This window comes from Alteromonas sp. KUL42 (assembly GCF_006538325.1).
Classification (GTDB): Bacteria; Pseudomonadota; Gammaproteobacteria; order Enterobacterales; family Alteromonadaceae; genus Alteromonas.
Window position 1 is genome coordinate 1 of record NZ_BJKK01000002.1, and the last position, 461,373, is coordinate 461,373.

Below are 461,373 nucleotides of genomic sequence, written 5' to 3' on the forward strand. Positions count from 1 at the left end.
GATATCAGATTTCCCAGATTGTTAACAATTTTTTCCTGGCAGCCATAGCGATACGGTACCACCTGACTCCATTCCGAACTCAGAAGTGAAACGTATTAGCGCCGATGGTAGTGTGGGGTCTCCCCATGTGAGAGTAGGACACTGCCAGGTCCCCATTCGAGAAACCCGCCTAACGGCGGGTTTTTTGCTTTCTGGCCTTTAAATTTGTATTGTAATTTTTAATTATAATCTGAACTTAACATGCAACGACTTTTAATATGCCAGTAATGCACGTTAGTATAGAATCGTAGTTATAAGTCAATGGAGTTGTAAAATAGCAATGGAAAAAAATACTTTTTATAAAGAGAGATTATCTGACATTAAAAGTATTTTTTTTAGTTGGAAAAAACAGTTCAAGTTATGGTTTAACAGGTATATTACATCAAAAGAAGTGCACCATGTTAAGTTAGTAGCTGTTGCCAAAAATGAATCTATGTATTTGCCTGAGTGGATTTTTCACCATCTTTACTTTGGATTTAGCGAAATAGAAATCTACTACAATGGATGTGACGATAATACAAAAGAGCTTTCTCTTTTATTGAAAGATCATCCGGTTAAGTTCATAAATAGCGATAATATCTTTACAAGCGGTATTCCCGCGCCACAAGTCCATGTTTATAGGAGTTGTTTTGAAATTCAGACTGCTGCTGATGCTATTATGTTCTTAGACATTGATGAATTTTGGGTTCCAGTAGATCTTAATAAAACAATTAGTGAAGTATGTAACGATGTAGGAATTTTCGATTCTTTGTCTTTCCAATGGTTTAACAAACTTGAGAAAGATAGCCTGTTTACTTCTGCTTTGCAGCAAGAAATAAAAGTAGAGTCTGCTCGACAAATAAAAACCCTTGTATAAAGCTTATCTAAGACCACAACAGATGAATCCTCACAACACTCTTGATGAAGGGGTGCTCCAGAAGTTTGATGATGCTAAAATTCTCAAATGCATAAACGCTCAAAACTCGCAAGTTGACAGTTCTAACACTCCACTAAACGGTTATATTTTACACCGAAAAAACCGCTCCCAGTATGAATACATTGCAATGCTATTGAGAGGACGCCCTCTTGCAAATCAGGACTCCACTGTATTCGAATTGAAAAATAATAGAACTGGTTTTTACAATGTATCCAACCCTATTACGTTTAACTACAACACAACATCTTACGTAGAGTATAGAAAGTTTATGGACAAACATTTGCAGCATGAAAAATTCACAGACTACTTTAAAACAGCTAAAGAGCATGTAGATTCACGATATTTGCAGGTAGTAAAAATTGTAGGAGAAAATTACTTAGCAAATAAGCAGGGGTTCGAAAGGTTATTAGCGGGAGTTACTCTATCTGAAATAGAAATAATTCGTAATAGACAATAATAGTAAAATTGTAAGCATTTGATTAATTAAATTTCTAATTTGGAATAACCAAACCACGCAACTCGTTCATTACCTGAAACTCGGTTTGGAATGAACAAAGATACACAGGCTCTAGTATCGAAGGACACGGACTTTATTCTCAATGATTAAGTTGGCGCTTATAAAATACTACAAAGTTAAGATGTAATTATTTTCAGTGGAGCGTTATCGTATTTAAGTTAAGTCAACTATTTGTTAACCTTCAAAGATTTCTTCTGGCCTTCCTCGACGTGTTATTAAGATAGTCTAGTTAATTACAAGTGAAGTGACACGTATTATTTTTACATGACATAGCGTCAAAAAAGCGACATTTGATCTGTAGTGATAGCCTCGAAGCTAAGGCCAATGAGGGGGAGGATACTTTCTGCAATGGGCTTTATTTGTTTATCAATATAGTGATCATAATCGAGTGGAGCAAACTGGTAGTCAATGGTTTGAGGCCCTTGCGTCGTTATCACATATGAAATTGATGTATTAGATTGATATTTAGGGGGTAAGTTCTTCTCTTTACGCATTGCATCGGTTAGCCTCGCTGCTTTAACATGTGGCGGTAAAGACTTTACATAAGATGAAAGTGGTTTCCTCAACCTCTTTTTATAAATAAGCGATTCATCTACGTTACCATTTTTAATATCCACAATTGTTTGTTGGATGAAGCCCTCAACAGGTTCTCCGGCAAACACTTTTTGATAAAGGGCGTACTGAAACGCTTTTGCTAAATTAGTCCAATCCGAGCGCACATTCTCAAGCCCTTTGAATACAAGTGTTTCTTTTAGCTCACCATTTATGACGTCGCTTTTTAACCCTGCATAACGCTTTTTACTACCTTCAGAAGAACCACGAATGGTCGGCATGAAAAATGTGGAAAAATGAGATTCAAATTCAATTTCTAAATGGCAGTCGATATCATGGTTAGTACGTAGTAGTTCATGCCATTTGTTATTTATAATATTGGCCAGTTGTGTGCCTGTTTCTTTAGGGTCGCCCAAACTACTTTGACCCTCTACATGTACAAATGTAGAGTCTGTATCACCGTAAATAACCGTATAGCCAAGCTCTTCAATCCAGGCTGCGGTTTGTTGCATTATTTCGTGTCCTCTAAGGGTAATAGAGCTGGCTAGCCGCGGATCATAAAATGGACACCCGCCACTACCTAACACACCGTAAAACGAATTCATTAATATTTTAATTGCTTGAGAGCGAGGTGCGTCTTGGTTCCTTTTGGCTTCATCCCGTTGACGCCACAAGTTTTCAATAATACCCGGTAAGAAATGTTCGTCGCGGCTAAACTGTGCACCTTTAAAACCTTCTATTGCAGTATCTGGAGCAATTAATCCTTCAGCTAGTCCAAGAGGGTCGATCTTAAACGTTCTAATAATAGATGGATAAAGGCTTTTAAAATCAAGTACAAGTACATCTTTATATAAACCCGGTTGAGAGCGCATAACGTATCCTCCCGGACTTGCTAGGCCCCCATTTTCAGGGCGAACACCTGATACATAGTGTTTTCGGTGTAACTTTGGCAGATAGACATTTAAAAATGCAGCAACTGATCCACCAGGTCGGTTAAGATCTAGTCCAGTTAATGTTCCACGCAAGGCCAGAAAGTCAATAAATTGGGTTTCTTCCTGAATGCGGTTTACTAATACCGCATCTTTAAAGTTGTAGTCACAAAGCGCCACAGGGTTGTTTAGGTAAAGTTGTTTGATGGCCTCGAGTTTATTGTCATCTTGAATAAGCTTATGTTCACCTAATAACGCCGATGAAACTGAGTCTAGAGAAAATGAATCAAACTGGAATGTCATGGTTTTTAGCGACTCTATTCCATCAATTACACATCTACCAGGCACATCGACGATAGTTTGATCTTCCCACTCTCGGACTTTCGCATCACGAGCTTGCCTACCTATAGCGAACTTAACGTTGCAGTGCTTCATTCGCCTGGCTAAAACCGCCATATCAAACTGCTTAACATTCCATCCAAGAATGATGTCTGGATCGTTATCCCTAATACGTTTATTAAATAGATGCAGTAATGATTGTTCATCTTCAACAACGGTGAGGTTATATTGATTGGAGTGCTCTGCAATGATTTGTTCTAAAGAAAAGCTAGGTGGCTTAATAAGCAGGACTTCGTTAATCGCGTCACCTGCTAGTGAAATACTAAATAACTCTTCGTGCTCGTTACATTCAATATCAATACTAATGGCACTAAATGTGGTTTTATATTCACAAGGCCTTACCTGTGCGTTTTCTATGGTATCGGTGTTTACATTAGTATTAGAAGTCGGGTGTATAAATTCTATAGAGCCATAGATGAAGCGTTCCATTAAAAAGCGGTCGGCAACTCTTATATCTGCTTCAAAAAGTGTGATGGCATGGCTTTGAGCAAGTTGACGAAGTTGTTGCATCGCTTGCTCGGTATGGGTTTTAACTGTAACTACTTTTAATTGCGCTAACGTTTTAAAGTTGTCATCAGAGAAGCTTAAGTGGCTTAATCGGTCTTCAGCAATACGTTGTAATTTATCTAGTTCAGACAAAGCCACAAAGCACGTAGGCTGTTGAGGTGCGGTAATAAGTCGTATTGTTCCAGTATCAGTTTTGACCCACAGTTCTACAAACGTTTTACCCTGACGGTTAAACGTTGCTTTATTTAGAATAAAACCTTGTCTAATGTTCGCATCTTGCATGCTTTTACGACGTTACATTGCGTTTTTATGTACAAAGCGCAACAGTATACCTTTTGCTATCAATGTCTCCTATAGATCTCTATTCGACAGATACGTTTGTTTTTCCCTATTACTCGCGATAAAAATTGAAGACCAGAAAGTAGAGTAAAGTTAACTATCACGATGAATTATTTATATGAGCAGCAAGTTGCACCGGGACAATTAATTGAAGTTGCCGATGGCATCATGTGGCTTACTATGCCTCTGCCTTTCGAACTGGATCATATTAATCTTTATCTAATTCGAACAAATGAAGGCTGGGTTGTCGTTGATACTGGAATAGGTACGTCCAAAACCAAGGCGCTGTGGGAAGAGATATTCAGTCAACTAGACGCGCCAATAAGTGGCGTTATTGTTACGCACTTACATCCTGACCATATTGGCTTAGCGGGCTGGATTGCCGATACGTTTGATGTTCCTTTCTATATGTCGCAAACAGAATATTTTAGTGCTCGCGCATTTAGTGCGGGGAGTTCTGGCGCTTCAAAGGAACGTGACAAACGGTATTTTCACCAAGCTGGGCTAGATTCGTCAATGATCAACCAACTAACGGCGGGGGATAACAAAGGCTACAGCAGTGTGGTGTCTCCTGTACCGTTGAGTTTCACGCGGCTTCGCCATCAAATGACATTGGATTTAGGTGGGCAACAGTGGCATATCATCATTGGAAAAGGGCATTCTCCTGAACATGCGTGTTTGTTTAATAAAGAGAAGAATATCCTTATATCGGGTGATCATGTACTGCCAATTATTACACCTAATATCGGAGCATACTCTACAGAGCCCGACGCCAATACACTTAAAGACTACTTAGACACGCTCCCCCAATTTTATGATTTACCTGAAGATGTCATAGTGTTGCCTGCACATAAACTTCCTTTCGTTGGCTTACACGAACGAGTAGAAGAGCTCATAGCGCATCACAATGAGCATATCGATGCGTTGTTAGTAGCCTGTCAGAAACCCCAAACTGTAGTCTCTTTACTACCTGTCATGTTTAAGAGAAAGCTAGGTGTACGAAATATGGTATTCGCTGTCGCAGAATGTATAGCGCATCTCAATTATCTTATTAGTAAAGGATTGCTCGCAAGGCGTTTGAATGACTTAGGAGTTTACGAATATAGTCAGACACAGGTAAAGCAACTAGCTGGATAAGTGACAAATTACGCTATATGCGCTATGTGGGAAATACTATAGACTAACCAATCGTATTGTGATTTACGATGAGGAGTCAATAGCCTCTTGCTTAGGCAGTACTATTTCGACAATCGTCCCTTTACCTTCTTTACTATTTATCTTGATTTTCCCTTGGTGCTGTTCAATAGCTGTATAAGCAACAGAAAGGCCTAAACCGTGCCCCTGTCCTTCGGGTTTAGTAGTAAAAAATGGTTCGAATATACGACTTAAGTTCCGAGGTGAAATACCGCTTCCGCTATCGAGTACTTTTAAGCAAATCGATTCGCCTTTATCAATGATACTCAGTTTAACGAAGCCATTTTCACTGGTGGCTTGGGCCGCATTTAGCATTACGTTCATAAGAGCTTGTTTGAACGAAGCTGGGTTGACAATGACGTTAATTTCATCATGGTCGCTTTCAAAAATGTATTTAATACTATTGTATTGCGCCGAAATAAGTGAAATAAGTTGGCGGCCAACTTGATTTACATTTACAGACTGAAGGCCTTCTGCGGTTTCTATTGAGAAGCTTTGAAGGTTATCAACGATATCTCTAACACGAATGAGACCTTCTGTAGATTCTTCCAGAAGTTCATCAATATCGTTTTTAATGAGACCGTATTGGTTGGCTTCAAATAAAGCCTCCATTTGATGTTTGAGATCATCGTTAAAGTCGTTAAGTCGTTTTTCAATTCCATTACATATTGCGAGAAGGTTTGATGTGTAATGAGCAAAAGTGTGCATATTGGCATTGATAAACCCTATGGGATTGTTTATCTCATGGGCAATACCAGCAGCAAGTTGCCCTGTTGAGGCCATTTTTTCAGCTTGAATTAACTGACTTTGCGCCGAGTCCAATTTCCGAATGAGTTGCCGTTGTTTTTCATGCTCTCTGCGAAGAGCTTCTGATAATTTTTGTTGTGCCTTAAAATAGCTAGCTTGCGCTGTAACGTCTTGTAGAAATATACATGCGAGCTTGCCATCGCTTTTAGTATCTTTAATTGGGATAATTTCCATATTTTGATACATCTGCGTCTCTTCACCTGTAATCGGGCGAGAGCTCTTGAAAGGGAAAATATGAGGGCGTTGTTCCCAATAACTGAAACTGGGATGTTGTAGCACAAACACCGATTTGAGTCTTCTATTTAAGAATTTCCCTTGCTCAGGAAAGAGCTCGGCAATTGAACTTTGCTTGTAATTGTCTCTTAGCTCTAGAGGTAGGTGATCAAGAAAGAACTCATTGAAATAGACAATATTAAAGCTCTCATCAATGATACCTATTCCAACAGGTAGCTTGTCCACCAATTGCTCAAACATTACTCTAGAATCTCATCGAGCGTAGTCTTTATTTTTGATAGAGAAACATCATCTAAGCAGAAAACAACGCGCATAATGAATGACGATATAGCAATTTCAAACTGTACTTCCATGACTAAACTATGTTGCCAGTTAAGCTCATCAAAGTTTGCTTTTTTAGGCTGGAACAATGTAGGCATGTTAAGGTTAGTTATTAATTCTAGTTGCTCTGAAAGCCCAGACAAACAGGCACCTGCAAGTATATTGCAAAGTTCTAAAATAATCTCCTGAATGTCGTGTTTACTCAAAGGTTCGTCATAGTCCATGAGTTCTGCGACTTCACTTAGTCCCGAGCGAGAAATAACCGACATAACTTCGCCGTGGATATTTCCCAGAAACGATTGGCGCGTATAATATGCATTTTCGGTTTCAAAGAGCAAACTGAATAATTGTGTAGGTGTTACGGCGGAAATTTTGGGGATTGAAATGTCTATTTTCGTTTCAATAAGTTGCGCTAATGAGTTAGCAGCTTGACCCATAGAAATATTGAGTAATTCTTGAAGAGCGTCTTGCTGTTCAGAATTTAGAGAAAGTACTTTACTCATAAATACCCCAGCTCAAAGAAAACCATTGCCAATTCGTCTTTATCTAGGGGTTTTCGCAAAAACCGCTTTGCGCCAAGTTCCATCACATTTTTTTGTTTTTCTGGCTGAAAATCGGCACTGATAACGATCACATTTGGGGCAGATTCACTTGTGTTAAGGAACTTAAGTACACCAATGCCATCTACAGTTGGCATTGTCAGGTCTAAGAGTAACAATTCAAACTTTTGCTCAGACAGAGCATGGATTGCCTCTTCTCCATTTGTTGCTTCAGCAATATTATAAGTTAACTCTTGTGGTAGAGAACGTATAACACTTCGCCTAGACAGCTTAGAATCATCAGCAACCAACACAGAAATTGACATAAACAACCTCCCGAAGCCACATTATCTGCACATATCACTGAACTAAATTATGTGCCAGATTTGCGTAACTGCAACAATCTAATTTAAAAACTATAGTTCGAACGATAAAGTTTCGACATTGTTTATGAATTAGTATATGACACAAGTGACTATTGTGCTTATTATGCTTTTGGTTAATTGTGCTTCAATTACGAATTCAAGCACATGTTTTTGCCAAGGACTAATTTTGTTTACTTCTGCTTTACGTCTATAGTCACCTGTATCGGTAGATGATCTGACATCAATGAAATGGGTTTACTTTTATGCTTTATAACTTGCTTTATTTGGAGGTTCTTCGACACCCACACTCTATCAAGTGAAAAGAACGAAAAGGTGCTAGGGAATGTCCTTCCAGTTGATACTTTGGTGAGCAGAGTATTTATTTTTTTGAACGCACCAGAAAAAAACTGCCATTCATTAAAATCGCCAGCGAGTATCACTGGAACAGACATGGCGGACAGTTTGTTAGCGAGATAGACTTGAATACGTGATATTTGCGCCCGTCGTTCCCATTTTTTTAACCCCAAATGCGCGTTAATTACAGTTATATACTTGTCGTTATGTCGCAGTGTTACCACTTGTGCATTTCTGGGTTCTCTCCCTTCTTGACTAATTTCAATAGTTTCAAAACTACTTACGCTTAGCTTTGTTAATATAGCGTTTCCGTACCATCCATGGTCCGTTGTAATGGTAGGGGAAGGGACAAGCGTAAACTCTCCATGATAAGTGACGTCACTTACATCCTGTTGCACCGAGCGCAAAGGCGAGCGTGTATCCATTTCTTGCAACAAAACGATATCTGCTCCCGAACTTGCCAAAAAGCGCCCGATACGTTGGTAGTCTTGTTTCTTGTCTGTACCAACGCCGCTATGTACGTTGTACGTAATTATGCGGTACATTTTTCACCGTCGTTTGAAGGCTCATTCATATCTGGTGTTGATGTGTTGGTCGATTCGCCAGATTGCTGTTTTTTAAGCTGATAGTAACGGGCGAACTTTTGCGAACCCCAAATGAGTAAACCCCACAGCACGATACCAATCGCTAAATAGCTAATTGTGGCAACAGATGGGTTTTGCCAAATTTGAGCAATAGAATCACCGACTAAGCCTTTTGCAATCATAGGCGGAAACATACCTAGAAAGGTGCCGACTAAAAATTGCGCTATGCCTACAGATGAAATACCGGCGACGAGATTAACCAAACTAAATGGCGCAACAGGTAGCATGCGTATGGCGGCTACACCAACAATGCCACTTCGCTTCAATTTTTCGTCAATGGTGGCCACTTTAGGGCCGCCCATTTTTCGAAGGCCTGCATTTCCTGCTACCTTTCCGATAGCAAATAAAATGGCAGAGCTAAGTAACGCCCCCATAATGCCATAAATAGGCCCCCAAATAGGGCCAAAAATAGCAGCAACGGCAAGAGACAATACAGTGACGGGAAAGAATAAGAGCCCGCCCACAACGTAAACCAGTAATACCGTAGGAAGTGCGAAGTAAGTGCCTCTACTTTTTTCCAAAAATGCACTAATGCTTTCAGAGCTCAACCACTCAATAGATTGACTTGCCCAGAAAAGTAGCCCAGCGAAAATAGACACAAAGACAAGCGCTATCAGCATCATAATACTTCGTCTTCTCGGATTGCGTGCGGGTATCACACCGCCACCAAGAGTTGGTAGCGAAATTAGCGGCTCTTCTGGATCAGACAGTGCGCGATACATATTATCGGTAGATGTCTGGGTAAATATTTCATCTCTAACCTCGGTAAGCACATAGCCATGGGCTAATTGACCGTGCATTAACGCCTCAACCGGCAACTGTTCGGCGCCTGACTCAGCTGACTTAGCCAATAACTCAGCCACTTCCTCCAATGTTCTTCCTGTATGTTCAGCAAGTAAGTCGTCGCGAACGTGTGCAATCATCGCTTTATTATCTTCTGAATTACCAAACAGAATCGTGTCTATTTCTGTATCTAGCGTCATTGAGCGATTGCTTAAATTAGAAGAACCAATAACCAAGTATTTATCATCAATGGTCATTACCTTCGAATGAATACGCTTGTAAGCTGTGCGCCCTTGCATGTCTTGAATAGAGGAGTAGGTGAGTTTAACGCGCTGGCTATCGATACCTTCTTCTACAACAGCTTTAAACTCTCTTCTTGTCGCCCAAAACGCTTCACACTCAAATTTACCCTTTGGTTCAAAAGAGCTGACGATAATCACACTTAAATCGGGTTTTAATTTAAGTTGCTTGTTTAGTGCTTCGGCTATTTCTATACGCGCCGTGAATTGATTTTCAATGTAAATAAATGATTCTGCTTCGCTAATAAGGTCCAGCAACATATGCCTAACTTCTTGCGCAGGCTTCACGTCATCCATAAAAGGGATTGTGCGGGCTAATGCACATTCCACATTTTTGAACATTGGAGGAAAGCCATCAGGCCACGTACTTGGTAATTCATCGTTGTTTGAATTGACTGGTTTTTCTCGTATGTCCACCGGCGAAGTGTTTGCCACACGTTGCCAGCGCCAGCGCGCAAGCTTGGCAAAGTCTTTAACCACAGGGCCACTAGATACCATTTGTACATCGTGTAACGGGCCGTACTCACCATCTGGACCATGTCGTTCACTCGATACAACAGGGTGCTCACGGGTATCCCATCGATTTGTAGACACATCCATTCCACCAGAAAATACGACCTCATCGTCAATTACAACCACTTTTTGATGTTGGCTGCCACCTAATGGAATTGAGTCATCTAGTTCAGCTTGTACGTTGTCGGGCGTATTTTCATCCCAGACTTCTTTAGCCCACATTTCTCTTTGCGAAAAAAAGGCCAATGAAGAGTCCCAACGAAGAAGATAAATATTTATGTCAGGATTTTGCTTTGCTTTCCATTCTAATAGATCGCTAATTACGCTTGGGGCTTTACTTTGCTTTTCATCCTCACCCCGCAATAGCCGAATACGACTATCAATGTCCCAACCGACGATAAAAATACTGTGTGACGCCTTCACGATAGCGCTATGCAACGCTTTGTAATAGTTTGCACAGTCAATAAGAGGCGTAGAGAAATCTGCTGTACTTTTAACCCAGCAGTTTTGTCCGGGTTGAAAGATATTTTTACTCGGTTTCATAAAGTCGTTCCTACTATTCATTCTTTTCAGCGATAGCTGGCGAAAAAGCAGTGCTTATCAAAAATTCTCAATGTAGAAACTAAAAGCTGCAGAATTTATTCCAATGCGAAATCGAGAAGAAAAAGCCAGTAACATAGTGAATTGTAATGGTAATTTGATGATAGGCTTTTACATGATGCCTAAAAAAGCCATTTGCAGGAGTGTAAACATTTCACAGGGATGTGTAGTAACTTAATATATTTATGGTTTATAGCGCTCTATGTATTCCCCTTTTCGCCACATTACAGATAAGACTACCATGACAGGTAATACAACAAAGGTTGCTAGGGTTTTCACAATGGGAATGTCTTTGTAGTGATAGAGCATAAGTGTTGCAGGTGCGATGAGCATGGTAGATATTTTGTAGAGTTTGTCGTGATTGGTTCTATACACTAAGTAGGTTTGGCACTCTGGGCAGTTAAAGTGCTTACCGTTACTTCTGTCTATAGGGGCATTTATTTTGGCGATGGGAAATTTCCATCCGCAATTGGGACAATGTCTACTTTTTTTCATCGATATATTTCTGTAAAGCTATATTTCTTTTTTTTGAAATAAACTGGTTCTAAAGCGTGTTCATAGCCAAGCAAAACTAGCAATAAAAATCCCTTCTTGCAATCGTTTGCAATTTTTAATGTCGATGTTTTCTGTTCACAATTCTTCATGTGAATTTCAATTTTAGAATTAATCAATATTTGTGCAGATAACTTGGTGTTGCGTTTTAATATTGATGATCTTTATTTTAATTGTTTGATATTGATGGTTTTTTTATTAATTGGATTTTTCAATCACTTGAATCCATTTTATCAACTTTAAATATATGGTCGTACTGTCTATCTTTGTTAACGACAAAGTAAATGAATTGTTAATTTAGCAATCACTATAACGTAAGACGGGAAAAGAACATGATTACAACTAGGTTTAAGAAAACCACAGTATCAGCGCTCGTTGCATTGTCGCTAAGTGCAACGGGTGTGCTTGCTAGCGACCAAATGACAAAACCAGCCGGTGCAAAAGGCACGGGTATGGCAAAAGCATTTCAAGCAAAGAACAACCAATTCTGGTGGCCAGATCAACTCGACCTTTCTCCTCTAAGAGATCATGACAGCCGCTCTAACCCGCTTGGTGATAACTTTAACTACGCTAAAGCGTTTTCAAAGTTAGACTTGGACCAAGTTAAAAAAGACATCAACGAATTGCTCACCACATCGCAAGATTGGTGGCCAGCTGATTTCGGGAACTATGGTCCATTCTTCATTCGTTTATCGTGGCACAGTGCCGGCACATACAGAACACTAGACGGTCGCGGTGGCGGTGATGGTGGTCAAATGCGTTTTGACCCACTTAATAGCTGGCCTGACAATGGCAACTTAGACAAAGCGCGTCGCTTGCTTTGGCCAATAAAGCAGAAGTACGGTGAGAGCCTGTCATGGGGGGATCTTATGATCCTCGCAGGTACTGTTGGTATGGAAAACATGGGCTTTGATACCTATGGTTTTGCAGGCGGTCGTACCGATGATTGGGAACCTGATATGGTGTATTGGGGCCCAGAAGTTGAGATGCTGGCAAGTGATCGTGAAGAGCGTGACGGCAAACTTCAACGCCCGTTAGGTGCTACACACATGGGCTTGATTTATGTAAACCCAGAAGGTCCTAAAGGAGTGCCTGATCCAGTGGGTTCAGCGAAAAATATTCGCACAGCATTCGGTCGTATGGCCATGAATGACGAAGAAACTGTTGCATTGATTGCTGGTGGTCACACCTTCGGTAAAATGCACGGTGCCCATAAGCCGTCTGATTGTCTAGAAGCTGAACCGGGTGGTGCTGGCCTTGAAGAGCAAGGTCTTGGTTGGAAAAATAACTGTGGAAAAGGCAACGCAGAAGACACAGTAACCAGTGGTTTAGAAGGTGCGTGGACACAGCTGCCTACCCGTTGGACAAGCTTGTACTTGCAAAACCTACTTGGCTTTGAGTGGAAGCAAACACGTAGCCCTGCTGGTGCAATTATTTGGGTTCCTACCGATGAAGCAGCGCATACTTCAGTACCTGATGCGCACGTTGAAGGCAAAAAGAATCCGCCAGTAATGACCACTGCAGACTTGGCACTTAAGTACGACCCTGAGTATCGCAAAATTGCTGAACGTTTCTTGGCTGATCCAAAAGAGTATCAAACTGCATTCGCGAAAGCGTGGTTCAAACTAACGCACCGCGATATGGGGCCGAAAGAGCGTTATTTAGGTAACGATATTCCAGAAGAAAACTTCATCTGGCAAGATCCAGTACCTAAAGCTGATTACAAAATGGTGTCAGACAAAGACGTTAAAAAGCTTAAGAAAGAAATACTCGATACTGGCTTGACCGTTCAGCAACTTGTGAAAACGGCGTGGGCATCGGCGGCGAGCTTCCGTTCTTCAGACTACCGCGGTGGTGCTAATGGTGCACGCATTGCACTTGCTCCTCAAAATAGCTGGGAAGTGAACGAGCCGGAAACGGTAAGTACTGTTATTGAGAAGCTTAAAGCAGTACAAGAAGATTTTAACTCAGGTATGTTCTCTAAGAAGAAAGTGTCGCTTGCTGATTTGATTGTAATCGGTGGTGCCGCTGCTATTGAGAAAGCTGCTGCAGACGCGGGTGTTGAAATAACCGTACCAGTTGTACCAGGCAGAACAGATGCAACGCAAGAGCAAACCGATGTGAACTCTTTCTCGCTACTAGAGCCTGCTGCTGACGCGTTTAGAAACTACTACAACCCAGAAGCAAGCTATCGTTCACCCACTGATATGCTGGTTGACAAAGCTGACCAGCTAAGTTTAACCGTACCTGAAATGACGGTACTGTTAGGTGGTATGCGCTCACTAGGTGCAAATACCGATGGCGCTTCACACGGTGTATTTACTGACAACGTGGGTACGCTTAACAATGATTTCTTCGTAAACCTGCTTGATATGGGTATCAAATGGAGAAAGACTGACAATCCATCAGTTTATGAAGGCGTGAACCGTGAAACCGGTGAAGTACTTTACACAGGTACGCCTGTAGACCTGGTATTCGGCTCTAACAGCGAGTTGCGTGCTGTTGCAGAAGTATATGCGTACGACAATGCGAAGGAGCGTTTTGTACAAGACTTCGTTGATGCATGGACCAAAGTGATGACACTTGACCGCTTTGACTTGCGCCACGACTTAAGCGCGAAACTATCAAAGTAACTTTGCGTTAGGATAATTTGGAAACCAAATTATTTTGAAAGACAAGCTAATTTGAAAGGGGCTTCGGCCCCTTTATTATTGGTACAGTGTGCAGACGAACATACAAACGAATATGTAGTAGAATATTAAATCGATAAGCTTTGGGTTCTAAAATGCTTTGACCGCCATTGCTCACAAACCTCGCGGCAGGCTACTCAGCATCACTCATCGTCATTGATATCGAAGCCATCTGCTTTCTAAAATCCGTTAATTGTGTTTCAGGGAGTGAAATCTGCATAGTCACACAGTGCGAATAATCGCAATGGATAACGTTCCCAGTGGCTTGCTCTACTAAGTGTCGCACGAATTGTTCGTGTTTAAAGTCAACATCAACAGTAAGTTCTGACATCGTTACTTCTTCACGCACTTCAAGCGCATCAATGGCCTGCTGTGCAGCAGCAGAGTAAGCTCTAACTAACCCGCCAGCACCTAATTTTATTCCACCAAAATAACGTGTAACAACCAACATAATATCGCCAATATCTTTGTGTTGAAGCACATTTAATATTGGTTTTCCCGCGGTGCCACTTGGCTCGCCATCGTCAGACATAGCTGCGCTTAGCGGTGAGTGCGGTGAGCCAAATACATAGGCCCAACAATGGTGGCGAGCATCGGGATATCGTTGTTTTACACTATCAAGCAGTGCCATGGCACTTTCACGAGAATTCGCAAAGCCAGCATAAGCAATGAACTTACTTTTTTTCACTTCATATAGGGTTTCAACGGGAGTAGCGGGGACGGGATAACTCATGAGGATTATAAAAAAGTGACTCACTATGGATGAATGCGAAGGCATGATTGTACGGCTTTCCAACAGGATAACAATGAAGAATTTTGAGGTCATGATTAACTCAATCACACTTGATCATATTCAGTTACATTTACCCGTCACCACAAGTGGTCAAAAAGGCCAATTATTAGCCTTTTTTGTTTTTAAGTGGTTCTGCGCAGTATTGAGGTAAGAAGCCTAAATATTTGGATTTCATGTATCAATCTGATTTTTATGAAAAAAGTAAAGTTGGCGCGCTGCTTGTAATAGTGAAAGTGTTACATCGTTGAACTACCTAAAAAGGAAAATATATTATGAAAACTCTTGTTAAAACTATCGCAATCGTTGGTTTCACCACTTTATTCACTGGCGCAGCTATGGCTTCTCCGAAAATTGAAGCTGCGGATAATTCTCTGACGTCTGAACTGTGCGTACTAGCAGCTAAAGGCAACAAAATTAAACTTCACAATCACTTAAAGAATTCTGTAGTTAGCAAGCAATATGTTGCTAATGAGATGAAGTGTAATGGCGAATCGGTTGCCGACTTTGTTGATGCCTATGGCCAAAATAGCGCAGCAATTAAAGACTACTTGAATGTGAATACACAAAACATCGCAAGCGTGTCTTACACCAAATAGCTTGGCGGTTTACATGCTATTTAGTCACATAAACATAATTACCCACTCAACAAATTGCAGTATGAGTGGGTAATCTACATTGTCACTCCACTAGAAAATCACTATAGTTCCTCAATACATACTTACGCGCTCGTTAACACCGTGTGCGAACAGTGCACGAATGTTCAGTACATAAAACCCCACAGTGACATTTCTGGTACGTCTATTTCATGAAAATACTACATACATCTGACTGGCATTTAGGTCAGAGTTTCTTTACTAAAAGCCGTAAAAATGAACATGCCGCTTTCTTGCGTTGGTTATTAAATGAGGTGGAAGAGAAGTGCGTTGACGCGCTCATTGTGGCCGGTGATGTTTTCGACACGGGAACGCCACCAAGTTATGCCCGCGAGTTATACCATGAATTTATTGGCGAACTGCAGAACAAACAGTGCACGCTGGTGGTGCTTGGTGGCAACCATGACTCAGTGTCGGTACTTAATGAAAGTAAAGCGCTACTAAAGTACTTAAATAGTCATGTGGTAGCGAGTACCAATATTGATGACAGTGAGCAAGTTTTTGCGCTAAAGGATAAAAGTGGTAACCAGGCTGCTATTCTTTGTGCTGTGCCTTTTATTCGTCCGCGTGATGTGGTGACCAGCGAAGCCGGACAAAGCGCAATTGATAAAAGACAAAACTTGGGCAATGCCATTAAACAGCACTATGCCAGCTTGTATCAGCAGGCTTGCACATTACGTGATTCTATTAATCCAAACATCCCCATTATCGCTACTGGCCATTTAACTGCGTTAGGCGTAAGTCAGTCAGAAAGTGTTAGAGATATCTACATAGGCACACTTGAAGGTTTTGATGCTGCTGGTTTTCCTCCTGCTGACTATATTGCACTTGGGCATATTCACAGGCCGCAAAAAGTGGCAGGTAAAGAGTATATACGTTATTGCGGCTCACCCATTCCACTGAGTTTTGACGAGTTAAATACACAAAAGCAAGTGGTGCTGGTTGACTTCAACAGTGAAGAAATGCCATCAGCTAGCACGCCTACTATTACACCAATTGCAGTTCCTCGTTTCCAAGCGATGGCGGTGATAAAAGGCGATTTACCTGCCATTGAGCATGCCATCAACCACAGCGCTGAAATTCAAAAGGCCACAAGCGATAACCCCGTGTGGTTATGTATTGAAGTTGAAACCCAAGACTATCTAACCGACTTGCAACAGCGTGTGCAGGCATTGTTAGAAGATAAACATGCAGAAATTCTGCAGCTTAAACGGGTTCGCAAGCGCCAGCAGTCCAGTTTGTCTCAGAAAGAGAATATACAACTAAGTGAATTGTCAGTGGCCGAAGTTTTTGCTGCACGTATGGCATTAGAGAATATCGAAGAAGAAAGTGAGTATACAGATCAGGAAGCAGGTCCACCAAATGACAGAAAGGCGCGTATTGAGCAACTGTTTGCTGAAGCCCTTGAGCTTGTTCAAGGTAATAGTGAGGATGTGAAGTCTGAAGAACTTGTGAGTAGCAAGCAGCAAGACAAAGGTGAGGAGCTGTAGTGAAAATACTCAATTTACGCCTTAAGAACTTAAATGCATTAAAAGGCGAATGGAAAATAGATTTCACCCAATCGCCCTTTGTTGATAATGGGTTGTTCGCAATTACAGGTCCAACAGGTGCTGGGAAAACCACCTTGTTGGATGCCATTTGCCTTGCTTTGTATCACCAAACACCCCGATTAGGCGCCATATCGGCTTCGTCGAATGACATTATGACCCGTGGCACCGCTGAATGTTTAGCCGAGGTCGAATTTGATATTAAAGGTAAAGCGTATCGCGCCTTTTGGAGTATGCGCCGGGCGCGAGGTCAAGTCGATGGTAATTTGCAAAGTGCAGATGTTGAACTTGCTGAAGTTGAAACCGGTAAAGTGCTCGCTACTCAAATACGCCCTAAGAGCGAAGAAATTGAGCGCTTAACAGGTCTTAATTTTGCTCGGTTTACTAAATCGATGATGTTGTCACAGGGAGACTTTGCTGCATTTTTAAATGCCAATGAAAGCGATAGAGCAGAGCTGCTAGAAGAGCTCACCGGTACTGAGATCTATGGTCAAATATCACAAGCGGTTCATCAGCAATTTACTCAGGCAAAACAAACCAAAAAGAATTTGAATTAAAGCTAGAGGGCGTGTCTTTATTGAATGAAGAAGACGTTGCTGCATTACAAAATGATGTGCTTGAAGTAAAAGAAAAAGTAGATGCACTCAATAGTGAATTAGGGCTTTTACAGCAACAGCAGCAATGGCAATTAGCATTAGATGAAAGCGCTAAAGCGCAAACTCAAGCCAACGAGGCCAAGGGTTTATCCGATGATGCCTTTCAGCGTGCCAGCAACGAATTGGATACGTTGGCGAAGGCAGAGCCTGCAGAGAAACTGCGCGTACCTTTCATGTCTATGCAATCTCTTCAAGATGATATCTCTGCAATAGACGCGCGGCTAAGTGTAAAAGCAGAAGCGCTGCCAACCGCTCAGGAAAATAAGCAGCGAGCACTGCAAGCAGTAGAGCAAGTGCAGCAGCAACTAACGGGTGCGAAAGTTCATCAAACTGAGCTGGAAAAGCGTATTAATGATGATGTTCTGCCGTTAGATAACGCCATTGAACACGCTGATAAAACCTTGAATGTGTTGAAAAACAACAACGCCCGCTTTTCAACGTCTTTAGATGAATTACAAAAGCAAAAGGCCCGTTGTGAGCACGCTTTTACTAGTAAGCAAGCCGAATTAGATGTACTAGAAAAGTACTTAGATCAACATCGTGATATAGGTGGAATCGCAGAATTTGTAAGTGGCTGGAGTGAGAGTGCGCAATACATTACCAGCGAGCAAAATGAACTCGACAACCTAGAACGCCAATACCAAAGTGAATTAGAACAACGTAGCGCTATTGAAAGTAAGTGCGAGAATTTTGCTCAGGAAACTGAAGTGCTACGTCAACGCGTTGCCACATATAAAGAAGGTGTTGAAAAAACTCAGTATGCGCTTACTCAACTTCTTGATACGGGCACGAAAGAAAGCTTAACTCAAGAACGCGCTGCCAAACTAAAGCATTGGGACAACGTGCTTAAACTAGAGCATATTCAACAGCAGTTTACGTCTTCTGAGGTCGAGTGCGCGACATTACATCAACAAGCTCAAACCTTAACGGAAACACTTCTTAAGCAGCAAGCGCTTAGAAATGATCTTGCGGCAAGCTATAAACAAACGCGAAGTAACCTAAAGGATATTGAGTCGCTTATCGCCCTAGATGAAGAAGTTGCTCAGTTGCGCGCTCAATTAAAGGCAGGTGAGCCTTGCCCTGTTTGCGGAGCGAACGAGCATGCCACATCAAGCGTTGAAATTGACTTACCAGAAACCGTACTTAAGCGCGATAAACTAAAGCGACAGTTAGATGAGATTGAGCAGGAAGGGTCACAAGTTAAAGATACGGTGACACAAACTGAGCTTACCTTAAAGCAGGTGGAGAAGCAGCGCGCTCAACTTACCACTAATCTTGAAAATTTACGCGAAAAGTGGTTGCAACTGCATGGTGTTGTGACGGCTGATTTAGACAACGAATCTAATAATTTAGCTTATATTCAAATTGCTGACATTGACGCATTCGCCACATTTGGTCGCACATATAAAGCACGTCTCGAAACAATTGAAACGCAGTTGCAACAAATCACTGTGGCCGAAACAGCGGTGAAAGAAGCCACTGAACAATGGACTGATCAGAACAACTTACTAGCAACAAAGCACAATGAATTACAATTAGCTGAACAAGAACGCCAAACGCTGGTTAAGCAGTTGCAAAAGCTTTCTGAGGCTCGGGAAACTAAGCGTAAAAGCTTACAACTGCGCACTGAAAACTTACTTGGCGCCATTCACAAACAAGGCCTAAACGTGCCCGAAAATATGGCACTTCAGCAGTGGTTACACGACAAAGCGCAATTGATAAAAACCTACAAACAAACCCAGCAGCAAAAAGCCACTGTAGAGCCTGAAGTTACCACTATTAAAAATGAATTAGATGGCGTTTCGAGAGACATCAACAGCCTATCTGGGCAGTTGCACGAAGTAAGACAAGACATCGCTAGCCTTGAGAATGAAAGAAGTGCGCTATCTACAAAGCGTGATGAAGTGTTCCCTGAAAAAGACATTAATGCGGTAAGAGCCTCGGCACGTGCTGATATTGAGCACATTGAACAGCAGCTTGGTAAGCACACAAAGCATCAACAAGAAGCGGATAACAAAGTATCGCAGTTGACTGCTGAAATTGCCCAGCTTACCGAGCAGAAAACAGAAAAACACGATAGTCTACGTCAAGCCAAGCAAGAGTTTGATGAACGTCTTGCAGCAAGCCCTTTTGATAACGAAGCTACTTTTAAACAAGCGCTTCTTGACGATGAAGAACGGCAGCGTCTGTTGAAGTTACAAAAGGAACTTGTGCAACAGCAACAGCATGCAGAGTTACTGGTTAGTAATGCGCTGGCACAAAAAGAAAAACTACTTAGTCACCCTCAAGCACAAACCTGGCAACAGATAATAACAGAGCATGGAGATGAGTGGGTTAGTGAGCGCCTTTCGCAAAAATCAGGTGAAAGAGACAGCTTGTTGGCACGATTAGGGCAAATTGAGCAACAGTTGTCAGCCAACAATGATGCACAATCAAAGCAGCAAGCACTGATAAAATCGATGTCAGAGTTTGCGACATATTACGATGATTTAACTTACTTACACTCGCTTATTGGTTCTGCCAGTGGTGATAAGTTCAGACGCTTTGCACAAGGCCTGACATTGGATAACTTAGTACAGCTGGCGAATCAACAGCTAGATAAGTTACATGGGCGCTATCAGTTGGTGCGCAAGGAAAACGAAGGCTTAAGCTTAAGTGTGCTGGATACCTGGCAGGGTGACGCGGCGCGAGACACCAAAACGCTGTCGGGCGGGGAGAGTTTCCTAGTAAGTCTAGCGCTTGCGCTAGCCCTATCTGATTTAGTTAGCCACAAAACCAGTATCGACTCACTGTTTCTTGATGAAGGGTTTGGTACGCTAGATGCACAAACGCTTGATGTGGCGCTTGATGCTTTAGATAACTTAAATGCCAGCGGAAAAATGATTGGCGTGATCAGTCATATTGAAGCCATGAAAGAGCGTATTCCCACCCAGCTTAAAGTTATTAAGCGCAACGGCATTGGGTTGAGTGCCCTAGAGAAACAGTACAGTTGCGCTGTATAGTAAGCGCAAAGAATGTAAGCGCAAAGAATGTAAGCGCAGATAATACGTAACTGGGTAGTTTATTTTCTTCAAATCTCAATGGGTCATGCGCGAGATGCATGCGCGTGATCCATGCGTGCTTGGTGCATGTGTACAGAAAACACCACAAGATGAAACAGACTATTTTTGCGGGTAATGGGGGGGAAAGCGGTTCATTTGTGGCAAAGAATCTATTAAGGTGCGCCGTCAAAAAATAATAATGGACCAAATCTATGGACTTAAACATGCGCCCAACGCTATTTCAACGCTACATGAATGGCAGTTTAGTCTTGCAAATTCTTGTGGGAATTGTGTGTGGTATTACCCTTGCTTCATTTACACCTGATACCGCGCAATCGGCGGGCTTATTAGGAAACCTCTTTGTAAAGGCACTAAAAGCCATAGCGCCGCTACTCGTTTTTGTTTTGGTAATGGCCTCTATTGCTAATCACAAACAAAATGAACAAACCCATATTAAGCCGGTTTTGGTGCTGTATCTTATCGGTACTATGATGGCCGCGCTAACCGCTGTACTCGTTAGCTTTGCATTTCCAACAAGTTTGAGTTTGGTGACTGCCGAAGTTAGTCAGTCTGCGCCAAAAGGTGTTGGTGAGGTTCTAAATAATTTACTTTTTAATATGGTTGATAACCCAGTCAATGCACTGGTTAATGGCAACTATATTGGCATTCTTACTTGGGCGGTGGGGTTTGGTTTTGGCTTGCGACATGCCAGTAATACAACCAAAGAAATTCTTCAAAACATGGCTGACAGCGTGACTGCAGTTGTGCGCTTTGTCATTCGCCTCGCGCCTTTTGGTATCTTCGGCCTTGTTGCCAATACCATTGCGACAACGGGGTTTGATGTGCTATTAGGCTATTCACAACTTATAACCGTGCTGATAAGTGCAATGCTGTTTATCGCGTTGGTGAGCAATCCATTATTGGTCTTTTTAGCGACGAAAAAGAACCCTTATCCACTGGTATTTAAATGCTTAAAAGAAAGCGGGATTACGGCATTTTTCACTCGCAGTTCTGCGGCTAACATTCCTGTGAATATGGCGTTGTGTAAACGCCTAAAACTGGACGAAGATACTTATTCTGTGTCTATTCCACTTGGCGCAACCATCAATATGTCAGGTGCGGCAATCACAATTACCGTACTAACGTTAGCAGCCGTGAATACACTGGGTATTGACGTAGATTTTCCTACGGCAGTGTTATTAAGTGTTATTGCAGCAGTGTCGGCATGTGGTAGTTCTGGTGTGGCTGGTGGCTCGCTGCTGCTTATTCCACTTGCGTGTAGCTTGTTCAATATTCCCAATGACATTGCTATGCAAGTTGTAGCGGTAGGGTTCATTGTTGGGGTAATTCAAGACTCTGCAGAGACGGCGCTTAACAGCTCTACTGATGTGCTTTTTACCGCTGCGGCATGTCAGCGCGCTGATAATGCATAACGGCATTGTAGTGGCTTTGCGTTTCACTACTGTGGTTTTAAAGCCGCTTAGCTAACGCGCTCTTAACTAAGCAGGCTTTAGGCTTCCATCAAGGCATCGGTAACTTCAAAAATTAACCGTGCGGCCAACTTCGCCGTGCGGTTGTCCATATCAAACTGCGGGTTCATCTCGGCAATATCACACAGTCGCCATTGGTAATCTTTCACTTGTTGTTGCTGCGCTAAGTATCGCAAGGTATTTATAACCAACGAAGGCGATATACCCAAAGCACTAGGTGCACTCACTCCCGGTGCTGTAGAGGCCGGAAACGCGTCTAAGCAAATGGTGACATACAACTCATCAATACTTTCTAACATTGGGTTTAACGTATTGATGACAGACTGAAAGTCGCAGTGGGTATCGCGTAAGTATCGTGTTTTAGAAGTATCAGCAAATTCAAAAAGTGCTGTTGTATTCGCGGCTTTAGATACGCCAATGCACGCATAATGAAACGGCGTATTGTGAAGCTGACAATGCTCGTACACTTGCCTAAACGGTGTACCAGAACTGGTATTGGGTGCAGGCTTACGCAAATCAAAGTGTGCATCGAAGTTGATAATGCCAACGCGCTTGTTTGCGCTTAATGAGTCAAACAGTCCTTGGTAACTTCCCCAAGCAATTTCATGCCCGCCGCCCAATCCAACAACTAGCTTTACTTCACTCTCTGCGTTTCCTGACTGCAAAGCGTATTGAATAGCGTTGGCATACTGGCGCTGAGTTTGAGATAAATTTGCTTCAGCCGTCACGTTTCCTACATCAGTAAGTGTGGCATCGGGCCAATGCCAGGGTAAGTTGGCAAGGGCTTGGCGAATAGCATTGGGGCCCGCTGCTGCGCCAACGCGCCCTTTGTTGTTCATCACCCCCAAGTCACATTCAAACCCCACCAATGACACGTGCTTATTTGCATCAATTGTTTGAGTTAAATTTTGCTGCGTATCGGCTTTTGTTGATGTATCCGCATGTCTTGATGCGCCATCGTTAATATCGAGTTTAACGCGCTGATGCCAGCGAAGTCCTTTGTCGCCATCTTCACTATCTACACGACCTTGCCACTCAAACATGTTTACCTCCTTTGAATATCGCAGTTGGGCGATGCCCATTAATGCAATAGGCCAGTTCGGCTGGAGTGTCAATGTCCCACAGTGTGAAGTCAGCAACACGTTCAACGTCAATAACGCCTCTATCGTGTAGCCCTAATGCCGCGGCGCCATGAATTGTTGCGCCGCGTAACGCTTCTTCTGGGGTAAGTTGAAACTGTACACAGGCCATGTTGATAGCGGTGAGAATAGATGCCAAAGGTGAGCTGCCCGGGTTAAAGTCTGTAGCTACAGCCATAGGAACGTTGTGAGCACGCAGGGCATTAACAGGCGGCTTTTGTACCTCGCTTAGATAATAAAATGCACCGGGCAACAATACGGCCACCGTGCCATTTTGTGCTAAGTGTACGATGTCGCTATCAGCTAAGTACTCAATGTGATCAACAGACAAGGCTTGGTATCGCGATGCAAGCACGGCACCTTTACTATCACTGAGTTGTTCAACATGCGCTTTAATGGGTAAACCTAGTTCGTGGGCCTTTTGAAAAACCTTCTCGGTTTGTTGTGTGTTGAAACCAATCGTTTCACAAAATACATCAACCGCGTTAGCCAATTGCTTTTCTGCCACAATAGGCATTACGTCGTTACAAATGAAGTCGATGTACGCATCGGCATCATTGTCAAATTCGTTGGGCAAAGCATGGGCCCCAAGGTAGGTGGTGCTTACCGTAAGGGGAAGGTGCTGCTCGAGTTGTTTAGCCACAGTTAACATGCGTATCTCTGTGTCTACATCAAGCCCATAGCCTGACTTCACTTCAAGCGTAGTTACACCTTCTTCACACAACCGCTTAGCACGCTTTATTGCGCTTTCGAGCAAAGTAGCGTGATTTGCTGTTCGCGTTTTTGCCACTGTGCCTTTTATACCGCCACCGCGCTCAGCAATCTCAAGATACGTTGCGCCCTGTAGACGTTGCTCAAACTCTTGTGCTCGATTGCCTCCATAGACAAGGTGTGTATGGCAGTCGACAAAGCCCGGTAATAACCACTGATTGTTACCGTCCACAACACTGGCTGCGTTGGCTTTTAAGGTTTCAAAGGTGTCAGTGTCAGTAAGATCGGCTATAGCTGTAATAACACCGTCATTGATTACGAGCGCTTTATTGTACAAAGCGCCATACGGCTCGCCGCTTACCTGCATAGAAGCAATACGCACATTGTGAACGAGTGTGTCGCACTGAATAGCCATAAACAAATCTACCTTAATTGCATTATTTGCATTGAGTGTACTTGTACATACTTGTATATACAAGTATGCTGTTATTAAAATGTTAATGCGAAAAGTAAGTATAAGCGCAATATGCAACCACGCTATGTTCAAATAAAAACCTGGATCTTAAATGCCATTGAGGCCGGTGATATGAAGCCGTCAGAGCAAGTGCCATCGGAAAATCAGCTTGCCCAGCAACACGGTGTAAGCCGCATGACAGCGCGACGGGCGTTGAGCGAAATGGTCGATGAAGGCATTTTGATGCGTACTCAGGGCATTGGCACCTTTGTTTCAGACAATCGCCCTATGAGCTCGATGTTAGAGATAAAGAGTATTCGCGATGAAATTGAACAACGCGGGCATCAGTACAGCAACGAAGTGTTGCTGTTAGAAAAGGTGGTGGTAAGTAGCGATATTGCGCATCGGCTTGCAGTTGCAGAGGGCAGTGAGGTATTTCATAGCATCATTGTGCATTGTGAAAATACTCTTCCCGTGCAATATGAAGACAGATGGGTAAACCCAGAGTGGGTGCCTGATTATCTTGAAAAAGACTTCAAAGCACAAACAGCCAACTACTATTTGAATCAAGTAGCACCACTTTCTCAGGCCGATCACAGTGTGGAGGCCGTGCTTGTATGTGAAGACATCGCTCACGCATTGTTGATCCAGCCAAGTGCGCCTTGCCTCAAAGTTACACGTCGCACTTTTACCCGCGTTCACGCACAAGATATTCACAAAAACAATGGCGTGGTTAGTCATGCCGTGTTGTATCACCCAGGAAATCGTTTCCGCTTAGGTGGACACCTAGAATTTTAGAAAAACAGCAATTATCAATAACCACGGAAAATGAGACTCAAAAGAAAAGCTCACAACACCGTGGCAAGGAGAAGTTTATGAAACGCCTCGACCCTACACGCGAAATTCGCGCACCAAGAGGGACAACCCTCAATGCGAAAAGTTGGCAGACTGAAGCGCCTCTTCGAATGCTAATGAACAACCTCGACCCAGAAGTCGCTGAACATCCACAAAACTTGGTGGTGTATGGTGGTATCGGTCGAGCGGCAAGAGATTGGGCCTCGTTTGATAAAATTGTGGAAGTACTTAAGCGTCTGAACAACAACGAAACACTGTTGGTACAGTCGGGCAAACCAGTGGGTGTATTCCCTACGCATGAAAATGCACCGCGCGTACTTATTGCAAACTCGAATTTAGTGCCTCACTGGGCCAATTGGGAGCACTTCAATAAGCTCGATAAAGAAGGCTTGATGATGTACGGTCAAATGACCGCAGGCAGTTGGATATACATTGGCTCTCAGGGCATCGTCCAAGGCACTTATGAAACCTTTGTCAGTGTGGCGAAAACCCATTTTGAAGGCAATGCCAATGGACGCTGGATATTAACAGGTGGCTTAGGCGGCATGGGCGGCGCTCAGCCTTTAGCAGCAACTATGGCTGGTTTTTCTATGATTGCGGTTGAAGTGGATGAAAGCCGTATCGATTTTCGCATTCGCACAGGCTATGTGGACAAGAAGGCCACCACGTTAGACGAAGCAATGAAAATGCTTGAAGATGCGAAGGCCGAAGGTAAACCTATTTCTATTGGTTTATTGGGCAATGCCGCTGAGGTATTTCCTGACTTACTTGCCAAAGGCATTATTCCTGATGTAGTAACCGACCAAACTAGCGCCCACGACCCACTAAACGGCTATTTACCTGTGGGCTGGTCGATGGAGCAAGCCGCAGCGCAGCGCGACAGTGATGAAGCAGGTGTAGTGAAGGCAGCTAAGCAATCAATGGCGCTGCAGGTTAAGGCTATGCTGGGCTTTCAACAAGCCGGTGCAGCGACATTAGATTATGGCAACAATATTCGTCAAATGGCGCTTGAAGAAGGCGTTGAGCACGCCTTTGATTTCCCTGGTTTTGTACCTGCTTACATCCGCCCGCTATTTTGCCAAGGCATAGGCCCGTTCAGATGGGCCGCCCTGTCTGGAGATCCAGAGGACATTTATAAAACGGATGCCAAGGTTAAAGAGCTTATCCCGGATAATCCGCATTTACACAATTGGCTGGATATGGCCAAAGAGCGTATTCAATTTCAGGGCCTACCAGCACGTATTTGCTGGGTCGGATTGGGTGAGCGCCAAAAGCTTGGGCTTGCTTTTAACCAGATGGTACGAGAAGGCGTACTTAGCGCCCCGGTTGTTATTGGTCGTGACCACCTTGATTCTGGCTCAGTGGCATCGCCAAACAGGGAAACCGAAGCCATGATGGATGGGTCAGATGCTGTGTCAGATTGGCCGTTACTCAATGCGTTGTTAAATACCGCGGGTGGCGCAACTTGGGTAAGTTTACACCACGGCGGTGGCGTAGGTATGGGCTTTAGCCAGCACTCTGGTGTGGTTATTGTGTGCGATGGCTCAAAAGAAGCTGACGAGCGTATTGCTCGCGTGTTACACAATGACCCCGCAACAGGGGTGATGCGCCACGCAGATGCCGGTTACGACATTGCCAAAGAATGTGCGCAAAAACATAACCTAGACCTGCCTATGATCAACGCTGAAACAGGGAAGGAGTAAGACCATGTCATCAACACTAAACCTTGTTCCAGGTACGTTAACGCTTTCACAATTGCGAGAAGTACACAGACATCATGTTCACCTTACGCTGGACGACAGTGCCAAAGCAGGCATTAATGCCGCAGAGCAGGCCGTACTTAACGTAATTAAAGAAAATCGCACGGTATATGGTATTAACACCGGCTTTGGGTTACTTGCTAACACCCGAATAAATGTGGACGAGTTAGAGTTGTTGCAGCGCAGTATTGTGTTGTCACACGCTGCGGGTACGGGTGACTTCATGAGCGAAGATACCGTACGCCTATTAATGCTATTAAAGATAAACTCTTTGGCACGCGGCTTTTCTGGTATTCGCTTAAGTGTAATAGAGGCACTCATTCAGCTGTTTAATGCCGAAGTTTACCCAGCCATTCCAGAGAAAGGCTCGGTTGGCGCCAGTGGCGATTTAGCACCGCTGGCTCACATGAGTGTTGTATTGCTAGGCGAGGGCGAAGCTTTCTATCAAGGTAAACGCATCAGTGCTACTGAAGCTTTAGATATCGCTGGGCTTGAGCCAATTGCGTTAGCGCCGAAGGAAGGGTTGGCTTTACTCAACGGTACCCAAGCCTCGACAGCCTTTGCATTACAAGGTTTATTCTACACAGAAAATGCCTTGTACAGCGCAATTGGTATAGGCGCACTCACTGTGGATGCGGCTTTGGGGTCTAGAGTCCCTTTTGATGCGCGTATTCATCAAGTGCGCGGTCACCAAACGCAAAGCGATGTAGCAGAAGCATTCAGAACTTTACTGGATACCTCTGAAATTGGTAATTCACACCAAGGCTGTGAAAAAGTACAAGATCCTTATTCTCTGCGCTGCCAGCCACAAGTGATGGGCGCTTGTTTACAACAAATGCGCTTCGCGCAGGAAATACTGGTTACAGAAGCAAATGGCGTAAGTGATAACCCCTTAGTATTTGCTGATGAAAACGGGCAGGGTGATATTCTTTCTGGTGGGAATTTCCACGCTGAAACTGTAGCAATGGCAGCAGATATGTTGGCCATTGCACTATCAGAAATTGGTGCATTGTCAGAACGTAGAATGTCATTGATGATAGACACACACCTAAGCGGCTTACCGCCTTTCTTGGTGGAGAATGGCGGTGTGAACTCAGGCTTTATGATTGCGCAAGTAACCTGTGCGGCCCTTGCCAGTGAAAACAAAACACTGGCTCACCCAGCATCCATAGACTCGCTGCCAACGTCAGCTAACCAAGAAGATCACGTCTCTATGGCGACATTTGCCGGGCGCAGATTACGCGATATTTTTGACAACGTTGCAGGCATTCTTGCCATAGAATGGCTGGCTGCATGCCAAGGGCTTGATTTTAGAAAGCCGCTTCAAACTAGTGAACGTTTGCAGTTACTTATGTCGCTGCTACGCACTCGCGTTTCGTTTTACGATAAAGACCGATATTTCGCGCCAGATATTGAGGCCGCAAAGCAGTTGATCAAACAGCATGCGTTAATGGATAAAACTGAACTCACCTTATTGAATGACTAACTTCCTGCCCCCACGTTACTAATTAGCGTATGGTGTATTTTGCGCGTTGTAACACATATGGCGCGCAAAATACCTAAGCTTAAGGCGTAAGTAAAAAACGTAAGTTTAAAGCGTAAGTGAAAAGCTTAACGGGAAAGCATAAGGAAGAGTTGGATGAAAAACGCATCAATATCACGGCCACGACGAGTGAAAGCAGGCGTAGCCTGTTTAATGGGCGCTGCACTGTTAGGCATAATAGGGTGTAGTGACAGCGAAGTTGGTGATGTGTCGTTAGGGCTTTTCACTACCAAAGACATTAAAATTGACGCACTTCAAGACCCCGTTGTAACCGGAGTAACATGCCATATTTCCAGTATTGAAGCCGACTTGGATTTTTCCGACCCGTCAGACAGCTCTATTGCTTGCAGACAAACCGGCCCGATTACCGCACAGATGTTAGCGGCTATCGATAAGTCAGATGCCGGTGAAGTAATATTCAAAAAGTCGAAAAGCGTGTTTTTTAAAAATATGAAGTTACGCCGCATTTATGATGAAGCGTCGAAAACCCTTATTTACTTGTCATACAGCACAAAAGAAACCTCAGGCAGTTACAAGCATAGTCTTTCTACCGTGCCATTATGGGAAACCGCTGCTTTTTCACAGGCTGGTCAACCGAGCTCTTAAGTTTTACAAAAGCTTGTTAGTAGTTCACAGGGGCTGTGGTAAGCTGGAAGGCTAATGAGTGATTTCTGGAACCGTAGTGAGTCAAGAATTTGTAATAGGCATTGATGGTGGTGGCACATATTGTCGCGCTATGTTGCAAGATGCCGACGGAAATATTTTGGGCACAGGTGACGCTGGCCCAGCGAATATAATGACCAATGCACCACTGGCTTTAGCGTCTATTGTATGCGCCTGTGAAAATGCCATTGCCCACGCCACAACACGCGTAAAGCACGAAATAGCGCTTACGGATGTCAGTGTTGTCGCGGGTTTAGCTGGGGCTAATATTCCTAAGGCAAAATCTTCATTTCTTTCTCTTTCGCACCCTTTTGCGCATCTTGATGTTATTAGCGACTTACATGCAGCGTGTTTAGGTGCTCACAAAGGTGCTGATGGCGTGTTAGTGATTTGTGGAACAGGGTCGGCAGGTACGGTTTATCGCAATGGCCGTTTCACCGACAAAGGTGGTTACGGGTTAACTGTTGGCGACAACGCCAGTGCCGCGTGGTTAGGGCAATCAGCGGTGAAATACACATTACTTGCATTCGACAATATCGAAAACAAGAGCGTGTTGTTTGAAAAGCTGTTAAGTCATTTATCGGTTAATTCTCCCCAACAACTTATTCAAATGCTTTCTGGCTTTACCGCAGATGCCTACGGAAAACTTGCGCCTATTGTGATCACAAGTGCTGATGACGGATGTGAAAAATCCCGTGGGTTACTGTCTGAAGGCGCAGGCTATTTAATTGCACTGACAAAAGCACTACTTAATGAAAGTGAAGACACGGTCGTCGATAATAAAAATGCCGCATTGCCGGTATGTATGGTAGGCGGATTAGCCCATATCTATCGCCCATTTCTTGAAGACGCATTTTCAAGGCGACTTTGCAATCCACACAGCGATGCACAGCAAGGCGCTATCGACTTTCTTAGAAACAACCAATGTGTTGAGCTTGCTTAGCTTTTTTAACACTACTTCATATAAAAGTAAGGCGAGTTCATAACCCGCCTTTTTAGTGCTATTTACGCAGCTACTATTTACGTAGCAACTTTTACTTAGCTTCTTTGTGCGCCAAAAACTCTTCGTAGTTGCCGTCGAAGTGGTTTAGCTTTTTGTCTTTTATCTCGATAACCTGCGTTGCCAATGACGACACGAATTCTCTGTCGTGGCTAACAAAAATCACTGTACCGTCAAATTTGTACAGGGCGTTGTTTAGCGCTTCAATCGACTCCATGTCCATGTGGTTAGTAGGTTCATCCATCACAAGCACATTGATGTCTTCAAGCATTAGCTTGCCAAACAGTAAGCGGTTTTTCTCACCACCAGAGCACACTTGAACGCGTTTGTTGAAGTCGTCAGAGGTGAATAGCAAACGCCCCAACATTCCTTTTATTTGAAGATCGTCGTGTTTCGGGCTGCGCCACTGGCTCATCCATTCAAACATGGTGATGTCTTCTGCAAAGTACTTAGCGTTATCCTGTGGAATGTAACCAATGGCTGCGTTCTCCGCCCATTTGTAGCTACCTTCGGTAGGTTCAATGTCATTCACCAAACACTTCAAAAAGGTAGTCTTGCCTGCGCCGTTTTCACCGATGATCGCCAAACGCTGACCCGCTTCTAACAACAAGTTTGCATTGCTAAAAAGCGGTAGTTCAGGGTAACTATGACCTAGCTCTTCTAATGTAATCGCCAAGCGGTGAAGTTTTTTGTGCTGCTTAAATACAATATAAGGCTTACGGCGGCTTGATGCTTTTACTTCAGCAAGCTCAATTTTTTCTAAACGACGAGCACGTGACGTAGCTTGCTTGGCTTTTGATGCATTGGCAGAGAAACGGGCGACGAAGTTTTGCAGCTCTTCAATTTCGGCAGACTTTTTCGCATTTTCTGCGTGAAGTTGTTCTTGTACCAGCATGGCTGCTTGAATGTAGTCGTCGTAGTTACCAGGGTAGATACGCAGTTCGCCGTAATCGATATCGGCCATATGAGTACATACAGAGTTAAGGAAGTGTCTGTCGTGAGAAATAATAAGCATGGTCGATTTACGCTTATTAAGCTCATCTGCCAGCCAACTAATGGTGTAGATATCCAAGTTGTTGGTTGGTTCGTCAAGTAACAGAATGTCTGGCTCAGCGAACAAGGCTTGTGCTAACAGCACACGTACTTTTTACCCGGTGCTACTTCGCTCATCGGGCCGAAGTGGTAACTCTCATCAATACCCGCTGAGTTAAGGATATCACCGGCTCTTGCTTCTGCAGTATAGCCATCCATTTCTGCGAACTGGGTTTCAAGGTCTGCCACGCGCATACCGTCTTCTTCGGTCATCTCTGCTTTGCTGTAAATAGCATCGCGTTCTTGCTTAACTTCCCACAGTTCGCGATCGCCCATGATCACTGCATCAACCACGCTAAACTCTTCAAATGCGAATTGATCCTGGCTAAGAATACCTAGCTTGGTGCCTGGCGCCATCGACACGTTCCCCGCAGACGGCGTTAGCTTGCCGCTAAGAATTTTCATGAAGGTTGACTTGCCGCAACCGTTCGCGCCAATCAGGCCATATCGGTTGCCATTGCCGAACTTAGCAGAGATATTTTCAAATAGTGGCTTAGAGCCAAATTGCATGGTGATATTTGCAGTGGTAATCAAAACAGGTATCCAAGAGGGTAAATCGTAAGAAGAGATGCTGACGAGATGAACCATCAACATAATAAAGCGCGCGCACTATAAGGAATTGCGCTCTATATGTCGAGGGAATTTTGAACAGTAGGTTAGTTTTTTGCGGCTTCCTAGGGCTTCTTTCGCAGTGTGTCAGCGATAAACGCTATAGCTGTAGGGTTTTTAAATGAATTGTGCGAGGAAGTGACAATAATGGTCTCTTGCGCATCAGGCAAATAGGCACTTGAATAATCAACCACAGAGTCACTGATATTGACACAGTCAACTTGGGCTGTGCACGATAGCGCACTGGTCGAGCCAATTATCGAGTAGCTTTTTCCTTCTACGGGTAGTTCGGCAAGCGTGGTCATAAGCGGGTGATTTGGTCGTAGCACTTGTACACTGTCTGGGCCATGGTTTTGTAAAAAGGGCAGCATTGCCGCTGTTAATTTGTCAATTCCGACCTTTTGGATAAAACGCCCAAACAGGTTTCTAAAATTCGACGGTAAGCTTATAAGTGACGAGCCAATAGTACCAATAACACTATTAGTAACCTCTGAGCCTCGATGAGGTGTATCTAAGAAGAATGCGGTATTTTCATCGAAAGTAGGGGAAAACAAAAATACATCGCGTAAATCTGCGTCTTCCTCTGAGGTTAATGTATCTGCTGGCGAAACGAAGGTGGCATCCCACAAGGCGTAATGGGGCTGGGTGGTGAGTAACTTGGTAATAATGCCGCCCATACTGTGCCCCACGAATACCGCACTCTTTCCGTCAATACCCAAACGTTTTACCAATGCGTTAAGGTGTTTTCTAACGCGCATCGCATTATAAAAAGGGGGAGGGCCTGACGGGTAATAAATATGCCATATCTGATATTGCTGGCTTAAGGTTTCATCGTTAAGTAGCGCCATTGTCAGGTAGCGCCAGATAAGTGGGTCGGAGTTTAAGCCGTGGATCATAATAAGCGGGGTTTTGGTGGTAGATAGTTCTCCAATGCTAAATACGCCCATTCTACTTTCTGCTTTTTCGGCATTCGTAAAACCAAGCCAGCTAAAATTATTGATATCCGCCACCTGAAGTAAACCTAAATATGCCGCGGCAGGTGAGTAACGAAACGTGTAATGGTTTTCACCAAAATTTGCTATTTGATGTGTTGATACCGGGGTAGCTTGCAGCGAAACATGCAATCGCAAACCTTGTAGCGTGATATCTGATACATAAATAGAGTAGGAAGAAAATTTACCTTCTAGCGGATAGTTCGGGTCGATATTGGCAAGATTGTCTGCTTTGTTATTTTGCCAGCTAACAGCGGCACTACCTAATTCGCCAAACACCTTGGGATATAACCGTTCTTCATTAGGCACCATGCTGGATACTAGGAAAATATTACGCGGTCCGGAATAATTTACTTGAACTAGGTTGTGTGGTTTGTCGATATGCTGAAAAAGTTGCTCGATAGCATTGGTGTAATGCTTAAGTGCAAATTGTCGATTTTCATTACTTAATTGGGCATGGCCTAACAAGGTCTTTGTACAATGCAGTAATAATGTTACGCCCAATATTGTTGTGCGGTCCTGGGCTTCACAGTGACGTCGAAGCTGCTTTTGTGTAAAACCGCTTAAATCGGGTAGAACCCCATAACCATAAGCGTTTGATAAGGGAATAGTGTCAGTTTTTTGGTGATAGAAATTGTGATTGCTGCAAGCGACAAGTAAGCAAAGTAACACCGTAACAGTTACTAATTTGACGCGATTGACTAATCCCATTTTAAACTCTTCATTTACTATAGTGTGTTTCTTAACTGACGTTAATTTACCTACCAAATCAACCTGTTTTCGTGTGCGAAGCCGTTTAGCTTAACTTGGCCTCATAGTTGCTAACTTTATACTTGCTAAGTATAAATGCGAAGAGGGAAACATGATGAAAAATATTAAATCAATTGCGATTGGTTGCTTTTCAGCGACAGTGTTATTGGCGGGTAGTGTTCAAGCAAGTGCAATTAGCTCTGACACTGTTATGCAAACTCAAGCAGCGCAGTACAACAAACTGCAACTCATTGAGATGGTAAATCGTGCCGATGTTCAAGATAAATTAGTTAGCCTTGGTGTCGATAGCAGTGATGCGATTGCCAGAATCAACGGTATGACAGACGCAGAAATTGCGCAGTTAAATACTGAAATTAATGAAGCGCCTGCTGGCGGTATTGTTGGTGCGGTACTTACGGTCTTAGCTGTTATTGCTATATTAGATTTAGCTGGCGTGACCGACGTGTATCCATTCATTCGCCCTATCAGTAATTAACACTAGCATGCTGTGGATTAAAAGAGCCTGCTTAGCGGCAGGCTTTATGCTATTAATGGGCTGTCAGGCAACACCGCAGGCTGATAAATTGCGACAAGAAGGTTTTGTGTCACTGCCTCCTTCGCATACCATCGATACCGTTCCTTTTTCTAAACAGCAACAATTTTATTGCGGGCCGACTACCTTGTCTGAGGTGTTTGGTTACTACGGTGTTGATGCAACACCGAAAGACATTGCGCCTAAACTTTTTATTCCCAACAAAGAGGGCAGCTTGCAATTGGAAATGGTGAGCGCCACTCGTCAGTATGGATTCTTGCCTTACACAGAGCGCGGAACTCTCTCTACAATTATGGCGCTGGTCAGCGACAATATTCCCATTATTGTTTTTCAGAATCTATCCATTCAAATACTTCCTCAGTGGCACTATGCCGTGGTGATTGGCTTTAACAGCCAAAAGGGCACAGTTACATTACACACGGGGGTGACGGAAAACCACGAGATGAGCCTTGAGTTGTTCGAACGCACTTGGGGACGTGGTAATTATTGGTATTTGGCACCAGTTCCGTCCTCGGTTTCGTCAAACAGTATGTCTGCTTACACGTATGTCAGTGCAGCCTATGACATGATGAAAGTGGGTAGCACTGAAACTGCTATTCAGTTTTTAGAAACCGCAACGAAGCAGTGGCCTTCGTATTGGCTGAGCTAGTTTTTTGCTGGCAAATCATTATCTAGAAAGCGAACCGAAAAGCGACTTAAGCAATGAGTTTGATAGTAACTCATCGAGTAACGAGAGCGGCAATATCGAGATTGACGGCACTAAAGCTAGACATTTGAATGCCAAGTTAAAAGAACACTCTGAAGAGAAAGCCATAACATGGTTCGAAAAAGGCTACGAGGTGGGTAAGCATCAGCAAGCGTATGTGCACAATTATGCGTATACATTATTTTCTCATGGTGAATTTGAGCATGGAGTACGAATACTAAATGAGGGGCTGACTCAGTTTCCTCATAACGTTCAACTTCTAGAATTAGCCAAACAATTCAACGTTGAGCTACGCTAAATAGCGTTGAGTACCTTCGTGTTCAATACGCCTATTTCATTTAAAAAAGGGTAGATAAAACAATTGGTGTGGCTTTTGCGTATTCTTCTATCAAGGTGGCCGAAAACGGGTAACGCTGCCACACGAAAGCTAACCGCCTAAAGACGTTGGAATAAATTAGTGTAAGTTAAACCACTATACGCATTGCGAATAAATATTTAGGTAACGCAGTAAAATCAAAGGGTTAGTTTCTCATTTTTGAAATGCAATAAAACGAGTTAGGTTAAAAACTACATGAACATGGCGAACATTTTTGAAAATCAGCAAGTTGTTGCCATAGCAGGGTTAATTGCCCTTGTGGTGGTACTGTTCGTTGTGAAACGTCTTATTTTGGTGCGTTTGGAAGACAAGGCGCGCTCAGAAGCAAGCAGTATGTCAGATATCTATCGCGTGCTGGTGTTGTCATTAAATGCGCCCCTGAATTTACTCATATTCGTTATTTTTATCGCCGTGGTTAATCGTGTAGTAAGCATTTTTGATGTGAACGACGAGCTATTACTGCGAGTGCTGTCCATTGGTATCGACGCTGGCCTAATCATCACCTTATTCCTGTTTTTAGAGCGCTTTGTTACCTATTTATTGAGGCGGTATCAAGACCAATCTTCCATCGTAAAAAATACCAGTGGTATTGCCGGTGGCGCGGTTCGCGCTGTTTTCGCGGTACTCGCTATTCTTATTATCTTAAGCACCATGGGCATTTCTATTACGCCAATTGTGGCGTCATTAGGTATTACTTCACTGGCAGTAGCCCTTGCCCTTCAACCTACGTTAGAGAACGTTTTTTTCCGGTATTCAGTTGGTCATGGACAAGCCAATCCGCATTGGCGATTTCATTGAATTAGATTCCGGCGAGCAAGGCTTTGTTGAAAAAATAGGGTGGCGTTCAACGTGGGTACGCATGCTGCCCAACAATATTGTTATTGTGCCTAACAGTAAGTTGTCTAATTCAAAATTAATAAACTATTACTACCCTGAGCGCGAACTGTCGGTGCCGGTGGAAGTAGGCGTTCACTACAGTTCAGACTTAGAGCACGTTGAAAAAGTGTGTTTGGAAGTAGCCGAAGATATTTTGCGTCATCACGAATACGGGGTTGATACCTACACGCCCTTTGTGTTGTTTCATACCTTTGATAACTCCAGCATTAACTTAACTGTGATGCTGCGTACACGGGAGTACTTTAATCGTTTCTTTATAAAGAGTGCTTTTATAAAGCAATTGAAAAAGCGCTTTGATGAAGAAGGCATTGTCATTCCATTTCCAATTACGGCACTTAATCTTACTCAGGAAGGGGTTCAAGAAGGAGCCAAAGAAGGGGTAGTTCAGGCTCTACATGTGGCATCACAACCTAAAAAGGAGTAGCAATAAAGTTTGTTGCTAATTTAATGCAACGAGAGTGTGGATGATGCAAGATGCCCCTGTTAAAGTCACCCGTAAAATAGCGGGCTATTCTACGGGTATTGGGATTGATGTTTTAGCGCGCTTGGAATCTTCTCAATCAGCCCAACTTCGGCAACTTACCAAATAGTTGAGACGACCACTTGTAACCTGCGTCAATCAATGTGTTGTCAGTGCGTTGTTTAGGGTAAACAAACCAATAGCCTGCCTCTATTTCAAACATTTGCTGAGTAAGGCGCTGTAGCTTTTGATTGTTTATCCAGTTGTTAACCGCTGGAAAAATGCCAAGTGCAATACCTACACCCATTTCAGCAGATTTAATAATTGAAAAGTAAGAGTCGCACACCACAACCTCTTTAGGAGCAATGTTGGGAAACAGTTGTCGCCATTCTTTAATGCTCTCATCGGTAGAAAGAATAACCTGGTTATTCAATTGCTCTTCAAGGGTTCGCTGACTATCTATCTGTGAACTTGTGTAATTGGTTGAACAAATTGGGCTAACAGCCACCTTGCATAGCAGTTTTGCGTTTAACTCAGGCCAATCTCCATGTCCAAAGCGTATTGCTGCATCGGCAATGTTGGAATCAAAGTCGATGTATTCGGTGCCAGTAGAAATTCGCAACTCCGCATTCGGCTCTATCACTTTAAAATGCATATAGTTTGGAATAAGGAGCTCTTGAGCAATAAAAAGGGGGGTATTTAAGCGCAACACACGTTTGTTAAACCGCCTATCAAACTCATTAAAGCTGCTGTGATAGTGCATCATCATTGGCTGAATACTTTGACAATAAAACTTACCTTCATCGGTTAGCGTAAGCGTCGGGCCATTTCGCTTAAATAAACGCACACCCAAATACGCTTCAAGGCTTTTTATGTGTTGGCTCACCGCCGGCGGCGATACGCACAGGCGCTCAGCCGCTTTTCGAAAGCTCTTGTACTGGGCTGCATAATAAAAAACAGGTAACCATTGGATAGGAGGTGGGTTCACAGTATTCGCTCTTTACTCTTTTTGCTCTTAAGTCAGTTTTAGGTGTGTAGGTATTGATCTTAGATGCATCGATTTTTGATGTTTAAGGATTAGTAAAACTTACCTTAAGTTAACAATAAATGAATTTTAAAAGCCGAATGGTCAGATTAACTTAACATCATTGTCGTTGCTAGTTGCTTTTAATTTATCGCCTAAAGTGGAGAGTTATTGATGAAAGATAAGAAAGTGGCCCTAGTGGTAGGGGCGGGTGATGCCATTGGCAGTGCTATTGCCAAGGCTTATGCGCTGAAAGGTTTTACTGTATGTATGGCAAGGCGAAATGCACAGTCGGTTTCTGCCTATGCTGAAACGCTACAAGCAGAAGGTTTTGATGCTCATGGGTATGGCGTTGATGCCAGAAATGAAGAGCAGGTAGAGCAGTTATTTGCTGACATCGAGGCCAATATTGGTGCTATAGAAGTGGTGGTTTTTAATATTGGGGCAAATGTGCCCATGAGCATTTTCGACACAACTGCTAAGAAGTTTTACAAAATATGGGAAATGGCGTGCTTTTCGGGCTTTTTGGTGGGGCGTGAAGCCGCGCGCAAAATGATTCAGCGCAATAGCGGCACCATTATTTTTACCGGTGCAACAGCAAGCGTTCGTGGGGGCGCATCTTTTGGTGCATTTGCCAGCGCAAAACACGGGTTGCGAGCGCTTGCTCAGTCGATGGCACGAGAGCTTGGCCCGAAGAATATTCATGTTGCTCACGTCATTATTGACGCCGCTGTTGAAACACAGTGGATCAAAGATAATCACCCCGACTACGCAACACTGTCATCAAAAGATGGTGTGGTGCAGCCTGCAGATTTAGCTACAAACTATGTAATGCTGCACGAGCAACCCAGAAATGCGTGGACATTCGAATTAGACATACGTCCATGGGTAGAAAAATGGTAGGCCAAGGCTAGCCCTTTAAAGCAATAAATTAACCACTTAACAAATAAAAAAGAGAATATTTAATGACCCAACAAATAGATTTTTATTTCGATATTGGTAGCCCGACGGCCTATTTCGCTTATAGCGAGCTTAAAAGAATTGCCAGTACCTACAATGCTGAAATCGCTTACGAGCCCATGTTGCTGGGTGCAGTACATAAGGCCACTAATAATGTATCTCCCGGTGCCGTTGCCGCTAAGGGGCGCTATATGCTGAAGTATGACTTGCCAAGATATGCCAAGCTCTACGGTATTCCTTTTAGTATGAATCCACACTTTCCTTTTAACACGCTAACCATAATGAGAGGTTGTTTTGCAGCCAAAAAAATGGGCGTTTTCGAAAAGTATCTAACCGTTTTGTTCAACGCAATGTGGGTGAAAGGGCTGAACGTTGGAGTGGAAGAAATACTGCGGACCGAGCTAATTGAAAATGGGCTGGACGCTGATGCGCTTTTATCACTCATTGAGACCGATGATATTAAAGCGGAACTAAAATTAAATACTCAGAAAGCAGTGGAAAAAGGCTGTTTCGGTGCGCCTACCATGTTCGTGGGCGATGAAATGTTCTTTGGTCAAGATCGCGTGTTTTTCATAGAAGACATGGTAAAGGCTTAATTTTACAGAAATAGGCTGAATATGTAATTGAGTTGTATTCAAGGGCACACTTTGAGCACATCAAAGTGTGCAGTTCTGTTGTTCTCCCATCTAAATGCTGGAAGTGTACTTAAACTAAAGGCTAATGTAATTTTTGCTTAACGAGTGATATTCATTTTGAATGGGTTTATTTTTTAGTCATTTTATTCTAGTTTAATAGTGCTTGTTAGTTTAGTTGTCACACCTTTCTTTTCGCAACAGCTAATAAGCGTTACCCATGCCAATAATAAAAATACTCAAAAACTCAAAAAAAGCACAAGTCTTGAAGGAGAAACACATTGGAACAAGGTAACTTCCCGAAGGGAAAAAAACTCAATCGAATAACTTCGGCCATAATTGCTAGTTCATTACCGTTTTTTGCGGCAATGTCAGCGCCTGCTCTTGCTCAAGAAGAAGAGAAAAAAGCAGACGATTTTGAAAATATTATTGTTACTGGTACACGTATGAGCAACCGCTCTGCGGCCGACTCACCTGTTCCGGTAGACGTTATCACCGGTGAAGAATTCCGCCAAAACTCATCTAGCGACGTACAAGACATGCTACGTACAAACGTACCGTCGTTCGATGTGAACACACAACCAATAAGTGACGCAGCAACTATTGTGCGCCCAGCTAATATGCGCGGGCTATCGCCAGATAATGTGTTGGTACTGGTAAACGGTAAGCGTCGTCATCGTGGCTCTATTATCTCTTTCCTAGGTGGTGGTATTTCTGATGGCGCACAGGGTGTTGATATCTCGGCTATTCCATCGCTTGCTCTTAAGCAAGTAGAAGTGTTGCGTGACGGGGCGTCGTCTCAGTATGGTTCAGACGCCATCGCAGGGGTGCTTAACTTCCTATTGCGTGATGACGATGAAGGGTTTGAATTCCGCGCAAACTACGGATCAACCTATGAAGGTGATGGTGACAACTATACTATTTCTGCCAACGCAGGTTTCTCGTTAGGTGCTGATGGCTTTGTAAATATCACTGGTGAAATTCGAGACGTAGAAGGTACGGTACGCTCTGTGGTACGAAACGATGTTCAAGGTATGGTTGATGCGGGGTACTTAACCCAGGCAGATTTTTCTACCATAAATACCTACACCAACGAAGTGCCACAGTATTGGGGCCAGCCAGATGTAGAAGACGATTATAAGGTTTTTATTAACTCAGCTTATGAGCTAAACGAAAAAGCGGAACTTTACTTATTTGGTAACTACGGCAAGCGCACGGTAACAGGTGGTTTCTTCTACCGGAACCCAGTTACTGAAGGTAGTCAGCGTGGCGGTGTATACGCGGGCCCATTAGTTGACCCGCTAACAGGTATGGCAGATCCAAACGGTGTACACTCGGTACTTGTTGGTGACCTTGACGGTGTGGGAGTAGGCGGAAGCTGTATTGATGGTATTCCAATTGGCGGTGAAGGTAATGTATTCCCTGATCCAACATTCTTAGCACAAGTACAAGCGGACGATAACTGCTTCTCGTTCATTGAAACTATTCCAACTGGCTTTGTACCGCGCTTTGGTGGCGATAACGAAGATATGGCATTTACCGTAGGTGTGCGTGGCGATTTAGAAATTGGTAGTGGCCTAGGCTACGACTTCAGTGCGCAGCGCGGCTCAAACCGTACCGACTTCTTTATTAAGAACACGATTAACGCATCGTTAGGGCCAGATACACCTCGTGATTTTGTACCTGGTGGACAAGAGCAAACCGAGACCTTGGTTAATCTAAACTTCGTGTACGGTGTAGATGTAGGTTTAGAGTCTGATCTGAATGTGGCGTTTGGTGCAGAATACCGTAAAGAAGAGTTCGATTTGTTTGCCGGTGACGAAGCCTCTTATGCGCTTGGGCCATTGGCAAGCCAAGGCTTCTCTTCTAGCTCTAACGGTTTTGGTGGTTTCCCACGTGATACAAGTGCTTCACAGGACAGTACTGCCGTTTATATTGACTTAGAGGCAGATGTAACTCAACAACTTACACTGCAAGCGGCTGTGCGTCGTGAAGACTTTAGTGAGTTTGGTGATACAACCGACTTCAAAATAGCGGGTATTTTTCACGTCACTGACGATTTCCGTCTACGCAGTGCATACTCAACCGGTTTCCACGCACCAACGGCGGGTCAGGCAAGCATTACTAACGTTACCACGCAAAACGTGAATGGCGTGCTGATTGACCAAGGTACACTTCCATTGTCATCGGCAGCAGGACAGTTAGCGGCTGATTTCATTGAAAGCCAAGGTAATGGTCGCCCAGACTTAGGCCCAGAAGAAGCGGTGAACTTCTCATTTGGTGCATCAATTGATGTAGCAGATATGAGTTGGACCATCGATTTCTACAGCATCGAGATGGAAAATCGCGTAGCACTAGGTGCAAACGTAAACTTCCTAGATGCGCTTAACTTCGCTGGTGGTGGCACAAACTATGGAACCGTATCTGAGGCGCTTACCGAGCTTGATGCATCAGGTATTATCAACCGTTCAGACTTTATTGGCCTAGACGACCTGTCTCAGTTCCGTTTCTTCTCGAACAGCTTCGACACCACTACACGCGGTATCGATATTGTAGGTAACTACAGCTTCGACTTATGGGAAGGTAATTCACGTATTACGTTAGCGGCGAACTACAACGAGACCGAGGTTGACGATGTAGGCACGCTTAACCCAATTGGTGAAGGCCGTGTTGCTGCCATTGAAGACTTGTTGCCAAACCTTCGTGGTAATATTTCATGGACACATACGCAAGGTGCTCTTCGCACTTTGGTTCGTGCTAACTATTACGGTGGTTGGGATGATACAGGTAATGGCGTAAATGACATCGACGCGGCTATCTTAATAGACGTTGAAGCTAAATACGCGTACAGCGAAAACTTAGACCTTGTTATTGGTGTAAACAACCTGTTCGACGAATACCCAGAAGATAACCCAAGTGCGGGAAGCCTAGGTCAGCTTTATTCTGAATCTAGCCCATTCGGGTTTAACGGTGGCATGTGGTACGTGCAGGCACGTTACACTTACTAGGTTAACGTTTTTTAAGTTGTGAAATTGAAACAGTAATAAATACATACTATGTCGGATCTCGACAAAAGTATGTCGGTTAGGTGTATGAGAATATTTGAAAAATATCGTATTATTTTCAAATTATTAGAATGAATGCAGTAATTCGGCTCAACATGCACCTTATCATCGCTCGACGACGAGCATTTTTTAATAAGGCCGCTATTCTTCTAGCGGCCTTTCTTCTTTTTTTCTCAGTGCAATGTGCCGCCCAGTTCTTACCGAATCCTAACTATGTTAGCTATAACATTGAAGATGGGTTGTCGAATAGTATGGTGCATACCATATCGCAAGATGGCGATGGGTATATGTGGTTTGGAACAGAGGATGGCCTTAATCGGTTTGACGGCCAAACCTTCCACGTTTATCGCAACGACCCTAAAAATGTGCATAGTTTGGCTGGTAATCGAGTTAATCAGGTATACCTTGCTGACGACAACACACTGTGGATAGCTACCCGAAATGGGCTAAGCCAATATCACAAAAATGGCGATTACTTTACCAGTATTACTGTCGCATCTGGCCTGTCACATAATAATGTTCAATCTGTATTAAAGGTAGAAGATACGTTGTGGCTAGGCACCGATAACGGCTTAAATATTGTTGATCTTAATACTCAGCGAGTGACGGTTTTTCCAGTAAGTGAAGATGGTCAAGGAACCAGTCATAAATGGATACGCGCTTTAGCTAAGCAAGGAAACTATATTTGGGTAGCAACGTGGGGTGGAGGTCTTAATCGTTATGACCTAACGCTGAAACGCTTCGAGTATTTTCGCCACAATAGCCAAGATAAGCGCAGCTTAAGTACTGATACTGTATATTCTGTATTGGTGTCTAAGCACAATGATGTGTGGGTTGGAACCGTACAAGGCGGGTTAAATCGATTCGAGCCAACCTGTGAATGTTTTGAGCGTCTCACGCCCAATAAAGACTACCAGAAGAGTACTGTTGCTAGCTTAGCCGAAAGCAATAGCGCATTGTGGGTTGCAAATGATAACGGCTTGAGCAAACGAGACTATAAGACACGGGCGTTTAGCAGTTATCCGATGCTTAAGCCTCAAGAGCTTGGGAACATCTCTCGGGATGTTCGCTCTGTGTTTATTAGTCGCGACGACACCATTTGGCTAGGTAGTTTTCAAGGCGGCATTATTGCTATTCCTGCCAATGGCTTTTCAATTCAGACATATGCCTATTCGGAACAAGCACAAAATAGCCTAATGTCTGATGATATTAATTCGTTGCTTGTTGACCAAGGTTATTTGTGGACTGGTGCGGTAGGGGGCTTGTATCGTTACCCTATTACACAAAGCGGCGCTTTAGGCGCCGCTGAACGAGTAATTGACACCTTCACGCTAAAAATTGAACCCGCTAATAATGGTAGCTATTGGTTGGCAACAAACCGTGGTCTTTATCACCTAAACGCCGACTTAACCACATTATCGTACAATGATCACACCAAGCTAATTTTGGACAACGCCGGTGAAGGGGCTGTGTTAGATGTGGTGGAAACTCGCAGTGGGCGCGTGTTTGTCGCTAATTGGCGCGGCGGATTAACGCAGGTTGTTGATGAGCATTTAGGCGTTTTTAAGCGAGTGGGCTTTCGTGGTGATAAACGCGGAATTAACGCCAATACTCACATATACAGCATGGTTGAAGGTAGGGATGGTCAACTTTGGATTGGTACAACGGATGGTGTAAATCGATATGATATCGAGCATGATAAGATTCACCATTATTCATTGCAGTTTAATCATAACCAGCCCCCCGTAACTGTCTATTACGTATTTGTGGATGGAGATAAGCTGTATTTAGGTACCAGTAATGGCCTCTATGAATACGAAGAGTCGTCTGACACGTTTACTCACTTCTCGCTACCTTTAAAAAGTCACTATATTCAAGCTATTGTTAAAGACGCAGACACAGCCTTGTGGCTGTCGACATTTAATGGCTTGTATCGATGGAATAAAATAACCAACCACATAGATGCATTTTTCAAACGAGATGGCCTACAAAGCAGTGAGTTTAATACAAAAGGTGTTGCAAAAGGTGATGACGGCACTTTGTATTTTGCTGGTATAGACGGGGTGTCTAGAATCATTCCAAGTCGCCTAAAAGCTGAGAGTTCGAACGCTACCTTGCGTTGGCTAGTACCTGAAAACTATCCCTTGTCAGAGACAACCAAAAACACATCGCAACATACCCAAGCCTCAACGAAAAATGATATTGAGCTTCAGTTCACCCAATCGGCCGATACTATATCACTGGCCTATTTTGTGGATGACTACTACCGTTTGCAGCAACGCCAATTCAGATACCGTTTAAATAAAGAAGCATGGGTTGAAGTGGGCAATGCCATGTCTATTCAGCTAAGCGGTTTGGCAACCGGTACGTACGATATCTCTCTGCAATACTCGAACGATGGCAAACAATGGCGAAGTGCGCATAACAAAATGCTAATCGACGTTGAGCCCCCGCCTTATCAATCGAATATAGCATTGATGATGTATGGTCTACTGCTACTGCTGGTAGGGTTCGCTTACTATCGATTTCGAACCCATGCGTTATTAAAGCAGAAAGTGCAGCTTCAACAGCGAATTGATGAAAAGACTGCGGAGCTGGCTGCTACCTTAGCGCAGAAAAATCAGCTTTTTGCTAATATTTCCCATGAACTTAGAACACCTATTACATTGATTAATGCACCTATTGAACAGCTTGCGCAAGACGCTAATTTATCTGAACAACAGAAGAAGCTTATCCATTTAATACAAAATAACGGCAAGCGTTTGTTTGGTTTGGTAGAGCGAATATTGCACCTAAGTAAGATTGAGCAAAAAGAAAAGCACATCGAGCCAATAAATATTGATGACTTACTCATTCGGTATGTTATTGCGTTCGAGCCGCTTATGCAGCAAAAGGAAATCACTTTGCAGCGTAAGCTCGATAGTCACGCCATTGTAAATGCTGACAAAGAAGACCTGATTTCCATACTCGAAAATTTACTTTCGAATGCCCTGAAATATACGAGTACGGGCGGTTGGGTAAAGCTTCATTCCAGAATTGTAGGCGACGGTTACCAATTGAGTATTGAAAACAAGCATGCAGGGCTGAGCCCTGAGCAAATTGGCAAAATATTTAATCGTTTCGAACGCTTAGGACAGTCTGACTCAGAACAAGGCTTTGGTTTAGGGTTGTCGTTGGTTCTTGATATTTGTCGTCAAAACAGCTGGGACATCCACTGTGAGAGTCGCGATGCTTCAGTTTTGTTTACGTTAACCATTGACGATTTCGCCATAGAAACCAATAACGTGACGCCCGCTCATAGGCAAATATTAGCTTTAGGCGTTAGCAAAACGTCATCAAGTCATCAGCAGCGTCAATCGTTGCTCATTGTTGAAGACAACGATGAATTACGAGGGTTCTTGACTGACATACTGTCGAGTGAATACAAAGTTTCCAGCGCAGAGAATGGCGCTATTGGCCTTGAATACGCAATTGAAAATATCCCTGACCTGATTATTTCTGATGTCATGATGCCGAAAATGGATGGTTTCTCTTTGGTTAAGGCATTGTCTGAACACGACAATACAAGCCACATTCCTACTATATTACTCACTGCAAAAGTAGATGAAGAAAGTGAATTAAAAGGCCTGGAGTTAGGGGCTATCGATTATATAGCCAAGCCTTTTGAAGCTCGCCAGTTGCTGTTGAAGGTTAGTAATACATTAGCGCGCCAGAAATTGCGATTTAAAGCAAAGCAAACCCAAGATGAGCCGGTAGAGAACATAATAAGCGAGCGTGATCAGAAATTTATTACTCGGTTAAATGACACGGTAGAACGTCGTTATACAGACAGTGAGTTCAATGTAGAGCAATTGGTGGACGCTGTCGCAATGAGTGAGCGCCAATTACAACGGAAATTGAAAGCTCTGTTTAATCAGACGCCTGCTGAATACATTCGCAATTTTCGTTTAGTGAAAGCGAAAGCGCTGTTGTTAGAAGGTAAATCTATCTCGTTGACGTCTGATCTAGTGGGCTTTAATTCTTCTAGCTATTTTAGCCGTAGTTTTAAATCAGCTTTTGGGCAGTCACCAAAAGACTTTATAGCTCATTCAAATAAATAAGCGCTAAAGTTACAAAAGTTATCTCAACAAACCTAACCATAACTCCAGTTGTTGGATGGAAAGTCGGTTGTGTGCATTAATTTGTCGGGTTTGTTATACATTAAATGTTTGAATTACATATCTTTATTACTGCTTCCTGTTTGCATTACGGGAATGGTACTAATGACAACAATAAAGGTAGGTATACATGAAGAAGTTCTTTTTGCTAATAATGATGGTTGTTTCGACATCGGTGAACGCTACATCTAACAGTGAAGTAGACGATTACTGTCTAGATTTCGGCATGCTCATGGGGGCGTTAATTATCACTAAAGCCAATGGCGAGCCTATTGATCTTTCTGCGGTTGTTCAAAGAGGGAAAATGATAGCAAATAGTTATGGCACACCAAATTTTCAAAGTTGGGCTGGCAATTTCTCTACTACCATCATTCGTAAAATAGCAAAAATGCCGTATTCAGAAGTTCATGATATTTATAATCAAAACCAAAGAGATTTAGTACAACTCACCGCCTCGTTCAAGCACGTTTGTCGCAGCCAAATTAACTAGTATACCTGTAAAGCTGGTGTTCTATATTTCTTATACACCTTTTAGTAAATGAAACTAATAGGTGTATATACGCGAAAACGCTTTCTAGAAAAATTCACGATATTTAACAAGTGTTTACTTACCACGAATCCAAGCCGACATCAGAAAAAGTCGGATATGTGTACCTATCTGTCGGATTCGTTAACCTGCAACCTTATGATTTTTATTACCTTTGTTATTCCCTTTTTGCTTGAGCGAAGGGTGGTCGAATTATAAGAAAGGATATGAAATGTCAAAGTCTCTCAAAGTGGTGTTAGGCGTAATATTTATTTTTATCGCTCTCATTTACATGGTGAACATAGGTGCCAAATCTTTTGATGACGCCAATTCTACAGGTAGATTAATCAGTCATTTAGTTATTGGTATTTTGCTTGGTGGAACAGTTGCAATGGGTTTACTGCAAGCGGAATCACAGCAGCATATTGCGGCGAATAAATGGGTGGCAGCAAAACTCAACACTCAATATAACGCGATATTCATCGCGGGCATTGTTTCACTATTGTCGGTAGTTATTTCAAAGTCGGCATTTGAAGTAACTAAGTCTTCTTGGTATATCGCCAATGAAATATCAAGCAATGGAGTAGCAATTTGCGATGAATATGAGTCAGCAGCTCAAGTTGAAAAGTCGTATGACAAGCTAATAACTTTGGCTAAAGCGCATTTTTCAGGTACTGAAATATTTTTAATGGCTTGTAATGCTGCTGTTAGCGAAAGTAACGAATCTGAACCATATACCTTAAAAGTTGCATTAACTTATGTAGAAAACGACAACCCTAGTGAAGCGAGTTCTTTACTTGTGATGTTGAATGAACGCAGCAGCCAAGAGCAAGTTATTGTGAAGCTTGCACGGTATGGCTATTTAGATACAGCAGCAGAGGCCGCTATTTCGTTAGATGATAAGAAACTGGTGTTTCTTGCATCTAAATATGAAATGAAGCAACAAGGCACTTTTTCAACATTAGCAAGCTATTTAGCTAACTCTGCCAACACATCGACGTTGGATGAACTAAAAGTTTATATCGAGTTTTTCGAATACCTAGGGAACTACTCGCTTATTGTTGATACCTACAAAGCGTTCGCCGAAGACAGCGGTATTGATGATGAGACTTTGTCTTACGCTAGTTTAGAACTTGGGAAGCTGTATTACTTTTCTCCGTATATTAACTCCGACATTGATAACGCCCAGACACTTTTCAAAAGGGCTGCGGAACATGGCAGTGAAGAAGCGAAATATTACCTAGCAAGAATATATTTGTATGAGAGAAATGACCGTCCAGAGGCATTAAAAGTTGTTGAAGAGCTTCATAAAGCGGGCAATGTATCGGGTACGTACTTACTTGGCAAAATGACTTTCAATGGATGGGGTGTTGAGAAGAATGAAGCCTACGGTATAGAGCTTATCCAATTAGCCGCTCAACAAGGATCTACACATGCATTTGCACAACTAGGTTGGCATTACATGAATGGCGTAGGCGTAGAGCAAAATTACGAAGTCGCAAAGGAGTTCTTGGAAAAAGCGGTAAGCTCTGATGGCTTGGAAGCGAAGTACGCGCAGTTTAATTTAGGCTGGATGTACTACAACGGCCTAGGCGTAAGCAAGGATTATCAAAAAGCTATGACGTGGTTTAAACGCTCTGAAGCACGCGGCTTTAAAGATGCTTCTTCCATGCTTGGAAAAATATACGAAGAGGGTGGTTATGGACTTAATAAGGATATTGAGTTGGCATTAAACTATTATCGCGAGTCAGATAAAAATTGGGGCGATGTAAGCAGACTAGATACGCTTATCGAGAAAGAAAAAATTGAGGATGGGAAGGGATATGTAGAACAGGGTGCATTTTTCTGCCCTGATACCCAATCTGCAATGAGAGCAAAAGCATTAGACAATGCTTCTGACTATAACCCTTACGCAAAGGCGAAAATAAGTGACTATTGTATTTTTAATACAAGAGGGAAGTTTTACCTCAAGCAAGTCACAGCAATAAATTCAGACTTTGTATATTTTCAAGACTTGGGGCGTCAATTCGTTGCGCTAAGAAGAAGTGTGAAACTTGATGAAAGCTAGGTCTATGCCAACGGCCTGATAAACAAAGAACCTGTGTTTAAGCATTTTCTGGCTGAGTTTTCTTAGTTAGAGGATGCTTTACATTTAAGAGCGTAACGGACAAATATTATCATTGATAGTAGTGACAGAAAAATGGTGGCCCCACCCTGACTTGAACAGGGGGCCTGCCGATTATGATGCCCCATTGGCAAGTTCTCTATCCCTTTATAAGTGGGTGTTTTAACGTGCTCATGACCACCAACTTACCGATATTGTTACCACCTATGAATTCTTTGGTGTAACTCAAATTGACTCTTACCAGTTCTGAACTAAACTCTATTGTGGTAGTATAAAGTAGGATTATATCCTTACGAAATTTCTTTCATTGGAGGTAACTTATGGCAATGGTAAAGAAAAGTATCACAGTTACTTATCAACAAGAACAATGGATGCAAGCCCAACTTGCAACTGGTAATTATGCTAGTGACAGCGAGTTATTACGAGATTTAATCAGAAAAGAGCAAATGCGTACTAGCGAAGTTGAAGTTATTAGGCAAGAACTTATCAAAGCAGAGCAAAGCGGTTTTAGCTCTCGTTCTCCAGAAGATATTGTTAATGCGGTGATTGCTAGAAAACAAACTAATGGCGAAGTATAGATTAAGTAGTGCTGCCGATCAGGATTTCGAGCAGCTATTTGAATATGGCATTGATAACTTTGGGTTAACTCAGGCTAAATTATACGTTGATGGATTGATTATTCAGTTTCAAAGCATTGCGGAAAATCCGTTGCATTATCAGGCTGTTGATCACATTCGTAAGGGATATAGACGAAGTGTGTATGGAAAACATGCTATTTACTATGTCGTTTCTAATGACTGCGTTGATGTCATGCGAATACTAAGAGCAGAAAACCTTAATACTGCTTTTGATTAATCAGCCTATATAGTCCCTTATCTTATTGGTTCTTATAAATTGATAGAACCCCCGTTTATGGGGTAGAGCCCTGAAATTTAGGGAGAAATGGTGGCCCCACCCTGACTTGAACAGGGGACCTGCCGATTATGAGTCGGATGCTCTAACCAACTGAGCTATAGGGCCATATTTGAAGTGTGCGTTGAAATTATTAATGTTAACAATCACAAGCGAGCGCAAGTATAAGCAGTTTTAATTGCCTTGTCACGCCCCCTACGGTGCTTTGTGATGCGTTTGCTTTATTTTTGTTCAGTGTTAGGGCTTCTAGTGTTAAATAACGCTGTTTTACTTTGTCGGTAAAACAAATTTTGTCTTCCTAATAGGGCTATCAAGGTCAGTAACCAAACAAAGCCAACACTGCCTCCGCCACCACTTGACCTGCTTTCAGTTACCTCTACCACTTCCACTGGGGCTTCTACTTCTATCGTAATAGTATCACTACTGGTTACGCCAAATTCGTCGGTTGCCGTTAATGTGAAAACCAGTGTTGTTGCACTATTTGGTGTTGTGAAGGTGGCCGCTAGTGTAGCTGAATCGTTGATGGTTACTGTGGTGCCCGATGTTTGTTCCCACTGTACGCCAACTAACGCACCTTCTGGGTCGGTGGCACTGCCTTGAAGGGTTTGGGTTGTGCGCAAAAGGGCCGAAAAGTCGCTACCAGCATTCACAATGGGGGCTTGATTGCTTTCGTCGTCTTTAATGGTAATAACCACTTCACTGAAGCTGCCCAATAACGCTGGGTTGTCAGACGACAAGGCAATAGTAAACTGCTCATTTTCCTCAGCTTCACTGTCGTTAATTAAGTTAACGGTAATGGCTTTAGCTTGTGTATCACCGTCAAGCCACGCAAGGGTTCCCGACAGTGCTTCAACATCTTGCCCACTGGTCGCAGTATCACTTTCTAGTTGATAGTGAACAACCATTTCACCTTCGCTGCCAGCTTGGCGATTTACGTTTATTGTAAAAGGGGAGTCGGTTTCCAGTACCGATAGTGTATTAACGCTAAACTCTGCTTTGCCAGTTTGTGCGTTGCCCTTGATGGTGACTCGGCTATAACCCCTTCCTGTGGCTATTCCACCGCCTTGTGGGTTAAACAAGCGTACAAAAAATATTTCATCACTCTCGTCACTACTATTGGCCGCTATTTCTAACGCAATTGATTTGGGGGCCGTGTCATTTTGTGCCCAATCAAGCTGCCCTGTTGCCAATGTCACATCATCTGTAGTGGCTGAGCCGCTAAGTACTTCATAATGCACACTCATGGCATCGCTGCCAGTTTTGTTAACGGCTAAGGTTAACGGTGAATTGCTATTTGTGTTTACCTGAGTATTTTCAAATGCTACACGGGGTGATGAAAGCTGAGTGTTGTCTTGTAACACAAATAAACCCCGTTGCATGTCGCTAACCAAAATATTGCCGCTGGGTAAAAATGGGTAAACGCCCCATGCACCGTTAAAGCTGGTGCTATTGAATGCGGGGTAGGTGTCAAAGAAGCCAACTTGTTCAGGGGCAGTAGGGTCTGAAATATCCAGTATGGTTAAGCCCCGTTCATAGTTAGACATATAATATCGGTTTCCGCGTACATATCCGTTGTGATCAATGGTTTTTGTATCGCCCTGCCACGTGCCAGCAAGAAAAGGGGCGGTTAACGATGAAATATCAAATACCAGCACCCGCGTACTAAGGCTAAAGTTACGTTCGTCTAACTCGTCGTGCACAAAGGCGTATTGTTTGTCTTCACTAAACCATCCGCTGTGGGTATAAGCCACATTGTTATAGCTTGTTGCACTTAGCGCTTCTACCTGTGATGCATTGGTATGATCCCATAATCTTAAAACGTCCTCGTTAAAGTCTAAAATCACAGTGCAGCCTTCGCTGGTGCCGTTTACACACTCGCTTTGCGCACGCGCGTCTGTGATACGCATAGATGAAGCATCATGAGCGTAATCTTCACGTGTTAATGCGCTGGGAATATAAGTTGCAGCCGGTGTTTGTGCGAGTTGCAGCGCATAAGAACGAAACGCACCACCGTTGCTGTCTTGACCCATTAAATGCAATTGCGGCGTTGCATTGTTCAACGGTGTATTAAATGTGTAGTCGATATTAGAAATGTAGATGTTATGGGCACGGTTATCATCGGTATTGCGCGTAAGTAAGCTCACACTATTGGGTAAGTCATTCAGGTCGATAATGGTAAACCCTTCAGTAACGCTATCTGCACTTGCGTAAGCATAAGCGCGCCACCGGTTGGCTTGTGGGTCAAAATGCTGATAAACCTTGATGTCACGCCACGAGGTACTTTGCCCATTTATTTCACCTATAACGCTGGGTGATTGAGGGTCGGTAACATCCACAACAGTGATGCCCGAACGCATGCCGATAATGGCGTATTCTCGCTGGGTATTTAAATCCACATGTCCCCAGATATCATTCGCGCTAGTTGATACATCAGACAAGGCATTCACTGGAATATGAGAGAGTAACGAAATATTGTTACAAGGATAGGGGCCAGCCAAACCATTCTCACACGCTAAGTTGGTTTGAATGCTATTTTGAACAGCTGGCGCGCTGTACTTATTTTCATCTTTTGATAAAAACTGGCTTTTACCATCCCCAATAGCCATGTTGGTATTGGCTTGATTTGTTAACTGCGTTGCTGATTGTTCACCTTCAAGGCTAACCGTGTCAAAGTCGACTGTATCAAAGCCATTGCGATAAAGTGACGTCACCAAATAATCTGGCACATTTATTAAGGTGGTTTTATTGATGGTTGGGTTTTGTGTTTGGTAATGGTCGATGCGAGAAAAACCACCAAAAACAGGCATTAGGCTATCGTTTAGCACTTGTGCGTGTTGGGCGCTGTCAAATACATATTCGCCTGTTGCAACTAAAACCTTGTCGCCTTTGTTTGCTTGCCGTGCGGCGTAAGCAATAGATTGGCAGGGCCTAAATCGGTTGTCGCACTTTCCTTGGTCAACACCATCAACGGCGACAAAACGCGCTTTGTCGTGGTCGGTGTGAGCGAATGTATCTTGACTAGTAAATGCCAAAAGCAGCACTATTGGAAGCAGGTTTAATACTTTCATTGTGTTATCAACGCATATTATTGTGTCCATACCTGTACAAAAAAGTATCAGATATTTAAAGGAAGTACATAATCAAATGAAATTGCCTTATCGAAAAGGTGTCATTACATCGTTACTTACCGCTTTGGTGTTGTCGCTATCTGGCTGCGACAGTATTAATTTAAGTGGCCGCGAACCGGGGGAAATTCCGTTTTCCTTAGTGGATGTTGATACCGGTGAATGCCCAATGTTAATGAAAATTGGCCAACAGCGCTGGAATATCGATTACTTTGGTTTCTACTTAAGCAACCCTGAAGTTAGAATAGACGGAAAATGGCAGCCAGTTAATTTCAAAAAAAATGATTGGCAAACGGCTAAAGTGGCGTTAATGAAGTTTCATTCCTTGTGCAACGCACCTGAGCAAGCCAATGACAAAATTGTGTTAGATGTCTCTAAGGCGTTAATGAAATTGGCCACAAACTTGCGATTTACCATGGGGGTGCCGGTGGCGGAAAACCATGCGAATCCGTTAACATTGCCATCTCCGCTTAACGACAGCTCAATGTTTTGGAGCTGGCAAAATGGGCACAAATTCTTGCGCATAGATGTGTCTAAGCACAGCGACCCTACCCGCACCTGGTCGTATCATTTAGGCAGTGTGGGATGTGAGTCGGAGTCAGCGGTACGCCCACCAGAAAAATCATGTGCTTTTACTAATAGAGTAGAGTTTATTTTGCCAATGACACAGCTTGATACCGACCTCGATTTAGAAGTGTCAGTGTCTAATATCGTTGCGCAGGTAAATCTTGAAGACAGCCCAAGCTGTATGTTTGAAACCCCAGAATCCGCGCCTTGCGACAAACTAATTCAAAACTTAGTGCATAGACCGTGGATAAAGTGGCAATAGCTTCTCATTTTCCACGCCTTAAAAAGTGCACGGCAAAACATGTAATACTTGTTTCACTAGCATCATTACTGTTGTCGTGCACCAAAGCTCCCACGCCGTATTCATGGTCTTTACCACACAATGTGCCTATTCCCTTGGTACCTGAAGATAACCCCATGACAGAAGAAGGTGTGGCTTTAGGCGAAGCGCTGTTTTTTGACCGCGCGCTAAGTGTAAACCAAACATTGTCTTGTGCCGATTGTCATCAGCCTGCGTTGTCATTTGCTGAAAGTCAAAAAGTGTCTGTAGGGGCTAATGGCGAAGCACTAAAGCGCAATGCCTTAGCCTTAGTGAATGTTGCCTATAATGCCTCTTTTACATGGGCGCACAACAACTTGGAAAGCATAGAAAAGCAAATCCTTATCCCGCTATTTAACGAGCACCCTATTGAAATGGGCGTGACTGGAAACGAATCAGAAATTCTTAGACGGTTCTCCACTATAGAATACAAAGCGCTATTTAAGGCCGCCTATGGCGATGAACGGGCGTCAATGAATACTATTGTTAAAGCGTTAGCCAGCTATGTTCGAAGCCTTGTGTCTTTTAATAGCCCATTCGATGACTATGCTTATGCGGGTAACGATCAGGCGTTAACAAAGCAACAGATAAAAGGGCTTAATTTATTTTTCTCTGAGCGTACAGAGTGCTTTCATTGTCACGGTGGCATTAACTTTACGCAATCTTCGAAACATAGTTTTCAGGCGTTTAGCGTGCAGCCGTTTCACAATACGGGTCTTTATAACGAGGATGGCAAAGGCAGCTATCCGTTATCTGATGTAGGACTTTACGCAATAACGCACAATAAACGCGATATGGGTAAGTTCCGTGCACCAACGCTTCGCAATATCGAACTTACTGCGCCTTATATGCACGACGGCAGCATAGCTACTCTCGAAGAGGTAATAGATTTCTATGCTAGAGGAGGTAACTACGCCGAAATGCCCAACCCTTATCGCAGCCCGTTTATTAAAGGCTTCACTATTACCGAAGAAGAAAAAGCGGCTCTTGTGGCATTTTTACAAAGCTTAACTGACCAAACCTTCACAAAAATGCATAAAAGGCCCGAAAAAAAGTAAGTTTTTTGCTCTTTTGACGCAATTTGTGTTTATACTTTATCCGAAATATCAACCAAATGCTTGTGTGCCTTTGTTAACATCGTGGTAAACTGGTCGTCTTGTGAATTTGTTAACAATCAAAAATAAGCAGGTGAGCAGTCGCGGAGATGAGAATGACAGAGAAACCTTTTATTACTAGTGGTCGCAATACCATAATACATAAAATAAGAAAGTTAGATCTATTGGTAATTAACGGTGATGAACATCCGCCAATTATTGTAACTTATAAAGGTATTAAGCAATACGAAGGCAAAGTGCCTGAGAATAAGCGCGAAGCTAAAATGATGGACATGGAAATGGTAGATGTAACTACCAGTGAGGTTTTTGGGGACGAAAAAACGTTACTCTTTATACAAACCTTAAATGGTAAAGAGTACAAAATTGATTATTCTAAAACCGGCACTAGCATGTTTATCAAAATTCATCAGGACAGCTTTTTCTGATTGGGTGAATGCCTTGAGCTGATGGGGTCTATTCAAGACGGCCCCAGTAACTCGTAAAAAGCAAGTTAACCTTTATACGTGCTAAGCACTTTCTTTTTAGATAATTCCATCCACTTTCAGTTATATTCCTTTCTATTATCTGTTTGTATCAAAGTGTGTGTTAAGCACGACTAATAACTGTTTAGACCGATTATTAAACTCTGCAATTTGTGCACTTATCGCAACGTCGCAAATAGCGGGGTTTTAACGATTTTATAGCGTTAATTTAACAAAGTTTCACTAGTTTAATGCTGCGGAGGCAAAAAGAGGTAGTCACCGCATTGCCGAATTTTACTAGAGGATTTTTGTTATGTTTATGTCACGCCGCATTACCCAATTTGCATTCATTGGCCTTTCTTTTTCGTTTGTTGCAAGTGCTGCTCAAGCAGAAAGTTTCCCCGCTGAGATGGAAGACCAGCTCGTCGCAGTTTGTGAAGCTGTAAAAAGCGACAACCGTCTTAAGCTAAACCGTGCAGTAAAAGCAACGGGGTTGAACTATCGCGACCTCCATCAAGGTTTAGTATGTAATGGTGAAGATATGTTGACCTTTGCCGCAACGCATGGCGCAGAAAAAACGGGCGCGTTGATAGCCCGACATGCGAACACATCTCAAGCTGTATTAACCGCTAAGCGTTAATGTTTATGTTTCTACCCCCTGGCAATTTGGGCTACAGCGGTTGTTGTAGCTCCTTTTTCGTCGCTATAACCATTGAAGACCGATAAAGGGAAAGCAAGTGATTGCATTAGTGTTTTTACAATCTGCTTCGTTTCAAAAAGCACTCGTTGAAGTACTGAGGCATTTGGGAATATTTTCTCAAATCTTTGAGGCTGAATCGACGGGACATTGTTTAGCATTGGCAGAAAAACACCCGCATTCAATAGGGTTTTACACTGTAGGCCAATCAAGTCGTAATCTCGCTTCACGCTATTGGATTGCAGTAGGAGAGATGGATAACGAAGCACTATTGGCATTTCAGTACAATGCGTCAGGTTTTATCAAATTTCCATTTGATCAAGAGCAGGTTTCACTTTCTATTGAGCACGTCAAACATCTGTATCATTATTACCAGCGAGGAAGTCAATTTAGCCAGCTTGTAAAGGGGCTATGCAGGCAACACGGTGTCACTGAGTCAGCATTACTTGCCACACTTCGTCGTCAACTGTCATTAAACAATGAGCCTAAGGTTGTTGGCATTAAATCTGAAAACGGATGGCGATGTGTAGACCCCGCGGAAATTAAATGGATAGAGGCCGCAGGGGATTATATGTGCGTACAAACCATGTCTGAAAATTTTGTGGTTAGAACAACCTTGTGTGAACTTCTTAAACGCCTTGGAGATGAACACTTCAAACGCTGCAACCGCTCTGTGGTGGTCAATGCCCAACACGTAGCGCATTTAGAGCAAAAATTTAATCAGCAAAGGGTAGTCATGCAAGGTGGTGAAGTATTTAAAATTACTCACAAATATTACTATCAAATATGGCAAGACCGCGAAAACTGCTAACTTCGATAATTTCACACTAAGACCTTTGTCTTGCTGGTGATAGTGCCTTCAAATAGTTACACTTTCTCTTCGTCAAATCGTCAAAAGTAACACGAAGGTCATGTGCGAAGTGCAAAAGAATAGTGCGAAAAATTATGTCATCGGTGCAGCGCTCGTATTTGGCGCGTACTACGTGGGTAACTTGGTTACTCACACCTTTGTGCTTCCAATTCCTGGGTCTTTAGTTGGCTTGCTTTTCTTGCTTTCACTATTGTTTATTTTTCCCATCTTCGAGCATCACGTAGCTAACTTTGCCCTGACCCCGCTAAAACACATGTCTTTGCTATTTGTACCCGCAGTGTTAGGCGTTTCACTGTATTGGAGTGAAATACAACAAAACGCGCTGGCTATTGTATTGGCTATCGTTGTAACCACATCGCTTTGTCTTGGTACCACGGGGTGGATTTCACAACGATTATTTTCTAAAAAGAATTCTATAAGCAAACGCGTAATAAAAGAGGCCAGCAAGCGTGATCAACATAAAAATGAGAGCACTTGCGATGATTGATGCGCTGTACAATACCTTTTCAATTTCAGGTATTACCTGGATAGCTATTTCGCTGACGAGTTACTTTATTGGTCTTAACTGTCATCGTTTATGTCGTGGTCACCCTATTACGCACCCACTTATTATTACGGCACTACTGGTTGGGTTGTGTCTTTATTTCAGCCAAACCTCAGTGCTCCATTATCAACAAAGTGCTTCGTTACTTCACTGGTTATTGGGGCCGGTAACAGTGGCGTTAGCGTTACCTATTTATCGACAATGGCAACGTTTGCGACATTACGGTTGGCGTCTACTGATAAGTATTGCTATTGGCGGCGTAATTGCGCCTCTGACAGCCTGGCTAGCGCTATATTTGCTAGATGCACCTTCGGCCATGCAGATGACGATGTTAGCAAAGTCTATCACTACACCTCTCGCTATGGAGGCAAGTGAACAAATTGGTGGCATTCCAGCCCTTGCTGCCGTTTTCGTCATTGTTACTGGTGTTGTTGGTGCTATTGTTTCATCGGGTATGTTCTTGCTATTTAAGGTTACAGACAGGCAAGCGCAAGGTATTGCATTAGGCACGGTGGCGCACGCTGTAGGCACTGCTAAAGCCATTCATATGGGCGATGATGTCTCAGCCATGGCGACACTCGGTTTATGTATAAATGGCATATTCACTGCGCTGGTCCTACCCCTACTGTTTAGCTTATTCGGCTAAAAGCTGATAAAAAGGAAGTGGCAATATTCTCCAAAAGTGCTATTTCTTAGTGAGGTGTTTCGTATCAATATAGGGCATCTATAAAACATCGCTTCAGTTCAGCACAAGTGTGCCGATACAAGGCTAATTAGTGAAACTTCAGTGAGAGCTGTAATCAAATACTTGGTGGTAAATTAATTCCATGTTTTCTGTACTCGTTTGTGACGATTCTCTGGTTGCTCGAAAGCAAGTTGCAAAGTGCCTCCCACAAGATTGGGAAGTGGCAGTACACTTCGCGAAAAATGGTCAAGAAGCGTTAACTGCGCTCAGCGAAGGTAAGGGGAATTTGCTATTACTCGATCTCAATATGCCTATACTTGATGGCTACGGCACTTTGGAAGCTATTCAGCAGCAAGGACTTCGAACCAAAGTAATTGTGGTGTCGGGTGACATTCAACCCGAGGCTCACGCCCGTGTGACAGCCTTAGGTGCGTTGGATTTTATACGCAAGCCGGTGGATCCTAAGGCGCTTGCTGATGTGCTCGATAAGCATAATATCTTGCATGTTGACGAGGTGGTTGAAGAGGAACTGTCCCCGTTAGATCCTGATATTCGCGACTGTTACCAAGAAATTACTAACATTGCGATGGGGCAAGCGGGCGATCATCTTGCACGCATTATGAATGTGTTTGTTGAATTGCCCATTCCTAATGTCAACCTTATTGAAGTTTCTGAACTGCATATGATGCTTTCCGATATCGAAAGTCACGAGCAAGTCACTGCCGTATGTCAGGGGTTCTTGGGTCCTGGCGTAAGTGGCGAAGCATTGTGCATTTTAAGTGATTCGAGCTTTGATGACGTGGCAAAAATTCTGAATGTTGAAGGTGAAGTTGACGACCAATTGCAGCTTGAACTCCTAATGGACGCGGCCAGTATCTTGATTGGCACCTGTTTAACTGGCTTGGCCAATCAAATGGATATTAACTTCAGTCAAGGTCATCCTATTGTGCTGGGGCAACACCGTGCAATTACTGAAATTATCAGTATGAATAAAATAAAATGGCGGCGTACTCTCGCCATTGAGTTAAGCTATGGGTTAGAGGGCTACAATGTACAGTGTGACTTGATTTTGTTGTTTACCGAAGAATCAATGAACATGATGAATTCAAAACTTGCCCATTTGTTGGAGGATGAGTAGTGAGCCAGCAACTAGAAGAGTTACAAGAATTCCATTGGATGATGGATATGCTGCAGTCAGTAGACGTCGGCATAGTAGTACTCGACCGTAACTTCACTGTAAAAGTGTGGAACGGTTTTATGGAAAGTCACAGTGGCTTACTGCCTAGTGAGGTAAGAGATAAATCGCTGTTTTCGCTTTTTCCAACCATAAAACAGGATTGGTTTGTTAAGAAAGCTAAGCCTGTATTCGATCTTAAAACCCGTGCATTTATGACATGGGAACAACGTCCTTATTTGTTCAAGTTTCCTAATTATCGGCCGATTACAGGAAGTGAATTGTTCATGTATCAAAATATCACGCTTTCACCGCTTACATCTGCGACGGGGAAAGTCGATTACATAAGTATGATGATATACGACATGACCGATGTAGCGGTGGGTAAAAAGCAATTGGAAGCATTGCAAGTCATGATTTCAGAAGCGCAAGAGACTCATAGAACATTGTAAGCGTGTAAGCGCTGAGTGTTAAAGTACCTACCCGCTGCAATAATCAATACATAAACGACATGTTTCAATGCAAGGCGTATTCGCTTGTTATGCATAGGGAGTAATTATGCAAGCCACTTTTCTTTTCACTTCACACAAAGCGTCTGACGCATTGGCTCGCGCTGCTGGCTTTGTGTTTACGCTTTTGTTATTACAAGCTTGTGGTGGCGGTGGTTCAGACGATTCTGCGCCTGCTACCAGTAACCTAGTGGTGAATGCAGGCCCCGATGTTACGTTAACTGAGGGCGTTGAACATACATTAAATGCAACAGCAACGGGCGGTGATACCACCTATTCATACAGTTGGGTTTCTACACCGGCGTTGTCATTGGTGCAAAGTGATGCGACATCACCCGCGGTTAGTTTTACAGCCCCTGAAGTAATAAATGAGTCGACTTATGTTGTTACGGTAACGGTGAATGACGCAAGTGGTAACATTGCCAGCGATTCAACCACAGTAACGGTAACGCCAGTAAATGTTGCTCCAGTGGCCAATATCGTTGTTCCTCAGTGGGGAACACTGCCAGCCAATCGCTTTCCAGGTGGTGTAGAGATTATCCTCGATGGTTCATCGAGTTCCGATGAAGATGCCAGAGAAACCCCACAAGGTATTGAGTTTTACAGTTGGTCGCAAGTCGCCGGGCCAAACGTTATCACAGGTGCTGAAATTGACGAACCTACGTTGACCATTACTACCCCAATTACCAGTGATGCGCAAAGCCTGCAATTTGAGTTACTGGTTACTGATTTTGAAGGTGCGACAGACACCGAAATTGTGACTATTCAAGTACAGTCAGAAACCCAAACGCTTCCCGTTGTAAGTGCAGGTGTGTCACAAGGTGTGTTTAGTGGCGAAGTGGTGATATTAAAAGGCGAGGGCTCTACCACTATTCCAAGTGCCTTACCCCTTCGTTATTTGTGGGAGCGAAGCGGTAACGGGTTACCTTCAAATACGCCTGACATAGATGACAGTGACGCGCGTTCCACGTTTGATATTGCACCACTAGTATCTCAAGCTACAGTTGTGGCATATACACTCACCGTTACAGATGCCAATGGCAACGCCGTTGAAGACACAATAAATGTGCGTGTTTTACCTATACCAACACCACTTCTTAACGATACGGGTGTAGTTCAGCAATCTACTGCTACCGCATTGACGTCTGCGCAACAAAACGACTACCCAGGCCAAGATGGCCAACGTGGTCAAGATGTTATCAATAAAAACGGTGTGTATGAGAAAGCGGGAAGAGGGCAAGCCAGCTTCGATTTTACCCACCTTAACGAAAATGGTGATGAGCAAGACGCCAGTGTAGCCGAGTGGTCTTGTGTTCGTGACAACACAACGGGCTTGGTGTGGGAAGTAAAAACTGATGATGGCTCATTTCAAGACCACAGTTTCACTTACACCTGGTTTGACGAAGAAAATAATGGTGGTTTCGCGGGTGATGAAACGGGAAGTAATGGTAGTTGTTTATTAGGTGTTTGTAACACAGCGGCTTACATTGCAGCAGTTAATGCAATGGGCTTATGTGGCTTCTATGACTGGCGTCTACCGTCACATAATGAACTATTTTCATTAATGCATTTAGGTATTGCCTCTGGAGTAGTTGTAGATGAAAACTACTTCCCAAATACAGGTACGTTCAGCTCATCACCATTGTGGTATTGGACAGCCACATCAAGTGCTGATGGGGTGAGTGGCGATGAAGCCAGAAACGCCTGGGCATTAGATTTTAATAGTGGTGTCGATAACTTTTTGAATAAATCAGCAGCCTCACGTGTTCGATTAGTAAGAGCGGGAAGATAATGAAAACAACAAAAACACTAACCAAAAATGTTATGGCAACATTACTCTTAGCCAGTTCTTTTGTTGCTTCAAATGTGTTCGCTCAAGAATGCCTAGAAGAAGGTGTACCCACTAAACCAGATGAAGACTTCGTTATTTTAGATGAAGATCAAGTGCTTGATACTGCTTCCGACCTTGTGTGGCGCAGGTGTTCAGAAGGGCAGACATGGAGCGTAGATTCGTGTGTTGGTGAAGCAGATAAGTTCTCATGGCAGCAAGCCCTTGTGCAAGCTCATGAAGCTAGTGACACCGATTTATCCGGCTGGCGTCTACCTAATGTAAAAGAGTTGGCTTCTCTTACTGAGCGCAACTGTGTGAGACCGGCAATCAATACTGTGTTGTTTCCTAACACTCCAGCTGATGACTTTTGGAGTTCAACGCCATCAGTGACAGATCCAGATCGCGCTTGGGTTGTAGCGTTTTTTAACGCAAGCCACTCCATAAAAGAAAAAGACCGCTTTGTTTATGTGCGCTTGGTCCGTACTTATACTAATGAGTAAGTTGTAAGGGTTTTTACACATAGGTTTTTGCAAGATCTCGTCCTAACACTTTCATCATTGAAAGCACGCTATATAATGCGTGCTTTCTTTTTTGAACGATATAGTCAAATTCAACCTGATTTTTAGCACGTTAGACTCATGATGGCTTTTTATTTCGCACTAAGCTAGCCACAATATTAGTATGAAAATATTTTTCCGCCTTCGGGCTGTAATCTTCACAATGTTTTTGTTCACTGGGCTTAGTTCATCAGCGCAGGCAGAATATACGTGTGATATCGATTTCGCATTTGGAATTGCGGTAAACAATCACCAGCTTAGGGTGCTGGACAAAACACGTACTGTTGTCCAAATAAACGGACAATCTCAGTTATTTATAGGTGGTCGGTGGCAGACGCTAACCGATGAACAGCGCGGTTGGCTTAAAGATTATGCAAGCGGTCTGCATTATGTTGTTCCCAAGATGATTGTACTGGCTACCGAAGGTGTAGATTTAGCCATTGATACCATAGAGCACGTTTACCTTGGTTTGGTAGGGCGAGATCACGACAGCTACGAACGTTTAAATACGGCAATGAGCCGTGTTCAGAACCGCGTTAAAGACAAGTTTAGGCATGCCAGCAACCATTACTTTATTGGCCCCGGATCGTTAGAAAGCGTTGATGATTTTGTGGATAGCGAAATTGAAGCGCAGTTGGAAGAGGCTATTTCAACATCGGTAGGTGGGATCTTATCGGCAATCAGTGGTATCAACACGGGTAACAGCGATGTTAACCAAGAAAAAGTGGCTGAAATTACCCGTCAACTTAACAGCGTTGGTGAACAGTTAGACGTGGGAGACAAAGCAACAACATTGCGCAAGAAAGCCGAATGGTTTTGTGAAAAGCTCAAGCGTTTAGACATTGCTGAAGAAAAGTTGCGCGCAAGTGTTCCCGACTTTAAGCCTTACGACATCATTATTTCCCAAAAGAAAAAGTCCAATGAAGAGTCAGGCGAGTAGTAGTCAGATATCAGATTAGTCGCAAGGCAATTTTCTCTTGTACTCACACAAAACAAGAAAGTAACGAATTAAGGTAGCGCCTGCCTCTAGCTGTCACTTGCCATGTTTTATCGGTAATTTCTAACAACCCTTTTTGCTGTGCATCATCAAGTGCATATTGCACATCGTCACTTAGCGTCAAGCCAGTAAAGTTGTGATAATCATCAATAGGGCAAGGCTCTAACAAACGAAAGCGGTTCATAAAAAATTCAAAAGGCAAATCTTCCGCTTGTACTTGAGTTGTACTGTCAATGTAAGGACGGCTCATTTCCATGTAACCACGAGGGTGTTTGGTCTTCACCGTTCGATGAATGGTGCCATTTTTAGCATCGGTAATTTTGCCATGAGCACCACACCCAATACCGATATAGTCACCGAAACGCCAGTAGTTTAAATTGTGCCGACACTGATGCCCTGGCTTTGCATAACCTGAAATCTCATATTGTTGAAACCCCTCGGCTTCAAGCAGGGCATGACCTTTTTCCTGAATGTCCCACAAAATATCGTCATCGGGTAATTCCGGCGGCCGCGAATAAAAAGGCGTGTTAGGCTCAATGGTAAGTTGGTACCACGACAGGTGATAAGGAGCTAGCGCAATGCCTTTGCGTAAATCACTCATTGCATTATCAACACTTTGCTCAGGCAGTCCATGCATCAAATCTAGGTTAAACGTAGGTAAACCAGCAGTGTGAGCTTGTTTTACGGCATTTTCTGCTTGATGCGCGTTGTGAATTCTTCCTAAAACACCAAGGTGCTTCTCTTGAAAGCTTTGGATACCTACAGAGATACGGTTAACGCCTGCCTGATAAAAGCCTGAAAACTTGCCCGCTTCCACTGTGCCGGGGTTAGCTTCCATCGTAATTTCTGCACTGTTTGATAAGTTTACTCGCGACTTAACGCCTGACAAGATGTTATGTATCGCCTCAGCAGAAAACAAACTTGGCGTTCCACCACCAATAAAAATGGTTTCTACTGTGCGGTTACCAATGTGCTTAGCGTCATTGGCGAGGTCGTCGAGCAAATGGGCAACATATTCTTTTTCAGGCAAGGCAGATTTGAGCCCGTGTGAATTAAAATCGCAATACGGGCATTTTTGAACACACCATGGAATGTGAATATATAAACTTAGCGGGGGGTTAAGCAAAAGCAACTCTCATATTATCTAGCAAAATGCCTAGCGCATTACCGCGGTGACTAATGCGGTTCTTCTCTGCTTTTTCAAGTTCAGCTGCGCTGCAGCCATGACTAGGTACATAAAAGACAGGGTCGTAGCCAAAACCACCGTCACCAGAACGAGAGGTTAAGATTTCACCTTGCCATTTGCCTTGACTAATCAGTGGTACGGGGTCGCCTGCATGACGCATAAATACCAATGTGCAGAAGAAATGCGCCTTGCGCTTAGTTTCTCCATCGAGAGCAGCAAGTAGCTTGTCGATATTCGCACTGTCGTTGGCGTTCTCACCAGCATAACGAGCTGAGTAAATGCCCGGTGCGCCACCCAGAGCATCAACCACTAAGCCTGAATCGTCAGCAATTGCGGGTAGTCCGGTTTCATGAGCAGCATGACGGGCCTTAATAATGGCATTCTCGACAAAGGTAGTGCCTGTTTCAGGTACATCAGAAACACCCAAGTCTTTTTGTGCAATAACGTCCACACCATAGTCTGCAAATAAAGACGCAAACTCGCGAACCTTACCTTGGTTGCCCGTTGCTAAAACAATTTTTTCAGGAAATGTCATTGTACTCCCTTTTGAATGGTGGACGAGCTCGGGCAATGAACGGCGACTGCAGGCGGGGCATTGCTTCCACAAACACGCTGTAAACACGTCCGTGTGCGCTCCGCTGCCGCATCCATGCGGCAGAGGGTTTGTTCCAGCAATACTCCGCCTACATACTGGTTCATTGCCCGAACTCGTCCTTAGCTATTCGTAATGTATGATATTGATTTGCATGTGTAATTAGGGGGAACTCCCCCATTAGCCGCCACTGGATAGTTTCTGCAAGCTAGTTTGCTAATTACTTACGCTTTTTCGGCTTTGCTTTGGCTTTAGCTTTGTCCTTGGCCTTTACTTTTTCTTTTTCGGGCCAATTTTAGGCGTTTTGTTTTTTGGGCGAAGCGTGTCAATAACACGAGCTTTTAGTGGTTCCCCCATGTAACGCGAAGCCTTCGCTACCATTTCAAAGTCGTGCGCTTCAACTAGCGCTATTGCAGTGCCTTTAGCACCCGCGCGACCGGTACGGCCAATGCGGTGTACATAAACGTCAGCTTTGCGTGGCATATCAAAATTGATTACGTGGCTAACATTGGGTACATCAATACCGCGAGCCGCTACATCTGTTGCTAAAAGGATAGGTACTTCGCCACTTTTAAAACGCGCAAGTGCAGCATTGCGTTTATCTTGGGGCATTTCACCTTGTAACCAGCATACCTGTAGCCCTTGAGAAGCAAGGAAGTCTTTAAGCATTTGAAGGCGCTCGCGTGTTTTAACAAACACTACAGCTGTGGTAACTTGCTCTTTAAGGATATGAACTAACAGAGCTTGCTTGTGCGCTAGGTCATCGGCAAGGTGATACCACTGGTGAATCTTGTTCTTTTCTTTGCGCGAAGGCGACGCTTCAATAATTTCTGGGTTTTGCAGAATTTCTTTAGAAAAGTACTTAACGCCTGCACCTTCTAGTGTTGCAGAGAAAAGCATGTTTTGTTTGCGCCATCTCGCTTCACTGGCAATTTGATTCACAATATTTGAAAAGCCCATATCTAACATGCGATCTGCCTCATCTAAAATGAGGCATTCGATATCGCGACAATCAGCGGTTTCTTTTTCAATATGTTCGAACAGGCGCCCTGGTGTAGCAACTAGAATATCAAGGTTCTTACTAAGCGTTTCTTTGTCTGTACCGTAGTTGATACCACCGGTAATGACACCGCACACAAGTTCTGTATGTTTAGTAATAGCTACTGCTTGTTCATAAACTTGTATCGCTAACTCTCGAGTTGGCGCTAATATCAGTATACGTGTTGCACCGGGTTGTCTTCGAGGGAAGTCGAGCAAAAACTGACATGCGGGTAACAGATACGCTGCTGTTTTTCCTGTACCGGTAGGCGCTGAAGCTAGAATATCGCGCCCATCCATAGCGTGAGGCACAACAAGTTGTTGGATACTGGTAGGAGTTTCAAACCCCATTTCTGCGACGGCTTGACACAAGGCATCGTCTAATTCGAGTTCTTCGAAAGTCATAGTAAAAAAACGCTCAAAATGAATGAGCGTATTGTAGCATCTCTATACCAAAACTTAGAGAAAAAAGGCGCTATATTCTTTCACCGTAAGTAAATACACAAGTTAACGGTAATGGTGTAGTGCTGTTGACGTTGATCGTGGTTAAATTGATAAAGTGTATTTCGCTAATTTGGTCAGTTTCTTTTGACTGAGAGATTTCAAAGTAGAAATTGGCATAACTAGCACCATTTTCTTGTAGCTCTAGATAAGGAAACTGGCGCAGTTTCCATTGTCCAGAGGTCTTCATGAGCGTACTGCTACTCGAATTGCTATTGGTCTTTTGGGCATTGGCATTGTTTTCACCAAGTATTAATTCAAATGTACCGTTAGGGTTGAGTGTTAACACGGTATTCTCAGAGCAGGTGTCTGTCTGATATTGATGCGCTAGATCCTGCGATAATAATGTGCCATCGGGCCTGCCGCCCTCAGGTAAGAGAAATAATGCCAGTGAAGTTTTTTGTGTACCAATGATTTCCCTGAGTAAGCATTTGGACTGAATGGATAGGAAATCCCAAAGTATCAGCAATCTCGCTTGTTTTGTCGATAGCATCAGGCTCTTGTAGAAGCAGAGAATAAAGTACGGTATTGCTGGTAACGGTTGACGGAAAATCAAATTCGTTTGACTTCACATCTAGCCCTTCTTTGGTCAGATTGTTTGTTAGCTCATTGCGTTTGTTATCATCAAGGTACTTCGCATAGACATAAACCGTGGGTTTACTGCTACAACCAGGAAGTAGTAGTAATAGAATGGAAAGGAGCATTAAAACAGAGAACTTCATACATTACCTTAAGATTACAAATGTAATCTTAAGGTAATGTATCTTGAGCAAGTTAGCAAGTGTTCTTATGCAGTTCAAGTTCGAGCACTGCTTCGTTATTCGTGAGGCTGTACGTTGATAACTCCCTCTATTACTGCAAGTTTCTCTGTATTTAACGCCTCTCGAATTTGTGGGCCTTTAAAACCTTTAGCGATAATATCTTGCACATTAACACTATTGGCAGCATTTAAGGCGCTGATGACTTCTTGCTTTCTGTACTCCCAATTATTTGATTGTGTAAGTGCATAAGGCGTAAAGGCGCTTAAAATTTGTGAAAAGCGCTCGGGTCTACGCCAAGCATCTGTGCCGTTAAATAGGCTAAGTAAGTTACTGGCTTCTTCATCTTTTTCTATGCTGGTTTGTAGCAATGTTGCTTTAAATTTGCTGGCGAGAATAGCCACTTCACTGACTTGGTTCTGTACTTTCAAGCGATTGCAAAGTTGTTCAACATCACTGTCGTTCAACCCTACTACCAGTGATGTGAAACGTATAAGCAAAGGAAGTAGAGGGTCTGTACTTTGCTCGGCGGCAATAATGTTTTGGCATTGAACAGATGTTTTGAGCGTCGCTATTGATACAGAAAGCGTACTTTCCAATTCTACAAACCACGTTTGCAAAGCGCCCACACTCGCTAATATTTCAAAGAATACTTCGGGATTACCTTCAAGCAAGCTGCGCTTGGTTTCCTGCCATACTCTTTCAGCACTGAGCGATTGAAGTTCACCACTTTGCGCCATTTCAGTCATCAGCGCTTTTGTTTCTGCGGCAATAGTAAAACCGAGATAAGTATAGCGTGCAGCAAAACGCGCGATGCGAAACACGCGCAGTGGATCTTCACTGAATGCCTCTGAGACATGACGCAAAATACGATTTTGTAAATCGCGCTGGCCGTTATAAGGGTCAATAATACTGCCTTGTGCACTTTGGGCCATGGCGTTAACGGTCAAATCTCGGCGCTTTAAGTCTTCTTCAAGGGTTACGTCACTTGAAGCGTCACAAACAAAACCAGTATAACCTTTCCCAGACTTTCGCTCTGTGCGGGCCAAGGCATATTCTTCTCCGGTTTTGGGATGCAAGAATACAGGGAAATCTTTACCTACTTGGGTAAACCCTTTTTGTAGCATTTCTTTAGGTGTGGCACCTACTACTACATAATCACGCTCTGTTACATGGCGGTCTAACAAGGCATCGCGCACTGCTCCGCCGACCAAATACACTTGCATATTGTCTCGTGTTTAATGAGGGAAAAAGATATAGTCGAAGATGCAAGTATATCATGTTGCAATTAAAATTCGTTCTATCTGTCCTATACTCTTTCACTTCATGGTTCGCTCTGGTAGTTTAATCTGCAAAATTAATCATCTCACAAGAGCCGTAACTTTCTGTTTGAGTGGCTCATGCTAGGACGACCATGTATCTGAACTATTTCGGACTGAGCGATAATCCATTCTCGATTGCGCCAAACCCCGATTATTTATATATGAGCCCAAGGCACAAGGAAGCGTTGGCCCATTTGACATTCGGGCTAAGGGAAAGCGGTGGCTTTGTAATGCTAACCGGTGAAGTAGGTACCGGGAAAACTACGGTATCGAGAAAACTGCTTCAGCAACTTCCCGACAACACGCAAGTGGCAATGATCTTAAATCCTACGTTGTCTGCTCTTGAATTATTAGCAACAGTGTGTGATGAACTAGGGCTAGACTATGTACCGGAAAGAGCAAGCCTTAAATATTTTACCGACCTAATATTGTCCAAATTGGCTGAGAACCACCAAGCCGGCGTGAATACCGTTCTTATGGTCGATGAAGCGCAACATTTGTTGCCTGAAGTGCTAGAGCAACTACGCTTATTGACAAACTTAGAAACCAACCGAGAAAAGCTATTAAAAGTGGTACTTATTGGTCAGCCTGAGTTACAACAACTGTTAAAGCGCAATGAACTTCGACAGTTAGCACAGCGCATTACCGCTCGCTATCATTTACTGCCGCTAACTGCTCCAGAAGTAAGCTCGTACATTGCCCACCGATTAAGCGTGGCCGATGGTGATATTAGTATTTTCAGTAAGTCTACATTACGCGCGGTTCATCAAATTACAGGTGGGATCCCCCGTGTTATTAATTTGTTGTGCGATCGCGCGCTAACGTTGTCGTTTACCAAGCAACATGCCGTGGTACAGAAATCTATATTTTTGGCTGCAGCAGAGCAAATATTAGGTGAAGATGTGGTTAATCAGCGGGTGCAGAGCCACAGAAAATGGTATCTGATTGCCACTTTCGTTACCGCTGTGTTATGTGGCTATGGCATAGGGAGTTTGTATGTCTAGCATCATTGCAATTGAGAACGTAAAACCGGGAATGGTGATTGTACAAATTACCAAGCAAAACGGACCAGTCAAAATTCGCAAGTCAGGTTTAGTGACAAGTGAGGCCATGGTTCAGGGCCTAAGTGAAATGGGTGTTCAAGAGGTAGAAATTGACCCTGAACAAACCGTAGAGATAGCTCCCGCAGTGCGATATAAAACACAAACGCAGGCGTTGTTGCGAGGCCAGCATGATACAACAGCCAAGTTTGATAAGTCACTTAATGAGCAGTTTAACCGTAGTCTATTTTTACCTACCGTAGAAGGGTTACCGTCAGCATGGAAAATTTATACTAAGCAGGTAGCTACCTTTGCGATTGTGATTGCGGGTGGTTTAGCTATTGGATTTTCCTTAGCAACTACGCAACATTGGTGGCCGTCAGTAGCTAATATTGGAAGCAAAACAACGCCAACTGAAGTGACGACATCGGTTGATGCAAGTGGCGATGAGCAGACTGCGTTAAAGACGCCTATCCAGCAAGAGAACAATACTAAACAGGCAGCTACAGTTACTGCTCCAACTGCTACGCAAAAATTAGGCGATGACACTCAAACCTTAGCATCAGCTCAACATAATACAGCGTCAAACAATGATAAAAGTGATGCTTCGAACGAGCAAAACGCGTCAGAGAATACCCTTGCAATCAATACGTCAAGTGATGAACCTAACCGCAGTAATTCTCGATATGCCAGCAACAATTCGCCAAATATTAATGGGCAGAGCTCTTCTGCGGAGAGGCCTCTGGAAAGCCCGCCAACAAGCGAAGAGTATGAAGGTAAGGTACTGAATGAATCACAAGAAAATAGTGATGTAAAAGTGTCGCCTGAGCTGATGGCGCGTTTTAACGCGGCAGTCGAGGCCCTTGATTCCAATGCGCAAGACGATAATTTTAATGATACACAAACTAAAGTTACCGTAAGAGACGACATCCCCCGAGTGGATCAATTACCCGTGCGTTTGCTAACGCGTTTGCCTAGCATGAATTTCAGTGCGCATATGTATGCATCACGACCGGCTGATAGGTGGGTTCGTGTCAATGGTCAGCAAATGGGAGAGGGTGACTGGATTGCCGATAGAGTACAAATTGTTAATATTGAAGCGCAGAAAGTGGTGTTGTCATTTGAAGATGAAATATTCACCATGGCAGCATTAACTGACTGGTAAAGAAAAAGGCCCGTTGCTTGTATACTGGGGCCTTTTGAGTTTCTCATTATTGACGTTAGTTAAGGCTATAGCGGCATTTGGTTGATAAACACGTCTTTGAAAAACTTAGGTAAGTTCAGACTAAACTCTTCAGGTCTTACGCCGGAAACTATTTCGTCGTCGTAAAGGCTAAGATCAATGCGCTTTACTTCGTTGAAATGTTGCGACGTTACGCTGTAAAAGGTCATAACGTGTGGACTGACAGGATCTTTAGGGTTTAATTTACTCACAATACCTAGTTTGCCACTTTTCAGTCTGACTAAAGAACCAACCGGGTGCACGCCGATACATTGAATAAACTGTTTAACGAGGTCTTGGTCAAGATTTTCAGACGTGGTTAAGCGCTTTAGGGCTTGTGTTGGCGTTATGCTATCTTTATACCTGCGGTTAGAAGTCATGGCATCGTAAGCATCGACAATAGCTGCAATACGTGCAAATTCTGAAATTTCTTCTCCAACTAATCCTTTAGGGTATCCCATACCATCCATACGCTCATGGTGTTGCGCAATGATACTCAAGGAGAGATCTGATATATCACCGAATTGTTCTACTAAGTCTACACCAATTTCTACGTGGGTTTTCATGACTTCCCAATCACTACTTGAAAAAACGCCTGTGTTGTCGCGAATTTCGTCAGGCAGTGAAGACATACCAATATCCATTAGTAAAATGCCCAGACTCACTTGCTCTATGGTGTCGATGTCATAACCTAAGTATTCACAGAAGATTCCACCTAAAACGCTACAATTGATGGAGTGCTCTAGTAAGTACTGATCAGTATCTTTAATCATGGTTAGGCAGCTAAGTGCATCTTTGTTATCAAACACACTTTCGATGAGACTTTGTGATAAAGACTCCATAGGGGACAAGTCTTTCACTGCACCACTTTTCAGCGCCTTTAAGAAGTTACTCTGAATATTAACTGCGCTTTCATACAAGTCATTGGCATCATTTATCGCCTCTCTACCAACGGGTGTAGATACTTTCTTAGTCTGTTCTTTGGCGGTTTCTTCAGGTTCCTCGACAGGAGTTGTCTCAATAATAGGCTCTTGTTTGGGCAGCTTAGATTTAGACATGTCGACTTCTACTACTAAAATACCCTTAACTTTTAGTGTGTCGATGATGTTTTGCGTCTTAACAAGGCCTTTAGAGCGCATCTTAAGAGCGCCTTTTTGCTCAAGTACTTGATTGACATACATTCCAGGTTGCAACTCATCAATAGGTACTCGTTCTAGCATTCTTTCTCCAGCCCGGCACAGTAGTGCCATAGTCGTAAACTTATAATATTTAGGATTCTACGATAATACGCAGAAAAACGTGAGTGCTTTTGTGATTTTTAGTATAGGCGCAATTTACAGTTTATATAGTAAAAAGGGATGCGTCTCTTTTAAAAACACATCCCCGATAATGCGACGCTTTCTATTTGTAAAATAGCATTACAACCACGCGGGCTGGGCTTTTTCAAACGCTTCGATAGTGTCCACAAGTTCAAGTGTTTGTCCTATGGCGTCCAAACCTTTGATCAAATTATTTTTGTGATGTTCAGCAATATCAAATTTGAATGTTTGCTGCTGCACTGTCACAGTTTGAGCCGGTAAATCAACGGTGATATTTACCGATGGGTCCGCCTTCACTGCTGCAAAAAGTGTATCTATTTGCTCGCTTGATAAAGCAACAGGGACTAGCTGGTTATTGATGCAGTTACCATAAAAAATATCAGCAAAGCTAGTAGCAATTACCACTTTAAAACCAAAATCGGCCAGTGCCCAAGGGGCGTGCTCGCGGCTTGAACCACAGCCAAAGTTTTCTCGCGCAAGTAGAATGCTTGCACCTTTGTGCTCTGGTTTATTTAGGCTAAACGCTGGGTTTGGCTCTTTCTCTTCCAAATCCAAATAACGCCAATCGTGGAACAAGTGCTTGCCGTAGCCTACGCGGGTTACCCCAGTTAGAAACTGCTTTGGAATAATTTGGTCGGTATCTACGTTTGCTTGATCAAGAGGCGCAGCAATACCTGTGTGTTGTGTAAAACCTTGTTCAGACATAACTTACTCCTGATAATCTCGTACGTCGGCAAAGCGACCAGTGATTGCTGCAGCTGCCGCCATAGCAGGGCTAACTAAGTGGGTGCGTGCCCCACGTCCTTGACGGCCTTCAAAGTTACGGTTGCTGGTAGAGGCACATCTGTCGCCTGCTACTAGCTTGTCGTCGTTCATACCAAGGCACATTGAGCAGCCCGGTAAGCGCCATTCGAAGCCCGCATCGATAAAGATTTTATCTAATCCTTCCGCTTCTGCTTGGCGCTTAACGTTTCCAGAACCTGGAACCACAATAGCCGTAACTGAATCAGCCACTTTACCGCGCTTAGCAATTTGCGCCGCTGCACGCATATCTTCTATACGCCCGTTAGTACAAGAGCCAATAAATACGTGATTTACCGCCACATCAGCCAGTTTTTCTCCTGGCTTCAAACCCATGTATTCTAAGGCTTTGACGGCACTTTCTTTTTCAATCGGGTCAGTGAAATCTTCTGGTGCTGGCACTGGCGTATTTACGCCAATAACTTGACCTGGGTTAGTACCCCAAGTAACTTGAGGGGCAATATCGGCCGCTTCAAGTTCAACCACAGTATCGAAGGTTGCGCCTTCCTCTGTATATAAGGTTTTCCAGTACGCAACGGCATCATCCCATTCTTGACCTTTAGGTGCGTATTCACGCCCTTCAAGGTAAGCAAAGGTTTTTTCATCAGGTGCTACAAGGCCTGCCTTCGCTCCCGCTTCAATACTCATGTTACACACCGTCATACGCTCTTCCATGCTCAAACCGCGAATTGCTTCACCCGCGTATTCAATTACATGTCCTGTTGCACCGGCATGTCCAATTTTACCAATGATTGCTAAAATGATGTCCTTAGCTGTAATACCCACGGGAAGCTTGCCGTTTACATTGATCAGCATGCTTTTAGCGCGGCTTTGCTTTAAGGTTTGCGTGGCTAATACGTGTTCTACTTGAGAGGTACCAATACCAAAGGCCAATGCACCGAACGCGCCGTGTGTTGCCGTATGTGAGTCACCACATACCACCGTCATACCCGGCTGAATTAAACCCAGCTCTGGGCCCATTACGTGAACAATGCCTTGTTTTTGATGGCCCACAGGGAACAACTGAATACCGTGCTCTTCACAGTTTTGCGCCAAGGTTTGAAGCTGTAAGGCGTTTGCCGGGCCGCAGGCATCAATAGCCAATGAGCGTGTTGAAATGCTGTGATCCATGGTGCCAACGGTGCGGTCTGGACGACGTACTTTGCGGCCTTTTTCATTTAGGCCAGCAAACGCTTGTGGCGATGTCACTTCGTGAATTAAGTGGCGGTCGATATAAATTAAGCTGTCTTCACCGATTTGGCTGATAATGTGTGCTTGCCACACTTTGTCGTATAAGGTCTTGGCCATGAGGTCTTTTTACTCCTGCGCCATTAATTGTTTAACTATTTCATCGCCCACTTGCGATGTGCTTGCCGCTTGGCTGCGTTTGTCAGCAGAAAGTAACTCGCCTGTAAGTACGCCTGCTTCTAATGTGGCAACTACCGCTTTTTCAATAGCGTCTGCTGCGTCATTCAAGTTCATGCTAAAACGCAGCATCATAGCCGCCGATAATATTTGAGCGATAGGGTTGGCAATGCCTTGCCCCGCGATATCAGGTGCTGAACCGCCTGCTGGCTCATAAAGACCAAAGCCGTCTTCATTCATGCTTGCCGATGGTAATAGCCCCATAGAGCCTGTCATCATGGCGCATTCATCAGACACAATGTCACCGAATAAGTTAGAGCATAGCATGACGTCAAACTGTGCCGGATTCTTCATGATTTGCATGGTGGCATTGTCGATATAGATATGGTCAAGCTCTACATCTGGGTAATCTTTTGCGACTTCTTCAGCAATTTCACGCCATAGACGGCTGGTAAGAAGTACGTTAGCTTTATCAACAGAAGTTACTTTACCACGGCGCTTTTGCGCGGCTTCAAAGGCCGCAATCGCTATGCGACGGATTTCACGTTTGCTGTAACGCATGGTGTCGTAAGCGAACTCTTCTTCGCCTTCACCTTCACGGCCTTTTGGTTGCCCAAAGTAGATACCGCTGGTAAGTTCGCGTACTACCAATACATCAACGCCAGACTTGGCAATGTCTTCGCGCAGTGGAGACAAGCTTTCAAGCCCAGGGTAAATGCGGGCAGGGCGAAGATTACTGAATAAGTCAAAATGGCTGCGAAGAGTAAGTAATGCCGCGCGCTCAGGGCGCTGTTCTAAAGGAAGTGTATCCCACTTTGGCCCACCAATACTGCCAAACAAGATGGCATCGGCTTGTTCACAACCCAACAATGTTTTTGAAGGAAGCGCTTCGCCTTCAGTATCAATGGCATAACCACCTACAGGGTAAGCAGTGCGGTTAAGGGTGACGTTAAACTTCTTTTCAACAGCATCTAAAACCTTGTTGGCTTCCTGCATAACCTCTGGGCCGATACCGTCTCCGGCTAATACGGCAATTGAATACTGGCTCATTTAAACTCCTGCAACGCGTTCTTGTTGATTTTTCTGCTGATCAATTCTGTCAGCTAAGTAAGTATTGTTCAGTACAAAAATAAGGGCTTTCACACCGGCTTCTACAATGTCGGTAGCAAGGCCAATACCGTGGAAACGACGCTCTTTATAAGTGGCAATAACACTTACTTGCGCCAAGGCATCTGCACCTTCACCTTTCGAATCTAGCTTGAAATCGACAACTTCTAAGTCTTCATGCCCAAGAATAGCCATTATAGCTTTATAAGCTGCATCTACTGGGCCGTTACCGATGCTAGATTGAGTAATTTCTTCATTGCCAACCTTCATTTTAACCGTTGCACTTGGAATGATCTCACGGCCTGAATTGGCTTGAAGATACAACAATTGATAATGCGCTTGGTCGTGCTTTTGCTTGTCGAAGAACAACAAGGCTTCAAGGTCGTAGTCGTATACTTGGCCTTTCTTGTCAGCCAATTTCAAAAAAGCGTCATAAACGGCTTCTAAATCGTAATCTTCTGTTTTGTAGCCAAGTTCAGTTAAGCGGTGCTTAATAACATGGCGACCAGAGCGCGACGTTAAGTTTAGGTTGTTTTTATTAATACCCACACTTTCTGGGGTCATAATTTCATAAGTGTTTTGCGCTTTTAAGACACCGTCTTGGTGAATGCCCGATGAGTGGCTAAACGCATTCGCACCTACAATGGCTTTGTTAGCCTGCACTGGCATATTACAAAGCTGACTAACTAGCTTGGAAGTACGTGATATTTCCGTTGAATTAATGTTGGTTTCGAAACCTAGCATTGCTTTACGGGTTTGTAAGATCATGGCGATTTCTTCAAGTGACGCGTTTCCGGCGCGCTCACCAATGCCATTAATAGTACACTCAACTTGTCGAGCGCCTTGTTCCACGGCTGCCAATGAATTAGCAACAGCCAAACCTAGGTCGTTGTGGCAGTGTACAGAAATGGTCGCTTTATCGATGTTCGGTACACGGTTAAACAATTGCTGAATAATACCGCCGAATTCTGTAGGCGTGGTATAGCCCACGGTATCGGGAATGTTAACGGTTGTTGCACCAGCGCTAATAGCAGCTTCAACCATACGGCACAAGTAATCAATATGGGTACGGCCTGCATCTTCACATGAAAACTCCACATCGTCGGTATACTGTCTTGCATGTTTTACCGCGGCCACGGCCATATCGACAATTTCGTCTTGTGACTTGCGAAGCTTTGCGCCAACGTGAATTTCTGATGTGGCAATAAATGTGTGAATTCTAAATTGTTCTGCCACACTCAAGGCTTGACCACAAGCATCGATGTCGCCAGGCAATGCCCGTGAAAGACCACATACAATGGAGTTTTTCACTTCTTTAGCAATCATCTGTACTGAGCGAAAATCACCAGGAGAAGAAACTGGAAATCCAGCTTCAATAATATCTACACCCAGACGTTCGAGGGCCAGAGCAATCTGTAACTTTTCTTTGGCACTTAGGCTGGCAGGCAACGCCTGTTCGCCGTCTCGCAATGTGGTATCAAAGATTTTCACTTGATTTGTCATGACACTCTCTCGGTTCAATAGTTAAAAAAAAACCCGTGCTAGGCACGGGTTTTATGTAATTAATCGCTGGTCGCAATCTACCCGTGCAGTCTGGCTGCCATAAGGAGTAGAGATAGAAGAAGGAAACGAATACACATTTGCTGTTGTTTCTTTGCCGACCAAGTTAATAGCGACAATGTAGCGAGGTAAGGCTAACAGGTCAACCATTGTTTTCGATAATGACTATATTTTTCGTGTATAAACTGGTTGTTTTTTATTATTTAGGATAAGCATCCTAAAGATATGCTTGTGAATTGTGCCTCAAGCGCCATTTCCTCTGATTTCAAGGCTCTTCTTTGTGTGTTTAAGTGTCTGTTAGGATATTTATACTATTTGTGTGCAAGCGGGTGTGCTTGTGTGATTGGTTTTATATTTATCTATTGTGAATAATTATTCTTTTGTGTGTTGCGGAAGAAGTGAGAAATTTCTCCAATTTATTTTCGTTGATAGTCGCATTTCCCTCATACTTAATGCTCTAGGCGAACGCCTTGATTTGTAATTCCACATGTGACCACAGCACGCACTGGTCATTATAGCCTTAGTTGGTTTTAGCAGAACCTGTGTATGCATAGTTGCACGTTTTACTTCTTTTGAAGTGAAGTTGTCACTGTTTGCACTTGTCTGGCTGATACGACTGCTACCGCTACTAGCTTTAGGAATGGCATTACCTGTGTGTAAGAACCAGCCGTTTTTATTTAGGTGAAGTTCGGTTTTGTTTTGGCTTGTCATATCAATAGAGTCGAGCTCTATGTGCATGCCTTCAATGTTTGTAATTAAAACTGGTACCACTAAACCGTATTCAGCATGTTTGCTATACCACTGCTGACATTTGTCTTGCTCGTTTTGATCATTGTGTTGCAACCCTGGGCACTTTGCGGCTTGCTTGGCAAACCAACTACCGTTGTGTGTATCGGCCTTGAGCGGAGAAGGGGTAGGCATGTTGGCGTGGTTTACCATATATCGCGCCACGCTTTTTACGTGATAGGGAAGGCCACCCATGCGCCTTTTTAGCAACGATAAATTCGTTATATTGCTGTGCGCTAAAACAATGAGCTCTCGCTCGTAAAGTGCGGTACAAACTTCGTTAAATTGAGGATGACTGCCACCTAATTCGCCTGACTCGGCAAAGAAAGCTGATTGACCGCTGGATGTATTACCTTGTGACTTCATGTTTACAGAATGAACTCCTTGCCTATCTATTAAACTTATCAAGAAATCAGGCGCGCCGCTATATCCAATAAGGTGATTGCATTCGCAACCTTGTTTGTAATAACACTCCTGTCAAAACCTTTGATGATTTTCTTATGCTTTTGTATTACCAATTGTCTGTCTTTTTGATTATTTTTGTTAATTTTTTGTTGGGGCTAAGTTTCTAATAAGGATGGTTTTTCTGGATTTTGTTGGATTTTTGTTTATTGGTAAGTCCAATTTTATATTATTTGTGTCTAATTTGTGTTGACCAATGTGCTTAAATAAATTACTTTTGTTGCACGCTTGTTAAAAATCTGTAAGACAGGTTGGGCGTCTGGGTTGAAAATTTTATTTAAATGGTTAGAGATAGACGCGTAGTTTGTCTCACTATCCATCGAAGGAAACACTCATGGGACACAAATTATCTAAGATCTCCTTGGCAATACTCTCAGCCTCCGCGTTGAGTATGCCGCACATGACACTGGCTCAAGAAGCACAAGATAGTGCTGATAAAGACGTTGAAGTAATAGAAGTTTCTGGTATCAGAGCTTCTCTAGCCAGCGCCCTCAATGAAAAGCGATATCAGAACAATCTTGTCGAAGTCATAGAAGCTGAAGACATAGGTAAGTTGCCTGACCAAAACTTAGCAGAAGTGCTTGAAAACATAACCGGTATTCAAATTACTCGTGAAGCAGGTGTGGGTACAGGGGTCCAAATTCGTGGTACCGATGCAAACCGCACCGAAATAAATGGCGTGTCGACAGTAGGCTCAGGTGCAGGACGTAGCGGCATCGACTTTGAGGATGTGTCTGCTTCTATCATTGCTGGGCTTGAAGTGACCAAGTCTCCTGATGCGAAAACCATTGAAGGTTCAGTTGGTGGTACCATCAATTTAAAGACAATACGTCCCTTGCAGCTTAACGAGCAACTCGCGGCCATCCGTGTTCAGGGTGAAAATAGTAGCCTCACTACAGACAGTAATTTTCAGCCAAGATTTTCCAGTACCTTTGGCGATAATTGGGATACTGACCATGGTAAATTCGGTATCGTCATTAGCGGTAGTTATTCAGAGCAAGACGTAACAGCATTTCGACCACGTGCTGACCGTGATAATTTAGTGGCATCTGACAGTGGTTTTACCAGTGCACAAGCGTTCGACTTCTTACCAATACAGTTCTTCGTGCAAGACTATGACAACTTTGAATATGAAACGAAGAACTTGGTAGGCACAATTGAGTGGGCGCCAAACGACAACACGCGGCTCTTTTTTGATGCGGTAATAAACGACCAAGAGCGTTTACAGGAAAGCTCACGAGTACAGGCATCAGGTGTTAGTGCGTTAAACGATATCTCTGTGCCAGACGAATTTGAAACAATCAATTTTGGCTCACTAGGTGGTACGAATTTAGGTTCAATCCAGGCTGCACTGCGTGGTGTTATCCCAGTAAATCTAGAGAACGATGATGATGACCCAAACCTACGTTTCTCTAGCGATACAAATTCACGCGTTACCGATAGCAAAATTTTTAGGCTTGGCGGTGAATGGCAAGGTGAAAAGTGGAAGGTGTTCGCTGAAGTCGCTTCTTCATCTTCAGATACGACTACACCTAGCTTCAATACTACGCTTAACTTCATTAACCCTAATGCTCCCCTAGACGGCGGCGGTGCCAATGATAACAGTGTGCCTTTTGCCTATGACTTAACTGGCGGTGCTTTGACATTTGGTATTGCGGAAGGAGCGGAGTATGCGCCTACAGCTTCGCAACTGCTCGACCCAAACAACGTAGTATTGCGAGATGTAAACATTGGTCGCGATACTACAGAAAATTTCGAAGATGCACTGCGCGCTGACTTTACTTATTTTGTCGACACCATGATAACGTCGGTCGATTTTGGCTATCGCTACAATAAATCAGGCAGTAAGCGTGAAGATATCGGTACAAGTGTTGGGCTTCGTACCATGGACGATAGTCCGCGAGGGAGCCTATTCGCAGATCTACTCGTTGCAGGACCAGATAACTTCAATGATGCAGATGGCCGAGCGCTTTACGTTAAAGATTTCTTGTTAATTAATCCCGAACTCGTTGCTTCAGATCCTGAAGACGTGTTGGCGACACTACAACAAGCTATGGAAGCGCATGGCTCGAGTCGAAGTCTTAGCGCACCTACAGCAAGCTCTTCAGGCTTTTTCGATATAGAAGAAGAAACCCACGCGCTCTATGCACAAGCTAACTTTGATTATGAGATGTTCCGCGGAAACTTCGGCGTACGTTATCTACAGACCGATGTTACTTCGGTGGGTAACTCAATTACTGTTGACAACGAAGGCAATGAGTTAGTCTCGCGTGTTACCAACACAGGTGACTACGACTTTTTCTTACCACGCGTTAACATCGTTGCAGATGTTACAGATGATGTAGTGGTGCGCTTTGGAGCCGGTAAAGACATACGTCGTCCTAATTTTAACGACCTATCGACATCGGTGACATTCAGTACAAGCCCAAACCCTAATGTGGCAATCGGTAATCCGGGCTTAACACCTGAAGAAGTGGTGTCTTATGACTTGTCAGCAGAATGGTATTTTGCAGAAGCTAGTGTGGTTAGTGTGGGTATTTTCCACAAAACCCGTAAAGACCTGTTTGTAGATCAAATAGTCAGTCCATTTGAAGACCCAACTACAGGATACAGAGACCTTACTGACCCATGTGAAGGTGGCGGTATCTTTAACCCCATTGCCGATATTAACGTCTTTGGCCCTGACCTTGGTACAGGCGTATGCGTAGGTACAGAAACCAAGATTAATGATACCGGCGAAACAACCCAAAAAGGTATCGAATTCGCGGTGCAATACGATTTGTCCGGCTTTGAAAGTGAACTTGGCTGGGCATCAGGGTTCGGTGTGTTGGCCAACTATACCATTCAAGAATTCTCTGGTGGTGAAGCTGAAAACAGTGCTACCAGCAGAGCCGCTAACGTATTTGCAGCGACAACGGGTGTTGATGGTATTGAAGTTTCGGCGGTACAGGGACTTTTGAACCTCTCGGAAAATGCTTACAACTTCACGCTTTATTACGAGAAATACGGGTTGTCTGCTCGCATGCGTTATACCTGGCGAGAAGCTTATCGTACTGATGACTTTGGTAGCACATCAAGCTTTCCTTGGGGCTTTCCAGCAGTTCAAGCCGACAGAGGCCAGCTAAACGCCAGCGTAACTTACGATGTAAACGAACAACTCAATATTGGTTTGGAAGCCGTCAATATTACTGAATCAGAAGTTGAGCAGTATTGCGTTAACGAAGGGGCGCTTTTGTGCTTCCAAGGCTTGACCGACCGAAGAATCACTCTCGGCGCTAATTATCGCTTCTAGGCAGTGAAGTCGATGCGATGCCAAGTTAGTTAAGTTTTGGTGTCGCATCTTAAAGATTTAGTTTTTCTTTTTGGTTTTACCAATTTTGTGTGTGTTTGGGGAAGTGTTGTTTGTATTGAAGTTTACTTCTTTGAGCATTATTCGTGGTGTTTTAGAGCGTGTGGATGCTGTTAAAGACAGTTCTAGAGTACCTTTTCATCTGTGCTCTAGGTTTATTGGTATTACAGGTTTGCTCTTAAAGCATTAATTGGTTTACAGATTGGTAAGTTAAGTGTAAGGTTGAAACATGCTTAAATTGGCACAACAAAAACGAATGCCACAAGAAAGCGCCATTTAATATTTTTTGGTTCGAGCAACCAACTCGAACATGTAACGAATATCGTCATTAGGAGACTCTCATGTCAAAACCTACGATTGGTTTTATCGGTTTAGGCCTTATGGGCGGCAATATGGTGGAAAACCTTCAAAATAAAGGTTATCCCGTTACTGTCATGGATCTGAATCAGGCGGCAGTGCAAAAGTTTGTAGAGCGCGGCGCCAAAACTGCCCAAACCGGAAAAGCACTGGCCGAGGAATCTGACATTGTTATGTTATGTCTGACTACCTCAGAGATTGTTGAAAAGGTTATCTACGCTGAAAACGGCGTGCTGGAAGGCTTAAAAACGGGCACTGTACTCATTGATTTCGGTACATCTATTCCTGCTTCTACGCGAAAAATTGGCGCAGATCTGGCCGCAAAGGGTGTCGGCATGATTGACGCTCCACTGGGAAGAACGCCAGCTCACGCCAAAGACGGTTTACTCAATATTATGGCGTCTGGCGATATCGACACATTCAACAAAGTGAAAAGTGTTTTAGAGGATCAAGGCGAGAACGTATTTCATTTGGGGGCGCTGGGTGCGGGTCACACCACTAAGTTGATTAACAACTTTATGGGGATGACAACGGTTTGTGCTATGTCACAAGCATTCGCCGTAGCTGAAAAAGCGGGTGTGGATAAGCAACAGCTTTTTGACATTATGTCTACAGGGCCTTCTAGCTCGCCATTTATGCAGTTCTGTAAAAACTATGCCGTCGACAATGTAAGCGATTTGGGCTTTTCCATTGCAAACGCAAACAAAGACTTAGGCTACTTTTTGAAAATGGTCGAAGACCTTGGAACCGTATCAAAAATTGCAGAAGGGTCATCTGCTAACTTAAACGCGGCTGTAGAAGCTGGATTAAGTCAGGGCAATGTGCCGGAGATTTTTGAATACTTCAAAACATTAAGCAAGTAACGCTAATTACGTCGTCGTGGTTACACAGAAGTAGAAGGTAAGAGTCGTTTATGCAAATACGTTTATTTGAGTGGTTGGCCATTGTTGTCCTTATGAGTGCATTGTCGTCTAACATAAACGCAAAGCAGTACATAGTAGGGGCACCTGATGAATACAACGCAATTGCATCTTCGCTTAAAGCGGGCGACAAGGTCATTCTGCAAGATGGTGTCTATCAGGACTTCGAATTGTTACTAGAAGGCGAGGGGGATGAGAACAATCCTATCTCGCTTTCTGCCCAAACCAAAGGCAAAGTCATCTTATCAGGCCGGTCTAACCTTCGGTTAGCGGGCCAATACTTAGAAGTATCCGGTCTGGTGTTTACCGATGGATACACACCAAGTAGCGCGGTTATTGCATTTAGAAAAGATGCAAAGACCCCTGCGTATCATTCGCGAGTAAGCGAAGTAGTCATTGATGAATACAGCAACCCTGATAGGCAGGAGTCAGACTATTGGGTTGCGCTTTATGGCAAGCACAATCGATTTGATCACAACCACCTTTCAGGAAAGCGAAACAAAGGGGTCACAGTAGCGGTTAGATTGAACGGCGAAGAGCATCAGGAAAACCACCACAGTATCGACCACAACTATTTTGGTTATCGCCCGGTTTTTGGGTCAAACGGCGGCGAGACCTTGAGAATTGGTACTAGCCACTATTCACTTAGCAATTCATATACTCAAGTTATCAACAATATCTTTGAGCAAACAAACGGTGAAGTCGAAATTATCTCAGTAAAGTCTGGTGAAAACGTGCTTAAAGGCAACGTGTTTTTGTCGGCGAGAGGTACGCTAACCCTGCGACATGGTAACAATAACCGTGTTGAGAATAACGTGTTTTTGGGAAATGGTGTGGACCATACTGGTGGCATTCGCGTCATCAATGAAGGCCAGATAATTGTAAATAATTATTTAGAAGGACTAACTGGATATCGTTTTGGTAGCGGCTTCACCGTGATGAACGGGGTGCCCAACTCCCCGATAAATCGCTACCACCAAGTTAAAAAGGCGCAGATAGAAAATAATACGTTCATCAATGTTTCGCACATTCAGCTTGGCGCAGGAAGTGATAGTGAACGCAGCGCGGTACCAGTGGACTCGGTTTTTCAGCACAACCTTGTGTACAACGAACCTTCCATGCAGTCTTTCACTGTATTCGACGATGTCAGTGGTATCGCGTTTTCTAACAATGTGAGCAATAACCCAGTGTTACCCGAACTTAAAAAAGGGGTTACAGAAACAACAATAACGCTCATGAAAGGAGAAAGTGGGTTAGCCGTTTCAAATGTCGAAGGGGTTGGCGTGACACCAGATATGCACGTTGTTAAAAAGAGCGAAGTGGGCGTTAGCTGGTATCCAAAAACAGCGCCTGAAGTATCGTTTGGTGCAGGGGAAATGATAAATGTGCAACCCAATGCACGTGCGCTGATGAAGGCTATTGACAGTGCAAATAACGGCGATGTGTTGATACTAGCGCCAGGTTCCATTGTGGTACCTAGTGTTCTCATCATAGACAAAACACTGACGATAAAATCACAAAATACCTTTGCAACTACACTGTCATTTGAACGTTCTTCACTATTTGAAATACACGATAAAGGCAACTTGAAATTAGAAGGCCTTGTGCTCTCAGGGGCGAATAGTCCAGACGCATTTGGTAATAGCGTTGTAAGAACCAAAAAATGGGGCATGCTGCACAATTACGTTTTACATATCGAAAACTGCAACATTGAGCATCTCGATATCAATCATTCTTTCAATTTCTTTAGCTCTGGTAAAGGGGCCTTCGCTGACAACATATCGCTTATTAACAGCCGCTTTAATAATGTGACTGGCCATATTTTGAGCCTTGATAAAGAGTTCGAGGACTATGGCATATACAACGCTGAATACGTCCACATAATTAACAATCGTTTTGAAAATGTCAGAGGTAGCGTGGTGAACCTTTATCGCGGCGGAACAGACGAAAGTACCTTTGGTCCCCATTTTGATATGCACGGCAATGTGCTTAACAATGTTGGTAGAGGTAAGCGAAACAAGAAGGGCGCAAGTGTTTATCTGCACGGTGTTCAGATTACTGATATCAAAGAAAATGAATTTATCGATGCTTCTCCTATAGTTATCGAACATACCGTAGGTGAGCCTATTACTAAAATAGTTACCAATACCTTTTCAAATACACCCATGCCGAAAATTGAAGAACAATTTACGCGTGGCCCACACACAGCGTTGTTGGAAAACAATGTTTCCACGAAAGCGAACAAAGAGTAAATAGCAATGATTAAAAACCTCTGTGCCCTACAACAAAAATCTGCGCTGTTGCTTCTCGTTTTTTGTTCGTTTTCGTTCTCTTCCTTCGCTGCTCATCCTAACTTGGTAATTACCGAAGAAAGTGTCACCAAAATGCGTGAAGCGGCAAATCAAGAGGGGCGCTTTCAAGACGCGTATCTTCGCGTTAAAGAAGATGTGGACGCGCATTTGTCTTTGCCTAATGTTGTGCCCGTGCCAAAAGATGGGGGTGGTGGATATACACATGAACGCCATAAGAAAAACTATCAGCTAATGTACAACGCCGGCGTGGTGTATCAAATTAGCGATAATCCTCAATATGCTCGCTACGTTAAGCAATTGCTCTTAGATTATGCCGAGCTTTACCCTATCTTGGGATTACATCCGCAGCGTAAAGTAAACGCGCAAAACCCCGGCAAGCTTTTCTGGCAAAGCCTGAATGAAGCTGTTTGGTTGGTCAATACCATTCAAGCCTATGATTTAGTGTATGAGGCGCTTACGGACGCTGAGCGCCAAACGATTGAAAATCAACTGCTTCGCCCTGTTGCATTGTTTATGTCGGAAGGTCAGCCATCAACATTTAACAAGGTCCACAATCATGGTACCTGGGCAACGGCGGGCGTCGGAATGGCGGGCTATGTCTTGAACGAACCTGAGTGGGTGGAAAAGGCGCTGTACGATTTAGAAAAGTCAGGTAAAGGAGGCTTCCTAAGGCAGCTTGATACGCTTTTCTCTCCGCAGGGTTATTACAATGAAGGTCCCTATTATCAGCGTTATGCGCTGATGCCATTTATTACTTTTGCTAAGGCCATTGAAAACAATGAGCCAGAACGAAAGATTTTCGACTATCGTGATGGTGTATTACTTAAGGCAGTGGATACAACAATTCAACTGAGCTACAACGGTTTGTTCTTTCCGATCAATGACGCAATCAAAAGCAAGGGCATTGATACAATTGAATTAGTTTACGGTGTTGCCGTTGCCTATGAGCAAACAAAAGACTCAGGTCTGCTTGATATTGCACAACAACAAGGGCGCATAGTGTTAACTGGTGAAGGTGTTGAAATTGCAAAGGCCCTCGACGATAACAAAGCGACACCCTATAAGTTTGCGTCGATGGCTCTAGGTGATGGCAAAGACGGTGACGAAGGGGCACTGGTTATCATGCGAACTGAAAAAGCTCTCGGCGAAGCGGTGTTGTTTAAGCCGGCTGCCCAAGGGCTTGGGCATGGTCATTTTGACAAGCTCACTTGGCAACTGTATGACCAAGGCAACGAAATCATTACTGACTACGGTGCCGCTCGATTTTTAAATGTAGAAGCCAAGTACGGCGGTCGTTATTTGCCAGAAAATAACACTTATGCAAAACAAACGGTTGCACACAATACAGTGGTTGTCGATGAGCGAAGTCATTTCGATACCAATTTAACCAAAGCCAACGCCAATGCGCCAACGCTACACTTCTTTGAAGCCACTGAAGCAGGCTCAGTTGCTCGCGCAACAATTGATTCAGCGTATGAGGGAGTTGAACTTGATAGAACGCTAGCGTTATTAGCATTGCCTGGCTTGAAAAAACACCTTGTTATTGATGTATTTGATGTGACCAGCGAAACGCCACATACCTACGACTTACCGCTTCATTACAATGGCCAGTTGATTGATACGAATTTTAGTTTTAAGGCGAATACGCAAACGCTTAGGGCGTTAGGTAAGGAAAATGGCTACCAACACCTGTGGCTCAAAGCAGAAGGTAAGCCGCAGCAAGATTCAGCGAGAGTAACGTGGCTAAATGGAAACGGTCGATTTTACTCCCAGCACAGCGTTGCCCAAGGAAAAGAGACATTTCTTTTTACTCAACTTGGTGCTGGCGACCCCAATTTCAATTTGCGAAACGAAAATAGCGTAATCCGACGTGCTACGGGGAGTGCTCATCATCGATTTTTATCAGTGCTTGAGCCGCATGGTGAATATAACCCGAGTAAAGAATATACATTGGGCGCGGTTAGCTCTATTACTTCACTAGAACCTATCCAACATACGTCCCTCGTGCTACTCGAATTGGTAATAAATCAACAGCATTTTTTAGTTGCAATTAACAATACAAAAGACGTTCAAAATCCAGAACCTGTTTCTTTTGACTTCAACAATAACCCTTACACGCTTTCAAGCCGCTTCGCTGTATATGCGCTGTAATTTTTTAGGATTTGAGTTATGAATAAGCAAAGCGAACACTTTTTATTTGGCAACGAGACAGAGATTGAAGACTTAGGTAATGGCTTAAAGCGGCAGATGCTAGGGTTTAATCACGAGCTTATGGCCGTTAAAGTCTTCTTTGACAAAGGTGCCGAGGGTTACACCCACGCCCATCGACATTCTCAAGTCACTTACGTGGAAGAGGGAGAGTTTCATTTTAGCATTGGTGGTGAAATGAAAATTTTAAGAAAAGGGGATAGTTGCCTTATCCCTCCACACGTTGAACACGGTGCAGTATGCCCAACAGGCGGCATTCTGATAGATACGTTTAGCCCAGCTCGCGAAGATTTTGTGGGAGAATAGTAATGAAAATTAATGGCTTGCGATGGTGGGTGATTGCCCTCATTGCACTGGCAACCATCATCAATTACATCGATAGGCAAGCGTTAAGCGTCCTTTGGCCAGACATTGTTGAAGACCTGTTCCCTGATGAGTCTGCGTTAGAACGCAAACAAATTTATGCCAATATTTCTATTGTTTTGTTTTTGCCTACGCTTTTGGGCAAGCTATCTTCGGCAAACTTTTTGACTGGATAGGCACCCGCATCGGGTTTGTTTTATCAATCGGCGTATGGTCACTGGCGACGGTTTTGCATGCTTTTGCACAAGGCTTTCTAAGTTTTGCGATTTTCCGCGCCATTCTTGGTGTCGCGGAAGCGGGAAACTGGCCAGGAGCGGCAAAAGGCAATGCAGAATGGTTCCCAACCAAAGAGCGTGCCCTAGCACAAGGTATTTTCAACTCTGGTGCTGCTATTGGTGGCATTATTGCCATTCCCACAATTGCGATGATGACCGTTTATTTTAGCTGGCAACTTATTTTCATTGTTGTGGGGTCGTTGGGCTTTCTATGGTTGGTGCCTTGGATGATTTTAGTAAAAGCACCTCCAGGTTCTCATCCTTGGATCACCGAAGAGGAAAAGCAGTACATTTTAACAGGGCAACGCATCGAGTCTGCTGAGAGCAGCGCTCATTGTGACAATGAATATAACCCTTCTACCAAGGAGCTGCTTAGCAAGAAGCAAAGTTGGGGGGTAATTATCGCATCTGCTGCAATCGACCCTATTTGGTGGCTATTCGTGTTTTGGATCCCGATTTACCTTAACGAAGTTTACGGTATGGATGTGAAGTCGATCGGTCTTTACGGTTGGGTACCTTATGTAGGCGCCATGCTTGGCGCATGGTTTGGGGGGCTACTTGCACAAAATCGTATTAAAGCTGGATGGAATACAGACAAAACCCGTAAGCTCGTCATCACGTTGGGCTGTGTCATTATGCTTCCTGCCTTACTTGCAATGGCTAACCCTGGCTCAGCCATTACAGCTGTTCTCATTATGGCCGTCATTTTATTTGGTTTTCAAACTGCAATTGGCAACGTACAAACGTTGCCCAGCGATCTATTGGGCAAAAAATCTGTAGGCACACTGTCAGGGTTCTCAGGGATGGCAGCCAAGTTAGGTGCGGTAGGGTTAACCTCTCTAGTGCCCATGTTAACCGCCGATGGCAACTATACACCCGCATTCATTATAGGTGCATCACTTGCCATTATTGCCGTTGCCGCTGTATGGCTACTTATCCCAAAAGTTGAACCGTTGAAACAATAGTTTAGCTATTATTGGGCATCGCTATGATGCCCGAAAAAAGCATGTTCGACGTTTTTATTAAACAAGGCGTAACAATGAAAAAATTAGCTTTATGGGTGAGTGCATGGTTGAGCTTCGCACAGACGAATACTCAGCGACTTCTTTGCATCAGTCATTTGCAGGCGATGTGTATAATTCGGCGGTGTATTTGAAGCGCTGTTTTGACGATGTATTTGTCGGCTTCGTTACCGTCACAGGCGACGATACTTTTAGTCATAGAATGCGAAAGGGTTTTGAATCAGAGAGTCTTGATACGTCAATGGTATTTACTCATCCGACGCGTGCTACAGGGCTATATTTAATCGATACCGATGATGACGGTGAGCGCAGTTTTACCTATTGGCGTTCTGAATCTGCGGCGAAGACCATCGTTTCTTTTTTAAATGTCGATGTTCTCAATAGCCTTACAAGCAATGATATGTTCATGTTTTCTGGTATTTCTATCGCCATTATTCCGCCTGATGAGCGCGTGCCCTTTTTCAACTTTATCAAAGCGCTAAAAAACAAAGGCGTAAAACTAGTATTCGACCCGAATTACCGCGCACGTCTTTGGACGTCTCTCGCTGATGCCAAAGCGAATTTTGAGCAGGCGCTATCGCTAAGTGATATCGCGTTGGTGGGGGTCGAAGATATGGGCGAACTATTTGGTCTTGCGTCTTCTGATGATGTGATGGAGCTTTGCCAATCGCATAGTGTTGATGAGGTAGTCATTAAAAATGGTCCTTCATCTGTACTGACGTCCTTAAATGGGAAATATGAAGAACACGTTATTACGCCAGTTTCCAAAGTCGTAGATACCACCTCTGCAGGCGATGCCTTCAATGGTGTTTATCTGGGTGGACGTTTACAGAATTTGCCAATCTCACATTGTGTATCAATGGCAGCAAAGGCTGCTGGCACTGTCATTCAGCACCGAGGTGCGATTATTCCCAAAGGGGTTGTTGAAGCGACTTTGGAAGGCGTGCATAAAAGTACATTGGCAAGCGATTTGACGACGTAATCGCCCTTTTCATGCTGACGATTTTAGCTACATCATGTCGTCAGCAAGTTACACAAAAACAAACAGGTTAGAGCCTACAATTATCTTATTGAGAGATCACTTATGACACAATTTTCTGAACTAATGTCGGGCCAAACCCTGTTACCCATAATACAAGCGGATTCACCTGAGCAGGGTGTAAATATAGCTAAAGCAATGTCAAAAGCAGGCCTTAAGCTTGTTGAGGTTGTCTTGCGAACCGAAGCATCCCTAGATGCTTTATGTGCAATTAAGACTGAGGTTCCTTCGCTAATTGTCGGCGCGGGTACAGTTATAAACGAAGAAATACTTTCGGCTGCACTAGAAGTGGGTAGCGACTTTATTGTAACGCCTGCTGTATCGGCCTCATTGCTAGGTGCTCTTAAGACTTGTCAGGTGCCGGTACTGCCTGGCGTGTCTAATACCGCTGATATTCTAATGACACTGGAAGCCGGCTTTACTGAGCAAAAGCTGTTTCCCGCTTCACTCTCTGGTGGTGCACCATTCTTACGTGCTGTGTCTTCTGTTTTTCGCAGTGTCACTTTTTGTCCAACAGGTGGCGTTAACCAGTCGAACAAGATGGACTATCTTTCCTTGCCAAATGTGTTTGCTGTTGGCGGAACCTGGGTAGCGCAAAAAGAGTGGGTAAATGAAGGCAACTGGGATGCAATCACTCAGTCTTGCTTAGAGGCCAACGCATAGAGGAAATTACTAAAGTATTTTACTTTGTGTTACAGCCCTTCGACGCAGTACAACCCTATTTCTAGGGCTGTTTCACAACTTAACATGCTTTTTATTCTGAATGAAACATGTACAGGAAAGGTCAGCAGGCACTAGTCACTAACCTGTTTGTATTACCAAATAGATTGTTTCGTTTCTATATTACCGTTTTTATGGTGTGTTTTTGTTCATGCTATTACACTGTTAAAAATTTAACTATATGAATTTTATGTGAAAAGATAATTTATGTTGCGCTTAGTTAGCATGAATTGAAATATTACCAATTGAGTGTATATTGTCGGTATATATTGGTAATAGTGTTATTTTAGATTTGTTTCGTTCAATGTCTCCAAACATTGTTCTGGTTTACGATGAATACACGTGCTTCGTGTGAAATACACAGTTCTAAAAACAAAAAAGGTTTTGAACATGAAAAGTCGTCGAATGTTCTGGCAAATTGCAGAAAAGATTAAGGCGTTGATTGCCTCTGGTTTGTACCCACCTGGTACGCGGTTGCCTGCAGAACGCGAACTTGCAGAAACCTTTGACGTTAGTCGTCCAACAATACGCGAGGCTATTATTGCGCTTGAAGTGCTTCAACATGTAGAGGTTAAGACAGGTTCAGGTGTTTATGTTCTTGATAAAGCCAATGATCAAGAAGAGACTACTACAGAACAAATTAGTGCATTTGAGCTCACTCAAGCCCGTGCACTTGTTGAAGGTGAAGCTGCGGCATTGGCAGCGTTGTCTATTACAGATGAAGAACTTGATGCATTAGAAAAAACGCTTGATGCCATGAGAGCGGGTATTAACGCTGAAGAAGCCGATCGTAATTTTCATATCATTATTTCTAAAGCCACGCGAAACAAAGCCATTTTGCTTGCGGTAAACAAATTTTGGGCGTTGCGAGACTCACAACCACAAATTATTCAAGCTTATAGTAGTGTTTGTAGCCAGTCTGACCAAGATAGGTTGGAAGAGCACAATCAAATTTTTCAGAGTTTAAAAGCAAGAAATTCACAGGCTGCAAGAGCGGCAATGCACGCGCATTTTAACCGTCTTATTGATGCATTGTTTGCTGCAAGTGAGGCACAGGCACTTGAAGAAGTAAGAAAGAAAAGTAGCCAAACCAGAGATCTTTATTCGCTGAGCCACCTAAGAACGAGTTAAATCGTTTTTTATTAGCGTGGCTGGTAGCCTTCATACTCGTTGTCTATTGCATAAAAGCTTGCGACTGCGCTCTCTCCTTCTTCTTCTGCTGAATTGTTTAAATGATAAACGCCGACCTTAAAATTCTTCATCGTAACCACTGTTTCTTGCTTAGGAACATCATGTTTATAGATAAGCCTTTTTATTAGGTTGGCGTAAGTAATATAGGGTAAAAGCTGCCAATTGTTGTAGCTCTTATTAAAGAGCTATAGTTGTATTACCAATTTTATTTTGGTTTTATCAATAGCTGTAAATTGGTTTTTTTTGTTCGGATTTGAACGTTTCTTTGGTAATCATCAAAGAAAGAGGGGAGACGTGACAATAATCAGGATAAAAAAATGCCAGTCAATATTGTTGACTGGCATTGATTGCTTTGGCTTACACCATTACTAAGGCAGTATTACTGGCCTTTAATTTCGCTTCGGCCTTTATATGTGGCTGCATCGCCAAGTGCTTCTTCAATACGAAGTAACTGGTTGTACTTAGCAACACGGTCAGAACGACATAGTGAACCTGTCTTGATTTGGCCCGCTGCTGTACCTACTGCAAGGTCTGCAATGGTCGCATCTTCGGTTTCACCTGAACGGTGAGAGATAACTGCCGTGAAGCCAGCGTCTTTCGCCATCTTAATTGCGTTAAGCGTTTCAGTTAGTGAACCGATTTGGTTGAACTTGATAAGGATTGAGTTACCAATGCCGTTATCAATACCGCGCTTAAGAATTTTAGTGTTAGTTACAAACAAGTCGTCACCAACAAGCTGTACTTTGTCACCAATCTTCTTAGTTAGGCTTGCCCAGCCGTCCCAGTCGCTTTCGTCTAGGCCGTCTTCAATAGAGACAATTGGATATTGCGAAGAAAGGTCAGCAAGGTAGTCGCCAAATGCTTCTGAGTCGAAGCTCTTGTCTTCGCCAGACAGTACGTATTTGCCTTCTTTGTAAAATTCAGACGCCGCGCAGTCTAGTGCAAGGGTAATGTCTTCATTCATTTTGTAACCAGCGTTTTCAACCGCTTCAACGATAACGGCTAGCGCTTCAGCGTTAGAGCTAAGGTTAGGTGCAAAACCACCTTCGTCGCCAACCGCCGTGTTTAGGCCTTTAGCAGAAAGTACTTTCTTAAGTGCGTGGAAAATTTCAGCGCCCATACGTAGTGCTTCTTTAAAGCTCTTTGCGCCAACAGGCTGTACCATGAACTCTTGAATATCTACGTTATTGTCAGCATGCTCACCACCGTTGATGATGTTCATCATAGGAACTGGCATTGAGTACTGACCAGATGTGCCGTTTAGGTCTGCAATGTGCTCGTAAAGCGCTACGCCTTTTTCTGCAGCTGCCGCTTTGGCTACTGCAAGAGAAACCGCAAGAATTGCGTTCGCACCAAGGGTTTCTTTGTTTTCTGTGCCATCAAGGTCAATCATGATGCCATCGATATCAGCTTGGGCTAGTGCGTCTTTGCCAATAAGTGCTGGCGCGATGGTATCGTTAACTGCTGTAACTGCCTTTGTCACACCTTTACCTAGGTAACGAGACTTGTCGCCGTCGCGTAGTTCTAGCGCTTCGCGGCTACCAGTAGAGGCACCTGATGGTGCTGCAGCACGGCCCATTACGCCTGATTCTAAATATACATCTGCTTCTACAGTAGGGTTACCGCGTGAATCTAAGATTTCGCGTCCGATAATGCGACTAATTTTCGCCATGTTTTTTCCTCAACAATTGATTGGGGCGCAACGGGAGAGAGCGCCCCTTATTAGAAATTAGTGATTTTCTTTCTGGTATTTTCCTGCCGCAGCAACAAAACCAGTAAATAGTGGGTGTCCATCCCGAGGGGTTGAAGTGAACTCAGGGTGGAATTGGCCCGCAATGAACCAAGGATGATCAGGGATTTCGACTACTTCTACAAGTCGCTTATCAGTGGACAAACCACTTACCTTCAACCCTGCCGCTTCAATTTGATCACGCAAGTTGTTGTTAACTTCGTAACGGTGACGGTGACGCTCGTATATTTCAACATCGCCGTACATCTCGTGTACCTTTGTGCCTTCAACTAGATGACAAAGTTGGCTACCTAAACGCATAGTGCCGCCAAGATCTGAGTTTTCAGTTCGGGTTTCGGTGGTACCCGCTGCGTCTAACCATTCAGTAATAAGACCAACTACTGGGTAAGGTGTTTCTGGGTCGAATTCAGTACTGTTTGCGTTTTCCATGCCAGCTACGTTGCGCGCGTATTCGATAAGCGCAACTTGCATACCTAAACAAATACCTAAGTAAGGCACGTTGTTTTCACGGGCATAACGGGCTGCTGCAATTTTACCTTCAATACCGCGTTCGCCAAATCCACCCGGAACCAAGATAGCATCTAATTTTTCTAAAATTTGTGTGCCTTTGCTTTCCACATCTTGCGAGTCGATGTGATGAATATTCACAGTTAAACGGTTTTTAAGCCCTGCGTGTTTAAGCGCCTCGTTTACCGACTTATAGGCATCAGGTAGCTCAACATATTTACCTACCATACCGATATTTACTTCAGCAGTTGGGTTTGACTCAGCATAAAGTACCTGTTCCCACTCTGACAGATCGGCTTCTTTGCACTCTAGGCCAAAGCGGTCAACAACGAGCTGATCCATACCCTGTGCTTTTAGTGCAGCAGGAATACGGTAGATACTGTCTACGTCTTTAAGCGAAATTACTGCTTTATCGGCAACATTGGTGAAAAGCGCAATTTTAGAGCGCTCACTGGCTGGTAATGCACCAACCGAACGACACACTAGAATGTCAGGCTGAATACCAATTGAGCGAAGTTCTTTAACCGAGTGTTGTGTAGGCTTAGTTTTTACTTCGCCTGACGCAGGCATGTAAGGCACCAATGTTAAGTGCATAAACATTGCGCGTTCGCGGCCAACTTCAGTGCCTAACTGGCGAATTGCTTCAAGGAACGGCTGAGATTCGATATCACCTACAGTTCCACCTACTTCAACGATTGCTACGTCGTGACCTTCAGCCCCTTCAACAACACGGCGCTTAATTTCGTTGGTAATGTGTGGAATGACCTGAATAGTCGCACCAAGGTAGTCTCCACGACGTTCGCGTTTCAAAACTTCTTCGTAAACACGACCCGTAGTGAAGTTATTGCGTTTGGTCATACGGGTGCGAATGAAACGCTCATAGTGACCTAAATCAAGGTCTGTCTCAGCGCCGTCATCGGTAACAAATACTTCACCATGCTGAATAGGGCTCATTGTGCCTGGGTCGACGTTGATGTAAGGGTCGAGTTTTAACATGGTTACGGTGAGACCGCGAGCTTCCAGAATTGCGGCCAATGATGCTGCAGCAATACCTTTACCTAGCGATGAAACTACACCACCGGTGACGAAAATATAATTTGTCATGCGAAACCTAGAACGTTTGGGTTGTATGGTAAATATAGGTCGAGTTTAGAACAAAACCACCTACACTTTGGACGGGGCGATAGTATACGCAAAATCATGTGAGCAGACAATCAATTTGCCCACATGCTGTTCATTTAATCTGCGCTATTCAAAAGCAATAGGTTGTTTTAGTGTACTGCCATCAACACAACCCATTGGTACTTTTGTGAATTACGACTGGCTTAAGCGTTTGAGTGTATAAATGAGGTCAAGTGCTTGACGCGGAGAAAGCTCATCTGGCGCCAAATTTTCTAACGCTTCAATAACTGGGTGAGGTTTATCAGGAAAAAGCATTTCTGCCTGACCTAGTGCAGTTTTTGGCGCTTTGCTTTTTACTTTTAAAGCGCTTGGTGAGCCTGCTGAGCTTTTACTTGAACCGTTATCATTTGAACCGCTATTATTTGAACCGTTATGATTTGCGCCGTTTTTACCACCAGCTTCACTACTGGTCATAATGTGTGAAGACTCTAAAATAGCGAGCTTTTGCTGGGCGGCTTTAATCACCGGTTTTGGTACACCTGCAAGTTGTGCAACTTGTAAACCAAAACTCTTGCTTGCGGCACCTTCAGAAACCGTGTGCATAAAGCGTATGGTATCTTCGTGTTCAATGGCATCAAGGTGCACGTTTACTACACCTGCTTGTGTATCGGGCAATTCGGTTAGTTCGAAATAGTGTGTTGCAAAAAGCGTATAGGCATTGAGCTGGCTTGCCAAATAGCTCGCACACGCCCATGCAAGTGACAAACCGTCATAGGTACTGGTACCACGACCAATCTCATCCATTAATACCAATGAATGCTCGGTGGCATTATTTAATATATTGGCCGTTTCTGTCATTTCTACCATGAAGGTTGAACGACCAGAGGCTAAATCATCAGACGCGCCAATACGGGTGAAGATGCGATCAACTTTGCCGATGTGTGCATTTTCCGCCGGTACAAAGCTGCCAATACACGCGAGTAGCGCAATAAGTGCGGTCTGGCGCATATAAGTCGACTTACCCCCCATGTTCGGGCCTGTGATGATCAACATGCGTCGTTCAGTGTCAAGCTGCAATGGATTGGGTATGAAAGGGTCTTTCATTACATTTTCCACAACGGGGTGACGACCATTGTCGTAAGTAAGTGCACACTCTTGGCTTAAGTGTGGGCGATACCAGTCGAGGGACAAGGCGCGTTCTGCAAAGCAACACAACACATCGAGCTTTGCCAATGCTGACGCGGTTTCTATTAGCTGATTAAGATAAGGTGCAAAGTCATCAAACAACGCTTCATATAACTGTTTTTCTAGCGCAAGGGCTGCCCCTTGACTGCTTAATACCTTATCTTCGTGCTCTTTTAATTCAGGAGTAATGTAGCGCTCTGTGTTTTTAAGTGTTTGTCTGCGAATGTATTCAGCAGGGGCAAGTGCACTGTTCGCTCGGCTAATTTCAATAAAGAACCCATGTACTTTGTTGTAACCCACTTTAAGTGTAGATATACCAGTACGCTCACGCTCGCGTTGCTCCATAGCATCAAGGTAATCGGTAGCACCTTGCGAAAGCTTACGCAATTCATCGAGCTCTGCGTTATAACCTTCAGCTATTACCCCGCCATCGCGAATGACAACGGGCGGATTATCGATAACGGCTTTATTTAACAGCGCTTGAAGCTCGGGGTAAGTACCTATAGTGTCGCTTATACTTCTTATTTGGATTGTATCAAAACGCGCAAGCGCATCTTGTAAATTAGGAAGTGCATTAAATGCATTTTTTAAGCGGGCAAAATCACGAGGGCGGGCCGAGCGAAGGGCTAAACGCGCCATTATACGTTCGATGTCGCCAATGTGTTTTAGCGCCGCACGAATATCTTCTGGGTCGTCGTTGATGAAGTTATCTACTGCATCTAAACGGCTGTGAAGTTCGTGCTGATCGGTAAGCGGAGAATGGATAATACGCTGTAACATACGGCTGCCCATGGCCGTGGTGGTAGTATCCATCACGCTAAATAAGGTATTCTCCTGACCGCCTGACAGATTATGGGTAAGTTCTAAGTTTCTGCGCGTAGCGGCATCAAGCTGCACGCGACTGTCTTGCTGTTCGGTTTGAATACGGCGAATATGAGGAAGCGCAGTGCGCTGAGTATCTTTCACATACTGTAAAACACAGCCAGCGGCCCCCAAACCTTTTGTTATGCCTGTTACGCCAAACCCGTCTAAGGTTTTTGTTTCAAACTGTGCATTGAGTTGCTCGGTAGCTGTATCTATATCGAATTCCCATTCTGGACGGCGTCGTAGTCCTTTGCGGTTTTCAACAAGTGGTAAGCTTTCAAACCCTTCTGGGTAAAGCAATTCTGCAGGGTTAACGCGCTGTATTTCCGCTAAAAGGCTCTCATCAGAGTCACATTCAAATATTACAAATCGGCCACTGGAAACATCAAGGGTCGCTAAACCATAATGCATGGTGTGCCCACACACTGCGGCAAGAATATTGTCTCGGCGTTCTTCTAAAAGTGCTTCATCGGTTACGGTGCCAGGTGTGACAATACGCTGTACTGCACGTTCTACGGGACCTTTGCTTGTGGCTGGGTCACCCACTTGTTCGCAAATAGCAACAGACTCCCCCATTTTTACCAAGCGCGCCAGATAGCTTTCTACGGCGTGGTATGGCACGCCAGCCATGGGAATTGGCTCACCGCCAGACTTTCCTCTTGCCGTTAAAGAAATATCCAGTAAATCAGCGGCTTTTTTGGCATCGTCATAAAACAACTCATAGAAGTCACCCATGCGATAAAACAATAAAATATTCGGATGTTGCGCCTTAATAGTAAGGTACTGGCGCATCATGGGAGTATGTGATTCCAAAAAATGCCTCTGTGAATTTGTTGATGGGTTTAATGCCTGTTGTAGGGAATAAATGATAAACTCACCCCCACTAAGATCAAGTAAAGATCGCAGGTGGTACAACAGGGTAACCAGGTAAAATTAAATGAACTCGACATTTTCAACTGATTCGACACTAAACGCTAGCCCTTTGCAACTTGATAGCGCATTAACTGCCCAAGTATTAGTGCTGGGTGATTTGCTGCGGGAAAAAAAGTGGACAGTCTCTAGCGCTGAGTCGTGTACCGGTGGCGGTGTTGCTTTTGCATTTACCAGCGTTTCTGGCAGTTCTGATTGGTTTAACCAATCTTGGGTAACTTATTCTAATGAAGCAAAGCAGCGGGAATTAAGCGTAACGGAAGAAACGCTTAGCCAGTATGGCGCCGTGTCAGAGCAAACCGTTAAGGAAATGGCGAAAGGCGTGTGTCGAAAAAGTGGTGCAGAGCTTGCGGTGACGGTTAGTGGAATTGCAGGGCCTGGCGGTGGTAGTGATGAAAAGCCGGTAGGAACCGTGTGGTTTGGCTTTGTTTGTGGTGATAAGACTACCCAAATAAAGCAAGTATTTAGCGGAAATCGAGACCAGGTTCGCAGTGCTGCAATTGCCTTTGCAATAAGTCACTTAGTAAAAATGTTAAGTGAAAAGTAAAAACACTGGTTGAAACTGTATGCTTGTACAGTATAGAATGCCATCATCATTTGATAGTGTTATACATATCAATACTACCATTACAGAATTTAACCGCTAATCCTAGAGGATATCGACGTGGACGATAATAGATCTAAAGCCTTGTCTGCTGCTGTTGGACAAATTGAAAAGCAGTTTGGTAAAGGCGCTATCATGCGCTTGGGTGATAACCAAGCGATGGATATTGAAGCGATTTCTACAGGCTCATTGACCATTGATATCGCGCTAGGTATAGGCGGCTTGCCTTGCGGTCGTGTTGTAGAGATCTATGGTCCTGAATCATCGGGTAAAACTACGTTGACCCTTCAAGTTATTGCCGAAGCTCAGCGTAAAGGCAAAACTTGTGCATTCGTAGATGCGGAACACGCGCTTGACCCAGTGTATGCAGAAAAGCTAGGTGTAAACATTGATGACTTGCTCGTGTCTCAACCTGATACTGGTGAACAGGCGCTTGAAATCTGTGACATGTTAGTTCGCTCTGGGGCGGTTGATGTGGTTATTGTTGACTCCGTTGCCGCACTTACGCCAAAAGCAGAGATTGAAGGTGACATGGGTGATTCTCACGTAGGTCTTCAAGCGCGCTTGATGTCTCAAGCTCTGCGTAAACTTACGGGTAATATTAAACGTTCAAATACACTATGTATCTTCATTAACCAAATTCGTATGAAGATTGGTGTAATGTTTGGTAACCCAGAAACCACAACGGGTGGTAACGCGCTTAAATTCTATTCGTCTGTACGTCTTGATATTCGTCGTATTGGCGCGGTGAAAGAGGGCGATGAAGTCGTGGGTAACGAGACCCGTGTTAAAGTAGTGAAGAACAAGGTAGCGCCTCCGTTCAAGCAAGCTGAATTTATGATCCGCTATGGTGAAGGGATTAGCAAAGAAGCAGAGCTTATCGACTTAGGTGTGCAACAGAAGTTGGTAGATAAAGCGGGTGCGTGGTACAGCTATAAGGGCGATCGCATCGGTCAGGGTAAAGCGAACGTAATGAAGTTCTTAAAAGAGCACCCTGAGATTGCAAATGAAATTGAGCAACGCATTCGTGCAGAGCTACTTTTACCTAAAACGGTAAAAGCAGAAGATGTAGCAGCGCAAAAAGAAGATGATGTATTGCCTGAGTAAAGCTCAGTTAATTAACATCCATAAGCGTAATGTCGATAGATGTAATTCTTTAAATAGTTGTTAGGTCTTTTGGAAATTAGAAATCCGATGTCAGACAATTGACATCGGATTTTTTTATTCCGTGGACGTTTAATGAACCTTGTACTGTGCAATCAGGTTGTTCATTTTAGTGGTAATCGAGTCCATTCGCTCGCCGTCACCAACCAAAGTGGCTACGCCATCGCGAGTTTGATGGGTCAAATCTCTCACAAGATTTATGTTATCGTGAATTAACTCGGACGCTTCTGATTGCGCTTTGATGGTTTCATTTAGTGTGGCGTTGACGTCTTTTACCGAGCTGATGACATCTCGGATGGTGTTAAACGCCATACCTGCAAATTCAATATTTTTCATCGACGATTCTGCTTGGTTTTGACCATGCTGAACCACGTCTACTGCCGTTTCAGTTTGTGACCGTAGCTTTTCAATGGCACTGCTTATTAACGCGGTTGATTCTTGAGTCTTGATGGCTAGTGCCCGTACTTCTTCTGCCACTACAGCAAAGCCCCTTCCACTTTCACCAGCTCGAGCCGCTTCTATTGCTGCGTTAAGTGCAAGTAGATTGGTTTGCTCAGCTATTTCACTAATAATGCCCGTTGCTTTGCTCACTTCCATTGTGTAAGTGTCCAGTGCTGGCATTATCACAGCGACATCATCGATTACAGCTTTCATGGCGTCTACTGCTTCTTGCGTCAGTGAGATAATTTCACTGGTTTTACTCATCTCAGACTCCGCACTATTGGATGAATGAGTTACAACATCTGCTTGCTGGTTGATAACGGCTAATTGCTCACGAAGATGATAAATCGATTGGGTAATTTCTTCTGTACTATGGCCTTGATGAACCAAGCGCTCGAGGGTTTGGTTGCTAAAGGTAATCAAATTAGAAGCTGTGCTTTTGACATCATCAGAGGTTTGCTGCATTTGAGACATATTAGATGAAAATTGGTCCATCAATCGGTTAAAACTGACAGCGACTTCACCCGCTTCTGTACCGATTTCTTCTGGTACACGTTTGGATAAATCGCCACTACGAACAATTTCATGCATGGTTTGCATCGTATCTAAGAGGATCGACTTGGCGCCGTGCTCAGCTACGTTTAATCCGCTGATTTCATGATCCTCACTCACTCTCAGTTGGCCGAAAAGCCTAAGTACCCCGAATAGCATTAAGCCTAAAGTAAATGACCAAGCAAATACCGAGACAATACCAATTAGTTGGGTAGTCATGTGAGATAACATACTTCCGCTATCGTGACTGTAAAAGGCAGCTGCGAGAGTTCCCCAAGCACCAGCAAACCCGTGTACAGGTACTGCGCTAACCGGATCATCCAATTTTAGGGTGTGAAGCATAAATTCCGATGCATAATGGGCTACCAAGCCGCCTACAGCCCCTATAATCACAGCGCTAGTTAGCTCGACAATATGCGCACTTGCTGTAACTGCTACTAAGCCTCCCAAGACGCCATTCAGTATGCGCTCGATACGAATTTGATCACTACTAACGCGTGAGAACATTAGATTGATCATGCCGCCAGCGCATGCGGCAATGACGGTATTCATTAAAACCAAGGGAATTTGATCAGAGGCTTCTAGTAGACTACCGCCATTAAAACCAAACCAGCCAAACCAAAGTAGAAATACCCCCATTGCTGTGAGTAATAAGTCGTGGCCGTAAATATCATTAACACTACCGTCTTTGTTAAAACGTCCCATACGAGGACCTAAGACAATTACGCCAGCGAGGGCCACCCATGCGCCGACTGAATGCACAACGGTGGACCCTGCAAAATCAATGAATCCCATTTGTGCGAGCCAACCGTCGCTATTCCAAGTCCAATGCCCTACTAGAGGATAAATAAAAGTTGCACAAACAAAGGCGACAACTAAGTAACTACTGAATTGCATACGCTCAGCAACGGCACCGGAAACAATTGTAGCAATAGTACCTGCAAACATGGCTTGAAAGAGGAAAAACATTATATCGTAAGGCTCGATGACGCCTTTCAAACTAAAGCCTGAAGTTCCAATAAATCCGTTCCAACTATCACCAAACATTAAGGCATAGCCAACAAACGCAAAGCCTAAAACAGCTATCATCATGTCAGAGACGTTCTTAATGGCTACGTTTAACGTGTTCTTTTTACGAACGCAACCAGTCTCGAGAAAGCAAAAGCCCGCTTGCATGATAAAGACGAGTGCCGAGCAAATGGCTAACCAAATGATGTCTACATTACCAAAAAGTGCGTCGAGATCTTTCGACGTGTTTGCCATAGCTTTGAAAGGAAGGAGAGGAGTGACAATAGCTACAGCATTTAATCGATTTAACAAACGCATAATACAACTTCCGATTATTTTATGAACATCTATTAAAACGATGAAAAAGGGCACTTGTAAATGAACAATAAAGTTAACCTAGTGTTAACTTTTTGATCGTAACATGTCTAGTAGTAAGTAGCTGCTTATCTGTTTGTTTTTAGGTGTATTTTTGTTTTTTGAAGTGGTAGGATTTTGTACGGCAGTGCAGGTTTAGTCTAAAGTATAAGATTCTTATTTGAGAGAAAGTAACTAGTTCTAGTTGGAAGACAGTAGCGCTTTAGATATCACTTTAGTGTGTGGTATTACGAATCAGGCGACAGAGAGCGTAAGTCGTTGAATCGTGCTATCTAAAAGCGTGTTCAATTGTTCCATTGCTTTACTGGCTTGCACAAAGTATGTATCGCTATTTAAAGTAACTTTGTCTTTGGCGATGAATTCTTGTTGAATGGTGTGAATCAATTCGTCGCAAAACACCTGTGCTTGTGAGATTTCATTCGAAACTAAATTACCAGAGCATTGCGCAAGTTGATAGAGAGCTTGTGAAGACAATTGACCAATTTTGGCATGCAAGTAACCCAATTTAACTTTGTCTATTTGAGAGCTCACACCTGATGTGGATACAGCCATACCTACCGCTCTCGCTTGTCCAATGAACTCAACTGCCATAGGCAATTCACGCCATAGGAATTTGAAATGGTTAAAACTCATAGGTAGCACACGATTTTGTTGCCACGCTTCAGTGATATCCTCAAATAGGTACAACAAATTCTCTATTAAAGCAGTGTGTTGTTTAAAGCTATCTACAACTTTGAGCGAAAAGGCATTATTCTCTAATCGTTGCCAATGATCTATGTAGGCATTCCAACGTTGATTTGTGTTTAGACTTTTCACTTCGCTAAGAGAACTTTTAAGCTGATTTATGTCATTTCTCAAGGTGATGATTGCGGGTTTCACTTCTTCATTACCTTGTAGAAAACTGGCACTTAACCCTCTGTGTTTTTGAGAATTACTAATTAATTGGTTAAGAGTACCAATAACGTTGAAAGCCTCCACTTGCTGCTTTTTATTCTCTTTTCTATTTTTCCAAGTGCTGAGAAACACTATCAAAAAAATAATTAGTCCAATCAACCCAAAACTGACAATCATGCAATTTCCTTATTCGTCCCTGTAATACTCATTAGATACTCTGCTACTTTGGTAGTTTGTTCTGCGATCCTTGCATTTTCTGCCGCAGTCTCGACTACTCGCTCAATACTTTTGGCGATTTCTTCTGTAGCTATTGATTGCTGCGATGTATTCGCTGACACCGTTAACACTTGTTTTTGCACGTCATCGGACTCAGCATGAATAGCTGAAAGCTTATCAGAGGCATCCGTGGCTTTTTCCAAACATGTTACTGCTTGCTGTTGTACGAGGTCTAAGTTTTGGCTCACCGTGTCATTCTCTAACGTTAGTGCTTTGATACTTTTGTTTATTCGTTCGGCACATTGGTTACTTTCTTCCGCAAGATGGCGTACTTCCTCTGCAACTACTGCGAATCCCCTTCCCATTTCACCGGCGCGTGCAGCTTCAATGGAGGCGTTGAGTGCCAATAGGTTGGTTTGTTCCGCGATAGATTGTATTGATGAAGTTAAAGACAGTACTTCCGCAGTTTGTTGGCGTAGACTGCTCATGGCTGTTTGCGTATCAGAAAGTTCAATGGTAATCGTTTCAACTTCTTTTGATAAGGCAACTACGTCGTGATGTCCTTGGCTGGCTAGCTCACTGGCTTTGTTGGACGCCTCATTAGCTTGTTTTATTTTATGGGCGACTTCTGCGAGAGATTGTGTCATTTCACTCACCGCTGCTGCTGTTGTCGTTGTAGCATTCGATTGTGAATGCACATTGGCCGAAACATCTGAAGCCGACTTAATTACCTGCTCGCAGGAATAGCTTATTTCAGAAAGTACTTCCGCTAATTTATCGCGCTCTCTCGTCAGTTCTCTAATCGCGTTGACAATTGAGATCACGTGTTCAGGTAATACGTCAGAATTAATAGCTAGGCTTCGATAATCCTTACGCTCAGTAGAAATTAGTTTTAGAGTATCATCGAGGGATACTATTGAGTCAGTAACCAATACCGCATGGGAAATGAAACACCATATGGATAGAAGCGCTACTATTAACGCTAAGTAAAAGAGGTTTAATATTATTAATCCGCCCGCCGTAATGATCAAAACGAGAGCAACAAACGTCAATTGGTATGAGGCACTACGGTAATGCTTAGCACTGAAGAAAAGGTGCCCAGGTAAAAATAGAAGGTTTTTCATGGGTTTCCCTAACCTACATGAAAAGAGTACGGTTTTAGTGAAAAAGCAATTTATGCGCCATGGTCGTGATACGTGAAAATTGCTTTATAACCTAGATAGTTACCATTTTTGTTACGAAATTAATCAAATGAAGTGAGCTGTTACGCATCAAAATGATGCGAGCTCGATACTATTTTTGCACAATTATTGTTCATCTTGAATATAACGGTTTTATAAGCACTAACGAAAAATAAGTTGCATAAAATATGCACTGGTAGATGATTTGTTGACCAGTTTAGTGTTAGTGTTTCATGCAAAGTAAAAATAGTAATTATGGTCACCCCACAATGAAACACATACGTCTATTTCTAGTTTCACTAATTGTTTTAAGTGTTACTCCCCTATGCCAAGCCGCTTTAGTAAAGTTTGAATATTACGGACTGCACCCAACTTTCTATGGTGAAGAAAATGGTGTTGAAGATTACGGCGCAGAAACAATCGTAAGATTTTATGCTGAACTAGATGACATCGCAGACAATACCGTTTCCCAACTTTCCCAAATGTTGTTTTTTAATTTCGAGTCTTTTACTGCAGATATAATAACCCAAGGTATTATACACAGTGTTGATTTATCGAACTTAACAGGTACTGGTGGAATAGTAGTAGAAAGAATCGGTAATGATATTTCAGTGCTAGCAGGGTTTGGACTGTTGGGAGAAACTGATTTGGGTGGAGTGATTTTTTTTGATGAAGAGCTCTATGAAGGAAGTATAGTTTATTATGACGATGATTTAGAGGGTAAAATGGCAGGGGTTTATGGAACTGCGTTAGGAAGCTTCACTGTCGATATTATTCCTACGTCTGGACCCTCTGCATTTTTATTACTAATGCTTGGAGCTGGCGCGATCTTATTTAGATTAAGGCGCAGCGAAAATTAACGCGAAATAAAAAAGCTCTTTGTGACAAGAGTTATTATTAATAATGTAAAAGGTGAGAGGCTTGTACGTTTGAAGGCTGACCAATCAGACTATCTTATATCCCTTTTTCAATAAGCTTTTCTTCAAAAACCTTACTGTAAATAATGCACAGAGCAGTTGACACAATAACTCTTGCTTCTAATGTTGATTTAGCCAACTACTCGTCCATTCGTAACATATTTACTAACATTTCTTTTCAGCTTTGGACTTGTGCAAAATATAAAAAGCAGGAATGCTGTAATAAAAATGATTTTTAAAAGACTGAACATGTAAGTCATAGAGTGTTGGCTAAAAGCGCACGCTTGAAAACACACTCAATCAGAACAAAACCAAAAATAACATTGATAAGTTAGACATAACAAAGAGGGAAGGGGAATGATTGAAATATCAGGTCTCGCCAAACGCTTTGAGGTGGAAAACCCCAAAAAGCTCAGTGAGCAAGAAAAGAAAGATCCCAGACTTAAAGGGCGCTATTTCCAATCGGTAAGAGACGTGTCTTTTTCTTGTGAAAAAGGCCAAGTATTAGGTTTGCTTGGCCCAAATGGTGCAGGAAAAACCACCACGCTACGTATGCTTTCAACGGCACTTCGCCCCGATAGTGGCAAAGTAATTATTGATGGCGAAGATGTTCTCGCTAATCCTAATATTGCACGTAAAAAAATTGGCTTTCTATCAAGTTCTACAGGTCTTTACGGACGTTTAAGCGGGAGAGAAAACATAAGCTACTTCGGCGAGCTTCATGGATTGTCGAAAGCCATTATTAATGCGCGCATTGAAGAGATGGCGGATTTGCTCGACATGCAACACTTCCTAGACAGAAGGGCAGAGAACTTTTCTTCGGGCATGAAGCAAAAGGTATCTATTGCTCGTGCTGTTATTCATGACCCAGCCTTAGTGGTACTAGATGAACCTACTACAGGGCTCGATATCATGGCCACCAGTACGGTCATGGAATTTATCCAGCGACTGAAAGATAAGGGAACCCCTGTTATTTTTTCTACTCATCACCTTGATGAGGTTCAGGCGCTGTGTGACAAAGTCACAGTTATAAACCAAGGTGAAACCGTGTTTAATGATTCATTAGAAGCGTTTAGCGCACTCTCTGGTGGTCATATGCACCAAAGCTTTTTGAAAACACTATCACTTGATGTCGAGGAGAAGAGCAATGTGGTTAATCTTTAAAAAGGAATTCAAAGAGCTCCTACGGGATAGAAAAACCATTATATTCATGATTGGTTTACCGCTGCTTTTGTTCCCTGCCATGTTCGGCGTTGCATTTTTCTTTATGAGTTCTGCGGCAGACAAAGCTGAAAACGAAGTGCTTAAGTACGCCATTGTAGGTGAGGCGTTTGCGCCTAATATTGTTCAATCTTTTAGTGATGCATCTGATAAATTCGAATCCGTTGATATTGGCGATGAAGCGGATTATGCGAAGCTCATAAAGAATGAAACCCTTGATTTCGTGTTGGTGATCCCTGAGACCTTTAATAGTGACGTGCTAGCGTCAGGACAACATAGCCTAGAGTTATACCTTAATGATGCGGGTTTGAATAAAGTCGTTGGTCGGGTTTCAAAAATAATCGATGAGTATTCTAACGCATTTCAAAAAGAAGCGTTCACTCAGCTTAATTTGAACGAGACACAACAAACTGCTTTGCTGAAACCCATTGAAATTGTCAAAAATAATGTGGCAGACGACCGAGAGGTGTGGGGTGAGCGTTTAGGTGGTATGTTGCCTTATTTTATTTTTATATTGTGTTTGCAAGGTGCAATGGCACCGGCCGCCGATTTGGGCGCAGGCGAAAAGGAACGCGGCACATTAGAAACTCTGCTAATTTCCCCTATGGATCGCTACAAATTGGTGCTGGGTAAGTTCGTTACTATCTGCATGGCGGGTATCATAACGGCACTCATTACGGTGTCTTCCATGGCGATATGGGGGTTAATACTTTCTCAAGGTATGGCAGTGGAATTTGTTGTTGAAGTAATGTCGATGATTGGTATTGTCGATTTTATTTTGATTTTCTTGATGCTAGTGCCCGTTGTAGCCGTGTTTGCCGCTGTGCTGCTGTCGCTTTCTATTTATGCACGTTCATTTAAGGAAGCGCAGAGCTACATGGGATCATTGATCATGGTAGTTATCTTCCCTGTTTTAATTGCGATGATGCCGGGTGTAGAGCTAAAAGGTGGCTGGGTGTGGGTGCCGCTAACTAATGTCGCGTTAGCAATGAAAGAGTTGTTTAAAGGTACTATGGACTACTTTGCATTGTTTGGTATTTTTACGTCCACAGCAGTGATTGCTGTTGCACTTATCATGTTCTGTATACATTGGTTCAACAAAGAGAAAGTTTTGTTTAGATAAAGATGTGTATAGCGCTTAGCGCGAGGCATTCGTATGTTTTTTTAATTCATACATTGACTAAGCCGAACGAAAAAGACATTGAGAAAAAGCTCGCTACGGCGAGCGTTTTTTATTGTCTTTTCCCATTTCATCAATAGTAATAAGGTCTATGTATTGAGCCGTATATGGTGATTGCTTGTCGCTCTAAACTTCAAAGTCTATACGCTTAATAATACCTTCCCATCCAGGGGGGATTTTTCCTTGAAGTACGTATGAGTAAGCGAGCAACTCAGCAATCACATAATAAAGCGATTCTGGAATATCTTGGCCAACATCTAAAGTGGCGAGAACTTCACTGAGGTAAGGATCTTCGTGAATTAAAATACCCGTTTCTTGAGCCATTGCTATAATGGCTTCTGCAAGATCGCCATAGCCTTTAGACACAACTTTCGGTGTGTTTTTCTTATCACCGCCTTCATATTTAAGACCGATGGCGCGTTTGGCTTTTTGAGAATTTGTCATACGCGGGTCTCGAATATTTGATGTGGTCGTGTTTTTAAGGTCTCAGGAATTTGTCCTCGCTGAAAACTCGATTTTTCTACCTCTAATCCGAGTGACGTCAAACGTCGTGTTAAATAAGGCATGGTGTCGGCAATACGGCGTAAGATAACTTCATTAGATGCGTACAAATCGATAGTTATCGAAGACTTGTCTATTCGTGATTTTGCTAATACCTGGCCAGTATCACCAATATCAAGCTTCATTGTTACATTCCATAGTGCACGTCCATTTTCTGCTTTCTTATCGTTTTGTTTTCTCTCTTGTTCTCGGTGGATCAATAATTCGGCAGGAGACTGGTACTGAGATAAAGACGGAAGCACATAATAAAAACTGTCTTGTCCCTGAATGCGACTATCTGCACTGGCTATTTTACTTTGTTGATGGTTGGCCAATAGTGTTTTCAGTTGAGAGAGTAGTTGTTGTCGGCTATCTAACTGGGACAGGTCTTGCGTGACCCGACTGGGTTGCGCCGTTGAGCCTATATTAGATAGGGTTTTTGAGACAACCGATTCCGGTGCATCAATCAGGCTTTTTAAACTTGGCTGACGTTGCATTGCGCGCCCCGCTAAGGCCAATTGTACCAAAGCAACAAGGCCTTGAACGAAGTTCGAATTACTTGCGGGCGACGTCAAGTTGATAGGTGTTGTCAATAGCGCATTGGTCGTTAAAATGCTTTGTAGGCGACTTGGTAAATCTTGGGCAGCTGTAGTTTGGCTGCTGTTCTGGTTGGCACTTTGTTTCTCGGTTTCAGACGTGGAATTACTTATCGCTAGGCTTTCTGTCTGCTTTAGAGGTTCGTTAATATTTTCTCCCCCGGCTTTGGCAACGGGTTGCCCCTGAAGCACACTTGACTTGGACGTAGTTAAAACCGAAGTAATTTCACCACTTGACGCAGGCGCTGAATTTGATGTCGCAGTATTATTGAAGATACTTGGTGGTGCCGTTTCTGCGGTACGTGTTGTATTCACACGCTGACTTTCAAGCGCTTTACCCGCATTCAATGAAGCGGTTTCATTTACTTTTGTCGATGCCGATAACACATTTTCTTTACGAGCGACATTCTCTTTGCCAGTGTCTTTAGCTGTGGCATTTTCTAAACCAGTAGCAATAGGCTTTGAACGCGGGTTGACATCTGAGTCTATCAATTGCTTTTCAACTGAAGTTGCCAATGTCTCTTTCATCACATGACCAAACTGATGCTTTACCGCGGATATTAGGTCACTGGACACATTTTTTGCTTGTAAGCCCAAGTTATTAAGCAATGACCCTAAATTGGTATGCGTAGTGTCTTGCTTGACCTTAGTGCCCAATATTTCTGAAATAGAAATGCGATTATCATTTGTCACTGCATTCCCCGTTTGAGCAACTGGCGTTAACGTGTTTGGCCTAAGCGAAGCATTGTTTGAGGCAAGTGAGGTACTTGGGCTTTGCCCAAGCATTTTGGCGGGGCTGATGGTTGACACGTCTAAACTTTTTAGTGTCTGAAATACTTTATCTAATGAAGCGATATTACTACGAGCTACATCCGCTTTTGTTGTCTCTGCGCCATTTACAATACTAAGTAATTGACTAAGTGCTTGATTGGTACTGCCTGTTTGGCTTAACAAAGCGCGGGACAATTGGCTAATGGCTTGATGTACATCGCTGCCTTTAAGGGCTGTTGGATCAAGCATTCCTGTTCGAACAGTACGCGTTTGCGCTGCTACTTCAGAAATATTGTTCGTTTGAGGTGACGTACTCATTTTGCCATTAGCTGGTCTACTAACCGGCGACATTTCTACGATATTTGCTTTTGGTAGTGCGTCGAGGCTCACATTTTTTACCAAGTTGTTAGATAAAACAGGAAAAGCTGGTAAGGACGCTTGGTGGAAGGTTGTAGAAGACTGTGTTGAAGAAGAGGGGGTCGTTATAGCATTGTGCGTGATAGCAAGTACCGCTTTATTTTGTGCAACATGTGTTGTCAAAGAAACATTTCCCGAAGGCCCTTCTTTGATACTTAATAAAGCAACACTTTTGAGCACGTTGCTCGTATTTTGATTCTCAGTGGGAAGTAATTGCTGTAATAAAGCTGGCGAAGTCCTATTCAGCTCAACTGCCACAGTACCTTGCTTCAAACCACTTTCTATAATTTGATGTTGCAACGCTGCAGCATTGCTCGACACTTTCAACGTTGTTGGCAGTAAAGGCGCTGATGCACTGCTTGATGTTGTTGCTGAACTAACAACAGGCGTTAACTTCAACGCTATTTCTTGGCTGCTTGTTGTAGATACCGTCAAATTCACTTGTTGACCAAGGTAAGCTTGTAGTGCTGTTTTGTCAGTCTGGGTTGATACTAGAAGTGGTATAACGTTGTTTTGGGCCGACGTTGTCCCATTTGCCATACCTATTCCCGAGCTTAACGCTAAGCCTAATTGGCCACTAGACAGTACTGTCACGCGTCCTTTTAAAGAAATGGCCCCATCATTTGTTGCTAAAGTCTGTGCTATTGCGTTAATTAAACTGTTTTGCTGACTTGCTGGCAGTGTTGCAATGTGTTGTTGCACGCTTGTAGAAGTTAACAGTGAAACCGAATTGCTCACACTGGATGATGGCAAAGAGACCATCTGCGGGTTCTGAACGGCTTTTATCGCATTATTGGAAGGCAAAGAAACGGTTAGCACCCGACTAGCCGACTTTTCAGATTGAAGAGGTTGAATAGAAAGTATCTGCTCAGGTAGTCGGCTTACTGCGACCCGCGCCGCATTCTCTAATGCGGCAGCTTGCGCCAACGAAAGTGTTGGTACTGCCGAAGGCACAGAATGGCTTACGTTCGCGTTACTTGAAGAAACGTTCGAAGACACTGCACCTGCACCTGCGTTGGCAGCATTGGCTAATAATGAAGTTAATTGCGATATCATAAATTGATTATCGGCACGCCAAATAAAATCCTTACGTTAATTAAAGCATGCATTATGTACATTATGAAATGTGACAGTGTTTCAATAGTGATTAGAGCGTGTTGACCTTTGCTGTGCGTTTTTGCAGCAAAGTGTACCGAAAAGGTCAACAAGCTCTAGTTAATTGATGATCATAGCAACTTTGCCGGATAAATATACGTACAAGCAATTGTGCTTTGTCATTGAAGTAAATCATATTTAATTCGAATTCGCGACTGCGAAAAAGCCCGCTTGTGGTAAACTAGCGCCGTTTTTTTGAGTAAAAAGGTAAATTGGGGTGTGTAGGCTGTGTTAGAGGCGTGCAGTTTAACGTGCAGTAAGCGGGATAGAACGCTTTTTGAAGGGTTGTCACTGGCTATCAACGCTGGTGAATTACTCTATTTGCGCGGCCCAAATGGCGCAGGGAAAACCAGTTTGTTACGGCTTCTTACTGGCTTGAGCGAACCTGAAAATGGTCGCATTTGTTATAATGGCAAAGACATTAAACATACTCGCGCTGATTATTTTTCCGATTTGCTTTATTTAGGCCACAAGAGCGGAACCAACGGCAGCCTGTCTGCGCTTGATAACCTCAATTTTTGGCTGGCCCAGCACGATATCCATCAATCGACAGAAGTACTTTATCGCGTACTTGAGACAATAGGTTTGGTGGGGTTAGAAGATGTACCAGTTAGGTATCTATCGGCAGGGCAACAACGCCGTGTCGCACTTTCAAGATTGTGGCTTAAACCAGCAAAAGTGTGGGTTCTTGATGAGCCTTTTACTGCTCTTGATTCTAAAGGCATCTATTTACTTGAAAATTTGATGAAGCAGCATATACAAAATGGCGGTTTAGCCATCGTCACATCGCACCAACCGTTATCTGAAAATGCAGGGGCACATCGCGTATTTGACCTGGAGTACCGCTTCTAATGTCGCTTTACCAAGGTATTTTTAAACGGGATATGCACATTGCTTTTAAGCAAAAAGCAGAATTAGTGCAGCCATTGATGTTTTTGTTGATGGTGGTAACGCTGTTTCCTCTTGGGGTAAGCCCTTCACCAGATACGCTGCAACGCATTGGCCCCGGGGTGATATGGATTGCTGCTATTCTTTCTTCATTAATGGCAATGGAGCGGCTTTTTAGAGATGATTTTCAAGACGGTTCGCTAGAACAATATGTATTGTCAGGTATGGCACTGCCCGCAGTGAGTACAGTAAAGGTGGTTGCTCATTGGCTGGTTAGTTTTGTTCCTGTGTTGTTATTATCGCCACTATTGGCGATGTTTTTGAACCTAACATTCGATATGTATGTGGCACTATTATTAACCTTGATATTAGGTACGCCATTACTGTCATTAATTGGAGCGATTGCAGTTGGCTTAACAGTGGGGTTGCAAAAGGGAGGTGTGCTGCTGGCATTACTTCTTATTCCTGTATTTATACCTTTACTGATATTTGCCACGTCTGCCGTGGATTCTGCCGCACTGCAATTACCTTATTACCCGCAACTTGCTATTATCGCTGCCATGTTGTTACTGGCTGCAGCGTTGGCACCATTTGCCATAGCGTATTCATTAAAAGTGAGTCAAAACTAATGTGGAAGTGGTTACACCCTTACGCTAAAACAGAGCGCGCCTATCAACTTTGCATCACACTTCAGCCTTGGTTATGGGTGGGTGCAATTCTGTGTTTGAGCATTGGAACCGTATGGGGGTTAGCGTTTGCTCCACAGGATTATCAGCAAGGTGACTCATTTCGCATTATCTATATTCACGTGCCCAGCGCCATATTATCTATGAGTACCTATGTCGCAATGGCAATTGCTGCATTAGTAGGCATGGTGTGGCAGTGGCGCACGGCTTATATGACAATGATAGCAATGGCTCCCATTGGTGCAGCATTAACCTTTATTGCTTTATTTACCGGCGCAGCATGGGGAAAGCCTATGTGGGGAGCTTGGTGGGTGTGGGATGCGCGCCTAACGTCAGAACTGATATTACTGTTTTTGTACATTGGTGTGATTGCACTTTACGGCGCGTTTGAAGACAAACAGCAAGCAGGTAAAGCGGCTGGCGTAATGGCTTTAGTCGGCGTGGTGAATATTCCAATAATTCACTATTCGGTAGAGTGGTGGAACACGTTGCACCAAGGTGCAACCATTAGTAAGTTTGATAACCCGTCAATCGCACCCGAAATGTTATGGCCTTTGCTGATTAACCTGTTGGGTTTTGCTTTTTTCATTGGCGCAGTAACCACTATTCGACTTCGCAACGAAATAGTCCTGCGTGAGCAACACCGACCGTGGGTGCAAGCCTTGGCTGAGCAAGCGCTGTTACCACACAAAACTCGGGAGCGTTAATATGCAGTTTGATTCCTTTGCTGATTTTATACATATGGGCGGCTACGCCTTCTATGTATGGTTATCGTTTGGTGTAACCTTTGGTGCGATGTGCATTATTGCTATTCAAAGTTATGTAAAACACAAAGCGTTACTAAATGCAGTAATAGCAGACAAAGCGCGTAAAGCGCGAATTGAGAGAGCGCGTCAGAACGAGAAACGGTCCTGACAAATTAGTTAGTTTTTGGAAGTGAGTAAGTGGCATGAACCCAAGGCGAAAGCAGCGTTTAGCGGTAGTAGGTATTGTCGGTTTTTTAGTGGTTAGTGCAATCGGTCTAATGCTTTATGCATTGAATGACAGTATTGATCTTTTCTATACGCCTAGCGAGATTGTAGAAGGTAAAAATGGGCAAGTACCACAGATTGGCCAACGCCTGCGTATTGGTGGCATGGTTGTACCTGGCAGTGTTAAGCGCAACAGCGAAAGCTTGGCGGTGAGTTTTGATCTTATTGATACCGGACCTACCGTAACCGTTACCTTTGATGGCATATTGCCTGACCTTTTTCGAGAAGGACAAGGTATTGTTGCAACAGGTGTACTGACAGATAAAGGTCATATAAAAGCACAAGAGGTTCTGGCTAAACACGACGAAGAATATATGCCTCCCGAATTAGCTGAGAAAATGAAAGGGATAAAGCATGTCAAGCCTGAAAATATGCCTACCTATGAATATTCAGAGGCAACTACAGGTAACAATGATACCGGAGGCTTGTAGATTATGGTTCCTGAGTTAGGGAATATTGCGCTTACCCTTGCACTTGTACTTTCAATATTATTGGCAGTGTATCCTTTGTGGGGAGCGCATCGTCAACATGATGCACTGATGGCATCCGCTAAACCACTCGCCATTGGTCTTTTTACCTTTACGCTAATTGCTTATCTTTGTTTAACGTATGCTTTTGTGACGGACGACTTCAGTGTCGCCTATGTGGCACAACACTCCAACAGTCGTTTACCCATTTATTATAAAATCACAGCAGTGTGGGGCGGACACGAAGGATCATTCTTGCTGTGGGTACTCATGCTATCTATTTGGACAGTTGCGGTAGCGATATTTAGCAAAGGTATTCCTCTTGCTATGGTAGCGCGTGTATTGTCGGTATTGGGTATGGTGGGTATTGGTTTTTATTTATTTATGCTTTTGACGTCGAACCCGTTTAATAGCATGTTGCCTTTCTTCCCTGTTGACGGACGAGACCTTAACCCCTTGCTGCAAGATTTTGGCATGATCATTCACCCGCCAATGCTGTATATGGGCTATGTCGGGTTTTCAGTCGCATTTGCTTTTGCTATTTCTGCATTGATATCGGGTCAACTTGATTCGACGTGGGCTCGTTGGTCTCGCCCCTGGGTTATTGCTGCTTGGGCGTTTTTGACAGTGGGTATTGCCCTTGGCAGTTGGTGGGCGTATTACGAGCTTGGCTGGGGCGGATGGTGGTTCTGGGATCCGGTTGAAAATGCCTCATTTATGCCGTGGTTAGTGGGTACTGCGCTTATGCACTCATTGGCGGTTACTGAAAAGCGCAAGGCGTTCAAGTCTTGGACGGTACTGCTTGCCATTGCCGCTTTTAGTTTGAGTTTGCTAGGCACATTTTTGGTACGTTCAGGGGTTATCGTATCAGTTCACTCCTTTGCCAGCGATCCTACGCGGGGGCTGTTTATTCTTGGAATTCTAATTGTTTTAAGTGGCTTTGGTTTGTTGCTTTACGCAATGCGCGCAGCGTCACTGAAAAGCCCTGGTCGCTACCAAGCATTCTCGCGTGAAGTGTTACTAATGGGTAATAACGTATTTTTGTGCGCGGCGACTTTGGTTGTGCTACTTGGTACCTTATTGCCACTTGTTCACAAAGAACTTGGTTTAGGCAGCATTTCAGTGGGGGCTCCCTTCTTCAACCAGATGTTTACGCTATTGATAGTGCCTTTTGTATTAATACTTGGTTTAGGGCCACTAACGCGTTGGAAGCAACAGCGTGCTAAAGATTTGCAAAAGCAATTGTTGGTTGCTGCCGGTATTGCGGTAAGTGCGGCGTTATTGGTGAATTTTGCCTATGACGCACCAAGTTATATGGGCATATTGGGCATGATATTAGTATTTTGGATCTTGGTAACCACGATTCAAGAAGTATTACAGCGCCTATCTGCTATGCCTAATGCATCGATAACACACGCTAGCATGTTGGATAAATTACGTAAGCTTACGCCAAGCCACTGGGGTATGGTGCTTGGACACGTAGGTTTTGCTATCGCAATTATTGGAATTACCTTGGTTTCCAACTATGAAACTGAACGCGATGTGCGTATGGACGTTGGTGATAGTGTGACCTTAGGTGGTTATGAATTTACTTTCCGAGATGTGAAAAAAGTACAAGGCCCCAACTATGAAGCTGATGCAGGCGTTTTCGATGTGTATAAGAACGGAGAACATATTGCGCATTTAGCGCCTGAAAAGCGCCTGTATATTGTGCAGCGTATGCCAATGACAGAAGCGGCAATTCATTCAACACTGTCTCGCGATTTATTTATCGCTATGGGTGAGCCTCTAGATAACGGCGCATGGGCAATACGTATATACATAAAACCCTTTGTTATCTGGATTTGGGCTGGGGCTGTGGTGATGGCGTTGGGTGGCATCTTTTCAATTAGTGATAAGCGCTATCGCATGGCTAAAGTGAAAAAACTTAAGCAAGCCTTTAGCAACGCGGTGGGCGACAAGTTAGCTGATAATAAAGAAAAGGCACAAAAAACACCATTAGCGACTAACAAGGCGTTTGACTCTGGTATAAAGGGAGACGTGTAATGAAGAAGGCACCTTTAGTTGCTATACCTCTTGTACTGTTCTTATTGTTGGTAGTCTTTCTTTTCAAAGGGCTTTTTTCAGACCCTCGCGAGCTAGATTCTCAAGTGAAAGATAAAACACTACCTAGCTTTTCATTACCAGATTTAATGAAACCTGACATCACCTATACGCCTGACGATTTCAAAGGCAAAGTGACTATTTTGAATGTTTGGGGTGTGTGGTGTGTGACTTGTGCGGTTGAAATGCCTTTTTTAACGGAATTAAAAAACGAAGAAAATGTGCATATTGTTGGTCTTTATTTTGACCAAGACTTGGACCCCGACTTTGGAACTAAAACACTCACACGGGTGCAGCAAGAAGTTATTGAGATGTTGGGTCGATACGGTAACCCATATGCCTTTAATATTTTTGACGTATATCGAGATACCTCATTAGATTTGGGTGTTACCGGAGCGCCAGAGCATTTTGTTATCGATGCTGATGGTATTATTCGAATGCATCATATTGGTGACATTAATGAGCGAGTTTGGAATAACAAAATTGGACCGTTATACAAAGCGCTTGTGGCAGAAGCAATGTCTGGCGAAGTAAACCAAATCAGTACAAAGGGCACAATGTGATGAGAAAGCTAATGCGGGTATTTATTGCTTTTCTTACCGCTGTGTTTGTTGCATTACCAGCAACTTACGCTGTTGAAGACAAATACGAGTTTGATTCACCTCAGCAACGAGAAAGCTTCTTACAGTTAACAGCTGAACTTCGTTGCCCGATGTGTCAAAACCAAAATATTGCAGATAGCGACGCGATGATCGCCCATGACATGCGCCGCAAAGTTTATAGTTTGCTCAAGCAAGGTAAGTCTGAGCAAGAGGTCATTGATTATATGAAGGCGCGTTATGGTGACTTTGTACATTATAAACCGCCGGTAACTTTAGCAACCCTATGGCTATGGTTAGGACCTGTATTCTTTATTGTAGTAGCACTTATTGTTGTAATTAGAAGACGATCGGTAACCCCTCCGGAAGATATGGCGGCTAAGCTCGCAAAAGCAGATGCAATGTTGGAGCAAGAGAAAGAATGAGTTGGTCTGAATTTTACATAGTGGTATCTGGCCTTATCACATTCGTACTACTTATTGTGGCTTTTCCGTGGTTGCGTCGAAAAAACCATGCCCAACAAGACAGCTTGAGTAATACGCAAATTGTAAAGCAGCGTCTGGCTGAGCTTGAAAGAGAGGTTCAGGAAGGGTTAATTAGCGAACACGACAAGCGACAGGCTGTGGATGAGTTAAAACTCGCTTTGGTCGATGAGAGCGCGTTTCAGTCTAAGCGAACTGGTACTGCAACCCTACCGTTATTAGTTGGTGGTATTGTTGCACTGACGTGCGGAGCAGTTGTGTATTCACAGGTCAATCAGATGTCTCGTGTCATAAAAGCCTCTGAAGCAGTAGAGGCCTTACCCGAACTAAGTCAGCAACTGGCCAGTGGTAATGCAAGTAATCTTACACAAGAGGATATTGCGAGTTTAACCCTAGCTATTCGTCAACGATTACGTACACAGCCTGAAGATGATACCGGTTGGATGTATTTGGGCAGGTTGTTTTTAAGTATTGGGCAAGAAGTTCAAGCTATAGAAGCTATTGATAGAGCAGTAGAGTTGGCACCAGAGAATACTACTCACCGCATTACCCTAGCTCAGGCGTTAATGGCTACGGGAGATGTGAATAATCTCTCGCGGGCGCAGACATTACTTTTAGGTTTGCTTAAAGATAACCCACAAAATGATAATCTCGCATTGATGATGGCTGTGGTTTCAGCTCAACTTGGTGACTTGGACAATACTCGACAGTTCTTTGCGCAAGTAAAAGACAAGTTGCCTAGCGACAGCGATATGGCGAAGCGATTAATGGCGCGCATTGACGTGTTGGCTCGCCAAGCTGGTGAAATCGCTACGGGGCAAGTCGGAGAAAGTACTGAATTAGGGAATACTGGACTAGAAAACACGGATGAAGGCACAACTGATGATATTACAGGCTTCTCAGTAACCGTTGATTTATCCGATGAAGCGCAAAAAAGTGCGCCAAAAGAGGGTTTTCTTATTGTCTTTGCGCAAGATGGTGCTTCTCAAAATAGAATGCCAGCGGCAGTTGTTAAGATGCCAATTCAAGGTTTTCCACTTACTGTTAATTTAACCACCGAAAATGCCATGATGCCTCAATTTACCCTTGCTGCTTTGTCGCAAGTAATTTTGACTGCAAGGCTCTCATTGGACGGTGACGTGACGGTGTCTTCTGGCGAATGGCAAGGCAGTGTTGAAAGTACTGTTGAAAAAGGGCAGCTTTCACCCATTCGTATAACCATAAATAAGGAACTATAGTATGGACTTCAATAAATCACTTGCTGTTGCAGTGATGGTCGTCAGTATCTTTTTAGGAGGTTGTGCAAACAATACGGCGCAGCAACAAAAAGACGCCAACGAAAGCAATACGGTTGCTGCTAGTTATTCTGATCCTAAAGATCCACTTGAGTCAGTAAACCGTGTCATGTGGGACTTTAACTGGGATGTGTTGGATGCATATATTTTGCGTCCTATCACGGTGACCTATGTTGCAGTCATGCCACAATTCGCGCGTACTGGGTTAGTGAATGCAGCTGAAAACTTGCGCGAGCCAGCAAACTTTACCAATAACCTTTTCCAAGGGAAGGTGGATGAAAGTTTGGATAGCTTCGCTCGTTTTCTTATTAACACGACAGTAGGTTTATTGGGAACCATTGATGTAGCTTCAAAAATTGGTATTGAAAGGCACGAAGAGCAATTCGGTGAAACACTTGCGGTTTGGGGCGTAGACACTGGTCCATTTTTGATGATGCCATTTTTGGGCCCAAGTGATCCGCGCAGTTTCACTGGCGATTATGTTGATGGGTTTGCTTTCCCAATGTCGTTAATCGACGGAACGGTTAATTTGGCTCGAATTGGTATTTCGATTCTAGAAACGCGTGCACAGTTAATAGACCAAGAAGCACAACTTGAACAGGCCGTAGACGACTACGCCTTTGTTAAAAATGCTTATTTTGAAAGGCTTGAGTTCCGCGTTACCGATGGCAAAAGTGGTGACAAAGTAATAAATGAAGAGCAGTTAGATGATTTTGCTGATTTTGAGGCCATGTTGGAAGGTGGTGATTTCGACAGCTATGAAGAGGTGTCAGAGGAACCCCAAGCGGCAGAAGGAAATAAAGCTGATGCCGACGTCGACAATAAAGGTAAAGTCAAAGATCAGGATCAGAAAATAGACGGCAACGAAAAAGACGGTAAACAATAAACTAAAGAAGAAACGTCAAAAGTAAAATCTTCTGACGATTGGAAATAAGTAATTAAAACATTAAGATTCATTTGGCGCATCGGCAATTGCAATTAAGTGCACCTTAAAGCGAATATACTTAAGTTGATTGAATCATTACAAAAAAACCATGCTGAAAAGCATGGTTTTTGTTTTTCCGCTAACTTACGGTTTAAATGACCGTTTACCATCCGATTCACCATCAAATTAGCAGGTATTATCGCAAATAGTATTAGCCAGCTCTTGACTCAAAGTACTCTGGCTAGTCTTTAGGATAGCCCGCAGGGTTTTGCGACTGCCAGTGCCATGTGTCTGCACACATGTCATCTAAGCCTTTCTCTGCATGCCAGTTAAGCTCTGTCGCCGCTTTTGTCGGGTCGGCATAACATGCCGCAATATCACCACTTCTGCGCGGTGCTATTTTGTATGGTAAGGTTTTACCTGACGCTTTCTCAAAGGCCTTAACCATTTCAAGTACCGAGTAACCTTGTCCTGTACCTAGGTTATATTTGTCTAACCCCATATTTAGCATAAGGCGGTCTAGGGCTTTAAGGTGACCATTGGCTAAATCAACCACATGAATATAGTCACGTACGCCAGTTCCATCTTCAGTATCGTAATCGTCACCGAACACGCTTAACTGTTGAAGTTTACCTGTGGCGACTTGAGAAATGTAAGGCATAAGGTTGTTAGGGATACCATTCGGATCTTCACCTATTTGGCCTGACTCATGAGCGCCCACCGGATTAAAATAGCGCAGCAGTACAATGTTCCACTCATTATCTGACACATATAGGTCGCTAAGCATATGTTCGACCATAAGCTTTGACATACCGTAAGGGTTTGTAGGCTCACCAGTTGCCATATCTTCTCTTAACGGCAGTGATACAGGGTCGCCATAAACGGTTGCAGAAGAGCTAAACACGATGTTCTTAACATTGTGCTTTTGCATTGCTTTACACAGCGTCAGAGTGCCGTATACGTTGTTTTCATAATAAGACAATGGCTTTTCAACAGATTCGCCAACCGCTTTAAGGCCTGCAAAATGGATAACTGCGAAAACACTGTGTTCACTGAAAATATCATCGAGTACTGCGGTATCACGAATATCGCCTTGAACAAAGGTGACCGACTTGCCGGTGATAGTTTCTACTCTGCGCAGCGACTCTGCACTAGCATTCACCAAGTTATCTAGCACCACTACAGCGTAGTCTTGCTCAAGTAATTGTAACACTGTGTGGCTACCTATATAGCCAGCACCACCAGTAACCAAGATGGTTTTCATGCATTCTCCTTGCTTGACGAAGGCGCAATGTATTTTGCGCAAATAGAGTGTTGAATAGGTTTAACAACTAATGGATAAAGCAAAAATACCACAAACGCCCAGATTAACGAGGTCCAATTAGATGCGGTTTGAAGTATAAGCGCAAACGTCGGCACAATGATGAGAAGTTTTAAAATATTGAGCAAAGTTTTCTCTGGCACTGACAGTTGCTTAGTAGCTTGCTCTAAACGCTTCATGCGTTCTGTCAGTGTAAGTCCTTTAAGTGCGGGAATATCACGGGTAGAAAAGTAGAACTTCATAGTTTGCTCTTAATAAAAAACCGCCGAAACGTTATGTAACGGCGGTTATTGTAGGGCAATCTGCCAGTGGTTAAAACACTAGCACAAACTAATTATGCCTTTTGTTGAATACCTGCTTTTTCCCAGAAGCGTGATTTAACACTGAACAGGGCAATAACAATACCAACTGCAATGCTAAATAGCGCAATTTGAAGGTATAAGTTTGGCATTTCTTGAACGTTTTCTGGGTCGAAATTACCAGACAATAGGCCAGCAATAATATTACCAATTGAATAAGTCAGTACGAATACGCCCATCATTTGGCCTGCAAAACGCTTCGGTGAGAGCTTACTTACCGCGCTTAATGCAACTGGACTTAGGCATAGTTCACCAACTGTGTGTAGGAAGTAAGTTGTTACTAACCACATTGGCGCTACTTTAAGGCCTTGTGCTGCGTATTGCGATGCCATAAACATAACGAGGAAGCCCGATGCCATAATAATAATACCAATCGCACATTTGATGGTGTACGAAGGGTCAATCATGCGCTTAGCTAGGTTAATCCAAAGTGCAGCAAAAAACGGTGATAACACGATGATAAATAGCGAGTTTGAAAGTTGGAACCACACAGTAGGAATGACATCCATTCCAAACCATGATGTAAGCAAAGCGCCACTTTCAAGAACACGATCTGTATAATTTTGTGCAAATAGATTCAGCGAAGAACCAGCTTGTTCGAAGCCAGACCAAAAACACGCTGATGCTACACATACCAAGAACAGGGCCCACATGCGCTTCTTTTCATTTTCAGTCAGCTGGCCTTTAAAGTAGATAAAGCCGAAATACAAAAAGAAGATAGCAGTAAAGACAACTGCAACTTGCTGAGCTAGTGCCACCGGCTCGATAACGATAGTGCCCATGTGAGCAAGCACGATAATAACTACTGCTAGGGCAACAACAGCATATACACCCATCCAAGCACGCTGCTTTGCAGCACCTTCATAAGGGTTTGCAGGTGCTACTGAGTCGGCAGACAAAGAACGGTTGCTGAAGTAATATTGAATTAGGCCTACTGCCATACCAACAGCAGCTGCGCCAAACGCATAGTGCCAGCCCCAGTTTTCTTGTAGATAGCCGGTGACCAAATACGCGATTAGTGAGCCAATGTTTATACCCATGTAATACAACGCATAGCCACTGTCACGGCGGCCATCGTCTTCACCATACTGCTGGCCAACCATCGCCGAGATATTGGGTTTTAAAAGACCTGTACCCGTGGCAACAAGGATAAGGCCGACGAAAAACAAGTTTTGTAGGTCGATAGCTAGTACCACGTGACCTGCAAAAATAATTAAGCCACCGTACCATACGGCTTGCTTACCACCGATAAGACGGTCTGCTAGCCAGCCGCCGGGAAGCCCAAGGAAATATACAGCGCCTGTGTATAATCCATAGATTGCACCGGCAGTTGCTACAGTGAAGCCTAGACCTTGGGTCTGTAAGCTTGCAGTCATAAAGAGGACTAGAAGGGCACGCATGCCGTAATAGCTCATTCGTTCCCACATTTCAGTGAAAAACAGCGTTCTCAGGCCCCCTGGATGGCCGAAAAAGCTAGTATCGTTAGATGATTTCATAATGTAATTAAGATTCCATATTGCTTATGGTTGTTATTCTAGAGCACTTATCTAGGCAGGCTCTTTGTGTAAGTCCTTAGGAGGATAGCTTCTTATACTAGAGCTAGACGAAAGACACAAGATTTCGACGACAAACTTCTTTTCTGCAGCGTCAACCGACCAAGAAAACATCACTTGGTCGGGTTCGCGTTAAGCTTGATAGATTAAAGCTCACGTATCGTAGCAATGACGATGCGTACGATACCGTATGTCAATAACAGTAACACACCAAACAGGACTAAATTGTATATCACAGTAGGGTAGGCATTATCGTCAGGTAGTGTTGAAGATTCAATAGTGACCAAATGTTGAAGCTTTTGGTAGGCTTCTACGCGCGCATTTTCAAGTGTAATCAACGAAGATGAATAGGCTTGTATGGCTAATTGAAGCTGCACTTGTAAATTACTGTATTGTGCCATTAAGGCGCTTACCGAAAGTGCTTCACTCTCATCTTCGGCAGTGCTCAAGCGCTCCTTCTGTTTTTCGACTTCTTTTTGCAGCGCTGCGATTTCTCTTTTCATATTAATCACTTCTGGTGCTGCATCGGACATCATTGTAGAAATTGTGCTGAGCTCTGCCTTTTTCTGCGCTAATGTGGCTTCAAGCGAGAACGCAATTTGTTGATAGGCTGCACCCTCAGCAGTAGGGTCAAGAACGTTGTACTTCGACTGAAAGCCAAGTATTTCAGTTTTTGCTTTCTGCAGTTTTTGCTCAACAATTTCATGTTCACCCTTGGCGAAGGTCAGTTTTGATTTTGCCAAATTGTTATTGATATTGTTGATAAATTCTTCGGCTTTCGACACGATGGTTTGATTTATACGTTGTGCATATTCAGGGTTAAACGCACGGGTGCGCAGCGTAATAACCGATGAAGTGGAATCGACACTAACTTCTATGTGATCTTGGTAGAACTTATGAAAATCTTCTTGCTTGTGTGATGAAGAGAGTGCACTGAAAATATCGGCTTCGTCTGACATATAATGTTCGCGAAGTGCAATGGTTTCATCCAAGTAATTGATCATATCCACTGACTGAATATAGGCTTCCACCAATTGACTCTCTGCACCACTACCTGAACTGGGAACCCCCGCGGCCAATAATAGAGATGATGGGTCAAAACTGCTGCTACCGTCACTCGATTTTACAATCAACTGACTTTGGCTCTCGTATTGTGGTGCGGCCCAGACAATGAGGTAAAAAGCATAAAGTAGCCATGGAAGTACCAGTACGAGTGTTTTATTCTTTTTGAGAAGGGCATTGAATTGAGTCAGAGATTTTTCCACTATGATTTAACCTATTTCAGTGATTTTTTATTATCTGCATCTTGTGTGTACACTTCGATGCCTTCTTCAAGATCGTTGTAGTAAGTCAAAGTGCCATCGCCAATAATGACCGCTGACGTACAGAATTCACGTATTTGGTCTAGTTCATGACTGACCATAATGACGCCTGCTTGCTCACTTTTTTCTTTTAGCGACTGTCTCGCCTTTTTTCTAAAAAGCGGGTCACCCACCGATGTGGCTTCATCGATAAGGTAAATGTCGAAATCAATGTTCATACAACACGCAAACACGAGTTTTGCTCGCATACCCGACGAATATGATTGAACAGGTAAATCAAACTTTTGACCTAATTCAGCAAATTCTTGTACCCGTTCTTCGTAACCCTTTAGAGAATGCACGTTATTGATACGCCCAATAAATCGCGTATTTTCCCTTCCTGTCATTAACGGGTGTACACCCGTTTGAAGTGCAACAGGCCACGACATTGATTTGTTTGTTACAACTCTCCCTTTGTCTGGGTATTCGCTTTTGGCTAACATGCGAAACAAAGTTGATTTACCGGCCCCGTTTTTACCGAGTATCGCCACGTTGTTTTCAGTGGGGAACTCAAAGTTGAGGTCGCGAAATATGTATTGTCGTCCAATTTTGCTCGGGTAGCTCTTTGTAAGCCCTTCTAATCTTATCATCGTGAAAGTACTCTTCTCCACGTGATGTGATACAAACACAGACTGAGGAAAGCTAAGGCAAGGGTCGCTTGTATGAGGAAACTTAGAGAGACACCATTATGGCCGTAAGATTCAAAGCATGCATAACGTGCGAGCTCAATGAAATGAACCAACGGATTCCATGTAAGATAAGGCCAAAATTTCTCGGGTAAGTCTTGTAAGCTATAAAATACGCAGGAAATAAACATTAACGGGCGCGTTAACATTGATTTTAGTTTGTCGACTTCAGGGACGAAAGCTGTAGCTATTGCGAATAAAAGCCCTGTTGATATGGCGAAAACCCACAATGAGAGAAAAAGGAAAATGAGGAGTAAAGGGTTGTGTATCGCAAAAGTTTCGTCGAGTAAAAATACGGAAACAAATAGCAAAAGTACAACGATGACTTTGATGGAAAATTCAAGAAAGCCTGCTGTAATTACTGCTGAAATAGGTTGAACTTGTCTGAACGCATATAGAGGCTTATTGCGTTTGACAGATGCTGACACTGTTTGAAGGCAATTGGTAAACGACTGTAAGCCCATCATGCCAATCATCATAAAAATGAAGATTGGAATTGAATGAATATCACTGCCGCTGACTAATCCTCGAAGGTAGGATAGCGCTAGAATAAAAGCGAAGGGCTCTAAAAAAGCCCAACCTAAGCCGAATTTGTCATTAAATTTACTTTGAAGTTCACGCAGGAAAAGCGCAAAAATAACGCTTCTCCATGCATACAGCTGATCTTTAAACAACATCATGCTTAGTTAGTGGCTACATTTGCTGCTACGGCTATTTGATAAATGATTTGTGTCATGTCTTTAACCGCTTGCAGCAATTTAGTATCAATAGCGGGCAACACAATAATTTGGTCGCCAGGTGCTAAGGTACTTATATTGTTAGATAGGAATGAATCATCAACACTGGTAAACGTGACGTTACCATTTTTACGAACTATTAAAATGCGATCAGATTCTGCACGCTCCGTAAAGCCGCCTGCCCAGGCAACATAATCTTCAGCAGTAGCATCTGGGTTAAATACCACTGATTGCGGAAGCAATACTTCACCACCCACATGAATAAGGTCAGTTACTTCTGGAATAACGATAGTGTCGTTAGGCTCTAATAAAATATTGGCGATATCGCCATTCTCTGATACTACCACTCTACCTTGAGGTTCTACCTTGCGAGCTCGAGCAATGAAATCAGCGACCAGTTGCGCTTCTTGGGCGCGAATAGCGCCTTCGCCAGTTGAGCTTATCGGTGCAGTATACATACTTCTCTCAAGACGCTGTAACCCCTCTTCGATAATCTCTTTTTGTTTCTCTGCAACACTTTCTCGCAACAGGTATATGTTTTGTGTATCTGATAATACGGAATCGGCTTCTATATGATCTAAAACATCAATTAAACGCGTGCCTTTATCAACCATGACTTGTGATGCGCCAGAAAAGGCACCTGCTACATTAATGCGATAGATTTGCGGCTCGTGGTCTGCAATGTATTCTACTGTATCGCCAGCAGCTAATGGCAAAGTAGCAAATTCGTCAATACTCAAGTAGCGTGCAAATTGTTTGTTGTCTCTAACGCCAGCTATTGAAGCGTGAGAAGCAAATTCGCCCGGACGCGAAAAGTAGTTTACGACTTCACCGTTCAATTCCGTATTGAGAAACTCAAAGGTAAAACTGTTACGTGCCCCAGTTTTTACAACAATAGTGTTGCCGATTGGGTGTACCAAAATAGTATCACCATCTTTAAATGATAAAGCGGGTAGTGTTCCATCTCGGAAAAAAGCATATAAATCAGCAGAGGCAACAACCTTTCCGTTGCGAACGATATCTATTTGCCTAAAACTACCGCGACTGAAATCAATGCCCCCTGCGCGTTTCAAGTAATAGAGTACACTATCTGACGCTAGGCCTGCGTATTGTCCGGGTCGCAGAACTGGGCCAGAAACGAAGATAGACACAGGTGTTGAGGTCAGTAGATTAACGTAGACATTTACGTCATTGGTATAAACCTGCCTTATTTTGGCCGTAACCGTTTGATTTACGCTGCCAGCCGGCGTGTTCGCAACTCTAACTGGGCCGATATTTGGAAGGAAAACATTTCCTTGATTATCCACGGTTACTACATCTGAGTAGTTGATGGCACCCCATATCCAAATTGAGATTTTGTCACCAGGGGCAACTAAGTAATTGTCGTTGAGACCATTGCTTCTCTCTGATTCAAAACCGCCGATAAACAAGTTAGCCGCGAAAGGTGGGTTTTCCATGGGCTCTTGCATCGGAAACACACTTTCATAAGTGGGTTCACCTGGCAGGCTCATGCCATCGCGAGGTTGTGTTGAAAACTGCCCCATGGAATTGGCTGAATTCGATGCGCGGGGAAGTGAACGCTGACTGGAAATACTTAAGGGCGAAACAGATTGACTAGCGGTACCGCTTACCCCTGCTTCTTGCGCACGTTGCCTTAACTGTTGCAATTGGTCGACAGTTTGGCTGAATACAGAGGTAGACAATAAAGACAGTACGACAGTCGAAGTTAATGTAATGGCAATTTTCTTCATTATTGATTTAGACATGCGATTCATTCGTCAATTATCCCTTCTGAGAAGATGAGGCTACTAATGGTGCGATAACTCTCCATTGCCCATCACGCTGGCAAGTCGTCATAACTTTTACCGAATCAAGCGCGTTATGCTTCTCTTTGGTACTCGCAAATCGAATACATTTATTGCCAGTAGCAGAAACATAGTACTTGGTCGATTCGTATTGTGTGCCGTTAATTTCAATTGACAGTGGCGTTTGCTTGTCATTATGTAAATTAACTTTTGGAATATTAATTGCTTGCTCTTCGGGAGTTAGAGAGTATGACAATGACGAGTGAACTAAAGGAATGTCTGCATGGGTTGGTGTTGGAGTATTAGTACAACCTACCGCGTTAATTACAACAACACTGAATACACCCATATATGAGAATTTTTTGAACATTAGCTTTAACATCCATATAGCAATTTGCCGCTAGGATAACACAAGTTTTTAAAAAAGCATGCTTGTCTTGATGGTGCAGTTGACATGAAGCTTCGTGTAATAGAATGGAATCAGTGGACCCGCTTGATGTAATAACAAAATCTACTCGTCTACATAAATGTGTTTGGGAGGGGCTCCAAATATGGATAACATTGATACAAAAAACAAGTAGTAAAATTACGCTCTTAGGTCTACTTGGGGTGGCTAGTTAACCCATTGTTATATATCATAGGTAGTCGCCAGTCTATTTCAAAGTTTTAAGGTCTGTCTTTTGCACTTAAAGGATAGAATAAGTAAGTAAATGGAATCAAAAAAACACATAGTTAGTACCTATATTAATTCACTAATTGTAGTGAGTTGCACGCGTGTTCGTGGCGCGGGGTATTGCGTTTTATGATGGCATACTTGCAACTTGTTCCATTGTTCACTGCATTTATTGTTGCGTTGATATTGTTGGTGGTAATGACACCATTGGCCCATCAGTTTGGGTTAGTTGACCAACCTTCTACGCGGAAACGTCACTCGGGAATTGTTCCGCTAACCGGGGGGGTTGCAATTTTTATGGCAGTGCTTGTAGCCAGTGTTGTCACCGATGTGTGGATGAAAAACAATCCTCTTTTCTTTACCGCATCCGCGTTTATTGTATTGCTCGGTATGCTTGATGATAGGTTTGATCTCAGTGCAAAAGGTCGTTTACTGTGTCAGTTCGGCGTTGCAGCAATTATGGCGTGGAGTGCACAAAATTACATCACTTCTCTTGGTAATATATTTGGTCTGGGTGAAGTTGTTCTAGATTTAGGGGGCTATCTATTCACATTAATCTGTGTGGTTGGAGTAATAAATGCCTTTAATATGATTGATGGTATCGACGGACTAGCCGGTGGTATGAGCCTAGTTATCTTACTTACGCTGACGGGTTTTCTTACTTATACCGGCAATGTAGCTTCTATCATGGAGCCGCTTGTTATTGCTGCGGCTATCGTTCCTTTTCTAGCATTTAACCTAAGTTGGAAGGGGTTTAGAGGTAACAAGATCTTCATGGGCGACTCTGGCAGTATGTTTGTCGGTTTAACCATAGTGTGGTTATTGGTAGATCATACCCAAGGAGAGTCCGCTGCATTTCGCCCCATCACAGCAGTTTGGTTGGTGGGATTACCTCTGATGGACATGGCTGCGATTATGTATCGCCGTGCACGTAAGGGACAGTCAGTTCTAAAGCCTGATAGACAGCATTTACACAACATTTTTATGCGCGCAGGATTAAGTAGCAGAAAGTCTCTAATTGCCATTCTTTTGTTGGGGTCGTGTTATTGCATAGTGGGTATACTCGGTGAAGTTTATCAAGTACCTGAGGCCATTATGTTTTGGTCATTTATTGGGGTGTTGGTGATTTATAGTATGACGATAATGCATATCTGGAGTGTACTTCGATTTATCAAACGATTGCCTGCGAAATTAGGGGTAAAATCGTGAATTATTTGGCTTGTTAGTTAAAGCGTGTAATATCGCTGTTTTGTAGCTAAGTCTATATTCCTGCCACTGGAACTGTTGTTTGAAAAGTCAATGCCCCCCCCCATACAATTTGAAATCTAGCCAGCAGGTCGAAACTATTGTGGCAATGGCCGTCTATGCTGGTGATAACGCTATTTGGATTACAGAGGCCATTAGCAGCATTATTGGTCAAACATATCGTCAGTTTTTATTTGTCATCGTTGTTGATGGTGATGTTTCAAAAGCGATTGCTCAATCTATAGAGAATGCGCGAGCTTGTGACGAACGTATTGTTGTATTACAAAATGACAAGAATATCGGGTTGGCAAGCAGTATGAACAAAGCAATAGCGCTAGGCTTGGAATGTAACGCACAATATTTCGTGCGTATGGATGCAGACGATATATCTGAACAACATCGCCTTCAGAGGCAGATTAGTTACTTGAAAAAACATCTTAATATAGATGTGCTGGGCTCTGCGCTTACTGAGATTAATGAGCAAGGTGTCAAAGTTGGCTCGCGTATCATGCCTGCGTCACATAAACAAATCGTAAGCATATTGCCTAGACGCTGCTCAATGAACCATCCAACCATAGTGATCCGTTATAAGGTGTTTCATGACGGCCATCGATATATAGATAGTCTCAAAAACACGCAGGACTACTTTATGTGGATAAACCTGGCTGCTGAAGGATATATATTTAGAAACTTAAAAGACAAGTTATTGAAATTTAGGCGTGTGAATGATTTTTATAAACGCCGAGGTTTAAGCAAGTCGATCAATGAGTTCAAAGCGCGGTTACTTGCTATGACAAAGCTAAGGCAGTTTAGTGTTTATAATATTGTTTACGCATCATCAGTACTGCTACTTAGGCTTTTACCTAGCTGGGTCGTAAGGTTGGCTTATAAGCTTGACAGGCATTTGTTAGAGAGGTTTGGTAAACATTGAATATTGGCGTTATCGTCGTACTCTTTAATCCTGAAATAGAACACCTTAATGCACTAGTTTCGAGTTTCGTCGATCCTCATTGGCATGTGGTACTTGTCGACAATTCCCCCAATTCCTGTGAGCAAGAAATCAATGGGAGTGTTAAGTACTTTCATAATGGTGAGAATGTAGGCATTGCTGAAGCGCAAAACATCGGTTTACGCTATGTCTTTTCTCATTCAATCAATTACGCTTTTTTGCTTGATCAAGACAGTATCTTTACCCCCGAAATAGCAATACCACTGTATAAGCAGTTTCTTGGCTTAGAAAGTAAAGTTGCTATAGGTGCGTTGGGGCCTTCAATTTTATGCCAATTTAGCGAGTCAGTTGAGAAAGGATTGGTGCATAAAGGTGAAAAAATTTCACACGATTTAAAAGAGGTTAAACAAATAATTTCCTCAGGTATGTTGTTGTCTAAAGACTCTTTTTCCAACGTGGGTGAAAAAGACAGTGGACTGTTTATTGACGGTGTTGATCATGAATGGTGTTGGCGGGCTCGGCAAAAAGGTTTCACCATTTATCAGTCAACCACAATCCTAATGCCACATAGACAAGGTGATGGTAGAGTTAACGTATTAGGTATCACGTTTAAACTTGGGGCGCCTATTCGCTTGTATTATCAGTTTCGCAATATATTGATACTCTCGCGAAGAAGTTACGTACCTTTATATTGGAAGTGTCGCCATATCGCTGCATTACCATTGAGATTTATTGTAAACAGCATTTTCTTTCCTCACAACAAAGTAAGAGGAAGGTTTATGTGCAGAGGTCTTTGGGATGGCCTCCTCAATCGCTCAGGCGCGATATCGAAATCTGAGAAAACTAAAACATTAGGAAACAAAGAAGGTTAATTTAAGGAACCTCTTTCACCATAATGGCGCATTGGTTACTATTACGCCCAATGGTTGTGCAAGTTGAGCGAGGCTGCAATGGGTATTGCTCATCTATAATGCACATGTGCTCTAAAACGGTAATTGGAACATCGATTGCATATTGATTACATTACAATACAGAAATAAACAGTGGTTTAATCTTTATTACAGGCTGTGTCTGTATCGATTTGTCGTCTTAAGCGTGTACTTAGGATTTTAGAAAAGGATATTAATTTATGAGTCAGGTTAAAAAAGCGGTTATTCCAGTAGCTGGTCTTGGAACACGAATGCTTCCCGCGACGAAAGCCATTCCCAAAGAAATGTTACCTGTGGTCGATAAGCCACTGATTCAGTACGTAGTGAGCGAATGTGTGGCGGCCGGATTAAAAGAGATTATCCTTGTTACACACGCGAGTAAAAATAGCATAGAAAACCACTTTGATACGTCTTTCGAACTAGAAGCAACACTTGAAAAACGGGTGAAAAGACAGCTTCTAGAGGAAGTACAGTCTATATGTCCTAAAGACGTAACAATCATGCATATTCGTCAGGGTGTCGCAAACGGATTAGGTCATGCTGTATTGTGCGCTAGACCGCTTATCGGTGACGCGCCATTTGCTGTGGTTTTGCCTGATGTAATCATTGATGATGCGGCAAGTAACCCTAAGAAAGACAACTTAGCCGACATGGTAGCCAAGTTCAACACAAGCCGTGTGAGCCAAGTTATGGTGGAACAGGTACCTGATGAAGAGATCTCTAAATTTGGTATTGCTGATTTAGATGGTGCTTCAATTGCCCCTGGTGAGTCAGCTAAAATCCACAAAATGGTTGAAAAGCCGCCTCGCGACGAAGCTCCTTCAGATCTTGCTGTCGTGGGTCGTTATGTATTGTCAGAAAAGATTTGGGACTTACTAGAATTCACACCTCCAGGTGCTGGTGGTGAAGTACAACTAACTGACGCTATTGATGCGTTAATGAAGTTAGAGCAAGTTGATGCCTATTACATGAAAGGCAAAAGCCACGACTGTGGCAGTAAACTGGGCTATATGAAAGCAAACGTTGAGTATGCTTTGCGACACCCAGCACTTGCCGATGAATTTAAAGCATTTTTAGCAAGCAAAGTATAAAAAGTTTAACTTAAAAAAAATGCGCCTACGAGGCGCATTTTTTGTTTGTTGCTTTAAAGCACCTGTACGTTAAAGTTAGGTACTTCAAATCATTGTACTTCAACATGTTGTGTTATTTTTGCTAGCATTTTATCGCCAATGCCTTTTACTTGAGTGAGTTGTGCAACTTCTAGAAACTCACCTACCTCTTCTCTATACTTTATAATTGCTTTAGCTTTGGCTATTCCTACACCAGGTAGCATAGTTAATTCATCTACTGATGCCGTGTTTAGGTTTATTTTTTGCCCAACCTCACTGCTGCTTGAAACAGATTGCGATCCGCTTGTTACTTCATCTGCCCAAATGGCAGGCGCTTGAACAGTAAGTGCTGATAATACTAGTAAACTTGGTAGTAATTTTTTCATTGTCATTCCTTGTCGTGGTGAATTACGCATCTTAGCTGCTTATGTTGAAGCGCGTATTGAGGCGTAGGCTGGTGTACGTTGTTTGTACCGTGTTCAATGATACGAGGAAATGAAAAATGGGCTAGACCAGTTTTAGTACAGTTTTGTAGAGGAAAAACGGGGCAAAAAAATAGCGAGCAACTAGGCTCGCTATTTACAATCTATTCGTTAAAAAGCTTACAGGCGCTCTAAAAGTGCTTCAGTAAACTCAGTTGTACCGGCTTCACCACCAAGGTCGCGTGTTGTACGATCGCCTGACTCAATAACATCTTTTAATGCATTACGGATTTTCTCAGCCTTGTCACCCATATTTAGGTATTCAAGCATTTGAGCCGCAGCAAGCACAACAGATGTTGGGTTTGCTAAGTTTTTACCAGCAATATCAGGCGCAGAGCCATGAACTGCTTCAAAGATGGCACAATCTTCACCAATGTTTGCACCTGGTGCCATACCTAAACCACCAACAAGACCTGCACAAAGGTCTGATAGAATGTCACCAAATAGGTTGGTAGTAACGATCACGTCAAATTGGTGAGGGTTCATAACCAATTGCATACAGCAGTTATCAACAATCATTTCTGTTGATTCAATATCAGGATAGCGCGCACCTACTTCACGGGCTACTTTAAGGAAAAGACCTGACGTTGACTTAAGGATGTTAGCCTTGTGAACAGCAGTAACTTTTTTGCGGCCTTCACGACGGGCAAGTTCATAAGCAAAAGTAACAATTTTTTCTGCGCCGTCGCGAGTGATCTTACTCATCGCTTCCGCTTCATTACCGTCTTCAGATACAACTTGTCCTAGACCAGAGTACATACCTTGGGTATTTTCACGCACAGTAATGATATCAATATCTTCATAACGCGCTTTGGTGCCTTTAAAAGACATAACAGGGCGAAGGTTTGCGTACAATTTAAATTGCTTGCGAAGACTTACATTGATAGAAGTAAACCCTTCACCAACAGGCGTGGTCAGAGGGCCTTTTAGTGCTACTTTGTTTTTAGCAATAAGGTCAAGAGTAGATTGAGGTAGAAGCTCGCCGTGCTCTTCTAAAGCGACTAAACCTGCATCGGCATAATCGTAGGCAAAATCACAGCCAACCTTATCAAGAATTTTTGTGGTTGCATCGATAATGTCCGGGCCAATGCCGTCACCGCGAATGACTGTAATACGTTGCTGAGTCATGTTGAGGGGTCCTCTGATAATTCTGTTGTCGAAATCGTTAGGTTTACTAAATTGTAATTTGGCGGACGAAGCGCCATATGCCTGCTTTTATTATAATGGAAAATGTAGGGAATGTGCGTAAAGCAGCGCAAAAGTCGACGTATTTTATACGATAGTGGACGTAAGTAATAGCTGATCACTTAGATTTCTTAAATTCACGAAAATGATAGGGGTAAGCCTCTATTTAAAAGGGTTAGCGCTGCGGGAAATTACTTTGCCATGTAATAGCGCAACGTGTTTGTGCTCAATAAACAAAATGGTGTCAGGTTTTTTCTCTGGGCATTTTAATTTTAGTAATGTAGCGGGCAGAAATACAAATTCGACTGATTTTCAAGCGCTGTCATTAGCGTTTGGTTTTGAATTTTTATGTTATTTAGCAGTGACTTATATGTGATGTTTTGATTGAGCGCATATGTGTTGCCTCGAAATAAAATACACTTAGCAATGGAAAAAGCCAGTAACATAATTGCATGTTCTTTTTTTAGAGAGCTCGGTACTTCCTCAGGTGACTTGTTGCAATTATGTATAACTGCTCGCCACGTTGCACTTTGATGCCACTTGCCTGCCAGTTCACTGGCTATATCTAACCAAGAAGTAGTGCTTCTTAGTCTAAATGCATGGTTTATTGTAAAGTCCTGGTCATGACTTACGGGAAGTGATGTCGCTATTTTTAACCCAGGTAGGGTAAAAAGTGGCGAGCATAAAAACGTCATCGTTAGGGCTGCGGATTGGGGAGTAAACTTGGTGTCGCTTATACTTGCCAATAGGCTTGCCACCGAGCAACTTATTAAGGTGAACTGCTTACACATGCTCATTAATGGAAACTGGTTTTGGGTTAACCGCTCCATCAATGCAAATTGCATTAACATATCGCCAACCCGTTCAATACCATAAGTCATAACGGCTTGGGTAATATTTTTTACTGGCAGCTGTAAACGATTATCCTGACTTGCTGTTTGAATCAAAAATCGGTTAAACGTCTGCACTTTCTCAATCTTTTCACATAGTAAAGGGATCTCAACATCCCTTTTTTGCAACTCATCAATGATAGTCAATAAACTGCGCGGTGGAGTTTGTATAGCGAAGGTATGGGGTAAAAAGTGTATACCGTCCTTATGAGCTCTGCTGTCAGCTGTGTCGGAATACATGGCGATAAAATGCTCGAAGGGCATGTACAAGGCTGTTGGCTGCGCAATCGCTGAAATAGGTATCCACTGTCCGTCAGCGTCGTCATTAGAGAGCATAAACACAAAGCCGTGATTTTGTTGTATATCGATGAGAGCGCCGGGAGTGCCTTTTGCAAACACTTTCGCCCCCGGCATCGGTTGTGAAAACAGTGTGGCTAGGGGAGTGAGTAAAGATCTGTGATGAGTCGAAAAACTTCGCACAATATGTGCGAACAATTCGCTATTTTTTGATTTTTCTTTGTTTGACGAAAATACATGGGCAAGTAGACACAGTCTTTGGCTTCTCGATAAGCGCGATATGCTAAAGATAGTTAAGTTTACCTGTTCAGCAGAAACAGACTTTTCTAATCGCAAGATCTCAAGCCATACGGTTAATTGGCGCTTTCGCAAAAATGCTAGCAGTTGAGTCTTGTTTTCTTTTCGGCTTTTAGTCCAATGGGTCGCCAATAAAGCGGCGATTACATGTTGAAGGTAGTGGTCATTAAGTTTATTCAGCTTTCCAAAAAGGGCCAGCAACAATACTTGTTGGGTTTCTCTTGGCAATTCGTTTTTAAGGTTTAACGTGGCAATAGCGATAGCGGTATCACTTGAAACCAGCGTTAGAACACGCTTGGCACTCTTTAGCCAAATGTTGACACATGTATCGACAGGCACGGAATGGCTCGGTACATGAACCAGCCGTTTAAGCGCAGCAAGAATATCGGAAACCGCAGCTAGCATCAGCTATTTTGATAACTAGAATATGCGCCTTCTCCCCAGGCTATAAGTTTGTCGTTTTCAAATAAAAGCGGGGTGCACTCATCCTGCGTAGTCAAGCCGTCTGCACGAACATGCTGGGTTCTAAAAAACATAACTTGAATGACAGTTGCACCTTGTTGTTTGGCTTCCGTAATATCTGGTGTACCCAAAAGGGCCAACACTTCTTCACGCGTACTGCCTAACTTTAACTTCGTTATTTGCACACGGTTATATTCTTCACGATCCTTCCAGTCCATATTTTCAGGCTTATCGGGATAAAAAGCGATAACCATAAAAACAAACGTCGCATAAAGCGCAACGCCAGCTAAAATTAAACGAATAACTTTGCTATTCATGACCGTGACTTCTCGTGTTGCAACGCTCGTCAAAGCGCGTGTTAGTGCACTGTGAAATAGAATTAGACAGCACAGACATTAATCAAATTTAGTGCTGTACAGTGTACCGTAAAACATGCAGTAAACATAAGTAGTAAACGTAAGCAAATGCGTCATATTTACATTTATTACAATTTTCAAGTGTCATTCTTTTGTGTAGTGAGCGTTACTCGCTATCTGTGACTACGTAGCAAGGCTCATATTTTGAACCCGGTAACTTCATTCTCCCTTGCGCAACAAAAGATTCCAATAGGGTATCTACTTTTTGCATAAGTGCTTTGTCACCTTTAATTTCAAAAGGACCATGTTCTTTAATTTGTTTTATTCCTTCAGCTTTTACATTACCAGCCACGATACCTGAAAATACTTTGCGTAAGTTAGCTGCTAAATCACTTTTATTTTGATTATGATGTAATTCAAGTGCCTGCATGCTTTGATGAGTGGGAATAAAAGGCTCTTGGAAATCTTGCTCTATCTTTAGTGACCAATTGAAACTAAACGCATCGCCCATTGCACCTCTAAATTTCCTAACTTTTTCCAGTCCACTGCATAGTACTCGTGCGACTTCTTGTGCATCGTCCACAATGATCTGATATTTATCTTGAGCTTCAGAGCCTAAGGTTGCAGCGACAAAGGCGTTTATTGCTTCAAAGTAAGCTTCACTGCCAGCTGGACCAGTCAATATCACAGGAAAAGGTTGTTGAGCATTGCGCTCATTCATTAATATGCCTAGTAAATACAACAATTCTTCGGCTGTACCAACACCACCAGGAAATACAACAATACCATGGCCTAAGCGAACAAATGCCTCAAGGCGCTTTTCAATGTCAGGCATGATAATAAGTTCATTAACAATCGCGTTTGGGGGTTCAGCGGCAATAATACTAGGCTCAGAAATACCAATATAGCGGCCAGATTTATGCCGTTGTTTGGCATGTCCAATCGTGGCGCCTTTCATTGGCCCTTTCATTGCACCTGGGCCACAGCCAGTGCATATGTTCATATCACGCAAACCAAGTTGATAGCCCACTTCCTTGGTATATTTGTATTCATTTTGGTTGATAGAGTGGCCACCCCAACAAACAATGGTATTTACACCGTCGTTTCCTTCCAGTGCTTTGGCATGTCGTAGCATGTCAAACACCATATCAGTGACTTCTGCGCCTTCGATGGGGGTGTCTTGATGCAAAAATGCATATTTGTTGCCCATGAAGAGTAAGTCGCGAAGTACAGCAAAAAGATGTTCGTGGACGCCTCGGACTAACTTCCCATCAACAAAGGCTACTTCTGGTGGGTTTACGAGTTCAATTTTTACACCGCGCTCTCGTCGTACTAACTTTATTTCAAAACTGCCATAAGGTGCAAAAAGTGCTTCGTAGTTATCTTCATCAACGCCACTGTTTAATACTGCTAAGCTGCAGTTTTTAAACATGGTGAATAACTCACTGTTCGTTGTGTCTTGTAGGTTTGCTACTTCCGCTTGAGAGAGTTGGCTCATCCAGCCTACAGGATTAAGTTGCACTTTTTTCATACGTCTGGTGTCCTATTAGTCACAAGATACGTCTGTGACTACTTTATTTCTGCCCTCGTTTTTTGCCTTATATAGGAATTGGTCAGCGCGTTCGAAGACCGAATCCGTTGTATCAGTATCAGTGAAATAAGTAGCGCCAAACGAGGCAGTTATGGTGACTTTTTCTTGCTTAAACTTAAATGGCATCAGTGCGAGTTTATTGCGTAAATCATTGAGGTGTTTATCTACGTCCTCAATGGCTGTATTAGGAATGAGCAACACAAATTCTTCGCCACCCCAACGTGCAATAAAGTGATTTTTGCCAAGGTTTTGTTTAAGAAAGCGGCTGACGACTTGTAATGTCTTATCGCCTACGGCATGGCCGAAACGGTCATTAATGGCCTTAAAGTGGTCAATATCAACAACAGCTACGGCAAGCGCTGAGCCTGTTGATTTGAATTTTAAATAAGCTTCTTCCAGCTTTTCATTGTAGGCTTGTCTATTCGGCAGTCGAGTCAATGGATCTGTGCGACTTTGCAGAACTTGCTCGGCAAGCTTTTTCTTATAAGCGACAGCCTGTTTTTGCAACGTATCTATCTGTTCTTGCATTGAAGATAACAGTGACATTAACGCTTCTTGTCCCTGTTGATCACTGGTTTGTTGCTCACTCAGTGTTGAGACGAGGTTTTTTACGCAAAACTGTGTTTGCTCCTTGAGTGTCTCAAGAGAATCACTGACAGATACCGCTTCTTCTATACTCGAAATATGTGATTTTAACTGTGCATTGCCGGCTTGTCGTTGCTCAAACTGCAATTGGCTACTATCAATACTTCTTCCTACATCATCGTTGATTTGCCCCAATGAGTTGTAGAGGCTTTGAATTACCTTACCTGTCAAGCTGGCCTCTGACATGGCATCTTGTACGATCATTCGCAAGATAACCACGCAACTTTTCAGTAATTGGTCTTCATCCATGCCTTTTTCTAGGCGCTCTTTGATGTCGGTTAATTGTGCATCATTTGGCTTGCGTTGCGCATATGACGTTATGAGTTGATTTAACTCTAATAAGATAGAGCGGTAATGCGGATTTGCGCCTGCATCTGTTTTAACAACTTTACTATCTGAGGAAACAGCTGCTTCTTCCAGAGGCTTTATACCCTTTATTTTTTGTTTAAGGCGAGGCGATACAGAGAAATTGCTTTCGAATAGTGCTTATATATACCAAAAACATCAGTCACTGGCTGATTTAGCTTGATGAGTTCGTTGGTGGTGAGTGATTTTAGCTCATTATCTTCAAACACAATTTTTTGCAGCTGCTTCATTGCGTCTTCTAGCGAAGACACGGTCTCGCTACCGTACTTTCGCACAGTAACTTGCTCGTGCTGTAACGCTTTATTTAGCTTTTCAATACTCACTGCTGCTAAGCTAAAGTTAGGTGTGCCAGACAAATAACCGCGTAAGGTTTTTAATTCATTATCTATTTTATCTGAATGTCCTTCGTAAAATGCCGACAGTCTGACGATAAACTGGCAAAGAAGCGCATTGTTTTGTTTGTATGCCTGTAGTTGTTTTGCTTCCATGGTATCCATCTTAATAAAAGCTAGGTTAGCATCGGCTAACTGCCGTGCTGATAATATCCCTCGTCAATTATTGGCGCGCTTGACGATTGTTTCCATACGGAGTTTCAAAATTTGAACGGAAGGGGTTGATATCCAATCCACCTCTGCGTGTATAGCGAGCGCAAACTGTCAGCTTGTCAGGTTGGCAGTGAGCCATAATATCGCAATATATACGTTCAACACATTGCTCGTGAAACTCATTGTGCTGTCTGAAACTAATTAAATACTTCAGTAAGCCGTCATGGTTAATAGGATGTCCTTCATATCTAATTTGAATACTAGCCCAATCTGGCTGACTTGTTATTAAACAATTTGATTTTAATAAGTGGGATACCAGCGTTTCTGTTATTTTTTCACTGCCTTCACTTGTATTTTCTCCCTCACCAGGTGAATTAATCAAAAGACGAGTATCTGGCGAATAAGTATCAATCGTTACATCGAGTTCATCTAACAGCGTGCCCTGAAATTCTTCAAATTTCAGTGATTCAAATTGGTTTGGTAATATGAGGTGAACCTCTACCTCTTCACCTGCGCACTGAGAAAGATCCTTTTTTAATGTCGCTTTTACCTCGTCAGGTGATGCAAACTTAGATTGATTGAAGCTGTTTAGATACAGCTTAAATGATTTTGACTCAATCAAGTTGATTGACGTAATAGGGACCTTACATTCCAAAATGGCCACATGAGGCTTACCTTTCAAATTTAACCAAGACAGTTCATAGCCAGTCCACGTATCGATACCGGTAAATGGCAGCTCATCCTTTGGGAGATTCAGAGTGTCACGACTAAGGCTGCGCGGAACACCTTGCAGTAGTTTGGGATTATACTCAAATTCATACTCCACTTGCTTGCCAAGTGAAAGATCATCTGGAGCTGTTATGGAAATCTTTTCAAATAAATTGTCTGTCGACATGTGAACCTTTTTTACATCTGCTTGTTTTAAGCAGCTCTTATTGACTTAGCCACTCATAGGTATAGTGTACCTCAAAAATAAGCAGGTAACGTAATAATGACGCTAACAATTACACAACAATTAGACAATTTTGTAGCAGCCTATGTAGAGCAGGCTAATGGTAATGCACTCAATATTCCATTTGATCCATCTTGGCCTTCTGTTTGTTATCAAACTCAAGGTGAATCAGGAGAGTTAGTGAAGTGGTTGCCGGTAAAACAAGAATCACCCTTGTCTTTTGATAATGTTGAAGATGCTATGTCGATAAAGTTAGATGCCCAATATTGCGCGTTCTTTACTCGTTACTTTAGCCACAACTTAACGGCCAAAGCATCACAAGGTAAGTGCGAGCTTTTACAAGTGTGGAATGTTGATGATTTTGAACGATTGCAACAAAATTTAATTGGGCACTTGTTGATGAAGCAACGCTTACACCAGAGCGCGACACTTTTCTTTGGTTTGACAGATGAAGACGATTTCATCTTAACCATCATTAATGAAACAGGAGAAGTTGCCTTAGAACAAGTAGGTAAAGAGCCAACGCAAATATTAGCGCCAAGTTTAGCCGACTTTCTTGAACAACTATCACCTTGCACTCAATAAGAGTAATTCCGCAACAGTGAACTACATTGTCTGAAGTAATTTGTGTAGCGCTAATTTAAGTTCAGCAACTTCTTTTTCAAGGTTTGTTACACGAGATTCGAGGTTCTCTGCTGGCGCGCTGTTTGTTGATGGCGCAGTAGGTTTTGCTGTACTTGGCTGATTGGCATTAAAACGCTTGATTGCCTCAATGGCTTCGGTGACGGAAACTTTAAAAGGTGCTTTTGAGCGCAGCATGCCGACAGAAGGGCTTTTGCCTTCTTGGTACATTTGCTGGCAAAGCAATATTAGGCGGTTCAAATTATCATTGTTCATTAATGTTTATAAAAATTGCGGTCTTAATAGTCACGATTGTAATAGTGTATAAGGGCTAATTTCACTAAAAAGTTGTCGATTTCACCAAAATAAGTGTATTTCTATATGAAGTTGATTGTGAAATTTATTTTAAATCAATAGCTTAAAAGTTGGCGCTGATCTTGATTAACGGAAAGTATGATGGTGACGCTTATTTCCGTGTTCAGTTAGGGTTAAAGTAGGCGTCATGAACTATAAAAATGGAAACAATAGGAATACACATGAAAACGCTTCTTTTATCAGCTGCGCTCGCTTCTTCGGTTTTACTTTCTGGATGTGTGGTATCTGTCGGCGGCGGCTCAGATAGTCACTATGGTGCAGATTGGGAAGACAGAGAGTTTAATAACCGTCAACACATTGCCAAACTTGAAAAGGGCACTGCGTATGAAAGTGTGTTGAGTAAAATGGGTGTTGCTGATTTCAACGAACTATTTGAAAAGCAGGACGGAACCTATCGCGTTCTCTTTTATCGTACTCAAAAAACCAAAGGCGATGGCATAACTACAAAAGATGAATGTACGCCGTTGGTATTTAGAAATGGTAGTTTGGTTGGGTGGGGAGACAGTGCATACGGTTTAATGCACTAAACTTACAAACACTGCCATGTACCCGCCACATAAAGGCGGCGTTTAAATCTTTTTAAAACACAGACCTTTGCATATATGTACCGCAAAGGTCTGCATACTTCATACAAACGACTATTAATACTATTCAAATGTTAATAAAAGGTTAACAGTTGGCTTTTTTTCGAGTAGGCTAAACTTTAGTCACAATGTTTACGAGGAACCCCTCATGACAACTGAAGTTCTAGACGAAGCGTTAACGCCTATTCAAGAGAAAGTAAAAGCAATTTACCTCACGGTAGATGATCTCAAAATTGCTGCTTCCATTCTTTATAACGCGTATGTCGATGACCCATTATTTGTCGATATCTTTCAGGCTGAAAAAGAGGGGTTTGAGAGTCGATTGCGTTCTGCAATTCGAGAAGAGCTCAATGCGTTTTGGGTGGCAGAGCAACCTATGGTTGGTTTGTTCGATGAATCACGTCTGATTGGGTTGGCTTGTCTAACCGCCCCAGATGCCGCCTTTGGTGCTGGACGTTATTGGCACTGGCGCCTTAGAATGCTACTAACAGCTGGACTTTTTGGTACAAAGCAAATGCTCGAAAAGGAAGAGAAGGTGAGATCGTTGGTGCCCGCTGATAATTTTCATATGCTGAGTTTTATAGCAGTGCACCCAGATTATCAAGAGCACGGCCTAGGTCACATACTATTAGGTGCAATAGACAGTATTGTTGACGAAGACGCTAAAAGTGAGGGCGTTGCTGTATTTGTAACTGTACCAAAACACCGAACGTTTTTTAATGACGACAACTACAAAGTGGTAGGGCAGTTAAGCCTCTCTCACGTGAACGGCGATGTGATGTTTCGTCAAAAAGAGTGACTGCTTTTAACGTTCATGTCTCAATGTTAAACCTATTCCTTTTTTCAATTCTATTATGGCGATTTCAGTGGTATGAGGGATCGCCTCGTATAATTTACGTTTCATCGCTTTAGTCTAGATAGATATGCATTAATGCTACTAGTCTCTCAATTTTTAAGGAGTACTTATGAAAGGTTGGATTGTTAGTGTAGCCTTAATATTATCCGCTGGTGGCTTTGCAGGAAATGTTTGTGCTGAAGATAGTTTCTCGGAAAGTATTTCGAGTAAAGCGTATTGTAATAACCAATGCCAACGAAGTCTTATTGAACAATATTATGCAAAGATAAATCGAGCAACAATGCATGATTCATCGCTAGAGCATGTTGATGACTTTCTCAATGTATTGCATGATGATGTTCTGTACTTGCATACCGAATACCAAGCTGAATTTAACAAGGATATCTGGCGCAAGGCTTTTTTAAGGCAGATTGAAAATGGTCGGTATAACAATACCGAGGAAGCCGTCACCTCGATTGAATCAATTATCCACGGCTACCAAACGGCAGCGGTGAAGTTTATTAGCCGTTACAATGATGACGAATCCAATGAACTTGTTTCAACACCTGCACGTTTGGCTATCTTCAAATTTCAAGATAACAAAATTGTCTTCATTCAAGATCATTGGTACCACGAAGTGGAATAAAGATAAACTGGCTCTACTATTGGATAGCTAAGTTATATATTTGCTTCAGTGTGGTGTAATCTACAACAGCTTTTTTTTGATTAAATAACCCTTCTCAGCGCGGTATCTCATGCGCTTTGGGCTCACTCCTCCCAATTGACGATTTTATTTGTAAGACATTTCCTACAAATGATGTAGGCAATGTTACTTAATTTTGTTATCTAAATTTAGACTAAAGTCTAAAGTATATGATTTTTATATCTTTTTCTGTTTTTAGACAAAAGTAGTAAAAATAAACTTCACAAAATGCCTTAAATCCATATGGCGGTAATATTTAGAAGGGATACTATGAACATGTCACAGGGAAACACGACGAGTCAGGATGATTAATAGGATAACCTAGGACAACTTAAGGATGAGAATCTTACAAGGCTGTAAGTAAAAGGAAAGGACATCAGCGGGAAGCTGTATAACAGGGAGTAAGGAATTTTTGAAAGGATGTAAAGGACTGTCTGCGTGGTAGGGAATCACAACAGGATGTCGCAGGAAGCCCAATTTAAGGATGAATGTACACGGAAGGACGCTAGGAAGAAATATTGGACACGCCAAGGAATATTTAGGTAAGGCTGTAGCAGGATGTGCAGTGTCTAGGATGAAAGGAAGGGAAAGTCGGCGGAGCCGATAAGGATAGGCTTAGGATGAGCAACACTGTGTTAGGAAAATACAGTAAAGATGGAGAAAGGGAAAAGGGATCTACGCAAGGAATGGGTAGCTCGCACAGGAAGGCGCGAGAATAGAAGGAAAGGGGCGTATACGGATTTTAGTCTGGATGATTTTAGTCGCAACGGAACGCAGAGAGGGATGCTCAAAATTCGATGGAAAAAGGGAAGCTATGAAGCTTCCCTTTTTTTATGATCTAAACACGGTGTGGCGGAACTTCCGTTCTTATCACGCGTAACCCCACCAACTCTACTTCACCACTGTACCTGTCCTCGCCATTACTTGAAAATTCAAAGTTAAATTTGCTGTGCCAATCAGGCTTGCCGTATTTGAATGAAAAACGGGTTTGCGAACGCGCAATGCTTAGCAATTGGAGTTGGTGAGTATCACAATACTGTTTTAAATAGTGGTTAGTGTGCTCTGAAATGCCTCGGATACGCCAAAATTGATATCCTGTAAAACCAATGGCAAGCCACACTACCAGTTCAAGCAATGTCATAAGTTATCCCCTCGTTTGAGAAAATAGTTGCTTAAAAGCACTTGCAAGTACATGGGACCGTTCTGGCGAATGCAGCAATGTGAGTACTTGTCTACGCAGCTTGGGAATTTGCACTAAATCGGCATAAAAGCCAGAGAATAATGCACCCTGATGGTTTTCCTTGTCGTCTAACTGAGAGGCTTGTTCAAGAAAAGTACAGAGCAATTCATCGTTGAATTGTTCATAGTGGCGAGCAGCAATGACACTCAAAACATCGATACGCAGTGATATTTCGCTCTTAAGCAACATTGATAATTTGCCTTGTAGTTTTTTCATCAGTCTTTTCACAAGAAAGTGCACGTAAAGCAGCAAGGTTAATGCTATTACCCTTATCCAATAAGCCCATAAAAATACTTTTTACTGATGTGCTTAGCTCAATGTTTTCACACATTTCCATGAATGTATTAAGGAACACATCGGAATATAGCGTTATATTAGTCTCAAGCGCTTTTTCCAAAGCTTCACGCTTCGGGTGTTTGTGAAAACCGTGCGCAAAATCAGCCACACACTGCATTGAAATACTTTGCCAATCAACCAACTGAGGCGCCTGAACATAGGCTTCCACTTTGTCAATGCCTTCGCTGAGCGGCTGGTTAAGTTGATGTTTAACCAAGGCATTGAACTGTGCTAACAGTGATTGGTTAGGGACGAATGAGTACGGATTGTCGGGCAATGTTTGGGCTTTTTCCGTATCTTGAGCAATCGACTGACCCAAGGCATCAACAATAATTTCCAGAAAATGATTACGGGTAGCAGTAACCACTAAACCTTGCTCATCTAAGGGTAGTTTTACAAACCAGATATAGTGTTGACTTGATGACTGCTTATTCCAAAATACAATGCCAAACCACGCGTGTTGCTGTCGTGGGTTAGGCGCATAGGCGCGTCCGTTTTCAATGTCTAAGAAAGTTTGATTGTCGATAGCAATCAGTCGTCTCCCCATATCGAACACATGGCATTCAGTGCCGGCATGTAATAAAAATTCACTAATAGAATTGATACTGTTGGCGCTCATTATTCATTCCGAAGATACTGCAATGGGTCGAAAGTTTAACACATAATCGGTTGCAACTGATATGTTCAGTCGGCTTATCTCACGCTGCATTGCCTGATATACTGTGCGCCATTTTTGAGCGTGTTATCAATCGAGGTTTTTAGTGGAGCAGCAATATAGTGCAATTAAAAAGGCACTAAATACACTAGAAGAAGCAATGCGTCACTTTTCATTGTGGCCTGCTTTGAGGCCATCTAGTAGTGCAATGCAAAGTACACTACCTTTTGCTGTGGACACGATGTCATTTGAGTGTTGGCTTGCCTATATCTTTATTCCCAAAATGCGGGCAGTGATAAATGCTGGTCAGCCTATACCCAATATGCAAATAGCGCCCGCTGCAGAGGTTTATCTTACGGTGTCTTCTGATGAGATAATTTCACTGCTCCGTGACATTGATAACATTGTTAACGCGCCAACGAAGGCCAGTTACATTGGGCCTCGCTACTGATGCTTAATATGAAAGATAAATGTGAAAGCCCGCCAGAGCTTAAAGTTTTGTATCAAGATGATTACATTGTGGCTATTGATAAGCCACCGGGTATGCTGGTTCACCGAAGTCCCATTGATAAGCATGAAACTGTGTTTGCAGTACAAACCTTAAGAGACCAATTAGGTGCCCATGTTTATCCCGCACATCGCTTAGATAGGCCAACATCGGGTGTTTTGCTATTTAGTTTTAATTCACAAATAGCAGCTCAGATTGGTCAACAGATGATGGATAAGCAAGTTGCCAAGGTTTACCACGCGGTGGTGAGAGGATTTGTCCATCACACTGGTATGGTGGATTATGCGCTGAAATATCGCTACGACAAAATTGCAGATAAGCACAAACGACCTCAGCAAGCACCTCAACAAGCCACGACCATGTACCAAACGGTTGCGCAATATGAAGTGCCCGAGCCAGTTGGGAAGTATCAAAGTGCTCGCTATTCTCTGATGAAGCTATTGCCCAGTACGGGAAGAAAGCATCAATTGAGAAGGCATATGGTACATATTCGTCACCCAATTATTGGTGATACCACTCATGGCGATGGTAAGCAAAATAAATTCGCTAAGTCGCACTTTACTTTTGCTAATTTGGCCTTAAGTTGTACCCAAATGGGTTTTGTACACCCTGTTTCAGGGCAGTGGGTAAATGTGAGTAGTGATGTACACGTCGAAATGCGTCGCTTTGTCGAACAGCTTTCACCGTTTCAAATAAAAAATTAAATGAGGTTGTGGTGATTTACAGTAAAAATTTACCGTAATAATCTGCACGACAATCGAATAGGCCATGTATACCATTGGGGAAGCCAATTGTTAGTGGCAAACAAAGACAGAATATCATTAAAAAAATAAGAGGGTTAAATGGGTTCATTAACAATAATTGCCGGAACAGTGTATGGCAACGCTCAACATGTTGCAGAACAAGTTGAAGAAAGTTTAGCGGGACAAGGCATAGATTGCTCTCTTGAAAGTGATCCATCAGTTGCTGATTTCAGTGATGCTGACGCTTTACTTATTATTACATCCACCACAGGACAAGGTGATGTTCCTCCTAACTTAGAATTTGTTTTCTCTGACCTTAAAGATGAAAGCCCTATGTTGACAGGTAAGCCATTTGCGGTTGCTGCATTAGGTGACAGTAGCTATGGCGACAGCTTTTGCGGTGCAGGAAAGCAATTTCAGGCGTTATTAACAGAATTGCAAGCAGATGCGGTTGCAGATATGTTGGAAATTGATGCTATGGAAACGCTTGAGCCAGAAAAAGACGTACTTGAATGGGTGAACACCATTAAAGATAAGCTGGTGGGCTAGCCTTTATTTGGCCATAGTTTAATAAATAAATCGCCATTTTTATACAGAGGCCTTTACAAAAAATGCCCAATATAAAAGGGCCCAATATAAAAGGGCCCAATATAAAAGTACCCAATATAAAAGAGAAATGGCTTAAAACGCAAAAAAGCGCATTGTGAAAACAATGCGCTTTTTCATGTAGCGTTATCGTTGTCTCACGGATGTGTGATACATCCCGACAAATACGCCCTTAGTTATTCTGCACCACGTAGTAGTGCATTGATACCTACTTTAGCGCGTGTTTTTGCGTCTACTTTCTTAACAATAATAGCGGCATAAAGGCTGTATTTGCCATCTGCACTAGGTAAGTTACCAGATACAACAACAGAGCCTGCTGGTACGCGACCATAGTGTATTTCACCGGTTTCGCGGTCATAAATACGTGTGCTTTGACCAATGTAAACGCCCATTGAAATCACCGCACCTTCTTCAACAATTACACCTTCAACAATTTCAGAACGTGCGCCAATGAAGCAGTTGTCTTCAATGATAGTTGGGTTGGCTTGAAGTGGCTCTAGTACCCCACCGATACCTACACCACCAGACAAATGTACGTTTTTACCAATTTGTGCACATGAGCCTACAGTCGCCCACGTATCAACCATAGTGCCTTCGTCAACGTATGCACCAATATTCACATACGATGGCATGACCACCGCATTTTTGCCTACAAAAGTACCTGTGCGTACAGCCGCAGGTGGAACAATTCGTGCACCTTCAGCAGCAAATTGTTCAGCGGTATAGTTTGTATATTTAAGTGGTACTTTGTCGAAGTATTTACTTTCAGCACCGTCAATAACTTCATTGTTATGGAGGCGAAAGAACAATAAAACGGCTTTCTTTAGCCACTGGTGAACTACCCATTCGCCAGCAAGTTTTTTCGGCAACACGTGCTTTACCGCTATTTAGTAAATCGATGGCTTCTGCAACCGCTTTTTTTACATCTTCAGGTGCTGATGTAGGGCTAATGCTGTCGCGATTTTCGAAGGCGTCTTCAATAATGGCTTTCAATTCATTCATGGTATTGTGATATCTTCAAGTTGATCGAGTTTGAACAGAATACGCTTTTTAAGGCTTACCTGTTGTTCTTGGGTTAATGCTTTGCCAGCCTCATTGCTGACGATGAATATGTCTTCGGCGCGCTCACCAATTGTGGCAATTTTCGCAAGTTTTAGTGTTGTGTTCGTATCCACAAAAGCGTGCCCAATTTTAGCCAAAATACCGGGGGCGTCCAGTGCTTCTAACTCTACGAGCGTGGCTTCATCGTTGATACTGAAAAAGCGTACTTTAGTAGGTACATCTAACTGCTTCATTTGACGAGGTAATTTTCGCTTATTCTCGTGTGAGCGACCGGGCTTCTCTAGTTGCGCTGAAATGGCATTTTCAATTGATGTAATACGGGAATCTGATGATAAACGGCCACCGTCATTCTCAAGAATTAGCATACTGTCAAAGACGTAGCCATCTCTGGTTACAGTAACGTGTGCATCGTGAATTGAGCAATTGCGGCTATCTAACACCGAGGCAACTTGTGCAAATAATGCCTTTCGGTCTTTGCCGTAAATCAATAACTCAGTGCCGCCTTTCGCACTGTTGTCGTTCGCTTTTACTAATAAGCCTTGATGCTCTGGAGTTAGCCAATCGTTCTGGGCTTTTAAAATTTCGTCAGTATGCCATGCAATTTGTGTAGGTTTAAAACGTACAAAGTAATCGTCGTCTAACCTCGCCCAAAGCGCGTCGATAGCTAATGGATCGATAGCTCGCTCTTGCAGAATTTGTCTTGCTTGGTGTTTATGAGTAGTCACGCGCTCATTGAGAGTAACTTGGCACTGTAGCCCATTATCTAATGCTTTTTGTGTCATTAGGTACAACTCGCGAAGCAACGACGCTTTCCAGTCATTCCACAAATTGTCATTGGTTGCTCGAATATCTGCAAGTGTCAGCGTGTACAACAAATTCAAGTGGCTGTGACTGCGTACCGCACTCGCAAACTCACTGATAACATCTGGGTCGTAAATATCTCGACGTTGGGCGACAACACTCATCAATAAGTGGTTTTCGACGAGCCACGCAATCATTTCAGCGTCATCACCGGGTACATTGTGTTTCTCGCAGAATACGGCTACATCTTTTGCGCCTAATGTGGAATGATCCCCATTTCTACCTTTGGCAATATCGTGAAATATGGCGGCGATATAAAGTACTTCAGGTTTGTCTAAATTTCGGCATATGCGCCCACAACGCGGAAAGTCTTTATTGTCTTTCGAGAAGAAATAATTGACGTGTTTAACCAAGCGGTGGGTGTGTTCATCAACGGTGTAAGCATGAAATAAATCAAATTGCATCATACCAACAATGGCATCCCACTCAGGCAAATAGGCTTGCAAAATACCGTGCTGATGCATGATGTCCCACGCAAAATTAAAAAACTCGGGTTGTTTCATCAACACCATGAATTTTTCACGACACGCAGCTCGCTCAACAAAGTAATTACTTTCGAATGCGCGATGTGCATTGCGCAACTGACGAATACAAATGCTGCTTAACCCGCGAACTTCAGGCGTGTTAGCCACAACATTCAGAAAGTCGAGAATCGCTTCAGGTGATGAAAATACGTTTTCATGCCGCGGGGAAATCATTCTGTCGAGCAATTCAAAATTTTCATCAATAATGATTTTGCTTTGTACACTCTGATTTAGCATGTCGTACTTGAATCGTTGCAACAACATCTGATTGAGCTCTGATACGCGAGCCACAGTACGGAAAAAGTCTCTCATCATTTTCTCGACTGAGCTTTTCCCTTCTTCTCCATAACCCATCATTTTTGCAACATCAGGCTGATAATCAAATAACAGGCGGTTCTCACTTCGACCGGCGGTTAAATGCAATGCGCAACGCATTTTCCACAGGTGCATACGACAGGCGATAAGCTCACTGTGTTCTTGCTCAGTAAAATAGCCATGCCCTACGAGGTTCCAGCCGTCGTATTCTTTAAAATGCTTTTTGGCAACCCAGCCAATTGACTGAATGTCACGAAGGCAGCCTGGGTTTTCTTTTATGTTTGGTTCTAGGTTGTAGGCGGTACCATTGAATTTGGCATGGCGCTTTTTCTGCTCTTCGTATTTCGCCGAGAAGAAAGCTTTGCTACTCCAAGAGTTGCGACCATTCACTTCTTCCCAAAGCTTTTCGAATGTGGGTTCGCTACCGCATAAAAGGCGGCTTTCAACTAAGTTAGTGGCGATTGAAATATCGTCTTTAGCCAGTTTCACCGTTTCTTTAATGGTGCGAACTGATTGGCCTACATCTAACTTAATATCCCAAAGCAGTGTAATGAATTGACCAACTTTTTCTTGAGCATTGGTTGATAGTTTCTTTTTGCTTACTATCAGCAAATCAATATCTGAGTAGGGCTGCAAATGTCCTCTGCCATATCCACCAACGGCACAAAGAGAAAGCTCATTTACAGTATCAAGGCCGTACAATTGCCACAAATGGCACAGTAGAGCATCAACAAACTGCGCGCGACCGGTCACGAGCTGATTTACAGGTGTAGCGTCGAATGAATTTGATATCCATTCGTAGCTTTTCTCCACGCAAGATTTAATAGCTTGGATGTCGTCAACAGTACTAATGGAGTCAATATTTTTGATCAGTGATTGCAGCGTCAAAATACACCTTTGAGGTAGAGTTCTTTTCAAGCGCTACGAACAATATCACGAATTGCAATGAATTCGCAGTAGTCAGTGGTTGCATAATTTAGGTTAAATTGTGAATAATTATGGGATTTTGTTATAGCGGTGTAGTTGATTTCCCGTTTCAGTGACAAGCCATGCAATGGCATGGCTTCTACGAGGCTTTAGGTCTAATTCATTAATGATGTTTTGGGCTTGGATTAACGGTCACTATACCAGCTGGTTAATCTTAAACTGCAGCTTTTGTTCTGCAACATAACAGATGGTTTTTACGCCGAAGCCGTAGGTTAGGGTTAGGATACATACAGCGAATACTGGCCCGAAAGAGGTACTAAAGTCATCCGCCTGGAAGTGACTTCCTATTGCGATGGCACCAATAAGGCTAGAGAAAATACCCGTTAAAATGGCCGTTTGCCCCAATACTTTAAAAAACAGTTGGGCGTTTGTGAGGGTTTGCTTATCAAACTGACTCTCGTCATTGAGTAACGCGCTTATTCCTTGAGAGAGCGTTTTTGAAGATGTAGCCGCTAAAGCAAATACAGTAGAGGGAATGAACACGAGCATGGCAGAGGGAATATCGATAAACATATCGATGCCACCTCCCCATACCAAAGCCATAATGGTTAAACCGCCAAATACAACCAAACTAAATATAAACATCATTAATCCTCGTTTTGTTTTCCATAGAAACTGAAAGGCTGAGCGCAGCGCTTGTTGCTGGTACCATCGTTTAGCTGCGTTGGGGTTAATTTGCGCTCGGCTTAAAAACTCTTCTTCTAGATCACCCAATATGGGCTCTTTTAACTTGCTTGGCAGCACCCACTGAAGGAATCGCCCAGACCAAACAGGAGGTTGTATAGTGATAGGGTTCATATGCTCTCCAGTAATGCTAGGTCTTGCCACATATTTGCTAGTGCATCTTTGGAGCGCTTTAGCGCCATTTGACCGTGTGCCGTAACCTTGAAGTACTTTTTGGCGCGCCCTCCACGCTCAGGTGTTGCTTCACCCATTTTACTTTCAACGAGCCCTTTGCTTTCTAAGCGCTCTAATGTGGTATACAAAGCGCCAATGGTGACATCCCGTTCAATGGTTTCAGCAAGTAGTTGACGAATGCTACTGCCATAAGCTGAATCTCCCAGTTTTAGAATGGCGAGCAGTAAAAACTGTTCAAACTCACCTAAAAACTTATCCTTACTCATCAAAATTCTCCATATATTATTACTACAATGTAGAGGATAGTGGTAAGAAGTCAATATATTTTACTTTGTAGGGTATATTGGAAGAAAAAGGTGGAGTCGAAGCAAATAGGTCAAAACAAATGAGGAATAAATGAAGTAAATACTGCACTGATACAAATAAAAACAGTAGCAAAGTAAACCTTTGCTACTGTTTAACATGCGCTTTACGCTAATGGATGGGCTAGATGCGAAGTGTAGTTAATTATGCGAAATAACTCTTGGCAATGTTTCATCTTCACGCAATGTAAGCACTTCTACACCATTTTCTGTTACTAACAAGGTGTGCTCCCATTGTGCGCTAAGGCTTCTATCTTTGGTAACAACAGTCCATTGGTCTGGAAGTACCTTTGAATAGCGCTTTCCGGCATTCACCATAGGTTCAATGGTGAAACACATTCCTGGAACAAGTTCTTCGCCGGTTCCTGGTCTTCCGTAATGCACAATTTGCGGTTCTTCGTGGAAGCTCGAACCTATTCCATGACCGCAGTACTCGCGAACGATAGAATAGTTATGAGCTTCAGCGTGTGTTTGGCAAATGTGACCAATGTCACCTAAGCGCATACCTGGTTTAACTTGCTCTATTGCTTTGTACAAACATTCTTGAGTTACGCGAATAAGTCGTTCAGCAAGAATGGATGGTTTGCCCACAACAAACATTTTTGATGTGTCGCCGTGGTAACCATCTTTAATTACTGTTACGTCAATGTTGACAATATCACCGTCTTTTAATTTCTTGTCAGAAGGAATGCCATGGCAGATACAGTGATTCACCGATGTGCATATTGATTTTGGAAAAGGCGGGTGTCCATAATTGAGTGGAGCAGGGATGGCCTTTTGTTCATTGACAATATAGTCGTGACACAAGGTGTTAAGTTCATCTGTTGTCACACCCTTTTTCACAAAAGGCGTAATCATTTGTAAAACTTCGGCGGCCAACTTACCTGCCACACGCATTTTTTCGATTTCTTCTGGGGTTTTGATTATTGCTGTCACAGCGCCTCTCAAATCGTTAAAAGCTAAAAATTCATAGTAATTTGCAACGTGAGTCAAAGTATAACATTAAACTGCCCGTTCTGAGTAACTTGCTGAGTTTTAAATGCGGTTTCATTAATTTTGTCGGGGGGAGTGAGTGAGGCCATAATCTATAATTCTCTTAGTGCCAAAGTCAGCATTCTTCGCTTAAAACTTGAGACTACATCACAGTTATGGTATAAAGCGCGCGCCCTGACGGAAAGCTGTATTTTCCACATGTGGAGTACACCGTTACAGAGGGTAAATTTATTTAATTAAAACACACATATACCGACACTTCGTATCGGGGTGTTCAGCTGGCAGTTAACGTTAGTTGAATCGATACAAGGGGTATATGGAGGCCTAACCCCAAGAGGAAAATTAAATGGCTAATGTTTCTATGCGTGACATGCTGAAAGCAGGTGTGCATTTCGGTCACCAAACTCGTTACTGGAACCCTAAGATGAAACCTTACATCTTTGGTGCGCGTAACCGAGTTCATATCATCAACCTTGAAAAAACGGTTCCACTTTTCAATAACGCTCTTAACTACCTTTCAGGTGTTGCGTCTAAGAAAGGTAAAATCCTTTTCGTTGGTACTAAGCGCGCCGCTGGCGAAGCTATTAAAGAAGCTGCACTTAAGTGTGACCAGTACTACGTAAACAAGCGTTGGTTAGGTGGTATGCTAACTAACTGGAAAACAGTACGTCAGTCAATCAAGCGCCTTAAAGAACTTGAGCAACAAAGCCAAGACGGTACGTTTGAAAAGTTGACCAAAAAAGAAGCGCTAATGCTTCAGCGTGAAATGGACAAGCTTGAAAATAGCCTTGGCGGTATCAAAGATATGGGCGGTCTACCAGACGCAATCTTTGTTATCGACGCAGATCACGAGCACATCGCGATTACTGAAGCGCGCAACCTAGGTATCCCTGTTGTTGGCGTTGTTGATACTAACTCTAACCCAGACGGTGTTGATTACATCATCCCTGGTAACGACGATGCTATCCGCGCTATCCAACTATATTTGGATGCAGCTGCAAACGCTATTAACTCAGGTCGCGAAAGCAACCTTGAAGTACAAGCTGAGCAAGACGACTTCGTAGAAGCAGCAGAGTAATTCTGAATGCACATTGTCATAACACGATAATATGACAGTGTAATAATACGAAACGTATTGAGAGGGGCGGCATCGCCCCTTTTACCTAACGAATTTAAAATTTAATGCTGAGGAATTGAAAAATGGCAGTGACTGCAGCACTAGTTAAAGAACTGCGCGAGCGTACTGGCGCAGGTATGCTGGATTGTAAAAAAGCCCTGGTTGAAACGGATGGTGACATTGAACTAGCCATTGAAAACATGCGTAAATCAGGCCAAGCAAAAGCGGCTAAAAAAGCAGGCCGTATTGCAGCTGAAGGTGTTATCCTAACTAAAGTTGAAGCGGGTCGTGCGACTATGCTTGAACTAAACTGTGAAACTGACTTTGTTGCACGTGACGAAGGTTTCCTTAAGTTCGGTAACGAGCTGTTGGAAGTTGCAGCAGCTAACAACATCAACGACATCGAAGCACTTAACGACGCAGACATGAACGGCGTTAAAGTTAGCGAAGCGCGTGATGCACTAGTTGCGAAAATCGGTGAGAACATCTCTCCTCGTCGCGTTATCAACGTTGAAGGCGACACACTAGGCGCTTACATTCACGGCGGCCGTATTGGTGTTATCTCAATTCTAACTGGCGGTACTGAAGAGTTAGCAAAAGACGTTGCAATGCACGTTGCTGCTGCAAGTCCTCAGTTCGTTAAGCCGGAAAATGTTCCAGCTGAAGTTGTTGAGAAAGAGAAAGAAATCCAAATCGAAATCGCTATCCAGTCTGGTAAGCCAGCTGATATCGCTGAGAAAATGGTTGCAGGCCGTATGAAGAAGTTCACTGGTGAAGTGAGCTTAACTGGTCAGCCTTTCGTTAAAGATCCTTCAATTTCTGTTGCTGAACTTCTTAAGAACAACAGCGCAGACGTAATCAACTTCGTTCGTTTCGAAGTAGGTGAAGGTATCGAGAAGAAGACTGAAGACTTTGCCGCTGAAGTGGCAGCGCAAATGGCTGCAGCTAAGAAATAATTGACCGTTTATCTTTTGCATTTAGCAATAGTTAGATAAACTACCAAGCACCTCCCTGGAGGTGCTTTTTTATAGCTGAAGGTCTTTATTGTTGCCATTACACTGCGTTAGTGTGAAGCTAAGCGGTTATAGCGTTACTGAAAACAGATCAAAGCGGGTTGCCCTATGTTTTTTGCGCTGATGCGATAAATCAAAAAGTATAGGGCAAAACGCGTTTACGAGGACATTTCAAACTATGAGTATCACACCAAAATCAGCATACCGACGCATTTTATTAAAGCTAAGTGGTGAAGCCTTGATGGGTGAAGAAGGCTTTGGTATCGACCCCAAAGTGCTTGACAGAATGGCACAGGAAATCAAAGAACTGGTTGAGTTAGGCGTACAAGTGGGTCTTGTTATTGGTGGTGGTAATCTGTTTCGTGGTGAAGGGCTAGCAAAAGCTGGTATGAACCGCGTAGTAGGTGATCATATGGGAATGTTGGCAACGGTTATGAATGGCTTGGCAATGCGTGACGCATTACACCGCGCTTTTGTTAACGCGCGTATGATGTCAGCCATTCCGCTAAATGGTGTGTGCGATGCATACAATTGGGCCGAAGCAATAAGCTTGCTCAAGTCTGGTCGAGTTGTTATTTTCTCAGCCGGTACGGGCAATCCCTTTTTTACCACAGATTCTGCAGCGTGTTTACGCGGTATTGAAATTGAAGCCGATGCCGTTCTAAAGGCAACTAAAGTTGATGGCGTCTACAGCGATGATCCGGTGAAAAACCCTGATGCAGAGCTATACGACGAACTGTCATATCAAGAAGTACTAGAAAAAGAACTAAAAGTGATGGACTTGTCTGCGTTCACACTTGCTCGTGACCACAGTCTCCCAATCCGTGTTTTCAATATGAATAAGCCTGGCTGCTTAAAGCGTGTAGTGATGGGTGAGAAAGAAGGTACGGTGATCCGCCACGCGGACAGTAAATAAATCAAGAAATATAGGATACAAATCGTGATTGATGAAATTGAATTAGATGCGCAAGAGCGCATGGAAAAAAGCCTCATTGCATTGAAAGGTCAATTTAGCAAAATTCGAACAGGTCGAGCGCACCCAAGCCTACTTGATGGCATCATGGTTCCCTACTACGGTGTAGATACGCCACTAAAGCAGGTTGCAAACGTTGTCGCAGAAGACAGTCGCACACTTGCACTAACTGTGTTTGATAAAAGTGCTATCCAAGCGGTAGAAAAAGCCATCATGCAATCTGATTTAGGCCTTAACCCAATGAGCGCAGGAGGATCAATTCGAATTCCACTTCCACCGCTTACAGAAGAGCGTCGTAAAGACCTCATTCGCGTAGTGCGCAATGAAGCAGAAGGCGGCCGAGTAGCGATTCGCAACATTCGCCGTGACGCTAATGGTGATGTAAAAGATCTGCTGAAAGAAAAGGAAATCAGCGAAGACGAAAGTCGCGCAGCAGAAGAAAATATTCAGTCAATTACTAATGACTTTATAAAGAAAGTTGACAGCATGCTTGCTGACAAAGAAAAAGAACTCATGGAAGTATAAGTCAGTATTATGATTGGAAAGCGGTTAAGCACAGCTGAATCGATAGACGTGACAGGGCCAGCGAGTGTAGTTGGCCCTAAGCATGTTGCCATTATTATGGACGGTAACGGTCGCTGGGCACAAAAAAAGGGAAAATCCGCACGTTCGGGCACAAAGCCGGTGTTGAATCAGTGCGTTCCGTCGTGCGTTTCGCTCGTCAAAATGGTATTGAGTCGCTGACGTTATTCGCTTTTTCCAGTGAGAACTGGAAACGGCCAGAAGAAGAAGTCAGTGTATTGATGGAACTGTTTAATCTTGTACTCAATAGCGAAGCTAAGCGCATGCATAAAAATGGCGTGAGGCTTCAGGTTATTGGGGATGTTAATGGATTTGACGATAAGCTTGTTGAAAAAATTCGAAAAGCTGAAGAGATGACCAAGGACAATCAAGACTTAGTGTTAAATATTGCTGCGAATTACGGTGGCCGATGGGATATCGTCAATGCGGCAAAGCAACTTGCAGAGCAAGTTAAAAGTGGCGACATCAACACAAAGGATATCGACGAAGATGCTTTTGGCCGCTTTGTATCAACAGCTAACTTACCTGAACTTGACCTACTAATACGCACGGGTGGTGAGCACCGTATCAGTAACTTTTTGCTGTGGCAGTGTGCTTATGCCGAGCTGTATTTCACTGACGTCTTATGGCCAGACTTCAATGAAGAGGTGTTTCAATTAGCCGTGGACGACTTTAACGTTCGCCAGCGACGATTTGGTCTTACTGGTGAGCAGATTGTGAGTGCTGAGGGTTAATACCATGCAGGCCATTATCAGGTTTGTCCTGGTAAAAAACGCCAAGGGCAAACTATGCTAAAACAACGAATAATAACTGCATTAATTTTGGCGCCTTTAGCGCTTTATGCCATTCTATTTTTACCCATTTTTTGGTTCGAAATTGCTATTTCGGGTGTCGTCGGTATTGGTGCTTATGAATGGGCCAATATGTCTGGGGTCAGTGAAAGACCTAAGAAATTAATGTATTTGGCCGGCGCCTTTTTAATTTGTATCTTGCTTTCATTTATTGTTGATACCTCGATGATCTGGTATCAAGGGCAACTCCACGGCTTGTATCGAGCTATTCTTACTGTCTCAGTATTTTGGTGGATTGCCTCACTTTTTATGGTGCTTGCATACCCTAAGTACACCAAGTTTTGGCGAGATAGCAAAGTTGTTCGTACAATATTTGGAGCGCTTACACTTATCCCCACTTGGGTTGCAGTTATTGCCCTTCGCACAAGTCTTCATGACGTAGATCCCTTTTATGGCGCGTCGCTCATTTTCTATGTTTTGGGTATTGTGTGGGCGGCAGACATTGGTGCTTTCTTTGTCGGTGTTAAATTTGGCCGTCACAAGCTGCGTCCAAACGTTTCCCCAGGTAAAAGCTTAGAAGGTTTACTTGGCGGAGTTGCTGCGTCTTTCGCCATCATTGCGTTTGCCGCATTGCATTATCAAGTGGAGCCTTCCCGTATTTGGTTACATTTAACCATCGGCGGAATTACTGTTGCGGTATCTGCGTTGGGTGACCTTAATGAAAGTATGCTAAAACGCTGTGCAGGTATTAAAGACAGTGGGAAGATCCTTCCCGGCCACGGCGGTGTGCTTGACCGTATCGATAGTCTTACGGCGGCATTCCCCATTTTTGCATTTTGTTATGTAACGTGGATGGCATAATGCAGACAGTTACTGTGCTTGGGGCAACTGGGTCGATTGGTTGCAACACCCTTGATGTTATCGGACGTCATCCAGAAAAATACCGTTTGTTCGCCATTACTGGCTACGGCCAACTTGAGTTGCTGATGGAGCAAGCGCAACAGTATGCACCTCGTTATGTGGTGGTTGCTGATGAAGCGCTATATGAAAAGGCCTGTGAATTAGCTCAGCAATATAAAGTTGATGCCGAAGTGTTGTGTGGCTCGCAAGCGTTACAAGATGTAGCAAGCGCACCTGAGGTTGATGCTGTCATGGCCGCCATTGTTGGCGCTGCCGGTTTGCTTCCTACATTGGCAGCGGTAAAGGCGGGTAAGCGGGTATTATTGGCGAACAAAGAAGCCTTGGTAATGTCCGGAGCACTGTTCATAGATGCTGCAAATCAAAGCGGTGCGAAGATTTTACCTATAGACAGTGAGCATAACGCGATTTTCCAGTGTTTACCCCAAGACTTCGTGTATGGTGACTTAGCGTCTTCCGGCATACATAAGATTCTACTGACTGGCTCTGGTGGGCCATTTAGAGAACGTGACTTAAGCACTTTTTCATCAATTACTATTGATGAGGCGAGTACTCACCCTAATTGGTCGATGGGTAGGAAAATAACTATAGATTCCGCCACAATGATGAATAAAGGGCTAGAGTTCATTGAAGCATGTTGGTTATTTGGTGCAAAGGCAGGCGATATCGAAGTGGTTGTACACCCACAGAGTATTATTCATTCAATGGTTCAATACATTGATGGCTCAGTGATTGCACAAATGGGCAACCCGGACATGCGCACGCCGATAGCATATGGCCTTGCACATCCTCAGCGCATTGACGCTGGTGTCTCACCACTCAACTTCTCTGATATAGTCAACTTTAGTTTTCAAACACCCTGCTTTACCCGATACCCCAATCTGAAGCTTGCAATTGATGCATGTAAAGACGGGCAGTGTGCAACAACGAGGCTAAATGCTGCAAATGAAATTGCGGTCGAACACTTTTTAGATGGTCGTATTCAATTCAATGATATTGCTCTAGTCAATGAGGCAGTATTAAACGCTTTGCCTTCGGTGACAGTAAATTCTATTCAGCAAATATTAGAGCAAGATAGCTTAGCCAGAGCAAAAGCTACTGACATTATTCGAGGTAAATTCTTGTGTTAGCCTTTTTTTGGAGTTTAGGGGCTTTTATCTTAGCTCTTGGCATTTTAGTTGCGGTACACGAATGGGGACACTTTTATGTTGCCCGCAGGTGTGGCGTACAAGTTGAACGGTTTTCTATTGGATTTGGAAAGCCAATATGGCGTAAAACAAGTCAATCAGGCACTGAGTATGTCATTGCAATGATTCCTCTTGGCGGTTATGTGCGTATGCTTGATGAACGCGTCGATAATGTACCGCCTGAATTAGCAGATAAAGCGTTTAACAATAAACCCGTTTTACAGCGTATGGCGGTAATCGCTGCTGGTCCTGGGGTGAACTTCATCTTTGCATTTTTCGCACTTTGGCTGATGTATTTAGTTGGCCTGGAAACCGTCAAGCCCGTGATTAAAGACGTGGAGCCTAATAGCATTGCTTCGCTTGCTGGGGTAGAAAGTGGTGATGAAATTGTTAAGATAGGTGCGCGTAGTACACCCGATTGGGAAGCGGTAAACTTAGAGCTTGTTTCAAATATAGGAACTGATACTGCTGCCATTACGGTGATAAATGCAGCCGGTGTTCAAAAAGAACTGACATTTACACTCAATTCTTGGAACTTTGACCCAGATAGCGAGTCTCCATTAAGCAGCTTGGGACTTACTCCGTTTAGACCTGACCCAACTTTACAGGTTGGCTTTGTAGGAGAGGGGAGTGCAGCACAACAAGCTGGGTTACAACCTGGTGATACGCTAATAGCACTTAATGGCGAAACGTTGTCTTCGTGGAATGCTTTAGTAGATGAAATTGTTGATAAACCTGGAGAAAGCATCACGCTTGAAATAGAAAGGGATGGACAACGACAGACACTACATGCCACGATAGCGCGCCGAGATACACCACAAGGGCAAAGTGGGTATTTGGGGGTCAGCCCAACGTTTGAACCATGGCCAGAGGGGTACGTGTTTACCCACCAATATGGCATTATTGAGGCTATTGGAAAGGCGCTAGATAAAACGTGGCGTCTTATGACATTAAGTATAGAGATGATCGGTAAGCTAATCACTGGTGATGTATCGGTGAAGAATTTAAGCGGCCCGATTTCAATTGCTCAAGGTGCAGGAACAAGTGCAGGTTATGGACTTGCCTATTTCTTGAGTTTTCTTGCCTTAATAAGCGTAAATTTAGGCATTATTAATTTATTACCCTTGCCCATGCTTGATGGTGGTCATCTCATGTTTTATACAGTTGAATGGCTTACAGGCAAACCTGTACCCGAAGTGGTGCAGGAATGGGGATACAGAATAGGCGGCGTGCTTTTGTTTACGATCATGGGTATTGCCATATTCAACGATATTGCGCGCATAGCCTGATGAAAATCAGGTAGTACAGAACAGCTAATATAAAAAACGCGGCTAGGAAAAGAAAAATAGATGAAGTTTAAACAGTTAGTAGCAGCCGGAGCCATACTTTCCAGTGCTAGCTTTGCCAACGCTGCGGTACAAGACAGTGAGTTTGTTGTAGAAGATATTCGAGTAGAAGGTCTTCAGCGTGTTGCATTAGGTGCAGCGTTAACTTATTTGCCTGTACAAGTTGGTGATGAGCTAAATACATTCAGGGTAACACAGCTAATTCGTTCGCTTTACTCGTCTACTCACTTTGAAAATGTAGAAATTCTTCGCGACGGTAACACACTAGTAGTAAGAGTGGCAGAGCGTCCAACAATCAGTAATATCATTTTCGAAGGCAATGATGATATAAAAGATGAACAACTACAGGATAGCTTGGATGGCAATGGTGTAAGAATTGGTGAGCCACTCGATAAGACCGTACTTACTTCTATTGAAAATGGCCTAAAAGATTTCTTCTACAGTATTGGTAAATACAATGCTGATGTTACCGCTATTATTACTCCACTGCCACGTAACCGCGTTGATCTAAAACTTCTTTTTGAAGAAGGTGATGCAGCGGAGATCGAGCAAATTAACATTGTTGGAAACAATATATTTTCTGACGAAGAGTTAATGGAAGCTTTTGAACTTCAGTTTGATACGCCTTGGTGGGATTTCTTATCTGAAACTCGCTATCAGCAACAAACGTTGCAAGGCGATATGGAAACGTTGCGTAATTTCTATTTAGACCGCGGTTACCTGCGTTTCAATGTTGACTCAACGCAAGTATCAATGACACCGGAAAAATCAGGTATCTACATTGCGATGAACGTCAGTGAAGGTGAACAATACACCATTTCTGATGTTGAGCTTGTCGGTGATGTACTAGGTCACGAAGAATATATTAATGCTGTATTACCGCTAACCTCAGGTGAGTTGTATAACCAAGCAGAAGTAACCTATACCGAAGAGTTTATTAGTAAATATCTCGGTAGATTTGGTTATGCCTACCCCACGGTTACCACGGTACCTGACATCAATGATGAAGATAAGACGGTTAAGCTGACGTTGTCAGTGGATCCAGGTAAACGTATCTACGTTAACCGAATTAAGTTCAATGGTAACGTGGTAACTGCAGATAGCGTATTGCGTCAAAACGTCAGCCAGATGGAAGGTACTTGGTTATCTAATGGCCATTTAGAATCGTCAAAGAACCAACTATCTCGCTTAACATATATGGAAGAAGTTGAGTTCGAGACCGTACGTATTCCTGGTTCTGAAGACAAAGTTGACGTTAACTTTAATGTTAAAGAGCAGCCTTCAGGGTCATTTAATGCGGGTATTGGTTATGGTGATAGAACTAAGCTCAGCCTACAGGCCGGTATACAACAAGATAACTTCTTGGGTACAGGTAAACGTGTAGGGCTTAACTTAAGTACTGTTTCGTATCAGCGCTCGGCGCAAATCTCTTATAACGACCCATATTTTACTATCGATGGTATCAGTTTGGGTGGAACCGTAGGTTATAGTGAATTTGACGGCTCTGATTTTAACGTTATTCAGTACAACTCAAAGAGATGGTCATTAGGTGCCAACATTGGTTACCCCATTAATGAGTTTAACCGAATTAATTTTGGTTTAACGTACAGTAATGTTGAGTTATATAACCGTGGCTATTACGAGCAAACAGAACAGTTTTATAATCAGTTTACCAATGGTGACGACCCTGATGCTGCCATCAAATATGACAGCTACTTGGCCAGTGTAAGTTGGAGTAGAAGTACATTAAACCGAGGCTTGTTCCCCACGGCAGGCTCATCACAACGCGCGTCATTTAGTATTACTACACCAAACTCAGATGTTAACTACTTCAAGACTGTTTTCGATGGCAAGTGGTACTTCCCATTGTCGCGCAACCAGCGTTGGTCATTCTTAGCACGTATGCGTTTAGGGTATGGTAACGGTTACGGTGATATCAACGGTAATGAGCAAATCCTGCCGTTTACTGAAAACTTCACGGCTGGTGGTTCTGACTCACTCAGAGGTTTTGAGAATAATACGGTTGGTCCTCGTGGTATTTTCTTAAGTAATACAGGAGCCATAGTTGGGCCGGATGGCGAACAATATCCAGTTGACCCTGAAAATGCGAATTTATCATGGTCAAATCGTAGCTTAGGCGGAAACGCGATGGCGTTAGGCGGTATTGAGCTAATAGTTCCTACGCCGTTTGTAGAGGAAGAAATGGATAACTCCGTTCGCACAAGTTTGTTTGTGGATGTGGGTAACGTATGGGATACTGAGTTCGATTATGATCGATATCGTCAGTTTAACTTAGCGCCAACACAACGCGGCGAGCTATTGGACTATTCTGATTGGAGCCTGTATCGTAGCTCGGCTGGTATATCGGTTCAGTGGGTATCACCGATGGGACCGATGGTATTTAGCTTCTCGAAAGCGATACAGCAACGCGATGGTGACGATGCGAGATTCTTCACATTTAATATCGGTCAAACATTCTAAATATAAAAGTAGGCAGAGCATTTCTCGCCTAATATAAGATGCAAAAAAGGAGTTCCTTTTGAAACAGATGGTTAAACATATCGTTGCTGGTGCAATGTTAGGTAGTGCTCTAGTTAGTACGTCAGTAATGGCTGAGCTAAAAAATCGCAGTTGTTGATGTTCAAGGTATTTTCCAAGCAATGCCACAAGCTGCTGAAATTCAAAACTCAATTCAAGCTGAGTTTAAAGATCAAATTGAAGAAGTGAATCAATTGCAGCGTGATGGTCAATTTTATGCAGAGCGTTTACAACGCGATGCAGCGACCATGAGCGATGCTGAAAAGAAAGAACTAGAACAAAAAATCTTAACAGTGCGCGAACAATTGGCACAAAAAGGCCAGCCGCTTCAGCAGAATATTCAACGTCGCAGCAATGAAGAACGCAATAAGTTACTAGGCTTAATTAAGCAATCTATCGATGCGGTTGCTGCAAAACAAGGTTATGACTTAGTGCTTAATGCAGGTGCAGTTGCATTTGCTAACGAAGAACACGACCTTTCTGAGAAAGTACTAGAACAAGTTAGCAAAACTAACTAATTCACTGCTCGGTGTTAACATCTTCAAGGAGTTAACGCTGCCCTTGAAGGTAGTGCAGTAAATATCTATCAGGCCAACTCCTAAAGGTGTTGGTCTGATTTGTTTTTTGCGCTTAACAGCGTATGGTTGCCGCCGTTTGTTTTTTTACGGTGAGTTTGACCATTCAAACCGATTAGAGATTGTTAGAAAAAGCGCTGAGCATAGCGGCGATGTGCATACACTCTATTTGGTTTGTTATAAACCAGTTGTAGGTCATGCTTGTATACAGGAGAAAGTTTTTGACCAATTCACTTAATACCATCGAAATTCAAGAAATCATGGATCTACTTCCACATAGGTATCCGTTCCTATTGGTTGATCGCGTAACTGATTATGTCCTAGGCGAGTCTATAAAGGCCTACAAAAACGTTACCATAAATGAGCCGTGTTTCACTGGGCACTTTCCCGGACAGCCAATTTTCCCTGGTGTGTTAATTCTTGAAGCAATGGCGCAAGCTGCGGGTGTTTTAGGTTTTAAAACAATGGGAAATAGCGATAAACTATACCTCTATGCAGGGATAGATAACGCGCGCTTTAAGCGCCCTGTTGTGCCAGGTGATCGTCTAGAGTTTGATGTTGCCTTAGTGAAAGAACGCAGAGGGATTTGGAAGTTTGCAGGTACTGCGAGTGTCGATGGCGATATAGCTTGCAGTGCAGAATTTATGTGTGCGATGAGAGAGATAGCATAACGTGATCCATCCTACTGCGGTAATTTCTGAAACAGCAACCATTGGTGAAAACGTTACTATTGGGCCATTTTGTATGGTCGATGATAACGTCACAATAGGTGATGGCTGTGTACTGAAATCACATGTGGTGGTACGCGGACCAACGCGTATCGGCAGAAACAACAAATTTTATCAATTTTCTTCTATTGGAGAAGATTGCCAAGACAAGAAATATGCAGGCGAGCCTACTGAATTAGTCATTGGTGATGATAACGAATTCAGAGAAGGTGTAACCGTTCACCGAGGCACAGTACAGGACAAAAGCATAACCATTATAGGTTCTCGTTGTTTGTTTATGGCCAATGCACATATTGCTCACGACTGTGTATTAGGTGATGACATCATCATTGCAAACAATGTTGCGGTGGCCGGGCATGTGCATATTGATGACTTTGTTATTGTAGGTGGTGCTGTGGGTATCCACCAATTTTGCAAAGTAGGTGCTCATGCGTTCCTCGGTGCTGGTGGCATTATTTTGCGCGATGTGCCTCCCTTTGTGATGGTTAGCGGTCAGAAAAATATACCACAAGGTATTAACTCTGAAGGCCTGAAGCGACGTGGGTTTGAAAAAGCTGAAGTCATGGCGATAAAGCGCGCGTATAAAGCTATTTACCGTGAAGGTAATACCTTAGATGAAGCCATGGAAAAACTGAAAGAGCCCGCTGAAGAGTACGCAGGTGTTGAGCGTATGTTGACCTTCCTGAAAACGGCTGAAAGGGGCATTATTCGTTAACTATGACTAAACCATTACGTATCGGCATGGTTGCCGGAGAGCCCTCTGGTGATGTACTTGCTGCTGGAATGGTTGCAGAGTTAAAGCGCCAATACCCCGATGCTATCATCGAAGGTATTGGCGGGCCTCATATGCAAGAAAATGGTTTTCATAGTTTGTTCGATATGGAAACCTTATCGGTGATGGGATTGGTTGAAGTTCTCTCCCATCTGCCGGCAATTTTAAAAGTTAAAAAACAGCTATTAGCGCATTTCGAACAAAACCCTCCGGATATCTTTGTTGGTATTGATGCGCCTGACTTTAACTTACGTGTTGAAAAAGCACTAAAAGCTAAAGGGATTAAAACGATTCATTATGTCAGCCCAACGGTTTGGGCTTGGCGTGAAAAACGAATTCATAAAATCGCCAAAGCCACCAATCGCGTTTTGGGGCTATTTCCTTTTGAACAGCAGGTGTACGACAAGTATCAAGTGCCTTACACTTTTGTTGGCCATACCATGGCAGATGCCATCGATTTTGAACCAGACCAGCTGGCGGCCAGAACGTCCCTTGGGCTTAGTGCCGATACACCTGTACTTGCGGTACTACCGGGTTCAAGGCGAGGTGAAGTAGAAGCACTGTTGCCTGTATTTTTAAAAACCATAGAAGCCATCCACAAGAAACGGCAGGATATTGTTTTTGTTATCCCTGCTGCGAATGAACATCGCTTTCTTCAAATTCAGGAAAAGTTGAAGGCATTTGACGATGCTGCTTCGCGTTTACCCATAAAAATTACACAAGGAACGGCGAGGGAAGCCATGATTGCCAGTGATGTCATTTTACTGGCGTCGGGCACAGCGACGCTTGAAGCTATGTTGTGTAAGCGCCCAATGGTGGCCGCGTATAAACTTGCCCCAATAACCTATAAAATAATGCAGCGTATCTATAAAGCACCATTCTTCACATTGCCGAATCTATTGGCAAACGAAGCCATTATTCCTGAGCTGCTGCAAGACGACGTTAATGCAGAGAATATGAGCAATAAACTGCTTAACTTCTTCGAAAGTGACAATTCTGCCCTTATTTCCCGTTTCACCGACCTCCACCATACGCTAAAATGCAATGCTGATAAAACAGCTGCAAAAGCCGTCGTGGAGGAATTGTTTGTATAAGTTAATTGCTGGTGTAGATGAAGTAGGTCGCGGCCCATTGGTGGGTGATGTTGTTACTGCTGCGGTTATTCTTGACCCTGCCAATCCCATAGAAGGTCTAACAGACTCTAAAAAACTCAGCGAGAAAAAGCGCGAAGCCCTCTCTCAAGAAATCAAAGAGAAAGCACTTTATTGGCATATTGGACGAGCCACCCCTGAAGAAATAGATAAGCTCAATATATTACACGCAACTATGTTAGCCATGACGCGTGCAGTGGAAGGTTTGGCGGTGACGCCTGATTTTGTGCGTGTCGATGGTAATCGTCTTCCTGCATGGAACTTCGCTGCAGAAGCTGTGGTAAAAGGCGATAGCTTACATGCTGAGATTTCCGCTGCATCTATCATTGCCAAAGTAGAGCGTGACAATGATATGCTTGTTCTACATGAAGCCTATCCGCAATACAATTTTGCCGCACATAAAGGTTATCCAACGAAAGCACATTTTGAAGCCATCGCTGAATTTGGTGTGTTAGATTGCTATCGTAAGAGTTTCAAACCGGTTAAAGCGTTACTTGAAGAGAAATAACATCATGTCATCGCCCTTTATTCATTTACGTGTACACAGTGACTTCTCAATGATGGACGGCCTAAATAAGGTCAAGCCCATTTTAGGAAAGGTCGCTGATTTAGGCATGCCAGCGGTAGCCATAACCGACCAAATGAATATGTGTGGTTTGGTAAAGTTTTATTCTGAAGCACATAACTTAGGAATAAAGCCCATCATTGGTACCGATTTTTGGGTGACCAATGAGATATTTGGTGATGAACCTTTTCGATTGACCTTACTGGCTATGAATAATGAAGGATATAAGAATATTACTATTCTTATATCTAAGGCGTATCTTCGTGGGCACTTGTCTCACCGAGCAGTTATAGATCAAGCGTGGCTAGCAGAGCACAGTGAAGGCGTTATTGTACTGTCTGGTGCTCAGCATGGGGATATCGGCGTTGGTCTAATGAAAAATAACGCCAAAATTCTAGACAGTGCATTAGCATTTTATAAAGCACATTTTCCTGACCGTTTTTATCTTGAATTAATTCGTACTGGCAGACAAGGTGAAGAAGACTATCTTCATCTCGCAGTCAATTTAGCTGAACAACACGAGTTGCCAGTTGTAGCGACTAACGAGGTGTGTTTCATCAGTCAAGAAGGCTTCGATGCACATGAAATTCGCGTGTGTATCCACGATGGCTACACCTTAGACGATAATCGTCGGCCAAAACGTTACAGTGATCAGCAGTATCTTCGCACGGCAGAAGAAATGGTTGAGTTGTTTAGCGATATTCCCGAGGCCATAGAAAACACCGTTGAAATTGCCAAGCGTTGTAATGTCACGGTACGTTTGCACGAATACTTTTTACCTCAATTTCCCACAGGGGGAATGACCACTGAAGACTTCCTCGTTAAAGTGTCACAAGAGGGATTAGAAGAGCGTCTGGTATTCCTTTTTCCCGACGAGCAAGTGCGCCAAGAAAAGCGCCCTGAATACGATGACCGTTTACGGATTGAACTTGAAGTTATTAACCAGATGGGGTTCCCAGGTTACTTTCTTATCGTAATGGAGTTCATCCAGTGGAGTAAGGACAACGGTATTCCTGTTGGACCTGGTCGTGGTTCCGGTGCGGGCTCGCTAGTTGCTTACGCGCTTAAGATCACCGATTTGGATCCGCTAGAGTTTGATCTGCTTTTCGAACGATTCTTAAACCCAGAACGTGTATCCATGCCCGATTTTGACGTCGACTTCTGTATGGATAGACGAGATGAGGTAATTGACCACGTTGCAGAGCTATACGGTCGTCAGGCGGTATCGCAAATTATCACCTTTGGTACTATGGCGGCGAAAGCGGTTGTACGAGATGTAGGGCGTGTTCTTGGTCACCCTTATGGTTTTGTCGATAGAATTTCGAAGCTTATTCCACCTGACCCTGGCATGACGCTAGAAAAAGCATTTAAAGCCGAACCGCAATTACCCGAAGTATACGACAGTGATGAAGAGGTTAAAGATCTCATTGACATGGCGCGCATACTTGAAGGGGTGACGCGTAACGCCGGTAAGCATGCTGGTGGTGTGGTAATTGCTCCCACGTCTATTACTGACTTCTCGCCACTGTATTGCGATGATGAAGGTAAAAACCCTGTTACCCAATTCGATAAAAACGATGTAGAAACGGCAGGCTTGGTTAAGTTCGACTTCTTGGGGCTTCGCACGCTGACCATTATTCAGTGGGCGATTGACATGATCAAGGAAGGTAAAAATATCGATGTTGATATTAGTGCCATTCCTCTTGAAGACGGTAAAAGCTTTAAGACATTACAAAATGCAGAAACTACGGCAGTATTCCAGCTAGAATCCCGCGGTATGAAGGAGCTGATAAAGCGCCTTAAGCCAGACTGTTTTGAAGACATCATCGCATTGGTAGCGCTTTTCCGTCCAGGTCCACTGCAGTCGGGCATGGTAGATAACTTTATTGACCGAAAGCACGGACGAGAAGAAATATCTTACCCTGATGCAGAATACCAACACGAATGTCTTAAAGAAATTCTAGAACCAACCTATGGCATTATTTTGTACCAAGAACAGGTAATGCAGATAGCCCAAGAAATGGCGGGCTATTCACTCGGTGGTGCTGACTTACTTCGCCGTGCAATGGGTAAGAAAAAGCCTGAAGAGATGGCCAAGCAGCGCGGTACTTTTGCCGATGGTGCCAAAGGGAATAACATAGACCCTGACTTGGCGATGAAAATTTTCGACTTGGTGGAAAAATTCGCTGGTTACGGGTTTAACAAATCTCACTCAGCAGCCTATGCATTGGTGTCTTATCAAACACTGTGGCTTAAAGTGCATTACCCAGCCGAATTTATGGCTGCGGTAATGTCGGCGGATATGGACAACACCGATAAAATAGTGACCTTGGTGGATGAATGCGACCGCATGGGTATTGAGATCCTTCCTCCAGATTTGAATGCTGGTAAATACAAGTTCACCGTTGATAGTGAAGGGCGCATAGTTTACGGCATCGGTGCTATTAAAGGGGTGGGTGAAGGACCAATTGAGGCCATCATCGAAGCCCGTGAAACCCAAGGTCAGTTCAAAGACTTATTCGACTTTTGCGCTAAGATAGATATTAAACGGGTAAATAAAAGAGTACTAGAGAAGTTAGTTCTCGCTGGTGCAATGGATAATTTAGGTCCGCATCGCGCAACGCTTATGGCAACATTGCCAGAAGCCTTAGCCGCCGCAGGGCAACACGCAAAAGCAGAGTCATTTGGTCAATCTGATATGTTCGGGCTATTGACAACCGAGCCTGAAGAAGTAGAACAAGCATTTGCTGATGTGCCTCAGTGGCCGGAAAAAGTGTGGTTGGAAGGCGAAAAAGATACGCTTGGTTTGTATCTTACAGGGCATCCCATTAATCAATATGCCGATGAGCTTCGTCATTATACCGATGGTCGACTGGTTGACTTAAAACCAACGGGTAAGGATCAAATGGCTAATGCTGTTGGGTTGGTACTTGGGGTTCGAGTAATGACCAACAAGCGTGGGCGTCGTTGGGCAATAGTGACACTGGACGATAAGAGTGCCAGAATAGACGTGCGATTTTTCCCAGATATGTACGAACAGTTCGAAAGTGTGCTTGAAAATGACAGAATATTGCTCATAAAGGGACAGGTCAGCTTTGATGATTTCTCTGGGGGCAATACAATCACCGCCCGTGATGTAATGGACATTGTTCAGGCACGAGAGAAAAATGCGAGAGCGCTGGCACTTAATATTGATACCCAGCTGCTCGAATCAAAGAAAATGAGTCAAATGCAATCTATCTTGCAGGCTTTTAATGGTGGAAGTTGTCCAGTTCAGTTAGTTGTGACCCATCCCGATGCGGAAGCTACATTAGCGTGCGGGGCGAGGTGGTATGTCACTCCTGAAGATCAACTTTTGCACGACCTCAAACAGTGTTTGGGAGATAAAGCCGTTTCAATTCTCTATCATTAAAGGGTAGAGTTCGATAGATTGGACATTTCGCGTTTGCAAAGACGAGCGTAGTAAGAATAGGACATGAAATGAGTATACAGTTTTTGGACTTTGAGCAGCCAATAGCCGAACTAGAAGCAAAAATTGAAGAGCTTAGGTTGGTCAATCAAGGTGGCGAATTTGATGTAGGCATTGAAGAAGAAATTAACAAGCTACGCGGAAAAAGTGGCGAGTTAACCAAGAAGATTTTTTCTGACTTAGGTGCGTGGCAGGTATCTCAACTTGCTCGTCACCCAATGCGTCCTTACACGTTGGATTATATTCCACGTATTTTTACTGAATTTGACGAGCTGGCTGGCGATCGCGCTTTTGCTGATGACAAAGCGATTGTGGGTGGTCCTGCATTGCTAGACGACCAGCCGGTTATGGTTATTGGTCATCAAAAAGGACGTGATACCAACGAAAAAATCAAACGTAATTTCGGCATGCCTAAACCTGAAGGCTACCGCAAAGCGTTGCGTTTGATGAAAATGGCAGAACGATTCAACCTTCCCATTATTACGTTCATCGACACACCGGGAGCTTATCCTGGCGTTGGCGCGGAAGAGCGTGGGCAAAGTGAAGCCATTGCAAAGAACTTATTTGAAATGGCCGAGTTGACTGTACCTATTGTTTGTACCGTTATTGGTGAAGGTGGTTCTGGTGGCGCGTTGGCAATTGGTGTTGGCGATCGCGTTAACATGCTTCAATATTCAACTTACTCTGTCATATCGCCAGAAGGCTGTGCGTCAATTTTGTGGAAAAGTGCAGAAAAAGCACCATTAGCGGCAGAAGCTATGGGTGTAAGTGCTCCACAAATTAAAGAACTTGGGCTGATTAATAGTATTGTTGAAGAACCACTAGGCGGTGCGCATCGCGACCACAATGGCATGGCGGCTAACTTAAAAGCGGTTATCAAGCAGCAACTAAACCAACTTAAAGAACTCGACAAAACCAAACTCATGGAAGAACGCTATCAGCGTCTAATGTCATTCGGTTATTGCTGATAGTATTGCTTAATAATGTTGGTTAAGTGCAACCTAAGTAAAAAGCTCCTAAAAAATTTATGAAGGTAAGTTGATACGTGGCAAGTCAAACAATGTCGGTGAGTGACCATATTGTACAGTGCCTTGCCCGTTCCCTCAGCGATGCCAACTTGTCTAGAAAGACGCCACTTGTTGTAGCATACAGCGGTGGCGTTGATTCCTCCGTACTTCTTCACGCTGTAAGCATTTTTCGAGAGCACTTCCATTGCCCTATACATGCGGTACATGTCCATCATGGTCTAAGTGCTAATGCCGATGCTTGGGCGCGCCATTGTGAGTTGCAATGCAGGTTGTATGACATTGATTTTCATTTGTTCAAGGTACAGGTTGACCAAAGTGCCAGAAAAAGTATTGAAGCCGAAGCGCGCAAGGTGCGTTATAAGGCGTTACTTGAAGTCACCCAACAGGTTGATGGGGCACTGCTCCTTGGTCAACACGCTGAAGATCAATTGGAAACCGTACTTTTGCAACTAAAGCGAGGGGCTGGCCCGCAAGGTTTATCAGGTATGGGAGAATCTCAATTTCGCCAAGGAACCCTTGTGCTACGTCCCATGTTGGCGCTGCAAAAGAAAGAAATAGTCGCTTTTGCTCAGCAAGAAGCACTACAGTGGGTAGAGGATGAGTCTAATACACAAAATAGCTTTGACAGAAACTTTCTTCGCAATGAAGTAATTCCTGGGTTACTTTCTCGTTGGCCTCAACTAACGAAAACGGTAGGGCGTAGTGCCAACTTATGTGCTGAGCAAACGCAATTAGTAAACGAGACCGCTCATACCCATCTTAAGACGTGTATGCGCTCACCACATCAACTCAGTGGCAGTGTGTTAGATAAACTTTCAAGTGCTTGGCAGGCCATGGTGATAAGAGCGTGGTTTACGCAAAATGGCGAGCTTGTCCCGTCTAAATCTCAAACCGATGAAATATTGTCTATGCTTCATGCTAAGCATGATGCCACGCCAGAAGTGCGTTTCAAGTGGGGCAAGGTAGCGCGCTTTGACGGCGATTTCTATTGGGTTATTAAGCCTACCTGTAGCCCAGTAAGTAGCATGGTTATACCACACGGTGAAGTGGTTGAATTACCGTGGCTGGACGGTGGAATTCGGATTAGTTTTGACAGTAGTACCATTATTGAAAACAGCAAAAGCGATAAAAATATCGAGCGTACAAAAAGTAATGCGATTTCACTTAAAACGAATGTACGAAACCTAAAGGTAAAGCCGGAAAACGCGCAAGTTTCAAAGACGCTGAAAGACTGGTTTAAAGTTTGGCGAATTCCTTTGTGGGAAAGAGAAAAAGTACCAGTGATTTTGCTAGAGGGGCATCCGGTAGCGATGATTTTAAATAACGAACCTGTTTACTTTTTGCCTCGAGTAACTGGCTTAAACGTCGAATTTTTTAGCCAATAAATATAAGAATAGGCGGCACGTTATTGCCGCCTATTTGTTTGTATAGATAGTAAACCTTTTTCCTCTACCTTTAAGCTGCTCTGTAGTTGTTCTTCCCAGAATTTTTTACACTGTAAAGCGCGATATCTGCACGGTCGAATATTGATGTTGCAGAATCATCTTCACGGTATATTGTACCACCTAAGCTGCAAGAGACGCCTAATTTCGCTAAGTAGTTAGAATTGTTGATACTTAATTGTATACGCTGCGCAGCGCAAGCGAGTTGCTGTGGTGTATGGCAATCCAAAATGCAACAAAATTCATCACCACCAAAACGGAAAGCTTCGTCTTCTTCACGTAAAACGTTGGTTAAGTGTGACGCAACGTGGATGAGTACTTTATCACCTTCACTGTGACCAAAGCTGTCATTCACATGTTTGAAGTTATCTAAGTCAATTATTAATAGCGCAAACTTTTCACCATGACGTTGAGCCCAGCTCAATTGGCGATTGATACACTGTTCAAAGCCAGCTCTATTACCCAACCCTGTGAGCCCGTCTTTCGTTGCCATCTGCTCTAAACGCATTAATGTAAGTGCGTGCTTTACTTGTTTTCCAAATAAATCATGGAGTTGAAAGAGGGTTTCCCGTTGCGACATCGACAGTGGTGAACTAATGTAATAGTAAGCATGGGCTTGTTCACCACTGCTTGAGGCAGCACCTTGTAGTGGTAAGTCTATCAAAGTTGACGATATTTTTGCGTTGCCATAAACCCATCGAGAATCGAAGTCAGATATGCTAAAACCGACTACAGGTAACAGCATATTAAGCTGTTGAAAATACAGCGCCCCAAGCTCTTGTAATTCAAGAGTAGAGAGCAGCTGTTTTACAAAGCTTGACAATTCACTGATGGAAAGTGACTTGCCTGCACTTTCTGCAGGGTAAAAATTGTCGTTGTGTGTGCTATCGTAGACAGATGTTGTGAAATCCACGGTAATACCCCTGTGCGATTGTGTATTGGTATGCAAAGAATAATTCGTCAAAGCCCTGACATTCCTGGTACCACTCACCGTAACTATTACGTGTAAAGAGAGGGTTTCAGTGGCAATTTTTGCCTAATTTGCATCGTTATTTGAGTATTTGCAAAGACGATGCCAACTGTTTTTTTGACACGTTATTTGAGAATTAGAACGATAGGTGGTTGAGGGAAAAATTAAAAAGTATAGTAATAATGATACAGTGATAAAAGAATAGAACTTTGAATTTTAAAGAAATATTACACGGTATTTATCTGAGTAGTGACCGGAGGTGGTGTGGGAACGAGCTTTCTTAATATTATTTTACTGATGTTTATTTCAGTGTGCGCTGTCGCATTATTTAAAAGGGCGCATTTACCTCCTATCTTGGCATACCTCTTTGCCGGAATTTTGGCAGGCCCTCAATTACTTTCTATTTTCGCACACCCTGAAGAAATGCATCTACTTGCTGAGGTAGGTATTGTTTTTCTCTTATTTTCTCTTGGGCTCGAATTCTCACTTCCTAAATTACTAGCTATGCGCTCTTTGGTGTTTGGCGTTGGTCTTGGTCAAATGATACTTACCACAGCTATATTTACCAGCGTACCTTATTTCTTCGGCATCGATTTAAGTGCTTCCATTATTATTGGCGGCACCCTTGCTTTAAGCTCAACAGCCATCGTTATTAAGCAGGCAACAGAGATGGGTATTCTTAATAATCGGCGTACACAGCTGGCGGTGAGTATCTTACTTTTTCAAGACCTTGCGGTAGTCCCTTTTCTTATTGCTATTCCACTTCTTGCGCAAACCGGTGAAGTCAGTATTGCTTTAGCGCTTGGTGAAGCCTTGTTAAAAGGTGTGTTTGTTATCGCATTTCTAATGTCTGTTGGTAAGTGGTTACTACCATGGGTATTTAGAGAAGTCGCAAGAACAAGAACAGATGAACTCTTTGTGTTGACCACTATATTAATAGCGTTACTTGCCGGTGGATTAACTTATTATTTCGGCTTATCGATGGCCTTAGGAGCATTTTTAGCCGGCATGATGCTTGGTGAAAGCCAGTACAAATATCAACTAGAAGCAGATATTCGCCCTTTCAGAGATATATTGATGGGATTGTTCTTTGTTACCGTTGGCATGCAATTAGAGCTTACGGTGTTATGGAATAACCTGCTAGGTATTGTCGTGGGCGTTTTAGTCTTGATGGTGACAAAGGTGGTGTTGGTGAGGTTGGCATCAATGTTAGTAAAAACTGACGCAATTGATGGTTGGTCTGCTGGCGTTAAGTTATGCCAAATTGGCGAATTTAGTTTTGTTATCGCTGCGCTCGCCACAACGCACGGTGTACTAACATCAGAGCAATCTTCGTTGATTGTGTGCATGGGGGTCATCAGTATGGCTTTAACCCCCTGGTTAATGAACAACAGTGTGGTTATTGCCAAAAGAATTGTAAATAATGAACTTCCCGTTGAAGAGAATGAACTCTCTGTAATAAGTGGTAGTTTGTCTAATCATGTGATTATTTGTGGTTTTGGGCGGGTAGGGCAGTCAGTTGCCCGTATGCTTAAAATGGAAGGGATCCATTTTGTCGCTGTTGATATGGACCCCGTGCGGGTTCACGAAAGTCGCAACGCTGGTGAACCCATTATTTTTGGCGATGCCAGTCAAAAAGATATTCTAGTAAGCGCCAATGTTGAGAAGGCGAAGCTTGTGTTAGTTACCTTTGACCAAGTTGATAAGGCCAAACAGGTTATTACGCAAACCCGAACACTCAGCGACAGCATTGATGTTATGGTCAGAACTAAGCGAGATTATCAACTCGACAGCTTATACAATGCTGGCGCTAATCAAGTTGTACCTGAGCTGCAAGAAGGGAGCTTAATGCTAGTATCACAGGTGCTGCATTACGCAGGTGTTCCAATGTCTCGCATTTTAAAACGCGTGCGAGCTGAAAGAAAAGGGCGCTACGACCACATGCACGGTTTTTACCCTGGTGAAACGACGGAGATATCCTACGGTACAGAAGATAAACTGGAATTTATACATGCCGTAGTATTATCGGAACACGCCTCATGCCTAGGAAAAACAATTAACGATATCGATTTAGAGAGAATGCGGGTGAAGGTTAAGGGGTTGAGAAGGGACGGCAAAGAAGTTAAAGATCCTGATAAAGACGCAACACTTCAGGCTCACGATGTATTGGTGATTGCCGGTAAACCGCGAAGGGTCGAGCGAGCCGAGCGAAAACTATTAGAAGGTGTTTAGGCGCTCTATTAAAAACCAAACTTGCAAAAACTGAACCTGCCATAACTTAAAGGCAATCGTATAGAAAGGCAAAAGGCCTCAATTTAGAAGATACCCTAATCTGACAGCGACACCAGAAAAAAGCGGTGTACTGTCAGAGCAAGTCTGCGCTAGTGTAATTTAGGCAACGCGGTCTTTTTCTAAGTCAGCAAATTGCTTTTTCAGATCATAGCGCTCGTCAGTGACAATTTTCTCTAGCACTGACACGCGTTCTTTAAGTTCAGCAATTTCCGTTTTATAGGCGTCAGTTTCTTTGTTTGTTAACTTTTTTCTACTTTTGTCTTTTGCACTGTCAATAATTGTAACGAGTGCCCAGGCACAAATGGCAACAATAGCAACGGCGGTCATATTCACGGCGATATCCCTCACAAATGGCGTTGTTAAAAGAGTGTAGATGAAACAACGGTAATTTACCTGTTTGTTCTGTTTTTCTACTAACTACTATATCCCTTTTGTTACTATAACGAAGTTAGCTGCAACTTCTAATAATTAAGTGTAACCAAACTTACAAAGTAAGTGGGATTATAATGATGGATTGCAAGTACGTTGCCAAGTGACAAAAGTCACTATTTTATAAGGAGTTAATGTTCATTTTATTGTTTTCCCTTTTAAGTTTTAACTAAATTAACCACTGTAATTAGCGATATTGACGAATGAGTAATGAAAATAGTCAACGAATCTTGGAAGCATCTCAAACTGTGCTTGCACCTGAGAATGATGGAGTTGACGCTTATAATGAGCGTGATGTGTTCTGGATGCAGCACGCCTTGGCATTGGCAGATAAGGCAGAAGCATTGGGTGAAGTACCTGTTGGCGCTTGTGTTGTCGTTGACGACAAAGTGATTGGAGAAGGGTGGAATACGCCCATTTTAGATCATGATCCTTCTGCACACGCTGAATTGCGCGCAATACGAGAAGCAGCTAACTTTGTAAAGAATTACCGCGTTATTGATGCAACACTGTACGTTACGCTAGAGCCCTGTTCGATGTGCGCAGGAATGCTCGTGCATGCGCGAGTCAAGCGGGTTGTATTTGGCGCATGGGACGCGAAAACAGGTGCAGCGGGTTCGGTAATGAATTTGTTGCAACATCCTGCGCTTAATCATCAAACCGAGATTGTCTCTGGGGTCTTGGCTGATGAGTGTGCTGAAAAGTTATCTAACTTTTTTAAGAAGCGCAGGAAAGAAATAAAAGCCGCTAAAAAAGCGAAAAACCTTGATGAAGGTAATTAGCGAGGGAATTGATATTGCGGTTAGCAGGGAACGTTCACAGGCTGAGTGAATATATCATTGCTCATAAACTGTTTTCTGCGTTGGAGTACTTTTTGGTGGCAACGTTTTAACATCATTCTGCGTCTATTATTATTTTTCAATTTTGTTCCTTTTCTCATAAATCTGTTTTTTTTCATTTACTCTCCTTTGTTGTTTTCAATTGAAGACAGGTTGAGTTAAACAAAGGTTGTGCTGTTGTGCAGTTTTACACAAGACCCTTTGAAGCGTACAACAATAAAATGACATCGAAATGACAATAATCAATACTCAAGGACTTAAATATTTCCTTGCTCATCTAGCCAAACCAAGCTGTCGTAATAGCGGCGAATATTTTCGACATACTGAAGGGCTTCATCTCCACGTGCATAACCGTATTTAGTAGTACGATAATATTTCTTCTGGCGCAGTTGGGGCAAACGCCGTTTTACATCAACCCACAGATCAGGGCTGCCTCCTTGACGTTCGGTTAATACACGAGCGTCTTCTAAGTGGCCCATACCAATATTGTAAGCTGCCATGGCCATCCAGGTTCTGTCGGGCTCTCTGATTCGTGCGGGAATACGGCTAACTAAACTGGCGAAATAGCGTGAGCCACCTCGAATACTTTGCTCTGGGTCAGTTCTGTCATCTACGTTCCAGTCTCCGGCGGTATCCATTGTTAACATCATCAAGCCTCTAACGCCTGTGCGCGAAACTGCCTCAGGCTCCCAATGACTTTCTTGATAGCTCATGGCGGCTAATAGGCGCCAGTCAAGTTCGCCTGAATACTTTTGGAACAGCGATTTGTATTGGCTTAACGTTGTTTCAGCTGCATTGTTAAAAGCGCGGCTATCAACGTAATCAAATTGTCGAATGTGGCCAAAATATTTATCTTCAAGGGCGGTAAACCAGCCTGATTGATGCACGGTACCGAAATATTCTATTAAGGCGGCTTTTACAGAGTCGTCTTGTGAGCGCGGCAAAGCCCATGCTATGGGAATATCTTTTGATATTGTTAAGGCAACGGCTAAATTAGGAAAGCGGCGGCGTTGAAGTGCCAAGCGATTGCTGTCAGCAATGGTGAATGCAATGTCTCCGTTGGCTACCTGTTGTAATAACTCCTCAGAATCAGAATCTTCAGTGGTAATGAGCATGTTTGGATTTAACAATGATTCATCAGACAGTTTTTCATTGAGAATGTGTGCTTGGCTACTACCAGACACGGTTACGATGGGCTTTTCAAGTCCATTGAGCGAACGGGGTTTTGCTGTGCCCGCTTGAAATACAAGTTGTTGCGAAACGTGTTGATATGCAGGGCCATAGTCGAACCTAGCGAGTAAGTCTGACGTTACCGCATCGCCGGTGGCTACCAAGTCTAAATTGCCTTCTTCAAGTTGTTGCAGTAACACCTCGTAACTGTAAAACGGATACAAGTCTAACGTCACGCCAAGATAGTCGGCGAAGCCTGCTAATAATTCATATTCAAAGCCTTGTGGGCCATCAGCCCCATTGTAGAAGGTTGCAGCGCCATAGAGTGTACCCACGCGAATAGATTCCCGCTCAAATAACGTTGACAGTGATGTGGTAAATGATGGTACACCGCAGCTCAATGTTAGAAGAGATAATATGATTATTATTGGCTTTTTTAATCGTTTTTTATAACCGTTTGACTGCATAGACCTTGTCTTATTGTTATTAATCCGTCTAAGTTTAAAAAAACTTCATGTTAGTGCGTAATGAGGTTACCAAGCGTGCATAATTCCTCTATAATCCGCGCCGAAATACTCATCAATCCCAGAGGCAACGCGTCGCATTATTGGTGGTCGTTGTTTCTAACAAACCAGGTAAAGCAATATGTTGGTCCTTCGAGGCGCTCCCGCACTATCAGAGTTTAACCAAACTAAACTGATTGCAAAGCTGGGTCAATCCGGCGTTAAGGTTAAAAACCTATATAGCGAATATGTTCACTTAGTCGACTCCACAGGTGACTTGTCTAAGCAGCAAATAGAAATATTGGAAAAGCTGCTCACTTACGGCCCCGCGAGGCAAGCACAAACACCTTCTGGAACCCTCTTCCTCATAACACCTCGCCCCGGCACCATTTCCCCCTGGTCTTCTAAAGCTACCGATATCGCCCATAACTGCAGTCTTCAAAATATTAATAGAATTGAACGCGGTTGCGCATTCTATATTGAAACCGAAGAAGCATTAGATGAAGAAAATTATTCCCTAATTGCCAGCTTCTTCCACGACAGAATGACGGAGTCAGTATTCACAAATACACAAGATGCCGCCATTCTTTTTGCCCATACAGAAGCAAATACATTTACTTCCGTAGATGTTATTGGCGATGGGAAAGATGCATTGGTTAACGCCAATGTCTCATTGGGACTAGCATTAGCGGATGATGAGATTGATTATTTATTTGATAGCTTTACCAAATTGGGTAGAAACCCTACTGATGTAGAACTATATATGTTCGCACAGGCGAACTCTGAGCATTGTCGCCACAAAATCTTCAATGCCAGTTGGACCATCGACGGTGAAGCGCAAGAAAAGTCACTGTTTAAGATGATCAAAAATACCTTTGAGTTGCTACCTGATCACGTTTATTCAGCCTATAAGGATAATGCTGCGGTTATGGAAGGGTGGCAGGCGGGTCGTTTCTTCCCAAATCCTCAGACACACCAGTATGAATACCATCATGAAAATATTGATATTTTGATGAAGGTTGAAACGCACAATCACCCAACAGCAATTTCACCATTCCCTGGCGCTGCAACCGGTTCTGGCGGTGAAATTCGCGACGAAGGTGCGACAGGCCGTGGCTCTAAGCCTAAAGCGGGTTTGGTTGGTTTTACCGTTTCGAATTTATGTATCCCAGGTGCAGAACAGCCATGGGAAACTCAATATGGTAAACCACAGCGTATCGTGAGTGCGCTAGACATTATGATTGAAGGTCCACTAGGTGGTGCAGCGTTCAATAACGAGTTTGGTCGTCCCAATTTGCTAGGTTATTTCCGCACTTACGAGCAAGAAGTTAATAGCTTCAATGGTGTTGAGGTACGCGGGTATCACAAACCCATTATGTTGGCTGGAGGTTTGGGTAATATTCGTCGAGAACACATCGAAAAAGGCGAAATTACCGTTGGTGCCAAATTAATCGTACTGGGTGGGCCTGCAATGAATATCGGCCTAGGTGGCGGTGCAGCATCGTCAATGGCATCAGGCCAATCTAATGAAGATTTAGATTTCGCCTCTGTACAGCGTGACAACCCAGAAATGGAGCGTCGCTGTCAAGAGGTGATAGATGCATGTTGGCAACTAGGTGAAAACAACCCAATTCAGTTCATTCACGATGTGGGCGCAGGTGGTCTTTCTAACGCGTTACCTGAACTAGTGAATGATGGTGGCCGTGGCGGTAATTTTGAACTGCGTAATGTGTTGTCTGACGAACCTGGTATGACACCACTTGAGTTGTGGTGTAATGAATCACAAGAGCGCTACGTGTTATCCGTTGCGCCAGAAAACCTACCGATTTTTGAAGCTATTTGTGCCCGTGAACGTGCGCCATTTGCGGTTGTAGGTGAAGCGACAGCAGAGCAACACCTTAACTTGAATGATACGCAGTTTGATAACAAGCCTATCGACATGCCACTTGATGTACTGTTAGGTAAACCACCTAAAATGCACCGCGATGTGAGCTCAGCTAAAGTGAACTCACCAGCGTTAGATGATAGTGGAATTACGCTAGATGAAGCGGCAAACCGTATTCTTTCTTTACCGACGGTAGCAGAGAAAACATTCCTAATCACAATTGGCGATCGTTCTGTTACTGGTCTTGTGAGCCGCGATCAAATGGTTGGCCCCTGGCAAGTACCAGTAGCCGATGTTGCGGTAACTGCTACCGCATTTGATACCTATCATGGTGAAGCCATGTCTATGGGCGAGCGCACACCGGTTGCGCTATTGTCACACGGTGCGTCAGCGCGTTTGGCGGTGGGTGAAGCATTAACAAACATTGCTGCTGCAAACATCGGTGATATTAAACGCATTAAGTTATCTGCCAACTGGATGGCCGCGGCAGGTCACCCAGGTGAAGATGCGGGTCTTTACGAAGCGGTTAAAGCTGTTGGTGAAGAGCTATGCCCTGAACTAGGCTTAACCATTCCAGTGGGCAAAGACTCTATGTCGATGAAGACCGCATGGGAAGAAAATGGCGAAAACAAAGCAGTAACCTCGCCATTGTCGTTGGTTATCTCGGCATTTGGTGCAGTGAAAGACATTCGCAAAACAGTGACGCCGCAACTTCGTACCGACAAGGGCGAGAGCCGTTTATTGCTAATCGATTTGGGTGAAGGACAAAACCGTCTGGGTGCAAGCTGCTTGGCGCAAGTTTACACACAACTTGGTGATAGCCCAGCAGATGTGGTATCCGCAAAGCGCTTAAAAGGCTTTTATGACGCCATGCAAGCATTGATTGAAAAGGGACTCGTTAAGGCATATCACGACCGTTCAGATGGTGGTCTATTTACAACGGTAGCTGAAATGGCATTTGCCGGTAAAACCGGCGTCAGTATCAACCTTGACGCGTTAAACGGTAGCGACATCGCTGTGCTCTTTAACGAAGAGCTTGGCGGTGTAATCCAAGTACTCGAAAGCGATATTGCTGCGGTTGACGAGGTACTCGCTCAGTTTAATTTAGGTGATATTACGCATGACATTGGTACGTTAAATTCATCAGATATGATCGAGTTTAACCGCAGTGGCGCGACAATACTTACAGACAGTCGCGTTGCCATGCGTACCACGTGGGCACAAACTACCTTTGAAATGCAGAAGCTTCGAGACAATCCGACATGTGCTGAACAAGAGCACGTAGCGAAGCAAGACGCGGCAGACCCAGGTTTGCATGTTGCGCTTAGCTATGACGTTAACGAAGACATTGCCGCGCCTTATATTGCTAAGGGTGTTAAACCTAAGGTGGCTATTTTGAGAGAACAGGGTGTTAACTCGCATCTTGAAATGGCAGCAGCTTTCACACGTGCTGGCTTCGACGCAATTGATGTGCACATGAGTGATGTGTTAGCTGGGCGTGTAACCCTAGAACAATTCGCAGGTCTTGCCGCTTGTGGTGGTTTCTCTTACGGTGACGTGCTTGGCGCTGGTGAAGGGTGGGCAAAGTCAATTTTGTTTAACAGCATGGCGCGTGACCAATTTGAAGGCTTCTTTAAACGTGAAGACACCTTTAGCTTAGGTGTATGTAACGGTTGTCAGATGCTGTCTAACCTTAAATCACTTATTCCTGGAACAGAGCACTGGCCACACTTTGTGACAAACCAGTCAGCGCGTTTTGAAGCTCGTGTTGCTATGGTAGAAGTGATGGAGTCTAAATCGGTCCTCCTTGATGGTATGGCGGGCTCTCGTATGCCGATTGCGGTGTCGCATGGTGAAGGCCAAGCAGAGTTTACAAATGAAAATGCGCTAGCAAATGTAGGTGCACAGGTTGCCATGCGTTATGTTGATAACTACGGTAAGCCTACAATGCAATATCCAGCGAATCCAAATGGTTCGCCTCAAGGTATCACAGGTTTAACCTCTGCTGATGGTCGAAGCACTATTATGATGCCTCACCCAGAACGCGTGTTCAGAGCGGTTGCAAACTCATGGCGCCCCGATGATTGGCAAGAAGATGGTGCATGGATGAGAATATTTAGAAATGCCCGTAAATTTGTTGGTTAAGTAAAACTAAGTAAGCGGCATTTTTTGAAAATTACTGATAGAATTCTATTTGAAATTTAAAATAAAAAGCCGCTTGTTTATTGTACATTTCGCTTTTTTGCGTCAAACCTTTGGCTAAGCGTCAAAAATCTGATTTTGGGGCTTGTCATCAGACTGTCACTGATCTATTGTAGTGCATGCAGGGAACGCGACTTGGTAAATGGAATTGAGTTGGGGCTGTGCCAGCGAAGTGCATTTTATGCTGGTTATTAAATAATAAGAGACGACCAATGAATCGTTCCTCAAAAGGGTTTGGCTTAACCGGAGTTGCTGTAGCTGTCGTACTGATGTTTGTAACTGCTGTGTTTAGCACTTCAGCGAAATCTACTGAAGTTGAATCAATACAAAGCGTGCAGTCTTCAGGTAAGTAGTCATAAAAACCTGAAAGTGAAATTCTAACGCCCGTATCAAGTTGCTTGATACGGGCGTTAATCATTCTAAAGCATTAAAAAATACAAGGCCTTTGATTGCCTTTATCAAAGCTTTCTTCTAGTTCTTTCCCTAATAAAAACGTTTGGTTTACTTTTTCTGCTTAACCTACCGTTTTCGATTGTTTTCTCGATTGATAAGCTTTTGCTGTGGATGTTTTTTCAGTAATACATAGGTTGAACCGAAACCGCCGTGCATTGGCTGCGCAGTATGAAATGCAATAACTTCTTCTAGCTCCCGCAACCAGTGGTTCACGTAGCTTTTCTTTAAAGCCGGAAAGGGCTTACTTTGCTCTCCGGTACCGTGTTTTATCAACAGCGCTCTGACACCGCGTGCATGGCTCGAAATAATAGTTGAGTAAAGTGAATCTCGGCTTTGTTCTATCGTTTTTCCTGCTAAGGAAAGCGTGACTTCCAAAGGATATTTCCCCAATCGCAGCTTTTTAAATACACCGTCTTGGATCCCTGGCTGTTGAAAATGAATGAAATCATCACAAGGAACGGGCTTTACACCTTCTAGGCTTAAAGGGTTCTTAAGCGTTTCTCGTATACTCTTTTGTTTCGACGCTATTTTCTGTTTTTCAGCGAGTGCTTTTTCGGGATCGTGCAGCAGTGCTTTATCGCCGGATGTCATTGGTTTTACATCCTTCATTTCGGAAAAAAACGTATCGAGATCGTCGCTGTTTAATTGGCTCATGTTATTTTCTCTTATCGGTAAACTGCGTCGAGGCATGAAACTGTGGGAAAGCGTTAAGCATACCTTTTTATACCCTGAATAGAGATGTGGGGATTAATTTAGAAAAATCACCACATATCTAAAATGGATCTTTGCATTGTTAATCTCCTTCTTGGGCAGTTGTTCGTTTGCACTCTCACTTACAACATCTATGTTTGGGTGAAAGCTATGAACAAAGGTTTGATTTTTTATGGGCAGTTCGCAGGCTATTCGACAAGAAAAAGCCGAAGCCAAATTGACCAGAGAAGAGTGAATAAATCTAAGGTTATTGTGGTTGAAGACAGTCAAATAGACTTTCAAATTATTAATAAAATTCTTTCTCCCACCTGTAATGTCGTGGGGGTTTAGTGACGCAGAAGGGGCATCAAAAGAAGAGATGGAGTAAATGTCGTAACTAATTTGAAAATGGCGTCCCCACCGCGACTCGAACGCAGATCTAAAGCTTAGGAGGCTCTTGTTTTATCCGGTTAAACTATGGGGACAGAAGTCGTAATTATACGTAAATTATTAGTTCTGTTAACCCCAAGTTTTATAAAGTAATTCTGTACTGTTAGCCGTAGACTTTTTCTATTGCTATTTTTTCACGACAAAATCATTTTCTTGGACGTTCGCCACCACTCCCGCTTGCTTACTCACTAAGGTTGAAGAGTTCCCGTAGGCACTACTCACGACAAAGGTACCGGGGTAAATCGAATACTGCAGGTATTTACGCCCGCGATTATCAATGACTTCTTTCGCTTGGTACAGAAACAATTCATCGTTATCTTCTATTCCATTGTCCCTACCTAATGAGACCGATATATTGTTCCCCGCCACATGAATAACACGACCCGTAATAGGCTGACACGCTGTTGCCTCTTTTATATCTTGCACCGCTTCTTCAATAGATGCCTGTAAAGCATTGCCGTAGCGTGAACGCCAAAATTGGCTTGAAAATTCATCGACAGATTCGAACCGATCAAATGTCCAATCAGCCGCAGTGTTGTATGTTTTTGTGAACAGTAAACCACCGTTGATACCGTCGTATACGCGAACTGTCATACTAAAAGCGCGGCGTCTAGAATCACTTCGCCAAGGGGTAAAAAGTGAGGCCTTTTCTGTTTCAATACTCAAATCGTCAATAGCCCCTATGATAACAAACTGCGTGTTACTCTGAGCCGAAAGACTACGCACATTTTCTTCGGTAAATTGACTTGGGAATCTGGCTGTATGGGGAACAACATGTGTAATACGTAAGTTTTCAGTGGTGTTTTGCATTGTGTGAGCAAGTCGCTGAGTAAAGGCTTCGTCAAAATCTGATATATTGCCTTCTCTAAGCTGCTGGCGGTTGCGCACTAAGAAGTGTGTCGTTGAGAAATGCTTTTCGTCGTCTTGCGCTTTGCACACTTTCGCTTTTGGAAAGATATCAGCTCGTACGCTCACAGTAACAATATTACCACTGTAAATTTCATCTATGAGTTCAAGACTTTCCACTTCTCCCGTAGAACGGATGGTCATTTCTTCATTTTCTAACAAGCCGTTAGTAAGACGATGCACGCTGTGTACAGATGCGCCAGCAAATAACATTGCTTGTTTTAGCGCTTCCTGTGTTGCAGCACGCTTTGCTGTTTCTTTGTCGCCATCAACAATAACTGCCTGTCCCTTGGCTTCGTACCAAGCAGCATCGGCTTGCCTTGGGACCAAACTAGTCAATAAAACAACGATTGTAGTAAGCAAGAGTGTTATTAATATAGTTTGACTTACATATCTCACAGTACACCTCAAAACTCGAAAAATAGAGGCAAAAATCCTCAAGCGTCAAAAAAACGTAACTACATTAATCTTCAACATAGCTTATGTAACGCTTTGAAATTATTGGTCGCGCTTTCAAAATTTACGCTATGCGATAAGCGTTTGTTGATAGTGCTACGACTACTGCATGAGAGTATGCGAGAAAGATGCCAATAATAAATGATGGCCTTTTGTGCAGCGTTTGCAATGAAGCTTGGCGAATGGGCCTATATCTTGCTAACTCAGTTTATAAAATACATTGTCACTAACAGAGTGACAGTTTTACGACGTATGTGTGTATCGACTGTATATGCGTAAGTACGGTGAACAATGGGAAATTAGCTCATGTTATTTACTGCGAACAATAAATGCATCGTGGCCGTTAAAGCTGCATTTTTAGGGGTTGTCTTTGCCATAGGAGGCTGCGGTGTAATCGACAAACATGTTGAGTGGGAAACTATCGAACCGCAGAGTTACCCTGTTTTGACGGCTGTTGGCTATGCGCCTATTGCATCTCAGCGCGGTGATAGTGAAAGTGTAAAGTTGATCATGGCAATGAAAGCGTCCAAGCTAGATGCGTATCGCGAACTGGCTGAACAGGTTTATGGTCAAAAACTAGAAGGCAATCAGTCGTTGTCGAGTTTAGTCGTAGAGAGTGAAACATTGCACGCTTCAGTTGAAGGTATTATTCGTGGCGCTGAAGTGGTTAAAGCTTATCCCGTTGGAGATGATACCTATGTAACTGAGTTATCTCTTGATATGCAGCAAGTCTACAACCTTTATTTAACCACTGCGAAACCACGCAGGGTAAAAGATGTGAAATATTACTAAGTGATAAATAGGCACGGGGTAGATTGACTCGGTGCTCACTCAGTGGAATGCAGACTAAACTAAAACGTTAGGCGCTTATGCCAGACCCTAGCGTGCCACCTTTGGGTTTTCCCTTCTTGTCGTAAGTGAGCGATTCTTTCGCGCGTACTTCCATCATCAAATTCCGCAAATGTGTGAGGCGTAGCTGTCCTTGCTCTACGGCTTTTTGATTTATTTGAGTACGGTATTTACAGTCTTCTAATAGCGATTTTGCTTTTTCTACAAGCGCTTCATCTTCGACGCTTAACGCATCTGATGCATTGATCATGCGCTCGGTTTCACTATCGAGTTGTTGAATAGACTCGAGTAATGACGCTTTTTCGTCTAGTAGGTTCATTAACGTTTCAGGTTCACGAGAACTAATAAGCTGTAATTCTTTCTCTAGCAACACCACCAAGGTAGAAAGCTGTTCTACTTGAGTGGTTAGTGCTTGTGTCAAATTACTCTCTTGTTCAGTCACGCGGTTATTTTCTCCTGTTGCTAATTCGCGATTATTTGCTACTGAAGATTTCAGACTCAAGTTTCGCAATCTTGTTGGCGAGAACTTCGGGGTTTACACGATATTCACCACTTTGAATTGCTTTTTTCAATCGGTCAACTTTTTCCTGATTAACAGGCGCTTCAGATCCTTTTTTCTGCACTTGATTCAATTGTTGCGCAGATTGCGTTAAAGACACTGAGTCTTGACGCGGTGCAGGTGCAGTTGACGCAGCTTGCGCAGACGCTTGTTGTGGAGATTGTTGCGTCTGATTTTGCTGAGCAACTTTTCCATTATCAACGGGAGTTTTTGGTAACCCGTTGTTTATATTGTTAATTGCCATAATAGTTCCTCACTACCTCTTTGCCTCTGTACAATATATCGGCCTGTAGCCATTTTTCTTTAGACTTTTTATGTACAAAAGCGGTAGATTTTCACTGCCTCGGTTACAAGTGTATCACGACTTCCTCAGGACTGGCGACTCTTGCTATCACAGCCTTTTGGCTGCTGGCATTTATAACCTTTATATTGTCTCCAACAACGCCGTCTTGCTGTGCAATTCCAGCGGTTTTGACTTCCATTCCAGAAATCTCTGCAGTGATCGTTATTCTATCTCCTTTACACACAAAGCATAGCATATTTGCCTGAATTGCTTGCCCATCAGTAATTCTGCGTTTCATACGAGCACCAACTAAATCGCTAATATCTGTAAATGCCGTATAGCGCAGTCTGCGAACATCGACTTTTGCCAAAGTTAAATTGGTTGATGTTAATACAGTACCAGGGCTTATAGCGCCTTGCGTAACAACAATTTCCTTAGTGCGGGTAACTTGACCACTGGTGAATAAATACCAATCATTGTCGCCACAGCTCACGCGAACTGAAATATATGACTGGCTTAGTGCCTCATCAGACACATTGTATTGAAAACCCGTTGGACACTCTGGAATGTTGATGCGCTCATCTATTGCGACGACTTCAACATCAATGTCTGTGTTGTCATTGGCAACAGCAAGCTGAGAAAGTAGAAATTGTTTTGCACCTTGTTCAACCTTCTCATGTACACTTTGTGCTGCAAGGCTGGCAAATGCTGCTGAACTGAGTGCCATATAGGCAATGCACTTGGCCAAAGCTTTGCGAATTGTAAAATTTCTCTTTTTCATCATGACTTTTCGTGTTCAGTTTGTGAGTTATTGTCTATGCTTAACAATCTAAAAGCAGGAAAGGTGTTGAAAATTACCTTCGTTTGACCGATAAGTGATAGTAAGCGTCATTTTTCTGTCGTTTGACCTGCAAAAATTTAGTGATATTGTCTATCTTAACTATATAGAGGCAATGATCATGCCCAGTATTACTTAGAGGTGAACTATGTCGGGGATTTTGGATTCGGTTAACCAGCGCACACAGCTTGTTGGACAGAATCGTTTAGAGTTGTTGCTATTTAGACTGAACGGCCGTCAGCGTTTTGGAATAAACGTGTTTAAGGTGCGCGAAGTACTTCAGTGCCCACCTCTAACGGCGATGCCAAAACTCAACCCATTGGTACGCGGAGTGGCACATATTCGCGGCCAAACCATTTCGGTTATCGACTTGAGCATGGCGACTGGTGGAAGACGAATTGAAGACCTTTCTACTGCTTTTATTGTCATTGCTGAGTACAACCGTTCAGTTCAGGGTTTTTTAGTCGGTGCAGTTGAGCGAATTATCAATACTAACTGGGATGCTATCATGCCTCCGCCAGAGGGGACCGGTCGAGCGAGTTATCTCACGGCTGTAACTGAAGTTGAAAATGAGCTTATTGAAATACTGGACGTTGAGAAGATTCTAAATGAGATCTCTCCACTTAATGCGGAAGTAAGTTCTGATGTGGCAGAGAATCTAACTACAGAAGGTCAGGAAAACAAGATCATATTTATTGCGGACGATTCTGCTGTTGCTCGCAACCAAGTAAAGAAAGCATTAACCTCTCTTGGATTGGAAATAGAGCTAGCCAAAAACGGTTTGGAAGCATTGAATCGTCTCAAAGCCATTGCTGAAGAATACGGTGATGTTACCAACCGTGTTGGTGTTTTAGTTTCGGACATCGAAATGCCTGAAATGGATGGTTACACGTTGACCGCAGAGATAAAAAACACGCCTGAATTGCAAAAGCTGCATGTCGTTTTACATACGTCTTTAAGTGGTGTATTCAACCAAGCAATGGTGCAAAAAGTGGGAGCTGACGATTTTATTGCTAAATTCCATCCCGATGAGCTTGCCACAGCTGTACAAAAATGGCTAATGACAGAGTGCGAATAACGGAGCAATACAGGATTGGCTAATAAAGATGTTTCGCCCGAGAGTTACCTGAAATTTAGAGAGTTTCTCGAAAAACAGTGCGGGATAGTGCTTGGTGACAATAAACAGTATTTGGTGCGTAGTCGTCTTGCATCTCTATTGTACAAACATAAATACGATTCTGCCGATGAACTAATAGATGTTGTTGTCCGTGGCTTTGATAGAAATTTATTGCAGGGGGTCATTGATGCAATGACCACCAACGAAACGCTATGGTTTCGCGATAATTATCCGTTCGATTTATTGGTTAAGGATTTACTACCAAAATTTGCTGCTAAGAATCAACGGATACGCATCTGGAGTGCGGCGTGTTCTTCTGGACAAGAGCCGTATTCAATTGCAATGTCAGTTCTTGAGTTCCAACGACAACGACCCGGTGCTCTAAGAGCAGGAGTAGAAATAGTCGCTACTGATCTATCGTCTGAAATGTTGAATCGTTGTGAGCAAGGGGTTTACGATGAGCTCTCTCTTGCAAGGGGGTTATCTCCACAGCGCAGGGAAATGTTTTTTCAAGCTCATGAGACTGGTCTGTTACAGGTTAAGCCTGAAGTTCGGCGTATGGTGACGTTTAGAAGTTTGAATTTGTTATCAAGTTATGCCGCTTTAGGTCGCTTTGACATTGTATTTTGCCGCAATGTTCTTATTTATTTTTCAGCCCAGGTCAAGCAGCGCATACTGCAACAAATTGCCGGACAGCTGCAAGCAGATGGTGTACTGTTTCTTGGCGCATCAGAGTCAATTAGTGCTGCTGGGGATATCTATAGCATGGTCAAGTGTCACCCTGGCCTTTATTACCAAAAAAATAACTGCATTTACGGGTTTGATTAATAAAGATTTTTTGATTAATTGAGCCCGCCTCTCTTTCATAGTTCCTCCGTCAAAAATACATTCTGGCACTCGCTTTGCTAAAACTCTATACAAGAACCTTTGTTTTATGGCTTCCATGAATAAAGGCGATCTCTGTAAACGAAGTTGTAGAGTTAAGCGAGGGGCTGGAAATGGCAGTGAGTTTAGACAAATTGGTTGGGTTCCACGAATCTGCACTGAGTATCCGTACTGAGCGTATGGAGGTTATTTCGGGCAACCTAGCAAATGCCAATACCCCTGGCTACAAAGCAAAAGATATTGATTTTAATAAAGCTATGCAGTCAGCACTGCGAGAATCTGCTGGTGGGGTAAGTACCCGTTCGTCAGGTGGATTAGTGAGGACAAATGATCGCCATATTAGCGGCAATTCTACGTCAGTTGCGGCAAATTTTGACATGCAATATCGAATACCTACACAGCCTGACACCGGTGATGGTAACACAGTCGAAGTGCAGGCAGAGAGAAATCGCTTCCTTGATAACGGCCTGCGTTATCAAGCGAGCCTTGAGTTCTTAAATGGAAAAATTAAAGGCATGAAGAAAGCACTGAGTTCAGGAGGGCAATAGTTATGAGCTTATTTAATGTAATGTCAATTTCAAGCACGGGTATGGAAGCAGAGAATATTCGCTTAAATACCACAGCAAGTAACATTGCTAATGCTAACTCAGTAAGCAGTAGCTATGACGAGACTTACCGAGCTCGCCACCCTGTTTTCGCCACAGCTTTACAAGATGCAATGCGCGACCAGTCAAAGGGTACAGGTGTACAGGTGAAAGGTATTGTTGAAAGTGATGCGCCACTGCAAGTGGAGTACGCACCAAACAATCCTATGGCTGACGAGAATGGTTACATCTACAAACCGAATGTGAACATTGTGGAAGAGATGGCAAACATGATGTCGGCATCTAAAGCGTATGAGACAAATGTACAAGTTGCCGATACAACGAAGAAAATTTTCAGACGTGTATTGCAGCTCGGTCAAGGGCAATAATCTGCCATTTGATTAAAGTGAGGATAAACCCGTGAATACTGTAAATAATACTGGCTTAAATACGGATTTGTATTGGCAAGAGGAAACCGTCAAGATTGCCGATGGTACAGAGCAACAGCTATCGCAAGAAGATTTCTTTGCGATGCTGACCGAACAGCTTGCTAATCAGGACCCAACTAAGCCGGTAGACAACGATCAAATGGTTGCCCAGATGACGTCATTTACAATGGCCGAGGGTATTTCTCAACTCAACGAGAAGTTTACTTCTTTCGCTGCATCAATGACATCTAATCAAGCACTACAAGCATCCAGTCTGATTGGGCAAGATGTTTTGGTTCAAGGCAACGTGGCTTTCATGGCGAACGAAGCCGATGGCATTTCTGGTGTGGTTATTAATGAAGAAACTGTTCAAAACATGACTATCACCATTCAAAACGAGTTGGGCGAAGTTGTTAAAACGATTGATGCGGGTACCCAAGCCGCCGGAAATATACAGTTCGAATGGGATGGATTGGATGAAAACGGTAACCCAGTTAAGGCAGGAAATTTCGGTATTACTGTTACTGGAGAAATAGGCGGTGAGGGCGTTCAGTTGCCTACAGCAGTGCACCGACATATAGGTAGCGTAAGTTTAGCCGGAAGCGGCCAAGGTATAATTTTAAATTTAGATGGTAATGTCAGTATTAGTCTTGATGACGTTATCCAAATAGGTAGTTAGCAGGAGAAAAGCATGTCTTTTAATATTGCACTAAGTGGCGTTGCTGCCGCACAAAAAGATTTAGATGTAACCGCCAATAACATTGCAAACGTTAATACGGTTGGATTTAAAGAATCACGCGCTGAGTTTGGTGACGTGTATGCCGCTTCCCTGCTAGCAGGAAGCAGAACAAAGGTGGGTGACGGTGTTTTGACGCAAGAAGTTGCGCAGCAGTTTCACCAAGGTAGTTTGCAGTTTACTAACAGCGCCTTGGACCTTGCCATCACAGGTACAGGTTACTTTGCATTAGCTTCAGATCTTAACTCGAATGATTACACGTATACCAGAGCAGGTCAGTTTAAACTAAACGACGATAACTTTATTGTTAACAGTAGCGGCGATCATTTAATGGGTTTCCCTGTTAATGACGATGGTACTAGTTCATCAACTGCGTTGAGTACCACTGAACCTACGCGAATTCCTGATTCATCAGGTTCGCCAAAACAAACGGAAAACGTTGATATCAAAATGAACCTTCCTGGTGGAGGAGAATACAAAACGGTAGCCAACTTCGACCCAACTGATCAAGACACCTATAATAACTCGACGTCTGTTACTGTGTATGATTCGTTAGGTGAAAGTCATGTAATGACGTATTACTTCGTTCGTGACGATGCGGATACAGTCAACAATCCCAACGATTGGCGCATGTTTGCAGCAGTGGATGGTACATTAGTAAATATTGATAGTGGTCAAACAGGTGGTCCAGTAACCAGTGCGCTATTACAGTTTAATTCGTCGGGTGATTTTATTGCGCAAAGTCCTGCTTCAATAGTGACTGAAGAATTAGGTTCAGGAGGGGCCAACGCCATTACCAATGGTTCTGACGGTACTCAAACTATTGCTATTAACTTCAACTTAAACCCTACTTCACAAACCTTAGATGAGCCTACACAGTATGCTTCTGGTTTTGAAGTGACGGCACTTGAGCAAGACGGTTTAGCGGTAGGGCGTTTGGTTGGTATTGATATTGATGCAGATGGCCTTATTCGAGCAAGCTTCTCTAATGGTACATCAGAGCCAATTTCTCGCGTTGCTTTAGTGAGGTTCTCAAACGATCAAGGCCTTACTCAAGTGAGCAATACGAAGTGGAAAGAGAGTATTGCATCAGGGGAAGCATTAGCGGGTGAGGCAACAACCGGTACTTTTGGTGAAATCAATTCATCAGCCCTTGAACAAGCTAACGTTAACTTAACCACAGAGCTTATCGATATGATCATTGCGCAGCGAAACTTCCAGGCAAACTCGCGAGCGCTAGAAGTAAACAACTCGCTTAACCAGACAATCTTGAATATCCGATAAGATTTTAACCGGCAATAAATAGACGTTTAAGCTAAACGTCTCTTCAATCTAGATAAAGGCCACATCAACGTGGCCTTTATTATTTTCAATAAATTCAGTTTGATAGATTAATTCCAAAGTAAACTGCATTAAAAATCTACACATTGGCACTGCCCTTGCAAAATCACTAGTAAGGTTTCAATCAGAGTCAAAAGTCAGTCATGGATAAACTTCTCTATATTGCAGCAAGCGGTGCATCTCAAGATCTTTTGGGGACGGGGATCCGTGCAAACAACTTGGCGAATGCACAAACCACCGGTTTTAGAGCTCAACTAGAGCAGGCCCGCTCAATGCCTGCATACGGTGAAGGTTTGCCTACCCGTGTTTTCTCTATGACTGAAAGCCCATCTAATAACTATGAATCTGGCCCAATGATAACAACAGGCCGAGAATTGGACGTTGCCATTCAAGGGGATGGTTGGTTTGCGGTACAAGATGAAAATGGTCAAGAGGCCTATTCCCGTGATGGTAATTTTAAATTGGGTGATGACGGAATTTTGACAGATATTCACGACCGCATCGTGTTAGGCGACAACGGCCCAATTTTTTTGCCCGTTCCATTGGACAATTTGAATATTGCGTCAGACGGTACTTTATCAATGCGCCAGCTCGGTGCTCCTGAAACCGTCATTGAAGAGATTGGTCGGCTCAAACTGGTCAGCCCAAATTACGCCGATATGGAGCGTGGTAACGACGGTCTTTTCAGAATGGAAGATGGGTCAATTGCCCCTGAAAGTGCCAATGTCAAAGTAATGGCTGGCATGTTAGAAGGGTCGAATGTAAACGCTGTTGAAGAAATGGTCGATATGATCAGCTTACAGCGACACTACGAGCTTCAAGTAAAAGTGATGAAGCAAGCCGAAGAATTAGATACACGTGGCAACATGCTGCTGCGTCTTCTTTAGAACGTATTTTTATTCGTTGTTTTTACTACAACGTCGGAGGTCAACATGCATCCAGCACTGTGGATTAGTAAAACCGGATTAGACGCTGCTCAAACAGATGTAGCAGTGGTATCTAATAACCTTGCAAACGCTTCAACTGTGGGCTTTAAAAAAGACCGCGCGGTATTTGAAGATTTGCTTTATCAGAATATTAATCAACCCGGTGGTCGCTCGTCTGCTGATACTGAGCTTCCATCAGGTTTGATGCTAGGTTCAGGTTCGAAAATAGTAGCCACGCAAAAAGCGCATACTCAAGGTAACTTGTTAACAACAGATAACGCGCTTGATATGTCAATTCAAGGGCGGGGATATTTTGAAATCCTGCAACCTGACGGCACCGTTGCATACACGCGAAATGGTCAGTTCTCGTTAAACGATCAAGGGCAGGTAGTGACCGCAGGTGCAGGCTTCTTACTACAGCCACAAGTTGCAGTTCCTGAAGATGCCCAACAGATCACTATCTCTCAAGATGGCGAGATAAGTGTAACCATTCGAGGTCAAGCTGATCCTCAGGTACTCGGTCAAATGAATATTTCTGATTTTGTTAACCCCACGGGCTTACAGCCTATTGGGCAAAACCTCTTTGTAGAAACAGCATCTAGCGGTGCGCCCATTCAAGGTGTACCTGGTTTACAAGGTCTTGGATATATCTCTCAAGGTACTTTGGAAACGTCTAATGTGAATGTAACCGAAGAGCTGGTTAATCTTATTGAAAGCCAACGTTTATATGAGATGAACTCGAAAGTTATTTCATCGGTTGACCAAATGCTTGGTCAGGTTATTCAGCAACTTTAGTAGGTAGTATTATGCGTATTTTCGGACTCTCTGTTGCACTGTTTCTTTTAGGTGGCTGTGCTAGTACTAATCAACCTCCTGTACAAGCAAATGACCCATCATTTGCGCCAGTGGTACCCGATTATCCGCGTGAAACTATCGTCGAAGACGGCTCGTTATTCCGCCCTTACATGGCAAACAGTTTGTATTCAGATGTAACTGCACGTCGCGTTGGTGACATCATTACTGTGACGCTAAGTGAGAATACGCAAGCGAGCAAATCTGCTGATACCTCAACAGCAAAAGACACGAATATTAATTTAGATCCTATAACAGGGCTTGCTGGACAAGCTCTAAACCTTGGTGGTCAATCGGTGCAGTTAGGTATTAGTTCGGCGAGAGACTTTACTGGTGATGCGGCAGCTAACCAAAGTAATAGCTTAACAGGTGCAATTTCTGTCACTGTCGTTGATGTTTTACCTAACAATAACCTTGTTATACGCGGTGAAAAATGGCTAACACTCAATCACGGCGACGAATACATCCGTTTAACGGGAATTATTCGCCCAGCAGATATCAGCCCAGAAAACGAAATTGTATCGACCAAAGTGGCGAATGCTCGAATTCAATATTCTGGCACAGGCACATTTGCACGCGCACAGGAAAAAGGGTGGTTGACACAGTTCTTTGATTCCGCTTGGTGGCCTCTGTAGGCTGGTGTAGGAGAGTAAGTATGCGTTTAATTTTATCGTTCTTTGCCGTTATTGCACTGCTATTTACTATACCAAGCTATGCCCAGCGCATTAAAGATGTAGCGAGTATTCAAGGGGTAAGAAGTAACCAGTTAGTGGGGTATGGTTTAGTTGTTGGCTTGCCTGGAACCGGTGAGCAAAGCCCATTCACAGAACAGAGCTTTCGAACTATGCTAACCAACTTCGGTATTAGCTTAGATCCTAATGTAAAACCCAAAATTAAAAACGTGGCAGCGGTAGCTGTTCACGCAGAACTTCCTGCTTTTGCAAAGCCAGGTCAAACCATTGATATTACGGTGTCGTCTGTGGGTGAAGCGTCTAGCCTTCAAGGTGGCACGCTACTTCAAACCTTTCTGCGCGGTGTCGATGGAAAGGTATATGCAGTGGCACAAGGGAGCTTAGTGGTTAGTGGCTTTGGCGCACAAGGTGGTGATGGCTCTCGCATTGTAGTGAACACGCCAACCGTTGGGCGTATTCCCAATGGCGCAATGGTTGAGCAAAGTGTCCCTAGTGGTTTTGCTAATGGCGATACACTCACGCTAAACCTTCATTATCCAGACTTTTCTACAGCGAAAGCACTTGCAGACACCATTAACGAGCGACTAGGTGCACAGCCAGAAAATGGTTATGTTATTGCAAAACCAATTGATGCGGCGTCAGTAAGGGTTTCAGCCCCTCGTGATGTAGGACAGCGTGTAGGCTTTCTAGCAACTCTTGAGAACTTTTCTTTCACACCTGCTGACGCACCAGCCCGTGTTGTTATCAATAGTCGCACAGGCACTATTGTAATTGGAAGTGATGTGCGTTTGTTACCAGCGGCTATTACTCATGGTGGATTAACCGTTACGATTTCAGAGAATCAACAAGTTTCACAACCAAATGCCTTTGGCGATGGTGAGACTGCCGTGACTACACAGTCGGTCGTGGATGTTGATTTAGCCGATAGCCGTATGTTCAAGTTCGAACCTGGCGTGACACTTGACCAACTTGTACGAGCAGTTAATGAAGTAGGCGCTGCGCCAGGCGATCTTATGGCGATACTTGAAGCACTGCGTCAAGCTGGTGCCCTTCGCGGCGAGTTAGTGGTGATCTAATGGAAGCACTTAGCACGAAAGGCCAGCTTGATATGGCGCGAAATGTCCATGACATGGGCAGCATTAATAAAATGCGCGAAGCCATTGCATCTGGCGACAAAGATGTTTTACAAGAAGCGGCGCAGCAATTTGAAGCTATTTTCGTACAAATGATGCTGAAGTCGATGCGTAAAGCACAGGACGCCTTGGCAGATGAAGATAGTCCGTTCAATTCTCAACAGGTTAAATTCTACCGCGATATGCACGATCAGCAACTCGCTACAGACTTAACGTCTGGAGGCGGTTTAGGGTTGGCTGATGTGATTGTAAAGCAGCTTGGTCAAAACGAAGATAGTTATGTGCCAGCAAGTGTAATAAGAAGTGATGGCAATTTATCGTCGCTAAATCGCAGTCGAGTTGAAACCGTAAACCACGCACAGGATATTGCGCTAACGTCTCGTTCTATTCGAAGTCAATCTGCGCAAAAAGATGCCATGTTTGAAAGCCCTGAACACTTTGTTGAGAGCTTAATGCCAGTAGCAGAAAAAGTCGCTGCGAAGTTTGGCATAGATCCCAAGGCAATGATTTCACAAGCAGCTGTTGAAACAGGATGGGGAAAATTCGTAATCCATACCGCTGACGGGAAAAGTTCACACAACTTGTTCGGGATAAAAGCTAACAACGGTTGGCAAGGAGAACAAGCAATTGTTGATACATTGGAGTTTAATAACGGCATTCCTCAAAAACAAAAAGCTGCATTTAGATCCTATTCATCTATTGAAGATGCAATGGAAGATTATGGTCGTTTTATCACTTCTCAGCCGCGATATAGCCAGGCAGTAGAGAATGCTTCAGATGCAACCAAGTATACCCAGTCGTTACAAGATGCGGGCTATGCCACTGATCCTGAATACGCCAACAAAATAATGGCGGTATATCACAGTGAGCGACTTAATACGTCGTTGCCAAAGTAAGGGAGATTAACGAGTGAATACGGTAGATCTATTTTCTCTTGCAACAAACGGCGTTAACGCCAGCAGTAAATTGCTGCAAACTACCAGTAATAATATTGCTAACGTCAATACACAAGGTTATGTACGAGAAAGAACAGAAGTGCTCGATTCTGCCAGTTATGGCGTGAAAATTGGTAGTACGGAAAGGGTTCTTAATACGTTTGCACAAAATCAGCTTAGAAGAGATATCACTTCTGTGGCAGAGCTTCGTGCTTTTTCTGACAATGCTTCGTTTATAGATGATTTATTGGCCAGTGAGGCTAACTCTATTTCCAAAGGAGTTAGTGAGTTTTTTGCAGCAATTCAAACTTCAGCTGACGATCCTACAAATCTAGCTTCAAGAGAACAGGTTTTAAGTAAAAGCGAATCCTTGTACCAAAGAATGCGAACACTTTCTGACTACATGGTAGAAAAGGAAGAAGAGCTTAACCTTGAGTTTACAACGTTGGCAAATAGAGCTAACTCGCTTATCTCCAATATTGGCGAGTTAAATGAAAGTATCATTGTTGCGTATGCCAACAACAATAAAGATGAACCAACAGCATTATTGAACGAGCGTGACAGAGCTATTAATGAGCTGTCTGAAATTGTTGCAATTAATGTATCGGACATGAACAACCAAAACGGTGCGGTTAAGATTAATTTGATTTCAGGTGAATCGTTAGTACTTGAAAACGGTGACTTTAATCTCGTTCAATTGAGCTCAGGTGCAGACGTTGCGAATAAAGAAATCCAGCTTAGCACACAGTTCAATTCAAGTATTAAAAGTGACACTAACATTCCAATTTCAGAAGCGGATTTGGGAGGCACGTTAGGTGGTTTATATCGTTATCGCAACGAGGTACTTGGGCCAACAATGCGTGATGTTGGGCAGCTTTCTATTGCATTTGCCGATGCATTCAATTCGCAAAATAAGCTGGGTATGGATCTAGATGGTCAGCTTGGTCAAAATATTTTTGCTATTCCAACTTTTGAAGGGAAGGCCTACGAGGGTACTGTTGGTACTTTTGCAGTAACTGCACAACTAACTGAAGGTAAGGGTGCTGAACTGACCGATGCGGATTATAAGATCGAGGTGACAGCCGTTGCCGCAGGCTTGCCAAGTGCAATTGATATCACGTTTTTAAACCCTGACGGCACACCTAAAAAAGACGGTTCGGGCAACGATATCATTTTTTCAAGTTACGCAGTAACGCCTCCGGGTTTTACTGAATTACCCGGCGGAATTGAAATTGATTTCTCAGGTTCAACACCTTACGCAGTCGGTAATGAGTTTCTTATTCAGCCCACGAAGACAGTGGCATCTGAAATAGAGTTGGAAACCAATCGTCCAGAAGACTTAGCATTTGCTAGCCCTATTCGTGCCGGCGCAGACAGTACTAATTTGGGTAGTGCCAATATTACCAATACCACTGTCACTAATACTATTGTCGGTGCGGGTTCAGATCGCTCAGCATTTGATGGCGCTGGCGCTATTGATACAGCAGCTCCAGCACAGATTGTTTTTACATCTGCTGATACGTTTAACGTGCTTGATGGAACTGGAACAACAATTGCTACTGTTACAGGTGCGCCTAATTTAGATAATTTGCTCGCACAAGCAAAAGGCAGTGGTACTTGGCCAGGAGCATTCTCTGGGTTAAGTGATTACCCTGGATACGATTTCAGTTTAGATGGCGTACCAAAAGCAGGCGACAGTTTTTCTATTGGCTATAATACAGATGGCTTTAACGATAACAATAATGCATTGAAACTCGCTGAACTACAGAACAAGAATTTAGTTCAAGTGAGTAGTGAAGCAACTAATACGCCTCGTACTTTTCAAGATGCTTATGCGTCTATGGTAGGTCGAATCGGTGAAGAGTCTGCTATGGCTAGTGTTTCATTAACGTCGGCGGAAGCAATGAAAGTGCAATCTGAAAATTGGTTTGAATCTGTATCTGGGGTGAGCCTTGATGAAGAAGCGGCCAATTTGATTAAGTACCAGCAGAGCTACGCCGCAGCGGCAAGAATATTGACGACGGCGCAAGAGCTATTTAATACCATTTTGCAGTCAGCAAGGTAGGTGAGTAATGCGAATTTCAACGAATCAAATTTATGATCAAAACATTCGTTCGATCATGAATAATCAGGGCAACCTTGCGAAGACACAAGAGCAGTTAGCTACAGGTAAGCGCATCCTCACGCCAAGTGACGATCCCGTCGGTGCGGCAAAAGTACTGCGAATGACGGAGGAAATTGACGAACTTACTCAGTTTCAACGTAACAACGATTTAGTTACCGGCTCATTAGAGCAGCAAGAAGCTGTATTAACAAACATTACTGATTCTATTAATCGCGCGAGAACGCTAATTGTTCAGTCTGGTAATGGTATTCTCTCAGATCCAGATAAGCGCGCCATTGGTGCAGAATTGGAGCAAATCAAGCTTGAAGTATTTGACTTGATGAACACACAAGATGCCGACGGAAATTATCTTTACGCGGGCTTCCAATCTGGTAATCAAGCATTCGATTACAATCCGGCAGCAACGGGAAATGCAATCACTTTTGCAGGTGATCCTGGGGTAAGCTTCGTTCAGCTTTCCAATAGTTCAAAAATTCAATCGACTAGTAATGGTTATGAAGTATTTGAGAATGTGTTATCACGATTCAAGTTCGAAGTTCAGGCAAGCACAGTTGCTGATTTGGAAACGGCAAGCGTTAAACAGCAAGGTACATTTGATACGTTTTTTGACAAAAATTATGACCCGGTAAACGCGGGAAATAACGATTATAGAATCACATTTTTAGGTACCGGTCAGGCGCAACTCGTTAATCAAGGTACGAGTGCTGTGGTGGCCACAGTTGATTACACATCTGGTAGTCCATTTACTATCAAAGGTATGGAATTCAATGCAACAGCAGCGCCTGGCGATACGATTGATTTCTCATTAACTCCTCCTGAAAAAAAGAGCATGGCTCAATCTATTCATGAAATTCAAGAGATTTTAATGGACTCAACTATTGATAATTCTGCATTACAAGAGTCAATAGCCGACGCGCTTGTCGGCTTAGATAATGGATTAGAAAAGTTATCGTTAGAACGCGCCTCTATTGGTAGTCGTTTGAACATTGCAGAAAGCACCTACGAGAGCAACCTTGATATGGAAATCGCGGCCAGAGGCGCTCGCTCGGCACTTCAAGACATTGATTATGCTGAAGCCTCTACCGAATTTGCTAAACAAGAGACTGCACTAAGTGCTGCTTTAGCAACGTTCCCGCAGGTAAGTAACCTCTCGTTATTTAATTATATTTAAGTTGTCTTTGTATGGGTCTTGCACATCGAGACACCGGTTAATTTAGCGAGATACACTCGCGCTTGGTTGTCTACATGACAAGAATAATACGACATATACAGAGTATCTCCTTCAAGCACCAAGCCGGGGTAACTGGTATCGCCACTGCTTGGTAGCACGAGCATTTCAGTTAGCGATTTCGTTTTTGTATTGAAATGCCACAACCGCGTAGTAAACTCGCGCTTATGCCAATCGATATGACGACCAGCAACCAAAATATTGTCGTCATCTAAGGCTACTGCTGCAGGACCTCCAATATAAATACCCAAGTCATGCCATTGCCATTTAACATAGGGTGTAGATGAGGTGCCAAACTGAGCGCTGAAAGAGTCTGCATCTCTGCGCAAGAAAACAAGTGCGTTTTCATTGCTATCAAACAAAAAGGCACTTTCATTGGGGTAGCCTTTTTGGGACTTTGTTAGGCCAAAAACATTTTCTCGATAAACGTCCATCGAGCGGCTTGGATCGCCTTTGTACAATGATATGTATTGTGCCGCTCTATTGTAAGCAAACCCAAATGCTTCACCCTTTTTCCAAGCGTGATTCCAAAGCCACCATCCAGTTTTACCAAACGAGTTTGATGAGGACCAAGAATATCCAGTAGTGCTAACAAAACTCACCATCTTCGTTTGTCTATTTCCATCAGCTATATTCGTTTTCGCGAAAGCGGTTACGAGAAGCCGCGAACCATCAAAAGAAAACTTGGGGTCGCGTAGATCAAAGTCTGGCAAAATAAGTCTTTCTCTCGTTATCACCTGAAAGTTAACTTTGCTTAATTTAACGATGATAATTACACCATCAGGGCTCACGTGATTTCTCGCTTGTCTGTAACAACAAAACAAAGTGTTGTCACTAGGATCAAACGGATTTTTATGAAGATCAGTAAAGGCTGCATGGTCAGCTGGTTTTGAAATTCTAATTATCTTATCGATTTTTATACTGTCCACAGTAAGAATCTCCTTTAGAAATCTTCTACTTACATAAATCAATTTTCACTCGCTGCGGCAATATCTTACCGCCTTTCGGCAAAATTCGTAGTTTTTTCTAAAGGGAATGTGGATTGAGTCGATATAGATTCTGAGAGAGCCAGTTCATCAATTACCCCTCAGGTGTTGGTGACTACTAAAACAAAACGTCGGGTTATCCGACTGCCAGCGATAGCTGGACTGAGAGTGTAGGAGAGACATTATGTCTATGTTCGTCAATACCAATGTATCCTCATTGAACGCCCAGCGTCAGCTTTTTGATGTTAGCAAATCTTTGAGTACGTCTTTCGAGCGTTTATCTTCAGGCTTCCGTATCAACAGTGCTTCTGATGATGCAGCGGGTCTACAAATTACCGATCGAATGACTTCACAAGTTCAAGGTCTTAACCAAGCTGTACGTAACGCCAATGACGCGATTTCACTGTCGCAAACGGCAGAAGGTGCACTTCAAGAGACAACAACCGCATTGCAGCGTATTCGTACGCTAGCGATTCAGTCTCAAAACGGCATCAATACGTCGGCTGATCGCAAAGCATTACAAAAAGAAGTGTCTGCGTTGCGTACAGAGATATCACGTATTTCAACAACAACGCAATTTGCTGGTGTAGACATCTTAACGGGTGATTACTCTGCTAAATTCCTAGTGGGTGCGAATGAAGGTCAAACTATTTCGGTTAACTTGTCTTCACAAACACTAACCAATGCAGGGGTTGATGGCTTTAGTGCGACAGGTTTGGGTATCACAGGAGCCAATGTTGACGTACTGACAAGTGATAACGCTTCAGGCTTAATGGCGAAGATTGATACTGCCATCTCGGCTATCGGGGGTCTTCGTGCCGACTTAGGTGCGCTTCAAAACCGTTTCCAGTCAACTATTCGGAATTTGAGCAATATCTCTGAAAACGTGTCAGCAGCGCGTTCACAAATCAAAGATACTGACTTTGCTACTGAAACTGCAAACTTGACGCGTAACCAGATTATACAGCAGGCAAGTACTACTGTGTTGTCTCAGGCTAACCAGCGTCCTCAAGCAGCACTTCAGCTACTTGGTTAATCGCAAAAGCGAGAGTGGGGCCAGGAGGTAGTGCTCTAGTCCACAATAGATAAACGTAAAGGCTGATACAGTGTTGTGTCAGCCTTTTTGTTTTCTGAGACTGTCTGGATGTCAAATTTTGCTCTCTTACTCGTTTTTATGGTTCTTAACCATATGATTTAAATTGCATTTTTTATTTTTTTAAATAAAACAGATAATTTTCTAAAAAAATCCTAAAGGAAATTCCTAAGAATGACGATAACTATTACAAAGGGAGAGTAAAGTAGGTTTTTATCTCCTGGTGCTACAAATATTGATCTTAAAGTGTCTTAAATGGCTTTTTTGTTCGGCTTTGTTTGTTTTTGATTTAATTTATTGTCTATAAAAATCAATTGATTAAAAGTTTAAAAATAAATAAAAAACAATTAAAGTAATTCTGGTTTAAGGTCGATAAAAAGGAAGGTTTGCTAGTGTTGATGGAGCTGCTGACCGGCGAGAATGAAGCCAGGAGGTAGTGAGAGGTTTGAGGTCTGGAACAACAAACCCACCAGCCAGCAAAGAGAAGTAACTTCTCTACTTAGCAAGTTTTACCGGTAGTGTGCCGATAAAACGTCAGATTACTCTGACATTTGTTATCAAAGCACAGGCTATGCCAAATATTTAAAATAATCGCGCAAATAACAAAAATAATAGCGCACACTTAAAACTGTTAGGAGAGACCCCATGAGTCTATTTGTAAATACCAACGTATCGTCGCTAAATGCACAACGTCAATTGTTCACAACTGGTAATAACCTAAGTACTGCTTTCGAACGTCTATCATCTGGCTTCAGAATTAACAGTGCAGCGGATGATGCCGCAGGTCTTCAGATTACTGACCGTATGACTTCTCAGGTTCAAGGGTTGAACCAAGCAGTTCGAAATGCAAATGATGGTATTTCACTTGCGCAAACCGCTGAAGGAGCGATGCAAGAGACTACAACTGCACTACAACGTATTCGTACGCTAGCTATTCAATCGCAAAACGGTATCAATACTTCTGCAGACCGCCTAGCGTTACAAAAAGAAGTTTCAGCACTACGCACAGAAATTTCTAGAATTTCTACAACCACACAATTCGCTGGGGTTGACGTACTAACTGGTGATTTCTCGGCAAAATTCCTAGTAGGTGCAAATGCTGGACAGACTATTTCTGTTAACTTATCTACTGCAGCCCTAGCACGTGCAGGTGTAAATGGTTTTAGTGCAACTGGCCTTGGTATTACAGATGACGACGTACTAACGGAACAAGCAGCGTCGCGCCTGCTTACCGCAGTAGACTCTGCTATATCAGCAATCGGTGGCATGCGAGCTGACTTGGGTGCGTTACAAAACCGCTTCCAGTCAACAATTCGTAACTTGAGTAACATATCTGAAAATGTATCTGCGGCAAGATCGCGAATTAAAGATGCAGACTTTGCCACTGAAACGGCAGAACTAAGCCGTAATCAGATTCTACAGCAAGCAAGCACCACTATTCTTGCTCAGGCGAACCAGCGTCCACAAGCCGCTCTATCGCTATTAGGTTAATATACTTCGGGCATTGATTTGGGAAGGAGTTGAGAGGCCATCCCCTAAAAGAAAAGGTACGCGGCAGCGATGCCGCTCCTTTTAAGAAAATGCCGACTAACAGGACTGAGAGTGTAGAAGTGTTGGTTGAGAGGCCAGTTTATCCTACTAAACCCTGCCAGCCGACAGAAGCTGAATTTGCTCAATCTCCTAACATGAGCAAATTGGCCGAGACCTAGTGTCTCGGCTTTTTTTATTTTTTCCGAGACATCCCGCCAATTTCAAACAACAGTGAGCAAAGCTGTTTGTTCGATATACTTTAAGCACTTTACATGCCAACAAAAAAGTAGAGCAATATTTCTAAATTTTTCTGCACCACTTTTTCGACATTTTCTTAAATCATCCAGCGATACTTTCTTTCATAAATCTAAAATACGCAATCTATTTTCATCAGTTAAAAATAAAAAAACTGATAGCGCGCTATGTTTTTTTAAAATTTTATCAATTTTAAATTCTTATATTTCAATTGTTTACGTGCGTTTCAGAGAGGTGAAATAAAAAAATCAAAAAAAACTAAAGAACCTAAAGCTTTGGCCGATACCTATTGTTGAGGGGTAATTTAATTTACTTTTAAGAGAGGGGCTAGTCGGGAGTAGTGACCCAGCTAGTTTGAACTGGAAGGGTTTGATGATACCACAACGGCCATCGAATCCCTAGGAGGTAATCTAATGTCTTTATTTGTAAATACTAATGTGTCTTCGTTAAACGCACAGCGCCAGCTTTTTGACGTTAACGATCGCTTAAACACATCGTTTGAAAGACTTTCATCGGGATTCCGTATTAACAGCGCTGCAGATGATGCTGCTGGTCTTCAAATCTCTGATCGTCTTACATCACAGGTTCAAGGTCTTAACCAAGCCGTTCGTAATGCCAATGATGCTATCTCATTGTCGCAAACTGCCGAAGGTGCATTAAGTGAGGTAACAACAAGTTTACAGCGTATTCGTACACTTGCAGTTCAATCACAAAATGGTATCAACAGTTCAGCGGACCGTTTGGCATTGCAAAAAGAAGTGTCTGCATTGCGCACAGAAATTTCGCGTATTGCAACTGACACTCAGTTTGGTAACGTAAATCTTCTGGATGGAAAGTTTTCTGCAAAGTTCCTAGTAGGTGCTAACGAGGGACAAACAATTTCTGTCAATCTTTCGTCGACTAATCTGGGTTCTATCAGTGGTTTTAGTGCTACAGGTTTAGGTATAACCACTAACGATGTAAAAACAGCGGGTGGAGCTTCTGCACTATTGGCTGACATTGACGGTGCTATATCTGGTATTGGTGCGGTTCGAGCTGATTTGGGTGCGTTGCAAAACCGTTTTCAATCGACTATTCGTAACCTAAGTAACATTAGTGAAAACTTGTCTGCAGCACGTTCTCAGATTCGTGACACTGATTTTGCTGCGGAGACGGCGGAACTTACTCGGAATCAGATCGTACAGCAAGCGTCAGTTTCAGTACTCAGCCAGGCAAATCAGCGTCCACAAACTGCGTTGTCATTGCTTGGATAAGCTATACTATTATCAGTTACCTTAATTGAGATGTAACGGGTGTTTGCTTTTTATGCAAAGGCCCGTTTTGTCGTTTCAGTAAGGAGGTATTAAGTGGATATTCAAAGTAATCAAAATGGCCAAGCTTTTGCATCTACAATTAGTGCACTGCCAGTAAAAACTGAAAGGCCTGTTTCGCCAGAGCCCGAAGCTAATAACGATGAGCAGTCGGCTAGCGGGAATAGAGTTAATGCTAGCGATACAGTGAGTGTCTCAAGTGTTACTGTAAAAGATAACCAAAAATTGTCTCAAGCTTCTGAGCTACAGGCCGATAAATCAGGAGTAGAGAGGGATGGTGTGCAGCTTGAGGAAGCTGTTGCCAAGGTTGAATCATTCTTAAAAGTTCAGAATCGAGATTTGGCGTTTACCATTGACGAAGATACCAATCGTTCAGTAGTAACGGTAAAAGATTCACAATCTGGTGATGTAATACGGCAAATTCCTTCCGAAGAAGTGCTAAAACTTGCCGAGCGGATCCAAGAATTACAACAGGATGTTGGGAACAGTGTGGGAGTGTTTATAAACAATCAGGTTTAATGAGGTAATGTATGACAATTCAGTCTCTTGGTGTGGGATCAGGCTTAGCCCTCGATGATCTTGTACAGCAGCTTTTGACCGCGGAAAGACAGCCTAAAGAAAACCGTCTTAACGAGAAAGAAGAGCGTATAGAGGCTGAGATATCAGGCCTCGGTCAAATTAAGTCTAAACTTTCCGATTTCAAAGATGCGGTTGATGAGCTGCGTAGCGACAATGGCATCAACGGTCGCGAACCTACAATAACCAACCCCTCTGAAGATAACGATGTTTTGTCGGCCGAAGCGTCTAATTCTGCATTGCGTGGAAATTATCAAATTTCAGTAGAGCAATTAGCCTCGGGCAGCCGTATAACAACTGATGCAGGGGCATTTACGTCCAGCAGTGATGCTGTTCTCACATCTGGTACAGGCTCGTTGACATTCAATGTAGGTGCATCTAATACGTTCACTGTGGACGTAACGGCAGGCATGTCGTTGACAACGCTGCGTGAAAAAATCAATAACGCAGAGGATAATTTTGGTGTTACAGCGAATATTATCGACACGGGTACCGGTGCAGGGCCTCGTCTAGTTTTCTCATCGAGTGAAACCGGTGATGGTAATGACTTAGTAATTAACAATGACACCGGAGCTACTGAATTAGATAGGCTATCAACTACAGGCGGCACAGCGAATATTAGCGCAGCTAACATTGAAGGTGCAAAAAATGCCATTGCTTATGTTGATGGTATCGAAGTACAAAGTAGCTCGAACAAGTTTGAAAACACCATTCAAAACGTTTCATTTGAAGTGAATGAAGTGTCGCCTAAAAATTCGGTGGGTGAATTTTTAACCACAAAGTTGAACATCGGTTATGACAAAGAAGGTCTAGACAAAAAAATTAGAGACTTCATAGATAACTATAATTCACTAATGGACGAGATACAAACACTCACTCGCTACGGTGAATCAGAGCTTGAAGACGATGGTGCTTTAGCTGGAGATTCCTTATTGCGTGGTATTCAAACGGGGCTAGCTTCCATCATTGGTGGTAGTGTGAGTTCTTCTTCGCTCGGAGGTTTGTTTCAAATCGGTATTGAGTTTGACGATGACGGTAAATTAGAGCTTGGTACCACTGACTTTGGATTGGGTTCTGGCGAAGATCGTTTGGAAGATGCTTTAGAAGATAATTTTGATGAAATCGCCAAGTTGTTTACCGATGACGAAGAAGGTATAGCAACTCGTTTGTACGAATTTTCTAAAGAGTATACATCATATAGTGGTTTGATCAGTTTGCGTGAAAGATCTGCAAAAGATAACCGGGATGAACTGTACGACGAACGCGAAACATTAGAATTACGGATGTTGAACTACGAAGAAATTCTTCGTGATAAGTATTTAAACCTCGATCAAACCGTAGCGCAGTTAAATCAAACAGGCTCTGCGTTGTTGGCATCGTTGTAAGCAATAAAAGTGTTGGAGTTATTTTATGTCACTAAAAGGTATTAACGCGTATCGTAAAGGCAACCTTAAACAGGATATTGCTAATGCTGATCCGCATAAATTGACCCTGATGTTATTGCAAGGTGCGCTTGACCGTATAGCGTATGCTAAGGGCGCAATGGAGCGCAAAGATTATTCTGAAAAGGCGAGCTACATTTCAAAGGCAAGTGCCATTATTATGCATTTACGCGACACCCTTGACCTAGCGGCAGGTGGGGAGGTTGCTGATAATATGTTCGCACTTTACAACTATATGGTTGAGCGTTTGAGTGATGCACACGTCAGTAACGACTTGAAAATTTTAGATGAAGTATCTAGCCTATTAACACCAATTCGTGACGCATGGGTGCAGATTCCTGAAGAAGCTAAACAGGAAGCGTATGAAGCCCAGCGTCAAAAAAGACAAGCTGTGTGAATATCGACGATTTAAATCATTCTAAAACTCCCACTGCGCTACAAGAGATTAATGTCAAAATTGTAGCGCAATTGGATGAAAGCGCTAATGCTTCTCAAGAGCCAGACGCTAAATCCGACTTTTCCGAATTCAAAGCACTTCTAGTACTTCGTGACGAAGTCATAAGACAGCACTTGGACACTTTACACCCTGAAGAAAAACAAGTGTTTGCAAAACTTGAACTTGATGTCAATAATACACTTAAAGAAATGGCGCAGAGCTTGCTTGTAGATGCGAAAAAAGACATCACGCATTTTGTTCGAAGCAGATCAGCGGTACAAAAATATAAGTAGCTTTACAGTACACTGTGCTTAATTCGAATATTCAAGTTGCTTTACTTATATTGTTATCAGTGTTTTGTGCTGTATAAACCTCAAAATAGTGAGAGCCCGGATATGATAGATTTCCATAATAAGTCAATTTTAATTACCGGAGGTACGGGTTCTTTTGGTAACCAATTTGTTCGTTACTTGACAGAAAGCTACTCTCCCAAAAAAATCATCATTTATTCTAGAGACGAATTAAAACAGTTTGAAATGCAACAGCGCTTTTCTCAATCATGCATGCGCTATTTTATCGGTGATGTGAGAGACAAAGAGCGCTTAAAAACGGCTATGAAAGACGTTGACTACGTCGTTCACGCTGCTGCGCTAAAGCAAGTGCCTGCGGCTGAATACAATCCTAATGAATGTATAAAAACTAACATTAATGGCGCGCAAAATGTCATTGATGCATCTATTGCTAATAACGTGTCACGTGTTATTGCACTATCAACAGATAAAGCGGCAAATCCAGTTAATCTCTATGGCGCGACAAAGTTGGCGTCAGACAAGCTATTTGTCGCGGCAAATAATATTTCAGGCGCTGATGGCCCGCGCTTTTCAGTGGTTCGATACGGTAACGTTGTTGGTTCTCGAGGATCTGTTGTACCTCATTATCGAAAATTGCTACAAGAGGGAGAAAAGCAGTTACCTGTGACGCATCCAGAAATGACGCGTTTTTGGATAACGCTAGATGAAGGTGTCAAATTTGTAGTAAAGAGTTTTTCAAGGATGCAAGGTGGTGAAATCTTTGTACCTAAAATTCCATCGGTTCGGATAACTGATTTAGTTGAGGCCATGAGTGGAAGCAAAGACTTTAAAGTGATTGGTATTCGCCCTGGCGAAAAGCTTCATGAAATTATGGTTCCCGAGGAAATGGCGCATCATACTGTAGAATTTAACGACCATTTTGTTATTGCGCCTGCGATTACTTTCTTTGATAAAACGCTTGATTATTTTAAAAACCGTTTGGATGAGAAAGGTGCACCTGCTGCAGATAAATTCGAGTATCACTCAGGGACTAATTCTCAATTTTTGACCGTTGGTGAGCTGAGGAATTTAGACAAGGCAACATTATGATCCCCTACGGCAGGCACAAAATATATCCAGAAGATATCGATGCTGTTACTGCTGTTTTGAAGGACAGCCTGTTAACTCAAGGTGAACAAGTACCTCAATTTGAACGGGCCGTTTGTGAGTATACGGGAGCCAAGTACGGCGTAGCATGTAACAGTGGTACTTCTGGTCTTCATTTGGCGTGTTTAGCGTTAGGTGTGAAAGAAGGTGATATTGTTTGGACTGTGCCAAATTCATTCGCTGCATCCGCTAATTGTGCACGTTATTGTGGCGCTGATATAGATTTCGTCGATATCGATCCTCAAACTCGAAACCTCTGCTTAAATCACTTATCGCAGAAACTCAATGAAGCAGCGAAGCACAATATGCTTCCCAAAGCGCTAGTTGTTGTTCACTTTGCTGGGCATAGCTGTGATATGGCGTCAGTAGCGGAAATTACTAAACCATTTGGTATTGCATTGATAGAAGATGCTGCACATGCCCTTGGTGGAAAGGATGCACTTGGTAATGCGGTGGGTAAATGTACCTATTCATTAATGACGGTTTTAAGCTTCCATCCAGTGAAGTCTATTACGAGTGCTGAAGGTGGAATGGTTTTAACCAATGATGCAAACCTAGCAACGTTACTACGTCGTTATTCTACTCACGGTATCACTCGTGATGAGAGTTTATTTGATACTGAAAATCGCGACCAACCATGGTTTTACACACAGCTTGAACTAGGTTACAACTATCGGCTGAGTGATCTGCATGCGGCGCTTGGGCGCTCTCAGATGATGCGTTTAGACAGTTTTGTATCTGCAAGATTAGCACTAGCTAAACAGTATGATGATTTACTCGTAGAACTACCAATAAAAAGGCCTTTGCTTGACGAAAATAGTGCATGGCATCTCTATACAATTGAACTAGTTAACCACGAAAGAGAAGCCGTTTTTAAAGCATTGAGAGGGCGTGGTATCGGTGTTAACGTGCATTACATTCCAATTCATTTTCACCCCTATTATAAAGCGTTGGGCTTTACAAAAGGTATGTTCCCTAATGCAGAAACGTACTATAAAAATGTAATAACACTTCCGCTTTTCCCTACTATGACAAACGAAGAACAAAGTGAAGTTGTTACTCAACTCACTGAGGTTCTAAAATCTGAGGTTACGAAATGAACCTCGCTATTATTCCTGCCAGGGGAGGTAGTAAGCGTATCCCTCTAAAAAAACATTCGTTTATTTGAAGGTAAACCGCTAATCGCTTATTCAATAGAAGTGGCCTCTCAGTCGAAGTGTTTTGATAAAATCATCGTCAGTACTGATTCCGAAGAAATTGCAGAGGTCGCTCGGGAATATGGAGCGAAAGTTCCATTTATCAGACCTGCGGCATTAGCCGATGACTTCACTGGGACGACAGCAGTAACTCGTCATGCCATACGAGCAATGCAAGAGCTTGGTTATAACTATGAATACAGTTGTTGCATTTATGCCACAGCCCCCTTTTTACAAGAGCGCTTTTTACAACAAGGCCTAAAAGCTTTAGTTGATAATAAAAACAAAGCGTTCGCTTTTTCCGCAACAACTTTTGCATTTCCCATTCAGCGCGCCATTTCAATTTCGGAACAAGGCGTTGAAGTTATGTTTCCAGAACATATAAAAAAGCGTTCGCAGGATTTGGTCGAAGCCTACCATGATGCAGGGCAGTTTTATTGGGGGAGATCTGAAGAGTATCTCAATGGTAATAAATCAATGTTTTCTCATCATAGCCACCCAATAATTTTACCTAGGCATTTAGTGCAAGATATTGATACTATTGAGGATTGGCAGCGAGCTGAGTTAATGTTCAAAGCCTATGTAGCGCAAAACCTGTCAGAGAGAACCAATATAATATAAAAGGTTAGGATTACAGAGGAAACAGATGAAAATAGCGAACAGGGTAATATCGTCGAAATCCAAGCCGTTTATTATTGCTGAGTTATCAGGCAATCACGCACAGAATTTTGAATTAGCGAAACAAATGGTGAGCGCTGCCGCATCTGCTGGCGTTGATGCTATCAAGCTTCAGACCTATACAGCTGACTCAATGACACTCAATATTGACTCTGATAACTTCCGTATAATGGAAGACGATTCACTGTGGCATGGGCAACACCTGCATGAACTTTACCAGCAGGCGAGTACGCCTTATGAATGGCACAAACCACTATTTGATTTTGCTTCTGAGTTGGGGCTTATTGCATTTAGTTCTCCGTTTGATGAAGCCGCTGTTGATTTTCTTGAGAGTCTAAATGTCCCTGCATATAAAATCGCTTCGTTTGAATTAACTGATATACCTTTAATTCAGAAGGTAGCGAAAACGGGCAAGCCTCTGATTATGTCAACAGGCATGGCGTCTGTAAGTGAAATTGAAGAAGCGGTTGCTGCTGCAAAAGACGTCGGTGCTGAGGACATCGTTCTTTTAAAGTGTACGAGTACTTACCCCGCGTCTCCTGAAAATACAAACTTGATGACAATACCTGATATGGCAAATAAATTTGGTTGTGCGGTAGGATTGTCTGATCATACTTTAGGGATTGGAGTGGCGGTTGCGTCTGTTGCACTGGGGGCTTGCGTTATCGAAAAGCACTTTGTTCTAGACCGAAATGCAGGTGGCGTTGATGCCGCATTTTCTCTAGAGCCCGATGAATTTAAGTTGTTGGTAGATAGCGCTGGGGTTGCTCATCAAGCCATGGGCGATGTGGTCTACGGAGGAACAGCTGCCGAGGAAAAGTCAAAATATTACCGACGCTCTATTTTTGCTAGAAAGGACATTCAACCTGGCGAGCGCTTTACCAGAGAAAACGTCCAAATTGTCCGCCCGGCGATAGGGCTTCAGCCTAAACATTTCAATCGTGTACTATCAGCATCAGCGCGCAATGCATTAAAAGCAGGTGATGCAATTTTTGATAAAGATCTTAGCGAATAACAATGCATATTGCTTTTCGTGTGGAAGGTAACAGCCAAATAGGCTTAGGCCATTTGATGCGCTGTTTGGCGCTTGCTCAGCATGGTGTCCAAAAAGGCTATCAGATTTCATTTTTGATGACATCACTATCCTATGAGCAAGCCTTAAATCGATCAGATTGGGTAGGTGAGGTCTCGCTCCTTGAAAATGCCCAAAATGAACTTGATGAACTTGAACGCTTTTGCTTGCGCAACAAGGTTGATGTTTTAATTCTGGATGGGTATCAATTTACTTGTGCTTATCGTTGTGAGCTTGCAAAGATATTGAAGGCGCAATCTGTACTCTTCGTTGCTATCGACGATAACAACGATCTTGGGAGGTTGTATGCAGACTGTATTATCAACCCCAATAGCCATGCATCGTCGCTAAATTATCATCAAACTGAAAGTTATGCACATTGCTGCTTAGGTGATTCATTTCGTATATTGCGCGGTGAATTTCACTTAACACCAAAGCAACAAAGCGAAGCCATAAGACTAGACAATCGGAGTGCTTTAACAATTATTTTAGGCGGCGCAGATACTACGAACTTGTCTTATGAATTGGCCGCTAAGTTTAGTGACGCTTTGCCACGCATCCCTATTAATGTCATTACTGGCGGTGCATTTCCACATGCGACACAGCTTTCAAAATTTGCTGATGAGACGATAAACGTTACTCACTGGCACAATGCACAGCAAGTGTCAGACATTTTTTTGGTCTCGCGACTGGTTATTTCAGCTGGTGGGGCGACGCAGTACGAGCTACAAGCGTTATACACACCAGCTATGTTACTGATCGTTGCTGACAACCAATTTCAAGCTTGTATGCAAAGTCACAATACAGGAAAAGCTGTTGCTTTAGATACGCGCAATGGTATGGAATCATGCGATATTGTTAAACAAGGCTTAAGCCTATGGCATGATGAAATGAAGCTAAAAGCGATAATGAATGCCAACGCGACTCAAGCCAACATTAACGGCGCCGATAACATCTTTAGCGCTGTAATCAAATTAAAATCATCATTAGGGAAGTAAGGTAATAATGATCGCATATCAAAAAATTCTTGAACTTATTTACTCCGCAATTGATGAACTCAATGCGGGCAACGGTGACGTTTCCGTTACCAAAGAAGAGAGTACACCATTATTCGGCGCTGCCAGTGTTCTAGATTCGGTTGATTTAGTTAATTTACTTCTATCTGTGGAGGAATTACTGGAGGATGAACTAGACATAGAATTCGTCATAGCAAATGAAAAAGCGTTGTCACAAAAAAATAGCCCATTTAAGACAATCGCTACACTTGCTCAGTACTTAACCGAAGAAATAAACTCTCTATAATGAACAATGCCAATTTAAACAGTGTTGTATTAATTACAGGTGCAAGCAGAGGCATAGGTCTTTACCTTACCCAGTATTACTTGGATAAAGGATATTGCGTTGTTGGCTGTAGTCGTTCTGAGTCAACGGTAAGTCACACAAATTATTCACATCACTGTCTCGATGTTAGTGACGAAAAGGCGGTTAAGACACTTTTCTCTACAATTCGAAAGGCTCGCAAACGACTTGATATTCTCATCAATAATGCTGGTATTGCGTCTATGAATCACGCCTTGTTAACGCCATTGGCAACGGTTGAGAAAGTCTTTTCTACAAATGTGTTTGCGAGTTTTTTATTCTGCCGTGAAGCTGTTAAATTAATGAGAAAAAATGGCTATGGTCGAATCGTTAATTTTTCAACCGTAGCTGTGCCCTTTGCGCTAGAAGGGGAAGCAATTTATGCTGCCTCTAAATCTGCAGTGGAAAGCCTCACAAAAATTTTAGCAAAAGAGTTTGCGGAGTTTGGTGTAACAGTAAATGCTTTAGGCCCCACACCTATTCTTACCGATCTCATCAAGAACATCCCTGACGATAAGTTAGATAAACTACTCGAAAAGCAAAGTATCAAACGTTTTGGAAAGATGACAGATGTGTCTAATGCAATAGACTTTTATATTCAACCTGAAAGTGAATTTATAACAGGGCAAGTATTGTACTTGGGAGGGGCGTGATGTTTATCGACTTTTTTCTTGATGTCTTTGAAGCGAACAAAAAAAGTGATGCTATTGTATGGCAAGAACGCGCCTATTCATACGAATGGTTAACTGAGAAAATTGGCTTTTGGAAGCAAGTGCTAGAAGAAAATCAAATATCTTCTGGAACCGTCGTAATGATAGAAGCTGATTATTCACCGAGTTCTATCGCTTTAATGTTGGCGCTTATTGAGCAAGCGACTATTCTGGTTCCCATCACAGCTTCCGTTGCACATAAGAAAGACGAGTTTATCGAAACGGCACAAGTTGAAACCATTATATCAATAGATAGTCATGACGATTTTCAAATAAAAACCTTGCTCGTGACGGCTGAACACCAACATATACTTGCATTGCGTTCTCAACGCGTACCGGGGCTTATTTTGTTTTCTTCGGGTTCAACAGGAAAAAGCAAGGCAGCAGTTCACGATATTGCAAAGCTACTTGAGAAATTCAAAGTACGTCGCCACGCATTGAGAGCGATTACGTTTTTATTATATGACCATATAGGTGGGGTAAACACGTTGCTGTATACCCTGTCCAATGCTGGCTGTGTTATCACTGTAAAAGACCGCAAGCCGGACACGGTTCTATCAACTGTCGAAAAATTTAAGGCAGAGCTTCTTCCTACATCACCAACCTTTATTAATTTAATCCTTATCAGCGAAGCATATAAACGCTTTGACTTAAGCACACTAAAGACGGTGACTTATGGTACAGAACCTATGCCTGAGTCAATTTTAGTGAGATTTAACCAGCTCTTTCCTCATATTCGGCTACTCCAAACTTACGGACTTTCTGAGATTGGTATTTTGCGCTCGAAGTCTGAGTCATCATCATCGCTTTGGATGAAAGTGGGTGGGGAAGGTTTTGAAACCAGAATAACTGATGACAATATTTTAGAAGTAAAAGCACATTCAGGGATGTTGGGTTATATGAACGCTCCTAGTCCTTACACCGAAGATGGTTGGTTTCATACTGGCGATAGGGTTGAGGTTAAAGGTGAATACATCAAGGTGTTAGGTCGAGAGTCAGAAATCATTAATGTTGGCGGACAAAAGGTGTACCCTGCAGAGGTAGAGAGTGTACTTTTACAACTGGACTATATTGCTGAAGCAGAGGTATTTTCTCAGCCTAATGCGTTATTGGGAAATATCGTGTGTAGTAAAATTAGATTAACAAGTGATGCTGAACACAAAGATAAAAAAGTAATCAAAGCCGACATTAAGCGTTATTGTCAGCAATTTCTTGAGCGCTTTCAGGTTCCTGCGAAGTTTATTTTCGATGAACACGAACAGTTTAGTTTACGATTTAAAAAGCAACGTACACTTTAATGGACATATCGCGTGTTTAAATTTCGGTATATCACATCTAACGATTTATCTATGATCATGACATGGAGAGCGAGCGAACATGTCAATCGTGTCATGTTGACAGATGTGCGTGTTGACATGGTAAAGCAGAGGCAGTGGTTTGAATCAATTCAAAATGACGCCCAGAATCGTTACTGGGTAATTGAATATAATCAACAGCCCATCGGTGTCATTAATCAGTCTGACGTTTGCCAGAAGCACTTGAGGTGTAGCTGGGGGGTTTTACATTGGTGAGCAAGAGTGGACACATTTAGGAGGACTCATCCCTCCTTACTTCTATAATTATGTATTCGAAAATAGCACCCTTCAAAAAATTACCGCGGAAGTCCTAAGCAATAATACGAGTGTTATGAAATTGCATTCACTCCACGGTTATCGTCACGTTGGTGTTTATGAATCTCACATAAACAAGGGGGACCAATGGCTTGATTTACACCTATTTGAATTACATAAGAAAACGTGGACTAATAAGAAGCGCTTCTCATCTTTTAATGCTGACTTTGACTAACATTACGCGAAAGTTAAAGTGGTATCTGGTATGAATTTAGGCCTATTGCATAAATTGTAAAGCATTAGGTGTTTAGAAGTTTTTATAAGGTTAACATCGACTATGCTAAAAAATATTCGATTGCACATAGACAAAGATGAAGAAAAACAAACGCAAGTCGAAAAGCTAACCGCAGCCTACATTGAAAGTCAATACAAGGCTAACTTACTCGCGTTCAGAACCTATATCCCGTCACTGGTTGAACAAATTAATACCATTCGAAATGACAATGTTTCGATTTTTTGTAACAAACAGGGGCAGTTTAATATCGTCGACTATGGTGTCGGTCGCACTCTATATGGCTTAGATCCTGCCAGTGAAATTCATGAGCAATATAGTAATCTAGCCAACAGAGCAATTTGTGTGGCGCTTAATTCAAAGGGCAATGCTCAGTATTCAGATACAAAAGCTAATGAAGAGGATCTTGGGGCGCTTTCTGATGCACTGTCAATCAGTGGTTATGACTACAGAGAAGAACTGCCTCAACATATAGAAACATTGGTTGTGTTGGGAATAGGCTTAGGGTTGCATATAGGTGAGCTGGTTAAAAACCATTCCATCGAGAACTTGGTAGTTTATGAACCAGAACTTCAGTATTTCAAATGTTCTATTTTTTGTAATAAATGGGACGAAATATTGAGCATTGCGAATGAAAAGGGCGTACGCCTTTTCTTTCAGCTAGGCAAAGATGGTCGCAACATTGTCAATGATATTGAAGAGTTAAATGAGCACTTCTCGCTCAATCAATTCCATGTGTATAAACACTACAATATTCCGGTTTTTGATAGCATTGAAAAAGCGTGTATACAAGGTGATTGGACGCGCTTAAAACGCGAGGGTCTTAACTTTAACTTATCTCAAACTCCAGTCGATTATGTACCGCGCTGGACACAATCAATACCTATTGATAGTTACCAAGACCCAGGCGAAGCTGCTCAGCTACGTCGCGAGCGAAACCTTGAAGCACTTAAGAAGTATTTTCCTGCTATTTACAAAACGTTTAAAAACTATAAAGCAGAGGTTTGGGTACCCGTTGAAGGAGACAACGGTGAGATCAATGTGCTTAAGAAAAGCAATCTAGTTTCGTGGTATGGCTTGTCTCCAAGACAAGAGTGTAATTTGAACTTTGAAAACTTTAGCGAACAGCCAAATAAAGATGGACTGATACTGGGCTACAAAGGGAAAAAATTAAAGAAGTATCTGCATTATCAGTTCGTAAATAGAACGGAGACGTTACTAAAGCAAGTTGAACAAGAAGAAGGAACGCTGCCGGAAACCTTAAAATCGTTAATTTTATTTGGCGTCGGTGTGGGCTATCAAATTGAAACTATGTTGGAAAAGCACAATGTAGAAAAGCTTTTCATCTGTGAGCCTAACAAGGATTTTTTTCACGCATCTCTATATGCCATTAAATGGGATGAGATCCTTGCTGATATTGATGAAAACGAAGGCCGCTTGTATATCAATATCGGTGATGATGGGACGAATCTGTTCAAAGACCTATTGAATCAATTTTATTCTATAGGGCCATATATACTGGCCAACACTTACTTCTATCAAAGCTACTATAACTCGGTCTTAGTTTCTGCCATTGCTCAGTTACGAGAGCAACTTCAAGTTGTTATCTCGATGGGAGAGTATTTTGATCATGCAAGATATGGTATCGCTCAAACCACTGAGATGCTCGATCGGCAAACCCCATTTATGCGCAAATCACCATCACAGTATCTGTCATTTGAAGACAAAGAAGTACCAGTATTTATTATTGGTAATGGGCCATCGTTAGATGATGCCATCGATAGTATCAGAGAGTGGCGTGAGCATGTGATTGTGGTCTCATGCGGTACCGCATTGTCTTCATTGCATAAACATGGGATTACTCCCGATTTCCACGCAGAAATAGAGCAAAATAGATCAACCTTTGATTGGTGCTGTAGGGTTGACGATTTTAATTATTTAAAAAATATTAGCTTAATATCAGTCAACGGAATCCACCCTGATACGTGTGACCTGTTCAAAGATGTTTTCATTGCATTTAAAGATGGTGAGTCATCAACAGTTTCTGCACTTGAAATACTTGGAAGAGAGAACTTTGAGGAGTTACGATTTGCGTTTCCAACGGTATCAAATTTAGCCGTAAATCTCTTTTCTAAATTAGGAATGCAGCAATTATATTTGTTTGGCGTTGATCTTGGTTTCTACAATAAGCGCAGTCATCACTCAAAAAATTCATCGTATTATATTGATGGTAAAGAAATATATGACTACGAGGCTGAGAACAATACTTCAATCGTGGTACCTGGAAACTTTCGTAAAACGGTATTCACGAAGTATGAGTTCAAGATGTCCAAGACTATTATTGAACAGTCATTAGCTACCAATTCTGTATCCTGCTTTAATTGTAGTGACGGCGCTAAAGTTGCAGGCGCAGTGCCGCTTCGTCCGGATATGGTTTTGGTAATGTCCACACCCCAACAGTGTTCGAATGCTCTGAAGTCTATCAAAAGTAATGCATTTTCGTCGTTTGAAGATGCGACCGGCTACAAAGAAACGTTTTATAAGCGTTATCGGTTGGATGCATTAGAAAACGAATTATCCACATTCATAGACAGGGCGCGAGAACCATTTTCAACCGTTGCCACGGTAGATAATTTTATTCACACTCAAAAAGAGCTCGTTTTTGCGTCATATAAAGGTAAGAAATCGCTCTTGTTCTACCTATTATATGGCACAGTGAACTATGCAAATGCCCTATTTAGCAAATTATCTTCTGCATCTCAAAACATGGAGCTGCTAGAACAAACGCGAGAGGAGTGGTTGAAGACGTTATTGGATATAAAAGAAGTTTATTTAGATAATGTTTCAGCATTTGATGTTGCGAGTTCGTGTGTTCACAACCGAGAATCTGTTTTCCTAAGATTGTGGGCTAAATCAAAAAATGCGGTGTTTAGTGCTATCGTCGAAGACAATTACGAATGTCTCGATACTTTCATTCAAGAGTATGCGGTTTTTGATAATAATACCAAGCGAGAAAGTTCGACAAGTTATCAAGTGGTATTCAGCGAACAGCCTTATGCCATAGATTATGACGAGACTTTATCTGATTACAGTTTAATTGGCGCATATGCCCCTTTTGAAAATATTATAACAAAGGCAAGCAACTCTTACTCACGCAATGAGAGTTACTATGTATGGTACATGCCTAGACCATTTGATGCATCGTGTTTTCTTAGTGGTGATATGCCTTTTATTCACAGTACTAGACAACATTTTGTAGCAGGCTTTTTGTGCAACATGGAACATGTATTCATGTTCTTGCCTAAGTATGAATTTACGGGCAGTTCGCTGGAACAGAAAGCACGCTACCTTGAACCTCTCATAGACTCCCTATCATGGGTTGATGCCTACGTGGAATACGCGCGATATATTGCTATCCCTCGCGCTGGCGTTGACGTGAATACACTTGAGTGTGACAACATAGGAAGTCGAGGTAAAGTTGTTCGCAAAAAAATACAGTTGGAATCACTACTATTGGAAGATTTAAGTGCAGACAAAGCCGAGCTATGGCTAGAAAAAATCAAAACATAACCGAGTATTCGTCAGCTATTGGCATCGAATAACAATATACTCTTCAATGTTTTATGTTTATTGCCGATAAACTATCGACACCTTAAACTGTATTAAATGATTGGAACCATAATTATGACAAAGAGTGTTTACGTGGGTATGAGCGCGGATCTAGTTCATCCTGGACACCTTAATGTACTAAAAGAAGCGGCAAAATTAGGCAGTGTAACCGTAGGACTTCTTACTGATGAAGCGATAGCCAGTTATAAGCGTGTCCCTTTCATGGAATTTGAGCAACGCCGAGAAGTAATTGAAAATATCAAAGGGGTTGATAACGTTATTGCGCAAACCACGCTAGATTATGTACCGAACTTAGAGCAACTTAAACCAGATTATGTTGTTCACGGTGATGACTGGAAGACGGGGGTGCAACAGAAAACACGTCAGCGCGTTATCGACTGTTTGGCACAATGGGGCGGTGAACTGGTGGAAGTGCCTTATACAAAGGGTATATCTTCGACGAAGCTACACCAAGCCATGAAGGAAGTGGGCACCACACCGGAAATTCGCCTTAAGTCGCTTAAACGCTTGTTAGCTGCTAAACCTCAAGTACGCTTTCTCGATATTCACAACGCCTTGTCTGGCTTGATTATAGAAAATACACGTATAGAAACTGAGTCGGGCGTAAAAGAGTTTGATGGTATGTGGGCCAGTAGCCTTACAGATTCTACCGCAAAAGGTAAACCTGATATTGAAGCCGTTGATGTATCATCGCGCATGAGTACGCTTAATGAGGTACTTGAAGTGACTACTAAGCCAATAATTTATGATGCAGACACCGGCGGTAAAACAGAACATTTTACCTTCACTGTAAAAACGCTTGAGCGTTTAGGAGTGTCAGCGGTAATTATTGAAGATAAAACAGGGCTTAAAAAGAACTCTTTGTTTGGAACTGAAGTTGCGCAAACGCAAGATTCAATTGAGAATTTTAGCCAGAAGATAGCTGCGGGTAAGCGCGCTCAAGCAACAAATGATTTCATGATTATCGCGCGAATTGAAAGCTTAATTTTGGGTAAAGGTGTTGATGATGCTATTGAGCGTGCCAAGGCATTTCTAGAGGCCGGTGCTGACGGTATCATGATACACAGTAGAGAAAAAACACCCGATGAGATTTTTGAGTTCTGTGATCGTTACGCTACGTTTGAAAATAAAAAAACGTTGATCGCAGTACCTTCTAGTTATAACAGTGTGTATGAATCAGAATTGGAAGCGCGAGGTGTGAATGTTGTCATTTATGCTAATCAGCTTTTGCGTAGTGCTTATCCCGCGATGTGTAATACGGCAGAATCTATTTTGCGTCACAGTCGAAGTGCTGAAGTTGACTCTAAGATGATGCCTATCAAGCAAATTTTAGAACTTATCCCTGGCGGTAAGTAGTACGATGTTGTCTCCAGATACGTTTTGTACGACATTACAGCAGCACGGTATTACCCAATATTATGGCGTACCTGATTCATTGCTTAAAAATCTTTGTAGCTACATTGATAATGCTTTTGAATCAGACGCTCATGTGATCACGGCAAATGAAGGAAATGCAGTGGCGATGGCCATGGGGCATTTTTTAGGTTCTGGCAAGCCAGCGGTAGTCTACATGCAAAATTCCGGTTTGGGGAATGTCGTAAACCCGCTGACCTCATTAGCAGATCCGGAAGTCTACAGTATACCCATGTTACTTGTGATTGGTTGGCGTGGTGAGCCCGGAGTTAAAGATGAACCCCAACATATTAAGCAGGGCCGAATCTCTGAGCAGCAGCTTAATGTATTGGACATCCCTTACATCATTCTTGATAGCACGACTTCTCTTGAGAAGAATCTGAAATCACTATTGCAAACAATGAGTAAACAGTCTCGACCGGTGGCTATTCTCGTGAAAAGTGATACGTTTAAAGCAATTGCAAAGGTATCCTCAAAAACTCCAGTTTATGCGATGAATAGAGAACAGGCGCTGGCGGTGTTACTCCCACAAGTACCGTCTGAGGCGCTTATTGTTTCAACCACTGGTAAAACATCGCGAGAGGTATTTGAAATACGAAAAGCCCATGGGCAAAAAAATACGGATTTTTTGACAGTGGGAGGAATGGGCCACACCTTATCTATAGCAATGGGAGTCGCCAAAGCGAAACCGCAAAAGCCTGTAGTCGCTCTTGATGGTGATGGGTCAATGTTGATGCACATGGGATCGTTAGCAATAGCAGGAAGCAGCGGCTTAAAAAACTTAATTCATGTGATATTAAATAATGCGTGCCATGACTCCGTAGGAGGCCAGCCCACGGTGGCGGGTAATATCGATATTGAACAGATTGCATTGGGCTGTGGATACAGTGCTTATAAGTGCTATGAAACGAGAGATGCATTGAATGAGTTTTGGAAAGACATAGAAAGCCAATTGAGAGAGACAGATGGCCCAATGCTGTTGGAAGTGAAAATTAACAAAGGTGCGCGCACTGACTTAGGTCGCCCAACTTCTACTCCAATAGAAAATAAGCTAGCGTTTATGCAGCACTCTGTTGAGTATTAAGATGGATAAACTACACCCTTCTATCCCTGACGATGTTGCTCGTGGCATCGATGTGTCTGATGATTATCTCACATCGTTAAATAAAGTGGTTAAACCACATGAACATGTACTGCTTGTCACCAGTAAAGGCTTTGTTTCACGAGGGCTGGTGGCTACTATACGCACTCAGCTGCAATGTGCGACATTGTCAATTGTGGATGATGTTACTGCCAATCCTGAAATGGCTTTTATTGATGCTATTTATGCCAAATTTGTTGATAGGGGCATCAAACATATTGTTGCTTTAGGCGGCGGCAGTGTAATGGATACGGCTAAGGTGTTGTCTTCACTTCTTGATAAGAAATACCTGTCAGTGACAGAGCTTTTGGCTACTCCAACCGAAGGTCGACAAAATGTTCGTCTAACTACCATTCCGACGACTTCTGGAACAGGGGCTGAAATTACGCCTTTCGCCACAGTTTGGGATTCGTATAACAGCAAAAAATACTCTGTGACAAATGTACACGCAGATTTCATTATCTTATGTCCCTCACTAACGCGTGACCTACCTAAATCGGAGACAATGAATACGGCGCTTGATGCACTGTCTCATGCGTTAGAATCACTGTGGAATGTTAACCGCTCGGAACAATCAGCGATGTATGCAAAAGAAGCAATTACGTTGATTTGTGATGCATTACCTAAAGCGTTAAATGACGGACATGATTTATCTGCTAGAAAAGCACTCCAACAAGCGGCACTGCTGTCAGGACTGGCGATTTCAATAACGAAAACGGCGCTTGCCCACGCGATTTCCTATCCCATCACCTTAGCGTTCAATGTACCTCATGGGTTAGCCTGTAGCTTTACATTAGTGCCGTTACTAAAATATGTGGGAGCGAGGCCACTTGAGCTATCAGAGGAACAGGCTGATAAAGTTATTCATCTTCTTGATTCACTCAAACTACATGATGTAATGAATGAATACGCCTTGTTACCTGATTTATTAACAGCGGTTGACCGTGAATTAGACCCATCTCGCGCAGGGAATTTTATCTCGCCAGTAACGCCTGAATTAGTGAAGACTGTTATTGAAGAAAGCATGCAAAACGCTGACACCTGAGGGTAAATATATGATGATAAAAACACTGTTGTTTGGTGCCGGAGCGAGCGCAAAAGCGTTCATGTCCAACTGCGCTGAGGAACGAGAGTTTGTTGGTATTGTCGATAACGATAAAAACAAAGATGGTCAAGTGTTAGACGGTGTTGTGATCTGTGGGCCGGAAAAATTAACCGAGTTTACCTATGATGAAATTGTTATTACGACCCAATGGGCGAGCGAAGTTAAGACTCAGCTAATAGATTCACTTGGTATAGCACCAGAAAAAATCTGCATTCCGCCTAAAAGCAAGCTCAAAAAACAAACGCCGCCCTTTTACAACGAGGTTACTCGTGCATTTGGGCGTAAGATAATATGTGAGTTATCAGCTATCGCGATTGAGCGTAATGTGCCGTTGGTATTGGACTTTGGCACGTTACTAGGTGTCATAAGAGAACGCGATATAATTGCATGGGATGACGATATCGATATGTCTGTTCCGGAAGGTTTTTTTGACCTCACAATCGACGTTATCGAGCGTTTTATTTCACAAGATAATAGTGGGGTATCATGGCAAGTCGAGAAGACCCTAGACAAGAGCGGGCGCGGCATGGGAATTGTTTTACTTTTTGTAGACCCTGAGAATTCGCTTTCAGATTTTAAAACTACTTTTAGCATTCGAGAGTTTAAGGAGGGGAAATCAATCCACCTTCCGAGTTTAGGAATGTGGTTTTCTCCTGAAGAGCATTTTCGTCACGCCGAGACTATTAATTGGTATGGAAACTCAATTCAAATACCAGCTAAAGCAAAAGACTACTTAGCGTTCCTATACGGCGATGACTGGCATACTCCAAAGAAAAATATCACATTTTCTGACTACGCGAACACACAAGCCGTAGAGTTTAGTGAATTTTTGGACGCGGGACTGCATGTGGATAAAGATACGCAGTAGCGCAAGGGCATGCTCACTCGTCACCCGCTTCGCATCAGAGACTTCGAGAGTTCACTCGTGGGATTAGACTATACCTTCAATAACCTTCAAGCGCAGCGCAAAATGTTCGTAGCACAGTTCATTAGCATCAAAATCAGATAAAAAACCGTTGCGAGATTTTCTCTGTAAAACTGCATCGTCATAGTTACTCGAGTCAATCCTAAATGCCTCAACATGGAGACCGGTTTGAAACTTGGCAATATTCCATAACGCTGTGGAGAAAAAACCTGAAATAGTGTGAGGGACACTATCAAGGGTCATAACAAAGTGCTCAACTGGCATCGACGTTTCTATAACACAGAGGTTTTTAAAGCCTTTGAGTTGCGCAACTTGTTCTTCAGTTTCTCTTGGGTGTGGTAAATACAAAAAGCGCTTATCAGAGTAGTAATTGACAATGCGCTCCATTAGTCGATTGTACATATCGTTGCTGCAAAATCTGCCATTTCCCAGAGGTTGCCCGAGAAAGAGTACCGATTGAGGGTCAGTGTTGGTGTGAGTATAGCGTATAGATTGCAACGGGTTTTTGACTACTCTAATGGCCTGAGATGAAGGGAAATCAAAAATTGTAAAAAGGTTATAAGGCGTGTGCTTCATGTCCCATAGGCCGTACTTTCGTTTTACCTTTTCAATTTGTTCTGTGCGTTCTATGTTTGTACTTTTACCTAACGGGTAATAAACACCATGCGTTTTTAAGCTATGCATTGTGGTTATGGTTAGAGCGCCATCGTCCATTAAAAAGGTATTTTTGTTTGCTAGCGCATTCACGCAATCAACAAAAATATAGAGCCTGGCATCTCCTAGAAACACAAAGTCAAAGTCGTATGTTTTAAGATGAGAAATGCGTTCTGAATATTCTTTTATGCACCCTTCAATGTCGTGATCATCTCGCTCACATAATAAAGTATTCACATTTTCGGGAAGAAGTTCGTTTATTTGAGCTAACCATTTTTCATTATTTTTTGAATGGACAATAAAAAATACACTTTGGGTAATACCGAATACTGGTATAGCTTCACATGCGTTTTGCACGTGCAACGGGGTTTGAACTAAAAACAGGGCAGACGACATGAGTGTTTTACCTTTTGGACATCCTCAAATATACCAAGTGTACCTTAAAGGCCAAAATCAGGAGGTTATTTACTTTTACCAACCAAAAGCATAACACTGAAGAGAAGTTATGTCCCAATGTTTGATTATTCTCCACCGGGTGTTTGGGCTTTTTTGTGATATAAATCAGCCTTGTAACGCGATCTGTTTTTAAGGCAGTTTTGTTTTTTAGTCGCTAATGTCTAGCTGTAGCTTTGAGCGTGCTTTGGGTGATGGATTATTTATGAGGTCAATTTAATTAACGTCTATCCTCGGGCAGAATCGCACTTAATTTCTTCGAACAGTCGTGTGATTATGGCAATTAGCATGCTTTCACGCGTACTATATACTTAGCTGTACACGTCGATAACAAAAAAGATAAGGAAAATTATGCAAAAGGCACTGGTAACTGGTGGCGATGGTTTTATTGGCTCTCATCTAGTTGAGGCGCTGCTGGCTAGGGGGTATTGCGTAAGAGCGTTAGTCAACTATAACTCTTTCAACTCTTGGGGGTGGTTAGATAACGTTTCACACGAAAACTTAGAAGTAGTCGCAGGTGATATTCGTGATCCTTTTCTGTGTGACTCTCTTTGCAAAGGCGTTGACGTGGTTTTTCATTTGGCAGCGCTTATAGCAATTCCGTACTCGTATGCTGCGCCACAAAGTTATGTTGAGACCAACGTAAACGGAACAATGAATCTATGTCAGGCTGCCGTGCGGCACAATGTTTCTAAGTTTATACAGACATCGACCAGTGAAGTTTATGGAACGGCTCAGTATGTTCCGATAGACGAAGCGCATCCGCTTCAGCCACAATCTCCGTATAGCGCATCTAAAATCGGTGCGGACGCGATGGCAATGAGTTACTTCTACTCATTCGGCTTACCGGTAACCATTGCCCGCCCATTCAACACCTACGGGCCAAGGCAATCAGCAAGAGCCATTATTCCAACCATTATTTCTCAAATTGCTGCTGGAAAAGCGATAATTCAGGTGGGTGATTTATCACCTACGCGTGACTTTAATTATGTAGCTGATACATGTGCGGGTTTCATTGCCATTGCTGAAGCCGAAAAAACGCAAGGCGAAACCATAAATATTGCCACGAACAGCGAAGTGAGTATGGAAAAAACACTCGACACAATAAAACGATTAATGAATAGCAACGTTACTTTTTCTGTTGACCCTGAGCGCATAAGACCAAAAGATTCTGAGGTGTTTCGTCTTTTGGGAGACAATGCCAAATTAGTGAAACTTACTGGATTCACTCCCTCGCACAGCCTAGAACTAGGGCTTCAAAAAACGATAGACTGGTTTACGCAAGATACAAATTTACGTCGCTACAAAACCGACATTTACAACGTGTAACGGGTCTGGGAGTTATGCTGTTGAAAGTACTGGTTATCGGAACTGGCTCTGTAGGGCTTAGACATATTGCGAATTTAGTTGAGCTAGGTTGTCGTGTTTATGCATTCAGTTATCGTGGTCAAAGCGGCGTCAATCGTCACCTTGATGTATTTCCCGAATCGGTAGAATTAGTCGACTCTATCGAAGATAGTGTGCTGTCAGTATTTGATGCCGTCGTCATTGCCAATAGTACTCACCTACACATCGAGTGTGCACTGCGATGTGCCCGTTTGAATAAACCTTTTTTTATCGAAAAGCCTCTTAGTCATAATATGAAAGGGGTAGATGAGCTTCGAAGTCTGGTACAGGGTAACAAATGTATTGTTGAGGCGGGCTACATGATGCGCTGCCATCCAAATCTGCAGTGGATTAAAGCTTTGTTGAGTGAAAAGTACATTGGAGACATTGCTTACATAAGGTGCGCTGTTGGGCAATGGTTACCTGATTGGCGCCCAGATTCAAATTATCGAAAAAGCTACAGTGCAAAGCGAGATAGTGGTGGCGGTGTAATTTTTGACCTTATACATGAATTGGACTTGATTCAATGGCTAGGTGGAGCGGTTAGTGAAATTAATGCCATGGTGGCGCACTGGGAAAACCTTGACATTGAGACAGAAGCAATTGCTCAAATAGGTATAAGAACATCTAATAATATTTTGGGGCAAATACATTTAGATTATGTCCATCCAACGTATCATCGGGACTTTGAAATTGTGGGAGCAAAAGGTGCTATATACTGGGACTACACAAAAAATGAGGCCTGCTGCATTATGCGTAATTCAGACGAAGACTGCCAGAACACCTTGCCAGAAACGTTTAAGCGCAACGATATGTTCTTAAGTCATATGCATCATTTCTTAATGCGAGTTCAGAACCATGCAATTCCGCCGATAAGTAGTTTAGAAGATAGTATTCACGCATTAAAAGTTGCTTTGGCCGCGCATGATGCGGCCTCTTCAGGCTGTACCCAATTGTTGTAAGGAAAAAATAATGGCTGTAACGTGTGTCATTGGTGCAAGAGGTGGTTCGAAAGGGGTTAAAAACAAAAATATACGCCCTCTTTTAGGGAAACCACTTATTACATGGTCTATTGAACAGGCTATGCGTTGTCCAGAGGTTGATCGTGTAGTTGTGTCTACCGACAGTGAGGCTATTGCAAAAGTCGCACTTGAAGCAGGTGCTGTCGTTCCTTTTTTGCGACCTGCAGAGTTGGCAGATGATAAAGCGGGTAAATGGGAAGTGTGGCAACATGCACTTGATGCTTGTGATGAACATTTTGATACACCCACTTCCCTGTACGTTGATTTGGATTGTACATCACCACTTAGAGACGTTGAAGATATTAGTCGCGCTATTACACAATTCAGAGAAACAGACATTGATGCAGTGTTTTCCATCTGTGAAGCGAGAAAAAACCCCTATTTTAATATGCTTGAAATGCAGGATGATAAGCTAACCATAAGTAAGCGGCTTCCTAAACCTATTGTAAGGCGGCAAGATGCTCCTAATGTTTATGAACATGTAGCGTCCATTTATGTACTCGCACCTTCCTATCTTCGCACTGGTACAGGCTTGTTAAGTGGAAAAACCCAAGGTTACGATATAGGCGTAGACAAAAGTCTAGATTTAGACAGTGAATTTGACTTCGCGTTAATAGAATATTTGATGAAAAAGAAACAAGGATTACTGAGTGACTGACACACACGATATTGAGTTATCTCGTTTCGCTATAGACAACAAGGTGATCGTAGTTACTGGGTGTACTGGTGTACTTGGTCAAGCTTATTGCAAAGCGCTTTCGCTACGAGGCGCGAAGCTCGTTATGGCCGATTTGGCTGAGCGTAGTCCCGTTATGGCAGCATCTCAACTTTCTCAAGAAACGGGAACAGAAACACTGGGAGTGGTGTGCGACGTATCTAATGAAAGTGATGTAGTGTCATTATTTGAGCGAGCACTTTCAGCATTTGGACGCGTTGATGTTGTACTGAATAATGCCGCGGCAACCGGTGAACATCTTATGCGTGAAGGGGACGTTTTTGCGGATTTTGAGTCATATCCTCTCGAGGTATGGGAGAAAGTATTAAACACTAATTTGACGGGGATGTTCTTGGTCGCACGGGAAGGCGGTAAAGCAATGCTTTTAAATGGCGGCGGCAGTATGATCAATGTTTCGAGTATTTATGGCGTTGTAGCACCTGATCATCGTCTCTATGATGGTATGCCTTTTCGTTCATTCGCAGCGTATTCTGCCGCAAAAGCAGGTGTGCACGGTCTCACGCAATGGTTATCAACTTATTGGGGGGAAAAAGCAATCCGCGTCAATACCCTAGTTCCTGGCGGTGTCAACAACGGTCATAGCGACACATTTAAATCTCGTTATGCACAGCGAACGCCAATGAACAGGATGGCAGAAAAAGACGATTTAGTGGGCATGGTTATCTATTTATCTTCGGAAGCCTCTCGCTATTGTACGGGGCAAAAGTTTATCGTAGATGGCGGGTTGACGGCATGGTAGCCGTCAACGAAATGCGCGAGTTAAGTCTCTATTTGATCAACCAATTATTGTTCAGGCAAAACTGTAGTTTTTTTGCGTTAATTTTCCCAAGTGGTGCTTCTTGTAATTCAAAGTAGTGAACGTCGCCAGTTTCATCAAAGAAGTAAGCCCAATTCCTTTTTAGGTATGCTTTCAAAAAGCGCGCATTCGCCGTCCTTCCATCAACCAGAATCAATGTGCCTGGTTCCAAAAAAAACTCGAAACGCAATATATCGGCAGACATAGGCATTCTGCATTGGTCTGCCATCGAAAACCCATTTATTTCTGACGTTGAACCAAATTGAGAAGGACCATCAAGATAAATTAAATCGGGCGCGATGTTGGGTAGTTTGGTATATATTGTGGCAAAACGATGATCGTACTCAATTAGCTCCACAGAGCTTCTAGACAATGATACGTGTGGCGCTAATTCATCGGATAACCGCGCTTGAGTAATGTCCAGAAATCGCTGCTCCTCTTCAATTGAATAAACATGAAAATGTTTGTCTGCGCGAAAGTTGTCATGCGAAAAATCACTAAATGACTGACTGAGTATCTGCATCGCATTAGCTAAGATGAGTGTGCTGTAACCACTACCAAACTCTAACAGGTTGATTGGCTTTCTAGTCAGCGTTAAGAAATGAAGTCGACAAAGGTCTGCATACTCCGGTTCAAACGGTTTGTCTTGAGACGAAGCAGTGACCGTTCTTTTTAACTCATTATGATTATTATTTTGCTTATCAACGGCTAAATCGGAAAATAGGCTATCAATTGACAAAGCATCTTTATATCGAGAGACTTCGCTTGGCATATTGAAGCTATTGAGCGAAAATGTAGAAAGAATATTTTTAAGTTCATGATATTCCGATGAAATACATATGTCGTTAGTGTTCTTTTTATCCATTTTTGTTTGCTCGTAATCGGTTATAGTTATAAAGCTAAACAGCGTATCATGAAGCAGTAAGATTATATCACTTAGTGACCTTAAGATTTCGCTTTTGCACACGATATAGTTTAGTTAGAAAAGGGCAATATAAGCGTTATCGGCAGAAATTTGTAAAAAGTGAACGCCATAGTGCAAAAGGTTAAGGCGTTCGGTGGAGAGTAAAATGAATAACAACGAATTCGACATTGCGGGGCGCAAGATTGGTTATCACCATCCTCCTTTAGTTATTGCTGAAATAGGCATTAATCACAATGGCTCATTGGATGAAGCTAAGCGCCTGGTTGACGCTGCGGTTGGTGCTGGCGCAGAAGTCATTAAGCATCAAACGCATGTCGTTGAAGATGAAATGACCAAAGCGGCGAAGCAGGTAATCCCTTCCCATACGAAAGAGTCCATCTATGAGATTATGGAGGCATGCGCCTTATCTGAATCAGATGAGATTGCATTGAAGGCCTATGTAGAGTCAAAAGGCGCCATTTTTATCAGTACACCTTTTTCACGTGCAGCTGCTGATAGGCTCGAACGTATGGATGTTCAGGCATACAAAATTGGCTCAGGGGAGTGTAACAATTATCCATTAATTGAGCACATAGCGTCTTTCGGTAAGCCCATTATCTTGAGTACAGGAATGAACAGTATCGATACTGTTCGACCGTCGGTTGAAATTATAAGAAAGTTTGGTGTGCCTTTTGCGCTGCTACATTGCACTAATGTATATCCAACGCCGCCAGAGCTCGTTCGTCTTGGTGCAATGACTGAGTTACAAGATGCTTTTCCCGATGCTGTAGTTGGCCTGTCTGACCATACCATTAATAACTATGCTTGTTTAGGTGCTGTAGCATTGGGGGCGAGTGTTCTAGAACGTCATTTTACTGATAGTATGGAGAGGCAAGGGCCCGACATAGTGTGTTCAATGGACCCGAAGGCGCTCAGTGAACTTATAGAAGGTAGTTCGTTTTTTACAAAAGGAGCGTGGCGGCAGCAAAGGTGCAGTAAGTGAAGAAAAGCCGACCATAGATTTCGCTTTTGCATCAGTATGCACGACTAAAAAAGTTTTACAGGGTGAAGTCTTCACTAAAGATAATTTATGGGTTAAACGCCCTGGAGTTGGCGATTTCAAGGCGGAACGTTTCAATGAAATGCTAGGAAAAAGAGCGGCACATGACATAGAGAGCGACGAGCTATTGAAAATAGGAGATGTCATTGATGCTTAATGTCACGGGGGCAAATGGATTCATCGGTCAAGCTATACTTGGTTATTGTGATGCAAATGGTATTGCGGTGCGAGGGTTCTCGAGAACGCCGCCCAAATCACTCAATATTACCCAAGTCGCGGATTATAGTGAGCTGATTCATATAGTAGAAGGGGAGCCTCTTATTCACTTGGCTGAGTGCAGCGTGGTTGCTCAGTTGCATGATGATTTAGCAAAGCAACAATATGATCTTCTCGATAAATTATGCCAAGGCAACTTTTCAAAGCTTGTCTATGCCTCTTCAGCCGCTATCTACGATAGTTGCAACCAAGATATACCTGTATCATCAAATGGATTTGTTGATACAGTTTATGCAAATGCAAAACGTAGAAACGAAAGCCTAGTGTTGAATCACAAAGGGGGCATAGCAGTGCGGTTGTCCAATGTGATCGGCAAAGGAATGAACAAGGATACAGTTATACCCACAATACTTTCTCAATTGGGTAGGGATTTGCTCACGGTGTTTACGGTTAAACCAATACGAGACTATGTGTCTGTAAATGACGTTGCATCGGCATTAACTGTACTTGCGTTGAGTAAAGAAAGTGGCATTTTCCACATAGGAAGTGGTGTTGGACATTCTGTTTCAGATCTAATCGAGAGCGCGGCGCGACTTAAAAGCTTACCTTGCCCTGTTATCGAAGAGAGTAAGCCAAGTATTCCCAATTCGCGCATCGTGCTGAATATTTCTGATTCGCTATCACGCTTAAATTGGCGGCCTTTATATACGCTAGAAGATGCTCTTTTATCACTAATGGAGTGTGAGAATGGGTAGGCGTATAGCTGTATTTACCGGTAATCGAGCTGAGTATGGTTTGCTCCGACCTATTATAGAGAAAATACAAAGCGACCCAGACTTGTCTTTACAATTACTTGTAGCTGGAGGCCATCTAGACAATAACTTTGGTCGAACGTTGACCGATATTCAGCAAGCTGGTTTTCCCATTTCGGCAGAAATTGCAATAGACCTTAAAAATGATGATTTGTTTTCCACGGCCGTGGCCGTGGGGGATGGCATTAAGAGTATTGCACACGAATTGGCCAGGTTAAAACCAGATATGCTGATGGTCTATGCAGACCGATTCGAAGGTTTTTCTGCTGTTATTGCTGCTTCGCAAATGTGTATTCCTGTAGCGCATCTGGAAGGCGGTGACATGACCGAAGGTGGTGCACTAGATGACAGTGTTCGTCATGCCATGACGAAGCTAAGTCACCTGCATTTTACAACTAATGAAGTGGCATCTAAAAATGTTATTCAGATGGGAGAAAGCAAAGAGCGCGTGTTTACCGTAGGTTTGCCTTCGATAGATGCCATAGTTAAAGGCGATTTGGCAAGTAAAGAGGAAATTGCTGAGGCATGGGGGCTTTCTACCAGCAAACCGCTCATAGTGTTTACGCAACACTCTGTTACCACCGCATTTGACCAAGCGGAAAATCAAATTCGAGCCTCTTTAGCTGCACTGGAATCTTTCTTGGTTCGGGAAATTCAAGTGTGTATTACTTATCCCAATAACGACGCGGGTGGAGCGAGAATTATTGGGGAATTAAAACGTTTTGCTGAAAAGTTTGAAGATAATTTGGTCTTGGTGCCCTCATTAGGGGGGAGAATGTATCACGGTATATTAGCGCTAGCACGAAGCATCAATAATAGAGTTGCTTGTGTTGGTAATTCTTCATCAGGTATTAAAGAAACCCCTATATTTGGATGTCCGACAGTGAATATCGGTAGTAGGCAAGCAGGACGCTTACGAGCGGGCAATGTCATAGACGTTGATTACGATACAAGAGCTATCTCAATCGCTATAGAAAAATGTTTGTTTGATGATGCATTCAGACAGCACTGTCAACAAGTAGCTAATCCATACGGTAATGGGCAAGCCGCAAAAAAAATTGTAGACGTGCTAAAAAGCGTAAATCTAGATGCCAATTTTGTTGCTAAAAAGCACCATTTTTATGCAGCTGACTAAACGACTACAGCTTCTGATTTTGGTAATGTTTTTATTCATGATGCCGATACTACAAAATGAGGCGATAAAAATGCTTCTGTGTTTTTCCAAGTGTGATTAACATTTACAAAAACTGAGCCTTATTTTTAATTGCAAATCATGGGGAAAGATAGTGACAAATAGCTACGATTGGAAACGTATTGTTGTTGCGCCTGATACCCCTCTTGGTTCAGCAATTCATCAGCTTGATATTGAAGGTAAACGCAGTTTATTGATTGCCGATGAGAATGACATTCTTCTCGGAATTGTTAGTGACGGTGATGTGCGCCGAGCACTACTCAAAGGGGTTAGCCTAACAGAGCCTGTTACACGGGTAATGCAAAGTAATCCAAAGGTTGCCACACGCCATTGGAGCGAAGTTCGTCTCCTCTCGTGTATGGAGCAATACCAACTTCTCTTTATTCCAATTGTAGACGATCAAAGACGTATATTATCGGTCTCTTTCTTGTATTCACTATTAAGAAAACCGAGATTTGAAAACGCCGTTTGTTTGATGGCAGGAGGCTTTGGAACACGATTAAGACCACTGACAAATTCTTGCCCCAAGCCCATGTTAAAGTTGGGTAATAAGCCCATTCTGGAATTGATTTTACAGCGCTTTATTAGAGCGGGTTTTTATCGTTTTTATATATCTACGCATTACATGCCCGAGAAGATAGTTGAGCATTTCGGCGATGGTAGTGAGTGGGGCGTAGAGATTGCTTATTTGCATGAAGATAAACCGTTAGGCACTGCAGGGGCATTAGGTCTGCTTCCGAAAGATATTATCTCAGAGCCCATGTTTCTTATGAATGGTGATTTGTTGACAGACATCGATTTTTTGGCTCTGTTGGCGCACCATGATGAACATGGTGGCGAAGCTACAATGTGTGTGCGTGAATACGAGTATCAAATCCCATTTGGTGTGGTAACTACCGCAGAGCATCAAGTATCTGGCATTGTTGAGAAACCTATACACAAGTATTTTATTAACGCTGGTGTGTATGTTTTGTCACCGTCATTGGTGAAAAGCATACCGAAAGGGCAAGCGTTAGATATGCCGACATTACTTAGCCAAAAATTAGAGAGTCACGGTCGAATTAATCATTTCAAAGTAGATCAAGATTGGATTGATATAGGACGCCTTGATGACTTTAAGAAAGCCAGTGCGATGATGGAAGACCTATACTCAGACGGCTGTTTGACAAAGTAAATGTTTTTGTTGAGCGCAAAACACAACACTACTCTGTGAGAAGCACAGCATTTGTTTTTTACAAAGGGTTTAGACACATAGTTTGAATGCCATAAAAATTATTAGCTCAAAGGTCTAATTACCTAGGAGAATATAAATGTCAATCAAGATTGGTTTTGCTAATGAACTTGGTGTCAATGCATCACAGATCAGGAAATTCTATCAAAATCATTGGCAACATAAGATTGCGCTGAGTGATGAAGAGTTTCACAAGTGGCAGTTTGAAAGTGCTGCTGAAAATATGGGAGCTAACAGTTGCGTAGTCGCACTTAGTGAAAGTGACCTATTAGGCGTGATGGGGCTAAACAAGCGCAAGTTTAATCTTGCTGGTCAATGCCTAAACGGGGCCGAATTGACTACTTGGGTTGTAGATCAAAAGAACAGAGGATCTGGCGCTGGAGCCAAAATACTGAAATACATAATGAATAACTTCGATGTGGCATTTGGTATGGGGATATCAGAAGATGCTCTGCCAATTTATATTCGGTCTGGTTTTCATTACTTGCGGTATATCCCAAGGTATATTCATGTTGTTGATGCAAAAAAAGTACTCGCAATTTCTGAGCATGCTTCTTACGCACCCAAATTAGTTAGAAATGCATCGGGTAAACAATCAAAGATAGAAGCAGAAAGAATATCTTGGGTGGATCAATCCCTTGCACCCTACGTTGAAGGTAACCATTTTTCGAGGAGCTTAGATGACTTAATTTGGCGATATGATAAACACCCGTACTTTAAGTATGACACATTTAAAATTACAAGTGTTGATGGTGGAATTGGTTATGTTGTACTTAGAGAAGAAATCACAAATGATATAAAAATTTTGCATATCATTGACATACTGGGTCCAGAATCTGTCTTTGAATACTGTATAGAGTTTGCAGAGTTTTATGCTAAACAAAATGACTTTTGGGCTGTAGATGTATATTCCACACTAAGTCGTCTAAACAAGTTTTTTAACCATCGGTCATGGCTGTCTGCAGTTGATTCGTCTTTCATTAATATACCTCATCTTTTTCATCCATTAGAGGTAAGGAAGCCAGCAACTACATCTCTTATATATTGGGCCAAAGATTCAAATGTAAATTTTTTAAACGTATCTGATTTGTACCTTACCAAACAAGACTGCGATCTGGATCGACCGACTATGAACTTTATAGGGTGTCAAAATGAGTGATCTAACAATTGTGATGTATCATTACGTTAGACCGATTAAGGGCAGTCGATTTCCTGGAATAAAAGGCTTAGAGCTTGAAGGTTTTAGGAACCAGTTAGACTATATAAGTACAGAGTTCAATGTTGTAAGTACGGAGCAAGTAGTGGATGCCTCTAAGAACGGTTCAAAACTACCACCAAATGCATGTTGGCTAACTTTCGACGACGGATACAAAGATCACTTTGAATTTGTACTTCCTGAATTAGTTAGTAGAAAATTGGTTGGCGCATTTTTTCCTCCAAGAGCTGCTATCGAAGAAAACATAGTGTTAGATGTCAACTCAGTCCAACATATTCTTAGCAGTACTCAGTGCATCAGTGGTCTGATTTCTAAGATAAACGAATATTGTCGAGTGGCTGGAATGTCGGACAGACAAATTAGCAAATTACATAACAAACTTGCTTTTGCTAATAGATTTGATGACGCGAATACAATTTATGTAAAGCGAATGCTTCAACATGCCTTACCAGAAACATTGAGAAGCGAAATTGTAAAGCAATTATTTAAAGACATTATTGGCATCAAATTAGAGGAGTTTTCAAAAGAGCTATACATGACCGTTGAAGAGGTTAAAGTTCTTATAGAACATGGTATGTATGTTGGTAGCCATGGCTCAATGCATTATTGGCTCGATAGAAAATCTGCTGAAGAGCAAGAAAAAGAAATACAGCATTCTCTAGAGTTTTTAAATGGTGTGGGGGCTTCATTGAAAGACTGGGTGATGTGTTACCCTTATGGAGCTTATAACCACGATACTCTCTCTTTACTCAGAAAGTACAAAGCTTCTATAGGTATTACAACTAAGGTTCGCGTAGCTAATTTAAAAATTGACAATCCGCTTGAATTGCCGAGGTTAGATACTAATGATCTACCGCAATATCTATAGACTATTTCTAGACATGCATTTTGAAAAAAAATAAATATTGTATTAAGAAAAAATAGCATGCAATGCTTCTGAAGGTTAATCATCGTTCTCACCATATTCCAAACAAACCCAGCCAATTGTCAATGGGGCCATTTACTTACACGTTTATATTTCTAGTGCGCATTCATTAACCCTACTTTAATGTTGAAAATATTGGCGCACATTTGTCGTAATCAGCGCTGGTTTCCTGATAGTATGTCATTGCTTTTATTATAAGAATGGCAATCATTGAGGCACAATACGTGGAAGTGTTTAAGTTGTTGTAACTATGAAAGGTTACTCCGTTAAATGATTTTGTATCCATACCCAATAAGCCATTCAACTTTTGGCGAGTATAGTAGCGATATTTGACGTTTAAGGTTAGGGGCTATGTGCCGATAACCTTTAAACGAATCGATGAGTAAATGACATCGCTGATTATCGGGCTGTCTAATTTTAGTTGTAGCGGACTTATCACAAGCAAGTTGAATATTATTACTGCACATAGGCGGTAAATTTAGAATTTAGTGGAACCAAGAATGAAAAAAATACTGGTAACGGGGGCATGTGGATACAAAGGGTCTGTATTGGTCCCCAAATTGCTGAACGAAGGGCATCAAGTTATTGCTATTGATACTCAGTGGTTTGGAAATTTTCTACCCACACATCCAAACCTTACTGTTGTAAAACACGATGTTCGCTTCACTAACACTATTCCACTTAAAGGTGTAGATACTATTATTCACCTTGCGTCTATTGCTAATGACCCTTGTGGCGATCTTAATCCAAAACTGACATGGGAAGTAAGTGCACTTGCCACAATGCAGCTAGCTGACTATGCCGTTAGAGCTGGCGTTCAACAATTTATTTACGCCTCTTCGGGAAGTGTTTACGGGATTAAAGATGAAGAGCATGTCACTGAAGAGCTCACGTTAGAGCCTATTTCAGAATACAATAAAACAAAAATGGTCGCTGAGCGCGTGCTGTTGAGCTATCAAGATAAAATGGCGGTTCAAATTGTACGACCCGCTACGGTATGCGGCCTTTCTCCCCGTATGCGCTTAGATGTAGCGGTTAATATGCTAACCATGCAAGCAATAAAACGCGGGAAAATTACTGTGTTTGGCGGTAAGCAATCTCGCCCAAATATTCATATGCAAGATATTACGGACCTGTATTTATTCTTACTTGACCGGCCTGAAGTAACAGGCGTATACAACGCCGGTTTTGAAAATATTACGATAGAAGACATAGCGCAAATCCTAGCAGAACGCACAGGTGCTGAAGTGGTATCGACGCCTTCAAACGATCCACGCTCTTATCGCATAAACTCTGATAAATTATTGGCAACAGGGTTTAAGCCCAAATACACCGTCGCTGATGCTATAGAGCAAATTATAGAAGCTTATAACAACAAAGAGTTAGAAGAAAAGGACCGCTGGTACAACCTTAAGTGGATGGAAGCAAATTGTTTGGCATAGTCAATCATATAGAATTTAGTAATAACTAATCCATTGCTTTAAGGAGAGAATGTGTTCGGTTATCCTTCAAAGGTTAGTCAGCAAATCAACAGCTTGATTCAAAATGAAGAGTATTCTGCGTTGCTTACGTTGGCTAATCAGTATTTAGTTATTGACCCCAATAACAGCGAGTGGCTCTACATTAAGTTTAGGGCGTTATCAAAGCTCGAACAGTTGCAAGATAACTTGGGTTTTCTGAGAAAGCTATGTTGGTATAGAAGTTCCTGCGATGATGTATTCTACCACCTTGCATGTAATTTCGCGCAGCGAGGAGATGTGTATGACGCTTTACTCGCAACGGCGTTCTGTTTAAGCATAAATGATACGAACAAAAAAGCGAGTGCATTGCAATCTAGCTTGCTCAAAGCAAGTGGTAAAACTGCTCTGAAAGTCAGCTTTCTTAAGTCTGATAGAATCGGGCATCTTACTTCTGAACCCGATGCTTGGCTTCGTGAGCAAGCTGTTAGTGGATCAAAAAACGACAGTGTCTTACATTTATTTGTTGCTGGCGAGCCTGTGTGTAACGATGCATTACTTGTTGTTTTAGAACGTTATGTAAACGTACATCGAAGTTCATTTTTTCATAAATTACATATGACACGCGGCAAATTAATCGCTGAGCAATACTTTGTCAAAATGCCCTATGATGCCAACTACAATGCACGAAAAAAAGTCAATGCAGATGAAAAAATTCTTGAATTATGTCGTGTTTACAATGCACATGAACGGGTTATCTATTTAACTGAGAATGAAAAACAGCAAGCGTTAGAAGAGGCGCTTTGTCTAGGAATAGATTTGTCTGAGAAATTGGTTTTGCTTCACATTCGTGACTCAGCATATCTTAGTCACCTTCTGCCGGAAAAGGATTTCTCATATCACAGGATGCGTGATGGCTCTATTATTCATTATGAAAAAGCGATTCGCTATCTTGTCAGTCTCGGGTATAGAGTCCTCAGAGTGGGTGGTGAAACTAACCAAAGGTTAGACACAAAAATCTCAGGGTACACAGATTTGTGTGGAAAAACATCTCCACTGCTCGATTTGGCACTTTACGACTTTTGTCAGTTTTATATTGGTACGAATTCAGGCCCTTTAGGTACATCAGCTATGTTTGATGTTCCAACTCTATTGGTGAATTGTGCACCAGCGGTGAATTTTTACGCCACCAAAGGGCGATGTATCGCTAAAACGCTTTGGCAAAATGGTGAAAGTGTATGCTTCAACGAAATTATTGCTGGTAAAACACTTGGTGATGATAGCGACGTTAGAATACGAGACTGCTATGACGCCAACGAATTAGCAAAGTACGGTTTAGTTTATAAAGAAAATACTGAAGAAGAAATTGTTGAGGCCGTTACAGAGTTTGAGCAGTTACACCGTAACCAGCAATGGTCGGTCTATGGCGAAAATCAGCAACGTTACTTAGCCGAAACACCGAGTGAGGTTGGTGCATTTGAAGGCAAGACAATACCTACAGAGTCATACTTGCAACGCTATTACAGGTAATTATAAGCGTGTAGTAAAAAAGATTGAAAGTAGTTTCAAATAGGGCGCACTCAATTAGGTGAGGACGAGTGCACCTCATAACAGATAAGATGAGTTATCAGTGAATTTTTATACACAATACAGTGATACATTAACTGAACAGCTGAACACCTTTGACTGGAATCTTGTAGAACAACTGGTTGAAGCGGTGATGACAGTGTGGCAAAACGAGCAACGTCTTTTTATTTGCGGTAACGGCGGAAGCGCTGGTAATGCAGTTCACCTCGCAAACGATTTTATTTATGGCGTAAACCCCTGTGGTCGCGCTATTGATGCAGAAGCGCTTAGCGCGAATAGCGCAGTGCTTACCTGCTTGGGTAACGATCTTGGTTATGAGCACATTTTCTCACATCAAGTGAGTGTTAAGGCAAAATCAGGAGATTTACTTATCGTGCTCTCCGGGAGTGGGAATTCTGCAAACATTGTACGCGCGTTAGCGCAAGCAAAGTCTCAAGGAGTTAAAACCTGCGCCATACTGGGGTACTCCGGAGGTGAAGCTAAAGCACTGGCAGACTTACCCATACACTTTCCTGTTAACGATATGCAAATATCCGAAGATTTGCAGCTTATTGTTGGGCACATGCTAATGCGTAGGCTAAATACTTTAATCACTTCTTGAGCATGGCAGTTATGAAAAAAATTGTGGTATTAGGCTCGGGTTCGTTTGCTGGTAGCCAATATATTCATCACACCTTAGCACCAGATACAAAGATAATTGGCATCAATCGTTCTGCGCAAACTAGTGCTTTATTTTTGCCTTATCTGTCCTCGCCCAATATCGAAAATTTCACGTTTCTACAACTCGATATTAATAAAGACTTGCCACAAATATTTCAGTGTTTAGACGACTTTGAGCCTGACATCATCGTTGATTTTGCTGGGCAAGGTATGGTGGCGGAAAGCTGGCAACAACCCCATCAGTGGTATCAGACTAATGTTGTGAGTAAGGTTAAGCTGCACCAGTTCCTTATAGATAAAGCATGGTTAAAACGTTACATAAGAATATCGACACCTGAAGTTTACGGTTCTTCAGAATCAATGATTGATGAAAGCGCCGTATTCAATCCAAGTACACCTTATGCGGTGAGTCATGCTGCTATAGATATGAGTTTGAAAACCTTTCATAAGCAATACGGTTTCCCTGTTGTCTTTACCCGCTACTCTAATTTTTATGGTGCAGGTCAGCAATTGTATCGCATTATCCCAAGAACAATTCTTTACGCACTTTCAAACCAAGTGTTGAGCTTACATGGCGGCGGTCATGCAATTAGGGCTTTCATCCATGGCAAAGATGTCGCACAAGCAATCAATAAAGCTATTGAGTATGGAGTTACAGGTGAAACTTATCACTTTTCGACGACTGATTTTGTGTCGATTAGAGAATTGGTCCAGCGCATTCATCAACAAATGGGGGTTGATCATGATTCTCTCGTTACTATTTCGGATGATCGGCCCGGCAAGGATCTAAAATATTTGATGGACGACACAAAGAGTCGTCGTGACCTTGGCTGGACGCCAACCGTTTCTCTAGATGAGGGAATAGCACAAACCGTAGCTTGGGTAACGCAAAACCGAGATGCACTGCTCACATACCCGCTCAATTACGAACATAAAGAATAAGTACTATGGCAAACTTTTATCCTGAACAATATCTTAAAACGGGAATCTACCCAATTAACCATAACTACTTACCTGATCAGTTTTCCGATTTGGAGCAAATTTGGGAGAAAGTCCGAGAAGTGGTCAAAAGGGGCGATTTTACGCTTGGAGAAGCGGTCGATTCTTTTGAGCGAGACTTTGCGCGACTTAATGATGGTGAGTTTGGGATAGGTGTGGGTAGTGGTACGGACGCTTTGTTTTTATCATTAAAAGCATTGGGCGTAGGGGAAGGCGATGAGGTCATTACTACGCCATATACTTTCTACGCTACCGTAGGGGCAATAGTGACCGCTGGTGCTACCCCTGTTTTTGTAGATGCAGGTGAAGATTACAATATTGATGCAAATCTTATCGAACGCGCTATTACGCCCAAAACCAAAGCAATAATGCCCGTTCATTGGTCAGGTAATCCGTGCGATATGGATGCGATAAACACTATTGCTAAACAATATGGCATCCATGTGGTAGCTGATGCCTGTCACGCAATTGGCGCGACCTATCATTCCAAGGGAATGGCTCAGCTTTCAGACTTGACGTGTTTCAGTATGCACCCTTTGAAAAACTTAAATGTATGGGGTGACGGAGGTGTAATTGTTACTAATAACGCGTCTTTAGCAGACAAATTGTACTCAATTCGAAACCACGGTTTGGTAGACAGGGATACTTGTAGAGAGTTCGCATATAACTCTCGATTAGATACTATTCAAGCAGTGGTTGCCCAGCACTTACTCGATAAAAAAATTCCAAATATCACCCGTTCACGTATTGCGAATGCAAAAGCCTTAGATAAGGGATTACAAGGCATTAACGGCGTAACGCTACCACCGCGCAGTGAACATAAACACGCGGTTTATCATATTTACATGGCGATCTTCGAAAGGCGTGATGCGCTGCAGGCACACCTTCAAAAAGCGGGTATAGACGCCAAGGTTCACTATCCATTGCCAATGCATTTACAGCCTGCTGCCAAAGCATATGGTTACGTTCGTGGTGATTTCCCAGTTACTGAGCACATCAGCGATAACTGTTTGTCGCTGCCTGTCCATGAGTTTATTACCTCTGAAGAAGTAGCATACATGATTGAGCAAGTTAGACAGTTTTATCAGGGGGCGTAATGAAAGTACCATTTGTAAATCTTGGCGCCCAGTTTGAGTCGTTAAAGACAGAGCTTGTTGATACCTTTGTCAGAGTTGGCAGTAGTGGTCAGTATATATTGGGGCCAGAAGTGGAATGCTTTGAAGCGGGCTTAGCCAACATAACTGATACGAAATACGCTATTGCTGTTGCAAATGGCACTGACGCACTAGAATTAGTGCTTGCAGCGTGGGGAATTGGCCCTGGCGATGAGGTTATCACTGCGCCTAATTCGTTTATCGCCAGCGCAGGTGCCGTAAAGGCAGTTGGTGCGAACGTGGTCTTTGCTGATGTTGGAGAAGACTACAACATCGACCCCCTCGAAATAGAAAAAAAGATAACACCGAAAACAAAAGTCATTATCCCGGTTCACTTAACAGGTAATCCAGCCAATATGACTGCCATAAACGCGATTGCTAAGCGCCATCAGCTAAAAGTTTTAGAGGATGCGGCTCAGGCAATTGGCGCAACGCATAAAGGGCGTGCTGTAGGGGGCTTGGGCGATGCCGCTGCATTCAGTCTGCATCCCTTAAAAAACTTTCATTTATGTGGCGATGCAGGGTTTATCTCTACAAATGACAAGGCCTTATACGAACAAATTTGTTTATTGCGCAATCACGGATTGGTGAATAGAGATGAGAGCATTCGCTGGGGTCGTAATAGCCGTATCGATGCACTTCAGGCTGCAATTGGAAATGTTAAGTTACCGTATTTCGCTAAATGGACCGAACGTTTTAAGCAAATAGCCTCGCGTTATCATCAGCGCTTAAATAAGGTAGTTGAATGTCCTAAAGTGTCTGGTGAAGACTGTGCGGTGTATCATAATTTTGTTATTCAGGTAGATAGGCGAGAAGCGTTGATGGCACACCTACTAGAGAAAGGGGTAGAGTCAAAAATTCACTATCCTATTCCTTTGCACCTTATGCGCAGTGCTCGTAAGTTTGGATATCGCGAAGGTGATTTCCCTGTCACAGAAAGGCAACGAGATAGAATTTTGAGCTTGCCAATATACCCAGAGCTAACTGATTCACAAGTAGACTATGTGTGCGATGTAATTTGTGCGTTTTATGAGGCTGCACAATGATGAGTTTATCTTCTACTCAGGCCAAGCGGATTTATTCAATGATGCAGTTTATCCGTAAGACGGAAGAGGCCATCGCGGATAACTATTCTTCAGGTCAAATGCGCTGTCCAACACACCTGTCAATAGGTCAGGAGTGTGTACCCGCTGTTTTGTCTGAAATTTTGACCGTTAACGATCTTGCTGTTTCTACGCATCGCGCTCATGCGCATTACCTAGCGAAAGGAGGTTCTTTAGATGCGATGGTAGCAGAGATCTATGGTAAGGCAACGGGGTGTAGTGGTGGTCGTGGAGGCTCAATGCACCTTATCGATGAATCTGTTGGCTTTATGGGCAGCACCGCCATCGTAGGCAACACTATCCCCATTGGTGTCGGTCTGGGTCTCGCAAAAAAAATAAAATCGGAGTCTGGAATCGCGGTTGTATTTTTAGGTGATGGTGCGATTGAAGAAGGAGTATTTTACGAGTCAGCCAATTTTGCCGCCCTCAAGAAGCTTCCTGTTTTGTTTGTGTGCGAGAACAATCTCTATTCGGTATATTCGTCTTTAAAAGATAGGCAGCCAGCCGGACGTAAAATACATGAATTAGCTGCCAGTATTGGTTTGTGGACTAAGCAAGGTAATGGCAACAGCGTTGAAGAGGCTTATGACGTTTGTCTTGAAGCTTATAAACACGTGCTGTCAGGGCTAGGCGCTGCTTTTATCGAGTTGGATACCTATCGCTGGCGCGAGCACTGTGGTCCTAATTATGACAACGACATCGGCTATCGCAGTGTCGCGGAGTACGAACAGCATAGAGCAAATGATCCTATTGCCACCTTTGAAACACAACTTATTGAAAATAAAATAATAAGTCAGGTGGATTGCAGTGACGTTGTAGATGAAATAAACCACAAGGTAGCGCAAGCTTTTGAAAAAGCTAAGGCGGCGCCTTTTCCGGATGAACGTTCCAGTTATCAGCATGTGTATGCTCAGGAGTCGGTATGAGCAGTAACGACATGATCACATATTCCCAAGCTATTAACCTCGCTATGCATCAAGCGATGGAATTAGACCCAAGTGTAATTTGCTATGGATTAGGTGTTGATGATCCCAAACGTATTTTTGGAACCACCGACAACCTAATAGAAAAGTTTGGCGCAGAGCGAGTTTTCGATATGCCGACTGCCGAAAATGGCATGTTGGGTATTGGTATTGGTGCTGCTATAAACGGTCTAAAGCCAGTTATGGTCCATCAACGAATGGACTTTTTCTTATTAGCAATGGACCAGTTAGTCAACAGCGCGGCTAAGTGGAATTACATGTTTAACGGTCAAAGAAGTGTGCCAATTACCATCAGATTGATTGTTGGTCGCGGGTGGGGGCAGGGTCCAACACATGCGCAAAACCTTCAAGCGTGGTTTGCCCATATTCCAGGTCTTAAAGTAGTCATGCCTACAACACCTGAAGAAGCGAGAGGTATGTTGCTGCAAAGCATTGTAGATCCGAATCCTGTGGTTTTCATTGAACACCGCTGGCTACATGGACAAACGGGAATTGTGAGAGACACGCCAACACCAATTCCTATCGATAAAGCTGTTATGCGCCGTTCTGGTACTGATATTTCGTTGGTGGCGATGTCGTATCAAGTCGTAGAAGCACTGCGTGCAGCTTCGGCACTAGAGCAACAAGGTATAAGTGCGGAAGTCATTGATTTGTGCTCAATTAGACCCATTGACTGGCCAACTATTTTACAATCAGTTGAGAAAACTGGAAGGATTTTGGCGCTCGACTCTGGTGCGTTGACCGGGTCGGTATCATCCGAAGTGGTGGCAAAAGTGAGCGAAACCTGTTTTTCGTCTTTGAAATCTGCGCCAGCGAGGATGGGATTACCCGATCATCCTGAGCCAACAAGTTATGGTTTAACTAAAGATTTTTACTATGGTGCCGACAAGATAGCAATAAAGGCGCATGAAATGGTGCTTGGGGAATGTGAAGCTGAGCGCTATGCTGGTCTTGCAGGTACAGGTCATCATGATGTGCCGGGCGATTACTTTAAAGGCCCATTTTAATGGCGGCTACATTGTCAGGCGAAGCGTCTGATGTTTTAACAGGTTAGGTTTATGTCTGGAATAGATTTGTCTCATGCAACTGCCGTTACCCCACTTCCAGGGCCACAGTGGCTAGCGCTTAGCGAAGCGGAAAAGTTGGCGGCAGTGAATAGTTTGTTCAAAGAAAAAGAGTTTGCTATTGAAGCGGTCTCTGCTAATGAAAAAGCGGATGTCACTGTCGAAATTTCACCCGAACTCGATGCTGCTTCTAGGGGAGAAATGCTTCGCGAAGCAGAAATGGTATTAAAACAACATATTGATGAAAGTTTGGTACTTTGGCTACCCACCGAGACAGACAGAAATACCATCAGAAGATTTCGAGGAGTAAGCATTGATGTCAAGCAAGAGCGCTAATGAACAACTCATACTGGATGGTCATAAACTCTCATGGCACACCGATAGGGTAGAAGCATGGGAAGCTGGCGAGCGTATCGCGCCGGTAAGTATTGATATGGCGTTAACAAGGGCTTGCCAAGCAACTTGTCGTGGGTGCTATGCAACACTTCAGGAGTCTCAGTCACGTTCAAGACTAACCACAGATAAACTGTATGAGTTTTTAGATGATTGTGCAGAGATGGGGGTGCGTGGCATTTCATTGGTAAGTGATGGTGAAAGTACGTTATCTAAATCCTACGTGCCATTTATTCAGCGAGCTAGCGAGTTGGGTATTGATGTTGGCAACGCTACCAATGGGTGGTTGCTAACGCCAGAAATGTCCAGAGAAGTGCTGCCTCATATGAAGTGGGTACGCTTTACGTTGCTGGCAGGCAACGCGCGCTCAATGGCGGCGATGATGAGTAAAGATCCCAATGACCTGTCAGTATATTGGAAGGCTGTGTACAACATTTCTCAGGCCGTTAAGATAAAGCAAAAACTCAATCTTGACGTTACGCTTGGCATTCAAACTTATATCACGCCTAAAGATGAAGGCGAAATTCGTGATTTCGCGAATTTGGCCCATGACCTCGGTGTTGATTACGCAGTAATAAAGCATACTTCAGATGACGAACAGGGATCTTTAGGCGTTGACTATGAAAATTACGACAGACTGACAGAAGCGCTGAAACAGGCTGAAGCAAGCTCCACTGAGAAAACTAAAGTTATTGTAAAGTGGAGTAAGATTCGCGATGGGAATAAACCCTCGTATAGTCGAGCCTATGGCATGCCATTTTTATTGCAGTTGAGCGGCAGTGGTCTTGTGGCACCATCGGGTATGTTTTTCAATTCTAAGTACAGCAAGCTTCATATTGGTAATTTTGCGGAAGAACGTTTTATCGATATTTGGAAATCAGACCGTTATTGGGACGCAATGAACTACCTCGCATCGCCACAGTTTGATGCAAGTACAATGATGGGAGCCTTGCCAATTCAGCACTACGCTAACGTCGCATTGGATAACCATGTTAAAGGTATCAAAAGGATTGAAGCAAGTCCGTTTGATAACCCTCCTCACGTAAACTTTGTTTAAAAAAAGGGCAGGTTTGCCCTTTTTTTATCTCTACGATATCGCCTAAAAAACGCCGTTATCTTGTGCAATCGCAAGACTTTCTGGTGTACCAATATCCCTGTGATATATGTGATTGGTCCACGTATTAATGCGTCCAAAAAAATAAGGAATGACATCGAGACTGAAGTCTGACATACCTTTTTCTCGTATAACGTCAACCAAACCATTTTGAAGAACATACACTGCGGCATTAGCTAAGTTAGTGGGTGGATTCGCTACTTTTTCATGCATGGTAAGTACTTGGTGCTTGTCATCTAGTTCAACAATGCCGCAACTTTGAGGGCTGTCTGTTTCAAACAGCATCATTGTCATCACCGACGTCGCTGGACGAGCTTCGAATGCGTGAATAAATTCTCCAGCGTCAAACTTTGACAAGTTATCGGCGTGAATAACCATAACGTCATCATTATTAAGCTCGTCGGTGTGAGCAGCAAGCGTACCTGCAGTGCCAAGGAGGGTAGGCTCGTACCACGTGGTGATATAAGAGATATGTGACCAGTGTGAGCGCAAATGTGCTTCGACCTTGTCGGCAAAGTAATGTAGGTTGATGTAGATTTCGGTTATTTGTGGCTGTTGGGTCAACAAATCAAGCCATATATCAAGCAAAGCAACGCCATTAATAGGTACCAGACATTTGGGTATTGTATTAGTAATAGGTTGAAGCCGGGTGCCTAAGCCTGCTGCAAGTAATACTGCCTTCACGACGTTAGCTCACTTAACTTTGCCAAAACTTTGTCTTTTTCAAGCGGAATATTGCCTCTTGTATTAACTTGAATAGAAGATGCTACACTGCCCACGAATGCTGCTTGCCAAATACTCGCCCCCGCGCAAAGCATCAAAGTAGTGGTAACAAACAGTGCATCGCCAGCACCAGCGGTATCGATTGCGGATTCTGCCAGTGCAGGCAAGTTGTCTGTATCTAAAGGTGCAGACCTGTCACTACGATGTCTAATAAGAATACCTTCAGCACCTAAAGTAACAATCAGGTTATTGGCATTAAGTATATTGGCTAAATCGAGAGAGACCTGAATTAAGCCACTGTCATCATCTTGGGCGGCAAGTCTCGCCTCGATTTCGGTCGGTGTGGTTAACCAGAGGTTACTAAATTTAGTGAGATCGCCTACCTGTGAAGAGGTTTGACTATCGGCAACAATAGGAACCTGATGCTCTTCGCACAAAGATTGAACTCGTTCTATAAGTTGAGGGCACAATACACCAAAACTAAAATCGGCAAATAGCAACACATCATAGTTACTGATTTTTTTCTTCAAGCTTTCAATAAGTTCTCTAATGATATGCGACTCAAGTGCATGTTTTCTGAAACTATTAACGCGCAATAGCGTTTTGTCTTTAGCTCGATATCTAAGTTTATGTGTAGTGGGGCGCGAAGCATCCTCAATGATGCACGCATCGACACCGTAATCGCGCAACTTCTCTTTCGCGAATGTGCCCGCTTCGTCGAGGCCCACAACACCATAGAAATCGACACTAGCACCAAGCTTACTTGCGTGGCCCGCGACGATACCTGCGCCGCCAAGATATTGAAAAGATTCAAGTGGGCTAACAGCAATGGTTGGATCTTCTTGTGACATGCCAATTGCCAAACATTCTTGATACTCATCGACAATAATATCGCCGATAACGGCAATTTTTACGTTTTTAAAACATGTTAAATGCGTTTTTAGTGTGTCGGCGCCTATGTTGTAGCGTTCATGATATCGTTGCAATTGCTCTTTTAGTTGTCGGCTATTGTTATTTTGTCGTTGTAATAATTGCTTAGATGAGAATTGCTTCTCTCCAGATGAAAATACCAATTTGCCGCCATATTGTTCTATAACCACATGCTCAGGATTTTCGGCCTTTTCGAACTCCTTTCCTTTAACCACAACATCGGGTTTTAGTTCGCCAATAAAAGTTTCAACTTTATCATTGATAATAATAACTTCATCGACAAATGAGAGCGCCGATAAAGCAGATGCGCGCTCTTGATTTGAGAAAAACGCGCCTATCGAGATGTCTTTGTCGTAAAGGCCGACAACCAACACATCAGCTTGTTCTTTGGCAAACAATAAAAAGCGAATATGGCCAGGGTGAATAATATTAAAGTTACCGGCGACGAAACAGATCCGCTTATCGTCTTTTTGAAGTGTATTAGCCCATGATTTGTAATCGTCTACTTTTATCATTTTATACTTATAACCTATTAATATTGAGTAGGATTTTTCGTTCAGGCAATTCGGTTAGGTAATTGTAGCGCGAATCGACAATTATTATCATTAAGAATAGAAAAAGTGGCCTTTCACTCCTTCTAGTGTAAGCACGCAAGTGACATCGCTTACTTAATTGCTATCGGCAAAATATCACTTTGTATTAATTAATATACCTATTGCAGGCTAGATCTGGCTACATTTGGTTATATGTTGTACAGCTTTTGTGCTATACTCTAGCGGTAAAAAATGTGTTTAGGGTAAAACGATGCAAGTAAATAACAACGGCGTCTCTTCTTTGATAAGCCAAGTTCAAGAAAAACAGAACAATCTGTTTGAGAAGCTGGCATCGGGGAAAAAAGTCAACAATGCGACCGATGGTGCTGCCGCTCAGCAGATTATCGACCGGTTAACGTCAGAAGTGGAAGGTAGTCGTCAGGCGATTAATAATGTTTACGATGGTATTTCATTGGCGCAAGTCGCCGAAGGTGGCCTTGGAAGCATAAATGACGATGTAAACCGTATCCGTGAACTCACTCTGCAATCTGGTAGTGGTATCTTAAGCAGTGGCGATCGTCGGGCAATTCAGTCAGAGATCACGCAGCTTCAAGAAAATATTACTCAAACTATTGAGCAAACTAATTTTGCAGGTAAACCTCTATTGTCGAGCGATGGCGAATTATCTTTTCAAGCAGGCGCAAATAGTGGGCAGTCGATTAGTGTTGGCACTCAAGACATCGCATCGAAACTAAGTGGTGTGTTGTCCATCGATATCACATCTGGCACTAGCGTTGACGAAGCTTTGAGTGCGGCAGATGAAGCTATCGAAGTGGTAGGTGGCGCTCGCGGCGATTTAGGCGCAACACAAAATCGCTTTGAAAGTGCGGCTCGCACACTTACTCAATCAAGTATTAATACTGCTGAAGCAAGAAGCCGTATTCAAGATTTAGATTATGCACAGGCGGCTTCAGAAAGGGCGTCAAATGATGTTCGTAGTCAGGCTGCGGTTAGTGTTCAAGCTCAGGCTAACCAGCAAGAAGGTCAAGTTCTCGCATTGCTGAATTAATCAGTTTTAAAACCTAATTAGTCTAAAGAAGCAGGGCAACCTGCTTTTTTTATTGGTAAATTTCCGAAACAGCAGTTGCGCTACTTTCTTTTGCCGTTACAATTTATAAATGCGCTAAACTGTAAATAATAACAAAGCGTTCTCGGGGAATTGATGAAGAGCATTTTGCTGGTTAGTGACAACCAGGAACTTATTCAAAACTTAGAAACTATTGTTACCTTCATGGGAGAATCGTGTCAGTCGCGAGGCTTTGCTGAATGTGAACAGTACATACAAGACTGCGGTGCTGATGCTGTTATTGTTGAGCTCACATCTTTAGATGCGGTCAAACGTTTGGTGGAGAAGTTTCCACACATACCTTTCGTTGCGTTGGTTAAAGACCTAAATCAAGCCTCTGCCAACCGCAATTTAGTGAGTGTTGTTGCAACTCCACTGACCTATCCTGTGTTAACCCAAGCGATTCATCGTTGTCAGGAATACTCTCGTCGTAAGCCTGGCTTATCTAGAGCTACTGGCACAAAAACACGTCTTTTCAGAAGTTTAATAGGGAAAAGCGAACAAATTCAAATTGTGCGTCGTCTTGTCGAACAGGTTGCTCCTACCGATGCCACAGTATTAATACTTGGTGAGTCGGGTACGGGTAAAGAAGTGGTTGCCAGAAACGTTCACTTTTTATCTGAACGCAAAGATGGCCCTTTTATACCGGTTAATTGTGGTGCTATTCCTGGTGAGTTGTTGGAAAGTGAACTTTTCGGTCACGAAAAAGGCGCATTTACCGGCGCAATTAGCTCGCGCAAGGGGCGCTTCGAATTAGCCGAAGGCGGTACATTATTTCTCGATGAAATTGGCGATATGCCAATGCAAATGCAAGTTAAGCTTCTACGGGTATTGCAAGAGCGCACTTATGAGCGTGTTGGCGGCAATAAACCGTTGAAATGTAACGTTCGCATTATCGCAGCTACTCACCGAAACTTAGAAACTATGATAAGTGAAGACAAGTTTCGCGAGGACTTGTATTACCGATTGAATGTGTTTCCTATTGATAGCCCTGCGTTACGTCAGCGCAAAGACGACATTCCATTGTTACTGCAAGAGCTTAATAGCCGTATTCAAGGTGATGGTGTAGAAGGTGTACGTTTTACTGAGAATGCTATAGCTTCACTTATGGAGCATGAATGGGCGGGTAATGTACGTGAGCTATCTAACCTTGTTGAACGCTTAACCATACTTTACCCGGGTCAAATCGTCGACATAACAGATTTACCTGAAAAGTATCAATATGGTGACGTTCAAGCATATGAACCGGACTATCCAGAAGAGATCCTAGAGCGAGAGGCCTTTAATGCGCTTTTCGCCGAAGCGGCTGCACATGAGCCTGAAGATGAAGACGATGCTGCTGAATCAGACACCCAGAGGGTTTTAGTTTCTTCAGAACTTCCTGAAGACGGCGTTAATCTGAAAGAGTACCTTTCTGAGCTTGAGGTGAACTTAATTCGTCAGGCTTTGGATAATCAAGATTGGGTCGTAGCACGCGCGGCTGACAAATTGGGAATGCGCAGAACTACCCTAGTTGAAAAAATGCGCAAATACGATATCCAACGAATGGAAGATGCTTAACGTCAGCTTATTGACGTTGTGTGTTTTTCTGCCTTTTATGCTTTTAAGTATATGAATTTTATTTAAAAATAAAGTTGGCACGTCTTTCGCTTTAATTAAGTCATATTTATTTGCGTCTGTAATTTGACGAGGGCAATATGGCTTTTGAAGGCACTCACAATTCAGTTGATTACTCAGAATCGAGTTTTGCAATAGGCGGCTATGGCAACTCGTTCTCACACTCTGGTGATGGAACCTCAAATTCAGACGATATCGACGCTTTGCGCCTGCAAGCGAGTCGTTTGGAACATTTACTTCAGGTAATGCCGGCTGGTGTCATTGTTATTGATGGCAAAGGAATTGTTCGGCAAGCCAATGAACAGGCTAAAGAATTGCTTGGCGAACCCCTTGAAGAAGAAGTATGGCGTAGTATTATCACCCGATCTTTCAAACCACGTGCCGATGATGGACATGAAGTTTCTTTGGTTGATGGACGGCGAGTAAAGCTGTCTATTACGCCCCTTGAAAACGAACCCGGTCAATTAATTGTTATCACCGATTTGACGGAAACTCGCCGACTTCAAGCTAGAGTGAGTCATATGCAGCGCTTGTCATCACTTGGCAAGATGGTGGCGTCTTTGGCCCATCAAATAAGAACACCGCTATCTGCTGCAATGTTGTATGCCTCGAACTTAACGCGTAAAGGCTTGCCAGATGGTGCACAAGAGCAGTTCGCGCATAAATTATCATGTCGCTTGAAAGAACTAGAAAGCCAAGTGAATGACATGTTGTTGTTTGCAAAATCTGGCGAAGAGCAAGTCGTGAGTCAACTATCCCTCGATGAAATCCTTAGCGCCATAGAAGGCAGTGCAAACACGATTGCATCGCAGGCTGACCAACATTTAACGTTCAAAGGCTTTAACGATAAATCAGTCGCTATCACGGGTAATCTCACAGCTTTACAGGGTGCGCTACTCAATCTTATTCACAATGCCAGTCAAGTGACGCCTAAGGGTGAACGCATTGAGGTGAATGTTAAATCAATTAACGAGCAACTTATTATCTCTATCACAGATAGCGGAGAAGGCGTACCTGAAAAACTTAAACACAAAATATTTGAGCCGTTTTTTACCACAAAAACCCACGGGACGGGATTGGGCTTGGCCGTTGTCAAATCAGTTGTATCAGCACACAACGGAACGTTAAGTGTAACTGATGGCGAGCTTGGCGGAGCGTGCTTCAGTGTGGCGCTTCCTTGCCGTTCACTCGGCGCGTCAAGCCATTCATTAACACACGTTGCGTAATAATTAGGGGTTTAACATGTCGACAGCTACGATATTAATTGTTGAAGATGATGCAGGCTTACGTGAGGCATTGTTCGATACCTTATTACTTGGTGGTTATGATGTAGTGGAAGCCGATTCGGCAGAATCTGCACTGATGACACTTTCTTCGCGACAAGTAGACTTAGTGGTTAGCGATATTCAAATGGGTGAAATGAGCGGATTGACTTTATTGAAAAATATAAAGGCTAAGCACCCAAATATGCCAGTACTTTTAATGACTGCGTACGCCACTATCAATGATGCCGTACAAGCGATGCGCGATGGCGCGACAGACTACTTATCGAAACCATTTGCACCAGAAGTACTGCTTAATTTGGTTGGTCGCTATGCACCAGCGAAAAAAATAGAGTCGAGAACGCCTATCGTAGCCGACCCCTCAAGCCTGAAACTGCTAGACTTATCTCGTAAAGTTGCTAAGTCAGACGCGACAGTTATGGTGTTGGGGCCAAGTGGCTCGGGTAAAGAAGTACTCTCTCGTTATATCCACGATCAGTCAGGTCGTAGCGACGCACCATTTATTGCGATTAACTGCGCTGCTATTCCAGAAAATATGTTAGAAGCGACGTTGTTTGGTTACGAGAAAGGTGCATTTACAGGCGCTATTCAGGCTTGCCCCGGCAAGTTTGAACAGGCCCAGGATGGTACGCTGTTACTTGATGAAATAACTGAAATGGATATGGCACTGCAGGCAAAACTTTTACGTGTGTTGCAAGAGCGTGAAGTTGAGCGATTAGGTGGACGTAAAACAGTTAAACTAAATGTACGCGTTATTGCCACTAGTAACCGAGACTTACGTAAAGCTGTTGATGCAGGTGAATTCAGAGAAGACTTGTACTATCGTCTTAATGTGTTCCCGATAGAATGGAAGCCGTTGGGGCAGCGCCCTGGTGACATCGTGCCCCTCGCTGAGCACCTCATTCAACGTCATGCGAGTGTTCAAGGTTTAGGAGCAATAAGATTAAGTGCAGCAGCTCGCAATAAACTGGCGCAATACAGCTGGCCGGGTAACGTACGTGAGCTTGAAAATGTTGTGCAACGCGCTCTTATCTTGTGTGAAGATAATGAAATTGATGCGTCTGATCTCATGATTGATGAAGATATTTCTACAACTGTGGATGTGGCACCTGAGCACGCTGATGATAATAAGCTGGGATCTGAACTTCGCTATCAGGAACACCAAATTATTTTAGACACCCTTGTCTCGTGCAATGGGAAGCGCAAAGATGTTGCAGAAAAGCTAGGCATAAGCCCACGTACACTTCGATACAAGTTAGCCCGTATGAGAGAAGATGGTATTGAAGTCCCCGCTTAAAAAGTCTGCTTTATAAAATAAATTATACCACCGTCGCTTGTGCGTACTACAAGCGACGGTTTTTTGTTCCTATCTATAAATAACACGTCATATTTTTGGCTTCTCCGTCTTTTTTCTTTCTAACATTATGAAATATATGAGTTATTAAAGTTGGCAAGGGCTTTGCTTTGTTAGGCTTATATAAAGATTATCGCCTGTTAAACAGCGTGCGACATGAAACCGTTAGGAGAGGTTATGGACGTTAAAGCCAATAGTTTGTATCAAGAAATGCAAAACATGATTGGACAAACTCGTCTTCAGGTCAATGAGCCCCAGCAGCTTCAACAACTTAAAGAGGTTAATTCCTCTGCGAGTGATTTTGCGACCATGCTTAAGCATGCAGTAGATGGTGTGAACAACCGTCAAATAGACTCCAAGGTTGCACAGCAACGTTTTGAAATGGGTGATCCTAACTTAAGCCTTGCTGAAGTTATGTTGACTAAAGAAAAAGCAGGTATTGCTTTTGAAGCCACGGTTCAAGTACGAAACAAAGTGCTTGAAGCCTACAAAACAATAATGAATATGCCGGTATAAGTGGAGTAGGTTATGGCTGACGCAACAGGTACAAATTTGACTATTCCTGATCAGAATCAGGTTCAAGATCACGAGCCAGAGAATAAGTCTGGCTTTATGGACACGCTAGGCAGTGCAGATATGATGCGTCAAATGGCGCTCGTTGTTGTATTAGTTATTTGTGTCGCTATTGCTATCTTTATTCTAATTTGGTCACAAGAGCCTGACTATCGTCCACTTGCAAAAATGGAAACCCAAGAGTTAATCGAAACGCTTGATTACATGGATGCCAATCAAATTGAATACAAACTCGAAGGCAATATTGTCTATGTGAGAAGTGACGAGTTTCAAAATATCCGCTTGGGTATGACGCGCCAAGGGCTAACTAAAGCCTCTGAAGCGGGTACGGATATTATAATGCAGGATATGGGCTTTGGTGTTAGTCAGCGTGTCGAAATGGAACGTCTTAAGCATGCTCGCGAGAAGCAAATAGCTGCCACTATTGAAGACATTACCAGTATTCAGAAAGCGCGTGTTTTACTAGCGATGCCTAAAGAGAACGTCTTTGCTAGGCGAGAAAAGAAAGCGTCTGCAACAGTCGTGTTAACGGCAAAACGCGGTGCAGTAATTGCTGGTGAAGAAGTTGACGCTGTTGTTGATATTGTGGCGTCAGCTGTACAAAACATGGAGCCATCAAAGGTCACCGTAACCGACAGCAATGGTCGCTTACTAAACTCTGGCTCACAAGATTCAATGAGTGCACGCGCGCGCAAAGAATATGAAATAGAGCGTCAGCGAGAACAAGAATACCTTGAAAAAATTGACGCGATTTTGATCCCTGTACTTGGTATAGGTAATTACACTGCGCAGGCAGACGTGACCATGGATTTTACGGCCATGGAGCAAACACAACGTAGTTACAACCCTGATTTGCCAGCAGTACGCAGTGAAATGATAATGGAAGAAAATAGTGTCGGTGGTGGTATGGGAGGAATTCCCGGTGCACTTACTAATCAGCCACCGTTAGATTCTAACATTCCTGAAGAGGCGAACGGTGGTAGTCAGCAAACGCTTCCTGGCCGCACTGCCAAAGAGTCTACGCGCAACTATGAGCTAGATACAACCATTAGCCATACCAAGAAACAAACCGGTGTTATTCGTAGATTAAGTGTTTCCGTGGCTGTTGATTATACCCAAGTGGTTGGTGAAGACGGTGCAATGACACCCACACCACGCAAACAAGAAGAGATATTAAATATTCGCCGATTGCTGCAAGGTGGAATTGGGTTTGACGTGACTCGTGGAGACTCTCTTGAAGTCGTAAGCGTTCCTTTTACTCGAATGGATACTGGCGTTATTGAGGAACTTCCATTATGGGAACAGCCCGGTTTCTTACCAATTCTTAAGCTTGTTGTTGGCGGATTGGTTATAATCATCCTTATACTCTTTGTAATTCGCCCAATGCTACGTCGCTTGATTCACCCAGATGAAACAAACGACACTGAAGAATTCGACGCTGATGAAGGTTTAGATTTGGGCGACGATACTATTAGTATGCTAACGTCAGAGTTTGACGAAGGACAGGTGGGCTTTGCGCCAGACGGTTCACTAATGCTACCAGACCTTCATAAAGATGAAGATGTATTAAAAGCGGTTCGTGCCCTTGTTGCCAATGAACCAGAATTGTCAGCCCAGGTGGTTAAGGGCTGGCTGATGCAAGACGAGTAACGAGAATAAATTATGCCTGAAGAACTCGCCAAGGTTGAAGAACCGTCATACGACGTCAGTAAATTAGAAGGCGTTGAAAAAGCAGCCATTTTGCTTCTTAGCTTGTCGGAAGAAGATGCTGCCCAAATCTTGAAACACTTAGAGCCAAAACAAGTCCAAAAATTGGGGACGGAAATGGCGAAAGTGGATGACATGACCCAAACCAAGATTACGGCGGTACATAAGCATTTTATCGAAGAAATTCAAAATTACAGTACCATTGGTTTCCAAAGTCAGGACTTTGTGAAGCGTGCATTAACGGCTGCGTTAGGTGAGGATAAAGCCGCAAATCTAATAGACCAAATCTTGATGGGCAGTGGAGCTAAAGGGCTTGATTCACTCAAGTGGATGGACTCGAAACAAGTTGCCAGCATTATTCGAAACGAGCACCCGCAAATTCAAACCATTGTTCTATCTTACTTGGAGCCAGAACAAAGTGCTGAAATTTTGGCGCAGTTCCCAGAGAAAGTGCGATTAGACTTGCTGATGCGTATTGCTAACCTTGAAGAAGTTCAGCCTGCTGCATTACAAGAGCTAAACGAAATTATGGAGAAACAATTCGCGGGCCAAGCAGGAACACAAGCAGCGAAAATGGGCGGCTTGAAATCTGCTGCGAATATCATGAACTACTTGGATACTGCGATAGAAGGTCAGTTGATGGATGCTATTCGTGAGCAAGACGAAGAGATGAGTCAACAAATTCAAGATCTTATGTTCGTGTTTGACAACCTTGTGGATGTTGATGATAAAGGTATTCAAGCTATATTGCGTGAAGTACAGCAAGATGCCCTCCTTAAAGCGATTAAAGGTGCTGACGAAGAACTTAAAGACAAGATTATGCGCAATATGTCCAAACGGGCAGCTGAAATGCTTGCAGATGATCTAGAAGCATTGGGGCCAGTGCGAATTAGTGAAGTAGAAACAGCACAGAAAGAAATCTTGTCAGTGGCACGTCGTTTGTCTGACTCTGGTGAGATCATGCTTGGTGGCGGTGGTGGTGAAGAGTTCTTGTAACGCGCCCACGGGATTAGTGAAAAGCACTTTGTTTCTGAAGCGCAATATCACTTTAAATTGAAAGTTGGTAATAGTTGGGTAAATACATGTCAGCCAAGAAAAGTTTCAGTGATGAAGAAGTAAGTGAAGCCAAAAAATGGGATTTACCCTTTGTTGACGACACCAATGAATCAAGAGTTAGTGATACAACCAATGCCTTAAATCGTCGCTCTGATTGGAAGTATGAGCCACCTGAAGAAGAGATTGAAATCCTTCCTCCCACGGCAGAAGAGATAGAAGCGATACGCCAAGCAGCTTATGAGGAAGGCTTTCAAGAAGGTAAATCCACAGGCTTTGATGAAGGCAAAAGCGAAGGGCTTGATAAAGGTTACACAGAAGGCGTTGAACGTGGACATGCTGAAGGCTTAGCACAAGGTCTTGAAGAGGGTAAACAACACATTTCAACCCAACTGGAAGTATGGCAGATTCTTGCTGAAAAGCTGCACGACCCACTGTCACAGGTAAACGATGAAACACGTGACCAACTGGTAAAACTTGCTGTTACCTTGGCAAAAGCTGTGATCAAAACAGAGGTTAGTACCAATACTCAGGTTATTTTGACCGCGCTAAGTGAGGGGATAAAAGCATTGCCCATCAATCAGGCGGAATATCAAATTCATATGCACCCAGAAGATATTGCATTAGTACAATCTCAATTTAGCGAAGAAGACATTGCGAAAAAAGGGTGGAACTTCGTGGAAGCCCCGGCTATGGAAAGAGGTGGCTGCGATATCACCACAACGCAAAATGCAGTGGATGTATCAATAGAACGACGTTGCCGCGACGTTATTGAAAAATTCTTGCTTAATCAAGGGTTGTCGAATGACTAGTCCTTGGCACCAAGATTTTGAAGCGCTTACCAAACAGGTGACCTCTCCTCCCGTGGTGGCTGCAGGTAAATTAGTCAGAGGTATTGGCTTAACCTTAGAAGCTGTGGGCTGCCAGCTTCCCGTGGGAAGTCAGTGTTTAGTACAAACGATAGAAGGTGAGATTGAAGCTGAAGTTGTGGGGTTTGGCGACGACATCACCTATTTGATGCCTACGGAAGCGGTGCGAGGTATTGTTCCTGGAAGCCGTGTTATGCCGCTTAATCGACAAAGCGGATTACCTGTAGGGATGGGGTTACTTGGTCGCGTAGTTGATGGGAATGGACAACCTCTTGACGGACTGGGTGAAATTGACGCTGAGGCGAGAGCGCCTACAACACGACCACCCATGAACCCCTTAATACGCCGTCCAATCAACCAAGCTATGGACGTGGGTGTACGTGCAATCAATGCGCTTAATACCGTTGGTGTTGGGCAGCGAATGGGGCTCTTTGCCGGCAGTGGTGTAGGTAAAAGTGTATTGCTTGGTATGATGACGCGAGGGTGTGAAGCAGATGTCGTTGTTGTTGGTTTGGTAGGCGAGCGGGGGCGAGAAGTAAAGGAGTTTATTCACGAAATACTTACCGATGAAGAGCGAAAGCGCGCTGTTGTGGTGGCAGCACCTGCTGATACTTCACCATTAATGCGTTTAAAAGGGTGTGAAACCGCCGTCACTATTGCAGAGTATTTTCGTGATAAAGGAATGAATGTACTGCTGCTTATCGATTCATTGACGCGTTATGCTATGGCACAACGTGAAATTGCCCTAGCAGTTGGAGAACCTCCTGCCACAAAGGGGTATCCGCCGTCCGTTTTTGCCAGACTGCCCGCGTTGGTTGAGCGCGCTGGAAATGGTAGTGAGCGACAAGGCTCTATTACAGCGTTTTATACCGTGCTTACCGAAGGTGATGATTTGCAAGATCCCATTGCTGATGCGGCACGGGCTATTTTAGACGGTCACGTAGTACTGTCGCGCGCGCTCGCAGACAGTGGGCATTATCCTGCTATTGACATCGAAGCCTCGATAAGTCGAGTTATGCCAATGGTGGTCAGTGAAGAACACCAACTTATGGCTCGCCGTATCAGACAAGTTTATTCCAGCTATAAGCAAAACCAAGATCTCATATCAATTGGTGCGTATGCGAAGGGCTCTGATCCGCGTATCGATTTGGCTATTAGAGCTGAGCCTGCAATTAATGCGTTTTTGCAGCAAGGCATGAAGCAAGTTCTTTCCTATGACGAGTGTTTAGAGGGAATGACTGCTTTGGCAAAAGGGCTCGGGCAAGGCTAGTCGGTATCATTCTATTTTGGCTTTATTACGATAAGGTAGTGGTAAATTATGTCCAAACAACTAGAACGTTTAGCTGAGTTCGAACGTGAGAAAGAAGAACGTGAAGCGCGCTATTATCAACAAGCACAGCAAAATGTGGTACAGCAAAAACAAAAGTTGACGAGTTTAGAGCAATACCGTATCGACTATATCAAAGGTATTCAGCAAACTGGTCAAAGCGGTGTAACCGCCACCTATTATCAGCAGCATCTGTCTTTCGTGGGTAAACTTGACAAAGCATGTGAACAACAGATGCAAATTATCACGCGAGCGAAAATGGCAGCAGACCAACGAAAGCAGCTGTGGCTTAAACAACAGCAAAAAGTAAAAGCAATTACGTTATTACTTGATAAAAAACAACTCGCCGCGCTGAAGAAAGAAGCTAAAGCTGAACAAGCAATGATGGATGAGTTCGCTAATCAACGATTCTTCCGCGCAAAGCGCACATCATTTTAATCTCTCTTTCTCTACCACTTACTTCTAAACAAATCCAGAACCTCGCTAACTTGGCTCGCCCTTTGCTTGCATAACAAGAAAGACAAGAACGATAAAACAAAAAGTGACACAAAAACGATTTGTTCATGCTGACATAATAAGCAACCTCAACCTAGATGTGTATATAGTATTGAAGGTTATGTTCAGAGGTTATCGATTAGCATGAGCGTTGATTTTGATTTTTGTGTTTGGATGTGATGAAAAATTAAAGCTTAGTTTTAACAAGTGTTTAGCTAGTACGTAGCTATCTAGTGGCATCACAATTGCCTAAAAATTGCTACGTAATACGTATAAAGAGATAGTTGAAGCAACGTTTAGTTGCACGAATACAGCAACCTCTCTTTATACAAGACAATGACTTTATTGTAGGACGGTAGAATATAATGCAACAAGTTGCCGCACATAAAACAGACCTTGCCGCATTGCCTTTTGCGGCGACTAACACGGCTAAAGCTGTCGAAACAGGCATTGATTCACAAAGTAAAAATCAAAACAGCGATGCATTTAAGAGTCTCTATCAAGAAGCAAGGTCTTCAAATAATAATGCATCGACACAAAGAGAGAGAACTGCTTCTTCTCAGAAACAGTCAAATAAGCAAGACTCTGATAAATACAATTCTGAGCGTCAAACGGATGGCACTAGTAATCGAGTTGACCGAAATGAAAATGTCGAACGTGAAGTCAAAAAGTCGTCAACGAATAATCAGCATGATGTTAATCACAGAGGCCAAGATGCATCGCAAGGTAACACAGCAAATCATGCACAAAGTGCGCCTAAACAAGGTAAAGATAAGAATGCAGGCCATACCGATCTACCCACAAATGACAAAAGTGATGATATCGCGTTAAGTGGGGGAACTGGAGTAAGCGGTGAAGGCGCGGAAGATACTGCCGTTCAAGCCATAGACTTACATGGAAACCCTGTAGGCGGTGAAGCGCAACAAGAGGACTCTACAGACAGAGATCTGGTCAATGGTCTACCCGTTGAAGATAGTGCCGTAGAAGGTGAGCCAATAGCTGGAAAACCAGGTGAAGGCGACATAATTGTTGACAATCCTATTGTGGCTGACCCTGTTGATACTAAATCTGAAGAGAATGTGATTTCAATCACAGACGACTCTACACAGCGAGATAGTTCACTCGTTAATGTCGACGGTGTGGTCACGCAAGAGATAGCCAATGAAGCTGAATATGTTATCGGTGAAGGCGGAAAGAAAGATTCAGAGGCAGGTAGAATTGGAGAAACGGAACCCGAAGAACATAGTGAGCCTAGTGTCAATGATGGGACTTTGGATGATAATCAGTCAGTTGGCCTTGGCACTAACGGTGATGTTTTGTCGCAAGAAGATGCCATTTACGAAGCGCTCAAAAACAACGCCGAACACGATACGCAAATGCCATCGGTTGGTGGAAACGGCGATGAAGCCGTAGACGGTACGTCTGAAGAAGCTGTTGATTGGCTTAGTTTTGTAGAGTCCATCATGAACAGAGGTAGCGATGATAGCAAAGGTAATACAGGAGTAGATGCTATCAATGTCTCAGAAAACGCTGAGCATCAACTCGAATCCATAAAACCACTACAGCCAGAATATACAGTTCAAACTGATGAAAACAATGAGCTAGATGCAGTGACAACATCGTTTGAAGACATTATAAATTCGATAGAAGAAAAGGATATTGACGCGGTTGTCTCAGTGTTAGAAGAGATGGTGGCGGCGCTACAGCAAAGTTCTGATTCATTAGCCAGTAATACTGAAGCAAGCGCGTTGAATTCAAATGACGAACTAGCCAGTGCACTTAATTCTCTCAAGGCACTTTTACAGAAGCTTACCGGTGCAGAAGGTAAAGAACCTGAATCATCGGAAGCATTAAATGATGCGCTTACCAACACATCGGGGAGCACAACTGAAGCAACCGACGCTGCGAATTCTCAGGCACTGACTGGTATGCCAAATGCTACTGAGACGAACAGCAGTGGTGAATCGACAGTTGATATAAAAGCCATTAAGAGCATTATTGATAGTGATGAAATTCTTTCTAAGTTGACACCAGAAGAAGCCTTTGTATTGAAGTTATTGGGGGATGAACTTCCTTCTAATGTGCAATTAGCGGCTGAGGAAGCAACGTCCTACTTAAGTGAATTAGCAACAAAATTGAGTGCGCTGAATGGTAAAGGAGCAGCCACTGGGGCCAGCGCTACATCGGTTAGTTCAAATGATACTTCTAAAACTAGTGATAACAGTAATGTAGGTGCAGTCAATACAAATATCCTAGATGAAGGCCAGAACCTTTTAGCTGCTATCGCCGAAATGCCAGCTGAGACGGCCGCTAAAGCAACAGAAGCGTTCGCTGATAGAATGGTTGCTGCAATGCCCACTGGGCCGCAACAGCAAGTGGTTAAGAGTAACATTATTGCTGGTATAAACGAATTCCAACAGCAAGTGCAGCAAGGGCGAGAGCCAGGCATTGACCTTTCCGCTATTGTGGCTGACGCAACGAAAGAGGCAATGGTATCAGCAGAAGTTGCTTCAAGTATGAACGCGCGCGTAGAAAGCCAAGCAAGTCAATTCTTGCAGTTAGTTAATAATACACAAAACACAGTGAATCAGGTGCTACAAGGTCAACTTACTCAAGCCGACACCATGATTAACGAAAGTAATCAATTAAAAGCAGAAGCGTCAAAAAGTCAGCAGCAGTTCGAAGGATTCGATAAGGCAGTAAACATTCATAAGCCGGAAGGCCAGCAGCAGCTCAATGAAAAAATTCGCTGGATGGTAAACGCGCGTAACACAATGGCGGAAATACGTTTAGATCCACCTGAAATGGGTAGCATGCAAGTACGTGTTAATGTGTCTGGCGAAGCTGCGAGCGTAAGTTTTATCGTTCAATCACAACAGGCAAAAGATGCATTAGCGGATGCTATGCCCAAGCTGCGTGATATGTTAGCGGAGCAAGGGATTGAACTTGGTGATGCTCAGGTGAGAAAAGACAATTCTTCTGGTAGTGAAAATGGAGGGCAGCTTGCCGGTGAAAATGGGCAGTCTGGCCGCGGAGGACGCTCGGGTGATCACGATGGTATGGAAGACGGGCGTATTGTAGAGCAGGCAGTAAGTCGCCAAACTGTCGGTGGTATTGACTACTACGCATAGAATGCTTCGCACAAAAAGTAGACAGTAAGTTTAACTGGACGTTTATCTATTGAGTGGTTTAGTGAAATAAAAAGCCACGAAAGGTTAGTTTAGCGCAAATATGCGACTATATTCGCAGATATGGGCATTGCCATTTTTGAGCGAAGCCTGATAATACGACTACACAGTTTTTAATTGATGAGTTGCCCATGGCTGAAGAAGAATTACAAGTTGAAGAAGGCGGTAAGAAAAAAGGCAAATTGATGCTTATTATCATTATTGCCTTGGTGTTGGTTGGTGGCGGTGGTGCTGCTTACTTTTTCTTATTCTCTGGCAGTGATGAACCTGCTGCTGAACAACTTGCCGAAGCCGACGCAGCAGTCGCGAGTGCCCCTGCTACAGGCGGCGCGGGTGGTAAAGCTGAAATGGGAACAGCATTGTACGTAGCTATGCCTCGCCCCTTTGTTTTTAATGTACCAGGTTCAGGTCGCGATAGGCTGGTACAAATTAAGGTTCAGCTTTTAGTGCGAGGCTCCGATAACGAAGAATTGGCTAAAACCCATATTCCACTTATTGAAGGAACATTGCTGCAAGCCTTTAGTATGTCTAACGCAGACGATTTAATTACTGAGGCGGGCAAAATTGAACTCAGGGAACAAGCGGTAACAGAAGTTCAAAAAGCGCTTAAAGAGATTGAAGGTCGAGATGTGGTTGAACGCGTACTTTTCACGGGCTTTGTGATGCAGTAACTACTGCATACGAGTTTTTAAATAGGTAAAGACTGTGAGTGATTTATTATCCCAAGACGAAATCGATGCCCTCTTGCACGGGGTTGACGATGTAGAGGAAGATGAGGTTGGTGGTTCTGACTCCGACGCATCTACGCTCGAATACGACTTCTCTTCACAGGATAGAATAGTACGTGGGCGCATGCCTACTCTCGAAATTGTTAACGAACGCTTTGCTCGCCATATGCGAGTCAGCTTGTTTAATATGATGCGCCGTTCAGCTGAAGTATCAATTAATGGTATTCAGATGATAAAGTTCGGCGAATATATACATACCCTGTTTGTTCCAACTAGCTTAAATATGGTGAGGTTCCGTCCTCTTAAAGGTACTGGGCTTATCACCATGGAAGCGCGGCTTGTCTTCATTTTGGTAGATAACTTTTTTGGTGGCGATGGACGCTATCATGCCAAAATCGAAGGGCGAGAGTTCACACCTACCGAGCGTCGAATTATTCAGATGCTTTTGAAGATTATTTTTGAGGATTACAAAGAAGCGTGGGCACCAGTTATGGACGTGTCTTTTGAGTACCTCGACTCAGAAGTAAACCCCGCGATGGCCAATATTGTAAGCCCTACTGAAGTCGTCGTTATCAGCTCTTTCCATATTGAACTCGATGGCGGTGGTGGTGATTTTCACGTGTCATTGCCTTACTCGATGTTAGAACCAATCCGAGAATTATTAGACGCTGGTGTTCAAAGTGATAAAGAAGATACCGATCTTCGATGGAGCAAAGCATTACGCGACGAAATAATGGATGTGAAGGTGGCATTAACCACCCACATGTTAGATGTAAATGTGCCTCTTCGAGACGTTATGGAATTCAAACCGGGCGATATTATTCCGGTTGAAATGCCTGAAACAATTACGGTGCTAATCGAGGATTTGCCAACGTTTAGAGCAAAGTTGGGGCGTTCAAGAGACAATTTAGCACTTAAGATCGTTGAGAAAATCGCAAGACCGACTTCTGTGAAGTCTGAGTTACAATTATTAACCCGCGGTGGGCGTATTATTGATAATGACGCTGAACTGCAAGTACTCGAAGAAGACCTGTAAGGTAAAGGGGAGTTCCCATGAGTGAAGATGGTATGGACGATTGGGCTGCGGCAATGGCCGAGCAAGCCGAGTCTGAAGCAGAACAAGACGGCTCGAATGATGATGTTCAGGTAGCTGAACTTGATGAGTTGACTGATGACGCACCAATTACTCAGGAAGAGAAGAAAAAACTGGATACTATTTTGGACATTCCAGTTACTATTTCTATGGAAGTAGGTCGCAGTCAAATTAGTATTCGAAATCTGCTACAGTTGAATCAGGGGTCTGTGGTTGAACTCGATCGTGTAGCGGGTGAGCCATTAGATGTATTAGTTAATGGCACGTTGATTGCTCATGGTGAAGTAGTAGTAGTTAACGACAAATTCGGTATTCGATTAACGGATGTTATCAGTCAAATTGAGAGAATTAAGAAACTCAGATAAAACTTCTTATATATTAAGGGGCTGCGCAATGCTGCCCCTGTTCTTCAGCCCTGTTTCAGGGGCGCAATCCACTCAGTCAATTACGAATCCCACTTCCGTACTGTCAATTTTTCTCTCGCTTCTTCTTGTGGTGGGGGTCATATTTGCGCTCGCTTACGTAATGCGACGATTTAATGTCACCTCAATGGGTAGTCATCAGATGAAAGTGATTTCTAGTATGGTTGCAGGGACAAAAGAAAAAATAATGGTGATCCAAGTGGGTGATGAACAGCATCTTATTGGCGTAACCAGTCAAACCATCACGCATTTAAGTAAGCTGGAAAAGCCGTTAGATTCATCTACAACGAAAAATGAGCAAAGTGAATTAGGCGGTCATCGAGATTTTAAGCAAACTCTCGTAAGCGCCATGGCGGGCAAGCTAAATCCCTCACGTGAAAAAGATAATTACAAGGACAAATCAACAGATGCATAAGTTTGCGGCATTCACTGTATTAATTGTATTTCTGTTACTGTGGGGGGCGCCAGCCCATGCTCAGCAAGGCATATCTGCGGTAACGGTTGTGACTAATAGCGACGGTACTCAAGATTACAGCATGACCTTGCAAGCGCTGTTTATTATGACTGCGCTCAGCCTTATTCCCGCTTTTATCATGATGATGACGTCGTTTACGCGTATTATTATTGTATTGTCTATTTTGCGCCAAGCTATTGGTCTTCAGCAATCGCCTTCTAACCAAATTCTTATCGGTGTTAGTTTGTTTCTTTCTATGTTTATCATGGCGCCAGTGTTTGAAGAAGTAAATGCAAGGGCACTACAGCCTTATTTAAATGAAGAGTTAACCAGTAAAGAAGCCCTTGAGCAGGCGAAAGGGCCAATGCGCGCATTTATGTTATCGCAAACACGAGTGAAAGACTTAGAGACCTTTGTTCGCATTGCTGGTGATGAAGGTAAATACGATGATACCGATCAAGTACCGCTCAACATTCTTATTCCTGCATTTGTAACCAGTGAATTAAAAACCGCCTTTCAGATAGGGTTTATGTTGTTTATTCCCTTTCTCATCATTGATTTGGTTGTTGCTTCTATCTTGATGGCCATGGGTATGATGATGCTATCACCCATGATTGTCTCTCTGCCATTTAAGTTAATGCTGTTTGTACTTGTTGATGGTTGGAATCTTATTTTTGGCACGCTTGCCACAAGTTTTGGTATGGGTGTGTAGGGGGGCTTATGTCACCAGAAGTCTTCGTAGAAATTTTGCGCGAAGCCATGTACATGGTTATCGTGCTGGTATCGGCAGTAATTGTCCCCAGTCTTATTGTGGGGTTGGTGGTTGCTGTATTTCAAGCCGCTACCAGTATCAACGAGCAAACGATGAGTTTTCTACCTCGTCTGCTTGTTACTTTACTTGCCCTTAGTTGGGGCGGAAATTGGTTGGTACAGCAGTTGATGGATTTCACCTTCCGCATGGTCGATTTGATCCCACAAGTCGTGGGGTAATGGTGTTTCATGGAAGTTGAACTGTCGACGGTCAATCAATTTCTAGCAGATTTACTGCTTCCTTTCATGCGTATTAGCGGCATGTTTGTGGCGATGATTGGCTTTAGTGCCAAGTCGATACCTCCTCAAGTTCGCGCATTATTAGCTATATTGTTGACCCTAATTATTATGCCAATTATCCCGCCTTCCCCCATTGATAATTTGGTAGATGTGGGCACTTTCATGGAAGTGGTTCGCCAATTGGTCATTGGTGTTGCCATCGGTTTTATATCAATGATGGTACTTAATACCTTCGTGTTGGCCGGACAAGTTATTGCCATGCAAACAGGTCTGGGGTTCGCGTCTATCGTCGACCCTGTTAATGGCATAAACGTCCCCGCTGTTGGTCAGTTTTATCTTATATTGGCGACGTTGCTATTTTGGACGCTCGATGGTCATCTATCTATGATTTATATGATTGTATTGAGTTTTGACGCGTTTCCCATAGGCGAGGCATGGTGGACAGGCGATCAGTTTCGCGACATCGCGCATTGGGGCGGGTGGATGTTTGTTTCGGCGTTAACACTTTCGTTAGCCCCTATTGTTTCATTACTGATTGTGAATTTGGCGTTTGGTGTTATGACTAAAGCGGCTCCCCAATTAAATATTTTCAGTATCGGCTTTTCGATAGCGCAAGTCATGGGGTTGTTTATCATTTGGATAACGCTGGATAATTTCACTGCGCACTTTGAAACACAATGGTTACGGGCAGAACAGTTTATGTGTGAGCTGTTACGGGTATGTCCTTAATAGTAGGCAGCTAGAATATGGCAGATTCAAGCGAAAAAACAGAAGACCCCACGGGGAAAAAAATCGAGGATGCCCGGAAGAAAGGGCAGGTTGCGCGATCCCGTGAATTATCTACCACGCTGGTACTCATCGTTAGTGCTTTTATGTTTTTGTTCATTGGTAGTTGGATAGCAGAAGCTGTATTTAAACTTACCCAACGCATGTTTATTTTGTCTCGTGATGAAACCTATGACTTAACCCATATGGCGGCGGCGTGGGGAGAAGCTTTTTCTGCAGTAAGCCTTCCTGTTTTATTCTATATGGTTATAGCTATGATAGCGGGTATTTACGGGTCGATCGCTCTTGGTGGCTATAATTTTACGTGGGAAGGCGCCAAGCCTAAAGCATCAAAGATAAGCCCACTTCAGGGCTTTAAACGCATGTTCGGGATGAATGGCTTGGTTGAGTTACTTAAATCCATCGCTAAAGTAGTTTTGATTATTGGTTTGGCTATAGTGGCATTGCTTTATTTTGAAGACGAAGCCTTGCACTTAGATATGGAGCTTTATCCGGGCAATATTTTTCACGCGTTAGACATGCTTCAGTGGGCGTTTTTGATTTTAGTATGTGGCATGATCCCAATAGCACTAATAGATGTGCCGTATCAGATGTACAAACACAACAAAGAAATGAAAATGACCAAGCAGGAGGTTAAAGACGAGCGCAAGAATGCCGAAGGTGATCCTATGGTTAAAGGCCGAATTCGACGTCTTCAGTATCAAGCTGCAACAAGACGAATGATGCAGGAAGTGCCCAAGGCGGACGTCGTTGTCACAAACCCCACTCACTTCTCTGTGGCGATTAAGTACGATGAAAATGGCACCCGTGCTCCGGTATTAGTAGCCAAAGGTGCCGACGAGTTGGCTATGCATATTCGTAAGATTGCTACCGCTAACGATGTGCCGCTAATTCCGTCCCCAATGTTAGCTCGAGCAATTTATTACTCAACGGAAGTTGACGAAGAAGTACCAAATGCGCTGTTTATGGCGGTGGCCCAAGTGCTTGCTCATGTATATCAACTTAAGGCCCACAAAGCAGGGAAAGGTAAGCGACCTAAGCCGTTAAAACGGGATCTTCCAATACCACCAGAGTACAGACGTTAGAAAGACTACATGTGTTCGAGGTTAAGTCGGACAAGATGGCACGTTAGTTGATACAAGCCTATCAGAGAGTGTAAAGCGTCAATTTTCTGATAGAGAGACATCAATCGATGCAGTTATCCGGTTATCTTCAGCGTTTCGACAAAAATCAGCTGCAAAGTTTTACTAGTGGTTTGGGTGCTCCCATTGTGCTTTTGGCCATTATGGGGATGGTTATTTTACCCATGCCGCCCTTCCTTTTGGATGTGTTATTCAGTTTTAACATCGCCTTGTCGCTGGTTATTATTCTTGTGGCAGTACTCACGCAAAAACCTGTTGATTTCGGTATTTTCCCTCTCGTTCTATTAATTGCAACTGTACTACGACTGGCCTTAAATGTAGCCTCCACGCGTGTTGTATTACTATACGGGCATGAAGGCGGTGACGCCGCCGGTAAGGTTATTGAAGCATTTGGCGCGGTGGTCATCGGTGGTAACTACGCTGTTGGTATCGTGGTATTTGCTATCCTACTTATCATCAACTTTAAAGTAGTGACCGCGGGTGCAGGTCGCATATCGGAAGTAAGTGCTCGCTTTACTTTAGATGCAATGCCTGGTAAGCAAATGGCCATTGATGCAGACTTAAATGCCGGCTATATCGACCAAGATCAAGCGCGTCAACGTCGTGAAGAAATTACCGCAGAAGCAGATTTCTACGGCTCGATGGATGGTGCGTCAAAGTTCGTTAAAGGCGACGCTGTCGCGGGCCTTTTCATCATGCTTATTAACATCGTCGGTGGTCTTTTCATTGGCATGATTCAACACGATTTATCATTTGGTGACGCCATTGAGATTTATACCATACTGACTATTGGTGATGGCCTAGTTGCTCAAATTCCCTCGCTTCTACTTTCTGTAGCCACCGCTATTATCGTAACCCGTGAGAATGAAACTCAAGAAATGGGTAAGGAAATTCGTGGTCAATTGGGTAACAACCAAGCGTTGTATATCTCTTCGGGTGTACTATTTGTAATGGGTATTATTCCAGGTATGCCTCACATCGCTTTTTTGGGATTCTCATTTTTGATCGCCGGTGTGGCCTATTGGCAAACTCTTCAAGAGAAGAAAAAAGCGGCTGAGCCTCAAATGCCAGATAAAGTCATGAAAGATGAATCTGTTGCGCCTGAAGTAAAAGAGTTAGGGTGGGATGACGTACAGCAAGTCGATACTATCGGACTTGAGGTTGGCTATAGACTTATACCGCTAGTTGATAAATCACAAGGCGGGGAATTGTTGACACGAATTAAAGGTGTGCGGAAGAAGCTATCGCAAGAATTGGGCTTTCTTATTCCGCCAGTGCATATTCGCGACAATCTTGATTTGGAGCCTAATACGTACACCATCGCCATGTTAGGTGTAACTATTGGCGACTCTATTATTAGCCACGACGAAGAACTGGCTATTAACCCTGGTCAAGTATTTGGCAAACTGGAAGGTCGTGTGACAAAAGATCCTGCGTTTGGGCTGGATGCAGTTTGGATCAAACCCAATAAGCGAGAACATGCGCAAACGCTTGGTTATACCGTAGTGGATGCAGCAACGGTTGTTGCAACGCATTTAAGCCAACTTCTTACTAATAACGCCTATCAATTATTAGGGCACGAAGAAGCACAGCAATTATTGGATATGTTAGCCAAACAGCATCCAAAACTGGTTGAAGGCTTAGTACCTGATATTCTGCCGTTAAGCACCGTTGTGAAAGTGCTTCAAACACTTCTTTTTGAAGGTGTGCCTATCCGCGATATGCGTACTATTGTACAGACGTTGAGCGAGTACGGTACGCGAAGCCAAGACCCAGATGTGCTTGTATCTGCGGTACGTATTGCACTTAAACGTCTAATTGTTCAAGAAATCACTCAAGGCGCCAAAGAAATCCCTGTCATAACCTTGGCGCCTGAGTTGGAACAGATGTTGCATCAGTCCCTTCAGGCGGGTGGTGAAGACGGTGCTGGCATAGAGCCAGGCTTAGCTGATAGATTGCAAAAATCGTTACAGCAAGCCAGTCAGCAGCAAGAGTTAGAAGGAGAACCTGCGGTGCTCCTAACCTCTGGCATGCTAAGACCAGTATTGTCTCGCTTCTTAAAGTATTCAGTTGTTGGGTTACATGTTCTTTCTTATCAGGAAGTACCTGACGACAAGCAAATAAAAATAGTCAGCTCGGTCGGTCAATAAACTGACGCTGGGTGAGTGGAGAAGGTTGCAATGAAAATTAGACGTTTCTTTGGCAAAGACATGCGTGAGGCTTTAAGCCAAGTTAAAGCAGAGCTAGGTAGCGATGCCGTCATTATGTCAAATCGCAAGGTTGCTGATGGTATTGAGCTCGTTGCTGCCTACGACAAAGAGCCCGAAGCCAAACTCGCTGTGGCCAAACCTTCACCGAAAGCTCCAGGTCAAAAGCCAGTGCCAAGCTTAAGTGAAATCATCGGTGATGATGGCCCTGATAGTTTAAAAGCATTGCTTGAAAAGCAGCATGGTGGCACAAAAGCGAATAACGCTTATAGTGCAGCACAACCCTCACCCGCTAACGTTAAACGAGCCCATGACATTGCTTCTCACTTAAACTTCTCTGATGAGTTTATGGATGAAGTGGCTTCAGAAACGAGTGGCAGTCAATCTTTTGATGAGCCAGATGCATTTTCCGCCCATCAAGCATCAAGCCTCAGTGAATCAGCGAGTCATTCATCTTCAGAGCTAGCGCAGATTAAAGCTGAACTTGCATCGCTACGTGACGTGCTGCAATATCAAGTTGCCGACTTAATGGAAGCAAAAAATAAGCGTCACAAACCGGTACATCAATATCTTGTCACAAGATTGACGGACATGGGGTTGAGTCACGCGTTGGCGAATCAGTTGATTAGTTACACGCCTGCTCATTACAATGAAAGGGATGCGTGGGTTTATCTTCTTAACCTATTGGCTAATCGAATAAATGTAACCGGAAATGATATACTTACCGCGCAAGGTGCAGTTGCGTTAGTCGGACCTACAGGAACGGGTAAAACAACCACAGTTGCGAAGCTAGCAGCGCGCTATGCACAAAAATATGGTGCAGATTCTGTAGCAATGATAACAATAGATACGTATCGAATTGCTGCCTATGAGCAACTTGCGACATACGGAAAAATCATTGGTTGTACAGTGAGGAAGGCGCAAACTAGCGAAGAGTTAGCTGATCTGTTATTCCAGCTACGCCACAAGAGATTAATATTGATTGATACTGCGGGTTTTAGTCAGCGAGATAGTCGATTAATTAAACAAGTTAAGCAGTTTGATAACGGCCAAATGCCAAATGTGAAAAAATATTTGGTAGCGCAGGCCAATACACAATATCCTGCTTTACAGAGAATAATTGAAGCTTATGATGGTATTGAACTAAGTGGCTGTATTTTCACAAAGTTAGATGAGTGCTACTCTTTGGGAGAAGTGCTAAGTGCAGCAGTTGAATATCAATTACCGGTTAGCTATGTCACCGATGGTCAACAAGTACCAGAAGACATTAAGGTTGCAGAAGCAAAATCTTTAGTTTCTGCTGCAGCAAAGCTTTATAAAAAGTACGGTTTGAATCATACTAGTGGTAACAACGCCATTAAAACAGCATAAAGTAGTATGATTGACGACCAAGCGAGTAGCTTAAGAAAAATGAAGCAATCACGGTTAATCAAAGTTATTGCCGTCACCGGAGGTAAAGGTGGCGTCGGTAAAACAAATATAACACTCAATACAGCGATCGCGATGGCGAAGCAGGGTAAACGAGTTATGGTTCTCGATGCGGACTTAGGGCTAGCAAACGTCGATGTTATGCTAGGTCTTCGTGTCGAAAAAAACTTGGCACACGTTCTATCAGGCGAATGTACCCTTGATGAAGTATTGGTTACAGGTCCTCATGGTATCAAAATTGCTCCAGCAACGTCTGGAACTCAGTCGATGGCGGAACTATCTCCTACTCAGCATGCAGGACTTATTCGCGCATTTAGTGAGCTGCGTTCGCAAATAGATGTACTTATTGTCGATACAGCCGCGGGCATTTCCGACATGGTGTTAAGCTTTTCAAAGGCATCTCAAGATATCATGGTTGTGGTGTGTGACGAACCTACCTCACTGACCGATGCTTACGCACTCATTAAGATTTTGAATCGTGAACACGGGGTATTCCGATTTAAAATAGTTGCAAACATGGTACGCGACCTTCGAGAAGGGCAAGAGCTTTTTAGTAAGTTAAGCAAAGTGACAGGGCGCTTTTTGGATGTTGCGCTAGAATTAGTAGCAACGGTACCATTTGATGAAAATATTCGGAAGGCAGTGAGAAAACAGACGGCTATAGTGGATGCATACCCAAGCTCACCGGCTGCGGTAGCGATTACTCAGTTAGCCAATAAGGCGCTATCTTGGCCCATTCCAGCGCAACCAGGTGGTCATTTAGAGTTTTTCATTGAGCAGTTAGTGGCAGAGAAAGCAGTAGGAAACCAGCGTTGAATAGCAAAGCGGCCGCTTATCAACAACAAACTGATAAGTCGCAATTAGTTGAAAGACATGCTTCATTAGTTAAACGGATCGCTCATCATTTGATGGCGCGTTTACCGTCGAGTGTTCTTGTCGATGACTTAATCCAATCCGGTATGATTGGATTGCTTGAAGCAGCGCGTAATTTTGACGGTTCAAAAGGCGCAAGTTTTGAAACGTTTGCCGGAATACGTATTCGCGGTGCTATGCTAGACGAAATACGAAAGGGCGATTGGACTCCCCGTTCTGTGCATCGAAATGGCAGAGCCATTACTGAGGCTATTTCACTTGTTGAAAGTGAGACTGGTAGAGATGCAAGAGATTCAGATATTGCTGCTAAGCTAAACGTTAGTTTACAGGATTATCATCAAATGCTGAATGAGGTAAATGCGGGTAAGCTAATAGGCATTGAAGACTTAGGTGTGTCAGAAGATGTTATTTCCACTGAACAGAATAGAGGAAGTGACGCACCGTTAGAAGATTTGATGCAAGGAGCTTTCCAACGAGCGCTAGCACATGCAATTACAACATTACCTGAGCGGGAAGCGATTGTGCTTTCCTTATACTATGATGAAGAATTAAACTTACGTGAAATAGGTGAAGTCCTTGATGTAAGTGAATCAAGAGTAAGCCAAATTCACAGTCAGGCCATGTTAAAACTCAAATCGCGAATGAAGTCGTGGCAAGCTGACGAAGAATAGATATTAATAACAATTAACCCCTCACTGGAGGCTATTTTGGATAAAAGTATGAAGATTCTTGTGGTCGATGACTTTTCTACCATGAGACGTATCATAAAAAACCTGCTTAAAGACTTGGGTTTCTCCAACATCCAGGAAGCGGATGACGGTAGTACAGCGTTGCCAATGCTTCAACAAGGTGACTTTGATTTTGTTGTAACCGATTGGAACATGCCGGGTATGCAAGGCATTGACTTACTTAGAGCTATTCGTGCAGACGACAAGCTTAAGCATTTGCCGGTGCTTATGGTTACTGCTGAAGCCAAGAAAGAGCAAATTGTCGCTGCTGCGCAAGCTGGTGTGAATGGTTACGTAGTTAAACCGTTTACAGCCGCAACGCTAAAAGAAAAGTTAGATAAAATTTTCGAACGTTTAGGTTGATCCAGACGCTCACCAGAGAAACGAGGTTTACTGGATGTCACCGAATGTAAACGTTCCAATTTCGTTAGAAGAAGCAAAGCAACTTGTTGCTTACCTTGAAGAAGGTGATAACGCTTCTGCTAACGCACTACTTGATGCTGCATCAATGAAGGAAAACGTTGAGCTGTTTGCAGAAGTAGGAAAGTTAACGCGTCAGCTTCATGACGCTTTGAATAATTTTCAAATTGATGATCGTATCAAGAATTTAGCTACTGACGATATTCCTGATGCGCAATCCCGCCTAACATACGTTATTGAAGAAACTGAGAAAGCTGCTAATACTACAATGGATGCAGTAGAAGCGAGTATGCCGATAGCCGAAACCATTGCTGCGCGAATCGAAAAGATAATGCCAGAGTGGAAGAAGCTAATGAACCGCCAGATAGAGCTTGGTGAGTTTAAGGCACTGTGTGCTGACTTGGATGAACTGTTAGAGAACAGTGCGGAGCAATCTGCTCAACTCACACAGCTTCTTACCGAAGTGTTAATGGCGCAAGGATATCAAGATTTAACCGGTCAGGTTATTCGTCGAGTCATCGACCTGGTTAAAGAGGTTGAAGACAGTTTGGTGAACATGTTGACCATGTTTGGCGAACGTGAAGGAACAGAGCTTACTAAATCATCGAGCGTTAAGGCCGATAAGAGTAATAGTGTAGAGGCAGAAGGCCCAATCATTGATGCTGAAAATCGCGATGATGTGGTGTCTGGTCAAGATGATGTAGATGATCTTCTGTCGAGCTTAGGTTTTTAGGGGAGCGGGCGCATGTCGTTTGATGTTGACGAGGATATATTACAGGACTTTTTGGTTGAGGCCGGAGAGATACTTGAACAATTACAAGAACAGCTCGTTGATCTTGAGAACAATCCAGAAGACGCGGATTTGCTTAACGCAATTTTCCGAGGTTATCACACGGTTAAAGGTGGTGCGGGGTTTTTATCCCTAACCGAGCTTGTTGAAATATGTCATGGCGCTGAAAACGTATTCGACGTTATGCGTAACGGGCAAAGATCACTGACTCCGGAGTTGATGGACACTATTTTACAAGCTACTGATGTGGTTGTAGAAATGTTCGAGCGCGTGAAGTCACGAGAGCCGCTAGAAAGTGCGGACGCGCGTCTTGTAGATTTGCTTCACAAACTAAGTCGCCCTGAAACTCCTGATGAAAATATCTTCGGTACAGAAAGCGCAGCGGTTGTCCCAGAAGCCACGGAGGTTGAAGAAGAATCAGAGTTTCTCATCGACGACGATTCTCCTGCTCCTTCATCAAGTGGCGGTATCGATGAAATTACCGAAGATGAATTTGAAGCTCTACTCGATGAGTTACACGGCTCAGGTGCGCCAGGTAAGTCGCAAGCACCAACGCCAAGCGAAAGCGTGCCTTCACCTTCAACACCCCCAGCTCCATCTCTAAACGACAGTGACGATATTACTGACGAAGAATTTGAAGCCTTGTTAGATGATTTGCATGGAAAAGGCAAGTTTGGCGGTAGCGACGAGCCAGCTGCTGCTAGCACATCGTCTACACCTACACCAGCGGTCAATACAGCTAGTGATGAAGAAATCACTGATGATGAGTTCGAGGCGTTATTAGATCAACTTCACGGTTCTGGTCAGGGCCCTAGTAAAGCAGCTGCAGAACCTGCGCCTCCTCCGGCTAAGAAAGCCGAACCTGTGGTTGATAAAGCGGCCACAGAGGCAGTTAATAAAGCAAAAGAACAAGCTGCGGCAGCGTCTAAGCCGGTACCCGCTCCGCAGAAAGCTGTGGCTAAGCCTACTCCTGCTGCAAAAGAAGCGCCGAAGAAAGAAGAGAAAAAAGCAGCTCCTTCTGCTCCGCCTGCTGAAACGACAGTTCGGGTTGACACCAAGCGCCTAGATCAAATTATGAATATGGTTGGTGAGCTGGTGCTCGTGCGTAATCGTCTGATTAGCTTGGGTATCAACAGTAACGACGAAAGTATGTCGAAAGCCATTGCCAACCTAGATGTGGTAACGGGAGATCTTCAGGGCGCGGTAATGAAAACGCGTATGCAACCGATTAAAAAGGTTTTCGGTCGCTTTCCTCGTGTTGTTAGAGATTTGGCAAGAAGTCTGAAAAAGGAAATCACCCTTGAGTTAGTGGGTGAAGAAACAGACTTAGACAAAAACTTAGTAGAGGCACTTGCCGATCCATTAGTTCACTTGGTAAGAAACTCTGTTGACCATGGTATCGAGATGCCCGATGACCGTGCTGCTGCGGGCAAACCTCGAATGGGAACGGTTCAATTAGCTGCTTCGCAAGAAGGCGATCATATTCTGCTTACTATCGAAGATGATGGTAAGGGAATGGACCCAGAAAAGCTCAAAGAGATCGCAATTAAGCGCGGTGTACTTGATGCTGATGCTGCCGCTAGAATGTCTGATGTAGAAGCATTTAATCTGATTTTTGCCCCTGGTTTCTCCACCAAAACTGAGATAAGTGATATTTCCGGTCGTGGTGTGGGTATGGACGTGGTGAAAACCAAGATCAACCAGCTCAACGGTACGGTTAATATTGACTCCCAATTAGGGAAAGGCACACGCCTTGATATTAAAGTACCACTCACACTGGCTATTTTACCTACGCTTATGATTGTGGTTGGTAAACAGACATTTGCTTTGCCATTAGGTGCGGTGAACGAAATCATTAATATGGACATCAAGAAAACGAATACTGTAGATGGCCAGTTAACAATGATTGTACGCTCAAAGGCAATACCGCTGTTCTTCCTTGGAGAGTGGCTAATACGTGGTCCCAAAAATATTGATAGAGAAAAAGGGCACGTAGTTGTGGTACAAATTGGCACACAACAAGTCGGCTTCGTGGTGGATGCACTAATTGGGCAAGAAGAAGTGGTCATTAAGCCATTAGATGCATTGTTGCAAGGCACGCCGGGAATGGCGGGGGCAACCATAACTTCTGATGGTGGCATAGCGCTAATTTTGGATGTTCCGAGCCTTCTCAAGCGGTATGCGCGCAAACCCCTGAAATAGGGTGATACATTGATAGGAATAACAATCCATGGTCTTTAAAGTCCTGGTCGTGGACGATTCTACGTTTTATCGTCGTCGTGTAAAAGACATACTCGACGCCGATAGAGAATTAGAAGTTGTTGGTGAAGCCAGAAATGGGCGTGATGCGCTCGAAAAAATAGAATCGCTCTCCCCAGATGTCATCACAATGGATGTTGAAATGCCCATAATGGATGGTATCTCTGCTGTGAAAGCAATCATGGAGAAGCGACCAACGCCAATCTTGATGTTTTCTTCACTAACTCATCATGGAGCTCAGGCGACCCTTGATGCGTTGGAGGCTGGGGCGTTAGATTTCCTTCCAAAGAAGTTTGAGGACATTGCTCAAGATAGAAAAGACGCAACGCGCTTACTTTGTACTAAAGTACGCTTGATTGCACGACGGGGTATTGGTTTAAAGCGACCTACTTATCGCTCTATAGAACCAAGAAGACTACCAGAGAATGCGCCAAAACCTGCGTTTTTTAAATCGTCGGGTTTATTGTCAGGACGAAAAGACGCGGCAATACAGCCTACTGTTTCCTCTGTACGCGCTTCTGGTAAGCATTATAAGTGCTTAGCAATTGGAGCTTCAACGGGGGGACCTGTTGCGCTACAAAAGGTATTGGCGCCATTACCTGCAAGTTTTCCTTACCCAATATTGTTAGTGCAACATATGCCTGGAACATTTACTTCAGCATTTGCACAGCGATTAGATTCCAATTGTAATATTAGCGTCAAAGAAGCTGAAAATGGGGATGTGTTAGCGCCTGGTAAAGCCTATTTAGCGCCAGGTGGCAAACAGATGCTTATCGAAGTGGTTGGTATGCAAAAGCGTATTTCAATTGTCGACGCAAACTTGGCAGATAAAGTAAGTTATAAGCCTAGTGTAGATCTTACTTTCAGCTCTGTGGCTCGCGCATATGGCGGTGATGTACTTGGTGTGATACTTACAGGAATGGGCGCTGACGGTCGAGAAGGGTGTCGTATATTAAAAGACCTCGGTGCGACAATATGGGCACAAGACCAAGATTCCTGTGTGGTTTACGGAATGCCACAAGCCGTTGCTGCTGCCAATATATCATCAAAGAATATTAGTATTGATGATATGAGTAGTTGCATCCAAGCTGAAATGCGTTAATAAGCAACGTATTATGGATAAGAAACTATGAAAGTGTGGACAGTTGCTAATCAAAAAGGTGGCGTTGGTAAAACGACAACCACTGTTAGCCTTGGTGGGTTACTCGCTCAACAAGGCAAACGCGTTTTGATGATTGATACTGATCCACATGCATCGTTAAGTTATTACTTTGGCATTGACGCGGAAGCATCAAGTCATTCTGTTTATGATATTTTTATTAATTTTAATAACTTAACTGCCGATAAAGTAATGGATTGCCTTAGTCCTACAAAAATAGATAACCTTTACGTTTTACCTGCAACCATGGCACTAGCGACTTTAGATAGAACGATGGGCAGTGAGCAAGGGATGGGGTTGGTATTAAAAAAGGCTTTGGCAAAAATCTATGATGAATTTGACGTTGCAATAATTGATTGTCCACCCGTACTTGGGGTTCTGATGGTTAATGCACTTGCAGCATGTAACAAGGTTATTGTACCAACGCAGACAGAGTATCTTGCTCTCAAAGGGTTGGACAGAATGATACGCACTATGGAAATTATGGGGCGTTCGTTAGATAAAACATTTGATACGATAATTATTCCAACAATGTTTGATAAGCGTACAAATGCGGCACTAGCTTCTCGTAAGCGATTAATGAGTGATTACGGTGAAAGGGTATGGCACGGGGTAATCCCTGTCGATACGCATTTTCGCGACGCAAGCTTGATACAGCTTCCTATTTCCGCTGCGTATCCAAAAACACGTGGCGTGACGGCTTATTCAAAATTACTTAAGGTGTTGGAAAAATAATGAGTAAGCATTCGCCATTTGCTCGAGAAGATGTTATGGAAGCCTATCTTGATAGTCTTCTTAAAGAGCCACAATCGCCAGATGATGTCACTGCGCGTACCGCTAAATTACTTGAGCAAGCTTCTCAACAGATGGCGGAAACAGTTTTGTCTTCAACGGTTGAAGAGATTGAAGACAACGAACAGCAAATTGTAGAAGATGTATCATCTTTTCTTGCTAAACCGGAAAAAGACGTCAATCAAGAAGAACTTACTGAAGATTACGTTGTCGTTCAGGATGAGCAAATTTCAGAGCCTGTTAAACAGAAAGTTCCTTTAAAGGACACTTTGGGTAACCGGTTCCAAGCACTATTTTTCGAAGTTGCAGGTTTAACACTCGCTGTACCGTTAACCACACTAGGTGGAATTCACCAAATAGAAAAAATAGGGCCATTATTTGGTAAACCTGATTGGTTTATGGGTGTAATGTTGTACAGAGAGGCTAAACTTAATGTAGTTGACTCTGCAAAATGGGTAATGCCAGAAAAATATGACGAAAACCTCGCACAATCGCTTAACTACCGATATCTTATAATGTTAGGGGAGAGTGCATGGGGGTTAGCAAGCGAAAAGCTTATTAACACGGTCAATTTATCTACCGATGATGTCAAATGGCGCGAATCCACAGGTAAACGTCCCTGGTTAGCGGGGATGGTTAAAGAAAAAATGTGTGCGTTAATTGACGTTGAAGAATTAATATCTATGCTTAACAGAGGCTTAGGCAGTAACGACCAGACGCCATAGTATTGGGAGCCAGGTTCATGAGCGACAAAAGTACAAATAATAATGCCACCGACAGCAATGACGAAGTCCTTCAATGGGTAACGTACCGCTTAGGTGAAGAAACATACGGCATTAACGTTATGCAGGTGCAAGAAGTCTTGCGCTACACTGAAATAGCGCCTGTGCCTGGTGCACCAGACTATGTGCTTGGTATTATCAATTTACGTGGCAATGTCGTCACTGTAATTGATACGCGAGCGCGATTTGGATTGCCTCCTACAGAGATTACAGACAATACACGTATTGTCATAATTGAATCCGATGAGCAGGTGGTAGGTATCCTTGTCGACAGTGTAGCCGAAGTGGTGTATCTCAAGTCTTCTGAGATTGATAGTGCACCAAATGTTGGTACCGAAGAAAGTGCGAAATTCATTCAAGGCGTGAGTAACCGAGATGGCGAGTTACTTATTCTTGTCGACCTCAATAAGCTTCTAAGTGATGAAGAGTGGGATGAGTTGAGTAACATCTAATCTAGAAAAACAGCACTGGTTATTGGATCGGTGCTGTTTTGTTGCTCTTAAAGGTTTTGCTCATGGATTGGCAGGTAACTGCACCTACTCTGATAGAACTTATTATGTTCGCGTTTATATGTTTTTTGCTCGTTGCAGTAGGACTTCTTGCGAGCAAGATTAAGCGAATCACTGTGGAGCAAGAAAAGCTAAAATTAAGTTTTCTCGGTGAAGTAGAGCGTGTTGAAGGCATGGCTAAAAACGCCAACAATCAACACGCTGAATCCCAAGCGAGAACGCTTGTTATTACACGCCACTTACAAACGTTAGATGAAAATCAAACAGCGATCCAAAGTCAAATCCGTGAACTAAAGTTGCAAGATCCCTCACTTCGTTTATATCAACGTGCGGCAGAATTGGTAAAGCAAGGAGCAAGTATTGACGAGATTATGGACGCATGCGACATTCCACGTGCAGAAGCTGAAATGTTAATGACGGTGCACCGCAACCAAAGCTAATACTGACTCTGGTCCTTTTTCTTCCATTTTACAAAAAAACGTTTAGACGTCTAGACGTAAAGATGTTGACAAATTCTCCTTAATAGACACAATACGGTCATACTTATTTGACTGGAGTTTTCTATGCCGATCCGAATTCCTGAGCAATTACCTGCCCAGAATGTGTTGCAGGGAGAAAATATTTTCACCATGGACATGGACCGAGCGGCTAATCAGGATATTCGCCCGTTGGAAGTGGGTATTCTTAATTTAATGCCCAACAAGATAGAAACTGAGGTTCAGTTACTGCGCTTGCTTTCAAATACACCTTTGCAAATTAATGTAGATTTGATCCGCATAGATAACCAAGCACCCAAGAATACGCCACAGTCACACATGGATTCGTTCTATCACGACTTTTCAAGTGTCGCGAATAAGAAGTACGACGGTTTAATCGTGACAGGTGCTCCACTTGCACTACTCGATTATGAGGATGTGAAGTATTGGGATACCATGACCACTATTTTGGAGTGGGCGCAGCGTCATGTTAACTCAACACTGTATTTATGTTGGGCTGCGCACGCTGCCATGTACCATTTTTATAGTATAACCCGAGAACTACGGGAAGAAAAGTTCTCAGGTGTTTACAAACATAGTGTTAACGATCCACACAACGAGTTATTGCGTGGATTTGACCCGACATTTTACGCACCACATTCTCGCTATGGCCACATCGATAAGTCGTTGTACAACGCTATTGATGGGCTTAGTGTTGTTGCTGAGTCTGATGAGGTGGGTGCATATATTGTTGCGTCTGACGACAAGCGCATGGTGTTTGTTACAGGTCATCCGGAATATGATCCCGATACGTTGAAAGATGAGTATTTTAGAGATCTTGCTGCGGGGCAATTTCCTGCGATACCGAAAAATTATTTTGAAGGGGATGACCCCTCAAAACCACCTTTAGTTAAATGGCGGTCTCACGGTAGTTTGTTGTTTACTAATTGGCTAAACTATTACGTCTATCAGACCACCCCTTATGATCTCAATCAGCTTGCTGAAAAATCACAGCCAAAGAGGTAGCACGTGAGTCAACATACACGCTCTAATGCAAAAACAGTGCTTGCTGAAGCAGCCGAAAAGCGCATTCTTATTTTAGATGGTGCAATGGGCACCATGATCCAGCGACATAAGTTGGAAGAGGAAGATTATCGCGGTGAACAATTTGCTGATTGGCATTGTGATGTTAAAGGAAACAACGATTTATTAGTAATAACTCAGCCTGATATTATCTACCAAATACACTGCGACTACTTTGAAGCGGGTGCCGATATCATAGAAACCAACACATTTAACGCCACTACCATTGCAATGGCCGACTATGATATGCAGGCACAATCGAGGGATATTAACTTAGCAGCAGCCCGTTTAGCACGAAAGGCTGCCGATGAATATACAGCGAAAACACCAAATAAGCCGCGATTCGTTGCAGGCGTCCTTGGCCCAACTAATCGCACTGCTTCTATATCACCAGATGTGAATGACCCCGGCAAACGCAACGTTACTTTTGATGAGCTTGTCGAAGCGTATTGTGAGTCAACAGAGGCATTAATTGAAGGTGGCGTAGATTTGATTATGCTTGAAACCATTTTTGACACACTAAACGCCAAAGCGGCTGCTTATGCGGTAGAGAGTGTGTTTGATAAGTTGGGCAAAAGCTTGCCCGTTATGGTATCAGGAACAATTACTGATGCTTCCGGTCGCACATTGTCGGGGCAAACCGCAGAAGCGTTTTATTACTCTATGCGTCATATTAACCCGTTCTCATTTGGCTTAAATTGCGCATTGGGCCCAGATTTATTGCGTCAGTATGTTGACGAGGTAGCTAATGTTAGTGAGTGCTTAATTTCCGCGCATCCAAATGCTGGTTTACCTAACGAGTTTGGTGAGTACGACATGGAAGGCCCTGAAATGGCTACGCACCTCAAAGAGTGGGCAGAGTCTGGCTTAGTAAATATAGTTGGTGGATGTTGTGGTAGTACGCCTGACCACATACGCAGAATAGCCGATGCGGTAGAAGGTGTTGCACCTCGAAAAGTACCAAAATTTGAACCCAAAATGCGTCTGTCAGGCCTAGAGCCGTTTGTACACTAGGAGGACTTGTGAGCGCAGAATTTTCAACATTTATTAATATTGGTGAGCGCACCAATGTTACTGGCTCTGCTCGATTTAAACGCCTTATATTAGATGGCGATTACGAAGCCGCGTTAGATGTGGCAAGACAGCAAGTAGAGAACGGTGCCCAAATCATCGATATCAATATGGATGAGGCCATGCTTGATTCCAAGCAGGCCATGACAACATTCCTAAACTTGATTGCCTCTGAACCTGACATTAGTCGCGTACCCATTATGATTGACTCCTCAAAGTGGGAAGTGATTGAAGCCGGGCTCAAATGTGTTCAAGGCAAGGCGATTGTTAACTCAATAAGCCTTAAAGAGGGTGAAGCGCAATTTTTAGATCAGGCCAAAAAAATCAAGCGTTATGGCGCTGCAACAGTGGTCATGGCATTTGACGAAAGCGGCCAAGCTGATACCCAAGCGCGCAAAATTGAAATATGCCAGCGCAGTTACGCGCTATTAACTCAAGAAGTCGGTTTTCCACCAGAAGACATTATTTTCGACCCTAACATTTTTGCTGTTGCCACAGGTATTGAAGAGCACGACAACTACGCGGTGGATTTTATCGAAGCGACACGTGTTATTCGACAAACCTGTCCGTACGCACATATATCTGGTGGACTTTCGAATATTTCTTTCTCGTTTAGAGGGAACAATCCCGTTCGCGAAGCAATGCACTCTGTGTTTCTATTCCACGCTATACGTGCGGGCATGGACATGGCCATTGTTAATGCTGGTCAACTGGAAGTTTATGACGAAATTCCTGCTGCACTTCGAGATGCCGTTGAGGACGTTATTTTAAATCGTCGAAGCGATGCAACTGAGCGTTTGTTAGACATTGCTCCTGAATATCAAGGTGATGGTAAAGCGGCTGCAAAAGAAGACTTAACGTGGCGGGAACAAACTGTAAACAAGCGTCTTGAACATGCGCTAGTGAAAGGTATTACAGACTATATAATCGAGGATACAGAAGAAGCACGTCAGCAGGCCGAACGCCCGCTACATGTCATTGAAGGTCCACTTATGGACGGTATGAATGTGGTAGGTGATTTGTTTGGTGAAGGTAAAATGTTTCTACCTCAGGTGGTAAAGTCGGCTCGCGTTATGAAAAAGGCAGTAGCCCATCTACAACCTTATATTGAGGCAGAGAAATCTGACGATGCCAAAAGCAACGGGAAAATCCTACTTGCTACGGTAAAAGGCGATGTCCACGATATAGGAAAGAATATTGTGGGTGTTGTACTTCAGTGTAACAACTTTGAGGTTATCGATTTAGGCGTTATGGTACCTGCTGCCACTATTTTGCAAGTGGCGAAAGACGAAAACGTCGACATGATTGGGCTATCGGGCCTGATCACACCTTCCCTTGATGAAATGGTCTACGTGGCAAAAGAAATGGAAAGACAAGGGTTTGATCTGCCCTTGTTAATCGGCGGTGCGACTACCTCTAAAGCCCATACTGCGGTGAAGATAGAGCAAAACTATCACGCCCCTGTTGTCTATGTTCCAAATGCGAGTAGAGCAGTAGGTGTATGCCAACGCTTACTTAACCAAGCTTCTCGTGATGTATTTGCGCAAGAATTGGCTAAAGAGTATGACACCGTTCGCGAGCAGCATGCACGTAAGAAGCCTCGCAGTAAGCCTGTGACAATTGAAGAGGCGCGCGCCAATGCATTTAAGCTTGACCTATCTGTAGCGCCAGTTACGCCTAACACATTAGGGGTTACACCTGTTACTGCTGATTTGTCGGTACTTCGAAATTACATTGACTGGACCCCATTTTTTCTAACTTGGTCATTAGCGGGTAAATACCCTCGTATTCTTGAAGACGAAGTGGTAGGTGAACAAGCGCAGTCATTGTTTGAAGATGCCAATGCCATGCTAGATAAAGTGATTAGTGATAACTCGCTTCAAGCTAAAGGCGTTATTGGTTTATTCCCAGCTAATAGGGTAGGCGATGACATAGAGATTTACGCAGATGAAAAGCGAGACAAGGTAAAAGGTGTTGCACATCATTTGCGTCAACAAACTCTTAAAGATAAGTTTGCGAATTACTGCTTAGCTGATTTTGTCGCTGAAAAAGACAGTGGTGTCACCGATTATGTTGGTGCCTTTGCGGTCACTGGAGGTATTGGTGAAGATGAACTTGCTGAGCACTATGCCAGTGCCGGCGACGACTATAATGCCATTATGGTAAAAGCGGTTGCAGACCGCTTAGCAGAAGCATTTGCTGAGTATCTTCACGAGCAAGTACGCAAGCACTACTGGGGTTATGCGCCCGATGAGTCTTTAACAAATGAAGAGCTCATACGGGAAAAATACCAAGGTATTCGACCTGCTCCAGGTTATGCAGCGTGTCCAGAACACACTGAAAAGCAGTTAATTTGGGATTTGCTATCAGCAGAACAACACACCGGTATGCAGCTGACTGAAAGCTATGCCATGTGGCCTGGTGCGTCGGTATCAGGTTGGTATTTTGCTCACTCAGATGCGAAATATTTTGCAGTTGCTAAAATTCAAGCCGATCAGGTAGAAGACTATGCCAACCGTAAAGGTTGGGCATTAGATGAAGCTGAAAAATGGCTTGGACCAAATTTAAGCGACTAGGGACTTTACGTGCAGGGTGTAGAAAAACCGTTTAGCCAAGCTTGTGAAAATAACAAACGTCCTATTCTGCAACAATTAGAAAGGGCGTTTGCAAGTCGCAAGCATATTTTAGAAATAGGCAGTGGAACCGGTCAGCATGCTGTTTTCTTCGCAGAGCATTTACCACATTTGATGTGGCAGACCAGCGACCAAGTGCAATACCATGGTGGGATCCATGCATGGTTATCTGATACTAACCTAGCAAATATCGGTGCACCGATTGAATTTAAGGTAGGGAACGATTCATTTCCTGCAATAAATGCAGATGGTGTATTTAGCGCCAATACAGCACATATCATGCAAAAAGAAGAAGCTAAATTATTAATGCACTTAGTTTCACAACACCTTCCTAAAGGTGGTGTCTTTTGCCAGTACGGACCTTTCACACAAAAAGGGCAGTTTAATTCTCAAAGCAATCGCGATTTCCATTTTAGCCTTTTAGAGCGAGGGTATGGCGGATATCGAGATATTGATGAGCTGATTGTGTGGGCACCCTTGTTGTCGTTAAAACGCATAGTCGACATGCCTGCTAACAATTATTTGTTAGTGTGGGAGAAAAAATAAAATACAGTTAGGGCTTAACGTAGTTCTCAAAATAAATAGGCTCTAATCAAAAATTTGCAGTTAAATTCATTACAGGAACAAGTTATGGCGTTTAAAGTAAATCATTATTTTGACAATCAGGTAAGCTCAATTGCATTTGAGTCTGCCAATGGGCCTTGTACATCAGGTGTTATGGCTGCGGGTGAGTACACATTTTCAACGTCACAAAAAGAGTTAATGAAAGTGGTTGAAGGTGAGTTGACGGTTAAATTGCCTGGCAGTGATAAGTGGCAAGCTTTTCCTGCTGGTACAAGCTTTAACGTGCCTGCGGACGCATCATTTGATGTAAAAGTTTCAGTAGCAACCGCTTACCTTTGCTTTTATAGCTAAGCCTTAAATCCCGATCTCCGAACTCTGCACCCAGAGATTAGCTAATCGCGTGTTGGCCTTTCTGTTTAGTTACTAAAATTAACGATGACAAGGTCGATATGCGTTGGTAACAGCCATTTTATTTTTTAGCCCAATAGCCCAAATACACTTCTTTTCATTACCTCAAATAAAGAAATTAAAAACAGTATTTTAAGCATAACTTACTGCATTTAAGTTTTTCTTAAGGGTGTGTTAACAATTTTGTGGCTTGTAAATTTGCACATATTATTTCAAAGTAAAGGTTGTGTGCTGATGCTTTTCATTTTTATTTGACCACAGCTTTTCGCTGTACGTTTTTCCGCTCAGCCCTATTACAAAAAACAATTATAAAGCTTACAAGCGAGCACATTTGCATGTCTTCTCTGACATCTCGCTTGATTGCACTAATAACAATAAGAGAAGTATCTATGAAATCCATTTCACTACAAAAAAAGTTCATGTTGATTGTTGGTGGAAGCATTGCGTTAATGCTTTTAGTTACCGCATTGTTCTTAGTAAATACGGTTGCAGATAATACCCGTACCCGCGTGGAGAAAGAAGTAAAAGCACTCGTTGCCCGTGAGGCAAATGACGTTGAAGGCTTTTTTGCTACCTATGGCGGTGTTGCTCGTGCGTTTTTAAGTAGTCCGTTCTTGCGAGATTTTTTTGAACAACACACTCAACGTGGAGCATCAGAAGCGCAACTTGCTGACGTTAAAACCATATACACTTTATTTGAAAACGTTAGCAACGACGACCCTGTGATTAAATCGGCGTTTTTTGGCTCTGCGCTAACGGGGGAATATTTTTATGAGGAAGGTCGTGTTGGTGTGGATACGTCAGGCCCAAGTGCAGGAGACCCAAATGCGGGTTACTTTGCGACGAAACGCCCTTGGTTTACCACAGCGGTAAATCGCGGTGAACTTTACGTGACACCGCCGGCAGTTGACTCGCAAGACGGCAGTGTTTCTGCGGTTGTACAGACTCCAGTCTACAAAGGGGGGCAATTACTAGGTGTTGGTGGTGTAGATATTCTCATTAGCACAGTAGGTAAGGTTATTGACGCCATTCGCTATGAAAAACAAGGCACTGCATTTTTACTCGATGAGAACCAAAATATTGTATATTTTCCAAAGCAATCTGTTGACCTTCCTTTAAGTTCACCGATTAGTGATTTTGATCGCGTATTTAAAGATTCAACAGGCTTCAAAACACTTTCCTCAAGCATTCAAAATAACCAATCTGGTATAGTGCACTTGACGTGGAAAGGCGAAGACTACGTGGCGGTGTTTGAACACGCTAAGCTTGACGTGCCGCAAATGAATTGGGCTCTTGGTATCCTTATTCCAGCCAGTATTGTTAACGACCCTATTAATAGTGCCATAACCACTGCAATCATTGTCGCAGCACTCATTATTGCGCTAATAGCGATAATTACATACATAGCCAGTGCCAAAATAACCCAGCCACTTGTAGAAATGCGAAATGCCATGTCTGAAATTGCTAATGGTGATGGCGATCTCACAAAGCGCTTGGAGGTTAAAAGTAAAGATGAAATAGGTGCACTTGCTGTTGAATTTAATACTTTCACCGATAAGTTGAGAGCGCTTTTACAAGACACGGCCAATAGCACTAAAGCGGTATCCGATGCAGCCGATCATTTGCGTGATGTAAGTAAGGCGACAAGTCGTGAGATTGATCAAGAACGCAGTCAAGTGGACAATGTATCCACCGCAGTGACACAGATGGCGGCGACAGTTGTGGAGATTTCAAAAAATGCAGCACATTCCAGCGAAGCTGCGACGAAAGCTGACAAATTGGTACAAAGTGGAAGCATACAAGTGCAAGAGGCGATGGAAGAAATTCGCGCTCTTGCTGCGTCTATCAGCGAAGGTGTTGAAGTTGTCAGTGGCTTGAGCAAAGAGTCAGATAACATTGGTGCAGTAATAGATGTTATTAATAGTATTGCTGAGCAAACGAACCTGTTGGCGCTTAACGCGGCAATTGAAGCGGCTCGTGCCGGTGAACAAGGGCGTGGTTTTGCAGTAGTGGCCGATGAAGTGCGTTCTCTTGCTAGCAGAACTCAAGAATCTACTACTGACATTCGCCGTATGGTTGAGCGTTTACAAACTATGGCAGAGCAGACTGATAATGTCATGCAACAAGGGAAGTTACACTCAGAGTCTGGCGTAGAGAAGACCGAGAAAGTAGTGATGACATTAGAAGATATTACACACTCCATTGGTCAGGTGCATGAACAAAGTACGCACATTGCGCTGGCGACCGAGCAACAAACTGAAGTTGCACAAGACATCAATAAATCATTGGTTGCTATAACGAACTTAAGTGATCGCACTAGTAAGCATGCTGGAGAGTTAGCTGACGAAGCAACACAGTTAAGTGCAGTATCTACCGACCTTAAAGATCTTGTTGGTCAGTTTAAAATATAGTTTATTTCGAAATCAAAGGGGCTAGGCTTATAGCCCCTTTGGATCATAATGCTTTGCCATTTCAATAAATTCGTCAACAAAGCCTAGTGTGTCAGCCGTCTTACGATGACCTAAATACAGCGTTTTGCGTATGCCCTTTTCCCCTAAAGATCGATAAGCGATAGACTCGAGAGAATCGTCTTCATCAATTAACCATTTCGGTAGTGCTGTAATACCTCTATTGGCGGCGACCATTTGTAGAATTATTTCGGTTGTCTCAATGGTTTTATGTTGTTTTACAGTGCAATTGGCTGGGGTAAGAAATTGACTAAAAATATCAAGGCGGCTTAATTCAACGGGGTAAGTGATCAGTGTTTGCTGCGCGAGATCCTGTGGTGTTAGAAAAGGTTTATCCATCAACGGATGAGACGCGTTCATCACGGCAACTTGTTCATAATCAAAAATCGGTGTGTAGGTAATGGTGTCTAATTGCAAAGGATCAGGTGTTAGTAATATATCTATATCGTATCCGTGAAGTGCTTGAAGCCCGCCAAATGAAAATGCACGCATAACATCTACATCGACATCGGGAAAGGCTTTCAAAAAGGGAGCGACAACTTTTAGTAACCATTCGAAGCAGGGATAACACTCCATACCAATACGCAGTATGCCCTGTTTACCTTCTGAAAAGCGGCGAAGCTGAGCTTCCGTATGCTCAAATTGGGGTAAGATCCGCTCAGCTAAGCCAAGTACACTCTGACCCGCTTGTGTGAGTACCAGCTTTCTTCCCTCTTTTTTCCATATCGCCACATCGTAGGTTAGTTCAAGCTTCTTCATAGCGTGGCTAAGTGCAGATTGTGTTAAATGTAGTGAGTTCGCAGCTTCAGTTACTGTACCGTGAGTGTCGATTGCTTTAATGATGCGCAAATGCTGTCTGTCGATCATATAGTATGAATAGAATTAATCAATTTTTCCTATATTAGCATTTTAATTCATGCATAAACTAATGGATTTCGCCAAATTGAATGTAGAGGGAATACTTCTTTAAGCATACGTTTATATTCAATCTAACCGAAATTAGGGCAAAATCAGGTTTTACGCTCTAGCTATTGATACTGCATCAGATAAGCGTGTTTGAATGATGTCTTTAATCAAGGATGATATCTCTCTGAATGTTGTTCTACCAGGTGCTGTGTTTCGCCACGCCAAGGCGTGCTGTCGTTCTATTGGCATGTTGGCAATTTCACATACATGCAGTGCTTCGGGCTTGTGTAGCTCAGAGTGTATGTATAACCCCGGCAAAAACGCCACACCCATTCCCATTACCACCATTTGTCGCAGTGTATCAAGGCTAGTACCTTCATAGTCCCGCTGTAAATCCGCACCAATGTTTTCGCAAATCAGTTGTACTTGGTGGTGAAAGTGATGCCTATCTTCCAGTGTAAGTACCTTTTCTCCTGCCAATTCCTCAGGGTGAACATATGCCTTACCGGCTAGCCTGTGATCTGAGGGGACAACAAATTTAAGCGGCTCGTAAAACAATGGCTGCGTAACAAGTTGTGAATTTTCGCCAGCTAAGGGAGTCAGGATAAGGTCGTATTCACCGTGAAGAAGACCATGCTGTAGTGCGTTTGGCGCCGCTTCGCGTACATAGAACCTAAGACCGGGTTTGAGTTTATGTAGATCAGGCAATACAAATGGCAACAAGTATGGCCCCAGTGTCGGTGGGATCCCTAAGCGATAGGTAACAACATTCCCTTCTGATAAATCTCTCGCTATTTCATTGAAACGTTGAGAGGATTGTAAAACCTCTTCAGCTGCCGGTAATAATATCTTTCCTTGGGGTGACAGCAAGGTGCCCGATCGTGAGCGTTCGAATAAACTAATATCCAAGGTAGTTTCTAATGCACTAATTTGGCTGGTCAGCGTAGGTTGGCTAATACCTAATATTCCAGCGGCTTGTCTAAAATTTAAATACTTGGCTACAGCTACAAAGTACTTAATCTGATTAATTGATGGTGCTTTGCCGTTAAATGGCATGTGCAAACTCTCTTTCTCTACTAGTCTTAGTTGTAGAAGTTATCATTGTTGATAGTAAATGGCTATCGCGAACTGGTGTATTAAACTATTGAGCTATTAACCTTACAATGTGGTTAACAATAATGAAACGTAGTTGTAACTAAAAATATAACTATAAGAATAACTATCAGATAGACAGGAGTGTGTTATGGATCACGTAATCTCAGGTGTGGCAAAGTTTCAAAACGAAGTTTTCCCTGATAAGAAAGCGACCTTTCAAAAGCTAGCCAATGGTCAAAACCCAGAGGTTCTTTTTATTACCTGTTCGGACTCACGGATTGATCCTAATTTAGTGACACAAACCGAGCCCGGTGAACTCTTTATATGTCGCAATGCGGGCAATATCATTCCTCCACATAGCAATGAAACGGGTGGCATGACAGCTTCAATAGAGTTTGCCGTCGCCGCGTTGGGCGTTGAACACATCGTCATTTGCGGCCACACTGACTGTGGCGCAATGAAAGGGGCAATTAACCCAGAGGGATTAAGTTCACTTCCCCACGTTAAAGAGTGGCTTGGGCATTGCCGGGTGGCTACTGAAGTGGTTAAAGAGCGCTGTGGACATAGCGAACTTACAATTGATGATTTAGAAGCGGTTACCATGGAGAACGTGGTACAGCAACTTCAGCATTTGCGCACGCACCCTGCTGTTGCGGCAAAGATTGCTACAGGGCATGTAAAGCTACATGGTTGGGTTTATAACATAGGTACTGGTGAAGTGCTTTGCTACAACAATGAAAAAGGCGAGTTTGAAAACATGGATTTAAAAGCCGCCGAAGCACGACTCTCTCAGAAAAAGTAAGGGGAAGTCTTATGATTAAAGTTAATCTTTCTAACTTACGAGGTGATTTTACTGGTGGTCTCACTGCTGGCATTGTTGCTTTGCCATTGGCACTTGCACTTGGTGTAGCCTCTGGATTAGGACCTATGGCCGGGCTTTATGGTGCTATCGCAGTAGGTTTTTTTGCTGCCTTGTTTGGTGGAACACCAGCTCAAATATCTGGTCCAACTGGCCCTATGGTAGTTGTACTTGCAGGGCTTTTTGCTAGTTTATCAGGCGACGCTAGTCTTATATTCACCGCTGTTATACTGGCGGGTATCTTCCAAATAGTGTTCGGTTTCTTAGGTGTAGGCCAATACATACGTCTTGTACCGTATCCTGTAATATCGGGCTTTATGTCGGGGATTGGTGCAATTATTATTATTCTTCAAGTGGGGCGCTTACTCGGCCATGAGCCACCTGGAGGCACAATAGGCGCGCTTACTTATCTTCCAACTGCCTTAGCAGATATTAACTTCGCAACACTTGCTCTGGGTGTAGGAACATTGATCCTTGCTTATAAATGGCCACCTTTTTTAGGTAAGTTTGTACCGGGCGCTCTTGCTGCCTTGATAATTGGTACACTGGTAAGTTTGGCTATGTCGGTGCCTGTACTTGGTGACATACCTACGGGACTTCCAAGCTTGCATTTGCCTGTTTTTGATCAAAGCAAAGCACTACTTATATTAGAGGCTGCTTTCATACTGGCTGTACTTGGAGCAATCGATAGTTTGCTAACGTCATTGGTTGCAGACAACATGACCCGTACTCGCCATGACAGTAACAAAGAACTTATTGGCCAAGGTATAGGAAACACTTTTGCTGGCTTAATTGGCGGTATCGCTGGTGCAGGTGCAACTATGCGTACTGTAGTGAATATTCGCAGCGGTGGTAAATACAACCTGTCTGGTATGGTTCACGCCCTTGTACTTCTGGCAATTGTTCTTGGTTTAAGTCCATTAGCTGCGCAAATACCTCATGCGGTTTTGGCCGGTATCCTTGTAAAAGTGGGCTTAGATATCATTGATTGGAGTTACCTAAAACGTGCTCATAAAGGCCCTCGTTGGGACTTTGGGTTAATGCTTTTAGTACTAGCTCTTACCGTGTTTGTTGACCTAATTACAGCGGTTGGCGTAGGTGTGGTTTTTGCAGCGCTTGCTTATGTTAAACAAATTGCACAATTGCAAATAGAGGAGCTTAAGAAAATACCAGAAGCATTGGACGACCCAGAAAATAATGCACTATTGGAATCAATGAAAGGCAAAGTCTCGATTTTTAGCTTCGGTGGCCCTTTGAGTTTTGGTGCTGCAGCCGACGTAGGGCATCACGTTCGGGAGCGAGTAAAGCCTGGTACTAAATTTACCATATTGGATTTCTCTCGAGTGCCTACTATGGACGTCTCTGCGGCGATGGCAGTAGATACGGTGACATCAGATGCTCTTTCCGCAAGGCGTCAGCTAATTATTTGCGGTGCCAATGAAGCTGTAAATCAGGTGTTGGAGGGTGTAAATGAAGCGCATCCTGGCATTCCAAATTTCGCTACATTGCATGAAGCGTTACTCTTTGCAAAAAAGCAAGTAGCCGGGACTGATAGCAAACACACAAGCTTTCAAGCCGCAGAGCAATTATAGTTTTAACTTTCACCTCCTCCTTTTTGTGCCCTCTATTATGAGGGCTTTTTTTTGCGCGTATGAAATTGTTATACCAATCCGCATAGGAGTCTACCCTCTCAGAGTGAGTAAACTTCTACACGGACTGGTATTATCGGTACGGCACACCATGTGCTAGTCCAATTGTTATGTCTGCCTTTATCAGTAAAAACTCAGCATCTCACTGATTGTTAAAAAGAAAAAAGCATAGATCTTTTAAGTTCTATTGAACAGTTTTGTCATTTTTTATTAATTGATTGTTCAATTAAACTTAATTTAGCTGTAACAATACGTCTCTACCTTTGCGAGTCACATTACATACTACTAAATGGAACTCACATGGTATCACTCAACAAACTTTCTCTTGCGGTACTTACCGCGCTTACTTCTATGTCCTTGACGCAACAAACAAGTGCTATGGCGGAGGAAGCGAATGTAGAAAGTGAACAGCGCATTGAAGAAATTACTGTTGTTGGACGTAGCGTGTCTTATGCCAATAACGCCACAAACGAAGATATGTTCAAGCAACAAGCAAATTTAAGTAGTGTCTTGGCTGCGGTAGACAATCTTCCTGGTGTTTTGATTAATGAAGGAGATACTTTCGGTGCTGATGATTGGTCAACTTCTATTGTGATCCGTGGTTTTCAAGTTAATTTAAATGAACAACAAATAGGTATGACGGTAGATGGAATTGCTAACGGTAATTCTAATTATGGTGGTGGCGCTAAGGCCAACCGCTATATTGATACTGAAAATGTTAAAGGTATAGATGTATCTCAAGGTACTGCAGATATTGCATCACGTTCTCATGAAGCACTAGGTGGTACGCTTAATTTTACGACAATTGACCCATCAATGGAGCAGGGCGTCGTGGCAAGTGTAACAGCAGGTGAATTCGACGCTTCAAAATACTATTTGCGCTACGAGACGGGAGAAATATTTAAAGATACCTATGCTTGGATAAGCCTTTCAAGCCAAGAAAGCTCTGATTTTATGCAACAGGCTGCAGAAAATACTCGAGACCATATTGCAATGAAGTTCATTTCAACGATAAACGATGTTGCATTAACTGGGTACGCTTCTTACGACGATACTCATGAAGATAACTATCAACGAATTTACGGTTTAGCACAATATGCGCAAAACCCCGATTGGGATCAATTGACAAGTGAGTGGACAGGCATTCCCTATCAAGATCAAGCTTATCGAAGAGGGTGGTCTACTTTACGCGAAAACCTATTTGCATATTTGCAGGCAGATTTCAGCGTAGGTGCTGTCGACGTTACGGCAAATGGGTATTATCACAGAAATGAAGGCAGAGGTGATTGGGTGCCTCCGTATATTGTTGACGTTACCAACGACGGTGATGCAGGTCACTCAGAACTTATTAACGGTAATACAGCTATAGGTGGCTCGGCATTAGGGCAGCTTTATTTTGTTGATAGAAACGGTCAGCAGCTAAGCCCTATTGAAGGTTGCCAGAGTGCATTGACGTTTCCATACGGGGGAGCTGGCGCCGAATATGATCCTGGATGCTATGAACAAGGTGCAATTCCTGTAGGCTCTTATCGTCATACGCATTACGACAAACAGCGTATTGGTTTTAATGCCGATGCTATTTGGTACACTCAAATTGGTGAATTTGATAACACCATGCGTTTTGGACTTTGGTGGGAAGACTACGAACGTGATGAATCGAGAGACTGGCATAAAATCACTAATTCTGCCGTGAGTTTTGATTTCAATAATACACCTTATTGGATCCAGTACGACCGTACTTTCCCTGTAGATACACTTATGTATTATGTTGAAGATGAATTAGACTTAGGCCTAGCTCGCGTTCGACTGGGAGCAAAAAAATTCAATGTTGAAATAGCTAAAACTGATCATTTTGACTCGGGCAATAATCTGGATGTGAATACAGATTCTGATACCCTGTTTTCTGCTGGTTTAGTTGCCCCACTTTTTGTTGATGGATTAGAAGTGTTCGCAGGCTACGGCGAAAACTTTGCAGCAATAAAAGATGCACAGCTAGAACGCGATGATGCTGATTTACGATTCATAAAGCCAGAGACCGCTGATAATATTGATGTGGGCTTTCGCTATTCATCGACAGGTCTGAACGCAAGTATTACTTACTACAATATCGAGTTTAATGACAGGATCCAATTCACCAGCAATGAAACATCCACTGGAATTGACTTCTTAGAGGCTGCGGCTGGTGGTTATAGAAACGTAGGTGGTATCAAGTCGAGTGGTTTAGAAATTTCTGCTGACATTATGCTAACCGACGAACTTTCGCTTTTCACTTCTATAACATTGAGTGAATCTGAATACATTGCAACAATTGGTGGAACTGGTACTCAGTATGATTCATTAGCTGACGCTGAAGCCGCGATTGCTGATGAGAATAACCCTGAAACAAGTCTTGTGGCTATTGAGGGGAGCACTGTAATTGGTACCCCTGATACAATGGCAGTTCTAAGTCTTGATTGGTCTCGTGATAACTATTTTGCTGGTATTTCGACCAAGTACGTCGATAGTCGTTTCCTCGATATTTATAATGCATCTCAAGTCGATGACTACATTGTAAGCGATCTATATATCGGGGGCTTTATCCAAAACATTGGTCAGGGAGTAGATGAGCTTGAAGTTCGTTTAACGGTCAATAACCTGTTTGATGAAGATTATGCGTCAACTATCGCGCCTGGCGCATTTTGGATAGGAGCACCAAGGGCAGTAGCCTTAAATGCACGTTTAAGTTTCTAATCGGGATAAAATGCCTGTGTCGGAAACACCCGTCACAGGCATTATTTTATCGGTTTGGAGTAATGAAGTACCCAAAGTTGGAATGCAGCCAATTAGAAAAAACAATTAATTGAAGCTGCTTTGATAGATGGGTTTTGGCTACGTTATTCGTTAGGCGGTGCAAGTGATGGTGACTTTTCCGAAGCCGTTGTCAACGTGAAGTACGTCGTTCGAGATATTATCCATCAATATAGCATCTAGAGCGAGCGTACCGCAAAGGTCAGTAAAGTACATTAAAGGTACGGAGTGTGCCGTCTGTACTACTTTTCTGAGGGGAATCTTTATACTTCACAGTATGCAAAAACGGAACTAAAGAATGCAGTGCTTGTTAGCAAAAAAAAGTGCGTGACGAGATATCCTCATCACGCACTTTTTCGTATTTTCGCACTTTAGATGAGTATTACCAAATACGAACTCGTTCTTCTGGTGCAAGGTAAAGTGCATCACCTGGTTTAACATCAAATGCTTCATACCATGCGTCGTGGTTACGTGGTGCTTGTGCGCGGAATCGACCAGGCGCGTGGGTACCGGCGCGAAGCTGATTAAGCATGCTTTCTTCGGTACGTTTTTCTTTCCACACCTGTGCCCACGCCAAGAAGAAGCGTTGATCGCCGGTAAGACCATCAATAACCGGCGCTTCTTTACCGTTTAGGCTGAGCTTGTAGGCATGATATGCCATAGCTAGTCCACCCACATCACCAATGTTCTCACCTAAGCTATTGCGACCATTGACGAAGTTGCCTTCAATAGGCTCGTATTGGCTGTATTGTTCAGCCAACATGTCAGCCTTTTTCTCAAACGCTTCACGATCAGCATCCGTCCACCAATTGCGCTGGATACCATTGGCATCTGACTTAGAGCCTTGGTCGTCAAAACCATGTCCCATCTCGTGACCAATAACAGCACCTATTGCACCATAGTTTACGGCAGCGTCTGCATTCGGGTCGAAGAACGGAGGCTGAAGAATAGCTGCTGGGAATACAATCTCGTTAAACGAGCTGTTGTAATATGCATTTACACGTTGTGGTGTCATTCCCCAGCGATTGCGGTCTGTTTTTTGTAGCTCGCGCTCAACAGATTGGTCTTGGAAAAACTGTCGTAAGCTTCTCACGTTACTCATGAGGTCTTTTGCGTCAATACTCAAACCGTCAAATGATTGCCACTCGTCTGGGTAACCAATTTTTGGATTGAAGGCCATTAACTTCTCTTTTGCATTTACTTTGGTTTCGGCACTCATCCAATCGAGGTTTTCGATGCGTTCACCCAATGCAGTGCGCAAGTTTTCAACCAACTCTGCCATCTGTGTTTTTGAGCTTTCTGGGAAGTATTCATTAACATAGATTTTGCCAATTGCGAAACCGAGAGATTCTGTTCCAGACATTTGGCTAACCGCGCGCTTCCAGCGTGGACGAGGTTCTTGTTGACCACTAAGCGTACGGCCAAAGAAATCAAAATTGGCTAAATAAACGTCTTCAGAGAGTAATTCTGCATTGTTTGAAATAGTGTGGTATTTCAAATATGCCTTCCAATCTGCCAAGTCTGCTTCGTTAATAATTTTAATAACTTCTTTAACTGGCTCTGGTTGTGTGATGTTTAGCTCTGGTACAGCGTAACCGGTTTGCGCAAAATAGGTGTCCCAGTCAAAACCAGAGTATTCGTCGGTTAGTTTGCTGCGCTCTATTTGGTTAAGGGTTAAGTCTCTGTTACGGCGCTTTTCTCTCGGCCACTGTATTTCAGCAATTTGCGTTTCTAGTGCAAGTATCTTCGCCGCTTTTTCGGCCGCATTTTCAACGCCTGCGAAATTCAACATTTGTTCTATGTGCGCCACATACGCTTCACGAATTTTTACAAAGCGCTCTGTGTCACTAAGGTAATAGTCTCTATCTGGAAGACCAAGACCACCAACACCAACACTAAGTTGATATTCGTTAGGGTCGAGACGGTTGTACCACATGCCACTGCCAATGGGGCTTGTTGAATCCACTAACCAACTTTTACCAAAGGCAGCGGTAAGGTCTTTAGTATTCGCAATAGCATCAATTGAAGCGAGTACATCTTCGATAGGTGCGATGCCTTTTTCGTTAATGGTGTCAGTGTCCATGTAGGCAACAAAAAAGTCATGCACTAGCTGCTCTTCAGCGTTCAGTGTGCTCTTTTCCATCAAGCCGTCAATAATGTTTTTAACCTGTTCTTCACTGCGCTCAGCAAGACCTGTAAAGGCCCCATAGCGTGTTTTGTCTGCGGGTAACTCGTAATTGTCATACCAAGTTCCGCTTGCATACATAAAGAAGTCGTCACCAGGTTTAACTGCTTCATTGCGAGCAGTAAGGTCTACACCGAATGAGCCTAGTTCTGCTTCACCTTTCGTTTCTGATGTTGTTTGAGGAGCCTCAACAGAGGTGGTTTTTTCTTGAGTTTGTTGAGGTTGGCTGCAACCAGCTAAACCTAATGATGCCGCGATTGCTACGGCGAGAAGTTTATATTTCATCGTTTTTCTCGTTGTGATCTTCAGTGTTAGGTGCTCTGACACTTGTTGTTTTTAAATGTGGCACGAAATTCTCGTTAAAAGGTAAAGCATTACGCGCCTGATTAAAATAGTGAATAATATGTTGTGTTTCTTGCTGTAAAAAGTCTGCTACAGCACGGTGGAAAGCGCCTTCAAAAAGTTGATGACTTGAACGGCAATAAATGGGTTCAAACCCCCGCAATATCTTATGCTCACCCTGAGTTCCTGGGTTGAAAAGTGGAAGGTTATTGGCAATAGCGAACTCGATACCTTCGAAATAACAGCACGCAAAGTGAAGACCACTTATATCTTTTAGTGACCCCCAATAACGCCCATAAAGCCCATTATCATCAAAAAAGAAAAGGGCACTTGCAATGGGCTTATCGTGTTCGCGAGCAACGACTATTAACATGTTATTAGCCATCGTCTCGCGTAGCCGATGGAAAAAGTCGTCATTTAAATAACCTGTATGGCCGCTGCGCTTAAGATATGTAGACTGATAGCACTGCATAAAAAAATGCAGTATGTCATCGGTAATCTCATTGCCCGTGTGATGGATGAATTGAATTCCTTGCTGTGCGTGATGTCGTCTAACTTTTCGGATGTCTTTGCGTTTTCGCGACGTTAACGCATCGAGAAACGCATGAAAGTCTACGTATTGGTAATTATGCCATTGAAATTGCACAGAATATCGTTGCAGATAGCTGCCTGTCTTATGCAAGTCCCGTTGGTTTCTTTCGTCAAAGAATAACCAATGTATCGAAGACAACGTAACGCCATATTGAGTATGACAATGCACTTTAAGAGTGTCTGCAATGTCTGAAAACAGGGAGGCTGTTAATACCTCTTCGTCAGCGCACAGTACTCTAGAGCCAGTAACCGGAGTAAAAGGAATAGCTGAAATCCATTTTGGATAGTAGTCACGACCGTGTTGATGATAGGCATTTGCCCAAGCGTGATCGAACACGTATTCGCCATAACTATGAGTTTTTAAATACCCAGGAATGGCAACGAGTAGCTGGTTGTCTTGTTTCACGACAACATGACAAGGCAGCCAACCTGTATCATTGCTACAACAATGGCTGTCTTCTAATGCGTGCATAAATTCGTGTCGCAAAAATGGCCCCGCGTTTTGTGCAAGGTCATTCCATTGTTCGGCTGGTATCTCAGTAATATTGTGGATAACGCTTATTTTATAATTCATTGTTAAAAGTTAAGTCTATTCAACTGAGAAATAATGTTGTTTGGGCTGCGAGACAGTGTGTATATCGTTAGAATACGGTTGTTACTACGTTTTATAAAGAAGAGTAAGTTCACAAAAATGTCAGAGTTTGATCGAAAAATCATTACCGACGCGATTACTCGCATGTTGGCACGACGAGAGCATAGCTTTGATGAAGTGGTGCGCAAGTTAAAGCTGAAGGGAATAGACAGTGAGTCATTCATGCCGATACTTGAAGAATTCAGACACGCTGATATTCAAAGTGATATGCGATTTGCCGAGAGCAGAGCGCGAGCACTGTATTTAAAAGGCAAAGGCCCTCGTGCAATTAAGCTTGATTTACAACAATACGGTGTGGGTGAAGGAGATGCAGAGCGCGCACTTGATGAGATTGAGCCCGATTGGTTTGAAAGCGCTAAACGAGTGAAAGTGAAAAAATTTGGTGAATTTTTTGAAACTGACTTCACATTGAGACTGAAGCAAAAACAGTTTCTTCAATACCGTGGTTTTTACCAAGAACACATTGAATATGCAGTAAGCGGTGATTGATACCGTGAATACACGCTATTTTGAGCGTATTTTCACACTTTTTTGTTCACTTGTTGGCTTGCTTGGTCTTAACAAAAATGCGCTTTCCGTGGTATTGTTGCGCAAATTTGTGTGCATAACGCATGTGTTTATTTTACACGTGCAACAAAAAGCAACGTGCCATACGCTGAGTTTGGCGCAATAGCGTGCCACTTTACATTAATAGAATTAAGGAAGTTAGGTTTTCAATGACATTATCAACTGCTGACTTACGTAACAAGTTTATCGAATATTTTAAAAGTCATGGCCATCAGGCGGTGTCTAGCTCGTCACTGGTACCAGCAGATGATCCCACACTTCTTTTCACCAACGCGGGTATGAATCAGTTCAAAGACACGTTTTTGGGTACAGAGAAGCGCAGTTACACCAGAGCGGTTTCGTCGCAGCGTTGCGTGCGCGCTGGTGGTAAACACAATGACTTGGAAAACGTAGGGTATACCGCACGTCACCACACTTTCTTTGAAATGTTGGGTAATTTCAGTTTTGGTGACTACTTCAAAAAAGAAGCCATTGAATTTGCATGGAATTTCTTAACGGTAGAAATAGGTCTTCCAAAAGAGAAATTATTGGTTACCGTTTATTCCGAAGACGATGAAGCCTTTGATATTTGGGAAAGCCACATCGGTGTTCCAAAGGAAAAAATAATTAGAATCAGTACATCTGATAACTTTTGGTCGATGGGGGACACTGGACCTTGTGGGCCGTGTTCTGAAATTTTCTATGATCACGGCGAGCATATTTGGGGTGGGCCTCCAGGAACTCCAGAAGAAGACGGTGATCGTTTCATCGAGATCTGGAATTTGGTTTTCATGCAATTCAACAAGCAGTCAGACGGCACTATGGAGCCTCTGCCTAAGCCTTCAATTGATACTGGTATGGGCCTTGAGCGTATTTCAGCTATTTTGCAAAACGTTCACAGTAACTACGAAATTGATCTCTTCCAAAATCTTATCAAATCAGCGGCATCAATTGTTGGTACTGACGATCTAGAAAACAAGTCGTTGCGCGTTATCGCTGACCACATTCGCTCGTGTAGTTTCCTAATTTGTGACGGTGTTATGCCCACAAATGAAGGTCGTGGTTATGTACTACGCCGTATTATTCGTCGCGCCGTGCGACACGGCTATCAATTGGGCGCTGAAGACATTTTCTTCTACAAGTTGGTAGCCTCTTTGACCAAAGAAATGGGTGAAGCATACCCTGAATTGGTCGAACAACTTCCTGTTATTGAAAAAGTACTACGGGTTGAAGAAGAGCAGTTCAGCAAAACCTTGTCACGCGGCTTAGCTTTGCTAAGTGAATCGTTGGAAACACTAGAAGGCGACACCATTCCAGGTGAAGTGGTATTTAAGTTATACGACACTTATGGTTTCCCTACTGACCTTACCAACGACGTTGCCCGCGAACACAATTTGAAAATTGATGAAGAGGGTTTTGAAGCAGCGATGCAAGCGCAGCGTGCGCGTGCCCAACAAGCGAGTAACTTTGGTGCTGATTACAATGCTAAGTTAGCTGTTGACCATCAAACTGCTTTTACAGGCTACACCGATGTTGAAGGTGAAGCGAACGTAGTAGAGCTTATTGCTGATAACGGTTTTGTCGACGTATTGAAAGACGGTCAAGAAGGTATTGTGGTACTAGATAGCACACCGTTTTATGCCGAAAGTGGTGGTCAGGCTGGTGATAAAGGTGTACTACGAGTTGCCAATGGTGAGTTTGTTGTAACTGACACCCAAAAAATGGGTAATGCCTTTGCGCACAAAGGTGTCGCTAAGGGCAATGTAACAAAGGGCGACAAAGCGACAGCAGCTATTGATGCAGCAAATCGCGAAGCAATTAAAAAGAACCACAGTGCTACCCATCTATTACATGCTGCACTTCGCGAGATTTTAGGAGAGCATGTCACGCAGAAAGGCTCATTGGTTGAAGCATCGCGCTTGCGTTTTGACTTCTCGCACTTTGAAGCCGTAACCAGTGAGCAGCTTTTGGAAATTGAGCGCCGTGTGAACAGTGAAATTAGAGCTAACCATGCTCTTGCTACTGAGTTGATGGAGCTTGAGGAAGCGAAAGCCTCTGGAGCAATGGCACTATTTGGTGAGAAGTACGACGAGAAGGTACGTGTTGTCACTATGGGGCCGTTCTCTGTAGAACTTTGTGGTGGTACGCATGTGAGTCGCACCGGTGATATTGGTTTGTTTAAAATCATCAGCGAAGCGGGTATTGCCTCTGGTGTACGTCGTATCGAGGCCGTATCAGGTGAACAAGCGCTTGAACTAGTACAAACCCAGCAAGCGACCTTATCGAACTTGTCAGCTATGCTTAAAACTGATACGCAAAATGTACTTGAGCGTGTTACGGCACTGCAAAATCATACTAAAGAATTAGAAAAAGCGCTTAATTCTGCTAAACAAAAACTGGCGAGTCAGCAAGGGGCTGATATGCTTAGTAATGTAGTAGAGATTAACGGCGTTAAAGTACTCGTTGCTAATTTGGAAGGTGTTGAAGCGAAGTCATTGCGTTCAATGATGGACGACATTAAAAACCGAATTGGTGAAGGCGTGGTAGTACTAGGTGTTGCCGATGATAAGAAAGTTAACCTTATCGCAGGTGTAACTAAAAACCTTACTGCTAAAATTAAAGCGGGTGAGCTGGTTAATTTTGTTGCGTCGCAAGTAGGTGGAAAAGGCGGTGGTCGTCCTGACATGGCCCAAGCGGGTGGTGACAAACCAGAAAGCTTGGTTTCAGCGTTAGATTCGGTTAACGCTTGGTTACAAGATAAGCTATAATTATTCATTGTAGATAACAGTGAGTTTTTGAAGTGACGCAGAAACAAGGAACCACTGTCGCTTTCGTTGGGTCGTGCCGACGTGAGCAAACCTCAAAGGATATGTTCAGTATTAAGGAACAGGAGCAATAGAATGCTTATTTTGACTCGTCGAGTTGGTGAAACACTTATGGTTGGTGACGATGTTACCGTTACTGTACTAGGTGTAAAAGGGAATCAGGTACGAATAGGTGTTAATGCACCGAAAGAAGTTTCTGTGCACCGTGAAGAAATATACATGCGCATTCAAGCAGAGAAAGGCGGAGAGTCTAGTTCTGCTGAATAAGAGTAAAATATTCTTCATTGGGAAAGGTCAGCTTTTGCTGGCCTTTTTTTGTTTTTTATCACCTTTTTCATGCTCTTGCTTTTCTTATTTCGACTGAAAGTCATCCACTAAATTGTCAATTAGATAAAACGTTTTTCAGTAGTCTTAATAAAAAATTCAAAAAAACACCAAAAAAGTTTTAAATTATTTTCTATTTTTTACGGCAGAATTGACGTTTTCGCATAATATTAAAGTAATTGTTTACTTAGCTAGCTGTAAAAAGCGGTGATTTAAGCATGAGTAAATAAACCTATTTGTATGTAAGCTATACAAAATACGCTTTTTTTAAGCAATTCGATTAAAATGTCAGCGAGTGAACAGTTTCTTAGTAAAAAAGGTTTGACTCGCGCCACTGAATCCGTAAAATGCGCCCTGCACTTACGGAGAGGTGGGTGAGTGGCTGAAACCAGTTCCCTGCTAAGGAACCATACCTATTACTGGTATCGAGGGTTCGAATCCCTCCCTCTCCGCCATTATTCATTGATAGTGGCGGTCAATAAAAAGTTTTTGCGCGTGTGTAGCTCAGCTGGATAGAGTACCTGGCTACGAACCAGGCGGTCGGAGGTTCGAATCCTTCCACACGCGCCACTTATTTAAAAGCGTTACCTTTCGATGTAAAAGTTGAAAGTAAAAAAGACAACGCGTGTGTAGCTCAGCTGGATAGAGTACCTGGCTACGAACCAGGCGGTCGGAGGTTCGAATCCTTCCACACGCGCCATATTAGAAAAACCCACCTAATCAGGTGGGTTTTTTATGCCCGATTAATCTGTAGTCTTCATCACATCTTCAACTATACACTTTATTTAGATTGCGCTGTATTTTATACAATAAAGTGTACCTAAAAGGTCAACAAACGCTAATAAGCGGTCCCAATCATTATACCAATCCGCATAGGTGTCTTCTCTCTCTGGTTGAGTAAACCTCTATGCGGACTGGCATAATATCTACATGAATTCATATTACTTCTAACAACATTGCAAATTCACGAAAAAGCGACTTTACTGCTTAGAGTTACAGGTGCGAATCAAACTGTATTTCAATAAATTAGTAGGTAAAAAGCAATTAACGTGAATTACAACGAAAATGCTCAAATGGTGTTTTGCAAGTTTATGTAAATATTAAGTGAATTTTGACATAAAACTGCGTTTTTATAAGTTATTTGTGATTTTTTATTCTATTTTGTTGTTTTTGTAAAACCACCGTGATACTTATTCAGGACTAAAATAACAACAGGATCTAAGATGAACTCAGATTCAATTGCCAGTTTGCTGTTTGAAGCAGGCTCGCTTATGCTCATCGGAATGCTATTTGTGTTTTCGTTTTTAGGGCTACTTATTATAGGTATTCACCTTATTGCTCGTTTTTGCGAAGCATTTCCCGGTGAGGTTGCAGAGCCGACACCTCAAGTAAAACGCCCCAACCAAGCTATTCAGCCCGGAATTGATGGCAATGTGATTGCGGCGATTTCGGCAGCCATTCATACACATCGTCAAGCGACTAAAAAATAATTTTATTCAGGAGTTACCATGTCTAAGCCTTTGGCATTGACCGAATTGGTCTTGCGTGATGCCCACCAATCGCTTTTAGCTACGCGCATGCGCATTGAAGATATGCTTCCCATTGCTGAAAAGCTCGATAAAGCAGGGTTTTGGTCCATAGAGTCTTGGGGAGGCGCAACGTTTGATGCATGTATACGATACTTGGGTGAAGATCCGTGGGAGCGTATTCGTAAACTAAAAGCTGCTATGCCCAATACCAAGCAGCAAATGTTATTGCGTGGTCAGAATCTGTTGGGTTACCGCCATTATGCCGATGATGTGGTTACACGCTTTGTAGAGCGCGCTCATGATAATGGGGTAGATGTCTTTCGCATTTTCGACGCCATGAATGATATTCGAAATTTGAAAACTGCGATAAAGGCGACGATTGACTGCGGTGCTCATGCACAAGGGACTATTTCTTACACTGTTAGCCCCGTCCATAATCTAAAACTCTGGTTAGACATGGCAAAGCAATTAGAAGATTTAGGTGTACATTCTATTTGCGTGAAGGACATGGCTGGGTTGTTGAAACCCTATGAATGTGAAGAATTGATCTCAGGCTTAAAGGAAACCGTTAAGGTTCCTATTGCTATGCAATGTCACGCAACCACGGGTTTGAGTACAGCGACGTACCAAAAGGCCATTGATGCGGGAATTGACATGTTAGACACCGCTATCTCTTCGATGAGCATGACCTATGGGCATACCGCAACAGAGACTATGGTGTCGATTGTAGAAGGCACAGAGCGTGACACTGGGATTGCTCTTCCTGAATTAGAGGAAATTGCCAGCTATTTTCGCGATGTACGAAAAAAATACAGTAAATTTGAAGGTAGCTTGAAAGGTGTAGACGCGCGAATTCTGCTTGCTCAAGTACCTGGTGGCATGTTGACGAATATGGAAAGTCAGCTTAAAGAGCAGGGTGCAGAAGACAAGTTCGAGGAAGTACTAAAAGAAATTCCTCGCGTGAGGGAAGATTTGGGTTTTATTCCTCTTGTCACACCAACCTCGCAAATTGTTGGCACGCAATCCGTGTTAAATGTACTAACGGGCGAGCGTTATAAGAGTATTACCAAAGAAACCGCAGGGGTACTGAAAGGTGAATACGGTTCAACAGCTGCGCCGGTAAATAAAGCATTACAAGAGCGTGTTTTAGATGGTGCAGAACCAGTTACTTGTCGACCTGCTGATAACATTGCACCTGAAATAGAATCACTCAGTAAAGACTTAGATGAATTGGCCGAGAAAAAAGGTCTGTCATTATGTGAAGACAAAATTGATGATGTACTGACTTATGCCCTGTTTCCTCAAATAGGCCTTAAGTTCCTTGAAAATCGCGGCAATCCTGAGGCATTTGAGCCTGCCCCTAGTGAAGAAACGGTGGATTCAGAAGCAGCGAATTCTCCATCTCACACAAGTAAACAAGCTTCACAACCTCAAAGTGGTCAGCCTACGTCAAATCAAGCAGAAACTTATGATGTTAATGTTGACGGAAAGCTCTATCGCGTAGAGGTGGCTCCTTCAGGAACGTTGAGCAGTGTTACTCCAGTTGCACAATCTACACAAAGTAGCAGCCCTGTTGTGCCAGCACAAACCGCAGCTGATAACACCATTGAAGCACCCCTAGCAGGTAATGTCTTTAAGTTGCTTGTACGCAGTGGTGATAGCGTTGATGAAGGCGATGTAGTGATGATCTTAGAAGCTATGAAAATGGAAACTGAGATACGCTCTGCGTTCGCGGGCACGGTAACCAATGTCCTAGTGGGCGAAGGTGACGCGGTGACAAGCGGTCAACCACTCATAGTGTTGGGGTAGGTAGATAATGGATAAGTTACAAGTACTGTGGGACAGTACTGCGCTAGCGCATTTCGAGTCTGGCCAACTTATTATGATGGCGGTGGGTTTTGGTCTACTGTATTTAGCCATTGTAAAGAAATTCGAGCCACTTCTACTGCTTCCTATTGGGTTTGGTGCACTACTTACTAATATTCCTTTAGCGGGTTTCTCTGAAACGGGAGGTTTGCTCTATTACATTTACAAAATTGGTATTGATACTGGTGTTTTTCCCTTGCTGATATTTATGGGAGTGGGCGCTATGACGGATTTTAGTGCCCTTATTGCCAACCCCAAAATGTTATTGCTCGGCGCTGCTGCGCAATTCGGTATATTTGCCACCTTGTTTGGTGCAATAGCGCTAAATTTAATACCGGGGTTTGAATTTACGCTTAAAGATGCCAGTGCAATTGCGATAATAGGTGGTGCTGATGGACCCACAGCTATTTTCCTAGCTTCACGCTTAGCTCCCGATTTGTTAGGAGCAATCGCCGTTGCTGCATACTCTTACATGGCGTTAGTACCCATTATCCAACCTCCGATAATGAAAGCACTAACAACCAAAGAAGAGCGTGAGATTAAAATGGGACAATTGCGACCCGTGTCAAAAAGGGAAAAGATTATTTTTCCTCTTGCCGTCTTGTTCATGACCATTTTGTTTCTTCCCGCTGCTACGCCACTCGTTGGAATGTTCTGCTTTGGTAACTTGATGAAAGAGTGTGGTGTGGTAGACAGATTAAGTAAAACTGCTCAAAACGAATTGATCAACACCGTAACCATCTTCTTAGGGTTAGCAGTAGGCTCAAAACTCTCTGCTGATAAGTTTCTTACCCTTGAAACCTTGGGCATTCTAGGGCTGGGGGCGATTGCGTTTGCAATTGGTACTGCGGCAGGCGTGTTAATGGCGAAGGTGATGAGCAGATTATCAGGTGGCACAATTAACCCCCTAATTGGCGCAGCTGGCGTATCCGCGGTGCCAATGGCTGCTAGGGTTGTTAACAAAGTAGGTCTTGAAGCCAATCCGCATAATTTTCTTTTAATGCATGCCATGGGACCAAATGTTGCTGGTGTACTTGGCAGCGCCGTAGCTGCAGGTATTTTATTAGCCCTAGTTGGTTAACGCTTCTTGGTTTGACACCTTTTTCACCATGACCTGTTGGTTGACGTTCGACAGGTCACCGTTCTTTCTATTCAGTGGCGCTTTTGATGTCTGCGCACAAGTAAAAATCAATACACACTTATTTCTAGCTCACATTGCGTTTTATCAATACGTATAGGCGTTTACCCATACGGCGTGACTGGCAGAGTTTATGGCTAGGCTTGGTTACACAGGCTTGTTGGTTCCAAATTAGGCAAGCCATATGTCTATTTCTTACCAAAAACTCATTTGGGGTGAGCAAAACTATATAAGTTAAGATATTTGACTTTTGTTAAATTTGATCGGTATTCTTACATAAAATGCTACCGGTGGCATTTTGTCGAATATGGAATGTCGGATCATGGGAATTGACATATCAGTAAGAGAGGAAAAGATGGACCGGTATATTATACCGAGTGTTTTTCAGGCTGTTCAGCTTTGTGAAGTGCTCGCTAATTCAAATTCGGGGCTTCGCGCAAGTGATATAGAACATGCGTTAAAAATACCGAGGTCTACCGTTTTTCGTCTTATTAGAACGTTACTAGGTGCACGTGTCATTGACAAGAAAGGAACAAGGTACGTCTATGGAAGGCGTATTTACGAGGTAACGGCAACCGATATGAGCCGTAGGTCAGCGCAACAAGAATTGGTATCGCCACTTGCTGCGTTGATAAAAGGGCACGAATGCAGCGCACTGATAGGTATTCCTAGCGAAAATGGCGCGTTAGTCGTCGATGTCATTGATGCGTCATTGACTTGTATTAGCCCATACAGGCCGGGCGCGCAGCTTGGTCTATTTGATAGTGCGTTGGGTCAAATAGTGCTCGCGCATTATTCCTTTACTTTTTACAAGGCTCATCAGCAGACAGTTGATGCAATTAAATCTGCCGAAACGTCTTTAGCATCGAAAATAAGGACAGAGATATGCACTAGGGGATTCTCGATAACCTACTGTAGTAAAAATGAAAATACGCTATTGGCAGTGCCTGTGTTTTCTGTTGATGGTGAATTGTCTGCGATTTTATCTCTTTACTTTTCTGAGAGCATTAAAGATGTGTTGAAGATTCAGCAGTGGACTCAGAAGTTGAAATCAATCGCGCGTATTCAAAAACAAGAGATCAAAAAATGAAAACAACAAAATGTAAAAAAAGTGGCGTGTTAGGTCTCTTCATGCAAGTGATATTCAGTGTATTTCTGTTTTTAGTACTGCCAGTTCAAGCAAATACGCTTGCCTTTAAAGGTGCCAAGGGGTTTGGGAAGTACACGGTTGGTGGCAATTTAGGTGAAGTACTCGTGGTAAATAGCCTAGAGGATACGAATAAAAAGCACGTCGGAACACTTCGTTGGGCCGTAAATCAGCCTTACCCTAGGCTTGTGGTATTCTCTGTATCGGGCGTGATTGACCTCAAAAGCCCACTTGATATAAAGCACGACAATCTCACCCTAGCGGGGCAGACTTCCCCAAAAGGCGTCGTAATAAGCGGTGCAGAAACGCGAGTTAAAGCAAACCAGGTGATCATTCGTTACTTACGATTTCGACCAGGAGATACAGCTTCACAAAATGATGCGCTGTTTATTCGAAATCAAAAGGACATTATCGTTGATCACTGCTCTTTGAGCTGGGCGAACGACGAAGTAGGGTCTTTTTACAATAATACCCGGTTTACACTGCAAAACAGTATTCTTTCAGAAAGCTTAAATAATGCAGGGCATAGTAAAGGGCAACATGGTTACGGCGGTATTTGGGGAGGCAACTTTGCCAGTTTTATCGAGAATGTTTTAGTCAGCCATACCAGCAGAAACCCGCGAGTGAACGGATGGCGCTTGAACCCCAATTACGCCAAAGAGCATGAATTCGTTGATATTCGCAATAATGTTATTGCCAATTGGAGAAGTAACTCAGGCTATGGCGGTGAAGGTGGAAGAACAAACCTTGTCGCAAATTATTATAAACCAGGCCCTACCACAAAAGCACTACGCTTCTTTCAGCTATGGTCAACAGACAGTGAACCCACATTACTTCATGTTAGTGACAACCTAATGCATGGCAATAGCGAGATGAGTAAGAGCAACACGCTTGGTATCGATGTTAAAGGAAATAAGCGAGGCAGTGATGCATTTGACACAATAACCGGAACGTCTCTTTCTTCGCACCCGTTTGAAGCTGAAGCAATAAAGGCATTGGGTGACGATACGTTAACGGCACTTCAGGTATGGCAAAAACTCGTTATAGATAAAGAGGTTGGTGCTAATAAGACCCGAAGCAGTGGTGAGCACGACCCTGTCGACGCGCGTATTTTAGCGCAGTTAGCCGACAATAGTTATCTTAAAGGAAACGGCATAATTGATAGCACAAAGGAAGTCATTGAGTGGCCTCGCTATAAAGCTTACTTCCAAACAGCCAGCGTCGCTGAAGAACAATTAACACCTGCCAAATGGAAGCAACTGTCAGGACTTTAGAGCGTTTTGATATTTGCGGTGCGTTTTACAGCAAACTGTACCGCAAAGGTCACGCGTTTTAGTACTTTGTTAATTAAATAAGCTTCATATTTAAACTATTTGTATAAGCAGTGTTAAATTTATGTGTATTTCGTTGTTTTTTGATTGCATAATGCCACCGGTGGCACTTAGGGCTATGCCGAATCGTGTCATTTCATTAGCAATAGGAGCGAAAATACATGCATATTTTCAAATGGACGACACTTGCACTTGCCGTTACTTCAGCATTTGCAAGTGCTGCGCAGTCCAATGAACAGGTTCAGGGCCCCTCCAATAGTGTGTCCACCGACCAAGTAGAAAGTACTGAGTCGAAAAAACAACAAGAAGAACTAGAAGTCATTGAGGTTAAAGGTGTTAAGCAAGCCGATTTAAAGGCACGTGACCTTGAGCGAATGAAAGACGGCTTCAGCTCTGTAATTTCAACCGATGACTTAGGTAATTTTGTCGATCAAAACGTAGCGGAATCTCTTCGCCGTATGCCGGGCGTAACCCTTCAGCGTTCAGAGGGTGAGGGTAAATATGTGACCGTAAGGGGTCTTGGCCCAGGTTTCGTATCAGTAAACATGAATGGCTCTCAAATGTCTGGTGCAGGCGATGAGCGCAAGGTAGGTCTAGATGCTTTACCCTCTGACTTACTTGGCACCATAGAAGTTTTAAAAACCCTTACCCCAGATCAAAACTTAAACTCCATCGGTGGAACGGTCAATGTAAAAGCAATATCGGCTTTTGATCGCGGTAAGAATACACTCAAAATCCGTGTTCAAGATTCCTATAACGAACTGCGTGGCGAACATTCTCCTCGATTTAGCTTCGATGGAACGCAATTCTTCAATGACGAAAAACTGGGTATTGGCTTTGCTGTTTCTCACGAAGACAGAAAGACCATGGTTGACGAAATGCGTCATCATAGCCAAAACGAAATGAAGTTTTATCGAGCAGATTTAGGCAAGACTGACGAAGAAATCGCTGCCGGCGATGAAATTCTCGCGCCTTCTCAATTAGAAAATCGTCGTGAAATAGCAGGCCGCACACGCCAAGCCGCGGCTCTTAACATTGAATATAAGCCCAATGCCGATAGTTATTACTACGCCAAAGGGACATATACACAATTTGATGATGACGACTTAGCCTTGCGTGAATTCTATGATTTCCAAGATGCAGGCTCTGTTGGAAGTGGTGAAATTGTTTATGTGAATAGTCAAACTAAAGAATTTGTTCTTAGTGATATTGACGTATTCCACCAGCAGTTTATTCAAGAAAGCGAAAATAAGACCGTGACGTTTAGTGTTGGTGGTGAAAATCGCTTTGCGGATATGTTTGTTGTTGACTATGAGTATGCTAACTCTCGTTCAGAAGAAGATTCCCGCGGCGATAGACGTGTACAGTTTAGAGAACGCGACCTTATTGTATATGGTCAAGGGTTAAGAGATACCATTAATGCGCGCATTATGAGCCCTGAAGACGCTGCTGAACTTGCAGGCCTTACTTACGACCCTGAAAATAGTATTTTTGGTACTTCAGGCAGTGGTGATGGCTCCGATTTATCAAATTACCGTTTTGATAATCTATTTTTAGAAGACGGTGTTCGTACTGATGAAATTCAAACATTTAACTTTAACGTTAGAGCTGATGTTCTAAACGATTGGTTGAATTACGTAAAAGTAGGTGCGCAAGTTACTGAGCGTGATCATGTTCGTGATAAAGATCGCTGGAGCTTTGACCCATCAGCAGACGATTGTAATGGCGACCAAGCATGTATTGACGCCGTTAACGCAACACTTGCTGACTTTGCCACAAGTATTCCATCTGACAGTGTTTTTCAGTTGCCTTTTGAAAGCAGAGAAACCGTTGATGCTATTGTTAATGCAACCCGCCAAACGGTAGAACCGGCAACTAACGGTGAAGTATCCATCGAAAGCACCAAGAATGATTATGCCATCATTGAGGACACTAAAGCAGTCTACGCGATGGCGGAATTCCCAATAGGGTTGGATGCAACACTGATTACGGGTGTTCGGTGGGTGGAAACAGAGTTTTCTTCTTCTGGGTTCATGTCACTCGAAAATGATGATTTTGAGTTTAATGGTGCAGGCCAAGGTAGTCTTGATATTGCTATTCCGCTACCTGAAGCATCAATTAAGTACAGTGAGTTTTTCCCAAGTGCACACTTGAAATGGGAAATGTCGGAAGACATTTTAGTTCGTGCAGCGGTTTGGAGCAGTTTCACTCGCCCTTCATTTAAACAAGCTCGCGCGTTTGCTATTTTCGACAGTGATATTGAGCTGTGTCCGCCGGGTTCAGATAACTGTGATGACAGCCAAGGCGGCGCGACTATTCAGCAATTAAGCCAATATGTCTTAGGTTCTGATAATGCGCTCAACGTGGGTAACCCCAACTTGCTGGCTATGACATCAATTAACTACGATGCGTCGATAGGTTGGTATCCAAGTGAAAACCTCTTTATGGAGGCCGCAGTATTCTACAAAGATATTGATAACTTCATTGTTGATGTGAATGGTATTGGTATGTCTATTGCCGATTTACCGTTAACCCTACCTGTTAATCAAGTTACCGAGTTTGTGATCCCTCAAGATCTGTTTTTAAACGAGATAAATACCACTATCAACGGTGATAAAGCCAAGGTTTATGGTATTGAGTTGAGCTATAACCAATACTTCGAAAACGGCTTCTTCGTTCAAAGTAATGCCACTTTTCTTGATAGTGAAGCAACACTCGACTCTTCAATTCGCCAAGGTACGGTTGCTTTGCCTGATCAAGCGGATACTACGTTTAATCTCGTTGTTGGTTGGGAAAGTAAGTCATTTTCAGCTCGACTAATCGGAAACATACGTTCCGATATTCTAGAAGAGATTGGTGGTTGCCCTGCCTCTGTGAGTACAAGCGATACCAAAAACTGTAAAATTTGGGCTGATCAGTATCAAGCCGAAGTGAAGAGCTTAGACTTTAAACTTCAGTACGATATTACCGAAAAAGTACAACTCTATTTTGATGCTATCAATCTTACTGAAGCTGAAGATTTGCGTTATTTCGTCGGTAATGAGCTCAGTGGCGGAAACGTACTTTACCAAAAGGAAAAATACGGTCGTAGCTATCAACTTGGCGTAAACGTTAAATTCTATTAATTGCCCGCGCTGGAGATATCTCCAGCACACGCTTATAAAAGCTGGCGCGGACAATATTGTATGGTTTTACCGCCATGTACGCCCAGCTTCCAAATGGAGGTTGAGTAAAAATGAAATGCTCAAAAATTGCTACTGTTGTCAGTGGCATCCTACTGCTGGCTGCTTGCGGAGAAAAAAGCAGCACGAATGTGAAATTGCCCCCAGAACCGGCCTTAACAGGGGTGTTTGTAGACAGTCCTGTAAGTGGTTTGAGTTACAGTTCCGACTCTGTGAGTGATGGTGTAACTAATGTCGATGGTGAATTTACTTACTTCAGGGGTGAACAACTCACCTTTTCTATCGGGGAGCTTGCTTTCCCCGATGTACCAGCCTCAAGTGTCATTTCACCTCTCGATTTGTTTCAGACTGATAACGCGTTTGACCAATCGCTTGTGAACACGTTAAGACTACTTCAGTCTCTTGATACCGATGGCGACCCTACAAATGGTATAACACTGAGTGCTGATGCGGCTAATGTGGCCACGGCTACACTTGATGATGGACAGACACTCAGTGAATTTTTTAGTCAGTCTGATACTGACTTTGCTACAGATGTTGAAGTGTGGCTGGGCGCTGCGGGTGGAACAACCAGTGTGTTAGTTGATAAAGCCACAGCAATAACGCATTTTGTCGACTATCTCGAGAGTGAACTGGGTACGCTATTTCCCAATACTTTCGATGTTGATAAGTTCGTTGGCGATGTATACGCACCACATTTGGTAGGTCGTGAGGTCGTTGAATCGACACTTAATTTTACGCCGACAGATGAAACCAATCTTGCCGGAACATATATACGCACAACGGGCGAAACGCTAGTTGAAGGCACATATCATTTTGCTTTTGGACGTAAAGTATTAGTACTGAATCACGGTGACAATGTCGAATTCTTGATTTCTCGTGCTTATAACACTGTAAATGACGTTTATAGTCTGTGTATCGATTCAACAACTGCTGAGCAGGCTAGTGCAACCGCACTTTATGTTGAAGCTTGTTTAGCGGCAGAAGACCCTCAAAGCGCTGTATTGGCGTTTACACCCGACCAAGCTCAAGCGGAAATCACCCGTCTTGAAGAAGCGGCGACGGCTGTAGCTGCTGCGTTGGAAGAAAATTTTGATACTGATACCGATACCTTCTTTTCTTCGTCATATAAACGACTAAGCGATGCCCCTGATGCAGGAGCCTTGTATCTTGTTACGGGTGGCAGCCCTTTAGTTGATGCCACCACTGGGCAACTTACGCTAGAAGGCGACCGCTTTACTATTGGTAACGCAGCTGCAAACCCCTCAGCTAACACATCTGGCTCAGACACTGTGGGAACGGGTATTTTCAACATTAGTGAAGGCTTTAGTATTAGCTTTGATGTTGTTGAAGTGGGTAATGCTGGCTCGTTTTCTTTGTATGTTGATAATAATACAACAAGTCAAGGAAACTCTGTACACGGGGCTGCATCGAAGTTTGTAAGTATTAACTTATCAGATGGTGATTTGGTTCCAGGTACTCGCTATTCGTATACTTATCTTCCCGGTGAAGATATTGGTGGCGGAGATCCAACTTTACCTGATGCTAAAATACTTAATACAACAATTACGAATAGCTTCTTCCAATTAAGAACCGATTCTAGTGGTTCTATCACTATTGATAATTTACGTATCGACACTAACGCGGATGCCGTAGAGCCGGTTGACCCAGTTGAGCCTGAGCCAGAACCAGACCCAGAGCCTACGCCTGATATTCCTAATACACCTTTGCCTTTACACTATGGATTCGCTGGTGTGAGTGAAGATGTGTTTTCGACTAACTTTGCTGCTATCGAAAATGCGGCGGGTGAATCTGTGCCCATGTTCACTATTACCGGTGGTTCGGTAACGCAAATAGACACAGGTATTCAGCTAGACGGCGGCCGATTCACAATGGGGAATACTGAGCCTGATACTACAAGCTCGGCTGACGATACAGGGTCTACAGGGGCGCTTGATTTAAGTCGTCCTTATAATGTTATTTTTGATGTCATTTCCGCACAAGACAGTGAAGGTAACAATAAATTCCAGATCTATGTAGATAACAACACATCAGGCAGTGCGAATTCGTATTTAGGCAGTGCGTCGCGCTTCTTTAATGAACCCGTGCTTGACCTTGTGCCTGGCACAACCTACACAGTGCCTGGTACTGTGGCGAGTCAAAACTCTTATCTGCAGTTCCGTACAGAAAGCGGATCAGTAGTGGTCATTGACAATATTCGTATCGAATATATTCAAGAGAATGTGTTACTAGAAGAGCAGTTTGAAACAGATAAAGACACCTTCTTTAGCGCCAGCTATAAAGATACTGATGGAAGTGGTAATACCGCATTTTACCATGTGACTGGTGGCAGCTCAGGCCTTACTATTACCGATGGGCAGTTATCTATTGATAGCGCACGTTTTTCTTTGGGTAATTCAACTCCAGAAACCGAGACATCAGGTGATGACACTGTAACTTCTGGGGTACTCGATCTTAGCCGAGAATACACCATTAGTATGGATATCGTCTCTGTTGAAGATACTGAAGGTAACAACAACTTCATCATTTATGCCGACAACAACACCAGTAGTAGCAGTAAATCTATTCACGGTGGCGCGTCGAAATTCTACAGTGAAGCGATTACCTCGTTAACACCTGGTCAGCGTCTTTCTATAGAAGGCTTTGTAGCAACATCATCTTCGTTCCTACAACTTCGCACCGAAAGCGGTGGCAAGGTGGTTATCGACAACTTAACCATCAGCTATAACGGCGACTCGGTTGACTCAAGTATCTTTCGTTGTGAAAACGAGCCTGACTTATACTATTGTGCTGACTTCGCAGATGGTTCCATGGAAGACTTTGAGCTACTAGCAAATGAGTCCGGCTCAAACGGCGCTCAAGGAAGCTTTGATATTCTGGATGACAATGGCAACAATGTAATGCGCTATACCGCAGGTGGAGAAGGCGGTGAAATATTCTTGGTTAAGTCATCTGCACTTAGCGCAATTCCAGAAAGCGGAAACTACTTTGTCGAAGCGCGTATTCGACCTCGTCAGAATAGTACCACTCGTAATAAGCAAATTTTCTTATTAGGGCGTTATGACAGTAACGGCAATTGGTACGGTGGTGGCCTCAATGTACAGAACTCCACATCAAGCACACAAGTTGAAGTAGCAATAAGTGACGCGGGCAGTATTGCAAGACCGGTACAAGCCAAATCACCTATTGAGTTGGGTGAGAAAGACGGTATTGACGGTGTTTGGTATCGCGTTCGCTTTGAAATGCTTGATGACGCACTTACGGTTTACCTGAACGGCGAAAACATGGGGTCAACTACCGATCAAACCTACACGGCAACGGGTTTAATTGGTATGTTCACCAATAACCGCTCGTTCGAGATTGACGACATAAAAGTGGGCGACCCTTCTGTTAAACCTGTGCAACTAAGCCTTGATTACACCGACTCGGTTTGGGAAACCAGCACAAGCAGCGAACCATTACTTGTTTACGTTACTGCTACACAAAGCGATGGTGTTACTGAGGATACGTATACAGTGGTCAGCAGCGATACAGCGGTTGTGTCTGTGGATGTAGATGGACCACTAGTGACACTGACACCATTGTCTGCTGGCAATACTGAAATTACTTTTACCTCAGGTTCTGATCCAACATTGTTTAAGACCCTTCAGGTGTCAGTGCAAGAAGGCTTTACCATGCCAACGAGTACCTATGGCGACCTTTTAGCGAATACCGTTCCGTTCAGTGGAATGCAAAATGCTTATGTAGATACATCGTTAACACTGACTTTCGACAATAACCCCACATTAGGTGAGGTGGGTGAAGTCCGCATTTACAATGCAGAAACTGATACCTTAGTTGACATACTAAATGTAGGACAAGATACAGATTCTATTGGATTTAAAGAGCAATCTCGCCAGCGCCATGTGAATTATCGTCCTATCAAAGTTGAGGATAATAAGCTTGTCATTAAACCGCATACTAACGCATTGGAATACGGGCAGCGTTATTACGTGGCAATTGGCGAAAGTGTTGTAAGCAATGCAGTCTTAAATGGCAGTGCGTTTGAAGGACTGGGTAAAGCGGCAAATTGGTCATTTACCACAAGAGAAGCGCGACCATCGGGTAATGCCTTGTTGGTGGATGATGACGGTGAAGCTGATTTTCGTACTGTGCAAGGTGCGCTAAATCACATCATGCAATATGTTGAAACGGATGCTGGTGCATCAATTACTATCCGAGATGGACAGTACGAAGAATTATTGTTCTTACGTGGTAACAATAAAGTTACCCTGCATGGTGAAAGCCGTGAAGGCACTGTGGTGTACTACAACAACTTTGAGAGCTTCAACAGTGGAAGTGGCAAGAGCGAAGGGCCAGGTGGCACGCCTGCTGGCGGGCGAAGTGTTTTCTTGGTCGAAGGTGTAGATGAGTTAGCATTAACTAACTTTACCTTAAAGAACTCGCATATTCGCAGCAACGACTACTCGAACCAAGCTGAAACGATCTATTTCAACAGTGATAATGGTCGTTTAACTGCGGTAAATATGAACTTCATCAGCGAACAGGATACGTTACTGCTTAAGGGCTTTAGCTGGTTCTATGAAACTTTAGTGGCTGGTAACGTTGATTTTATATGGGGTTATGTGAATACCGCACTGTTTGAAAACAGTGAAATTCGTACTATTGGTGATTCCAAAAATGGCAATCCTGACGAAGACACTGCCGGTGGCTATGTATTGCAGGCCCGTGTACCTGACATCAGCTACAAAGGTTTTATTTTCCTTAATAGTGCGTTTACCAATGGCCCAGGCCCAATAGGCAATGGCGTGCTGGATAACTCTACTTATATTGCGCGAAGTGGCGGAAGTAGTGATTATTTCGACAATATAACGCTTATCAATAATCGTTTTGATACCCATATTGCTGATATAGGTTGGGCAGGAGAAGGTGTAAGAGGTCAGCCAGCACCAAATCCAAGTCAACCGTCCGCAACAGCAGGGTGGCGTGAGTATGGAAGTATGGATATGGACGGCAACCCGTTAAATTTAGATGCACGCCAATTTGGTTATGTGTTATCTGATGACGAGGTGGTAAACCTTCTATCTCGTGAAGACATATTCTCGCACTTTGACAGCGGAGCAGGCTGGCTGCCATCTGCGCCGGAAGCCGATGACATCAGCCTTATTGATGGTTCAACATCTAGTGGTTTTGCGCAACACAACTTCACGCTTACTGGTGGAGCAGGTGGCAATGTGGTTACTGTGAGCACGGGTCAAGCGTTGCAAGCTGCACTTAATGAAGCTAAAGCAGCCAATACGCCAGTAACGATTTACGTAGATGGCGTGATCACAGATGCGAATAATGGTGGTAATGGCACCGCTATAGAAGTTAAAGATATGGACAACGTCACTATTGAAGGGGTTGCTAACCGTGGTGAGCTTGATGGAATTGGTATCCTTATTCGACGTGCCAACAACATCATTGTGCGCAACTTGAAGATCCATCATGTACTAACGTCAGGCAAAGATGGAATATCGATTGAAGGCGATAATGATGGCTCGACCACCAGTCATATTTGGATCGATCACAATGAGTTATACAGCTCGCTATCAGTAGATAAAGACTTTTACGATGGCCTAATAGACAGTAAACGCGGTGCGAAAAATATTACTATCTCGTACAACTATTTACACGATCATTGGAAAGCGTCATTACACGGCCATACGGAAAATGATACTGACAGTGACAATACGGACAGGCTAATTACTTTCCATCACAACCGTTTTGAAAGCATAGAGTCTCGTTTACCACTGTTCCGCTATGGACATGGACATTTGTACAATAATTATTACAACAATATTAGTTCTACTGGCATAAATTCACGCCAAGGGGCAGAGCTAAGAATAGACAATAACGTGTTTGAGAATACACAAAATCCAATTGTGTCGTTCTACTCTGATGTCATTGGCTATTGGAATACGTCGGGTAATTTATTTGGGCAAGGTGTTACGTGGACAACCCCAGATGAAGGCGATGTTGTAGCAGGGCCTGATGCTACACCAACGTCGAGTTATGAAGTACCGTATGATTACCAAGCGCTTGATGCAGCGCGTGTTAAACAGCATGTATTAAATCACGCTGGTGTTGGTAAGATTAGCCAAGACCCTGCAAGTATTCCTTAACGGGTCAAAATAAACGATTAAAGGGCCTTTTATAGGCCCTTTTCTTTGTCTTTATTCTGCGTATTTATGTATAAAAAACGGCTATTAAAGCGTTTGTTGAGGTACTAAGGATTGGTATGCGGTAACCAATTTTTTAGTGCGTAAATGTTGTGGCCACCTGAAAATAGTTTCTGTTTTACCTTCTTCCACAATTTCCCCGTTTTCCATTACGATGACGCGATCAGCGATATGGCGCACTATACCTAAATTGTGACTAATAAAGATAAACGCTAAACCTAACTCTTGCTGAAGTTGCAAAATAAGGTTTACTGTTTGTGAACGAATTGAGGGATCAAGTGCGGCAAATGGTTCATCTGCCACGAGTACTTTAGGCTTAAGAACAATTGCACGGGCAAGGGCAACGCGCTGCTGTTGACCGTCAGAAAGCATATGACGATAAAAGTGATAATGCTCTCGAAGCAGGCCCACTTTAACCAGTGTTTCTTCAATCAGAGACCTGCGTTGTGTTTCCGTTAAGTCAGTGTTGAGTCTTAACGGTTCGTCAAGAATTTTTCCGACGGGCACCGCTGGGTTCATTGACTCATTGCTGTGCTGCAAGATCATGCGAATATCGTGAGTACGCTTCTGTTTGTTGTCTTTTGATTGATATTTCGCAAGGTATTTATGTTCGTTTATTTCAATTTCTCCAGCATCAGCAGGAATTGCTCCAACAAGGAGTTTGGCGAGTAGAGACTTACCCGAACGGTTCTCGCCAATTATCGCAATAGTTTCACCGCGCTTAACACTTAAATCGACAGGACCGAGCTGAAATATTTCAGGGCGTTTTAGCCAGCGCTTCTTTTCATTGTGGATAAAGGTGAGCTGCCTTACTTGCATGATATCCATTATGGTTTCTCCATGTGCAATGGATAGTGACAACTGTAGCTATGGTCGTGAATTTTTCGCATTGCCGGAGTTTGAACACACGCTCGTTGAGCTCGCGGACAACGCGGCCCTAGACGACACCCAATAGGAAGGTGTTGTAGCGTTGGTATCGAGCCGCCTAAGGTAGGCAAGTGCGATTTAGGAGGCAAGTCTTTTCTAAAGCTAGGCGCGCTGTCAAGTAGCGCTTTGGTGTAAGGGTGCAAAGGACGTTTCTTTATATGCTTCATCTTACCCGCCTCTACGGTTTGACCTGCATATAACACTGTCATTGAGTGTGCCATACTGGCGATGGCTAACAAATCGTGGCTGACAAACAAGATAGACAATGAGCGAGTTTGGTTAAGCCGTGTAAACAGCTTTAGAATTTGTGTTTTTGTGGTGGGCTCCATACCACGTGTTGGATCGTCAGCAATGAGCAATTTCGGTTGTGACACCAATGCCATGGCAATCATAAATTTCTGCCCGATATCCGCTGGTATCTGATGAGGGTAGGCGCTCAAATAATGTTTGTGATATTTAATACCTACTTTGTGTACCGTACTGATGGCTATTTTTTTTCTGTGTTGAGCACGTTGCCAAAACCAGCTACCTTCAACAAATTCATCGGGAATACTCTCCTCTAATTGCTCCCCTAACGTAGCGGAAGGATCTAAGCTCGATTGAGGGTTTTGGAATACCACGGCAATTTCACGGCGCATTACTTCTCGTCGTTGTTGGACTGACATACTTAATAAGTTCTCACCATTCCAACTCATTCTGTCGGCAGTCAAATTCCACTGACTTGGCAATGCGCCACAAATAGCAGATACAATTAAGCTTTTTCCTGAGCCTGATTCGCCCACCAAGGCACGAATTTCACCACTACTGACAGATAAATTCACCTTGTCGAGGGCTTTAATACTAGCATCACCACTTTCCATCTCGAGGGTCAAATTTTTAATATCGAGCATTGGCATGATTAGTGACTCACTCTTTTTCTAAGTGCCGAACGAAGACCATCACCGACAATGTTAATGGAAAGCACGAGTAAAAATATGGCCATTCCGGGCACGGCGACGTTCCATGGTGCGAGATAAGCAACATCAAGTCCATCAGCCAAAATAACGCCTAATTCAGGTTGTGATGCTTGTGCGCCAAGGTTCAAAAAACCAAGTGCGGAAATATCGATCACTGCAATTGAAAGAGCAAGTGTACCTTGTACTACCAACATTTCTATCATGTTGGGTAAAATGGAATGAAAGAAGAGTTGCCACTTATTTGCGCCATCTAATTTAGATGCAACTATGTATTCTTTTTTCATTTCTGCGCGTACAAAACTACGGGTGTGATGCACGAATTGTGGAATGAGTGCTAATGTGATTGCCCACATACTATTGACTAAGCCTGTTCCCAGTATTGCAACAATGATAATGGCAATCAACAGCGTTGGGATGGCCATGAGCGCGTCTAAGAGGTGGTTGACGATACTGGAGCGTAAGCCTCTTAACATTCCCGCTATAGTGCCTATGCTAACCCCCACTAACATCGCTAATACCACGGTAACAAACGCGGAGCCTAACGTAATCCTGCAACCGTAAATTATTAATGTGAATAAGTCTCTGCCAAGTGCATCTGTGCCGAAGATGTGTGATATCGACCCGTTGGGTAACCAACTTGGAGGTAGTAAAAGCCCGTCAATATTTTGTTCGATGGCAGTGTAGGGAGTAAGGATAGGGGCAAATACCGAAAAAATAACAAACAATCCCAGCATCGCTAGGCCAACCATAGCGATGTGACTTGACTTGAATGACAGCCAAGTGCGTTGCCAGGGAGACGGATGGAACTCTTCATCATATAGACTAAACTGTGGCACGTTCGTATTTCTCTCTGCTGGGATCAATTAGCCTATTAAACAAATCAACAAGGATAGTCAGTGTGATCACCACTGTTGATACCGCCATCATTCCCACGCGCAAAGCAGGGTAGTCTCGTTGATATATGGCTTGAATTAGCCAATTGCCGATACCTGGCCATGAAAATAAGGTTTCTACAATCATTGCATTGGTTATCAATGTGGTAATTTGTATCGCCATAAGTGGCAAAATAGGAAGTAGTGCATTTCGCAAAATATGTCGAAAGAATATTTGCCAGCTAGACAAGCCTCGAGAAACTGCAGCAGCAATATAAGGGCGGTGTTTAACATCTATCACCGATCGTCGAGTAATGCGGATCATTGAAGCTGTTGTAATGGCACCTATTGCAAGGGTAGGTAAAGCTAAATGGGAAAATGCATCTTTTAACGCCAAAGGTTTGTTGGCTAATTCACTTAATAAAATATCGACGATAATAAACCCTGTGATTGGTTCTATGTCGTAAAGAAGACTAATTCGCCCAGAGAGTGGAGCAGAATCCAACTGAAGGCTAAAAATTAAAATTAAAAGAAGCGCAAACCAAAATACTGGAAATGAATAGGTAGTTATACTAGTGCTATTTATCACATGATCCGATGTTGAGTAACAGCGCATACCTGCATAATAACCTAACGGTATACCAATAAATAACGCCATTAACATAGCGTAGGTCGCCAACTCTATGGTGGCGGGAAGCGCTATCCCTACCTCTTCCCTAAGGGGTAATCCCGATGTGAAACTATATCCCCAATTGCCAGCAAGCATATTCTCTACGTAATGAAAAAACTGAATGAGGTAAGGACCATCTAGTTTGAACTGGCGGGTCAATGCTTCTCGCTGCATTTCATTTTGTGGAACCAAACCAGTTAGGTTTTCAAGTGGGTCGCCTGGAAACAAATAGGCAAGCGAGAACGACATAAACGCCAACACCAAAAGCGTCAAAAATAAAAGTGTACTGTATCTAATTAGAATTTGTATCACAGGGTCTTTTCAACTCCACCAAAACGCACACCCCCAAATGGGTTTATGGTCATGTTTTCTAAATCTTTACGATAAGCTTGATAGCGATATGCATGTGCAATAGGTACTAAGGGAAGGCGCTCGTAAAGTAGACGATTTACTTGTTGATATATAGCATTGCGTTCATCGATATTATCAGTCTGCAGTGCTTTATTAAGCAACTCATCATAGTCTTTATTGCACCACATGGCTCGGTTTGTACCAGAAGGAATGGCACCGCAACTTAGCAGCGGTCGATAAAAGTTGTCGGGGTCACCATTGTCAGCCGACCAGCCAATTAAAACGGAATCGTGCAAACCTTCTTGAAGGTGGCGTCTAAACGTCGTCCAGTCATAACTTACTATTGTGGCATCTATGCCAACATCACGTAAGTAACGTTGTATTAGTTCTGCCATTTTATGGGCATTAGGGTTATAGGCTCGTTCCACAGGCATAGCCCAAATTGTCATAGAGAAACCTGGTTTTACACCCGAATCAGACAGTAGCTTTCTTGCTAACACCGGGTTGTAAGCCGTGTCATCAGCGTCATTTTGAAACGCCCAGCTTGCAGCAGGTAACAGTGTTTTGGCTCTGGTAGCGCTATCAAAATAAACGGCTTCCAAAAGTGTATTTTTGTCAATTGCAGCGGCAAGTGCATGTCTTACATCAGGGTTGTCAAAGGGCGGGCGTTGAGTATTAAATGCCCAAAAGCCAATATTCAGCCCTGGCTTTTCTGCTAATACTAGATCATCTCGGGTACGAATTACCTCGAGTTCTGTCTGTGCGGGAAATGCGGTGGCGTCGCATTCACCAGTGATTAGTTTAGCCAGACGTAAAGAGCTGCGGGGAGTAATGTCAAAAACAAGTTGTTTGACGGATGTATTTGACGCGTCCTCTATCGAGTTTGCTAGCGTCGTTTCGTCTTGCTGTGTGGAATTAACCGCTACATTTTGTGATTCATTATCGGCAAAGGTTTCGGGAGTATTGTCGTTAATAAGTCGCCAATATTGATTGTGACGCGCGTACTTAATGAAATGGTCTTTGCGGTAGCTGACAAATTTAAACGGGCCAGTGCCAATGGGAAGTTGGTCAATTTTACTCGGCGTACCGTCTTCGGCAAGCTGCGAGGCATACTCTTCAGACAGAATAACCGCGAAGTCTGTGGCAAGATTTGAAAGAAAAGAACTATCGCGACGTTTCAATGTTATTTCTATGCGATATCCATTCACTCTCTCGACAGAAGCTATGTTCTGAGCCAGCCCTAAACTTTCAAAATAAGGGTAGCGCCCCCCTGATACATAGTGATAAGGGTGAGAGCGCAATCTCCACCTGTCTAAACTAAAAATAACATCATCAGCATTAAATGTGCGAGACGGTGTAAAATACGCTGTAGAGTGAAACGCAACGTCTTTTCTCAACTGAAAAACATAAGTCAGGCCGTCGTTGGTTACCAGCCAGCTGCTCGCTAAACTCGGGACAATGCGACCTGAATCTGGGTCAAAATCGAGCAATCTGTCGTACAGTTGGTGTGAGGAGGCATCTGATGTCGTACTGGACGTATCGAGTTGTGGGTTAAAAGTAACCGGGTTACTCTCAGAACAATAAATAATGCCTGAATTGTAGAACGCTTGCTTGTTTTGTTTACCACAAGACACGACTAATAGCGCTGTAAATAGCACTAAAAACAAACGAACTACCCAACCATTGAACATGCCCTAAGCCTCAACGTTCTCTGCGGAAGAATCTAACAAATTGTACTTTTTAAGATAACCACGTAACTGATGGTATGTCAGGCTTAATTTTTCAGCGGTTTTTTTCTGATTGAACTGACTATCAGCAAGCGCCTGTTTTATCATATCTATCTCGTATTGTTGAGAGCGTTCTTTTAGATCAATAGGATAATCGACTATTTCGGGCAGTTCATTGGTTTGTTTTGCAGGTTGTGACACTTCAGGTGTTGCTGTTACTGGAGCAATAGGTACTGAAACGGGTGAGGTATCTGTAGAAACTCTGTCGTTTGTTTTAACTCTATTTTTAGGGCGAAATGCCGATTCGAAGGGGTCTAAAACAATTTCATGTACCGGTAAGTGAGGGTTATTAGTGCGGTAAACTGCCCGCTCTATAACGTTCTTAAGTTCACGAATATTACCTGGCCACTCGTATTCAAGCAGTGTGCGTTTCGCTTTTTCCGTAAAGCCACTAAAAAGCTCCATTTCCATTTCTCGTGCCATATTAATGGCGAAATGCTCTGCTAGCATCATAATGTCTTCGCGTCTTTCGCGAAGTGGGGGAATAGTAATAACGTCAAATGCCAACCTATCGAGCAAATCTGCACGAAACTCACCAGACTCTGCCAAAGCGGGCAAATCTTCATTGGTTGCTGCAATAAGACGAACATCCGTCTTTACTGATTTACTGCCACCTACACGTTCAAATTCTCCGTATTCAACAACGCGAAGTAGTTTTTCTTGAATTAGGCCAGAGGTGTTGGCTAACTCGTCGAGAAATAGCGTACCATTGTGGGCTACTTCAAAGCGACCTTCTCGTCTTTTAGACGCACCAGTAAATGCGCCGGCTTCATAACCGAACAATTCACTTTCAAGTAAACTCTCGCTTAATGCTGCACAGTTGAGTTTGACGTAATTCTGATCCCAACGCTTCGACAAAAAGTGGAGTCGAGCAGCAATTAATTCTTTACCCGTACCCCGTTCACCTATCACTAAGACAGGTTTATCAAGTGGTGCGATTTGTGAAATTTGCTCTAGTATTTCAAGAAAACTGTTTGCTTGACCAAGTAAATTGTCTTGCTGTCGGTACCTACTCATTAAATCCCTCAAATGTTAGTCATTTCGACCAATTAATAGTGTAGAACAAAAAAATCATTAAACGAGCATTATTTCTAATTTAAGAAAAGTTATATTTATTATAGAGTTATGCGGTTTTTATAGTTGGCAAGCATATTGCGTATACTTTTCACAAGAGTAACCGTGTTTATCAAGTGTTTATTGATAACAAATCAAATTTTTAGCAAGAGGTAATTATTATGGGTATCTTCTCGCGTTTCACCGATATTGTGAATTCAAATATAAATGCGCTACTAGATAAAGCTGAAGATCCTGAAAAAATGGTTAGATTAATCATTCAGGAAATGGAAGACACACTGGTAGAGGTGCGTTCTGCATCAGCTAAAACTTTGGCAAACAAAAAGGACATTGTTAATCAAATTGCTAAATATGAGCACGACGCTGCTGAATGGGAAGCTAAAGCCGAGTTGGCATTAAGCAAAGACCGCGAAGACCTCGCTCGTGCAGCATTGCAGGAAAAGAAAAAATCTGCTGAAGCCGCAGAGTCATTGAGCAAAGAACTGACCATAGTTGAAGAGCAAATTAGTAAACTTCAAGATGAAATTGGTCAGTTACAAGACAAGCTAGCAGACGCTAAGAGCCGCCAGAAAGCGATCATCATGCGTCAAAAAACGGCCAGTTCGCGTTTAGAGGTGAAAAAGACCCTTGATAGCAGTAAAGTTGATAACGCAATGGGGCGTTTTGAGCAATACGAGCGTAAAATTGACGATTTAGAGTCGCAAGTAGACGCGTATGACTTAGGTAAAAAGACATTGCAAGATGAGTTTGCCGAGTTAGAAGCTAGCGATAAAGTTGAAGATGAGCTAGCTGCGTTGAAGGCAAAAATTAAAGGTGCTAACAGCGGCACTGAAAAATCAGAATAAAATAAAAAGAGGGCTGCCCCGTTCTATAATAGATAGCAATAGGGGCAGGTAGATCAGGGTTTGTTGGAGATTTCGAGATGGATGAAGGTATCATTGCAATGTTGGTAATGCCATTGGTTGTATTTACCATTTTTGTGGCACCAATATGGTTAATTCTGCATTACCGCAGTAAAAAGCAAGTAAGCCAAGGGCTGAGTGCTGAAGAGTATGCCTCGTTGCAGACGCTTGCAGAGCAAGCTGAAAAAATGAGTGAGCGCATCGAAACTCTTGAAGCTATTTTAGACAGTGAGGCACCTGAGTGGAGGAATAGAGCATGAGAAATGGTCAACAGCTCTATCGCAACCCAGAAAATGCACGTATCGCCGGAGTGTGTTCAGGTATCGCAGAATACTTTGGCTTAGAAGTTTGGTTAGTTCGTATATTGGTTGTTACTGGTTTCTTCTTACTCGCAGGTCCCTTCATACTTGTGGCCTACGTGGCAGCGTGGTTTATTTTGGATAAAAAGCCAAGTGGTTTAGAAAGTGCTGCACCAAAACCGGTATTTTCAAAAGGCAAAGGGTGGACTAATCCCAATGCTGGACAAGTGAAAAGCCCGAAAGTAGAAGTTAAAACAAAAGTATGGCAGGCAGGCGAGCCACCAAAGCAAGCGTTTCACGACATTCGCAATCGATTTGAAAAAGCAGAAGCGCGTTTACGTAAAATGGAAACGTATGTTACTTCTAGAGAATATCAGTTGAACAAAGAAATTAGCCGTCTTTAAACGTTAAGTTGTAGATAAAAGCCGCTCATCATTGAGCGGCTTTTTCTTTATTTATCAATGCATTTTCTCTGTCATGTAAAATTCATGTTACAGTAAGAAGAGCAAGCCGATATAGGCTACTACTTTTCCAAACCAGTATTTTCATTAGACTAATAAGCCTACTTTGTTAAACATTATTGGTCTTTGAAGTTATGCCAAAATCAACGCAGTATCAGTCGAGAGAGTCTGACAAAAATGGGCTTATTGCTTGGTCTGAAGAAGAAAATCAGATTTGGTCTGAACTGTATGCTCGACAAATTTCATTGGTTGAAGAGCGCGCATGCCAAGAGTATTTAGACGGTCTTTCTTTGCTCAAATTAAGTGAAGATCGTATTCCTCAACTCCCCGACATCAACCGCGTTTTAATTGATAAAACGGGCTGGCAAACCGCAGAAGTACCTGCGCTTATTAACTTCGGTGAATTTTTCAGGTTATTGGCAAACAAACAGTTTCCAGTCGCGACCTTTATTCGAACGAGAGAAGAGTTTGATTACTTACAAGAGCCTGACATCTTCCACGAGGTGTTCGGACATTGCCCACTATTGACCAACCCTGCATTTGCTCACTTTACGCATACTTACGGGAAATTGGGGCTTGCTGCGAGTAAAGAAGACAGGGTGTATCTAGCGCGATTGTATTGGTTTACGGTTGAATTTGGATTAGTGCGTGCCAAAGGTGGTGATGGGGACCTGAAAATATACGGTGGCGGTATTCTCTCTTCACCGGGCGAAACACTTTACGCCTTAGACAGTGATATACCTGTAAGAAAGCCTCTTACAGCTATTGATGCTTTGAGAACCCCTTATCGCATCGATATTATGCAGCCGTTGTATTACATATTGCCTGAATTTGACCATCTCTTTGAATTGGCAGAAACTGATATTATGGCATTGGTTCAAAAAGCCAAAAAGCTAGGGCTATTTTCCCCACTTTTCCCTCCTAAAGAGAAAAAAGCCAGTTAATTGATTTGTTAACTAGTTGTGTTTTTAATGGGATGCCGCCGTTTTTAGCGGCATCTTTGTTCTTATCGTCAAAACAAGCCCGTTCACTGCTATTCATCGCATTTTTTGTTTCTCGTAACAATTATATTGTTATCTTTTTGTAAAACTATGGTATTCTGTACAAATATGTTTACAAATGAACTATAGCACCCTATGCGCTTAGAAATTAGTTGTCAGGACCGTCTGGGGATCACCCAAGACGTTTTAGATATTCTTGTTACTAAAGAAATCGATCTTCGCGGAATTGAAATTGATCCAGCGGGAAAAATTTTCCTCAATTTTCCCAACATTGAATTTGCTGATTTTCAACACTTAATGCCTCAGATTCGTCGCATTGATGGCATTGATGACGTAAAGACCACATTGTTCATGCCTGGAGAGCGAGAAAAAAATCAGTTATCTGCAATACTGAGAACACTCCCCGATCCTGTATTTTCCATTGACGCTAAAGGTAATGTCTTACTGTGCAATGATGCAGTGAGTGCTGGATTGGAAATGGCCAGTAGCGATATTATAGGAACGGATATCAGCGAGCTAGTCAAAGGCTTTAATTTCATCAAGTGGATGGATGGGAAGTCATTAGGTCCTCAAACCTCTAAGGTGAAGTTTATTCAACAAGACTATCTTGCTGATATGCTTCCAATCACCGTACCTGATGGTGATAAAAGCAAAATTATGGCGGGTGCGGTAGTTATTCTGAAATCAGAAATGCGCCTTGGGCAACAATTTAGTGCTTTTCATCAATCGCCAACAGACAGTTTTGACCGATTCGTTACGCAGTCTCCCTTTATGAAGCGTGTAGTGCACGATGCTAAGCGGGTGGCAGATCTTGACGCGCCTATTCTTATTTTTGGCGAAACCGGCACCGGGAAGGAGATGATTGCGCGAGCTTGTCATCAATCAAGCCGACGAAGTGAAGGTGCATTTTTAGCGCTCAATTGTGCATCACTGCCAGACAGTGTGGCTGAAACTGAACTTTTCGGTTATGCCGCAGGGGCGTTTAATCAGCCAAATGGCAAAGCAGGTCTGTTAGAGCAAGCTAAAGGTGGTACGCTGTTGCTCGATGAAATCGCTGATATGTCTTCTCAACTGCAAGCAAAGCTATTACGTGTTTTAGAGGATGGCGAATTTAGGCGAGTAGGGGATGCAGAGCCCGTGAAAGTAGATGTGAGGTTCATCTGTACTACTTGTCGTGACCTTGGACAGTTAGTCGAAGAAGGACGTTTTAGAAAGGAACTTTACTACCGTTTGAACGTGCTAAGTTTAGTCATGCCATCACTTAAAGACCGTCGTCAGGATATTGTACCGCTAGCAGAGGCGTTTATTGTACAACACAGTACAAAGCTTGGCCGACGTCCAGCAAAGCTGAGTAAATCATGTGTAGATTTTCTTCAGCAATACCCTTGGCCGGGTAATGTTAGACAGCTTCAAAATGCGTTATATCGGGCCTTGTCACTGCTAGATGGGAAAGAGATAACCAAAGAAGATATCCAGCTTCCTAGTTGTGCGCCTAGTGTGACTTACATCGACGAAAATTTCGATGGTACGTTAGATGAAGAAGTGAAAAAATTTGAAAAAGATTTACTGAAGCGCTTGTATCCGTTTTATCCAAGTACCCGTCAACTCGCTAAAAAATTAGGATTAAGTCACACGGCAATAGCGAACAAGCTACGCGAATACGGTATCAACAAAGCCACAGTAAAGCTTTAATTAATTCTTTTAGCCTGTTATGGCGGTAGTTATTACACTGCTATTTATTCTTTGAGGGCGTGTTGCGTTTAATTTACAACACGCCTCAACATAGCGAATTAGCGCTGTCTGCGTATTCCTTTTTACTTTCCGCGTACACCCTTTCTTACACTGTTATAAAACATCATCTTCATCACACTTTTCAATTCCTACCAACTAGTGGCATAACTACATATACGTGAATTTCATATGATGTTGAACAATTATCGTATTGAAGTGGTACACATCGTAAAAATTAGCAATGAGTTTTCGAGGAAAGAACAATGAAGCTAGCAACCTATAAAAATGAAACCCGTGATGGCTGCTTAATGGTAGTGTCGAGGGATCTTTCTCGAGCGTGCAGTGCACAAGACATAGTAAATACAATGCAAAATGCATTAGACAATTGGCAAGAAGTTTCACCACAGTTGCAAATGCGTTATCAAGCGTTAAATGATAACGCGTGTGAGAGTGTGCCTTTTGACCCATCTCGCTGTGAATCTCCATTGCCCAGAGCGTATCAATGGGCAGATGGTAGCGCTTATGTTAATCATGTTGAGTTAGTTCGCAAAGCTCGTGGTGCAGAGATGCCCGATACATTTTGGACAGATCCACTAATGTATCAAGGTGGCTCTGACGACTTTATTGGCCCAAATGACGACATTATTTTACCCAGTGATGATTGGGGAATTGATTTTGAAGGTGAAGTTGCAGTAGTAACCGATGACGTTCCAATGGCGTGCACCCCTGAACAGGCAGCTGAGCGTATTCGGCTTGTAATGTTAGTTAACGATGTGTCGCTGCGTGGTCTAATTCCAGGTGAATTGGCGAAAGGGTTTGGCTTTTTCCAATCGAAGCCTGCATCGAGCTTTTCTCCTGTGGCGGTTACGCCCGATGAACTGGGTGACGCATGGAAAGACAATAAAGTACACCTTCCATTGCGTTCTACCTACAACGGTGAACTGTTTGGTCAGCCTGAAGCAGGTGAAGATATGACGTTTGATTTTGGTCAATTAGTAGCACATGCGGCCAAATCAAGAAATTTAGGCGCTGGCGCTATCATTGGCTCAGGTACCGTATCCAATAAACAGGGAACAGATCATGGTTCTGCTATCTCTGAGGGCGGTTTAGGTTATTCATGTATTGCTGAAGTTAGAATGATTGAAACAATTCGCGATGGTAAGCCTGCAACACCTTTCATGCAGTTTGGTGATCGCATTCGCATAGAGATGTTGGACACCGAAGGGAATAGTGTGTTCGGTGCAATTGAACAGCAGGTTAAACCGCTTAATTAATGATAAACGTGGGCGTGTATATTTAATTATCTGCGCGCCCTCGATTAGCGGCTAATATTAATTATGAACTCTTAAATAGCACGGTGACAGCATGAGCTTAAAACTTTATGGATATTGGCGTTCTACAGCGTCGTACCGAGTGAGAATTGCACTTAATCTAAAAGGTGTAGAGTACGAATATGTTCCCGTGCATTTGGTTAATAATGGCGGTGAGCAGCATCAAACTGAATATACTCGCCTAAACCCTTCACATCTCGTGCCGACTCTGGTTGATGAAGATGAAGATATTATGCTGAATCAATCACTCTCAATTATAGAATATTTGGACGAGCGATTTGACAATGAATACCGACTGATACCGGAGCATCGTAACGAGCGCGCGAGGGTAAGAGCGCTCGCACAAGATATTGCTTGCGACATACAACCCTTGGGTAACTTGCGGGTATTAAATGCATTGAAAGGCAATTTTGAAGCCAGCCAAGACGATGTAGCAAAATGGGCTGCGCATTGGATTGAGTTAGGTTTTAACGGAATTGAAAAACGCCTGCAGACACAAGCAGGAAAATACTGTTTCGATTTCGACGTAACTATGGCTGATATTTGCCTAGTGCCTCAGGTGTACAACGCAAAACGATTCAATGTGGACATGAACAAGTATCCGCTGATTAACAAAATTGCTGATAACTGTAATCTGCTTGATGCATTTGAGAAGGCGAAACCAGAAAATCAGATTGATGCGAGTGCGTAAAGTTATCAGATTCTAAGGTATTTTCGCTTCGCGAAGTCGAATTGAATTACGTTCATGTCAAAGGGCATATCATAGTGGATATGCCCTTTTTTCACACTAATGGGAGCACATTAAAAGTATTACTGACGTTTAATTGGAAGCTCTGTGGTGTTTTTAACCTGTTTTAACGCAAAGGTTGAGCTTAAGTGGTCAACCAAGGGAAGATGCGTTAATTTAGTTTTTAGCAGAAATTCGTATTCTTCAATGCTTTCGACGATGACCTTTAAGAGATAATCTTTTTCACCACTGGTGGTATGACACTCGACTATCTCGTCAATATTTTGCACTGCATTTTCAAAGTCTGTTAGTGAATCACCATCGTGATTTTTCAAAGTAACATAAATAAAAACAGACACGCCTAAGTTTAATTTCTTGTTGTTGAGCAGCGTTACTTTGCCAAGAATAATTCCATCGGCTTCCATGCGTTTTACACGGCGCCAACACGGTGTATGTGACAATCCAACTCTCTGGCTTAAGTCGGCCATAGATACGGTGGCATCCTGTTGTAACACCCGCAATATTTCTCGGTCAAACTTATCTAATTTCATTAACATTGTTTCCGTCGATATTATGATGTTTATTATATATCAAAAAAAAATCTAGGATAGCTGTCCTAGAAAATAAGTAATCAAATCTAATCCTTTTCAGTTTGTAAATTTCATTTACAAAACTTAGCAAGGCTTGTCCTCAGGTTAATCATTTACACTGACGCCACAATGGATGAAATTTCTCTGCTCTTGCAGCTGAGACTATATTTCATCACGTACTTTCATTCACCATAGCGAGAGAGGGGATATATGTCTGTTTTTGATCACCCAGAGTTCGATAAACACGAACATGTTGCATTTTATCACGACGAAAAAGCGGGCCTAAGTGCCATTATTGCAGTGCACAATACTAATCTTGGTCCAGCGCTAGGTGGATGTCGTATGTGGCCTTACGTAAATAGCGGTGAAGCATTAACTGACGTACTTAGACTATCTAAAGGCATGACATATAAAGCAGCAATGGCCAATATCGCCCTTGGAGGTGGTAAATCAGTGATTATCGGCGACCCTCGCAAGGCTAAAACACCAGAAATGATGAAAGCCATGGGTAAATTTGTCGATTCTTTGGGTGGGAAGTATTTTACGGCGGAAGACTCTGGTATTGCAGTAACAGACCTTCAAACCATGGCTACGGAATCAGAATTCATTGCCGGTGTAAATGCTAAATACCATTACGCCGGTGAAGTACCTGATGGCAATCCAGCACCCTCTACAGCATATGGTGTATTTGTCGGTTTGAAAGCAACGGTGGAATACGCGCTAAATCGCGATTTAGAGGGCGTATCTGTGGCTATTCAAGGAATGGGACATGTTGGCTACCGTTTGGCTAAGCACCTTCACGAGCATGGCGCAAAGCTTTATGTTGCTGATATATATCCTGAAGGGGTAGAAAAAGCAGTTGCTGAATTCGGTGCAACAGCCGTGGCGCCAGAAGAAATTTTAAGTCTAGACGTTGATGTACTTGCACCTTGTGCGCTAGGTGCGGCTATTAATGATCAAACGTTGCCAACGATTAAAGCAAAAGTCATTGCCGGTGCGGCAAACAACCAACTTGCTAGGGAAGATATTGGCGAACTATTGCAGCAGCGCGGAATCCTGTACGCTCCGGACTATGTTATTAATGCCGGTGGTGTTATCGATATTTTCCATCAACGTATGCCAGAGAGTTCAAACGACGCTATGCGTACTCATATTGAGCAAATTGGCGATACATTAAAAGAGATATACGCGCGTGCCGAACAAGAAAAAGCAGCCACGAATCGCGTAGCGAATATGATTGCCGAAGAGAGATTTTCCACAAGGGGTTGAAAACTCGTTACCAAATAGTCATAATGCGCCCCGCGTTGATGCGGGGCTCATGTTGACACACAGTCAGTTGTGAGTTTCTCTATTAATTGCGTTTTCTATGGTAGGCTTTTGGTCCTCCCGCAATGATACTCTGTGAACTCGGTCAGGCCCGGAAGGGAGCAGCCGCAGCAGACGACTCATGTGCCGGGATGTGGCTGGAAGCCTGCCACCAATTCTTTCTTTTTTAAGTAACTTCCCATTTTATCATTGTATATTGTGTGGATAACTACGCCTCTTCAGTCGCATTCTGTTTGTTTTTTTCTGCCTCATCTAAGTATTTGAGTGCTTTACTGATTGCGTGCTCCACGTTCATTTCCATTTGCTTACGTTCGCTCTGTGGTAAATAAAATGCCATATCTACTTCATAGCGTATGTAACGAGGAGGGACTTGGTTTAATGCTAGGCAGCATAAGTCAGCCAAATAGTCTGCATTTTTAGTTTGATCCAACTTGAGCTTGGCAATTCGTTCTAACACCAAGTGTTCATAATAGTTATGTATGTCGTCATCAAGTTTCATTTTAATCACCTTTTTATTTTAGAAACTATTTTATCCTTGTTGTTTACAATCAACACGTTAATTAAACATTACAATTTCGCTCACTATAAATGTATAGCTGGTATTTTGTCGTTGTCGAGCTGGCAGTGATAAACTAGTTACCTCAAAGAGAAATTAGCATCTCGTCGGTTGTTGAATGTTGTTTTTTAGTGAACAGGTTTGTGATACGGGCGATGAATAAGAATATGAATAAAGGCATAAGCAACATGAAAAAGAATATTGAGCCATGCTATTACGGTGACTACCTACAACTAGATAAGATCCTAGGCGCCCAGAAACTACAAAGTGCAAAGTACGGTGAACCTGCTCATGAAGAAACGCTATTTATCATAGTGCATCAAGTATACGAGTTGTGGTTTAAGCAGGTGCTACATGAGCTAAATACAGTTATTGATACTTTCAATCAAGAGACAGTGAAAGACCAGCAGTTAACGCAAGTGGTATTGCGCTTACAACGGGTTATACAAATACAACGTTTGATGAATGATCAAATTGCCATCATGGAAACAATGACACCGCAACAATTTCTCTCTTTCAGAGATTACTTAGTACCTGCATCAGGTTTCCAAAGTATCCAGTTTAAACGTTTGGAAATTTCTTTGGGCTTGAAGCGTGAATATAGAATTGATTTTGATCAGCAGAGCTTTTATAACCGCTTGAATGATGACGACAGAGCACTTTTGGAAGGGTTGGAAAAAAAGCCGAGTTTGTTCGAATTAGTTGACAAGTGGTTATCGAGAATGCCGCTACTTAAAACCACCGATTTTGATTTTTGGGCGTATTATAAAAGCGCAGCGGATGAGATGTTATCAGACGATCGCAACACTATCGCTACCAATGACACACTTTCTGACGCAGATAAACGTCAAGAGATGAAAGATTGGCAGTCGACAAGAGACAACTTTGATGCGTTGTTCGAACATCAACAGTACGAAACGCTAAGAGAGGAAGGGAAGTTCCGACTTAGCCACGAAGCAATGCTATCAGCGCTTTTTATTAAACAGTACTCAGAAGAACCAATTTTCAATTTGCCCTTTCAATTAATTACTGCGCTCACAGAAATTGATGAACAACTTACTATCTGGCGCTATCGTCATGCAATGATGGTACAGCGAATGCTAGGTACAAAAATAGGTACAGGAGGCTCTTCTGGGCATCATTATCTGAAAAAGACCACTGAGTCTAATCGAATCTTTCTTGATTTCTTCAATATGGCGACGTTCTTACTGCCTAAACATGCTCTTCCTACATTGCCTGATCCCGTAAGAAAGATGTTAGGTTTTTATCTAAACTAAACATAAAGTCACCTTTAAATTTTGATTTTTTGTTAACGAAAGTAAAAATAACCGCAATGTGATAACAAAATAAGAGTGGAACAGATTACTCTTCAAAACCAGTATTCTGTTTCACGTTTTCAAACATATTAGATAGTCTCTTTGATATATCTAAGTGCTGGATTTGGGAATGTCTTATTTTTTCTCAAACAGCGATGTTCGAGTTTTCTTCTAGAAACTAGTTTTCCAAAGTAGTTTTGTTCACTTAACCGCAACACAAATTTCCTAGATGAAAAGCGGCCTCGAAAGAATACATTTTTAACAGATTTTAAAACTAAAAGTCCTGTATTTTCATTACTCGCTTAAGAGACGGAAATACTCCATTCATTGTTGTGCAAATAATGCACAGTAAAATCGCTCTTATGTAAAAAAAATGTAATTTGTAAGTTAAAATTTACGAAAGTGGAAAATTTATAGAAAAAAAATTGAACTTTTGAATCCTTGGGTGATGATCTCAGTTGACCCTTCGATAGTGATGTGGTTATTATCAAAGTGAGGTTAAGACCTTACTAATAATAATTCGTTCTAAACGATTGAAACACACACTAAGAGTTTTAGTGGTCCAGGGAGACAATACATGTTTACAAACACTAAGCTGGCTAAGTCAGTGAAGCTTGCTTGCGCGTTCGGTGCAGCATCAACTATCGGCTTCACTGGTGCAGTTAACGCACAGGAAGCAGAAGAAGCGGCAGAAGCTGTTGAGAAAATCGAAGTAACAGGTTCACGTATCCGCCGTACTGACATTGAAGGTGCAAACCCAGTTACCGTTATGTCACGAGTCGACATTGAAAGATTCGGTGTAACGTCAATCGGTGACGTTCTTCAGGCAATCCCTTCTGCAGGTTCTGCAATCAACACAAATAACAACAACGGTGGTAATGGTACAACTACTATTAACATTCGTAATATCGGGTCTAATCGCACACTTGTGCTAGTTAACGGTAAGCGTTGGGCTCCTGGTCTAACTGGTTCAGTTGACCTTAACAACATCCCAGCTGCAATCATCGAGCGTATCGAAGTACTTAAAGACGGTGCTTCTGCGGTTTACGGTTCAGACGCAATCGCCGGTGTTGTAAACATTATCACTCGTCAAGATTTCGAAGGTGTTCACGCTTCTTCTTACATTGGTGAGTACGACGAAGGCGACGGTAACAAAGAGCAATGGGATATCGGTTTTGGTACGTCTAACGACAAGGGCAACGTATACTTTAATATCAGTTATGTAGAAGAAGAGCCTACATTCGCTGGTGACCGTGCTATCTCTGCAGTCCCTGTTTTTGGTGCACCTACTGGCTATGGCGGTTCATCAGGTACACCAAACGGTCGCTTCTTTCATTCCGATGAAACCGGTACAATGTTTAATTCGCAACTTGACGGTAATGGCGATATTATTCCTTGGACTGGTAGTAGTGCTTTTAACTTCGCACCACTTAACTATTTATCTACGCCTCAAGAGCGCACCAATATCTATTCTCAGGGACGTTATGAATTAACAGACAACCTGAGTGTTAACGTGACAGGTTTCTACGGTAATCGTCGTTCATCACAGCTCCTTGCGCCTACGCCATTGTTCTTAGGCTTTGCTGCGGGTACTTCTGGTGTCACTATTGCTGCTAACAACCCTTACAACCCGCTCGGTATTGATTTATCAGACCAAAATGGTTGGGGCGAGCCAGGAAGTCTATATTTCTACGGTCGTCGTATGTTAGAAGCGGGATATCGTCAATTTTCTCAGAATGTTGACCAATTCCAGTTCAACGGTGGTTTTGAAGGTGTTATTGAGCTAGGCGATAAAGAGTTCTTCTGGGACGCGACATATACATATGCAGATATTACTCAGAATACGCTAACAGACGGTCTTCTTAATATGGACCGCGTTGCTATAGCACTTGGTGATGTAGATACATGTGCAGCGACAGACGGTTGTGTACCACTTAACCTATTTGGCGGTTCTACTGCAATCGGTGAAGGTACAATCACGCAAGAAATGCTTGATTACATTCAGTTCACAGCGCAAGATGCTTTGAACTCTACACTTGAAAGCTACGCGCTTAACCTTTCTGGTGAATTATTTGAGCTTCCAGCTGGTTACCTTGCATTCGCAACAGGTTACGAAAAACGCTGGCAGTCAGGTTACGATCAACCAGACGCGCTAATTGCTGCGGGTATCACTTCTGGTAACTCTCGTCAGCCTACTCAAGGTGCATTCAGTGTTGAAGAGATGTACCTAGAATTAGCTGTGCCTCTACTATCAGACATGCCGTTTGCTGAGCAACTAGATCTTGAACTTGCTACTCGCTATTCTGACTACAGCAACTTCGGAGACACGACAAACTCTAAAGTCGGTCTTAAATGGCGTGTTAACGAAGATTTGGTAGTTCGCGGTACTTGGTCTGAAGCATTCCGTGCTCCTTCGCTGTCTGAATTGTTCTTAGGTAACAGTGATAGCTTCCAAACACTACAAGACCCATGTAACAACGGTGGTGGTAGTGCCCCAGGTTGTACGGGTGTTCCTGATAGTTACGAACAGCCTAATCCACAGATCAGAACTACCGTTGGTGGTAATTCTGACCTTTTACCTGAAGAGGCAGAAAGCTTTACTTACGGTTTCGTATACTCACCTGCGCAAGTTGAAGGTCTTTCAATTACGTTTGACGTATTCGATATCGAAGTTGATAACGCTGTATCAACAGTTGGTGCACAGAACATTTTAGACACTTGTGCTAGAACTGGTACTCAGTTCTGTTCACTAATTGAACGTAATGCTGGTGGTGTTGTAACAGAATTGTTCAACGGTTTGGTCAACCTTGGTGGTCAGACAACGTCTGGTTTCGATTATAACGTAGCTTATAACTTTGAGACTGAGTTTGGTGACTTCCGTGTAAACTGGGACGGTACTTATATAGATGAGCGTACGTCTATTTTCGTAGACTTTGATACAGGTGAAAGCACTGCCGAGAACGAAGCTGGTAAAGCGTTCGACCGTGACATTGTGCCACGTCTTCGTACTAACTTGTCAGTTACTTGGTCATATGAAGATTGGACTGCTAACTACCTTGTTCGCTACATTGGCAACACGACTGAAGCTTGCTCATTTGATGATGACACGGATGCTGATGGTAATTACTTAGAAGATACATTGTGTAGTGATCCGGGTGAGACTACATTTAATGATGATGGAGATCTAGTTAAAGATAGTTACAATGAACTAGAAGCGATGGCTTACCACGATGTTTCAGTAGGTTACGCAGTAACTGATAACCTACGTGTTACGCTTGGTGTTAACAACTTGTGGGATACAGATCCAGAAATCTCTTTCACAACATTTGCTAACAGCTTCGACCCATCAATGTATGAAGTGCCTGGACGTTTCTTCTACGGCCGTGTAAATGTAGAATTCTAATTCAGACTTGAATTAGTAGTTCATCATACTTAAATTAAAAGGCCTCGAAAGAGGCCTTTTTCGTAAGGAGAAATCGTGGTTAATCTTCAACATCTGCTTACGCAAGCCGATGCATGTTTTCAATCAGGAAGAACTGACGAAGCCTATTCTTTTTTAAAAGATGCAGGACAACAAGGACATATCTACGCAGCATTAGATTTTGCTTACTTTACTGCGAAGGATAATTCAGATTCTGCAATTAGTTATTTAAATTCACTTAGTAACAGTGATAACTCAACAGTCGTATATCATAAGTGCCTCATACACAGGTTTTACCGCGAAAGGGCGATGTCGCAAACGACCATTCAACAATTGGTTATGCTGGCCCAAAAAGGGCACGCAGAGTCGTCGATAGTATTGTTAAGTTGGTGTGTTGATGATGCTTCCTTATTTTCTTTACTTCAGTCACATCTTGCATTTTATAGCCCTAATATACACAAACAATTGTTTCAGCCTTTAACAGACACAGAAGCTAAAGATTACGTTTTAGACATTGAACTTATAACAAAAGTCATACAGCGTAGAGAGCAAAAAGTACTAGCGGGTGTTTCGAAGAGCATTAGCGATGACAAAGATATTAAAGTACTTGAAGATGCGCTTTCACCATTTGAATGCAACTACATGATAGCGCGTTATCACAGCTTACTTGAACCTTCACTTGTTTTAAATCCTATTGATGGTCGCCCAATGCAAGATACGGTGCGAACCAGCGAAGTCGCTGTGATATCAAGTAATGTGGTTGATTGGATTTGTCGTGATATTGATTTAAAAATGTCATTACTTTCAGGTTCTAAAGTGAATCACGGTGAACCATTGAATTTATTGTGTTACCAGAATGGTCAGCAGTATAAGCCTCATTTTGATGCTTTTAGTGAAGAGCAGCTTAAGCAGAAATCTATACAAGAAGAAGGTGGGCAAAGAACCCATACCATTATTGCTTACTTAAATACGCTGCATGAAGGTAGTACGTCGTTTCCAAAGCTGAAATTAGAGGTAGTGCCAGAGCAAGGGAAACTACTCACTTTTACCAATGTTGATAACAACAACAAGTTAAAGCAAACCAGTTATCACTGTGGTAACCCTGTTGTGTCAGGAAAGAAATGGATCCTTACAAAATGGGTAAGGTCAAACCAAACAGAGTATGGTACGCTAGTTCACGGCGGTTAAGTTAACAAACATTCAAGGATGTAAAATGAAAAAAGTAATACTCTTAAGTCTTCTTTCTACACTTGCTATGGCGGGGTGTGGTTCTACTTCTTCTTCAAACAAGTCTGCTGAATTCGCAGCAAACGACGATGATGGCATGACTTGTAAAATGGAAAAGAAAGTTGGCTCTAACATGATGCGTAGAGTTTGCTATACAGCAGAAGAGCGTGAACAGCAAGAAGAAGCCGCTCGCGAAGCATGGACTCGCATGCAACGCGGTACTGAGACCGGCGGCGGTGATGGTGAGTAAATCGGCGGTAAATAAACAATAAAGGGCTACATGTTGTAGCCCTTCTTTTATAATACTTCTATTTTTTATGATCAAAGAAATCCAACAAGCCCTTTCCGCGCAAAATTACGACAAAGCTATACAACTTTATTACTCATGGTTTGAGCGCGAACCTAAATATTTCGATTTATCCGTTGGACAAGTTAATCCGGACCGGGCAACACATATAGCAAATGCTGCCAATTTAGCGAGACGAGTCGGTTACTTAGAACTCCAGTTTGTCGAGAATGTCTCCTTGCGTTTAGGTGCGATGCTCAAAACACTATTCGGTCTACAGCTCGCCAATTTTAATAACTCGCTACAAAAGCCCAATTTTCTGTATATTCCAGATTTGCCGAGTACGCCGTTTTTCACTTCGTCAGAGATTCCATTACTCGATGAATGGGTTAATTCACTTAAACCATACAAAACCGAGTTGCTTAATGTAGGAAAGCACGCTAAAGCAAGTTATGTAGACGAATTCGACAATTTACCAGAATCTAGCGAATGGGATGCACTAAAAGAGCAGTGGCTTTCTACGCATTTTATAAAAGGTGGCGAGCCATGTGAGGCGTTTGATAGTTTGAGTGATGGCTTGAAAGAGTTGTTGACGAACGGACCATTGGCAAATTGCCCTCCACATGCCCCAGAGGTTTTTATTTCAGTATTAGAGCCAGGTGCATATATTCCGCCACATTATGGTATTTCGAATTGTAAACTGACCGTGCATATACCGTTATTGATAAACGAAAATGCATCGCTAACGGCCGGGAATGAAACCTTTGTTTGGGATAGGTCAAATAATGTCATGGTATTTGATGATAGCTTTTTACACTCAGCAAAAAACGAAGGTGATCAGGTTCGTGTTGTGCTTATTTGTGATGTGTGGAATCCACATTTAACCGAATCAGAGCGGTCTGCGTTGACCAAATTTATGAGAATATTTGATCAGTGGAAGCAAAACATAGGTAAGCTTGCTAATTTAGATGCACAGTTGTACAAACGCTAATTAATTATGAATATTATTCAGCAGCTAATTCAAGCCTACGGGCAAAAGCAATATCAACAAATCATTTTTTTCATACAACAAAATAAAGCGCTTTTACTTCAAGAGCCTGTTGTTACTCAATTGTATGCCAATTCATTAAGAGCATTAAATCAAATTGACGAAGCTGAAAAGCAATTGAAAATAAGTTTGAATGTATTTAAGGAACATCCTGAATTACTTAATAACTTAGGGAATTTGTATTTAGCGATTAATAAAGTGGAATTGGCGATAGACGTATTTATGCGCGCTCGCCTAGCTGCACCCACTAATGTCGATATCAACTACAATTTAGCGCGGGGTTATATTGCGCTAGAGTCACTTAAAGATGCCAAAGTAGCGATTGAGAATACCTTGCGTATTCAACCTTCTCATATCCAAGCTAAAGTTATTTTGGCAGATGTGTTAGTTAAGGAAAAAGATTATCAAAGTGCAATTACTTTATTGGAGGAGGTAGTCACTAAGCAGCCTGATAGTTTGTTAGCATTGAATAATATCGCAAACGCATATAGAAAATCTGGTGATTTGAGCAGCGCTAAAACATATTTTGAAAAGGCGCTAACTATTCAAAATAGCAATTCCACTATCCTTCGAAATTATGCAGCGGTACTTGCATTATCAAATGAGCGGCAAAAGGCAAAAGAAACGTATTTGAAATGCCTAGAATTGGAAAGCGAGAATTGGACGTTACAAGAAGAATTTTCAAAATTTCTATGGGAAGAAGGCGATAGCGAGCCCTTTTATCATATTCATGAATTTTTAGATAAAGAACCCCACAATAACCAATTTAGACTTAATTTTATTCGACTACTGAATCAAGCTGATCTATACATTGAAGCTAACTCACAGTTGGATAAGCTCATTGAATTAGGCGCTGAGCCTTCAACATTTGCTATAGAGCAAGCACGAGTCTACAGAGAACTCGGTGAATATGAAAAATCTATTGCATCATTGGACAACGTAACGAGCCTTACTGGAACTATTCCTTATTTAAGTGAAAAAGGGTATTCACTTTTGTGTGTGGGGCGGGCGGCTGAAGCACAAATATGTTTTGAAGCATTGATAGATAAACAGCCGAAAAACCAAGGCTGGTGGACAATGCTCTCTACATGTTGGTCTATGACTGGCAATGAACAACAATACCAGTGGTTGTGTGATTACAGTAAGTTGGTCAGCGTAAGTCGTATTATTTCTGACCTTGATGAATCAAACCGTTTTAATCAGACCTTACGTACAGTGTTAATAGGTCAACACAACAATCAAAAGCATCCCATAGGCCAGTCTTTGAGAAATGGAACACAAACCTATGAAGATCTTTTTGACAGTCAAGACGCGGTTATTCAAGCGCTTTCTGAATACATCTTAACCAATGCGAGACAGCATATCGAATCAATAACGGAAGATAAGTCTCATCCGTTTTGTTCGCGCTTAAATCAAGCACTTAATTACATAGGTTCTTGGTCAGTTAGACTGCGTGATGGTGGTTTTCATAAATCTCACTATCACCCCGAAGGTTGGTTAAGTGGTGTGTATTATGTCGATGTTCCACAAGCGGTAAATCAACATGGTCAGGGTTGGTTAATGTTCGGACGTGCAGACATCGCAAACCAGCAATTTGAAGGTGATTTCGCAGTTAAACCGGTTGAAGGAAACGTTGTTTTGTTTCCATCATATATTTGGCACGGCACTAATGCTTTTTCGGGGAATGAGCATAGACTCACAGTAGCTTTTGATATTATCCCCAAGGAAGATTGAGAAGAACAGTAGATTAACAAATGTTACACACACTAGGGGAGTACACGAGATAGTTCTTGTACTCCCTTTTTTATACTGAGAAAAGAAAACTTAAGAGCTAGCGCGCTCTAATTTAAAGGCAAGTGTAAAACGAGGTGCATAACATATCCTATTAGGTGGTCTTCCCACATGCTTTATCGCACCATGAAATATTGCTACCCGTGCCGGTTTCGGGCTGCACGCAAACAGGCAATCGTCTTGGTTATTAAAAAAGAGTGTTTCACCGCCCCACTCGATGTTCCATTCAGGTGAAATATAAGTAAGTACCGTAAACTCATCTGCGCTTGGTTCGCAGTCAGTGTGTGTAAACAACATGTCGCCGAATGCTGCGTGGTTAACGTATCCGCGATACGCACGGTATGATTTTTGAGTGAGTGCTTCTATGGCTTCCATTGCTCGATGATAAACGGGTAGACTTCTGACTTGCTCGGCGGTCAAATTAACTGCCCAGTGTTTATATTCTTCAGTGTCAGGGCGTGCAATCTCATCTTTTTTAAAACCACTTGCTTGAAGTCCTTTATATAGACCTTCCGCTTCTTTAGTGGTACACAGATCATCAAAAACCCAAACAGGCTTTCCGTCCACTGATATGGAGTGTGTAGGCGTGTATTTCATGTTTACCTTTTTTACTTTTGGTTTTGCCAAAGTCTACTAGATTCAGGTTTTCATTAACAACTAATCAGCGTGATTTCTAAACGTTGTGATGATTATTTGAGCGAGAGGCGTAAAATGTGTTAGGTGTAAATAGTGTGTTACTTGACTCCACGTAACATTCCGTGTGAGTATATTATGTTCGTAGTACTGGCAATTGATGTCGGCACTGCATTCCTGAAACAAAATTGTGAAAGTTTTATACGCCCCTTGCCCGAATAATTTCCTATCGGCGAGGATTCAAATAAGAAATTTGGTTGGGAACTATGTCCAAAATGAGCAAGAGAACTCTTATTGCTTCTACTGTTATGGGTGCATTCGCACTAACAGGTAGCGCAGTCTCTGCAGATACGCTAGAAGATCTTCATAAAGAAGAAGCGAAAATCCACGCGGCTGCAGCGAAATCTCAAGAAAAAATCAATACGTTGTTTGAACAATCTCAAGAACTACTTGTTGAGTATCGTCAAACAGTAGATGAGACAGAAAACCTTAAAATCTACAACGATTACATCGCTAGCCTTGTCGCAGATCAGCAACGCGGTATCGATTCACTACAGCGTCAAATCGACAGCATCGAAGAAACTAAGCAGGGTATTGTACCTCTTATGTTCCGCATGATTGACAGCCTAGAGCAGTTCATCAAGCTTGACCGTCCAATTCACTTGGATGAGCGTCTAGCACGTGTTGAGCGTCTTCGCGATCTAATGGCTAACTCTAACGTTACTGTTTCTGAACAGTTCCGTCAGGTACTAGAAGCTTATCTAGTAGAAGTTGAGTACGGCACTAAAATCAATTCTTACCAAGGTACTATCAACAGTGCTGGTACAGAAGTGACTGTGGATTTCTTCAACTTAGGTCGTGCAGCACTATTAGCACTTTCTCTTGACCAAGCACACGCGTGGGTTTGGAACAACGAGACCCGCACTTGGGAAGAACTAGGCGACGAGTATCTGTCAGCTGTTATTGATGCAGTTAAAATGGCAAATGGCGTCATTCCTGCAGATTTGATCAAACTACCAATTAGTGCAGCGGAGTAATTGTTAATGAAACCAGTATTCAAAACTCTTTTAGCCGCTGCGACAGTTGCAGTTGCGGCAACCGGAGCGCAGGCTCAGGAAGCAAAGAGCCTGAAGGACTTGCTTGACCAAGTTCAACAAAACCGTGTATCTGAAGCTCGCCTAGACAAACAACGCGAAGCTGAGTTCCAATCAGCACGAGCTGATAAGCAAGCATTGCTTAACAAAGCAAAAGCTGACCTTAAAGCAGAACAAAATCGTGGTGACCGTCTACAGAAACAATTCTCAGACAACGAAGTTACACTTAACGAAAAAGCTGCTGAACTTGACCAGGCGACAGGTACGCTAGGTGAAATGTTCGGTGTGGTACGTCAAGCATCTTCTGAAGCTTACGGTCGTATCTCTACGTCAATCGTTAGTGCTCAATTCCCTGGCCGTGGTCAATTTCTAGCTGAGATGTCTGAAGATTCTAAGGGTCTTCCAAACATCAAAGAACTTGAAGACCTATGGTTTGCACTACAAAAAGAAATGACTGAAGGTGGCGAAGTTGTTCGTTTCACTACAGAAGTTGTTAATCTTGACGGTGGTTCTTCTCAGCAAGAAGTTGTACGTGTAGGTACTTTCAACCTTGTTGGTGATGCAGGTTACTTGGCTTACGACGCAGAAGCTGAAGTTGTTCAGCCTCTTGGTCGTCAACCAGACGGTCACTTCGTTGCATCAGCAGGCGATCTAATTGACGCTACTTCTGGTGTTGTTCCTTTCTATGCTGACCCATCTCAAGGTGCAATCCTTGGTCTATTGAAGCAGAAAGCGACCATGTCTGAGCGTTATCACGCTGGTGGTCCAGTTGGTTATACCATCACGCTTATGCTTGGTGTTGGTCTACTAATCGGTCTTTACAAGATGATTACGCTAACAGTTGTTGGTGGCAAAATGCGTTCACAACTTAAGAACGTGAGCAGCCCTTCTGAAGGTAACCCTCTAGGTCGTATCCTTAAAGTTTATCAAGAGAACAAAACAGCTGATGCTGAAAACCTTGAACTTAAGCTTGATGAAGCAATTCTACGTGAACTTCCACGTATCGAAAGCGGTATCAACGTAATCAAGATTTTCGCGGCTATCGCTCCTCTTCTAGGTCTACTAGGTACGGTACTTGGTATGATCGAGACATTCCAAACTATCACACTATTCGGTACTGGTGACCCACGTATGATGGCAGGAAGTATCTCAATGGCACTTGTAACTACGGCTCAAGGTATTATCGCGGCATTGCCTCTAATCCTTACTCATAGCATCGTAGCTTCACGTAGCAAGTCAATCATCCACATTCTTGATGAGCAAACTGCGGGTATCGTAGCTGCTCACACAGAGTCGGAGAAGGCGTAATATGAATTACCTGATTGGATTATTCGAATCGGTCAGGGACTTTATCGCTACCGGCGGTGACGTACTTTACTTCGTTGCTGCCGCGCTCTTTCTCATGTGGGTATTAATGATTGAGCGTTACTGGTATTTAACCTCGGTCTTCCCAAAGGTGAAGAAAAACATCATCGCAAATTGGGATGCCCGAGCAGATACCACTTCATGGTATGCGCATAGAATCCGTGACGCGTGGATTTCTCAAGCGTCAGACGACCTAAACGCTAGAATGCTGATTATTAGAACCATCATTGCAATGTGTCCGTTAATCGGTCTACTTGGAACAGTGACCGGTATGATCAGTGTTTTCGAGACAATGGCAACACAGGGCACCAGCAACGCTCGTCTAATGGCTGCTGGTATCTCTATGGCAACTATCCCGACAATGGCGGGAATGGTAGCCGCGCTATCTGGACTGTTCATCAGTTCACGTCTTGAAGCGAAAGTGAAGCTGGCAAGAGAAGGGCTAGTTGATAGCCTGCCACATCATTAGAGAGAGAGATTATGGCTCGAAAAGTCAGAACCGAGGAAGAAGATGCACAGATCGACATGACGCCCATGTTGGATATCGTGTTTATCATGCTTATCTTCTTTATCGTTACCACTGTTTTCGTTAAAGAAGCAGGGATTGAAGTTAACAAGCCAGATGCGAGCCAGGCGATTCTTCACAAAAACGCAAACATTTTCATTGCTGTTACAGAAGATGGAAATGTTTGGTTAGACAAACGTGAAGTAGCGCCGGACAGCGTAAGAGCGAATATTGAAAGACTGCTTACCGAGCAGCCAACTGACTACGTAATCATTCAAGCTGATGTTAAAGCTAAGCATGGTTTGGTAGTTGAAATTATGGACCAAGTTAAAGCCGCTGGCGTTAACAGAGTCTCGGTAGCGGCAAGGGGATAAGATGTTACGTATAATTGTATCTATATTATTAGGTGCTGGTGTTGCATTCGCCCTTTTCGTTCTAATGGCAAAGTTGATTGAAAACTCATCTAGACCAGCAGACGAAGTACCGCCTGCACCGGTGATCGATATTGTAATGCAGGAACCAGACGACCAAACGCAAACGCGTACTCGTGTTCCACCGCCGCCTCCGCCTCCGCCGCCTCAGCCTCCAAAAATGGAGCAAGTTGAGCCGGAAACTGCGGAACCAGATGCAGATGGCTTTAGTTTAGCTATTCCTGCTGTAGACACTGGTGGTGTGGGTGTGAACATTGGTGGTGTTGGTGCAATGCAACGTGACGGTGATGCAACACCTATCGTTCGTATCGACCCGAAATATCCACCTGATGCAGCCCGTGATGGCCGTGAAGGTTGGGTACGCCTATCTTTTACTATCAACGAAGTTGGTGGTGTTGAAGATATCGAAGTGATCGAAGCTGAGCCTAAGCGCGTGTTCGATCGTGAAGCTCGTCGTGCACTTCGTAAGTGGAAGTACAAGCCTAAGATTGTTGACGGTAAAGCGGTTAAACAACCTGGCATGTTCGTACAGCTAGACTTTAAACTGGAGCAATGATCATGATGAAACGTACATTCAAAATGTCAGCCGTTGCTTTAGTCCTTGGCGCAGGTGCGATTCTTTCGGCACCCGTAGCTATGGCGCAGTCAGCCCCTGTTATTTGCCCAGGTTATGAAAAGGGTAAAACAACGCTAGTGGGTGAGCGTACTGGTAAAAAAGTACAAAAGGCATTCGAATTCTATAACCAAGATTTGGTTGATGACGCACTTAATGTGCTGTACGAAATCGACCCGTCTGACGATTTCGATAAAGCCTATGTGCAACGTTTTATCGGTAACTTACTTGCTTCGCAGGAAGGCCAAGGCGGTAAAGCATTAGGCTATCTAGTACAATCTGTAGAGCCTCGAGTACTTAACGATATCGAGCATTCTCAAACACTTAAACTTTTGGGTGATTTGAGTATGCAAGAAGAGAAGTACACTGATGCCATTAAATGGTATGGCAAATGGATGGACTTTACATGTAAAACGGACGCAGACGTATATACGCGTTTGGCACAGGCATATTACGAGTCTAAGCAATTAGACAAAATGGTAGAGCCTGCAGACAAAGCAATTGCTTTGTATGAAGAGCCAAACAAAAACCCGTATGTACTAAAGTTAACGTCGTACTACGAACGTAAGATGTATCCAGAAACCGTTGCCGTTGCTGAAGATTTAGTGCGCACATTCCCTGAAGAGGGTACTTGGTGGTCGCGTCTAGGTTTCTTCTATCTTCTTGTTGAAGACTATAAAAAAGGTCTTTCAACTTTCGAGTTAGCCTACAACCAAGGTTATCTAGAAAAAGAGAACGAAATAAAGACACTTGCTCAGCTTTATCAAACTAACGGTATGCCATACCGAGCGGCTAAGCTGCTTGAAAAGCATATGAAAGATGGTTTGGTTAAGAACGATGCAGACATGCTTGCAAATATTGCCAATGCATATCATCAGGCGAAGAACTTCTCTCAAGCTGCTGGGCTATATGCTCAGGCTGCTCAGAAGAGTTCGGACCCAGAGCATTACAGAAAGCAAGGTACACTGCTAATGATTGCTGAGGACTACAAAGGTGCTATTAAAGCACTTGAAAATGCCCTTGAGCGTGGTGCTGATGATCCTGAAAAGATTCACTTCTCACTTATGGAAGCGAATTTCTACGCAGGGGACTTCAAAGCAGCATATAAGCATGTGTTAGAAGCTAAGAAAGATCGCTCTTTACGCAGAAACGCTGCTGCGTGGGAACCTTATATCAAGGAAAAAGCGAAAAACCGCGGTATTAACATTTAGTACTTCGGGTTAGCTATAAAAGCCTCCAATCGGAGGCTTTTTTGTTGTCTGTGGACCGTTAAAAATTTGACCCTAATTTTAGTTTCCGATGTGAAATGAAAATACATCGTAGATTCGATATGGTACTTATCTGTTCTTAACAGAACTCAAGGGCTTCAAGTATCCATTTACGCATAACCTGCGTTACTCCTTTTATCCCCGAGATACCAAAAAGTTGAGCCATCCTTTCAACATTGATGATTGGTTTTTTGAGTTCAATAAGACAAGTAGAAACAAGAAGTGGATTTACCTCGCTGGTTTTAGTGCATTGGTCGCTTGGTTTAGTTTCTAGTCCTGAAGTTCCACAAAGTGATTGTTTCTCTTCAATAGCTACTGCTATTTTATTTATAATGGGCCAGACATCATCAAGAGATCGATGTCCACGTGAAAAGTGCATTAGCTTTTTTCTGTAATCTTCTCTCGTGTCTAATGGAAGGTCACTAAAGCTAGTTGAGGATTGTTCAAGGTGTTTGTTACGAATCAGCCGTTCAACAACGAATTTAACGCAGTTGCTATCCGTTTTAACAGCGAGTGCACTGGTTTCGCCACTGGCTTTGTTACGTTTCTTACCTTCATCAACGATTAAAAAACCATTTTTCTGCCAAAATTTATTCAGTTCTGGTGTTTGACCATAAGAGGTTAGTACGCCGTCTATTTGTTTTTCGGCTGCTGCCTTTAATACATTTTGTAAAACACAGCTGCCGATTCCCTTAGATTGCAACTCTGGTAATACTGCAATACGGTTGATTCGCCAATACTTGTACTTAGCTATCTCTGGGTCTGCACTTAAAAGCGCTAATCGTTGTGCACCCAAGTGACCTTTTGGTCTTCGCTTACCGCAAGCTATATCTTCAGAGAGTTCGATTAACGGAGTACTGCCTTCGATATTAATGATAGCTGCAGCTATGACTCTGCGTTGAACAATAACCATTGCCAGTATTATATCGGGGCTGTCCATTATTCGCATTAAGTCATCAGGTGTAGTTTGATAGTGAGCAAGAGATAATAAGTACATTACCTCTTGAAGGTCACTTTCATTAATCTCTGAAAATTTACTTAATGTAAATTCACACTTCACGTTCCAGTCATGACGTAGCGTTATTTTATTGTGCCTGCGGAGGTTGTCTTGTTGTTCAAAAAGACAGGTACTTTCAAAGAATGTTTCTATAGGATCATCTTCTGCCCAACGTAATGGTGTTTTTAGTTGAAATACCGACAATGCATGTTCGGTGATTTCTGAGGCATCAGAATCACACTCTTTGAGGCGGTTAGCTTCCAGCTCAGTGAAAGGATTTTTATGTGTAATTTCTGTCGTTAATAACGGAACCAGTTTGTGCATAAATCCTTTGCCGCTTCCTTCATAACCTTGAAGTGTGGTGCTGAGCACCCAATTGGGGAATTGCCGTACAATGTTGAGTATAACTGGAATAGGAAAAGAAGCGGCTTCATCCACTATGACATACTGATGGTTCGTTTGTTTGTGATTGTTAAAAAAACTCACTATCAGGGGCAACCCAGCGCACCATCGCCTTCTTAGCACCATAAGTAAACGCTATTTTTGTCGGTGTTGAATTTGAAGCATCTATTTGCATATCTGCTGACAGACTCTTTCTGTTTTTTTTACGACGAAGAAACTTTCTTAATAATAGTAAAAACTTGTTCAGTGTTGGCTAACAAACTACTGGTGAGCAAGACATCATTCCCTCGCTTTAGTAGCTCTAGAATAAACAGCCCGAGCAACGATGATTTGCCTCTTCCTCGTGGTGCAGTTACAACAGCATGTAAACTACCTTTTTGATAAGCCTGCATAAGTAATTCAAAGGCTTTTTCTTGTTCAGCAGATGCAAAAAGGGAGTGTGCAGCTGAAGGCTGGCCTTTTAGAGTGTGTTTCGTTCTAGACCCAGTGACTACTGGTAAGTCTGGAATTCTGCACACATCGGTGGTGAGTAATGCTGTAGTTGGTGTATTCGTCAGCTTATCGATAAATCGAGCTAAATAGTGGCTGAAAGACAAAGTAAAGCCATGGGAGATAAACGAGGTATCTAGGTTACTTGGCCAGGTTGAAAGTGCTGGGCACACTAAAACTAAACTACCACTTCGCCGAATAGTACCTGCTATTGCCATTATATCACCCGGTGCGAAACGTTTGTGACAATCAATAATAGCAATATCGCACTCAGTGCCTAAAAAATGTTGTCTGCGTTTACCTTTTAACTGGGTACAGTCGAGCTGGTTTATCGTTACCGAAGTGGGCGCAGAAGAAAGCAACGTTCCGAGTTGCCGATTACAGAACACGACATCGCCACTAATGACTAGAATACGACGATGTAATTCCAAAGTGTTGGCAAATTGACAATAGGGAGCAAATAGCCAGTCATCTAATTGTAGTTGCGCCATGAACGTTTTTTTTCGGTATAATCTAAGCTGTATATTAACGATTTATAACGAGGAATTCGAATGCGCTTTCTTTCTCGGCGTTTAGTAATGCCAAATGATCTCAATTACGCCAATTCATTGTTCGGTGGGCGCGCGTTGGAATGGATAGATGAAGAAGCGGCCATATGGGCTATTTGCCAACTAGAGACAAACTGTTTGGTGACAAAACATATCGGTGAAATCAGTTTTGAGTCACCTGCGCTTCAAGGTGATATTGTTGAGTTTGGTCTTGAGACCAAAGCAGTAGGGCGCACGTCTATTACGGTGAGCTGTTTAGTACGTAATAAAGCTACAAAGAAAACTATTTGTTTTGCTGACGATATCGTTTTTGTAAAAGTGGATCCTGAATCCCGTCAACCCACAGCTCACGGTAAGACGATTGAAGGACTTAAAGCGCAAACGGACGATGAAGTGCGTAAATTGAATATGAATATAGATGGAAACATCTAAAATTAGTTTGAACAATAGCTGAATTAATTCACGCTATCTATGCTTGACGGGGTTTATACAGCTGATAGACTCCGTCGCAGTTGTTAAGCAGCTCATTGAGTGCGCTTAACTAATACCAAGGGGTGTCCGTTTACGGTCTGAGATCCACTTTTGTGGGAACCCTTAAACCTGATCCGGATAATACCGGCGTAGGGATGGTTCACAATATAGCCTTATCACCTGCCGTTAAACCCGGGTCTTTTTTCTTGATTAAGAATAAGAGATCCTATGTACAAAAGTGTTTTTTCCCTTTCTCTGTTAGCGACGTCCGTTAACCTTTATGCTCAAAATATGGATAGCCCATCGAACAAGGCATCTGATGTTGAGCGTGTTTTAGTTACTGCTGATTTTCGACAAACCACACTCGATCAATTGAGCGCCAGCGCAACTATCCTCGGTGATGAAAGATTGAGAAGTCGTCAGCCTTCTCACATCGACAGCGTGTTAAATAGCATTCCCAATATTAACTTTGCCGCAGGGGCATCGCGCGGTCGTTTCATTCAAATTCGCGGTATTGGCGAACGTAGCCAATTTGCAGAGCCGATAAATCCCTCTGTAAGCTTTATTGTTGATGAGTTCGACTTTTCTGGTTTGGCCGCTGCTGGCATTGTGTTCGATACTAAACAGTTGGAAGTGTACCGAGGGCCACAAGCTACGCTTTATGGTACAGGTGCACTTGCCGGTGCAGTGAAGATGACCAGCAATGACGTAGGTGATGCATCACCGAGCTACGTTGATGCTAGGATTGGTAATAAACAAAGCTATCGTGTAGAAGCCGCTACAGGCAATGATATTAATGCCGATTGGGGGTATCGCATAGCAGTGGTTCACAATCGCAGCAATGGTTTTGTCGAAAATACCTTTTTAGATAGAGATGACACAAGTCAAGTTAACGAGTCGGCGCTGCGCTTTGCACTAGATGGGAGTCTCAGCGAGTCTACCTCGCTTGCACTTACTTATCGTTGGTATGATATCGACAACGGTTACGATGCTTTTTCATTAGACAACGACAACAAAACACTGTCAGATGAGCCTGGCTTTGATGAACATCAAACTCACGCTGTAAGTGCGCGTAGCACCACGACAACAAAAGCAGGTGACTTCATTGTTATTGCCACCCATGCATCTCACAACATTGCCTATGGTTATGATGAAGATTGGACTTATGACGGTTTTCATCCATGGGGTTACATATCGTTTGACGCTTATTTTAGAGATGTAGAAACACAGACAGCGGAAGTACGCTTTGTTTCTTCAGACGATACGGCGTTATTCAATGGTGTTACTGATTGGACTATCGGGGCATTTTTAAAAGATTCAGAAGAAAAGTTGCTTCGCCAATACACCTACTTGGATAGCGATTACGCGAGTACATATTCTCCAACAACCACAGCAATTTATCTGCAAACTGAATCTTATTTGAGTGAAAGTTTAACGCTTGTTGCAGGTCTTCGCGTTGAAAACTATGACTTTGAGTTTTCGGATAACAATGCACTTAATCGTGACTTTGACACCACTATGGTTGGCGGCAAAGTGGCGTTGCAATATCAATATGGTGAACATTTTTACTACGGCAGTGTATCTCGAGGGTTTAAAGGGGCTGGCTTTAACCCCGATAATCGCGTGAATGACACTCAGCGCTTTTTTGATGAAGAGTACAATTGGAACTATGAATTAGGTGTTAAAGGGCCTTTCCTTTCACCATCGTTAACCGCGCGAGCAGCTGTGTTCTATATGGACAGGACAGATACGCAAGTCAGTGATTTTGACGTTATTACTCGTGAAGATGGAACGGCAGGATTTGTGGATATCATTGATAATGCTGATTTAGGTACTAACAAAGGTGCTGAGTTAGAACTTAATTGGCAGGTTAGTGACGCTTGGCAACTCAATGCAAGTGCAGGGTACTTAAGTGCGACATTTGAAGGATATACGCTAGCAGACGGTACACAAGTTGACGAACAGCGACAAGCTCAGGCGCCCAAATGGACGGCAAACTTTTACAGTGAGTACTCGCTTACAGATAACCTTTCGTGGATTGTTGACGTTGACTTTAAAAGCGAATACCGCTTTTCTGATGGGCATGACGTAACAGCTCCAAGTACAACCTTGGTTAATTCGCAAGTGATGTATCGATTGGATGATTGGTTATTGTCTTTGTGGATTCAAAATGCCTTTGATAAAGAATATTACACCAGAGGTTTTGGCGGATTTAGTAACGATCCAAGGGATGAATACGCATTTGACGAGCCTTATTACCAAATCGGTAATGGCCGCACGTTTGGCATCACGGCGCACTACGAATTTTAGGAGATTTTATGCAAGTCATGGTTGAGTTATCCTTGTATCCACTGGTTAATGAGTACATTCCGCCTATTCAGAATTTTATAGATAGGCTAAATACATATGAAGTTCTTAGTGTGTCAACGAGTTCGACAAGTACCCAAGTAACAGGGAACTATGCCGATGTTATGAGTATTCTTGGGGCTGAAATGCAGCGAACTCACGAAGAAGTAGGGCAAGCGATTTTTGTGGCAAAATTCCTTAATTTTGACGCAATGCAAGCGAGAATGGGCGATTGATGGAGCGCTTTTTCGCTGAATTCACTTCGCAGATCATAGCGACTTCACTTCTAGAGTGGGTCGCTGTGGTATTGGCTATGGCGTATGTATTACTAGCTGCCAAGCAAAGCAGTTGGTGTTGGCTCTGTGCATTTTTAAGCACAGCCATTTACACTTGGCTGTTTTGGCAAGTTACCTTACCTTTCCAATCGGCGCTTAATTTCTTTTATATGATAATGGCGGGGTATGGTTATTATCAGTGGGCACAAGGGGCAGAAGATGGTGAGACTAAGCGCGTAACGCATTGGCCTTTGCTGGTCCATGTTGCCATCGTACCTGCAATGATTTTACTGGCATGGGGGTTATCTTATTTGGCCAGTTCCCAATTCAATAGTGAACATTTACTACTTGATGCCAGTATTAATTTGCTAAGTGTAGTAACTACCTTTATGGTAGCGCATAAAATTTTACAGAACTGGGTTTACTGGTTCTTTATCAATATTGGATCAGCCTACTTATACTTCCAAGTTGGATATGTGCTTTCGGCATGCCTGTTCATGGCTTACGTCGGGTTTTCAGTGTTTGGGTATTACCAGTGGCGAGTACAGTACAAGGAACAGCGTGAACACACCGCATATAACAGAACAGCTACGCAAAGCGCTTAAACTGAGTGAGCATGCCAAGATAGTTCGTCACCCATCAGGCGATGTGAATCATGTTTATCGTGTTCAGGACTCTGCTGCAAAGGTACCATATTCTTTAACCCAAGAATATATGGATGTTGCTGTGAAGTGGCTGGGCGAAGACAATTTTAGTGGTATAAATCGTACCCATCAGTTTGTTTTACAACAGCAACTGTACAAGTTAAATATTGCCCCTGAGCCTTTGTGGTTAAGTGATGACGAACGCTTCTGGGTAGAGCAGTGGCAACCCAACACACAGTCTTGCCAACGTAATCCAGAAACGTTGGCGAATGTGCTCGCACGTATTCATCAACTACCGGTTACCGCAAGGCCGCTTAATCTAACTGGACGCTGGCAGCACTACATGGAAGTCGGTCAATTGGCATCGGACGATGCGCTTTATTTGAAGGCCATGAACTTAAGAAGTAGTGTGCTTAAAAGCGAACAGGATGATGAAGACTTAGTGCTTTGCCACAATGACTTGCTGTCTAGTCACGTTTTGTGCAGACAGGGTGATATGCCTGTAGTAATTGATTGGGAATACGCCGCAATGGGAAATCGTTATTTTGACATTGCCAGTTGTTGCATGATTAACAAACTAGAACCATCAACATGCCATCAATTATTAGCGTGCTATGCAAAGCTATTGTCAATTCCTTTGGACATCGCACAAGAAAAGCTAGCTCAGCATAAGGAAATTGTGTCACTGACTAATGCGTTGTGGTTTGAGGCGTTAAATGTGAGTAGTGCAGAAGCAAATTTCGCAAGTGTTTAAAGTGTGTAGAAGGTAACACGTTAAACCAAATCTAGTTTGATGTGCTGCAAAAATAGGCTGTGAATAACGACAGGCTCTAGCAAGAATTAGTCGTTTTAGTTTGAAAAAACATCGGATTGAATGTTAATTAAGCATGCGAGATCAACATAGTATAAAAAGGCTTTACCTTTTGGATACCATCCGTATAATGCACAGCGCGCTAGGGGTGTAGTTCGAATTGGTAGAACAGCGGTCTCCAAAACCGATGGTTGGGGGTTCGAGTCCCTCCACCCCTGCCACTTTCCTTTCTCTAATTGGTATTGATAAGTGAATGAATACCAGTAAAAATCTTTAATTTTCTGTTTTGAAGATGGAAATTGCTACTACAATTTTTTCGTAGATTCCTAATATCGCTTTCTAATATAACGTCATTTTTTCTTTGATTCGACCGTGTCAACCGGTGACGGTTTTCGGTCATATGTTAGTGTCTGGCGCACATTGGTATGCCCAGCGGCCTCTCGTTTCTCATCCTGCCTACCTTGAAAATCTGAAACCCCTTTGGCTTTGATATCGTGGAAATGAAAGTTTAACTCAATACCAAACTCTTTATTGGCCGCCTCGCAGGTTTTGATCCACAGTTTTCGGAAGACACTGTCTGTGATGTGACTCGATGTGTCTGAATGAATAATAAACGGTGAATCATTCTGATTTGGGTAGTGGGTGTCACAGTATCCGACTGCACGTCGGAGCCGTGGCCCCCAGACTTTGAGTTGAGCTGCGGCGGTTTTGCTTTGGCGGATAAGTAAGCCTTCATCCCGAACCCCCTATGTTTGAAAATATGTGGTTGAAGCTCGACATTGGTAAGTGCAGAATACTCTAAGTTTGGAAACGAAGCTCAACAGATCAGGAAGTAAGGAAAAGGATGTACATCAGTAAACTGACCGCGAAGGGATATCGATGCTTTAATGAACACTTTGATAATTTTGACCACGTCGCTGAAAACCAATTATCTGATGAAGTCTTTAATGATTTGGAAAACATCGAGCAAGAAGTGCAAATGGCACAAACAGCCCAAACTACACCATATACGAAGAGAAAGCGCCGCAGACGCAAACGTAAAGACTGATTTGACGCAACTTTGCTGTGTGTTATCACTGAAGTATGAACATGAAATACATCATACAACTGGCACGTAAAATTAGCTTTTCCATGGGGTACGAATTCACCCAAGACTACATCATTGATTACTTAGTCAGTGTTTTTACCTCCTACCCTGAACTAGCCAAAATCCTTGCCTCAGACCCTACACTAAGCCTTGATGAGGCTATCGAAATCGCCAAGAAGATAGAAAAGCACTTTGAAATGAGCGCATCACCCGCTGAACGCGAATATGTGGAGCAGGGCAGTGCCAGTGGTGAAACTTTGATTTTAATGTTGTTTGTTTACTTGCTTAATGAGCTTGAAAAGGCTGAACGTGTTAGTACGCGGGAGTTTATAGCAAGTAATTTAAAAGCGCATTCTGTTGAGGTTGAGCGTTCTATGAAACGGCACAGTGATTGAGTTACTATCTGCTCTTTAGCACTTAAAAAATAGGCAAGCTAAAGAGACATTCTAGTTATATAAGATAAGTTAATCATTGTTTTTTGGTGGTAGGGGCAATTTATATTGTTTTCTGCTGGATTAATTTTAACTCGCTCTATAACTTGAGGAAGCTCTTACAGTAATTGAAGAAATAATGCGCATTAACTAAAAGCATTTTCGCGGTTTAGTTGCCAAGCTAAGTCTGGAGACACTTATTTTTAATTTCAGAAAATCCAGAAACACCAAAGATAAAAAAGTCTTTGCCATGAGAGTGACCAGTGATTTTGACAATCAAGTTCTGATCCAAAAATCGAAACGAGAGTCGCTTGTACAGGAGTTTTTATCTGAATCAACAGATAATGAAAAAAAAACATTTTTTAAGAGCTTCTTAGACTTACACCTGTTGATCCACCACTACTTAATTGAGTCTAACCGCTTTACTGTTATTCTTGATACAAACGTGATTCAAGACATTCTATCTTCAGAATCCAATAGAGTTCGAGAAGTTAGGCATATAGCCACGACCGCCTTGCTATGTTTTTTAGAAGATTATGCCCACGCCAATGTTTGGTTAGGTGTTACACCAGCGGTTCTGTACGAGCTTAATGGACAACAACCTATAGCAAGCACGGCGGAATATAGAAAAGCAATGGGGATCGTCGAGCACGTTGCAATCAAGCTCGGCATATCTACATACACAATAGGCTTTCAAAGCTACGCTGATTTAAAAAGAGCATCTAAGCTTCTCCACTCAGACGCTCAAAGAATAAAAAAAGCCGTCACCAAATTAGCCACCCAAAACTGGAAAATGGACTTTGAGCATGGAGATGGACGAATCAGTATCCCCATGGCGGTTGCTGAAGCAAGCATTCCGAATATTAAGCTTAATTACCTTGACCCCTTTTATGTGAAATGGGCATTGATGAACTTTGTAGAAAAACGAATGTTTGAACAGAATAAGCATCAGAAAAAGGCTCGGAGGATGATGAATAATGGGCAAAAAGGGATTTCTAAGCTGTTTAAAATAAACAAAAAAGGGGCACTAATGGGGCTTGCAGATATTGAGTTACTATCAAAAGCTGATTTAACTGCGCAGTCTGCCTCTAATTCTCCGCTCATTACATCTGCCATTACCTATGACAAAGATTTATTGGCAACACTGTATGAGAGGATGGGGACGATTCGTGATGGTGGAAATTTGGTAGGTAACAATGTTGACCCATCAGACGGAGCTGGGCTATTTATGTATCAAATGAAAATATCAGAAACCCGATCCAAGCATATTAATGAACGAAGTAAGGTCTATATGGAAGCATTGAATGAGTTTAGTGAGGCCAACTTCAAATCGGTGGAGGCATCGGCTCCGAGTTAAATACAGTAAGTAGTTTTTGTTTTATAGCTACAACGTACTGTTTACAAGAATTTCTAAGGATGTGACCATGGACTCACACAATATGCCTAATGTGTGGAAGTTTATCATCCATTAACAATAAAAATTTTTCTCACGTGAACGTATGGAGTCATTACATTGCCGTCTAAAATAGGGAAATTGCTTAATTCACTTCAGTACCATATAAACAAAAATATCAATGAAACGCTTTACCAAAATGAGGCGTTTTTATCCAGTAAATGGAACTTATTGGAATACAACATATTGCGCTGGTCTCAGCGGCACGGTTACTACATTTTTCTTACCGTTGTTTTGGCTGGTTTACTCATCGCCAATTTATTATATTGGAAAAACGAACTAACGCCTCTGGCTATGGAGTACTTCCCTCACTGGAAGAAACTTATTGATTGGCAAGGAGGGTTTCTTGCAGGCCAATTAACCATAGTTGGCGTAGTTTACCCCCTTGTTATCGGTTTGATTGGTGTACTGTTTCAGAACAAGTCAGCCAAGAAAACATTGTTTCCCATCTATCAAATGTACTCTGGCTTTATGTTTGCTGGTTTAAGTGGGCTATTTCTGTCCATTTTTATCGTTGCAGGCTACTTCCTCAGCGCAAGCATGGCAGAGTCAACGTATCTAGCGATTTGCATTACAACTGCGCTTTGGCTGACGTTTAATGTTTTATTAACGAGCTGGTTTTTTACTAAGACATTTTTGATGTTGGATGAAACCAAACGTGACAGATTGATTGTTCGATTCACTATACATGAGCTGTGTGAAAAAGATATTAGACAGCGGATCCGAAAACTATTATTGCAAAACTCAGTGCATCACAAAGTATTGGCGAATCCTGATGAAAAAGTGCTAAAGGTAAGTTCGTACAATTTTTCTGACGATAAATATAACGAAATCATCATTCCGTCGAAAAATCAAATTTATGCTAACAATGCCTATTTTACCATCATAAATATCGTAATCCGTTACCACGTGCGGAAGCTCCAAATACTTCATTGGCTGAATAACAACAAGTGGGGAAAGTGGTTAGTTTCAAAGAAAGGTTTTAGGTGGTTATATGCAGATCCCAACGCTGAGCCAGAAGTCGTAGTTCAACCTGTTTGGACTAAAGAGAATGAGATAGGTCTTGTGGTAGTTAGGTATGTTGGTTTTGATATGGGGTGGCTATCAAAGGCACTGCTCAAAGCAAGTTTTACAACCAAAAAAGTTGAAGAGGATAATGACAAGAGTCTGACGTCCATGATGCTAGGGTTTGCTGGCTCTGCCAATGATTCGATTCGAGAGAAGAATATTGCAGAGTTCAAATATGCCTTGGATAACATCGTAAAATGGCATATTGAGATAGCGTCTGCGTTAAGCTTCTTAAACGATAATAAAGAAGAAGATAACTGGTTATTGCTGCCTACCGCCAGTTTTTTCAGTAGAAGTTATCTTGATGAAATTTTGACTGAATATTATCGACTGGCTAAAGCTGCTGTTGAGCTAATTCCTGAAAATATCGAGTTCTTCGATGAAGTCATTTACTTGCATAAACGAATATTCTCAAGGCGAGAAAAGTTAGTTGAAAGTGAAGGGTTTTCTTTAATCCAAGGCAATTACTTTACTTGGTCACTATTAATGGAATGGCGGTCTTACAGCTCTGCATCACCTGATATGCGCGTAGCAAATAAATATGAAGACGTACTGTTTGATTTTGTCAGTTCATGGGAATCGTGGCTGGAGTATATTGAACCAAGGCACAAACGGCTCAATGACTTGTCTTATTCGCTGCCATTGTTCCTTGCTCACTTAGAATTCACAGCCCATACAGCGATAACAGCGCTCAGGCATAACAATATCGAAGCTGCTGGCTGGGGTATAGATATGCTAAATAACTGGATTGAAAAGCTTTCGGTTAGGCAACATGGTCATGGATTAGAAGAATATAGATGGCACGCTGAATTAGTGACCCATGACATGTTACTGAAAAGCGCAGACGATCAAGCATGGGGAAAAGTGTTGAACGGAAATGAATTCAACCTTCAGTCTGCGTTCAATATTGCCATAAACAATGCGGCGTTTGATCTCAGAGTTATTACAGCTTGCTACATTTTGCTTAAACCAAATCTAAATGGTGATGAGCAAATAAAACAATATATCAGAGCGCTATTGTCCTGTGCATCAATTCATCCTACAGGCGCAATTGGTAGAAGAACTAAGTCAGTTAGCAAAGCCAGCGATATTTTAGGAGCGTACATCAGGCACAGAGATTACCCCAATTATGGTGAAGGTAGTTACGGCTCTTGGTTGTCAAAAGTTTTAGGTTCTTTTGGGCGCGTAAATGAGCAGCGAAGAGTTTCAGGTCGAATATATTCTGGCTGGGGACGCAATGATCCTCATAGCATGAAGAACGCTTACGTTGAGATTGCAGTGTCATTTTCAAGTAATCAATGGCAATTAGGACGTATATGGTTCGACATTAGTTTTTTCTGATGCATTTCGACATCAAGATAAAGAATCGCTTGTTCGCGACCTACAAGAGTGGCTCACGTTGTCTGATGAGATTGATGAGCCAATCCTAATATCCAAAGGTGAGCTTGAAAACAACCGAGATAATTTTAAAGCTTCAATTCAGCAAATTATTGACCAAATTAGTCAACGGCAAAATGACATCGTTGCTGAGGCTGAAATTGACGAAGACCTATTAACGAGTTTTGGCGTGATTTGCTCCCAGGCCATTACTGGGGAAGACCAGAACCAAGCATTCCCTATAGACCTATTCAAAACAGTTAGTTTTAATGGCAGTCCAGAGGAGGATAATTTATGCAAAATAAACATACAGGAATATTTGAAAGAGAAGATCGCAAAGGGTATTGATACCAATAGAGCCATTAATGAAGAGGATTGGTTAAAGGAATCAACAAAAGACAGTGTTGAAGTCAATATTTTTAGGGAACTTCTTAGGTATAAAACCACAAATTCAAAAGTTTATACCAACGCGGAAAACAATATTTTGGATATCTCTGAGTTAGGCAAGACCATAAATGATCCTGTTTTGTTTTCAGGAAGTTCAGAGTTAAACAGCTTGCTACGTGAAGCAAGATACGAACAAGAACTGGCGAATAAATATGACATTTCATTCATAGACGGATACGGAAGAAATTATCTCTGCCATGTTGGCAATATAATCGTATTCAGTATCCATTTTTCAGATGTTAACTTCAGCCTGCTAACGACTAAAAATATATTCCAATCTATCGAGTTTGGAAAAGTTATGGATAGACAGTTTGTAAAAGTTGAATATGAACCAAGCGAAGAAAATGAAAACGTTGGGGTGTTATCTATCAACTATTGGATGGATATAACGCTAACAGAAGGTTTACCTTGTATTGAAACTGAAATAAAAAGCATAGAGTGAGAGTATTGACCGCCGTAGCTAAAGGAAAACTCTTTAGGAAAAGTGTCACTATTTTAGGTGGTGGCTTTATTTTGGATCACTATTGGATCAGCAAGGGGCAAAAACTGTCGTCGACAGTCAATTTTTGACTCGGTAAAAAACGACAGAATGCGACCTGTAGCGACAAGCCCTTGATTTATATAGGTTCGAGTCCCTCCACCCCTGCCACTTTCTCTTCTTTTCTCTACTCTTCTTTTCAAGTAACCAGCTTTCTCGCTTACACAGCAACTCTCTATTTATCCGGTCTACTTTAACTTGTTTGCCAGTGCTGATAGACCCTTTTATGAGTTTTTATTTTACCATCGTTGAAGAAGTTCGTATTTTTTCTAAAAGCGTTCTGCAGTAAACTAACCAGTATTGATAATACGCGCTGTTTTGATACATAGTGCGAAATTACTGTTGTGAGTACCATGTCATTAACTTCCTATCAAAGAGCTGTACTGCAAGAAATGGGCGTGCCCGTGTGGATCTCAAAAGATGCTTATGCGGTCAATAATGTTAAAGAAGATAATGTCCGTGCTCCTTTGGTTGAGCAAACGGCTGTAAAGTCAACCTCGTCAACACCCATTTCAAAAGAAGAAAAGCAGTCTCGATTAGCGCAACTGCGCGCTCAGGTTGGTTCAAATAACGAGCAGCCTCAATCGAAGCCAGTACAACCGGCAGAAGAGAAAGAACAGTCTAAGGAGCAACCTACTAGATTTTCTTCTCAAGATCAGTTGCCTAAGGGAATTCCATTCAGTGCTGAGCAAAAGCAGCTATACGCAGCGTGGCTATCTGACTTAACTTTGGCTTGTATTCAGTTAGGTTTGCCATCGTCATGGGCAAATAATGTGATGATAGGTAAGTCTTTATCGATAAGCGAGCAGGCGATTGTTCTTCCAGAGTTACCTTCTGCTTTATCCAGTCATCAGAAAAGAGCATTGTGGAATGCCCTTATCAACGCAAGTAAAAGTGCAGTTTAACTGGGCTTAGGTGATATTTGTGAATATTCAAACCGTTTCAGAAAATACGCCAAGCGATATAATTGAAGCTGCATACCAAATTCATGCTGAGTCACAGTTTTCTCCGTGGAAGCTGACAACATTTGCTGATTGTTTTACTGCGCCATATTACGGTTTGTTGGCATTTAAAAATGAGCAGGTCATCGGGTATGCCATCGTGCTAGAGGTATTAGACGAAGCGACGCTAATGGACATCGCGGTCACTTCCACTGAACGAGGAAAAGGCTCAGGCAAACAGTTGCTCAATAAGGTCATTGAACTGTCATTTGATCACAGCATGAGTGAAATATGGCTAGAAGTACGCGCTAGTAATAGTAATGCGATAGCTTTGTACGAAGCCAATCACTTTCAACATATTGAAACGCGCAAGAATTACTATCCCACACCATCAGGAAAAGAAGATGCGTTTATCATGAAGTGGTCTCGCCCTTAGTTACTTTTGAGTGAACAACTCAACTTCTGTAATTAATACTTTCCATTGCAAAAATAAAACCTGACCATTTGGTCTGTTTTTTGGCGCAGATTTGCCCGTGAATAGTTTAATTCTCCCTGTAATTAGCTTATATTTGCGCCTTCAAAAAGTTGCACCTTCAAAAAGTTACTCAAAGGTAAACGCTGTACTTAAGTAGGCGTTGCACTTAAATACCTCAACAATCATAGATTTTTTAGAGGCAAAGGCAGCTTTATCTTCTCTTCAAACGCTTGCGTTTTTTCAGGTTTAAAAATACATGTCGACAACATCGTTAGTGGGTGAACAGCAATCTAAAGGCATTAAAATGCTACTGATTGCAGTACTGTGCCTAGGTCTAAATTGGCCTGGTATGAAAGTGGGTTTAGAGGTCGTGAGCCCGCTTTGGATGGTGTGTCTGCGTTTTTTAATGAGTTTACCCGTACTGGCGTTATTTGTGCTTTTTACTAAAAAGCGCTTACCCCTACTTAACAGAAAAGATCGTTCAGTAGTTTTTGTTGTCGCTTTTTTTCAGTTCATTTTATCGATGGGGTTAATTACGCTTAGCCTACAGTTTATACCCGCTGGTACGGCAAGTATTCTCATCTATACAACACCGTTATGGATGCTGTTAATTGATACGCTTTGGTATAGACAACGTGCTCCCGCTAAGCGTTTAGTGCTCACCGGCATTTCTACACTCGGTTGTGCGATGATTCTATTGGCATCAGGAGAGCCAGGTGCTTGGTTGCCACTCTTTGGTATGCTATTGGCCTCAGCCCTTTGGGCAGTGGCAATTAGGCGTGTGTCGTTTCACAAATGGCAAGGCAGTGTAATAGAAGCTGTGTTTTGGCAGTTCGTCATAGCGGGTTTAGCTATGTTTCTCATCGCATGGTCATTCGAACCTATGCCAAGTTTTAGTGCGTATAGCTGGCGTGATTGGTTACTACTAACTTATATTGGTCCCGTTGCCACCGGTTTAGGTTTTGGACTAATGGTAGCCGCTGGCCCTAAATTACCCCCAGATAAAATCGTGTTAATTAGTACGCTTACTCCTATCGTGGGATATGTAAGCTCGGTTTTGATCTTGGATGAGACTTTGTTACCCATGGTAATGGCGGGCGCAGTATTAATGATAGCGGCATTAATAGTAAATGGCTTACCACAAAGTGCACTCAAAAAGTTCTTGGGTAAAGGTTAGAGCCGTCTATCTTTGTTCATAAATTGTGTGTGAGTCATTTTTTAGTCAGATAGTCGCAAATGTACGTGGTTTGGTGGGCCCAAATATCTATAGGGTTAACCGTGGTTGAATGAAATCAAGAAAAGCCGAAATACGCGATGAAACGGCACTGTTTCTGTAATAAACAGCCTGCACGGATTCTCGTCGATTAGGAGAAACAATATCTTGTTGAAAAATGGAAACTAATGAACCATTTTTGATATCGTGGTGAACCATGAAATTGGATAAAAGTGCTATACCTTGCCCTGCTAAGCACAAGTGTCTAATGGTTTCTCCACTAGATGCTCTTAGAGTAAATTTCAAAGCCATCTCTTGATTTAGCGGCCATTTGTTAAGGGCTGGAGCATCGCTAAAGCCAATCAACTTGTGCTGGTTTAATGTGGAGCTATTGCCAATTGCAGGATTCGCTTTCAAGTATTCAGGGCTTGCGACAAGGTGAAGTTTGCTTGTACCTAATCGGCGAGCATGAAGATTTGAGTCATTGAGATCTCCAATTCGAATAGCAATATCCGTTTTGTGTTCAAGTAAATCGATAATGCTGTCATGACTGGTGATATCCAGTTCAATGTCGGGGTATGCTGAGCTAAATGCACCTATCAGTGGAGTAAGCTGATGAAGTACGAATGGGCTCGCTGCATCAACCCTAAGTTTACCCGATGGAGCACGTTTCAGTAGTCGAATTGCTTCTTCACCTCGTTCCAATGTATTGAGGCCTTCACGGGCATATCGCAGAAATAAATCACCTTCCTCAGTTAGTTCCAATCTCCTTGTTGTACGATTTAGCAAAGTCACCTCTAGTGAGGTTTCAAGCCTACTGACAGCCCTACTGACTTTTGCAACTTGTTGATTTAGCAAACTTGCTGCATGAGAAAAACTGCCCGTATCCACAACAGTAAGAAAGGCTTCTAAGTCTTCAGTTTTAGCAGAAACTGGCATTGCATAACTCTCATATTTTCAAAAATGACAAAAGTATTTTGTCATTAGTGCTGTTTTTTGCAAATAAATATGACCTCACAATACATGCACTTTTAAACACCTGAAGAATTTACATGCTCATTTTCATTATTGCGCATGTTTAGTCTAATTTTTGTGAGGATAAATTATGCCTATTGCATTATTTGCACTAACGTTGAGTGCTTTTGCTATTGGTACCACTGAATTTGTGATAGTGGGCTTAGTACCAACAATAGCTACCGATCTCGGAGTAACTTTACCTAGTGCTGGATTACTGGTGAGTTTGTATGCAGTTGGTGTCGCCGTTGGTGCACCTGTATTAACCGCACTTACAGGAAAGTGGAACCGAAAACACGTTCTCCTAAGCTTAATGGCGTTATTTGTGGCGGGTAATATACTTGCATGGCAGGCCCCAAGTTATGAGAGTTTAATTTTCGCTCGTATACTTACCGGTCTTGCCCATGGTGTATTCTTCTCTATTGGCTCTACTATTGCTACCGGCTTAGTGGAAAAAGAGAAAGAGGCGAGTGCAATCGCTATTATGTTTACCGGCCTCACTGTTGCTCTTGTTACTGGTGTTCCGTTAGGTACATGGATAGGACAAAACTTTGGCTGGAGAGCCACATTCTTAGTGGTCTCTGCCCTAGGTACTATTGCGCTAATTGGCAGTGCGTTGTTGGTGCCAAATGATCTAAAGCAAAGTAAACCTGCAACCTTAAGTGAACAAATAAAGGTGCTTATTCAGCCTCGACTTGTGTTGGTTTACCTTATGACTATTCTTGGTTATGGCGGCACGTTTACGGCATTCACTTACCTTGCTCCCATTTTGCAAGAAGAATCTGGTTTTGCACCCTCTGCAATAAGTGCCATTATGCTTGTCTATGGAGTATCTGTAGCAGTGGGTAACATTTTTGGGGGCAAGTTAGCTGATAAAAAGGGGCCAATTCGCGCGCTCAGTATCATATTCTCTGTACTCACTGTTATCTTGTTTGCGCTTACATTTACTATGGAAAGTAAAGTAACAGCAGTGATAACTGTACTGGTGTGGGGTGCTTTTGCTTTTGGAAATGTTCCCGGCCTTCAAGTGTATGTTGTGCAGCTTGCTGAGCGGTTTACCCCCAATGCGGTCGATGTGGCCTCGGGTTTAAATATTGCCGCATTTAATATTGGTATAGCAATGGGGTCTCTGTTAGGTGGTGCCATTGTTCAAGGCATGCAATTGTCAGACACCGCATGGATTGGTGCACTTATTTCGTTGATTGCATTAGCGGCAACACGTTACAGCGGCTACCTCGATAAACGAGCTTCAGCATAACCTTCTATTGCTAATCAATTGCCATTGCACGAGTTGAAAATGGTTCAAACGTGCATACCCATAATGTAAGAGTAACAGAAACACATACTACAAATTATTTTTCTAAGGAGGCGTCATGCCAACAGTAGAATCATCACCTTCAGTCATTCCTTCACTTGGCGTTGGTACATTTCGATTAAAAGACGACGAAGCGTACAACAGTGTCACAATGGCTTTAGATATTGGTTATCGTCATATTGATACAGCTCAAATATACAAAAATGAAGCCGCGGTGGGCCGTGCAATTAAAGACAGCCCGGTACCAAGAGAAGACATCTTTGTTACAACCAAAGTGTGGAACGACAAGTTAAATCGCACGCATTTTGTTGAAAGTGTAGAAGAGAGTTTAAGAAAACTGCAGCTATCCTATGTCGACTTGTTACTCATCCACTGGCCATCACCAGAGCACGGTGAAAGTATGCAGGAGTATTTGGGTGAACTATTGCGTGTTAAGGAAATGGGCCTAGCCAAAAATATAGGCATTTCAAACTTCACCGCTGCACAAACTGAAGAAGCAGTGCGTATTTTGGGTGAAGGTGTTATCGCAACAAATCAGATTGAAGTTCACCCGTACTTAATAAATGAGAAAGTGCGTGAAACCTGTGCAAAATACGGTATTGTGGTAACAGGTTATATGCCATTTGCTGTAGGAAAAGTGCTCAAAGACGATACTATTTTGAGCATTGCTAAGAAGTACAATGTAACGGCTGCTGAGGTTGTTGTTGCATGGGAGCTTGCTCATGGTCTCGTGACAATACCGTCATCAACAAAAAGAGAGAATTTAGCGACAAACTTCAAAGCACTCTCGCTTAAACTCGACGCTGAAGATGTAGCTAAAATTGACGCATTAGACTGCGGTGACCGTCAGGCTACCCCCGATTTTGCGCCAGATTGGGACTAACATGAACAAAAACGTACCGTATCTTTAGAATTTGAAAAGCCAAGCAAAAGTTCAATTACGTCAAAAAGGTATGGTGTCGTGTTGCGGTGAAGGTATTTAGAAGTTTGTGCACAACATAAACAACGGAGAGGGCAATTAAAATAGACACCATCACTGAAGCAAAGCGATATAATGCACTGTAAACCAAGTCCTGTTGCGGGGTTAAGTTTTGTCCGTATAAAATCCCAAAGGTTGTCAATGCGCCAAACGCCGCACCAGCACCTCCGCCACCCAGTGCATGGTTTCTGCTCATGATAAAGGTTAGAAACCAAAGCGATAGAGTGGCAAAAAAGAGGACATTGGAGTTTCCCCACAATATCAACTGAAGAAATAAAGCGAGGTTGCAGCCTATTAAGGTGCCTATAGCACGTTGTAACCCGCTTACCGTTGCCCCCTTCCAGCACATGGGAAATAGCACCAAAATAGTTGCCACTTGCGCAGAGATAGATTCCTGTAAATCGAATACTTGAAAGAAAACAAATGACAAGGTTGCCACAATGCTACACAAGAGTGCTTCATGTCGTACGCTCGACGCCGATTTATCTACCTTGGGAGGAGGTTGCCTTGCTTCTGTATCCTTAAAAAGTGTAAACATTGCACTGGCAATAAGCAATGAAAGCAAGCTTGCACGTACATTTGCAATACCAATAGTGTAGAGGCTGTTTCCCGATGCTCCATAGCTTGCCATGTGAAGCTGAATAGATAAACCGACCACGGAAAACGCACCGAAGAAAAATAATGTGCCTTTACTCATTTGTGTAAAAAGGAAGATAAATACCAAAAAGACGAGTAATGCGCACAGCAAAGGTAAATGGGAAAAATAGCTATAGGTGGTCAGTACAAACAGGGTAGGAAGCAGCGAACCCAGTATAAATTGCCTGATGATGTGGGGCGTAAATACAGGTGCCAACCCTAGTAATAACATTGGATAAACAGTATAAAAAATACCGAAGGGCCAGTTTAGCGACTTACTAACAAAAAAGCCCAGCGCACTGCCTGTGGCAATGCGCAATGTTTGGTTTAAATCGTTGTTTGAAAGTGTACTATTCATAAGTAGACGCGCATTCTGAAGCGTTTTTAGTAAACAAAGTGTAAGTAGCTAACAAAGGTAATCTGGGCTTCGGCAAAAAATTGTGCGAGGGGTGTTTCTGGTAATATTTGCACGGTGGCGCGAGCCCCACTGGTTAGTTTGCGAGAGGTACGTTCACTGCTTACTGGCGATACCACAAGGTGCAATCGCTGTCGCTGTGCGTCTCTTACCCATCTGTTTGACGCTTCTACTTTAGATAAGCTGCCATCAGGCGTTAGTTGTCCGTCGCTAACACCAGCTTCAAAGTCGTGAATTTGTGCGTTGAATACCTCACCCGGTAGTGCATCAAATACCACTAATGCGCGACTATCCTCTGTAACGTGAAGTAGTGACTTTTCTCTGAAGTCAGCGACTAAATCTGCGTTGTTAGTTACTAGCGTAGCAAGCGGTGTACCTTGTTTAGCGAAGGTGCCTGTTGTTACCTGCATATTACTTATCACACCGTCTGCAGGCGCTCTTACGGTGGTGTAAGTTAAGTTTAATTTAGCTACATCTACGGCAGTTTTAGCTTGCTTCAAAAGAAGGTTGTCTTGAGTGCTACTACCTCTTTCCACACGTATACGGGTTAGTTCAGCTTGTAGCGCTTGCAATGACGCTTTTGCCGCAGCAGTTTGCGCAATAATTCTATCGGTCTCTTGTTGAGAAATAGCTTTACTGCCAATCAATGATTTTGCCCGTTGTAATTCGCCATTGCGCTCATTCAACGTGGCTTTGGCTGCCTCAATATCAGCCTTGGTAGCTAAAATATCAGCATCGAGCTGCTGATTTTTAAGAAGGGCTTCATCGTATTGCAATTGAGCTTGTCTGTAGGCAAGTTCAAAAGGTGTTGAGTCAATAGTAAACAACAAATCACCTTCTCTTACTTCCTGGTTTTCGACAACGTGAACCTCAATGATATGACCATTTAAACGAGGCGTAACCTGCGTTACTTTATAGTAAAGGCGCGCCTGTGGCGTCATCGGCATGTATAAATCGGCAACAATAAAATACACAAAACTCACTGCGAAAAAGCCTAAAAAGGCTTTTACATAGAGCGCAAATTTTTCATCGGGTGTTCGTTTAGCCATTACAGTTTCTCTAACAATTGCCTAGCATTGTGTTCTATTTTGTTTATTCCGCGTACCATTGTTGCGAGCTCTTCTTCGCTGATCCCTTGATATAGTTCATTTCTAATCGCATTCAGTGTGCTTTCTATGTCGTTCATACGGGCCCGTCCTGTAGGCGTGAAATAGAGCAGTCGATTGCGTTTATCAGAGGTATCGGTTATTCGTTTGATAAGGCCCGTTGTTTCAAGTTGCTTAATGGTGCGAGTTAAACTGGGCATCTCTATTTGCATTTTTTCCGCTACCATCTGCTGCGTGCAGCCTTCACCAATTAGCGCCATATACGTCATCACTCGCCATCTCGATTCGGTTAAATCTAAATTAGCAACAGACTCCGTGACGGTTTTGCGACATAAAAACGAGGTGCGCGCAAAAAGTGCAACAATGTGAAGTGGCATTGGTTCATCAAATGACATAGGAAAATCTTTAATTTACTTAGCATGCTAACTATTATTGGTGCTTAGCGTGCTAAGTAAATGGGGTTTCGATGAGTTTATGAATAATTGCGCTTAATATTTTTTGTTTCCTCGTTTAACTTGAGCCTGTTTATGGCCAGTGAGTGGTGCAAGAAAAATTGTTTATAGATTCTCAGTTTCTTCCTAATTCGCTCTACTGTTACTCGTCGTAAAATGCTAAAATCCGCGCCAATAATTGCCAAGCCGTATCAAGCGTTTTATCGCAACTTCTGATTTGCGCGGAAAAGTATTGCTTATCCGTTACAAAACGCACCTGTAAATCTCATATTTACAGAGATAATAGATAATGAAGATAAGTATTGATGTCAGATAAGAAGCTTCTTGAAGAGATAAAAAAGCGACGCACGTTCGCAATCATATCGCACCCGGATGCGGGTAAAACCACCATTACTGAGAAAGTATTGTTGTTCGGACGCGCGCTGCAAACCGCTGGTACGGTAAAAGGCAAAAAGTCGGGCCAGCATGCTAAGTCTGATTGGATGGAAATGGAAAAAGAGCGTGGGATCTCGGTTACTACCTCGGTCATGCAATTTCCCTATAGCGATCACTTAGTAAACCTTCTCGATACGCCGGGGCACGAAGACTTCTCTGAAGATACGTATCGCACACTAACCGCTGTTGACTCATGTCTTATGGTTATTGATGCAGCAAAAGGGGTAGAAGACAGAACCCGTAAATTAATGGAAGTTACCCGTCTTCGCGACACGCCTATTGTTACCTTCATGAATAAACTCGATCGCGATATTCGTGATCCTATGGAGTTACTTGATGAAGTTGAGACCGAACTTGATATCTTGTGCGCGCCGATCACATGGCCAATTGGTTGCGGGAAGAGTTTTAAAGGGGTGTATCATTTACACCGTGATGAGACCATTTTGTACCAAAGCGGTCAGGGTCATACCATTCAAGATGTACGCATTATTAAAGGGCTAGATAACCCAGAGCTTGATACCGCAGTAGGAAGTGACCTTGCTGGAAACTTGCGTGATGAACTTGAACTTGTTCGCGGTGCATCTAACGAATTTGAGCAAGAACTGTTTTTAGAAGGGCAGTTAACTCCGGTATTTTTCGGAACTGCATTGGGTAATTTCGGTGTTGATCACATGCTCGACGGTTTGGTGGAGTGGGCGCCTGAGCCATTGGGGCGTGATACTGATGAAGGCGCTATCAAAAGTACTGACGGTAAGTTCAGTGGTTTTGTCTTTAAGATCCAAGCCAACATGGACCCGAAACACCGTGACCGTATCGCGTTTTGTCGTATTGTGTCAGGCAAATATGAGAAAGGCATGAAAATGCGTAATAGCCGTTTAGGTAAAGACGTACGTATTTCTGATGCACTTACCTTTCTTGCTGGCGATCGTTCATTACTTGAAGAAGCGTATGCAGGGGATATTATCGGGTTACACAACCACGGTACCATCCGTATTGGTGATACTTTTACGTCTGGCGATAATTATCGCTTCACGGGTATTCCTAACTTCGCACCAGAGCTATTCAAGCGTATACGCTTGAAAGATCCGCTTAAACAGAAACAGCTACTTAAAGGCCTAATCCAGTTATCTGAAGAAGGTGCCGTTCAGGTATTCCGCCCACTGGCCAACAATGATTTGATTGTGGGGGCGGTAGGTGTACTTCAGTTTGACGTGGTTGTTGCGCGTCTTAAGTCAGAGTACAACGTAGATGCACTGTATGAGCACATCAATGTTAGCACCGCGCGTTGGGTATATTCTGACAATGAGAAGAAACTAGACGAGTTCCGTCGTAAAGGTGAACAAAACCTTGCTCTTGATGGTGGTGATAACCTAACGTATATCGCACCCACAATGGTGAATCTGCAGTTAGCACAAGAGCGCTACCCAGACATTCAGTTTAAGAACACGCGCGAAAATTAAAGAAAGATAAAGAACACTATGAATATACATGCACTATTAGTTAACCGTTTCACTGAAGCACTTCAAGAGATGGGTGTTGAAAACGCACCAGTGCCAGTTTCGCGCAGTGCTCGACCTGAGTTTGGTGAATACCAGTTCAATGGCGCAATGGCGTTGGCGAAGCAACTAAAGCAAAAGCCTCGAGACATCGCTGAGAAAATTGTCGAGACCGTAAAGCTTGACGATATCGCCAGTAAACTTGAAGTTGCAGGGCCGGGCTTTATCAACGTGCATTTAGACGATGCATGGTTGTCAAATCAATGCGAACTTTCATTGACTGACCCTCGTTTAGGTATTGCTAAATCGCAGCAACAGAATATTGTTGTCGATTATTCGTCTCCTAACCTAGCCAAAGAAATGCACGTGGGCCACTTACGTACCACTATCATTGGCGATGCAGTGGTGAAAGTGCTTGAATTTTTAGGGCACAACGTAATTCGTCAGAATCACATGGGTGACTGGGGTACGCAGTTTGGTATGTTGCTAGCGCACCTTTCCGATAAGCTTCAAGAAGAGGTCGCTGAAACGGCGCTTTCAGACCTTGAAGACTTCTACCGTGAAGCCAAAGTACGCTTTGATGAAGAAGAGGGTTTTGCTGACCGCGCTCGTGAGTACGTAGTTAAGCTACAAGGTGGGGATGAGCAATGTTTGGCATTGTGGGAGAAGTTTATCGATGTGTCGATAGCACACTCTGAAGAAGTGTACGACAAATTAAACGTAAGCCTTACTCGCAAAGATATTATGGGTGAATCAGCCTATAACGACGACTTAGCCAATGTAATAAGTGACCTAAAAGCGCAAGGCATTGCCGTAGAGGACCAAGGCGCGCAAGTGGTATTTATCCCTGAGCTTGCTGACAAAGAGGGCAACCCTGCCGTTTATATCGTACAAAAATCTGGTGGGGGGTATTTGTACGCCACTACAGATTTGGCTGCCATGCGTTACCGCAGTGGTAAATTGAATGCTGATCGTACTCTTATTCTTACCGATGCACGTCAGGCACTTCACTTCAAACAAACCGAAATTGTTGGCCGCAAAGCTGGCTTTATGAAAGAAGCGCAAACTTACGAGCACTGTCCATTCGGTATGATGTTAGGTAGTGATGGCAAGCCGTTTAAAACCCGTACTGGTGGAACGGTTAAGTTAGTTGAACTATTGGATGAAGCTGTAGAACGTGCAGGTAAATTGATAGCTGAGCGCGACAACGATTTGAGTGTCGATGAACTCAAAGAAGTGGCGCGTAAAGTGGGTATTGGCGCGGTTAAATATGCAGACCTTTCCAAAAACCGTACTACAGATTACATGTTCAACTGGGATTCAATGCTGAGTTTTGAAGGAAATACGGCACCGTACCTTCAATATGCGTATACCCGTGTAAAAAGCCTCTTTAGAAAAGCCGGCGTTGAAATGGCGAACATGCCAGTAGACATCAATATAGTTGAAAAGCAAGAACATGCACTTGCCGTGCTACTCATGCAATTTGAAGAAGTCATTGGCATGGTTTCTCGCGAAGCAACGCCTCACGTGTTGTGTACCTACTTGTACGATGTGGCGTCTGCATTCATGACCTTCTATGAAGCCTGTCCTATGCTTAAAGAGGGAATTGAGCCTGAAGTACGCGATAGTCGTTTAGCATTGTCAGCCCTAGTTGCCAAAACACTTGAGAAAGGTTTGACCCTATTAGGTATTGAAACACTAGAAAAAATGTAGTGTTCGCGGTACAACTAGTAAAGTGTTTATGAAAAAGGCTGACAATTATTGTCAGCCTTTTTTTATACTTTATAAGTGAACGTCATTTCACTACAACCAAGAATAGATAAATCAAAGACAGGAAACTCACATGACTAAAATCCTCGCATTTGCAGGTAGCACACGTAAAGGCTCATATAACCACGCTATAGTGAACGTGGCAGCACAAGGCGCACGTGAAGCGGGCGCAGAGGTAACAATTATTGATTTAGCAGACTACCAGATGCCGCTTTTTAACGAAGATGAAGAAGCAGAATTCGGCATGCCGGAAAAGGCACAGGCATTCAAAGAACTATTAATTAGCCACGATGGCTTTCTTATTGCCTCCCCAGAATACAATTCTAGCTACCCTGCATTGTTAAAAAATGCAATCGACTGGGCATCTCGCATGAGTGAGGGCGAAAAGCCACTTGAAGCCTATCGAGGCAAAGTGGCGGGAATTATGGCCGCGTCAGCAGGCGGACTAGGCGGAATGCGCGTATTGGTGGTTCTTAGAATGCTGCTTGAGAATGTAGGCACCATGGTCATCCCAAATCAAAAAGCTATTGCTAAAGTAAATACATTAATGAATGACAGCGGTGAGATTACCGACGAAAAGACTATCAAACAGCTTAAAAACCTAGGTAAAGAGACAGCTGAAACGGCAGCGAAGTTGAAGCAATAACTGTTAAAACTCACTTCTTATCTAAATGAAAAGGTGTAAGAAGTGAGTAACCTTGTTGTAAGCACTGAATTTGACAAAGCCTGCTACTTTGATAGACAGTATCTGTATTGGCGAAATTTGACGCCGATTTTATATTTGTTGGGCAACTCAAACCCATGTTCATTAGAACTATAACAAGGACTGTTTATGACAACGTCAAAAAAAATGCTGGGGCTAATCCACGCATTTCTTCTTTCTTTTTCTCTTAATGCGCAAACTACTGATGAAACGAGTAACGAAGCTAGCGTACCTCTTACAGAGCCGAGTTCTGCATCAGAATTATCCGATGAGCAGCAGGAATTAGCATTCCTCAAATGGGCCGAAACCTTCGAGGCGTCGCTCAATTATCAAACTGGCCTTATTCAGTTACCAGGTGGTAAAGCAACCTTGGACGTACCTGAAGATTACTATTACCTTTCACCTGAAGATACTAAATTGGTATTAGAAGAAGGGTGGGGAAACCCTGAAAGTGAGCTTACCCTTGGTATGTTATTTCCTCAGAAATACCGTGTGTTAGATGCAAGCTCTTGGGGGGTAACCATTGAATATGCTGAAGACGGGTATGTGTCTGACGAGGATGCCGTGGATATTAATTATGATGAACTGCTTAGCGAAATGAAAAGTGACACGAAAGAGCAGTCAGCGTGGCGTGTAGAAGAAGGTTACCCTGCTATTGAGTTAGTTGGCTGGGCTGAAAAACCTTACTATGACGCAACTACGCACAAGCTATATTGGGCAAAAGAACTTAAATTTGGCGATAATGAACAGAATACGCTCAACTACAATGTACGTGCCTTGGGTCGTCAAGGTTATTTGGTTATGAATTTTATCGCCAATATGCAACAGCTAGATGAAGTGAATACGGCGCGAGATGAGGTACTGGCTATGGTCAGCTTCAATGATGGACACAAATATAGTGAGTTTGACCCTGATATTGATAAAGTGGCTGCGTACGGTATAGGTGGCCTTATTGCAGGAAAAGTATTGGCAAAAACTGGGTTCTTAGCGCTTGCGCTGGTTTTTATTAAGAAATTTTGGTTTGTTTTGTTATTGCCGCTTTACTGGCTAAAAAATAAAATCTTTTCGAAAAAAGAAGCGAACTAAATATGGAAGAGCAGGATAACCCTAAGCAAAAAATGTTGTTAGCGCTACAAGCGCGAGTTCACCAAACCTCTGATGAGGGACGTCAAAGTCAATGGGAAAAAAGAAAGCAGAAAGGCTTTAACAGCGCGAGAGAAAACCTTGCGCTGCTTTGCGAAACGCAGACCTTTCAAGAGTATGGGCAATTTGCTGTAGCGGCTCAGCGCAAGCGCAAAGACTATGAATCTCTTAAGTCTGACACGGCAGCTGACGGTGTGATCACTGGAGTGGGTCACATCAACGAAGGCCATTTTCCTTCCTCTCAAACAGCCACTGCATTGGTTATCAACGATTACAGTGTACTTGCAGGTACGCAAGGTTATTTCCATCATTTAAAGCTGGACCGTATTATTGAGGTTGCAAAGCAACGATTGCTACCGGTCATTATGTTTACTGAAGGCGGTGGAGGTAGGCCAGGTGATACTGATATCACTACCGTGAACTCAGGCCTGCAATGTCAGTCGTTTTCTCGTTGGGCATCCTTGTCTGGTGTCGTTCCTAGAATTGCTGTGAACAATGGCTATTGCTTTGCCGGTAATGCTGCCCTTTTTGGTTCAGCTGATATCACTATAGCTACTACCTCATCGTGTATTGGCATGGCCGGCCCCGCTATGATTGAAGGGGGAGGACTGGGTCAATTTACTCCTCAGGAAATTGGACCAATTGATACCCATGCTAAAAACGGTGTAGTAGATATTGTGGCCAACGATGAAAACCATGCAATAGAAATCGCAAAATTTTGCCTATCCTTCTTTCAAGGAGATGTAGAACATTGGCAGGAAGCCCCACAACAAGATATTTTTTCTTTACTTCCCGATGATCGCCGTTTTGCCTATGACGTTCGAAAAATTATTCACACCCTTGCTGACACCAACAGCTTTATTGAATTAAAAGCACAATATGGCGGAGCCATTATCACAGGCTTTTGCCGTTTTAAAGGCAAAGCGGTTGGACTTATCGCGAGTAATTGTAAGGTGTTAGGTGGTGCTATAGACGTAGATGCTGCGGAAAAGTGCGCTGACTTTCTTTCACTTTGTCAAAACTTTGGAATTCCCGTTGTCAGTTTGTGCGATACCCCAGGGTTTATGGTTGGTCCTGCGCACGAAAAATTAGGTGCAGTAAAGCGCCTTAACCGCATGTTTGCTGCTGGCGCGAAGCTCACTGTGCCGTTTATCGCAGTGGTATTGAGAAAATGTTATGGCTTAGGCGCACAGGCCATGTTGGGAGGTAGCACTTCTAACCCGGACTATACTGTATCTTGGCCAAGTGGCGAGTTTGGTGCTATGGGGCTGGAAGGGGCTGTAAAATTGGGCTTTAAGTCTGAGTTAGCGCAAATAGAAGATGAAAATGAGCGGCAACAACGTTTTGAAAAGTTATTACAGCATGCCTATGAAAGGGGGCAGGCGAGTGAAGTCGCGTCTGTACTTGAAATTGATGCCGTGATAGAGCCTGTACAAACCCGAGATATAATTTCGAACTTTCTTATTACTTCGAACACACTTTAGCTCTGTTGCACTAAACTTCTAAAGCATGGGAAATTTGACGATTTACGTTTATAACCAATAAACTGCGAGGTGGAGATGGGGATGTTAGATAGGTTGTTTGACGGCAGTCTCATGCCCCATGGCCATTGTCTACTGTGGCGGTGGGATCTATTGTTGCTACACCTAGGTGGTGATTTCATGACTGTCATCGCCTATTCGCTTATTCCCTTTGGTATCTTTTATTTCTTGCGCAAACGCAAGGACCTCAAGTTTGATGGCCTCGCTGCGTTGTTCGCCTGCTTTATTGCATTTTGTGGCGCGTCTCACCTTGCTGGTATGGTCAATGTTTGGCACGGTTATTACTTCATTGAAGGTGCGATAAAGTTTGCTACAGGTCTAGTTTCTATAGTCACGGCTTATTACCTGTGGAAGTTGATGCCAGTGTTTATCAATATACCCAGTATTGCATTACTTAAACAAAGAAATGAAGAGTTGGAGATCCTAAGAGCACAACTTGAAGAAACTAATCGGTCATTGGAAGAAAAAGTAAAAGAGCGCACTTTGCAATTGGAGATACAGGCAAATACTGATGCCGTTACAGGAGTAGCTAGCCGGTTTGCCATAATGGAAGCACTGAGTACTAGTGTGCAAACATTTGAACGTTATCATCGTTCGTTTTCGATATTGATGGTCGATGTTGATCATTTCAAAGAGGTGAATGACAGTCACGGACATCAAGCCGGTGATGAAGTGTTAGCAGAGTTAGCAAAGTGTATTTCAAGTAATATTCGTTCGGTTGATATTGTAGGTCGCTACGGTGGCGAAGAATTTTTAGTGGTGTTACCCGAAACACCAGAAGAGGCTGCAACTGAATTGGCTGAGCGTATAAGACTTGCCGTAGAAAGTTTATTATTACCTTTCGACATTTCAATAACTTGTAGTGTTGGTGTATCGGGTATTGTAAAGGGGATTTCGGGTGATGGATTGATTAGTCGGGCAGATCACGCCTTGTACAGTGCAAAGCGTGCAGGCCGAAATAAAGTTATTGTTTTTGATAAGAATAAAACTAATTTCTAAAATCTCTATTACCAATCAACAGGGCAGTTTATGCATTCATCCATGAAAGTGCCTTGAAATGTCGCATAATGGATGCGCGTGCCAGTTAAATTGGCTCGGTATAAGTTCGCATCATTTAGTTTCGATTCTTGGATGTTGGCATTGATTAGGATTGCGCCTTCAAAGTTAGCTTTGTTCATCCAAACCCTCTCTAATCGTGCGGCCCTTAGGTTGGTATTTATCATAATGGCACCCGATAGACGACCTTGATCTAGGTTTGCACCTGAAAAATTGGAGTTGGTAAAATCAACCCCTTGACCGAAAAGCGCCCAGCCATCCACGCCTTCTAAGTTAGCGTTTCGAACTTTAGAACTGCGTAAATCTGCGTGCTTTAAATTGGCGGTAGCTAAATCAGCGTGGTCTAGGTTACTTTTCTTAAACGTCGCGTAGCTTAAGTTTGCGTGCCTTAAATCAGTTTTGCTGAACTTTACGTTGGTGAATACTGCCCCTTGCAAATTTGCATGGCTCAAATCAGCACCGCTTAAGTCTGTGTCGCTACAAATAGTTTTGGGCTTTATTGCACACCCGTTGATAACTTTCACGTCATCTTCGAAATCGGGAATGGCATTGGCGGTTGCTGAATATAGTACAACTAATAACACGGGGAGTTGTTTGATTACTTGAAAACGTAAGCGCATGAAATCTCCTTAATGCCGAGAGGCATTTTCACAGCCTCTCGGTTTGGTTTGCAAAGCTAAAGCTATTGTTTAGCTACGTTTTGCTTTTTATTGTGGTTAGGCAGTTTAAATACCCAAAATGAACCACCTTGCGCTACAGGTTTGGTCAGTTCGGCCATGTCTCCCCCCCACAGAGGCACTGCGCCGCCATATCCAGAAGCTAACCCAATGTATTGCTCGCCATCTTCTTCCCAAGTAATCGGACATGAAATAATTCCCGAGCCCGTTTGAAACTTCCAAAGTTCTTCGCCGGTTTCTTCATCGAAAGCTTTGACATAGCCATCACCAGTCCCTGTGATAATAAGACCGCCTTTTGTTGCTAATACGCCTGCCCACATAGGCAGTTTTTCTTTGTGCGTCCACTTAATTTCACCTGAGATGGGATCTACGGCACGAAGCACGCCCACGTGATCGTCATACATACGTTTAATTCTAAAACCTTGTCCTAGGTAAGCTGCACCTTTCTTATAGGTGACCTCTTCCGTCCAGTAGTCTTCTTTCCAGTGGTTTGCGCCCATGTAGAACCAGCCTGTATTCTGGCTGTAGGCCATCGGGTTCCAATTCTTCCCGCCCAAGAATGGGGGCGATACTTCTATCGACTTTCCTCGTTTTTCACCCGGCTTAGGCAGTGGCGGGCGCTGTCCGTCTACTTCAGCTGGGCGACCCGTGTCAGGGTCTATGTGTGTGGCCCACGTAATGTTATCTACAAAGGGAAAGCCTCTGATGAATTCACCGTTTTGTCTGTTAACTACATAGAAAAAGCCATTTCGGTCTGCATGAGCCGTCGCTTTTATTAGCTTTCCATTATCGTAATAGTCGAATAACACAAGTTCATTGTTGCCAGAGAAATCCCATGCGTCGTTAGGGGTATGTTGATAGAACCATTTCACCTCACCGGTTGTTGCATCAACACCTACTTGCCCAGAAGTATAAAGGTTATCCCAGTCTTTTGGGTTGCCTCCTTTGGCGGTGCGTTTCCATGTATTCCAAGGAGCCGGATTACCTGCACCGATAATGATAGTGTTCGTTTCAACATCGAAGCTTGCGCTCTGCCATGGTGCACCACCGCCGTGGTGCCAAGCCTCTACCATTTCGCCGTTTTCATCTTTCGGCCACGTTGTCACTTCGTACGAACCGCCAGTAGGCGTGCTTTCCTTTCCATTTAATCTGCCCATATGGCCTTCAACAAAAGGGCGCATCCAAATTTCTTCGCCAGTTTCAGGATCGCGCGCAAATAGTTTCCCCACAACGCCAAACTCGTCCCCTGATGAGCCGTGAATAAGCATGACCTTTCCGGATTTTTGATCTTTAACTATTGTTGGAGCGCCTGTCATGGTGTAGCCCGCACGGTAGTCTTCGAAACGTTTTTTCCATTTAACTTTGCCCGTTAAACGATCGAGGGCAACAATACCCGCGTCCAGCGTACCGAAAAAGACCAAGTCACCGTAAATCGCAGCGCCTCGGTTCACTACGTCGCAACACGGGCGAATTCCTTCCGGAAGACGGTGTGCATAATCCCACAATTTCTTACCTGTCTTTGCTTCATAGGCGTAAATACGTGAATAGCTACCAGTCACATAGACAATGCCGTCATATACGAGTGCTTGAGATTCTTGACCTCGTTGCTTTTCATCACCAAAGCTCATTACCCAAGCAGGTGATAACATATGTACATTTTCTTTGTTTATTTGAGTGAGCTCACTGTAACGCTGGGCCTCAGGACCCATACCATACATGAGGACGTTCTCAGGCGTTTTTGCATCGTTTTCAATATCTGCCCACGTTACGCCGTCGTCCGCATAGAGATGAGAATTTGTACCTAAACCAATTATTACGCTTAAGGCCAATGAAGCCTTTGAATAGAACTTAGCCATAGTTTTGTTTCCACTGTTACCTTGATATTGTGTTAACAGTATGTAACGAGGACTGGGTTGCGTTAAACGGAGTTTGTCCTTTTAATGGCGGGAAAATTTCCTTTGTGAATTCAAAGTTATTTTGTTTATGATTTTGATTTTTAATGGGAAAAATAATTTTTTGGAAATGAGTTAGACAAACAGAGGAAAGAATACGTACACAAGTATGGGGAATTTTTCCCGTTTCGGTTTTCACTGTTCCATGGGGATTTTCAAGTAACCTTGCTTAATTGCTAGATGGACGAATTCAGCATTAGTTTGTAAATCCAGTTTACGCTTTAGTTGGGTAATTACATTAGAGACCGTTTTCTCGGAAATACTCAGTGAGTCAGCTACATCTTTGCGTGATTGTCCTCTAGCTACTCCCATAAAAATGTCGAGTTCTCTTTGTGTGAGATCTTTTAAATGTCGACTAGAGCGAGATAAGTTAAAGGTGGCTAATTCAATGGCTGTTGTATGTTCTAGATAGCGCCTTCCTTTGAGAACCGCTGTTACCGCATTAATGAGTACTTCTGGTTCGCTTTGCTTACTAACATAGCCCATAGCGCCAAGTTTAATGGCCCTATCGATTATTGAGATATCGTCGAACATGCTGAACATCAAAATTTTTGCTGACGTCCAGCGTTGAATAATGTACTCGGCTAGGGTGAGGCCACTTGATGAAGCCAGGTTGATATCCAGAATAATAAGATCGAAGGTTTCCTTGCGAAGGAGCTGGGTTGCTTGATGAGCGCTTTTTGCACTTGAAACTGATGTATTTTCTAATACTGACGAAAGCAGTGATGAAAAGCCCTCTCGTACAATTGAGTGGTCGTCTACCAGTAAAATATTCATAAAAAGGTTCATTGTTTTGTGCCTCTTCTTAGGATGACACACACAATTATTATGCAGTATAAAACTTTAGTTCCTATATCTCTCATCCTTTAGTAGGGGATGAAACAAAGTTATTAAAGGAAATATGAAGGCGAGCATGACTTCATATAGGTACTGAATTGCAATGTATAAGAGGCAATTTTCCACACTTCCATCAACGGTTAAGCATGTTACTATGTGTGTTTACACTGGCATTCGGCATTATACAGCTACCTAAATATTGTCAAAATGAGAAGTAATGAAACTGACACAAGCACTAATTAATCAGGCCATGCAAGCGTTTAATGCTGGCCAATACGAGATTACTATTTCTACACTTGCTGCTGTTTATCAGCAACATCCTATGGCCGAAATGCTATATGCCACGGCACTGGGGAAAACAGAACGCTTTCCTGAATCGTTTGATATTTTTCGACGTCTCCAAAAGCAATACCCTCAAAATACTGATGTCAGCTACAATTATGCGCTTTTACTAAAGGAATCTGGAAATCTTGACGATGCTGAAAAGCAATTGTCATTAGCCATAAAGTACAACCCACAATACCACGTTGCCCATCATGCGCTTGGTAATGTGCTTCTTGAACAGTCTCGTGTTGAAGATGCACAATCTGCATTTGAAAATGCTCTGCGTTGTAATCCACAAAGTGGACAGTACGCCCAAAGCTTATCTAAAAGTCTTTATTTACAAGGAAAGTGGCAAGAATTAATTACTTTCCTGACGCGCGACAACCTACTGTACTTAGATGTCATGTTGGCGGAGTTATATGTAGAAGCATGTTACCGAGTTCATGCACGAAATACGCTTTACCAACAAAAAACGAAATTATCTCAAACCTTTTTGTCATCATATTCGATTCATTATTTTTTGGCGCTTTCCGAGCTAGAATCAAAACGTTATGGTAGTGCAAAAGCGCTAACAAATACGGCGTTGTCGCTTGCAAGTGACGAAGAACAGAAAGAAGAAATGTCGACGTATGCGGCGTATATCGACTGGCTTGCGTTACCAAGTGATTCTCATTTTGCTGCGTTAGAAACTAAATTAGCGAAGACCAATAATACGCAGCTTTTAGAACTTGCATTTAATTTGTATGAAAATCGTCGTGATACAAAACAAGCACAACAATTTTTAGATAAGCTTTCGCAGCAGTGTAATCACTCTACTAGTCCAAATAGTTTGGCTCAGTTGTCATTAAAAGAAGCCCAAATCCACTTTGCTAATGATGATATTGATAGGGGAATAAAAGCACTTGATGTCTCGCTTGAGGCTTCGCCATTTAGCTTACCGCACCTATATCAAAAAATTAGATTGTTAGATAAACAACAGCGCTTTGAAGAGGCTGAAGATATTATATTGTCTGTTGCAAATGCAACATCACAGTACAGAACAGACAAATTTTCAGACCTCAATGGGGGTATTGAATTAGGTTCATTTGGCATAGCTCCTGTTCAAGCAGACATTACCTCGACCAATGACACTGAGATGCTATTCATCGTTGGTTTTCCTCGCTCTGGCACAACACTAATTGAGAATATGTTGTTAAAGCAGGGCAACGTGACTTTGTTAGAGGAAACAGATTCTGCCGCTACATTTTGTCAGCAACTTCAAGAAGGAGGTATGATAGAGGCTCATACCGGTAGCCTTAAAGTATCTGTTGATGAAGAAGACGAAAGTACGGCAATTGCGAAATTAAATAGCTTAGCTGATGACTATCTTAATCACTTAAAAGCATATGCGCCCACTATCTCAAGTGGAACGCTCATTGTCGATAAAATGCCATTGAACTTTCCCTATTTACCGGCAATGTTAACCTTGTTTCCAAAGGCTAAAGTGCTGTGTTGTGTTAGGCATCCAAAAGCCGTCGCACTTAGTTGTTTGCAATTCGAAGAGATAAACTTGTACTCGGTGGATACGTTCGCTGAAGCCTACGACAAGGTTTTTTCATGTTGGAAAAAACTGCAGCCAGTGCTGGGAACGCGCGCGATGACCATGAAATATGAAACCTTGGTATCTGAGCCTGAAAGTACGCTAGAAGCTCTACTGCAATATGTGGGTTTGTCTAAAAGGGAAGGTGGCGTTGAGCAAAGTGAAAATACTAGTTTGATCCAAACACCTAGCTATTTTCAGGTCAATCAACCAATCTACACGTCGTCGGTTCAGAAGTTTGAAAACTACCCAAGGCTTTTTGAGCATTCCTCTGAATTATTGGCACACTGGCAACAGTATTGGGGGTACGCTTAAACGTTAAGCGTACCGTGTTGGTATTATCAGTAAACTATTGAATACCGCGCTGGGTTTCTAAGTAGCTGGCAAAACTACCCAACCAGTGACTACCCATGTAATGCATGTCACCAATGACGGCATGCAAACCGGCGCTACGGTGTTGTTCAAATGACGCTTTCAATGTGTCTTGGCGCTTATCATCTTTTGGAAGTGCCCGCATAATACCTTCTATCATCCATGCTCGACTGATATTAAGCCCATCTAAATGAGCGAGTTTACCATCAGATTTATCGGTAACAGTAGCTGGCGCCAACCAATGTTCTTTATTGCCAGTTAATTGAGGGAAAAAGGCGGTTAACCAGGTTGCGAATTCAGATTGTGTCATTATTCTGCGCATCAAATCTGCTTCAGCTAGACAGGGTGATAAAAAGTCCTGACCTGAGGGTTCATAGGCCAGAGGACACTGTGTATCACCTGAATAATATTTATTTATTCTTCCAGTCAATATTTGTTCGAATTCTACATTCTTTGCCTCTCGTGCCCAATCTAGCATCAATCCAAATGCGAAGGCTGTCTGACTGTGCTCTCCTGTGCGGATAGGATAGGCCAATTTGGGGAGCCAAATGCTAATTCGCTCTACAATTGCGGTTTCTAGTGGTGTGAGGACTTCTAGCCACTTTTCGGCTTCAGGAAAGGTCGCGGTACGCAACTCTGCGGTGAGTTGTAAAAACCAAGCCAGACCATAAGGTCTTTCAAAAGATGCGTTATTCTCGCGCAGTAAGCTAGTTAGTTCACCATCAATATTCTCTTTTGTGAAACTTAGCGCAAGTCGGCTGATTATACGCTCTCGGTCTACGTTGTTCTGCGCGGTATTAAGCATTCTTACTAGTAACCAATGACCGTGCACCGATGAGTGCCAATCGAGGCATCCATAAAAGGCTGGGTATAGCTTATCTGGTGTTTTTACATCAGAAGCATCATTCATCATGTGTTTCACTACATTCGGATAGGTTTGATGTATGCATTGCAGCGCCAAGTTAGCAAAGACCTTCTCATAGATCGCGGTGCCATTTGCACGCTTAGTAGTAGGTAAAACGGTATTGGCTTGTGAAGTTGCGTTGGTAAAAAACAGGATAGCGATGACCGGTAGCAAAGTGTTTTGGATTTTAGAAAACATGTCTAGTGCCCGTTGTTATTGTTTTACCACTACAATACAGGGGGTGTTAATGAAGATAAACAGGCTATAGTAATGATATGTGTACTTTTAATACTATATTCAACATAAAGGAACTTTTTGCTATGAAGTGTTGGAAGTATCATGATAACTTCATGAAGCGTTTATTGATTCACAATTACCTAAGACGTTAGTAATGTTGTTTTGGTGCCTTTATGAAGCGCATTACAAATACTGTTGCGGCATAAAGTAAGATGGTGAATACATAAATCCAACAATAGAATAATAAAACTGTGGTTCCCCATTTTTCGATACTTTACGACGGCTGAAGTTCGCGGGAAACAACGCAGTTAGGCCAAAACAACAAGGTCTGATATTTTGCAGAGTAATACAGAATTAAAGCATGACGCACTCACTATTGTTTCTGAGTACGCGATGCAGCTTATGACGATGATGGATGATCAGAAAATTTTCTGGTACCTCGCCAATGAAGTCATTACAAAGCTCGGTTTTGAAGAGTCCGTCATTTATACCAAAAATGGCGACAAGCTTATACAACGGGCTGCGACGTCAAATAAAATCGAAAAAAATCAACATATTACTAATTTGCTCGTCCTTGAAGTCGGTCAAGGCGTGGTGGGCAAAGCCGCAAAGCTTCAAACACCCTTAAATATCAAAGATACAAGAAAAGAGCCCGGCTACATTGTAGATGATGCTGCGCGTTTGTCTGAGTTAGCGGTACCTATTATCTTTGAAGGTGAAGTACTTGGCGTTATTGATTCAGAACACACGGATACTCATTTTTTTACGGACGAGCACGTTAAAATACTGAGCCTTTTGGCCAACTTAACGGCCAACAAAATAATCAGTAATCGAGCGCACTCGCAATTACAGAAAACCGTAGAGAAGTTGGAGTACAGCGGGAAAATACAAAACATATTATTTTCTATTGCCGAGCTGATTTTTAAAACCAATGATCTCGAAACATTTTTCAAAAAGCTGCATGTAATTTTAGGGCAGCTTACTTTCACCAAGAATTTTATTGTAGCGCTGAGATACAACGGCGAAATGCATTACTCAATTCCCTTTGCCGTGGATGAAAAGGACGATATTCACGGTGTAGCGAATTTAGAGATCATTCCTGAAAAGCTGTCTCTCATTACCCATATCTTAATGAACAAAAAATCAGTTCTACTCAACGGCAGTAAGTTTGATGAGTATGTTTCTGAGCACAATATAAAGATTGTCGGTTCAGCGCCGGTTTCTTGGCTAGGTGTGCCGTTCGGTGAAGGGAATATTGAAGGAACGGTAATTGTTCAGTGTTACGACGACAGTTACCAGTTCTCCCAAAAAGATTTGCAGCTACTCGACTTCGTCGCAAGGCATGTTTGCAATGCGGTTGAACGCTTGGAAGCGCGTCAGCAAATGCATTATTTGGCGCTACATGACTCGTTAACAGGGTTAGCCAACCGTTCACTTTTTACCAATCAATTGAAAAAAGCCATACAGCATGCAAAGCGCTACCCCAATAGAACCTTTACGTTGATGTATCTTGATCTTGATGGCTTTAAGGAAGTGAATGACAGTTATGGCCATCACGCGGGTGATATTTTACTGAAATGTATTGCACAGCGGCTTACCTCAGAGGTGCGTGATGCTGACACCATAAGTCGACTTGGTGGCGATGAATTTGCCGTTTTGTTGTTTAATGTTGACAATAAAGAGGCCATTTATCGCACCGCGAATCGCATTCTTGAAGTGATCAATTTGCCCCTTGATATTCTTGGACACAAGGTACGAGTCTCAAGCAGTATTGGTGTGGTGTCTAGCGAGGGGCAGGAATATGAAGTGAATCAGGCGTTATCGCACGCCGATGAAGCTATGTACATAGCAAAGTCCTTGGGCAAAAACCAAGTTTTTTATTACGACGATAAAGAGGCTAAACACTTCGTTTTTTCTCCTACTTTTCCTCATCATTTCACTCAGTCATTGGAAAATGACCATTTTGCGTTATACGGGCAACCCATTTTAGATCTCAAACGCAATGCGATCATTGGTGTAGAAGTACTGGTTCGTTGGTTTCATCCCGAACAGGGCTTACTTATGCCTGACAAGTTTATCGATAATATCAGTGACTCAATACTTATAGAGAAATTGGATAGTTACATTTTCGAAAAGGTATGGCAGTTACTGAAGGATTATCGAGACTATCTGCCGGATAGTTTTAAGATTAACGTAAATATGTCGGCAAGAGGATTTGTTTCTAACCAGATAAAAGCGCAGCTAACACAGCGCGTTAATGATGCGCCGTTTTTGGCTAAACACATTTGCCTTGAAATCACAGAGCAATCGATTACTGACAATGTGGAAGCAACACAACAAAATATTATCGATTTTCAAGCGCTTGGGTTAACTATTGCACTGGATGATTTTGGCACAGGTTACTCAAGTTTAAATTATCTGCACAAATACAACTTTGATTCACTGAAGATAGACCGGTCGTTTGTCAGTGCTTATCAGCCTGGCTGCAGTAGCTCCATTATATTAGAATCAATCATTAACTTAGCTAACTCATTGGGGATCACGGTTGTTGCAGAAGGTATAGAAACCAAACCTCAGCTGACAACAGTAGCAACGCTGGGGTGTCAAATGGGACAAGGGTATTACATAGGAAAACCCATGCCCATTTCAGAGTTATTGACAGAGTGTCTTTCTAAAGGTTAATGCATTCGTAAGCGTTGTGTACGTATTGTGTATACATTAACCTTGAATACTTTCGCTATTATGCAATATTAAAGTGCAATAATGCTTGGTCAGCTATGTCGGTATTTCCTATTTCTTTTTCTACCCAAGCGGAGTTGTAATAGGTTTCAGAATACCTTTCTCCGCTATCACACATTAAGGTAACAATAGAGCCACACTGATTGTTGTCAGCAAGTCTCTGAGCAATTTGTAATGCGCCCCACAAATTAGTGCCGGTTGATGGACCTGCTTTAATGCCCATTTGCGTGTTAAGCCAACGCATGGTAGCAATACTGGCGGTATCGGGTACGCGCATCATTTCGTCTATTACGTCTCGCTGAAAAGACGCTTCAACTTTTGGCCTGCCAATACCTTCTATACGACTGCCACGGTGTCCGACAAGACCGTTGTCTTTTTGCTGGTAACTGTCAAAAAATACACTGTGTTCAGGATCAACAACCAACAATTTGGTATTTAAGCCTTTGTATCGAATATAGCGGCCAATAGTAGCAGATGTGCCACCTGTCCCTGCGCTCATTACAATAGTGTGAGGTTCCGGGTGAGGCTCAGCTTCCATTTGCTTAAAAATACTCTCAGCAATATTGTTGTTACCTCGCCAATCAGTTGCTCGCTCGGCGTAAAGAAACTGATCCATAAAGTAGCCATTTAACTCTTGAGCTATGCGCTCAGATTCCGCATGCATCTGTGTTGGACAATCGACAAAGTGACATTTACCGCCGTATTTTTCAATCAGTGCAATTTTGCTTTGTGCTGTAGTACGAGGCATAACAGCCACAAAAGGCACGCCAATCATTCGAGCAAAGTAAGCTTCTGAAACCGCTGTACTACCAGAGGAGGCCTCTACAATAACAGTACCCTCTTGTATTTTTCCGTTGCATAGTGCGTAAAGAAACAAGGAACGCGCCAAACGGTGTTTTAGACTGCCAGTAGGGTGAGTACTTTCATCTTTTAAATAGATGTCGACACCGGAAATGGTTAATGGCTCCAGTTTTATAAGGTGTGTGTCAGCAGAACGTTGATAGTCTGCATTGATAATTTTTATCGCGTTTTTTACCCAATCTGACATGCGAAGCTCCTTTCTATCGTGGCAGTTACAATAGCACTGTGTTGTGAGTATAAAAGTGCGACTCTGCTATGTACTTTGCCGTTGGGTGAAAAAAAATTCTAGAAATTTAGTTTTTGTTGGTTTTATTTTGCTTTATTTGGCGCTTCATAAGTTTGTTTAACTGATTTGCCATTACATTACTGGCTCAGTGTAGTTGAGATTTTCAGAAAGGCGGGGGGATAATGTTTACTGAAAAAGTTTTGGTGACCTATAAAATCTTGGTAAGGTTAGCCGTCTTCAATTTTTACGAGAACCTCATGAAATTCAGTCTTGTATGTTTTGTCCTCATTATTTTACCCAATGTATTGGCTGCACAGACGCTAAAGGTCGCCACATTTAATGCCAGTATGGAGGCAAATAATTATGCCTCTTTGGGTATGCAACCAAGTATTGAAGTACTACCCAAAGTATTGAGTACTGGAGATAACCCGCAAGTTAAAAACATCGCTGAAATTATTCAGCGTGTAAATCCAGATATCATCTTACTCAATGAGTTTGACTATATTGAAGATAAGAGCAAAGGTGTTAACGCCTTCGTTAAAAACTACCTTCAAGTATCTCAGTCGGGTCAAGCCCCTGTTGATTACCCGTATACTTTCATTGCGCCTGTTAATACGGGGTTTGCTACGCCATTTGATTTAGATAATAACGGCAAGTTTGAGCAATATGGCAGTGATGCAATGGGATTTGGCTTTTATTATGGGCAATATGCCATGGTGTTGTTATCTAAATATCCCATCGACACTGAGAACGTTCGCACCTTTCAGCATTTTAAATGGCGTGATATGCCTAGCCATCTAAAAACCTCTTATCCCGATGGGCGGCCTTGGTATGACGAAGATGAATGGAATGCCCTTCGACTAAGTTCAAAGTCACATTGGGATGTTCCCATCGAGGTAAATGGGCATACGGTACACATTTTGGCTATGCACCCAACACCGCCTAGTTTTGATGGTGAGGAAGACAGAAATGGCAAGAAAAATGCTGATGAAATACGTTTTATGGCTGACTATCTTACCCCCGAGAAGGGAGCATATATTTATGATGATAACGAAGAGCTTGCCAGCCTAGAGCCACAGACGCGCTTTGTTCTCGTTGGCGACTTTAATGCTGCAGATATTGGCGACAAATACAGAGAAGGTGTTATTGAGCAATTGACGGAAAGCCCACTCGTTAACAATTCTGTGATTCCAATGAGTAAGGGCGGTGCTGAGGCTTTTGAGGAAGTCTACAGCGATCGCTATACTGCTTATTGGGGGGCGAGAGCTGATTACGTATTACCTTCAACTTATGGTTTTGAAGTAAAAGCATCAGGTGTGTTTTGGCCACATAAAGACAGTGATCTTTATCGTCTGGTTGAAGATAGAAATGCCAGCTCTGATCACAGATTAGTTTGGGTTTCTTTGATGTTGGCCGATAACTAGATATTAAGGTGCGATAATGTATCGCTTAATATTGTGTTTATCGTTATATTTAATGGGATGGCAACTTTTGATTAAGCCATCCTTAGCGGTATTATCGAATATGTCTAAGCTGTTGGAATGAGAAGCACTTGAAGTTTGCCTCTATTATAGGTTTTTTATTATTAACCTATTTACCACTATCTCATGCCCAAGGTGTTTCTTCTGGAATTACGCCGCTTAACCGCTATTTTTCCGAAACTTGGGGAACTACTGATGGATTGCCCCACAATAGTATTCATGCATTAGCACAAACCAATAATGGCTACATTTGGGTTGGCACCTGGGAAGGTGTTGCACGTTACAATGGCAGCGAATTTGAGGTGTTTGGACGTGGGGAAGTTACCGGTTTACCTGACTCAGGGATCCGGAGTCTACATTACAATACTGCTGATGATGAATTACTTATAGCAGGTAGTCGCGGTGGTATAACATCACTGGTCAGTGGGAAATGGAACGCTCAAGCGAACTTACCTTCTATGGTTAATCATGCCTTCAAAGACAGTCAACAACGTAATTGGTTTGCTTTGGAAGATGCCGGTGTCATTCAAAGAATGCCCGATGGAAGTGAAAAACAATATTTAGCCGATGCTAGTGCATATCGAATTGCAGAAGACAAGCGCGGCATAGTGTGGTTTGCGACTAGCCAAGGGCTTTTTCAGTTCTCTAAGAGCGGACTTCACCCAGTATCATCTTCGGTTAATGCATTGCATAACCCTTTATTTGCAGTTGAAATTGACCCCGAGGGGCGAGTGCTTGTTGGCAGCGAGCAAGGTGTTTGGAGAGAGACTAGCGAGGGGTTTGAATCTCTTCATGCAGGGTTAAAAGACGAATCGATTTCTAGTTTATTGGTTGATCACCAAAACAGTATTTGGGTTGGAACAATTAACCACGGAATTTATAGATTTAGTAGTTTGGGGTTAGAAAAACTCGATGCAACAGCAGGTTTGCCCAACAACCGAATTTTTTCTCTTATTGAAGATACGGAAAAAAGTATTTGGATTGGTACAAACGGTGGGCTCTTTAGGCTTCGCCAAGCGTTGTTCACCACTTTCACACAAAGCCAAGGTCTTAGCGGGAACTTCATTCGCACAGTGCTTCAGGCAAAAAATGGCAGCATTTTTATAGGTGGAAGCAGTGGTGTCGATGTATTTGAAAATGATCAGTTTTCATTTTTAACATCTCCGTTTCCGCGGCCCATTTCAGCTCTTAGCCTGGCCCAGTTGAATGACGATATCGTACTTGTAGGCACATATACAGACGGTGTTTTAAAGCACGAAAATGGCAAGCTTTCTCCTTTTCTTGACAGAGAAAGTGGTTTGCCTAGCAATGAAGTAAGAGCATTGCTGGTGGCTAGCGACAACAGTATATGGTTTGGCACTGCGCAGGGGTTAGCGCGTCAGAAGCCCAACGGTGAACTGGTTTACTTTAATGAGTCTAATGGATTGCCCGCAAATTTCATTATGGGCCTGACGGAAGACTTAAATGGTCGAATATGGGTAGCCACAGGTATTGGTTTGGCCTATTACGAAAAGGGCAATATTTACACAGTAACCTTTCCTTCAGATTCTGATGTTGGACATGCTTTTAGCTTTTTTGTGACAAGTAAGGGCACATGGATGGCAACAGACAGAGGCGTTGCTTATTTTGACAACAACACAAAGCAAATTCACGTCATTGGCAAATCACAAGGTTTGCCTGTCGATAAAGTATTTGCGGTGGCTATTGATGATGCTCAAAGGATGTGGGTTAGCTCAAACCAAGGCGTTATGCTAACGAGCATGCAACAGGTGACTGCCTATTTGAAAGATGATTCCAACACTGTGGTATTTGATCATTTCAAAGCAGAAGACGGACTAGCCAGTATTCAAATTAATGGAGGGTCGCAGCCTTCATTGGATATTGATGGGCACGGCAATGTTTGGTTTGCCACTGCGAAAGGTCTTGCAACGGTCAACCCCAGTAATCTAGAAAGAATTAGTGATTTTTCAGTCCCCGTTATTATTGAACAAGTATTACTAGATGGTAAAAGTTCACTCTTAGGAAACACTTCTGACATCATTCATGTTGCTTCTGATATTACGCGAGTGTCTTTTAAATATGCAGGGTTAGGGTTTGCTATGCCGTCTCGAGTCGAGTATCAAGTAATGCTGGAAGGGTACGACAACAATTGGGTCGACCGTCAAAAGTTACGGTTAGCCGAATATACCAATTTGATGCCGGGAACGTACACTTTTAGAGTTAAAGCACGCTATGTAGGGGGAGATTGGCGAGAGTACGATAAACCGGTAAAGATAAATATTCGGCCCAAGTTTTACCAAACAATTAGTTTTATAGTTGTCGTAATAATACTACTTTGTATGGCTATATTACTGTTTTATAAGGTGCGTTTTCAGCACTTAAAAAAGTCGGAAGCGAGACTTAAACAGCGCGTTGATGAGCAAACCAAATCTTTAGAACTGCAAAATAAGCGGTTTGAGTTTCAAGCAACTCACGACCAACTCACTGGTTTACCCAACCGACGAGCTTTTGATGGTTGGCTAGCTGAATATTTTTCCAAGGCGAAAAGTGAGAGCAAACCATTATGTTTAGCACTAATTGATATCGAGTTTTTTCAAGCAAGTCAACGATGAATATTCCCATTTGGTAGGCGATAAGGTGTTGGAACGGGTTGCGCAACAACTTAAAGAGCTTTCGCCTGCTAATGCTAAATATGCGAGATGGGGAGGGGAAGAATTTACCTTGCTGCTGCCGGAACATTCTCTAGAGCAAGCTATTAATGCCGTAAGAATTATTCAACAGTCAATTGAGCAACATGATTTTAGTGATCTTGCTCCTTTACTAAACATAACGGTTAGTGTTGGCGTTGCCAGTGTCGAAAATGCCGGTGATTACAACCGACTATTAAACCATGCCGACCAAGCGTTATATCGCGCTAAACAAACAGGACGAAACAAAGTTGAGTCTGAGTTGTCCTAACGCGAACATAAATGTTAAGCGGGGGTACTTCACTATGCGATTTCTTTTACTTGTCAGCGTTTTCTTGTTAGTCGCTTGTGGCGCCCCGCTTCAAGAGCCCATTCCATCTTTAGAAGAGATTGAAAAACTAGAGCAAACTGTTGATACGTCATTGCCACTCGTACAACAAGCCTATTCTATCGAAACTGAAAAAGTGTGTTTGCGCGAGGGTGGAGAATGGAAAAAACGTTGGTCGCCAGCAGGCCAATGCTTGTGTGCTTCCCGCCTCTGATGCCGGTAAGGCTTGCCAAAATAGTGATGAATGCGAAGTGGCGTGTGTGGCGGAAAATTCACAAGTTAAGGCAGGCAAAAAAGTACAAGGAGTGTGCCTTGAATCAACGAATTTGTTTGGGTGTAGAGCATATATCTCAAAAGGTATTGTAGAGCCCACATTGTGTGTTGATTAAGCCTCAACCCTACCAATTAAATTATGTCGCTCAAAATCGACAAGTTTCTATCAAATAATCTATCAATGCCCGAGTTCTACTGGGCACTTGGCGACGCGAGGGATATATTAAGGTAAAGACGAGTTTATCACTGCTCAAGCTCGGGCATATCTTAACCAATTCACCTCTTTCAATTTCGTTTTTACCGTCGAAGGCAGTAATGTGGCTATTCCTAGCCCTGAAATTACCATTTCTTGAACTAAATGTGGCGAGTTACACATTTCATAGTACTTTGGCTTAATTTGAAAAGGCTTACCATCAAGCTGCAAATATTGCTGAGTAGATGTGTTTAACTGGGATAATAAAATCCACGTATGCTTGCTTAAATCTTCGACAGTGAGCGGACAGCCGTGTGTACTTAAATACTGTGGGCTTGCATAAACTGCAAAGCGTTCTTCATAAAGTACTCGACCCACCAACGAATCATCTCTTGGTAACCCTATGCGAATGCCCACATCAATGTTATTCGATACCAAGTCGAGTTTCTCATCACTGCAGACAATATTGAGACTCACTTCTGGATAACGCAGTTTAAATTCAGGAACAAGAGGAAGCAGAAACTTGTGAGCGATGTCGTGGGTTACTGTAATTGACACTCGGCCATTTGGTAGACTTTGCGACAAACTTTCATCGATATCATCCAAAATATCATGGCATTTCTTTGCATGTTCAAATACTCGTCGACCTTCATCTGTTAGCGCTATTTGTCGTGTAGTGCGGTGTAAAAGTCTAACGTTTAACGCCGTTTCTAAATTGGCGACTTGCTCACTTACTCGCGAGCGACTTGATTGCAAGCGCCGAGCTGCTTCAGCAAAGCTTCCTGCGCTTACTACTGTCGCGAATATAGCAAGGTTTTTCAAAAGGGCGGGCTCAATTGTACTCATTTTCAAGACAATCCATTCTGAATTGGTAGTCTTATCATAGCAATAATCGGCATACATAATACAACTTGTTTCATCATTCACATTGTCAAAGAGGAAAGATCATGATTGCTGTTACCGGTGCCAATGGCCAGCTAGGTCGAAAAGTTGTTCAAACATTGCTAAAAACCGAAGCGCCAGAAAATATTATTGCTATTGTTAGAAATGCGTCGAATGCTCAAGTACTCAGAGCAAGTGGCGTTATTGTTCGAGAAGCAGACTACGACAAGCCTGAAACATTAGTTCAAGCACTGATTGACGTTGATAAATTACTTTTAATTTCAAGTTCTGAAGTTGGTAAACGTATCGCTCAACACAAAGCTGTTGTTGATGCTGCAATGGAAAACAAGGTATCTCTTTTGGTGTATACCAGCCTTCTAAAAGCGGGTAACTCGCCGCTTTTACTTGCCAATGAACACGCACAAACAGAAGCGTATCTTAAGGAAGTTAATGCGCCTTATGTCATTTTGCGCAACGGCTGGTATACAGAAAATTACAGTGATAATGTTAATCATATTCTCGCTACTAAAACGGTGGTTGGCGCTGCAAAGCAGGGAATTATTTCCAGTGCGAGTCGACAAGACTATGCAGATGCCGCAGTATGTATTCTTACTGATGCTAACTCTCATATTGGAGAAACCTATGAACTAGCAGGTGACAAAGGTTTCTCATTGAAGGGGTTTGCGGAGGAAATAAGTAACCTGACGAGCACTTCACTTAATCTTGTTGATATGGATGCAAAAGACTATTGCCAAGCGTTAACTGATGCTGGGTTACCTGAAGGAATGGCAACTGCAATTTCAGACGCTGAGCTGCATGCTGGAAGTGGGTGGTTGCATGATGATAGTCAAACACTTTCAAGGTTAATCGGTCGACCCACAACTCCTCTTAAAGAAAGTCTTATTGCCTCTTTAAACCGTTAAGTTATTATTTTGCGAGAGCACGTCGTGCTCTCGTACCCCTTTATTTTTTCTGTCTTTTAAGCGTCCGCAAATCGTGACACACTGGTTCTCTGTATTTTCAAAGAGAACCAAAATGCGTGAAAATATTGTTTATTTTGCCAAGAATATTGTGTCGTCATTAGTTGTTATTTACTTGACCTTCGCTATTCTCGATTTTCTATGGCTCGGCGTCATTGCCGATAATTGGTACCAAACAGAAATGAAATCGTTAATGCGTAATCAGGTGGTCACCTGGCCTTGGCTCGTTTTTTATTTGATGTATGGTGGTGTTGTATTTGTACTTGCTGTTGTCGCAAATAGAGATAAGTCTCTACTTTACGCGGGGATAGATGGCGCATTACTTGGGCTTGCCAGTTATGGCGCATACAATTTAACAGCTTATAGCATAATTGATGGTTTCTCTGTATTCATAATGGCAATAGACTGGATATGGGGGGTATTTATTACAGCATCAAGCGCAATGGCGGGGTGGCTTGGTTTTCGTCTAGTTGGAACATCAAAGGACTGAATGCTAGAATCTTAGTGGTTTCTTCCCTGATAATTTAACGTTAAGAAGTCCATTCGAGCGCCGATAATAATTATGCAGTTGAACATGTTAACAATATAGATGCTCTTATATGTACTTCGTACGTTAGCCAAACGCTGCATTGATATATATGAACACGTGTAAAAGACGCCTGATGTGAGTAAATTACTACGAAAAGCGTGCAGCGCTTTTTTTATGAAACGCGTATTCTGTAACGTCAGTTTAAGGTTACGGCAATTTACAATTTCATATACGTGAGCATCAGCTACTCCCTATGAGCTCTACATAAGAACTGGGTATTCGAAAACATGATTGATGCACTTGTATCACAAAACGCAATTGCAGATGATATAGCGTTGAAAAAATGTAATGTTCTCGTTGTCGATGATGACGAGATAAGCGCCGATATCATTTCACATATTATCTCTGATATTGCACAGGTGCATTACGTGTGTAACAGCCTTGATGTTATTGATAAATGTCTTTTACTTAAGCCTGATTTAGTCATTTTAGATGTGAATATGCCGGTCAAAAATGGCTTGGAGCTTTGTCGCGAGTTAAAAAATACGCCCGAGCTAGAAACTATTCCAGTCATTTTTGCAACCGCTAGTGTTGAGCATGAAACACAAAAGGCCTGCTGGGATGCGGGTGGTGTTGACTTCATTGTTAAACCTATCTTAGCGATGACACTTGTGCATCGCGTCAAAAATGCTCTTACCAATGAACTGAGAATTCAGTTTCTTCGTGCAATTTCCTTCCGTGACCCACTCACGGGTTTATGTAATCGCCATTACTTGAATACTGAAGTGCATGGTCTACTTAAAAGTGCTGTGCGTAACAATGAGCTCTTCGGCGTTATTGTCCTTGATCTGGATTACTTCAAAGCCTTCAATGACAACTACGGTCATTTGGCAGGTGATCAATGTCTGCGTTCTGTTGCTGATGTCATCATGCAATCTATTCATCGCCCAGGGGATACAGTAATTCGTTTCGGTGGAGAAGAATTTATCATTGTACTGCCAAGGACCGATAGGCAAGGGTGTGAGTTAGTTGGAAAAAATATATTGGCGTCGATAAAAGCACTTAATATAGCGCACTCGGCAAGTAGACAGGGGGTGGTGACTGCAAGTGCCGGTTATATGGTTGTTCGACCCACGTTAGAAACAACTTTGGATGATGTCATTGGTCAAGCTGATTTAGCGTTATACGAGGCAAAACATAACGGAAGAGATAGGCTTTGTGGATTTTCTGATACTTATCAAAGCTTGTAGATACTGCCCATAAATGTACTTGTTAAGGCCCACTAAACCGCGTACATTTGCAATCGCCTGAGTAAAAAATGACTCATGAAAAATTTATGAACAAAGATAAACAGGCTCTTGTATTGTTATTACGTTTTTTGTCGCTTTCTATTTCGAAATAGCCAACTACTTATTCCTAAGGCCATGGATAGAAATGACAGCAGATGCCATAGTGAAGAAATCTGCACGCCATCCGGGCATTGAAGCGTGGTAGTAACGCCTGCCAAATTATCACATTCAATGACAGGGCCCAGAGCCAGAAACATTAGCCCCAACAATATTCCTATTACTGCATTTGAAAAGTAGTTTATTGACATAGGGTTCCATCGCTAATTGAAGACACAAACGAATATCCATTTGCAAGAGTGCTATAGCAGTAATGGGTACATTTTCCTTTCAAACAAGTCTTTAAAATAAATTCGCCTTATTTTCCTCGTTTTACGGGTACTTAATTCTCTTCTTTAGTTTTTCTTAATGCACTTATTAATATTCATGTAAATGATAATAAATATCGTTTGTATTGACGATTGTTTTAATGCCAAGTAGTATTCCGGCCACTTAATGAGAGGCTCACACTCAATTCTCTCTAGAAAACGGAACAAGAATAAGGAAGCGATACCTTGAAAACACGTTGCACTGCAATTACCAGCGCATTAATCGCCGCATTTATTGGTAGTCCTGCCATATCACAAGAAAATATCGAACTACTGCCTGATGGTAGTCAAATAGAACGTATTGTTGTCTCAGCGACAGGTTTTGAACAGAAAATCACAGAAGCACCAGCCAGTATTTCGGTCATTACTAACGAAGATTTACAGACCCGCGCGTTTATAACCTTACTTGATGCAGTTCAGTTTCAAGAAGGTATAGATATCGGTACCACACGAGATAAAACCGGCCAAGGTTCGGTAAGTATGCGCGGCTTAACCGGTGAATATACCCTTTTGCTTATCGACGGTATTCGTATGAATAATCACGGCGATATCTATCCAAATAACTTTGGTGGAAATGCATTTGGCCACGTTCCGCCAATGGAAGCAATTGAGCGTATTGAGGTTATCCGAGGCCCGGCTTCAACGTTATATGGCGCTGATGCACTTGGTGGTGTTATTAACGTCATTACTAAGAAGCGCTCAGACGAGTGGGGTGGTTCAATTAACTTCGGAAGAAGTTTCCAAACCGATGATCAATTTGGCGATGACATTACCTCTGATTTCTTCGTTCAAGGGCCACTCATTGAAAATGTACTGACTTTAGGCGTACGAGGCAGTGTTTATGAACGACAAGCATCATCGCCAGAGTTTGAACCAGCAGTAGATCCAAACGGAGATATACATGTTCGCGAGCTGGGTTTTGGTAGTGGCGGTAGAACTGTTGATAGTGACAGTGAACAGGTTGGCTTTACACTGTTCTATACCCCTTTCGAAAACCAGAGCATCAAGTTTGACTATGACAACTCAAAGCAAACTTACGACAATACGCCTACTTACAATGTGGAAACAGGCAGTATCTCCTATCCGTTGGGTACCAAAGACAACATCGATGCGATTTGGGCTGCTCGACGTGGTGTAGTTAACCCTCGCGCCGGGTATGCTGAAGACCAGCAGTTTAATCGCGAGTGGTGGTCTATTGCACATGAAGGCCAGTGGAACGGCTTTTCAACCATGGTTGCGTTGTCACATGTTGATACGTCTAACGATGGTCGTACATTGCCACTATCAGTCCAGGAGCGTTTACTACTGCAAGACATGTACGATGGTGTTGGAGCATACGAAGGGCTGTCTGAAGAAGCACGTAAAAATATTGCGGAAGAGACCTTTTTACCCCGTCCTAAACGACCACTAGAGAGCAGTCAATACACCCTTGATGTGCGTGTAGATATTCCGGTTGATGACTTCTATGGCACGCATAACGTGGTATTAGGTGGGCAAGTAATTGATGGTGAGTTACTCGATGGTGTTTTTGGTCTTGAAGATGGCATCGCGGGTGGCGTTCAAGAGCAAAAGATGTGGTCTTTATTTGCAGAGGATAACTGGAGCTTTAATGACTACTTGACGCTAACCGCTGGTGTGCGTTACGACGAGCACGACGCGTTTGGGAGTCAAGTTTCTCCGCGTCTCTATGCGGTGTATAACCTTTCTGACAATTGGACAGTCAAAGGTGGCGTAAGCACAGGTTATAAAACACCTAACACGACCGACCTTTACGACGGAATTACAGGGTTTGGTGGGCAAGGCACATCACCTTTCGCCGGTAACCCAGACTTATCACCTGAAACCAGTGTAAACAGCGAAATTGCCGCATATTGGAACAGTGACGACGGACATAACTTCAACCTGACGTACTTTAATACCCAGTTTGAAGATAAAATTGCCAGCGGCGATAGAATACAAAGCTGTGAAGCGACAGGTGGTGTTCGTCCTTGTGTGAACTTAGGCGAATATGACCAGTTAGGTTATGACTCTTACAGTCAAAAGATAAATATCGATGAAGTTGATTTGCAAGGTGTTGAAGCCGCGGGTCGACTACAGTTTAACAAAAGCTGGTTCGTGACAGCTAACTATACTTGGACAGACAGCGAGCAAAAAAGTGGTCCACAAGAAGGGCAACCTTTAACTAATACTGCAGAGCACATGGCAAATGTTACAGTGAATTGGGATATCAACGAAGCATTTAATTTGTATCTGCAAACCCAATTTCGTTCCGATCGTTACCGCGGTTGGGATAGCACGCTTGACAAGCCATTGTACTTTAAGAACTACACATTGTTAGCGTTAGGTGCACGATACACTATCAACGAGTACGTCACAGTAAATGCAAGAATTAATAACTTGCTGGATGAAGATTTCACTTCATATAGTACAGAGTACAACGACCTTAACAACGATGGTACTTATGAGTATTTGACCGGTCGTGGTGTGGTTAGTGAAGTGGTGTTTCTTGACGATTACAACATAAAAGATCGCGCGCGCAACCTATGGGTTGGGGTTAACGTTAAATTCTAAGTTTTTAAGCTTTTAGCTTTGTTTGTACCCGCAGAGTCAGTGGTCGCTGACTCTGCGCATATTTTCTCTTACCCCTATCAAAATTCCCATAAATTCGGTACTATCCGCGGTCTAAATTTTTTGAGAAATAAGCGGACTATGTTTGAGATAAATCCCGTTATCAATGCGATAAAAGATATTCGCGAGCGCACTGACGCGCTTAGGGGGTATCTTTGACTTTGATGCAAAGTCAGAGCGCTTGGAAGAAGTTAGCCGAGAATTAGAAAGCCCTGATGTTTGGAACGAGCCAGACAGAGCACAGGCACTTGGCAAAGAAAAAGTTGCCCTTGAGCAAATAGTTGAAACTATCCACAAGCTCGACCAAGGTAGTGAAGATGTTGAAGGTCTTGTGGAACTTGCTGTTGAAGCAGAAGATGAAGATACCTTTAATGAAGCGCAAACTGAACTTGAAGGCCTAATCGAGCAATTGGAAGTGCTTGAATTTCGTCGCATGTTTTCAGGCCCCAATGACGAGAATGACTGCTATATTGATATTCAGTCAGGCTCTGGTGGTACAGAAGCACAAGATTGGGCAAATATGTTATTGCGCATGTATTTGCGATGGGGCGAGGCGCACGGCTTTAAAACTGAACTTATCGAAGTATCTGAAGGCGAAGTTGCTGGAATTAAAAGTGCCACGCTTCGTATGCAGGGCGAATATGCGTTCGGTTGGTTGCGCACCGAGACAGGCGTGCATCGCTTAGTGAGAAAGTCGCCATTTGACTCGGGTAACCGCCGTCACACGTCATTCTCTTCGGCGTTTGTATACCCAGAAATCGATGATGATATTGATATTGAAATCAATCCTTCTGATTTGCGAATTGACACTTATCGCGCATCTGGCGCTGGTGGTCAGCACGTAAACAGAACAGACTCTGCGGTGCGTATTACGCACGAGCCAACAGGCATTGTTGTGCAGTGTCAGAACGACCGCTCTCAGCACAAGAATAAAGATCAGGCGATGAAGCAGCTAAAAGCCAAACTTTATGAGTTTGAACTGCAAAAGCAAAACGCCGAAAAACAAGCGATGGAAGACAGCAAGTCAGATATCGGCTGGGGAAGTCAGATACGCTCTTACGTATTAGACGACTCTCGCATTAAAGATTTGCGCACAGGCGTGGAAACACGTAACACTCAAGCCGTTCTAGATGGCGACTTGGACAAATTCATTCAAGCCAGCCTGAAATCTGGGCTGTAAACCGAACTACGAAGTGACAAGGTTATGACTGACCAACAAACTGACGATAACAAATTGATTGCAGAGCGCCGTGCAAAGCTAAGCGCTATTCGCGAACAGTGCCGTGCAAATGGCTTCCCAAACAGCTTCCGTCGTGAAAACTACGCTGATGAACTTCAAGCTAAGTTCGGTGAAATCGACAAAGAAACCTTGCAAGAGCAAGGTAACAAGGTAAGCATTGCTGGCCGTATTATGGCGAAACGTGGTCCATTCTTGTTGCTACAAGATATGACGGGCCGTATTCAAGCTTATGCTGACAAAGATACGCAAAAAGATCTTAAGGCCAAATATGGCGCATTGGATATCGGCGACATCATTGGTGTGGCGGGTGACTTGCACAAATCTGGCAAAGGCGATTTGTATGTGAACATGGCGCAATACGAACTGCTCACTAAAGCACTTCGTCCATTACCTGAAAAGTTCCATGGATTGAGCGACCAAGAAACTAAATACCGCCAGCGTTATGTAGACTTGATCACCAGCGAGCAAACGCGCAAAACTTTTATGATCCGCAGCAAAATTGTTAATGGTATTCGCAAATACCTAACAGAGCGTGATTATCTTGAAGTTGAAACGCCAATGCTACAGGTTATACCAGGTGGCGCGACGGCGAAGCCTTTCGTTACACATCACAATGCGTTAGATATCGACATGTACTTGCGTATTGCGCCTGAGCTTTACCTTAAGCGTCTTGTGGTAGGTGGTTTTGAGCGTGTGTTTGAAATTAACCGAAATTTTCGTAACGAAGGTTTATCAACCCGTCACAACCCTGAGTTTACTATGCTTGAGTTCTACCAAGCGTATGCTGACTACAATGACTTGATGAACCTTACTGAAGATATGCTTCGCACATTGGCTGAAGACATTCTCGGTACGACGGTTATCAAAAATACCACGAAAGATTCTGAAGGCAATGTAACGTCCGAAGTTGAATATGACTTTGGTAAGCCGTTTGACCGCTTGAGCATGGGCGAAGCTATTCTTAAGTATTGGCCTGAAGCTAATGAAGCGGCTATTCGCGATCCAGAAGCGAATTTAGACGCACTAAAAGCAATGGCAAAGCAGCTACATATCAAAGAACCTGAGGTTGATGGCATTTGGGGCGCGGGTAAGTATTTGTGTGAAATCTTCGAAGCAACAGCAGAAGAGAAGCTTATTCAGCCTACCTTTATTACCGAGTATCCGTGGGAAGTGTCACCACTTGCCCGTCGCAATGATGAAAATCCATTTATTACAGACCGTTTTGAGTTCTTCGTAGGCGGTCGCGAACTTGCGAATGGCTTCAGTGAGCTTAACGACCCTGAAGATCAAGCAGAGCGTTTTGCGAAACAAGTTGAAGAGAAAGATGCGGGCGACGATGAAGCTATGCACTTCGATGATGACTATATTCGCGCACTAGAATACGGCTTACCGCCAACAGCGGGTGAGGGTATTGGCATTGATCGTTTGGCGATGCTATTTACAGATAGCTCTACCATTAAAGACGTTATCTTGTTCCCGCACATGAAGCCACAAGTATCAAAAGAGAGTCAGGGCGAAGACGAATAATTGTCACTAAGCGCATTGATCTTTTCTGTTAAAAGGGTATTTACGGGGACGTGAATACCCTTTTTCTTTGCTTGCGTCACAAGGTAACCGTTGATCGCATTTATCTCAGTGACTCTTTGGTGCATAACATCCTGATGCATGCTGGAGTAGTTTTCACCTGTTGCATTGGCAACTGCTAACACATTAGCATGCACCTGCTCCACATTAAACGAAACACCACAGGCCGCTGCAACTTCCACAAATTCTTCACAAATCGCCTGACGTAAATAACTAAATTGATCGTCTACAACGCGCTTATTTTGGATACCGTTTAATGCCGTGACCGGGTTGATAACAGCGTTAACTGACAGCTTATTCCACAAGGCTTTTACTATGTCATCAGCCAACTCAACGTTAGGTAAGACTGTGTTTAGTAGTGTAACAACCTTGTCTATTACTGAAGTAGGTAGGCTAGAACTGATCTTTGTACTTTCGCTTGGCACACCTATTTGTGTAGTGCCTTTGCCGGTATAGCGCACATATGTGTTATCTTGCTGATCTCTACACTTCAATGCACCGTGACTGGTGGTTGCCAGCATGAGTGGGTAATCACTACCAAGTAGTGAGTATGCTATCTCTTGGCCGCCCATGCCATTGTGCATAAGCACTATCACGGGTTTGTTTATCAAGAAGGGTTTCCAAGTGTTAAGCGCCACTTCTAATTGATGAACCTTTAAAGGAAAAATCAAGATGTCATCGCTGTGTAAAGGCGTTAAGTCGGTTTTAGGTGGCTCTAAGGGGACCTGTTTGTCGTCTATCCAACGTACGTAGGAAGGGACGGTTGTTATATTACGAGGGTAGCGACTGTAAGTCACTGAGCGCTGTTGTGCTCCCGCTGCCAATAAGCTCCCAATAGCACCTGAGCCGACAATATGAAGATGGCTCATTGAGAGGTCTCGGTATTTTCGTTTGACTTACCATGTTTGTTTTTATGCTGTTGCGCTTCTTTTGTGCTGTGAGCGTCGTCACTTTCTCGCATTGAGGTATAGCGTGTGGGAATAGTGGGCCACGGATAGCGAGTTGGTTCAGGCAAAGACGATAGCCATTGTTTCACCACATCGTGTGTAAAACCTTCGCCGTCATCTACGTCTGCTGTAACCACAATGGTACCAGTGGAAAAAGGTAAATGAAGTTGCCACGCGTGCAAATGCAACCTGTCAGCAGATGCGCCGCCGTATAATTCATCACCAAGAATAGGTGCACCCACGCTTTTTAATGCAACGCGAATTTGATGAGTTTGCCCTGAGTAAGGCTTGACGACAAATCCTCTAGTACCAGGTTTCGCAGCATGACTGAAAAACTGCGTAATGGCAGGCTTTTCTGTACTTTTTAATAAGATGCGCTGACCGCCGCGGCGATTCTTCATATCGCCGATAACACTGCCTTGTTTCTTTTTGGGTTTATGTTGGCTTAGCGCCAGATAGAACTTGACGACTTGCCGTGAAGCAAATAACTCTCCAACCTCGGCTGCGGCCTGTGGTGATTTCGCCAAACATAAACAGCCAGAGGTACCTGTATCTAAGCGGTGACATAAATACAAATCCGAACGATTTAATTGTGCTTTAAGCCTTGTGACTATACCCTGATCTTCAGTGCACCGAGCTTCTGGGCCCCAATCTTCTTCCCCCAAACTTTCAGGGTCTCGGTTTTTTAACGCAGTGCTGCTAGTTGAACGACTTGCTGAATTTTCGTTAGTGGGACTTTTGAAACGGTGGCTATCGGCAGCGTTGTGCATGCCAATACCAGAAGGCTTATTGACAATGATGATATCGTCATTCTCAAACAAGATGGGAATAGCGTGCATAGCTGCCTTTTGATTTTATTGTATAACTGTTTAGCGGTGGTTGAACTTTGTGCATTCGCAAAGAAGCACGAGTGCGATTGTTTATGCGTCGTGCTTGTCTTGGTTCTATTGACTCTTATGACTCTTATACAACGTCAAATTGACTCTAATTCTGCAATAGCTGCTTCGTAATCCAATTCGTCAACAGCGTCAATTATGGCTGAGCGTTTCGGGTCTGCTAGCCCGATTGAGTCAATCCATCCATCCAGCTTTTCTTGAGAAATAAACTCACTGGCTTTTAATGCAGCAAGCAGTTGTTTCTTAGCTTGCTGTGCAGCTGCGCTATCGTTTTGGGGCTCGCTGGCTTGTTCACTATCACCAGACGCGTCACCTGTCAGTGCATCAACAGCGGCTATGGTTTCATTTAACGTACTTAGAAAGCTTTCATAATTGTCAGAAAGGCGCTGTTCATTTCTAAAACAGCTTTCCACGGGTTTAGACGCATTGTGCAAAGCAAAAAGTCCCAAGTTACCCGTAACACCTTTTAAAGTGTGTACTAAGGAATAAGCCTCGTTGAACTCATTTTGCTCAACCATGGATTGCAACTTCGCTTCGGTAGAGCGGTATTCCTCGGAAAATTTCTCTAATAGCGTGAACAGCAGTTTTTTATTCCCGCTTAATTGTGACATGCCAAAATCAAGGTCTAACACAGTTGTTGAATTTTCCATGCATGTTTCCTTATTAACACATTTTCCGATTCTCTTTTTAATTCAAGAGAAGCTATTGAGCTTTTGAACTCATTCGTTCAACGATTTTGAGTAGCATTGAACTTACTAACCAAACACTCTTTTACTTAAGTGTATTTCACAAATACATAAATTAACACAATCAAAGCAACGTCAACGCAAGTAAAGCGCAAAAAAGTTTGGTAGTCTTCCAGCATTCTGTAAGAGTAATCCATTTGGGTTCTCAGGATCTATTGGCCCTTGGTGTTAAATTTAAATGTCAAAACTCACAAGGCCTCGCTGTCGATGAAAAAAATAAAAGGAAAAAATATGTCAGGAAAGCTGGCTACTCGTGCACTTATATTAGTACTGGGTGCGGTTCTGGTTTCTGCGTGTCAGCGCACGCAAATGGAACAAACCGCCGATGTTAATTCAGTATCAATTGCCTACGAAAAGTACACGTTGGACAACGGCCTAACGGTTATTCTTCACGAAGATCATTCTGATCCTTTGGTTCACGTAGACGTGACCTACCACGTGGGATCAGCAAGAGAAGAGGTGGGTAAATCTGGTTTTGCTCATTTCTTTGAGCACATGATGTTTCAAGGTTCAAAACACGTGGCTGATGAGCAACACTTTAAAGTGATTACAGAAGCCGGTGGGAACTTGAATGGTACAACTAATACTGACAGAACTAACTATTTTGAAACGGTACCCGCTAACCAACTTGAAAAAGTACTATGGCTAGAATCAGACAGAATGGGGTATTTACTCGACGCCGTTGATCAAGAAAAATTTGAAAATCAGCGCGAGACAGTTAAGAACGAACGTGCTCAGCGGGTAGACAATCAGCCATATGGATTGCGGTTTGAGCTAAATGGCGAAGCCTTATATCCAGAAGGTCATCCTTATTCTTGGTTAACCATAGGGTATGTGGAAGATTTAGATCGCGTAAACGTAGATGACCTTAAAGCTTTCTTTAAACGTTGGTATGGGCCAAATAATGCGGTTCTAACCATAGGTGGTGATATTGACGTGGCGCAAACTAAGGCATTGATAGAACAGTATTTTGGTGAAATTCCTGCTGGTCCTGAGGTAGAAGAGCCTCAACCGCAACCTGTTACCCTTAATGAAACCCGGTATGTGACCCTTGAAGATAATGTTCATTTGCCACTTCTGCAAATTACGTATCCAACGGTATATGCACGTCATGAAGATGAAGCGCCTCTTGACGTACTCGCAGACATTTTAGGTGGTGGGAAAACCTCGCTGTTCTACAAAAATTTAGTTAAGCAAGGTATGGCAGTACAAGCGGTTGTCTCTCATCCTTGTCGAGAGTTAGCGTGTGAGTTTCAGCTTTTGGCGTTAGCGAACCCTTCAAAAGTTAACCAATTAGCGCAATTGCAAAACATATTGGAAGCGACGCTGGCAGAGTTTGAAACTCGTGGAGTGACAAGTGATGATTTAGCACGTACCAAAGGACAAATTGAAGCAAGAACCGTGTTTGGGTTACAAAGTGTTTCGGGTAAGGTATCTGAGCTTGCTGCGAATGAGACATTCCATCAAACTCCAGACCTGATTGCGCAAGATATCGCGCGTTACAATGCGGTAACTGCCGAAGATGTAATGCGAGTGTATAAGCAATATATCAAAGACGCACACAGTGTGGTGTTAAGCGTCGTTCCCAAAGGACAAATCGCCCTTGCCGCAGCCCCCCAAAACTTTGAACGACCTGTTCGCAATATCCCTGCTCCGCAAGCTGAAGAAAATGAAGGTCGGGTAGAGGAAGAAACGTTTACCAGTGCACCTTCGAGTTTTGATAGAAGCAAAGTTCCAGCAGCGGGTAAAGCGCCGGTGGTGGAAGTGCCTGACTATTGGAAAGCGTCTTTAGAAAATGGAATTGAAATACTGGGGGTAACGAGCGATGAGACACCAACTGTGACGCTCACGCTTGGTTTAGACGGCGGCATGTTGCTCGACCCAGAAAACAAAGCGGGTACGGCTTACCTTACCGCGCTATTAATGAACGAGACTACCCAAAACTACACCAACGAGGCATTGGCAAATGAGCTTTCAAAATTGGGGAGTTCAATAAGTTTCAGTACTGCAGGAAGATACACACAGGTGTATGTATCAACACTAACAAAACACCTTGATGCAACGCTAGAGCTACTGAAAGAAAAGCTCTTTAACCCAGCTTTTAGTGAAGATGACTTTACGCGCATGAAAGAGCGCGTCATTCAAGGGCTTCAACAACAAGCAAAGACACCATCAAGTTTAGCCCGTCGCGCAAGAGACCTAGTGCTGTTTGGTGAAGAAAATAGAGTGAGCTTACCTGATGAGGGCACGTTGCAAAGCGTTCAAAATATTACCCTCAATGATATTAAGGCGTTCTATGAACGCTACTATTCCCCGGCCAAAGCAAGTATGGTTGTGGTAGGAAACCTATCTAAAAATGATATGCTAAAAGCCATAGATTTTGTCGGTAAGTGGCAAGGTGAAGATTACGAATTCACTGATTACAACGCGTTTCCTGAATACGATAAAACGAACCTTTTCTTTGTGGATAGCCCACAAGCTGTTCAATCAGTGGTATACATTGTTGAAAGAAGCCTTCCTTTTGATGCAACGGGAGAATACTTTAAAACACGTCTGATGAATTTCCCTTTAGGCGGTGCGTTTAACAGTCGCATCAATCTGAATTTACGCGAAGACAAAGGTATTACTTACGGTGCCAACAGTGGCTTTATTGGCGGTAAAACGCTAGGTTGGTTTGAAGTAAGTACAGACTTGAACGCGGATAGCACGGCGCAAGGGATAACAGAGATTTTCAAAGAAATTGAAAACTATCGCATCGAAGGCGTCAACGAGTCAGAAATTGCATTTATGCGCAATGCATTTACATTGAGTGATGCATTGGAGTTTGAAACCCCAACCAGCAAAGCGCGCTTTTTGAGACAGTTGTTAAGTTACGACCTAGATAAAACGTATCGCAACGAGCAATTAGACATTATTAACAGCATTGATAAAGCCACAATTGACGCGTTAGCAAAGCAATATTTGAATATGGACAAGATGCAAATTATTGTAGTAGGCGATAAAGCTAAGGTTCTGCCTCAGTTGAGCGCGTTATCAGTACCAATTATCGAGTTGTCAGTAGAGCAAAACACCCGAGAAACGTTAAACTGATTAATTGATTTTTGTTGAATTTATAGGATTGCCCCCCATAACAGGGGGCAGTAATGACATAACGGACCATCATTTTGACTGCAAACTCAGCCCGTTTCGAAGCGCGTATTGACGCGCTACAGTCCTCTGCATTTCTTAATGCGCTTAAAGATATTAAACGCGGTGTGGAAAGAGAAACTCTGCGTATCAACCCCAATGGTACACTAGCTCAAACGCCGCACCCAAGACCCCTAGGTTCGGCGCTGACACATGAGTCTATTACCACTGACTTTTCTGAGTCGCTTCTAGAATTCATCACGCCACCTGAAAATAGTGCTGCCAAGACAGTGGCGCAGTTAAAAGATATTCACAAATTTGTAATCGACAATATTGGCGATGAGCAAATTTGGCCATTGAGTATGCCTTGTTTTATTGACGATGAAGCACACATCCCCATTGCCTATTTTGGCGAATCGAATGTTGGGAAGATGAAACGTGTTTATCGTATTGGTCTTAAAAATCGTTATGGCAGTATGATGCAGGCCATTGCTGGTGTGCATTTTAACTTCTCATTTCCAGATAGCTTTTGGGAACTTTGGTCAGAACTAAATGGCAATGCGCATTCGCAAGAGCAGACTTCTGCGGATTACTTCGGACTAATTAGAAACTATCGTCGGCTTTGTTGGTTAATACCTTACTTGTACGGTGCATCGCCAGCACTTTGTGGTTCGTTCTTAAAAGGTAAAGAACATGCTCTGCCATTCAAAAAGGTCGGTAAAGGTACTGTTTATATGCCTTATGCCACGTCACTACGAATGAGTGATTTGGGATACACCAGTGCAGAGCAATCGTCACTTAAGATATGTTACAACGAATTAGACAACTATGTGCGTTTGCTGCGCGGTGCAATGAGCACACCTTCAACGCGATTCAGTCAGTTCGCTGCTGGTGAAGAAGGGAACTACCAACAACTTAGCAGAAACATCATTCAGATTGAAAATGAGCTTTACTCGCCAATTCGCCCTAAACAGCCTACCCAATCTATGGAAAAACCCACAGATGCATTGGTGAGAAGGGGGGTGAATTACATTGAAGTTCGCGCTTTAGACGTTAACCCGTTTTCACCGATTGGGATTTCACAAACGCAGTTTGATTTTCTAGACGTGTTTTTACTTGCCTGTTTGCTGATACCGAGTGCTGACTTGGACGAGGCGCAGATAAACGAAGCAAAAGAAAATATGAACAAGGTGGTGCTTGAAGGACGAGATCCTGCGTTGCAGCTTTTGCGAAATGGAGATGAAGTTTCCCTGCGTGTATGGTGTGATGAGTTATTCGGTTATTTCAAACAAGCTGCAGCATTACTCGATAAAGCCAATGAAACGGCGCGTTATAGCGAAGCGGTGAGTGTTGAGCTTGAGAAAATACATAATCCAGATCTAACGCCATCGGGACGGTTGCTAAATGAATTGCTACAGCACAACAAAGACAATGGTACATTGGGCTTAGAATTGGCTGAAAAGTATCAAAGCGAAATGAAAGCTTTTGCTTACAGCTATACAGATGCGAGTGGGTTTGTTGAGCAAGCAGATGCTTCATTTAGCGCGCAACAAGAAATTGAAGCCGCTGATAGCAAAGACTTTGACACCTTTATTCGTGATTATTTTGCAGAACCGCCAGCTAAAAAAAATGCCTGACAAGGGTCAGGCATCGAAGGGTTCCAGGGAAACACACACTTTACTAGAACATTAATTAAGACAAGCTATGAACCAAAAGTTCAAAAAATTGGTTAGTTTTTTTATCAACTTTTATCGTCCTGTTTCCTCTTTTCATCGCGGGGTGTGCCACCACACCCCCAAAAGATATAAGCAATCTGTGCGAAATATTTTACGAGAAAGACGACTGGTACGACGCGGCCGCGGATGCTCGTGATAAATGGGGGGTGCCAATTCACGTGCCGATGGCCATGATGTATCAAGAAAGTTCGTTCAGGCATGATGCATTGCCGCCCCGTGATTACGTGTTTTTTGGCATGATCCCGTGGGGACGCGTGAGTTCAGCGTATGGGTATTCTCAAGCTAAAACACCTACATGGGCTGATTATGTGCGAGAAACGGGTAATAGCGGTGCTGATAGAGACGATTTCGAAGATGCCATTGACTTTATGGGCTGGTTCATCCACAAGTCACAAAAGGTAAATGGCGTATCTAAATGGGATGCATATGCGCAATACCTCAATTACCATGAAGGGTGGGGGGGCTATAAGCGTCGTTCTTACGATAAAAAACCGTGGTTAAAAAAGGTAGCCTCAAAAGTGAAAGCGCGTTCTTTGCGCTACGCCACGCAACTTAAAACCTGTGAAGAAGACCTTCAAAAAGGTTGGTTTATGAAGCTGTTCAGTTAAGACTTAAACGCAAACATACAATTAAAAGGTTTTAATACTGCCCGGCTGATTAAAAAAAGCTTTCCCTGATTGTTCAAGCAAGGCGGGAATGTTGAGGGGAACATGGACGCCCACGGTTTCTTCAATGTGCATGATATCGTTAAGTATGTAACGCCCTTCTGCACTGGTAAGAAACCAATAGGGAGGAAAGCCCAGTTTTGTTTTGCTTGCGTCCCACAGTGCGTTGTATGGGACATAGTGTGAAGTAAGTGGATCAGCATCCCCCATATGGATCACCGAATTGGTATCATCAAATGCCAATCGAAACACCATGTTCTCAACATCAGCACGTCTTGGCCAGCCAGCATGTGGAATGCGTACCGCGTCAAATTGTATCCCCTTTACTGTTTTTTGCCATGGAGCATCACCAAAGGACATACTGACACCGAGAAGCCTATTCGTAACACTGGCATTGTCGGTGTGTGCTTGTATTTGCGCTATAGCCTGAGATGGACCAACTAGGGTTACCTGAGGGAATTGGTTTAGATACGTAACAATATCTTCTGCAGAAAAATGATCTTCATGGGCATGGCTTATCACTATGACGTCGATATCATTAAATGGCGCTATGCCTTTAAACATTTTTTCACGTAAGTGTTCGGGTACTTTTTGATAAAATCCGAAGTCGTTGTGTAAAAAAAGGGTCAAAAAGTACCTTATGCCCACCGTGAATTACAAGTAACGCTTCATTACCTAAATAATGGGCTGAGCCTTGTTTATCTTCATTTACCTGATGTGTATTTTCATGCGTTTGATGCGCCTTAACTTGAGATAACGATAGTAATGCACAAAGCATAGCTGCACTAAACAAAACTACACTCAGTACTTTCTTCACAATGTAATTCCCCATGTCTTTCTCAGTATTGATCATCATTATTTACGCGTTTTTTTTATTGCTGAGCATTGTGTCCGCGTAGAGTTCGGACAGAAATAAGTGTCCGACCCGGACACTTCTTAACAAGGTTTTTTATTAAATTGCATATAATTCAATAGATTAAATGTTGGCATGTAATTCGTATTTCGTTTTATATATGTACTTTATTTAGTACGGCTATTCATTAACGTATAAAGAGAATTTGTCATGATGATGTTGCTTCATTATATCAGCCTCCCAATCTTGGTGTTTGCCTTTGGTGTGATACTCGCCAATGTTGAAACCACATTTGGCTGGGAAAAACGATGATTCAAGATACTAGTAAACAAGATGTTGTTGTAAAACCCAAACGAAGAACAAAGCTTTGGATTTTGTCTTTGGCGTCTGTCTTTGTTTTGGGTGGGTTGGGGTATGTATTGGCGTCGTCACCCGCAGCGGATATTTCAATAGAAAGAGAATCGCTGAAAGTACATACCGTTTCAAAGGGTAACTTAGTTCGCGACATTATTACAACAGGTAAAATTATTGCGGCAAATGCACCCCAAGTTTATAGCCCTGAGCAAGGTTATGTTTCACTAAACGTGATGGCAGGCGACTTCATCAGCGAGGGGGACATTGTTGCCATTGTCGAGTCTCCTGAATTGCAAAGTGCGCTTAAACAAGAGCAACTGGTACTTGCTAGTTTGCGCAGTGACTTGGCAAGACAAGAGCTTGATGTTAGACGGCAAACACTGCTGTTAAACAAACAAGCTGATTTAGCAAAAGTCGAGCTTGATGCAGCTATCCGCGAGGACAAACGCGCAGCGTTATCCATAAAGAATAACCTCATTAGCCAAATTGATTTTGAAAAAGCACAAGATGATCTGGCGCGTGCACAAGTTACTCACAAACACGCGATGAGCGAAATTGAACTGGCCGAAGACACCCTGGCCTTTGAACTTCAAACAACGAAGGAAAAAGTGTCGCGTCAAATGTTAGTGGTACAAGAGCTGGAGCGACAACTTGATAACCTGCACATTAAAGCCAGTGTGTCCGGCGTTGTGGGTAATGTATTAACTACACCCAATGCGCTAGTGGACAAAAACGAGCCTTTAATGACATTAGTTGACCTCTCTGCCTATGAAGCTCAGTTATCAGTTGCCGAGAGCTATGCCGGTGACATAGGTATTGGGATGGATGTTGAGCTAACGGTAAATGGCCAAACAATTATGGGGAAATTGGCATCTATTTCGCCTGAAGTTGTTGAACGACAAGTAACTGCGCGGGTTCGCTTTCCTGAAAACAGCATTCAATCTATTCGTCAGAACCAACAAGTATCGGCACGTATTCTACTGGAAAATAAAACGGGTGTACTCAAAGTGGCCCGAGGAAGCTTCTTACAAGCCGGTGGAAACACTGCATACCTTATACGCGGAGATATTGCGCAAAAAATAGCTATTCAAATTGGCGCGACCAGTATGCGCGAAGTTGAGATTTTAGAAGGTTTACAGGAAGGCGATGAAATCATCACTTCCAACTACGACAGATTCAAGCAGGCACCATCGGTGTTGCTGAGATAAGACAAGGAATACAACAATGTTGAAAATGCAAAATATTAGCAAGGTATATCAAACTGACAGTGTCCAAACCCACGCACTACGCGATTTTTCGCTGGAAGTGAAAGAAGGTGAATTTATTGCGGTGACTGGACCTTCTGGCTCAGGAAAAACCACCTTTCTTAATATGGCTGGGATCCTCGAGCCTTTCACATCCGGTCATTATTCATTAGATGGCATTGATGTCGGTGGTTTATCTGATAATCAGCGCGCTGACTTAAGAAATCAAAAAATTGGATTTATTTTTCAAGGGTTTAACCTTATTCCTGACCTCAGCCTTTTTGAGAATGTGGAAGTGCCATTGCGTTATCGCGGTGTACCGGCCAAAGAGCGCAAAAAACGAATTGAAGAATGCCTTGAGCAAGTAGGGTTAGCGAGTCGTGCCAAACACTTACCTCAACAGCTTTCTGGTGGGCAGCAACAGCGTGTTGCTATAGCGCGAGCACTTGCAGGAAAACCTCGGTTTTTGCTAGCCGATGAGCCCACAGGGAACTTAGATACGTTAATGGCGCGACAGGTTATGGAGCTTTTAGAAGAAATTAACCGCAACGGTGCCACTATCGTTATGGTTACACACGACCCAGAACTAGCACGACGGGCGCCGCGTAACATACAGGTGGTTGATGGCCAGCTTGCAGACTTTACCTTATATCAAGGTGTGCCTGAAGCGAGTCAACCAGTTGTTGATACGCGAATTAAAGCAGAGGTGTAACATGTTACTTCACTATATTGATTTAAGTTGGCGTAGCATACGAAATACCCCCGTAATTAGCTTTCTGATGGTGTTTGCTATCGCCATTGGCATAGGGATAACCATGACCAGTTTGTCTGTGTATCACATGATGTCGATGGATCCTATTCCCCACAAAAGTGACAAAATCCATTATGTGCAGTTACAAATAATGGACGAAGGTAATGAGTGGAATACAGACGACAATTTACCTCGCCAGCTTACCTATCAAGACGCCGTTAATTTATACAATGCAGACATTGATGTACTCAGCAGCCCTAGTTTTAGAACAGGTTTTTCTGTGCATTTAAACACCCCTGATGTAAAGCCAAGAATGGAGCAGGCTCGCTTGGTTAATAAAGAGTTCTTCGACATCTTTGAACGGCCGTTTATTTTTGGCGGAGCGTGGACCAAAGACGATCAAGATAACAAACCTTATGTGGTTGTAATTTCCAAATCAGTCAATGAGCGTTTGTTTAACGGTGAAAACTCGATTGGGAAAGAGATTTTTTTAGACAATAAAAGTTATCGCGTGGTGGGGGTAACAGAAGATTGGGAACACCACGTGAAATATTACGACGTAAACAATGGTGCATTTAATCCCGCTGAAGCACTGTATATTCCCTTCGCTATCGCCCCTCTAGAGGAAATTGGTACGTGGGGAAATATGAATGGTTGGAAATTGGAGCAGATGAGGGGATATCAGGACCTAATTATTTCTGAGAAGGTATGGACGCAATTTTGGGTTCAATTAAATACGCCAAAACAAAAGGAAGAGTACGGTCGATTCTTAATGGCATACATGGAAGATCAAAAGTCTCGAGGTCGTTTCCAACGAGAAGAGTTGATTTATAGTCTGCGTAACGTGAATGAATGGTTGGCATACAATGAAGTGATATCTGAAGATAACCGTATCTTGGTCGCTCTTAGCTTTATGTTTTTGATGGTGTGCGTTGCAAATATCCTTGGCCTATTGCTAGCTAAATTCCTCAAGCGTGCGCCAGAAGTGGGAATTAGACGGGCACTTGGAGCAAGCAAACAACAAATCTTTTTACAGCATATTGTTGAAGTATCTGTCATTGGCTTCTCTGGTGGGTTACTGGGCATTGCTATCGCACAACTTGGTTTGTGGGGGGTACGTGAAACGAATAGTTATTATAATGCATTAGCCACTATGGACGTATCTATGTTACTTGCTGCACCCGCAATAGCTCTTCTCGCGAGCTTTGTCGCAGGGCTCTACCCAGCATGGTTAGTGTGCAAAACACAACCTGCTATCTACCTTAAAAGCCAATAGGAGTGTCAAACATGTTTGAAATTAAACCAATATTCAACGCACTTTGTCGCTCTAAAGTGGGTGCGGTATTGCTGTTTCTACAAATAGCGTTAACCACAGCTATCGTGAGCAATGCTGCTTTCATGATCAATGACAACTTATCTTATCTCCGCGAAGATACCGGTTTTACACAAGACGAAATCTTCAGTTTTACGGTAATGACTTTTGGTAAAGATCGGGACCTAAGACAGCAAACTGAAATTGACGAAGATATGATACGAAATATTCCCGGTGTCATTAACGCTACTATGTCACAAGCCGTTCCTTTGTCAGGTGGTGGCTCCTCTTCGTCTGTAAGACTCAAGCCTTTACCTGAAGAATCAAGACAAGCGCGGTTGAATTATTACTATGCGGGTGAACATGCTCTTGAAACATTAGGAGTGAAGCTTATTGAAGGAAGAAATTTTCGACCAGAAGAAGTTATCATTAGTAGCAACTACCACGAAAAAGGTCCAAGCACGGTAATTGTATCTAAAGCGATGGCAGAATCGATGTTTGATGATGAACCCGCACTTGGAAAGTCAATTTACTTAGCCGGAAGAGCACTTGAAATTATTGGCATAGTGGATGTCATGGAAAGTGCTTGGCCAAGAGCCCAAGATAGCGGTACAACAGGGATTGTTCCTTTTATTAACGCTCAAAATTACCAATATTTTTGGGTGAGAACAGAGCGTGGCGAAAGGGCTAGCGTGATGAATATCATCGAAGAAAAAATGCTTCAGGCTTACGACAAGCGTGTGGTTATCAATATTGAAGGGCTTGATGACACTAAAGAGGCTTACGATGCTACCGATGTATTGATGATGCGCATGCTAATGGTGTTGGTGGTTATCTTGGTACTAGTAACGGCGCTTGGTATCTTTGGCTTAACGCAGTTTAATATTAGTAAGCGCACCAAACAAATCGGTACCCGCCGTGCACTGGGGGCAAGAAAGTCGGCGATTGTGCGCTACTTTTTAGTGGAAAATGCCATGATATGTACAGTAGGCTTGGTAATAGGGAGTATTGCTGCCATATTCTTGGGCCGTGTTTTGATGCAAGCGTATTCGATTGATGCTCTTGAATTGGAGTATGTTATCGCAACGGCAGCTTTTATCTTTATGATGAGCCTTCTCGCGGTTATTGTACCTGCAACGCGAGCGGCAAATATATCGCCAAGTATTGCAACTCGCACAATATAACCAGCGTTATGAATGTGTGATGCCTAAGGCGCTTTTCTCTTCCCTCGCAAAGTGTTCTTTCGGGGGAAAGGGAAAGGTCAACACGCTCTAATTATCGACCGACTATAAATAAACTGAGAACGGATCCACTTTTTAATGACAAAGATATTATTGGTAGATGACAATATTGCGGTATTAGAAGCCTTGTCATTGTTGCTTGAAATTCACGGGTATCATATTGTAACTGCAACAACGCCTAAAGAAGCGTTGCAGATTGTAAACTACCAATCAATTTCTCTTGTGATCCAAGATATGAACTTCAGTGCTGATACTACATCGGGCGATGAAGGGCGTGAGTTGTTCAAAGCATTACGTGCCTTAAATCCACTACTTCCTATTATTTTGATAACGGCATGGACCGAATTGGCCCATGCCGTTGAGTTGGTGAAAGCTGGTGCAGCCGATTACATTCCTAAACCTTGGGACGATGCTAAACTAGTCACAACGGTGAATAACTTAATTGCGCTAGGGCAGGCGACAACGCAAAACAAGGTGTTAAAGCAACAATCTACAGTTATAGAAAGCACTAAAGATGCCGCTCAACAGGTGGGGTTAGTTTACGAAAGTGCTGCAATGCAACGCATAGTGGACATGGCTGTTCAAGTGGCTAAATCGGATGTACCTGTACTTATCACAGGGCCAAATGGCAGTGGTAAAGAGAAAATAGCAGAGCTTATTCAGTCTAATTCTTCTTTAGCGGATGCGCCCTTTGTTAAAATAAATGCAGGAGCATTACCGCAAGAACTAATAGAAGCTGAATTATTTGGTGCCGAAGCTGGGGCATTCACTAGTGCCAACAAAACGCGAATAGGACGCTTCGAAGCAGCTAATGGCGGTACTTTGTTTTTGGATGAAATTGGTAATTTACCTTTATCAGGCCAGATAAAGCTGTTGCGGGTGTTACAAACTGGCGAGTTTGAAAAGTTAGGCTCGGTTAAAACGCAGCAAACCAAAGTTCGAGTGTTGTCTGCCACAAATGCAGATTTAGCGTCTGCCATTGCCAGTGGAGACTTTCGCGAAGATTTATATTACCGATTAAATGTAATTGAAATTCGCGTTCCCCCATTGCGTGAACGAGGCGATGACGCATTGGCACTCGCTAAGCACTTTCTTCCTGAAAGAGAATTCAGTTTAACGGCTCAACAAGCTATAACACAGCACCCGTGGCCAGGCAACGTACGTGAATTGGAAAATGCTTGTCGTCGCGTTTCTATTCTTCATCCAGATGGAATACTAGATGCTGAGCATTTTGGTTTGCAAACAGGTACTGAATTGAATTCAAATATCGGTATAGCGAAAACGAGTATTGAGCCAAACAGGGCAGAAATAGAAGCGGCACTTGTTGCCTATAATGGCGTTATTGCTAAGGTTGCCAAGCACTTTGGTATGTCTAGACAGGCGTTATATCGTCGGTTAGATAAATACTCAATAGATCACAAATCGTGAAAAGTGTAAGAAGCAAACTCATTACAGCGGCGCTATGTGCAACGACTATAAGCATAGTGCCCATACTCTACTGGGTTGATTTATCAATTGGAGTAAAAGCGGCCATTTTACTAGGTTCGATAAGCTTAAGTGGGCTGTGCTTTATTGTACTAACGGCCTCAATTAATAAGAGTTTACAAGCACTCAATGTGGGGTTACTCAATTTCAAAGACGGTGAGTTTTCTTCCACATTAGTAAATGATTCTAAAGATGAATTTGGTGAACTCTGCAGCCTATTTAATGCTACAGCTGACACTCTTAGGAAAGAAAAACACTGGTTACATCAACGAGAGTTGATGTTGGACAAAGTACTACAAAGCTCACCCGACGTATTGTTATTGGTAAACGACCAAAATCAAATTGTATTTAGTAATTATCAAGCCAGAGACTTCTTTAACGTTACCCACAGATTAGAAGGTTGTTTACTTGAGACACTGCTACACACTAAACACAGCGCACTCAGTGGCATGATGCAACACAGCCAAGAGGGACTCTTCACACTGCCTCTAGAAGAAAAAGGGATTGAAACCTGGCATTTAGCAAGAGGAACATTTCTTTTAAATAATCAGCCACATAGGTTGTTCATCCTTAAACAGATGACGCGGGAACTAAACCGCCAAGAAGTCTCGGTGTGGAAAAAAGTAATACGCGTTATCAGTCACGAGCTGAATAACTCTTTAGGGCCAATTTCTAGCTTATTGCACAGCGGTAAAATTGTAGGTGAGCAAAATAACGATCCGCGGTTAGTACGCGTATTTCGCACGATTGAAGAACGCATTGACCACTTAAATCAATTCGTTCAGGGCTATGGAAAGTTTGCTAAACTTCCACCTCCTGTATTCGAGGCTATCCAATGGACTGATATTTTATCGCAATTGCGTCAGCAATATGAGTTTAATTTAATCATGCCAGAACCCGTGCAGTTGCAAGCCGACGCTGTGCAGCTAGAGCAGCTTCTTATCAACTTACTTAAAAATGCCCACGAAGCTGGTGGTGACACCAAACATATAGAACTAGCGATAAAACAAAATGCATCTCAGGTTTACGTCGAAGTCTTAGATAGAGGAAAAGGCATGTCAGAGAGTGTTATGGCCAATGCATTAGTACCTTTTTATTCCACCAAAGCAACTGGAAGTGGATTGGGGCTTGCATTGTGTCGTGAAATCACTGATGCCCATCATGGTAATTTGATAATTCAAAATCGCCCTGATGGCGGTCTTTGCGTAAGAATTGTTTTTGAAAAAAATGAGGGATAGACGGGCGTCTATCCCTCAGCGACGCTAAGCCAAGACCGTTTTTTACCCAACGTCGAACAGGCATTTACAATGTATTGCAAATGAGAATTATTTGCAATACATATTTTGAAAAAATTTCACCTCGGTAATAATGCGCGCCATTAAAACCTCATACATCAGTTGTAATAATGGCCTTGCAGCGACTAAATCCTCACAGAAAATTGACGTAGATCAAACTCGGTAACGCTCCTGATAATCGCCAAAAGGGATGTTGATCTGGATCATGTATGGCGTGTGAATGTTCTTCTACTATCAGTACAAGTCAACGAGGAGAGCAATTATGTTGTGGACAATGATTAAAGATCCAGTGGTATGGGGTTCACTTTTAGGTATAGGCATTATTGTTGGTATGATGGTCTATTACACTTATTTGTTCATGCACAACAGTGCAGATATGGATAAGTAGTCGATTAAGCTGAAAGTGAGCTTAACGTTTATTGTTGAAAAGCGGTACATCAATAAGTACTAATAATGCAGCTTGGCCGCCATATTCTAGCGGTGCTTGGTGAAATGCTCGTACATGAGGATGCTGAACTAAGTAATGCGGAAGTGCGGCCTTGAGTACGCCTTGCCCAAAGCCATGCATTATACTCACGCAGTCAATTAATTCTTTACGTGCAGAATGAATGAGTGCCGCGAGTTCTGATTTCGCCATCTCTCTGGTTAATCCATGAAGGTCTAGCATCATCTCTGGTGAGTAGTCTCCGCGTCGAAGCTGCTTTAAAATATGTGTAGATTCACCCTCACGGCAATAACGCATCGGGCCTTCCTGCGGTAGTGCCGCTTGATACATATCTGAAAAGTCAAATTCAGCAGCTAACTGCTTGCTATGTTTTAAGTTTTTACCCGATACCTGTTTTTCTTTTTGCCAACAATACGTTTTTGTCGGGTACTATTTTATCTTGGGTGAGTGGTTTGACGCCTTGCATCGCGTCAGCAAATGAAAACGCCTCATCTTTCGCATCGTCAGTCGTTACTTTAAAAGCGTGCTTTTTTAAGGCTTTTAGTTCTTTTTTAAACGTTTTCATTATGAATCAATGTATAAATTTACGCGGCTAGATTGTGTGAATTGGCAGTAAATGTGGGTATGATACCAGCTTTAAAATTTTAGATGTACCCAAACACCATGACCGACAAATTTTACCTCGAAGAAGCCATTAGCGATCTGCATACTTTGCTAGACATGACAAGGTGGGCGACCAGCCGTTTTAATGATGCAGCGTTATATTTCGGGCATGGTACAGACAACGCTTGGGACGAAGCAACAAGTCTTGTAATGCAAGCGCTTCATTTGCCTCATCCAATACTTGAGCAAGTAGGTGAACACTTACTTTCATCTCGTCTCACGAAAAGCGAACGCGAAAAAATTGCCGAATTAGTTTTAAAGCGGGTTCAAACCCGTATGCCATTGCCTTACATTACTAATGAAGCATGGTTCTGCGGCATGCCATTTTATGTTGATGAGCGTGTGCTTATACCTCGTTCGCCTTTTGCTGAACTTATTCAAAATGACTTCTCGCCATTTGTTACTGAAAGTCCAAGTTCTATTCTTGATATGTGCACAGGTGGCGGTTGCATTGCTATTGCGTTAGCCAACGCCTACCCAGAGGCTCAAGTAGACGCCGTGGATATCAGCAGTGACGCACTTGAAGTGGCGGATATTAACATTCAAGAACACGGGTTAAGTCATCGTGTTTACCCTATTCAATCAGACTTATTTTCAAGTCTTGAAGGTCAAATGTACGATCTCATCGTTTCTAACCCGCCCTATGTCGATGCACAAGACATGGCAGACTTGCCTGAAGAGTATCACCACGAACCAGAACTAGCCCTAGCCGCTGGTGAAGATGGTCTTGAATTAGTTGATATCATGCTGCGCGAAGCGCCCACTTACTTAAATGACGGTGGTTGGCTATTTGTTGAGGTGGGGAACAGTGAAGTGCATATGAATGTGCGTTTCCCAGGCCTTGAAGTGGTATGGCTAGAGTTTGAAAATGGCGGCTCAGGTATTTTCGCGGTGCGTAAAGAGACACTGGTTCAGTATTTTAGTAGTAAGGATTAACGGTTTATTATGTCAGGTAACAGCTTTGGAAAACTTTTTACTGTCACCACGTTTGGCGAAAGTCATGGAATTGCTATTGGTGGCGTGGTCGATGGTTGTCCTCCTGGATTAACAATCACTGAAGAAGACTTGCAGGTTGATTTAGATCGCCGCAAACCCGGTACTTCTCGATACACAACGGCTCGTCGTGAAGACGACGAAGTTCAAATTTTATCGGGTGTATTTGAGGGAAAAACCACAGGTACCAGTATTGGGTTGTTAATTAAAAACAAAGATCAACGCAGTCAAGATTACGGCAACATAAAAGACCGTTTTCGTCCAGGTCACGCAGATTATACTTACGATCAGAAATATGGAAGCCGTGACTATCGTGGGGGAGGGCGTTCTTCTGCCCGCGAAACTGCAATTCGCGTTGCTGCTGGTGGTATCGCTAAAAAATACCTAAAGGAGCAGTTTGGTATTGAAGTACTGGGGTATTTGTCGCAGCTAGGCCCCGTCACCGTAGAAACCGTTGATCACGCCATCACTAATACCAACCCATTCTTTTGCCCAGATGCCAGTAAACTCGAAGCACTTGATGAATACATGCGCGACTTGAAAAAATCTGGTGACAGTATTGGCGCCAAAGTTTCTGTGGTCGCGAAGAACGTTCCAGTAGGTTTAGGTGAGCCGGTATTCGACCGATTAGATGCTGAGATTGCTCATGCAATGATGGGCATAAACGCGGTAAAAGGTGTAGAAATTGGTGATGGTTTTGATGTTATTACCCAAAAAGGCAGTGAACATCGCGACACATTAACGCCAGATGGATTTACCTCCAATCACGCAGGTGGTGTTCTAGGTGGTATTTCTACCGGGCAAGATATTGAAGTGCACATGGCTCTAAAGCCAACGTCGAGTATTTCAGTACCTGGAAAAACCATCAACAAAGACAATGAAGAAATCGATATTGTCACCAAAGGACGTCACGACCCTTGTGTTGGTATTCGCGCTGTACCCATTGCTGAAGCCATGCTAGCTATTGTATTGATGGATCATCTTCTTCGTCACAGAGCGCAGAATGCGGGTGTTGTTTCGACTACTAAACCAATTGCCGGGCAGATTTAGGCTAAGTACTAGACCTTTGTCATTTACTTGTAAATGGCATTTATCACATTACATTCACAAAGATTGATGCAAAGGCCAACACGCTCTAGCACTTTGCATAAATAACACTAAAATTACTGTACGCCACTAACTTGTTTTAGTGGCGTATTTGCATATGGAGATGTGCATTGACACAAAAACATACACCGGTAAGTAATGATCCAACCAACATCGGTAAATCATCATTAATCATATTGGCGGTAACCTATTGGCTTTATTTCGGCCAACTCGGTGTACTTGTGCCATACCTTGGTATTTTTCTCGATGGAAGAGGTTTTTCATCCGCAGAGATTGGTGAACTTTTTGCAATTATTACCCTTGCTCGTATCTTAGGTCCTGGTCTGTGGGCAGGTGTAGCCGATAAAACCGGTAATGCCATTGGCGTTATGCGTTTAGGGTGTTTGCTGACCGTACTGACTTTTAGTTCGGTACTGTACTTCACGAGCTTTTGGGGTTTAACCCTGTCTTTTGGACTAATGATGATGTTCTGGACAGCCGTACTCCCCCAACTTGAAGTGATCACTATGAACTCGGTATCAAAAACCAATGTCACTTACGGCCAAATTCGTTTATGGGGCAGTGTTGGTTTTATTTGTCTAACCGTCATGGTTGGTAAAGCACTAGATATTTTTTCAACCGAGACGCCTGTTATCGTGAGTCTTGGTGTGTTGGTTTTACTCTTTGTAAGTACTTTGTTTATTAATGCTCCGCCAGAAAAAGTAACCGAGAGTCACGCCATAGGCAGTATATGGGGCTTTGTTAAGCAGAAACCCTTTGCGGTATTTATATTCGCCTCTGCGTGTTTACAAATTAGTTTTGGCGCGTTTTATGGCTTTTTTGCATTGTACATGAGGGATTTGGGCTACAGTGGCCAGCAAACTGGTATTTTTATTGCCCTTGGCGTGTTAGCTGAAGTAGGTGTTTTTATTATTGCGCGAAGACTTATTAGTCGATTCGGCGTTTGGAATCTACTCTTCGCTAGCTTAGCGTTAACGGCGCTGCGTTGGTATTTTATGGCCGCTTTTGCAGATTACTTTGCAGTGATCGTTTTAACGCAACTCATTCATGCATTGAGTTTCGGCCTTACCCATGCGGTGTCAGTTCACTTCATCCATCAGTTTCTACCCAAAGCTTTTCAAAGTCGCGGACAAGCGGTTTACATCAGTATTGCGTTTGGTCTTGGCGGCGCTTGCGGCAATTATATGGCAGGGCAGCAGTGGGCGCAGGGAACAAACGCATATGAAACCTTTATAACCGCCGCAATATTTGCACTACTTGGAGCGCTATCGCTGCTGTTATGTTCAAGGAAGTCATTGGACAAGCCACCACAACCTGTTTAGTCAGGATGTGGTGCTCGCTTGCACTCACAAATGACGGAAGTGTCACCGTTTCCGTTGTCTTGTTCTAGACGTACATCAAACTTCCAGAGTCTGTGTAAATGTCGCATTACCTCATCTTTCGAGTCGGCGAGTGGTATGCCTTTTTGCGGCGTGTAGCGCAGAGTGAGTGAGCGATCGCCTCTCACATCCACATTGTAAACTTGAATGTCTGGCTCTAAATTGCTCAAGTTATATTGGGCAGAAAGTTTTTCTCGGATAGTGGCATACCCCATTTCATCGTGAATTGCACTAACACTGATATAAGGTTTTTCCGCATCATCCTCTAGAGAAAACAACTTAAAGTCTCTGATCACTTTGGGCGAGAGAAACTGGCTAATAAAGCTCTCATCCTTGAAATTTTCCATTGCGAAATGCACAGTTTCCAGCCAGTCTTTGCCTGCGATATTGGGCAAATATCGGTAGTCTTCTTCGGTTGGCGACTGACAAACCCGTTTGATATCCATGAACATAGAAAACCCCAATGCATAGGGGTTTATGCCTGAATAGTAAGGGCTATTGTAGTCGGGTTGCATCACTACACTGGAATGACTGTGTAGAAATTCCATCATGAAACGGTCACTTACCAACCCTTCATCGTACATCTCATTTAAAATATGATAATGCCAGAAACAGGCCCAGCCCTCGTTCATCACTTGGGTTTGTTTTTGAGGATAAAAGTATTGGGATATTTTTCTTACAATACGAACAATTTCACGTTGCCATGGCTCTAAAAGCGGTGCATTTTTCTCGATAAAATACAGAATGTTCTCTTGAGGCTCTTGAGGAAAGCGTACCTTCTCTTTACTTTTGTGATGAGAGCTCTCTGGCAGCGTGCGCCACAATTCATTGACCTGTGATTGCAGATAAGCTTCACGCTCTTTTTGACGGCTTTTTTCTTCTTGTAGCGATATTTTTTGTGGGCGTTTATAGCGATCAACACCAAAGTTCATCAATGCATGGCAAGAATCGAGCATATTCTCGACTTCATCATAGCCAAATTTTTGCTCACATTTTGCGATGTAATTCTTGGCAAAGACTAAATAATCGATAATTGAACCGGCATCAGTCCAAGTTTTAAATAGGTAATTACCTTTAAAAAAGGAATTGTGGCCGTAACAGGCATGTGCCATTACCAGTGCCTGCATCGTAATGGTGTTTTCTTCCATTAGATAAGCGATGCACGGGTTGGAGTTAATCACAATCTCGTAGGCAAGGCCCATATGACCCCGTCTATATTGCTGCTCAGTTTGGATGAACTTTTTGCCAAAAGACCAGTGTGTGTAGTTCAACGGCATACCAATACTGGCGTATGCGTCCATCATTTGTTCAGCAGTTATGACTTCGATTTGATTAGGGTAGGTGTCGAGCTTAAATTTTTGCGCAATACGATCGATATGTTGCTCGTACTCCTCAATTAACGGAAACGTCCAGTCAGGACCATCGTGTAAACGATGACGAGGCGTGTCTGACAATACAGCGGTATCTTTGTGCTTAGTGTCGGTCATCATTATCGGCTCTCATTTTAATCTACTCTTAATTAAAAACTACTGTGAACGTGATTCATTTTCAGAGCGTTTGAAAAGCTCTCTGAAAACCGGATAAATATCAGACTGTGTTTGAATATGCTTACACACAAAATTATCGTGTGTTTGGGCTACCTTTTCATATTCTCGCCACAGGGTTTGATGCTGTCGTTCGGTAATTTCTATATAGGCATAATAGCGGGTGAAGGGCAGTAATTTAGAGACTAGTAATTCCCGACACTGAGGCGAATCATCAGCCCAGTTATCACCGTCTGAAGCTTGAGCGGCGTATATATTCCAGTTACCGTCTTTGTAACGCTCTTGAACGATGTCATCCATCAATTTCAGTGCGCTAGACACAATGGTGCCGCCGGTCTCTTGAGAATAGAAAAACTCTTGTTCATCAACTTCTTTGGCTTGAGTGTGATGGCGGATATAGACCACTTCCACATTTTCATAGGTTCGGGTAAGAAACAAATACAGCAATATATAAAACCGCTTTGCCATATCTTTGGTAGCTTGATCCATAGAGCCTGAAACATCCATTAAGCAAAACATGACAGCTTTGCTGGAAGGGAGTGCTCGACGGTCATAGTTCTTAAAGCGCAGGTCGAACGTATCTATAAATGGAATACGCGCAATCTTGGCTTTTAGGGTTATGATTTCCTCCTCTAATGCAAGTACCGCTAGCGTATTGTCGTGGGGGTCGTTAAGTAAGTCCTCTAGCTTATCTTCACATTCTTTCAGTCTGCGTTTATCAGTAGCGCCCAATGCAATACGTCTTGCAACTGAGCCCTTCAAGGAGCGCACAATATCGAGATTACTCGGCACACCATCGGTTTGATAACCCGCGCGATAGGTCTCAAATTGTGTCACTTTATCAAATTGATTTTTTTGTAAATTGGGAAGGGCAAGGTCTTCAAACAGCAAGTCGAGGTATTCATCTTTGGAAATTGAGAACACAAACTCATCTTGTCCTTCACCTTCATTGCTGGCGTCACCTTCACCTGCTCCATTAGCACCTCCGCCTGGTGGCCGATCAATTTTGTCACCAGCAGTGAATTGATCGTTTCCAGGGTGTACTCTATCTCGGCTACCACCTCTCCCAGTATGGAAAATTGGCTCTGAAATATCACGTGAAGGAATACTGATCTGTTCTCCTGATTCCACATCAGTAACAGACCGCTTTCCTACTGCATCGGAAACAGCGCGTTTTATTTGCTGCTTATAGCGCTTAATAAAACGTTGGCGGTTAACGGTACTTTTTCCCTTGCTGTTAAGCCTTCGGTCAATAAAATGTGCCATAAACACCTGCTTGTCTTAACGTGTACTTCGGATATCAGTGCAAAGCGCCGCTCTGTTTTCCGCTCTCTGGGCCGCACATAGTGCCGCTTTATTTACTGTACACGATTTGTTGTACAAGACGGCTTTCTCTGCGCTATTGCACCACTTTGATCTATGCGCCCTGCATAATGCTAGGACGCTTTGCGCACACGTAAATACCACTCACATAGCAAGCGCACTTGCTTTTTGGTATATCCTTTTTGGGTCATACGATTTACAAAGTCGTCGTGCTTCTTCTGCTCATCTGCCGACCCTTTGGTATTAAAGGAAATAACCGGAAGTAGGTCCTCAGTATTTGAGAACATTTTCTTCTCAATCACAGTTCTGAGCTTTTCATAGCTTGTCCAAGAAGGATTTTTACCGGCATTATTCGCACGAGCTCGCAATACAAAGTTAACAATTTCATTCCTGAAATCTTTAGGATTGCTGATACCAGCCGGCTTTTCTGTTTTTTCAAGTTCGGCATTCAATGACGCTCTATCAAAGAGCTGACCGGTTTCTGGGTCTCGATATTCCTGGTCTTGGATCCAAAAATCGGCATAAGTTACGTAGCGGTCAAATAAGTTCTGGCCGTATTCAGAATACGACTCTAAGTAGGCGGTTTGAATTTCTTTACCGATAAACTCAACATAGCGAGGAATCAGGTAACCTTTTAAAAATTCTAAATACCTGTCGCTGGTGTCTTGTGGAAACTGTTCACGCTCAATTTGACGTTCGAGTACGTAAAACAGATGAACAGGGTTGGCCGCAACTTCTTGATGATCGAAATTAAAAACCCGAGACAATATCTTAAACGCAAAGCGCGTCGATAACCCTTCCATGCCTTCGTCAACACCGGCGTAATCTCGGTATTCTTGATACGACTTGGCTTTGGGATCGGTATCTTTCAGACTTTCACCGTCATAGACTCGCATTTTAGAAAATAAGCTAGAGTTCTCTGGCTCTTTCAAGCGCGACAATACACTGAATTGTGCCAAGCACTCTAAGGTATCTGGTGCACAGGGTGCACCGTGTAATTCACTGCTATCGAGCAGTTTCTTGTAAATGCGAATCTCTTCACTGACGCGAAGACAGTAGGGAACTTTTACGATATATACTCGGTCAAGAAAGGCTTCGTTATTTTTATTATTCCTAAATGCCTGCCACTCAGACTCGTTCGAGTGCGCTAATATAAGCCCGTCAAAGGGCAGGGCAGAAAAGCCTTCTGTAGGATTATAATTGCCTTCTTGCGTGGCGGTAAGCAGTGGATGTAGCACTTTGATTGGTGCCTTAAACATCTCTACAAATTCCATCAACCCTTGGTTGGCTTTACACAGTGAACCTGAATAACTGTAGGCATCAGGATCGTTCTGGGCATACTGTTCAAGTCGTCTAATATCTACTTTACCCACTAATGATGAAATATCTTGGTTGTTTTCATCACCGGGTTCGGTTTTGGCAATACCAACTTGATCTAGCACCGACGGATATACTCGTACTACTTTAAACTGTGTGATATCACCGTTGAACTCATGCAGCCTTTTACGTGCCCAGGGTGACATGATGGTTTTCAAATACCTTTTCGGTATTCCGTACTCGTTGGCTAAGATCTCGCCATCTTCCTTTTCATCAAAAAGACAGAATGGATGGTCATTAACGGGTGACCCTTTCAGCATATAAATCGGTACATTCTGCATGAGCTCTTTAAGTCGCTCGGCAAGGGAAGATTTACCGCCACCCACAGGACCAAGTAGATAGAGAATTTGCTTTTTCTCTTCAAGTCCTTGAGCGGCATGCTTCAGATACGAAACAATCTGCTCAATGGCCTCTTCCATGCCATAAAATTCTGAGAAAGCTGGATAACGAGAAATGACGCGGTTTGAGAAAATACGGCTTAAGGCCGGGTCGTTGGCTGTGTCGATAAGTTGCGGTTCACCGATTGCGTTAAGCAGCCGTTCGGCTGCATTGGCATAGGCGAGTTGATCCTCTTTGCAAATTTCAAGGAACTCCCCAATGGTGAACTCTTCTTGTTTTCGCTCTTCGTAGCGATTTTGATAGTGTTCAAAAATACCCATGAATACTCCTTAAATACGGAACCCCGTATTTTCAGCTTAGTAGGTATTCTCAAAAACGTTAGTAATTATTAGTAAACTTTTGTATAGGACGTTAAGATTTGGTCTATTGAAAAATGCAACTTAATGAAGAATTTAGTGTCACTAAATAGATGCGTTTGGTTGATGCAGTAATAGAAAGAAGCAATAGAAAAATGTGGCATAAAAAAGCCCCGCTTATGCGAGGCTTCTATAGCTTATATACACGCTTTGATTATGCGAAGTTGCTGTTAGCAAATTCCCAGTTAACCAATGCCCAGAAGTTCTCTAGGTACTTAGGACGCGCATTACGGTAATCGATGTAATAGGCGTGTTCCCAAAGGTCAACAGTAAGTAGTGGCGTAAGTTCGTCACCTGAAATTGGTGTTTCAGCGTTGCTAGTGTTAACGATGTCTAAACCGCCATCTGCTGTTTTTACAAGCCATGTCCAGCTTGAACCGAAGTTATTTACTGCTTTGTCGTTAAAGGCTGCTTGGAAGTCAGCGAATGAGCCCCACTTTGCGTTGATAGCGTCAGCTAGTGCACCAGTTGGCTCACCGCCACCATTTGGGCTTAGGCTATGCCAATAGAAAGTGTGGTTCCAGATTTGTGCTGCATTGTTGAAAACACCGCCCTCAGAAGATTTGATAATTTCTTCTAGGCTTTTATTTTCCATGTCAGTACCTTCAACTAGGCCGTTAAGCTTGGTGACATATGTAGCGTGGTGCTTGCCGTAGTGATACTCAAGCGTTTCAGCAGAAATATGCGGTTCTAGTGCATTTTGTTCGTATGGTAATGCTGGTAGTTCAAAAGCCATGACGGTCTCCATGTTTGGTTTAGTATTTTTAATCAATTGGCACAATTGCGATGCCTGTTCGAAACTGCGCGTTGGGTATTCACCCTAATTAAAACTCTTAGAGCATATCGTAAATGTGGGGATAAAGTCCTCTAACACAATGACAAAAATGCGATTTTTTTTGCTCTTACTCATAACGTATTGTTGTAGACAAGACTTCTTAGGCATAACAGGTGTGAAAAGATCAATCTAACCTGCGTTATTAGCCCTAAAAATTATGCTATTCTGCCTCTTGATAATTTGTTCACGCATTCCCATTTACATGGAATACATTTTTCTGCTGAGAGGATCCAATGGATAATACAGAAAGCCAATCGACGCTAGATAGAATCAAACAGCAAATCGAAGAAAACCCAATTCTTCTTTACATGAAAGGCTCTCCAAAACTACCTAGCTGTGGTTTTTCATCACAAGCGTCACAAGCGCTAATGTCTTGCGGCGAACCGTTTGCTTATGTTGATATTCTGCAAAATCCAGATATCCGCGCGGAACTTCCAAAATATGCAAACTGGCCAACGTTCCCACAACTTTGGGTTGACGGTGAACTTATTGGTGGATGTGACATCATAATAGAGATGTTTCAGCAAAATGAATTGCAACCGCTTATCAAAGAAACGGCTGATAAGTATAAAGAAGCTGAATAAATTCAACATCTGAAATTTAGATTTAAAAGCCGGCTTCTAGTCGGCTTTTTTAATTTAAAAGCCACGAAAATACCCTATTTATTTTTCCCGTAAATATCTATAGACAGACCAGAAATCGAAATCCTCTATGGTCTGAAAATATATTTTTATTTTGTCAAAAAAGGTTTGTTTTTTAATATCTTGCGTTCTATAAAAAAGCATGCTGACAGGTCGTTAGTCAGTGTTGAAGGTATAAAATAACAATCATTCTAACGGCTTATTTCACCCCAAAAACGGTGTGAAATAAGTACAAGAGAACATCCGGGAAACCACCATGAATACATCCTTGTCTTTATTGACTAAAAACGTACGTGGCGTGCTAGCTGCATCTGCTGCGTTTTCAGTAATGGCGACGGCACCTGTTTTCGCGCAAGAAGCGGAAGAAAGTGCAAAAGCTGAAGATTTCGAACAAATTGCGGTTGTAGGCTCACGTGCAGCGCCTCGTTCAGTTGCAGACTCAGCAGTACCCATTGATATCATTTCAGACGAAGAATTTAAGCAGCAAGGTGCCACTGATATGGTATCCATGATGCAAACTGTTGTTCCGTCTTTTAACGTAAACGACCAACCTATTAACGATGCATCAACACTTGTACGTCCAGCTAACTTACGTGGAATGGCATCGGACCACACTCTTGTGCTTGTGAATGGTAAGCGTCGCCACCGTTCGGCGGTAATCACCTTCTTAGGTGGCGGCTTGTCAGATGGTGCACAAGGTCCAGATATTTCGGTTATTCCAGCCGCAGCCTTAAAGCAAGTTGAAGTACTTCGTGACGGTGCTGCTGCACAGTACGGTTCAGACGCTATTGCGGGTGTTATCAACTTTGTACTTAACGATGCTGCCGAAGGCGGCATGTTTGAAGCCCGTTATGGTTCATACTACGAGGGCGATGGCGATATGATCCAGCTTTCAGGTAACGTGGGTATGCCACTATCTGATAAAGGTTTCATTAACCTTTCGGCTGAGTATCGCACCGCTGATGACACGTCGCGAAGCGTTCAACGTGCTGATGCCGCTGGTTTGATTGATGCAGGCAATACTGCGGTTGCAGATCCAGCGCAAATCTGGGGTTCACCGGAAATTAAACACGACATCAAGTTATTTGCTAACTTGGGTTTAGAGCTTTCCGATTCTTCCGAAGCGTACTTATTTGGTAACTATGCTGAGCGTGAAGTAGAAGGTGGATTCTACTATCGTAACCCACACAACCGCGGTGGTGTTAACGATGGTGGTATTGACCCAGCAGACCTTGATGGTGATGGTGTTATTAGTGAAGGTGAAGGTTATCAGCTACTATTAGTGGGCGATTTGACGGGGGATATGTCGGGTAATTGTCCAACAGATATTCGTGTTGGTGATAACGTGCTTGAAAACCCGCGTTACATTAACGAAGTTCAGAATAACCCTGACTGTTTCGCGTTTAACGAAATTCTACCTGGCGGTTTTACTCCACGTTTTGGTGGCACCGTGACTGATATGTCATTGGTGTTTGGTACACGAGGCGAGCTAGACAACGACATCACCTATGACGTGAGCTTAAACTTAGGCCAAAACGAAGTTGATTTTGCTATTAGCAATACGATCAACCCGTCGTTAGGTCCAGATACACCGTTTGAGTTTAGCCCAGGTCGCTATACACAGTCTGAACAAACACTCGATATCGATTTCACTAAGCCGTTTGATGTTGGCCTATACGAGCCGCTATTCGTAGCGACTGGCTTCCAATATCGCAACGAAAGCTATGAAAGCTTCGCAGGCGACCCTGCGTCTTATGAAATTGGCCCGTTGGCGACGCAAGGTTTTGGCATTGGTTCTAATGGTTTCCCTGGCTTGGCGGCCAATAGCCAAGGCCGTGTGTCCCGTAACAATATTGCATTGTATATCGATGCAGAAGCGTACATCACAGAGAACTTTATGTTAGCCGGTGCGCTACGTTATGAAGATTACTCTGACTTCGGTGATACGACTAAAGGTAAAATTGCTTTCCGTTGGCAAGCACTTGAGAACATCGCTTTCCGTGGTGCATTCTCAACTGGCTTTAAAGCACCTACATTGGGTCAAAGTAACGTGCGTAACGTAACGACGGCATTTGGTACGGGTGGTCAGTTAATCGACCGTGCAACATTACCTCCTACAGATCCGGTATCTCAGCTTAAAGGTGGTGAACAGCTAACGCCTGAAGAGTCAGAAAGTATCACATTCGGTGTGGTTGCAGACTTTGACAATGGCCTATTCATTACCGCTGACTACTACAACATTGAGCTAACTGACCGTATTAGTACAGCGTCGGGTATTGAGCTTACAGAAGAAGATATTGCAACGTTACTTGCACAAGGTATCAGCGATGCATCAAGCTTCTCTGAAATTAGCTTCTTTACCAACGACTTTGATACTACTACTGAAGGCGTTGACGTAGTAGCAAACTACAGCATGGAAATGCTGGGTGGCGATACTAAGTTTTCACTTGCTTATAACTGGACATCAACAGAAGTTGACCGCGCCTCAAAAAATATCTCTGATTTCCGTATTCGCATGTTAGAAGACAACCTTCCTGCAGTGCGTTACAGCGCGACAGCGAACCATACTAATGGCGACTGGCGTTTCCTTGCTCGTGTGAATTACTACGGAAGCATCTTTGAAGATCACCTAGATTCAGCATTACCAATTGAGAAGGTGGGTTCTGAAATCACGGTTGATTTAGAAGTTGCTTATAACTTCACTGAAGAGTTTACGGTTACTATCGGTGCGAAGAACGCATTTGATGAATACCCAGATGAAAACAATACGGATGCAGGTGGCATTACTTACGCGCAAATCGCAGGTTCTGCTTACCCAACAACTTCACCAATTGGTATCAATGGTGGCTTCTATTACTTGAGAGGTGTTTACACCTTCTAAGTGGCAAAAAACAAAGGGAGCCTCGGCTCCCTTTACTCGTATAAACAATCAACGGAATGTAATACGCAATTTATCTTTTACTATTCATTCCTCGGTTTTTACTGATGCTTATTTCACATTGGCTGAAAAAGCGTGAAAATTGACAAAAACCTAGGCATTATTAACCCTTTTGTAAGCAAAACGACACACAACAGTTTTAAAATTATGACGCGAAAGTCGACAGTAGCTGAAACCTTTTTAAAATACCGCTCCAAGTTAATGCGTGCGGTAGGGTCTATTGTTGGTGCAGATGACATCGAAGATATTGTTCAAGAAGCGTTTATCAAAAGCTATGAAGCAGAATTAAAACAAGAAATTCAATTCGAGCGCACGTACATGCTCAAAACAGCACGAAATCTCGCGTTGAATCATGTAGCCAAAGCAGAAAATAAAAACAAGCAGCAGCTCGACGATATGGATATTTTACCATACGAACTCGTTGGGCACAGTTTAGAGAAAAATGTAGAAAGCAAGGAGCGCTTCATTCACTTTTGTCGAGCCACAGATACATTGTCTGCGGACGTGAAGCGCGTTTTTCTACTTAAAAAAGTATATGGCATGCGACAAAAAGAAATAGCAGAACTTGTGGGGTTAAGTGAAAGTACTGTTGAAAAGCATGTCGCTAAAGGTTTGATGATGTGCTCTAGATATCTAGCTGAGCTGTCAAAAGACAGTGGTTCCCCTCATACCATTGCAAACGGAACTCAGGACATAAGTCGTAGTTAACATGAATAATATTCGCCAGTTTTCCAGCAAAGAAGATATCCAAGAGCAAGCGTGCTTATGGATAAGTCGTCTCGACCGCGGGTTGCACGACGAAGAAAAAGTCATTTTAGATGAATGGTTAGGTGAAAGTAACGCTCATCGACAAGCACTTTTAGATGCCGCTAACTTGTGGGACGACATGTCGGTGCTCAATGAGCTAAGTGGCTTGTTCCCTCAACCGCGACGTACGTCGAAGAGAGAATCGACAAGCAACCGTGTGATGTGGAGTTTAGCTGCGACTTTTTTTGTGGCAGCAGTAGCACTGAGCGTAATTGTTCAGCGAACTTGGTTTGACTCCGCCCCACAATATGCTTCTGTCAGTGAGAAAGTTCAAACGACCGTGGGTGAGCAGAAGAATGTTACTTTGGCAGATGGCTCGAAACTCCATTTAAATACCAACTCGATTGTTACTGTAGATTTCTCTTCAAATGCGAGAAATGTGGTTCTATTAAGAGGCGAAGCGCATTTTGAAGTGGCGCACGACAAGAGTCGCCCTTTCTCAGTAACCGCTGGCAATAACACCGTTACCGCAGTTGGTACTGCATTTAACATGCAATATGTCAATGATGATGCTTTTGAACTTGTTGTAACTGAAGGCAAAGTTTTGGTAAAAGACAGATTCAGCATTGCTTCAAATGATCTACTTTTCGGTAAGAAACCAATTACTGAAGAAGGTCTATTAATGTTTGCCGGCGAAAAGGCAACTGTGAAAGGCAAAGTGGAAGCACGTGAAAACTTGTCCCAAAACGACATTGATGATGACCTAGCATGGCAACAGGGAATGATTGTCTTTAAAGGTGAACCGTTAGAGGCTGTTTTAGCCGAAATAGGTCGTTACACACCTGTCCGTTTCAATATATCCGATGATAACTTGCGCAAACGTCGTGTGGCGGGCTATTTTAGGGTAGGGGATATTGATGGATTGCTTTCTGCTCTTAAAAGTAGCTTTAATATTGACTATGAGAAAGTAACGGAGAATAGTATCCAATTGTCAGTAGCTAAAAGTTAGTTCACTACTGATTAAAGATCCATTTAGGCTTCCTGATTGGCATCATATTATTTAATGTGACAATATAATTCAAAAATAATAAGCACATCGAATTTAACACTTGCGACACTGCAAAACTGTACAACAAAAACAATTACAACGAATACAGAATAGGCTTCGCACTATGGTGCGACTGGCGCAATTTCGCACGCAGGTGGCATCTACTTATAAAGCTAGCGCTAACCAAGAAACTTACTTATGCCTTGTTAAAGCATCATTACTATTCTGTGGCGTGACTGCGACGTTTTTTTCTCATGCACAGTCCGCGACATCTGAAGAATCAAAGCAACCACTAAGACAACTTGAGCAAGTCCAAAAAAACGCAATAAACCAATCCGAATTGCAGTCTGAGCAAAACAGAAATGACGGGGCGTTTAGTTTTTCAATTCCCGCACAAGATGCTAATGAAGCGCTAACTGAACTCGCTAAACAAGCCAATACCACATTACTGTTTCCGTTCGACCTTGCAAAACGTGTCAAGACTAGAGCATTAGAAGGTACTTTTACCCTTAATGAGGCTCTAATGCAGTTGTTAGAGGGAACCGAACTTGCCGTTGTGCTAGATGAATCTGGGGCCTTGAGTATTCGTTCTCGCTCTTCTTTGATGGCAAAACAGCCTGTTGAACAGCAGGAAAACGAACCTGAAGATACCAGTACGTCATTAGAAAAAATTGCCGTAGTAGGGACGCGAAGTACCCCAAGAAGCGTGGTTGAATCTCCTGTACCCCTCGACATTATTAGTGCAGAGAGCCTTAATTCACAAGGGAATTCTGATGTGTTGTCTATGTTAAGTGTGATGGTGCCATCGCTTAATGTAAACGACCAGCCCATTAATGATGCCAGTAGCCTTGTTCGGCCTGCAAACCTTCGAGGCATGTCATCAGATCACACATTACTGCTGCTAAATGGCAAAAGACGCCATCGGTCTGCGGTGATAACGTTTTTAGGTGGTGGATTATCTGACGGTGCTCAAGGGCCTGATATTTCAGTCATTCCGGCTTATGCGCTTAAACAAGTTGAAGTATTGCGTGATGGTGCATCTGCGCAATATGGCTCAGATGCCATCGCAGGTGTTATTAATTTTGTTTTAAAAGATGCCAGTGACGGTGGTAGTGTTGCCCTTAGAACTGGCCTTTATACAGAAGGCGATGGTGAACTTTTTCAAATTCAGGCTAATAAAGGCATTAGCCTAGGTAGTAAAGGCTTTTTAAATACTACTGTTGAATATCGCCAGCAAAATGGTACATCTCGCTCGGTACAGCGTGATGACGCGACCTCGTTAATTGAGCAGGGGAATACATTCGTGAGCAACCCGTCCCAAATCTGGGGGGCATTAGATGTTCATGAAGACATCAAGCTTGCTATAAATTCTGGGTATACCTTGTCGTCTAACGCTGAGTTTTACAGCTTTATTACCGCGGCCAGAAGACAAATTGCGGGTGGCTTCTATTTTAGAAACCCACAGTCAAGAGAAGGGGTATTCAGTCGTACCAATCCAAGCACTGGGGAGCGACGATTGATTGTTGCCGACCTCGATGGATTAGACAACGGCATTGCTTGCCCGTCTGTAGTATTAAGCGATGAAAACGTACTTAACGACCCTAATTATCAATTAATTGCGGACAACTCTTCTGCACTGGGTGCGAATTGCTTTGCATATAATGAGTGGTTCCCTGGAGGATTTACGCCTCGCTTTGGTGGAACAATTACCGATGGTTCGGTTGCCTTTGGTATGCGCAGAGAATTGCCTCAAGGGTGGGCAGTGGATACCAGTGCCACTATTGGGTATAGCGATGTTGACTATAGCATATCAAATACTGTTAACCCCTCGTTAGGCCCGCTTACACCCACCACATTCTATCCTGGTGGCGTCTCGCAAGTTGAGCGTACTATCAATATTGATTTTGCCAAGTTGATTCAAACCGTTTTCGAGGATCCCGTCAGTATTGCAGTGGGTTTTGAATGGCGAAAAGAAACCTATTTTCAAAAGGCTGGCGATGAAGCCTCTTATATTGCAGGGCCTTATGCACTAGAGCCTCCATTGGGTCTTGCTCAAGGCTTTTCTATTGGCTCAAACGGTTTTCCTGGTTATCAACCACAATCGGCAGGACATTGGAGCCGAAGTAATTGGGCGGTTTATGCGGATCTTGAATTTTATCTCACTGACGCCTGGCAATTTGGCGTAGCCACTAGGGTAGAACACTTCAGTGATTTTGGTTCAACATTTGATGGAAAGTTGAGTACAAGATATAAATTCACTGACCAGTTTGCACTTCGCGGCTCTATTAATACCGGGTTTAAAGCGCCCACTGTTGGGCAAAGTAATGTGATAAACGTAACGACCGCCTACGGAGTTAATGGGCTTGAAGATCAAGCAACGCTTCCACCCACTGATTTGATATCAATCCAACTAGGAGCGACACCGCTCACCCCTGAAGAATCGGTCAACTTTAGTTTAGGTGCGGTGATGCAATTAAATCAAAACTTCTTTGCCACAGTCGATTATTTCAATATTCGTTTGTCAGATCGAATCAGTACTACATCAGCGATTCCTCTTACTGAAGAAGATATTAATGCGCTATTAGCGCAAAATCGCCCTGACGCGGTGAAGTATAATGCTGCCAAGTTTTTTACTAATGATTTTGATACTAGAACCAAAGGGATAGACATTGTACTTAACTATCACTTTCCTTTTCTAGAGTGGCAAAATACGTTATTGCTGGCGTATAACTGGACTGATACTCAGGTTGAGCGAGTGACCTTGTATCCCGCAGTGATTGATAATGAAATGACGTTAGTGCCGAATTTAACCTCAGCTCGAATACGCATGCTTGAAGATAACTTGCCTGCACATCGCGGTAATATTACGTTAGAGCAACTCAAGGGTGATTGGGCAATAACGTGGCGCTTAAATTACTATGGTGAATTTTATGAAGATCACCTCGATGCCTCTGCGGGAATGGACATTTTCGGTAGTGCGTTGACAACTTTTGATATTCAGCTGTCGTGGCAATATGATGCACAGATAAGAGCAACCTTTGGCGGTCAAAATTTGTTTAATGCTTTGCCTGATACCAACCCTTTTCGAGGTGAAGTCGGTGCGCTCTACCCCCCAACGTCACCAAGCGGGATTAACGGGGCTTTTTACTATCTAGGGCTTGAATACACTTTTCAGTAGTCTTGCCAGTCGTTTAGCAATGCTGGTAGCAGTCAATTTTGACGTGGTGCTTCGTACGCTCAGTCGATGTGAGTAGTGAGTAATTTGAGGATCAAATGCTAATTATGCGATCAACGCAAGTTACCACAGGGTCACAAGCATACTTTAGTGGATATACTTCAAGGATATGAATTCGAGGAATTGAGGCTTTTTGTTCGGTGTGAATTATACGAGTTTTCTGACGTAAGTGTTAACCCACGTCTTTGAACAGAGATTCATCAACAATGGTTTGATCGATAATTTGCTGTGCCATTTGAATACACTTGCCACATTGTGCGCCTAGTTCAATATGTTGACGTAACTCGCGCATATTCCCAACACCATGGCTCTCAACCGCGGCTCGGATGCTCTTATCTGTTACCCCATAACACATGCACACAAACATTAAATGTACTCCTAATGAATCTGCAAATGATAATAATTGTTATTCTTTATTTTGGCAAGAAAAGATTGAAAGCAAATTTTAATGAGTTGTCCAAATGTGTAAAGAACAATGGACTGAGATAGTCGGGGAAGAGACAAGGTGCGAAATACGTTATAAACGGTCAAAAGCAGCAATAAATTAATAGCATACGAGAAATTCTGTGTTTTAAAGTATTGTTATACAACGAGCGATCTAAACTCAATAAGAAACGTAAGAATAAACGGTATTTCAAGGGTATGCAGGCTCCAGAGCCTGTTTACCTTTGTTCATAAATCGTGCATGAGTCATTTTTTAGTCAGGCAATCGCAAATGTACGCGGTTTGGTGGGCCCAAATAAGTACATTTGTGGGCAGTATGACTGAAAAATGGCCATGCCCCTATGGGGTTGGGGCCAAAATTGCCCTTCACTTTGTTGTTACTGGTTTATTTGGGCTACCAAACTACACAAGTAACGCCTTGCGATGGACAATTTTGACCGCCAACACAAAAAATGAACAAAGATATACAGGCTCTAGTAACGAGCAATAAATATAAGTAAAACAATATGGTTAATATAAAACATACTCGATATATCTTTATCGCAGTGGTCGCATTGATTGTGGTCGTTGCGGTTTACATAACCTTCTTTGCCAAGAAAAGTGCGCCTGACTTTTCGCTTTACGAAGCTGGCCCTGAGAGAAAAGCCGCATTCTTTAATTACTTCCAACCTATCGTTCACAGCATTAATAGTGAAATTCTTTCCGACAGAAAAAAGGTACAGAAGGAATGTGAGGCCAATAATGACAGTACATCATTGGGAAACATGGCGAAAAAATATCGCTTAGACAAGCAGGATGTACTCAATGAACCCATGTGCAACATTCTGCTAAGACGTGTCGATGTTATTCCTGCCTCACTTGCGTTAGCGCAAGCCGCTAATGAAAGTGCATGGGGTACATCGAGATTTGCAGTAGAAGCCAATAACTTTTTCGGGCAATGGTGCTTTATGAAAGGGTGTGGCGTTGTGCCAAACAAGCGAGATAAGAATAAAACGCATGAAATAGCAGATTTCAGAACACCGAAAGACTCGGTAAAAAGCTATATGATGAATTTGAATACACATGAAGCATATCGCGATATGCGAAAAATCAGACAGGCGCAAAGGTTACAGGACGTGCCTCTATCAGGGCTAACGTTAAGCCAAGCGTTGTTGAACTATTCAGAGCGAAAAGAGGAGTACGTGGAAGAAATCAATGCCATGATCCGCTTTAATAACTTACAACGCTTCGATGACGTTATAAACTCTCTTCAAGCAGGGCACTAGATTGAACAATAATGGTACGATCAGTAAAAAACAATTGGTTTCATATTGTTATTTTTAGTTTCGTACCTATAACCCACTGCAGAAGGTATTCGTACCAAGGATCATCGCGTGAAGCGGCGATTTATTAATATTACAATCCAAATTTAAAATGGAGAGACTCATGAGCGTACTAGTAGGCCGTCCAGCGCCAGATTTTACAGCTGCTGCAGTGTTGGGAAGTGGTGAAATTGTAGATTCATTCACACTAAGTGAAGCAATCAAAGGCAAAAAAGCGGTAGTTTTCTTTTACCCACTTGATTTTACATTTGTATGCCCGTCTGAATTGATTGCGTTTGACAAGCGTTACGACGAATTCAAGAAACGTGGTGTTGAAGTCATTGGCGTATCAATTGATTCTCAGTTTTCTCACAATGCGTGGAGAAATACGCCAGTCAATCAAGGTGGAATCGGCCCGGTTAAGTACACATTGGTTGCTGACGTTAAGCACGACATTTGCCAAGCGTACGACGTTGAACATCCTGAAGATGGCGTTGCATTCCGAGGCTCGTTCCTAATTGATGAAGACGGGCTAGTGCGCCACCAAGTAGTTAATGATTTACCTCTTGGTCGTAACGTTGACGAAATGTTGCGTATGGTTGATGCGCTTGCTTTCCACCAAGAGCACGGTGAAGTATGTCCAGCAGGCTGGACAGAAGGCAAAGCGGGTATGGATGCATCTCCTGAAGGTGTAGCGAAATACTTATCTGAAGAAGCTGACAAACTGTAAGCGTTTTTATTCAGATGAAAAAACAGCGCCTTTGGCGCTGTTTTTGTTTGGGTATATATTTGTACGAAAATTTTTATCTATTTTACTCTGCGTTTTCTGATGCCAGTGGCCATCCACCCAGTGCTTTGTAGCGATTTACCATCAAGCAAAATAGCTCAGTAGTTTTTTGAGCATCGTAAAGGGCGCTGTGTGCTTCACTTTGGTCAAAGGCAATACCTGCTGCTCTGCACGCTTTTACCAACACAGTTTGGCCCAAGGTTAACCCTGCTAAGCTCGTGGTATCAAAAGATACAAAAGGGTGAAACGGCGTGCGTTTTATATTGCAACGCTCGATAGCTGCGTTGACAAAACTCTGATCAAATGTGGCGTTATGGGCCACAATAACTGAACGCTGACAATCTGCATCTTTTTGCGCTTTTCTAATACCTTTACATAGTGCCTTCATGGCTTCTGTTTCATCAATAGCCCCTCTCAGTGCACAGTGGGGATCTATGCCATTAAACTCCAATGCCGCGGGCTCTAAATTAGCACCTTCAAAGGGATTAATATGAAAGTGAAAGGTCTGATCGGGCACTAAGTCTCCGTTGTCATCCATTTTTACCGTTACCGCTGCTAATTCGAGCAGAGCGTCGGTTCCCGCGTTAAAACCGGCTGTCTCTACATCAATGATAACCGGAAAGTAACCTCTAAAACGATGAGAAAGAAGGGGAGGAGTAGAAGACATAAACACTCTTGTGAAACAGATTCTTAAAGACTCGTCGATATATAAAACTTGGCTAACAGGCCTTTATATCAACGCGTGAAGTTGTGAATTATCGCAAGGATAGTGGTGAGTTGCCAGAGAGAATTTACATTAACACATTCAACTACGAGTACACTTTACCTCGTGTTTAGCAGTCAGTATTTTCTTTTTAATGTAAAGGTGAATCAGAAAAACTGGTTTGACGTAGATTTAAACACTAAACTTTTCTACACTTTGGGCGATAGAATAAGTACGCAAATACATTAGCGTGCATAGGTTCAACTTTCGGTTCTTGTCATTTAGGTCTTCACTATGGTGTCGAAATTAAAATATGTTGTTTTGGTAGGACTATTAAGCTCACTATCAACTCATGCGGCTATGCGACAGTATTCGGCCACTATTGAGAGTTCTAACTGGAAAGTAGACAACAAGAGTCGTTTACAATGCACGCTTAATCACGAACTGCCTGGCTATGGGGAAGCATTCTTTACTAGTGTAGCGTCTAAACAACTCAATATGGAATTTGAGCTTGATATGTACTCGCTGCCCAATAAATTCGAAATTGCTTCAGTTTATTCTGTTCCCCCTAATTGGATGCCTGGTGCTGCGCCTAAACCCATCGCAGATATGTCATTGCGCAAGCAGTACAATGGCGATTTACCCCAAGACGCAGCGTGGACCATGCTCTCTGAATTGGAAAAAGGGTATTGGCCGACCATTTATTATCAGGATTGGTACAACAAATACGACACCGTAAGTGTGGCGCTTAATGCCAGCAACTTTACTGGTGTATATCGTGACTTTGTGAAATGTGTATCGAACTTATTGCCTTATAATTTCGACGATATTGCTTATACCGTTTTATCGTACAAAAATAATAGTACTGAATTGACCAAGTATTCGCAGAAGCGCTTAATCATGATCGGTGAATATCTCAAAGAAGATAGCGAATTAGAGTTAGTCCTGCTTGATGGTTATACCGATAGTTATGGTGGACGCTGGAACAACGAGCAGTTGTCTATTCGCCGTGCCGATGAAGTAAAAAACTACCTTACCGCACTTGGTGTTCCTGAAGAGCGCATTCAGCTAACAGGGCACGGCGAGAAACGGCACATTGCACCTAATGACACGCGAGAGAATAGGGCGCAAAACCGCCGGGTTGTCGTGAGACTGTCTAAATCCTAGCGCAGCGCAGCCACACTTACGAGTAAAATAATTAGCACAAAGAAAGCTCTAACGAGGGCTTTCTTTTTCTTGCTTACGCCACAATTGCACTGGTGGAATGTGATCAGTAAATACACCATCAACGTTGAGTACGTCTTTAAGAGTATTTAAAAGTTGTGTGCCTGTCATGCCTTCAGGTAATGCATCGTGTCGGTATGTGTAGGGGTGAATAGTCAGTTGATATTGATGGGCGTACGCAAGCCAATTAACAGGCTTTATAGTACCTTGCTCATAAGCTGCTTCATCTAGTAAGTGTCCTATCCATGGACCAATGCCATTTGCATATTGCGCAACCGTCTTTAAACCTTCTTCGGTACGAAGCCAGTCGTAGTCCGTGTTACTTTCAGCCCAACTGTTTTCTCCAATCAGCATAACTACTTTGCCTGTGTAGTTAAGGGTTTCCCGAATGCGCTTTACTTCATTCAAGTCAAAGCATTGAAGATAACTATTTCCCTTAGCACCGCCAAAGCCATATTCATCTAAAGCATCAATAACAATCTTACTTGCATCCACACCTTCACTTAAGTGAAAAGCGGGCGACTTTACTTCGGGATAAACCCCAATATTCGTATTGAATTCGCGATTGAGTTCACGAATTAACTCAAAGTGTTCCATAAGTGTAGCAATGGTAAAACGTGCGTTAATTCCTGAATATCGATGGGGAAAAACTTGTTTTCCATTGTAGTTTCTTCGCTCTACGAGGTTTAGTTGACGAAGCTCGTCTAACGTAAAATCTCGCGCGTAATAACGCTTGTCATCTCTATGACGTTTTGGAAATAAAGAGGCTACATTAGACACAGTTTCAAGATGAATATCATGAAGTACCACAGGAATATTGTCAGCAGTAATAACGACATCTTGTTCAATAAAATCTGGACGCTGTGCAAAGGCGAGTGTTGTTGATTCAAGTGAGTGCTCTGGAAGGTAGCCCGGTGCACCGCGGTGGGCGATAATGGTAAAGTCACGCTTAGGTGAAGTACGCTTCGCGATCCCATCGTCTGCAAAACCAAATGAACTAACTACCATAGGCAGAATGAACAGTGTGGCTTTAATTGCAATCCAACATTGCCTTTTCTTCTTTTCGATAAAACTAGTACACATGTAACATTCAGTCCTTTTCAATATGATACTTTAGAGCGTATTGACCTTTGCTGTAAAAACGTACCGAAATGCTCAATAGGCTCTAGATTCGTTCTTTTTTATTTTGAACGTCAAAAGTTAAGGGTTGATTACAAGTGTTTATTTCCTTCAAATTATTCCCAATACGCGCTAATTGTTTTTGTTTTGAATTAGCTCAATGGCATAGCCGTCAGGATCTCGCACGAAAGCAATAACAGTACTGCCGCCTTTTACTGGGCCAGGTTTTCGATAAACATCAGCGCCGTTCGCCTCGAGGTTTTCACAGAAGCTATAAATATCATCAACCTCAATTGCAATATGGCCATATGCGGTTCCCTTCTCATAAGTGTTCTCACCCCAATTGTAGGTGAGCTCAAGCACAGTACTTTCGCTTTCATCGCCATAACCTACAAAGGCCAAGGTGTACTCATAAGCCTTATTTTCAGATTGGCGTAACAAGCGCATGCCCATTAACGTAGTGTAAAAATGTAGTGAAGCTTCCAAGTTTTCAACTCGAAGCATAGTGTGTAGCATTCGCATTTTTTGTTCCTTTGTTTTAATTACTTTGTCTTAATTATTTTGATAGTAGAGAACGCTTTCTTACTTGCTCGATTTATCAATTGTTCAAAAAATAGCGCAAAAAATAATCTAAAAAGCACTGGACTTAATTCAAGATACAGGGTATCTTCCCCGCGCTTTAGATATGTTTTACGCTTTTCCTATTACTGCGCTGTACCTTTCTTTTATTCCTTCAAATTGAAGTTTTATTCAGATAGATATACATCACTTTAGTGGTTCGGTTATGTCTACAGCTATTCCGGTGCTTAGCACCATCACATCAATTTAAAGGTTTTTTATTATGTCTAATTCAGTAAACGGTACAGTAAAGTGGTTTAACGAAGAAAAAGGTTTTGGTTTTTTAACGCCAGAAGCTGGCGGTAAAGATGTATTCGTACATTTCCGTTCAATTGCATCAGATGGTTTTAAGACGCTTTCTGAAGGCCAAGCAGTTAGCTTCGAAGTAGAACAAGGTCAAAAAGGCCCACAAGCTGCGAACGTAATCGTTCGATAGTTTAGTTCTAGAGCGTTTGAGCGCCTAAAAACTTAGTGCGCTCAAACGACTTTAATGTAGATTCTGCAACTATTTAAATGCTACTTCACTGTCAGCCAACAAGTATATGGCGGCAGCGTAAGCCGCAATATTTTGCGCTAGCTCATCTGGGTCTATTTTATCCAACGTATCATCAGGCGTGTGGTGTAAGTCAAAATAGTCTCTACCATTTTGTTCCAAACGTATAGTCGGCACACCTTTTTTTGCTAACGGGATAATATCCGGACCACCACCAACAACATCTGAACCCCCTCGTATAATACCAAGAGGCGATAGCATCTTTGCAATGTCATCAACTAATGCAGTGGCATCTTCATTGACATTAGAAGACAATTGCCAAATGGTTTGTGCACCAAAATCAGACTCCGTCGCCAATACATGATTGGCCAAGTTTTTCTCATGTTGCTTGGCATATGCAAATGCACCTAAAAGCCCCACTTCTTCTGCGCCAAACATGACCACGCGAATAGTGCGTTTAGGACGTGTAGGCAGTGTTGAAATAAGTGCTGCTGCGGCAGTTGTAATAGCAATACCTGCGCCATCATCCACTGCGCCAGTGCCTAAATCCCAACTGTCTAAGTGACCACCAATTAGCACAATTTCTTCAGGCTTTTCGCTGCCGACAAGGTCTAAAACCACATTGCCGCTACTTACTTCACCTTTCCATTTCGACTCAGAGTGCAGTGACAAAGACAATGGCTTACCTAAATTGTGTAAACGGCGTAGGTGGTCGGCATCGGGGTTAGAAATAGCAACAACGGGGATGTCTGCCCATTTATTACCTTCCTCACCACTGTTATTTGCACTCATCATTCCAGTATGTGGAAAGCGGTGAGAATCAGAGCCCACAGAACGTACTACTAATGCTTGTGCACCACCGCGTTGTGCATGTTGCCAGCCTATGCGACGACGTTGATTAGCTTGCCCATAACCTGCTCCAGTTTGGCTTTTTACCATAGGATCACCGTCTACAAACGCAATTTTACCTTTAAGCGCACCATCTTCTACATCAGTAAGTGCGTGAATATCTCTAAAGTAAACAATATCAGCGTTTATCGCCTTTTCAGATGGTGCACCTCCACCTAAAGCTGTGCCGTACAAATCTTGTTTGTAAGGCGAAGTGAGTGAAATGTGTAAATGACCTCTATCCCAGAAAGGCATAGTAAATTCTTCTATGCTGACTTTGTCAAAGCCCAGTTGCTTTCCTAGTTTAACCCCCCAGTCACGAGCCCGTTCTTCTGCTTCTGAGCCACCTAATCTAGGGCCAATTTCTGTAGTTAAAGATTCGACAATTTCAAAGCCTAAGTCACTCTCTAGAGCTTTCTCTATTAACTCTTCTGCCGTTTTTTTTGCTGTGGTGTGATGTGGGATGGGTTAGCTGCAAGGCCAACGCTCAGCGTGCTTAAAAGCGCGAAGGTTAACCCTTTCGCAATACCATTTACCTTTAGCATGTGTTCTCCGTTTATAGATATTATTTTTAACTATCATACTAACGAATAACGGTTGAGGATACGATGCACTTCATCAGTGATTTCGTGAATATTACCGAAGGCGAATGTAATACGGCAAAGCGCTGATTGGTAATTTAACGCTTTTTCGTGATGTTTCGCTGTAGCTTTTTCTCTTGTTCTCTTAGTACTTCATTAATGAAACTTTTTCTGCCGTACTGCTTTGTGATAATACACTTATCCAACGAAAAGCCTCGTGCTGGGCAGTATTCTCTTCCATAGAAGATAATTTGTAAGTGCAAATCGTTCCACTTTTCTTTAGGAAATAGGCGCTTAGCATCACGCTCGGTTTGTTCTACACTTTTCCGTTTGAAAGGCCCCAGCGGTACATCAGGCGATGAATATGCGTATCAACAGGGAAAGCGGGAATGCCAAAAGCTTGCGACATCACAACAGACGCGGTTTTGTGACCAACACCTGGCATGGCTTCAAGTGCGGCGAAGTCAGCTGGTACTTTCCCGTTGTGTTGTTTGATTATCATATCCGATAGGTGCCAGATACCTTTTGACTTCATAGGGGATAAGCCACAGGGTCTGATAATTGCCTGAATTTCTTCGATGGTTAGTTGCACCATATCATAAGGATTATCGGCTTTAGCAAACAGTTTTGGCGTTATTTGATTTACTCGTTCGTCAGTACATTGGGCTGACAATAATACGGCAATAAGCAAGGTGTAAGGATCTTTGTGATCCAAAGGTACAGGTACTTCTGGATAGAGTTCGTCGAGAATTGCAATAATGGCGTTTACTTTTTCTTTTTTGAAATCGGCTTGTGTATATCGGTCATTATTAAGTCGTCCATCGCGAACTCATCGTTATAAATATGTGGTGTGTAATTTATAGAGTATTAAGCATTATGTATTAAGCAAACGTTAGCTTTCAGCGGTTACTCGAGCGCGCTCTGCTTTAACTGCGGGGGCTTTTTCTTTAGAGGCTAATTTGGCATCTATAGTGTTCTTTACTGCAATCAGTAAGCCCATTCCTAAGAAAGCACCGGGGGGCAATATTGCAAGAATAAAAGGGTTTTCTGTGGCGAACAAAGTAATTGTCCAATGTTTTGCCACTGAACCAAATAATCTGTCTGCACCAGCAAAGAGTGTTCCGGCCCCTAAAATTTCGCGCATACCGCCAAGAATAACTAATACAGCAGTAAACCCTAAGCCCATCATTATACCGTCATAGGCGGCAGCTAGCGGTGGATTTTTGGATGCAAATGCCTCTGCACGGCCGATTATGGCACAGTTAGTTACAATGAGTGGAATGAATATACCTAACGCTAAATAGAGATCATACGTATAGGCATTCATTAACAATTGCACAATAGTGACAAACGCGGCGATGATCATGACAAAAACCGGTATGCGTATTTCATTTCTCACCACATTGCGCACAAGTGAAACAGTGACATTGCTACCAATAAGAACAAGGGTAGTAGCAATACCTAAGCCCAAACCGTTTATAAAAGTTGCTGTAACCGCGAGTAGTGGGCAAAGCCCGAGTAGTTGCACTAATGCAGGGTTGTTCTTCCACAAACCTTGAAGCGAAAGATCTCGATAATCAGTCATGTGATGAACTCTCCAAACGCTCAATATTTTTTGGACTCTCTGTGCTCTGTGTACTCTCTGTACTTGACGTATTAACCGCTATTGAAACAGCACCACAAGCATTGGGCTGGCTAAATAAGCTATCGCGATTAGCTTGAGCAAAAATAAGTGCGCGTCTTACTGCATTCACTACCGCTCTAGGGGTAATTGTTGCGCCGGTAAACTGGTCGAAATCCCCACCGTCCTTTTTTACTTGCCACGATGACGTATTTTCATTATCAAATTGTTTCCCGGTAAACGACGTTATCCAGTTACTAACCGCAAGTTCAACTTTGTCTCCCAACCCTGGCGTTTCTTTGTGATCGACAACGCGTACACCCAGTACCGTCATATCTATACTTACACCAATAACCATATCGATATTACCGCTATATCCATCAGGCGCGGTGGCTTCCAACACTAATGCTGAAGGAGCTCCCTGCATTCTTGCGCGATAAATTTTGTGTGGTTTTTGTATGTCACCTTTAGAAGAGCCTAGTTCAGGGGCACTTATAATGGTGCAGTCTGCATAGAGGGCATTGTCGTGATAGGTATGGGGAACCACATCATTCAATATGCTCAAGAGCTTTTGCTTCTTTTGCTGTTCTATTTGGTCTTGTGTACTGAAGAATGTTAGTGCAATTAGACCGGTTGTAACTACCGCAAACGCACCAAGCATTCCGCCGTTTTTCAATAAACTATCTTTAAGCATAGGTGACTACCTCACTTACGTTTGGCATGGGCAACGGACTTGCCATAAACACGAGGGCGTGTGTAATAATCGATAAGTGGTACGCACATATTCATAATGATAACGGCGAAGGCGATAGCATCGGGATAACCCCCAAAAGTGCGAATGATCACTACCCAAAAACCAATGGCTGCACCAAAGATAATACGTCCCTTTGGCGTTGTTGATGCAGATACAGGGTCGGTGGCAATAAAGAAGGCGCCAACCATGACAGCACCATTTAATAAATGGAAGAGAGGAGAGCCATAGTAATCGCCATCAATTAAGTGTAAAAGCGCAGCACACAGTGCAACACTGACTAACATGCCTCCTGGGATATGCCAGCTGATCACGCGGGTTTTCACAAGAACAAGGCCACCGAGTAAATAGGCTAAGCTAACGATCCCCCAACCTGCGCCAGCAGCATCAAACACACCGCCATCAAATACCGGCTTCATTAACGATTCAGTGTACGTAACGCCTTGTGTTAGCCCCGTTTTAACCGTATCTAGAGGCGTTGCCATAGTTACGCCGTCAGCAATGGTTTTTAACTGCGTAACATCATAGCCACTGGTGGTGAACCCGGTAAAAATAAGTGACAACGAATCAAAAAAATCAGGTGAAACTGAAGCATGGCTTGCCGGTGGTAGCCACAAACTCATCGCAGCCGGAAATGAAATAAGCAACACTACGTAGGCTATCATTGCAGGGTTGAATAGGTTAAAGCCCAAACCGCCATAGACTTGTTTGGCTACCGCAATGGCAAAGAACACACCGATAACCGTCATCCACCAAGGAAGGGTAGGTGGAATACTGATGGCGATTAGTAACCCAGTTAATACCGCACTATAGTCAGTTAACGTGCGTTCAATAGGACGCTTGCGCAAAAATAGAATAATTCCCTCAATTACCAATGCGCTGACAACAGCAATAGTTGCTTGAATGAGCATTCCCCATCCAAATATGACAGATTGAGCAAGCATTCCCGGTAGCATGGCGTAAATTACCAAGCGCATAACTTGACCAGTGTCGCGTTTAACCCGTTGGTGAGGGGAACTTGAAAGGCTTAACTTCATTACGATTCGTTCTCTTTTTCGGCGGCTGCTTTTTTAGCTTTTGCCTTTGCTATTGCTGCGGCAATTCTCGCTTTTTTCTCATCGGCTTGATTAGTTGAAGCACGTTCTGAATGCGTATCAGGTAAGGTTGAACTCAACGATTCATCAGTAGGTTTCGTTGTTTGGTTTATTGCTTCCTGTGCCGCTTTTTTTGCCTTTGCTTTGGCAACGGCTGCAGCAATTCGTGCTTTTTTCTCGTCTTCAACCCCATTGGCTTTCTCAAGTGACGTCGCCTTTTCTACTTCCGGCGTTGAATTTGGCATTTCATCGTCAAGTGATTGCTCACTTTTGGTTAAATCACTACTTGAATCTGGCGCAGACAAAGCTTCTTGAGCGGCTTTTTTGGCCTTCGCTTTGGCCACTGCAGCGGCTATTCGCGCTTTCTTTTCATCATTGCGCTGTACTGTTTCAGCACTGTGTTCATCAGCTGCTGAGTTCCCACTGGGCGTACTCATATTGTCTGACATTGAGCTATCAGCTTCATCTTTTGACTGATCACGCTGTGGGCCACTCTCGTCAAGCTGCTGTGCCTTTTTGGCCTTTGCTTTGGCAACGGCTGCGGCAATACGCGCTTTCTTTTGCTCAGCTTCTGATACTTGATGAGAAGGCTGCTCGTTACTCAATTCGTTATTTTGTGTTGACTTACTATTTGATACACCGGTTGTATCTGAACCATCTTTGTTAGCGGCTTGGGCCGCTTTTTTCGCTTTTGCTCTGGCAATAGCGGCTGCGACTTTTGCTTTCTTGTCGTCTTGTTCGGCACTTGCGTTATTTGTATCGTTTACACTATTCGCATCGCTTAGACTATTTGTATCGCTTACATGCTTAACATCGTTTGTGTTATTCGCGTCGTTTTCGCTAGTTGTTGCTGCATTAAGCTGTGCTTGCTTTTTCGCTTTTGCTCTCGCGATAGCGGCTGCAACCTGCGCTTTTTTATCGTCAGCAGCTTGTACCTTATTAGTATCCGTACCAGCTTGAGAAGCCGAATTGTTACTAGCAGTATCGCTATTTGCCTGCATGGCCGCTTTCTTCGCTTTGGCTCTGGCTAATGCTGCTGCCACCTTGTCTTTGGCAGCACTATCACTAGTGTTTACTTGTTCTGAAGAAGCTTGTTCTTTCACTTTGTTGGCTGCTAAACGCGCTTCTTTGGCTTTGCGATGTTTCGCTTCTCGTTCAAGCTTTTCTCGCTCTAGGCGCTTTTTACGTGCTTCAAAACGCTGCTTAGCCTTTTCGGCCTTATTCTTTTCGTCGCGCTGAAGTCTAATTTCTGACTTGGCTTGTCGGTAATAGTGCACTAACGGAATTTCACTTGGGCACACATAGGCACAAGCACCGCATTCAATACAATCGAATAGATCGTAGTCTTGTGCTTTCTCTAATTCTTTAGCTTTGGCGTGCCAAAACATCTGTTGAGGTAATAATGACACTGGGCATGCATCGGCACACGCACTGCACCTTATGCAAGGGCGCTCAGCATTGTCATCAACCAATTCTTTTTTTGCCGGAACCAATAAACAATTGGTAGTCTTTACAACGGGTATTGTCGCATCAGATAACGTAAACCCCATCATTGGACCACCCATGATCACTTTGGGCGATTTCTGCTTACGCGCTTGATATTTTGCTTCGTTGAGCAAGTGTGATACTGGCGTACCAATGAGAGCTTTGTAGTTGCATGGGCTTTCCACGGCTTCGCCCGTTACCGTAACAACGCGCTCTATTAGAGGTTTGCCATGTAAAATAGCATCAGCAATTGCATAGCACGTACCCACGTTAAACATCATCACGCCAACGTCAGCGGGCAAGCCATTACGAGGAACTTCTCTACCAGTTAATACTTGGATTAGTTGCTTTTCGCCACCTGCGGGGTACTTGGTTTCGACAGTGACTACGCGGTATTCCTTCTTATCCTGACAGGCAATAGTCAACGCTTCTATGGCTTCGGGTTTATTGTCTTCAATAGCAATAACAACGGCTTTAGGGCCTATAAGGTGAGAGAGAACATCCAGCCCTTGGCGAATTTGCCAAGCATGCTCACGCATTAGTCTGTCATCAGACGTGATGTACGGTTCACACTCAACACCGTTTAATACCAAAAATTCCACAGGCTTAGATGTAGAGGTTTTAATATGAGTTGGAAAACCCGCACCACCCATACCTGATATACCCGCTTGGCAAATTATTTCGATTAATTCGCTTTTACTTACATCCAAGAAGTTTGAAATAGGCGTTAATTCGCACCATGTATCTAATCCGTCTGGTCTAATAGAAATACACATTTCTGTAAGGCCGCTAGGATGAGCGACGACATGCGGCGCGATTGCTATAACTTCGCCGGAAGTTGGTGCGTGAACCGGCACAGAAAAAGGGGAAGTACTGTGTGATAACACTTGGCCTTTGAGTACGTTATCACCCACTTCCACACAGCTTGCACCTTCAGCGCCAATATGTTGGCGAAGTGGTATAACAAGCAAATCAGGAAGGGAAGGTGTTGCAATCATCTGTGTATTTGACAACGACTTTTTGCCGTCAGGATGAACGCCGCCAGGGAAAGTATGCATTTTCCCTGCTTCTAGGTTTTTTAAAATCGATTCAAAACTTGGATACATCACAATCAAGACACCATTTTAACTGGGATATCGCCTTTTGGAGACGTTGAGAAGTCCCACTTCCACGTGGAGGTAGATTGTACAATAGGTACCATATCAATACAGTCAACAGGGCATGGATCTACGCAAAGGTCACAACCTGTGCATTCTTCTGCGATAACTGTGTGCATATGTTTAGCAGCACCTAAAATAGCGTCAACAGGGCATGCTTGAATACATTTAGTACATCCAATGCACTCGTCTTCGCGAATAAAAGCAACTTTCTTTGTGTCTTCTTCGCCGTGGGCAGCATCAAGTGGTTTAGGCTCGACACCCATCAAATCAGCGAGCTTTTTAATTGTCGCTTCGCCACCTGGTGGGCACTTATTTATTTCATCACCGTTGGCGATGGCTTCTGCATAGGGTTTGCAACCTGGGTAACCACATTGCCCGCATTGGGTTTGCGGTAACACGGCATCAATTTGTTCTACTAACGGATCTCCTTCTACTTTAAAGCGAATACTT

Annotated in this window: 386 protein-coding genes, 6 tRNA genes, 1 rRNA gene, 1 other RNA gene, 11 pseudogenes and 1 riboswitch (1 of these 406 only partly in view); of the genes and pseudogenes, 284 read left to right on the plus strand and 121 right to left on the minus strand. The window is 42.9% G+C overall.

Annotation, left to right across the window (positions count from 1 at the left end; translation table 11 throughout):
- Positions 1 to 34: 34 nt before the first annotated feature.
- From rrf to EYR97_RS02850, 3 genes are all read left to right on the plus strand, one after another.
- A 5S ribosomal RNA gene (gene rrf, locus EYR97_RS02840) occupies positions 35 to 150 on the plus strand.
- A gap of 169 nt (positions 151 to 319) precedes the next feature.
- Positions 320 to 895, plus strand: a complete 576-nt coding sequence (locus EYR97_RS02845; RefSeq protein WP_131092340.1) for a glycosyltransferase family 2 protein — start codon at positions 320 to 322, stop codon at positions 893 to 895.
- A 22-nt stretch (positions 896 to 917) separates the two neighbouring features.
- Positions 918 to 1,412: a hypothetical protein gene (locus EYR97_RS02850; RefSeq protein ID WP_131092341.1), complete on the plus strand. Its 495-nt coding sequence runs from the start codon at positions 918 to 920 to the stop codon at positions 1,410 to 1,412.
- 335 nt (positions 1,413 to 1,747) lie between these two features.
- On the opposite strand, the gene EYR97_RS02855 is transcribed toward EYR97_RS02850, so the two are convergent.
- Positions 1,748 to 4,141 carry a DNA polymerase II gene (locus EYR97_RS02855; protein WP_131092342.1) on the minus strand — a complete coding sequence of 798 codons (2,394 nt, stop codon included), beginning with the start codon at positions 4,139 to 4,141 and terminating at the stop codon, positions 1,748 to 1,750.
- Between the two features lie 162 nt (positions 4,142 to 4,303).
- On the opposite strand from EYR97_RS02855, the gene EYR97_RS02860 reads away from it, so the two are divergent.
- A complete protein-coding gene (locus EYR97_RS02860; RefSeq protein ID WP_131092343.1) occupies positions 4,304 to 5,335 on the plus strand; it encodes an MBL fold metallo-hydrolase in 1,032 nt (343 codons plus the stop codon).
- 63 nt (positions 5,336 to 5,398) lie between these two features.
- Here EYR97_RS02860 and EYR97_RS02865 read toward each other — a convergent pair whose 3' ends face one another.
- The 6 genes from EYR97_RS02865 to EYR97_RS02890 all read right to left on the minus strand — a co-directional run bounded on the left by EYR97_RS02865 (position 5,399) and on the right by EYR97_RS02890 (position 11,346).
- Positions 5,399 to 6,673 carry a sensor histidine kinase gene (locus EYR97_RS02865; RefSeq protein ID WP_131092344.1) on the minus strand — a complete coding sequence of 425 codons (1,275 nt, stop codon included), beginning with the start codon at positions 6,671 to 6,673 and terminating at the stop codon, positions 5,399 to 5,401.
- The gene (locus tag EYR97_RS02870) at positions 6,673 to 7,257 is read right to left on the minus strand and encodes a chemotaxis protein CheX (RefSeq protein WP_131092345.1); all 585 of its coding nucleotides are present in this window, start codon (positions 7,255 to 7,257) and stop codon (positions 6,673 to 6,675) included. Before EYR97_RS02870 ends, EYR97_RS02865 begins: the two co-directional genes overlap by 1 nt.
- Positions 7,254 to 7,619 (minus strand): response regulator, encoded by a 366-nt coding sequence (locus EYR97_RS02875; protein ID WP_131092346.1) that lies wholly within the window; start codon positions 7,617 to 7,619, stop codon positions 7,254 to 7,256. The genes EYR97_RS02870 and EYR97_RS02875 overlap by 4 nt, the downstream gene beginning before the upstream one ends.
- Positions 7,620 to 7,849: 230 nt before the next feature.
- A complete protein-coding gene (locus EYR97_RS02880; RefSeq protein ID WP_181409128.1) occupies positions 7,850 to 8,557 on the minus strand; it encodes an endonuclease/exonuclease/phosphatase family protein in 708 nt (235 codons plus the stop codon).
- Positions 8,545 to 10,794 (minus strand): VTT domain-containing protein, encoded by a 2,250-nt coding sequence (locus EYR97_RS02885; RefSeq protein WP_131092347.1) that lies wholly within the window; start codon positions 10,792 to 10,794, stop codon positions 8,545 to 8,547. Before EYR97_RS02885 ends, EYR97_RS02880 begins: the two co-directional genes overlap by 13 nt.
- A 240-nt stretch (positions 10,795 to 11,034) precedes the next feature.
- Complete coding sequence (locus EYR97_RS02890) at positions 11,035 to 11,346, minus strand: hypothetical protein (protein ID WP_131092348.1); 312 nt, start codon at positions 11,344 to 11,346, stop codon at positions 11,035 to 11,037.
- Between the two features lie 389 nt (positions 11,347 to 11,735).
- Here EYR97_RS02890 and katG point away from each other — a divergent pair, with 389 nt between their 5' ends.
- Positions 11,736 to 14,036 (plus strand): catalase/peroxidase HPI, encoded by a 2,301-nt coding sequence (gene katG / locus EYR97_RS02895; protein ID WP_131092349.1) that lies wholly within the window; start codon positions 11,736 to 11,738, stop codon positions 14,034 to 14,036.
- 190 nt (positions 14,037 to 14,226) lie between these two features.
- On the opposite strand, the gene EYR97_RS02900 is transcribed toward katG, so the two are convergent.
- Positions 14,227 to 14,826 (minus strand): YigZ family protein, encoded by a 600-nt coding sequence (locus tag EYR97_RS02900; RefSeq protein ID WP_131092756.1) that lies wholly within the window; start codon positions 14,824 to 14,826, stop codon positions 14,227 to 14,229.
- A 332-nt stretch (positions 14,827 to 15,158) separates the two neighbouring features.
- Between EYR97_RS02900 and EYR97_RS02905 the strand changes: the two genes are divergently transcribed.
- The 5 genes from EYR97_RS02905 to sstT all read left to right on the plus strand — a co-directional run bounded on the left by EYR97_RS02905 (position 15,159) and on the right by sstT (position 22,216).
- Positions 15,159 to 15,482 carry a DUF3718 domain-containing protein gene (locus EYR97_RS02905; RefSeq protein ID WP_131092350.1) on the plus strand — a complete coding sequence of 108 codons (324 nt, stop codon included), beginning with the start codon at positions 15,159 to 15,161 and terminating at the stop codon, positions 15,480 to 15,482.
- Between the two features lie 209 nt (positions 15,483 to 15,691).
- Complete coding sequence (sbcD, locus tag EYR97_RS02910) at positions 15,692 to 17,029, plus strand: exonuclease subunit SbcD (protein ID WP_131092351.1); 1,338 nt, start codon at positions 15,692 to 15,694, stop codon at positions 17,027 to 17,029.
- On the plus strand, positions 17,029 to 17,643 hold the full coding sequence (locus tag EYR97_RS22120) for an AAA family ATPase (protein WP_242634867.1): 615 nt from the start codon (positions 17,029 to 17,031) through the stop codon (positions 17,641 to 17,643). The genes sbcD and EYR97_RS22120 overlap by 1 nt, the downstream gene beginning before the upstream one ends.
- A gap of 11 nt (positions 17,644 to 17,654) precedes the next feature.
- A complete protein-coding gene (locus tag EYR97_RS02915; RefSeq protein WP_242634868.1) occupies positions 17,655 to 20,744 on the plus strand; it encodes an SbcC/MukB-like Walker B domain-containing protein in 3,090 nt (1,029 codons plus the stop codon).
- 251 nt (positions 20,745 to 20,995) lie between these two features.
- Positions 20,996 to 22,216 (plus strand): serine/threonine transporter SstT, encoded by a 1,221-nt coding sequence (sstT, locus tag EYR97_RS02920; RefSeq protein ID WP_131092352.1) that lies wholly within the window; start codon positions 20,996 to 20,998, stop codon positions 22,214 to 22,216.
- Between the two features lie 77 nt (positions 22,217 to 22,293).
- Here sstT and hutG read toward each other — a convergent pair whose 3' ends face one another.
- Positions 22,294 to 23,316 (minus strand): formimidoylglutamase, encoded by a 1,023-nt coding sequence (hutG, locus tag EYR97_RS02925; protein WP_131092353.1) that lies wholly within the window; start codon positions 23,314 to 23,316, stop codon positions 22,294 to 22,296.
- On the minus strand, positions 23,309 to 24,538 hold the full coding sequence (hutI, locus tag EYR97_RS02930; protein WP_131092354.1) for an imidazolonepropionase: 1,230 nt from the start codon (positions 24,536 to 24,538) through the stop codon (positions 23,309 to 23,311). Before hutI ends, hutG begins: the two co-directional genes overlap by 8 nt.
- A gap of 111 nt (positions 24,539 to 24,649) precedes the next feature.
- On the opposite strand from hutI, the gene hutC reads away from it, so the two are divergent.
- From hutC to EYR97_RS02955, 5 genes are all read left to right on the plus strand, one after another.
- Positions 24,650 to 25,375 carry a histidine utilization repressor gene (hutC, locus tag EYR97_RS02935; RefSeq protein WP_131092355.1) on the plus strand — a complete coding sequence of 242 codons (726 nt, stop codon included), beginning with the start codon at positions 24,650 to 24,652 and terminating at the stop codon, positions 25,373 to 25,375.
- A 77-nt stretch (positions 25,376 to 25,452) separates the two neighbouring features.
- Positions 25,453 to 27,135, plus strand: a complete 1,683-nt coding sequence (gene hutU, locus EYR97_RS02940; RefSeq protein ID WP_131092356.1) for a urocanate hydratase — start codon at positions 25,453 to 25,455, stop codon at positions 27,133 to 27,135.
- Between the two features lie 4 nt (positions 27,136 to 27,139).
- Positions 27,140 to 28,678 (plus strand): histidine ammonia-lyase, encoded by a 1,539-nt coding sequence (gene hutH / locus EYR97_RS02945; RefSeq protein WP_131092357.1) that lies wholly within the window; start codon positions 27,140 to 27,142, stop codon positions 28,676 to 28,678.
- A 210-nt stretch (positions 28,679 to 28,888) separates the two neighbouring features.
- Complete coding sequence (locus EYR97_RS02950) at positions 28,889 to 29,341, plus strand: CreA family protein (RefSeq protein WP_207308040.1); 453 nt, start codon at positions 28,889 to 28,891, stop codon at positions 29,339 to 29,341.
- Positions 29,342 to 29,417: 76 nt separating this feature from the next.
- A complete protein-coding gene (locus tag EYR97_RS02955; RefSeq protein WP_131092359.1) occupies positions 29,418 to 30,341 on the plus strand; it encodes a BadF/BadG/BcrA/BcrD ATPase family protein in 924 nt (307 codons plus the stop codon).
- A gap of 91 nt (positions 30,342 to 30,432) precedes the next feature.
- Here the strand turns inward: EYR97_RS02955 and EYR97_RS02960 are convergent.
- Positions 30,433 to 32,024, minus strand: a pseudogene (locus tag EYR97_RS02960) (ABC-F family ATPase).
- A 140-nt stretch (positions 32,025 to 32,164) separates the two neighbouring features.
- Positions 32,165 to 33,802 (minus strand): triacylglycerol lipase, encoded by a 1,638-nt coding sequence (locus EYR97_RS02965; RefSeq protein WP_242634869.1) that lies wholly within the window; start codon positions 33,800 to 33,802, stop codon positions 32,165 to 32,167.
- Positions 33,803 to 33,956: 154 nt separating this feature from the next.
- On the opposite strand from EYR97_RS02965, the gene EYR97_RS02970 reads away from it, so the two are divergent.
- The 4 genes and pseudogenes from EYR97_RS02970 to EYR97_RS02980 all read left to right on the plus strand — a co-directional run bounded on the left by EYR97_RS02970 (position 33,957) and on the right by EYR97_RS02980 (position 36,797).
- Positions 33,957 to 34,337, plus strand: coding sequence for a PA2779 family protein (locus tag EYR97_RS02970; protein ID WP_131092758.1), 381 nt, complete (start codon positions 33,957 to 33,959; stop codon positions 34,335 to 34,337).
- Positions 34,338 to 34,344: 7 nt separating this feature from the next.
- Complete coding sequence (locus EYR97_RS02975; RefSeq protein ID WP_242634870.1) at positions 34,345 to 35,043, plus strand: PA2778 family cysteine peptidase; 699 nt, start codon at positions 34,345 to 34,347, stop codon at positions 35,041 to 35,043.
- Between the two features lie 4 nt (positions 35,044 to 35,047).
- A complete protein-coding gene (locus tag EYR97_RS22125; protein ID WP_242634871.1) occupies positions 35,048 to 35,398 on the plus strand; it encodes a hypothetical protein in 351 nt (116 codons plus the stop codon).
- 273 nt (positions 35,399 to 35,671) lie between these two features.
- Positions 35,672 to 36,797: pseudogene (locus EYR97_RS02980) on the plus strand (mechanosensitive ion channel family protein).
- Positions 36,798 to 36,933: 136 nt separating this feature from the next.
- Here the strand turns inward: EYR97_RS02980 and EYR97_RS02985 are convergent.
- Positions 36,934 to 37,821 carry a LysR family transcriptional regulator gene (locus EYR97_RS02985; protein ID WP_131092360.1) on the minus strand — a complete coding sequence of 296 codons (888 nt, stop codon included), beginning with the start codon at positions 37,819 to 37,821 and terminating at the stop codon, positions 36,934 to 36,936.
- A 210-nt stretch (positions 37,822 to 38,031) separates the two neighbouring features.
- Here EYR97_RS02985 and EYR97_RS02990 point away from each other — a divergent pair, with 210 nt between their 5' ends.
- The 8 genes from EYR97_RS02990 to EYR97_RS03025 all read left to right on the plus strand — a co-directional run bounded on the left by EYR97_RS02990 (position 38,032) and on the right by EYR97_RS03025 (position 50,177).
- On the plus strand, positions 38,032 to 38,760 hold the full coding sequence (locus EYR97_RS02990) for an SDR family NAD(P)-dependent oxidoreductase (protein ID WP_131092361.1): 729 nt from the start codon (positions 38,032 to 38,034) through the stop codon (positions 38,758 to 38,760).
- A gap of 62 nt (positions 38,761 to 38,822) precedes the next feature.
- Positions 38,823 to 39,413, plus strand: a complete 591-nt coding sequence (locus tag EYR97_RS02995) for a 2-hydroxychromene-2-carboxylate isomerase (RefSeq protein WP_131092362.1) — start codon at positions 38,823 to 38,825, stop codon at positions 39,411 to 39,413.
- Positions 39,414 to 39,730: 317 nt separating this feature from the next.
- Entirely contained in the window at positions 39,731 to 42,457 is a 2,727-nt protein-coding gene (locus EYR97_RS03000) for a TonB-dependent siderophore receptor (RefSeq protein ID WP_242634872.1), read from the plus strand.
- Positions 42,458 to 42,585: 128 nt separating this feature from the next.
- The gene (locus EYR97_RS03005; protein WP_131092363.1) at positions 42,586 to 46,614 is read left to right on the plus strand and encodes a two-component regulator propeller domain-containing protein; all 4,029 of its coding nucleotides are present in this window, start codon (positions 42,586 to 42,588) and stop codon (positions 46,612 to 46,614) included.
- 187 nt (positions 46,615 to 46,801) lie between these two features.
- The gene (locus EYR97_RS03010; RefSeq protein WP_131092364.1) at positions 46,802 to 47,161 is read left to right on the plus strand and encodes a hypothetical protein; all 360 of its coding nucleotides are present in this window, start codon (positions 46,802 to 46,804) and stop codon (positions 47,159 to 47,161) included.
- Positions 47,162 to 47,429: 268 nt separating this feature from the next.
- On the plus strand, positions 47,430 to 49,265 hold the full coding sequence (locus EYR97_RS03015; protein ID WP_131092365.1) for a tetratricopeptide repeat protein: 1,836 nt from the start codon (positions 47,430 to 47,432) through the stop codon (positions 49,263 to 49,265).
- Between the two features lie 377 nt (positions 49,266 to 49,642).
- A complete protein-coding gene (locus EYR97_RS03020) occupies positions 49,643 to 49,900 on the plus strand; it encodes a type II toxin-antitoxin system ParD family antitoxin (RefSeq protein ID WP_131092366.1) in 258 nt (85 codons plus the stop codon).
- Positions 49,887 to 50,177, plus strand: coding sequence for a type II toxin-antitoxin system RelE/ParE family toxin (locus tag EYR97_RS03025; RefSeq protein WP_131092367.1), 291 nt, complete (start codon positions 49,887 to 49,889; stop codon positions 50,175 to 50,177). Before EYR97_RS03020 ends, EYR97_RS03025 begins: the two co-directional genes overlap by 14 nt.
- Before the next feature lie 88 nt (positions 50,178 to 50,265).
- Here EYR97_RS03025 and EYR97_RS03030 read toward each other — a convergent pair.
- A tRNA-Ile gene (locus EYR97_RS03030) sits at positions 50,266 to 50,342 on the minus strand.
- Positions 50,343 to 50,455: 113 nt separating this feature from the next.
- Entirely contained in the window at positions 50,456 to 53,302 is a 2,847-nt protein-coding gene (locus EYR97_RS03035) for a choice-of-anchor B family protein (RefSeq protein ID WP_131092368.1), read from the minus strand.
- A gap of 76 nt (positions 53,303 to 53,378) precedes the next feature.
- Here EYR97_RS03035 and EYR97_RS03040 point away from each other — a divergent pair, with 76 nt between their 5' ends.
- From EYR97_RS03040 to EYR97_RS03095, 12 genes are all read left to right on the plus strand, one after another.
- On the plus strand, positions 53,379 to 54,188 hold the full coding sequence (locus EYR97_RS03040; protein ID WP_131092369.1) for an MbnP family copper-binding protein: 810 nt from the start codon (positions 53,379 to 53,381) through the stop codon (positions 54,186 to 54,188).
- Between the two features lie 44 nt (positions 54,189 to 54,232).
- A complete protein-coding gene (locus tag EYR97_RS03045; RefSeq protein ID WP_242634902.1) occupies positions 54,233 to 55,303 on the plus strand; it encodes an MbnH family di-heme enzyme in 1,071 nt (356 codons plus the stop codon).
- 152 nt (positions 55,304 to 55,455) lie between these two features.
- Positions 55,456 to 55,785: a hypothetical protein gene (locus EYR97_RS03050; protein ID WP_131092370.1), complete on the plus strand. Its 330-nt coding sequence runs from the start codon at positions 55,456 to 55,458 to the stop codon at positions 55,783 to 55,785.
- Positions 55,786 to 56,134: 349 nt separating this feature from the next.
- Positions 56,135 to 56,461: a DUF3718 domain-containing protein gene (locus tag EYR97_RS03055; RefSeq protein ID WP_131092371.1), complete on the plus strand. Its 327-nt coding sequence runs from the start codon at positions 56,135 to 56,137 to the stop codon at positions 56,459 to 56,461.
- A gap of 97 nt (positions 56,462 to 56,558) precedes the next feature.
- Positions 56,559 to 57,329, plus strand: a complete 771-nt coding sequence (locus EYR97_RS03060; RefSeq protein WP_131092372.1) for a LytTR family DNA-binding domain-containing protein — start codon at positions 56,559 to 56,561, stop codon at positions 57,327 to 57,329.
- A gap of 109 nt (positions 57,330 to 57,438) precedes the next feature.
- Positions 57,439 to 57,876, plus strand: a complete 438-nt coding sequence (locus EYR97_RS03065; protein WP_242634873.1) for a CidA/LrgA family protein — start codon at positions 57,439 to 57,441, stop codon at positions 57,874 to 57,876.
- Complete coding sequence (locus EYR97_RS03070; protein WP_131092761.1) at positions 57,869 to 58,579, plus strand: LrgB family protein; 711 nt, start codon at positions 57,869 to 57,871, stop codon at positions 58,577 to 58,579. The genes EYR97_RS03065 and EYR97_RS03070 overlap by 8 nt, the downstream gene beginning before the upstream one ends.
- A gap of 181 nt (positions 58,580 to 58,760) precedes the next feature.
- A complete protein-coding gene (locus EYR97_RS03075; RefSeq protein ID WP_131092374.1) occupies positions 58,761 to 59,756 on the plus strand; it encodes a response regulator in 996 nt (331 codons plus the stop codon).
- Positions 59,756 to 60,244, plus strand: a complete 489-nt coding sequence (locus EYR97_RS03080; protein ID WP_131092375.1) for a PAS domain-containing protein — start codon at positions 59,756 to 59,758, stop codon at positions 60,242 to 60,244. The genes EYR97_RS03075 and EYR97_RS03080 overlap by 1 nt, the downstream gene beginning before the upstream one ends.
- A 106-nt stretch (positions 60,245 to 60,350) precedes the next feature.
- A complete protein-coding gene (locus EYR97_RS03085) occupies positions 60,351 to 62,093 on the plus strand; it encodes a DUF1566 domain-containing protein (RefSeq protein ID WP_131092376.1) in 1,743 nt (580 codons plus the stop codon).
- Positions 62,093 to 62,632, plus strand: a complete 540-nt coding sequence (locus EYR97_RS03090) for a DUF1566 domain-containing protein (protein ID WP_131092377.1) — start codon at positions 62,093 to 62,095, stop codon at positions 62,630 to 62,632. The genes EYR97_RS03085 and EYR97_RS03090 overlap by 1 nt, the downstream gene beginning before the upstream one ends.
- 220 nt (positions 62,633 to 62,852) lie before the next feature.
- The gene (locus EYR97_RS03095) at positions 62,853 to 63,629 is read left to right on the plus strand and encodes a DUF2884 family protein (RefSeq protein ID WP_242634874.1); all 777 of its coding nucleotides are present in this window, start codon (positions 62,853 to 62,855) and stop codon (positions 63,627 to 63,629) included.
- A 43-nt stretch (positions 63,630 to 63,672) separates the two neighbouring features.
- Here the strand turns inward: EYR97_RS03095 and hemW are convergent, their stop codons facing one another.
- The 6 genes and pseudogenes from hemW to EYR97_RS03120 form a co-directional block, all read right to left on the minus strand.
- The gene (gene hemW / locus EYR97_RS03100) at positions 63,673 to 64,812 is read right to left on the minus strand and encodes a radical SAM family heme chaperone HemW (protein WP_131092378.1); all 1,140 of its coding nucleotides are present in this window, start codon (positions 64,810 to 64,812) and stop codon (positions 63,673 to 63,675) included.
- Positions 64,805 to 65,407: an XTP/dITP diphosphatase gene (locus tag EYR97_RS03105; protein ID WP_131092379.1), complete on the minus strand. Its 603-nt coding sequence runs from the start codon at positions 65,405 to 65,407 to the stop codon at positions 64,805 to 64,807. Before EYR97_RS03105 ends, hemW begins: the two co-directional genes overlap by 8 nt.
- 277 nt (positions 65,408 to 65,684) lie before the next feature.
- A pseudogene (gene srmB, locus EYR97_RS03110) lies at positions 65,685 to 66,907 on the minus strand (ATP-dependent RNA helicase SrmB).
- A 70-nt stretch (positions 66,908 to 66,977) separates the two neighbouring features.
- Positions 66,978 to 67,292 (minus strand): hypothetical protein, encoded by a 315-nt coding sequence (locus tag EYR97_RS22130; protein WP_242634875.1) that lies wholly within the window; start codon positions 67,290 to 67,292, stop codon positions 66,978 to 66,980.
- 79 nt (positions 67,293 to 67,371) lie between these two features.
- Positions 67,372 to 67,725, minus strand: a complete 354-nt coding sequence (locus tag EYR97_RS22135; protein ID WP_242634876.1) for a hypothetical protein — start codon at positions 67,723 to 67,725, stop codon at positions 67,372 to 67,374.
- Positions 67,726 to 67,820: 95 nt separating this feature from the next.
- On the minus strand, positions 67,821 to 68,987 hold the full coding sequence (locus EYR97_RS03120; protein ID WP_131092381.1) for a CCA tRNA nucleotidyltransferase: 1,167 nt from the start codon (positions 68,985 to 68,987) through the stop codon (positions 67,821 to 67,823).
- Positions 68,988 to 69,175: 188 nt separating this feature from the next.
- Here EYR97_RS03120 and EYR97_RS03125 point away from each other — a divergent pair, with 188 nt between their 5' ends.
- On the plus strand, positions 69,176 to 70,087 hold the full coding sequence (locus EYR97_RS03125) for an ExeA family protein (protein ID WP_131092382.1): 912 nt from the start codon (positions 69,176 to 69,178) through the stop codon (positions 70,085 to 70,087).
- Positions 70,080 to 71,288, plus strand: coding sequence for a general secretion pathway protein GspB (locus tag EYR97_RS03130; protein ID WP_131092383.1), 1,209 nt, complete (start codon positions 70,080 to 70,082; stop codon positions 71,286 to 71,288). The genes EYR97_RS03125 and EYR97_RS03130 overlap by 8 nt, the downstream gene beginning before the upstream one ends.
- 65 nt (positions 71,289 to 71,353) lie before the next feature.
- On the opposite strand, the gene EYR97_RS03135 is transcribed toward EYR97_RS03130, so the two are convergent.
- The 7 genes from EYR97_RS03135 to EYR97_RS03160 all read right to left on the minus strand — a co-directional run bounded on the left by EYR97_RS03135 (position 71,354) and on the right by EYR97_RS03160 (position 78,649).
- Positions 71,354 to 72,565 (minus strand): HD-GYP domain-containing protein, encoded by a 1,212-nt coding sequence (locus EYR97_RS03135; protein ID WP_131092384.1) that lies wholly within the window; start codon positions 72,563 to 72,565, stop codon positions 71,354 to 71,356.
- Between the two features lie 198 nt (positions 72,566 to 72,763).
- Positions 72,764 to 73,369: a 3-isopropylmalate dehydratase small subunit gene (leuD, locus tag EYR97_RS03140; protein WP_131092385.1), complete on the minus strand. Its 606-nt coding sequence runs from the start codon at positions 73,367 to 73,369 to the stop codon at positions 72,764 to 72,766.
- A gap of 3 nt (positions 73,370 to 73,372) precedes the next feature.
- The gene (gene leuC / locus EYR97_RS03145) at positions 73,373 to 74,773 is read right to left on the minus strand and encodes a 3-isopropylmalate dehydratase large subunit (protein ID WP_131092386.1); all 1,401 of its coding nucleotides are present in this window, start codon (positions 74,771 to 74,773) and stop codon (positions 73,373 to 73,375) included.
- A gap of 9 nt (positions 74,774 to 74,782) precedes the next feature.
- Entirely contained in the window at positions 74,783 to 75,880 is a 1,098-nt protein-coding gene (leuB, locus tag EYR97_RS03150) for a 3-isopropylmalate dehydrogenase (RefSeq protein WP_131092387.1), read from the minus strand.
- Complete coding sequence (leuA, locus tag EYR97_RS03155) at positions 75,881 to 77,440, minus strand: 2-isopropylmalate synthase (protein WP_131092388.1); 1,560 nt, start codon at positions 77,438 to 77,440, stop codon at positions 75,881 to 75,883.
- Positions 77,441 to 77,491: 51 nt separating this feature from the next.
- Positions 77,492 to 77,647 (minus strand): hypothetical protein, encoded by a 156-nt coding sequence (locus tag EYR97_RS21820; RefSeq protein ID WP_165477968.1) that lies wholly within the window; start codon positions 77,645 to 77,647, stop codon positions 77,492 to 77,494.
- 222 nt (positions 77,648 to 77,869) lie between these two features.
- Complete coding sequence (locus EYR97_RS03160; RefSeq protein WP_131092389.1) at positions 77,870 to 78,649, minus strand: hypothetical protein; 780 nt, start codon at positions 78,647 to 78,649, stop codon at positions 77,870 to 77,872.
- Positions 78,650 to 79,079: 430 nt separating this feature from the next.
- Between EYR97_RS03160 and EYR97_RS03165 the strand changes: the two genes are divergently transcribed.
- From EYR97_RS03165 to EYR97_RS03205, 9 genes and pseudogenes are all read left to right on the plus strand, one after another.
- Positions 79,080 to 82,037, plus strand: coding sequence for a TonB-dependent receptor (locus EYR97_RS03165; protein WP_131092390.1), 2,958 nt, complete (start codon positions 79,080 to 79,082; stop codon positions 82,035 to 82,037).
- 398 nt (positions 82,038 to 82,435) lie between these two features.
- Positions 82,436 to 83,314 carry an NAD(P)-dependent oxidoreductase gene (locus EYR97_RS03170; RefSeq protein WP_131092391.1) on the plus strand — a complete coding sequence of 293 codons (879 nt, stop codon included), beginning with the start codon at positions 82,436 to 82,438 and terminating at the stop codon, positions 83,312 to 83,314.
- A gap of 50 nt (positions 83,315 to 83,364) precedes the next feature.
- The gene (locus EYR97_RS03175; RefSeq protein WP_131092392.1) at positions 83,365 to 85,623 is read left to right on the plus strand and encodes a polysaccharide lyase 6 family protein; all 2,259 of its coding nucleotides are present in this window, start codon (positions 83,365 to 83,367) and stop codon (positions 85,621 to 85,623) included.
- A 6-nt stretch (positions 85,624 to 85,629) separates the two neighbouring features.
- Positions 85,630 to 87,834, plus strand: a complete 2,205-nt coding sequence (locus EYR97_RS03180) for a heparinase II/III family protein (RefSeq protein ID WP_131092393.1) — start codon at positions 85,630 to 85,632, stop codon at positions 87,832 to 87,834.
- An 18-nt stretch (positions 87,835 to 87,852) separates the two neighbouring features.
- A complete protein-coding gene (locus EYR97_RS03185; RefSeq protein WP_014948493.1) occupies positions 87,853 to 88,197 on the plus strand; it encodes a cupin domain-containing protein in 345 nt (114 codons plus the stop codon).
- A 2-nt stretch (positions 88,198 to 88,199) separates the two neighbouring features.
- Positions 88,200 to 89,494: pseudogene (locus EYR97_RS03190) on the plus strand (MFS transporter).
- 82 nt (positions 89,495 to 89,576) lie between these two features.
- Positions 89,577 to 90,533, plus strand: a complete 957-nt coding sequence (locus tag EYR97_RS03195) for a sugar kinase (RefSeq protein WP_258313195.1) — start codon at positions 89,577 to 89,579, stop codon at positions 90,531 to 90,533.
- 102 nt (positions 90,534 to 90,635) lie between these two features.
- A complete protein-coding gene (gene eda, locus EYR97_RS03200) occupies positions 90,636 to 91,253 on the plus strand; it encodes a bifunctional 4-hydroxy-2-oxoglutarate aldolase/2-dehydro-3-deoxy-phosphogluconate aldolase (RefSeq protein WP_131092395.1) in 618 nt (205 codons plus the stop codon).
- A gap of 447 nt (positions 91,254 to 91,700) precedes the next feature.
- Entirely contained in the window at positions 91,701 to 92,441 is a 741-nt protein-coding gene (locus EYR97_RS03205; RefSeq protein WP_131092396.1) for a FadR/GntR family transcriptional regulator, read from the plus strand.
- 439 nt (positions 92,442 to 92,880) lie between these two features.
- Here the strand turns inward: EYR97_RS03205 and eno are convergent, their stop codons facing one another.
- The 3 genes from eno to mutS form a co-directional block, all read right to left on the minus strand.
- Positions 92,881 to 94,173: a phosphopyruvate hydratase gene (eno, locus tag EYR97_RS03215; RefSeq protein ID WP_131092397.1), complete on the minus strand. Its 1,293-nt coding sequence runs from the start codon at positions 94,171 to 94,173 to the stop codon at positions 92,881 to 92,883.
- Positions 94,174 to 94,230: 57 nt separating this feature from the next.
- A complete protein-coding gene (locus EYR97_RS03220; RefSeq protein ID WP_131092398.1) occupies positions 94,231 to 95,862 on the minus strand; it encodes a CTP synthase in 1,632 nt (543 codons plus the stop codon).
- Between the two features lie 210 nt (positions 95,863 to 96,072).
- Positions 96,073 to 98,724 (minus strand): DNA mismatch repair protein MutS, encoded by a 2,652-nt coding sequence (mutS, locus tag EYR97_RS03225; RefSeq protein ID WP_131092763.1) that lies wholly within the window; start codon positions 98,722 to 98,724, stop codon positions 96,073 to 96,075.
- Between the two features lie 142 nt (positions 98,725 to 98,866).
- Between mutS and EYR97_RS03230 the strand changes: the two genes are divergently transcribed.
- Both EYR97_RS03230 and recA read left to right on the plus strand, forming a co-directional pair.
- Entirely contained in the window at positions 98,867 to 99,406 is a 540-nt protein-coding gene (locus EYR97_RS03230) for a CinA family protein (protein WP_131092399.1), read from the plus strand.
- A 117-nt stretch (positions 99,407 to 99,523) separates the two neighbouring features.
- Entirely contained in the window at positions 99,524 to 100,570 is a 1,047-nt protein-coding gene (gene recA / locus EYR97_RS03235) for a recombinase RecA (RefSeq protein WP_131092400.1), read from the plus strand.
- Between the two features lie 129 nt (positions 100,571 to 100,699).
- On the opposite strand, the gene amt is transcribed toward recA, so the two are convergent.
- The 3 genes from amt to EYR97_RS03250 all read right to left on the minus strand — a co-directional run bounded on the left by amt (position 100,700) and on the right by EYR97_RS03250 (position 105,237).
- Positions 100,700 to 102,946: an ammonium transporter gene (amt, locus tag EYR97_RS03240; protein WP_131092401.1), complete on the minus strand. Its 2,247-nt coding sequence runs from the start codon at positions 102,944 to 102,946 to the stop codon at positions 100,700 to 100,702.
- 291 nt (positions 102,947 to 103,237) lie between these two features.
- Positions 103,238 to 104,074 carry a nitrate- and nitrite sensing domain-containing protein gene (locus tag EYR97_RS03245; RefSeq protein ID WP_131092402.1) on the minus strand — a complete coding sequence of 279 codons (837 nt, stop codon included), beginning with the start codon at positions 104,072 to 104,074 and terminating at the stop codon, positions 103,238 to 103,240.
- The gene (locus EYR97_RS03250; RefSeq protein WP_131092403.1) at positions 104,071 to 105,237 is read right to left on the minus strand and encodes a methyl-accepting chemotaxis protein; all 1,167 of its coding nucleotides are present in this window, start codon (positions 105,235 to 105,237) and stop codon (positions 104,071 to 104,073) included. The genes EYR97_RS03245 and EYR97_RS03250 overlap by 4 nt, the downstream gene beginning before the upstream one ends.
- Before the next feature lie 290 nt (positions 105,238 to 105,527).
- Here EYR97_RS03250 and EYR97_RS03255 point away from each other — a divergent pair, with 290 nt between their 5' ends.
- The 3 genes from EYR97_RS03255 to EYR97_RS03265 all read left to right on the plus strand — a co-directional run bounded on the left by EYR97_RS03255 (position 105,528) and on the right by EYR97_RS03265 (position 108,555).
- Complete coding sequence (locus EYR97_RS03255; protein ID WP_131092404.1) at positions 105,528 to 106,154, plus strand: hypothetical protein; 627 nt, start codon at positions 105,528 to 105,530, stop codon at positions 106,152 to 106,154.
- Between the two features lie 414 nt (positions 106,155 to 106,568).
- Positions 106,569 to 107,375 (plus strand): ATP-binding cassette domain-containing protein, encoded by an 807-nt coding sequence (locus EYR97_RS03260; RefSeq protein ID WP_131092405.1) that lies wholly within the window; start codon positions 106,569 to 106,571, stop codon positions 107,373 to 107,375.
- Complete coding sequence (locus EYR97_RS03265; protein WP_131092406.1) at positions 107,359 to 108,555, plus strand: ABC transporter permease; 1,197 nt, start codon at positions 107,359 to 107,361, stop codon at positions 108,553 to 108,555. The genes EYR97_RS03260 and EYR97_RS03265 overlap by 17 nt, the downstream gene beginning before the upstream one ends.
- Before the next feature lie 183 nt (positions 108,556 to 108,738).
- Here the strand turns inward: EYR97_RS03265 and EYR97_RS03270 are convergent, their stop codons facing one another.
- Complete coding sequence (locus tag EYR97_RS03270) at positions 108,739 to 109,056, minus strand: EscU/YscU/HrcU family type III secretion system export apparatus switch protein (protein WP_131092407.1); 318 nt, start codon at positions 109,054 to 109,056, stop codon at positions 108,739 to 108,741.
- Positions 109,053 to 111,992 carry a flagellar hook-length control protein FliK gene (locus tag EYR97_RS03275; protein ID WP_131092408.1) on the minus strand — a complete coding sequence of 980 codons (2,940 nt, stop codon included), beginning with the start codon at positions 111,990 to 111,992 and terminating at the stop codon, positions 109,053 to 109,055. The genes EYR97_RS03270 and EYR97_RS03275 overlap by 4 nt, the downstream gene beginning before the upstream one ends.
- 327 nt (positions 111,993 to 112,319) lie before the next feature.
- Between EYR97_RS03275 and ccmA the strand changes: the two genes are divergently transcribed.
- Genes ccmA through EYR97_RS03325 form a run of 10 tightly spaced genes read left to right on the plus strand, consistent with a single transcriptional unit; the run spans position 112,320 to position 120,528 of the window.
- Positions 112,320 to 112,943 carry a cytochrome c biogenesis heme-transporting ATPase CcmA gene (gene ccmA / locus EYR97_RS03280; protein WP_131092409.1) on the plus strand — a complete coding sequence of 208 codons (624 nt, stop codon included), beginning with the start codon at positions 112,320 to 112,322 and terminating at the stop codon, positions 112,941 to 112,943.
- Positions 112,943 to 113,608 (plus strand): heme exporter protein CcmB, encoded by a 666-nt coding sequence (gene ccmB / locus EYR97_RS03285; RefSeq protein ID WP_131092410.1) that lies wholly within the window; start codon positions 112,943 to 112,945, stop codon positions 113,606 to 113,608. The genes ccmA and ccmB overlap by 1 nt, the downstream gene beginning before the upstream one ends.
- Positions 113,608 to 114,372, plus strand: coding sequence for a heme ABC transporter permease (locus EYR97_RS03290; RefSeq protein WP_131092411.1), 765 nt, complete (start codon positions 113,608 to 113,610; stop codon positions 114,370 to 114,372). The genes ccmB and EYR97_RS03290 overlap by 1 nt, the downstream gene beginning before the upstream one ends.
- Position 114,373: 1 nt before the next feature.
- On the plus strand, positions 114,374 to 114,580 hold the full coding sequence (gene ccmD / locus EYR97_RS03295; protein ID WP_131092412.1) for a heme exporter protein CcmD: 207 nt from the start codon (positions 114,374 to 114,376) through the stop codon (positions 114,578 to 114,580).
- Positions 114,581 to 114,614: 34 nt separating this feature from the next.
- Positions 114,615 to 115,127: a cytochrome c maturation protein CcmE gene (gene ccmE, locus EYR97_RS03300; RefSeq protein WP_131092413.1), complete on the plus strand. Its 513-nt coding sequence runs from the start codon at positions 114,615 to 114,617 to the stop codon at positions 115,125 to 115,127.
- Positions 115,128 to 115,130: 3 nt separating this feature from the next.
- Positions 115,131 to 117,209, plus strand: a complete 2,079-nt coding sequence (locus tag EYR97_RS03305) for a heme lyase CcmF/NrfE family subunit (protein ID WP_242634878.1) — start codon at positions 115,131 to 115,133, stop codon at positions 117,207 to 117,209.
- On the plus strand, positions 117,209 to 117,829 hold the full coding sequence (locus EYR97_RS03310) for a redoxin family protein (protein WP_131092414.1): 621 nt from the start codon (positions 117,209 to 117,211) through the stop codon (positions 117,827 to 117,829). The genes EYR97_RS03305 and EYR97_RS03310 overlap by 1 nt, the downstream gene beginning before the upstream one ends.
- 11 nt (positions 117,830 to 117,840) lie before the next feature.
- Positions 117,841 to 118,290, plus strand: a complete 450-nt coding sequence (locus tag EYR97_RS03315; RefSeq protein WP_404840945.1) for a cytochrome c-type biogenesis protein CcmH — start codon at positions 117,841 to 117,843, stop codon at positions 118,288 to 118,290.
- Positions 118,287 to 119,585 carry a c-type cytochrome biogenesis protein CcmI gene (gene ccmI, locus EYR97_RS03320; RefSeq protein ID WP_131092416.1) on the plus strand — a complete coding sequence of 433 codons (1,299 nt, stop codon included), beginning with the start codon at positions 118,287 to 118,289 and terminating at the stop codon, positions 119,583 to 119,585. The genes EYR97_RS03315 and ccmI overlap by 4 nt, the downstream gene beginning before the upstream one ends.
- Position 119,586: 1 nt before the next feature.
- Entirely contained in the window at positions 119,587 to 120,528 is a 942-nt protein-coding gene (locus tag EYR97_RS03325; protein WP_131092417.1) for a VacJ family lipoprotein, read from the plus strand.
- A 280-nt stretch (positions 120,529 to 120,808) separates the two neighbouring features.
- Here EYR97_RS03325 and galE read toward each other — a convergent pair whose 3' ends face one another.
- The 8 genes from galE to EYR97_RS03365 form a co-directional block, all read right to left on the minus strand.
- Positions 120,809 to 121,831: a UDP-glucose 4-epimerase GalE gene (gene galE / locus EYR97_RS03330; protein WP_131092418.1), complete on the minus strand. Its 1,023-nt coding sequence runs from the start codon at positions 121,829 to 121,831 to the stop codon at positions 120,809 to 120,811.
- Positions 121,828 to 122,130 (minus strand): DUF6170 family protein, encoded by a 303-nt coding sequence (locus EYR97_RS03335; RefSeq protein ID WP_131092419.1) that lies wholly within the window; start codon positions 122,128 to 122,130, stop codon positions 121,828 to 121,830. The genes galE and EYR97_RS03335 overlap by 4 nt, the downstream gene beginning before the upstream one ends.
- Positions 122,131 to 122,222: 92 nt before the next feature.
- On the minus strand, positions 122,223 to 123,743 hold the full coding sequence (locus EYR97_RS03340; protein WP_131092420.1) for a peptide MFS transporter: 1,521 nt from the start codon (positions 123,741 to 123,743) through the stop codon (positions 122,223 to 122,225).
- Between the two features lie 203 nt (positions 123,744 to 123,946).
- A complete protein-coding gene (locus tag EYR97_RS03345) occupies positions 123,947 to 125,065 on the minus strand; it encodes a capsule biosynthesis protein (protein WP_131092421.1) in 1,119 nt (372 codons plus the stop codon).
- A gap of 11 nt (positions 125,066 to 125,076) precedes the next feature.
- Positions 125,077 to 125,751: an ABC transporter ATP-binding protein gene (locus EYR97_RS03350; RefSeq protein ID WP_131092422.1), complete on the minus strand. Its 675-nt coding sequence runs from the start codon at positions 125,749 to 125,751 to the stop codon at positions 125,077 to 125,079.
- Positions 125,748 to 126,527: an ABC transporter permease gene (locus tag EYR97_RS03355; protein ID WP_131092423.1), complete on the minus strand. Its 780-nt coding sequence runs from the start codon at positions 126,525 to 126,527 to the stop codon at positions 125,748 to 125,750. Before EYR97_RS03355 ends, EYR97_RS03350 begins: the two co-directional genes overlap by 4 nt.
- A 2-nt stretch (positions 126,528 to 126,529) precedes the next feature.
- Positions 126,530 to 128,350, minus strand: a complete 1,821-nt coding sequence (locus EYR97_RS03360) for a polysaccharide biosynthesis/export family protein (RefSeq protein ID WP_242634879.1) — start codon at positions 128,348 to 128,350, stop codon at positions 126,530 to 126,532.
- Between the two features lie 16 nt (positions 128,351 to 128,366).
- On the minus strand, positions 128,367 to 128,759 hold the full coding sequence (locus EYR97_RS03365) for a hypothetical protein (RefSeq protein ID WP_131092425.1): 393 nt from the start codon (positions 128,757 to 128,759) through the stop codon (positions 128,367 to 128,369).
- A gap of 432 nt (positions 128,760 to 129,191) precedes the next feature.
- Between EYR97_RS03365 and wecA the strand changes: the two genes are divergently transcribed.
- From wecA to galU, 4 genes are all read left to right on the plus strand, one after another.
- Positions 129,192 to 130,271: a UDP-N-acetylglucosamine--undecaprenyl-phosphate N-acetylglucosaminephosphotransferase gene (wecA, locus tag EYR97_RS03370; protein WP_131092426.1), complete on the plus strand. Its 1,080-nt coding sequence runs from the start codon at positions 129,192 to 129,194 to the stop codon at positions 130,269 to 130,271.
- A gap of 145 nt (positions 130,272 to 130,416) precedes the next feature.
- A complete protein-coding gene (locus EYR97_RS03375; RefSeq protein WP_131092764.1) occupies positions 130,417 to 131,238 on the plus strand; it encodes a glycosyltransferase in 822 nt (273 codons plus the stop codon).
- Entirely contained in the window at positions 131,235 to 132,128 is an 894-nt protein-coding gene (locus tag EYR97_RS03380; protein WP_131092427.1) for a glycosyltransferase family 2 protein, read from the plus strand. The genes EYR97_RS03375 and EYR97_RS03380 overlap by 4 nt, the downstream gene beginning before the upstream one ends.
- Before the next feature lie 257 nt (positions 132,129 to 132,385).
- Positions 132,386 to 133,276 (plus strand): UTP--glucose-1-phosphate uridylyltransferase GalU, encoded by an 891-nt coding sequence (gene galU, locus EYR97_RS03385; RefSeq protein ID WP_131092428.1) that lies wholly within the window; start codon positions 132,386 to 132,388, stop codon positions 133,274 to 133,276.
- An 89-nt stretch (positions 133,277 to 133,365) separates the two neighbouring features.
- On the opposite strand, the gene EYR97_RS03390 is transcribed toward galU, so the two are convergent.
- The 7 genes and pseudogenes from EYR97_RS03390 to queF all read right to left on the minus strand — a co-directional run bounded on the left by EYR97_RS03390 (position 133,366) and on the right by queF (position 141,305).
- Positions 133,366 to 133,680 (minus strand): helix-hairpin-helix domain-containing protein, encoded by a 315-nt coding sequence (locus EYR97_RS03390; RefSeq protein ID WP_131092429.1) that lies wholly within the window; start codon positions 133,678 to 133,680, stop codon positions 133,366 to 133,368.
- Positions 133,681 to 133,896: 216 nt separating this feature from the next.
- Entirely contained in the window at positions 133,897 to 134,904 is a 1,008-nt protein-coding gene (locus EYR97_RS03395) for an isocitrate dehydrogenase (protein ID WP_131092430.1), read from the minus strand.
- 329 nt (positions 134,905 to 135,233) lie between these two features.
- Positions 135,234 to 136,850, minus strand: a complete 1,617-nt coding sequence (locus tag EYR97_RS03400) for a histidine kinase (RefSeq protein WP_131092431.1) — start codon at positions 136,848 to 136,850, stop codon at positions 135,234 to 135,236.
- Positions 136,850 to 137,224 carry a DUF3192 domain-containing protein gene (locus EYR97_RS03405; protein ID WP_131092432.1) on the minus strand — a complete coding sequence of 125 codons (375 nt, stop codon included), beginning with the start codon at positions 137,222 to 137,224 and terminating at the stop codon, positions 136,850 to 136,852. Before EYR97_RS03405 ends, EYR97_RS03400 begins: the two co-directional genes overlap by 1 nt.
- A 205-nt stretch (positions 137,225 to 137,429) precedes the next feature.
- Positions 137,430 to 138,794: a nucleotide 5'-monophosphate nucleosidase PpnN gene (gene ppnN / locus EYR97_RS03410; protein WP_131092433.1), complete on the minus strand. Its 1,365-nt coding sequence runs from the start codon at positions 138,792 to 138,794 to the stop codon at positions 137,430 to 137,432.
- Positions 138,795 to 138,809: 15 nt separating this feature from the next.
- A pseudogene (locus EYR97_RS22645) lies at positions 138,810 to 140,353 on the minus strand (GGDEF domain-containing protein).
- Between the two features lie 67 nt (positions 140,354 to 140,420).
- Positions 140,421 to 141,305, minus strand: a complete 885-nt coding sequence (gene queF, locus EYR97_RS03420; protein WP_131092434.1) for an NADPH-dependent 7-cyano-7-deazaguanine reductase QueF — start codon at positions 141,303 to 141,305, stop codon at positions 140,421 to 140,423.
- 96 nt (positions 141,306 to 141,401) lie between these two features.
- Between queF and syd the strand changes: the two genes are divergently transcribed.
- Complete coding sequence (gene syd / locus EYR97_RS03425; RefSeq protein WP_131092435.1) at positions 141,402 to 141,947, plus strand: SecY-interacting protein; 546 nt, start codon at positions 141,402 to 141,404, stop codon at positions 141,945 to 141,947.
- A gap of 21 nt (positions 141,948 to 141,968) precedes the next feature.
- On the opposite strand, the gene EYR97_RS03430 is transcribed toward syd, so the two are convergent.
- Positions 141,969 to 142,259: a hypothetical protein gene (locus EYR97_RS03430; RefSeq protein ID WP_131092436.1), complete on the minus strand. Its 291-nt coding sequence runs from the start codon at positions 142,257 to 142,259 to the stop codon at positions 141,969 to 141,971.
- Between the two features lie 260 nt (positions 142,260 to 142,519).
- On the opposite strand from EYR97_RS03430, the gene EYR97_RS03435 reads away from it, so the two are divergent.
- From EYR97_RS03435 to EYR97_RS03445, 3 genes are all read left to right on the plus strand, one after another.
- Entirely contained in the window at positions 142,520 to 142,885 is a 366-nt protein-coding gene (locus EYR97_RS03435) for a DUF3192 domain-containing protein (RefSeq protein ID WP_131092437.1), read from the plus strand.
- Positions 142,886 to 143,090: 205 nt separating this feature from the next.
- The gene (locus EYR97_RS03440) at positions 143,091 to 143,741 is read left to right on the plus strand and encodes a GNAT family N-acetyltransferase (RefSeq protein ID WP_131092438.1); all 651 of its coding nucleotides are present in this window, start codon (positions 143,091 to 143,093) and stop codon (positions 143,739 to 143,741) included.
- 166 nt (positions 143,742 to 143,907) lie between these two features.
- A complete protein-coding gene (locus EYR97_RS03445; RefSeq protein WP_131092439.1) occupies positions 143,908 to 144,423 on the plus strand; it encodes a hypothetical protein in 516 nt (171 codons plus the stop codon).
- 895 nt (positions 144,424 to 145,318) lie between these two features.
- On the opposite strand, the gene EYR97_RS03450 is transcribed toward EYR97_RS03445, so the two are convergent.
- From EYR97_RS03450 to EYR97_RS03455, 3 genes are read right to left on the minus strand one after another with little or no spacing between them, the layout of a single operon-like run.
- Entirely contained in the window at positions 145,319 to 145,621 is a 303-nt protein-coding gene (locus tag EYR97_RS03450; RefSeq protein WP_131092440.1) for a DUF3301 domain-containing protein, read from the minus strand.
- Between the two features lie 3 nt (positions 145,622 to 145,624).
- Positions 145,625 to 145,909, minus strand: coding sequence for a DUF3549 family protein (locus EYR97_RS22150; protein ID WP_242634882.1), 285 nt, complete (start codon positions 145,907 to 145,909; stop codon positions 145,625 to 145,627).
- A complete protein-coding gene (locus EYR97_RS03455) occupies positions 145,899 to 146,675 on the minus strand; it encodes a DUF3549 family protein (RefSeq protein ID WP_242634883.1) in 777 nt (258 codons plus the stop codon). Before EYR97_RS03455 ends, EYR97_RS22150 begins: the two co-directional genes overlap by 11 nt.
- 142 nt (positions 146,676 to 146,817) lie before the next feature.
- Here EYR97_RS03455 and EYR97_RS03460 point away from each other — a divergent pair, with 142 nt between their 5' ends.
- The 3 genes from EYR97_RS03460 to EYR97_RS03470 all read left to right on the plus strand — a co-directional run bounded on the left by EYR97_RS03460 (position 146,818) and on the right by EYR97_RS03470 (position 148,511).
- The gene (locus tag EYR97_RS03460; protein WP_131092441.1) at positions 146,818 to 147,162 is read left to right on the plus strand and encodes a YqcC family protein; all 345 of its coding nucleotides are present in this window, start codon (positions 146,818 to 146,820) and stop codon (positions 147,160 to 147,162) included.
- An 8-nt stretch (positions 147,163 to 147,170) separates the two neighbouring features.
- Positions 147,171 to 147,923, plus strand: a complete 753-nt coding sequence (locus tag EYR97_RS03465) for a pseudouridine synthase (RefSeq protein WP_242634884.1) — start codon at positions 147,171 to 147,173, stop codon at positions 147,921 to 147,923.
- Positions 147,924 to 148,061: 138 nt separating this feature from the next.
- Positions 148,062 to 148,511, plus strand: a complete 450-nt coding sequence (locus EYR97_RS03470; protein ID WP_131092443.1) for a flavodoxin domain-containing protein — start codon at positions 148,062 to 148,064, stop codon at positions 148,509 to 148,511.
- Positions 148,512 to 148,744: 233 nt separating this feature from the next.
- Here the strand turns inward: EYR97_RS03470 and dapD are convergent.
- The 5 genes and pseudogenes from dapD to map all read right to left on the minus strand — a co-directional run bounded on the left by dapD (position 148,745) and on the right by map (position 154,473).
- Positions 148,745 to 149,570: pseudogene (gene dapD, locus EYR97_RS03475) on the minus strand (2,3,4,5-tetrahydropyridine-2,6-dicarboxylate N-succinyltransferase).
- On the minus strand, positions 149,567 to 152,218 hold the full coding sequence (gene glnD, locus EYR97_RS03480; protein ID WP_131092444.1) for a [protein-PII] uridylyltransferase: 2,652 nt from the start codon (positions 152,216 to 152,218) through the stop codon (positions 149,567 to 149,569). The pseudogene dapD and the gene glnD overlap by 4 nt, the downstream one beginning before the upstream one ends.
- A gap of 234 nt (positions 152,219 to 152,452) precedes the next feature.
- On the minus strand, positions 152,453 to 153,115 hold the full coding sequence (locus tag EYR97_RS03485; protein WP_131092445.1) for a hypothetical protein: 663 nt from the start codon (positions 153,113 to 153,115) through the stop codon (positions 152,453 to 152,455).
- On the minus strand, positions 153,112 to 153,441 hold the full coding sequence (locus EYR97_RS03490; protein ID WP_131092446.1) for a PadR family transcriptional regulator: 330 nt from the start codon (positions 153,439 to 153,441) through the stop codon (positions 153,112 to 153,114). The genes EYR97_RS03485 and EYR97_RS03490 overlap by 4 nt, the downstream gene beginning before the upstream one ends.
- 237 nt (positions 153,442 to 153,678) lie before the next feature.
- On the minus strand, positions 153,679 to 154,473 hold the full coding sequence (gene map, locus EYR97_RS03495; protein WP_131092447.1) for a type I methionyl aminopeptidase: 795 nt from the start codon (positions 154,471 to 154,473) through the stop codon (positions 153,679 to 153,681).
- A gap of 403 nt (positions 154,474 to 154,876) precedes the next feature.
- Between map and rpsB the strand changes: the two genes are divergently transcribed.
- The 17 genes and pseudogenes from rpsB to tilS all read left to right on the plus strand — a co-directional run bounded on the left by rpsB (position 154,877) and on the right by tilS (position 174,668).
- Positions 154,877 to 155,608, plus strand: a complete 732-nt coding sequence (gene rpsB, locus EYR97_RS03500; RefSeq protein ID WP_131092448.1) for a 30S ribosomal protein S2 — start codon at positions 154,877 to 154,879, stop codon at positions 155,606 to 155,608.
- A 122-nt stretch (positions 155,609 to 155,730) separates the two neighbouring features.
- Positions 155,731 to 156,603 carry a translation elongation factor Ts gene (gene tsf, locus EYR97_RS03505; protein ID WP_131092449.1) on the plus strand — a complete coding sequence of 291 codons (873 nt, stop codon included), beginning with the start codon at positions 155,731 to 155,733 and terminating at the stop codon, positions 156,601 to 156,603.
- 235 nt (positions 156,604 to 156,838) lie between these two features.
- The gene (gene pyrH / locus EYR97_RS03510; protein ID WP_131092450.1) at positions 156,839 to 157,576 is read left to right on the plus strand and encodes a UMP kinase; all 738 of its coding nucleotides are present in this window, start codon (positions 156,839 to 156,841) and stop codon (positions 157,574 to 157,576) included.
- A 24-nt stretch (positions 157,577 to 157,600) separates the two neighbouring features.
- Positions 157,601 to 158,158, plus strand: coding sequence for a ribosome recycling factor (gene frr / locus EYR97_RS03515; protein WP_131092451.1), 558 nt, complete (start codon positions 157,601 to 157,603; stop codon positions 158,156 to 158,158).
- A gap of 9 nt (positions 158,159 to 158,167) precedes the next feature.
- A pseudogene (gene uppS / locus EYR97_RS03520) lies at positions 158,168 to 158,949 on the plus strand (polyprenyl diphosphate synthase).
- Between the two features lie 54 nt (positions 158,950 to 159,003).
- Entirely contained in the window at positions 159,004 to 159,867 is an 864-nt protein-coding gene (locus EYR97_RS03525) for a phosphatidate cytidylyltransferase (protein ID WP_131092452.1), read from the plus strand.
- Entirely contained in the window at positions 159,867 to 161,054 is a 1,188-nt protein-coding gene (gene ispC, locus EYR97_RS03530) for a 1-deoxy-D-xylulose-5-phosphate reductoisomerase (RefSeq protein WP_131092453.1), read from the plus strand. Before EYR97_RS03525 ends, ispC begins: the two co-directional genes overlap by 1 nt.
- The gene (gene rseP, locus EYR97_RS03535; protein WP_131092454.1) at positions 161,048 to 162,400 is read left to right on the plus strand and encodes a sigma E protease regulator RseP; all 1,353 of its coding nucleotides are present in this window, start codon (positions 161,048 to 161,050) and stop codon (positions 162,398 to 162,400) included. Before ispC ends, rseP begins: the two co-directional genes overlap by 7 nt.
- A 60-nt stretch (positions 162,401 to 162,460) precedes the next feature.
- Positions 162,461 to 164,938 carry an outer membrane protein assembly factor BamA gene (gene bamA / locus EYR97_RS03540; protein WP_131092455.1) on the plus strand — a complete coding sequence of 826 codons (2,478 nt, stop codon included), beginning with the start codon at positions 162,461 to 162,463 and terminating at the stop codon, positions 164,936 to 164,938.
- Positions 164,939 to 164,996: 58 nt separating this feature from the next.
- Positions 164,997 to 165,513: pseudogene (locus tag EYR97_RS03545) on the plus strand (OmpH family outer membrane protein).
- A 278-nt stretch (positions 165,514 to 165,791) separates the two neighbouring features.
- Entirely contained in the window at positions 165,792 to 166,241 is a 450-nt protein-coding gene (gene fabZ, locus EYR97_RS03550; RefSeq protein WP_131092456.1) for a 3-hydroxyacyl-ACP dehydratase FabZ, read from the plus strand.
- Position 166,242: 1 nt separating this feature from the next.
- On the plus strand, positions 166,243 to 167,013 hold the full coding sequence (gene lpxA, locus EYR97_RS03555; protein ID WP_131092457.1) for an acyl-ACP--UDP-N-acetylglucosamine O-acyltransferase: 771 nt from the start codon (positions 166,243 to 166,245) through the stop codon (positions 167,011 to 167,013).
- 2 nt (positions 167,014 to 167,015) lie between these two features.
- Complete coding sequence (lpxB, locus tag EYR97_RS03560) at positions 167,016 to 168,164, plus strand: lipid-A-disaccharide synthase (RefSeq protein ID WP_131092458.1); 1,149 nt, start codon at positions 167,016 to 167,018, stop codon at positions 168,162 to 168,164.
- Positions 168,115 to 168,729 (plus strand): ribonuclease HII, encoded by a 615-nt coding sequence (gene rnhB, locus EYR97_RS03565; RefSeq protein ID WP_131092459.1) that lies wholly within the window; start codon positions 168,115 to 168,117, stop codon positions 168,727 to 168,729. Before lpxB ends, rnhB begins: the two co-directional genes overlap by 50 nt.
- 4 nt (positions 168,730 to 168,733) lie before the next feature.
- A complete protein-coding gene (gene dnaE, locus EYR97_RS03570) occupies positions 168,734 to 172,198 on the plus strand; it encodes a DNA polymerase III subunit alpha (protein WP_131092460.1) in 3,465 nt (1,154 codons plus the stop codon).
- Positions 172,199 to 172,266: 68 nt separating this feature from the next.
- Positions 172,267 to 173,223, plus strand: coding sequence for an acetyl-CoA carboxylase carboxyl transferase subunit alpha (gene accA, locus EYR97_RS03575; RefSeq protein ID WP_131092461.1), 957 nt, complete (start codon positions 172,267 to 172,269; stop codon positions 173,221 to 173,223).
- A gap of 77 nt (positions 173,224 to 173,300) precedes the next feature.
- Positions 173,301 to 174,668 carry a tRNA lysidine(34) synthetase TilS gene (gene tilS, locus EYR97_RS03580; protein WP_242634885.1) on the plus strand — a complete coding sequence of 456 codons (1,368 nt, stop codon included), beginning with the start codon at positions 173,301 to 173,303 and terminating at the stop codon, positions 174,666 to 174,668.
- A 70-nt stretch (positions 174,669 to 174,738) separates the two neighbouring features.
- Here the strand turns inward: tilS and EYR97_RS03585 are convergent, their stop codons facing one another.
- The gene (locus tag EYR97_RS03585; RefSeq protein ID WP_131092462.1) at positions 174,739 to 175,638 is read right to left on the minus strand and encodes a GGDEF domain-containing protein; all 900 of its coding nucleotides are present in this window, start codon (positions 175,636 to 175,638) and stop codon (positions 174,739 to 174,741) included.
- 321 nt (positions 175,639 to 175,959) lie between these two features.
- Here EYR97_RS03585 and EYR97_RS03590 point away from each other — a divergent pair, with 321 nt between their 5' ends.
- Positions 175,960 to 177,927 (plus strand): cation:proton antiporter, encoded by a 1,968-nt coding sequence (locus tag EYR97_RS03590; protein WP_131092463.1) that lies wholly within the window; start codon positions 175,960 to 175,962, stop codon positions 177,925 to 177,927.
- A gap of 159 nt (positions 177,928 to 178,086) precedes the next feature.
- On the opposite strand, the gene EYR97_RS03595 is transcribed toward EYR97_RS03590, so the two are convergent.
- Positions 178,087 to 178,314 carry a hypothetical protein gene (locus EYR97_RS03595; RefSeq protein WP_131092766.1) on the minus strand — a complete coding sequence of 76 codons (228 nt, stop codon included), beginning with the start codon at positions 178,312 to 178,314 and terminating at the stop codon, positions 178,087 to 178,089.
- Positions 178,315 to 178,619: 305 nt separating this feature from the next.
- Between EYR97_RS03595 and tadA the strand changes: the two genes are divergently transcribed.
- On the plus strand, positions 178,620 to 179,198 hold the full coding sequence (gene tadA, locus EYR97_RS03600) for a tRNA adenosine(34) deaminase TadA (protein ID WP_131092464.1): 579 nt from the start codon (positions 178,620 to 178,622) through the stop codon (positions 179,196 to 179,198).
- A 314-nt stretch (positions 179,199 to 179,512) separates the two neighbouring features.
- Here the strand turns inward: tadA and mltF are convergent, their stop codons facing one another.
- Complete coding sequence (gene mltF / locus EYR97_RS03605) at positions 179,513 to 180,892, minus strand: membrane-bound lytic murein transglycosylase MltF (protein WP_131092465.1); 1,380 nt, start codon at positions 180,890 to 180,892, stop codon at positions 179,513 to 179,515.
- Positions 180,893 to 181,070: 178 nt separating this feature from the next.
- Between mltF and purL the strand changes: the two genes are divergently transcribed.
- Both purL and EYR97_RS21825 read left to right on the plus strand, forming a co-directional pair.
- On the plus strand, positions 181,071 to 184,958 hold the full coding sequence (purL, locus tag EYR97_RS03610) for a phosphoribosylformylglycinamidine synthase (protein ID WP_131092466.1): 3,888 nt from the start codon (positions 181,071 to 181,073) through the stop codon (positions 184,956 to 184,958).
- Positions 184,959 to 185,227: 269 nt separating this feature from the next.
- Positions 185,228 to 185,368, plus strand: coding sequence for a hypothetical protein (locus EYR97_RS21825; RefSeq protein ID WP_165477969.1), 141 nt, complete (start codon positions 185,228 to 185,230; stop codon positions 185,366 to 185,368).
- 166 nt (positions 185,369 to 185,534) lie between these two features.
- Here EYR97_RS21825 and smrA read toward each other — a convergent pair whose 3' ends face one another.
- A complete protein-coding gene (gene smrA, locus EYR97_RS03615; RefSeq protein WP_131092467.1) occupies positions 185,535 to 186,122 on the minus strand; it encodes a DNA endonuclease SmrA in 588 nt (195 codons plus the stop codon).
- Positions 186,123 to 186,329: 207 nt separating this feature from the next.
- On the opposite strand from smrA, the gene EYR97_RS03620 reads away from it, so the two are divergent.
- Entirely contained in the window at positions 186,330 to 186,509 is a 180-nt protein-coding gene (locus EYR97_RS03620; RefSeq protein WP_131092468.1) for a hypothetical protein, read from the plus strand.
- 58 nt (positions 186,510 to 186,567) lie between these two features.
- On the opposite strand, the gene EYR97_RS03625 is transcribed toward EYR97_RS03620, so the two are convergent.
- Both EYR97_RS03625 and EYR97_RS03630 read right to left on the minus strand, forming a co-directional pair.
- A tRNA-Arg gene (locus tag EYR97_RS03625) sits at positions 186,568 to 186,643 on the minus strand.
- Positions 186,644 to 186,734: 91 nt separating this feature from the next.
- Entirely contained in the window at positions 186,735 to 187,853 is a 1,119-nt protein-coding gene (locus tag EYR97_RS03630) for a flagellar assembly protein T N-terminal domain-containing protein (RefSeq protein ID WP_242634886.1), read from the minus strand.
- Positions 187,854 to 188,276: 423 nt separating this feature from the next.
- Between EYR97_RS03630 and EYR97_RS03635 the strand changes: the two genes are divergently transcribed.
- Positions 188,277 to 188,762 (plus strand): LPP20 family lipoprotein, encoded by a 486-nt coding sequence (locus tag EYR97_RS03635; RefSeq protein ID WP_131092470.1) that lies wholly within the window; start codon positions 188,277 to 188,279, stop codon positions 188,760 to 188,762.
- A 67-nt stretch (positions 188,763 to 188,829) separates the two neighbouring features.
- On the opposite strand, the gene flgN is transcribed toward EYR97_RS03635, so the two are convergent.
- The 3 genes from flgN to flgA form a co-directional block, all read right to left on the minus strand.
- A complete protein-coding gene (gene flgN / locus EYR97_RS03640; RefSeq protein ID WP_131092471.1) occupies positions 188,830 to 189,261 on the minus strand; it encodes a flagellar export chaperone FlgN in 432 nt (143 codons plus the stop codon).
- Positions 189,262 to 189,292: 31 nt separating this feature from the next.
- On the minus strand, positions 189,293 to 189,622 hold the full coding sequence (flgM, locus tag EYR97_RS03645; protein ID WP_131092472.1) for a flagellar biosynthesis anti-sigma factor FlgM: 330 nt from the start codon (positions 189,620 to 189,622) through the stop codon (positions 189,293 to 189,295).
- A 103-nt stretch (positions 189,623 to 189,725) separates the two neighbouring features.
- Positions 189,726 to 190,445 carry a flagellar basal body P-ring formation chaperone FlgA gene (gene flgA, locus EYR97_RS03650; RefSeq protein WP_242634887.1) on the minus strand — a complete coding sequence of 240 codons (720 nt, stop codon included), beginning with the start codon at positions 190,443 to 190,445 and terminating at the stop codon, positions 189,726 to 189,728.
- A 202-nt stretch (positions 190,446 to 190,647) separates the two neighbouring features.
- Here flgA and EYR97_RS03655 point away from each other — a divergent pair, with 202 nt between their 5' ends.
- The 13 genes from EYR97_RS03655 to flgL all read left to right on the plus strand — a co-directional run bounded on the left by EYR97_RS03655 (position 190,648) and on the right by flgL (position 203,424).
- Positions 190,648 to 191,577, plus strand: coding sequence for a chemotaxis protein CheV (locus EYR97_RS03655; RefSeq protein WP_131092473.1), 930 nt, complete (start codon positions 190,648 to 190,650; stop codon positions 191,575 to 191,577).
- 15 nt (positions 191,578 to 191,592) lie between these two features.
- A complete protein-coding gene (locus EYR97_RS03660) occupies positions 191,593 to 192,444 on the plus strand; it encodes a protein-glutamate O-methyltransferase CheR (protein WP_131092474.1) in 852 nt (283 codons plus the stop codon).
- Positions 192,445 to 192,614: 170 nt separating this feature from the next.
- Positions 192,615 to 193,049 carry a flagellar basal body rod protein FlgB gene (flgB, locus tag EYR97_RS03665; RefSeq protein WP_131092475.1) on the plus strand — a complete coding sequence of 145 codons (435 nt, stop codon included), beginning with the start codon at positions 192,615 to 192,617 and terminating at the stop codon, positions 193,047 to 193,049.
- A 2-nt stretch (positions 193,050 to 193,051) separates the two neighbouring features.
- On the plus strand, positions 193,052 to 193,474 hold the full coding sequence (gene flgC / locus EYR97_RS03670) for a flagellar basal body rod protein FlgC (RefSeq protein WP_131092476.1): 423 nt from the start codon (positions 193,052 to 193,054) through the stop codon (positions 193,472 to 193,474).
- Positions 193,475 to 193,505: 31 nt separating this feature from the next.
- Entirely contained in the window at positions 193,506 to 194,192 is a 687-nt protein-coding gene (locus tag EYR97_RS03675; protein ID WP_131092477.1) for a flagellar hook assembly protein FlgD, read from the plus strand.
- A gap of 12 nt (positions 194,193 to 194,204) precedes the next feature.
- The gene (gene flgE, locus EYR97_RS03680) at positions 194,205 to 195,533 is read left to right on the plus strand and encodes a flagellar hook protein FlgE (RefSeq protein ID WP_131092478.1); all 1,329 of its coding nucleotides are present in this window, start codon (positions 194,205 to 194,207) and stop codon (positions 195,531 to 195,533) included.
- Positions 195,534 to 195,733: 200 nt separating this feature from the next.
- Positions 195,734 to 196,477: a flagellar basal body rod protein FlgF gene (locus EYR97_RS03685; protein ID WP_131092479.1), complete on the plus strand. Its 744-nt coding sequence runs from the start codon at positions 195,734 to 195,736 to the stop codon at positions 196,475 to 196,477.
- 45 nt (positions 196,478 to 196,522) lie between these two features.
- Positions 196,523 to 197,311 (plus strand): flagellar basal-body rod protein FlgG, encoded by a 789-nt coding sequence (flgG, locus tag EYR97_RS03690; RefSeq protein ID WP_131092480.1) that lies wholly within the window; start codon positions 196,523 to 196,525, stop codon positions 197,309 to 197,311.
- An 11-nt stretch (positions 197,312 to 197,322) separates the two neighbouring features.
- Positions 197,323 to 198,003, plus strand: a complete 681-nt coding sequence (gene flgH / locus EYR97_RS03695; RefSeq protein ID WP_131092481.1) for a flagellar basal body L-ring protein FlgH — start codon at positions 197,323 to 197,325, stop codon at positions 198,001 to 198,003.
- Between the two features lie 20 nt (positions 198,004 to 198,023).
- A complete protein-coding gene (locus tag EYR97_RS03700; protein ID WP_131092482.1) occupies positions 198,024 to 199,136 on the plus strand; it encodes a flagellar basal body P-ring protein FlgI in 1,113 nt (370 codons plus the stop codon).
- A complete protein-coding gene (gene flgJ / locus EYR97_RS03705; RefSeq protein ID WP_131092483.1) occupies positions 199,136 to 200,089 on the plus strand; it encodes a flagellar assembly peptidoglycan hydrolase FlgJ in 954 nt (317 codons plus the stop codon). Before EYR97_RS03700 ends, flgJ begins: the two co-directional genes overlap by 1 nt.
- A gap of 13 nt (positions 200,090 to 200,102) precedes the next feature.
- Positions 200,103 to 202,193, plus strand: coding sequence for a FlgK family flagellar hook-associated protein (locus EYR97_RS03710; protein ID WP_131092484.1), 2,091 nt, complete (start codon positions 200,103 to 200,105; stop codon positions 202,191 to 202,193).
- Positions 202,194 to 202,200: 7 nt separating this feature from the next.
- Positions 202,201 to 203,424 carry a flagellar hook-associated protein FlgL gene (gene flgL / locus EYR97_RS03715; RefSeq protein WP_131092485.1) on the plus strand — a complete coding sequence of 408 codons (1,224 nt, stop codon included), beginning with the start codon at positions 202,201 to 202,203 and terminating at the stop codon, positions 203,422 to 203,424.
- On the opposite strand, the gene EYR97_RS03720 is transcribed toward flgL, so the two are convergent.
- Positions 203,421 to 204,410, minus strand: a complete 990-nt coding sequence (locus EYR97_RS03720; RefSeq protein ID WP_131092486.1) for a hypothetical protein — start codon at positions 204,408 to 204,410, stop codon at positions 203,421 to 203,423. The two genes, flgL and EYR97_RS03720, sit on opposite strands and share 4 nt — an antisense overlap.
- A gap of 241 nt (positions 204,411 to 204,651) precedes the next feature.
- On the opposite strand from EYR97_RS03720, the gene EYR97_RS03725 reads away from it, so the two are divergent.
- The 21 genes and pseudogenes from EYR97_RS03725 to EYR97_RS03825 all read left to right on the plus strand — a co-directional run bounded on the left by EYR97_RS03725 (position 204,652) and on the right by EYR97_RS03825 (position 227,640).
- Positions 204,652 to 205,503, plus strand: a complete 852-nt coding sequence (locus EYR97_RS03725; RefSeq protein WP_131092487.1) for a flagellin — start codon at positions 204,652 to 204,654, stop codon at positions 205,501 to 205,503.
- 702 nt (positions 205,504 to 206,205) lie between these two features.
- Positions 206,206 to 207,051 carry a flagellin gene (locus EYR97_RS03730; RefSeq protein WP_131092488.1) on the plus strand — a complete coding sequence of 282 codons (846 nt, stop codon included), beginning with the start codon at positions 206,206 to 206,208 and terminating at the stop codon, positions 207,049 to 207,051.
- A gap of 707 nt (positions 207,052 to 207,758) precedes the next feature.
- Complete coding sequence (locus EYR97_RS03735; protein WP_131092489.1) at positions 207,759 to 208,598, plus strand: flagellin; 840 nt, start codon at positions 207,759 to 207,761, stop codon at positions 208,596 to 208,598.
- Between the two features lie 93 nt (positions 208,599 to 208,691).
- Positions 208,692 to 209,174: a flagellar protein FlaG gene (locus EYR97_RS03740; protein ID WP_131092490.1), complete on the plus strand. Its 483-nt coding sequence runs from the start codon at positions 208,692 to 208,694 to the stop codon at positions 209,172 to 209,174.
- Positions 209,175 to 209,185: 11 nt separating this feature from the next.
- Positions 209,186 to 210,616, plus strand: coding sequence for a flagellar filament capping protein FliD (gene fliD, locus EYR97_RS03745; protein ID WP_131092491.1), 1,431 nt, complete (start codon positions 209,186 to 209,188; stop codon positions 210,614 to 210,616).
- A gap of 25 nt (positions 210,617 to 210,641) precedes the next feature.
- Positions 210,642 to 211,070, plus strand: coding sequence for a flagellar export chaperone FliS (fliS, locus tag EYR97_RS03750; RefSeq protein ID WP_131092492.1), 429 nt, complete (start codon positions 210,642 to 210,644; stop codon positions 211,068 to 211,070).
- Positions 211,067 to 211,402, plus strand: coding sequence for a hypothetical protein (locus EYR97_RS03755; protein ID WP_131092493.1), 336 nt, complete (start codon positions 211,067 to 211,069; stop codon positions 211,400 to 211,402). The genes fliS and EYR97_RS03755 overlap by 4 nt, the downstream gene beginning before the upstream one ends.
- A gap of 102 nt (positions 211,403 to 211,504) precedes the next feature.
- A complete protein-coding gene (pseB, locus tag EYR97_RS03760; RefSeq protein ID WP_131092494.1) occupies positions 211,505 to 212,509 on the plus strand; it encodes a UDP-N-acetylglucosamine 4,6-dehydratase (inverting) in 1,005 nt (334 codons plus the stop codon).
- On the plus strand, positions 212,506 to 213,666 hold the full coding sequence (gene pseC, locus EYR97_RS03765) for a UDP-4-amino-4,6-dideoxy-N-acetyl-beta-L-altrosamine transaminase (protein ID WP_131092495.1): 1,161 nt from the start codon (positions 212,506 to 212,508) through the stop codon (positions 213,664 to 213,666). Before pseB ends, pseC begins: the two co-directional genes overlap by 4 nt.
- Positions 213,663 to 214,383, plus strand: a pseudogene (gene pseF, locus EYR97_RS03770) (pseudaminic acid cytidylyltransferase). The gene pseC and the pseudogene pseF overlap by 4 nt, the downstream one beginning before the upstream one ends.
- Before the next feature lie 25 nt (positions 214,384 to 214,408).
- Positions 214,409 to 215,455 carry a pseudaminic acid synthase gene (gene pseI / locus EYR97_RS03775; RefSeq protein ID WP_131092496.1) on the plus strand — a complete coding sequence of 349 codons (1,047 nt, stop codon included), beginning with the start codon at positions 214,409 to 214,411 and terminating at the stop codon, positions 215,453 to 215,455.
- A gap of 2 nt (positions 215,456 to 215,457) precedes the next feature.
- On the plus strand, positions 215,458 to 216,510 hold the full coding sequence (pseG, locus tag EYR97_RS03780) for a UDP-2,4-diacetamido-2,4,6-trideoxy-beta-L-altropyranose hydrolase (RefSeq protein ID WP_131092497.1): 1,053 nt from the start codon (positions 215,458 to 215,460) through the stop codon (positions 216,508 to 216,510).
- Positions 216,511 to 216,517: 7 nt separating this feature from the next.
- Positions 216,518 to 216,814: an acyl carrier protein gene (locus EYR97_RS03785; protein ID WP_131092498.1), complete on the plus strand. Its 297-nt coding sequence runs from the start codon at positions 216,518 to 216,520 to the stop codon at positions 216,812 to 216,814.
- Positions 216,814 to 217,524 (plus strand): SDR family NAD(P)-dependent oxidoreductase, encoded by a 711-nt coding sequence (locus EYR97_RS03790; protein WP_131092499.1) that lies wholly within the window; start codon positions 216,814 to 216,816, stop codon positions 217,522 to 217,524. The genes EYR97_RS03785 and EYR97_RS03790 overlap by 1 nt, the downstream gene beginning before the upstream one ends.
- Entirely contained in the window at positions 217,524 to 218,879 is a 1,356-nt protein-coding gene (locus tag EYR97_RS03795) for a fatty acid--CoA ligase family protein (RefSeq protein WP_131092768.1), read from the plus strand. The genes EYR97_RS03790 and EYR97_RS03795 overlap by 1 nt, the downstream gene beginning before the upstream one ends.
- 301 nt (positions 218,880 to 219,180) lie before the next feature.
- A complete protein-coding gene (locus tag EYR97_RS03800) occupies positions 219,181 to 219,426 on the plus strand; it encodes a GNAT family N-acetyltransferase (protein ID WP_258313197.1) in 246 nt (81 codons plus the stop codon).
- Between the two features lie 102 nt (positions 219,427 to 219,528).
- Entirely contained in the window at positions 219,529 to 223,053 is a 3,525-nt protein-coding gene (locus EYR97_RS03805) for a 6-hydroxymethylpterin diphosphokinase MptE-like protein (protein WP_131092501.1), read from the plus strand.
- 114 nt (positions 223,054 to 223,167) lie between these two features.
- Positions 223,168 to 224,469 (plus strand): phosphoenolpyruvate mutase, encoded by a 1,302-nt coding sequence (gene aepX, locus EYR97_RS03810; protein ID WP_131092502.1) that lies wholly within the window; start codon positions 223,168 to 223,170, stop codon positions 224,467 to 224,469.
- A 4-nt stretch (positions 224,470 to 224,473) separates the two neighbouring features.
- Complete coding sequence (gene aepY / locus EYR97_RS03815) at positions 224,474 to 225,610, plus strand: phosphonopyruvate decarboxylase (RefSeq protein WP_131092503.1); 1,137 nt, start codon at positions 224,474 to 224,476, stop codon at positions 225,608 to 225,610.
- Position 225,611: 1 nt separating this feature from the next.
- Complete coding sequence (locus tag EYR97_RS03820) at positions 225,612 to 226,712, plus strand: phosphonoacetaldehyde reductase (RefSeq protein ID WP_131092504.1); 1,101 nt, start codon at positions 225,612 to 225,614, stop codon at positions 226,710 to 226,712.
- Between the two features lie 10 nt (positions 226,713 to 226,722).
- Positions 226,723 to 227,640, plus strand: coding sequence for a nucleoside-diphosphate sugar epimerase/dehydratase (locus EYR97_RS03825; RefSeq protein ID WP_131092505.1), 918 nt, complete (start codon positions 226,723 to 226,725; stop codon positions 227,638 to 227,640).
- A gap of 63 nt (positions 227,641 to 227,703) precedes the next feature.
- Here EYR97_RS03825 and EYR97_RS03830 read toward each other — a convergent pair whose 3' ends face one another.
- Positions 227,704 to 228,747, minus strand: coding sequence for a glycosyltransferase family 52 (locus EYR97_RS03830; RefSeq protein ID WP_131092506.1), 1,044 nt, complete (start codon positions 228,745 to 228,747; stop codon positions 227,704 to 227,706).
- Between the two features lie 408 nt (positions 228,748 to 229,155).
- Between EYR97_RS03830 and EYR97_RS03835 the strand changes: the two genes are divergently transcribed.
- Genes EYR97_RS03835 through EYR97_RS03850 form a run of 4 tightly spaced genes read left to right on the plus strand, consistent with a single transcriptional unit; the run spans position 229,156 to position 232,687 of the window.
- Complete coding sequence (locus tag EYR97_RS03835; RefSeq protein ID WP_131092507.1) at positions 229,156 to 230,133, plus strand: NAD-dependent 4,6-dehydratase LegB; 978 nt, start codon at positions 229,156 to 229,158, stop codon at positions 230,131 to 230,133.
- 14 nt (positions 230,134 to 230,147) lie between these two features.
- Positions 230,148 to 231,152: a Gfo/Idh/MocA family protein gene (locus EYR97_RS03840; protein ID WP_131092508.1), complete on the plus strand. Its 1,005-nt coding sequence runs from the start codon at positions 230,148 to 230,150 to the stop codon at positions 231,150 to 231,152.
- Between the two features lie 10 nt (positions 231,153 to 231,162).
- Entirely contained in the window at positions 231,163 to 231,870 is a 708-nt protein-coding gene (locus EYR97_RS03845) for a cytidylyltransferase domain-containing protein (protein WP_131092509.1), read from the plus strand.
- Positions 231,863 to 232,687, plus strand: a complete 825-nt coding sequence (locus EYR97_RS03850) for an SDR family oxidoreductase (RefSeq protein ID WP_207308035.1) — start codon at positions 231,863 to 231,865, stop codon at positions 232,685 to 232,687. Before EYR97_RS03845 ends, EYR97_RS03850 begins: the two co-directional genes overlap by 8 nt.
- A 28-nt stretch (positions 232,688 to 232,715) precedes the next feature.
- Here the strand turns inward: EYR97_RS03850 and EYR97_RS03855 are convergent, their stop codons facing one another.
- Positions 232,716 to 233,609, minus strand: a complete 894-nt coding sequence (locus EYR97_RS03855) for a hypothetical protein (protein WP_131092510.1) — start codon at positions 233,607 to 233,609, stop codon at positions 232,716 to 232,718.
- Positions 233,610 to 233,814: 205 nt separating this feature from the next.
- On the opposite strand from EYR97_RS03855, the gene EYR97_RS03860 reads away from it, so the two are divergent.
- The 17 genes from EYR97_RS03860 to EYR97_RS03935 all read left to right on the plus strand — a co-directional run bounded on the left by EYR97_RS03860 (position 233,815) and on the right by EYR97_RS03935 (position 250,757).
- Positions 233,815 to 234,651 (plus strand): N-acetylneuraminate synthase family protein, encoded by an 837-nt coding sequence (locus EYR97_RS03860; RefSeq protein WP_278186704.1) that lies wholly within the window; start codon positions 233,815 to 233,817, stop codon positions 234,649 to 234,651.
- A gap of 13 nt (positions 234,652 to 234,664) precedes the next feature.
- Positions 234,665 to 234,865, plus strand: a complete 201-nt coding sequence (locus EYR97_RS22590) for an SAF domain-containing protein (RefSeq protein WP_278186706.1) — start codon at positions 234,665 to 234,667, stop codon at positions 234,863 to 234,865.
- Positions 234,858 to 235,679, plus strand: coding sequence for an NAD(P)-dependent oxidoreductase (locus tag EYR97_RS03865; protein WP_242634905.1), 822 nt, complete (start codon positions 234,858 to 234,860; stop codon positions 235,677 to 235,679). Before EYR97_RS22590 ends, EYR97_RS03865 begins: the two co-directional genes overlap by 8 nt.
- Positions 235,672 to 236,871, plus strand: a complete 1,200-nt coding sequence (gene neuC, locus EYR97_RS03870) for a UDP-N-acetylglucosamine 2-epimerase (RefSeq protein ID WP_131092512.1) — start codon at positions 235,672 to 235,674, stop codon at positions 236,869 to 236,871. The genes EYR97_RS03865 and neuC overlap by 8 nt, the downstream gene beginning before the upstream one ends.
- Before the next feature lie 151 nt (positions 236,872 to 237,022).
- The gene (locus EYR97_RS03875; RefSeq protein WP_131092513.1) at positions 237,023 to 238,102 is read left to right on the plus strand and encodes a nucleotidyltransferase family protein; all 1,080 of its coding nucleotides are present in this window, start codon (positions 237,023 to 237,025) and stop codon (positions 238,100 to 238,102) included.
- A 136-nt stretch (positions 238,103 to 238,238) separates the two neighbouring features.
- Complete coding sequence (locus tag EYR97_RS03880) at positions 238,239 to 239,318, plus strand: GNAT family N-acetyltransferase (protein WP_131092514.1); 1,080 nt, start codon at positions 238,239 to 238,241, stop codon at positions 239,316 to 239,318.
- Positions 239,311 to 240,243: a polysaccharide deacetylase family protein gene (locus tag EYR97_RS03885; protein WP_131092515.1), complete on the plus strand. Its 933-nt coding sequence runs from the start codon at positions 239,311 to 239,313 to the stop codon at positions 240,241 to 240,243. Before EYR97_RS03880 ends, EYR97_RS03885 begins: the two co-directional genes overlap by 8 nt.
- A gap of 557 nt (positions 240,244 to 240,800) precedes the next feature.
- Positions 240,801 to 241,742: an NAD(P)-dependent oxidoreductase gene (locus EYR97_RS03890; protein ID WP_131092516.1), complete on the plus strand. Its 942-nt coding sequence runs from the start codon at positions 240,801 to 240,803 to the stop codon at positions 241,740 to 241,742.
- A 51-nt stretch (positions 241,743 to 241,793) separates the two neighbouring features.
- The gene (locus EYR97_RS03895; RefSeq protein ID WP_131092517.1) at positions 241,794 to 243,287 is read left to right on the plus strand and encodes a TIGR04372 family glycosyltransferase; all 1,494 of its coding nucleotides are present in this window, start codon (positions 241,794 to 241,796) and stop codon (positions 243,285 to 243,287) included.
- A gap of 100 nt (positions 243,288 to 243,387) precedes the next feature.
- Positions 243,388 to 243,945 carry an SIS domain-containing protein gene (locus tag EYR97_RS03900; RefSeq protein WP_131092518.1) on the plus strand — a complete coding sequence of 186 codons (558 nt, stop codon included), beginning with the start codon at positions 243,388 to 243,390 and terminating at the stop codon, positions 243,943 to 243,945.
- Positions 243,946 to 243,956: 11 nt separating this feature from the next.
- The gene (locus EYR97_RS03905) at positions 243,957 to 244,946 is read left to right on the plus strand and encodes a GDP-mannose 4,6-dehydratase (RefSeq protein WP_131092519.1); all 990 of its coding nucleotides are present in this window, start codon (positions 243,957 to 243,959) and stop codon (positions 244,944 to 244,946) included.
- Positions 244,947 to 244,951: 5 nt separating this feature from the next.
- On the plus strand, positions 244,952 to 246,100 hold the full coding sequence (locus EYR97_RS03910) for a DegT/DnrJ/EryC1/StrS aminotransferase family protein (RefSeq protein WP_131092520.1): 1,149 nt from the start codon (positions 244,952 to 244,954) through the stop codon (positions 246,098 to 246,100).
- Complete coding sequence (locus EYR97_RS03915; RefSeq protein WP_131092521.1) at positions 246,100 to 247,203, plus strand: DegT/DnrJ/EryC1/StrS aminotransferase family protein; 1,104 nt, start codon at positions 246,100 to 246,102, stop codon at positions 247,201 to 247,203. The genes EYR97_RS03910 and EYR97_RS03915 overlap by 1 nt, the downstream gene beginning before the upstream one ends.
- Positions 247,200 to 248,186: a thiamine pyrophosphate-dependent dehydrogenase E1 component subunit alpha gene (locus tag EYR97_RS03920; protein ID WP_207308036.1), complete on the plus strand. Its 987-nt coding sequence runs from the start codon at positions 247,200 to 247,202 to the stop codon at positions 248,184 to 248,186. The genes EYR97_RS03915 and EYR97_RS03920 overlap by 4 nt, the downstream gene beginning before the upstream one ends.
- Positions 248,183 to 249,250, plus strand: coding sequence for an alpha-ketoacid dehydrogenase subunit beta (locus EYR97_RS03925; RefSeq protein WP_131092522.1), 1,068 nt, complete (start codon positions 248,183 to 248,185; stop codon positions 249,248 to 249,250). The genes EYR97_RS03920 and EYR97_RS03925 overlap by 4 nt, the downstream gene beginning before the upstream one ends.
- 51 nt (positions 249,251 to 249,301) lie before the next feature.
- Positions 249,302 to 249,643 (plus strand): hypothetical protein, encoded by a 342-nt coding sequence (locus tag EYR97_RS03930; protein ID WP_131092523.1) that lies wholly within the window; start codon positions 249,302 to 249,304, stop codon positions 249,641 to 249,643.
- Complete coding sequence (locus tag EYR97_RS03935) at positions 249,624 to 250,757, plus strand: radical SAM protein (RefSeq protein WP_131092524.1); 1,134 nt, start codon at positions 249,624 to 249,626, stop codon at positions 250,755 to 250,757. The genes EYR97_RS03930 and EYR97_RS03935 overlap by 20 nt, the downstream gene beginning before the upstream one ends.
- A gap of 42 nt (positions 250,758 to 250,799) precedes the next feature.
- On the opposite strand, the gene EYR97_RS03940 is transcribed toward EYR97_RS03935, so the two are convergent.
- Positions 250,800 to 251,498, minus strand: coding sequence for a nucleotidyltransferase family protein (locus EYR97_RS03940; RefSeq protein WP_131092525.1), 699 nt, complete (start codon positions 251,496 to 251,498; stop codon positions 250,800 to 250,802).
- A complete protein-coding gene (locus tag EYR97_RS03945) occupies positions 251,495 to 252,982 on the minus strand; it encodes a PfkB family carbohydrate kinase (RefSeq protein WP_131092526.1) in 1,488 nt (495 codons plus the stop codon). The genes EYR97_RS03940 and EYR97_RS03945 overlap by 4 nt, the downstream gene beginning before the upstream one ends.
- A gap of 289 nt (positions 252,983 to 253,271) precedes the next feature.
- Between EYR97_RS03945 and EYR97_RS03950 the strand changes: the two genes are divergently transcribed.
- From EYR97_RS03950 to EYR97_RS04130, 37 genes are all read left to right on the plus strand, one after another.
- Positions 253,272 to 254,069 carry a flagellin gene (locus EYR97_RS03950; protein ID WP_131092527.1) on the plus strand — a complete coding sequence of 266 codons (798 nt, stop codon included), beginning with the start codon at positions 253,272 to 253,274 and terminating at the stop codon, positions 254,067 to 254,069.
- 153 nt (positions 254,070 to 254,222) lie between these two features.
- Complete coding sequence (locus EYR97_RS03955) at positions 254,223 to 255,686, plus strand: sigma-54 dependent transcriptional regulator (RefSeq protein WP_131092528.1); 1,464 nt, start codon at positions 254,223 to 254,225, stop codon at positions 255,684 to 255,686.
- Positions 255,687 to 255,823: 137 nt separating this feature from the next.
- On the plus strand, positions 255,824 to 256,969 hold the full coding sequence (locus tag EYR97_RS03960) for a PAS domain-containing sensor histidine kinase (RefSeq protein WP_131092529.1): 1,146 nt from the start codon (positions 255,824 to 255,826) through the stop codon (positions 256,967 to 256,969).
- A 16-nt stretch (positions 256,970 to 256,985) separates the two neighbouring features.
- Positions 256,986 to 258,323 (plus strand): sigma-54 dependent transcriptional regulator, encoded by a 1,338-nt coding sequence (locus EYR97_RS03965; RefSeq protein WP_131092530.1) that lies wholly within the window; start codon positions 256,986 to 256,988, stop codon positions 258,321 to 258,323.
- Positions 258,324 to 258,557: 234 nt separating this feature from the next.
- On the plus strand, positions 258,558 to 258,896 hold the full coding sequence (gene fliE / locus EYR97_RS03970; protein WP_131092771.1) for a flagellar hook-basal body complex protein FliE: 339 nt from the start codon (positions 258,558 to 258,560) through the stop codon (positions 258,894 to 258,896).
- A gap of 12 nt (positions 258,897 to 258,908) precedes the next feature.
- A complete protein-coding gene (gene fliF / locus EYR97_RS03975) occupies positions 258,909 to 260,603 on the plus strand; it encodes a flagellar basal-body MS-ring/collar protein FliF (protein ID WP_131092531.1) in 1,695 nt (564 codons plus the stop codon).
- A 12-nt stretch (positions 260,604 to 260,615) separates the two neighbouring features.
- Entirely contained in the window at positions 260,616 to 261,656 is a 1,041-nt protein-coding gene (gene fliG, locus EYR97_RS03980) for a flagellar motor switch protein FliG (protein WP_131092532.1), read from the plus strand.
- Between the two features lie 86 nt (positions 261,657 to 261,742).
- Positions 261,743 to 262,525, plus strand: coding sequence for a flagellar assembly protein FliH (fliH, locus tag EYR97_RS03985; protein WP_131092533.1), 783 nt, complete (start codon positions 261,743 to 261,745; stop codon positions 262,523 to 262,525).
- A complete protein-coding gene (gene fliI / locus EYR97_RS03990) occupies positions 262,518 to 263,852 on the plus strand; it encodes a flagellar protein export ATPase FliI (protein ID WP_131092534.1) in 1,335 nt (444 codons plus the stop codon). Before fliH ends, fliI begins: the two co-directional genes overlap by 8 nt.
- Positions 263,853 to 263,900: 48 nt before the next feature.
- Positions 263,901 to 264,347 (plus strand): flagellar export protein FliJ, encoded by a 447-nt coding sequence (gene fliJ / locus EYR97_RS03995; protein ID WP_131092535.1) that lies wholly within the window; start codon positions 263,901 to 263,903, stop codon positions 264,345 to 264,347.
- A gap of 422 nt (positions 264,348 to 264,769) precedes the next feature.
- Positions 264,770 to 267,535 carry a flagellar hook-length control protein FliK gene (locus EYR97_RS04000; protein ID WP_131092536.1) on the plus strand — a complete coding sequence of 922 codons (2,766 nt, stop codon included), beginning with the start codon at positions 264,770 to 264,772 and terminating at the stop codon, positions 267,533 to 267,535.
- 188 nt (positions 267,536 to 267,723) lie between these two features.
- Positions 267,724 to 268,263, plus strand: a complete 540-nt coding sequence (gene fliL / locus EYR97_RS04005) for a flagellar basal body-associated protein FliL (protein ID WP_131092537.1) — start codon at positions 267,724 to 267,726, stop codon at positions 268,261 to 268,263.
- 34 nt (positions 268,264 to 268,297) lie between these two features.
- Positions 268,298 to 269,356, plus strand: a complete 1,059-nt coding sequence (gene fliM, locus EYR97_RS04010) for a flagellar motor switch protein FliM (protein WP_131092538.1) — start codon at positions 268,298 to 268,300, stop codon at positions 269,354 to 269,356.
- Positions 269,357 to 269,373: 17 nt separating this feature from the next.
- Positions 269,374 to 269,778: a flagellar motor switch protein FliN gene (gene fliN / locus EYR97_RS04015; protein ID WP_131092539.1), complete on the plus strand. Its 405-nt coding sequence runs from the start codon at positions 269,374 to 269,376 to the stop codon at positions 269,776 to 269,778.
- A gap of 28 nt (positions 269,779 to 269,806) precedes the next feature.
- Positions 269,807 to 270,250 (plus strand): flagellar biosynthetic protein FliO, encoded by a 444-nt coding sequence (fliO, locus tag EYR97_RS04020; protein WP_131092540.1) that lies wholly within the window; start codon positions 269,807 to 269,809, stop codon positions 270,248 to 270,250.
- Entirely contained in the window at positions 270,243 to 271,001 is a 759-nt protein-coding gene (fliP, locus tag EYR97_RS04025) for a flagellar type III secretion system pore protein FliP (protein WP_131092541.1), read from the plus strand. Before fliO ends, fliP begins: the two co-directional genes overlap by 8 nt.
- An 8-nt stretch (positions 271,002 to 271,009) precedes the next feature.
- The gene (gene fliQ / locus EYR97_RS04030) at positions 271,010 to 271,279 is read left to right on the plus strand and encodes a flagellar biosynthesis protein FliQ (protein ID WP_131092542.1); all 270 of its coding nucleotides are present in this window, start codon (positions 271,010 to 271,012) and stop codon (positions 271,277 to 271,279) included.
- A gap of 9 nt (positions 271,280 to 271,288) precedes the next feature.
- On the plus strand, positions 271,289 to 272,068 hold the full coding sequence (gene fliR / locus EYR97_RS04035; protein WP_131092543.1) for a flagellar biosynthetic protein FliR: 780 nt from the start codon (positions 271,289 to 271,291) through the stop codon (positions 272,066 to 272,068).
- Positions 272,069 to 272,085: 17 nt separating this feature from the next.
- A complete protein-coding gene (gene flhB, locus EYR97_RS04040) occupies positions 272,086 to 273,210 on the plus strand; it encodes a flagellar biosynthesis protein FlhB (RefSeq protein WP_131092544.1) in 1,125 nt (374 codons plus the stop codon).
- A 107-nt stretch (positions 273,211 to 273,317) separates the two neighbouring features.
- Positions 273,318 to 275,417: a flagellar biosynthesis protein FlhA gene (gene flhA / locus EYR97_RS04045; protein ID WP_131092545.1), complete on the plus strand. Its 2,100-nt coding sequence runs from the start codon at positions 273,318 to 273,320 to the stop codon at positions 275,415 to 275,417.
- Positions 275,418 to 275,447: 30 nt separating this feature from the next.
- Positions 275,448 to 276,845 (plus strand): flagellar biosynthesis protein FlhF, encoded by a 1,398-nt coding sequence (flhF, locus tag EYR97_RS04050; RefSeq protein WP_131092546.1) that lies wholly within the window; start codon positions 275,448 to 275,450, stop codon positions 276,843 to 276,845.
- A gap of 6 nt (positions 276,846 to 276,851) precedes the next feature.
- Positions 276,852 to 277,718, plus strand: a complete 867-nt coding sequence (locus EYR97_RS04055) for a MinD/ParA family protein (protein ID WP_131092547.1) — start codon at positions 276,852 to 276,854, stop codon at positions 277,716 to 277,718.
- Entirely contained in the window at positions 277,715 to 278,446 is a 732-nt protein-coding gene (locus EYR97_RS04060) for an RNA polymerase sigma factor FliA (RefSeq protein WP_131092548.1), read from the plus strand. Before EYR97_RS04055 ends, EYR97_RS04060 begins: the two co-directional genes overlap by 4 nt.
- 36 nt (positions 278,447 to 278,482) lie before the next feature.
- Positions 278,483 to 278,866, plus strand: a complete 384-nt coding sequence (gene cheY / locus EYR97_RS04065; protein WP_012517682.1) for a chemotaxis response regulator CheY — start codon at positions 278,483 to 278,485, stop codon at positions 278,864 to 278,866.
- A gap of 34 nt (positions 278,867 to 278,900) precedes the next feature.
- Positions 278,901 to 279,656: a protein phosphatase CheZ gene (locus EYR97_RS04070; RefSeq protein ID WP_131092549.1), complete on the plus strand. Its 756-nt coding sequence runs from the start codon at positions 278,901 to 278,903 to the stop codon at positions 279,654 to 279,656.
- A gap of 12 nt (positions 279,657 to 279,668) precedes the next feature.
- The gene (locus EYR97_RS04075) at positions 279,669 to 281,915 is read left to right on the plus strand and encodes a chemotaxis protein CheA (protein WP_131092550.1); all 2,247 of its coding nucleotides are present in this window, start codon (positions 279,669 to 279,671) and stop codon (positions 281,913 to 281,915) included.
- A gap of 28 nt (positions 281,916 to 281,943) precedes the next feature.
- A complete protein-coding gene (locus EYR97_RS04080) occupies positions 281,944 to 283,074 on the plus strand; it encodes a chemotaxis response regulator protein-glutamate methylesterase (protein ID WP_131092551.1) in 1,131 nt (376 codons plus the stop codon).
- A gap of 27 nt (positions 283,075 to 283,101) precedes the next feature.
- A complete protein-coding gene (locus tag EYR97_RS04085; RefSeq protein ID WP_131092552.1) occupies positions 283,102 to 283,866 on the plus strand; it encodes a ParA family protein in 765 nt (254 codons plus the stop codon).
- Positions 283,866 to 284,648 (plus strand): chemotaxis protein CheW, encoded by a 783-nt coding sequence (locus tag EYR97_RS04090; protein WP_131092553.1) that lies wholly within the window; start codon positions 283,866 to 283,868, stop codon positions 284,646 to 284,648. The genes EYR97_RS04085 and EYR97_RS04090 overlap by 1 nt, the downstream gene beginning before the upstream one ends.
- Positions 284,649 to 284,665: 17 nt before the next feature.
- The gene (locus EYR97_RS04095; RefSeq protein WP_131092554.1) at positions 284,666 to 285,157 is read left to right on the plus strand and encodes a chemotaxis protein CheW; all 492 of its coding nucleotides are present in this window, start codon (positions 284,666 to 284,668) and stop codon (positions 285,155 to 285,157) included.
- Between the two features lie 62 nt (positions 285,158 to 285,219).
- Entirely contained in the window at positions 285,220 to 285,654 is a 435-nt protein-coding gene (locus EYR97_RS04100) for a DUF2802 domain-containing protein (RefSeq protein ID WP_131092555.1), read from the plus strand.
- A gap of 123 nt (positions 285,655 to 285,777) precedes the next feature.
- A complete protein-coding gene (metA, locus tag EYR97_RS04105; protein WP_131092556.1) occupies positions 285,778 to 286,716 on the plus strand; it encodes a homoserine O-succinyltransferase in 939 nt (312 codons plus the stop codon).
- Between the two features lie 3 nt (positions 286,717 to 286,719).
- Positions 286,720 to 287,787 carry a homocysteine S-methyltransferase family protein gene (locus EYR97_RS04110; RefSeq protein WP_131092557.1) on the plus strand — a complete coding sequence of 356 codons (1,068 nt, stop codon included), beginning with the start codon at positions 286,720 to 286,722 and terminating at the stop codon, positions 287,785 to 287,787.
- An 8-nt stretch (positions 287,788 to 287,795) separates the two neighbouring features.
- Positions 287,796 to 290,420: a methionine synthase gene (gene metH / locus EYR97_RS04115; RefSeq protein ID WP_131092558.1), complete on the plus strand. Its 2,625-nt coding sequence runs from the start codon at positions 287,796 to 287,798 to the stop codon at positions 290,418 to 290,420.
- A gap of 9 nt (positions 290,421 to 290,429) precedes the next feature.
- Entirely contained in the window at positions 290,430 to 291,023 is a 594-nt protein-coding gene (locus tag EYR97_RS04120) for a DUF938 domain-containing protein (protein ID WP_131092559.1), read from the plus strand.
- Between the two features lie 84 nt (positions 291,024 to 291,107).
- Positions 291,108 to 291,392 carry a pyrimidine/purine nucleoside phosphorylase gene (locus tag EYR97_RS04125; RefSeq protein ID WP_131092560.1) on the plus strand — a complete coding sequence of 95 codons (285 nt, stop codon included), beginning with the start codon at positions 291,108 to 291,110 and terminating at the stop codon, positions 291,390 to 291,392.
- A gap of 446 nt (positions 291,393 to 291,838) precedes the next feature.
- Positions 291,839 to 293,860 carry a methyl-accepting chemotaxis protein gene (locus EYR97_RS04130; protein ID WP_131092561.1) on the plus strand — a complete coding sequence of 674 codons (2,022 nt, stop codon included), beginning with the start codon at positions 291,839 to 291,841 and terminating at the stop codon, positions 293,858 to 293,860.
- 27 nt (positions 293,861 to 293,887) lie between these two features.
- Here EYR97_RS04130 and EYR97_RS04135 read toward each other — a convergent pair whose 3' ends face one another.
- Both EYR97_RS04135 and EYR97_RS04140 read right to left on the minus strand, forming a co-directional pair.
- The gene (locus EYR97_RS04135; RefSeq protein ID WP_131092562.1) at positions 293,888 to 294,784 is read right to left on the minus strand and encodes a LysR family transcriptional regulator; all 897 of its coding nucleotides are present in this window, start codon (positions 294,782 to 294,784) and stop codon (positions 293,888 to 293,890) included.
- Positions 294,785 to 294,934: 150 nt separating this feature from the next.
- Positions 294,935 to 295,879 carry a hydrogen peroxide-inducible genes activator gene (locus EYR97_RS04140; protein WP_131092563.1) on the minus strand — a complete coding sequence of 315 codons (945 nt, stop codon included), beginning with the start codon at positions 295,877 to 295,879 and terminating at the stop codon, positions 294,935 to 294,937.
- Positions 295,880 to 296,066: 187 nt separating this feature from the next.
- Between EYR97_RS04140 and EYR97_RS04145 the strand changes: the two genes are divergently transcribed.
- The 3 genes from EYR97_RS04145 to EYR97_RS04155 all read left to right on the plus strand — a co-directional run bounded on the left by EYR97_RS04145 (position 296,067) and on the right by EYR97_RS04155 (position 301,156).
- Positions 296,067 to 296,720: a carbonic anhydrase gene (locus EYR97_RS04145; protein ID WP_131092564.1), complete on the plus strand. Its 654-nt coding sequence runs from the start codon at positions 296,067 to 296,069 to the stop codon at positions 296,718 to 296,720.
- Positions 296,721 to 296,731: 11 nt separating this feature from the next.
- Complete coding sequence (locus EYR97_RS04150; protein WP_131092565.1) at positions 296,732 to 298,369, plus strand: SulP family inorganic anion transporter; 1,638 nt, start codon at positions 296,732 to 296,734, stop codon at positions 298,367 to 298,369.
- A 357-nt stretch (positions 298,370 to 298,726) separates the two neighbouring features.
- Positions 298,727 to 301,156 carry a TonB-dependent receptor domain-containing protein gene (locus EYR97_RS04155; RefSeq protein WP_131092566.1) on the plus strand — a complete coding sequence of 810 codons (2,430 nt, stop codon included), beginning with the start codon at positions 298,727 to 298,729 and terminating at the stop codon, positions 301,154 to 301,156.
- Positions 301,157 to 301,595: 439 nt separating this feature from the next.
- Here EYR97_RS04155 and EYR97_RS04160 read toward each other — a convergent pair whose 3' ends face one another.
- Both EYR97_RS04160 and EYR97_RS04165 read right to left on the minus strand, forming a co-directional pair.
- Positions 301,596 to 303,683, minus strand: coding sequence for a M13 family metallopeptidase (locus EYR97_RS04160; protein ID WP_131092567.1), 2,088 nt, complete (start codon positions 303,681 to 303,683; stop codon positions 301,596 to 301,598).
- Positions 303,673 to 304,905 carry a GNAT family N-acetyltransferase gene (locus EYR97_RS04165; RefSeq protein ID WP_131092568.1) on the minus strand — a complete coding sequence of 411 codons (1,233 nt, stop codon included), beginning with the start codon at positions 304,903 to 304,905 and terminating at the stop codon, positions 303,673 to 303,675. The genes EYR97_RS04160 and EYR97_RS04165 overlap by 11 nt, the downstream gene beginning before the upstream one ends.
- 117 nt (positions 304,906 to 305,022) lie before the next feature.
- Between EYR97_RS04165 and EYR97_RS04170 the strand changes: the two genes are divergently transcribed.
- The 13 genes from EYR97_RS04170 to EYR97_RS04230 all read left to right on the plus strand — a co-directional run bounded on the left by EYR97_RS04170 (position 305,023) and on the right by EYR97_RS04230 (position 325,056).
- Positions 305,023 to 305,472, plus strand: a complete 450-nt coding sequence (locus EYR97_RS04170; RefSeq protein ID WP_131092569.1) for a regulatory protein RecX — start codon at positions 305,023 to 305,025, stop codon at positions 305,470 to 305,472.
- A gap of 227 nt (positions 305,473 to 305,699) precedes the next feature.
- Positions 305,700 to 308,297 (plus strand): alanine--tRNA ligase, encoded by a 2,598-nt coding sequence (alaS, locus tag EYR97_RS04175; protein WP_131092570.1) that lies wholly within the window; start codon positions 305,700 to 305,702, stop codon positions 308,295 to 308,297.
- Positions 308,298 to 308,429: 132 nt separating this feature from the next.
- A complete protein-coding gene (csrA, locus tag EYR97_RS04180) occupies positions 308,430 to 308,621 on the plus strand; it encodes a carbon storage regulator CsrA (RefSeq protein ID WP_131092571.1) in 192 nt (63 codons plus the stop codon).
- Positions 308,622 to 309,042: 421 nt separating this feature from the next.
- Positions 309,043 to 309,133, plus strand: a tRNA-Ser gene (locus EYR97_RS04185).
- Between the two features lie 38 nt (positions 309,134 to 309,171).
- A tRNA-Arg gene (locus EYR97_RS04190) sits at positions 309,172 to 309,248 on the plus strand.
- A gap of 53 nt (positions 309,249 to 309,301) precedes the next feature.
- Positions 309,302 to 309,378 (plus strand) — tRNA-Arg (locus EYR97_RS04195).
- 523 nt (positions 309,379 to 309,901) lie between these two features.
- On the plus strand, positions 309,902 to 310,168 hold the full coding sequence (locus EYR97_RS04200) for an OadG family protein (RefSeq protein WP_131092572.1): 267 nt from the start codon (positions 309,902 to 309,904) through the stop codon (positions 310,166 to 310,168).
- An 18-nt stretch (positions 310,169 to 310,186) separates the two neighbouring features.
- A complete protein-coding gene (gene oadA / locus EYR97_RS04205; protein WP_131092573.1) occupies positions 310,187 to 312,016 on the plus strand; it encodes a sodium-extruding oxaloacetate decarboxylase subunit alpha in 1,830 nt (609 codons plus the stop codon).
- 7 nt (positions 312,017 to 312,023) lie between these two features.
- Positions 312,024 to 313,154 (plus strand): sodium ion-translocating decarboxylase subunit beta, encoded by a 1,131-nt coding sequence (locus EYR97_RS04210; RefSeq protein WP_131092574.1) that lies wholly within the window; start codon positions 312,024 to 312,026, stop codon positions 313,152 to 313,154.
- 379 nt (positions 313,155 to 313,533) lie between these two features.
- Positions 313,534 to 314,301, plus strand: coding sequence for a helix-turn-helix domain-containing protein (locus tag EYR97_RS04215; RefSeq protein WP_165477971.1), 768 nt, complete (start codon positions 313,534 to 313,536; stop codon positions 314,299 to 314,301).
- Positions 314,298 to 315,632, plus strand: a complete 1,335-nt coding sequence (locus tag EYR97_RS04220) for a polysaccharide lyase family 1 protein (protein WP_131092576.1) — start codon at positions 314,298 to 314,300, stop codon at positions 315,630 to 315,632. Before EYR97_RS04215 ends, EYR97_RS04220 begins: the two co-directional genes overlap by 4 nt.
- A 218-nt stretch (positions 315,633 to 315,850) precedes the next feature.
- Complete coding sequence (locus tag EYR97_RS04225; RefSeq protein WP_131092577.1) at positions 315,851 to 318,814, plus strand: TonB-dependent receptor; 2,964 nt, start codon at positions 315,851 to 315,853, stop codon at positions 318,812 to 318,814.
- Between the two features lie 110 nt (positions 318,815 to 318,924).
- The gene (locus tag EYR97_RS04230) at positions 318,925 to 325,056 is read left to right on the plus strand and encodes a pectinesterase family protein (protein WP_131092578.1); all 6,132 of its coding nucleotides are present in this window, start codon (positions 318,925 to 318,927) and stop codon (positions 325,054 to 325,056) included.
- An 84-nt stretch (positions 325,057 to 325,140) separates the two neighbouring features.
- Here the strand turns inward: EYR97_RS04230 and EYR97_RS04235 are convergent, their stop codons facing one another.
- From EYR97_RS04235 to pspF, 6 genes are read right to left on the minus strand one after another with little or no spacing between them, the layout of a single operon-like run.
- On the minus strand, positions 325,141 to 325,941 hold the full coding sequence (locus EYR97_RS04235) for an ATP-binding cassette domain-containing protein (protein ID WP_131092579.1): 801 nt from the start codon (positions 325,939 to 325,941) through the stop codon (positions 325,141 to 325,143).
- On the minus strand, positions 325,941 to 326,936 hold the full coding sequence (locus EYR97_RS04240; RefSeq protein ID WP_131092580.1) for an oligopeptide/dipeptide ABC transporter ATP-binding protein: 996 nt from the start codon (positions 326,934 to 326,936) through the stop codon (positions 325,941 to 325,943). The genes EYR97_RS04235 and EYR97_RS04240 overlap by 1 nt, the downstream gene beginning before the upstream one ends.
- A 2-nt stretch (positions 326,937 to 326,938) precedes the next feature.
- A complete protein-coding gene (locus EYR97_RS04245; RefSeq protein WP_131092581.1) occupies positions 326,939 to 327,832 on the minus strand; it encodes an ABC transporter permease subunit in 894 nt (297 codons plus the stop codon).
- Positions 327,819 to 328,850 (minus strand): ABC transporter permease, encoded by a 1,032-nt coding sequence (locus tag EYR97_RS04250; protein WP_165477972.1) that lies wholly within the window; start codon positions 328,848 to 328,850, stop codon positions 327,819 to 327,821. Before EYR97_RS04250 ends, EYR97_RS04245 begins: the two co-directional genes overlap by 14 nt.
- Positions 328,847 to 330,580, minus strand: coding sequence for an ABC transporter substrate-binding protein (locus tag EYR97_RS04255; protein WP_131092583.1), 1,734 nt, complete (start codon positions 330,578 to 330,580; stop codon positions 328,847 to 328,849). Before EYR97_RS04255 ends, EYR97_RS04250 begins: the two co-directional genes overlap by 4 nt.
- Positions 330,581 to 330,583: 3 nt before the next feature.
- On the minus strand, positions 330,584 to 331,693 hold the full coding sequence (pspF, locus tag EYR97_RS04260) for a phage shock protein operon transcriptional activator (RefSeq protein ID WP_131092584.1): 1,110 nt from the start codon (positions 331,691 to 331,693) through the stop codon (positions 330,584 to 330,586).
- Between the two features lie 218 nt (positions 331,694 to 331,911).
- On the opposite strand from pspF, the gene pspA reads away from it, so the two are divergent.
- The 7 genes from pspA to maiA all read left to right on the plus strand — a co-directional run bounded on the left by pspA (position 331,912) and on the right by maiA (position 338,166).
- A complete protein-coding gene (gene pspA, locus EYR97_RS04265; RefSeq protein ID WP_131092585.1) occupies positions 331,912 to 332,595 on the plus strand; it encodes a phage shock protein PspA in 684 nt (227 codons plus the stop codon).
- 77 nt (positions 332,596 to 332,672) lie between these two features.
- Positions 332,673 to 332,912, plus strand: coding sequence for an envelope stress response membrane protein PspB (pspB, locus tag EYR97_RS04270; protein WP_131092586.1), 240 nt, complete (start codon positions 332,673 to 332,675; stop codon positions 332,910 to 332,912).
- Positions 332,909 to 333,355 carry an envelope stress response membrane protein PspC gene (pspC, locus tag EYR97_RS04275; RefSeq protein WP_131092587.1) on the plus strand — a complete coding sequence of 149 codons (447 nt, stop codon included), beginning with the start codon at positions 332,909 to 332,911 and terminating at the stop codon, positions 333,353 to 333,355. The genes pspB and pspC overlap by 4 nt, the downstream gene beginning before the upstream one ends.
- A 191-nt stretch (positions 333,356 to 333,546) precedes the next feature.
- Complete coding sequence (phhA, locus tag EYR97_RS04280) at positions 333,547 to 334,356, plus strand: phenylalanine 4-monooxygenase (RefSeq protein WP_131092588.1); 810 nt, start codon at positions 333,547 to 333,549, stop codon at positions 334,354 to 334,356.
- 192 nt (positions 334,357 to 334,548) lie between these two features.
- Positions 334,549 to 336,105, plus strand: coding sequence for a transcriptional regulator TyrR (gene tyrR / locus EYR97_RS04285; protein ID WP_131092589.1), 1,557 nt, complete (start codon positions 334,549 to 334,551; stop codon positions 336,103 to 336,105).
- Positions 336,106 to 336,407: 302 nt separating this feature from the next.
- Positions 336,408 to 337,418 (plus strand): fumarylacetoacetate hydrolase family protein, encoded by a 1,011-nt coding sequence (locus EYR97_RS04290; RefSeq protein ID WP_131092590.1) that lies wholly within the window; start codon positions 336,408 to 336,410, stop codon positions 337,416 to 337,418.
- Positions 337,419 to 337,509: 91 nt separating this feature from the next.
- The gene (maiA, locus tag EYR97_RS04295; RefSeq protein WP_131092591.1) at positions 337,510 to 338,166 is read left to right on the plus strand and encodes a maleylacetoacetate isomerase; all 657 of its coding nucleotides are present in this window, start codon (positions 337,510 to 337,512) and stop codon (positions 338,164 to 338,166) included.
- A gap of 119 nt (positions 338,167 to 338,285) precedes the next feature.
- Here maiA and EYR97_RS04300 read toward each other — a convergent pair whose 3' ends face one another.
- Positions 338,286 to 338,753: an Lrp/AsnC family transcriptional regulator gene (locus tag EYR97_RS04300; protein ID WP_131092592.1), complete on the minus strand. Its 468-nt coding sequence runs from the start codon at positions 338,751 to 338,753 to the stop codon at positions 338,286 to 338,288.
- 249 nt (positions 338,754 to 339,002) lie between these two features.
- Between EYR97_RS04300 and EYR97_RS04305 the strand changes: the two genes are divergently transcribed.
- Both EYR97_RS04305 and ffs read left to right on the plus strand, forming a co-directional pair.
- The gene (locus tag EYR97_RS04305; protein WP_131092593.1) at positions 339,003 to 340,061 is read left to right on the plus strand and encodes a Glu/Leu/Phe/Val dehydrogenase dimerization domain-containing protein; all 1,059 of its coding nucleotides are present in this window, start codon (positions 339,003 to 339,005) and stop codon (positions 340,059 to 340,061) included.
- 106 nt (positions 340,062 to 340,167) lie between these two features.
- Positions 340,168 to 340,264, plus strand: an RNA gene (gene ffs, locus EYR97_RS04310) — signal recognition particle sRNA small type.
- Between the two features lie 62 nt (positions 340,265 to 340,326).
- On the opposite strand, the gene EYR97_RS04315 is transcribed toward ffs, so the two are convergent.
- A complete protein-coding gene (locus EYR97_RS04315) occupies positions 340,327 to 340,617 on the minus strand; it encodes a late competence development ComFB family protein (RefSeq protein WP_131092594.1) in 291 nt (96 codons plus the stop codon).
- Between the two features lie 245 nt (positions 340,618 to 340,862).
- Here EYR97_RS04315 and EYR97_RS04320 point away from each other — a divergent pair, with 245 nt between their 5' ends.
- The 6 genes from EYR97_RS04320 to EYR97_RS04345 all read left to right on the plus strand — a co-directional run bounded on the left by EYR97_RS04320 (position 340,863) and on the right by EYR97_RS04345 (position 349,706).
- Positions 340,863 to 341,951, plus strand: coding sequence for a tryptophan 2,3-dioxygenase family protein (locus EYR97_RS04320; protein WP_131092595.1), 1,089 nt, complete (start codon positions 340,863 to 340,865; stop codon positions 341,949 to 341,951).
- A 616-nt stretch (positions 341,952 to 342,567) separates the two neighbouring features.
- Positions 342,568 to 345,393: a TonB-dependent receptor domain-containing protein gene (locus EYR97_RS04325; RefSeq protein ID WP_131092596.1), complete on the plus strand. Its 2,826-nt coding sequence runs from the start codon at positions 342,568 to 342,570 to the stop codon at positions 345,391 to 345,393.
- 75 nt (positions 345,394 to 345,468) lie between these two features.
- Complete coding sequence (locus EYR97_RS04330) at positions 345,469 to 346,599, plus strand: 2OG-Fe(II) oxygenase (RefSeq protein ID WP_131092597.1); 1,131 nt, start codon at positions 345,469 to 345,471, stop codon at positions 346,597 to 346,599.
- Between the two features lie 25 nt (positions 346,600 to 346,624).
- Positions 346,625 to 346,888, plus strand: a complete 264-nt coding sequence (locus tag EYR97_RS04335; RefSeq protein WP_131092598.1) for a hypothetical protein — start codon at positions 346,625 to 346,627, stop codon at positions 346,886 to 346,888.
- 67 nt (positions 346,889 to 346,955) lie between these two features.
- On the plus strand, positions 346,956 to 347,915 hold the full coding sequence (locus tag EYR97_RS04340; protein ID WP_131092599.1) for an aspartyl/asparaginyl beta-hydroxylase domain-containing protein: 960 nt from the start codon (positions 346,956 to 346,958) through the stop codon (positions 347,913 to 347,915).
- A gap of 6 nt (positions 347,916 to 347,921) precedes the next feature.
- Positions 347,922 to 349,706, plus strand: a complete 1,785-nt coding sequence (locus EYR97_RS04345; RefSeq protein ID WP_242634888.1) for a tetratricopeptide repeat protein — start codon at positions 347,922 to 347,924, stop codon at positions 349,704 to 349,706.
- Between the two features lie 90 nt (positions 349,707 to 349,796).
- On the opposite strand, the gene EYR97_RS04350 is transcribed toward EYR97_RS04345, so the two are convergent.
- Positions 349,797 to 350,360, minus strand: a complete 564-nt coding sequence (locus EYR97_RS04350; RefSeq protein ID WP_131092600.1) for a 2OG-Fe(II) oxygenase — start codon at positions 350,358 to 350,360, stop codon at positions 349,797 to 349,799.
- Between the two features lie 311 nt (positions 350,361 to 350,671).
- Between EYR97_RS04350 and EYR97_RS04355 the strand changes: the two genes are divergently transcribed.
- From EYR97_RS04355 to EYR97_RS04380, 6 genes are read left to right on the plus strand one after another with little or no spacing between them, the layout of a single operon-like run.
- Positions 350,672 to 351,433: a DUF3450 domain-containing protein gene (locus tag EYR97_RS04355; protein WP_131092601.1), complete on the plus strand. Its 762-nt coding sequence runs from the start codon at positions 350,672 to 350,674 to the stop codon at positions 351,431 to 351,433.
- A gap of 6 nt (positions 351,434 to 351,439) precedes the next feature.
- On the plus strand, positions 351,440 to 352,798 hold the full coding sequence (locus EYR97_RS04360) for a MotA/TolQ/ExbB proton channel family protein (protein WP_131092602.1): 1,359 nt from the start codon (positions 351,440 to 351,442) through the stop codon (positions 352,796 to 352,798).
- Between the two features lies 1 nt (position 352,799).
- Complete coding sequence (locus EYR97_RS04365; protein WP_012517736.1) at positions 352,800 to 353,324, plus strand: MotA/TolQ/ExbB proton channel family protein; 525 nt, start codon at positions 352,800 to 352,802, stop codon at positions 353,322 to 353,324.
- An 11-nt stretch (positions 353,325 to 353,335) separates the two neighbouring features.
- The gene (locus EYR97_RS04370) at positions 353,336 to 353,734 is read left to right on the plus strand and encodes a biopolymer transporter ExbD (RefSeq protein WP_012517737.1); all 399 of its coding nucleotides are present in this window, start codon (positions 353,336 to 353,338) and stop codon (positions 353,732 to 353,734) included.
- A gap of 1 nt (position 353,735) precedes the next feature.
- Positions 353,736 to 354,347, plus strand: a complete 612-nt coding sequence (locus EYR97_RS04375) for an energy transducer TonB (protein ID WP_131092603.1) — start codon at positions 353,736 to 353,738, stop codon at positions 354,345 to 354,347.
- Positions 354,348 to 354,349: 2 nt separating this feature from the next.
- The gene (locus tag EYR97_RS04380) at positions 354,350 to 355,615 is read left to right on the plus strand and encodes a lipopolysaccharide assembly protein LapB (RefSeq protein ID WP_131092604.1); all 1,266 of its coding nucleotides are present in this window, start codon (positions 354,350 to 354,352) and stop codon (positions 355,613 to 355,615) included.
- 136 nt (positions 355,616 to 355,751) lie between these two features.
- Here EYR97_RS04380 and EYR97_RS04385 read toward each other — a convergent pair whose 3' ends face one another.
- Positions 355,752 to 357,197, minus strand: coding sequence for a GNAT family N-acetyltransferase (locus EYR97_RS04385; protein WP_131092605.1), 1,446 nt, complete (start codon positions 357,195 to 357,197; stop codon positions 355,752 to 355,754).
- Between the two features lie 77 nt (positions 357,198 to 357,274).
- Entirely contained in the window at positions 357,275 to 358,051 is a 777-nt protein-coding gene (locus EYR97_RS04390; RefSeq protein WP_131092606.1) for a tRNA(Met) cytidine acetyltransferase TmcA domain-containing protein, read from the minus strand.
- 60 nt (positions 358,052 to 358,111) lie between these two features.
- Between EYR97_RS04390 and EYR97_RS04395 the strand changes: the two genes are divergently transcribed.
- The 14 genes from EYR97_RS04395 to EYR97_RS04455 all read left to right on the plus strand — a co-directional run bounded on the left by EYR97_RS04395 (position 358,112) and on the right by EYR97_RS04455 (position 371,649).
- A complete protein-coding gene (locus tag EYR97_RS04395) occupies positions 358,112 to 358,540 on the plus strand; it encodes an acyl-CoA thioesterase (protein WP_131092607.1) in 429 nt (142 codons plus the stop codon).
- A 108-nt stretch (positions 358,541 to 358,648) separates the two neighbouring features.
- A riboswitch (TPP riboswitch) is annotated at positions 358,649 to 358,752 on the plus strand.
- Positions 358,753 to 358,807: 55 nt separating this feature from the next.
- Complete coding sequence (locus EYR97_RS04400; RefSeq protein WP_131092608.1) at positions 358,808 to 360,889, plus strand: TonB-dependent receptor; 2,082 nt, start codon at positions 358,808 to 358,810, stop codon at positions 360,887 to 360,889.
- An 8-nt stretch (positions 360,890 to 360,897) separates the two neighbouring features.
- Complete coding sequence (locus EYR97_RS04405) at positions 360,898 to 361,161, plus strand: YkoF family thiamine/hydroxymethylpyrimidine-binding protein (protein ID WP_131092609.1); 264 nt, start codon at positions 360,898 to 360,900, stop codon at positions 361,159 to 361,161.
- Entirely contained in the window at positions 361,161 to 361,805 is a 645-nt protein-coding gene (pnuC, locus tag EYR97_RS04410; RefSeq protein WP_131092610.1) for a nicotinamide riboside transporter PnuC, read from the plus strand. Before EYR97_RS04405 ends, pnuC begins: the two co-directional genes overlap by 1 nt.
- Positions 361,762 to 362,598 (plus strand): phosphotransferase, encoded by an 837-nt coding sequence (locus EYR97_RS04415; protein WP_242634889.1) that lies wholly within the window; start codon positions 361,762 to 361,764, stop codon positions 362,596 to 362,598. Before pnuC ends, EYR97_RS04415 begins: the two co-directional genes overlap by 44 nt.
- Positions 362,599 to 362,799: 201 nt before the next feature.
- Positions 362,800 to 362,876: transfer RNA gene (locus EYR97_RS04420), tRNA-Trp, on the plus strand.
- A 623-nt stretch (positions 362,877 to 363,499) separates the two neighbouring features.
- On the plus strand, positions 363,500 to 363,703 hold the full coding sequence (locus EYR97_RS04425) for a hypothetical protein (RefSeq protein WP_131092611.1): 204 nt from the start codon (positions 363,500 to 363,502) through the stop codon (positions 363,701 to 363,703).
- Between the two features lie 41 nt (positions 363,704 to 363,744).
- The gene (locus EYR97_RS04430; protein WP_131092612.1) at positions 363,745 to 364,137 is read left to right on the plus strand and encodes a hypothetical protein; all 393 of its coding nucleotides are present in this window, start codon (positions 363,745 to 363,747) and stop codon (positions 364,135 to 364,137) included.
- 286 nt (positions 364,138 to 364,423) lie between these two features.
- Positions 364,424 to 365,530 carry a hypothetical protein gene (locus EYR97_RS04435; protein ID WP_131092613.1) on the plus strand — a complete coding sequence of 369 codons (1,107 nt, stop codon included), beginning with the start codon at positions 364,424 to 364,426 and terminating at the stop codon, positions 365,528 to 365,530.
- Positions 365,531 to 365,686: 156 nt separating this feature from the next.
- The gene (locus EYR97_RS04440) at positions 365,687 to 368,035 is read left to right on the plus strand and encodes a hypothetical protein (RefSeq protein WP_207308037.1); all 2,349 of its coding nucleotides are present in this window, start codon (positions 365,687 to 365,689) and stop codon (positions 368,033 to 368,035) included.
- A 58-nt stretch (positions 368,036 to 368,093) separates the two neighbouring features.
- A complete protein-coding gene (locus EYR97_RS22020; protein ID WP_207308038.1) occupies positions 368,094 to 368,960 on the plus strand; it encodes a hypothetical protein in 867 nt (288 codons plus the stop codon).
- Positions 368,961 to 369,409: 449 nt separating this feature from the next.
- Complete coding sequence (locus tag EYR97_RS04445; RefSeq protein WP_131092614.1) at positions 369,410 to 369,961, plus strand: alanine acetyltransferase; 552 nt, start codon at positions 369,410 to 369,412, stop codon at positions 369,959 to 369,961.
- Positions 369,962 to 369,980: 19 nt separating this feature from the next.
- Entirely contained in the window at positions 369,981 to 370,433 is a 453-nt protein-coding gene (rimI, locus tag EYR97_RS04450; protein ID WP_131092615.1) for a ribosomal protein S18-alanine N-acetyltransferase, read from the plus strand.
- A 295-nt stretch (positions 370,434 to 370,728) separates the two neighbouring features.
- Positions 370,729 to 371,649 carry a DMT family transporter gene (locus EYR97_RS04455; protein WP_131092616.1) on the plus strand — a complete coding sequence of 307 codons (921 nt, stop codon included), beginning with the start codon at positions 370,729 to 370,731 and terminating at the stop codon, positions 371,647 to 371,649.
- A gap of 87 nt (positions 371,650 to 371,736) precedes the next feature.
- Here the strand turns inward: EYR97_RS04455 and EYR97_RS04460 are convergent, their stop codons facing one another.
- On the minus strand, positions 371,737 to 372,624 hold the full coding sequence (locus EYR97_RS04460; protein ID WP_131092617.1) for a LysR substrate-binding domain-containing protein: 888 nt from the start codon (positions 372,622 to 372,624) through the stop codon (positions 371,737 to 371,739).
- A 166-nt stretch (positions 372,625 to 372,790) separates the two neighbouring features.
- On the opposite strand from EYR97_RS04460, the gene EYR97_RS04465 reads away from it, so the two are divergent.
- Positions 372,791 to 373,957: an MFS transporter gene (locus EYR97_RS04465; RefSeq protein ID WP_131092618.1), complete on the plus strand. Its 1,167-nt coding sequence runs from the start codon at positions 372,791 to 372,793 to the stop codon at positions 373,955 to 373,957.
- A gap of 115 nt (positions 373,958 to 374,072) precedes the next feature.
- Positions 374,073 to 374,897, plus strand: a complete 825-nt coding sequence (gene dkgB / locus EYR97_RS04470; RefSeq protein ID WP_131092619.1) for a 2,5-didehydrogluconate reductase DkgB — start codon at positions 374,073 to 374,075, stop codon at positions 374,895 to 374,897.
- A gap of 55 nt (positions 374,898 to 374,952) precedes the next feature.
- Here dkgB and EYR97_RS04475 read toward each other — a convergent pair whose 3' ends face one another.
- The 3 genes from EYR97_RS04475 to EYR97_RS04485 are packed head-to-tail and all read right to left on the minus strand — an operon-like array spanning position 374,953 to position 377,545.
- On the minus strand, positions 374,953 to 375,987 hold the full coding sequence (locus EYR97_RS04475; RefSeq protein ID WP_131092620.1) for a DUF2955 domain-containing protein: 1,035 nt from the start codon (positions 375,985 to 375,987) through the stop codon (positions 374,953 to 374,955).
- Positions 375,988 to 376,013: 26 nt separating this feature from the next.
- The gene (locus EYR97_RS04480; protein ID WP_131092621.1) at positions 376,014 to 377,093 is read right to left on the minus strand and encodes an HlyD family secretion protein; all 1,080 of its coding nucleotides are present in this window, start codon (positions 377,091 to 377,093) and stop codon (positions 376,014 to 376,016) included.
- Positions 377,093 to 377,545 (minus strand): MarR family winged helix-turn-helix transcriptional regulator, encoded by a 453-nt coding sequence (locus EYR97_RS04485; RefSeq protein ID WP_131092622.1) that lies wholly within the window; start codon positions 377,543 to 377,545, stop codon positions 377,093 to 377,095. The genes EYR97_RS04480 and EYR97_RS04485 overlap by 1 nt, the downstream gene beginning before the upstream one ends.
- Before the next feature lie 362 nt (positions 377,546 to 377,907).
- On the opposite strand from EYR97_RS04485, the gene prfC reads away from it, so the two are divergent.
- From prfC to EYR97_RS04515, 6 genes are all read left to right on the plus strand, one after another.
- The gene (gene prfC / locus EYR97_RS04490) at positions 377,908 to 379,497 is read left to right on the plus strand and encodes a peptide chain release factor 3 (protein ID WP_131092623.1); all 1,590 of its coding nucleotides are present in this window, start codon (positions 377,908 to 377,910) and stop codon (positions 379,495 to 379,497) included.
- 18 nt (positions 379,498 to 379,515) lie between these two features.
- On the plus strand, positions 379,516 to 381,246 hold the full coding sequence (gene argS, locus EYR97_RS04495) for an arginine--tRNA ligase (RefSeq protein ID WP_131092624.1): 1,731 nt from the start codon (positions 379,516 to 379,518) through the stop codon (positions 381,244 to 381,246).
- A gap of 130 nt (positions 381,247 to 381,376) precedes the next feature.
- The gene (locus EYR97_RS04500) at positions 381,377 to 381,949 is read left to right on the plus strand and encodes an NADPH-dependent FMN reductase (protein WP_131092625.1); all 573 of its coding nucleotides are present in this window, start codon (positions 381,377 to 381,379) and stop codon (positions 381,947 to 381,949) included.
- A 186-nt stretch (positions 381,950 to 382,135) separates the two neighbouring features.
- Positions 382,136 to 383,092: a DUF2167 domain-containing protein gene (locus EYR97_RS04505; RefSeq protein ID WP_207308039.1), complete on the plus strand. Its 957-nt coding sequence runs from the start codon at positions 382,136 to 382,138 to the stop codon at positions 383,090 to 383,092.
- A gap of 2 nt (positions 383,093 to 383,094) precedes the next feature.
- Positions 383,095 to 384,633: an acyl-CoA carboxylase subunit beta gene (locus EYR97_RS04510; protein ID WP_131092626.1), complete on the plus strand. Its 1,539-nt coding sequence runs from the start codon at positions 383,095 to 383,097 to the stop codon at positions 384,631 to 384,633.
- A gap of 81 nt (positions 384,634 to 384,714) precedes the next feature.
- A complete protein-coding gene (locus tag EYR97_RS04515) occupies positions 384,715 to 385,689 on the plus strand; it encodes a GGDEF domain-containing protein (RefSeq protein WP_131092627.1) in 975 nt (324 codons plus the stop codon).
- An 8-nt stretch (positions 385,690 to 385,697) separates the two neighbouring features.
- Here EYR97_RS04515 and EYR97_RS04520 read toward each other — a convergent pair whose 3' ends face one another.
- The 3 genes from EYR97_RS04520 to EYR97_RS04530 form a co-directional block, all read right to left on the minus strand.
- Positions 385,698 to 386,366, minus strand: coding sequence for a pentapeptide repeat-containing protein (locus EYR97_RS04520; RefSeq protein ID WP_131092628.1), 669 nt, complete (start codon positions 386,364 to 386,366; stop codon positions 385,698 to 385,700).
- 62 nt (positions 386,367 to 386,428) lie between these two features.
- Positions 386,429 to 388,279, minus strand: a complete 1,851-nt coding sequence (locus tag EYR97_RS04525) for a methanol/ethanol family PQQ-dependent dehydrogenase (protein WP_131092629.1) — start codon at positions 388,277 to 388,279, stop codon at positions 386,429 to 386,431.
- A gap of 231 nt (positions 388,280 to 388,510) precedes the next feature.
- Positions 388,511 to 389,152, minus strand: coding sequence for a response regulator transcription factor (locus tag EYR97_RS04530; RefSeq protein ID WP_131092630.1), 642 nt, complete (start codon positions 389,150 to 389,152; stop codon positions 388,511 to 388,513).
- Between the two features lie 277 nt (positions 389,153 to 389,429).
- Here EYR97_RS04530 and EYR97_RS04535 point away from each other — a divergent pair, with 277 nt between their 5' ends.
- Complete coding sequence (locus EYR97_RS04535; protein WP_131092631.1) at positions 389,430 to 391,430, plus strand: tetratricopeptide repeat-containing sulfotransferase family protein; 2,001 nt, start codon at positions 389,430 to 389,432, stop codon at positions 391,428 to 391,430.
- A gap of 34 nt (positions 391,431 to 391,464) precedes the next feature.
- On the opposite strand, the gene EYR97_RS04540 is transcribed toward EYR97_RS04535, so the two are convergent.
- The gene (locus EYR97_RS04540) at positions 391,465 to 392,589 is read right to left on the minus strand and encodes a DUF2891 domain-containing protein (RefSeq protein ID WP_131092632.1); all 1,125 of its coding nucleotides are present in this window, start codon (positions 392,587 to 392,589) and stop codon (positions 391,465 to 391,467) included.
- 375 nt (positions 392,590 to 392,964) lie between these two features.
- Between EYR97_RS04540 and EYR97_RS04545 the strand changes: the two genes are divergently transcribed.
- Positions 392,965 to 395,310 carry an EAL domain-containing protein gene (locus tag EYR97_RS04545; protein WP_131092633.1) on the plus strand — a complete coding sequence of 782 codons (2,346 nt, stop codon included), beginning with the start codon at positions 392,965 to 392,967 and terminating at the stop codon, positions 395,308 to 395,310.
- Positions 395,311 to 395,368: 58 nt separating this feature from the next.
- On the opposite strand, the gene EYR97_RS04550 is transcribed toward EYR97_RS04545, so the two are convergent.
- On the minus strand, positions 395,369 to 396,415 hold the full coding sequence (locus tag EYR97_RS04550) for a PLP-dependent cysteine synthase family protein (protein WP_131092634.1): 1,047 nt from the start codon (positions 396,413 to 396,415) through the stop codon (positions 395,369 to 395,371).
- A gap of 296 nt (positions 396,416 to 396,711) precedes the next feature.
- On the opposite strand from EYR97_RS04550, the gene EYR97_RS04555 reads away from it, so the two are divergent.
- The 4 genes from EYR97_RS04555 to EYR97_RS22160 all read left to right on the plus strand — a co-directional run bounded on the left by EYR97_RS04555 (position 396,712) and on the right by EYR97_RS22160 (position 401,164).
- A complete protein-coding gene (locus tag EYR97_RS04555) occupies positions 396,712 to 397,878 on the plus strand; it encodes an endonuclease/exonuclease/phosphatase family protein (RefSeq protein WP_131092635.1) in 1,167 nt (388 codons plus the stop codon).
- Positions 397,879 to 398,006: 128 nt separating this feature from the next.
- Complete coding sequence (locus EYR97_RS04560; protein WP_258313190.1) at positions 398,007 to 400,547, plus strand: two-component regulator propeller domain-containing protein; 2,541 nt, start codon at positions 398,007 to 398,009, stop codon at positions 400,545 to 400,547.
- Positions 400,548 to 400,572: 25 nt separating this feature from the next.
- Positions 400,573 to 400,893 (plus strand): GGDEF domain-containing protein, encoded by a 321-nt coding sequence (locus EYR97_RS22155; protein WP_258313191.1) that lies wholly within the window; start codon positions 400,573 to 400,575, stop codon positions 400,891 to 400,893.
- Positions 400,894 to 400,927: 34 nt separating this feature from the next.
- Positions 400,928 to 401,164, plus strand: coding sequence for a hypothetical protein (locus EYR97_RS22160; RefSeq protein ID WP_242634890.1), 237 nt, complete (start codon positions 400,928 to 400,930; stop codon positions 401,162 to 401,164).
- Positions 401,165 to 401,473: 309 nt separating this feature from the next.
- Here EYR97_RS22160 and EYR97_RS04570 read toward each other — a convergent pair whose 3' ends face one another.
- On the minus strand, positions 401,474 to 402,262 hold the full coding sequence (locus tag EYR97_RS04570) for a LysR family transcriptional regulator (protein ID WP_242634891.1): 789 nt from the start codon (positions 402,260 to 402,262) through the stop codon (positions 401,474 to 401,476).
- 101 nt (positions 402,263 to 402,363) lie between these two features.
- Between EYR97_RS04570 and EYR97_RS04575 the strand changes: the two genes are divergently transcribed.
- From EYR97_RS04575 to lysS, 6 genes are all read left to right on the plus strand, one after another.
- Positions 402,364 to 403,221, plus strand: coding sequence for an SDR family oxidoreductase (locus EYR97_RS04575; RefSeq protein WP_131092636.1), 858 nt, complete (start codon positions 402,364 to 402,366; stop codon positions 403,219 to 403,221).
- Positions 403,222 to 403,333: 112 nt separating this feature from the next.
- Positions 403,334 to 403,768, plus strand: coding sequence for a DUF2177 family protein (locus tag EYR97_RS04580; RefSeq protein ID WP_131092637.1), 435 nt, complete (start codon positions 403,334 to 403,336; stop codon positions 403,766 to 403,768).
- Positions 403,769 to 404,094: 326 nt separating this feature from the next.
- Positions 404,095 to 405,057, plus strand: a complete 963-nt coding sequence (locus EYR97_RS04585; RefSeq protein ID WP_131092638.1) for a diguanylate cyclase domain-containing protein — start codon at positions 404,095 to 404,097, stop codon at positions 405,055 to 405,057.
- 650 nt (positions 405,058 to 405,707) lie between these two features.
- The gene (locus EYR97_RS04595; RefSeq protein WP_131092640.1) at positions 405,708 to 408,092 is read left to right on the plus strand and encodes a TonB-dependent receptor domain-containing protein; all 2,385 of its coding nucleotides are present in this window, start codon (positions 405,708 to 405,710) and stop codon (positions 408,090 to 408,092) included.
- Between the two features lie 138 nt (positions 408,093 to 408,230).
- Positions 408,231 to 409,329 (plus strand): peptide chain release factor 2 gene (gene prfB, locus EYR97_RS04600; protein WP_131092641.1). Its coding sequence is split into 2 segments (ribosomal slippage): positions 408,231 to 408,305 and positions 408,307 to 409,329, totalling 1,098 coding nucleotides; the frame shifts between segments, so codons are not numbered across the junction.
- Between the two features lie 24 nt (positions 409,330 to 409,353).
- Positions 409,354 to 410,916, plus strand: a complete 1,563-nt coding sequence (gene lysS, locus EYR97_RS04605; RefSeq protein WP_131092642.1) for a lysine--tRNA ligase — start codon at positions 409,354 to 409,356, stop codon at positions 410,914 to 410,916.
- Here lysS and EYR97_RS04610 read toward each other — a convergent pair.
- From EYR97_RS04610 to EYR97_RS04620, 3 genes are all read right to left on the minus strand, one after another.
- Positions 410,898 to 411,842, minus strand: coding sequence for a ketopantoate reductase family protein (locus EYR97_RS04610; protein ID WP_131092643.1), 945 nt, complete (start codon positions 411,840 to 411,842; stop codon positions 410,898 to 410,900). The two genes, lysS and EYR97_RS04610, sit on opposite strands and share 19 nt — an antisense overlap.
- On the minus strand, positions 411,839 to 412,759 hold the full coding sequence (locus EYR97_RS04615) for a pseudouridine synthase (RefSeq protein WP_131092644.1): 921 nt from the start codon (positions 412,757 to 412,759) through the stop codon (positions 411,839 to 411,841). The genes EYR97_RS04610 and EYR97_RS04615 overlap by 4 nt, the downstream gene beginning before the upstream one ends.
- 134 nt (positions 412,760 to 412,893) lie before the next feature.
- The gene (locus tag EYR97_RS04620) at positions 412,894 to 413,466 is read right to left on the minus strand and encodes an Hpt domain-containing protein (RefSeq protein ID WP_131092645.1); all 573 of its coding nucleotides are present in this window, start codon (positions 413,464 to 413,466) and stop codon (positions 412,894 to 412,896) included.
- A 327-nt stretch (positions 413,467 to 413,793) separates the two neighbouring features.
- Here EYR97_RS04620 and EYR97_RS04625 point away from each other — a divergent pair, with 327 nt between their 5' ends.
- From EYR97_RS04625 to EYR97_RS04635, 3 genes are all read left to right on the plus strand, one after another.
- Positions 413,794 to 416,652 (plus strand): pitrilysin family protein, encoded by a 2,859-nt coding sequence (locus tag EYR97_RS04625; RefSeq protein ID WP_131092646.1) that lies wholly within the window; start codon positions 413,794 to 413,796, stop codon positions 416,650 to 416,652.
- A 74-nt stretch (positions 416,653 to 416,726) separates the two neighbouring features.
- Positions 416,727 to 418,325 carry a glutamate--cysteine ligase gene (gene gshA, locus EYR97_RS04630; RefSeq protein ID WP_131092647.1) on the plus strand — a complete coding sequence of 533 codons (1,599 nt, stop codon included), beginning with the start codon at positions 416,727 to 416,729 and terminating at the stop codon, positions 418,323 to 418,325.
- Positions 418,326 to 418,438: 113 nt separating this feature from the next.
- Complete coding sequence (locus EYR97_RS04635) at positions 418,439 to 419,032, plus strand: hypothetical protein (RefSeq protein ID WP_181409130.1); 594 nt, start codon at positions 418,439 to 418,441, stop codon at positions 419,030 to 419,032.
- A gap of 21 nt (positions 419,033 to 419,053) precedes the next feature.
- Here EYR97_RS04635 and EYR97_RS04640 read toward each other — a convergent pair whose 3' ends face one another.
- Both EYR97_RS04640 and EYR97_RS04645 read right to left on the minus strand, forming a co-directional pair.
- Positions 419,054 to 419,653 carry an MBL fold metallo-hydrolase gene (locus EYR97_RS04640; RefSeq protein WP_131092649.1) on the minus strand — a complete coding sequence of 200 codons (600 nt, stop codon included), beginning with the start codon at positions 419,651 to 419,653 and terminating at the stop codon, positions 419,054 to 419,056.
- Between the two features lie 4 nt (positions 419,654 to 419,657).
- Positions 419,658 to 419,945, minus strand: a complete 288-nt coding sequence (locus EYR97_RS04645; protein ID WP_131092650.1) for a hypothetical protein — start codon at positions 419,943 to 419,945, stop codon at positions 419,658 to 419,660.
- A gap of 305 nt (positions 419,946 to 420,250) precedes the next feature.
- On the opposite strand from EYR97_RS04645, the gene EYR97_RS04650 reads away from it, so the two are divergent.
- From EYR97_RS04650 to EYR97_RS04680, 7 genes are all read left to right on the plus strand, one after another.
- Positions 420,251 to 421,504, plus strand: a complete 1,254-nt coding sequence (locus EYR97_RS04650; protein ID WP_131092651.1) for an efflux RND transporter periplasmic adaptor subunit — start codon at positions 420,251 to 420,253, stop codon at positions 421,502 to 421,504.
- A 16-nt stretch (positions 421,505 to 421,520) separates the two neighbouring features.
- Positions 421,521 to 422,252, plus strand: a complete 732-nt coding sequence (locus tag EYR97_RS04655; protein WP_131092652.1) for an ABC transporter ATP-binding protein — start codon at positions 421,521 to 421,523, stop codon at positions 422,250 to 422,252.
- 1 nt (position 422,253) lies between these two features.
- Positions 422,254 to 423,567 carry an ABC transporter permease gene (locus EYR97_RS04660; protein WP_131092653.1) on the plus strand — a complete coding sequence of 438 codons (1,314 nt, stop codon included), beginning with the start codon at positions 422,254 to 422,256 and terminating at the stop codon, positions 423,565 to 423,567.
- Positions 423,568 to 423,578: 11 nt separating this feature from the next.
- Positions 423,579 to 424,787, plus strand: a complete 1,209-nt coding sequence (locus tag EYR97_RS04665; RefSeq protein WP_131092654.1) for an FtsX-like permease family protein — start codon at positions 423,579 to 423,581, stop codon at positions 424,785 to 424,787.
- A 135-nt stretch (positions 424,788 to 424,922) separates the two neighbouring features.
- Complete coding sequence (locus tag EYR97_RS04670) at positions 424,923 to 426,272, plus strand: sigma-54 dependent transcriptional regulator (RefSeq protein ID WP_131092655.1); 1,350 nt, start codon at positions 424,923 to 424,925, stop codon at positions 426,270 to 426,272.
- Entirely contained in the window at positions 426,269 to 427,567 is a 1,299-nt protein-coding gene (locus EYR97_RS04675) for a PAS domain-containing sensor histidine kinase (RefSeq protein WP_131092656.1), read from the plus strand. The genes EYR97_RS04670 and EYR97_RS04675 overlap by 4 nt, the downstream gene beginning before the upstream one ends.
- Positions 427,568 to 427,886: 319 nt before the next feature.
- Positions 427,887 to 428,012, plus strand: coding sequence for a DUF3149 domain-containing protein (locus tag EYR97_RS04680; protein WP_131092657.1), 126 nt, complete (start codon positions 427,887 to 427,889; stop codon positions 428,010 to 428,012).
- Between the two features lie 21 nt (positions 428,013 to 428,033).
- Here the strand turns inward: EYR97_RS04680 and smrB are convergent.
- Positions 428,034 to 428,402, minus strand: a pseudogene (gene smrB / locus EYR97_RS22650) (endonuclease SmrB); the annotation flags it as partial.
- Between the two features lie 46 nt (positions 428,403 to 428,448).
- On the minus strand, positions 428,449 to 428,634 hold the full coding sequence (locus EYR97_RS22655) for a hypothetical protein (RefSeq protein WP_242634892.1): 186 nt from the start codon (positions 428,632 to 428,634) through the stop codon (positions 428,449 to 428,451).
- A gap of 98 nt (positions 428,635 to 428,732) precedes the next feature.
- Here EYR97_RS22655 and prmB point away from each other — a divergent pair, with 98 nt between their 5' ends.
- The 3 genes from prmB to EYR97_RS04700 all read left to right on the plus strand — a co-directional run bounded on the left by prmB (position 428,733) and on the right by EYR97_RS04700 (position 432,154).
- Positions 428,733 to 429,668, plus strand: coding sequence for a 50S ribosomal protein L3 N(5)-glutamine methyltransferase (gene prmB, locus EYR97_RS04690; RefSeq protein ID WP_131092658.1), 936 nt, complete (start codon positions 428,733 to 428,735; stop codon positions 429,666 to 429,668).
- Positions 429,669 to 429,677: 9 nt separating this feature from the next.
- Positions 429,678 to 430,775, plus strand: coding sequence for a chorismate synthase (aroC, locus tag EYR97_RS04695; protein WP_131092659.1), 1,098 nt, complete (start codon positions 429,678 to 429,680; stop codon positions 430,773 to 430,775).
- A gap of 167 nt (positions 430,776 to 430,942) precedes the next feature.
- Positions 430,943 to 432,154, plus strand: a complete 1,212-nt coding sequence (locus EYR97_RS04700) for an MFS transporter (RefSeq protein ID WP_404840944.1) — start codon at positions 430,943 to 430,945, stop codon at positions 432,152 to 432,154.
- Here EYR97_RS04700 and EYR97_RS04705 read toward each other — a convergent pair.
- From EYR97_RS04705 to sodB, 4 genes are all read right to left on the minus strand, one after another.
- The gene (locus EYR97_RS04705) at positions 432,151 to 433,701 is read right to left on the minus strand and encodes a SpoVR family protein (protein ID WP_242634893.1); all 1,551 of its coding nucleotides are present in this window, start codon (positions 433,699 to 433,701) and stop codon (positions 432,151 to 432,153) included. The genes EYR97_RS04700 and EYR97_RS04705 overlap by 4 nt on opposite strands.
- A 36-nt stretch (positions 433,702 to 433,737) precedes the next feature.
- Positions 433,738 to 435,021 (minus strand): YeaH/YhbH family protein, encoded by a 1,284-nt coding sequence (locus tag EYR97_RS04710; protein ID WP_131092660.1) that lies wholly within the window; start codon positions 435,019 to 435,021, stop codon positions 433,738 to 433,740.
- Between the two features lie 170 nt (positions 435,022 to 435,191).
- Positions 435,192 to 437,114: a PrkA family serine protein kinase gene (locus EYR97_RS04715; protein WP_131092661.1), complete on the minus strand. Its 1,923-nt coding sequence runs from the start codon at positions 437,112 to 437,114 to the stop codon at positions 435,192 to 435,194.
- A gap of 250 nt (positions 437,115 to 437,364) precedes the next feature.
- Complete coding sequence (gene sodB / locus EYR97_RS04720) at positions 437,365 to 437,946, minus strand: superoxide dismutase [Fe] (protein WP_131092662.1); 582 nt, start codon at positions 437,944 to 437,946, stop codon at positions 437,365 to 437,367.
- Between the two features lie 332 nt (positions 437,947 to 438,278).
- On the opposite strand from sodB, the gene EYR97_RS04725 reads away from it, so the two are divergent.
- From EYR97_RS04725 to EYR97_RS04745, 5 genes are all read left to right on the plus strand, one after another.
- Positions 438,279 to 438,629 carry a Grx4 family monothiol glutaredoxin gene (locus EYR97_RS04725; RefSeq protein ID WP_131092663.1) on the plus strand — a complete coding sequence of 117 codons (351 nt, stop codon included), beginning with the start codon at positions 438,279 to 438,281 and terminating at the stop codon, positions 438,627 to 438,629.
- Between the two features lie 313 nt (positions 438,630 to 438,942).
- Entirely contained in the window at positions 438,943 to 441,567 is a 2,625-nt protein-coding gene (locus EYR97_RS04730; RefSeq protein WP_131092664.1) for a TonB-dependent siderophore receptor, read from the plus strand.
- A 204-nt stretch (positions 441,568 to 441,771) separates the two neighbouring features.
- Positions 441,772 to 442,332 (plus strand): RNA polymerase sigma factor, encoded by a 561-nt coding sequence (locus tag EYR97_RS04735; protein WP_404840946.1) that lies wholly within the window; start codon positions 441,772 to 441,774, stop codon positions 442,330 to 442,332.
- 1 nt (position 442,333) lies between these two features.
- On the plus strand, positions 442,334 to 443,380 hold the full coding sequence (locus EYR97_RS04740; RefSeq protein ID WP_131092666.1) for a FecR family protein: 1,047 nt from the start codon (positions 442,334 to 442,336) through the stop codon (positions 443,378 to 443,380).
- 163 nt (positions 443,381 to 443,543) lie between these two features.
- Complete coding sequence (locus tag EYR97_RS04745; protein WP_242634894.1) at positions 443,544 to 446,597, plus strand: TonB-dependent siderophore receptor; 3,054 nt, start codon at positions 443,544 to 443,546, stop codon at positions 446,595 to 446,597.
- 229 nt (positions 446,598 to 446,826) lie between these two features.
- Here the strand turns inward: EYR97_RS04745 and EYR97_RS04750 are convergent, their stop codons facing one another.
- On the minus strand, positions 446,827 to 447,021 hold the full coding sequence (locus EYR97_RS04750; protein WP_131092667.1) for a (2Fe-2S)-binding protein: 195 nt from the start codon (positions 447,019 to 447,021) through the stop codon (positions 446,827 to 446,829).
- Positions 447,022 to 447,604: 583 nt separating this feature from the next.
- On the opposite strand from EYR97_RS04750, the gene EYR97_RS04755 reads away from it, so the two are divergent.
- Entirely contained in the window at positions 447,605 to 448,363 is a 759-nt protein-coding gene (locus tag EYR97_RS04755) for a glucosaminidase domain-containing protein (protein WP_242634895.1), read from the plus strand.
- Between the two features lie 160 nt (positions 448,364 to 448,523).
- Positions 448,524 to 449,129 carry a peroxiredoxin gene (locus EYR97_RS04760; RefSeq protein WP_131092668.1) on the plus strand — a complete coding sequence of 202 codons (606 nt, stop codon included), beginning with the start codon at positions 448,524 to 448,526 and terminating at the stop codon, positions 449,127 to 449,129.
- 82 nt (positions 449,130 to 449,211) lie between these two features.
- On the opposite strand, the gene rnt is transcribed toward EYR97_RS04760, so the two are convergent.
- A complete protein-coding gene (rnt, locus tag EYR97_RS04765) occupies positions 449,212 to 449,853 on the minus strand; it encodes a ribonuclease T (RefSeq protein WP_131092669.1) in 642 nt (213 codons plus the stop codon).
- 330 nt (positions 449,854 to 450,183) lie between these two features.
- Here rnt and EYR97_RS04770 point away from each other — a divergent pair, with 330 nt between their 5' ends.
- Positions 450,184 to 451,056 (plus strand): OmpA family protein, encoded by an 873-nt coding sequence (locus EYR97_RS04770; protein WP_131092670.1) that lies wholly within the window; start codon positions 450,184 to 450,186, stop codon positions 451,054 to 451,056.
- Between the two features lie 48 nt (positions 451,057 to 451,104).
- On the opposite strand, the gene glpQ is transcribed toward EYR97_RS04770, so the two are convergent.
- Positions 451,105 to 452,196: a glycerophosphodiester phosphodiesterase gene (glpQ, locus tag EYR97_RS04775; RefSeq protein ID WP_131092671.1), complete on the minus strand. Its 1,092-nt coding sequence runs from the start codon at positions 452,194 to 452,196 to the stop codon at positions 451,105 to 451,107.
- A 168-nt stretch (positions 452,197 to 452,364) separates the two neighbouring features.
- Positions 452,365 to 452,754 carry a lactoylglutathione lyase gene (gloA, locus tag EYR97_RS04780; RefSeq protein ID WP_131092672.1) on the minus strand — a complete coding sequence of 130 codons (390 nt, stop codon included), beginning with the start codon at positions 452,752 to 452,754 and terminating at the stop codon, positions 452,365 to 452,367.
- 319 nt (positions 452,755 to 453,073) lie between these two features.
- Between gloA and EYR97_RS04785 the strand changes: the two genes are divergently transcribed.
- On the plus strand, positions 453,074 to 453,286 hold the full coding sequence (locus tag EYR97_RS04785) for a cold-shock protein (protein WP_131092673.1): 213 nt from the start codon (positions 453,074 to 453,076) through the stop codon (positions 453,284 to 453,286).
- A 69-nt stretch (positions 453,287 to 453,355) separates the two neighbouring features.
- Here EYR97_RS04785 and EYR97_RS04790 read toward each other — a convergent pair.
- The 7 genes and pseudogenes from EYR97_RS04790 to rsxB all read right to left on the minus strand — a co-directional run.
- Positions 453,356 to 454,776: pseudogene (locus tag EYR97_RS04790) on the minus strand (M20/M25/M40 family metallo-hydrolase).
- Positions 454,777 to 455,128: 352 nt separating this feature from the next.
- Positions 455,129 to 455,527, minus strand: a complete 399-nt coding sequence (nth, locus tag EYR97_RS22180; RefSeq protein ID WP_242634897.1) for an endonuclease III — start codon at positions 455,525 to 455,527, stop codon at positions 455,129 to 455,131.
- A 177-nt stretch (positions 455,528 to 455,704) separates the two neighbouring features.
- Positions 455,705 to 456,397, minus strand: coding sequence for an electron transport complex subunit E (locus tag EYR97_RS04800; protein WP_131092675.1), 693 nt, complete (start codon positions 456,395 to 456,397; stop codon positions 455,705 to 455,707).
- Positions 456,390 to 457,127, minus strand: coding sequence for an electron transport complex subunit RsxG (gene rsxG, locus EYR97_RS04805; protein WP_131092676.1), 738 nt, complete (start codon positions 457,125 to 457,127; stop codon positions 456,390 to 456,392). Before rsxG ends, EYR97_RS04800 begins: the two co-directional genes overlap by 8 nt.
- Before the next feature lie 11 nt (positions 457,128 to 457,138).
- Positions 457,139 to 458,221, minus strand: coding sequence for an electron transport complex subunit RsxD (gene rsxD, locus EYR97_RS04810; RefSeq protein WP_131092677.1), 1,083 nt, complete (start codon positions 458,219 to 458,221; stop codon positions 457,139 to 457,141).
- Positions 458,221 to 460,869 (minus strand): electron transport complex subunit RsxC, encoded by a 2,649-nt coding sequence (rsxC, locus tag EYR97_RS04815; protein ID WP_131092778.1) that lies wholly within the window; start codon positions 460,867 to 460,869, stop codon positions 458,221 to 458,223. Before rsxC ends, rsxD begins: the two co-directional genes overlap by 1 nt.
- 5 nt (positions 460,870 to 460,874) lie before the next feature.
- Positions 460,875 to 461,373: the 3' portion of an electron transport complex subunit RsxB gene (rsxB, locus tag EYR97_RS04820; RefSeq protein ID WP_131092678.1), read on the minus strand. Its footprint extends 83 nt past the window's final position; the window shows 499 of its 582 coding nt (coding positions 84-582); the start codon falls outside the window, past its right edge; it ends in the stop codon at positions 460,875 to 460,877.

Bases quoted from the DNA above. Each gene is read 5' to 3' on its own strand.
- EYR97_RS03820 (WP_131092504.1), top strand. From the start codon at position 225,612: ATGGATAAACTACACCCTTCTATCCCTGACGATGTTGCTCGTGGCATC.
- EYR97_RS03260 (WP_131092405.1), top strand. From the start codon at position 106,569: ATGATTGAAATATCAGGTCTCGCCAAACGCTTTGAGGTGGAAAACCCC.
- EYR97_RS03445 (WP_131092439.1), top strand. From the start codon at position 143,908: ATGAAAGGTTGGATTGTTAGTGTAGCCTTAATATTATCCGCTGGTGGC.
- fliP (WP_131092541.1), top strand. From the start codon at position 270,243: ATGCATAAGTTTGCGGCATTCACTGTATTAATTGTATTTCTGTTACTG.
- EYR97_RS04320 (WP_131092595.1), top strand. From the start codon at position 340,863: ATGAAAAAGAATATTGAGCCATGCTATTACGGTGACTACCTACAACTA.
- EYR97_RS03085 (WP_131092376.1), top strand. From the start codon at position 60,351: ATGCAAGCCACTTTTCTTTTCACTTCACACAAAGCGTCTGACGCATTG.
- EYR97_RS04580 (WP_131092637.1), top strand. From the start codon at position 403,334: ATGCGTGAAAATATTGTTTATTTTGCCAAGAATATTGTGTCGTCATTA.
- bamA (WP_131092455.1), top strand. From the start codon at position 162,461: ATGAAGTTTAAACAGTTAGTAGCAGCCGGAGCCATACTTTCCAGTGCT.
- EYR97_RS03965 (WP_131092530.1), top strand. From the start codon at position 256,986: ATGTCGACAGCTACGATATTAATTGTTGAAGATGATGCAGGCTTACGT.
- EYR97_RS04300 (WP_131092592.1), bottom strand. From the start codon at position 338,753: ATGAAATTAGATAAGTTTGACCGAGAAATATTGCGGGTGTTACAACAG.
- EYR97_RS04575 (WP_131092636.1), top strand. From the start codon at position 402,364: ATGATTGCTGTTACCGGTGCCAATGGCCAGCTAGGTCGAAAAGTTGTT.
- EYR97_RS04365 (WP_012517736.1), top strand. From the start codon at position 352,800: ATGAATTACCTGATTGGATTATTCGAATCGGTCAGGGACTTTATCGCT.
- EYR97_RS03335 (WP_131092419.1), bottom strand. From the start codon at position 122,130: ATGAAGTTCTACTTTTCTACCCGTGATATTCCCGCACTTAAAGGACTT.
- EYR97_RS03015 (WP_131092365.1), top strand. From the start codon at position 47,430: ATGTCAAAGTCTCTCAAAGTGGTGTTAGGCGTAATATTTATTTTTATC.
- EYR97_RS03020 (WP_131092366.1), top strand. From the start codon at position 49,643: ATGGCAATGGTAAAGAAAAGTATCACAGTTACTTATCAACAAGAACAA.
- EYR97_RS22135 (WP_242634876.1), bottom strand. From the start codon at position 67,725: ATGAAGTTCTCTGTTTTAATGCTCCTTTCCATTCTATTACTACTACTT.
- rnhB (WP_131092459.1), top strand. From the start codon at position 168,115: ATGCTGATAAAACAGCTGCAAAAGCCGTCGTGGAGGAATTGTTTGTAT.
- flgM (WP_131092472.1), bottom strand. From the start codon at position 189,622: ATGGCAATTAACAATATAAACAACGGGTTACCAAAAACTCCCGTTGAT.
- EYR97_RS03120 (WP_131092381.1), bottom strand. From the start codon at position 68,987: ATGCAAGTGTATTTGGTCGGCGGAGCAGTGCGCGATGCCTTGTTAGAC.
- EYR97_RS22655 (WP_242634892.1), bottom strand. From the start codon at position 428,634: ATGAAAACGTTTAAAAAAGAACTAAAAGCCTTAAAAAAGCACGCTTTT.
- EYR97_RS04290 (WP_131092590.1), top strand. From the start codon at position 336,408: ATGAAGCTAGCAACCTATAAAAATGAAACCCGTGATGGCTGCTTAATG.
- oadA (WP_131092573.1), top strand. From the start codon at position 310,187: ATGTCTAAGCCTTTGGCATTGACCGAATTGGTCTTGCGTGATGCCCAC.
- leuC (WP_131092386.1), bottom strand. From the start codon at position 74,773: ATGGCCAAGACCTTATACGACAAAGTGTGGCAAGCACACATTATCAGC.
- EYR97_RS02855 (WP_131092342.1), bottom strand. From the start codon at position 4,141: ATGCAAGATGCGAACATTAGACAAGGTTTTATTCTAAATAAAGCAACG.
- flhA (WP_131092545.1), top strand. From the start codon at position 273,318: ATGCAGTTATCCGGTTATCTTCAGCGTTTCGACAAAAATCAGCTGCAA.
- EYR97_RS04230 (WP_131092578.1), top strand. From the start codon at position 318,925: ATGAAATGCTCAAAAATTGCTACTGTTGTCAGTGGCATCCTACTGCTG.
- EYR97_RS03360 (WP_242634879.1), bottom strand. From the start codon at position 128,350: ATGTCTAAATCAATAATGAAGAAAATTGCCATTACATTAACTTCGACT.
- EYR97_RS03175 (WP_131092392.1), top strand. From the start codon at position 83,365: ATGCAAATACGTTTATTTGAGTGGTTGGCCATTGTTGTCCTTATGAGT.
- ppnN (WP_131092433.1), bottom strand. From the start codon at position 138,794: ATGAAAAAAGTGCAACTTAATCCTGTAGGCTGGATGAGCCAACTCTCT.
- EYR97_RS04340 (WP_131092599.1), top strand. From the start codon at position 346,956: ATGATCAAAGAAATCCAACAAGCCCTTTCCGCGCAAAATTACGACAAA.
- EYR97_RS03310 (WP_131092414.1), top strand. From the start codon at position 117,209: ATGAAGAAGGCACCTTTAGTTGCTATACCTCTTGTACTGTTCTTATTG.
- rpsB (WP_131092448.1), top strand. From the start codon at position 154,877: ATGGCTAATGTTTCTATGCGTGACATGCTGAAAGCAGGTGTGCATTTC.
- EYR97_RS03090 (WP_131092377.1), top strand. From the start codon at position 62,093: ATGAAAACAACAAAAACACTAACCAAAAATGTTATGGCAACATTACTC.
- EYR97_RS03485 (WP_131092445.1), bottom strand. From the start codon at position 153,115: ATGAACCCTATCACTATACAACCTCCTGTTTGGTCTGGGCGATTCCTT.
- pseG (WP_131092497.1), top strand. From the start codon at position 215,458: ATGCATATTGCTTTTCGTGTGGAAGGTAACAGCCAAATAGGCTTAGGC.
- EYR97_RS03010 (WP_131092364.1), top strand. From the start codon at position 46,802: ATGAAGAAGTTCTTTTTGCTAATAATGATGGTTGTTTCGACATCGGTG.
- hutU (WP_131092356.1), top strand. From the start codon at position 25,453: ATGAAACGCCTCGACCCTACACGCGAAATTCGCGCACCAAGAGGGACA.
- prfC (WP_131092623.1), top strand. From the start codon at position 377,908: ATGTCAGATAAGAAGCTTCTTGAAGAGATAAAAAAGCGACGCACGTTC.
- EYR97_RS04090 (WP_131092553.1), top strand. From the start codon at position 283,866: ATGAGTAAGCATTCGCCATTTGCTCGAGAAGATGTTATGGAAGCCTAT.
- EYR97_RS02975 (WP_242634870.1), top strand. From the start codon at position 34,345: ATGCTGTGGATTAAAAGAGCCTGCTTAGCGGCAGGCTTTATGCTATTA.
- EYR97_RS03725 (WP_131092487.1), top strand. From the start codon at position 204,652: ATGTCTATGTTCGTCAATACCAATGTATCCTCATTGAACGCCCAGCGT.
- EYR97_RS02950 (WP_207308040.1), top strand. From the start codon at position 28,889: ATGGGCGCTGCACTGTTAGGCATAATAGGGTGTAGTGACAGCGAAGTT.
- EYR97_RS04475 (WP_131092620.1), bottom strand. From the start codon at position 375,987: ATGAATAGTACACTTTCAAACAACGATTTAAACCAAACATTGCGCATT.
- EYR97_RS04650 (WP_131092651.1), top strand. From the start codon at position 420,251: ATGATTCAAGATACTAGTAAACAAGATGTTGTTGTAAAACCCAAACGA.
- pspB (WP_131092586.1), top strand. From the start codon at position 332,673: ATGGATGAAGGTATCATTGCAATGTTGGTAATGCCATTGGTTGTATTT.
- EYR97_RS22150 (WP_242634882.1), bottom strand. From the start codon at position 145,909: ATGTTGCTTAAGAGCGAAATATCACTGCGTATCGATGTTTTGAGTGTC.
- EYR97_RS03890 (WP_131092516.1), top strand. From the start codon at position 240,801: ATGAAAAAAATACTGGTAACGGGGGCATGTGGATACAAAGGGTCTGTA.
- EYR97_RS03925 (WP_131092522.1), top strand. From the start codon at position 248,183: ATGAGCAGTAACGACATGATCACATATTCCCAAGCTATTAACCTCGCT.
- EYR97_RS02850 (WP_131092341.1), top strand. From the start codon at position 918: ATGAATCCTCACAACACTCTTGATGAAGGGGTGCTCCAGAAGTTTGAT.
- EYR97_RS04625 (WP_131092646.1), top strand. From the start codon at position 413,794: ATGTCAGGAAAGCTGGCTACTCGTGCACTTATATTAGTACTGGGTGCG.
- EYR97_RS03405 (WP_131092432.1), bottom strand. From the start codon at position 137,224: ATGAATAGCAAAGTTATTCGTTTAATTTTAGCTGGCGTTGCGCTTTAT.
- EYR97_RS03185 (WP_014948493.1), top strand. From the start codon at position 87,853: ATGAATAAGCAAAGCGAACACTTTTTATTTGGCAACGAGACAGAGATT.
- EYR97_RS03595 (WP_131092766.1), bottom strand. From the start codon at position 178,314: ATGACCGCCGTTGCTATTGTTGCCATTTGTGCCTGGGCACTCGTTACA.
- EYR97_RS03035 (WP_131092368.1), bottom strand. From the start codon at position 53,302: ATGAAAGTATTAAACCTGCTTCCAATAGTGCTGCTTTTGGCATTTACT.
- EYR97_RS03040 (WP_131092369.1), top strand. From the start codon at position 53,379: ATGAAATTGCCTTATCGAAAAGGTGTCATTACATCGTTACTTACCGCT.
- EYR97_RS03230 (WP_131092399.1), top strand. From the start codon at position 98,867: ATGAACTCGACATTTTCAACTGATTCGACACTAAACGCTAGCCCTTTG.
- EYR97_RS04770 (WP_131092670.1), top strand. From the start codon at position 450,184: ATGGTGTCGAAATTAAAATATGTTGTTTTGGTAGGACTATTAAGCTCA.
- EYR97_RS04555 (WP_131092635.1), top strand. From the start codon at position 396,712: ATGAAATTCAGTCTTGTATGTTTTGTCCTCATTATTTTACCCAATGTA.
- EYR97_RS04530 (WP_131092630.1), bottom strand. From the start codon at position 389,152: ATGAATATTTTACTGGTAGACGACCACTCAATTGTACGAGAGGGCTTT.
- EYR97_RS03840 (WP_131092508.1), top strand. From the start codon at position 230,148: ATGCTGTTGAAAGTACTGGTTATCGGAACTGGCTCTGTAGGGCTTAGA.
- fliO (WP_131092540.1), top strand. From the start codon at position 269,807: ATGCTGCCCCTGTTCTTCAGCCCTGTTTCAGGGGCGCAATCCACTCAG.
- EYR97_RS02965 (WP_242634869.1), bottom strand. From the start codon at position 33,802: ATGGGATTAGTCAATCGCGTCAAATTAGTAACTGTTACGGTGTTACTT.
- EYR97_RS03455 (WP_242634883.1), bottom strand. From the start codon at position 146,675: ATGAGCGCCAACAGTATCAATTCTATTAGTGAATTTTTATTACATGCC.
- EYR97_RS04235 (WP_131092579.1), bottom strand. From the start codon at position 325,941: ATGGATATCATGCAAGTAAGGCAGCTCACCTTTATCCACAATGAAAAG.
- EYR97_RS04400 (WP_131092608.1), top strand. From the start codon at position 358,808: ATGTACAAAAGTGTTTTTTCCCTTTCTCTGTTAGCGACGTCCGTTAAC.
- EYR97_RS03490 (WP_131092446.1), bottom strand. From the start codon at position 153,441: ATGAGTAAGGATAAGTTTTTAGGTGAGTTTGAACAGTTTTTACTGCTC.
- EYR97_RS04505 (WP_207308039.1), top strand. From the start codon at position 382,136: ATGACAACGTCAAAAAAAATGCTGGGGCTAATCCACGCATTTCTTCTT.
- EYR97_RS03205 (WP_131092396.1), top strand. From the start codon at position 91,701: ATGAAAAGTCGTCGAATGTTCTGGCAAATTGCAGAAAAGATTAAGGCG.
- EYR97_RS03910 (WP_131092520.1), top strand. From the start codon at position 244,952: ATGGCAAACTTTTATCCTGAACAATATCTTAAAACGGGAATCTACCCA.
- prmB (WP_131092658.1), top strand. From the start codon at position 428,733: ATGACCGACAAATTTTACCTCGAAGAAGCCATTAGCGATCTGCATACT.
- EYR97_RS02880 (WP_181409128.1), bottom strand. From the start codon at position 8,557: ATGTACCGCATAATTACGTACAACGTACATAGCGGCGTTGGTACAGAC.
- pseB (WP_131092494.1), top strand. From the start codon at position 211,505: ATGATAGATTTCCATAATAAGTCAATTTTAATTACCGGAGGTACGGGT.
- EYR97_RS04380 (WP_131092604.1), top strand. From the start codon at position 354,350: ATGATGAAACGTACATTCAAAATGTCAGCCGTTGCTTTAGTCCTTGGC.
- rsxD (WP_131092677.1), bottom strand. From the start codon at position 458,221: ATGAAGTTAAGCCTTTCAAGTTCCCCTCACCAACGGGTTAAACGCGAC.
- eno (WP_131092397.1), bottom strand. From the start codon at position 94,173: ATGGCGAAAATTAGTCGCATTATCGGACGCGAAATCTTAGATTCACGC.
- flhF (WP_131092546.1), top strand. From the start codon at position 275,448: ATGAAAATTAGACGTTTCTTTGGCAAAGACATGCGTGAGGCTTTAAGC.
- EYR97_RS04145 (WP_131092564.1), top strand. From the start codon at position 296,067: ATGGATCACGTAATCTCAGGTGTGGCAAAGTTTCAAAACGAAGTTTTC.
- flgC (WP_131092476.1), top strand. From the start codon at position 193,052: ATGAGCTTATTTAATGTAATGTCAATTTCAAGCACGGGTATGGAAGCA.
- EYR97_RS21820 (WP_165477968.1), bottom strand. From the start codon at position 77,647: ATGGTTGACCTGTTAGCCTTACCTCGCTACATTGTCGCTATTAACTTG.
- EYR97_RS04455 (WP_131092616.1), top strand. From the start codon at position 370,729: ATGTCGACAACATCGTTAGTGGGTGAACAGCAATCTAAAGGCATTAAA.
- fliG (WP_131092532.1), top strand. From the start codon at position 260,616: ATGCCTGAAGAACTCGCCAAGGTTGAAGAACCGTCATACGACGTCAGT.
- galE (WP_131092418.1), bottom strand. From the start codon at position 121,831: ATGAAAACCATCTTGGTTACTGGTGGTGCTGGCTATATAGGTAGCCAC.
- EYR97_RS03430 (WP_131092436.1), bottom strand. From the start codon at position 142,259: ATGAACAATGATAATTTGAACCGCCTAATATTGCTTTGCCAGCAAATG.
- EYR97_RS03915 (WP_131092521.1), top strand. From the start codon at position 246,100: ATGAAAGTACCATTTGTAAATCTTGGCGCCCAGTTTGAGTCGTTAAAG.
- dnaE (WP_131092460.1), top strand. From the start codon at position 168,734: ATGTCATCGCCCTTTATTCATTTACGTGTACACAGTGACTTCTCAATG.
- EYR97_RS03685 (WP_131092479.1), top strand. From the start codon at position 195,734: ATGGATAAACTTCTCTATATTGCAGCAAGCGGTGCATCTCAAGATCTT.
- EYR97_RS04170 (WP_131092569.1), top strand. From the start codon at position 305,023: ATGTCAGAGTTTGATCGAAAAATCATTACCGACGCGATTACTCGCATG.
- EYR97_RS02870 (WP_131092345.1), bottom strand. From the start codon at position 7,257: ATGAGTAAAGTACTTTCTCTAAATTCTGAACAGCAAGACGCTCTTCAA.
- EYR97_RS04520 (WP_131092628.1), bottom strand. From the start codon at position 386,366: ATGCGCTTACGTTTTCAAGTAATCAAACAACTCCCCGTGTTATTAGTT.
- flgE (WP_131092478.1), top strand. From the start codon at position 194,205: ATGTCTTTTAATATTGCACTAAGTGGCGTTGCTGCCGCACAAAAAGAT.
- EYR97_RS03835 (WP_131092507.1), top strand. From the start codon at position 229,156: ATGCAAAAGGCACTGGTAACTGGTGGCGATGGTTTTATTGGCTCTCAT.
- fliQ (WP_131092542.1), top strand. From the start codon at position 271,010: ATGTCACCAGAAGTCTTCGTAGAAATTTTGCGCGAAGCCATGTACATG.
- EYR97_RS04225 (WP_131092577.1), top strand. From the start codon at position 315,851: ATGCATATTTTCAAATGGACGACACTTGCACTTGCCGTTACTTCAGCA.
- EYR97_RS04715 (WP_131092661.1), bottom strand. From the start codon at position 437,114: ATGGGTATTTTTGAACACTATCAAAATCGCTACGAAGAGCGAAAACAA.
- accA (WP_131092461.1), top strand. From the start codon at position 172,267: ATGAGTATACAGTTTTTGGACTTTGAGCAGCCAATAGCCGAACTAGAA.
- EYR97_RS03450 (WP_131092440.1), bottom strand. From the start codon at position 145,621: ATGACATTGCTTGAACTGGTAGTGTGGCTTGCCATTGGTTTTACAGGA.
- EYR97_RS04480 (WP_131092621.1), bottom strand. From the start codon at position 377,093: ATGGCTAAACGAACACCCGATGAAAAATTTGCGCTCTATGTAAAAGCC.
- fliJ (WP_131092535.1), top strand. From the start codon at position 263,901: ATGTCCAAACAACTAGAACGTTTAGCTGAGTTCGAACGTGAGAAAGAA.
- EYR97_RS03400 (WP_131092431.1), bottom strand. From the start codon at position 136,850: ATGCTAGCTGCGGTTTCCGATATTCTTGCTGCGCTTAAACGGCTGGTT.
- amt (WP_131092401.1), bottom strand. From the start codon at position 102,946: ATGCGTTTGTTAAATCGATTAAATGCTGTAGCTATTGTCACTCCTCTC.
- EYR97_RS03055 (WP_131092371.1), top strand. From the start codon at position 56,135: ATGTTTATGTCACGCCGCATTACCCAATTTGCATTCATTGGCCTTTCT.
- EYR97_RS03730 (WP_131092488.1), top strand. From the start codon at position 206,206: ATGAGTCTATTTGTAAATACCAACGTATCGTCGCTAAATGCACAACGT.
- aroC (WP_131092659.1), top strand. From the start codon at position 429,678: ATGTCAGGTAACAGCTTTGGAAAACTTTTTACTGTCACCACGTTTGGC.
- EYR97_RS03275 (WP_131092408.1), bottom strand. From the start codon at position 111,992: ATGATATCGCAATTAACTTCATTATTAGCCAATGCTGCCAACGCAGGT.
- lpxB (WP_131092458.1), top strand. From the start codon at position 167,016: ATGACTAAACCATTACGTATCGGCATGGTTGCCGGAGAGCCCTCTGGT.
- ccmE (WP_131092413.1), top strand. From the start codon at position 114,615: ATGAACCCAAGGCGAAAGCAGCGTTTAGCGGTAGTAGGTATTGTCGGT.
- pspF (WP_131092584.1), bottom strand. From the start codon at position 331,693: ATGAGTAGGTACCGACAGCAAGACAATTTACTTGGTCAAGCAAACAGT.
- EYR97_RS04430 (WP_131092612.1), top strand. From the start codon at position 363,745: ATGAAATACATCATACAACTGGCACGTAAAATTAGCTTTTCCATGGGG.
- EYR97_RS03375 (WP_131092764.1), top strand. From the start codon at position 130,417: ATGGCCGTCTATGCTGGTGATAACGCTATTTGGATTACAGAGGCCATT.
- EYR97_RS02885 (WP_131092347.1), bottom strand. From the start codon at position 10,794: ATGAAACCGAGTAAAAATATCTTTCAACCCGGACAAAACTGCTGGGTT.
- flhB (WP_131092544.1), top strand. From the start codon at position 272,086: ATGGCAGATTCAAGCGAAAAAACAGAAGACCCCACGGGGAAAAAAATC.
- EYR97_RS03830 (WP_131092506.1), bottom strand. From the start codon at position 228,747: ATGTCGTCTGCCCTGTTTTTAGTTCAAACCCCGTTGCACGTGCAAAAC.
- EYR97_RS04155 (WP_131092566.1), top strand. From the start codon at position 298,727: ATGGTATCACTCAACAAACTTTCTCTTGCGGTACTTACCGCGCTTACT.
- EYR97_RS03655 (WP_131092473.1), top strand. From the start codon at position 190,648: ATGTCGGGGATTTTGGATTCGGTTAACCAGCGCACACAGCTTGTTGGA.
- EYR97_RS03350 (WP_131092422.1), bottom strand. From the start codon at position 125,751: ATGATAAGATTAGAAGGGCTTACAAAGAGCTACCCGAGCAAAATTGGA.
- EYR97_RS03845 (WP_131092509.1), top strand. From the start codon at position 231,163: ATGGCTGTAACGTGTGTCATTGGTGCAAGAGGTGGTTCGAAAGGGGTT.
- pseI (WP_131092496.1), top strand. From the start codon at position 214,409: ATGAAAATAGCGAACAGGGTAATATCGTCGAAATCCAAGCCGTTTATT.
- EYR97_RS04665 (WP_131092654.1), top strand. From the start codon at position 423,579: ATGTTTGAAATTAAACCAATATTCAACGCACTTTGTCGCTCTAAAGTG.
- EYR97_RS04000 (WP_131092536.1), top strand. From the start codon at position 264,770: ATGCAACAAGTTGCCGCACATAAAACAGACCTTGCCGCATTGCCTTTT.
- EYR97_RS21825 (WP_165477969.1), top strand. From the start codon at position 185,228: ATGAATCGTTCCTCAAAAGGGTTTGGCTTAACCGGAGTTGCTGTAGCT.
- glpQ (WP_131092671.1), bottom strand. From the start codon at position 452,196: ATGTGTACTAGTTTTATCGAAAAGAAGAAAAGGCAATGTTGGATTGCA.
- fliN (WP_131092539.1), top strand. From the start codon at position 269,374: ATGAGTGAAGATGGTATGGACGATTGGGCTGCGGCAATGGCCGAGCAA.
- EYR97_RS02875 (WP_131092346.1), bottom strand. From the start codon at position 7,619: ATGTCAATTTCTGTGTTGGTTGCTGATGATTCTAAGCTGTCTAGGCGA.
- EYR97_RS03785 (WP_131092498.1), top strand. From the start codon at position 216,518: ATGATCGCATATCAAAAAATTCTTGAACTTATTTACTCCGCAATTGAT.
- EYR97_RS04670 (WP_131092655.1), top strand. From the start codon at position 424,923: ATGACAAAGATATTATTGGTAGATGACAATATTGCGGTATTAGAAGCC.
- EYR97_RS04165 (WP_131092568.1), bottom strand. From the start codon at position 304,905: ATGAATTATAAAATAAGCGTTATCCACAATATTACTGAGATACCAGCC.
- fliL (WP_131092537.1), top strand. From the start codon at position 267,724: ATGGCTGAAGAAGAATTACAAGTTGAAGAAGGCGGTAAGAAAAAAGGC.
- EYR97_RS03935 (WP_131092524.1), top strand. From the start codon at position 249,624: ATGTCAAGCAAGAGCGCTAATGAACAACTCATACTGGATGGTCATAAA.
- EYR97_RS04130 (WP_131092561.1), top strand. From the start codon at position 291,839: ATGAAATCCATTTCACTACAAAAAAAGTTCATGTTGATTGTTGGTGGA.
- EYR97_RS03950 (WP_131092527.1), top strand. From the start codon at position 253,272: ATGCAAGTAAATAACAACGGCGTCTCTTCTTTGATAAGCCAAGTTCAA.
- EYR97_RS04525 (WP_131092629.1), bottom strand. From the start codon at position 388,279: ATGGCTAAGTTCTATTCAAAGGCTTCATTGGCCTTAAGCGTAATAATT.
- maiA (WP_131092591.1), top strand. From the start codon at position 337,510: ATGAGCTTAAAACTTTATGGATATTGGCGTTCTACAGCGTCGTACCGA.
- EYR97_RS04610 (WP_131092643.1), bottom strand. From the start codon at position 411,842: ATGAGCCATCTTCATATTGTCGGCTCAGGTGCTATTGGGAGCTTATTG.
- tsf (WP_131092449.1), top strand. From the start codon at position 155,731: ATGGCAGTGACTGCAGCACTAGTTAAAGAACTGCGCGAGCGTACTGGC.
- EYR97_RS03635 (WP_131092470.1), top strand. From the start codon at position 188,277: ATGTTATTTACTGCGAACAATAAATGCATCGTGGCCGTTAAAGCTGCA.
- EYR97_RS03960 (WP_131092529.1), top strand. From the start codon at position 255,824: ATGGCTTTTGAAGGCACTCACAATTCAGTTGATTACTCAGAATCGAGT.
- ispC (WP_131092453.1), top strand. From the start codon at position 159,867: ATGCAGACAGTTACTGTGCTTGGGGCAACTGGGTCGATTGGTTGCAAC.
- EYR97_RS04350 (WP_131092600.1), bottom strand. From the start codon at position 350,360: ATGAAATACACGCCTACACACTCCATATCAGTGGACGGAAAGCCTGTT.
- EYR97_RS03220 (WP_131092398.1), bottom strand. From the start codon at position 95,862: ATGACAAATTATATTTTCGTCACCGGTGGTGTAGTTTCATCGCTAGGT.
- EYR97_RS03270 (WP_131092407.1), bottom strand. From the start codon at position 109,056: ATGACAAATTCTCAAAAAGCCAAACGCGCCATCGGTCTTAAATATGAA.
- EYR97_RS04080 (WP_131092551.1), top strand. From the start codon at position 281,944: ATGGTCTTTAAAGTCCTGGTCGTGGACGATTCTACGTTTTATCGTCGT.
- EYR97_RS03795 (WP_131092768.1), top strand. From the start codon at position 217,524: ATGTTTATCGACTTTTTTCTTGATGTCTTTGAAGCGAACAAAAAAAGT.
- pseC (WP_131092495.1), top strand. From the start codon at position 212,506: ATGATCCCCTACGGCAGGCACAAAATATATCCAGAAGATATCGATGCT.
- EYR97_RS03135 (WP_131092384.1), bottom strand. From the start codon at position 72,565: ATGCTAGAACGAGTACCTATTGATGAGTTGCAACCTGGAATGTATGTC.
- EYR97_RS04760 (WP_131092668.1), top strand. From the start codon at position 448,524: ATGAGCGTACTAGTAGGCCGTCCAGCGCCAGATTTTACAGCTGCTGCA.
- flgG (WP_131092480.1), top strand. From the start codon at position 196,523: ATGCATCCAGCACTGTGGATTAGTAAAACCGGATTAGACGCTGCTCAA.
- EYR97_RS04710 (WP_131092660.1), bottom strand. From the start codon at position 435,021: ATGGCACATTTTATTGACCGAAGGCTTAACAGCAAGGGAAAAAGTACC.
- EYR97_RS04735 (WP_404840946.1), top strand. From the start codon at position 441,772: ATGACGCGAAAGTCGACAGTAGCTGAAACCTTTTTAAAATACCGCTCC.
- EYR97_RS03160 (WP_131092389.1), bottom strand. From the start codon at position 78,649: ATGAAGTCACAAGGTAATACATCCAGCGGTCAATCAGCTTTCTTTGCC.
- pnuC (WP_131092610.1), top strand. From the start codon at position 361,161: ATGGAGCGCTTTTTCGCTGAATTCACTTCGCAGATCATAGCGACTTCA.
- EYR97_RS04745 (WP_242634894.1), top strand. From the start codon at position 443,544: ATGGTGCGACTGGCGCAATTTCGCACGCAGGTGGCATCTACTTATAAA.
- EYR97_RS03805 (WP_131092501.1), top strand. From the start codon at position 219,529: ATGCTAAAAAATATTCGATTGCACATAGACAAAGATGAAGAAAAACAA.
- ccmI (WP_131092416.1), top strand. From the start codon at position 118,287: ATGAGTTGGTCTGAATTTTACATAGTGGTATCTGGCCTTATCACATTC.
- flgL (WP_131092485.1), top strand. From the start codon at position 202,201: ATGCGAATTTCAACGAATCAAATTTATGATCAAAACATTCGTTCGATC.
- EYR97_RS02865 (WP_131092344.1), bottom strand. From the start codon at position 6,673: ATGTTTGAGCAATTGGTGGACAAGCTACCTGTTGGAATAGGTATCATT.
- sstT (WP_131092352.1), top strand. From the start codon at position 20,996: ATGGACTTAAACATGCGCCCAACGCTATTTCAACGCTACATGAATGGC.
- EYR97_RS04220 (WP_131092576.1), top strand. From the start codon at position 314,298: ATGAAAACAACAAAATGTAAAAAAAGTGGCGTGTTAGGTCTCTTCATG.
- EYR97_RS04655 (WP_131092652.1), top strand. From the start codon at position 421,521: ATGTTGAAAATGCAAAATATTAGCAAGGTATATCAAACTGACAGTGTC.
- EYR97_RS03930 (WP_131092523.1), top strand. From the start codon at position 249,302: ATGTCTGGAATAGATTTGTCTCATGCAACTGCCGTTACCCCACTTCCA.
- EYR97_RS04360 (WP_131092602.1), top strand. From the start codon at position 351,440: ATGAAACCAGTATTCAAAACTCTTTTAGCCGCTGCGACAGTTGCAGTT.
- csrA (WP_131092571.1), top strand. From the start codon at position 308,430: ATGCTTATTTTGACTCGTCGAGTTGGTGAAACACTTATGGTTGGTGAC.
- EYR97_RS04385 (WP_131092605.1), bottom strand. From the start codon at position 357,197: ATGGTGCTAAGAAGGCGATGGTGCGCTGGGTTGCCCCTGATAGTGAGT.
- wecA (WP_131092426.1), top strand. From the start codon at position 129,192: ATGATGGCATACTTGCAACTTGTTCCATTGTTCACTGCATTTATTGTT.
- EYR97_RS03105 (WP_131092379.1), bottom strand. From the start codon at position 65,407: ATGACATTTCCTGAAAAAATTGTTTTAGCAACGGGCAACCAAGGTAAG.
- gloA (WP_131092672.1), bottom strand. From the start codon at position 452,754: ATGCGAATGCTACACACTATGCTTCGAGTTGAAAACTTGGAAGCTTCA.
- EYR97_RS03885 (WP_131092515.1), top strand. From the start codon at position 239,311: ATGAGTGATCTAACAATTGTGATGTATCATTACGTTAGACCGATTAAG.
- sodB (WP_131092662.1), bottom strand. From the start codon at position 437,946: ATGGCTTTTGAACTACCAGCATTACCATACGAACAAAATGCACTAGAA.
- EYR97_RS04550 (WP_131092634.1), bottom strand. From the start codon at position 396,415: ATGTCAGATTGGGTAAAAAACGCGATAAAAATTATCAATGCAGACTAT.
- EYR97_RS03390 (WP_131092429.1), bottom strand. From the start codon at position 133,680: ATGAAAAAATTACTACCAAGTTTACTAGTATTATCAGCACTTACTGTT.
- flgJ (WP_131092483.1), top strand. From the start codon at position 199,136: ATGGAAGCACTTAGCACGAAAGGCCAGCTTGATATGGCGCGAAATGTC.
- EYR97_RS04620 (WP_131092645.1), bottom strand. From the start codon at position 413,466: ATGGAAAATTCAACAACTGTGTTAGACCTTGATTTTGGCATGTCACAA.
- EYR97_RS04325 (WP_131092596.1), top strand. From the start codon at position 342,568: ATGTTTACAAACACTAAGCTGGCTAAGTCAGTGAAGCTTGCTTGCGCG.
- EYR97_RS04100 (WP_131092555.1), top strand. From the start codon at position 285,220: ATGGATTGGCAGGTAACTGCACCTACTCTGATAGAACTTATTATGTTC.
- EYR97_RS03255 (WP_131092404.1), top strand. From the start codon at position 105,528: ATGCAAAGTAAAAATAGTAATTATGGTCACCCCACAATGAAACACATA.
- EYR97_RS04055 (WP_131092547.1), top strand. From the start codon at position 276,852: ATGATTGACGACCAAGCGAGTAGCTTAAGAAAAATGAAGCAATCACGG.
- EYR97_RS04785 (WP_131092673.1), top strand. From the start codon at position 453,074: ATGTCTAATTCAGTAAACGGTACAGTAAAGTGGTTTAACGAAGAAAAA.
- EYR97_RS04800 (WP_131092675.1), bottom strand. From the start codon at position 456,397: ATGACTGATTATCGAGATCTTTCGCTTCAAGGTTTGTGGAAGAACAAC.
- EYR97_RS03170 (WP_131092391.1), top strand. From the start codon at position 82,436: ATGTCAAAACCTACGATTGGTTTTATCGGTTTAGGCCTTATGGGCGGC.
- EYR97_RS03095 (WP_242634874.1), top strand. From the start codon at position 62,853: ATGTTTTTGTTCACTGGGCTTAGTTCATCAGCGCAGGCAGAATATACG.
- EYR97_RS02995 (WP_131092362.1), top strand. From the start codon at position 38,823: ATGACCCAACAAATAGATTTTTATTTCGATATTGGTAGCCCGACGGCC.
- neuC (WP_131092512.1), top strand. From the start codon at position 235,672: ATGGGTAGGCGTATAGCTGTATTTACCGGTAATCGAGCTGAGTATGGT.
- pspC (WP_131092587.1), top strand. From the start codon at position 332,909: ATGAGAAATGGTCAACAGCTCTATCGCAACCCAGAAAATGCACGTATC.
- EYR97_RS04160 (WP_131092567.1), bottom strand. From the start codon at position 303,683: ATGAAATATAAACTTCTCGCCGTAGCAATCGCGGCATCATTAGGTTTA.
- EYR97_RS03075 (WP_131092374.1), top strand. From the start codon at position 58,761: ATGTTTTCTGTACTCGTTTGTGACGATTCTCTGGTTGCTCGAAAGCAA.
- EYR97_RS04305 (WP_131092593.1), top strand. From the start codon at position 339,003: ATGTCTGTTTTTGATCACCCAGAGTTCGATAAACACGAACATGTTGCA.
- rsxG (WP_131092676.1), bottom strand. From the start codon at position 457,127: ATGCTTAAAGATAGTTTATTGAAAAACGGCGGAATGCTTGGTGCGTTT.
- hutC (WP_131092355.1), top strand. From the start codon at position 24,650: ATGCAACCACGCTATGTTCAAATAAAAACCTGGATCTTAAATGCCATT.
- EYR97_RS04355 (WP_131092601.1), top strand. From the start codon at position 350,672: ATGAGCAAGAGAACTCTTATTGCTTCTACTGTTATGGGTGCATTCGCA.
- EYR97_RS04210 (WP_131092574.1), top strand. From the start codon at position 312,024: ATGGATAAGTTACAAGTACTGTGGGACAGTACTGCGCTAGCGCATTTC.
- EYR97_RS02905 (WP_131092350.1), top strand. From the start codon at position 15,159: ATGAAAACTCTTGTTAAAACTATCGCAATCGTTGGTTTCACCACTTTA.
- EYR97_RS03265 (WP_131092406.1), top strand. From the start codon at position 107,359: ATGTGGTTAATCTTTAAAAAGGAATTCAAAGAGCTCCTACGGGATAGA.
- tadA (WP_131092464.1), top strand. From the start codon at position 178,620: ATGAGTAATGAAAATAGTCAACGAATCTTGGAAGCATCTCAAACTGTG.
- hutG (WP_131092353.1), bottom strand. From the start codon at position 23,316: ATGTTTGAGTGGCAAGGTCGTGTAGATAGTGAAGATGGCGACAAAGGA.
- leuD (WP_131092385.1), bottom strand. From the start codon at position 73,369: ATGTCTGAACAAGGTTTTACACAACACACAGGTATTGCTGCGCCTCTT.
- EYR97_RS03470 (WP_131092443.1), top strand. From the start codon at position 148,062: ATGGGTTCATTAACAATAATTGCCGGAACAGTGTATGGCAACGCTCAA.
- EYR97_RS03355 (WP_131092423.1), bottom strand. From the start codon at position 126,527: ATGATGTTGTTTAAAGATCAGCTGTATGCATGGAGAAGCGTTATTTTT.
- fliD (WP_131092491.1), top strand. From the start codon at position 209,186: ATGACAATTCAGTCTCTTGGTGTGGGATCAGGCTTAGCCCTCGATGAT.
- EYR97_RS04095 (WP_131092554.1), top strand. From the start codon at position 284,666: ATGAGCGACAAAAGTACAAATAATAATGCCACCGACAGCAATGACGAA.
- EYR97_RS04335 (WP_131092598.1), top strand. From the start codon at position 346,625: ATGAAAAAAGTAATACTCTTAAGTCTTCTTTCTACACTTGCTATGGCG.
- metA (WP_131092556.1), top strand. From the start codon at position 285,778: ATGCCGATCCGAATTCCTGAGCAATTACCTGCCCAGAATGTGTTGCAG.
- EYR97_RS03365 (WP_131092425.1), bottom strand. From the start codon at position 128,759: ATGTTCAAAAAATTCTCATATATGGGTGTATTCAGTGTTGTTGTAATT.
- EYR97_RS04705 (WP_242634893.1), bottom strand. From the start codon at position 433,701: ATGATGACCGACACTAAGCACAAAGATACCGCTGTATTGTCAGACACG.
- EYR97_RS04615 (WP_131092644.1), bottom strand. From the start codon at position 412,759: ATGCACGCTATTCCCATCTTGTTTGAGAATGACGATATCATCATTGTC.
- EYR97_RS03860 (WP_278186704.1), top strand. From the start codon at position 233,815: ATGAATAACAACGAATTCGACATTGCGGGGCGCAAGATTGGTTATCAC.
- fliS (WP_131092492.1), top strand. From the start codon at position 210,642: ATGTCACTAAAAGGTATTAACGCGTATCGTAAAGGCAACCTTAAACAG.
- EYR97_RS03290 (WP_131092411.1), top strand. From the start codon at position 113,608: ATGTGGAAGTGGTTACACCCTTACGCTAAAACAGAGCGCGCCTATCAA.
- EYR97_RS04460 (WP_131092617.1), bottom strand. From the start codon at position 372,624: ATGCCAGTTTCTGCTAAAACTGAAGACTTAGAAGCCTTTCTTACTGTT.
- EYR97_RS03180 (WP_131092393.1), top strand. From the start codon at position 85,630: ATGATTAAAAACCTCTGTGCCCTACAACAAAAATCTGCGCTGTTGCTT.
- EYR97_RS03880 (WP_131092514.1), top strand. From the start codon at position 238,239: ATGTCAATCAAGATTGGTTTTGCTAATGAACTTGGTGTCAATGCATCA.
- queF (WP_131092434.1), bottom strand. From the start codon at position 141,305: ATGTCGACAGACAATTTATTTGAAAAGATTTCCATAACAGCTCCAGAT.
- EYR97_RS03865 (WP_242634905.1), top strand. From the start codon at position 234,858: ATGCTTAATGTCACGGGGGCAAATGGATTCATCGGTCAAGCTATACTT.
- EYR97_RS03525 (WP_131092452.1), top strand. From the start codon at position 159,004: ATGCTAAAACAACGAATAATAACTGCATTAATTTTGGCGCCTTTAGCG.
- EYR97_RS03440 (WP_131092438.1), top strand. From the start codon at position 143,091: ATGACAACTGAAGTTCTAGACGAAGCGTTAACGCCTATTCAAGAGAAA.
- EYR97_RS04315 (WP_131092594.1), bottom strand. From the start codon at position 340,617: ATGAAACTTGATGACGACATACATAACTATTATGAACACTTGGTGTTA.
- EYR97_RS04515 (WP_131092627.1), top strand. From the start codon at position 384,715: ATGTTAGATAGGTTGTTTGACGGCAGTCTCATGCCCCATGGCCATTGT.
- sbcD (WP_131092351.1), top strand. From the start codon at position 15,692: ATGAAAATACTACATACATCTGACTGGCATTTAGGTCAGAGTTTCTTT.
- EYR97_RS03005 (WP_131092363.1), top strand. From the start codon at position 42,586: ATGAATGCAGTAATTCGGCTCAACATGCACCTTATCATCGCTCGACGA.
- EYR97_RS03250 (WP_131092403.1), bottom strand. From the start codon at position 105,237: ATGAAAAACCTTCTATTTTTACCTGGGCACCTTTTCTTCAGTGCTAAG.
- EYR97_RS02890 (WP_131092348.1), bottom strand. From the start codon at position 11,346: ATGAAAAAAAGTAGACATTGTCCCAATTGCGGATGGAAATTTCCCATC.
- EYR97_RS03955 (WP_131092528.1), top strand. From the start codon at position 254,223: ATGAAGAGCATTTTGCTGGTTAGTGACAACCAGGAACTTATTCAAAAC.
- mltF (WP_131092465.1), bottom strand. From the start codon at position 180,892: ATGCAGTCAAACGGTTATAAAAAACGATTAAAAAAGCCAATAATAATC.
- EYR97_RS04500 (WP_131092625.1), top strand. From the start codon at position 381,377: ATGACTAAAATCCTCGCATTTGCAGGTAGCACACGTAAAGGCTCATAT.
- EYR97_RS04445 (WP_131092614.1), top strand. From the start codon at position 369,410: ATGTCATTAACTTCCTATCAAAGAGCTGTACTGCAAGAAATGGGCGTG.
- EYR97_RS03070 (WP_131092761.1), top strand. From the start codon at position 57,869: ATGATTGATGCGCTGTACAATACCTTTTCAATTTCAGGTATTACCTGG.
- fliI (WP_131092534.1), top strand. From the start codon at position 262,518: ATGACTAGTCCTTGGCACCAAGATTTTGAAGCGCTTACCAAACAGGTG.
- EYR97_RS04585 (WP_131092638.1), top strand. From the start codon at position 404,095: ATGATTGATGCACTTGTATCACAAAACGCAATTGCAGATGATATAGCG.
- aepY (WP_131092503.1), top strand. From the start codon at position 224,474: ATGTTGTCTCCAGATACGTTTTGTACGACATTACAGCAGCACGGTATT.
- EYR97_RS03315 (WP_404840945.1), top strand. From the start codon at position 117,841: ATGCGGGTATTTATTGCTTTTCTTACCGCTGTGTTTGTTGCATTACCA.
- EYR97_RS02900 (WP_131092756.1), bottom strand. From the start codon at position 14,826: ATGAGTTATCCCGTCCCCGCTACTCCCGTTGAAACCCTATATGAAGTG.
- EYR97_RS03905 (WP_131092519.1), top strand. From the start codon at position 243,957: ATGAAAAAAATTGTGGTATTAGGCTCGGGTTCGTTTGCTGGTAGCCAA.
- EYR97_RS04390 (WP_131092606.1), bottom strand. From the start codon at position 358,051: ATGGCGCAACTACAATTAGATGACTGGCTATTTGCTCCCTATTGTCAA.
- EYR97_RS03340 (WP_131092420.1), bottom strand. From the start codon at position 123,743: ATGAAATCATCTAACGATACTAGCTTTTTCGGCCATCCAGGGGGCCTG.
- EYR97_RS03050 (WP_131092370.1), top strand. From the start codon at position 55,456: ATGACAGAGAAACCTTTTATTACTAGTGGTCGCAATACCATAATACAT.
- fliR (WP_131092543.1), top strand. From the start codon at position 271,289: ATGGAAGTTGAACTGTCGACGGTCAATCAATTTCTAGCAGATTTACTG.
- EYR97_RS04240 (WP_131092580.1), bottom strand. From the start codon at position 326,936: ATGCCAATGCTCGATATTAAAAATTTGACCCTCGAGATGGAAAGTGGT.
- katG (WP_131092349.1), top strand. From the start codon at position 11,736: ATGATTACAACTAGGTTTAAGAAAACCACAGTATCAGCGCTCGTTGCA.
- EYR97_RS04345 (WP_242634888.1), top strand. From the start codon at position 347,922: ATGAATATTATTCAGCAGCTAATTCAAGCCTACGGGCAAAAGCAATAT.
- fliE (WP_131092771.1), top strand. From the start codon at position 258,558: ATGGACGTTAAAGCCAATAGTTTGTATCAAGAAATGCAAAACATGATT.
- EYR97_RS04640 (WP_131092649.1), bottom strand. From the start codon at position 419,653: ATGTTTAAAGGCATAGCGCCATTTAATGATATCGACGTCATAGTGATA.
- EYR97_RS02860 (WP_131092343.1), top strand. From the start codon at position 4,304: ATGAATTATTTATATGAGCAGCAAGTTGCACCGGGACAATTAATTGAA.
- purL (WP_131092466.1), top strand. From the start codon at position 181,071: ATGTTGGTCCTTCGAGGCGCTCCCGCACTATCAGAGTTTAACCAAACT.
- EYR97_RS04425 (WP_131092611.1), top strand. From the start codon at position 363,500: ATGTACATCAGTAAACTGACCGCGAAGGGATATCGATGCTTTAATGAA.
- EYR97_RS04125 (WP_131092560.1), top strand. From the start codon at position 291,108: ATGGCGTTTAAAGTAAATCATTATTTTGACAATCAGGTAAGCTCAATT.
- EYR97_RS04135 (WP_131092562.1), bottom strand. From the start codon at position 294,784: ATGATCGACAGACAGCATTTGCGCATCATTAAAGCAATCGACACTCAC.
- EYR97_RS03465 (WP_242634884.1), top strand. From the start codon at position 147,171: ATGAAAGATAAATGTGAAAGCCCGCCAGAGCTTAAAGTTTTGTATCAA.
- EYR97_RS03735 (WP_131092489.1), top strand. From the start codon at position 207,759: ATGTCTTTATTTGTAAATACTAATGTGTCTTCGTTAAACGCACAGCGC.
- EYR97_RS03025 (WP_131092367.1), top strand. From the start codon at position 49,887: ATGGCGAAGTATAGATTAAGTAGTGCTGCCGATCAGGATTTCGAGCAG.
- EYR97_RS04535 (WP_131092631.1), top strand. From the start codon at position 389,430: ATGAAACTGACACAAGCACTAATTAATCAGGCCATGCAAGCGTTTAAT.
- alaS (WP_131092570.1), top strand. From the start codon at position 305,700: ATGACATTATCAACTGCTGACTTACGTAACAAGTTTATCGAATATTTT.
- dkgB (WP_131092619.1), top strand. From the start codon at position 374,073: ATGCCAACAGTAGAATCATCACCTTCAGTCATTCCTTCACTTGGCGTT.
- EYR97_RS03920 (WP_207308036.1), top strand. From the start codon at position 247,200: ATGATGAGTTTATCTTCTACTCAGGCCAAGCGGATTTATTCAATGATG.
- EYR97_RS03790 (WP_131092499.1), top strand. From the start codon at position 216,814: ATGAACAATGCCAATTTAAACAGTGTTGTATTAATTACAGGTGCAAGC.
- hutI (WP_131092354.1), bottom strand. From the start codon at position 24,538: ATGGCTATTCAGTGCGACACACTCGTTCACAATGTGCGTATTGCTTCT.
- EYR97_RS04395 (WP_131092607.1), top strand. From the start codon at position 358,112: ATGCGCTTTCTTTCTCGGCGTTTAGTAATGCCAAATGATCTCAATTAC.
- flgA (WP_242634887.1), bottom strand. From the start codon at position 190,445: ATGATGAAAAAGAGAAATTTTACAATTCGCAAAGCTTTGGCCAAGTGC.
- leuB (WP_131092387.1), bottom strand. From the start codon at position 75,880: ATGAGCCAGTATTCAATTGCCGTATTAGCCGGAGACGGTATCGGCCCA.
- rsxC (WP_131092778.1), bottom strand. From the start codon at position 460,869: ATGTATCCAAGTTTTGAATCGATTTTAAAAAACCTAGAAGCAGGGAAA.
- fliH (WP_131092533.1), top strand. From the start codon at position 261,743: ATGTCAGCCAAGAAAAGTTTCAGTGATGAAGAAGTAAGTGAAGCCAAA.
- EYR97_RS03435 (WP_131092437.1), top strand. From the start codon at position 142,520: ATGAAAACGCTTCTTTTATCAGCTGCGCTCGCTTCTTCGGTTTTACTT.
- EYR97_RS03395 (WP_131092430.1), bottom strand. From the start codon at position 134,904: ATGACTCAGCAACGTATTACAGTCATTCGCGGTGACGGCATTGGCCCG.
- EYR97_RS22160 (WP_242634890.1), top strand. From the start codon at position 400,928: ATGCGATTTCTTTTACTTGTCAGCGTTTTCTTGTTAGTCGCTTGTGGC.
- smrA (WP_131092467.1), bottom strand. From the start codon at position 186,122: ATGAGCCAATTAAACAGCGACGATCTCGATACGTTTTTTTCCGAAATG.
- EYR97_RS03165 (WP_131092390.1), top strand. From the start codon at position 79,080: ATGGGACACAAATTATCTAAGATCTCCTTGGCAATACTCTCAGCCTCC.
- EYR97_RS04070 (WP_131092549.1), top strand. From the start codon at position 278,901: ATGTCACCGAATGTAAACGTTCCAATTTCGTTAGAAGAAGCAAAGCAA.
- EYR97_RS03245 (WP_131092402.1), bottom strand. From the start codon at position 104,074: ATGATTGTCAGTTTTGGGTTGATTGGACTAATTATTTTTTTGATAGTG.
- EYR97_RS02970 (WP_131092758.1), top strand. From the start codon at position 33,957: ATGAAAAATATTAAATCAATTGCGATTGGTTGCTTTTCAGCGACAGTG.
- galU (WP_131092428.1), top strand. From the start codon at position 132,386: ATGAGTCAGGTTAAAAAAGCGGTTATTCCAGTAGCTGGTCTTGGAACA.
- EYR97_RS04085 (WP_131092552.1), top strand. From the start codon at position 283,102: ATGAAAGTGTGGACAGTTGCTAATCAAAAAGGTGGCGTTGGTAAAACG.
- EYR97_RS04075 (WP_131092550.1), top strand. From the start codon at position 279,669: ATGTCGTTTGATGTTGACGAGGATATATTACAGGACTTTTTGGTTGAG.
- EYR97_RS04215 (WP_165477971.1), top strand. From the start codon at position 313,534: ATGGGAATTGACATATCAGTAAGAGAGGAAAAGATGGACCGGTATATT.
- EYR97_RS04730 (WP_131092664.1), top strand. From the start codon at position 438,943: ATGAATACATCCTTGTCTTTATTGACTAAAAACGTACGTGGCGTGCTA.
- EYR97_RS03700 (WP_131092482.1), top strand. From the start codon at position 198,024: ATGCGTTTAATTTTATCGTTCTTTGCCGTTATTGCACTGCTATTTACT.
- EYR97_RS04255 (WP_131092583.1), bottom strand. From the start codon at position 330,580: ATGTTCAATGGTTGGGTAGTTCGTTTGTTTTTAGTGCTATTTACAGCG.
- EYR97_RS04660 (WP_131092653.1), top strand. From the start codon at position 422,254: ATGTTACTTCACTATATTGATTTAAGTTGGCGTAGCATACGAAATACC.
- aepX (WP_131092502.1), top strand. From the start codon at position 223,168: ATGACAAAGAGTGTTTACGTGGGTATGAGCGCGGATCTAGTTCATCCT.
- eda (WP_131092395.1), top strand. From the start codon at position 90,636: ATGACACAATTTTCTGAACTAATGTCGGGCCAAACCCTGTTACCCATA.
- EYR97_RS03855 (WP_131092510.1), bottom strand. From the start codon at position 233,609: ATGGATAAAAAGAACACTAACGACATATGTATTTCATCGGAATATCAT.
- hutH (WP_131092357.1), top strand. From the start codon at position 27,140: ATGTCATCAACACTAAACCTTGTTCCAGGTACGTTAACGCTTTCACAA.
- flgB (WP_131092475.1), top strand. From the start codon at position 192,615: ATGGCAGTGAGTTTAGACAAATTGGTTGGGTTCCACGAATCTGCACTG.
- EYR97_RS03325 (WP_131092417.1), top strand. From the start codon at position 119,587: ATGGACTTCAATAAATCACTTGCTGTTGCAGTGATGGTCGTCAGTATC.
- EYR97_RS03620 (WP_131092468.1), top strand. From the start codon at position 186,330: ATGAACAAAGGTTTGATTTTTTATGGGCAGTTCGCAGGCTATTCGACA.
- pyrH (WP_131092450.1), top strand. From the start codon at position 156,839: ATGAGTATCACACCAAAATCAGCATACCGACGCATTTTATTAAAGCTA.
- EYR97_RS04680 (WP_131092657.1), top strand. From the start codon at position 427,887: ATGTTGTGGACAATGATTAAAGATCCAGTGGTATGGGGTTCACTTTTA.
- EYR97_RS03945 (WP_131092526.1), bottom strand. From the start codon at position 252,982: ATGATAAAAGTAGACGATTACAAATCATGGGCTAATACACTTCAAAAA.
- EYR97_RS04645 (WP_131092650.1), bottom strand. From the start codon at position 419,945: ATGATGATCAATACTGAGAAAGACATGGGGAATTACATTGTGAAGAAA.
- EYR97_RS04435 (WP_131092613.1), top strand. From the start codon at position 364,424: ATGAGAGTGACCAGTGATTTTGACAATCAAGTTCTGATCCAAAAATCG.
- EYR97_RS04465 (WP_131092618.1), top strand. From the start codon at position 372,791: ATGCCTATTGCATTATTTGCACTAACGTTGAGTGCTTTTGCTATTGGT.
- syd (WP_131092435.1), top strand. From the start codon at position 141,402: ATGACGCTAACAATTACACAACAATTAGACAATTTTGTAGCAGCCTAT.
- EYR97_RS04755 (WP_242634895.1), top strand. From the start codon at position 447,605: ATGGTTAATATAAAACATACTCGATATATCTTTATCGCAGTGGTCGCA.
- EYR97_RS03125 (WP_131092382.1), top strand. From the start codon at position 69,176: ATGTATCTGAACTATTTCGGACTGAGCGATAATCCATTCTCGATTGCG.
- EYR97_RS04510 (WP_131092626.1), top strand. From the start codon at position 383,095: ATGGAAGAGCAGGATAACCCTAAGCAAAAAATGTTGTTAGCGCTACAA.
- EYR97_RS03130 (WP_131092383.1), top strand. From the start codon at position 70,080: ATGTCTAGCATCATTGCAATTGAGAACGTAAAACCGGGAATGGTGATT.
- EYR97_RS04375 (WP_131092603.1), top strand. From the start codon at position 353,736: ATGTTACGTATAATTGTATCTATATTATTAGGTGCTGGTGTTGCATTC.
- ccmD (WP_131092412.1), top strand. From the start codon at position 114,374: ATGCAGTTTGATTCCTTTGCTGATTTTATACATATGGGCGGCTACGCC.
- EYR97_RS04405 (WP_131092609.1), top strand. From the start codon at position 360,898: ATGCAAGTCATGGTTGAGTTATCCTTGTATCCACTGGTTAATGAGTAC.
- EYR97_RS04150 (WP_131092565.1), top strand. From the start codon at position 296,732: ATGATTAAAGTTAATCTTTCTAACTTACGAGGTGATTTTACTGGTGGT.
- ccmB (WP_131092410.1), top strand. From the start codon at position 112,943: ATGTCGCTTTACCAAGGTATTTTTAAACGGGATATGCACATTGCTTTT.
- EYR97_RS02990 (WP_131092361.1), top strand. From the start codon at position 38,032: ATGAAAGATAAGAAAGTGGCCCTAGTGGTAGGGGCGGGTGATGCCATT.
- EYR97_RS04485 (WP_131092622.1), bottom strand. From the start codon at position 377,545: ATGTCATTTGATGAACCAATGCCACTTCACATTGTTGCACTTTTTGCG.
- EYR97_RS04740 (WP_131092666.1), top strand. From the start codon at position 442,334: ATGAATAATATTCGCCAGTTTTCCAGCAAAGAAGATATCCAAGAGCAA.
- EYR97_RS04570 (WP_242634891.1), bottom strand. From the start codon at position 402,262: ATGAGTACAATTGAGCCCGCCCTTTTGAAAAACCTTGCTATATTCGCG.
- EYR97_RS04140 (WP_131092563.1), bottom strand. From the start codon at position 295,879: ATGCCATTTAACGGCAAAGCACCATCAATTAATCAGATTAAGTACTTT.
- EYR97_RS04725 (WP_131092663.1), top strand. From the start codon at position 438,279: ATGGATAATACAGAAAGCCAATCGACGCTAGATAGAATCAAACAGCAA.
- leuA (WP_131092388.1), bottom strand. From the start codon at position 77,440: ATGACAAATCAAGTGAAAATCTTTGATACCACATTGCGAGACGGCGAA.
- lysS (WP_131092642.1), top strand. From the start codon at position 409,354: ATGACTGACCAACAAACTGACGATAACAAATTGATTGCAGAGCGCCGT.
- phhA (WP_131092588.1), top strand. From the start codon at position 333,547: ATGCCAAAATCAACGCAGTATCAGTCGAGAGAGTCTGACAAAAATGGG.
- fliF (WP_131092531.1), top strand. From the start codon at position 258,909: ATGGCTGACGCAACAGGTACAAATTTGACTATTCCTGATCAGAATCAG.
- tyrR (WP_131092589.1), top strand. From the start codon at position 334,549: ATGCGCTTAGAAATTAGTTGTCAGGACCGTCTGGGGATCACCCAAGAC.
- EYR97_RS04200 (WP_131092572.1), top strand. From the start codon at position 309,902: ATGAACTCAGATTCAATTGCCAGTTTGCTGTTTGAAGCAGGCTCGCTT.
- EYR97_RS03305 (WP_242634878.1), top strand. From the start codon at position 115,131: ATGGTTCCTGAGTTAGGGAATATTGCGCTTACCCTTGCACTTGTACTT.
- EYR97_RS02845 (WP_131092340.1), top strand. From the start codon at position 320: ATGGAAAAAAATACTTTTTATAAAGAGAGATTATCTGACATTAAAAGT.
- mutS (WP_131092763.1), bottom strand. From the start codon at position 98,724: ATGATGCGCCAGTACCTTACTATTAAGGCGCAACATCCGAATATTTTA.
- EYR97_RS04540 (WP_131092632.1), bottom strand. From the start codon at position 392,589: ATGTTTTCTAAAATCCAAAACACTTTGCTACCGGTCATCGCTATCCTG.
- argS (WP_131092624.1), top strand. From the start codon at position 379,516: ATGAATATACATGCACTATTAGTTAACCGTTTCACTGAAGCACTTCAA.
- EYR97_RS04370 (WP_012517737.1), top strand. From the start codon at position 353,336: ATGGCTCGAAAAGTCAGAACCGAGGAAGAAGATGCACAGATCGACATG.
- EYR97_RS03825 (WP_131092505.1), top strand. From the start codon at position 226,723: ATGATGATAAAAACACTGTTGTTTGGTGCCGGAGCGAGCGCAAAAGCG.
- flgH (WP_131092481.1), top strand. From the start codon at position 197,323: ATGCGTATTTTCGGACTCTCTGTTGCACTGTTTCTTTTAGGTGGCTGT.
- EYR97_RS04750 (WP_131092667.1), bottom strand. From the start codon at position 447,021: ATGTTTGTGTGCATGTGTTATGGGGTAACAGATAAGAGCATCCGAGCC.
- rnt (WP_131092669.1), bottom strand. From the start codon at position 449,853: ATGTCTTCTACTCCTCCCCTTCTTTCTCATCGTTTTAGAGGTTACTTT.
- pspA (WP_131092585.1), top strand. From the start codon at position 331,912: ATGGGTATCTTCTCGCGTTTCACCGATATTGTGAATTCAAATATAAAT.